Annotated in this window: 454 protein-coding genes, 7 tRNA genes, 4 other RNA genes, 21 pseudogenes and 1 other annotated feature (2 of these 487 only partly in view); of the genes and pseudogenes, 278 read left to right on the plus strand and 208 right to left on the minus strand. The window is 53.1% G+C overall.

Features of this window, described 5'->3' with window-relative positions:
- From dauA to lolB, 4 genes are all read right to left on the minus strand, one after another.
- Positions 1-599: the 5' end (the start) of a C4-dicarboxylic acid transporter DauA gene (gene dauA / locus AC07P6_RS12415; protein ID WP_478316473.1), read on the minus strand. Its footprint begins 1081 nt before the window's first position; the window shows 599 of its 1680 coding nt (coding positions 1-599); it begins with the start codon at positions 597-599; its stop codon lies off the left edge, out of view.
- A gap of 124 nt (positions 600-723) precedes the next feature.
- Entirely contained in the window at positions 724-1671 is a 948-nt protein-coding gene (gene prs, locus AC07P6_RS12420; protein ID WP_110274385.1) for a ribose-phosphate diphosphokinase, read from the minus strand.
- Positions 1672-1854: 183 nt separating this feature from the next.
- The gene (ispE, locus tag AC07P6_RS12425) at positions 1855-2703 is read right to left on the minus strand and encodes a 4-(cytidine 5'-diphospho)-2-C-methyl-D-erythritol kinase (protein ID WP_478316985.1); all 849 of its coding nucleotides are present in this window, start codon (positions 2701-2703) and stop codon (positions 1855-1857) included.
- Positions 2703-3314 carry a lipoprotein insertase outer membrane protein LolB gene (gene lolB, locus AC07P6_RS12430; protein WP_182239462.1) on the minus strand — a complete coding sequence of 204 codons (612 nt, stop codon included), beginning with the start codon at positions 3312-3314 and terminating at the stop codon, positions 2703-2705. Before lolB ends, ispE begins: the two co-directional genes overlap by 1 nt.
- Positions 3315-3587: 273 nt before the next feature.
- Here lolB and hemA point away from each other — a divergent pair, with 273 nt between their 5' ends.
- Genes hemA through kdsA form a run of 6 tightly spaced genes read left to right on the plus strand, consistent with a single transcriptional unit; the run spans position 3588 to position 8909 of the window.
- Positions 3588-4844 (plus strand): glutamyl-tRNA reductase, encoded by a 1257-nt coding sequence (gene hemA, locus AC07P6_RS12435; RefSeq protein WP_304259812.1) that lies wholly within the window; start codon positions 3588-3590, stop codon positions 4842-4844.
- A gap of 42 nt (positions 4845-4886) precedes the next feature.
- Positions 4887-5969, plus strand: a complete 1083-nt coding sequence (gene prfA, locus AC07P6_RS12440) for a peptide chain release factor 1 (protein ID WP_110274197.1) — start codon at positions 4887-4889, stop codon at positions 5967-5969.
- Positions 5969-6820 carry a peptide chain release factor N(5)-glutamine methyltransferase gene (gene prmC / locus AC07P6_RS12445; RefSeq protein WP_478316987.1) on the plus strand — a complete coding sequence of 284 codons (852 nt, stop codon included), beginning with the start codon at positions 5969-5971 and terminating at the stop codon, positions 6818-6820. The genes prfA and prmC overlap by 1 nt, the downstream gene beginning before the upstream one ends.
- Positions 6807-7199, plus strand: a complete 393-nt coding sequence (gene sirB2, locus AC07P6_RS12450; protein WP_182239456.1) for an invasion regulator SirB2 — start codon at positions 6807-6809, stop codon at positions 7197-7199. Before prmC ends, sirB2 begins: the two co-directional genes overlap by 14 nt.
- Positions 7200-7202: 3 nt before the next feature.
- Positions 7203-8015 (plus strand): invasion regulator SirB1, encoded by an 813-nt coding sequence (sirB1, locus tag AC07P6_RS12455; RefSeq protein ID WP_112213372.1) that lies wholly within the window; start codon positions 7203-7205, stop codon positions 8013-8015.
- A 39-nt stretch (positions 8016-8054) separates the two neighbouring features.
- The gene (gene kdsA / locus AC07P6_RS12460) at positions 8055-8909 is read left to right on the plus strand and encodes a 3-deoxy-8-phosphooctulonate synthase (protein WP_110274193.1); all 855 of its coding nucleotides are present in this window, start codon (positions 8055-8057) and stop codon (positions 8907-8909) included.
- A gap of 86 nt (positions 8910-8995) precedes the next feature.
- On the opposite strand, the gene chaA is transcribed toward kdsA, so the two are convergent.
- The gene (gene chaA / locus AC07P6_RS12465; protein ID WP_110274192.1) at positions 8996-10096 is read right to left on the minus strand and encodes a sodium-potassium/proton antiporter ChaA; all 1101 of its coding nucleotides are present in this window, start codon (positions 10094-10096) and stop codon (positions 8996-8998) included.
- Between the two features lie 264 nt (positions 10097-10360).
- On the opposite strand from chaA, the gene chaB reads away from it, so the two are divergent.
- Together chaB and AC07P6_RS12475 are read left to right on the plus strand one after the other, a co-directional pair.
- Positions 10361-10591: a putative cation transport regulator ChaB gene (chaB, locus tag AC07P6_RS12470; protein ID WP_112213375.1), complete on the plus strand. Its 231-nt coding sequence runs from the start codon at positions 10361-10363 to the stop codon at positions 10589-10591.
- Positions 10592-10741: 150 nt separating this feature from the next.
- On the plus strand, positions 10742-11422 hold the full coding sequence (locus AC07P6_RS12475; RefSeq protein ID WP_181485863.1) for a gamma-glutamylcyclotransferase: 681 nt from the start codon (positions 10742-10744) through the stop codon (positions 11420-11422).
- Between the two features lie 34 nt (positions 11423-11456).
- Here the strand turns inward: AC07P6_RS12475 and AC07P6_RS12480 are convergent, their stop codons facing one another.
- Positions 11457-11699: a DUF1883 domain-containing protein gene (locus AC07P6_RS12480; RefSeq protein WP_110274189.1), complete on the minus strand. Its 243-nt coding sequence runs from the start codon at positions 11697-11699 to the stop codon at positions 11457-11459.
- A 239-nt stretch (positions 11700-11938) separates the two neighbouring features.
- Positions 11939-12292 carry a DsrE/DsrF/TusD sulfur relay family protein gene (locus tag AC07P6_RS12485; RefSeq protein WP_478316475.1) on the minus strand — a complete coding sequence of 118 codons (354 nt, stop codon included), beginning with the start codon at positions 12290-12292 and terminating at the stop codon, positions 11939-11941.
- 68 nt (positions 12293-12360) lie between these two features.
- Here AC07P6_RS12485 and nasR point away from each other — a divergent pair, with 68 nt between their 5' ends.
- The 7 genes and pseudogenes from nasR (at position 12361) to AC07P6_RS12520 (ending at position 24901) form a co-directional block, all read left to right on the plus strand.
- Positions 12361-13551 (plus strand): nitrate regulatory protein NasR, encoded by a 1191-nt coding sequence (gene nasR / locus AC07P6_RS12490; protein ID WP_478316476.1) that lies wholly within the window; start codon positions 12361-12363, stop codon positions 13549-13551.
- 246 nt (positions 13552-13797) lie between these two features.
- Positions 13798-15054 (plus strand): CmpA/NrtA family ABC transporter substrate-binding protein, encoded by a 1257-nt coding sequence (locus tag AC07P6_RS12495; RefSeq protein WP_434662982.1) that lies wholly within the window; start codon positions 13798-13800, stop codon positions 15052-15054.
- A gap of 1 nt (position 15055) precedes the next feature.
- A pseudogene (gene ntrB, locus AC07P6_RS12500) lies at positions 15056-15940 on the plus strand (nitrate ABC transporter permease).
- A gap of 10 nt (positions 15941-15950) precedes the next feature.
- Complete coding sequence (locus AC07P6_RS12505) at positions 15951-16739, plus strand: ABC transporter ATP-binding protein (protein WP_182239449.1); 789 nt, start codon at positions 15951-15953, stop codon at positions 16737-16739.
- Positions 16740-16749: 10 nt separating this feature from the next.
- Positions 16750-20820: a nitrite reductase large subunit NirB gene (gene nirB, locus AC07P6_RS12510; protein WP_478316477.1), complete on the plus strand. Its 4071-nt coding sequence runs from the start codon at positions 16750-16752 to the stop codon at positions 20818-20820.
- Entirely contained in the window at positions 20820-23420 is a 2601-nt protein-coding gene (locus AC07P6_RS12515) for a nitrate reductase (protein ID WP_478316478.1), read from the plus strand. Before nirB ends, AC07P6_RS12515 begins: the two co-directional genes overlap by 1 nt.
- A 161-nt stretch (positions 23421-23581) precedes the next feature.
- Positions 23582-24901: a YchO/YchP family invasin gene (locus AC07P6_RS12520; RefSeq protein ID WP_478316479.1), complete on the plus strand. Its 1320-nt coding sequence runs from the start codon at positions 23582-23584 to the stop codon at positions 24899-24901.
- On the opposite strand, the gene narL is transcribed toward AC07P6_RS12520, so the two are convergent.
- Entirely contained in the window at positions 24898-25548 is a 651-nt protein-coding gene (gene narL / locus AC07P6_RS12525; protein ID WP_110274181.1) for a two-component system response regulator NarL, read from the minus strand. The genes AC07P6_RS12520 and narL overlap by 4 nt on opposite strands.
- Positions 25549-25558: 10 nt before the next feature.
- A complete protein-coding gene (narX, locus tag AC07P6_RS12530; protein ID WP_182239441.1) occupies positions 25559-27337 on the minus strand; it encodes a nitrate/nitrite two-component system sensor histidine kinase NarX in 1779 nt (592 codons plus the stop codon).
- A gap of 310 nt (positions 27338-27647) precedes the next feature.
- On the opposite strand from narX, the gene AC07P6_RS12535 reads away from it, so the two are divergent.
- Positions 27648-29036: a NarK family nitrate/nitrite MFS transporter gene (locus AC07P6_RS12535; RefSeq protein WP_182239439.1), complete on the plus strand. Its 1389-nt coding sequence runs from the start codon at positions 27648-27650 to the stop codon at positions 29034-29036.
- Here AC07P6_RS12535 and AC07P6_RS12540 read toward each other — a convergent pair.
- A complete protein-coding gene (locus tag AC07P6_RS12540) occupies positions 29015-31426 on the minus strand; it encodes a patatin-like phospholipase family protein (RefSeq protein WP_478316481.1) in 2412 nt (803 codons plus the stop codon). The genes AC07P6_RS12535 and AC07P6_RS12540 overlap by 22 nt on opposite strands.
- A gap of 353 nt (positions 31427-31779) precedes the next feature.
- Between AC07P6_RS12540 and AC07P6_RS12545 the strand changes: the two genes are divergently transcribed.
- The 5 genes from AC07P6_RS12545 to AC07P6_RS12565 all read left to right on the plus strand — a co-directional run bounded on the left by AC07P6_RS12545 (position 31780) and on the right by AC07P6_RS12565 (position 40207).
- On the plus strand, positions 31780-35523 hold the full coding sequence (locus AC07P6_RS12545; protein ID WP_478316483.1) for a nitrate reductase subunit alpha: 3744 nt from the start codon (positions 31780-31782) through the stop codon (positions 35521-35523).
- A complete protein-coding gene (narH, locus tag AC07P6_RS12550) occupies positions 35520-37058 on the plus strand; it encodes a nitrate reductase subunit beta (protein WP_112213388.1) in 1539 nt (512 codons plus the stop codon). The genes AC07P6_RS12545 and narH overlap by 4 nt, the downstream gene beginning before the upstream one ends.
- Positions 37055-37765 (plus strand): nitrate reductase molybdenum cofactor assembly chaperone, encoded by a 711-nt coding sequence (gene narJ / locus AC07P6_RS12555; RefSeq protein WP_478316485.1) that lies wholly within the window; start codon positions 37055-37057, stop codon positions 37763-37765. Before narH ends, narJ begins: the two co-directional genes overlap by 4 nt.
- The gene (gene narI / locus AC07P6_RS12560) at positions 37765-38442 is read left to right on the plus strand and encodes a respiratory nitrate reductase subunit gamma (protein WP_182239430.1); all 678 of its coding nucleotides are present in this window, start codon (positions 37765-37767) and stop codon (positions 38440-38442) included. Before narJ ends, narI begins: the two co-directional genes overlap by 1 nt.
- A 235-nt stretch (positions 38443-38677) precedes the next feature.
- Positions 38678-40207 (plus strand): tetratricopeptide repeat protein, encoded by a 1530-nt coding sequence (locus AC07P6_RS12565; protein ID WP_478316486.1) that lies wholly within the window; start codon positions 38678-38680, stop codon positions 40205-40207.
- A 103-nt stretch (positions 40208-40310) separates the two neighbouring features.
- Here AC07P6_RS12565 and AC07P6_RS12570 read toward each other — a convergent pair.
- The 7 genes from AC07P6_RS12570 to AC07P6_RS12600 form a co-directional block, all read right to left on the minus strand.
- Positions 40311-40442, minus strand: a non-coding RNA gene (locus AC07P6_RS12570) — RtT sRNA.
- A gap of 46 nt (positions 40443-40488) precedes the next feature.
- Positions 40489-40620: non-coding RNA, RtT sRNA (locus tag AC07P6_RS12575), on the minus strand.
- Between the two features lie 46 nt (positions 40621-40666).
- Positions 40667-40751 (minus strand) — tRNA-Tyr (locus AC07P6_RS12580).
- A gap of 36 nt (positions 40752-40787) precedes the next feature.
- Positions 40788-40919, minus strand: a non-coding RNA gene (locus AC07P6_RS12585) — RtT sRNA.
- A 43-nt stretch (positions 40920-40962) separates the two neighbouring features.
- Positions 40963-41047 (minus strand) — tRNA-Tyr (locus AC07P6_RS12590).
- Positions 41048-41206: 159 nt separating this feature from the next.
- Positions 41207-42049, minus strand: a complete 843-nt coding sequence (gene purU, locus AC07P6_RS12595) for a formyltetrahydrofolate deformylase (protein ID WP_110275575.1) — start codon at positions 42047-42049, stop codon at positions 41207-41209.
- A gap of 42 nt (positions 42050-42091) precedes the next feature.
- On the minus strand, positions 42092-42550 hold the full coding sequence (locus tag AC07P6_RS12600) for a YchJ family protein (RefSeq protein ID WP_478316487.1): 459 nt from the start codon (positions 42548-42550) through the stop codon (positions 42092-42094).
- Between the two features lie 111 nt (positions 42551-42661).
- On the opposite strand from AC07P6_RS12600, the gene rssA reads away from it, so the two are divergent.
- The 3 genes from rssA (at position 42662) to galU (ending at position 45763) form a co-directional block, all read left to right on the plus strand.
- Positions 42662-43561: a patatin-like phospholipase RssA gene (rssA, locus tag AC07P6_RS12605; protein WP_181485876.1), complete on the plus strand. Its 900-nt coding sequence runs from the start codon at positions 42662-42664 to the stop codon at positions 43559-43561.
- 89 nt (positions 43562-43650) lie between these two features.
- Positions 43651-44664, plus strand: a complete 1014-nt coding sequence (gene rssB / locus AC07P6_RS12610; protein WP_478316488.1) for a two-component system response regulator RssB — start codon at positions 43651-43653, stop codon at positions 44662-44664.
- Between the two features lie 196 nt (positions 44665-44860).
- A complete protein-coding gene (gene galU, locus AC07P6_RS12615; protein ID WP_112213394.1) occupies positions 44861-45763 on the plus strand; it encodes a UTP--glucose-1-phosphate uridylyltransferase GalU in 903 nt (300 codons plus the stop codon).
- A 136-nt stretch (positions 45764-45899) separates the two neighbouring features.
- On the opposite strand, the gene hns is transcribed toward galU, so the two are convergent.
- Entirely contained in the window at positions 45900-46307 is a 408-nt protein-coding gene (hns, locus tag AC07P6_RS12620; protein WP_041146073.1) for a histone-like nucleoid-structuring protein H-NS, read from the minus strand.
- Positions 46308-46865: 558 nt separating this feature from the next.
- On the opposite strand from hns, the gene tdk reads away from it, so the two are divergent.
- On the plus strand, positions 46866-47483 hold the full coding sequence (gene tdk, locus AC07P6_RS12625; RefSeq protein ID WP_110275756.1) for a thymidine kinase: 618 nt from the start codon (positions 46866-46868) through the stop codon (positions 47481-47483).
- Between the two features lie 177 nt (positions 47484-47660).
- On the opposite strand, the gene adhE is transcribed toward tdk, so the two are convergent.
- A complete protein-coding gene (adhE, locus tag AC07P6_RS12630; RefSeq protein WP_304259781.1) occupies positions 47661-50336 on the minus strand; it encodes a bifunctional acetaldehyde-CoA/alcohol dehydrogenase in 2676 nt (891 codons plus the stop codon).
- A 477-nt stretch (positions 50337-50813) separates the two neighbouring features.
- On the opposite strand from adhE, the gene AC07P6_RS12635 reads away from it, so the two are divergent.
- The 7 genes from AC07P6_RS12635 (at position 50814) to AC07P6_RS12665 (ending at position 58678) form a co-directional block, all read left to right on the plus strand.
- Positions 50814-51461 (plus strand): YchE family NAAT transporter, encoded by a 648-nt coding sequence (locus AC07P6_RS12635; protein WP_110275581.1) that lies wholly within the window; start codon positions 50814-50816, stop codon positions 51459-51461.
- Between the two features lie 750 nt (positions 51462-52211).
- Complete coding sequence (gene oppA / locus AC07P6_RS12640) at positions 52212-53843, plus strand: oligopeptide ABC transporter substrate-binding protein OppA (RefSeq protein ID WP_182239422.1); 1632 nt, start codon at positions 52212-52214, stop codon at positions 53841-53843.
- An 84-nt stretch (positions 53844-53927) separates the two neighbouring features.
- The gene (oppB, locus tag AC07P6_RS12645) at positions 53928-54848 is read left to right on the plus strand and encodes an oligopeptide ABC transporter permease OppB (protein WP_110275583.1); all 921 of its coding nucleotides are present in this window, start codon (positions 53928-53930) and stop codon (positions 54846-54848) included.
- 14 nt (positions 54849-54862) lie between these two features.
- Positions 54863-55771, plus strand: a complete 909-nt coding sequence (gene oppC, locus AC07P6_RS12650; protein ID WP_110275584.1) for an oligopeptide ABC transporter permease OppC — start codon at positions 54863-54865, stop codon at positions 55769-55771.
- A gap of 11 nt (positions 55772-55782) precedes the next feature.
- A complete protein-coding gene (oppD, locus tag AC07P6_RS12655; RefSeq protein ID WP_110275585.1) occupies positions 55783-56796 on the plus strand; it encodes an ABC transporter ATP-binding protein in 1014 nt (337 codons plus the stop codon).
- Positions 56793-57797, plus strand: coding sequence for a murein tripeptide/oligopeptide ABC transporter ATP-binding protein OppF (gene oppF, locus AC07P6_RS12660; protein ID WP_434663014.1), 1005 nt, complete (start codon positions 56793-56795; stop codon positions 57795-57797). The genes oppD and oppF overlap by 4 nt, the downstream gene beginning before the upstream one ends.
- Before the next feature lie 44 nt (positions 57798-57841).
- Positions 57842-58678 (plus strand): ion transporter, encoded by an 837-nt coding sequence (locus tag AC07P6_RS12665; RefSeq protein ID WP_182239416.1) that lies wholly within the window; start codon positions 57842-57844, stop codon positions 58676-58678.
- Positions 58679-58869: 191 nt separating this feature from the next.
- On the opposite strand, the gene AC07P6_RS12670 is transcribed toward AC07P6_RS12665, so the two are convergent.
- Positions 58870-59199 (minus strand): HI1450 family dsDNA-mimic protein, encoded by a 330-nt coding sequence (locus AC07P6_RS12670; protein WP_478316489.1) that lies wholly within the window; start codon positions 59197-59199, stop codon positions 58870-58872.
- Positions 59200-59233: 34 nt separating this feature from the next.
- Positions 59234-60694 (minus strand): cardiolipin synthase, encoded by a 1461-nt coding sequence (cls, locus tag AC07P6_RS12675; RefSeq protein ID WP_181485884.1) that lies wholly within the window; start codon positions 60692-60694, stop codon positions 59234-59236.
- Between the two features lie 143 nt (positions 60695-60837).
- Between cls and AC07P6_RS12680 the strand changes: the two genes are divergently transcribed.
- Entirely contained in the window at positions 60838-61011 is a 174-nt protein-coding gene (locus AC07P6_RS12680) for a YciY family protein (protein WP_130624366.1), read from the plus strand.
- 56 nt (positions 61012-61067) lie between these two features.
- On the opposite strand, the gene AC07P6_RS12685 is transcribed toward AC07P6_RS12680, so the two are convergent.
- The gene (locus AC07P6_RS12685; protein WP_110275659.1) at positions 61068-61364 is read right to left on the minus strand and encodes a YciI family protein; all 297 of its coding nucleotides are present in this window, start codon (positions 61362-61364) and stop codon (positions 61068-61070) included.
- A gap of 211 nt (positions 61365-61575) precedes the next feature.
- Here AC07P6_RS12685 and tonB point away from each other — a divergent pair, with 211 nt between their 5' ends.
- Complete coding sequence (gene tonB / locus AC07P6_RS12690; protein WP_112213402.1) at positions 61576-62301, plus strand: TonB system transport protein TonB; 726 nt, start codon at positions 61576-61578, stop codon at positions 62299-62301.
- Between the two features lie 12 nt (positions 62302-62313).
- Here tonB and AC07P6_RS12695 read toward each other — a convergent pair whose 3' ends face one another.
- From AC07P6_RS12695 to pfkB, 3 genes are all read right to left on the minus strand, one after another.
- On the minus strand, positions 62314-63186 hold the full coding sequence (locus tag AC07P6_RS12695; RefSeq protein ID WP_304259770.1) for a fructosamine kinase family protein: 873 nt from the start codon (positions 63184-63186) through the stop codon (positions 62314-62316).
- Positions 63187-63292: 106 nt separating this feature from the next.
- A complete protein-coding gene (gene ghoS, locus AC07P6_RS12700; protein WP_304259768.1) occupies positions 63293-63577 on the minus strand; it encodes a type V toxin-antitoxin system endoribonuclease antitoxin GhoS in 285 nt (94 codons plus the stop codon).
- A gap of 92 nt (positions 63578-63669) precedes the next feature.
- Positions 63670-64602: a 6-phosphofructokinase II gene (gene pfkB, locus AC07P6_RS12705; RefSeq protein ID WP_478316491.1), complete on the minus strand. Its 933-nt coding sequence runs from the start codon at positions 64600-64602 to the stop codon at positions 63670-63672.
- 287 nt (positions 64603-64889) lie between these two features.
- Between pfkB and AC07P6_RS12710 the strand changes: the two genes are divergently transcribed.
- Positions 64890-65648, plus strand: a complete 759-nt coding sequence (locus AC07P6_RS12710; protein ID WP_110275668.1) for a DUF481 domain-containing protein — start codon at positions 64890-64892, stop codon at positions 65646-65648.
- Between the two features lie 269 nt (positions 65649-65917).
- Positions 65918-66151 carry a hypothetical protein gene (locus AC07P6_RS12715; RefSeq protein WP_112213406.1) on the plus strand — a complete coding sequence of 78 codons (234 nt, stop codon included), beginning with the start codon at positions 65918-65920 and terminating at the stop codon, positions 66149-66151.
- Between the two features lie 90 nt (positions 66152-66241).
- Here AC07P6_RS12715 and AC07P6_RS12720 read toward each other — a convergent pair whose 3' ends face one another.
- The gene (locus AC07P6_RS12720; RefSeq protein WP_478316492.1) at positions 66242-66388 is read right to left on the minus strand and encodes a hypothetical protein; all 147 of its coding nucleotides are present in this window, start codon (positions 66386-66388) and stop codon (positions 66242-66244) included.
- A 357-nt stretch (positions 66389-66745) separates the two neighbouring features.
- Between AC07P6_RS12720 and AC07P6_RS12725 the strand changes: the two genes are divergently transcribed.
- Positions 66746-67939 (plus strand): tyrosine-type recombinase/integrase, encoded by a 1194-nt coding sequence (locus AC07P6_RS12725; RefSeq protein WP_004103075.1) that lies wholly within the window; start codon positions 66746-66748, stop codon positions 67937-67939.
- Here the strand turns inward: AC07P6_RS12725 and AC07P6_RS12730 are convergent.
- The 16 genes from AC07P6_RS12730 to AC07P6_RS12805 form a co-directional block, all read right to left on the minus strand.
- On the minus strand, positions 67909-68151 hold the full coding sequence (locus AC07P6_RS12730) for a hypothetical protein (RefSeq protein ID WP_004103073.1): 243 nt from the start codon (positions 68149-68151) through the stop codon (positions 67909-67911). The genes AC07P6_RS12725 and AC07P6_RS12730 overlap by 31 nt on opposite strands.
- Complete coding sequence (locus AC07P6_RS12735) at positions 68152-68376, minus strand: TraR/DksA family transcriptional regulator (protein WP_478316493.1); 225 nt, start codon at positions 68374-68376, stop codon at positions 68152-68154.
- Position 68377: 1 nt separating this feature from the next.
- Complete coding sequence (locus tag AC07P6_RS12740; RefSeq protein WP_478316495.1) at positions 68378-68596, minus strand: hypothetical protein; 219 nt, start codon at positions 68594-68596, stop codon at positions 68378-68380.
- On the minus strand, positions 68593-69363 hold the full coding sequence (locus AC07P6_RS12745) for a dcm methylase (RefSeq protein WP_478316496.1): 771 nt from the start codon (positions 69361-69363) through the stop codon (positions 68593-68595). The genes AC07P6_RS12740 and AC07P6_RS12745 overlap by 4 nt, the downstream gene beginning before the upstream one ends.
- Positions 69360-70019, minus strand: coding sequence for an MT-A70 family methyltransferase (locus tag AC07P6_RS12750; RefSeq protein WP_478316497.1), 660 nt, complete (start codon positions 70017-70019; stop codon positions 69360-69362). The genes AC07P6_RS12745 and AC07P6_RS12750 overlap by 4 nt, the downstream gene beginning before the upstream one ends.
- On the minus strand, positions 70016-70243 hold the full coding sequence (locus AC07P6_RS12755; RefSeq protein ID WP_004135665.1) for a hypothetical protein: 228 nt from the start codon (positions 70241-70243) through the stop codon (positions 70016-70018). The genes AC07P6_RS12750 and AC07P6_RS12755 overlap by 4 nt, the downstream gene beginning before the upstream one ends.
- Complete coding sequence (locus tag AC07P6_RS12760; RefSeq protein ID WP_065366434.1) at positions 70240-70398, minus strand: DUF1317 family protein; 159 nt, start codon at positions 70396-70398, stop codon at positions 70240-70242. Before AC07P6_RS12760 ends, AC07P6_RS12755 begins: the two co-directional genes overlap by 4 nt.
- Positions 70395-70685 (minus strand): hypothetical protein, encoded by a 291-nt coding sequence (locus AC07P6_RS12765; protein ID WP_224356894.1) that lies wholly within the window; start codon positions 70683-70685, stop codon positions 70395-70397. Before AC07P6_RS12765 ends, AC07P6_RS12760 begins: the two co-directional genes overlap by 4 nt.
- On the minus strand, positions 70669-71418 hold the full coding sequence (locus AC07P6_RS12770; RefSeq protein ID WP_192474994.1) for a Rad52/Rad22 family DNA repair protein: 750 nt from the start codon (positions 71416-71418) through the stop codon (positions 70669-70671). The genes AC07P6_RS12765 and AC07P6_RS12770 overlap by 17 nt, the downstream gene beginning before the upstream one ends.
- Positions 71415-71573 (minus strand): hypothetical protein, encoded by a 159-nt coding sequence (locus tag AC07P6_RS12775; protein ID WP_004177104.1) that lies wholly within the window; start codon positions 71571-71573, stop codon positions 71415-71417. Before AC07P6_RS12775 ends, AC07P6_RS12770 begins: the two co-directional genes overlap by 4 nt.
- Positions 71570-71740: a hypothetical protein gene (locus tag AC07P6_RS12780; protein ID WP_012542637.1), complete on the minus strand. Its 171-nt coding sequence runs from the start codon at positions 71738-71740 to the stop codon at positions 71570-71572. The genes AC07P6_RS12775 and AC07P6_RS12780 overlap by 4 nt, the downstream gene beginning before the upstream one ends.
- Before the next feature lie 34 nt (positions 71741-71774).
- Positions 71775-72779 (minus strand): hypothetical protein, encoded by a 1005-nt coding sequence (locus AC07P6_RS12785; protein WP_478316500.1) that lies wholly within the window; start codon positions 72777-72779, stop codon positions 71775-71777.
- Positions 72780-72868: 89 nt separating this feature from the next.
- Positions 72869-73063, minus strand: a complete 195-nt coding sequence (locus AC07P6_RS12790; RefSeq protein ID WP_032693604.1) for a hypothetical protein — start codon at positions 73061-73063, stop codon at positions 72869-72871.
- Entirely contained in the window at positions 73056-73166 is a 111-nt protein-coding gene (locus AC07P6_RS12795) for a hypothetical protein (protein WP_478316501.1), read from the minus strand. The genes AC07P6_RS12790 and AC07P6_RS12795 overlap by 8 nt, the downstream gene beginning before the upstream one ends.
- Positions 73163-73378: a hypothetical protein gene (locus AC07P6_RS12800; RefSeq protein WP_478316503.1), complete on the minus strand. Its 216-nt coding sequence runs from the start codon at positions 73376-73378 to the stop codon at positions 73163-73165. Before AC07P6_RS12800 ends, AC07P6_RS12795 begins: the two co-directional genes overlap by 4 nt.
- A 134-nt stretch (positions 73379-73512) precedes the next feature.
- Positions 73513-74142 carry an Nmad5 family putative nucleotide modification protein gene (locus AC07P6_RS12805; protein WP_243207025.1) on the minus strand — a complete coding sequence of 210 codons (630 nt, stop codon included), beginning with the start codon at positions 74140-74142 and terminating at the stop codon, positions 73513-73515.
- Positions 74143-74391: 249 nt separating this feature from the next.
- On the opposite strand from AC07P6_RS12805, the gene AC07P6_RS12810 reads away from it, so the two are divergent.
- Positions 74392-74598, plus strand: a complete 207-nt coding sequence (locus AC07P6_RS12810) for a hypothetical protein (protein WP_221687446.1) — start codon at positions 74392-74394, stop codon at positions 74596-74598.
- A 45-nt stretch (positions 74599-74643) separates the two neighbouring features.
- On the opposite strand, the gene AC07P6_RS12815 is transcribed toward AC07P6_RS12810, so the two are convergent.
- From AC07P6_RS12815 to AC07P6_RS12825, 3 genes are all read right to left on the minus strand, one after another.
- Complete coding sequence (locus tag AC07P6_RS12815; RefSeq protein WP_478316504.1) at positions 74644-74766, minus strand: hypothetical protein; 123 nt, start codon at positions 74764-74766, stop codon at positions 74644-74646.
- Positions 74767-74805: 39 nt separating this feature from the next.
- Entirely contained in the window at positions 74806-75153 is a 348-nt protein-coding gene (locus AC07P6_RS12820; protein WP_221687404.1) for a hypothetical protein, read from the minus strand.
- Positions 75154-75353: 200 nt separating this feature from the next.
- Positions 75354-76109: an XRE family transcriptional regulator gene (locus tag AC07P6_RS12825; RefSeq protein WP_424955395.1), complete on the minus strand. Its 756-nt coding sequence runs from the start codon at positions 76107-76109 to the stop codon at positions 75354-75356.
- Positions 76110-76144: 35 nt separating this feature from the next.
- Between AC07P6_RS12825 and AC07P6_RS12830 the strand changes: the two genes are divergently transcribed.
- The 12 genes and pseudogenes from AC07P6_RS12830 to AC07P6_RS12885 form a co-directional block, all read left to right on the plus strand.
- On the plus strand, positions 76145-76372 hold the full coding sequence (locus AC07P6_RS12830) for a Cro/Cl family transcriptional regulator (RefSeq protein WP_049131386.1): 228 nt from the start codon (positions 76145-76147) through the stop codon (positions 76370-76372).
- A gap of 40 nt (positions 76373-76412) precedes the next feature.
- Positions 76413-76634, plus strand: a complete 222-nt coding sequence (locus tag AC07P6_RS12835) for a CII family transcriptional regulator (protein WP_004178813.1) — start codon at positions 76413-76415, stop codon at positions 76632-76634.
- Between the two features lie 86 nt (positions 76635-76720).
- The gene (locus AC07P6_RS12840) at positions 76721-76867 is read left to right on the plus strand and encodes a hypothetical protein (RefSeq protein ID WP_004194002.1); all 147 of its coding nucleotides are present in this window, start codon (positions 76721-76723) and stop codon (positions 76865-76867) included.
- Between the two features lie 40 nt (positions 76868-76907).
- On the plus strand, positions 76908-77759 hold the full coding sequence (locus AC07P6_RS12845) for a DNA replication protein (protein WP_478316989.1): 852 nt from the start codon (positions 76908-76910) through the stop codon (positions 77757-77759).
- Between the two features lie 4 nt (positions 77760-77763).
- Positions 77764-79179, plus strand: coding sequence for a DnaB-like helicase C-terminal domain-containing protein (locus AC07P6_RS12850; protein WP_177948716.1), 1416 nt, complete (start codon positions 77764-77766; stop codon positions 79177-79179).
- The gene (locus AC07P6_RS12855) at positions 79179-79481 is read left to right on the plus strand and encodes a MarR family transcriptional regulator (RefSeq protein WP_478316506.1); all 303 of its coding nucleotides are present in this window, start codon (positions 79179-79181) and stop codon (positions 79479-79481) included. Before AC07P6_RS12850 ends, AC07P6_RS12855 begins: the two co-directional genes overlap by 1 nt.
- Positions 79478-80134 (plus strand): hypothetical protein, encoded by a 657-nt coding sequence (locus AC07P6_RS12860; RefSeq protein ID WP_478316508.1) that lies wholly within the window; start codon positions 79478-79480, stop codon positions 80132-80134. Before AC07P6_RS12855 ends, AC07P6_RS12860 begins: the two co-directional genes overlap by 4 nt.
- A complete protein-coding gene (locus AC07P6_RS12865; protein ID WP_478316510.1) occupies positions 80131-80415 on the plus strand; it encodes a hypothetical protein in 285 nt (94 codons plus the stop codon). The genes AC07P6_RS12860 and AC07P6_RS12865 overlap by 4 nt, the downstream gene beginning before the upstream one ends.
- Positions 80412-80484 (plus strand): annotated as a pseudogene (locus AC07P6_RS12870) (ead/Ea22-like family protein); the annotation flags it as partial. The gene AC07P6_RS12865 and the pseudogene AC07P6_RS12870, both read left to right, overlap by 4 nt.
- Positions 80481-80750, plus strand: a pseudogene (locus AC07P6_RS12875) (ead/Ea22-like family protein); the annotation flags it as partial. The pseudogenes AC07P6_RS12870 and AC07P6_RS12875, both read left to right, overlap by 4 nt.
- A gap of 39 nt (positions 80751-80789) precedes the next feature.
- Positions 80790-80948: pseudogene (locus tag AC07P6_RS12880) on the plus strand (ead/Ea22-like family protein); the annotation flags it as partial.
- Positions 80949-81308 (plus strand): annotated as a pseudogene (locus tag AC07P6_RS12885) (HNH endonuclease); the annotation flags it as partial.
- A 4-nt stretch (positions 81309-81312) separates the two neighbouring features.
- On the opposite strand, the gene AC07P6_RS12890 reads toward AC07P6_RS12885, so the two are convergent.
- A tRNA-Lys gene (locus tag AC07P6_RS12890) sits at positions 81313-81388 on the minus strand.
- 66 nt (positions 81389-81454) lie between these two features.
- Between AC07P6_RS12890 and AC07P6_RS12895 the strand changes: the two genes are divergently transcribed.
- From AC07P6_RS12895 to AC07P6_RS13065, 35 genes and pseudogenes are all read left to right on the plus strand, one after another.
- Positions 81455-82555 (plus strand): DUF551 domain-containing protein, encoded by a 1101-nt coding sequence (locus AC07P6_RS12895; RefSeq protein WP_478316511.1) that lies wholly within the window; start codon positions 81455-81457, stop codon positions 82553-82555.
- Positions 82548-82781 (plus strand): hypothetical protein, encoded by a 234-nt coding sequence (locus AC07P6_RS12900; RefSeq protein ID WP_478316512.1) that lies wholly within the window; start codon positions 82548-82550, stop codon positions 82779-82781. The genes AC07P6_RS12895 and AC07P6_RS12900 overlap by 8 nt, the downstream gene beginning before the upstream one ends.
- Positions 82782-82945: 164 nt before the next feature.
- On the plus strand, positions 82946-83542 hold the full coding sequence (locus tag AC07P6_RS12905) for a DUF1367 family protein (protein WP_478316513.1): 597 nt from the start codon (positions 82946-82948) through the stop codon (positions 83540-83542).
- Between the two features lie 5 nt (positions 83543-83547).
- A pseudogene (locus AC07P6_RS12910) lies at positions 83548-83716 on the plus strand (NinE family protein).
- On the plus strand, positions 83713-84381 hold the full coding sequence (locus AC07P6_RS12915) for a metallophosphoesterase (protein WP_406671781.1): 669 nt from the start codon (positions 83713-83715) through the stop codon (positions 84379-84381). Before AC07P6_RS12910 ends, AC07P6_RS12915 begins: the two are co-directional and overlap by 4 nt.
- On the plus strand, positions 84374-84955 hold the full coding sequence (locus AC07P6_RS12920) for a recombination protein NinG (RefSeq protein ID WP_478316514.1): 582 nt from the start codon (positions 84374-84376) through the stop codon (positions 84953-84955). The genes AC07P6_RS12915 and AC07P6_RS12920 overlap by 8 nt, the downstream gene beginning before the upstream one ends.
- Complete coding sequence (locus AC07P6_RS12925) at positions 84952-85092, plus strand: YlcG family protein (protein WP_221028347.1); 141 nt, start codon at positions 84952-84954, stop codon at positions 85090-85092. The genes AC07P6_RS12920 and AC07P6_RS12925 overlap by 4 nt, the downstream gene beginning before the upstream one ends.
- The gene (locus AC07P6_RS12930) at positions 85092-85781 is read left to right on the plus strand and encodes a bacteriophage antitermination protein Q (protein ID WP_478316991.1); all 690 of its coding nucleotides are present in this window, start codon (positions 85092-85094) and stop codon (positions 85779-85781) included. Before AC07P6_RS12925 ends, AC07P6_RS12930 begins: the two co-directional genes overlap by 1 nt.
- A gap of 103 nt (positions 85782-85884) precedes the next feature.
- Positions 85885-85959: transfer RNA gene (locus AC07P6_RS12935), tRNA-Asn, on the plus strand.
- Between the two features lie 285 nt (positions 85960-86244).
- Positions 86245-86544, plus strand: a complete 300-nt coding sequence (locus tag AC07P6_RS12940; RefSeq protein ID WP_139153343.1) for a phage holin family protein — start codon at positions 86245-86247, stop codon at positions 86542-86544.
- The gene (locus AC07P6_RS12945; RefSeq protein WP_478316516.1) at positions 86541-87083 is read left to right on the plus strand and encodes a glycoside hydrolase family 108 protein; all 543 of its coding nucleotides are present in this window, start codon (positions 86541-86543) and stop codon (positions 87081-87083) included. Before AC07P6_RS12940 ends, AC07P6_RS12945 begins: the two co-directional genes overlap by 4 nt.
- On the plus strand, positions 87080-87256 hold the full coding sequence (locus AC07P6_RS12950) for a hypothetical protein (RefSeq protein WP_167879619.1): 177 nt from the start codon (positions 87080-87082) through the stop codon (positions 87254-87256). The genes AC07P6_RS12945 and AC07P6_RS12950 overlap by 4 nt, the downstream gene beginning before the upstream one ends.
- Positions 87257-87685: 429 nt before the next feature.
- Positions 87686-88321, plus strand: coding sequence for a putative metallopeptidase (locus AC07P6_RS12955; protein WP_478316518.1), 636 nt, complete (start codon positions 87686-87688; stop codon positions 88319-88321).
- 31 nt (positions 88322-88352) lie between these two features.
- Positions 88353-88820: a DUF2280 domain-containing protein gene (locus AC07P6_RS12960; protein WP_478316519.1), complete on the plus strand. Its 468-nt coding sequence runs from the start codon at positions 88353-88355 to the stop codon at positions 88818-88820.
- Positions 88804-90117 (plus strand): PBSX family phage terminase large subunit, encoded by a 1314-nt coding sequence (locus tag AC07P6_RS12965; protein ID WP_478316521.1) that lies wholly within the window; start codon positions 88804-88806, stop codon positions 90115-90117. The genes AC07P6_RS12960 and AC07P6_RS12965 overlap by 17 nt, the downstream gene beginning before the upstream one ends.
- Before the next feature lie 15 nt (positions 90118-90132).
- Entirely contained in the window at positions 90133-91482 is a 1350-nt protein-coding gene (locus AC07P6_RS12970; protein WP_478316523.1) for an anti-CBASS protein Acb1 family protein, read from the plus strand.
- Positions 91442-92368 (plus strand): phage minor head protein, encoded by a 927-nt coding sequence (locus tag AC07P6_RS12975; protein ID WP_478316524.1) that lies wholly within the window; start codon positions 91442-91444, stop codon positions 92366-92368. The genes AC07P6_RS12970 and AC07P6_RS12975 overlap by 41 nt, the downstream gene beginning before the upstream one ends.
- 2 nt (positions 92369-92370) lie before the next feature.
- On the plus strand, positions 92371-93636 hold the full coding sequence (locus tag AC07P6_RS12980; RefSeq protein WP_478316525.1) for a hypothetical protein: 1266 nt from the start codon (positions 92371-92373) through the stop codon (positions 93634-93636).
- Between the two features lie 12 nt (positions 93637-93648).
- Positions 93649-94095 (plus strand): gp53 minor capsid family protein, encoded by a 447-nt coding sequence (locus tag AC07P6_RS12985; protein ID WP_064371280.1) that lies wholly within the window; start codon positions 93649-93651, stop codon positions 94093-94095.
- Between the two features lie 17 nt (positions 94096-94112).
- Positions 94113-95189 carry a major capsid protein gene (locus tag AC07P6_RS12990; protein ID WP_064371279.1) on the plus strand — a complete coding sequence of 359 codons (1077 nt, stop codon included), beginning with the start codon at positions 94113-94115 and terminating at the stop codon, positions 95187-95189.
- 9 nt (positions 95190-95198) lie between these two features.
- The gene (locus AC07P6_RS12995) at positions 95199-95381 is read left to right on the plus strand and encodes a glycoprotein (RefSeq protein ID WP_154964616.1); all 183 of its coding nucleotides are present in this window, start codon (positions 95199-95201) and stop codon (positions 95379-95381) included.
- A 60-nt stretch (positions 95382-95441) separates the two neighbouring features.
- On the plus strand, positions 95442-95843 hold the full coding sequence (locus AC07P6_RS13000; RefSeq protein ID WP_478316527.1) for a DUF7370 family protein: 402 nt from the start codon (positions 95442-95444) through the stop codon (positions 95841-95843).
- 274 nt (positions 95844-96117) lie between these two features.
- The gene (locus AC07P6_RS13005) at positions 96118-96786 is read left to right on the plus strand and encodes a GIY-YIG nuclease family protein (RefSeq protein ID WP_154952878.1); all 669 of its coding nucleotides are present in this window, start codon (positions 96118-96120) and stop codon (positions 96784-96786) included.
- Positions 96786-97148 carry a hypothetical protein gene (locus tag AC07P6_RS13010; RefSeq protein WP_478316528.1) on the plus strand — a complete coding sequence of 121 codons (363 nt, stop codon included), beginning with the start codon at positions 96786-96788 and terminating at the stop codon, positions 97146-97148. The genes AC07P6_RS13005 and AC07P6_RS13010 overlap by 1 nt, the downstream gene beginning before the upstream one ends.
- 99 nt (positions 97149-97247) lie before the next feature.
- On the plus strand, positions 97248-97790 hold the full coding sequence (locus tag AC07P6_RS13015) for an HNH endonuclease (RefSeq protein WP_004223309.1): 543 nt from the start codon (positions 97248-97250) through the stop codon (positions 97788-97790).
- Between the two features lie 51 nt (positions 97791-97841).
- Positions 97842-98210, plus strand: a complete 369-nt coding sequence (locus AC07P6_RS13020) for an HK97 gp10 family phage protein (RefSeq protein WP_132468084.1) — start codon at positions 97842-97844, stop codon at positions 98208-98210.
- A 14-nt stretch (positions 98211-98224) separates the two neighbouring features.
- Positions 98225-98590, plus strand: a complete 366-nt coding sequence (locus AC07P6_RS13025) for a phage tail termination protein (protein WP_478316530.1) — start codon at positions 98225-98227, stop codon at positions 98588-98590.
- 58 nt (positions 98591-98648) lie between these two features.
- Positions 98649-99413: an immunoglobulin domain-containing protein gene (locus AC07P6_RS13030; protein WP_478316532.1), complete on the plus strand. Its 765-nt coding sequence runs from the start codon at positions 98649-98651 to the stop codon at positions 99411-99413.
- A gap of 60 nt (positions 99414-99473) precedes the next feature.
- Complete coding sequence (locus AC07P6_RS13035) at positions 99474-100178, plus strand: DUF6246 family protein (protein WP_478316533.1); 705 nt, start codon at positions 99474-99476, stop codon at positions 100176-100178.
- 180 nt (positions 100179-100358) lie between these two features.
- Positions 100359-100889 (plus strand): KilA-N domain-containing protein, encoded by a 531-nt coding sequence (locus AC07P6_RS13040; protein ID WP_478316534.1) that lies wholly within the window; start codon positions 100359-100361, stop codon positions 100887-100889.
- Between the two features lie 348 nt (positions 100890-101237).
- The gene (locus AC07P6_RS13045; protein ID WP_478316535.1) at positions 101238-101561 is read left to right on the plus strand and encodes a hypothetical protein; all 324 of its coding nucleotides are present in this window, start codon (positions 101238-101240) and stop codon (positions 101559-101561) included.
- 74 nt (positions 101562-101635) lie between these two features.
- On the plus strand, positions 101636-102205 hold the full coding sequence (locus AC07P6_RS13050) for a hypothetical protein (protein ID WP_478316537.1): 570 nt from the start codon (positions 101636-101638) through the stop codon (positions 102203-102205).
- 321 nt (positions 102206-102526) lie between these two features.
- On the plus strand, positions 102527-102859 hold the full coding sequence (locus AC07P6_RS13055; protein WP_155032153.1) for a hypothetical protein: 333 nt from the start codon (positions 102527-102529) through the stop codon (positions 102857-102859).
- Positions 102860-103378: 519 nt separating this feature from the next.
- Complete coding sequence (locus AC07P6_RS13060; protein ID WP_478316539.1) at positions 103379-105991, plus strand: phage tail tape measure family protein; 2613 nt, start codon at positions 103379-103381, stop codon at positions 105989-105991.
- Positions 105991-106524 (plus strand): hypothetical protein, encoded by a 534-nt coding sequence (locus AC07P6_RS13065; RefSeq protein ID WP_478316541.1) that lies wholly within the window; start codon positions 105991-105993, stop codon positions 106522-106524. Before AC07P6_RS13060 ends, AC07P6_RS13065 begins: the two co-directional genes overlap by 1 nt.
- Before the next feature lie 130 nt (positions 106525-106654).
- On the opposite strand, the gene AC07P6_RS13070 is transcribed toward AC07P6_RS13065, so the two are convergent.
- Positions 106655-106918: an ECs_2282 family putative zinc-binding protein gene (locus tag AC07P6_RS13070; protein ID WP_413465663.1), complete on the minus strand. Its 264-nt coding sequence runs from the start codon at positions 106916-106918 to the stop codon at positions 106655-106657.
- A 64-nt stretch (positions 106919-106982) separates the two neighbouring features.
- Between AC07P6_RS13070 and AC07P6_RS13075 the strand changes: the two genes are divergently transcribed.
- The 16 genes from AC07P6_RS13075 (at position 106983) to ihfA (ending at position 122076) form a co-directional block, all read left to right on the plus strand.
- Complete coding sequence (locus AC07P6_RS13075) at positions 106983-107459, plus strand: hypothetical protein (protein WP_478316543.1); 477 nt, start codon at positions 106983-106985, stop codon at positions 107457-107459.
- On the plus strand, positions 107459-107929 hold the full coding sequence (locus AC07P6_RS13080) for a hypothetical protein (protein WP_478316545.1): 471 nt from the start codon (positions 107459-107461) through the stop codon (positions 107927-107929). The genes AC07P6_RS13075 and AC07P6_RS13080 overlap by 1 nt, the downstream gene beginning before the upstream one ends.
- A complete protein-coding gene (locus tag AC07P6_RS13085) occupies positions 107926-108321 on the plus strand; it encodes an NlpC/P60 family protein (protein WP_478316547.1) in 396 nt (131 codons plus the stop codon). The genes AC07P6_RS13080 and AC07P6_RS13085 overlap by 4 nt, the downstream gene beginning before the upstream one ends.
- Positions 108308-110791, plus strand: coding sequence for a host specificity factor TipJ family phage tail protein (locus tag AC07P6_RS13090; protein ID WP_478316549.1), 2484 nt, complete (start codon positions 108308-108310; stop codon positions 110789-110791). Before AC07P6_RS13085 ends, AC07P6_RS13090 begins: the two co-directional genes overlap by 14 nt.
- Positions 110792-110878: 87 nt before the next feature.
- Positions 110879-112924, plus strand: coding sequence for a hypothetical protein (locus tag AC07P6_RS13095; RefSeq protein WP_478316550.1), 2046 nt, complete (start codon positions 110879-110881; stop codon positions 112922-112924).
- On the plus strand, positions 112924-113751 hold the full coding sequence (locus AC07P6_RS13100; protein ID WP_478316551.1) for a hypothetical protein: 828 nt from the start codon (positions 112924-112926) through the stop codon (positions 113749-113751). Before AC07P6_RS13095 ends, AC07P6_RS13100 begins: the two co-directional genes overlap by 1 nt.
- A gap of 102 nt (positions 113752-113853) precedes the next feature.
- Positions 113854-114093, plus strand: coding sequence for a hypothetical protein (locus AC07P6_RS13105; RefSeq protein ID WP_478316552.1), 240 nt, complete (start codon positions 113854-113856; stop codon positions 114091-114093).
- Positions 114093-114410 (plus strand): S24/S26 family peptidase, encoded by a 318-nt coding sequence (locus tag AC07P6_RS13110; protein WP_478316554.1) that lies wholly within the window; start codon positions 114093-114095, stop codon positions 114408-114410. Before AC07P6_RS13105 ends, AC07P6_RS13110 begins: the two co-directional genes overlap by 1 nt.
- A 386-nt stretch (positions 114411-114796) precedes the next feature.
- Positions 114797-116725, plus strand: coding sequence for a threonine--tRNA ligase (gene thrS, locus AC07P6_RS13115; protein WP_110275722.1), 1929 nt, complete (start codon positions 114797-114799; stop codon positions 116723-116725).
- 3 nt (positions 116726-116728) lie between these two features.
- A complete protein-coding gene (gene infC / locus AC07P6_RS13120; protein ID WP_071830666.1) occupies positions 116729-117271 on the plus strand; it encodes a translation initiation factor IF-3 in 543 nt (180 codons plus the stop codon).
- Between the two features lie 96 nt (positions 117272-117367).
- Positions 117368-117565: a 50S ribosomal protein L35 gene (gene rpmI, locus AC07P6_RS13125; RefSeq protein WP_001124225.1), complete on the plus strand. Its 198-nt coding sequence runs from the start codon at positions 117368-117370 to the stop codon at positions 117563-117565.
- A gap of 50 nt (positions 117566-117615) precedes the next feature.
- Positions 117616-117972 (plus strand): 50S ribosomal protein L20, encoded by a 357-nt coding sequence (gene rplT, locus AC07P6_RS13130; RefSeq protein ID WP_004102963.1) that lies wholly within the window; start codon positions 117616-117618, stop codon positions 117970-117972.
- Positions 117973-118090: 118 nt separating this feature from the next.
- Positions 118091-118216, plus strand: a sequence feature (Phe leader region).
- A complete protein-coding gene (pheM, locus tag AC07P6_RS13135) occupies positions 118096-118140 on the plus strand; it encodes a pheST operon leader peptide PheM (RefSeq protein WP_001386830.1) in 45 nt (14 codons plus the stop codon). (Overlaps the previous feature by 45 nt.)
- A gap of 169 nt (positions 118217-118385) precedes the next feature.
- Positions 118386-119369 (plus strand): phenylalanine--tRNA ligase subunit alpha, encoded by a 984-nt coding sequence (pheS, locus tag AC07P6_RS13140; protein WP_478316555.1) that lies wholly within the window; start codon positions 118386-118388, stop codon positions 119367-119369.
- 15 nt (positions 119370-119384) lie between these two features.
- Positions 119385-121772, plus strand: coding sequence for a phenylalanine--tRNA ligase subunit beta (gene pheT, locus AC07P6_RS13145; protein WP_182239403.1), 2388 nt, complete (start codon positions 119385-119387; stop codon positions 121770-121772).
- A 4-nt stretch (positions 121773-121776) separates the two neighbouring features.
- Positions 121777-122076 carry an integration host factor subunit alpha gene (gene ihfA / locus AC07P6_RS13150; RefSeq protein WP_004102960.1) on the plus strand — a complete coding sequence of 100 codons (300 nt, stop codon included), beginning with the start codon at positions 121777-121779 and terminating at the stop codon, positions 122074-122076.
- 86 nt (positions 122077-122162) lie between these two features.
- Here ihfA and AC07P6_RS13155 read toward each other — a convergent pair whose 3' ends face one another.
- A complete protein-coding gene (locus tag AC07P6_RS13155) occupies positions 122163-123188 on the minus strand; it encodes a zinc-dependent alcohol dehydrogenase (protein WP_434663033.1) in 1026 nt (341 codons plus the stop codon).
- A gap of 227 nt (positions 123189-123415) precedes the next feature.
- Between AC07P6_RS13155 and AC07P6_RS13160 the strand changes: the two genes are divergently transcribed.
- The 4 genes from AC07P6_RS13160 (at position 123416) to btuC (ending at position 128758) form a co-directional block, all read left to right on the plus strand.
- The gene (locus AC07P6_RS13160) at positions 123416-124312 is read left to right on the plus strand and encodes a helix-turn-helix domain-containing protein (RefSeq protein ID WP_434663036.1); all 897 of its coding nucleotides are present in this window, start codon (positions 123416-123418) and stop codon (positions 124310-124312) included.
- 316 nt (positions 124313-124628) lie between these two features.
- Positions 124629-125984: a glycoside-pentoside-hexuronide (GPH):cation symporter gene (locus tag AC07P6_RS13165; RefSeq protein WP_478316557.1), complete on the plus strand. Its 1356-nt coding sequence runs from the start codon at positions 124629-124631 to the stop codon at positions 125982-125984.
- A 33-nt stretch (positions 125985-126017) separates the two neighbouring features.
- Positions 126018-127619, plus strand: coding sequence for a glycoside hydrolase family 43 protein (locus AC07P6_RS13170; RefSeq protein WP_434663041.1), 1602 nt, complete (start codon positions 126018-126020; stop codon positions 127617-127619).
- A 152-nt stretch (positions 127620-127771) separates the two neighbouring features.
- Positions 127772-128758 (plus strand): vitamin B12 ABC transporter permease BtuC, encoded by a 987-nt coding sequence (gene btuC, locus AC07P6_RS13175; RefSeq protein WP_478316559.1) that lies wholly within the window; start codon positions 127772-127774, stop codon positions 128756-128758.
- 49 nt (positions 128759-128807) lie between these two features.
- Here the strand turns inward: btuC and AC07P6_RS13180 are convergent, their stop codons facing one another.
- On the minus strand, positions 128808-129608 hold the full coding sequence (locus AC07P6_RS13180) for a MetQ/NlpA family ABC transporter substrate-binding protein (RefSeq protein ID WP_181485896.1): 801 nt from the start codon (positions 129606-129608) through the stop codon (positions 128808-128810).
- Between the two features lie 223 nt (positions 129609-129831).
- On the opposite strand from AC07P6_RS13180, the gene AC07P6_RS13185 reads away from it, so the two are divergent.
- From AC07P6_RS13185 to selO, 4 genes are all read left to right on the plus strand, one after another.
- Positions 129832-130383: a glutathione peroxidase gene (locus tag AC07P6_RS13185; protein ID WP_182239399.1), complete on the plus strand. Its 552-nt coding sequence runs from the start codon at positions 129832-129834 to the stop codon at positions 130381-130383.
- On the plus strand, positions 130383-131132 hold the full coding sequence (gene btuD / locus AC07P6_RS13190) for a vitamin B12 ABC transporter ATP-binding protein BtuD (RefSeq protein WP_182239397.1): 750 nt from the start codon (positions 130383-130385) through the stop codon (positions 131130-131132). The genes AC07P6_RS13185 and btuD overlap by 1 nt, the downstream gene beginning before the upstream one ends.
- An 81-nt stretch (positions 131133-131213) precedes the next feature.
- A complete protein-coding gene (locus AC07P6_RS13195) occupies positions 131214-131678 on the plus strand; it encodes an NlpC/P60 family protein (protein WP_112213414.1) in 465 nt (154 codons plus the stop codon).
- A gap of 114 nt (positions 131679-131792) precedes the next feature.
- Positions 131793-133235, plus strand: a complete 1443-nt coding sequence (selO, locus tag AC07P6_RS13200; RefSeq protein ID WP_478316560.1) for a protein adenylyltransferase SelO — start codon at positions 131793-131795, stop codon at positions 133233-133235.
- Between the two features lie 35 nt (positions 133236-133270).
- Here the strand turns inward: selO and hemP are convergent, their stop codons facing one another.
- The 3 genes from hemP to ppsR all read right to left on the minus strand — a co-directional run bounded on the left by hemP (position 133271) and on the right by ppsR (position 135648).
- Complete coding sequence (gene hemP, locus AC07P6_RS13205; protein WP_304261002.1) at positions 133271-133450, minus strand: hemin uptake protein HemP; 180 nt, start codon at positions 133448-133450, stop codon at positions 133271-133273.
- Positions 133451-133613: 163 nt separating this feature from the next.
- Entirely contained in the window at positions 133614-134660 is a 1047-nt protein-coding gene (gene aroH, locus AC07P6_RS13210) for a 3-deoxy-7-phosphoheptulonate synthase AroH (protein WP_478316562.1), read from the minus strand.
- A gap of 154 nt (positions 134661-134814) precedes the next feature.
- Positions 134815-135648: a posphoenolpyruvate synthetase regulatory kinase/phosphorylase PpsR gene (gene ppsR, locus AC07P6_RS13215; protein ID WP_110275732.1), complete on the minus strand. Its 834-nt coding sequence runs from the start codon at positions 135646-135648 to the stop codon at positions 134815-134817.
- Positions 135649-135990: 342 nt separating this feature from the next.
- On the opposite strand from ppsR, the gene ppsA reads away from it, so the two are divergent.
- The 3 genes from ppsA to AC07P6_RS13230 all read left to right on the plus strand — a co-directional run bounded on the left by ppsA (position 135991) and on the right by AC07P6_RS13230 (position 142380).
- Positions 135991-138369: a phosphoenolpyruvate synthase gene (ppsA, locus tag AC07P6_RS13220; RefSeq protein WP_478316564.1), complete on the plus strand. Its 2379-nt coding sequence runs from the start codon at positions 135991-135993 to the stop codon at positions 138367-138369.
- Positions 138370-138608: 239 nt separating this feature from the next.
- On the plus strand, positions 138609-140006 hold the full coding sequence (locus AC07P6_RS13225; RefSeq protein WP_478316565.1) for an MFS transporter: 1398 nt from the start codon (positions 138609-138611) through the stop codon (positions 140004-140006).
- A gap of 4 nt (positions 140007-140010) precedes the next feature.
- Complete coding sequence (locus tag AC07P6_RS13230) at positions 140011-142380, plus strand: glycoside hydrolase family 3 N-terminal domain-containing protein (RefSeq protein ID WP_478316566.1); 2370 nt, start codon at positions 140011-140013, stop codon at positions 142378-142380.
- Here the strand turns inward: AC07P6_RS13230 and rprA are convergent.
- Together rprA and ydiK are read right to left on the minus strand one after the other, a co-directional pair.
- An RNA gene (rprA, locus tag AC07P6_RS13235) (antisense sRNA RprA) lies at positions 142380-142487 on the minus strand. The genes AC07P6_RS13230 and rprA overlap by 1 nt on opposite strands.
- A gap of 328 nt (positions 142488-142815) precedes the next feature.
- The gene (gene ydiK, locus AC07P6_RS13240) at positions 142816-143937 is read right to left on the minus strand and encodes an AI-2E family transporter YdiK (protein WP_182239385.1); all 1122 of its coding nucleotides are present in this window, start codon (positions 143935-143937) and stop codon (positions 142816-142818) included.
- A gap of 203 nt (positions 143938-144140) precedes the next feature.
- On the opposite strand from ydiK, the gene ydiJ reads away from it, so the two are divergent.
- Both ydiJ and menI read left to right on the plus strand, forming a co-directional pair.
- Positions 144141-147197: a D-2-hydroxyglutarate dehydrogenase YdiJ gene (gene ydiJ / locus AC07P6_RS13245; RefSeq protein WP_478316569.1), complete on the plus strand. Its 3057-nt coding sequence runs from the start codon at positions 144141-144143 to the stop codon at positions 147195-147197.
- Positions 147194-147604 carry a 1,4-dihydroxy-2-naphthoyl-CoA hydrolase gene (gene menI / locus AC07P6_RS13250; RefSeq protein WP_112213422.1) on the plus strand — a complete coding sequence of 137 codons (411 nt, stop codon included), beginning with the start codon at positions 147194-147196 and terminating at the stop codon, positions 147602-147604. The genes ydiJ and menI overlap by 4 nt, the downstream gene beginning before the upstream one ends.
- 33 nt (positions 147605-147637) lie before the next feature.
- Here menI and AC07P6_RS13255 read toward each other — a convergent pair whose 3' ends face one another.
- On the minus strand, positions 147638-147826 hold the full coding sequence (locus AC07P6_RS13255; protein WP_181485907.1) for a YegP family protein: 189 nt from the start codon (positions 147824-147826) through the stop codon (positions 147638-147640).
- A 165-nt stretch (positions 147827-147991) separates the two neighbouring features.
- Between AC07P6_RS13255 and AC07P6_RS13260 the strand changes: the two genes are divergently transcribed.
- A complete protein-coding gene (locus tag AC07P6_RS13260; protein WP_110275741.1) occupies positions 147992-148240 on the plus strand; it encodes a GlsB/YeaQ/YmgE family stress response membrane protein in 249 nt (82 codons plus the stop codon).
- A gap of 117 nt (positions 148241-148357) precedes the next feature.
- Here AC07P6_RS13260 and AC07P6_RS13265 read toward each other — a convergent pair whose 3' ends face one another.
- A complete protein-coding gene (locus AC07P6_RS13265; protein WP_478316571.1) occupies positions 148358-148675 on the minus strand; it encodes a hypothetical protein in 318 nt (105 codons plus the stop codon).
- A 777-nt stretch (positions 148676-149452) separates the two neighbouring features.
- Between AC07P6_RS13265 and sufA the strand changes: the two genes are divergently transcribed.
- The 8 genes from sufA (at position 149453) to ldtE (ending at position 157533) form a co-directional block, all read left to right on the plus strand.
- Positions 149453-149830, plus strand: a complete 378-nt coding sequence (sufA, locus tag AC07P6_RS13270) for a Fe-S cluster assembly scaffold SufA (protein ID WP_181485908.1) — start codon at positions 149453-149455, stop codon at positions 149828-149830.
- Positions 149831-149832: 2 nt separating this feature from the next.
- The gene (sufB, locus tag AC07P6_RS13275) at positions 149833-151320 is read left to right on the plus strand and encodes a Fe-S cluster assembly protein SufB (RefSeq protein WP_304259737.1); all 1488 of its coding nucleotides are present in this window, start codon (positions 149833-149835) and stop codon (positions 151318-151320) included.
- Between the two features lie 16 nt (positions 151321-151336).
- On the plus strand, positions 151337-152083 hold the full coding sequence (sufC, locus tag AC07P6_RS13280) for a Fe-S cluster assembly ATPase SufC (RefSeq protein ID WP_142514038.1): 747 nt from the start codon (positions 151337-151339) through the stop codon (positions 152081-152083).
- Positions 152058-153332 (plus strand): Fe-S cluster assembly protein SufD, encoded by a 1275-nt coding sequence (gene sufD, locus AC07P6_RS13285; protein ID WP_478316573.1) that lies wholly within the window; start codon positions 152058-152060, stop codon positions 153330-153332. The genes sufC and sufD overlap by 26 nt, the downstream gene beginning before the upstream one ends.
- Entirely contained in the window at positions 153329-154549 is a 1221-nt protein-coding gene (gene sufS / locus AC07P6_RS13290; protein ID WP_478316575.1) for a cysteine desulfurase SufS, read from the plus strand. Before sufD ends, sufS begins: the two co-directional genes overlap by 4 nt.
- A gap of 11 nt (positions 154550-154560) precedes the next feature.
- Positions 154561-155016 (plus strand): cysteine desulfuration protein SufE, encoded by a 456-nt coding sequence (sufE, locus tag AC07P6_RS13295; protein WP_434663069.1) that lies wholly within the window; start codon positions 154561-154563, stop codon positions 155014-155016.
- Positions 155017-155097: 81 nt separating this feature from the next.
- Entirely contained in the window at positions 155098-156258 is a 1161-nt protein-coding gene (locus AC07P6_RS13300) for an RNA-guided endonuclease TnpB family protein (RefSeq protein ID WP_434663072.1), read from the plus strand.
- Between the two features lie 291 nt (positions 156259-156549).
- Positions 156550-157533, plus strand: a complete 984-nt coding sequence (gene ldtE, locus AC07P6_RS13305; RefSeq protein WP_182239370.1) for a L,D-transpeptidase LdtE — start codon at positions 156550-156552, stop codon at positions 157531-157533.
- Positions 157534-157599: 66 nt separating this feature from the next.
- On the opposite strand, the gene lpp is transcribed toward ldtE, so the two are convergent.
- The 3 genes from lpp to ynhH all read right to left on the minus strand — a co-directional run bounded on the left by lpp (position 157600) and on the right by ynhH (position 159979).
- Positions 157600-157836, minus strand: coding sequence for a murein lipoprotein Lpp (gene lpp / locus AC07P6_RS13310; RefSeq protein ID WP_003029373.1), 237 nt, complete (start codon positions 157834-157836; stop codon positions 157600-157602).
- 312 nt (positions 157837-158148) lie between these two features.
- On the minus strand, positions 158149-159561 hold the full coding sequence (gene pykF, locus AC07P6_RS13315) for a pyruvate kinase PykF (protein WP_112213429.1): 1413 nt from the start codon (positions 159559-159561) through the stop codon (positions 158149-158151).
- A gap of 7 nt (positions 159562-159568) precedes the next feature.
- Entirely contained in the window at positions 159569-159979 is a 411-nt protein-coding gene (gene ynhH, locus AC07P6_RS13320) for a protein YnhH (protein ID WP_434663076.1), read from the minus strand.
- A gap of 93 nt (positions 159980-160072) precedes the next feature.
- On the opposite strand from ynhH, the gene fumD reads away from it, so the two are divergent.
- Positions 160073-160285 carry a fumarate hydratase FumD gene (gene fumD / locus AC07P6_RS13325; RefSeq protein ID WP_110275751.1) on the plus strand — a complete coding sequence of 71 codons (213 nt, stop codon included), beginning with the start codon at positions 160073-160075 and terminating at the stop codon, positions 160283-160285.
- A gap of 26 nt (positions 160286-160311) precedes the next feature.
- Here the strand turns inward: fumD and AC07P6_RS13330 are convergent, their stop codons facing one another.
- Positions 160312-160950: a TetR/AcrR family transcriptional regulator gene (locus tag AC07P6_RS13330; protein ID WP_110275752.1), complete on the minus strand. Its 639-nt coding sequence runs from the start codon at positions 160948-160950 to the stop codon at positions 160312-160314.
- Between the two features lie 126 nt (positions 160951-161076).
- On the opposite strand from AC07P6_RS13330, the gene AC07P6_RS13335 reads away from it, so the two are divergent.
- The 4 genes from AC07P6_RS13335 (at position 161077) to AC07P6_RS13350 (ending at position 165994) form a co-directional block, all read left to right on the plus strand.
- Positions 161077-162933, plus strand: a complete 1857-nt coding sequence (locus tag AC07P6_RS13335) for a bifunctional sugar phosphate isomerase/epimerase/4-hydroxyphenylpyruvate dioxygenase family protein (RefSeq protein WP_478316577.1) — start codon at positions 161077-161079, stop codon at positions 162931-162933.
- A 76-nt stretch (positions 162934-163009) separates the two neighbouring features.
- Positions 163010-164329: an MFS transporter gene (locus tag AC07P6_RS13340; RefSeq protein WP_478316579.1), complete on the plus strand. Its 1320-nt coding sequence runs from the start codon at positions 163010-163012 to the stop codon at positions 164327-164329.
- Positions 164330-164358: 29 nt separating this feature from the next.
- Positions 164359-165195 carry a shikimate dehydrogenase family protein gene (locus tag AC07P6_RS13345; RefSeq protein ID WP_304259724.1) on the plus strand — a complete coding sequence of 279 codons (837 nt, stop codon included), beginning with the start codon at positions 164359-164361 and terminating at the stop codon, positions 165193-165195.
- Positions 165196-165253: 58 nt separating this feature from the next.
- Complete coding sequence (locus AC07P6_RS13350; protein ID WP_478316582.1) at positions 165254-165994, plus strand: substrate-binding domain-containing protein; 741 nt, start codon at positions 165254-165256, stop codon at positions 165992-165994.
- On the opposite strand, the gene AC07P6_RS13355 is transcribed toward AC07P6_RS13350, so the two are convergent.
- The 4 genes from AC07P6_RS13355 to AC07P6_RS13370 form a co-directional block, all read right to left on the minus strand.
- Entirely contained in the window at positions 165978-166727 is a 750-nt protein-coding gene (locus tag AC07P6_RS13355) for an ABC transporter ATP-binding protein (protein ID WP_478316583.1), read from the minus strand. The two genes, AC07P6_RS13350 and AC07P6_RS13355, sit on opposite strands and share 17 nt — an antisense overlap.
- Positions 166727-167731 (minus strand): FecCD family ABC transporter permease, encoded by a 1005-nt coding sequence (locus tag AC07P6_RS13360; RefSeq protein ID WP_182239360.1) that lies wholly within the window; start codon positions 167729-167731, stop codon positions 166727-166729. Before AC07P6_RS13360 ends, AC07P6_RS13355 begins: the two co-directional genes overlap by 1 nt.
- The gene (locus AC07P6_RS13365; RefSeq protein ID WP_478316585.1) at positions 167721-168782 is read right to left on the minus strand and encodes an ABC transporter substrate-binding protein; all 1062 of its coding nucleotides are present in this window, start codon (positions 168780-168782) and stop codon (positions 167721-167723) included. Before AC07P6_RS13365 ends, AC07P6_RS13360 begins: the two co-directional genes overlap by 11 nt.
- 98 nt (positions 168783-168880) lie before the next feature.
- Complete coding sequence (locus tag AC07P6_RS13370) at positions 168881-169687, minus strand: DNA-binding transcriptional regulator (protein ID WP_478316587.1); 807 nt, start codon at positions 169685-169687, stop codon at positions 168881-168883.
- A gap of 192 nt (positions 169688-169879) precedes the next feature.
- Here AC07P6_RS13370 and AC07P6_RS13375 point away from each other — a divergent pair, with 192 nt between their 5' ends.
- The 9 genes from AC07P6_RS13375 (at position 169880) to AC07P6_RS13415 (ending at position 179998) form a co-directional block, all read left to right on the plus strand.
- Complete coding sequence (locus AC07P6_RS13375) at positions 169880-171544, plus strand: bifunctional 3-(3-hydroxy-phenyl)propionate/3-hydroxycinnamic acid hydroxylase (RefSeq protein WP_182239354.1); 1665 nt, start codon at positions 169880-169882, stop codon at positions 171542-171544.
- Position 171545: 1 nt separating this feature from the next.
- Positions 171546-172490, plus strand: coding sequence for a 2,3-dihydroxyphenylpropionate/2,3-dihydroxicinnamic acid 1,2-dioxygenase (mhpB, locus tag AC07P6_RS13380; RefSeq protein ID WP_478316588.1), 945 nt, complete (start codon positions 171546-171548; stop codon positions 172488-172490).
- Between the two features lie 16 nt (positions 172491-172506).
- Positions 172507-173373 carry a 2-hydroxy-6-oxonona-2,4-dienedioate hydrolase gene (mhpC, locus tag AC07P6_RS13385; protein ID WP_304259713.1) on the plus strand — a complete coding sequence of 289 codons (867 nt, stop codon included), beginning with the start codon at positions 172507-172509 and terminating at the stop codon, positions 173371-173373.
- A gap of 9 nt (positions 173374-173382) precedes the next feature.
- Positions 173383-174189: a 2-keto-4-pentenoate hydratase gene (mhpD, locus tag AC07P6_RS13390; protein WP_478316590.1), complete on the plus strand. Its 807-nt coding sequence runs from the start codon at positions 173383-173385 to the stop codon at positions 174187-174189.
- On the plus strand, positions 174182-175132 hold the full coding sequence (gene mhpF / locus AC07P6_RS13395) for an acetaldehyde dehydrogenase (RefSeq protein ID WP_182239346.1): 951 nt from the start codon (positions 174182-174184) through the stop codon (positions 175130-175132). Before mhpD ends, mhpF begins: the two co-directional genes overlap by 8 nt.
- The gene (gene mhpE, locus AC07P6_RS13400) at positions 175129-176145 is read left to right on the plus strand and encodes a 4-hydroxy-2-oxovalerate aldolase (protein WP_181485926.1); all 1017 of its coding nucleotides are present in this window, start codon (positions 175129-175131) and stop codon (positions 176143-176145) included. The genes mhpF and mhpE overlap by 4 nt, the downstream gene beginning before the upstream one ends.
- Positions 176146-176336: 191 nt before the next feature.
- A complete protein-coding gene (gene mhpT, locus AC07P6_RS13405) occupies positions 176337-177533 on the plus strand; it encodes a 3-(3-hydroxy-phenyl)propionate transporter MhpT (RefSeq protein ID WP_181485927.1) in 1197 nt (398 codons plus the stop codon).
- Positions 177534-177775: 242 nt separating this feature from the next.
- The gene (locus AC07P6_RS13410) at positions 177776-178531 is read left to right on the plus strand and encodes a purine nucleoside phosphorylase YfiH/LACC1 family protein (RefSeq protein ID WP_478316592.1); all 756 of its coding nucleotides are present in this window, start codon (positions 177776-177778) and stop codon (positions 178529-178531) included.
- 63 nt (positions 178532-178594) lie between these two features.
- Entirely contained in the window at positions 178595-179998 is a 1404-nt protein-coding gene (locus tag AC07P6_RS13415) for a DUF1996 domain-containing protein (protein ID WP_478316593.1), read from the plus strand.
- Between the two features lie 235 nt (positions 179999-180233).
- Here the strand turns inward: AC07P6_RS13415 and AC07P6_RS13420 are convergent, their stop codons facing one another.
- Both AC07P6_RS13420 and AC07P6_RS13425 read right to left on the minus strand, forming a co-directional pair.
- Positions 180234-181814 carry a rhodanese homology domain-containing protein gene (locus AC07P6_RS13420; RefSeq protein WP_478316595.1) on the minus strand — a complete coding sequence of 527 codons (1581 nt, stop codon included), beginning with the start codon at positions 181812-181814 and terminating at the stop codon, positions 180234-180236.
- A 1-nt stretch (position 181815) separates the two neighbouring features.
- Entirely contained in the window at positions 181816-182412 is a 597-nt protein-coding gene (locus tag AC07P6_RS13425) for a cysteine dioxygenase family protein (RefSeq protein ID WP_434663112.1), read from the minus strand.
- Between the two features lie 107 nt (positions 182413-182519).
- On the opposite strand from AC07P6_RS13425, the gene AC07P6_RS13430 reads away from it, so the two are divergent.
- From AC07P6_RS13430 to AC07P6_RS13460, 7 genes and pseudogenes are all read left to right on the plus strand, one after another.
- Positions 182520-183413: a LysR family transcriptional regulator gene (locus tag AC07P6_RS13430; RefSeq protein ID WP_478316597.1), complete on the plus strand. Its 894-nt coding sequence runs from the start codon at positions 182520-182522 to the stop codon at positions 183411-183413.
- Between the two features lie 144 nt (positions 183414-183557).
- Positions 183558-184662 (plus strand): annotated as a pseudogene (locus AC07P6_RS13435) (LLM class flavin-dependent oxidoreductase).
- A gap of 34 nt (positions 184663-184696) precedes the next feature.
- Positions 184697-185785, plus strand: a complete 1089-nt coding sequence (locus tag AC07P6_RS13440; RefSeq protein WP_478316993.1) for an acyl-CoA dehydrogenase family protein — start codon at positions 184697-184699, stop codon at positions 185783-185785.
- 11 nt (positions 185786-185796) lie between these two features.
- Positions 185797-186771 carry an ABC transporter substrate-binding protein gene (locus tag AC07P6_RS13445; RefSeq protein WP_478316598.1) on the plus strand — a complete coding sequence of 325 codons (975 nt, stop codon included), beginning with the start codon at positions 185797-185799 and terminating at the stop codon, positions 186769-186771.
- Positions 186768-187805 (plus strand): ABC transporter substrate-binding protein, encoded by a 1038-nt coding sequence (locus AC07P6_RS13450; RefSeq protein ID WP_478316600.1) that lies wholly within the window; start codon positions 186768-186770, stop codon positions 187803-187805. Before AC07P6_RS13445 ends, AC07P6_RS13450 begins: the two co-directional genes overlap by 4 nt.
- Entirely contained in the window at positions 187786-188781 is a 996-nt protein-coding gene (locus AC07P6_RS13455; RefSeq protein ID WP_478316602.1) for an ABC transporter permease, read from the plus strand. The genes AC07P6_RS13450 and AC07P6_RS13455 overlap by 20 nt, the downstream gene beginning before the upstream one ends.
- Positions 188775-189544, plus strand: a pseudogene (locus AC07P6_RS13460) (ABC transporter ATP-binding protein). The gene AC07P6_RS13455 and the pseudogene AC07P6_RS13460 overlap by 7 nt, the downstream one beginning before the upstream one ends.
- A gap of 291 nt (positions 189545-189835) precedes the next feature.
- Here AC07P6_RS13460 and AC07P6_RS13465 read toward each other — a convergent pair.
- Positions 189836-191908 (minus strand): TonB-dependent siderophore receptor, encoded by a 2073-nt coding sequence (locus tag AC07P6_RS13465; protein WP_478316995.1) that lies wholly within the window; start codon positions 191906-191908, stop codon positions 189836-189838.
- Between the two features lie 505 nt (positions 191909-192413).
- Here AC07P6_RS13465 and AC07P6_RS13470 point away from each other — a divergent pair.
- The 9 genes from AC07P6_RS13470 to AC07P6_RS13510 all read left to right on the plus strand — a co-directional run bounded on the left by AC07P6_RS13470 (position 192414) and on the right by AC07P6_RS13510 (position 200096).
- The gene (locus AC07P6_RS13470; protein ID WP_478316603.1) at positions 192414-193235 is read left to right on the plus strand and encodes an ABC transporter ATP-binding protein; all 822 of its coding nucleotides are present in this window, start codon (positions 192414-192416) and stop codon (positions 193233-193235) included.
- Positions 193232-194257, plus strand: a complete 1026-nt coding sequence (locus AC07P6_RS13475; RefSeq protein ID WP_478316605.1) for a FecCD family ABC transporter permease — start codon at positions 193232-193234, stop codon at positions 194255-194257. The genes AC07P6_RS13470 and AC07P6_RS13475 overlap by 4 nt, the downstream gene beginning before the upstream one ends.
- Complete coding sequence (locus tag AC07P6_RS13480; protein ID WP_304259685.1) at positions 194254-195306, plus strand: FecCD family ABC transporter permease; 1053 nt, start codon at positions 194254-194256, stop codon at positions 195304-195306. Before AC07P6_RS13475 ends, AC07P6_RS13480 begins: the two co-directional genes overlap by 4 nt.
- 15 nt (positions 195307-195321) lie before the next feature.
- On the plus strand, positions 195322-196269 hold the full coding sequence (locus AC07P6_RS13485) for an ABC transporter substrate-binding protein (RefSeq protein WP_181485942.1): 948 nt from the start codon (positions 195322-195324) through the stop codon (positions 196267-196269).
- Positions 196266-197165, plus strand: coding sequence for a MurR/RpiR family transcriptional regulator (locus AC07P6_RS13490; RefSeq protein WP_182239304.1), 900 nt, complete (start codon positions 196266-196268; stop codon positions 197163-197165). The genes AC07P6_RS13485 and AC07P6_RS13490 overlap by 4 nt, the downstream gene beginning before the upstream one ends.
- 95 nt (positions 197166-197260) lie before the next feature.
- A complete protein-coding gene (locus tag AC07P6_RS13495) occupies positions 197261-198028 on the plus strand; it encodes a basic amino acid ABC transporter substrate-binding protein (RefSeq protein ID WP_182239302.1) in 768 nt (255 codons plus the stop codon).
- A 65-nt stretch (positions 198029-198093) separates the two neighbouring features.
- Entirely contained in the window at positions 198094-198858 is a 765-nt protein-coding gene (locus tag AC07P6_RS13500; protein WP_478316608.1) for an amino acid ABC transporter permease, read from the plus strand.
- A complete protein-coding gene (locus AC07P6_RS13505; RefSeq protein WP_478316997.1) occupies positions 198845-199567 on the plus strand; it encodes an amino acid ABC transporter ATP-binding protein in 723 nt (240 codons plus the stop codon). Before AC07P6_RS13500 ends, AC07P6_RS13505 begins: the two co-directional genes overlap by 14 nt.
- Positions 199568-199646: 79 nt before the next feature.
- The gene (locus tag AC07P6_RS13510; RefSeq protein ID WP_182239300.1) at positions 199647-200096 is read left to right on the plus strand and encodes a methyltransferase family protein; all 450 of its coding nucleotides are present in this window, start codon (positions 199647-199649) and stop codon (positions 200094-200096) included.
- A 48-nt stretch (positions 200097-200144) separates the two neighbouring features.
- Here AC07P6_RS13510 and AC07P6_RS13515 read toward each other — a convergent pair whose 3' ends face one another.
- On the minus strand, positions 200145-201350 hold the full coding sequence (locus tag AC07P6_RS13515; RefSeq protein ID WP_181485946.1) for an MFS transporter: 1206 nt from the start codon (positions 201348-201350) through the stop codon (positions 200145-200147).
- Between the two features lie 407 nt (positions 201351-201757).
- On the opposite strand from AC07P6_RS13515, the gene AC07P6_RS13520 reads away from it, so the two are divergent.
- Positions 201758-202909 carry a M20 aminoacylase family protein gene (locus tag AC07P6_RS13520; RefSeq protein WP_478316610.1) on the plus strand — a complete coding sequence of 384 codons (1152 nt, stop codon included), beginning with the start codon at positions 201758-201760 and terminating at the stop codon, positions 202907-202909.
- A gap of 147 nt (positions 202910-203056) precedes the next feature.
- On the opposite strand, the gene fdhF is transcribed toward AC07P6_RS13520, so the two are convergent.
- Both fdhF and AC07P6_RS13530 read right to left on the minus strand, forming a co-directional pair.
- Complete coding sequence (gene fdhF / locus AC07P6_RS13525) at positions 203057-205207, minus strand: formate dehydrogenase subunit alpha (RefSeq protein WP_478316612.1); 2151 nt, start codon at positions 205205-205207, stop codon at positions 203057-203059.
- Between the two features lie 238 nt (positions 205208-205445).
- Positions 205446-206528, minus strand: coding sequence for a malate/lactate/ureidoglycolate dehydrogenase (locus AC07P6_RS13530; protein ID WP_110277284.1), 1083 nt, complete (start codon positions 206526-206528; stop codon positions 205446-205448).
- Positions 206529-206791: 263 nt separating this feature from the next.
- Here AC07P6_RS13530 and AC07P6_RS13535 point away from each other — a divergent pair, with 263 nt between their 5' ends.
- Positions 206792-206893, plus strand: coding sequence for a small membrane protein (locus tag AC07P6_RS13535; protein WP_142670573.1), 102 nt, complete (start codon positions 206792-206794; stop codon positions 206891-206893).
- Positions 206894-206913: 20 nt separating this feature from the next.
- Here AC07P6_RS13535 and AC07P6_RS13540 read toward each other — a convergent pair whose 3' ends face one another.
- Entirely contained in the window at positions 206914-207801 is an 888-nt protein-coding gene (locus AC07P6_RS13540; RefSeq protein ID WP_434663257.1) for a helix-turn-helix domain-containing protein, read from the minus strand.
- Between the two features lie 415 nt (positions 207802-208216).
- On the opposite strand from AC07P6_RS13540, the gene nqrC reads away from it, so the two are divergent.
- The 8 genes from nqrC (at position 208217) to AC07P6_RS13580 (ending at position 216771) form a co-directional block, all read left to right on the plus strand.
- Entirely contained in the window at positions 208217-208978 is a 762-nt protein-coding gene (gene nqrC / locus AC07P6_RS13545) for an NADH:ubiquinone reductase (Na(+)-transporting) subunit C (RefSeq protein WP_478316614.1), read from the plus strand.
- A 252-nt stretch (positions 208979-209230) separates the two neighbouring features.
- Entirely contained in the window at positions 209231-211171 is a 1941-nt protein-coding gene (locus AC07P6_RS13550; protein WP_434663263.1) for an FTR1 family iron permease, read from the plus strand.
- A 27-nt stretch (positions 211172-211198) separates the two neighbouring features.
- Positions 211199-211726 (plus strand): iron transporter, encoded by a 528-nt coding sequence (locus AC07P6_RS13555; RefSeq protein ID WP_064176588.1) that lies wholly within the window; start codon positions 211199-211201, stop codon positions 211724-211726.
- Between the two features lie 87 nt (positions 211727-211813).
- A complete protein-coding gene (locus tag AC07P6_RS13560; RefSeq protein WP_478316615.1) occupies positions 211814-213193 on the plus strand; it encodes a Fe-S-containing protein in 1380 nt (459 codons plus the stop codon).
- Between the two features lie 2 nt (positions 213194-213195).
- Complete coding sequence (locus tag AC07P6_RS13565) at positions 213196-214479, plus strand: ABC transporter permease (RefSeq protein WP_304259661.1); 1284 nt, start codon at positions 213196-213198, stop codon at positions 214477-214479.
- Positions 214469-215599 (plus strand): ABC transporter permease, encoded by a 1131-nt coding sequence (locus tag AC07P6_RS13570; RefSeq protein ID WP_478316617.1) that lies wholly within the window; start codon positions 214469-214471, stop codon positions 215597-215599. The genes AC07P6_RS13565 and AC07P6_RS13570 overlap by 11 nt, the downstream gene beginning before the upstream one ends.
- Before the next feature lie 4 nt (positions 215600-215603).
- Positions 215604-216299, plus strand: coding sequence for an ABC transporter ATP-binding protein (locus AC07P6_RS13575; protein ID WP_064176584.1), 696 nt, complete (start codon positions 215604-215606; stop codon positions 216297-216299).
- Positions 216286-216771 (plus strand): TlpA family protein disulfide reductase, encoded by a 486-nt coding sequence (locus tag AC07P6_RS13580; RefSeq protein WP_478316618.1) that lies wholly within the window; start codon positions 216286-216288, stop codon positions 216769-216771. Before AC07P6_RS13575 ends, AC07P6_RS13580 begins: the two co-directional genes overlap by 14 nt.
- A gap of 108 nt (positions 216772-216879) precedes the next feature.
- Here AC07P6_RS13580 and tal read toward each other — a convergent pair whose 3' ends face one another.
- The 5 genes from tal to ptsP (AC07P6_RS13605) form a co-directional block, all read right to left on the minus strand.
- Complete coding sequence (gene tal / locus AC07P6_RS13585; protein WP_478316620.1) at positions 216880-217830, minus strand: transaldolase; 951 nt, start codon at positions 217828-217830, stop codon at positions 216880-216882.
- A gap of 84 nt (positions 217831-217914) precedes the next feature.
- Positions 217915-219168 carry a class II D-tagatose-bisphosphate aldolase non-catalytic subunit gene (locus AC07P6_RS13590; protein WP_478316621.1) on the minus strand — a complete coding sequence of 418 codons (1254 nt, stop codon included), beginning with the start codon at positions 219166-219168 and terminating at the stop codon, positions 217915-217917.
- Between the two features lie 9 nt (positions 219169-219177).
- Positions 219178-220281, minus strand: coding sequence for a PTS fructose transporter subunit IIC (locus AC07P6_RS13595; RefSeq protein WP_139537462.1), 1104 nt, complete (start codon positions 220279-220281; stop codon positions 219178-219180).
- A gap of 171 nt (positions 220282-220452) precedes the next feature.
- Positions 220453-220773: a PTS fructose transporter subunit IIB gene (locus AC07P6_RS13600; RefSeq protein WP_478316623.1), complete on the minus strand. Its 321-nt coding sequence runs from the start codon at positions 220771-220773 to the stop codon at positions 220453-220455.
- Positions 220774-220834: 61 nt separating this feature from the next.
- Complete coding sequence (ptsP, locus tag AC07P6_RS13605; protein ID WP_478316625.1) at positions 220835-223345, minus strand: phosphoenolpyruvate--protein phosphotransferase; 2511 nt, start codon at positions 223343-223345, stop codon at positions 220835-220837.
- Positions 223346-223677: 332 nt separating this feature from the next.
- On the opposite strand from ptsP (AC07P6_RS13605), the gene AC07P6_RS13610 reads away from it, so the two are divergent.
- From AC07P6_RS13610 to AC07P6_RS13620, 3 genes are all read left to right on the plus strand, one after another.
- Positions 223678-224331, plus strand: coding sequence for an HAD-IA family hydrolase (locus AC07P6_RS13610; protein WP_478316627.1), 654 nt, complete (start codon positions 223678-223680; stop codon positions 224329-224331).
- 12 nt (positions 224332-224343) lie between these two features.
- Positions 224344-226338, plus strand: a complete 1995-nt coding sequence (gene tkt / locus AC07P6_RS13615) for a transketolase (RefSeq protein WP_478316629.1) — start codon at positions 224344-224346, stop codon at positions 226336-226338.
- A gap of 180 nt (positions 226339-226518) precedes the next feature.
- On the plus strand, positions 226519-227259 hold the full coding sequence (locus tag AC07P6_RS13620) for a phosphatase (protein WP_434663285.1): 741 nt from the start codon (positions 226519-226521) through the stop codon (positions 227257-227259).
- Between the two features lie 122 nt (positions 227260-227381).
- On the opposite strand, the gene AC07P6_RS13625 is transcribed toward AC07P6_RS13620, so the two are convergent.
- From AC07P6_RS13625 to ptsP (AC07P6_RS13640), 4 genes are read right to left on the minus strand one after another with little or no spacing between them, the layout of a single operon-like run.
- On the minus strand, positions 227382-227771 hold the full coding sequence (locus AC07P6_RS13625) for a PTS fructose transporter subunit IIB (RefSeq protein ID WP_110273933.1): 390 nt from the start codon (positions 227769-227771) through the stop codon (positions 227382-227384).
- Positions 227768-228622 (minus strand): helix-turn-helix transcriptional regulator, encoded by an 855-nt coding sequence (locus AC07P6_RS13630; protein ID WP_478316631.1) that lies wholly within the window; start codon positions 228620-228622, stop codon positions 227768-227770. The genes AC07P6_RS13625 and AC07P6_RS13630 overlap by 4 nt, the downstream gene beginning before the upstream one ends.
- Before the next feature lies 1 nt (position 228623).
- Positions 228624-229643, minus strand: coding sequence for a PTS fructose transporter subunit IIC (locus AC07P6_RS13635; RefSeq protein ID WP_478316633.1), 1020 nt, complete (start codon positions 229641-229643; stop codon positions 228624-228626).
- Between the two features lie 23 nt (positions 229644-229666).
- Complete coding sequence (gene ptsP, locus AC07P6_RS13640; RefSeq protein WP_478316635.1) at positions 229667-232168, minus strand: phosphoenolpyruvate--protein phosphotransferase; 2502 nt, start codon at positions 232166-232168, stop codon at positions 229667-229669.
- Between the two features lie 574 nt (positions 232169-232742).
- Between ptsP (AC07P6_RS13640) and AC07P6_RS13645 the strand changes: the two genes are divergently transcribed.
- Positions 232743-233831 (plus strand): ABC transporter substrate-binding protein, encoded by a 1089-nt coding sequence (locus AC07P6_RS13645; RefSeq protein WP_478316636.1) that lies wholly within the window; start codon positions 232743-232745, stop codon positions 233829-233831.
- Between the two features lie 120 nt (positions 233832-233951).
- On the opposite strand, the pseudogene AC07P6_RS13650 reads toward AC07P6_RS13645, so the two are convergent.
- A pseudogene (locus AC07P6_RS13650) lies at positions 233952-235081 on the minus strand (RNA-guided endonuclease InsQ/TnpB family protein).
- Positions 235082-235200: 119 nt separating this feature from the next.
- Here AC07P6_RS13650 and AC07P6_RS13655 point away from each other — a divergent pair.
- Positions 235201-236970, plus strand: a complete 1770-nt coding sequence (locus AC07P6_RS13655) for an ABC transporter permease (protein WP_182239254.1) — start codon at positions 235201-235203, stop codon at positions 236968-236970.
- Positions 236963-238033 (plus strand): ABC transporter ATP-binding protein, encoded by a 1071-nt coding sequence (locus AC07P6_RS13660; RefSeq protein WP_478316638.1) that lies wholly within the window; start codon positions 236963-236965, stop codon positions 238031-238033. Before AC07P6_RS13655 ends, AC07P6_RS13660 begins: the two co-directional genes overlap by 8 nt.
- 377 nt (positions 238034-238410) lie before the next feature.
- Here the strand turns inward: AC07P6_RS13660 and AC07P6_RS13665 are convergent, their stop codons facing one another.
- Positions 238411-238581, minus strand: a complete 171-nt coding sequence (locus tag AC07P6_RS13665; RefSeq protein WP_220022285.1) for a YnfU family zinc-binding protein — start codon at positions 238579-238581, stop codon at positions 238411-238413.
- Positions 238582-239074: 493 nt separating this feature from the next.
- Between AC07P6_RS13665 and AC07P6_RS13670 the strand changes: the two genes are divergently transcribed.
- The 4 genes from AC07P6_RS13670 to AC07P6_RS13685 all read left to right on the plus strand — a co-directional run bounded on the left by AC07P6_RS13670 (position 239075) and on the right by AC07P6_RS13685 (position 243143).
- Entirely contained in the window at positions 239075-240262 is a 1188-nt protein-coding gene (locus AC07P6_RS13670) for a trans-sulfuration enzyme family protein (protein WP_182240800.1), read from the plus strand.
- Entirely contained in the window at positions 240255-241673 is a 1419-nt protein-coding gene (locus tag AC07P6_RS13675) for a Na+/H+ antiporter NhaC family protein (RefSeq protein ID WP_182239250.1), read from the plus strand. Before AC07P6_RS13670 ends, AC07P6_RS13675 begins: the two co-directional genes overlap by 8 nt.
- A 26-nt stretch (positions 241674-241699) precedes the next feature.
- Positions 241700-242086, plus strand: coding sequence for a RidA family protein (locus AC07P6_RS13680; RefSeq protein WP_181485972.1), 387 nt, complete (start codon positions 241700-241702; stop codon positions 242084-242086).
- Between the two features lie 64 nt (positions 242087-242150).
- Positions 242151-243143, plus strand: a complete 993-nt coding sequence (locus AC07P6_RS13685; RefSeq protein WP_478316641.1) for a D-cysteine desulfhydrase — start codon at positions 242151-242153, stop codon at positions 243141-243143.
- Between the two features lie 175 nt (positions 243144-243318).
- Here AC07P6_RS13685 and AC07P6_RS13690 read toward each other — a convergent pair whose 3' ends face one another.
- Both AC07P6_RS13690 and AC07P6_RS13695 read right to left on the minus strand, forming a co-directional pair.
- Positions 243319-244629, minus strand: a complete 1311-nt coding sequence (locus AC07P6_RS13690; protein WP_478316643.1) for an L-cysteine desulfidase family protein — start codon at positions 244627-244629, stop codon at positions 243319-243321.
- A 280-nt stretch (positions 244630-244909) separates the two neighbouring features.
- Entirely contained in the window at positions 244910-245050 is a 141-nt protein-coding gene (locus AC07P6_RS13695; RefSeq protein ID WP_004102786.1) for a hypothetical protein, read from the minus strand.
- Between the two features lie 291 nt (positions 245051-245341).
- On the opposite strand from AC07P6_RS13695, the gene AC07P6_RS13700 reads away from it, so the two are divergent.
- Positions 245342-246253: a DUF535 family protein gene (locus AC07P6_RS13700; RefSeq protein ID WP_478316645.1), complete on the plus strand. Its 912-nt coding sequence runs from the start codon at positions 245342-245344 to the stop codon at positions 246251-246253.
- Positions 246254-246375: 122 nt separating this feature from the next.
- Here the strand turns inward: AC07P6_RS13700 and AC07P6_RS13705 are convergent, their stop codons facing one another.
- The gene (locus AC07P6_RS13705) at positions 246376-247056 is read right to left on the minus strand and encodes a helix-turn-helix domain-containing protein (RefSeq protein WP_478316647.1); all 681 of its coding nucleotides are present in this window, start codon (positions 247054-247056) and stop codon (positions 246376-246378) included.
- 404 nt (positions 247057-247460) lie between these two features.
- Here AC07P6_RS13705 and AC07P6_RS13710 point away from each other — a divergent pair, with 404 nt between their 5' ends.
- A complete protein-coding gene (locus AC07P6_RS13710; RefSeq protein ID WP_478316649.1) occupies positions 247461-248012 on the plus strand; it encodes a tyrosine-type DNA invertase in 552 nt (183 codons plus the stop codon).
- Between the two features lie 39 nt (positions 248013-248051).
- On the opposite strand, the gene AC07P6_RS13715 is transcribed toward AC07P6_RS13710, so the two are convergent.
- Both AC07P6_RS13715 and AC07P6_RS13720 read right to left on the minus strand, forming a co-directional pair.
- Positions 248052-248579, minus strand: a complete 528-nt coding sequence (locus tag AC07P6_RS13715; RefSeq protein ID WP_478316651.1) for a fimbrial protein — start codon at positions 248577-248579, stop codon at positions 248052-248054.
- A gap of 45 nt (positions 248580-248624) precedes the next feature.
- Positions 248625-248891, minus strand: a complete 267-nt coding sequence (locus AC07P6_RS13720) for a fimbrial protein (protein WP_478316653.1) — start codon at positions 248889-248891, stop codon at positions 248625-248627.
- Here AC07P6_RS13720 and AC07P6_RS13725 point away from each other — a divergent pair.
- A protein-coding gene (locus AC07P6_RS13725) for an IS1-like element IS1N family transposase (protein WP_087786203.1) occupies positions 248871-249565 on the plus strand; the annotation gives its coding sequence in 2 pieces (ribosomal slippage) (positions 248871-249117 and positions 249117-249565; 696 coding nt in all). The two genes, AC07P6_RS13720 and AC07P6_RS13725, sit on opposite strands and share 21 nt — an antisense overlap.
- On the opposite strand, the gene AC07P6_RS13730 is transcribed toward AC07P6_RS13725, so the two are convergent.
- From AC07P6_RS13730 to AC07P6_RS13750, 5 genes are all read right to left on the minus strand, one after another.
- Positions 249540-250409, minus strand: coding sequence for a fimbrial protein (locus AC07P6_RS13730; protein ID WP_478316654.1), 870 nt, complete (start codon positions 250407-250409; stop codon positions 249540-249542). The two genes, AC07P6_RS13725 and AC07P6_RS13730, sit on opposite strands and share 26 nt — an antisense overlap.
- Positions 250410-250424: 15 nt before the next feature.
- On the minus strand, positions 250425-253007 hold the full coding sequence (locus AC07P6_RS13735; protein ID WP_478316656.1) for a fimbria/pilus outer membrane usher protein: 2583 nt from the start codon (positions 253005-253007) through the stop codon (positions 250425-250427).
- A gap of 62 nt (positions 253008-253069) precedes the next feature.
- On the minus strand, positions 253070-253759 hold the full coding sequence (locus tag AC07P6_RS13740) for a fimbrial biogenesis chaperone (protein WP_478316998.1): 690 nt from the start codon (positions 253757-253759) through the stop codon (positions 253070-253072).
- 100 nt (positions 253760-253859) lie between these two features.
- Positions 253860-254378 carry a fimbrial protein gene (locus AC07P6_RS13745; RefSeq protein WP_478316658.1) on the minus strand — a complete coding sequence of 173 codons (519 nt, stop codon included), beginning with the start codon at positions 254376-254378 and terminating at the stop codon, positions 253860-253862.
- A 460-nt stretch (positions 254379-254838) separates the two neighbouring features.
- On the minus strand, positions 254839-255387 hold the full coding sequence (locus AC07P6_RS13750; RefSeq protein WP_478316660.1) for a tyrosine-type DNA invertase: 549 nt from the start codon (positions 255385-255387) through the stop codon (positions 254839-254841).
- Positions 255388-255861: 474 nt separating this feature from the next.
- Here AC07P6_RS13750 and AC07P6_RS13755 point away from each other — a divergent pair, with 474 nt between their 5' ends.
- The 6 genes from AC07P6_RS13755 (at position 255862) to AC07P6_RS13780 (ending at position 263366) form a co-directional block, all read left to right on the plus strand.
- Positions 255862-258267, plus strand: coding sequence for a membrane-bound PQQ-dependent dehydrogenase, glucose/quinate/shikimate family (locus tag AC07P6_RS13755; protein WP_478316662.1), 2406 nt, complete (start codon positions 255862-255864; stop codon positions 258265-258267).
- A 286-nt stretch (positions 258268-258553) separates the two neighbouring features.
- Entirely contained in the window at positions 258554-259309 is a 756-nt protein-coding gene (locus tag AC07P6_RS13760) for a MurR/RpiR family transcriptional regulator (protein ID WP_182239239.1), read from the plus strand.
- A complete protein-coding gene (locus AC07P6_RS13765) occupies positions 259306-260664 on the plus strand; it encodes a 6-phospho-beta-glucosidase (protein ID WP_478316664.1) in 1359 nt (452 codons plus the stop codon). Before AC07P6_RS13760 ends, AC07P6_RS13765 begins: the two co-directional genes overlap by 4 nt.
- Positions 260645-261334 (plus strand): 6-phosphogluconolactonase, encoded by a 690-nt coding sequence (locus AC07P6_RS13770; RefSeq protein WP_434663328.1) that lies wholly within the window; start codon positions 260645-260647, stop codon positions 261332-261334. The genes AC07P6_RS13765 and AC07P6_RS13770 overlap by 20 nt, the downstream gene beginning before the upstream one ends.
- Before the next feature lie 116 nt (positions 261335-261450).
- Positions 261451-262638, plus strand: coding sequence for a PTS sugar transporter subunit IIC (locus AC07P6_RS13775; protein ID WP_478316666.1), 1188 nt, complete (start codon positions 261451-261453; stop codon positions 262636-262638).
- A 215-nt stretch (positions 262639-262853) separates the two neighbouring features.
- The gene (locus AC07P6_RS13780) at positions 262854-263366 is read left to right on the plus strand and encodes a DUF1543 domain-containing protein (RefSeq protein ID WP_182239230.1); all 513 of its coding nucleotides are present in this window, start codon (positions 262854-262856) and stop codon (positions 263364-263366) included.
- 3 nt (positions 263367-263369) lie between these two features.
- Here the strand turns inward: AC07P6_RS13780 and AC07P6_RS13785 are convergent, their stop codons facing one another.
- From AC07P6_RS13785 to AC07P6_RS13795, 3 genes are read right to left on the minus strand one after another with little or no spacing between them, the layout of a single operon-like run.
- Complete coding sequence (locus AC07P6_RS13785; protein WP_434664061.1) at positions 263370-263756, minus strand: GFA family protein; 387 nt, start codon at positions 263754-263756, stop codon at positions 263370-263372.
- A gap of 9 nt (positions 263757-263765) precedes the next feature.
- Entirely contained in the window at positions 263766-264404 is a 639-nt protein-coding gene (locus AC07P6_RS13790; RefSeq protein WP_478316668.1) for a CatA-like O-acetyltransferase, family 1, read from the minus strand.
- Positions 264405-264434: 30 nt separating this feature from the next.
- The gene (locus AC07P6_RS13795) at positions 264435-264818 is read right to left on the minus strand and encodes a VOC family protein (RefSeq protein ID WP_478316670.1); all 384 of its coding nucleotides are present in this window, start codon (positions 264816-264818) and stop codon (positions 264435-264437) included.
- A 91-nt stretch (positions 264819-264909) separates the two neighbouring features.
- On the opposite strand from AC07P6_RS13795, the gene AC07P6_RS13800 reads away from it, so the two are divergent.
- On the plus strand, positions 264910-265680 hold the full coding sequence (locus tag AC07P6_RS13800) for a DeoR/GlpR family DNA-binding transcription regulator (protein WP_478316672.1): 771 nt from the start codon (positions 264910-264912) through the stop codon (positions 265678-265680).
- A 45-nt stretch (positions 265681-265725) separates the two neighbouring features.
- Here the strand turns inward: AC07P6_RS13800 and AC07P6_RS13805 are convergent, their stop codons facing one another.
- On the minus strand, positions 265726-266355 hold the full coding sequence (locus AC07P6_RS13805) for a LysE family transporter (protein ID WP_475700041.1): 630 nt from the start codon (positions 266353-266355) through the stop codon (positions 265726-265728).
- A 379-nt stretch (positions 266356-266734) separates the two neighbouring features.
- Between AC07P6_RS13805 and AC07P6_RS13810 the strand changes: the two genes are divergently transcribed.
- A complete protein-coding gene (locus AC07P6_RS13810; protein WP_110273955.1) occupies positions 266735-267370 on the plus strand; it encodes a carbonic anhydrase in 636 nt (211 codons plus the stop codon).
- Positions 267371-267501: 131 nt separating this feature from the next.
- Here AC07P6_RS13810 and AC07P6_RS13815 read toward each other — a convergent pair whose 3' ends face one another.
- On the minus strand, positions 267502-268386 hold the full coding sequence (locus tag AC07P6_RS13815) for an SDR family oxidoreductase (RefSeq protein WP_182239222.1): 885 nt from the start codon (positions 268384-268386) through the stop codon (positions 267502-267504).
- 407 nt (positions 268387-268793) lie between these two features.
- On the opposite strand from AC07P6_RS13815, the gene AC07P6_RS13820 reads away from it, so the two are divergent.
- On the plus strand, positions 268794-268943 hold the full coding sequence (locus AC07P6_RS13820; RefSeq protein WP_478316674.1) for a hypothetical protein: 150 nt from the start codon (positions 268794-268796) through the stop codon (positions 268941-268943).
- 133 nt (positions 268944-269076) lie between these two features.
- Here the strand turns inward: AC07P6_RS13820 and AC07P6_RS13825 are convergent, their stop codons facing one another.
- The 14 genes and pseudogenes from AC07P6_RS13825 to AC07P6_RS13890 all read right to left on the minus strand — a co-directional run bounded on the left by AC07P6_RS13825 (position 269077) and on the right by AC07P6_RS13890 (position 279035).
- Positions 269077-270687 (minus strand): FAD-NAD(P)-binding protein, encoded by a 1611-nt coding sequence (locus tag AC07P6_RS13825; protein ID WP_478316676.1) that lies wholly within the window; start codon positions 270685-270687, stop codon positions 269077-269079.
- Positions 270688-270820: 133 nt separating this feature from the next.
- Positions 270821-272392 carry a carbohydrate porin gene (locus AC07P6_RS13830; protein ID WP_478316678.1) on the minus strand — a complete coding sequence of 524 codons (1572 nt, stop codon included), beginning with the start codon at positions 272390-272392 and terminating at the stop codon, positions 270821-270823.
- A gap of 123 nt (positions 272393-272515) precedes the next feature.
- Positions 272516-272959 (minus strand): hypothetical protein, encoded by a 444-nt coding sequence (locus AC07P6_RS13835; RefSeq protein WP_478316680.1) that lies wholly within the window; start codon positions 272957-272959, stop codon positions 272516-272518.
- A gap of 49 nt (positions 272960-273008) precedes the next feature.
- The gene (locus tag AC07P6_RS13840; protein ID WP_478316682.1) at positions 273009-274301 is read right to left on the minus strand and encodes a tyrosine-type recombinase/integrase; all 1293 of its coding nucleotides are present in this window, start codon (positions 274299-274301) and stop codon (positions 273009-273011) included.
- Between the two features lie 80 nt (positions 274302-274381).
- Positions 274382-274597, minus strand: a pseudogene (locus AC07P6_RS13845) (dcm methylase); the annotation flags it as partial.
- Positions 274594-275253, minus strand: a complete 660-nt coding sequence (locus tag AC07P6_RS13850; protein ID WP_478316684.1) for an MT-A70 family methyltransferase — start codon at positions 275251-275253, stop codon at positions 274594-274596. The gene AC07P6_RS13850 and the pseudogene AC07P6_RS13845, both read right to left, overlap by 4 nt.
- On the minus strand, positions 275250-275477 hold the full coding sequence (locus tag AC07P6_RS13855) for a hypothetical protein (RefSeq protein WP_004135665.1): 228 nt from the start codon (positions 275475-275477) through the stop codon (positions 275250-275252). The genes AC07P6_RS13850 and AC07P6_RS13855 overlap by 4 nt, the downstream gene beginning before the upstream one ends.
- Positions 275474-275632 (minus strand): DUF1317 family protein, encoded by a 159-nt coding sequence (locus AC07P6_RS13860; protein ID WP_046878446.1) that lies wholly within the window; start codon positions 275630-275632, stop codon positions 275474-275476. Before AC07P6_RS13860 ends, AC07P6_RS13855 begins: the two co-directional genes overlap by 4 nt.
- Positions 275629-276309, minus strand: a complete 681-nt coding sequence (locus tag AC07P6_RS13865; RefSeq protein WP_047721002.1) for a lambda exonuclease family protein — start codon at positions 276307-276309, stop codon at positions 275629-275631. Before AC07P6_RS13865 ends, AC07P6_RS13860 begins: the two co-directional genes overlap by 4 nt.
- Positions 276306-277043 (minus strand): recombinase RecT, encoded by a 738-nt coding sequence (locus tag AC07P6_RS13870; protein WP_478316686.1) that lies wholly within the window; start codon positions 277041-277043, stop codon positions 276306-276308. The genes AC07P6_RS13865 and AC07P6_RS13870 overlap by 4 nt, the downstream gene beginning before the upstream one ends.
- A gap of 7 nt (positions 277044-277050) precedes the next feature.
- A pseudogene (locus AC07P6_RS13875) lies at positions 277051-277929 on the minus strand (hypothetical protein); the annotation flags it as partial.
- An 89-nt stretch (positions 277930-278018) separates the two neighbouring features.
- Complete coding sequence (locus AC07P6_RS13880) at positions 278019-278213, minus strand: hypothetical protein (RefSeq protein ID WP_032693604.1); 195 nt, start codon at positions 278211-278213, stop codon at positions 278019-278021.
- Positions 278206-278331, minus strand: a complete 126-nt coding sequence (locus AC07P6_RS13885; RefSeq protein ID WP_074185988.1) for a hypothetical protein — start codon at positions 278329-278331, stop codon at positions 278206-278208. Before AC07P6_RS13885 ends, AC07P6_RS13880 begins: the two co-directional genes overlap by 8 nt.
- A 119-nt stretch (positions 278332-278450) precedes the next feature.
- Positions 278451-279035, minus strand: a complete 585-nt coding sequence (locus AC07P6_RS13890; RefSeq protein WP_478316687.1) for an Nmad5 family putative nucleotide modification protein — start codon at positions 279033-279035, stop codon at positions 278451-278453.
- On the opposite strand from AC07P6_RS13890, the pseudogene AC07P6_RS13895 reads away from it, so the two are divergent.
- The 21 genes and pseudogenes from AC07P6_RS13895 to AC07P6_RS13995 all read left to right on the plus strand — a co-directional run.
- Positions 279006-279089, plus strand: a pseudogene (locus AC07P6_RS13895) (NinE family protein); the annotation flags it as partial. The gene AC07P6_RS13890 and the pseudogene AC07P6_RS13895 overlap by 30 nt on opposite strands.
- Entirely contained in the window at positions 279082-279372 is a 291-nt protein-coding gene (locus tag AC07P6_RS13900) for a DUF1364 domain-containing protein (RefSeq protein ID WP_004141687.1), read from the plus strand. The pseudogene AC07P6_RS13895 and the gene AC07P6_RS13900, both read left to right, overlap by 8 nt.
- Positions 279369-279731, plus strand: a complete 363-nt coding sequence (rusA, locus tag AC07P6_RS13905; protein ID WP_004196945.1) for a crossover junction endodeoxyribonuclease RusA — start codon at positions 279369-279371, stop codon at positions 279729-279731. The genes AC07P6_RS13900 and rusA overlap by 4 nt, the downstream gene beginning before the upstream one ends.
- On the plus strand, positions 279728-279868 hold the full coding sequence (locus AC07P6_RS13910; protein ID WP_032693618.1) for a YlcG family protein: 141 nt from the start codon (positions 279728-279730) through the stop codon (positions 279866-279868). The genes rusA and AC07P6_RS13910 overlap by 4 nt, the downstream gene beginning before the upstream one ends.
- Positions 279865-280554: a bacteriophage antitermination protein Q gene (locus AC07P6_RS13915; protein WP_478316689.1), complete on the plus strand. Its 690-nt coding sequence runs from the start codon at positions 279865-279867 to the stop codon at positions 280552-280554. Before AC07P6_RS13910 ends, AC07P6_RS13915 begins: the two co-directional genes overlap by 4 nt.
- Positions 280555-281211: 657 nt before the next feature.
- Positions 281212-281511 (plus strand): phage holin family protein, encoded by a 300-nt coding sequence (locus AC07P6_RS13920; RefSeq protein ID WP_031280382.1) that lies wholly within the window; start codon positions 281212-281214, stop codon positions 281509-281511.
- A complete protein-coding gene (locus AC07P6_RS13925; protein ID WP_142515228.1) occupies positions 281508-282050 on the plus strand; it encodes a glycoside hydrolase family 108 protein in 543 nt (180 codons plus the stop codon). Before AC07P6_RS13920 ends, AC07P6_RS13925 begins: the two co-directional genes overlap by 4 nt.
- Positions 282047-282391 carry a DUF7940 domain-containing protein gene (locus AC07P6_RS13930; protein ID WP_042944971.1) on the plus strand — a complete coding sequence of 115 codons (345 nt, stop codon included), beginning with the start codon at positions 282047-282049 and terminating at the stop codon, positions 282389-282391. The genes AC07P6_RS13925 and AC07P6_RS13930 overlap by 4 nt, the downstream gene beginning before the upstream one ends.
- Positions 282388-282663 carry a hypothetical protein gene (locus tag AC07P6_RS13935; protein WP_142515227.1) on the plus strand — a complete coding sequence of 92 codons (276 nt, stop codon included), beginning with the start codon at positions 282388-282390 and terminating at the stop codon, positions 282661-282663. The genes AC07P6_RS13930 and AC07P6_RS13935 overlap by 4 nt, the downstream gene beginning before the upstream one ends.
- The gene (locus tag AC07P6_RS13940; protein ID WP_142515247.1) at positions 282614-282805 is read left to right on the plus strand and encodes a hypothetical protein; all 192 of its coding nucleotides are present in this window, start codon (positions 282614-282616) and stop codon (positions 282803-282805) included. The genes AC07P6_RS13935 and AC07P6_RS13940 overlap by 50 nt, the downstream gene beginning before the upstream one ends.
- Positions 282806-282890: 85 nt before the next feature.
- Positions 282891-283076, plus strand: a complete 186-nt coding sequence (locus AC07P6_RS13945; protein WP_142515226.1) for a hypothetical protein — start codon at positions 282891-282893, stop codon at positions 283074-283076.
- A gap of 426 nt (positions 283077-283502) precedes the next feature.
- Positions 283503-283703 carry a hypothetical protein gene (locus AC07P6_RS13950; protein WP_004136199.1) on the plus strand — a complete coding sequence of 67 codons (201 nt, stop codon included), beginning with the start codon at positions 283503-283505 and terminating at the stop codon, positions 283701-283703.
- Between the two features lie 274 nt (positions 283704-283977).
- A pseudogene (locus tag AC07P6_RS13955) lies at positions 283978-284367 on the plus strand (putative metallopeptidase); the annotation flags it as partial.
- Positions 284310-284702: pseudogene (locus AC07P6_RS13960) on the plus strand (tape measure protein); the annotation flags it as partial. The pseudogenes AC07P6_RS13955 and AC07P6_RS13960, both read left to right, overlap by 58 nt.
- Positions 284702-285235: a hypothetical protein gene (locus AC07P6_RS13965; RefSeq protein WP_478316541.1), complete on the plus strand. Its 534-nt coding sequence runs from the start codon at positions 284702-284704 to the stop codon at positions 285233-285235. The pseudogene AC07P6_RS13960 and the gene AC07P6_RS13965, both read left to right, overlap by 1 nt.
- A 54-nt stretch (positions 285236-285289) precedes the next feature.
- Entirely contained in the window at positions 285290-285766 is a 477-nt protein-coding gene (locus AC07P6_RS13970) for a hypothetical protein (RefSeq protein WP_478316692.1), read from the plus strand.
- A complete protein-coding gene (locus AC07P6_RS13975; protein ID WP_478316694.1) occupies positions 285766-286236 on the plus strand; it encodes a hypothetical protein in 471 nt (156 codons plus the stop codon). The genes AC07P6_RS13970 and AC07P6_RS13975 overlap by 1 nt, the downstream gene beginning before the upstream one ends.
- Positions 286233-286628 carry an NlpC/P60 family protein gene (locus AC07P6_RS13980; RefSeq protein WP_325989990.1) on the plus strand — a complete coding sequence of 132 codons (396 nt, stop codon included), beginning with the start codon at positions 286233-286235 and terminating at the stop codon, positions 286626-286628. Before AC07P6_RS13975 ends, AC07P6_RS13980 begins: the two co-directional genes overlap by 4 nt.
- Positions 286615-288654 (plus strand): host specificity factor TipJ family phage tail protein, encoded by a 2040-nt coding sequence (locus tag AC07P6_RS13985; protein WP_478316696.1) that lies wholly within the window; start codon positions 286615-286617, stop codon positions 288652-288654. The genes AC07P6_RS13980 and AC07P6_RS13985 overlap by 14 nt, the downstream gene beginning before the upstream one ends.
- Positions 288655-288815: 161 nt before the next feature.
- A pseudogene (locus tag AC07P6_RS13990) lies at positions 288816-289163 on the plus strand (hypothetical protein); the annotation flags it as partial.
- A gap of 3074 nt (positions 289164-292237) precedes the next feature.
- Positions 292238-292654: a site-specific integrase gene (locus tag AC07P6_RS13995; protein ID WP_260611054.1), complete on the plus strand. Its 417-nt coding sequence runs from the start codon at positions 292238-292240 to the stop codon at positions 292652-292654.
- A gap of 209 nt (positions 292655-292863) precedes the next feature.
- On the opposite strand, the gene AC07P6_RS14000 is transcribed toward AC07P6_RS13995, so the two are convergent.
- The 3 genes from AC07P6_RS14000 to AC07P6_RS14010 are packed head-to-tail and all read right to left on the minus strand — an operon-like array spanning position 292864 to position 296551.
- Positions 292864-293835 carry a PTS transporter subunit EIIC gene (locus tag AC07P6_RS14000; RefSeq protein ID WP_478316698.1) on the minus strand — a complete coding sequence of 324 codons (972 nt, stop codon included), beginning with the start codon at positions 293833-293835 and terminating at the stop codon, positions 292864-292866.
- A 7-nt stretch (positions 293836-293842) separates the two neighbouring features.
- A complete protein-coding gene (locus AC07P6_RS14005) occupies positions 293843-295507 on the minus strand; it encodes an alpha-glucosidase (RefSeq protein ID WP_478316700.1) in 1665 nt (554 codons plus the stop codon).
- A gap of 45 nt (positions 295508-295552) precedes the next feature.
- Complete coding sequence (locus tag AC07P6_RS14010) at positions 295553-296551, minus strand: LacI family DNA-binding transcriptional regulator (protein WP_478316702.1); 999 nt, start codon at positions 296549-296551, stop codon at positions 295553-295555.
- Between the two features lie 190 nt (positions 296552-296741).
- On the opposite strand from AC07P6_RS14010, the gene AC07P6_RS14015 reads away from it, so the two are divergent.
- Both AC07P6_RS14015 and AC07P6_RS14020 read left to right on the plus strand, forming a co-directional pair.
- A complete protein-coding gene (locus tag AC07P6_RS14015) occupies positions 296742-297233 on the plus strand; it encodes a GNAT family N-acetyltransferase (RefSeq protein ID WP_478316704.1) in 492 nt (163 codons plus the stop codon).
- A 63-nt stretch (positions 297234-297296) separates the two neighbouring features.
- Complete coding sequence (locus AC07P6_RS14020; RefSeq protein ID WP_478316705.1) at positions 297297-297674, plus strand: RidA family protein; 378 nt, start codon at positions 297297-297299, stop codon at positions 297672-297674.
- A 159-nt stretch (positions 297675-297833) separates the two neighbouring features.
- On the opposite strand, the gene AC07P6_RS14025 is transcribed toward AC07P6_RS14020, so the two are convergent.
- The 4 genes from AC07P6_RS14025 to mdtK form a co-directional block, all read right to left on the minus strand.
- Positions 297834-297910: transfer RNA gene (locus tag AC07P6_RS14025), tRNA-Val, on the minus strand.
- Between the two features lie 4 nt (positions 297911-297914).
- Positions 297915-297991: transfer RNA gene (locus AC07P6_RS14030), tRNA-Val, on the minus strand.
- A gap of 4 nt (positions 297992-297995) precedes the next feature.
- A tRNA-Val gene (locus tag AC07P6_RS14035) sits at positions 297996-298072 on the minus strand.
- Positions 298073-298452: 380 nt separating this feature from the next.
- The gene (mdtK, locus tag AC07P6_RS14040) at positions 298453-299850 is read right to left on the minus strand and encodes an MdtK family multidrug efflux MATE transporter (RefSeq protein ID WP_478316706.1); all 1398 of its coding nucleotides are present in this window, start codon (positions 299848-299850) and stop codon (positions 298453-298455) included.
- A gap of 231 nt (positions 299851-300081) precedes the next feature.
- Between mdtK and AC07P6_RS14045 the strand changes: the two genes are divergently transcribed.
- The gene (locus tag AC07P6_RS14045) at positions 300082-300717 is read left to right on the plus strand and encodes a riboflavin synthase subunit alpha (protein WP_142513954.1); all 636 of its coding nucleotides are present in this window, start codon (positions 300082-300084) and stop codon (positions 300715-300717) included.
- A gap of 123 nt (positions 300718-300840) precedes the next feature.
- On the opposite strand, the gene cfa is transcribed toward AC07P6_RS14045, so the two are convergent.
- A complete protein-coding gene (cfa, locus tag AC07P6_RS14050; protein ID WP_182239203.1) occupies positions 300841-301989 on the minus strand; it encodes a cyclopropane fatty acyl phospholipid synthase in 1149 nt (382 codons plus the stop codon).
- Between the two features lie 298 nt (positions 301990-302287).
- Entirely contained in the window at positions 302288-303472 is a 1185-nt protein-coding gene (gene punC / locus AC07P6_RS14055) for a purine nucleoside transporter PunC (protein WP_181486406.1), read from the minus strand.
- A 121-nt stretch (positions 303473-303593) separates the two neighbouring features.
- Here punC and punR point away from each other — a divergent pair, with 121 nt between their 5' ends.
- Positions 303594-304505: a DNA-binding transcriptional activator PunR gene (punR, locus tag AC07P6_RS14060; protein ID WP_304259591.1), complete on the plus strand. Its 912-nt coding sequence runs from the start codon at positions 303594-303596 to the stop codon at positions 304503-304505.
- 18 nt (positions 304506-304523) lie between these two features.
- Here the strand turns inward: punR and purR are convergent, their stop codons facing one another.
- Positions 304524-305549: an HTH-type transcriptional repressor PurR gene (purR, locus tag AC07P6_RS14065; RefSeq protein ID WP_110273968.1), complete on the minus strand. Its 1026-nt coding sequence runs from the start codon at positions 305547-305549 to the stop codon at positions 304524-304526.
- A 296-nt stretch (positions 305550-305845) separates the two neighbouring features.
- Here purR and cydH point away from each other — a divergent pair, with 296 nt between their 5' ends.
- Both cydH and AC07P6_RS14075 read left to right on the plus strand, forming a co-directional pair.
- Complete coding sequence (gene cydH, locus AC07P6_RS14070; RefSeq protein ID WP_110273969.1) at positions 305846-305935, plus strand: cytochrome bd-I oxidase subunit CydH; 90 nt, start codon at positions 305846-305848, stop codon at positions 305933-305935.
- 167 nt (positions 305936-306102) lie between these two features.
- Positions 306103-307269, plus strand: coding sequence for an MFS transporter (locus AC07P6_RS14075; RefSeq protein ID WP_182239199.1), 1167 nt, complete (start codon positions 306103-306105; stop codon positions 307267-307269).
- 77 nt (positions 307270-307346) lie between these two features.
- On the opposite strand, the gene sodB is transcribed toward AC07P6_RS14075, so the two are convergent.
- Together sodB and AC07P6_RS14085 are read right to left on the minus strand one after the other, a co-directional pair.
- Entirely contained in the window at positions 307347-307928 is a 582-nt protein-coding gene (gene sodB / locus AC07P6_RS14080) for a superoxide dismutase [Fe] (protein ID WP_004102696.1), read from the minus strand.
- Positions 307929-308175: 247 nt separating this feature from the next.
- Positions 308176-309060: a C40 family peptidase gene (locus tag AC07P6_RS14085; RefSeq protein WP_181486001.1), complete on the minus strand. Its 885-nt coding sequence runs from the start codon at positions 309058-309060 to the stop codon at positions 308176-308178.
- A 339-nt stretch (positions 309061-309399) separates the two neighbouring features.
- Here AC07P6_RS14085 and AC07P6_RS14090 point away from each other — a divergent pair, with 339 nt between their 5' ends.
- Complete coding sequence (locus AC07P6_RS14090) at positions 309400-309747, plus strand: Grx4 family monothiol glutaredoxin (RefSeq protein WP_110273973.1); 348 nt, start codon at positions 309400-309402, stop codon at positions 309745-309747.
- Between the two features lie 54 nt (positions 309748-309801).
- Here AC07P6_RS14090 and rnt read toward each other — a convergent pair whose 3' ends face one another.
- From rnt to AC07P6_RS14110, 4 genes are all read right to left on the minus strand, one after another.
- Positions 309802-310446, minus strand: coding sequence for a ribonuclease T (gene rnt / locus AC07P6_RS14095; RefSeq protein ID WP_434663362.1), 645 nt, complete (start codon positions 310444-310446; stop codon positions 309802-309804).
- A gap of 111 nt (positions 310447-310557) precedes the next feature.
- The gene (gene gloA / locus AC07P6_RS14100; protein ID WP_004862713.1) at positions 310558-310965 is read right to left on the minus strand and encodes a lactoylglutathione lyase; all 408 of its coding nucleotides are present in this window, start codon (positions 310963-310965) and stop codon (positions 310558-310560) included.
- Between the two features lie 85 nt (positions 310966-311050).
- Positions 311051-312148 carry an alkene reductase gene (gene nemA, locus AC07P6_RS14105; RefSeq protein ID WP_434663364.1) on the minus strand — a complete coding sequence of 366 codons (1098 nt, stop codon included), beginning with the start codon at positions 312146-312148 and terminating at the stop codon, positions 311051-311053.
- A 53-nt stretch (positions 312149-312201) separates the two neighbouring features.
- Positions 312202-312801, minus strand: coding sequence for a TetR/AcrR family transcriptional regulator (locus AC07P6_RS14110; protein ID WP_112214407.1), 600 nt, complete (start codon positions 312799-312801; stop codon positions 312202-312204).
- A gap of 91 nt (positions 312802-312892) precedes the next feature.
- On the opposite strand from AC07P6_RS14110, the gene AC07P6_RS14115 reads away from it, so the two are divergent.
- From AC07P6_RS14115 to sodC, 3 genes are read left to right on the plus strand one after another with little or no spacing between them, the layout of a single operon-like run.
- Positions 312893-313183, plus strand: coding sequence for a DUF1289 domain-containing protein (locus tag AC07P6_RS14115; RefSeq protein WP_182240796.1), 291 nt, complete (start codon positions 312893-312895; stop codon positions 313181-313183).
- 48 nt (positions 313184-313231) lie between these two features.
- Positions 313232-314128, plus strand: a complete 897-nt coding sequence (locus AC07P6_RS14120; RefSeq protein ID WP_112214405.1) for an aldo/keto reductase — start codon at positions 313232-313234, stop codon at positions 314126-314128.
- A 60-nt stretch (positions 314129-314188) separates the two neighbouring features.
- Positions 314189-314710, plus strand: coding sequence for a superoxide dismutase [Cu-Zn] SodC (gene sodC / locus AC07P6_RS14125; protein WP_181486005.1), 522 nt, complete (start codon positions 314189-314191; stop codon positions 314708-314710).
- Here sodC and AC07P6_RS14130 read toward each other — a convergent pair.
- From AC07P6_RS14130 to AC07P6_RS14140, 3 genes are read right to left on the minus strand one after another with little or no spacing between them, the layout of a single operon-like run.
- Positions 314703-316727, minus strand: a complete 2025-nt coding sequence (locus tag AC07P6_RS14130; protein ID WP_304259582.1) for an FUSC family protein — start codon at positions 316725-316727, stop codon at positions 314703-314705. The genes sodC and AC07P6_RS14130 overlap by 8 nt on opposite strands.
- The gene (locus AC07P6_RS14135) at positions 316727-317623 is read right to left on the minus strand and encodes an efflux RND transporter periplasmic adaptor subunit (protein WP_182239187.1); all 897 of its coding nucleotides are present in this window, start codon (positions 317621-317623) and stop codon (positions 316727-316729) included. Before AC07P6_RS14135 ends, AC07P6_RS14130 begins: the two co-directional genes overlap by 1 nt.
- Positions 317624-317633: 10 nt before the next feature.
- On the minus strand, positions 317634-317870 hold the full coding sequence (locus tag AC07P6_RS14140) for a DUF1656 domain-containing protein (protein ID WP_110273981.1): 237 nt from the start codon (positions 317868-317870) through the stop codon (positions 317634-317636).
- A 170-nt stretch (positions 317871-318040) separates the two neighbouring features.
- Between AC07P6_RS14140 and slyA the strand changes: the two genes are divergently transcribed.
- Positions 318041-318481: a transcriptional regulator SlyA gene (gene slyA / locus AC07P6_RS14145; RefSeq protein ID WP_478316710.1), complete on the plus strand. Its 441-nt coding sequence runs from the start codon at positions 318041-318043 to the stop codon at positions 318479-318481.
- A gap of 45 nt (positions 318482-318526) precedes the next feature.
- Here the strand turns inward: slyA and AC07P6_RS14150 are convergent.
- Positions 318527-319455, minus strand: a pseudogene (locus AC07P6_RS14150) (MASE4 domain-containing protein).
- 214 nt (positions 319456-319669) lie between these two features.
- Positions 319670-320137, minus strand: a complete 468-nt coding sequence (slyB, locus tag AC07P6_RS14155) for an outer membrane lipoprotein SlyB (protein ID WP_110273983.1) — start codon at positions 320135-320137, stop codon at positions 319670-319672.
- Between the two features lie 268 nt (positions 320138-320405).
- On the opposite strand from slyB, the gene anmK reads away from it, so the two are divergent.
- From anmK to pdxY, 5 genes are all read left to right on the plus strand, one after another.
- The gene (gene anmK / locus AC07P6_RS14160) at positions 320406-321530 is read left to right on the plus strand and encodes an anhydro-N-acetylmuramic acid kinase (RefSeq protein WP_478316712.1); all 1125 of its coding nucleotides are present in this window, start codon (positions 320406-320408) and stop codon (positions 321528-321530) included.
- 92 nt (positions 321531-321622) lie between these two features.
- Entirely contained in the window at positions 321623-321946 is a 324-nt protein-coding gene (gene mliC, locus AC07P6_RS14165; RefSeq protein ID WP_112214429.1) for a C-type lysozyme inhibitor, read from the plus strand.
- A 57-nt stretch (positions 321947-322003) separates the two neighbouring features.
- The gene (gene pdxH / locus AC07P6_RS14170) at positions 322004-322660 is read left to right on the plus strand and encodes a pyridoxamine 5'-phosphate oxidase (protein WP_181486408.1); all 657 of its coding nucleotides are present in this window, start codon (positions 322004-322006) and stop codon (positions 322658-322660) included.
- A 126-nt stretch (positions 322661-322786) separates the two neighbouring features.
- Positions 322787-324061 (plus strand): tyrosine--tRNA ligase, encoded by a 1275-nt coding sequence (tyrS, locus tag AC07P6_RS14175; protein ID WP_478316714.1) that lies wholly within the window; start codon positions 322787-322789, stop codon positions 324059-324061.
- A 61-nt stretch (positions 324062-324122) separates the two neighbouring features.
- Positions 324123-324983 (plus strand): pyridoxal kinase PdxY, encoded by an 861-nt coding sequence (gene pdxY, locus AC07P6_RS14180; protein ID WP_478316716.1) that lies wholly within the window; start codon positions 324123-324125, stop codon positions 324981-324983.
- 42 nt (positions 324984-325025) lie between these two features.
- Here the strand turns inward: pdxY and gstA are convergent, their stop codons facing one another.
- The 13 genes from gstA to blr all read right to left on the minus strand — a co-directional run bounded on the left by gstA (position 325026) and on the right by blr (position 336996).
- Positions 325026-325631: a glutathione transferase GstA gene (gene gstA / locus AC07P6_RS14185; RefSeq protein ID WP_112214395.1), complete on the minus strand. Its 606-nt coding sequence runs from the start codon at positions 325629-325631 to the stop codon at positions 325026-325028.
- Between the two features lie 108 nt (positions 325632-325739).
- A complete protein-coding gene (gene dtpA / locus AC07P6_RS14190; RefSeq protein ID WP_182239181.1) occupies positions 325740-327245 on the minus strand; it encodes a dipeptide/tripeptide permease DtpA in 1506 nt (501 codons plus the stop codon).
- Between the two features lie 599 nt (positions 327246-327844).
- The gene (nth, locus tag AC07P6_RS14195) at positions 327845-328480 is read right to left on the minus strand and encodes an endonuclease III (protein WP_112214393.1); all 636 of its coding nucleotides are present in this window, start codon (positions 328478-328480) and stop codon (positions 327845-327847) included.
- 1 nt (position 328481) lies between these two features.
- On the minus strand, positions 328482-329180 hold the full coding sequence (locus AC07P6_RS14200) for an electron transport complex subunit E (RefSeq protein WP_110273991.1): 699 nt from the start codon (positions 329178-329180) through the stop codon (positions 328482-328484).
- A gap of 3 nt (positions 329181-329183) precedes the next feature.
- Positions 329184-329804 (minus strand): electron transport complex subunit RsxG, encoded by a 621-nt coding sequence (gene rsxG / locus AC07P6_RS14205; RefSeq protein WP_304259571.1) that lies wholly within the window; start codon positions 329802-329804, stop codon positions 329184-329186.
- A 10-nt stretch (positions 329805-329814) separates the two neighbouring features.
- Positions 329815-330867, minus strand: a complete 1053-nt coding sequence (gene rsxD / locus AC07P6_RS14210; RefSeq protein ID WP_434663381.1) for an electron transport complex subunit RsxD — start codon at positions 330865-330867, stop codon at positions 329815-329817.
- Positions 330868-333186, minus strand: coding sequence for an electron transport complex subunit RsxC (rsxC, locus tag AC07P6_RS14215; RefSeq protein WP_478316718.1), 2319 nt, complete (start codon positions 333184-333186; stop codon positions 330868-330870).
- Entirely contained in the window at positions 333179-333757 is a 579-nt protein-coding gene (gene rsxB / locus AC07P6_RS14220; RefSeq protein WP_478316720.1) for an electron transport complex subunit RsxB, read from the minus strand. The genes rsxC and rsxB overlap by 8 nt, the downstream gene beginning before the upstream one ends.
- The gene (gene rsxA, locus AC07P6_RS14225; RefSeq protein ID WP_110273996.1) at positions 333757-334338 is read right to left on the minus strand and encodes an electron transport complex subunit RsxA; all 582 of its coding nucleotides are present in this window, start codon (positions 334336-334338) and stop codon (positions 333757-333759) included. Before rsxA ends, rsxB begins: the two co-directional genes overlap by 1 nt.
- A 77-nt stretch (positions 334339-334415) precedes the next feature.
- Entirely contained in the window at positions 334416-334856 is a 441-nt protein-coding gene (locus tag AC07P6_RS14230; RefSeq protein ID WP_112214389.1) for a DUF2569 domain-containing protein, read from the minus strand.
- A gap of 80 nt (positions 334857-334936) precedes the next feature.
- Complete coding sequence (ydgT, locus tag AC07P6_RS14235; protein WP_004134363.1) at positions 334937-335152, minus strand: transcription modulator YdgT; 216 nt, start codon at positions 335150-335152, stop codon at positions 334937-334939.
- Positions 335153-335372: 220 nt separating this feature from the next.
- Positions 335373-336743, minus strand: coding sequence for a GH1 family beta-glucosidase (locus AC07P6_RS14240; RefSeq protein WP_478316721.1), 1371 nt, complete (start codon positions 336741-336743; stop codon positions 335373-335375).
- A 103-nt stretch (positions 336744-336846) separates the two neighbouring features.
- Entirely contained in the window at positions 336847-336996 is a 150-nt protein-coding gene (gene blr / locus AC07P6_RS14245; protein ID WP_112214386.1) for a division septum protein Blr, read from the minus strand.
- 177 nt (positions 336997-337173) lie between these two features.
- Here blr and AC07P6_RS14250 point away from each other — a divergent pair, with 177 nt between their 5' ends.
- Positions 337174-338214, plus strand: coding sequence for an oxidoreductase (locus AC07P6_RS14250; protein ID WP_478316723.1), 1041 nt, complete (start codon positions 337174-337176; stop codon positions 338212-338214).
- Between the two features lie 34 nt (positions 338215-338248).
- On the opposite strand, the gene add is transcribed toward AC07P6_RS14250, so the two are convergent.
- Entirely contained in the window at positions 338249-339250 is a 1002-nt protein-coding gene (add, locus tag AC07P6_RS14255; protein WP_478316724.1) for an adenosine deaminase, read from the minus strand.
- A gap of 271 nt (positions 339251-339521) precedes the next feature.
- Between add and metQ the strand changes: the two genes are divergently transcribed.
- Entirely contained in the window at positions 339522-340337 is an 816-nt protein-coding gene (gene metQ, locus AC07P6_RS14260) for a methionine ABC transporter substrate-binding lipoprotein MetQ (RefSeq protein WP_478316726.1), read from the plus strand.
- 59 nt (positions 340338-340396) lie between these two features.
- Here the strand turns inward: metQ and yedF are convergent, their stop codons facing one another.
- The 3 genes from yedF to ydfZ all read right to left on the minus strand — a co-directional run bounded on the left by yedF (position 340397) and on the right by ydfZ (position 342369).
- Entirely contained in the window at positions 340397-340630 is a 234-nt protein-coding gene (gene yedF, locus AC07P6_RS14265) for a sulfurtransferase-like selenium metabolism protein YedF (protein ID WP_110274012.1), read from the minus strand.
- Positions 340627-341838 carry a selenium metabolism membrane protein YedE/FdhT gene (gene yedE / locus AC07P6_RS14270; RefSeq protein ID WP_181486029.1) on the minus strand — a complete coding sequence of 404 codons (1212 nt, stop codon included), beginning with the start codon at positions 341836-341838 and terminating at the stop codon, positions 340627-340629. Before yedE ends, yedF begins: the two co-directional genes overlap by 4 nt.
- Positions 341839-342165: 327 nt before the next feature.
- Positions 342166-342369, minus strand: a complete 204-nt coding sequence (gene ydfZ, locus AC07P6_RS14275; protein WP_181486030.1) for a putative selenium delivery protein YdfZ — start codon at positions 342367-342369, stop codon at positions 342166-342168.
- A gap of 307 nt (positions 342370-342676) precedes the next feature.
- Between ydfZ and AC07P6_RS14280 the strand changes: the two genes are divergently transcribed.
- A complete protein-coding gene (locus AC07P6_RS14280) occupies positions 342677-343705 on the plus strand; it encodes a CorA family divalent cation transporter (RefSeq protein ID WP_182239160.1) in 1029 nt (342 codons plus the stop codon).
- A 50-nt stretch (positions 343706-343755) separates the two neighbouring features.
- On the opposite strand, the gene AC07P6_RS14285 is transcribed toward AC07P6_RS14280, so the two are convergent.
- The 3 genes from AC07P6_RS14285 to manA form a co-directional block, all read right to left on the minus strand.
- Positions 343756-344928, minus strand: a complete 1173-nt coding sequence (locus AC07P6_RS14285) for a MalY/PatB family protein (protein ID WP_478316729.1) — start codon at positions 344926-344928, stop codon at positions 343756-343758.
- A 217-nt stretch (positions 344929-345145) separates the two neighbouring features.
- On the minus strand, positions 345146-346705 hold the full coding sequence (locus tag AC07P6_RS14290) for a YdgA family protein (protein WP_478316731.1): 1560 nt from the start codon (positions 346703-346705) through the stop codon (positions 345146-345148).
- A gap of 101 nt (positions 346706-346806) precedes the next feature.
- Entirely contained in the window at positions 346807-347982 is a 1176-nt protein-coding gene (gene manA / locus AC07P6_RS14295) for a mannose-6-phosphate isomerase (RefSeq protein WP_478316733.1), read from the minus strand.
- A 197-nt stretch (positions 347983-348179) separates the two neighbouring features.
- Here manA and fumA point away from each other — a divergent pair, with 197 nt between their 5' ends.
- Both fumA and fumC read left to right on the plus strand, forming a co-directional pair.
- A complete protein-coding gene (gene fumA, locus AC07P6_RS14300; protein ID WP_434663411.1) occupies positions 348180-349826 on the plus strand; it encodes a class I fumarate hydratase FumA in 1647 nt (548 codons plus the stop codon).
- 142 nt (positions 349827-349968) lie between these two features.
- On the plus strand, positions 349969-351369 hold the full coding sequence (gene fumC / locus AC07P6_RS14305; RefSeq protein WP_478316735.1) for a class II fumarate hydratase: 1401 nt from the start codon (positions 349969-349971) through the stop codon (positions 351367-351369).
- Here the strand turns inward: fumC and tus are convergent.
- From tus to rstA, 3 genes are all read right to left on the minus strand, one after another.
- Positions 351359-352291 (minus strand): DNA replication terminus site-binding protein, encoded by a 933-nt coding sequence (gene tus / locus AC07P6_RS14310; RefSeq protein WP_478316737.1) that lies wholly within the window; start codon positions 352289-352291, stop codon positions 351359-351361. The genes fumC and tus overlap by 11 nt on opposite strands.
- A 75-nt stretch (positions 352292-352366) precedes the next feature.
- The gene (gene rstB, locus AC07P6_RS14315; RefSeq protein ID WP_182239145.1) at positions 352367-353668 is read right to left on the minus strand and encodes a two-component system sensor histidine kinase RstB; all 1302 of its coding nucleotides are present in this window, start codon (positions 353666-353668) and stop codon (positions 352367-352369) included.
- Between the two features lie 15 nt (positions 353669-353683).
- Positions 353684-354400: a two-component system response regulator RstA gene (rstA, locus tag AC07P6_RS14320; protein WP_478316739.1), complete on the minus strand. Its 717-nt coding sequence runs from the start codon at positions 354398-354400 to the stop codon at positions 353684-353686.
- A gap of 127 nt (positions 354401-354527) precedes the next feature.
- Between rstA and AC07P6_RS14325 the strand changes: the two genes are divergently transcribed.
- Entirely contained in the window at positions 354528-354863 is a 336-nt protein-coding gene (locus AC07P6_RS14325) for a GlpM family protein (RefSeq protein ID WP_004119621.1), read from the plus strand.
- On the opposite strand, the gene folM is transcribed toward AC07P6_RS14325, so the two are convergent.
- The 3 genes from folM to ydgH form a co-directional block, all read right to left on the minus strand.
- Positions 354860-355585 (minus strand): dihydromonapterin reductase, encoded by a 726-nt coding sequence (gene folM / locus AC07P6_RS14330; protein ID WP_478316741.1) that lies wholly within the window; start codon positions 355583-355585, stop codon positions 354860-354862. The two genes, AC07P6_RS14325 and folM, sit on opposite strands and share 4 nt — an antisense overlap.
- A 36-nt stretch (positions 355586-355621) precedes the next feature.
- Entirely contained in the window at positions 355622-357004 is a 1383-nt protein-coding gene (locus tag AC07P6_RS14335) for an amino acid permease (RefSeq protein WP_182239139.1), read from the minus strand.
- 179 nt (positions 357005-357183) lie between these two features.
- Positions 357184-358134, minus strand: coding sequence for a DUF1471 family protein YdgH (gene ydgH, locus AC07P6_RS14340; RefSeq protein WP_434663428.1), 951 nt, complete (start codon positions 358132-358134; stop codon positions 357184-357186).
- A 521-nt stretch (positions 358135-358655) separates the two neighbouring features.
- Here ydgH and pntA point away from each other — a divergent pair.
- From pntA to AC07P6_RS14355, 3 genes are all read left to right on the plus strand, one after another.
- A complete protein-coding gene (gene pntA / locus AC07P6_RS14345; RefSeq protein ID WP_181486410.1) occupies positions 358656-360185 on the plus strand; it encodes a Re/Si-specific NAD(P)(+) transhydrogenase subunit alpha in 1530 nt (509 codons plus the stop codon).
- 10 nt (positions 360186-360195) lie between these two features.
- Positions 360196-361584 carry a Re/Si-specific NAD(P)(+) transhydrogenase subunit beta gene (gene pntB, locus AC07P6_RS14350; RefSeq protein ID WP_112214364.1) on the plus strand — a complete coding sequence of 463 codons (1389 nt, stop codon included), beginning with the start codon at positions 360196-360198 and terminating at the stop codon, positions 361582-361584.
- Positions 361585-361733: 149 nt separating this feature from the next.
- Positions 361734-361922 (plus strand): YdiH family protein, encoded by a 189-nt coding sequence (locus AC07P6_RS14355; RefSeq protein ID WP_110274029.1) that lies wholly within the window; start codon positions 361734-361736, stop codon positions 361920-361922.
- Positions 361923-362049: 127 nt separating this feature from the next.
- On the opposite strand, the gene uspE is transcribed toward AC07P6_RS14355, so the two are convergent.
- The 3 genes from uspE to ogt all read right to left on the minus strand — a co-directional run bounded on the left by uspE (position 362050) and on the right by ogt (position 364603).
- A complete protein-coding gene (gene uspE / locus AC07P6_RS14360) occupies positions 362050-363000 on the minus strand; it encodes a universal stress protein UspE (RefSeq protein WP_110274030.1) in 951 nt (316 codons plus the stop codon).
- A 139-nt stretch (positions 363001-363139) separates the two neighbouring features.
- Positions 363140-363892 (minus strand): fumarate/nitrate reduction transcriptional regulator Fnr, encoded by a 753-nt coding sequence (fnr, locus tag AC07P6_RS14365; RefSeq protein ID WP_004102577.1) that lies wholly within the window; start codon positions 363890-363892, stop codon positions 363140-363142.
- A 195-nt stretch (positions 363893-364087) separates the two neighbouring features.
- A complete protein-coding gene (ogt, locus tag AC07P6_RS14370) occupies positions 364088-364603 on the minus strand; it encodes a methylated-DNA--[protein]-cysteine S-methyltransferase (RefSeq protein WP_304259542.1) in 516 nt (171 codons plus the stop codon).
- 166 nt (positions 364604-364769) lie between these two features.
- Between ogt and smrA the strand changes: the two genes are divergently transcribed.
- The gene (smrA, locus tag AC07P6_RS14375; RefSeq protein WP_112214360.1) at positions 364770-365333 is read left to right on the plus strand and encodes a DNA endonuclease SmrA; all 564 of its coding nucleotides are present in this window, start codon (positions 364770-364772) and stop codon (positions 365331-365333) included.
- Here the strand turns inward: smrA and AC07P6_RS14380 are convergent.
- Positions 365330-366136 carry an IclR family transcriptional regulator domain-containing protein gene (locus tag AC07P6_RS14380; protein ID WP_110274033.1) on the minus strand — a complete coding sequence of 269 codons (807 nt, stop codon included), beginning with the start codon at positions 366134-366136 and terminating at the stop codon, positions 365330-365332. The genes smrA and AC07P6_RS14380 overlap by 4 nt on opposite strands.
- A 167-nt stretch (positions 366137-366303) precedes the next feature.
- On the opposite strand from AC07P6_RS14380, the gene AC07P6_RS14385 reads away from it, so the two are divergent.
- The 6 genes from AC07P6_RS14385 to pcaC are packed head-to-tail and all read left to right on the plus strand — an operon-like array spanning position 366304 to position 371365.
- Positions 366304-366990 (plus strand): 3-oxoacid CoA-transferase subunit A, encoded by a 687-nt coding sequence (locus AC07P6_RS14385; RefSeq protein ID WP_181486046.1) that lies wholly within the window; start codon positions 366304-366306, stop codon positions 366988-366990.
- Positions 366991-367000: 10 nt separating this feature from the next.
- Positions 367001-367657 carry a 3-oxoacid CoA-transferase subunit B gene (locus tag AC07P6_RS14390; protein ID WP_434663438.1) on the plus strand — a complete coding sequence of 219 codons (657 nt, stop codon included), beginning with the start codon at positions 367001-367003 and terminating at the stop codon, positions 367655-367657.
- Positions 367658-367667: 10 nt separating this feature from the next.
- Entirely contained in the window at positions 367668-368870 is a 1203-nt protein-coding gene (pcaF, locus tag AC07P6_RS14395; RefSeq protein WP_478317000.1) for a 3-oxoadipyl-CoA thiolase, read from the plus strand.
- A 9-nt stretch (positions 368871-368879) separates the two neighbouring features.
- On the plus strand, positions 368880-370232 hold the full coding sequence (locus tag AC07P6_RS14400; RefSeq protein ID WP_478316746.1) for a 3-carboxy-cis,cis-muconate cycloisomerase: 1353 nt from the start codon (positions 368880-368882) through the stop codon (positions 370230-370232).
- On the plus strand, positions 370222-370989 hold the full coding sequence (gene pcaD, locus AC07P6_RS14405; RefSeq protein WP_478316748.1) for a 3-oxoadipate enol-lactonase: 768 nt from the start codon (positions 370222-370224) through the stop codon (positions 370987-370989). Before AC07P6_RS14400 ends, pcaD begins: the two co-directional genes overlap by 11 nt.
- Complete coding sequence (pcaC, locus tag AC07P6_RS14410; RefSeq protein ID WP_110274039.1) at positions 370979-371365, plus strand: 4-carboxymuconolactone decarboxylase; 387 nt, start codon at positions 370979-370981, stop codon at positions 371363-371365. The genes pcaD and pcaC overlap by 11 nt, the downstream gene beginning before the upstream one ends.
- A 54-nt stretch (positions 371366-371419) precedes the next feature.
- Here the strand turns inward: pcaC and AC07P6_RS14415 are convergent, their stop codons facing one another.
- Positions 371420-372814, minus strand: a complete 1395-nt coding sequence (locus AC07P6_RS14415; protein ID WP_478316750.1) for an MFS transporter — start codon at positions 372812-372814, stop codon at positions 371420-371422.
- Between the two features lie 59 nt (positions 372815-372873).
- The gene (locus AC07P6_RS14420) at positions 372874-373965 is read right to left on the minus strand and encodes a cellulase family glycosylhydrolase (RefSeq protein ID WP_478317001.1); all 1092 of its coding nucleotides are present in this window, start codon (positions 373963-373965) and stop codon (positions 372874-372876) included.
- A gap of 189 nt (positions 373966-374154) precedes the next feature.
- On the opposite strand from AC07P6_RS14420, the gene AC07P6_RS14425 reads away from it, so the two are divergent.
- Complete coding sequence (locus AC07P6_RS14425) at positions 374155-375162, plus strand: LacI family DNA-binding transcriptional regulator (protein ID WP_478317002.1); 1008 nt, start codon at positions 374155-374157, stop codon at positions 375160-375162.
- A 438-nt stretch (positions 375163-375600) separates the two neighbouring features.
- The gene (gene lysS, locus AC07P6_RS14430; RefSeq protein WP_478317004.1) at positions 375601-377088 is read left to right on the plus strand and encodes a lysine--tRNA ligase; all 1488 of its coding nucleotides are present in this window, start codon (positions 375601-375603) and stop codon (positions 377086-377088) included.
- A 90-nt stretch (positions 377089-377178) separates the two neighbouring features.
- On the opposite strand, the pseudogene AC07P6_RS14435 reads toward lysS, so the two are convergent.
- From AC07P6_RS14435 to cadA, 3 genes and pseudogenes are all read right to left on the minus strand, one after another.
- A pseudogene (locus tag AC07P6_RS14435) lies at positions 377179-377433 on the minus strand (IS1-like element transposase); the annotation flags it as partial.
- Between the two features lie 236 nt (positions 377434-377669).
- Positions 377670-379838, minus strand: a complete 2169-nt coding sequence (gene speF / locus AC07P6_RS14440; RefSeq protein WP_434663449.1) for an ornithine decarboxylase SpeF — start codon at positions 379836-379838, stop codon at positions 377670-377672.
- Between the two features lie 137 nt (positions 379839-379975).
- Positions 379976-382021, minus strand: a pseudogene (cadA, locus tag AC07P6_RS14445) (lysine decarboxylase); the annotation flags it as partial.
- A 56-nt stretch (positions 382022-382077) separates the two neighbouring features.
- Here cadA and AC07P6_RS14450 point away from each other — a divergent pair.
- Positions 382078-382772, plus strand: a protein-coding gene (locus AC07P6_RS14450) for an IS1-like element IS1N family transposase (protein ID WP_087786203.1) whose coding sequence is annotated in 2 segments (ribosomal slippage) — positions 382078-382324 and positions 382324-382772 — 696 coding nt in all. Because the reading frame shifts where the segments join, the coding sequence is not laid out codon by codon here.
- A gap of 14 nt (positions 382773-382786) precedes the next feature.
- Here the strand turns inward: AC07P6_RS14450 and AC07P6_RS14455 are convergent.
- From AC07P6_RS14455 to AC07P6_RS14475, 5 genes and pseudogenes are all read right to left on the minus strand, one after another.
- Positions 382787-382888 (minus strand): annotated as a pseudogene (locus AC07P6_RS14455) (hypothetical protein); the annotation flags it as partial.
- 11 nt (positions 382889-382899) lie between these two features.
- Positions 382900-384222 carry a putrescine-ornithine antiporter gene (gene potE, locus AC07P6_RS14460; protein ID WP_478316752.1) on the minus strand — a complete coding sequence of 441 codons (1323 nt, stop codon included), beginning with the start codon at positions 384220-384222 and terminating at the stop codon, positions 382900-382902.
- A 1171-nt stretch (positions 384223-385393) separates the two neighbouring features.
- Complete coding sequence (gene dcuR / locus AC07P6_RS14465; protein WP_478316754.1) at positions 385394-386113, minus strand: two-component system response regulator DcuR; 720 nt, start codon at positions 386111-386113, stop codon at positions 385394-385396.
- Positions 386110-387729 (minus strand): sensor histidine kinase, encoded by a 1620-nt coding sequence (locus AC07P6_RS14470; protein WP_478316756.1) that lies wholly within the window; start codon positions 387727-387729, stop codon positions 386110-386112. Before AC07P6_RS14470 ends, dcuR begins: the two co-directional genes overlap by 4 nt.
- A 128-nt stretch (positions 387730-387857) precedes the next feature.
- Positions 387858-388754 (minus strand): LysR family transcriptional regulator, encoded by an 897-nt coding sequence (locus AC07P6_RS14475; protein ID WP_304259523.1) that lies wholly within the window; start codon positions 388752-388754, stop codon positions 387858-387860.
- Positions 388755-388861: 107 nt separating this feature from the next.
- Here AC07P6_RS14475 and AC07P6_RS14480 point away from each other — a divergent pair, with 107 nt between their 5' ends.
- From AC07P6_RS14480 to AC07P6_RS14495, 4 genes and pseudogenes are all read left to right on the plus strand, one after another.
- On the plus strand, positions 388862-389602 hold the full coding sequence (locus AC07P6_RS14480; protein WP_478316757.1) for an SDR family NAD(P)-dependent oxidoreductase: 741 nt from the start codon (positions 388862-388864) through the stop codon (positions 389600-389602).
- A gap of 303 nt (positions 389603-389905) precedes the next feature.
- Positions 389906-391516 (plus strand): malate dehydrogenase (quinone), encoded by a 1611-nt coding sequence (gene mqo / locus AC07P6_RS14485; RefSeq protein ID WP_478317006.1) that lies wholly within the window; start codon positions 389906-389908, stop codon positions 391514-391516.
- A gap of 265 nt (positions 391517-391781) precedes the next feature.
- The gene (locus tag AC07P6_RS14490) at positions 391782-392957 is read left to right on the plus strand and encodes a multidrug effflux MFS transporter (RefSeq protein ID WP_478316758.1); all 1176 of its coding nucleotides are present in this window, start codon (positions 391782-391784) and stop codon (positions 392955-392957) included.
- A 130-nt stretch (positions 392958-393087) separates the two neighbouring features.
- Positions 393088-394014: pseudogene (locus AC07P6_RS14495) on the plus strand (LysR family transcriptional regulator).
- On the opposite strand, the gene mdcH reads toward AC07P6_RS14495, so the two are convergent.
- The 9 genes from mdcH to AC07P6_RS14540 all read right to left on the minus strand — a co-directional run bounded on the left by mdcH (position 394004) and on the right by AC07P6_RS14540 (position 402692).
- On the minus strand, positions 394004-394906 hold the full coding sequence (mdcH, locus tag AC07P6_RS14500) for a malonate decarboxylase subunit epsilon (RefSeq protein WP_478316759.1): 903 nt from the start codon (positions 394904-394906) through the stop codon (positions 394004-394006). The pseudogene AC07P6_RS14495 and the gene mdcH overlap by 11 nt on opposite strands.
- Positions 394903-395523 (minus strand): malonate decarboxylase holo-ACP synthase, encoded by a 621-nt coding sequence (locus AC07P6_RS14505; protein WP_478316761.1) that lies wholly within the window; start codon positions 395521-395523, stop codon positions 394903-394905. Before AC07P6_RS14505 ends, mdcH begins: the two co-directional genes overlap by 4 nt.
- A 2-nt stretch (positions 395524-395525) precedes the next feature.
- On the minus strand, positions 395526-396485 hold the full coding sequence (locus AC07P6_RS14510; protein ID WP_478316763.1) for an AEC family transporter: 960 nt from the start codon (positions 396483-396485) through the stop codon (positions 395526-395528).
- A 130-nt stretch (positions 396486-396615) separates the two neighbouring features.
- Positions 396616-397416 (minus strand): biotin-independent malonate decarboxylase subunit gamma, encoded by an 801-nt coding sequence (gene mdcE, locus AC07P6_RS14515; RefSeq protein WP_142463103.1) that lies wholly within the window; start codon positions 397414-397416, stop codon positions 396616-396618.
- The gene (locus AC07P6_RS14520; RefSeq protein ID WP_478316764.1) at positions 397416-398249 is read right to left on the minus strand and encodes a biotin-independent malonate decarboxylase subunit beta; all 834 of its coding nucleotides are present in this window, start codon (positions 398247-398249) and stop codon (positions 397416-397418) included. Before AC07P6_RS14520 ends, mdcE begins: the two co-directional genes overlap by 1 nt.
- Positions 398242-398541 (minus strand): malonate decarboxylase acyl carrier protein, encoded by a 300-nt coding sequence (gene mdcC, locus AC07P6_RS14525; RefSeq protein ID WP_142463105.1) that lies wholly within the window; start codon positions 398539-398541, stop codon positions 398242-398244. The genes AC07P6_RS14520 and mdcC overlap by 8 nt, the downstream gene beginning before the upstream one ends.
- 17 nt (positions 398542-398558) lie before the next feature.
- Positions 398559-399401 (minus strand): triphosphoribosyl-dephospho-CoA synthase, encoded by an 843-nt coding sequence (locus AC07P6_RS14530; RefSeq protein ID WP_478316766.1) that lies wholly within the window; start codon positions 399399-399401, stop codon positions 398559-398561.
- A complete protein-coding gene (gene mdcA, locus AC07P6_RS14535) occupies positions 399401-401056 on the minus strand; it encodes a malonate decarboxylase subunit alpha (protein WP_434663483.1) in 1656 nt (551 codons plus the stop codon). Before mdcA ends, AC07P6_RS14530 begins: the two co-directional genes overlap by 1 nt.
- Positions 401057-401657: 601 nt before the next feature.
- Positions 401658-402692: an AI-2E family transporter gene (locus AC07P6_RS14540; protein WP_181486064.1), complete on the minus strand. Its 1035-nt coding sequence runs from the start codon at positions 402690-402692 to the stop codon at positions 401658-401660.
- Between the two features lie 325 nt (positions 402693-403017).
- Between AC07P6_RS14540 and AC07P6_RS14545 the strand changes: the two genes are divergently transcribed.
- The 4 genes from AC07P6_RS14545 to AC07P6_RS14560 all read left to right on the plus strand — a co-directional run bounded on the left by AC07P6_RS14545 (position 403018) and on the right by AC07P6_RS14560 (position 406154).
- Positions 403018-403098, plus strand: a complete 81-nt coding sequence (locus AC07P6_RS14545; RefSeq protein WP_475700985.1) for a hypothetical protein — start codon at positions 403018-403020, stop codon at positions 403096-403098.
- 115 nt (positions 403099-403213) lie between these two features.
- Entirely contained in the window at positions 403214-403576 is a 363-nt protein-coding gene (gene mdtJ / locus AC07P6_RS14550) for a multidrug/spermidine efflux SMR transporter subunit MdtJ (protein ID WP_182239095.1), read from the plus strand.
- On the plus strand, positions 403563-403892 hold the full coding sequence (gene mdtI / locus AC07P6_RS14555; RefSeq protein WP_181486065.1) for a multidrug/spermidine efflux SMR transporter subunit MdtI: 330 nt from the start codon (positions 403563-403565) through the stop codon (positions 403890-403892). The genes mdtJ and mdtI overlap by 14 nt, the downstream gene beginning before the upstream one ends.
- 105 nt (positions 403893-403997) lie before the next feature.
- Complete coding sequence (locus tag AC07P6_RS14560; RefSeq protein ID WP_478316767.1) at positions 403998-406154, plus strand: putative bifunctional diguanylate cyclase/phosphodiesterase; 2157 nt, start codon at positions 403998-404000, stop codon at positions 406152-406154.
- Between the two features lie 4 nt (positions 406155-406158).
- On the opposite strand, the gene AC07P6_RS14565 is transcribed toward AC07P6_RS14560, so the two are convergent.
- Both AC07P6_RS14565 and AC07P6_RS14570 read right to left on the minus strand, forming a co-directional pair.
- The gene (locus AC07P6_RS14565; protein WP_478316768.1) at positions 406159-406971 is read right to left on the minus strand and encodes a trypsin-like serine peptidase; all 813 of its coding nucleotides are present in this window, start codon (positions 406969-406971) and stop codon (positions 406159-406161) included.
- 576 nt (positions 406972-407547) lie between these two features.
- Complete coding sequence (locus AC07P6_RS14570) at positions 407548-408477, minus strand: LysR substrate-binding domain-containing protein (protein ID WP_478316770.1); 930 nt, start codon at positions 408475-408477, stop codon at positions 407548-407550.
- 117 nt (positions 408478-408594) lie between these two features.
- Here AC07P6_RS14570 and AC07P6_RS14575 point away from each other — a divergent pair, with 117 nt between their 5' ends.
- Positions 408595-409203 carry a LysE family translocator gene (locus tag AC07P6_RS14575; RefSeq protein WP_478316772.1) on the plus strand — a complete coding sequence of 203 codons (609 nt, stop codon included), beginning with the start codon at positions 408595-408597 and terminating at the stop codon, positions 409201-409203.
- Here AC07P6_RS14575 and ydgU read toward each other — a convergent pair.
- From ydgU to AC07P6_RS14590, 3 genes are all read right to left on the minus strand, one after another.
- Positions 409197-409325 (minus strand): small membrane protein YdgU, encoded by a 129-nt coding sequence (gene ydgU / locus AC07P6_RS14580; protein ID WP_112214323.1) that lies wholly within the window; start codon positions 409323-409325, stop codon positions 409197-409199. The two genes, AC07P6_RS14575 and ydgU, sit on opposite strands and share 7 nt — an antisense overlap.
- A gap of 23 nt (positions 409326-409348) precedes the next feature.
- Positions 409349-409714 carry an acid resistance repetitive basic protein Asr gene (gene asr, locus AC07P6_RS14585; RefSeq protein ID WP_110274073.1) on the minus strand — a complete coding sequence of 122 codons (366 nt, stop codon included), beginning with the start codon at positions 409712-409714 and terminating at the stop codon, positions 409349-409351.
- A gap of 173 nt (positions 409715-409887) precedes the next feature.
- Positions 409888-411375 (minus strand): carboxypeptidase M32, encoded by a 1488-nt coding sequence (locus tag AC07P6_RS14590; RefSeq protein ID WP_478316774.1) that lies wholly within the window; start codon positions 411373-411375, stop codon positions 409888-409890.
- 332 nt (positions 411376-411707) lie between these two features.
- Here AC07P6_RS14590 and AC07P6_RS14595 point away from each other — a divergent pair, with 332 nt between their 5' ends.
- The 4 genes from AC07P6_RS14595 (at position 411708) to AC07P6_RS14610 (ending at position 414544) form a co-directional block, all read left to right on the plus strand.
- The gene (locus AC07P6_RS14595) at positions 411708-412709 is read left to right on the plus strand and encodes a RelA/SpoT domain-containing protein (protein ID WP_304259493.1); all 1002 of its coding nucleotides are present in this window, start codon (positions 411708-411710) and stop codon (positions 412707-412709) included.
- Positions 412710-412798: 89 nt separating this feature from the next.
- Positions 412799-413638 carry an AraC family ligand binding domain-containing protein gene (locus tag AC07P6_RS14600; RefSeq protein ID WP_434663499.1) on the plus strand — a complete coding sequence of 280 codons (840 nt, stop codon included), beginning with the start codon at positions 412799-412801 and terminating at the stop codon, positions 413636-413638.
- A 44-nt stretch (positions 413639-413682) separates the two neighbouring features.
- On the plus strand, positions 413683-414273 hold the full coding sequence (locus AC07P6_RS14605) for a LysE family translocator (RefSeq protein ID WP_110274077.1): 591 nt from the start codon (positions 413683-413685) through the stop codon (positions 414271-414273).
- A 178-nt stretch (positions 414274-414451) separates the two neighbouring features.
- The gene (locus tag AC07P6_RS14610; RefSeq protein WP_220022287.1) at positions 414452-414544 is read left to right on the plus strand and encodes a KPN_01571 family protein; all 93 of its coding nucleotides are present in this window, start codon (positions 414452-414454) and stop codon (positions 414542-414544) included.
- 34 nt (positions 414545-414578) lie between these two features.
- Here AC07P6_RS14610 and AC07P6_RS14615 read toward each other — a convergent pair whose 3' ends face one another.
- Complete coding sequence (locus AC07P6_RS14615) at positions 414579-415829, minus strand: MFS transporter (RefSeq protein ID WP_181486072.1); 1251 nt, start codon at positions 415827-415829, stop codon at positions 414579-414581.
- 118 nt (positions 415830-415947) lie between these two features.
- On the opposite strand from AC07P6_RS14615, the gene AC07P6_RS14620 reads away from it, so the two are divergent.
- From AC07P6_RS14620 to bioD, 3 genes are all read left to right on the plus strand, one after another.
- Entirely contained in the window at positions 415948-416850 is a 903-nt protein-coding gene (locus AC07P6_RS14620) for a LysR family transcriptional regulator (RefSeq protein ID WP_182239074.1), read from the plus strand.
- A gap of 124 nt (positions 416851-416974) precedes the next feature.
- A complete protein-coding gene (gene mlc, locus AC07P6_RS14625) occupies positions 416975-418195 on the plus strand; it encodes a sugar metabolism global transcriptional regulator Mlc (protein ID WP_110274081.1) in 1221 nt (406 codons plus the stop codon).
- A gap of 127 nt (positions 418196-418322) precedes the next feature.
- The gene (gene bioD / locus AC07P6_RS14630) at positions 418323-419018 is read left to right on the plus strand and encodes a dethiobiotin synthase (protein ID WP_110274082.1); all 696 of its coding nucleotides are present in this window, start codon (positions 418323-418325) and stop codon (positions 419016-419018) included.
- Here bioD and clcB read toward each other — a convergent pair.
- From clcB to AC07P6_RS14660, 6 genes are all read right to left on the minus strand, one after another.
- The gene (clcB, locus tag AC07P6_RS14635; protein ID WP_478316775.1) at positions 418971-420236 is read right to left on the minus strand and encodes a voltage-gated ClC-type chloride channel ClcB; all 1266 of its coding nucleotides are present in this window, start codon (positions 420234-420236) and stop codon (positions 418971-418973) included. The two genes, bioD and clcB, sit on opposite strands and share 48 nt — an antisense overlap.
- Before the next feature lie 142 nt (positions 420237-420378).
- Positions 420379-420987, minus strand: a complete 609-nt coding sequence (gene dmsD, locus AC07P6_RS14640) for a Tat proofreading chaperone DmsD (RefSeq protein ID WP_478316776.1) — start codon at positions 420985-420987, stop codon at positions 420379-420381.
- A gap of 40 nt (positions 420988-421027) precedes the next feature.
- Complete coding sequence (locus AC07P6_RS14645) at positions 421028-421885, minus strand: DmsC/YnfH family molybdoenzyme membrane anchor subunit (protein ID WP_434663514.1); 858 nt, start codon at positions 421883-421885, stop codon at positions 421028-421030.
- Position 421886: 1 nt separating this feature from the next.
- Positions 421887-422504 carry a DMSO/selenate family reductase complex B subunit gene (locus tag AC07P6_RS14650; RefSeq protein WP_182239066.1) on the minus strand — a complete coding sequence of 206 codons (618 nt, stop codon included), beginning with the start codon at positions 422502-422504 and terminating at the stop codon, positions 421887-421889.
- Between the two features lie 10 nt (positions 422505-422514).
- Positions 422515-424950, minus strand: a complete 2436-nt coding sequence (gene ynfE / locus AC07P6_RS14655; RefSeq protein ID WP_478316777.1) for a selenate/tellurate reductase subunit YnfE — start codon at positions 424948-424950, stop codon at positions 422515-422517.
- A gap of 151 nt (positions 424951-425101) precedes the next feature.
- Positions 425102-425353, minus strand: coding sequence for a DUF1161 domain-containing protein (locus AC07P6_RS14660; protein WP_110274088.1), 252 nt, complete (start codon positions 425351-425353; stop codon positions 425102-425104).
- Positions 425354-425455: 102 nt separating this feature from the next.
- On the opposite strand from AC07P6_RS14660, the gene AC07P6_RS14665 reads away from it, so the two are divergent.
- Positions 425456-426166, plus strand: coding sequence for a YnfC family lipoprotein (locus tag AC07P6_RS14665; RefSeq protein ID WP_478316778.1), 711 nt, complete (start codon positions 425456-425458; stop codon positions 426164-426166).
- Here AC07P6_RS14665 and speG read toward each other — a convergent pair.
- Positions 426160-426720: a spermidine N1-acetyltransferase gene (gene speG, locus AC07P6_RS14670; protein WP_110274090.1), complete on the minus strand. Its 561-nt coding sequence runs from the start codon at positions 426718-426720 to the stop codon at positions 426160-426162. The genes AC07P6_RS14665 and speG overlap by 7 nt on opposite strands.
- A 67-nt stretch (positions 426721-426787) precedes the next feature.
- Complete coding sequence (locus AC07P6_RS14675) at positions 426788-427129, minus strand: DUF1283 family protein (RefSeq protein WP_142513889.1); 342 nt, start codon at positions 427127-427129, stop codon at positions 426788-426790.
- Between the two features lie 138 nt (positions 427130-427267).
- On the opposite strand from AC07P6_RS14675, the gene AC07P6_RS14680 reads away from it, so the two are divergent.
- The 11 genes from AC07P6_RS14680 to AC07P6_RS14730 all read left to right on the plus strand — a co-directional run bounded on the left by AC07P6_RS14680 (position 427268) and on the right by AC07P6_RS14730 (position 438208).
- Positions 427268-427594 carry a YnfA family protein gene (locus tag AC07P6_RS14680; protein ID WP_110274092.1) on the plus strand — a complete coding sequence of 109 codons (327 nt, stop codon included), beginning with the start codon at positions 427268-427270 and terminating at the stop codon, positions 427592-427594.
- Positions 427595-427801: 207 nt separating this feature from the next.
- A complete protein-coding gene (rspA, locus tag AC07P6_RS14685) occupies positions 427802-429016 on the plus strand; it encodes a starvation-sensing protein RspA (protein WP_478316779.1) in 1215 nt (404 codons plus the stop codon).
- Positions 429017-429026: 10 nt separating this feature from the next.
- Entirely contained in the window at positions 429027-430046 is a 1020-nt protein-coding gene (locus tag AC07P6_RS14690) for a Zn-dependent oxidoreductase (protein WP_434663519.1), read from the plus strand.
- 43 nt (positions 430047-430089) lie between these two features.
- A complete protein-coding gene (locus AC07P6_RS14695) occupies positions 430090-431466 on the plus strand; it encodes an MFS transporter (RefSeq protein WP_478316780.1) in 1377 nt (458 codons plus the stop codon).
- A gap of 232 nt (positions 431467-431698) precedes the next feature.
- The gene (locus AC07P6_RS14700; RefSeq protein WP_478316781.1) at positions 431699-433162 is read left to right on the plus strand and encodes a mannitol dehydrogenase family protein; all 1464 of its coding nucleotides are present in this window, start codon (positions 431699-431701) and stop codon (positions 433160-433162) included.
- 364 nt (positions 433163-433526) lie between these two features.
- Positions 433527-434510, plus strand: a complete 984-nt coding sequence (locus tag AC07P6_RS14705) for a C4-dicarboxylate TRAP transporter substrate-binding protein (RefSeq protein WP_478316782.1) — start codon at positions 433527-433529, stop codon at positions 434508-434510.
- A 48-nt stretch (positions 434511-434558) separates the two neighbouring features.
- The gene (locus AC07P6_RS14710) at positions 434559-435038 is read left to right on the plus strand and encodes a TRAP transporter small permease (protein WP_478316783.1); all 480 of its coding nucleotides are present in this window, start codon (positions 434559-434561) and stop codon (positions 435036-435038) included.
- The gene (locus AC07P6_RS14715; protein WP_478316784.1) at positions 435029-436306 is read left to right on the plus strand and encodes a TRAP transporter large permease; all 1278 of its coding nucleotides are present in this window, start codon (positions 435029-435031) and stop codon (positions 436304-436306) included. Before AC07P6_RS14710 ends, AC07P6_RS14715 begins: the two co-directional genes overlap by 10 nt.
- A gap of 114 nt (positions 436307-436420) precedes the next feature.
- Entirely contained in the window at positions 436421-436555 is a 135-nt protein-coding gene (locus tag AC07P6_RS14720; protein WP_478317008.1) for a glucuronate isomerase, read from the plus strand.
- A gap of 52 nt (positions 436556-436607) precedes the next feature.
- Positions 436608-437302 (plus strand): IS1-like element IS1N family transposase gene (locus AC07P6_RS14725; protein WP_087786203.1). Its coding sequence is split into 2 segments (ribosomal slippage): positions 436608-436854 and positions 436854-437302, totalling 696 coding nucleotides; the frame shifts between segments, so codons are not numbered across the junction.
- On the plus strand, positions 437303-438208 hold the full coding sequence (locus tag AC07P6_RS14730; RefSeq protein WP_478316785.1) for a glucuronate isomerase: 906 nt from the start codon (positions 437303-437305) through the stop codon (positions 438206-438208). It abuts the gene before it with no gap.
- Here the strand turns inward: AC07P6_RS14730 and AC07P6_RS14735 are convergent.
- A protein-coding gene (locus AC07P6_RS14735) for an IS1-like element IS1N family transposase (RefSeq protein ID WP_087786203.1) occupies positions 438183-438877 on the minus strand; the annotation gives its coding sequence in 2 pieces (ribosomal slippage) (positions 438183-438631 and positions 438631-438877; 696 coding nt in all). The two genes, AC07P6_RS14730 and AC07P6_RS14735, sit on opposite strands and share 26 nt — an antisense overlap.
- On the opposite strand from AC07P6_RS14735, the pseudogene AC07P6_RS14740 reads away from it, so the two are divergent.
- Together AC07P6_RS14740 and AC07P6_RS14745 are read left to right on the plus strand one after the other, a co-directional pair.
- A pseudogene (locus AC07P6_RS14740) lies at positions 438857-439351 on the plus strand (glucuronate isomerase); the annotation flags it as partial. The gene AC07P6_RS14735 and the pseudogene AC07P6_RS14740 sit on opposite strands and share 21 nt — an antisense overlap.
- Before the next feature lie 247 nt (positions 439352-439598).
- Positions 439599-440030 (plus strand): universal stress protein, encoded by a 432-nt coding sequence (locus AC07P6_RS14745; protein ID WP_304259467.1) that lies wholly within the window; start codon positions 439599-439601, stop codon positions 440028-440030.
- Positions 440031-440086: 56 nt separating this feature from the next.
- On the opposite strand, the gene AC07P6_RS14750 is transcribed toward AC07P6_RS14745, so the two are convergent.
- Positions 440087-440773, minus strand: coding sequence for a GntR family transcriptional regulator (locus tag AC07P6_RS14750; RefSeq protein ID WP_110274099.1), 687 nt, complete (start codon positions 440771-440773; stop codon positions 440087-440089).
- Between the two features lie 88 nt (positions 440774-440861).
- Positions 440862-441611 carry a bifunctional NADP-dependent 3-hydroxy acid dehydrogenase/3-hydroxypropionate dehydrogenase YdfG gene (gene ydfG / locus AC07P6_RS14755; protein ID WP_478316787.1) on the minus strand — a complete coding sequence of 250 codons (750 nt, stop codon included), beginning with the start codon at positions 441609-441611 and terminating at the stop codon, positions 440862-440864.
- A 160-nt stretch (positions 441612-441771) separates the two neighbouring features.
- Between ydfG and dcp the strand changes: the two genes are divergently transcribed.
- Positions 441772-443820: a peptidyl-dipeptidase Dcp gene (dcp, locus tag AC07P6_RS14760; protein ID WP_478316789.1), complete on the plus strand. Its 2049-nt coding sequence runs from the start codon at positions 441772-441774 to the stop codon at positions 443818-443820.
- Positions 443821-443955: 135 nt separating this feature from the next.
- Here the strand turns inward: dcp and AC07P6_RS14765 are convergent, their stop codons facing one another.
- A complete protein-coding gene (locus AC07P6_RS14765) occupies positions 443956-444495 on the minus strand; it encodes a DUF2058 domain-containing protein (RefSeq protein ID WP_110274102.1) in 540 nt (179 codons plus the stop codon).
- 209 nt (positions 444496-444704) lie between these two features.
- On the opposite strand from AC07P6_RS14765, the gene AC07P6_RS14770 reads away from it, so the two are divergent.
- Complete coding sequence (locus AC07P6_RS14770; protein ID WP_434663535.1) at positions 444705-445016, plus strand: hypothetical protein; 312 nt, start codon at positions 444705-444707, stop codon at positions 445014-445016.
- 42 nt (positions 445017-445058) lie between these two features.
- Here AC07P6_RS14770 and AC07P6_RS14775 read toward each other — a convergent pair whose 3' ends face one another.
- Together AC07P6_RS14775 and AC07P6_RS14780 are read right to left on the minus strand one after the other, a co-directional pair.
- Entirely contained in the window at positions 445059-445331 is a 273-nt protein-coding gene (locus tag AC07P6_RS14775) for an ElaB/YgaM/YqjD family protein (protein ID WP_110274104.1), read from the minus strand.
- Positions 445332-445439: 108 nt separating this feature from the next.
- On the minus strand, positions 445440-445571 hold the full coding sequence (locus AC07P6_RS14780) for a hypothetical protein (protein ID WP_275944524.1): 132 nt from the start codon (positions 445569-445571) through the stop codon (positions 445440-445442).
- A gap of 294 nt (positions 445572-445865) precedes the next feature.
- Between AC07P6_RS14780 and AC07P6_RS14785 the strand changes: the two genes are divergently transcribed.
- The 3 genes from AC07P6_RS14785 to AC07P6_RS14795 all read left to right on the plus strand — a co-directional run bounded on the left by AC07P6_RS14785 (position 445866) and on the right by AC07P6_RS14795 (position 447601).
- Positions 445866-446120 (plus strand): hypothetical protein, encoded by a 255-nt coding sequence (locus tag AC07P6_RS14785; protein ID WP_478316790.1) that lies wholly within the window; start codon positions 445866-445868, stop codon positions 446118-446120.
- Positions 446121-446148: 28 nt separating this feature from the next.
- Positions 446149-446409 (plus strand): hypothetical protein, encoded by a 261-nt coding sequence (locus tag AC07P6_RS14790; RefSeq protein ID WP_112214426.1) that lies wholly within the window; start codon positions 446149-446151, stop codon positions 446407-446409.
- 103 nt (positions 446410-446512) lie between these two features.
- Positions 446513-447601 (plus strand): AAA family ATPase, encoded by a 1089-nt coding sequence (locus AC07P6_RS14795; RefSeq protein WP_478316791.1) that lies wholly within the window; start codon positions 446513-446515, stop codon positions 447599-447601.
- Positions 447602-447654: 53 nt separating this feature from the next.
- On the opposite strand, the gene AC07P6_RS14800 is transcribed toward AC07P6_RS14795, so the two are convergent.
- Both AC07P6_RS14800 and AC07P6_RS14805 read right to left on the minus strand, forming a co-directional pair.
- The gene (locus tag AC07P6_RS14800) at positions 447655-448905 is read right to left on the minus strand and encodes an MFS transporter (protein ID WP_304259457.1); all 1251 of its coding nucleotides are present in this window, start codon (positions 448903-448905) and stop codon (positions 447655-447657) included.
- Positions 448906-448960: 55 nt separating this feature from the next.
- Positions 448961-452068, minus strand: a complete 3108-nt coding sequence (locus tag AC07P6_RS14805; protein WP_478316792.1) for a beta-galactosidase — start codon at positions 452066-452068, stop codon at positions 448961-448963.
- Positions 452069-452275: 207 nt separating this feature from the next.
- Here AC07P6_RS14805 and AC07P6_RS14810 point away from each other — a divergent pair, with 207 nt between their 5' ends.
- Both AC07P6_RS14810 and AC07P6_RS14815 read left to right on the plus strand, forming a co-directional pair.
- On the plus strand, positions 452276-453346 hold the full coding sequence (locus AC07P6_RS14810; protein ID WP_478316794.1) for a LacI family DNA-binding transcriptional regulator: 1071 nt from the start codon (positions 452276-452278) through the stop codon (positions 453344-453346).
- A 378-nt stretch (positions 453347-453724) separates the two neighbouring features.
- Positions 453725-454162 carry a GNAT family N-acetyltransferase gene (locus tag AC07P6_RS14815; RefSeq protein ID WP_478317010.1) on the plus strand — a complete coding sequence of 146 codons (438 nt, stop codon included), beginning with the start codon at positions 453725-453727 and terminating at the stop codon, positions 454160-454162.
- Positions 454163-454275: 113 nt separating this feature from the next.
- Here the strand turns inward: AC07P6_RS14815 and AC07P6_RS14820 are convergent, their stop codons facing one another.
- From AC07P6_RS14820 to AC07P6_RS14840, 5 genes are all read right to left on the minus strand, one after another.
- Positions 454276-454839, minus strand: coding sequence for a hypothetical protein (locus AC07P6_RS14820; RefSeq protein WP_478316795.1), 564 nt, complete (start codon positions 454837-454839; stop codon positions 454276-454278).
- Between the two features lie 36 nt (positions 454840-454875).
- Complete coding sequence (locus tag AC07P6_RS14825) at positions 454876-455532, minus strand: hypothetical protein (RefSeq protein ID WP_434663561.1); 657 nt, start codon at positions 455530-455532, stop codon at positions 454876-454878.
- A 345-nt stretch (positions 455533-455877) separates the two neighbouring features.
- On the minus strand, positions 455878-456081 hold the full coding sequence (locus AC07P6_RS14830) for a hypothetical protein (RefSeq protein ID WP_478316797.1): 204 nt from the start codon (positions 456079-456081) through the stop codon (positions 455878-455880).
- A 31-nt stretch (positions 456082-456112) separates the two neighbouring features.
- Positions 456113-456807, minus strand: a protein-coding gene (locus tag AC07P6_RS14835; protein WP_087786203.1) for an IS1-like element IS1N family transposase whose coding sequence is annotated in 2 segments (ribosomal slippage) — positions 456113-456561 and positions 456561-456807 — 696 coding nt in all. Because the reading frame shifts where the segments join, the coding sequence is not laid out codon by codon here.
- A 39-nt stretch (positions 456808-456846) separates the two neighbouring features.
- Positions 456847-456866, minus strand: partial view of a DUF2846 domain-containing protein gene (locus tag AC07P6_RS14840; RefSeq protein ID WP_478316798.1) — the 3' portion only. The gene runs 253 nt beyond the window's last position; the window shows 20 of its 273 coding nt (coding positions 254-273); its start codon lies beyond the right edge, outside the window — the gene reads right to left on this strand; it ends in the stop codon at positions 456847-456849.

Below are 456866 nucleotides of genomic sequence, written 5' to 3' on the forward strand. Positions count from 1 at the left end.
GGCCAGAAAATTAAGATCCCTAGCGTGACCACGCCAATCGCCGCATCACCGAGGTTAATCGTCGGCAGGGCCATAAACAGTGCGCCGACTTTCTGCAAATAATGTTCAGGCACGTGGGCCATCTGCAGGCCGAGAAAATCTTTAATCTGCATGGTACCAATGGTGATACCAATCCCGGAGGTAAAACCGAGCGTGACCGACAGCGGGATGTACTCAATCAGGCGACCAAAGCGTGCCAGGCCGAAAAGAATTAAAAACACCCCCGACATTAACGTCGCCACCAACAGCCCCGCAAGGCCAAACTGCTGCGAAACCGGGTACAAAATGACCACGAAGGCGGCGGTTGGCCCTGAGACGCTAAAGCGCGAGCCACCGGATAGCGCGATGATAATCCCTGCGACGGCTGACGTATAAAGTCCGTACTGTGGCGCTACGCCGCTGCCTATTGCCAGCGCCATCGCCAGCGGAATGGCGATGATCCCGACGGTAATCCCGGCAATGACATCGCGGGTAAATCGCGATGCGGTATATTTTTCTTTCCAGCAAGCGTCGATGAGGGCGCGGAAAGGCATCACATGTGAGGAAAATAATCTATTCACAATAATGTTTCATCCATGAGCGCATCATCTGTCAACTGAATGGCAGGTGAAGGAGGCATTAATCATACAAATTAGGTTCAGAGACAAAAAAACCCGCCGCAGCGGGTTTTTATGCCGGGCTCGATTAGTGTTCGAACATGGCAGAGATGGATTCTTCGTTGCTGATACGACGAATCGCTTCGGCCAGCATACCAGACAGCGTCAGGGTACGAACTTTTGCCAGCGCTTTGATTTCTGGTGCCAGTGGAATGGTATCGCAGACGACGAATTCGTCAATCACAGAGTTTTGGATATTCTGGATAGCATTACCTGAGAAGATCGGGTGCGTTGCGTAAGCGAATACGCGTTTAGCGCCACGTTCTTTCAGTGCTTCTGCTGCTTTACACAGGGTACCGCCGGTATCAATCATATCGTCAACCATCACGCAGTCACGACCAGCGACGTCACCGATGATGTGCATCACCTGAGAGACGTTAGCGCGCGGGCGACGTTTGTCGATAATAGCCATGTCGGTATCGTGCAGCAGCTTGGCAATAGCACGAGCACGAACGACGCCGCCGATGTCAGGAGAAACCACAATCGGGTTATCCAGATTCAGCTGCAACATGTCTTCCAGCAGGATTGGGCTGCCGAATACGTTATCAACCGGAACATCAAAGAAGCCCTGAATTTGTTCTGCATGCAGATCAACGGTCAGGACACGGTCGACGCCAACGCTGGACAGGAAGTCGGCAACCACTTTTGCGGTGATAGGTACGCGAGCAGAACGAACACGACGGTCCTGGCGAGCATAACCGAAGTAAGGGATAACAGCGGTGATACGACCTGCCGAAGCACGACGCAGAGCATCAACCATAACAACCAATTCCATCAGGTTGTCATTGGTGGGAGCACAAGTGGACTGGATGATGAAAATATCACCACCGCGTACGTTTTCATTGATTTGTACGCTGACTTCGCCGTCGCTAAAACGACCTACAGCGGCGTCGCCAAGAGAAGTGTACAGGCGGTTGGCAATACGTTGTGCTAGTTCCGGGGTAGCGTTACCAGCAAAAAGCTTCATATCAGGCACGAGAAGAACCTCAGGCATGCGTCCAGTGGTGGATGAAACGGGCCAAGAACTGTGCGGGTCGGCACGATTTCATCCAGGCGGTGTATTTAAAGAGCTCAATGCAACGTCTGGAACAGGGTGACGTTGTCACCGTAACTCAGTATCCCCGGCGTGCTCGCCGTTTTTTGCTAAATTCAGCAGGACTTAGAGCAGCGATTGCTTGAGCGGAGAGATGTTAACACCTCGCGCTACAAAGCCATGCAGCCATGCCGGGGCTTTTTTAAGCACCTGACGAGCGGCGGATTCAGTGTCAAATTCAGCAAACACACATGCACCGGTACCAGTCAGGCGCGACGGCGCATATTCTAGCAGCCAGGAAAGCGCCGCATCAACCTCGCGAAAACGTTTTCTTGCGATAACCTCGCAATCATTGCCGAATTTACATTTTAATAACGTATTAATTGACCTGCTCGGGGTATCACGAGGAAGTTCCGGATCGCGAAAAATGATCGGTGTTGGAATACTGACCCCAGGATGGGCGACCAGATACCACTTTTCTTCTGGCTCTACCGGCGTCAGGATTTCACCCACGCCTTCGGCAAAAGCCGCATGACCGCGAACGAACACCGGCACGTCAGCACCTAGCTGCAAACCTAAAGCGGCCAGTTCATCTTCTGAAAGATGGCAGCCCCATAGATGATTAAGCGCCACCAGCACGGTGGCGGCATTGGAGGAGCCGCCGCCGAGACCGCCGCCCATGGGGAGAATCTTATCGATGCTGATGTCGGCGCCGCTGCCTGCGGGCAGGGTCCCGCGCTCAGAGGCTGCCTGCATTAATAACCTTGCCGCGCGGATAATCAGGTTCTCATCATCCGGCACGCCGTCCACCGGCGTCAGCAGGCGCAGTTCACCATCATCACGCGGTTCGATGGTCAACGTGTCGCCATAATCAAGGAACTGAAACAGCGTCTGCAGCGTGTGATAACCATCGGCGCGCTGTCCGGTAATGTACAAAAACAGATTCAGCTTCGCAGGAGAGGGCCAGCGGGTCATCATTTCACAATCCAGTTATCCATTTTCAGCTTGATGCGCTGACTGCCGTTGTTGAGTTCCATATTGGCCGGAAGTGAGGGTTTCGTATCAGTGGTGTAGCCGCTATAGGTGACATGCCAGGTCTTGCCATTTTGCGTGTAGTTCAGCTCGCGTAGACGGTACTGGTCATCAAGAGCGTAATCGGTCGCCTCACCCGGCAGGCCGATAATCCACTGGCGCAGGCTGTTGAGCGGAATCGGCATCCCGGTCAGGCGGCCAATCATCTCTTCTGCATCGGTCGCAGTGTAGGTCTGTCCTTTATTGTCGATCATCTGCACGCTGCCCGGCTGCGCGGTCAACGACAGTTCTGTGCTGCCGAGCGGGTTAGTCAGCAGCAGACGATAGCGGTCCTGGCCAGTCTGCTGCCAGAAGAAGCGGGCATACACTTTTTGTTCATCTGAGAGGTAAGCAAAAGCGCCGCGCGTCTGGAACTGATTGAGATTGCGGACATCTTGCTGGTGCTGACGCCACTGCGGAGCGTCAGGGCTTTTACCTGGTCCTTGCGGAGCGTTAATCGTACAGGCGGTCAGAACGAGGCTTGCCAGCGGCAACAGGCGGAACAGTCGATTCATAATGATGACAAATCCTTGATGTCTACAGTGAAATACGGCGAATGGGATAAAGTCGCGGCCGATTTGTGTAGCGGGTTACAATAATAACCTTTAATGCTAGCGTCGCCGGGCGGTAGCGTCTACGTTCAAGTTGTCTGAAATCAAAAAATTACCGTTAATGGCTATTACTGATTAGCTATTACTCCAAAAGGGGAGGCTCTCTTTTATTGATTACGCGCATCCTGTATGATGCCCCCAGACTAACCTTAGCAACGCTGGTACTACTCCCTCACAATGACCCTTTTAGCTCTTGGCATTAATCACAAAACAGCCCCGGTAGCGCTGCGAGAACGCGTAACGTTTTCGCCGGATACGCTCGACCAGGCGCTGGAGAGCTTGCTGGCTCAGCCAATGGTGCAGGGCGGGGTGGTGCTGTCGACCTGCAACCGTACGGAACTTTACCTCAGCGTTGAAGAGCAGGATAACCTTCAGGAAGTCCTGATTCGTTGGCTGTGTGACTATCACGGCCTGAATGAAGACGAACTGCGTAAAAGCCTCTATTGGCACCAGGATAACGATGCGGTCAGCCATTTGATGCGCGTTGCCAGCGGGCTGGACTCGCTGGTGCTTGGCGAACCACAGATCCTCGGACAAGTGAAAAAAGCCTTTGCCGATTCCAGCCGCGGGCATCTGAACGTCAGCGAACTGGAGCGCATGTTCCAGAAGTCGTTCTCGGTGGCCAAACGCGTGCGTACCGAAACCGATATCGGTGCCAGCGCGGTCTCCGTCGCGTTTGCTGCCTGTACTCTGGCGCGTCAAATCTTTGAATCACTGTCAAGCGTCACGGTGCTGCTGGTTGGCGCCGGGGAAACCATCGAATTGGTGGCCCGCCATTTGCGTGAGCACAAGGTGCGCAAGATGGTGATTGCCAATCGTACCCGTGAGCGTGCTCAGGCGCTGGCCGAAGAAGTCGGCGCAGAGGTCATCTCCCTGAGTGATATCGACGAACGTTTGAAAGAAGCCGACATTATTATTAGCTCTACCGCCAGCCCGCTGCCCATTATCGGCAAAGGGATGGTGGAGCGCGCGTTGAAGGCGCGCCGCAATCAGCCGATGCTGCTGGTAGATATCGCGGTACCACGTGATGTTGAACCCGAAGTTGGCAAGCTGGCGAACGCCTATCTCTATAGCGTGGACGATCTACAAAACATCATTCAGCATAATCTGGCGCAGCGAAAAGCCGCGGCGGTGCAGGCTGAAACCATTGTCGAGCAGGAAACCAGCGAATTTATGGCCTGGCTGCGTGCCCAGAGCGCCAGCGAGACTATCCGCGAATATCGTTCCCAGGCTGAGCTGGTCCGCGACGAGCTGACGGCGAAGGCGCTTGCTGCGCTGAGCCAGGGCGGCGATGCGCAGGAAATCATGCAGGACCTGGCGCGTAAGTTGACTAACCGCCTGATCCACTCGCCAACCAAATCTCTTCAGCAGGCTGCCCGTGACGGGGATGATGAACGCCTGCATATTCTGCGCAACAGCCTCGGGCTGGAATAGCGCACCTTTCTCTCTTTTTTAGGACAGGGTGATTTCACGCCTATGAAGCCTTCTATTGTTGCCAAACTGGAAGCTCTTTACGAGCGCCACGAGGAAGTTCAGGCGCTACTCGGCGACGCTGCGACCATCGCCGATCAAGATAAATTTCGCGCATTATCGCGAGAGTACGCACAGCTGAGCGACGTGGCTCGTTGCTATACCGACTGGCGTCAGCTGCAGGATGATATTGAAACTGCGCAGATGATGCTCGACGACCCGGAAATGCGCGAAATGGCGCAGGAAGAGCTGCGTGAAGCGAAAGAAAAAGGCGAGCAGATGGAACAGCAGCTGCAGGTTCTGCTGCTGCCAAAAGATCCGGATGACGAACGTAACGCTTTTGTCGAAGTGCGCGCCGGTACCGGCGGTGATGAAGCGGCGTTGTTTGCTGGCGATCTGTTCCGTATGTACAGCCGTTATGCCGAAGCCCGCCGCTGGCGTGTGGAAATCATGAGCGCTAACGAAGGCGAACATGGTGGTTTTAAAGAAGTGATTGCTAAGATCAGCGGCGATGGCGTCTATGGTCGCCTGAAGTTCGAATCTGGCGGTCATCGCGTTCAACGCGTACCGGCAACTGAGTCTCAGGGGCGTATCCATACTTCTGCCTGTACCGTGGCGGTGATGCCGGAGCTGCCGGAAGCCGAAATGCCTGAAATTAACGCGGGCGATCTGCGTATTGATACCTTCCGCTCTTCGGGTGCTGGCGGTCAGCACGTTAACACCACCGATTCGGCTATTCGTATTACCCACTTGCCGACCGGTATTGTCGTCGAGTGCCAGGACGAACGTTCACAGCACAAAAACAAAGCCAAAGCCTTGTCGGTGCTGGGCGCGCGTATTCGCGCTGCGGAAGTGGCTAAACGCCATCAGGCGGAAGCCTCCGAACGCCGTAACCTGTTGGGCAGCGGCGATCGCAGCGATCGTAATCGCACCTATAACTATCCGCAGGGGCGCGTCACCGACCACCGCATCAACCTGACGCTTTACCGTCTGGATGAGGTGATGGAAGGAAAACTTGATATGCTCATTGAGCCGATTGTGCAGGAATATCAAGCCGATCAGCTGGCAGCGCTTTCCGAGCAGGAATGATGACATTTCAGCAGTGGTTGACCCAGGCCATAACCCGCCTGAGCCAAAGCGAAAGTCCGCGCCGGGATGCCGAAATCTTGCTCGGCCACGTGACCGGCAAAGCGCGGACTTATATTCTCGCGTTTGACGAAACGACTCTGACGGAGCAACAGTTAGCTGAGCTGGAAACGCTACTCAGCCGTCGCTCGCAGGGTGAGCCGGTGGCTCACCTGGTCGGCCAGCGTGAGTTCTGGTCGCTGCCGCTGTTTGTCTCCCCGGCGACGCTTATTCCGCGCCCGGACACCGAATGTCTGGTTGAGCAGGCCCTGGAGCGATTGCCTGGGGCACCGTGCCGCATCCTCGATCTCGGCACCGGCACCGGCGCTATCGCACTGGCGTTAGCCAGCGAACGCCCGGACTGCCAGCTGACAGCCGTCGACTTTATGCCTGATGCGGTTGCGCTGGCCGAGCGCAACGTCGCTCATCTCGCTATCGATAACGTCTCCGTGCGGCAAAGCAACTGGTTCAGCGCGCTCGCCGGGCAGCAATTCGACATGATAGTCAGCAATCCCCCCTATATCGACGAAACCGACCCGCATCTTGAACAGGGCGATGTGCGCTTTGAGCCAAAAACGGCGCTGGTTGCTGCCGACAGTGGGTTTGCCGATTTGGCGCATATTATCCGTGAAGGCCGTCGTTTCCTTGTCCCCGGCGGCGTTATGCTGCTGGAGCATGGCTGGACGCAGGGTGAAGCGGTGCGCGAGTTATTTCGCGAGGCCGGGTACCTCGATGTCTCCACCTGCCGCGATTACGGAGATAACGAACGTCTGACGTTGGGGCTGATACCGGGAGGGCCGCATGAACCTGTTTAGCGCCGTGCTGTATCTGCATATTGCCAGCGTGGTGGTCTCGGTCAGCCTGTTCGTGTTGCGCTACTGGTGGAGCTGGAGCGGTAATCGTCTGCTCAATCAACGCTGGGTACGCATTGCGCCGCACTGTAGCGATACCGTGCTGTTTCTCAGCGGCGCAGGATTAATGGCAATAACGCACTATCTGCCGTTTACCGAGGACGGTACATGGCTGACTGAAAAGCTGTTTGGCGTTATCATTTATATCGCATTGGGTTTTATCGCGTTGGGCCGTCGTCGCCCGCGCAGCCAGCAGAGTCGGTTTATCGCCTTTCTGTTGGCCCTGGTGGTGTTGTTCATCATCATTCAACTCGCCATCACAAGAATACCGTTACTGGGGTAAGTCATGAGGTCGTTAGCTGATTTCGAATTTAATAAAGCGCCATTATGTGATGGCATGGTCCTCATTTCCGAATTAATCCGCGACGATTTTCCGACGCACTATGTGCAGGATGAACTGGAGCGGTTGCTAGGTCTGGCGCAGGAGGAGATTGCTTCTTCCTGGGATCAGGAACGCCAGATCGAGCGTTTGCTGGAACTTTTTTACAAGGACTGGGGATTCAGCGCATCCCACGGCGTCTACCGCCTGTCCGACGCCCTGTGGATTGATAAGGTTCTGAACAACCGACAGGGCAGCGCGGTGTCGTTAGGTGCTGTCCTGCTGTGGATTGCTCAGCGTCTGTCGCTGCCGGTTGTACCGGTGATTTTCCCAACGCAGATGCTGCTTCGCGCCGATCCCGAAGAGAGCGAAGAGATGTGGCTTATCAACCCGTTCAATGGCGAAACCCTGAACGAGCACACTCTGGAGGTCTGGCTGAAGGGCAATATTAGTCCGCTTGCCGAGCTGTTTAATGAGGATCTTGATGAGGCTGATAACGCGGAAGTGATCCACAAACTGCTTGATACTCTGAAATCAGCCCTGATGGAAGAGCGGCAGATGGAACTGGCGTTAGGCACCAGCGAGGCGCTCTTGCAGTTCAATCCAGAAGACCCGTATGAAATTCGCGATCGCGGACTGATTTACGCCCAGCTTGAGTGCGATCATGTGGCATTGCAGGATCTCAACTACTTCGTGGAGCAGTGCCCGGAAGACCCGATCAGCGAAATGATCCGTGCGCAGATCAACACCATTTCGCATAAACAAATTACATTGCATTAGTCTGAAACCAATCCGGTTACACCCTGATAAGGCGAACTTATGAAACAAAAAGTGGTTAGCATTGGTGATATCAACGTAGCAAACGACCTGCCATTCGTTCTGTTTGGTGGGATGAACGTGCTGGAGTCCCGCGATCTTGCGATGCGTATCTGCGAACACTATGTGACCGTCACGCAGAAGCTGGGCATTCCCTATGTGTTCAAAGCCTCTTTTGATAAAGCTAACCGTTCTTCCATCCACTCCTATCGCGGGCCGGGTCTGGAAGAAGGGATGAAGATTTTCCAGGAGCTGAAACAGACTTTTGGTGTGAAAATCATCACCGATGTTCACGAAGCCAGCCAGGCGCAGCCGGTTGCTGATGTGGTTGACGTTATCCAGCTGCCAGCGTTCCTGGCGCGCCAGACTGACCTGGTCGAAGCGATGGCGAAAACCGGTGCGGTCATTAACGTTAAGAAACCGCAGTTCGTGAGCCCGGGCCAGATGGGTAACATCGTCGATAAATTTATCGAAGGCGGTAACGACCAGATTATTTTGTGCGATCGCGGTGCTAACTTCGGCTACGACAACCTGGTTGTCGATATGCTGGGCTTTGGCGTGATGAAAAAATCGTCCAACAACTCACCGGTTATCTTTGATGTGACCCACGCACTACAGTGTCGCGACCCGTTTGGCGCGGCCTCCGGCGGTCGTCGTGCTCAGGTTGCTGAACTGGCGCGTGCCGGTATGGCGGTGGGTATCGCCGGTCTGTTCATCGAAGCACACCCGGATCCTGAACACGCGAAATGCGACGGTCCGTCCGCGCTGCCGCTGGATAAACTGGAGCCGTTCCTCAAGCAAATGAAAGCCATCGACGATCTGGTCAAAGGCTTTGATGAGCTGGATACCAGCAAGTAATTGCCCCTGATATGACAAAAGCCTGCCCGTTGCAAAACCGGCAGGCTTTTTTATGTCCCCAGCAAGCTTACGCAGCCGGGGGAGAGTCAGGCAAAAATAGTCATCAGGTAGGCGGCAAATAGCGCCAGGTGCGCCGCGCCGTTGAGTACATTGGTGCGCCCGGTAGAGAAGGAAATATGGCATAGCACCAACGAGGCGACCATCACCACCATCTCCGGCGCGCCAAGGCCAAAGAGTAGATCGTTACCGGTGAGTATAGCGATTAACGTCACCACCGGAACCGTCAGGGAAATCGTTGCCAGCACCGAACCGAAGAACAGGTTCATCGCCCGCTGAACCTGGTTGTTCAGTACCGCTTTTAGCGCACCAAGGCCTTCCGGGGAGAGGATCAGCAGGGCGACCAGGAAGCCGGTAAAGGCCACAGGCGCGTTCATGCTGGTCAGCAGAGTCTCCAGTGGATTGGCGTTCATTTTGGTGACGGCGATAACCGCAACCAGATGTACCAGCAGCCAGGCGGTATGCCACTTGCTGCTATGCGCAGACGGCTTGCCATGATGCGGGTCGTCGTCGTCGCTGTCATCTTCGTGCTCGTAAATAAACAGGCTCTGGTGGGTTTTGGTCTGAATCAGCAGAAATACACCATACATCCCAGCAGATATCAGCGCGACCAGCAGCGCCTGTCCAGTGGTGAAGTTGGCCCCCGGTAGCGCCATCGGGAAAACCAGCACGATAATTGCCAGTGGGAACAGGGCAATTAAGTACTGTTTGATGCCGAACAGATTCATATATTGGGTGGCAAATTTACGCCCACCAAGAAGTAGTGAAAAGCCCACCAGACCGCCGGTGACGATCATAATGATCGAATAAAGCGTGTCACGCATCAGGGTTGGCGCGGCGTCGCCGGTGGCCATTAATGCGGAAATCAGGCTAACTTCGAGAATAACCACCGAGAGGCTCAAAATTAACGAGCCATAGGGTTCGCCAAGGCGATGCGCCAGAACGTCGGCGTGGCGTACTACGCTAAATGCGCTGCTCAGAATCCCGACCAGCGCCAGAATATTTATTGCAATGACCACTGGCAGTGACTGGCTGCTTCCCAGAAAAAACAGCACCGCCAGCGCCAGAACCGGAAAGGCGAGGGTGGTCTCCTTGTGGCGGGTTTTTACCGCCTCATGTGCTTCGGTCATGAATTATCTCCAGGTGTGCAGGTGTTATAATTATAGATAGCGTAAGTTAATAAAATAACAGACATTGATGAAAGTAATTTGTTTTTTTACTTAAATTTACCACTCCTGGCTGATAAAGGTGTTAGATTGCCATAAGATGCGATTACTATGGTTTTGTATCTATTATTCAGATAATTACTAAAATTCCTTTCTCATTTATCCTCGCCTTGCCAACCAGAAAATCACCTTCCAGACTTAATGTTCATACGCAATCTGGAGGTTATCATGCCTTATCGCAGCAAAAGTGAATTACCCGAGAGCGTTCAGCACGTCCTGCCCGCACATGCCCAGGAGATCTATAAAGAAGCGTTTAACAGCGCTTGGGATCAGTACAAACACAAAGAAGACCGACGAGATGACGCCAGCCGTGAAGAAACGGCGCATAAAGTCGCCTGGGCGGCGGTAAAAAATGATTATGAAAAAGGCGACGATGATAAGTGGCATAAGAAGAAATAATCACTTTTACTGCGTAATCTGCTGCCTGAGCCCTTGCCCACCGGGCGTTCATTGCTTATTGTCAAATAAAGCTGGATAATAATTCGGCAATATTTCATGGATGGCATCAGATAATCGCCGGGAAGCGGGCAGTGGTGGAGGTAGTAGAAAGTGTTAACTCGTGATTTCTTACTGAATGCGGATTGTAAAACAGCGTTTGGCGCTATTGAGGAATCGCTTCTCTGGTCGGCAGAGCAACGGGCAGCCTCTTTGGCTGCGACCCTGGCCTGTCGTCCGGACGATGGCTCGGTATGGATCTTTGGCTATGGTTCCCTGATGTGGAACCCGGCGCTTGAATACAGTGAATCCTGTACCGGCACGCTGCCTGGCTGGCACCGCGCGTTTTGCCTGCGGCTCACCGCCGGGCGCGGTAGCGCAAATCAGCCGGGTCGTATGTTGGCCCTGAAAGAGGGCGGACGCACGACTGGCGTAGCCTACCGCCTGCCTGATGAAACTCTGGAAGAAGAGCTGACGCTCCTGTGGAAGCGGGAAATGATCACCGGCTGCTATCTGCCGACCTGGTGCAAACTGGAGCTGGACGATGGACGCACCGTGAACGCGCTGGTGTTTATTATGGACCCGCGCCATCCGCTGTTTGAGGCGGATACCAGCGCCCAGGTGATTGCGCCGCTGATAGCACGCGCTAGCGGGCCGCTTGGCACCAATGCCCAGTATCTGTTCTCCCTTGAGCAGGAGCTGTGCAAGCTCGGCATGCACGATGACTGCCTTGATGACCTGGTCAGCAAGGTGCGTAATCTGCTTGGGGATAATAGCCAGCCGGGGCTGGCTTAAGAATGAAGCGCCCGGGGAAACCGGGCGTTTGCTATCAGGCGGGAACGTAGCTGATTGAGTGCTCCAGCGACTGGCTGTGGCTGTCGATGAGAACGTTCCAGGTACCATTGTAAGGTACGGTCAGATACGCGCTATCTCTGTCCTGCACACTCAGAATATCCGCATGACTATCGCCAGGAACTTTGGCGCTCATCAGGTGAATGTGGCAGCGTTCGGAACAACGCACCACCAACGTATCACCACCAAACAACGTTAAACTTGCTTTTACCATTGCCATTTAATCTCAACCCCGTTTCTGTCTACAGCGTCCTGCCTGCCCATTTCCACGCGTGATATGGTTCACACTTTGGTCTATGCATAACACCAAAGGGGAGGGATGCAGATGCTGATTTTGATCAACAAAAGGAGTAAAGATTAAACAAAAATGACGTTGTTCCTGAAAGCATTCAGCTGGCATTGTTTTTCCATCAAAAAACGCCGCCAGCCTGATATTTAATCCCGTTTAAAAGAGATTCTTCAGAAGGTCAGGACTTTATCCGCCGCCAGCGTCCACTGCGCCAGTTCAACAAGCGTACCAATCTCCACGCCGTCAATCAGCGGCAACGTGCTGATTCCCCGGCCATCGGCGCAGGTCTTACACAGCTTCACAGGCACGTTTTGCGCGGTGAGGATCTCCAGCATCTGCTGAATGTTGTAGCCTTCCGCCGGTTTCTGGCCGCGCAGACCGGCGGTGACCGCATCAGACATTAAAAATAGCTTGAGTTCGAGTTCGGATTGCTGCTCACGCAGGGCGATAGCCAGACGCAGGCTGTTGAACAGGGATTCGCTGCCGTAGGCGGCACCGTTAGAGATAATCACAACACGTTGCATAAGGACTCCTTCTATAAGGCACGGTTATTGCTTGGCTGAAGTATAAAGCGTTAACCCGGGAGAGGGGTATGAATAATATGGCTGGCAATGCGCCCGAGGCGGGCGACTGGTTTGCACGTGCGCGTCGATTGCAGAGACAGCAGTTGCATCAGCTGGCGCAGCAGGGGGAACTGGCAAGTCAAATCAGTGCTCTGGTGCATATGCTTCAGTGTGAGCGAGGTGCGTCAAACATCTGGTTGTGCTCGGGAGGCCGACTTTACGCCGCGGAGTGCCGGGCGGGAGCGGCGCTGGTGGATGAGCAATTAACGCTATTCTATGCGGCGCTTGACCCAGCCCGCAGCTCAGCCAGCAGCGCGCTGTGCTGGCGTATCGCCAGCGCGGTCTGGTACTTGACGCAGTTAACGGTCCTACGCGAGCGCGTGCGCGGTCAGAAAATTGCCGCCGAGGAGGCGACGGGGCAATTTAGCCTTATCATCCGCCATCTGTTGAATATTGTCCCGCAGCTCAATGACAGCATCGACGATCCGCAAATCGCCGGACGTATGGTGGCACTCTACAGCTTTATGCAGGGGAAAGAGCTGGCCGGGCAGGAGCGTGCGCTGGGCGCGCTGGGCTTTGCTCGCGGGCAGTTTAGCGATGAACTGCGCCAGCAGCTGGTGGACCGTATTGACGGTCAGCAGCCCTGCTTTGACAGCTTCCTGGCCCTGGCTCATCCCCCGCAAACGACCCTGTTTGCTGAACAGTGTCAGGCCAGCCTGGAAATAGAACAGCTGCGGCGTATTGCCTGTACTCGCCAACCTCCTGCGGATGATGGCGAAACGGCATTGCGCTGGTTTTGCGCCCAGACTCAGCGCCTGGAGCAGCTGCGCGGAGTGGAAGAGCTGCTGATTGTTGACCTGCTTAACGCGACCGACGCCCTGCTGGAAGAAGAACAGGCCCCGCCAACTGACTGGCAGGATGCGGATATCAGCGATAGCGTCTCCCATCGGCTGGATAAACAGCTGCTGCCGCTGGTTCGTCAGCAGGCCCACGAACTGCAACAGCTCTCCGGACAACTGGCGTCGTTAAAGGATGCGCTGGAAGAGCGCAAGCTGATTGAAAAAGCCAAAAGCGTGCTGATGGCACATCAGGGAATGCAGGAGGAGCAGGCCTGGCAGACGCTGCGCAAAATGGCGATGGACAAAAATCAGCGCATGGTGGAGATAGCCCGAGCGCTGCTGACGGTGAAGTCGTTATGGCAATTAACCCCAAAGGAGTAGATGCACAATCAGTGGGCATTTACTGCCAGCCGACGGTGCAATATTGCTGCGAGCCGAACGGCTGACGTGGTGAAAAGGGCGGAAAATGGCCCTGTGCAAATCTGGCATCGGCTTTGCATTAAATAAAACGAGTGAATAAAAGTTTTGGGCAACGGGCCAATGGCGGTGCGTGTGTCCATGGATAAAGGCGTCCTGCAGTGCGTAAGCATTGCCGGGCGCTTTTTTTTGCGCGTTTCTGGAGCGGTTATGGGCGATAAGTTTTCGATTTCACGGCGGCGTTTATTACAGGCGGGGGCCGCGCTGGGCGGCGCGATGCTGCTGCCCGGTATGATGCAGGCGGCGTGGGCGGCAGGTTCGGATAAGCCGGAACAGACCACCGTGCGGGTGGGTTTTATTCCGCTGACCGACTGTGCGCCCTTAGCCATTGCCTCCCTGAAGGGGTTTGATAAAAAGCACGGCATTACCCTCGTGCCGAGCAAAGAGGCCAGTTGGGCGGCGGTGCGCGACAAGCTGGTCGCCGGAGAGCTGGATGCGGCGCACATTCTGTACGGCATGCTCTACGGCCTCGAGCTGGGTATCGCCAGTAAACCGCAGGCGATGGCTAACCTGATGACTCTTAACCGCAACGGCCAGGCCATTACCCTCTCCAGCGAACTGCAGGAGAAGGGCGTCACCGACCTTAGCGGGCTAAAAAAACTGATCGGCCAGAGCGCGCCGGGCAGCTACACCTTCGCGCATACCTTCCCCACCGGCACCCACGCGATGTGGCTCTACTACTGGCTGGCAAGCGGCGGAATTAATCCCTTTGAGGATGTGCGCACCGTGGTAGTGCCGCCGCCGCAAATGGTGATGAATATGCGCATCGGCAATATGAGCGGTTTCTGCGTCGGCGAGCCGTGGAACGCCCGCGCCATTAACGATCGCATCGGCTTTACCGCTGCTACCTCGCAGGATATCTGGCCGGAACATCCGGAAAAAATTCTCGGTACACGCAGCGAATGGGTTGAGCGCAATCCCAACACCGCGCGCGCGCTGGTGGCGGCGGTGATGGAGGCTCAGCGCTGGATTGAAGCCTCGGCGGATAACACCCGTGAAACGGCACGGATCCTCGCTAAGCGCGCATGGCTGAACACTAAAGAGCAGTACCTCACCGGACGCATGCTCGGCGAATACGACAACGGTATCGGTCGCCGCTGGCAGGATGCGCACCCGATGCGCTTCTACGCGCAGGGTGAAGTGAGCTTCCCGTGGCTCTCGGACGGTATGTGGTTTTTGACCCAGTTTCGCCGTTGGGGATTGCTGAAGTCGGCGCCGGATTACCTGGCGGTGGCCCAGCGCATAAATCGTATTGACGTCTGGAAAGAGGCCGCACAGGCGGTGGGTGGTATTAGCACACCAACGCAACTGATGCGCAGCAGCACGTTGCTGGACGGCAAAGTCTGGAATGGGGTCGACCCGGAAGGTTACGCCCGTAGTTTCGCGATTCAACGTAAGGGGGCATGAGATGAAGCACGCATATAAAACGCAACCGCAGGCCAGCGCTGAAAAAGCGCCCGGCGAAGTGATTACTTTGCCGCCGGTGCAGGTGCGCAAAAATACGCCTCCCGTCAGCCGCTGGCTGCGTGATACGACCCAGCGCCTGCTGCCGCCGCTGCTCGGGCTGGGGTTATTACTGTTGGGCTGGCAGCTGGCGGCGATGAACAGCAAAGGTTTCCCGACCCCGCTTAGCACCCTGGATTCGGCGTTGACCATTTTTGCCGATCCGTTCTATCAGGACGGACCGAACGACATGGGCATTGGCTGGAACGTGCTGGCGTCATTGCAGCGCGTGGCGGTGGGGTTTGGCCTCGCCGCGCTGGCGGGTATTCCGCTGGGCTTCCTGATTGGCCGCTCGGTATTCTTCGCCCGCATGTTTAACCCGCTGATTGCGCTGCTGCGTCCGGTCAGTCCGCTGGCCTGGCTGCCTATCGGTCTGCTGCTGTTCCAGAAGGCGGAACCGGCCTCGAGCTGGACCATTTTTATCTGCTCTATCTGGCCGATGGTGATCAACACCGCCGAGGGCGTGCGCCGCATCCCCGAGGACTATCTCAACGTGGCCCGCGTGCTGCAGCTTTCCGAATGGACGGTGATGCGCAAGATCCTCTTTCCGGCGGTATTACCCGCGGTGCTGACCGGGGTTCGTCTCTCCATCGGCATCGCCTGGCTGGTGATCGTCGCCGCTGAAATGCTCACCGGCGGCTTAGGGATCGGTTTCTGGATCTGGAACGAGTAGAACAACCTCAACGTAGAAAACATCATCATCGCCATCGTCATCATCGGCGTGGTCGGGTTACTGCTGGAACAAGGGCTGATGCTGCTTGCCCGTCGTTTTAGCTGGCAGGAAAAATAAGGAGCCGCAAATGAAACCATTAATTCAGGTCCAGGCCGTCAGCCAGCGCTTTAACACCGCCAGCGGCGAATTCCTCGCATTGCAGAATGTCTCCTTCGACATCTACGAAGGAGAAACCATTAGCCTGATTGGCCACTCCGGCTGCGGCAAATCAACCCTGCTCAATCTGATTGCCGGGATCACCCTGCCGACGGAAGGCGGCCTGCTGTGCGACAACCGTGAAATCGCCGGGCCAGGGCCGGAACGCGCGGTGGTGTTCCAGAACCACTCCCTGCTGCCGTGGTTAACCTGCTTCGATAACGTGGCGCTGGCGGTGGATCAGGTCTTTCGTCGCAGCATGAGCAAAGCCGAACGCAAAGAGTGGATTGAGCACAACCTCGAGCGCGTGCAGATGGGGCACGCCCTGCATAAGCGTCCGGGGGAAATTTCCGGCGGCATGAAGCAGCGCGTCGGCATCGCCCGGGCGCTGGCAATGAAGCCGAAAGTGCTGCTGCTGGATGAACCCTTTGGCGCACTCGATGCCCTGACCCGGGCGCATTTACAGGACGCGGTAATGCAGATCCAGCAGTCGCTGAACACCACTATCGTGATGATTACCCATGACGTTGATGAAGCGGTGCTGCTTTCCGACCGGGTACTGATGATGACCAACGGCCCGGCGGCGACGGTTGGGGAGATCCTTGATGTGAACCTGCCTCGCCCACGTAACCGCGTGCAGTTGGCGGACGACAGCCGCTATCACCATCTGCGCCAGCAGATCCTGCATTTCCTCTATGAAAAACAGCCGAAAGCGGCATAGGGAGGCGGCGATGAAGCGGCAACTGGTGATTATCGGCAACGGCATGGCGGCGACTCGCCTGGCGCAGGCGCTGGTAGAGCGCGATGCGCAGCGGTTTAGCATCACGATTATTGGTGATGAACCGTGCCAGGCCTACAACCGTATTCAGCTGTCGCCGGTGCTTGGTGGGGAGAAAACGGCACCCGAGACGCAACTGCTGTCTGAGGAGTGGTACCAGCAGCATGACGTCACGGTACGTGCAGGTGAGTCGGTAACGGCGGTGGATATTCAGGCCCGCACTCTACAAACTACCGACGGAAAACTTTACTGGGATGAGCTGGTATTTGCCACAGGATCGCTGCCGTTTATGCCGCCGCTGCCGGGTATTGAGCTGCCGCACGTTTTTGCTTTTCGCACTCTGGCGGACGTTGAGGGCATTCTGGCAATCAACGGTCCGGCGGTGGTGATTGGCGGCGGGGTGCTCGGCGTCGAAGCGGCCGCCGCGCTACGACGTTATGGTGACAGTGTCACTTTGTTGCATCGCGGGCGCTGGTTGATGGAGCAACAGACCGATGCTTTTGCCGGTGAACAGCTGCAAATACAGCTCGCCGAGCGTGGCATCCGCTGTGTGATGGAGAGCCGCATCGCCGCCATTAATGAACGCGAAGTGCTGCTGGAAGATGGCCGCGCCTTTGCCGCCTCGCGGGTGGTTCTGGCGACCGGCGTGCAGCCCAACAAACTGCTGGCCGAGCGCAGCGGGCTGGCGTGTGGTCGCGGAATTATCGTCGACAGTCAGCTGGCCACCGCGCAGCCGGGCGTCAGCGCCATTGGTGAATGCTGCGAAATTGATGGTCAGACCTGGGGACTGGTGGCGCCGTGCCTGCGCCAGGCCGAGGTGCTGGCCGATCGTCTGTGCGGTCATCCCGGAGAAGATTTTCACTGGCAGGATAGCGGCACGCGCCTGAAAGTTACCGGTATCGAGTTATTCAGCGCCGGTGAACTGCGGGCTGATGAACAGGATGAAATTTGTACCAGCTGGGATCCGCTGGACCGCCACTACCGTCGCCTGCTGCTGCGCGACGGCAAGCTGCGCGGCGTCGTGTTGCTGGGCGATTGCGCCAGCGCCGCGCCGCTCACCGCCCTGCTGGGGGCGCATGCGCCCGCACCGGCAGACTGGCTCTTTGATCCTTCTTCAACGATGCAGCCGCGCGCTGCGGGACAAACTACAATGACAAAACCTACTTTAGTGCTGGTCGGACACGGCATGGTCGGCCACCATTTTCTTGAGCAATGCGTCAGCCGTAACCTTCATCAGCAATACCGGATTGTGGTGTTCTGCGAAGAGCGCTATGCCGCCTACGATCGGGTACATCTGTCGGAATATTTCGCCGGACGCAGCGCCGAATCGCTGTCGTTGGTGGAAGGGGACTTCTTCGCTCAGTACGGCATTGAACTGCGTTTGCGGGAATCGGTCACCAGCATTGACCGTGAAGCGCGGGTGGTGCGCGATGCTCAGGGCCACGAAACGCATTGGGATAAGCTGGTGCTGGCAACGGGCTCTTATCCGTTTGTTCCGCCAGTCTCTGGCAATGATCTCGAAGGCTGCTTTGTCTACCGTACGCTTGACGATCTGGACCAGATTGCCGCTCGCGCGGCTAACGCCAGCCGTGGGGTGGTGATCGGCGGCGGCCTGCTCGGGCTGGAAGCGGCTAATGCGCTCAAGCAACTGGGACTGGAAACGCACGTTGTGGAATTTGCGCCAAACCTGATGGCGGTACAGCTGGATAACGGCGGCGCGGCGATGCTGCGCGAGAAAATCAGCGAACTGGGCGTTGGGGTGCACACCAGCAAGGCGACGACGGAAATTGTCGAGCATGAGCAGGGACTGATGCTGAACTTCGCCGATGGCGGCTCGCTGAAGACCGATATGGTGGTGTTCTCCGCGGGTATCCGCCCGCAGGACGCGCTGGCCCGCAGCAGCGAGCTGAAAATTGGCGAACGCGGCGGGATTTGCATCGACAACCAGTGCCGCACCTCCGATCCGGATGTGCTGGCAATTGGCGAGTGCGCCCTGTGGGAGAACAAAATTTATGGTCTGGTGGCCCCCGGCTATCAGATGGCGCGCGCCGCCGCGGCGACCCTGGCGGGCGAAGAGGCCAGCTTCACTGGGGCCGATATGAGCACCAAGCTGAAGCTGCTGGGCGTCGATGTGGCCTCTTTCGGCGACGCTCAGGGACGCACGCCGGGCTGCCAGAGCTACCAGTGGACCCACGGGCCGGAGCAAATCTACAAAAAAATCGTGGTCAGTCAGGATGGTAAAACCCTGCTCGGCGGCGTACTGGTCGGCGATGCTGGCGATTATTCCACGCTGCTTCAGATGATGCTCAACGGCATGGCATTGCCCACGCGCCCGGAAAGTTTGATTCTTCCGGCGCTGGAGGGCAGCGCGCCGAAAGCGCTCGGCGTAGCGGCATTGCCGGACAGCGCACAGATTTGCTCCTGTCACAACGTCAGTAAGGGCGATATCTGCCAGGCGGTAAGCGGCGGTGCGGGCGACATGGCGGCGATCAAGAGCTGCACTAAAGCGGCAACTGGCTGCGGTGGCTGTAGCGCGCTGGTGAAACAGGTGATGGAGTACCAGCTTGCCGAGCAGGGTGTTGAAGTCAAAAAAGATGTCTGCGAGCACTTTCCGTGGTCGCGTCAGGAGATCTTCCACCTGGTGCGCGTCAACCATATTCGCACCTTCGAACAGCTGATTAGCCGCTACGGTCAGGGTCACGGTTGCGAAATCTGTAAACCGCTGGTGGCTTCGGTGCTGGCCTCCTGCTGGAACGAATATCTGTTGAAACCAGCGCATCTGCCGCTGCAGGATACTAACGATCGCTACTTCGCCAATATCCAGAAAGACGGTACCTATTCGGTGGTGCCGCGCATGGCGGCGGGGGAAGTGACGCCGGATGGGCTGATTGCGATCGGCCAGATTGCCAAACACTATCAGCTGTATAGCAAAGTGACCGGCGGCCAGCGTATCGACCTGTTCGGCGCGCGCCTGGAGCAGCTTCCGGCGATCTGGCGCGAGCTGGCGGAGGCGGGCTTTGAAACCGGTCACGCCTACGGCAAATCCCTGCGCACGGTGAAATCCTGCGTCGGGTCGACCTGGTGCCGTTACGGCGTGCAGGATTCCACCGGCCTGGCGGTCACCCTCGAACACCGCTACAAAGGGTTGCGCGCACCGCACAAAATTAAAATGGCGGTCTCTGGCTGCACCCGCGAATGCGCGGAAGCTCAGGGGAAGGATATCGGCGTTATCGCCACCGAAAAGGGCTGGAATCTATACGTTTGCGGCAACGGCGGCATGAAGCCGCGTCATGCCGACCTGTTCGCCAGCGACCTTGATGAAGACACGCTTATTCGCACCGTTGACCGCCTGCTGATGTTTTATATCCGTACCGCCGACCGCCTGCAGCGCACCAGTTCCTGGATGGATAACCTTGAGGGCGGAGTCGACTATCTGCGAGAAGTTGTCCTTGAAGACAGTCTCGGGATTGGCGAAGAGCTGGAGCAGGAGATGGCGCGGGTGGTGGACAGCTACCAGTGCGAATGGCAAACCACCCTTAACGATCCGCAGCGGCTGGCGCTGTTCCGCTCGTTCGTTAATAGTGATGAGCCGGACGAAGCGGTACAGCGACACACCTTGCGCGGTCAGCCGCAGCTGGCCCCGATCGCTGCGCTGGCTGAACCGACGCTGCCGTCCCGTCCGTGGCAGGTCATTTGCGATCTTGAGGCCATTCCGCCGCAGGCGGGCATTGGTGCGCGGCTCGGCGAACGGCAGATTGCGCTATTCCGCTTTGGCGATCAGGTCTACGCCCTCGATAACCTGGAACCGGGCAGCGAGGCCAACGTGCTGTCGCGCGGGCTGCTTGGCGATGCGGGCGGCGAACCGATTGTGATTTCGCCGTTGTACAAGCAGCGTATCCGCCTGCGCGACGGTCGCCAGTGCGACGGCAGCGAACAGGCGGTGCGCGCCTGGCCGGTGAAAATTGAGAACGGCAAGGTGTGGGTTGGCAACCAGCAGCTGCTTGTTCGCGCGGAGGCCTCCTGATGACGGAAACCCGAACCACGTGCCCCTATTGCGGGGTCGGCTGTGGCGTTATCGCCAGCGTGGAAACGAACGGTCAGGTGATCGTGCGCGGCGACGAGCGGCACCCGGCGAACTTTGGTCGCCTGTGCGTTAAGGGCGCGGCGCTGGGGGAAACCGTCGGTCTGCAGGGAAGAATGTTGTTCCCTGAAGTCGATGGCGAACGCGCCTCGTGGCCGCAGGCGCTGGCGGCGGCGGGTTCACGCCTGCGGGAAATCATCGACCAGTACGGGCCGCAGGCGGTGGCGTTCTACGCTTCCGGACAGTTGCTGACCGAGGATTACTACGCCGCCAACAAGCTAATGAAGGGCTTTATCGGCTGCGCGAATATCGACACTAACTCACGGCTGTGTATGTCTTCGGCGGTCACTGGCTATAAACGTGCGCTGGGGGCGGACGTAGTGCCGTGCAGTTATGAAGATGTGGAAAACAGCGATCTGGTGGTGTTAGTCGGCTCGAACGCCGCCTGGGCGCATCCGGTGCTTTATCAGCGACTGGTGCAGGCGAAGCGCGATAATCCGCAGATGCGGGTGGTGGTGATTGACCCGCGTCGTACTGCCACCTGCGATATTGCAGATGTACATCTGGCGCTGGCCCCCGGCAGCGACGGCGGGCTGTTTGTCGGCCTGCTTAACGCGATTGCTGACAGCGGCGACATTGCCGACGATTTCAGCGATGCGCAGCAGGCACTGACGCTCGCGCAGGAGTGGAGCATCGAAAAAGTGGCGCAGTTCTGCGGTTTGCCGCAGCAGCAGGTCGCCGATTTCTATCGCCAGTTTATTGCCGCACCGCGCGCCATCACGCTCTATACGATGGGCATTAACCAATCCGCCAGCGGCAGCGATAAATGCAACGCCATTATTAACGCTCACCTGGCGAGCGGAAAATATGGGCGTCCGGGCTGCGGGCCGTTTTCGCTGACCGGTCAACCCAACGCGATGGGCGGGCGCGAGGTCGGTGGGCTGGCGACCATGCTGGCGGCGCATATGAACTTTGAAGCCGACGATTTACAGCGCCTGGCGCGATTCTGGGGCACTGAACGGCTGGCGCAAACACCAGGGCTGACGGCGGTGGATCTGTTTGCCGCCATTGGTCGAGGTGAAGTTAAAGCGGTGTGGATTATGGGCACCAATCCGGTAGTATCGCTGCCGGATAGTCATGCGGTGAGCGAAGCTCTGGCGGCCTGCCCGCTGGTGATTGTCTCGGATGTGGTTGCCGATACCGATACCGGACGCTTCGCCCATATTCGTTTTCCGGCGCTGGCGTGGGGAGAGAAGAACGGCACCGTGACCAACTCCGAGCGGCGGATCTCTCGCCAGCGCGCGTTTCTGCCGTCGCCTGGGGAGGCGAAAGCCGACTGGTGGATCGTTGCTCGCGTGGCGCAAGAGCTGGGCTTTGGCCCCGCCTTTGCCTGGCAGCATTCTCATGACGTATTCAACGAGCACGCCGCGCTGTCGGGTTTTGAAAATAACGGCCAGCGGGCGTTTGATATCGGCGGGCTGGCGAACCTCAGCCTTGAAGCCTGGGATGCGCTGGAACCTGTGCGTTGGCCAGTGAGTCGCAGCCCAGCAGCATGGAGTTTGCACAAGGGATGGCACCGGGATGGCAAGCTGCGCATGGTGCCCGTCGCCCCTCAACCGACCCGGGCGGCAACCGATGCGTTTTATCCGCTAATCCTCAACAGCGGGCGGATCCGCGATCAGTGGCACACCATGACCCGCACCGGCTCGGTGCCCAGGCTGATGCAGCATATCGCCGAACCGGTGGTGGAGGTGGCAGCAGAAGATGCGCAGCGTTATCACCTGCTGGAAGGTGAATTAGCGCGGGTCCGCTCACCGAATGGGGTGATGGTAGCAAAAGTGATTATCAGCGATGGGCAGCGCCCCGGTTCGCTGTTCGTGCCAATGCACTGGAATAATCAATTTGCTCGCCAGGGAAGGGTGAATAACCTGCTGATGGCGATCACCGACCCCCACTCCGGGCAGCCGGAGAGTAAACAGGTGGCGGTAGCAATTGCCGCCTGGCTTCCAGCCTGGAAAGGTGAACTCTTTTCCCGCCAGCCGGTTCCAATACCCGTTTCGTTGCACTGGCGACGGCGGGCCGCGCAGGGCATAAGCCATCTTTCTCTCGCCGGGGATATCAGCCCTCGCCGGTGGCTGACCGACTGGTGTCAGCAGCAGGGATGGCAAATGCAGGTCGCCGAGGGCGGCAAGGTCTGGAACCTGCTGGCGTGGCAGGACGGAGAGCTGATGCTTGGCTGGTGGAGCGATGTCCGTGAACCGGTGATTGACGCCGAGTGGATTAACGCCGCGTTTCGTACCCCGCCGCAGGATGCTGCTCAGCGCCACGCGCTATTGAGCGGCAGAAAGGGCAGCGATACGGTGCCGCGCGGGCGTATTATCTGTAGCTGCTTTAGCGTGGGCGAGCGGGCGATAAACGAAGCCATCGCCAGCGGCTGCCGGACGCCTGCAGCGCTGGGCGCACAACTAAAATGCGGCACCAACTGCGGCTCCTGTATCCCGGAGCTTAAGGCGCTGCTGGCGGAAAATCTAACGCAAGCCTGAGATTCAGTATATTCCTGGAATCATGCTGAAGGCTGCGAGGGATGGCAAAAAACGATAAACTTACGTTTTACTGCCATCCTTCCTGAGTAGACGTAACCGATTTGAGCTCTTTGTCGTTCCGCGTAACCCCGTATTTGCCTCTTCTCCTGCTGCTGACAGGTATGCCCGCCCGCGCATTGCAGGATAACCAGGCGTTCTCCCGGCCTCCTGATACGCTACCCGATCTCGGTATGGCGCCTCAGGTTGATGATGACGCCAGGCATTTTGCCGAAATGGCGAAAAAATTTGGCGAAGCCAGTATGAGCGATAACGGTCTGACAACCAGCGAACAGGCGCGAGTATTCGCCATCGGCAAGCTGGGGAATGAGGTCAGCCACCAACTGGAAAACTGGCTCTCGCCGTGGGGCAACGCCAATGTCGATCTGCTGGTCGATAAAGAGGGGCAATTTACCGGTAGTAAAGGAAGCTGGTTTGTCCCGTTACAGGATAACGGCGACTATCTCACCTGGAACCAGTACTCGGTCACGCAGCGGGATAACGGGCTGGTGGGCAATATTGGCCTTGGTCAGCGCTGGCGGATGGGCTCCTGGCTGCTGGGCTATAACTCGTTCTATGACAAAGTCCTGGATGATCGCCTGGCGCGCGGCAGCGTTGGAGCTGAGGCCTGGGGGGAATCGATGCGTCTGTCGGCGAACTACTATCAACCGCTCAGCGGCTGGCAGCAAAGGAGTAGCGTGACCCAGCAGCAGCGTATGGCCAGCGGCTACGATGTGACCGCCCAGGCGCGGCTGCCGTTTTATCAGCATATTAATACCAGCGTCAGCGTGGAGCAGTATTTTGGCGATAACGTTGACCTGTTCCACTCGGGTACCGGTTATCACAATCCAGTGGCGGTGTCGGTGGGGCTGAATTACACCCCCGTTCCGCTGGTGACGGTGACGGCTAAACATAAACAAGGCGAGAGCGGCGTCAGCCAAAACGATGTGGGATTGAAGCTCAACTATCGCTTTGGCGTACCGTTAAAACAGCAACTGGCGGCCGATGAAGTGGCGGTAAGCCGTTCGCTGCGCGGCAGTCGTTACGATAGCCCGGAACGCGATAATCTGCCGGTGGTTGAATATCGTCAGCGCAAAATCTTGTCAGTGTATCTGGCGACGCCGCCGTGGGATCTTCAGCCGGGGGAAACGGTGCAGCTGAAACTGCAAATTCGCAGCCTGCACGGGATAAAGTCGCTGAGCTGGCAGGGCGATGCTCAGGCGCTAAGCCTGACGCCGCCGATAGAGGCAAACGGTCCGGATGGTTGGAGCATCATTATGCCGCGTTGGAACAGTGACGCCGGGGCGAGCAATCGCTGGCATCTTTCGCTGGTGGTAGAGGATAAAACGGGTCAGCGCGTCTCATCCAATGAGATCGCACTGGCGCTGACCGAGCCGCTGGTGAGCTTACCGGCCGAGGGCGTTTCCTGGCAGCATATGCCCTAGAATACGCGCTCCTGATGAACCCAAACCGCCGCTTCCACGCGTGATTTCAGCTTCATTTTCTTCAGCATATGCTTGACGTGCACTTTTACGGTGCTTTCGGTGATATCCAGACGGCGGGCGATCATTTTGTTCGGCAGGCCCTGGGCAATCAGCTTGAGAATGTCGCGCTCGCGCGGGGTAAGCTGGCTGATGTCGCGATCGGACGTGGCGCGGTTGGCACGCAGGCTGGCTGCCAGCACCGGGGTTAATGCTTCGCTGAGCACCATTTCGCCCGCTGCCGCCTGTTGCAGCGCTTTCAGCAGATCTTCCGGTTCCATATCTTTCAGCAGGTAACCATCGGCACCGCGTTTCAGGGCGGTAACCACATCTTCTTCATGATTCGACACGCTAAACACCACCACCCGACCTGAGAGCGATTTTTCGCGCAGCTTGTCGAGGGTTTCAAGGCCGTTCATGCCCGGCATATTGAGATCCAGCAGAATCAAATCTGGATCCAGCGACTCCGCCAGGGCGATACCTTGTTCGCCATTGCTGGCCTCGCCGATAACCTGGATATCCGGGGCCATGCTGACGAGCTGTTTGACGCCGGTGCGCAACATCGGGTGATCGTCAATGAGAAGGATGGTTGCCCGTTCCTGTTGACTCATAGGGTTCTCCTTATTGGATTGAAAACGATTTTTCAGGGATAAAAGTGACGACCACTTCCGTGCCGCCGGTTTCCCGACGCCGCACCTGGCAGTCTCCGCGCAAGCTCTGGGCGCGATCGCGCATGATAATTAAGCCGTAATGGTTACTGCGCTCCGCGTGGTCCGGCACGCCGCGGCCGTTATCGGCTACCACCAGTCGGACCTGATTATCCCGCAGCGTTACGGTAACGCTGACGTCCGTCGCATTGGCATGCTTCAGGGCGTTGCTCAGCGCCTCGCGGGCGATTTGCAGCAGGTGGATTGCCTGGTGCGAGGGAACAAAACGCGGCGGCAACTGGTAGTCCAGGCGTACCGTAAAGCCGAAATGAGCGCTGTATTCCTGGCAGCTGGCTTCCAGCGCCGGGCGCAGACCGGTTTCGGTTAACTGTAGACGGAAGGTTGTTAGCAGTTCGCGCAGTTGCGCCCATGAAGTATTGAGTTCATTACGAATTTGCCCCAGCAGCTGACGGCTGGCATCCGGCAGGTCTTCGCCCTGCATCTGCAGGCAGCTGACCTGCATTTTCATGCACGAGAGCGACTGGGCAATGGAGTCGTGGAGCTCGCGGGCGATAGTGGCTCGCTCTTCCATCACGATAAGCTGCTGCTGGCGCTCCTGATGATGGTCGAGCGCGAGGGTGCCGGTGAGCTGTTCCACAAGGGTATCAACCAGTTGCTGTTGATCGTGGCTTAGATGCCGACCAACGGGCAGAGTGGCCAGCAGAATTCCGTACTGATTATGGGCGTCCGACAGTCGCCATTTCAATGTGGTTCCGGCATCGGGCAGCGGCGGCAGATCGCGCGGACACAGGTAGCAACCTTTGTCATCGCACTGAATATCGGAGTGGCAGGCGAACTCCTGGTGGTTGTCTTCATCTTCAAGATCATAAACCCGAACTTCAATATCACGCAGCAGAGTTAACCCTTGCAAACCGTTGAGCACCGGCGAGATGCGCTCACAGAGCGGGGCGTTGGAGTGCAGGCGGCGATTGGCTTGCCACAGGAAGGCGAGGATTTCATTTTTCTGCTCCAGCCCGGCGGTTTTTTCCTGCACCCGGCGTTCGAGCACCGAATAGCTCTCGGCGAGCTCTTCGGACATGTTGTTTAGCGCCATACCGAGCGTCGCCATCTCATCGCGCCCGTTAATCTGGGTACGCTGGGTAAAATCGCGTTGGCTCACCGCGCGGGCCATATCCAGCAGCTGTTTCCAGGGGCGTAACAAACGTGCGCGTAGCCAAATAATGGTAAACACCAGCAGCAGCGCCATAATGACCGCCATGATTCGCTGGATCCAGACGACGTGTTTTATCCGCTCCTCGGTGGTGTGATCGAAAGCGGTGACAAGCTGGTCGATGCGGTCAACGAAGCCGGCGACATCCGTGGCTACCGTAGCCTGATTTTGTGCCTTACGCATACCGGGTGCGAGCTCCAGTTGCCAGTAATGTTGCAGAGCCTGGAGCTGTTCTTGCTGATCGTCATGGCGAGCGGCGTACTGGAGTTCCGGACTAAAGACGGTGGCGGTCATTTCATCCAGCAGCTTTTGATCGCTTTCACGTAACGGGATGGCTGCCAGCAGTCGATAGCTCTGCATGCGCAGCGAACCGGCTTTATTAATAGCGTGCGCGCTGCCCTGAACGCCGTGCACCAGGCGAGAGGAGATAGCCATTCCGGCGACACCTATCACTGTGGCCAATAGAACGATTAACACGAGTTGATTAACCAGCGTTAGCGGCGTAAAAAGACGTTTCAACATGAGGTATGTGCTCCTGACCGGCAAATCATCCGGGAGTGGCGCTTATTCTCGGACATCCCCTGGAGTATACCCATACCCCTAAAGGATTACCCCTTAATTGTCAGTCATTGATGAGTTGGTGGCAGGGGTAGGGGTAAAGACAGCAGTCGCGTGAAAAACCACACTTTTTTGCGCAGAAATAGCTACTCACTTCGGGTGATGATTTTTTTTTAGCCAAATTAACGCCCACTTTTCCTTTGATTTATATCAACTTACCGCAGGCTGTAACCCATAAGGTAGCCAGGGTTAATACGAATAATCAGAGGTGTCTATGAGTCACTCTTCAATCCCGGAGAAGACTAACAGCTCAGTCATTACCGACTGGCGTCCTGAAGATCCTGAATTTTGGCAGCAGCGCGGTCATCGCGTCGCCAGCCGCAATCTGTGGATCTCCGTTCCATGTCTTTTACTGGCATTCTGCGTCTGGATGTTATTCAGCGCCGTCGCCGTCAACCTGAATAAAGTGGGCTTTCAGTTCACCACCGACCAGCTATTTATGCTGACCGCGCTGCCGGCGCTGTCCGGCGCGCTTTTGCGCGTACCTTATGCGTTTATGGTCCCACTGTTCGGCGGGCGTCGCTGGACTGCATTCAGTACCGGGATCATGATCGTACCCTGCGTATGGTTAGGTTTCGCGGTGCAGGACACCTCTACTCCGTTCAGCATTTTCGTGATTATTTCGCTGCTGTGCGGCTTCGCCGGGGCTAACTTTGCTTCCAGTATGGCGAACATCAGCTTCTTCTTCCCGAAACAGAAACAGGGCGGCGCGCTGGGCATCAACGGCGGCCTCGGCAATATGGGCGTCAGCGTGATGCAGCTGGTTGCTCCTCTGGTGGTATCTCTGTCTATTTTCGCCGTCTTTGGCGGAACCGGTAGCGAACAGCCGGATGGTTCGATGCTGTATCTGGAAAATGCGGCGTGGGTTTGGGTACCGTTCCTGATCATCTTCACCCTGGCCGCGTGGTTCTTTATGAACGACCTGTCGGCATCGAAAGCTTCCCTGAGCGAGCAGCTGCCGGTACTTAAGCGCGCGCATCTGTGGATTATGGCGCTGCTGTATCTTGCCACCTTCGGCTCGTTCATCGGCTTCTCGGCGGGCTTCGCCATGCTGTCGAAGACCCAGTTCCCAGATGTACAGATCCTGCACTACGCGTTCTTTGGGCCGTTTATTGGTGCGCTGGCGCGTTCTACCGGCGGGGCGATCTCTGACCGTCTGGGCGGGACTCGCGTGACTCTGGTGAACTTCGTGGTGATGGCTATCTTCTGCGGCCTGCTGTTCCTGACGCTGCCAACGAACGGTGTGGGGGGTAACTTTATCGCCTTCTTTGCGGTGTTTATGGTGCTGTTCCTGACCGCCGGTCTGGGTAGTGCTTCAACCTTCCAGATGATCTCGCTGATCTTCCGTAAAATGACCATGGAACGCGTGAAGGCGCAGGGCGGTAGCGAAGCGCAGGCAATGCGCGAAGCGGCCACCGATACGGCGGCGGCGCTGGGCTTTATCTCCGCGATTGGCGCTATCGGCGGGTTCTTTATTCCGAAAGCGTTCGGTATCTCGCTGGATCTGACCGGTTCCCCGGCCGGAGCGATGAAAATCTTCCTGGTGTTCTATATCGCCTGCGTGGTAATTACCTGGGCGGTTTACGGGCGCAAGCAAAAATAATTTTTCTTTCTGGAGAGGGCGCAACAGAGTTGCGCCTTTTTTATAACGAATAAATGCTGCTCGGAAATAACGCTTCCGGCGAGGAATCCCAACTGGTGGTAGGCCTCCCACTGGGCCTCATCGAAAAATTGATCGCCCGTTGTTTGCTGTGGAAACGTGTCATTTCGTCCGGCGTAGCTGGCAGTGGCAAGATCCATCCCCGGCAATAAATGCGGTTTAATAATGAGTAATTGTCCGGTTTTTTTCGCAAAGCCATTGATCTCTGGATAATGAACGATCGCCTGGAGTAAGGCTGGAGAAGGTTGTTTTACTTTTAATACCGATTGCGAGGTATAGTCGCTGTTAATAGGGGTTTTAAACACAATATCAATTGCCATATCGATTTTGGCTTTACGTACCAGGTTCTCAAGATCGTCGAATAAAAAATGAGGGTCGGCACCACAATCCGCGACGACAATTGAATCTAACCTGCGTTTCAGCAATGGGTAAACGGCCGTATTTTCAAAATGACCGCCATCCGTCAAATACCATTTCTCATTGCTCAATCCGGGGAAGCGGGCGAACATTTCGGCAAAAAGATAGGTTAAATGCGTGTGCGGCCATTGCAATCCAGGTGCACTTTTTTTGCGCTTCGCCTGTCGACTGGGAGAGAGGTTTTTTGACCAAAAACCCAGCCTACCACCCACTAAATAGATCATAAATGCCAGGCCTGGCGATGTCTTTGAACCCATGCCCGTTGAGACCGCTGCGCCGGAAATAGCAAGCCACTGTGATAGCGTGGTGTCATTGAGGTTCTCCGGGGACTCAGGAAACTGGGTACCGGTTTCAACGCCAAACGAACTGACCGTCAGGGCAATGCCTTTTCGGTCAGCATTATAGTTGTCGCTGCGATCGTCGATGGTCTGGTTAATACAGCTGGTGATTAAATGAATCGGACCGCCGTAGTTGTGCGGCGCGTAATTCTCCATTGCCACATCATCGCCCGCCACCGTGGTGGTGATTTTTTCAATTGCATCCATCGCGCCAGGTAACTTGTCATCCAATGGGTTTTGTGGGAAACGCGGTTTGGTCGCTTTATTTTGTTTATGGGGATAGTTTCCTGTTGAGACCCAGGCGCGTTCGATACGCGCCCGATACAGATTATGTAGTGAGCTGAGATTAAGAAACGCAATAAAGCGAAGCTGTTTACCTAATAGCCACAGAATAAGTAATGCCGTCAGTGCAGTCATCAAAGGTAAATATTTAAACCCGGCCAGAGGAACGTTCAAAACCGTTGAAATCTCGATCAGCGCAGCGCAGACCGTTGTCAGACAAAAAAGCATCAGTAGATAGCCTGCGATGTTTCCGGCAAGCATAAGATTAAACGAGATTCGCTTACTACCGGCTGAAATTCGCGAGAAGAGCCAGTTGATAAGCTGGGTTTCTTTTAGCAGGCGAACTGCCGCTATGCTTAACGGACTGGAAATCAACATTATGCTGGTATTTGGGCCATGAAAGAGCGAAAACCACAGTAAAAATCCCGCTCGGTTAAGTCCCCATAAGGCGGCGAGGAGGGTGATAATCAGTAGATCCCAGGTGAGAGCCTGAGTTAAGGCCAGGCGAAATGCCGCTAAGTCTTTTATCTGCCGAAAGATATGCACCCAGGGAGCCATACAAATAAGCCAGATCAGCAGTGAAAGTCCCCAGGGGACAGGGCTCCAAAAGAGAAAGACCAGGCACAGCAGAATGCTGATGCCCAGCCCAAGGAGAAGCCAGTCCTGGTGTTGACGAAAATACCAATAGGTAATTGCCAACCATGCCGCAAGGGCTGCGGGGATCGCCACCAGGAGGGGAAAATGTTTAAGATCTGGAGGAAGCAGAAGTTGTAATTGCAAGGCCAGGCCTGCGCAGATAATGCAGAGTAAGGTGACAAAAAATAGCGAGGCGAAAAATGAGCGGAGAATCTGGCCGAAAGAAAGCGCAATATCTCGTGTCCCCGCAGGAGTGAGATAGCGGCCGTTATTGCGTAGCCATCCCAACAGCAGTGAATTGTCTTTTCCTAAACCCGCTTCGACAGCAAGTGGAGAGATCCCTTTCTGATAGCAACGTCCCAGCATTCCCCCCGTATATCCTCCGCCGGAGACCGTTGAGAGATAGTCAAACTTGTGCAGTAGTTTGTTTTTCGCCAGTGCCCTTAGCAACCCGAGGCTAAACATCGCACTGCGGATGCCGCCACCGGAAAGCGCCAGACCATAAATCCCGGCGCACGGTTTTAATTCTGGCTCGTCACCATGAGGTGCGGCGGCGTCCGATTGCTTCTCTGGCCGGAGTAATTTGCGGCGGACATTAATCGCCTTTTGCTCATTAGCGGGTAATGCATTGAATTTCAATCGAGTATTTTCATTGCACATGGGGATACCATCGAGGGGGGTTAGCGAGACGGTATTTGTAGTGTAGCCAGCCGGGAATCAATGGTGAGGATATATTTTAACGCTTGGGTAAAAGCGGATACCACCTAATAACTGGTTAAGAGTTCATGAAGAGGTAAATAAAGAAAATTTATTATAAAAACCAATAAAAACAGATAGATAAAAAATAGATAAATATACCACCTTGGTGGTATTTTTTATTTTCTATATAAAGCGTACGGATACCGTGGTTGATCGTTATCAATTCTCTCCCTCTTTCATAGCGTTACCTTCGCTGCAAATCCAGCAATGTCGATTTATCAGAGAGCCGTCAGGCTCCACACAGGAGAGACCCGATGAGTAAATTCCTGGACCGGTTTCGCTACTTCAAACAGAAGGGCGAGACCTTTGCCGATGGGCACGGCCAGCTTCTTAACACCAACCGGGATTGGGAGGATGGATACCGCCAACGTTGGCAGCACGATAAAGTTGTGCGCTCCACTCACGGTGTAAACTGCACCGGCTCATGCAGCTGGAAGATTTATGTCAAAAATGGCCTCGTCACCTGGGAAACCCAGCAAACCGACTATCCGCGTACACGCCCGGACCTGCCAAACCACGAACCACGCGGCTGCCCGCGCGGGGCGAGCTATTCCTGGTATCTCTATAGCGCCAACCGTCTGAAATATCCGCTGATGCGCAAACGCCTGATGAAAATGTGGCGCGAAGCGAAAAAACTGCACAGCGATCCGGTTGATGCCTGGGCCTCTATTATTGAAGACGCTGACAAAGCCAAGAGCTTCAAACAAGCGCGCGGTCGCGGTGGTTTCGTACGTTCCTCCTGGCAGGAAGTGAATGAGCTGATTGCTGCCTCTAACGTCTATACCGTTAAAACCTACGGCCCTGATCGTGTCGCTGGCTTCTCGCCAATTCCGGCCATGTCGATGGTATCTTACGCCTCCGGCGCACGTTATCTGTCGCTGATCGGCGGCACCTGTCTGAGCTTCTATGACTGGTATTGTGACTTACCTCCTGCGTCGCCGCAGACCTGGGGTGAGCAGACCGATGTTCCGGAATCCGCGGACTGGTACAACTCCAGCTACATCATCGCCTGGGGCTCTAACGTTCCACAAACCCGTACGCCAGATGCGCACTTCTTTACTGAAGTTCGTTATAAAGGCACCAAAACCGTTGCTATCACACCGGACTACGCCGAAATCGCCAAACTGTGCGACCTGTGGTTGGCACCGAAACAGGGTACCGATGCGGCAATGGCGCTGGCAATGGGCCACGTGATGCTGCGTGAATTCCACCTCGACAAACCAAGCCAGTACTTCACCGACTACGTGCGTCGCTACACCGACTTCCCGATGCTGGTCATGCTCGAAGAGCGCGAAGGTTATTATGCTGCGGGCCGTATGCTGCGTGCTGCTGATCTGGTTGACTCTTTGGGTCAGGAAAATAATCCGGAATGGAAAACCGTCGCGGTTAATACCGACGGCGATATGGTGGCACCGAACGGTTCTATCGGCTTCCGTTGGGGCGAAAAAGGTAAATGGAACCTTGAGCAACGCGACGGTAAATCCGGTGATGAAACCGAACTGCAGCTGAGCCTGTTGGGTAGCCAGGATGAGATCGCTCAGGTGGGTTTCCCGTACTTTGGCGGCGAAGGCACCGAGCACTTCACAAGCGTCGAGCTGGAAAATATCCTGCTGCACAAACTGCCGGTGAAACGTCTGCAGCTGGCTGACGGCACCACCGCGCTGGTGACCACCGTTTATGACCTGACCATGGCCAACTACGGTCTGGAACGCGGTCTGAACGATGAAAACTGTGCAACCAGCTACGAAGATATTAAAGCCTACACTCCGGCGTGGGCTGAGAAAATTACCGGCGTTCCGCGTGCGCATATCATTCGCACTGCGCGTGAATTTGCCGACAACGCAGATAAGACGCACGGTCGTTCGATGATTATCGTTGGCGCTGGCCTGAACCACTGGTATCACCTCGATATGAACTATCGTGGCCTGATCAATATGCTGGTGTTCTGCGGTTGTATCGGTCAGAGCGGCGGCGGTTGGGCCCACTATGTTGGCCAGGAAAAACTGCGTCCGCAGACCGGCTGGCAGCCGCTGGCGTTTGCCCTTGACTGGCAGCGTCCGGCGCGCCACATGAACAGTACGTCTTACTTCTACAACCACTCCAGCCAATGGCGTTATGAGTCGGTTACCGCGCAGGAGTTGCTGTCTCCGCTGGCGGATAAATCCCGCTACAGCGGTCACCTGCTGGACTTTAACGTCCGCGCAGAACGTATGGGCTGGCTGCCGTCTGCACCGCAGTTAGGCACCAACCCACTGCGTATTGCTGATGACGCGAAGAAAGCCGGGATGGATCCGGTTGATTACACCGTTAAGGCGCTGAAAGAAGGCTCCATTCGTTTCGCGGCTGAACAGCCGGAAAACGGCAAAAACCACCCGCGTAACCTGTTCATCTGGCGTTCTAACCTGCTGGGCTCTTCCGGTAAAGGCCATGAATACATGCTGAAATATCTGCTGGGTACCGAACACGGTATTCAGGGGATGGATCTCGGCAAGCAGGGCGGTCTGAAGCCAGAAGAAGTGGAATGGCAGGATAACGGTCTCGACGGTAAATTGGATCTGGTGGTGACGCTGGACTTCCGTCTGTCGAGCACCTGTCTGTATTCCGATATCGTGCTGCCAACGGCAACCTGGTATGAAAAAGACGACATGAATACCTCGGATATGCATCCGTTTATTCACCCGCTGTCTGCTGCTGTTGACCCAGCCTGGGAATCGAAAAGCGACTGGGAAATCTACAAAGGCATCGCGAAGAAATTCTCTGAAGTCTGCGTGGGACACCTCGGTCAGGAAACGGACATTGTGACGCTGCCAATCCAGCACGACTCCGCGGCCGAACTCGCACAGCCGTTAGACGTGAAGGACTGGAAAAAAGGCGAATGTGACCTGATCCCAGGTAAAACCGCACCGCACATTATCCCGGTTCAACGTGATTATCCGGCAACCTACGAGCGCTTTACCTCCATCGGGCCATTGATGGAAAAAATCGGTAACGGCGGTAAAGGGATTGCCTGGAACACGCAGAGCGAAATGGATCTGCTGCGTAAGCTCAACTACACCAAAGCAGAAGGCCCGGCGAAAGGCCAGCCGATGCTGGATACCGCGATTGACGCAGCCGAAATGATCCTCACTCTGGCGCCGGAAACCAACGGTCAGGTGGCGGTGAAAGCCTGGGCGGCACTGAGCGAGTTTACCGGTCGCGACCACACGCATCTGGCGCTCAATAAAGAAGACGAGAAAATTCGCTTCCGTGATATTCAGGCGCAGCCGCGCAAGATTATCTCAAGCCCGACCTGGTCAGGTCTGGAAGATGAACACGTCTCCTACAACGCCGGTTATACCAACGTTCATGAGCTGATTCCATGGCGTACGCTGTCTGGTCGTCAGTCCTTGTATCAGGATCACCAGTGGATGCGTGACTTTGGTGAAAGCCTGCTGGTTTACCGTCCGCCGATCGATACCCGTTCGGTGAAAGAGGTGATGGGTAAGAAATCAAACGGCAACCCAGAGAAGGCGCTGAACTTCCTGACGCCGCACCAGAAATGGGGCATTCACTCAACCTACAGCGACAACCTGCTGATGCTGACCTTAGGTCGCGGTGGCCCGGTAGTGTGGATGAGCGAAGAAGACGCCAAAGAGATCGGTATTGAAGATAACGACTGGATCGAAGTCTTCAACAACAACGGTGCACTGACCGCGCGTGCGGTAGTGAGCCAGCGTGTACCGGCCGGGATGACCATGATGTACCACGCGCAGGAACGTATTGTTAACCTGCCGGGTTCAGAAATTACCGGTCAACGCGGCGGTATCCATAACTCGGTGACCCGCATCACGCCAAAACCGACCCATATGATCGGCGGCTATGCGCAGTTGGCCTACAGCTTTAACTACTACGGTACCGTAGGCTCGAACCGTGATGAGTTTGTCGTGGTACGTAAGATGAAGAACATTGACTGGTTGGACGGCGAAGGCAATGACCAGGTACAGGAGAGCGTAAAATGAAAATTCGTTCACAAGTCGGCATGGTGCTGAATCTCGATAAATGCATCGGTTGCCACACCTGCTCGGTCACCTGTAAAAACGTCTGGACCAGTCGTGAAGGGACCGAGTACGCATGGTTCAACAACGTTGAAACCAAACCGGGTACCGGTTTCCCGACCGACTGGGAAGACCAGGAGAAATACAAAGGCGGTTGGATCCGTAAGATCAACGGTAAACTGGTGCCGCGCATGGGTAACAAAGCGCTGCTGCTGGGTAAAATCTTCGCTAACCCGCATCTGCCGGGTCTGGATGATTACTACGAGCCGTTTGATTTCGACTATCAGACGCTGCACAACGCACCGGCTGATAGCAAAGCCCAGCCGATTGCTCGTCCACGTTCGCTGATTACCGGCAAGCGCATGGACAAAATCACCAAGGGCCCGAACTGGGAAGATGACCTGGGCGGCGAGTTTGAGAAGCTGTCGAAAGACAAAAACTTCGAAAACATGCAGAAGGCGATGTACGGCCAGTTTGAAAACACCTTCATGATGTACCTGCCGCGCCTTTGCGAGCACTGCCTGAACCCGGCGTGTGTGGCGACTTGCCCGAGCGGCGCCATCTACAAACGTGAAGAAGACGGCATTGTGCTGATCGATCAGGATAAATGTCGAGGCTGGCGTATGTGCATCACCGGCTGCCCGTACAAAAAAATCTACTTCAACTGGAAGAGCGGCAAGTCTGAAAAATGCATCTTCTGCTATCCGCGTATTGAAGCGGGTCAGCCGACCGTGTGTTCAGAAACCTGCGTAGGTCGTATTCGTTACCTCGGCGTGCTGCTGTACGACGCGGATGCGATTGAAACCGCAGCCAGCACCGAGAATGAGAAAGACCTGTATCAGCGTCAGCTGGACGTGTTCCTCGATCCAAACGATCCGAAAGTGATTGAACAGGCGCAGAAAGACGGTATTCCACTGAGCGTGATTGACGCAGCCCAAAAATCGCCGGTCTACAAAATGGCGATGGACTGGAAGCTGGCACTGCCGCTGCACCCGGAATATCGTACGTTGCCAATGGTCTGGTACGTGCCACCGCTGTCTCCAATTCAGTCCGCAGCCGATGCGGGTGAACTGGGCAGCAACGGTATCCTGCCGGATGTCGAAAGTCTGCGTATCCCGGTTCAGTACCTGGCGAACCTGCTGACCGCGGGTGACACTCAGCCGGTACTGCTGGCGCTGAAACGTATGCTGGCAATGCGTCACTTTAAACGTACGGAAACCGTCGATGGCGTTATCGATACTCGTGCGCTGGAAGAGGTGGGTCTGACCGAAGCGCAGGCACAGGAAATGTATCGCTATCTGGCGATTGCTAACTACGAAGATCGCTTTGTGGTGCCAAGCAGTCACCGCGAACAAGCGCGCGAAGCGTTCCCGGAGAAAAACGGTTGTGGCTTTAGCTTCGGCGATGGCTGCCACGGTTCTGACACCAAGTTTAATCTGTTCAACAGCCGCCGTATTGATTCTGTGGATGTGAGCAGCAAAACGGAGCCGCACGCATGATTGAACTTGTGATTGTGTCACGCCTGCTCGAGTACCCTGATATTGCCTTATGGCAGCATCAGGACGAACTCTTCGACGTTCTGGCTTCATCAGAGAAACTGGATAAAGGGGATGCTCAGATGCTGGGCATGTTCCTGCGCGAGCTAACCGCACAGGATCCGCTGGATGCGCAGGCCGCCTACAGCGAACTGTTTGACCGTGGCCGCGCAACGTCGCTGCTGCTGTTCGAACACGTGCACGGCGAGTCTCGTGACCGTGGTCAGGCGATGGTCGATCTGCTGAACCAGTACGAACAGCACGGTCTGGAACTCGACAGTCGCGAGCTGCCGGATCACCTGCCGCTGTACCTGGAATATCTGGCGCAGCTACCGGAGAGCGAAGCGATTGGCGGTTTGCAGGATATCGCGCCGATTCTGGCGCTGCTCTGCGCCCGTCTGCAGCAGCGTGAGAGCCGTTATGCGGTGCTGTTTGAGCAACTGCTGAAGCTGGCAAACAGCGCGGTGGATGAAGCGAAAGTGGCGGAGAAAATTGCGGACGAAGCCCGTGATGACACGCCGCAGGCGCTGGATGCGGTCTGGGAAGAAGAGCAGGTCAAATTCTTTGCTGACCAGGGCTGCGGTGAGTCGGAAATTTCCAATCACCAGCGTCGTTTTGCCGGAGCCGTAGCCCCGCAATATTTGAATATCTCTAACGGAGGACAGCAATAATGCACTTCCTGAATATGTTCTTCTTCGACATCTATCCGTATATCGCGGGTGCTGTCTTCCTGATTGGCAGCTGGTTGCGCTACGACTACGGTCAGTACACCTGGCGCGCGGCATCCAGCCAGATGCTGGATCGTAAGGGGATGAACCTGGCGTCTAACCTGTTCCACATCGGGATTCTGGGTATTTTTGCCGGTCACTTCCTGGGTATGCTGACACCACACTGGATGTATGAAGCGTGGCTGCCGCTGGACGTGAAACAGAAGATGGCGATGTTTGCCGGTGGCGCATCGGGTGTGATGTGTCTGGTAGGCGGAGTGTTGCTGCTCAAACGCCGTCTGTTCAGCCCACGCGTGCGTGCGACAACCACCGGTGCAGATATTCTGGTGCTGTCGATTCTGGTTATCCAGTGTGCTTTGGGTCTGTTGACCATTCCGTTCTCCGCCCAGCATATGGACGGTAGCGAGATGATGAAACTGGTGAACTGGGCGCAGTCCGTGGTGACCTTCCACGGCGGCGCTTCTCAATACCTGGACGGCGTGGCGTTTATTTTCCGTATGCACCTGGTGCTGGGGATGACGCTGTTCCTGCTGTTCCCGTTCTCGCGACTGGTTCACATCTGGAGCGTGCCGGTTGAGTATCTGACCCGCAAGTATCAGATTGTTCGTGCGCGTCACTGATACCATTTTGTGTGATGCTAAACCCTGCTTCGGCGGGGTTTTTTATGGTTATTTGCCGGATGGTGGCGTAAATGCTTTATCCGGCCTCGGTCCGGTTTAAAGCTGGTCTGCAATACCTGACATCAGAATCCGTACTCTCTATTTCTGATTTTTCGGCTCCTGTGAGAGTTTTTGTACGCAGAAAAAGGATGATGCAGCATATAATAACGCCATAAACGACAATAAGGATTGTTGTATGCGTTCTTTGTTAATATTCAAAATAATAATATTAAATATATTTATTTTAAATATGGCTCATGCTGCTGTCTGCGAGGAGCGCTATCCTCCCGACTCGGAAGAATGCCAGTACGTTCAGGAATTAGAGCAAAAAGCGGAGCAAGGAGATGAAAGTGCGCAGTTTGCGCTTGGAGAGTGGTATGCGGATGGTCGATATGTTAAGCCAGATTATAAACTCGCCATAAAATGGCTGGAGAAAGCGGGTAAACAAGGATCCGATTTTTCCTATTTCATTATTGGCTATCATTACAATTATGGTAAAAATTTTCCTCTTGATAAACAGCAAGCGCTGAAGTGGTATCGCAAGGCGGCAGAGCTAGGGAATAGTTCTACACAAGAAATATTAGGCGATGCCTATTTCTACGGTGATGGTCTTCCCCACAATATCCAGCTCGCGCTGGAGTGGTATCGAAAAGCCGCCTCGCCAACCAACGATGCGGGCGTTACTCGTAATCGAGGCTCTGGTTCAAGCGCCCAATACAAGCTTGGCGTGATGTATGCCCACGGCCAGGGCGTTCCTCAGGATTATCAGCAAACGGCGATCTTGATGCGTAAAGCGGCGGAAAATATGTACCACCCCGCGCAACTTTATCTTGGCGTCGCCTACTTTTATGGTGAAGGCGTACCTCAGGATTATCGTCAGGCAGTTTACTGGCTTAATGAAGGTATACCAGTCAGCTATACGCCAGGACACATTCCGCTGAATGCGCTCTATGATCAAGCGCATCCCGCTGACCGGGTTTACTCTCAGACGTGGTATCGAAAAACAGCGAAACGCGTGGTGGCAAAGGTGCAGTACAATTTTGGCGTATGGTATTACAACGGTTATCACTTATCTAAAGATCGCAACCTGGCGCTGGAGTGGTATCGCAAAGCCGCAGCGCAGGGATTGGCCGAGGCGCAGGATGCGATCGGCGTGATGTTTATGCAGGGCGAGGGCGTTTCTCAGGACGACCAACAGGCGCTGACGTGGTATCGCAAAGCCGCACGGCAGGGACTGCCTGCTGCGCAAACGCATCTTGGCATCATGTCGGCATTTGGCCGCGGTGTTGTGCAAAGCGACAAACAGGCTATCGCATGGTATCGGAAAGCGGCAAAACATGATTTTGCGAAAGCGCAATATCAGCTTGGCGCGGCATACAGTACGGGAAAAGGTGTGCCTGAAAATAGCAGGAATGCGCTGAAGTGGTACCTTAAAGCGGCAGAGCAGGGGTTTGCTCCGGCACAATTAGCACTTGGGGAAATTTATTCTCACGGGCGACAGGGCGTGCCTAAAGATAATAAGCTGGCCTATATCTGGTATGACAGGGCAAGTCTGTATACGAGAAAATCTGGGGATGAATGTTTAGCGCTCACTGCCGAAAGAGATCGACTCAAGGAAACGCTTACGCCAGCTCAACTTGACGAGACATATGATGCCATTGATCTCATCAGGCGAAAAATTGACCAGTCAGAGGCAGCGAAAAAGACTGGCAGGGAGAAGTATTGATAAGATAATCAATAAGCCATGGCGCTATTGTGTGAAGTCTGCCAGCGGGGTAAGAACACGGAGACGATGAAGATTGATTTAGCAAAGGCGTTGCAGGAAATGATGGTGGTGGGGGAAGGATTACTCAGCGCCATGCGCTTCGCCCTTCGGGTCGTTGCCTGCGGCAACGCTTTTTCGCTGACGCTCGAATCGGACCTTAGTCGAAGCTTCTCATCCTTCCCCACATGGGCAGAATATAGAATTTCAGAGTTTTGATTTAGTGAGGTGCTATCAGGAAGTGATGGTGGTGGGGGAAGGATTACTCAGCGCCATGCGCTTCGCCCTTCGGGTCGTTGCCTGCGGCAACGCTTTCTCGCTGACGCTCGAATCGAACCTTAGTCGAAGCTTCTCATCCTTCCCCACATGGGCAGAATATAGAATTTCAGAGTTTTGATTTAGTGAGGTGCTATCAGGAAGTGATGGTGGTGGGGGAAGGATTCGAACCTTCGAAGTCGATGACGGCAGATTTACAGTCTGCTCCCTTTGGCCGCTCGGGAACCCCACCAGGGGTAATTCATATTGTAGAGGTAACGCTTTGAGATGGTGGTGGGGGAAGGATTATTCGTCGCTTCGCTCCTCACCCTTCGGGCCGTTGCCTGCGGCAACGTTGTCTCGCTTTCGCTCGACTCGAACCTTGGTCGAAGGTTCTCACCCTTCCCAGTGAGTGCAAACTTCAGCATGACTCATTGGGGTAACTACATCGCTGTAGTGAATAATGGTGGTGGGGGAAGGATTCGAACCTTCGAAGTCGATGACGGCAGATTTACAGTCTGCTCCCTTTGGCCGCTCGGGAACCCCACCACGGGGTAATGCATAATACTGGCCTGCTTCCTTCTCGGGAAGCGGGGCGCATCATATCAAATGACGCGCCGCTGTAAAGTCTTCCTTTGATAAAAACAAACTGGTTGCCTGATTTTTACGCGTAAAGCCGCAAAGCTAACCAGCTAATTTCATTATCGATTAAAGAATAATCGTCCGATTGCCGTAAACGAATACCCGCTGCGCCAGAACCTGATATAAAGCACGGCTCAACACATTCTTCTCGACGTCACGACCCGCACGCATCATATCTTCCGCGGTGTAGGTGTGATCCACGTGAATCACGTCCTGCATAATGATTGGACCTTCATCGAGATTATCGTTCACGTAGTGCGCGGTCGCGCCAATAATCTTCACGCCGCGATCGTATGCCTGATGGTAAGGGCGTGCGCCAATAAAGGCTGGCAGGAACGAGTGGTGGATATTAATGATTTTATTTGGAAAGCGAGAGACGAATTCCGGGGTCAGCACGCGCATATATTTTGCCAGTACGACGTAATCTGGCTCAAGAGCGGCAATGGCATCGCCCATTTGCTTATCATGCTCTTCGCGGGTTAAACCTTCATGGCTTACCAACTGGAACGGGATATCAAATCGTTCAACCAAAGTGCGCAGCGTTTCATGGTTGCCGATAACGGCGGCAATTTCTACGTCCAGCCCGCCATAGTTGGCTTTCATCAGCAGATCGCCGAGGCAGTGCGCCTCTTTGGTCACCAGAATCACGACACGGCGACGGCCTGCTGGATTCAGCTCACGAATCGAGCCTTCTGGCAGAGCGCTGTCGAGGTCTGCCAGCAGAATGGAATCATTGAAAATACCTTCAAGCTCGGTACGCATAAAGAAACGACCGGTCCGATGATCAACGAATTCGTTGTTTTGCACGATGTTCAGTTCGTGCTTGTAGCAGATATTAGTGATACGCGCGATGAGGCCTTTCTGATCAGGGCAAATAGTGCGTAGTACTTTACGTTGTAGTGAATGCATCGCGGGGAAAATCCTGTAGTGTTTGCTATTTCTGCTGCTGGCTTATTGGCCGCAACATTTTTTAAATTTTTTACCTGAACCGCAAGGGCAGGGGTCATTTCGACCAATGAGCGGTCGTGTGCCGTCAATATAGTACCACTGTCCGTTTTCTTTTAAGAATCTGGATCGTTCAATAATAGCCCCGGAGCGGTTATCGTCAGTAAAACGAGCGATAAAGCTGACGAAGCCTTCATCAGGACTGCGGCCAGTATCGGTACCAAAGAGGGTTAAACCTTGCCATTGGGTTCGGGTAAATCCGTTCTCCAGGTCTGCGCGAAACTGTTGCGCCTGACAGGAGGGGTGCCATGTTTTGATCAGATAGTCGGCATCTTTCATGACAAATGCGCTGTAGCGGGATCGCATCAGCTGTGACGGATCCGGCGCAAGCTGTGTGCCAGCCAGATAACGCTGACAACATGAGCTATACTCTAGAGCGCTGCCACAGGGGCATAATTGCGACAAAATGGCCTCCATGGAAAAGAGAAAAACAGCGTTGTTACGCTAAAGTGCTTATGTTAACTGAGCGGTGGCGATGATGCCATGCCCGGAGTGGAAGGATATGTTTCGGTAATAATGAGAAAGCTTAAAGTTGGTCTGGCATTAGGGGCAGGAGCCGCACGAGGGTGGTCGCACATCGGTGTGATCAACGCGTTACAGCGTGCAGGTATAGACGTTGATGTCATCGCGGGATGTTCTATTGGGTCGCTGGTAGGCGCAGCCTACGCTTGCAACCGACTTCCTGCACTGGAGAAATGGGTATGCTCCTTTAGTAATTGGGACGTTCTGAAGTTAATGGATCTCTCCTGGCAACGCGGCGGATTGCTGCGCGGCGAGCGTGTGTTCAGTCAATATCGGCAGCTAATGCCCACCACTGAAATTGAATGCTGCGAACGTCGATTTGCGGCCGTCACCACCAATTTAAGCACTGGTCGTGAATTGTGGTTTACTGAGGGGGATCTGCATCTTGCGGTACGCGCCTCTTGCAGTATGCCCGGCCTGATGTCGCCAGTGATGCATAATGGTTACTGGCTGGTGGATGGCGCGGTTGTCAATCCCGTGCCGGTGTCACTGGCTCGCGCAATGGGCGCAGATATTGTGATTGCCGTTGATTTGCAGCACGATGCGCATCTGATGCAGCAAGATTTGTTATCCATGGAGGCGCGACGCCCGGAAGAGGAGGAAGACTTCTCCTGGCATTCTCGTATACGCTCTCGGTTGACGCGCATGACTTCGCGCCGGGCGACGGTGACGCCAACGGCTATGGAGATCATGTCCACTTCTATTCAGGTGCTGGAAAATCGCCTTAAGCGAAATCGCATGGCGGGCGATCCGCCGGATATTCTGATACAACCCTTTTGCCCGCAAATCTCCACTCTTGATTTTCATCGAGCCGGTGAAGCTATAGCAGCTGGTCATCTGGCGGTTGAAAAGAAAATGGATGAACTATTACCTTTGGTGCGTACCCCCGCGTAGCGCATTTAACACCGACTTAAGTAAATTCTGACAGGCGATAGCGTGAATAGCATGCCACTATTACATTATCGTCAGCCAGAGGAGAGATCATGACGCAGCCATTGGCGGGTAAACAGATTCTGATAGTTGAAGACGAACCCGTTTTCCGCTCTCTTTTGCACACCTGGTTAACTTCGCTTGGTGCGACTATCGTACAGGCGGAGGATGGGGTGGATGCGCTTCAAAAAATGGCCGATTCAAAACCTGATCTGATGATTTGTGATATTTCGATGCCGCGTATGAATGGCCTGCAGCTAGTTGAACATCTGCGTAATCAGGGTGAACAGCTGCCGATTCTGATGATATCAGCCACGGAAAATATGGCGGATATTGCTAAAGCGCTGCGCCTTGGCGTACAGGATATCCTGCTAAAACCAGTAAGAGATTTTGAGCGCCTGAAGGAAACGGTCTATGCCTGCCTCTATCCCAACATGTTCAATTCACGAGTGGAGGAGGAAGAGCGGTTATTTGAGGACTGGGATGCGCTAGTCAGTGACCCGAAAGCGGCATCGAGGCTGCTGCAGGAGCTTCAGCCTCCTGTTCAACAGGAGATGTCTCATTGCCGTATTCACTATCGCCAACTTATGTCGGCTGATAAACTTGGACTTGTTCTCGATATTGCACCGTTATCAGAAAACGATCTGGCGTTTTATTGCCTGGATGTCACACGTGCGGGGGATAATGGGGTTCTTGCAGCCTTATTGCTGCGTGCACTGTTTAATGGACTGCTGCAAGAGCAGTTAGCTCATCAGGGGCAGCGCTTGCCGGAGATGGGAAGTCTGCTAAAACAGGTTAATCAATTGCTCCGTCAGGCAAATTTGCCAGGGCAATTCCCATTATTAGTAGGGTATTACCACAGCGGATTGAAAAATTTGATTTTAGTTTCTGCTGGTTTGAATGGCACGCTGAATACAGGCGAGCACCAAATTCAGATTAGTAACGGGGTTCCGTTAGGAACGTTAGGTAATGCATATCTCAACCAAATAAGTCAACGCTGTACATCATGGCAGTGCCAAATTTGGGGGGCAGGTGGACGTTTACGCCTTATGTTGTCTGCGGAATGAGCAATTGTGTTTATTTTAACTCTGCCGGGGTTACCGCACGATCTTTTGCGGTGGTACTATCGCCGGGTTTAATGCGTAAAAATCCTAATTCGGGGATATCCAATCCTTTTCAGACCAGGTTTAGCTGAGCAGGCTGATATACTCGACGATATTTATTAACGAAAAGTTTAAAAAACGAACAGTCCAGGAGATTTCAATGGCTGCGCTTAATTCAAAAGTAAGAAAAGCTGTAATCCCGGTTGCGGGATTAGGTACCCGGATGTTGCCTGCAACTAAGGCTATTCCTAAAGAAATGCTGCCGTTGGTAGACAAGCCTTTAATTCAATATGTTGTTAACGAATGTATCGCTGCCGGGATTACTGAAATTGTTCTGGTCACGCACTCCTCCAAAAACTCTATCGAAAACCATTTTGATACCAGTTTTGAACTGGAAGCGATGCTGGAAAAACGTGTAAAACGCCAGCTGTTGGAAGAAGTTCAGTCTATTTGTCCGCCGCACGTTACCATTATGCAGGTCCGTCAGGGGCTGGCTAAAGGTTTAGGTCATGCTGTGCTGTGTGCCCATCCTGTTGTTGGCGATGAGCCAGTCGCGGTTATTTTGCCAGACGTTATTCTGGATGAATTTGAATCCGATCTGTCCTGCGATAACCTGGCGGAAATGATTGCTCGTTTTGATGAGACTGGGGCCAGTCAAATCATGGTTGAACCCGTTGCAGACGTGACTGCATACGGCGTTGTTGACTGCAAAGGCCAGCCTCTGCAGCCGGGCGAGAGCGTTCCGATGGTTGGTGTAGTCGAAAAGCCAAAAGCGGACGTTGCGCCGTCCAATCTGGCCGTTGTTGGTCGTTACGTGCTGAGCGCGGATATTTGGCCGCTGCTGGCAAAAACGCCTCCGGGAGCCGGTGATGAAATTCAGCTGACTGATGCCATTGATATGCTGATCGAAAAAGAAACGGTCGAAGCCTATCATATGAAAGGCGTGAGTCATGACTGCGGTAATAAACTGGGTTATATGCAAGCTTTTGTTGAATATGGCGTTCGCCACAAGTCACTGGGCGCAGAATTTAAAACCTGGCTGGAAAAAGCAGTCGCGAAGTAATCGTTATCTGTAGTACTACAAGAAGCCGGGGAGCGATTTCGTTTCCCGGTTTTTTTATGCCCGTACGGCGTATGTTGGATTAAGAGATAAAAAAAATCCCGCCGGAGCGGGATTTTTAAATGGATACGATAGCTTATTACAGCAGGAAATCGTCCAGAGATTTACCCTGCTCATCCATCGCTTTCTTGATCACTGCCGGAGTACGACCCTGACCAGTCCAGGTTTTAGTTTCGCCGTTTTCGTCAACGTAGCTATATTTAGCCGGACGTGCTGCGCGTTTGGCTTTAGTACCCGCTTTAACAGCTGCCATGGTGCTCAGCAGTTCATTCGGATCAATACCATCAGCAATCAGCATTTCACGGTATTGCTGCAGTTTACGGGTGCGTTCTTCAATTTCCGCAGCAGCAGCGCTTTCTTCTTCGCGACGTTCGTTAACGACGACTTCTAATTTTTCCAGCATTTCTTCGAGCGTTTCAAGTGTGCATTCTCTTGCCTGCGCACGAAGAGTACGGATGTTGTTCAAAATTTTAAGTGCTTCGCTCATTGTAGTAATCTCAAACTTATATTGTGGGGTGGTTTGTTGGACTAATAATAGAGCGATAAAATCAGATGTGCAATAGGGGAGAATGTAAGGAAGTCAAAATAAGTTGTTATTTGTCTCGAGAATTAATTAATTTAAGTTAATTTTTCCGGGTGAGTTCACATCTTTACTGCTTATAGCGAAGCTGCATCCATAAGCTAAAACCCTGAGATAGTATGCTTTTTCTGATTCTCAGCGAGTAAAGTTATACTTCGCATGGATAAATATCATCTTCGGTATTAGCTCAGTGGTTGCGGTGATGTTTAATATAAAACACTTGTCCAGGTCCGTTATAGCCTCCCTGCAGGAACACGGATAAGCACAAAAGGACAATGGCACCGTAAGTCGTCGTGTCCCTGATCGTACGAATAGCAGACACGTCCTTCTATTAAAATGCTTAATCTTTTAGGTATCCGCAGGCTTAACATTGATCGCAATACCCGCCCTGAAGGGGCAGATAGAAGGAGAATATATGATACAATTTGGCTGCGATAAAACACATTGATTGGGGTCACGCAGCCGATGGCACAACTTTATTTCTACTATTCTGCAATGAATGCAGGTAAGTCTACCGCTCTGTTACAGTCTTCCTACAATTACCAGGAGCGAGGGATGCGTACCGTGGTTTATACGGCGGAGATAGACGATCGCTTTGGTTCCGGGAAGGTGAGTTCAAGAATTGGTCTCTCATCGCCAGCACGATTGTATAATACTCAAACTTCATTATTTTCTGACATTGCAGGTGAACATGCGCGTCAGCCCATTCACTGCGTATTAGTAGATGAAAGCCAGTTCTTGACCCGTGAGCAGGTACATGAGTTGTCAGAAGTCGTCGACGAACTTGATATTCCCGTGTTGTGCTATGGCTTGCGTACGGATTTTCGTGGCGAATTGTTTATTGGCAGTCAATATTTGCTGGCATGGTCCGATAAATTAGTTGAATTAAAAACCATCTGCTTTTGTGGCCGCAAGGCAAGTATGGTTCTGCGATTGGATCAAGAAGGGCGGCCATACAATGAAGGTGAACAGGTGGTGATTGGCGGTAACGAGCGCTATGTTTCCGTTTGCCGCAAGCATTACAAAGAGGCCTTAAGTGAAGGTTCTTTAACCTTTGTGCAGAACAAACAGCACCCTTACTAAACCCCACCGCTAATCCTTCTCAGGCGCTCTCTCAGCGCCTTTTTTATGTCAGTGCTACTCATCATTCGATTAATCATTCCTGTTGCCTGAGGCGATTTGTGCGCTGCTGAGTGACAGATACAAAAAAGCCCCATCTTTAGGATGGGGCTGATGATTGCTTTCTAAACTGCTGTCAGATTAAGAAGATTTCTTCGCTTTTTTCTCAGCTTTAGCTGGTGCGGCTTCTTTCTTCTCTGCAGTTTCGCCTTCGACGTAATTACGACCGTAGAAAGTATCCAGCAGAATCTGTTTCAGCTCAGCGATCAGCGGGTAACGCGGGTTAGCGCCGGTGCACTGGTCATCGAATGCATCTTCAGACAGCTTATCTACGTGGGCCAGGAAGTCAGCTTCCTGCACACCAGCTTCACGGATAGACTTAGGAATACCCAGGTCAGCTTTAATTTCATCCAACCAGCCAAGCAGTTTTTCGATTTTCGCTGCGGTGCGATCGCCCGGTGCGCTCAGGCCCAGATGATCCGCGATTTCAGCGTAGCGACGACGAGCCTGCGGGCGGTCGTACTGGCTAAATGCAGTCTGTTTAGTCGGATTGTCGTTCGCGTTATAACGAATAACGTTGCTGATCAGCAGGGCGTTCGCCAGACCGTGAGGAATGTGGAACTGTGAACCCAGTTTATGCGCCATGGAGTGACATACACCCAGGAAGGCGTTAGCAAACGCAATACCCGCGATGGTTGCTGCACTGTGAACGCGTTCACGCGCTACCGGGTTCTTAGAACCTTCATGATAGGACGCTGGCAGGTTTTCTTTCAGCAGTTTCAGAGCCTGCAGAGCCTGACCGTCGGAGAACTCAGAAGCCAGTACGGAAACATAAGCTTCCAGGGCGTGAGTTACCGCATCCAGACCACCGAATGCACACAGTGATTTCGGCATATCCATAACCAGGTTGGCATCGACAATCGCCATGTCTGGAGTCAGCGCGTAGTCTGCCAGCGGATATTTCTGACCTGTTGCATCGTCGGTAACAACCGCAAACGGAGTGACTTCAGAACCGGTACCGGAAGTGGTGGTGATCGCCACCATTTTGGCTTTGACGCCCATTTTCGGGAACTTGTAGATACGTTTACGGATGTCCATAAAGCGCAGCGCCAGTTCTTCGAAGTGAGTTTCTGGATGCTCGTACATAACCCACATGATTTTTGCTGCGTCCATCGGGGAACCGCCGCCCAGCGCGATGATCACGTCTGGCTTGAACGAGTTCGCCAGCTCTGCACCTTTACGAACGATGGTCAGAGTCGGGTCAGCTTCAACTTCGAAGAACACGTCAGTTTCAACGCCAGCAGCTTTCAGTACAGAAGTGATCTGGTCTGCATAGCCGTTGTTGAACAGGAAGCGGTCGGTCACGATCAGCGCGCGTTTGTGACCATCAGTAATCACTTCATCCAGCGCGATTGGCAATGAGCCACGACGGAAGTAGATAGATTTCGGAAGTTTGTGCCACAACATGTTTTCAGCTCGCTTAGCAACGGTTTTCTTGTTGATCAGGTGCTTAGGACCAACGTTTTCAGAGATGGAGTTACCACCCCATGAACCACAACCCAGAGTCAGGGAAGGTGCGAGTTTAAAGTTGTACAGGTCGCCGATACCACCCTGAGAAGCCGGAGTGTTGATCAGGATACGCGCGGTTTTCATCATCTGGCCGAAGAAAGCAACACGTTCTGGCTGGTTGTCCTGGTCGGTGTACAGGCAAGAGGTATGACCGATACCGCCCATTGCCACCAGTTTTTCAGCTTTAACAACAGCGTCTTCGAAATTCTTCGCACGGTACATTGCCAGGGTCGGAGACAATTTTTCGTGTGCAAACGGCTCGCTTTCATCAACATCGGTAACTTCACCAATCAGAATCTTGGTGGCAACCGGTACGGTGAAACCAGCCAGTTCAGCGATTTTATACGCCGGCTGACCAACGATAGCGGCGTTCAGCGCGCCATTTTTCAGGATAATGTCCTGAACAGCTTTCAGCTCTTTGCCCTGCAGCAGGTAGCCGCCGTGGCTGGCGAAACGTTCACGAACTGCATCGTATGCGGAATCAACAACAACAACGGACTGCTCGGAAGCACAAATTACGCCGTTGTCGAAGGTTTTAGACATCAGTACAGAAGCGACAGCACGCTTAACATCAGCGGTTTCGTCGATAACAACAGGGGTGTTACCTGCGCCAACGCCGATTGCCGGTTTGCCGGAGCTGTATGCCGCTTTAACCATGCCCGGACCGCCGGTCGCGAGAATCAGGTTAATGTCAGGGTGATGCATCAGTGCGTTGGACAGTTCAACGGAAGGTTGATCAATCCAACCAATCAGGTCTTTCGGCGCACCGGCAGCGATTGCGGCCTGCAGAACGATATCAGCCGCTTTGTTAGTGGCTTCTTTAGCACGCGGATGCGGAGAAAAAATGATGGCGTTACGGGTCTTCAGGCTAATCAGCGATTTAAAGATAGCGGTTGAAGTCGGGTTAGTTGTCGGGACGATGCCGCAGATAATGCCGATAGGTTCAGCGATAGTGATAGTACCGAAGGTGTCGTCTTCAGACAGCACACCGCAGGTTTTTTCATCTTTGTATGCGTTATAGATGTATTCAGAAGCGAAGTGGTTTTTAATCACTTTGTCTTCGACGATACCCATGCCGGATTCGGCGACGGCCATCTTAGCGAGAGGGATTCGAGCGTCTGCGGCGGCCAGTGCGGCGGCGCGGAAGATTTTATCGACTTGTTCTTGAGTGAAACTGGCATATTCACGCTGGGCCTTTTTTACGCGCTCTACAAGTGCGTTAAGCTCTGCGATATTAGTAACAGCCATAATGCTCTCCTGATAATGTTAAACTTTTTTAGTAAATCAGTAGCTCGATTCGACAGTATAGACAGGCTGTTAACAGCTTGCATCTAAATGTTAATGTAAAGAATTTTTCGCTTCTGACTTCATTGATTAACTAAAAAAGCTCTGGTTTTTTCTTTCAGGTACCGCTGTTTTCCCTCCCTGTTGTGTGTAAACAAGGTTACTCACTTCTGAGTACAAATTATGTGATCTACATCAATAATCGACGAAGCTGATACCTTTCAGCTGTTCGTTTTTTGACCTTTCAGGGCATGTGTAATGATTCGGTATGCTAATTGAATGAATAAATAGCATTATGGAAACAAATAAATAACATCCGAGCTTTATTATGACCTTATGCATAATTGAGATGAATTATGCTATTAAACAGCGTATCTTTTCGCGGATATTTTATGCTGGCAACTGTCAACAGCCATTTTTAATGATGCTGCGGAGCGCACTGTGATTCAACCGTTGTTTGATTTTTCAGCTTATTTCAAATTTTTCATCGGGCTATTCGCGCTGGTAAACCCGGTGGGCATCATCCCTGTCTTTATTAGCATGACCAGTTATCAGACGGCGGCGATACGTAACAAGACCAATCTGACGGCTAACCTTTCTGTCGCCATTATCCTGCTGACCTCATTGTTTCTGGGGGATGGTATTCTGCAGGTCTTTGGTATTTCCATCGATTCTTTCCGTATTGCTGGTGGGATTCTGGTTGTCACTATTGCGATGTCGATGATTAGCGGCAAGCTCGGTGAGGATAAGCAGAACAAACAAGAGAAGTCAGAAACGGCGATCCGCGAGAGTATCGGTGTGGTACCGCTGGCATTGCCTCTGATGGCCGGGCCGGGGGCTATTAGTTCAACGATCGTCTGGGGTACGCGTTATCATAGCGTTGCGCATTTCTTGGGCTTTTCGGTCGCAATTGCGCTTTTCGCTTTATGCTGCTGGGGGATTTTCCGTATGGCCCCCTGGCTGGTTCGCCTGTTGGGGCAAACGGGAATTAACGTGATTACCCGTATTATGGGGCTGCTACTTATGGCCCTCGGGATCGAGTTTATTGTCACCGGAATAAAAGCACTCTTCCCTGGACTAGTGAATTAATCTGCGCTTCTGCACGCGGGGCAAAACCCCGCGGTTGCTTAATTATTAGCAAAGCATATCAAAAAACGTTATATGAACACGTAAAATAACTTTTTTTAATATAATTACATTTTTGTTTTTTATCAGTCTGTTACGAACTTATCCTGCCATTCCCCTCGCTATCCACTCACATTAGTTACTGTTATTTTCGTCACATCATTGTCTGGTGCTTGCCGTCAGATAATTGAAATGATATTAGTAAATTCACCGATGAGGCAGATGAATGTGCTAAATAATAAACAATTGTTAATTTTTCGTACAAAAAAGCACCTTCTCAGTATTGCTCGGTATGTAAAACAGTAATTTTTTCGTATGCACATGATAGATAATGGTTTTATAACTTTTTCTTTACAGGGGGAATTTTATGCTCTGCCTTCCGGGAGATCATAAAAGAGAATCCGGTAACATATTTGCAAATTGCATTGGCGGACGAGAAGGCCTTTTGGTACTTTCCGGCGTGATCTTTAGCAGAATATAAACTTAAATGAGAATTTTTATTAACTAACTCATTGCGATTTAAAACCGCCTCCGGACAGGGAGGGGAAGAATCGACGTCAAGACTGCCGTTTGAGCGGTCGTAATAAAATAAGTCGGTGATAGCAAGCAGTACAATCTGACAGCAGCATAAACTCCTGCACTGTACAGAATCCTAAAAGAGAAAAGCAGGCTGGTTATATAGCCAGTAATTATAATGAGTGGAGTAACAAACACATGACCATCATCACGAAAAAAAGCCTGGTAGCCGCAGGCGTATTATCTGCGCTAATTACCGTTAACGCAGCCATAGCGGCAGATGTACCCGCAGGAGTACAGCTGGCGGATAAACAAACGCTAGTGCGCAACAATGGATCCGAAGTCCAGTCTCTTGATCCGCACAAAATTGAAGGTGTGCCGGAATCTAATATCAGCCGGGACTTATTTGAGGGACTGCTAGTAAGCGACCTTGACGGTCATCCGGTTGCTGGCGCTGCGGAAAAATGGGACAACAAAGATTTTAAAGTCTGGACCTTCCATCTGCGAAAAGATGCAAAGTGGTCTGACGGCACGCCGGTTACGGCACAAGATTTCGTTTATAGCTGGCAGCGCCTGGCTGACCCGAAAACAGCATCTCCTTATGCAAGCTACCTACAATATGGTCATGTGGCCAACGTTGACGAAATTATCGGCGGCAAAAAACCAGCGACCGATCTGGGCGTAAAAGCGCTGGATGATCATACTTTCGAAGTTACACTCAGCGAACCCGTACCATACTTTTATAAACTTCTCGTTCACCCATCCGTCTCTCCAGTACCTAAAGCCGCGATTGAGAAGTTTGGTGAGAAATGGACCCAACCTGCCAATATCGTTAGCAACGGCGCATATAAATTAAAAGATTGGGTAGTCAACGAGCGTATTGTGCTGGAGCGTAATACCAATTATTGGGATAACGCCAAAACCGTGATTAATCAGGTCACCTATCTGCCGATCTCTTCTGAAGTTACAGACGTAAACCGCTACCGTAGCGGTGAAATCGACATGACCTATAACAACATGCCGATCGAACTGTTCCAGAAGCTGAAAAAAGAGATCCCGCAAGAAGTTCACGTCGATCCGTATCTGTGCACCTATTACTACGAAATCAATAACCAGAAAGCACCGTTTACCGATGTTCGTGTACGAACCGCACTGAAAATGGCTTTGGATCGCGACATTATTGTCAATAAAGTAAAAAATCAGGGCGATCTGCCAGCCTATAGCTACACCCCACCATATACCGATGGTATGAAACTGGTTGAACCTGAGTGGTTCAAGTGGTCGCAGGAAAAACGTAACGAAGAAGCGAAAAAATTACTCGCCGAAGCAGGTTATACCGCTGATAAACCGCTGACCTTTAACCTGCTCTATAACACTTCCGATCTGCATAAAAAACTGGCTATTGCCGTCGCGTCTATCTGGAAGAAAAATCTGGGCGCGAACGTGAAGCTGGAGAATCAGGAGTGGAAAACATTCCTCGATAATCGCCATCAGGGCACCTTTGATATTGCGCGCGCCGGCTGGTGTGCGGACTATAACGAACCGACATCCTTCCTGAACACCATGCTGAGCGACAGCTCAAACAACACCTCGCATTATAAGAGTCCGGCTTTTGACAAGATTATTGCTGAAACGCTGAAAACCAGTGATGAAGCGAAACGTGCAGACCTCTATGCACAATCTGAGCAGCAGCTGGACAAAGACTCCGTCATCGTCCCGGTCTTCTATTATGTCAACGCCCGCCTGGTTAAACCTTGGGTCGGCGGCTACACAGGTAAAGACCCGTTAGATAATATCTACGTTAAGAACCTTTATATTATCAAACATTAATGGCAAATCGTGGGGCAGGCAGCGCTTGCCCCACCGTGTCTGAATTCATCGCACTCGATAGGCACAGGCCAGAAGGTACGGGCAATGTTAAAATTTATCTTTCGTCGCTGTCTGGAAGCGATTCCGACGCTATTTATTCTAATTACAATCTCCTTCTTTATGATGCGTCTTGCGCCGGGTAGTCCTTTTACCGGTGAACGTACGCTGCCACCGGAAGTCATGGCGAATATTGAAGCAAAATATCATTTAAACGACCCCATCATGACCCAGTATTTCAATTACCTGAAGCAACTGGCGCATGGTGATTTCGGTCCTTCCTTTAAATATAAAGATTATTCGGTAAACGATCTGGTGGCTTCCAGCTTCCCGGTGTCTGCCAAATTAGGTTTTGCCGCATTTTTCCTGGCGGTAATTCTTGGCGTCACTGCCGGAGTTATTGCGGCGCTAAAACAGAATACGAAATGGGACTTCGCTGTGATGGGGGTGGCAATGACCGGGGTCGTGATACCCAGTTTCGTAGTCGCGCCCTTACTGGTGATGATATTTGCTATTACTCTGCATTGGCTGCCGGGTGGTGGTTGGAACGGCGGGGCGCTGCAATACATGATTTTGCCTATGGTCGCACTGTCGCTGGCCTATATCGCCAGTATTGCGCGTATCACTCGCGGCTCGATGATTGAAGTCCTGCACTCTAATTTCATCCGTACCGCGCGGGCAAAAGGCTTACCGATGCGCCGCATCATTCTACGTCACGCCTTAAAACCCGCACTGTTACCAGTACTTTCCTATATGGGACCTGCCTTCGTCGGCATTATTACTGGCTCGATGGTTATCGAAACCATTTATGGTCTGCCGGGTATTGGCCAACTGTTCGTCAACGGCGCGCTGAACCGCGATTATTCGCTAGTGCTCAGCCTGACCATTCTGGTTGGCGCATTGACCATTCTGTTTAACGCGGTTGTTGACGTGCTGTATGCCGTTATCGATCCGAAGATTCGTTATTAACGCTGGGGTTCGCCATGATGTTAAGTAAGAAAAACAACGAGGCGCTGGAAAACTTCAGTGAAAAGCTGGAAGTCGAAGGGCGCAGCCTCTGGCAGGACGCCCGCCGCCGCTTTATGCATAACCGTGCTGCTGTTGCCAGCTTGATCGTGTTGGTAATTATCGCGCTGTTTGTCACCATCGCCCCGATGGTGTCGCAGTTCTCCTACTACGATACCGATTGGGGCATGATGTCCAGCGCACCTGATATGGAGTCTGCTCACTACTTCGGTACCGACTCGTCTGGCCGCGACCTGTTGGTGCGTGTGGCGATCGGCGGGCGTATTTCATTAATGGTCGGCGTCGCTGCGGCGCTGGTGGCGGTGATTCTTGGCACGCTTTACGGCTCGCTTTCCGGTTATTTGGGCGGCAAAGTGGACTCGGTGATGATGCGTCTGCTGGAAATCCTCAACTCTTTCCCGTTTATGTTCTTCGTCATTCTGCTGGTGACCTTCTTTGGCCAGAATATTTTGCTCATTTTCGTCGCCATTGGGATGGTCTCCTGGCTGGATATGGCGCGTATCGTTCGCGGCCAGACCCTGAGCCTGAAGCGCAAAGAGTTTATTGAAGCTGCGCAGGTCGGTGGAGTCTCAACAGGTAACATTGTTATCCGCCATATTGTGCCGAACGTGCTTGGCGTGGTGGTGGTGTATGCCTCGTTGCTGGTCCCGAGCATGATCCTGTTCGAATCCTTCCTGAGCTTCCTTGGTCTGGGTACCCAGGAGCCGCTAAGCAGCTGGGGCGCGTTGCTCAGCGATGGCGCGAACTCGATGGAAGTATCGCCATGGCTGCTGCTGTTCCCTGCCGGTTTCCTGGTGGTAACGCTATTTTGTTTTAACTTTATCGGCGATGGCTTGCGTGATGCCCTCGACCCGAAAGACCGCTAAGGAGCGCCGTCATGAGTACGATTGAAACGGCAAAAGCGCCGCAGGTAGCACAACAATCCAGCCTGCTTCTGGATGTTAAAGACCTTCGCGTCACCTTTGGCACTCCCGATGGCGATGTTACTGCGGTCAACGATCTCAACTTTAATCTACGGGCAGGGGAAACCTTAGGCATCGTGGGTGAGTCCGGTTCCGGTAAGTCGCAAACCGCTTTTGCGCTGATGGGCCTGCTGGCGGCAAATGGTCGCATTGGCGGTTCAGCGACCTTTAACGGTAAGCAGATCCTGAACCTTCCGGAACGTGAGCTGAATAAGCTACGCGCCGAGCAGATCTCAATGATTTTTCAGGACCCGATGACGTCGCTCAATCCGTATATGCGGGTAGGCGAACAGCTGATGGAAGTCCTGATGCTGCATAAAGCGATGAGCAAAGCCGAAGCGTTTGAAGAGTCGGTTAAAATGCTGGATGCGGTCAAAATGCCGGAAGCGCGTAAACGGATGAAAATGTATCCACACGAGTTTTCCGGCGGGATGCGCCAGCGCGTTATGATAGCGATGGCGCTGCTGTGTCGGCCTAAGCTGTTGATAGCCGATGAGCCGACAACGGCGCTGGATGTGACCGTGCAGGCACAAATTATGACGTTGCTGAATGAACTCAAGCGCGAGTTCAATACCGCGATCATTATGATTACCCACGATCTCGGCGTAGTGGCGGGGATCTGCGATAAGGTGCTGGTGATGTATGCTGGCCGCACCATGGAATATGGTCAGGCGCGCGACGTCTTTTATCATCCGTCGCACCCTTATTCAATTGGTCTGCTGAATGCGGTTCCGCGTCTGGATGCCGAAGGTGACGCCTTGTTGACCATTCCGGGCAACCCGCCGAACCTTCTGCGCTTGCCGAAGGGCTGTCCGTTCCAGCCACGTTGCCCGCATGCAATGGAGATTTGTAATAGCGCTCCGCCTCTTGAGGAGTTTGCGCCAGGCCGCCTGCGTGCCTGCTTTCAACCGGTGGGGGATTTGCTATGAACGCCGTAACGGAACAAAGAAAAGTCCTGCTCGAAATTGCCGACCTGAAAGTGCACTTTGATATTAAAGACGGTAAACAGTGGTTCTGGCAGCCGTCAAAAACGCTCAAGGCGGTAGATGGCGTAACCTTGCGTCTGTACGAGGGTGAAACGCTGGGCGTGGTCGGGGAGTCAGGTTGCGGAAAATCAACCTTTGCGCGAGCCATTATAGGTCTGGTGAAAGCGACTGACGGTAAGGTTGCCTGGCTGGGCAAAGATCTGCTGGGAATGAAACCTGATGAGTGGCGCGATGTGCGTAGCGATATTCAGATGATCTTCCAGGATCCGCTGGCGTCGCTGAACCCGCGAATGACTATCGGGGAAATCATTGCCGAGCCGCTGCGTACTTATCATCCGAAAATGCCGCGTCAGGAAGTTCGCGACCGGGTTAAAACGATGATGATGAAAGTGGGGCTGCTGCCAAACCTGATTAACCGCTATCCGCACGAATTCTCCGGTGGTCAGTGCCAACGTATCGGCATTGCGCGCGCGCTGATCCTTGAGCCTAAGTTAATTATCTGTGATGAGCCGGTTTCGGCATTGGACGTGTCAATTCAGGCGCAGGTAGTGAATCTTCTTCAGCAGTTGCAGCGTGAAATGGGTCTTTCTCTGATTTTCATCGCTCACGATCTGGCGGTAGTCAAGCATATTTCTGACCGCGTGCTGGTGATGTATCTGGGGCATGCCGTGGAGTTGGGCACTTACGATGAGGTGTACCATAATCCGCTGCATCCTTATACCAAAGCGCTGATGTCGGCGGTGCCGGTTCCTGATCCTGATTTGGAAAGAAACAAGACTATCCAACTGCTGGAAGGGGAATTACCGTCGCCGATTAACCCGCCCTCGGGCTGCGTATTTCGTACGCGCTGTCCGCTTGCCGGGCCGGAATGCGCGAAAACGCGACCGGTGCTGGAAGGCAGTTTTCGACATGCAGTTTCCTGCCTGAAGGTAGACCCGTTATAATCTCTGGGGCTGACGCAGGTCAGCCCTTTTTTTGTGAGGTTAACGTGGCTGTCAATATTCATGCCGCACGTTTGCGGCTGTACCATTTACTTTTCGATCAAAACCGACGCACTGGTCGCCATTTTGAAGGCCTTTGCGGCGTTTTTGCGTTGCTCAGCGTGCTGGTGATTTTTATTGAGTCCGGATTGGGTACGCAATATCACCTGACTTTAGACGAATGGCATATTTTCGTCTGGCTCGAGTTTTTTGTGACGGCTGTTTTTACCCTCGAATATTTTCTGCGTATCGTCAGTTGGCCCAACCCAATAAAGTATATTTTCAGCTTTTGGGGAATTATCGATCTGGCGACGATCTTGCCGCTCTACGTTATGTGGCTGTGGCCTGAAATCAGCATTGAATATGTGTTTGCCTGGCGGGCGATGCGCGCTATCCGCGCGTTGCGTATTCTTAAACTGCTGCGATTTATGCCGTCGCTGAATATTTTCTGGGCCGCTATCGTTAGCGCTCGCCATCAATTGATTCTTTTTTATTCGTTTATCGCCATCGTGATGGTTATTTTTGGCTCGCTGATGTATCTGATTGAAGGGCCAAAATATGGCTTTACCACGCTGAATGCGTCGGTCTACTGGGCGATTGTGACGATAACGACGGTGGGGTATGGCGATATCACCCCGCATACGCCGGTGGGGCGCATTCTGGCATCGATACTTATCTTAATCGGCTACTCTATTATTGCGATTCCAACTGGTTTGATTACCACCCATATGACTACCGCATTTCAGAACCGCCGCACTCAGCGCGTGTGTCCGAAATGTCGGCACAATACGCATGATAAAAATGCCCGTTATTGCAATGCCTGCGGAAGTGAGTTACCTGATTAAATAAAAAAACCTGCCGCGGTGAAACGGGCAGGTTTCTTCTATACCCTAAATAATTCGAGTTGCAGGAAGGCGGCAAGGAAGAGAATCCCCAGGAGCTTACTGTGGTAAGTGACTGGGGTGAGCTGACGCAGCCAACACACATGCAACTTGAAGTATGACGGGTATATATTGCTACGTGTTTGAGATGATGCTTATTCACGCCACAGAATATGGCAAATCTTGTGGTCTTTTTCGCGACACAGCAGCACACGGGCAAAGATATCGTTAATATCACCGCCATCGGTATCGGCCAGGCCAATCACCACTTCGGCAAAAAAATCCGGGTTGAGGTCAAAATCGACGTGTTCTTCCCAATCCGGAGCCGGGTCAAACAACTCGGCACCGCCGCGTTCTTCAAATTGTAGGTTGAACAGAATGACATCCGCCGAGTCGAGGTTGTCGACAGCCAGTTCCAGGAAGATATCGTAGGCTTGTTCAAGCGTTTCGTCTTCGGTCAGGCGATTGTTTAAATCCATATCCATGATTGCTACCCATTAAACATCTGATTGGCACGTTTTACAGCAACGGACTGAAGAAGTAAAACAGTCGCTCGGCGATTCGTTGCCACAGCGGACGTTTTAACCACAACCGGGCGTCCAGCAGGCGCGAGCGGGAGATATAGTCGTCCTGAACTGCCGCCAGATCGCTACCAAATCCGGCATCGTCGATCACCAGCGTAATTTCGAAGTTAAGCCACAGGCTGCGCATGTCGAGATTCACGGTACCGACCAGACTGAGTTCGCCGTCAACTAATACGCTTTTGGTATGCAGCAGTCCGCCTTCAAATTGGTAAATCTTCACCCCTGCCGCCAGCAGTTCACTGAAGAAAGCGCGGCTGGCCCAGCCGACCAGCAGCGAATCGTTCTTGCGTGGCAAAATGATGCTGACATCGACACCGCGCTGGGCGGCAGTACAGATAGCATGCAGCAGATCGTCACTGGGCACAAAGTAGGGAGTGGTCATGATCAAATGCTCTTTGGCTGCATAGGCGGCGGTCAACAGAGCCTGATGAATCAAGTCCTCCGGGAAACCCGGGCCGGAAGCGATGGTATGAATTGTATGCCCACTGGCCTCTTCGAACGGCATGATATTGACGTCTGGCGGTGGTGGTAAAATTCGTTTTCCGGTCTCAATTTCCCAGTCGCAGGAATAGACGATGCCCATGGCTGTTGCCACCGGGCCTTCCATTCTCGCCATCAGGTCAATCCATTGACCCACGCCGGAGTCTTGTTTAAAGAAACGAGGGTCAACCAGATTCATACTGCCGGTATAAGCAATATAGTTATCGATCATGACCATTTTGCGATGTTGACGCAGGTCCATACGACGTAGAAAGACGCGCATCAGGTTTACCTTCAGCGCTTCGACAACCTCAATCCCCGCATTGCGCATCATGGCGGCCCACGGGCTGCGGAAAAAAGCCACGCTACCCGCGGAGTCGAGCATTAAACGGCAGTGTACGCCGCGTCGAGCCGCTGCCATTAACGATTCCGCGACTTTATCGGCCATACCACCGGGCTGCCAGATATAGAACACCATCTCAATATTGTGACGAGCAAGCTGAATGTCGCGGATAAGCGCCTGCATAACGTCATCTGATTCGGTGAGTAGCTGAAGCTGGTTGCCTTTAACGCCAGCGATGCCCTGGCGGCGCTCGCAGAGTTGGAATAACGATTCGGCGACCGGGCTATTATCATCGGCAAAGATATGTTTGCAGGCTTTGAGATCTTTTAACCATTTGGCCGTCGAAGGCCACATTGCGCGAGCGCGCTCAGCGCGGCGTTTACCCAGATGCAGCTCGCCAAACGAGAGATAGGCAATGATTCCCACAAGCGGAAGGATGTAGATGATCAGCAACCACGCCATTGCTGACGGAACTGCACGTCTTTTCATTAGTATGCGTAATGTTACACCAGCGATCAGCAGCCAGTAACCGAGTATGACCAGCCAGTTAACCACTGTGTAAAAGGTTGTCATAGATGAAAAATCCTTTTGAATGACTTTATGTCATGAGTTTACGCATCAACATCAATCTGGCAAATAAAAACGCAGCGAAAGCGTTGGTCACCCAGATTCATCGGTCTATAATGCTGGCTGTTTTCACTCGTAGAGTAGTAGCAATGAAGCGTAGTAGAACGGAAGTAGGGCGCTGGCGCATGCTAAGACAGGTGAGTCGCCGTAAAACACGCTGGCTGGAAGGCCAATCGCGTCGCAATATGCGCATCCTCTCCATCAGAAAAGAGCTGGTGAAACGGCAACGTCATTCCCTGCTGTTCACTTTCTCTGAGTTTTGAGAGTCGAAACAAAAGGCACCGCTCGCGGTGCCTCTGTTTTTGGTCAGGGTCTTGTTTCAGAATACCTTTTTGAAAGGCTTAACGGACACTTTCTGATAAACCCCGGCAGCGATATACGGGTCATCATTGGCCCATGATTGCGCCGCTTCCAGTGATTCAAATTCTGCAATAACCGTTGAACCGGTAAAGCCAGCCACGCCAGGTTCATTACTGTCTACAGCAGGCATTGGGCCAGCGGTCAGCAAACGACCTTCATCATGTAATAGTTGTAAACGCGCCAGGTGCGCGGGACGTACCGACGATCGTTTTTCCAGAGAGTCGGCGATATCTTCAGCGTAGATAACGTAAAGCACGGCATGGCTCCTTATTAATAAATTGGCGAATCACGTTAAGTGAAACCGTCGTTGACTGCAATGCAAAGATGCGCACGACCCTTAGATTGCCATGCTCTGGCGCCTTTTTGTCAGAAAAGGGGGCAAATTTTGATGCAAGATAACAACCCTAGTTGAATATGATTGCTATTTGCATTTAAAATCGGGGCATCATTTTTCAACAGAAACGACTATGAGCGCAATGACCCTTGATTTACCTCGCCGCTTTCCGTGGCCTACGCTACTGTCCGTGGTTATCCACGGAGGTGTTGTAGCGGCGTTGCTGTATACTTCGGTACATCAGGTTATTGAACGACCTTCGCCTTCGCAGCCTATCGAAATTACAATGGTGGCCCCGGCCGATCTGGAACCGCCTCAGGCGGCGCAGCCGGTGGTTGAACCCGTAGTTGAGCCGGAGCCTGAACCGGAAGTGGTGCCTGAACCGCCAAAAGAGGCACCGGTTGTGATCCATAAACCCAAGCCGAAGCCAAAACCAAAACCGAAGCCGGAAAAAAAGGTTGAGCAGCCAAAGCGTGATGTGAAACCAGCGGAAACGCGCCCTGCATCGCCGTTTGAAAACTCAAATACGGCACCAGCGCGCACGGCACCAAGTACATCGACCGCGACCGCTAAACCAACCGTTACGGCCCCGACCGGTCCACGAGCGTTAAGCCGCGGAGAACCGACCTATCCAGCTCGTGCCCAGGCGCTGCGCATTGAGGGGGATGTTCGCGTTAAATTTGATGTTACGCCGGACGGTCGCGTGGATAACGTGCAGATCCTCTCCGCTCAGCCAGCTAATATGTTTGAGCGTGAAGTGAAGAGCGCTTTACGTAAATGGCGCTATGAAGCAGGTAAACCGGGTACTGGCATCACCATGACCATTCAGTTCCGTCTGAAAGGCGTGAAGATTAGCTAAGAGTGAGGCCCCTTAAGGGGCCTTTTCCATTAATACGTCATCAAGCGCTTTCTGCGCCGTGACCAAATGTTGTCCACCAAACAGAATCGCCCGGTTCAGCAATGTATATAGCTGGTAGATGGGTTGACGTTCGAGAAAGCCGGACGGCAGCGGTGAAACGGATTGATAGCCGTCGTAAATTTGCGGTGGTTGTTCAACATGTAACGGCAGCATAGCCAGATCGCACTCTCTGTCGCCCCAATAGCAGGCCGGGTCGAAAATATAAGGTCCATTCGGCCCTAGCGCACAATTACCAGACCATAAATCACCGTGAAGTAATGATGGCTGTGGCTGATGATTGCTCAGCCGCTGTTGTACAGTGTCGACGAGAGTATCAATATCGCCAAAATGCAGACCTTTTTCGGCGGCTAACTCCAACTGCCAGCCAATGCGCTGCTCAGCAAAGAAAGTAGACCAGCGGCGCTGCCACGCGTTTGGCTGTGGGGTGGTAGAAAGATCGTTATCAAAATCGAGACCAAACTGCGGCTGATCGCTCCATTGATGTAAATGCGCGATTTGTTGACCTAACAGGAAAGCATTATGCGCATCCAGTGGCCGGGGAGGGAGATATTCCATCACCAGGAAACTGTAATCCCGGTCGCTGCCGACAGCAAAAACCTGCGGTACGCTAACGGTTTTACTTCGTGACAGCAGCTCAAGCTGATCTGCTTCGGCGGTGAAGATGGGCAAAAGCTCCCGTTCATCACATTTTACGAAGTAATCTCGCCCACCAAAGCGTAAATGCCAGGCTGCATGGATTTCTCCACCAGGTAGTTCGTTTCGCAGTTCGATTTCAGCTGCTTCAGTGTGCCAATCGCTTAACAAATTGCTGATAGCTTGCCACATGCTGTCTCTCCCCTATGTTTTCCACCATTTCATAAGGTTAGCGCATAACCTCGGTGTAAAATTCGAACTGACGCACAACTGACGGTTTCTACTGCGCTAATCGCACTTATTGAGCTTTCAACCACTGATCAAATGTGGTGACGGTTATTTCGATAGGTCTACCCAGGGCGGTTTCGGCTAAACCGGCGCTTAAAGCTTTGACCTCTTCTGCGTTCTGCGGTGAAAGAAGGCCAAAAGTATTGGTTCCAAGTTCGTGTGGAGCGCCTTCATCATCGTTCAGAACAAGGGTAAATCCGGCTCGGGTGAGGTGATTACTCAGTTCGTTAATTTCAGTTAACGTCCGTTCGTGAAAGCGTGCTGTGATGACCCAGGCAATAATTTCGCTACTCATTTTTCACCCTATTGTTATTCATGAAATTTTTAGCATAGACCATCATGATAATTTGGCGACTCCCTCTGGAGGCTTAGAGGGAGTGCAGGCGTTTACTGACCGCGCAAATAGTCGTAGATTTTTTGCGTATTCTCCAGCGAGCAAAGACGAGTTCCCTGGTTAATCGTTGCGGCGCTACCGGCAGCAACGCCAAAACGCACCATATCTTCAAGAGTGGCATCTTCCGCCAGTCGCAGGGTCATTGCGCCGACCATACTGTCTCCGGCGCCGACGGTGCTCTGGCTTTTCATCGGTGGCGGTACGACCTGCACGCTGCCGCTGGCATCTACGCCCAACGCACCCTGCGGCCCCAAAGAGACCACAACGCGAAGAGCCTTGCCGGTGCGAATTAACTCCTGGGCCGCCTTACGTACATCATCTGGTTGGTTGAGATCTCGTTGGACGAGGGCGCTCAATTCTTTCTGGTTCGGCTTAACCAATTCAATGTTGCCAACATCGAGGGAGGCGGCGAGGGCTTCGCCGGAGCTATCGATAATACAGCGCAGCCCATGTTTTTGAGCGTTTTTGACCAGCTTTGTCAGGCTTTCGACGCTGATGCCTGGTGGCAGACTGCCGCTGATAACCAGCAGGGATCCGGGTGAGATGGCGAGAACTTTTTCTTCCAGACGATGGAACTCTTCCTGGGTTAACGCGGCTCCTGGCATGACGAAACGATACTGTTCACCGCTGGTATTCACATGCACATGAAGATTTTGTCGCGTCCAGTCATGCGTTTCAACTGTCTCTACTGGAACATGTTCATCGGTCAGCAGGGCGGTGAGATGTTCCCCCGTGGCGCCGCCGACGGGGAATATTGCGGTAGCGCTGCCGCCAAGAAAAGTAATGGCTCGCGCAACGTTTATCCCGCCGCCGCCTGGTTCGAAAACGGGAGCGCTACAGCGTAGTTTGCCTTCCGGGTAGATTTGCGGGGTCTGAGTTGCGCTGTCGAGCGAAGGGGCTAATGTGAGCGTATAGATTTTGGTCATCCAATTTCCTCCATAATAGAGTTTAGCTGCTCTGTTTTTAAGCATGGCACTTAAAGGAGGGCAGGGAAAGTAACGAGTGACATTTGCACCAGCATCTCTTTTTATCTTTATGAAATAAAAATTGTTTTGAGAAGCCTCTTATACAAAAAATGAAATAGTAATTGATTGCTAAGTTAATCGTGCTTTTTTATAATTTAGCCCCTTTCCAGGAGCGGCAATCAGCGATCCTCGCGAAAGCTCCCGGGACCATCCAGGTCTCCTTTTATGTTGTACGGACTTTAAATTAAATGAAGCTTTTGAAGACAGTACCCGCAGCGGCAATGCTGGCGGGGGGGCTCTTTGCATCTACATGCGCAATGGCCGATGATTCCGTTTTTACTGTCATGGATGACCCTTCCACTGCCAAAAAACCTTTCGAAGGTACTGTTAACGCTGGTTATCTGGCGCAGTCCGGCAATACGAAAAGTTCCTCGATGACTGCGGACTCTACTTTGACCTGGTATGGTAATACTACAGCGTGGTCACTTTGGGGGAATGCCAGCAACACATCGTCAAACGATCAACGCTCTTCGGAAAAGTACGCAGTAGGCGGGCGTAGTCGTTATAACCTGACCGATCAGAATTATATTTTTGGCCAGGCGAGCTGGTTGACGGATCGTTATAACGGTTATCAGCAGCGTGATGTGCTCACCGCGGGTTATGGTCGGCAAATCCTCAATGGCCCGGTACACAGCCTGCGTTTTGAATTTGGTCCTGGCGTACGTTATGACGAGTATACCGATGGTGACAACGATACTCAGCCGCTGGGCTATGCTTCTGGTACCTATGCGTGGCAGATGACCGATACCACCAAATTTACACAGGGTGTTTCAGTTTTCGGCTCTGAAGATACGACGCTCAACACGGAAAGCGCGTTAAATGTTGCTATCAATGCACATTTTGCTCTTAAAGTAGCCTATAACCTGACCTGGAACTCTGAACCGCCGTCCTCAGCGCCAGCGCACACCGATAGACGTACTACTCTGTCGCTCGGTTATAAAATGTAATATTTCAGGCCGGGTATTCCGGCCTGATTGTTTTAAATTTAGCAATAAGTGACATTATTATTTTTGGCCTTTCGTTTTATTTTTTATAAAAAGAAATTGCCTTCATAATTTCCTCATAATTGTCTTTTTGTTGACAAATATGCAGTTAATTTGACACGAAAAGATAAATATTTAGTCGGACAAGAATGTGATCTGGATCTATACTGTTTAGCACTGACGGAGATAATGCCTCCGTTCAATTAGCTGAAACAAATAAGAGAATCACTATCATGAAAAATAACAAAATCGCAATCGCGGCTGTGATGCTGTGCACGCTATCCTTTGGCGCATTTGCTGCTAACACGGCTCCACAGCCAGCCAACAACGACCATACTCAAGTTGGCATTGCTAAAGCGACTGACGTTGAAGCGGGCTCCAATATTGCTCCAGGTTCCCAATCAACGGGTCAATCAATGAATGATGCTTTTGATGTGCACAAGCTTGTTGCCGGTGAGTGGTCCTGATATTTCATCTGACACATCATTTATATTTCATTATTTCGTAAAGCAGCAAGCCGGGTAATGATGTACCGGTTTTGCTTTCCGCATTTTTTGTTAAAAATCCATTTTTTGTGTTAAATTCTCATTATCACACTTGGTTTTTATCATACCAATATCGTTTCTTTTTTCGCATATCATCAAATCAAATAGCGTGCGTTTTTTTGGGCTGCCACCTCTTGTTTTTCCATCAACAATAACCATTTAGTCTCATGCGACTTTAATCACACAGTAATGATGTGTAAACTAACAGTCGGTGTTATCAACAGGCGACTGCGGGTGGGTACGATTCGGTAAACGGTCGTGCGCATATTTCGCAGAGTGAAGCGGGAACCGGGTCTGAACTTGTTGATAATTATGATTATATTGTTTTGTATGTGCTCTTTCGTGTAGGTCCCTATCACTGTTTCCCTTTGTTCATCCCCGTTTCACGATTCCATTCCAGGCCCGCGCCAGCGTTGACTTAAGCCCTCCCAGGTGTTTCACTCCGTTTTATTCTATTCCACGTTGTGCCACGGAAATTGTGTACACAACGATGTACACAGTAAAACGGATGTACACATGCTTACTGATGCCAAATTACGCAAGATGAATGGCAAGCCGATCCCGAAACGGATTGAGCTTTCAGATGCCAATGGGTTGTCTGTTCGTGTAACCCCTAACGGCGTCATTGTTTTCCAGTACCGGTATAAAATTGACGGCCGCCCCCGGAGAATGACGATCGGTCAGTATGACCAGGTTTCATTGAAAGAGGCCAGAGAACAGGTATCTGAATTCCGCAAACTGGTCGCTGTGGGTAAAGACCCGATAACCGCGCGCGATATGGCCGTTGAAGCGAACATTAAAGCCGCCACTGTAGAGGACTGCATAAAGGCATGGCTGGGAAGTGCATCAGCAAGCAGATTGGTTAAGCGCGATCAGTGGGAGAGGGCTTTATATCGCCATGTGGTGCCCTATGTCGGGAGTATGCTTGTCGATGAGATGGCTATTTCTCACTGGCAGCCAGTGTTTAAGCGAATGAGAGATAACGACGCCGAGACATATGCCGGAGAAGTCCTTTCACGCATGAAAACGATTTTCTCTTACTGCATCCGAATTGAACTGATAAAGAGAAACCCGGTCACCGATCTGCGTGTTATCGATGTTGGCAAGCCGGCAAAGAAAGGTAAGCGCAATCTCAGCGACAAAGAAATAGGCGCGTTCTGGCATGCGGTTGAGGCGTCAACTATTACTCATCAGAACAAACTGCTTCTTAAGTTACTTCTGCTAACCGGCTGTCGCGGCGTAGAGCTCAGACTGGCGAAAAAGGCGGATTTTGATTTAGATGCAAGGGTGTGGCGCGTGCCGGATGAGCATTCGAAAACGAGGGAGCCATTCGAGCGCGGGCTGTCATTAAAGGCGGTAGAAATTCTGCGGGAGGCATTTTCCCTGTATGAGGATTTCAGTCAGGTATTCCCGCCAGCGGCTAAGAAAGAAGACCGACCGATGGCAGCAAGCGTGATCCTGAATCTTGCCATTCAGCTTCGTGAAGATATGACCATCGATCACTGGTCGATACATGACTTACGTCGCACTGCAAAAACCAAAATGGCAGAGCTTGGTGTTATGCCACACGTATCTGAAAAAGTGCTTGGCCATAAACTTAGTGGCGTCCTTGCCATTTATGACCAGCACAGTTATCTGCGTGAACAGCAAGAAGCGCTCGATCTCCTTGCTGCCCATATTCAATCATGCGTGGACTCAACGAGCCCCTGAGAGGCAAAGAAGCGCATTACGTCGCAATAGCGATACTGCTCACCACCTTTCCCCGGGTTCGTGCCTGGGGCTGGTGCAGGGAAGGGGGTTCCGCTCTGCTCCCAGTCGCGGCGCTTCCTCCAGAAAGTGGTCCGTGAAATTCCTCCCAGCATGGCCTGCACCGTTTCACGGTTAATGATGGCCGGCTGAATAGTGATGTTTGTGTTCTGCATCTACTTATACCCCTTCTGGTGCTTGCCGCGTAATTCCTCTTCCTCATGGAAATCAGCGCAGCGCTGACAGCCCGGCACTGCTTCCCGCCGTTTTGGTTTGATCTCTTCCCCGCAATCGCAGCAGTGAGTAGCTGAAACAGCGTTATGGTTAATGCGCATGTTCTGGATGGTCATTTCAAGCCGGCGCTCTGCCAGCTCGTTGGCCTGATCGATGATTTCTGGCATATCAGCGCTCCTTTATATTTCCGTTCAAAATGCCGATTTCGACATAGAGGTGGCTTGGTGTTAAACCGAGCTGCTTAATGACCGACATGCATCCGTTAAGGATCGGCCGTGATATCTCGTCGCAACTAACAGCAGGTGATGCCATCCTCTTCGCCTTAATCTCATCGTTTGCTTTGCGTGCGACGTTGCGCAGGGCATTTTTCTGTTCTTCTGGCGTCATGCTGCCTCCCGCTTCTTGTTGAGATGGGGTGCATTCGAAAGGAAAACCGCCCTTGCAAATCCAAGAGGCGTTGCGCTGCGAATGTTGGCGCGCTCGTCGCTGGGTGGGCATTCGTGAATGCGGTTGTCCGGATACCAGTCAGTCACCAATCCGGCAAAGGACGTTCCGGATATGGCCTCGATCGCCTTTTTCTTCGGCACCATGCGGCCGCAGGCCAGCCTCACGGCGTCGATAGCCGCTTCAACCATCGGGTGCATATTCTCTGCCGGCGCCTTGAAGCCGTTACCCATCCAGAGGCATGTCTGCTTCGTGTAGTTGTCATCCGCGCACAGCCCAGTGAACTGGTACGGATGGAATGTGTAATTGGCCGAGCCGAAGATGCTGCTGAAAACGCTCACCGGGTTTTCGAATGCCCACGGGCAGCCGGCCGCCAAGCCAACCATCCGGCATTGCTCAGCGACCAGCGCGGCCTTGCCTTGGAAATGCGGGTCTTTGGCGCGCTTGGACTCGAACCAGCGGGACCCGGAAACAGCCACGTCCGTGCATGGTGGGAAGCCGATGACGATGACGACGTTCTCAGAGCGGATGATCTGAGATAGCCGCGGCATCGCCTCAAGAATGGTTGCCGATATGCGCTCAATAGAACCGTCGATCGAAGTCTCAGGGTGCTGCGGGTCCACCAGAACGGCACGATAACCTGCTTCAACCCACGGCTCAGCCATGACACCAGTGATATCGCACAGACAGATAATGGTTCCTTTGCTCATGCTGCCTCCGTCTTAACAACGTCGATGGCGCAGCCGGGTATCAGCTCAACGGAAGCGGTGGCGCACTGGTTACCCCAGTGATGCCAACCTGGCGCAGCGCTGCGGCTGAAAAGCTCAATCCGCGGCACATCGCCGTAAAGTAGTTCCAGACGGTGGCGAACTTCCCACGGTTTCTCGCTGTGCGCGCCGAGCGGGCTGTAGACCACCTGCTTAATGCCGGCGTGTTTGCGTTCCAGTCCGGCGCCACGGGTGGCGATCAGCACGTCTTCGGTATTGGCGCGGGTGTGGTTGCCACCGTTCATGCGCGTCTCTGCATTCAGCAGGTCAAGGAAGTCGTAAAAGTCGGTCACATTTACCTCTGCCAGAGCCTTGGTAATTCGCAGCTCAGCCAGCTGGTTCAACTTCACCCAGGTGAAGCCCTTCATCGTGCGCACCGTAAATCCCCAGGCCTCGGCCAGCTCGATCGCCTCCTGGTTGTGGGTGCCGGTGTACCACATCGCCAGCACCGCGTTTTCGGCCGCCAATTCCCACACAGGCAGGCGCTTCAGGTCGATGAGTCGCATTGTCGAATAGTGGTCCACTGCGGCGCCGTTGCTGATTGTGTTCCCATAAGCCCAGGGCGGATCGGCGTAAATCAGAGAGTATTTTCTGCTCATGCTTCACCGCCAGAATTTGGTTTCCATGTAAACTCAGGAGCGATAATCACATCCATGCAGGTTCCGCTATCGTTGTATTGTTCGAGCATTTCAAGAGTGTCAGCGTCAGTCTGGGTATCCCCGTAACTACCAACAATGCAGAGCAATTCAACAGGCGCCCCGAGGTTTTGCAGGGCAATAGTTAACTGCTTTGCTAATGCCATTTTCATCGCTTCGTTACTCATGCCACCACCTTCTTACTGTTCATCAGCTCAGCCAGGCGCTGAGCCTTTAATGGGTTTTTGATAACGTCGCCGCTTGGGGCGATCCATCCCCGGCGATTGATGGAATAGGGAAGAGTGATACTTCCAACGGTGATCCCGTCGTGGTTATGTTTCATTCTTCCTCCCGTGGAATTCGATAAATTTCCCCACCAATTAGCCCGTCACCCCATTTCTCTACAGAGAGGTAGGGTATTACCTGCTCAAGTTCAGGCGCTGAAATGAATACCTCGCGCATTTCAAGAGCTGGCGCCCATCCTTCGTAATAAGGATCGTGATAGTTGAGAGTTATTCCGGCTGTATGACCAAGAGCACCCTTTGCCGTCTGCCAGCGGTGAAATGCTGTGATGTTGTTACGCGCGTCCTTGCGCAGGATGGACAGGATTGATTCAGCTGTTACTTTCATGGCTGCCACCTGCATTTTCAGTGCTTCCTAACGCCTGCTTTATTTCCCTGCGCCGGATGCCAGTTACCTCATGGCATTTGCTTTGATGTTCGGAAAATCCGTCCAGAGCAAACCATGCTTCGCTGTATTTTTGAGTTATGACTTCCGGGTTGTTTTCACTCTCAATTTCCCGGCAGAACTCAGCGAGAATATCGTCCGCTTCCTCTGTGGTTATCGACGGCTTTACTGGCTGACACTGGTCACCGCTTGATGCTGCTGATGGCAAAGCCCATACAGGCAGAGCAGGCGGTTTCCAGTAAAAAGCGCCTAACTCTTTAGTGCGTGCGTAAGTAAAACCTTCTGCTTTTTCGCCTGATATGGTTGCGAAACCTACGTCCAGATCGTAGAGATACCGGCCTATTCCCCACTGAACAGCAGCGCGCTTCATTGCGCTTGAGCGTCCGCCTTTTACAGCCTCAACCTGCGTGTTTTCGGACGCATCCCACTTGGTGATCCACTCCCCATCGACCTTTATGGAAATTCCGCATTCGACGCCGCCATTGTTTGGGATATCGCGGTACTCATTACGCCAGCCAGCCTTTCCGCAAACCTCATCAAGGCGTTTCATGATTGCCCGGTTTGTGACATAGGCCAGGACCTTTGCCCAAATTGACGATCCGCTTTTCCCTGCCTGCTGAATACGCCACTCGATATCCTTATGGGGGAATGGGGCGTCAAGTAGCTCAAGATTCATTGAAAATTCCCCGCGAATTCATCCCAGCTGATAACCGGGTTCTGCCGTTCCGCAGAAAGGTTTACTGGTTCGTCATCGTCGAAATCACGTTCGCCGATCGCATCGCTCATCAGCTGAATGAATTCGTCGTCATCCCATTTTTCCGCCGCGCTCATGCTGCTTTCTCCCGATGAGTAATGACGTAGCCATGCTCCGCCAGACATTCGATCACCACGTCCCAATCCAGTTGCATGAGGACTTCACGACTGTTAACCGTCCCCGACAACACCACGTCTTCCAGCTCGACGGTTAACGTGTTATGCGGGCCTACAGATGTGCGCATGTCTGTGCATTCACATTTGATGTTCATAAGCACCTCAGTAACTGATACCGGTATGAGGAATGCGGCCGTCTTTAACCGCGGTGAGCACCTCGATAGCCTGTTCCCGGGTAAGGCTGGTATTGGCCAGAAGAGCTTTGACGATTTCAGTGCCTACAGCCTTGCGGTGCTTAACGTCGGCTTCGCGGCGAGCCTGCTCATCTGCTTTGCGCTTCTCTTCGGCCAGACGGGCATGTTCGCGTTGCTCTGCCTCTCGGCGGATGCGGTCGGCTTCTTCCTGAGCCTTGCGGCGCTCTGCTTCCACGGCGGCCTGTTTTTCACGCTTAGCACGTTCAGCTGCTTCTCGCTGTTCGCGTTCGGCCCGCTGCTGAGCTTCAATACGCTCACGTTCTGCGCGCTCTTTTGCCAAAATCGCCTCGCGCTCTCTGGCAGCCGCGGCGTCAATTTCACGCTGTGCCTTTTCTGCTGCCTCACGTTTGGCTTTTTCTTCCGCCTGGCGAGCAATCTCTTCTTCGCGGGCAATGCGCTGGCGTTCGGCTTCGGCTGCTTTATCTGCGCGTTCGCGGTCAATATCTTTATCCATCAGCAGGGCCATTTCGTGGTCCGCTTCGAACTTGGCCGCCAACTCCTGATCGAACTTGATGTTCATTTCCAGCGCTTCGGCGTGCATCGCGTTCATGGCTTCTTCGGCCTTAATTCGCTCCTGCTCTGCCTCCCATTCAGTCAGCGGCCGGCGCACTTCATCTTTCAGCGCATCGAGACGTTCGCGGGCAACGCGGCGGCTTTCGTCGATTTGCTTTGGCAGAGCCTTCAGCTCAGCGACCAGGTCTTTACCTGCGTTGTCGATGTACGTTTTAGAGCGCGCAACCTTGTGAGCCATGGATGCGATAGCGTCGCGGCCTTTTTTGGTGGTCACGTCCGGAACCAGACTACGAGCCTCTTTTTCGATTAGTTCGATAAGCGGGTCGAGCTGGTCGTTATTGGTGAAAACCGCCATCGCGTTCTTTTTCTCGATGACGACTAAATCTGTTATTTCGCTCATGGTTTCCCCTGAAATTTGGTTGTAAGAATCCCCGGCGCGATGAAAGCCGCCTGATAGCTCAGTTAAATTCGTGCGCTGATATGCGCGGGTTAATGCGTCCCGGCTGGTACCAGATTTGGCAGCAGCTCACGCGCTTCAAAGCACTGGCGGATATGGCGCAAGTTACCCTGTGGCTCGAACCAGAAGGTTTCCTTCAGGTAGTCACGTGAAACCTTCCAGGTGGCGCCAGTTTTAGCGTTACGCATCATCACGGCGCGTCCGCTGTTAGGAATTGAGTTAGCCATTGAACACCACCGTAACGTGCAGAATTTTGATAATCGCCGCCGCCCAGATAACGCCGCAGACCAGCAGGCAGTAAATCAGTGAACGAATGCCTTGTTTGCTCATACTTCCTCCCGCGCTTTCAGCATTGCGTCGGCCATCAGGTAAGAAAGTTCAGCAACCATGTTTTCATGGTGAGTAGCCACAGGGTGCTTATCGCTCTCTGGATAACTTGCCAGCCAGCCCTGCATCACTTTTGCCGCAAAGTAATCACGAACAGTCAAACCTTCGTACCCTTGCGTTGGATATGCAGGGCCTCCATTGTTTTCTTTGCTCATTTTCCACCCCAGCATGCGAAGCTAAAAAAAAGGACTGCAACCAAAAACGGAACGACCTTTAACCAAAAATTACGCCATGCGCGTTTGTCTTGTTCGCGGATCATTTGCCACTCCTTAACACATGAAGAGAAGAGCTAGCCTTCTACCGATTCAGTTGGAAGACCAATTAACCGGTTGAGGTCCTCAACCTTCAGCGCAGGAAGGGCAGCTTTGGCGCTGTCAACGTTTTCAGGTATAAGCTCTTTGCTTTCAGGCCATACTTCTACAAGGCGACTCAGGGTAGTAACGGATTTCAGAGCAGCCCAAACAGTCGCCTCAATTTCTTTTTTTCTGGAATTGAGCTTTTGCTCTTCGTCGATAATTGAATCAAACCGCTTGGTAATTTCATGCTCGGCACCAAAGAGACACAGATCACGGTTTGGAGTAACCAGAAAAATTTCTTTTCCTTCGCTGGTTCTTCCGTATGAGCACCAGCCAAGACGACGACCGGAAATTGCAATGTTGATTGAGCTTTGCGGATTGCCGGAAATGTGAAGCGAAGCGCCAGCACTGCGAAGCTCTGCCTCTAATTTCTCAAGCTTTTCATATTGCTTATCGACCTTGTCGGCCTGTTCTTTGCCACCAAAAGCAGCGATGCGAGCATCTCTTGCAACTTCCTGGCGCTTAAGGTCAAGGGATTCAATAGCGGTGATAACCCCTGATTTTGCCAGCGCGTTTTTAGCGATTTGTTCGCGTAAAGCATTCGTCAATCTTACTGATGTCATCTCTTCACCTTTGCCTTATCGCGGCTAACGGAACGTTTTGACTTCACCCCGGCGTTGCCGGTGTTGTTTGGATGGGTTGATAATGTACTAATGGTTCATCATTGTAAAGTACCAAAAGTACATTTTATTTGAGTGTGAAGTTCACTTTTATTTAACTATATGAACTTTAAGTATATTTATTTTTATTTTGTTTGCTGTTATGCTCAAAAAAACATCAGTGAGGGCAAGGTTATGGGGCTGGGTATGGATATGGAACGGGATGAGCTACTGGAAGACCGGGCAGCGTTTATCGCTGGTGAAATCGGCGGGGCTGTTGTTGAGCTTATAATCGACGGTGCGACAATTGACCGTGACGCTATTGTCGAACGGCTGGAGGCCAAGCGACGCTCTGTAGGCAATGTCATTCATAAGGGGCTGCTGCGTGATGCTGCGGAGTTCGCGAGGAAGGGGCAATAAAAAACCCGGCTGACGGGCCGGGTTTTGCTTTTAACTTACTTTATGTCAAGCTGCCTTACGGTGCATTTCTGCAAGCATGGTTTGCTTACGCTCTTCCATGTCAGCGACAATTGTGTTCAGTTGTTCAGCCAGTTTAAGCATGTCAGCGATAATTTGTAGTTTGTTCATGTGCATGCGCCTCCTTCGGGACCTCATTGCAAAAAAAAATCACTTAAAAATAGTAGCTCGCTTCAGAGTTCTAGAGCCAATGGCACACATGTCAGGATTCTTGTTTTTTATATCCCTGATAAGAATTTGAGCTGTCAGCAATACTTGCTGCAAATCAAGCGCGCCAAGCTCTTTTGCCTTGTTGTCCAGTTCAAGAATTATATGATGCAGTTCGTCTAAAGACGGATCAACTAGCTCATGTAGTTTCTCGATACCAAGCTGCTCAAAGCTTGTGACAACAAAATCTATTAATGATTTCACCGCAATTTGAACTTGGTACAGTTGTTTCTCTTCAATAGAGGCTTCTGCACCATCAACTTTAACGGCGTCTCTGAACTCATGGGACACTAACTATACTCCTTATATAGGATCCCTTAAAGAGGTTTTCAACTGGAATCGCTCAAAAAAGGAACATTCTGACCATATCTTACAAAAATTTGTTGACACGAAAATAAGCATAGATGCGATTGACCTCATAATACACTAAGCATCAACCTTTGAAAGATGGTGGTCATAAAAATTACTTAATCTCTTCAATAGGCAGATGCCTACCCATGCTTCCTGTAAGTCTGTGGCATGCTGCCAATAACCTTCCCGAACACGAAAACCCGGTTCATCTCGTCTTTCTCAATCGGGTCCCAGGGCGTATAAATCTTGTTATCGGAGATAACCAGCAGCTTGTCTTTCATCTTCTGCAGGCGCTTAACGTGCGCTGTATCGTCGTAGAGGAACGCGTATATCCCGTCACCGTCGAAACTCTTAACGCTTATATCGACGAACAGCAGATCACCCGGCTCAATCGTGCCAGACATGCTGTCGCCGCGGACGTTGATGATCCGGATGTTCTCAGCCTTACGCCCATCAAACATGTGGCGTGCTTCAGCTGGCGCGTACTCAACTGACCGGAGTATCTCCACGAACTCCTGATTGATAACCCCTGGGCCAGCGCTAACCGCTATATCAAGTAGGTCAATTCGAAAGACTTCCTTCAAGTTGGATGCTGCCTCTGTATCGATCCCGTCCTCATCTACGTCACCAAGCAGATATGATGCAGACGTACCAATGTGAGAGGCCAATGCTTTTAGCGTTCCTCGTCTTGGTATTGACTCACCATTGAACCATTTGCTTACGGCCTTAGGTGTCAATTTCATTCTCTTGGCGATCTCAGCTTGGCGACCATGCGGCATCAATCCAGCTTTATCGCAGGCCAGCGCTAGCCTAAGAGAGAATTCTTTTCGCGCTCTTTCTTCGTGAACCATATGTTCAATCATAATATCACTTGCATGAACTATCAGTTCCGACATAATATGTACTTACAGTTCATTATTGAGGGTTAAAAATGGCACCTAACAGTCTTGGCGAAATCATCAAAAAGATTCGCGTTCCTGTTGTAGCTGAAGCCTGTGGTTGCTCGCCGCGCGCAATTTACAAATGGATTGCCAACGGAAGTCTTCCAAGAACGGACTACACCGAAGAGACCAGCTACGCAGAAAAAATCGCGCTTGCATCCGGCGGCCAGTTTACCGCTGCTCAGATCCGAGAAGTCAGCAAGCCTAAAGCCGCCTGACCGGCGGCCATTCCAAACAACACCAGAGGAAGTATCACAAATGGAGAGTTCAACAACACGCAACAAAGTGGAGGCCCGGAGAATTGAAAGCTGGTTGCACAGCCAGATAGCAGAACTGGGAACCACGAATATCGCCAAAGTGGCCGGAGTGAATAAGTCGACGGTAAGTCGCTGGCGGGAAAGTCTGCTGCCGAACATGTCGCTGCTGCTGGCCATCCTGATTTCTAACCGAACGGGAGAGAAGGGGGACTTTGAGGCATGAGGGGTTACAGAAAAGGCGAAAGCCGCAGTGGTAGGACACTAACGGCTTTCTACGCGAATTAACTGGATCAATTCACAGGAGTAATTATGCCTAAGAGCAACAGATTTTACCAGGCACAAACACATAAAAATGTTACTCGTGACCGTTTTGTCCGCTCGGTAAATCCAGTGGTGGCTGAAAAGATGCGCGCCATTCTGGAAGAGCTGAAACGGAAGGAGGAAGGCCGTGAGTAACGTTCTCCGCATATCCGATTTTAGAGGGTCTCAGAAGCCCATGGAGAAACCTCAGCCATCAGGGCAGGGGTTGGTATTCCTGCACCGCAAAGTAAGAGAGCTTCCGTTCTACAAGAGCGACAGTGAAGCCGTCCATTTGTGGATCCATCTCATCATGGAAGTGAACGCAGCGGAAGGTATGGTCACCACTGAGTTTGGTGAATATCCAGTTGGTCGTGGTCAGGTGATTACCGGGCGCCATACCCTATCGAAAGACACAGGGATAACACCTGACCGGGTGAAATATCTTCTGAACAAATTCGCCAAAATGGGCATGATCACCACACTGGCAAACAAGAAATTTACCCTCTTAACCGTCACCAAATATGACGATTATCAGCAGTTTTTTGTGCCAACAGAATGCCAACAGAGTGCCAACGCAAACCCAGTAACCACGCTGCGTACAAGTGAGGTTGTGCCAACAGAATGCCAACATAGTGCCACAAACAATATATTAAATAATATCTCTTCTACTGACGTAGAAGAGAGTGCATCAGCATCGCAAAAATCAGAACCAAAAAAACCGTCTCTCAGCTGTGAGCAGGTTGTTGAGGTTTACCACCGGGTTCTGCCAGAAGCACAAGGCATCAGGATCCTCACTGATAAGCGCCGTAACCTGATCCGTTCGTTCTGGCAGAAGGCCAACAAAATTACCCGTCAGCTTGATGGCCATAGTTTTACCCTGGCCGACTGGGAGTCTTACCTGAGCTACATCGCCAGTAACTGCCGGTGGATGCTTGAGAATCGCCCTGATCAGCGCACCGGGAAAACTTGGCGCCGCAAGTCGCTGGAATACTTCCTGAACGTCGATGTCTACGCCAAAACGCGCGAGGGGGCCTGTGATGACCTCTGATTTCATGACACCTCCGCACAGCATTGAAGCAGAGCAGAGCGTACTGGGCGGACTCCTGCTGGACGACGACAGCAGCGAGCGCACTCAGAAGGTGCTTTCGATCCTCAAGCCGGAATCTTTCTACTCGCGTCAGCACCAGGTCATTTTCGCTGAAATGCGCCAGATGTACCGCGACCATAAGCCGGTTGATCTGCTGACCCTGTTTGATGCTCTGGAAAGCAAGGGGCTGACAGAGACCGTTGGGGGCTTTGCATACCTGGCTGAAATGTCGAAGAACACACCAAGCGCGGCGAACATCGTGGCCTATGCAATGCGTGTCCGTGAGACCGCGATGGAACGCTACGGTATCGAGAAAACAACGAAGGCGATCGAATTGCTTTATGCCCGCAACGGCATGACGGCAGAGCAGAAATTTGACGCTATTCAGGGGTTGTTTACCGAGATAACCGAGCACGTAAAAACAGGTCGACGGACAGGGCTTCGCACGTTCTATGACGCTGTGAATGACTGGTCAAATGAGTTTGACGATCGGATGAAACCTGATGGTCGTTCCCGTGGTTTATCGACTGGGATCCGCTCTCTGGATGAGCTTCTCGGTGTGAAGCGCATTGTGCGCGGCAGCCTGTTTGTTATAGGCGCTCGCCCGAAAATGGGTAAAACCACGCTCTATACCCAAATGGGCGTTAACTGCGCCACGGTCGAAAATGAGCCGGCCCTGATGTTCTCCCTGGAAATGCCGGAAGGGCAGATGGTGGAGAAAATCACTGCGCAGAAGGGGCGGATCTCGCCGAACCTGTTTTACCCAGACATGACGAAGGACGACTACGGCTATCGGGGCGACTGGAACGGCGATCTGAAGAAAGCTACCGGCGTTATGGGAGCGCTGATTGACACCAATAACCTCCTGATTGATGACACACCGGGTATTTCACTGGCGCATGTCATGGCTGAGTCACGTCGCATCAAGCGCGAACGCGGCAAGGTCGGAATGATCCTCGTTGACTACCTGACGCTGATGACTGCCGATAAGGCAGAGCGAAATGACCTTGCTTACGGGCTGATCACCAAAGGCCTCAAGACGCTGGCGAAGGAGCTGGATTGCGTCGTGGTTCTCCTGACTCAGCTCAACCGGGATCTGGAGAAGCGAACCAACAAGCGCCCGCTGCCGAGCGACTCCCGAGACACAGGCCAGATAGAGCAGGACTGCGACTACTGGCTGGCGATTTACCGGGAAGGCGCCTACGACGAGAACGCAAACCAGAGCGACACAGAGCTACTGCTGCGCCTTAACAGGCATGGCGAGACTGGTGTTGTCTATTGCGAGCAGCGTCACGGGGCGATTTACGACTGCGACCAGGAAGCTGCCAGCCAGCGCCGGCGCGAGAAAGAAGAAAAGCCAACTAAACGGGGTGGGTTTTGATGAAAAAGAACTCTGGCAAACAAGCCGTAATCAATTACATCGGTCAGCATCCGGGCTGCAACTTTCAGGATATCCGCCGCGGTACCGCGCTTGATTCTTCAGTGGTCAATTCCTCCCTGTGGCAGATGAACAAAGACGGCCAGGTTAAGCGTGAGGGGGAATGCAGGAGCTACCGCTACACCCTGATCGACACGACAGCCGTAACTGAAAGCGATCCATTGGTTCTGTATCGGAAGTGTCCTGGCGGCGTAAACCCAATGACCGACCTGTTTAACCAGTGCCTGGCGGGAGTGAGAAAATGAACATTGAAACAGTAAACGAACTCATCACCTCCCTGGAGAGTGCAGGAGAGCTGTCGATCAGAGAGCAGAAGTTCCTGAAGCTGGCTAAAGCACATGTGCAGCTGGCTGCGGAGAATACCTATCTGCTCAACGGCGCAGCCCGTGAACTCAACACTTCATGGATGTTCCACAAAACGATGCTGGGTGCTCAGGCGGCGCTGGCTTGCCTTTCGCTTGGCAGGGAGTCTGCTGCTCGCGACTGGCTGGGAGGTACTACAGACGAAGCAGGAGCCGAGATACCCGACGATATTACTGTTGCTGGCCTGCAGGAATGGTTCGACAGCCAGATGATCAGCAATGACGGGAAAAGCGGATTTTTGACCAGGGCGGAAGCCGAAGAAGCTATCAGGAAGGCATGCCCCGCCACCGATCGCATCGTAGTCGGGATTAAGGCTGATGGGGTGGAGGAGTTTTTGAAAGGCAGCCAACTGCCTTACCAGATTGCAACCGTTCTGGCTGATTACGACAACGCAGACGACGAAACTCTCCACCACGTCATATGGTCTGGACAGCCGCCAGAGCCTGATGGGGATGTTTGGCATCTCGAATATGTATCTCGCGGTAACGCGATTGCTCGTGAAGTGCTGAAGCAGCTGCGCGAGGGGGCCAAATGAGCAACGCTATCGATGCACATCTCACCGATGAAGTGATCAACGCCGCATTCGAAAATACTAACTTCGGGCGCGACGACTTTCGAACCATCCTGGCTGAAACCGTTATGAAACGTGCCGCTGGTTATCACTCTGGCTGGACGGCGACGACCATTTGCACTCGCCTCAAACTGCTGGGTAAACAGGAGCGGCCAACAAAGCTCGGTCTGACGTTCGCCTTTCACCACTACTACCGCCAGAGCGTCCGCGATGCGCTGATGACAAAACAGGAGCAAGCAGCATGACTGATATCACCGAACTGGCGCAGAGCATGAAAGCGGCAGCAGAGAAAGCGACTCCGGGTGAGTGGGTTTATTTTCCGAAAAATACCAGCATTGAGTATGACGTAGGCAGTGATGAATCTCAGGGCTCAATCCTCTATGTCGATAGTGGTGATTTCACCCAAGCTCAGACAGACCGGAATGGGGAGTTCATCGCCCTGGCTAACCCTGCCAACATTCTCGCGCTGGTAGAGGCGCTGGAAGCTCAAGGAACTGAAATTGAATGGATGCGCAAGCGTATCGCTGGACTGGGTAAGGAGCTGGAGGTGAGTGAAGAGCGGCGAGTTAAGTGGTTTCAAATGGCCCAAGCGCTCGGTAAAAATTTGGACGGCACAGAGCGGCGCATCGCCGAGCTGGAGTCCCGCACCGTCACCGTGAAGCTGCCGCCACGGGTTGATACCTCAAATGTCCCATTTGCAGCGCTCACCTGGAATTGCTGCCTGGACGAGATCGAGAAGCGTCTTACTGCCGCTGGCATCAAGTGGGAGGTTGAGTAGATGGCACTGACCAAAAAACAGCGCGCTGAGCTACGCATGAAATTTGGCGGCCGCTGCGCTTACTGTGGCTGTGAGCTGCGCGATAAATTCCATGCCGACCACGTTGAGGCTGTGCGCAGGAATATCAGTAAGGGATACGCGATGGATAAGCCAGAAAACGACAACATCGACAATATGGTGCCAGCCTGCATTCCATGCAATCTGTTCAAAATGTGCAGCACTGTTGAAGACTTTCGCAGCCGCATCGCGACTCAGGTTGATGTGACGCGCCGGGCGTCGAGAAGTTACCGCACTGCGGAATCGTTCGGACTAGTCCAGCCGACTAATGCGCCGGTAGTTTTCTGGTTCGAAAGGTATCAAGGAGTGGTGGGCTGTGAGGGGGTCGAACCCGCGACCAATGGATTAAGAGTCCAGTGCTCTACCAACTGAGCTAACAGCCCACAAACTTGACGGCGATAAACATACGCCTGTTGGCCTGAGGGTGCAATGAGCGTGAGGAAGATATTATGACCAGCAAAGTAACCAGAGACATCATTCAGAGCGAAATTGCCGACTTCTTCGCCGGGGTCGTTGAAATTCACACAGAGTTAGGTGGCCCGAACACCGTAGAAGAGGCGCAGAACCAGCTAACAGATCGCGTGCTTGCCTGCGTACCAGAGGTGGACAGCGAGCCGGTGGCTGAAGTGGTATCAGTGTTTGGCGATTCGGAAAGCATTGGCGAGCGAGAACTAAAACTGCTCGTCGGTATTCAGAACATGCCATGCGGGACTAAGTTTTATCGCCACGCGCAGCCAGCTCCGGAAACAGAACGTGAGCCAATAGCCTGGCTCAATGATGCGTATCTGGCTCGCGGGGTGGTTGATGGCGAGGCTGGCAGCGAGGACGCTGGTCCTGGGTATATTCCTGTTTATCGTGAGGCATCACCAGCGCCGGTAGCGATGGATGACACAAAACTAAGAGAGTTATTCGATTCCTGGTTTGCGTCAGATTGTTCTTTCGATCTATCCCCGGAGGCGTCAGAGGCAGACAACATTGCCTGGCGTGAATCTTACTGGTACGTATGGCAGCGTTGCCGCGCCGCCATGCTCCAGGCTGGTACCCTCACCAATGAGGATACCAAACAAGCATGGACTGGCATCCCTGATATCGATAACGCCATCAACATGCTCGACCGCATCGATACACTGGAAAGTTGCGATGATGACCGTATTGAGGCTGTTAAGACCGTTTTGCGCCGACTGGCAGGCAGCTCTCCGGTAATTCCGGATGGTTACGTGATGGTGCCGAAGGAGCCGACAGCGCAGATGTATGATGCAGGCGACCGGCAGATGACAACGAAGCAAGTGTGGGATGTCATGCTCGCAGCCGCCACGCAGTTACCCGGCAGCGAACCTGCCGCAGTGCCGGGCAGGTGGATTCCGGTAAGCGAGCTGATGCCTGAAGACCGCATATCGGTAATCCTATGGGATGCTGAAATTGGAGAAGTAACAAGCGGTCACTACAGCCATAAAACACAGACTTTTTATCATTGCGGCGATGCTATCGAAAACGAGATAACCCACTGGATGCCGCCTCCATGCGCCCCGCAGGAGGTGAAAGGTGAATAAGGTCGAATTGCTTCAGAAAATATCGGCACTCGCTACTGAATGCCACACGCTGGCCTGTGAGCTTGATATCGGCGATGAGCGTACCGAGATGTTCGAAATCTACGGCGTGCTGCACAACCTCGGTCGCCGCGGGTACGCCAGCCAGGTAGGGCGGCGAATGAATCCACTGCTCGCATCCTGCGATGACGATGACGATGACGACGATTGGGGCGAGGATGACGACTGATGCCTAAATCCCCCGCAGAACGCAAAGCCTCCAGTTGAAATCAAACCCCTCTCCTGAGGGGTTTTATCGTATATGCTCATTTTGCTTTTATCCCCGGGAAGGGCGATAATTACCTAGTCAGTCTGGACAACTGACAACTTTACCCCGGCGCCAAGTGGGGACACATGGCGCAAACACTGCAATTTGAGAAGAGTTATCAAAACGTACTGATTCCCGCAGAGCCGGGAACCAGCGAATACCTGCAACTTATCCCGGTAGGGCAACTGCTTTGCGGTGAGTTCCGCAAGCCCCGGAATTACGCATTCCACAAAAAGTTCTTCAAGCTTCTGACTCTCGGGTATCACTACTGGACCCCTTCCGGTGGTCTCATTGAGCCCGCGGAGCGTACCCTCATATCCGGGTTTATCGACTTCCTCTCATCCGACTTCGATCAGCGCGCCGCGCTCCAGAACGCCGCGGAGATGTATCTCTCCTCTGTCGGTATTTCTCGTTCCCGCGATATGGCGCTGCTGAAGCACTTCGAATCCTTCCGCGAGTGGGCAACCATTCAGGCTGGCTTTTACGACGAATACCAGATGCCTGACGGTAGCCATCGTCGTGTCGCAAAGTCGATCTCCTTCGCCAGCATGGACGACAGCCAGTTCAACGGCGTCTACAAATCAGTGCTGAATGTGCTCTGGAACTACATTCTGCGTCGCAAATTCCACTCGCCGGCTGAGGCTGAAAATGCCGCCAGTCAGCTGCTGAGCTTTGCGGGGTGATGGGTATGCAATGTCTTCTCGCCAAAGTAATGGAGCGCGGCATCTTCCCGCGTTCCTGCGCGCCGCCGGCGCAAAGTCGAAGTAAAGCCTTCCGACATCCCAACCTTTCACTATACGGCCCACCTGGCGGATGTCCGCTGGCTGCGCCGTGCTGCTAGAAGGAAAATTGCATGAGCATTTATCAACGCATTAACGGCGCTGACTGGCGCAACGTATGGGTGGTTGGCGATCTGCATGGATGCTATACGCTGCTGATGAATGAGTTGGACAAGATTAAGTTCGATCCGGCTAGCGACCTGCTTATTTCCGTTGGCGACATGGTTGACCGAGGAGCTGAGAATGTTGAGTGTCTGGACTTGATAAATCAGCCGTGGTTCCGGGCTGTGCGTGGCAACCATGAGCAGATGATGATAGACGGCCTGTCAGCGCACGGAAACGTTAATCACTGGCTGGTTAACGGCGGCGGATGGTTCTTTAACCTTGATTACGACAAAGAGCGCCTTGCCAAAGCCCTTGCGTATAAGGCAGCAGAATTACCACTCATCATTGAGCTGAAAACAGGTGATAAAAAAGTCGTAATTTGCCATGCCGATTATCCGCATAGTGAATATGAGTTTGATAAGCCAGTTGATGCGGATCTGGTGATCTGGAACCGCGAACGCGTCAGTGATGCGCAAGATGGAATTGTGCATGAGATAACCGGCGCGCACCTGTTTATTTTCGGGCATACCCCGGCTCGCCAGCCTCTCAAATACGCGAACCAGATGTATATCGATACTGGTGCGGTGTTCGGTGGCAGCTTGACTTTGCTGCAGGTGCAGGGTGGTGGCCATGCTTAAGCAAACTCAGCGCCGGTGCAAAATCTGCCGCACGAAATTTACTCCAGCATTTGAAAACCATCGTTGGTGCTGTCCGGAGCATGGCTCTGAATTAGCGCTTCAGGAACTGGAGAAGAAGCGCGATAAGCAGGCCCAGGCGAAAGAGAAAAAAGAGCGTGCCGCCTGGCGCAAGCGCAAAGCAGCTGTGAAACCTCTCAAACACTGGGAAGACATGACCCAGCGCGTCGTTAATGACTACATTCGCGAGCGCGACTTTGACCTGCCGTGCATCAGCTGTGGAACATTCGAGACGGTCCAGTGGGAAGCCGGGCATTACCGCTCCCGCGGTAAAGCATCCCACCTGCGCTACAACGAGGACAATATCAATAAACAGTGCCATCACTGCAATGTTCAGCTGTCCGGCAATCAGCAGCAATACCGCATCAATTTGATACCCAGAATCAGCGTTGAGCGCGTCGAGGCGCTTGAAAACAACAACACCCCTCACCGATACACCATCGAAGAACTGGAGGGCATCAGGCGTCATTACAGTGCGTTACGTCGCGCACTCGTCAAGCAAAGGGAGGCCGCATGAACCAGGACGTAATTGATCGCATCCGGGAGCGCTGGCAAAAGCTCCGCCTCTGCCGGCACCGCGGAACGGTGATGACCGACTATCGCATTTTACGGAATTACGTTCGCATCTATCAGACCCTGGGAGAGAAAGCATGATTAACACTCAATACCTCCAGTATGTTCGCCAGCAGCTGATAGTGGCCACCGCCGATCTGAGCGGCGCGACGAAAGGGCAACTGGTAGCCTTTGCGGAAAACGCGATGTTTGAGGCGACGGCGCGCAGCAGTAAGCGGATGAAGGTAGTCGACCCGGCAACCGGGAGAATGGTTAAGCCGAGCAATCCGCCGGTACCGGGGAAACAGTCCCGCGCCAAAGGCTCAGCAATCGCCCTGGTTCAGCCCGTGGAGTATTCAACGGCATCATGGCGCCGCGCACTGCTGTCGCTGGAAGAGCATCAGAAAGCCTGGCTGCTCTGGAACTACAGCGACAATATCCGCTGGGAGTACCAGGAGACGATCGCCTGGTGGGCATGGGAGCAATTCAGCGAGAAGCTGGCCGGTGCGCGTATCGCAAAGAAAACGGTTGATCGCCTGCGTCAGCTTATCTGGCTGGCGGCTCAGGATGCGAAAGCGGAGCTGGCAGGGTGCGGCCAGTATCAGTACGCTGATCTTGCGGCTATGGTGGGTGTAGAGGTAAAAAACTGGTCCAAGACGTTTACAGTGCACTGGGAGGCTATGCATGCGGTGTTTGTTCAGCTGGATCGAGAAGCATTACTCGCCTTAACAAAAACACGTTCGGAACAAAAAACGACATTTTCGCAGCAGAGTATTGCAAAAGTAGATTAAATGCGTCATATTTGAGTCTACTTTGATATGCTGCCTTAACTTTAAGTGGCGGCATGAAGCATAAAAAGAGCCCTGGCGGAAACGTCGGGGCTTTGTCGTTTCTGGGTCAGAAGCACAGCGGTTGTGCGTTCGGCTGTTAACCGAATGGTCGAAGGTTCGAATCCTTCCTGTCCCGCCAGATAATGGCCTGACCTGATGACGGGTTCATACCCCAACTTATCAGGGGTGTTGTTAGCGCAACGCCAAAGGCCGCCATATCCCCTGCCTTGGGACCCTTAAGGCTACCGCGCCGTCATTTTTACCCTTGGTATTCCTTCCCGCCTTGAGCGGGTTTTTTATTATCAGGTCCCGCAGGAATCATCATCGACACGCTTCGTTGTTAAATCCAGCCTGACGGGCCTGACCCTTTTCAAACACACAGCTTCCCGATCTTTAATCGGAGGCGGTAACTATGGCTAAACGTATGCAAGACAAAGAGAGCATTGCCGGGATGTCCTGGCTGGTTCTGCTGATGATTGCTTGCTGGGGTGGACTTGTCCGCTACCTGATAGATGTGAAGCAGAGCAAGGCAACATGGAGCTTGATCAATGCTCTTGCCCAAATGGTGGTTTCAGGGTTTACCGGCGTTATTGCTGGTCTGGTGAGCATTGAAAGCGGATTGAGCATTTACATGATACTGGCCACTTCCGGAATTAGCGGGGCAATGGGTTCTGTTGCTTTGACCTATTTCTGGGAGCGCATTACCGGGGTTAAGGCGCCATGACAGCAGATCAGATTATCGAGGGCATCCTCGGTAAAGAAGGGGGTTACGTAAATAACCCTAATGATAAAGGCGGGCCAACGCACTGGGGCATCACTCAGACTACCGCCCGTGCATATGGCTACGCAGGTGATATGAAGGCGCTACCGCGGGAAACCGCCAAAGCCATTTATCTGTCGCAATACTGGACTGAACCGAAGTTTGACCGCATCGCCGAGTTGTCGCCAGCCATTGCGCAGGAGTTATGTGATACCGGCGTGAACATGGGGCCACGTGTCGCCAGTACATTCCTGCAGCGCTGGTTATCAGCTCTGAATATGCAGGGCAAGCTCTATCCGGACCTGAAGCCGGACGGCGCGATAGGCAACATCACTATTGCAGCGCTGAAAAGCTATCTGGCCGTTCGCGGAAAAGACGGTGAAACCACGCTGCTGAAGGGGCTGAATTGTAGCCAGGGCGCCCGCTATCTTGAGCTTGCTGAAGATCGGGCGGCAAATGAAGATTTTCTCTATGGTTGGGTAAAGGAAAGAGTGGAACTATGAACTATCTCATTAACCGGCTGAAAGAGCCGTCAACCTGGCGCGGCATCATTCTTGTTGTTGCCGGTGTATTTGGTTATCAGCTGCCTCCGGGCATTCAGGAAACCGTCATCGCTGGCGGCGTAGCGCTGGCTGGCGTTGTTGGTGCGGTAATGCCGGACAGCGTTAAAAAGTAACGCGCTATGCTGATACTCTTCATTCTCCTGTCGATATGGCTCTGTCGACTACCGGAGAAGCCGGCCTGGCTAGCAGTTAGGCCAAAAATCTCAACGCTGGCGCTCGAAGATGAGCATCCGGCACGCAGTAAGGGGCTGCGCTGAGATAAGAGCCTGCATTACAGGAGCCATTCACAGAGTGGCTTCGATAATGCTTACCCGACAAGAAGCATAGATCTGGTGTCGACCAAAGAGGTGATCCACATCTTGACGGCTCGCAAAGACGAGAAGTGGCGGCGCAACTCTGAGAAGAAGTGGCAATGTCGCGTTTATAATATTCTGAAAATGTTATCTGAAAAGTGCCATTGGCAGAGTTTTATATAAGTTTAATGAATTGCCGGATAAAAAATTACCCGGTAAGTATTCGAGCAACCCAGAGGAATGTTCTGTATGGCTCAAAATGAAGACCGCCGACCATTCCCCCCTGTCAACTTCACTGGCGAAAACTGGCTGCCTTACACCCGGCTTATCCCTGCTACCGAAATCGGCGAGTGGGTAAATCAGCATATTCTCCCCGAAGATGGTCGAATCCATAACCCTGACCATACGCATTTGCTCGATGCTGACGTCGCGTTCATGTGGGCTTCAGGCTCATTCGCCAAAAGTGGCCGCATTGTGCTGGGCCAGTGTGAGCAGGTAATGATGCGCGCCGGCGGCTGGCAGAAGTCCCGCATGGAGCAGCAGATGCACGAATGGTTCGGTCGCATACCGAAGTTCATCATCACCTTGGCTGCTGACTACTGCGAACAATGTAACGATCTGGAGTTCTGCGCACTGGTTGAGCATGAGCTTTACCACATCGCCCAGGCTACCGATGACTATGGCGCGCCGAAGTTCAACAAAGAGACCGGGATGCCGGTGCTTAAACTTCGAGGTCACGACGTCGAGGAATTCGTTGGAGTGGTCCGGCGTTACGGTGCCAGCAAAGACGTGCAGGAAATGGTGGATGCGGCGAACAGGCCGGCGGAGGTTGCTCATATCGATGTTGCCAGGGCTTGCGGGACTTGCATGCTGAAACTGGCTTAATAATTGGACTGTACTGGACGGATGGTGAAACATGGCTGCACTAAAACCAGAAGTGAAAGCCTACATCATTCAGATGCTTGCGTGCTATGACACGCCCTCTCAGGTGGTCGAGGCTGTCCAGAAAGATTTCGGTATCGCCATCACCCGTCAGCAGGTCGAAACTCACGACCCGACAAAGGTCAGTGGTAAGACGCTCGCCAAAAAATGGGTAGACCTGTTCAGCGCCACCCGCGACCGCTTCCTCAACGAAATTTCCGACATCCCGATCGCCAACAAAGCCTACCGTCTGCGCGTCCTGCAGCGAATGTCGACGACTGCCGAGAACATGAAGAACATCGGCATGACGGCCCAACTACTGGAGCAGGCAGCCAAAGAGGTGGGTGAGGCTTACAGCAATAAGCAAAAAGTCGAACACACCAGCCCTGACGGTAGCATGTCGCCGCGACCAACGACGATCAGACTGGTAGGAGTAGAGCCAAAAAATGGAAAGCCAGGTTGACCTACAAATCCCGGCGAAGCTCGTTCCCGTATTCGCGACAGAGGGCATTCGCTATCGTGGCGCGCATGGTGGTCGCGGTTCCGCAAAGACACGCACATTCGCGCTGATGAGCGCAGTTAAAGCTTATCAGGCAGCCGAAAGCGGATTAAGCGGCGTCATTCTCTGCGCTCGCGAGTTTATGAACTCCCTCGAAGAGTCATCGATGGAGGAAGTGAAACAGGCGATTCGGTCTGTTCCCTGGCTGGATGATTACTTCGATATTGGCGAAAAGTACATCCGCACCAAAAACCGCAACGTTAGCTACGTCTTCTGCGGTTTGCGCCACAACCTCGACAGTATTAAGTCAAAGGCGCGCATTCTGGTTGCGTGGGTAGATGAGGCTGAGTCGGTATCGGCGACGGCCTGGAAGAAGCTGCGCCCTACGGTGCGAGAAAATGGCTCTGAAATATGGGTGACATGGAACCCGGAGAAAGACGGCAGCGCCACTGACAAGCTCTTCAGAAAGAACCCGCCGAAAAGCTCGATGATTGTCGAGATGAATTACAGCGACAATCCGTGGTTCCCGGATGTACTCGAAGAAGAGCGCCTCGAAGATATGGAAAACCTCGACTACGCCGATTATGCGTGGATTTGGGAAGGCGCCTATCTGGAGAACTCAGACAAGCAGGTGCTGGCGAATAAATACATCGTGCAGAGCTTTGCTGATGACCTGTGGCAGAAAGCTGAACGGTTGCTGTACGGTGCTGACTTTGGATTCGCGAAAGACCCCAGCACTCTCATAAGAATGTTCATCCTCGAAAGTACTCTTTACATCGAATACGAGGCCTATGGCAATGGCGTAGAGCTCGACGACATGTGGAAGTTTTACGCTGGCAAAACCGATGCCACGCCGAAACAACTTGGAGAGTGGAAGGTTACTGACGAGGCAAAATTCCCCGGCATACCTGAGGCGCGTAAATGGCCCATCAAAGCCGATAACTCTCGACCGGAAACCATCAGCCATATCAAAGGGCAGGGATTTAATATCTCAGCCGCCCAGAAATGGCAGGGCAGCGTAGAGGACGGCATTACCTGCCTGCGCGGGTTCAAGCAAATCATCATTCATCCTCGCTGCAAAGAAACGGCGAAAGAAGCGCGGCTTTATTCGTACAAAACGGACCGGATCACCGGTGAGGTTCTGCCTGTTATTGAGGACAAGAACAACCACTGCTGGGACGGCGTCCGGTACGGTCTGGACGGGTATATCAAACGCAAGCCTCAGTCGATGGGGATGATGATTCCGAAACGCCTTCGCTAACCAAACGGACAAACCATGACTGACAAATTAACTCTCGCCGTCAACCATGCGTTGAACGATGCGCGGATGGCGCGCGCCCGAATGGGGCTGATGGCGCCAACGATGGGGCTGGACAATAAGCGCCATTCCGCATGGTGTGAGTATGGCTTCCCTGAGCAGGTAACCTACGAAAACCTTTATGCCCTGTACCGTCGCGGTGGTATCGCTCACGGTGCTGTTGAGAAGCTGGTGGGCAAATGCTGGCAGACTAACCCGGAAATCATCGAGGGTGACGACGCCGACGAGAGCAAGGATGAAACCCCTTGGGAGAAGAGCGCCAAAAAGGTTTTCACTAAGCGACTCTGGCGCGCTTTTGCTGAAGCAGACCGCCGCCGTTTAGTCGGTCGCTATGCTGGCATCCTGCTGCACATCAATGACTCCAGAAAGTGGGACCAGCCGGTTGTTCGTGGGAAGTCACTAAAAAAGGTTACGATCGCATGGGCCGGTTCGTTAACTGTCAGTCAATGGGTAACTGACGAGAATTCGGCAGACTACGGTCAGCCAAAGCAGTGGAAATACGTTGAGAGTCTGCCAAACGGAGGGACCAATCAGCGATTCGTGCATCCCGATCGCGTCTTCATCCTGGGTGACTACTCGAATGATGCCATTGGTTTCCTTGAGCCTCCTTATAACGCCTTTGTCAGTCTCGAGAAGGTGGAGGGCGGTTCTGGTGAATCGTTCCTGAAAAATGCCTCAAACAAGCAGGCTATCAACTTTGATAAAGACATCGACTTTGCAAATTTGGCTTCGCTGTATGGCGTCTCGGTAGATGAGCTTCAGGAGCGCTATAACGAAGCAGCCAGAGAGCTGAATGTTGGTAACGATGTACTCCTGATCACCCAGGGCGCGCAGGTCACGTCGATGGTCTCTGCTGTTTCAGACCCGTCGCCTACTTACAATGTCAACCTTCAGACAGCCTCGGCTGGGGTGGATATCCCGGCGCGTATTCTTGTCGGCAATCAGCAGGCTGAGCGTTCAAGCACTGAAGATCAGAAGTATTTCAACGGTCGCTGCCAGTCACGGCGAGGTGACCTGTCATTCGAAATTGAAGACTTCAGTGACAAGCTCATCGACCTGAAAATTATTGATGCAGTCAGCGAGAAGACGGTTATCTGGGATGACCTCAACGAGCAGACTGGAACTGAGAAGCTCGCCAATGCAAAAACCATGGCTGAGATTAACCAGACGTTCCAGGGCAGCGGAGAAAGTCCGGCATTCAGTCGCGAAGAAATTCGCACAGCTGCCGGTTATGAAAACGTCGATGAATTCCCGTTAGGAGAAGAGGATGGCGACGAAGAAGACGAAGCCACCTATTCTGCCGCGTAACTACCAGGATCCGACCGGAGCCGATGCGCTGGAACGCCGGGCAATGAAAGACTTCGCCAGGCGGATGAATAAGATTGGCAAAGCGTACAAATCAGCACTCGACAAAATACCTTCCTCCCTCGCAGTAAACGCCAGATACGAATACCAGCTAAACCCAACGCTACTCTCCATCATCCTGAACGATGCCAGTTACCTGGTTGATCAGGTACTGCTTGAAGGTGGCGATTACGACTTGTGGTTTTACGAGTACATCGATCTGGCTTCGGAGAAAGGGACCGGGCAGTCGTTCTACAACCTCAGCCAGCAGTCGCCGGTGTACGCCGCTGGTCGTGAGTCGCTGGCGTCCATCCTCGCAAGCGACCCGTACCAGCAACGAATGGCGCTGGTGCATGCGCGTGTATTTGAGGAAATGAAGGGGCTGACGGCTGACGTTAAGCGCGACATGGCGCGCGTGCTGACTGATGGCATGGGCCGTGGTCTCAATCCGCTGGACATTGCCCGCAACCTGACTGACCAGACCGGCATCGAGAAGCGCCGGGCAAACCGTATAGCACGCACTGAAGTGACTACCGCGCTGCGCCGGGCTAAGTGGGATGAAGACCAGGAGGCGAATGACCTTTACGGCCTTAAAACGCTTCTGGTTCACATCTCGGCGCTTTCACCGACAACGCGGCATACCCACGCAGTGCGCCATGCCCACCTCTACACCAATGAAGAGGTCCGTGACTGGTACAGCAAGGATGGCAACTCCATCAACTGCAAATGCAGCCAGCAGTCGGTGCTGGTGGATGCGGACGGTAATCCGGAATACCCGGACACCATCACGAAACTCAAACAGGAATATAAATCGATGCAGGCGCGCGGTTACGCCTGGGCGGAGAAATAACTATGCCTATGCAGGTCAATATCACCACGAAGGTGAACAGCCAGTCTATCAGGCGCGAAACATACAACGATCGCGAGCATCTGGTACTGCCGAGTTACACGCTGCCGGCGAACGTCGTCATGAATGGCGGGCTGTACACAGAAGATGAAATCAACGCCCACTATCAGGGGCTGGAAGGCACGCTCGCGCCGCTGGGTCATCCACAGGTTAACGGTCAGTTCGTGTCGGCCTTCTCTCCTGAAGGTCTTAACGTCGGCTACGTAGGCGCGTGGAATCGTAACGTTAAGAAGTCCGGCAATCGTATCTACGTAGAAAAATGGGTGGATGTGGCTCGAGCTGAAGAGTCGGAAGGCGGGCGAGAACTACTTGAGCGCGTCGCAGCTATTGAGCGTGGCGATGACGTTCCGCCCATTCATACCAGTGTCGCCGCTTTCCTCGACCAGCTTGAGCCTAACGAACAACAGAGAGCTACTGGCGCCGAGTGGGTGGCGAAGATTCACAGCATGGACCATGACGCCATTCTGCTGCATGAGGTTGGCGCGGCGACACCAGAGCAGGGCGTGGGCCTGATGGTCAACGCAGACCTCGCGCAGCCTCTGAGGGCTAATTCAGGCGCGTTGGTGGGTGAATCCTACAGGGAGCGCGAACAGCGTCTCGATCGCGCAGCCAAAGCGAAGTTTGCGGCGGGCGCGGATGAATACGCCTGGATTGCTGACTTCACTGACTCGCAAGCGGTAATCATCCGCAACGGCGGAACTGCTGAGGTGTTTGGGTACAAGTCTGAGGGCGGAGTTATCACCTTCGACGATACCGGCACCGCAGTAGCGCGCCAGGAGTCGTGGGTCGCAGTCGTAGCTAACAAATTCAAATCATTATTTACACCGCAGGAACAGCCTGCAACAAACCACCAAACGGAGGGCGACATGCCTTTAACCAAAGAAGAACTGGAACAAATCGGCAGCATGATCGGCCAGGCTGTTGCGACCAATACCGAAAAGGCGCTGAAGCCTCTGACGGATAAAGTTGACGCGCTGCAGGTCAACCAGGACAAACTCTCGGAAGCTCTGACCGCCAACTCCCGCGCTGAAGAGAAAACCAAGCGTGATGCAGTGGCGAAGGTTCACGGTGAGATCGTTGCGAATGCGCTGACAGGTGAAGCGCTTGAAGCGATGTACAAATCGCTGGGTGAAGCTGCAGTTCTCGGTACTAACGCAGGTCAGCAGCATAAAACAACCGGCGCGCCGACCGCTGAAGAACATTTCAAATAAGGAGCCGCAATAATGGCACGTTATCGTCGCGTTAATATCGACGGTCAGTCTCTGTACAAGACCGAAACCCGAACTACTGCCGCTGCGTTGCTTCCTGGTACCGCCGCAACCATTAACTCATCTGGAAAGTTTGCGCAGGCCACCGCGCTAACCGGCCGCCTGTACATCATTGATGTCGGTTACCACCAGGGCCTGAACATCACTGAAGCAATCCCGTCCGGGGACTCCGCAGTAGGCAACTACGTAGAAGAAGGCCGCGAACTTGCTCTGCGCTGCCTGCCGGGTGCGTATAAGAAAGATAGCCCGATCAAGCTCGGCACCGCTGGTCAATTCACCCTTGCGACATCTGACACTGACTCGGTGATCGGCTATAGCCAGGACGAATACACCATCGCTGCAAGTACCACCGATTACATCCGCGTGCGTATGCGCGTTGGTACCGTTGCCGCTGGCGCATAACAAAAGGATAACCAGATATGTATTTCTCCAAAGAGACGCTGGCGACTAACTCCCGCCTTGGTGGTCACTGGAACGAGCTGTGGGCTAACCGCAATATGTGGAACCTGCAGAACGATTCCATTATTGCGGCTAACCGCGCGATTATGACGCCGGAAATGTTGGCCTGTAACGCAGTAGGCGGGTTTACTCGCGACTTCTGGGCTGAGATTGACCGTCAAGTGCTGCAGCTGCGCGATCAGGAAGTAGGGATTGAAATCGTTAACGACCTGATCGGTGTGCAGACTGTCCTTTCTGTCGGCAAAACTGCGAAACTGTATAACGTTGTCGGCGATATCGCTGATGATGTTTCTGTCAGCATTGACGGCCAGGCGCCGTTCTCCTTCGACCACACTGAATACGCCAGCGATGGTGACCCGATCCCGGTATTCACCGCGGGTTACGGTGTTAACTGGCGCCATGCAGCTGGCATGAACTCGGTCGGCATTGACCTGGTTCTGGATTCGCAGATGGCGAAGATGCGCAAATTCAATCAGAAGCGCGTTAACTACTACCTGAACGGTGATTCAAAAATTCAGGTTCAGTCCTACCCGGCGCAAGGTATCAAGAACCACCGCAACACCAAAAAGCTGAACCTTGGCTCTGGTGCCGGTGGTGCAAACCTTGACCTGACCACAGCCACCATGACTCAGTTGTTTGAGTTCTTCGGTAAAGGTGCGTTCGGCACTCTGGCCCGTGCTAACAAAGTTGCAGCGTACGACGTGATGTGGGTATCCCCGGAAATCTGGGCGAACCTCGCGCAGCCGTATGTCGTCAACGGTGTAGTCAGCGGAACCGTCCTGCAGGCTGTCCTGCCGTTCGCGCCGGTTCGTGAAGTCCGTCCTACCTTCGCCCTCAGCGGAAATGAGTTCATCGCATATGTGCGCCGTCAGGATGTCATTTCCCCGCTGGTTGGCATGGCCGTTGGTGTTGTTCCGCTGCCGCGTCCACTGCCGAACGTTAACTACAACTTCCAGATTATGTCTGCTGAAGGGCTGCAAATCACCGCAGACGAGCAGGGACTTTCTGGTGTTGTCTACGGCGCAAACCTGGCGTAAGGGGATGGCATGGCTAAGTACCAGGTTGTCAGGCCGTGGCATGGCGTAAGTGCCGGTCAGGTGGTTGAAATGGAGGGATTGCACCCATCATTAAAACCGCACGTCATCATGATTAGCGAAGGGGAGTTAACTCCCGCGACGCCAGAGGCCAAAACGGGCCGGAAGCGCAAAGCAGAAAGCGAAGAAGAATAGCCGCGAAAGCGGTTTTTTTATGCCCTGTGAAAGCAGGGCTTCATTCTCTCGGAGTCGATAATGGTCACTCTCGAACAGGCTAAGGAGTACCTCAGCGGGCAGGGCATCGAGATCCCCGACTTTGTCCTGCAGGCGTTCATTGACCAGGCGAACAGCATTCAGGAATGTCTTGATGCGCATTACCCGGCATCAATAGCCTTGCTGATTCAGCTTTACTTGCTGGCTCTAATGGGGCTCGGGAGTGGCGATAAGTACATTTCCAGCCAGACTGCTCCCAGCGGCGCGTCTCGATCGTTCCGCTACCAGTCATTTTCAGACCGATGGAAGGCCTCTGTAAACCTCCTTCGTAGTCTGGATAAATACGGATGCGCTAGCGCTCTTATTCCTGCCGATCCGACTGCTGCGCCAGCATTTGCCGGTATATGGATAGGCAAAGGCGGATGCATGTGCGGGGATAAGTAATGGCCTGGATTTCAGTTCAGCAGCGGCTGCCGCGAACGTTCACCCGGGTGTGGGTCATGACCGATACCGGCCAGCAAACGACGGCATACGTGAAAAGCGGCGGTGAGTGGTTCATCAACTGCGCCCGCATACGGGCCACAGGCGCCGCAGTGCTGCGATGGAGGGAATGAGAATTGGTGTATAAAAAGCCAGCAAATGGTAAAATTAACGAGCCGGGGAATGCGTCAACATTACCACCGGCCCTAACCATCATTACCTATTGCGGAGGTAACTCATGGCTCATCAAATCTTAAGCCATCAGCACCATAGTGCGCCATCTTATAATGGCGTTGCAGGCGTTTATCAGATTACCAACACCATCACTGGTGAGGCGTATATCGGCTCCACTGTTAACATTTCTGGCCGGTGGTCCAGCCATCGCTACAAGCTCCGAAAAGGCACGCATGGAAACAGAAACCTTCAGAAGTCATGGGATAAACATGGCAAAGGTGTCTTTGAGTTTTCCGTTCTGGAGGTAGTGAGTGATAAATCCGAACTTATTGCAGCCGAGCAGCGATTCTTTCGCGAATTAAACCCGTCTTTTAACATTGCGCCAAACGCTGGGAACAGCCTCGGAGTTATACACACCGAAGAATCCAAGGCTAATATGGCGGAAAGCCGGCGCGGAGATAAGAACTGCTGGTTCGGCAAAGTTCCGGCCTGTGCAGGTATGAGCAGACAGCCTGAGGTCAAAGCTAAGATATCAGCCAAGAATTCAGGCGCTGGCAACCCTATGTTCGGTGTTACCCCGCCACACGCCAAGTTCACTGATGAGCAGGTGCGCGAAATTCGTCGCTCCATTTCTGAAGGTGATTCACTCACTGTTATCGCTAGCAAGTATGGTGTTTCAAAAGCGACCATTGCTCATATCCGGCAGGGTCGATCCTATACGAGGGTGGTGTAATGTCGTCATCGGCTTCATGGTCATACACGGCAACGGCGACAATCTGGCGGCGCATACGCGATGCTGACGGTAGCGATACCGACGGCGGAGGTCAGCCGTACGGATGGGAGCAGCCGATTGCTATCCTCTGCGACTACCAGGGCGGACTCTCTGCGAAAATTGGCGACCTCGGCCGGGAAATCGTGGTTAAAAACACGATATGGACCGAGTACGCCGCGGCGAGGGATGGGGATTCCATTCTTATCGGTGCATCAACCGCACTGCAGCCGCCGGACGAGGCCGACGAGATTCGGCAGATCGTCCAGTTCGCCGATACGTTCGAGCGACTGGCGGATGATTATGCGATTATCACCAGCGCGTGATAAAATGTAATGGCGCGGCTAGACCGGCCAGTCGAAAGCAGAGAACACAGACTCTGTTGCCGCGCACCTCTCTCTGTGAAACCTACTGTGAGGTTTGTTATGGCTAATGACCCTGATATCGATTTTTTACATCAATGTTTCAGTTATAACCCAAAAACTGGAATTATTACCTGGAAACCTAGACCAAGGATTCATTTTTCAACCGAAAGGGTATTCAATACTTGGCACTCTAGATTTTGCGGGAAAGAAGCAGGTTGCTTGAACATCAATGGATATTTAGAGATTGGTATTCAAGGTAGGCTTATGAAGGCTCATCGTATAGCTTGGGCGCTATCTTACAGAGCCTATCCAGAGGGCTTCATTGACCACATCAATGGTGTCAGAAACGATAATCGCCTAATTAATTTAAGGGATGTCGACAGGGTTGGTAATGGAAGGAATTCGGCAAGGCATAAAAATAATATCTCTGGCGTTTGCGGGGTACATTGGCGCTTAAGGGATAATCGTTGGGTTGCTTCGATTAACCATGCGGGTGGGCAGATTCACCTCGGATATTATGAGAGCCTGATTGATGCTGTTGCTGCAAGAAAGTCAGCAGAATTTAAGTATGGCTACCATGAAAACCATGGGCGAGCCCAATAATTCACAAAACAAGGTCGCTACGGCGGCCTTTTTTACGTCTGGAGTCTGACTATGGGCGCTAAAGTTCGCGGCATCCGCCAGGCTAAGGCCAATCTCGACCGCATCATTAAGGATGTGCAGGGGCGAAAAGTTGTGCGCGCGTTGCAGTCGGCGATGCTCATCGGTAGTGCTCAGGCATCACTTTACACCCCGATCGATACGTCGACGCTCATCAATAGCCAGTTCCGGGAAATCACTGCTAATGGTGTGCGGGTGACCGGGCGCGTTGGCTACACGGCGTCTTATGCGGTGTTTGTTCACGACCCGGAAGTGAAGCAAACTTTCCGGCGCGCATCGGCGCAGAAAGAGTTCTTAACGAAGGGCTTCGAGGATACCCGCAGCCAGATTGATGCCGCGGTTAAAAAGGAGCTTTCGCTATGACACCTGCGATGTATATGCGCCTGAGGGACCTGTTTGTAGACGAAGGGCTAACTTCCGGGTTTAAGGTGCAGTGGCGGCAATGGCGCGACACCGGCAAGGATGCCGATCAGTTCATCGTATTTCGACCTTCTGGCGGTACCAATATCGAGTACGACCGCGGCGGTGACTGGTATGTGATGGTCGATGTCGTTTCATCGAAATCGAATCCTGACGCTGCTGACGCCGCGGTTAACGCCATCGTCGAATACATCAGTGCACAATCTGGCGCGGATGACTGCGTAGGCGCGCTGAGTCTTGTCGGCAATGTTCCGGCGCCAATATCCACCGAAGAGGGCCGGTTAGTAACCCGGCTGCTCGTCTCATGCACATACGGCGAATAATCGCCAGAATCACCCATCAGGCTGCCATCTGGCGGCCTTTTTTATTTGAGAGGTACACATGCAAGGCTGTGCTAATGATACCGGCAAGCTGATTGGGAAGGCGGCCGTGCTCCGCATGGCTATGGGCTGTGCGGATACGGTCCCTGAGCTTTCTGAATGGAAACGCCTGGGGGCGTTGACGACTAAGGGCTTCGACTACTCCATGAATACCGTCACCTCTGAGGCTGACGATACGAAAGGTCTGGTTGAGAACCTTGTCAACAACATGGACTTCACCATCTCAGGGGAAGGTGAGTTCCGCAAGAAGGATAAAACGACGGAAGTTGGCGCCATCGCTATCTCGAAATATATTTTCGATGAAGTGCAGGCCGGCCGTCAGCCGACGGTCTGGGTCCGCTTCGACTTTGTGGGCGAAGACGCCGGAACCTACATCATGGGTTATTTCAATACTACCTCATGGTCCGGTGATTTTGGTACGTCCGACATTTCCACCTTCTCCGGTGAGTGGAAAGTTTACGATGCTGACACCGTCGTATTTGAAGTCGCTGGCCCGGCACTGGCATTTACCACCAACCTGACGGCGACCAAATCTGTTGCGGCCGGTTCTGCACTTAACATGCCGGTGGTGGTTGATGGCGGTACGTCTCCATACACCTACGTCTGGAAGAAAGACGGTTCGGTTGTCAGCGGGCAAACCACGGCAACGTTTAACAAAGCGAGCGCCGTATCTGGTGACGCCGGGGTTTACACCTGTGAGGTCACCGACTCCTCAGCGACACCGGTCAAGATCACCTCAGTGGCATGCACGGTCACGATCAACTAACCACGTCGTGAATAGTACAAAGGGCGTTGCGGCGCCCTTGATACTGTTTATGGAGCGACTATGACACCCATTAAAGAATTAGGCGAATGCGTTATCGGTACTGATTACCGGGAATTCTTTTTCCGGCCGTCATTCCGCAACATGGCGCGCATCGGCGAGCCTGCTGAAATCGTTCAGGCGTTCTATGACCTGTGCAACGACGAGGCCACTCCATTAATACAGCGCGCGGCTGAGTCCTATATCCGCGACGAGTACAGTCGTCTCCCGGATTGCGTGCTGCGATATATCCAGAGCGGGCTACTGACCCGCAAAGTCATCATGGCAGCGCATACGGTGCTTACGGCGTGCTGCGACGATGATATAGGTGATCTGGTCGGCTGGATGCGTCCGGGGAAAGGGCGCAAACGCGGTTTCGTCTGGCGGCCGGGCAGTCTTCCGCCGGAGGATATGATTATCATCGCGCAAAACCTGATGACGCACGGCATCGTCGGCAAGGCGAAGATTCGCCAGCTGCAGCGCCATGAAAGCAACGAGACTACGTCGGAGTTTCGCGCCACTGACTACATCATGGCGGCCCGAAATCACTTCGGTATAAGCCGGGATGAGGCCGAGAATCTCACCATGACGGAATTTGCCCTGATGCTCAACGTCAAATACCCGAACCAGAAAGGCTTCACCCGCGAGGAGTACGACACGGTTATGGACGAAGACGATCGCCGGTGGCAGGCGATGATGCAGCAGGAACAAGCCAGCAAAACCAAATAAACCAGCCTCGGCATAGTCCGGGGCTTTTTTATACCCGCGACAAATCGCGCATTCGCGTGCGTATCTTCCAGCAAGAGCTTTCCGTAGTGTGAGTCTGAGACAGGGCGGTGGATTTCATCGTTCCGCTCTTGGCTGCCCATGTCTACGCGAACAGGCTCGCACCACAGAAAGGTAAATACGATGAAATATCCAACCGTATCAGTAAACGGCGTTTCCGTTCGTGTCGATGACTATGGGCGTTACAGCCTGAACGACCTGCACGCCTCCGCTGTATGCAGTGGTCAGGCCAAAGAAAATCAGGGGCCAAGCCAGTTCCTTCGCTCTAAGAAGGTTAAGGAATTTGTTCGAACCTTAGCCAGAATGCAAAAATGCACTCTGGAAGAAAATCAACCAGTTAAGGTTATTAACGGCGGTTTGAATCAAGGTGTCTGGGCTCTGGAGATCGTCGCAATTCGCTATGCTGCTTGGCTCAGTGCTGAATTTGAAATCCGTGTTTATCAAACCTTCCAGTCTCTTGTTCGCCAGGGCTTTGATGCCATGGCCCGCTTAAACAAAATAGACCATGTGATAAACGCAGAAACTAAGGAAGTGAGCCAGTGCGCAAGTCGAATGGGTAAGTGGGGTTCTGGTGGGAGAAAACGGCTACTGTTGGCGGCCCGCGCCCGTGTAGTTGACGAGGTTCAAATGTACCTACCTGGTTTTGAGGCGTGAACCCCACAGAACCGTGGTTTTTGGATTGCCCACTTGCGTGGGCTTTCATCTGGAGATGATCATGTACCTTCACATCACTTTAAATTCAGGCAGAACAATGCACGGTGGCATGACTCAGTCCACTATCGAGGTTGTAGAAGCATCCTATGGGGTCAGGTCTGGTCGTCATGAGGGCGAACAACCAGCAGTATCATGGCGGACCCCATACTGGAAACCATCGCATCATAGTGAGATAGAAGGCTTCCTCTTCCTTGACGAATCAGACGTTGCGATCCTCGAGTCGAATGACGGCAAAGTGCTTCATGAGTGGCATGGTGCAAAACGCTCCGTTGTCGATGCGGAGGCGTGATGGATATTCAGAAGAAGCTAGAAAGAGTAACCCCCGAGTTATTATCGGAATTCCTCTATAAAAGAGGCGTGAAGGTTTTCAGGTGCATGCTCTGCGGCGGTGAAGATGTCGCAATCACACAGAGAACTATTAATCCTTGCCAGTCAAATGAAGTGATAATAGCTGATGCCACAATGGGTGATGCAAACGGCCATCCTCAGGCGATCATGAACTACCAATATCGTGTTATATGCAAAGAGTGCGGGTATGTGCATTTCATCTCAGCGTTACCGATAAAAGACTGGCTTGATAAGAGAGAAGAAGGTGAGGAAAAGGCCTGCTAGGGTGGGTTTTTGCTTTATGAACCAGTTGCCTATCAGCTAAAATCGCTCAATACAAAATTAAGAAGGGATGCATAATGACAAACCTCCCCTGGGATCATTTCCTCAGCGCCGATAATGACCTCGTCGAATATCTTGAAAGTCAAGGTGAGGGATGCATCAAGGAAATTGAGCAATCAAATGCAATTAACCGGGAAAACGGGTACAAGCTTCTCGGTATCCTCATTGTTGGCGTCGGCTCTTCATTTTTATTACTGACACAAAATAATCAGCCTCGTTTTATGACTTTGGGGATCGGGGTTTTTATGCTCTATTGGGCTGCGTGCGCTATCTACTTGGTTGTAGGCGTGTTATCTGTTCAGATGCGTGCCTTGCTTAATTCTCCGCCAGCAGATCTATACACCAGCCTATACAAGTCACTCAGCCAAGAACACTACGACGAGCTTACAGAAGCGGGATTCAATGGGGACCGCAACCCGATGTCAGTTATCAGGCGTATTAGATTAGTCAATCTTCATAATACAGCTGAAGAATTGTGTGAGATGAATGAGCGCATCAGATCAAGGTTAGAAAGAGCGAGGATCGCAACAATCCTCACTCCGGTTTGTGCATTAGCTATTTCTACTGTGGGCTATCTTTTTTTCTGACTTTGTCGGCAGAGTTCCCAACAAATCTTCGCTCAAGCGAGAAGTTGGTTCCCGGCTTAACTTCCTGAGGGGGTTGCTTAGTCGGCTGCTGCGGGGGTTGTGTATTGCCTGGCTTCGCTTCGGGCTCGCTCATTTTTCCTTCCTATGGTTCGATTTGAGAATATCGAGTACATCGTTCTTAAGCTGCAATATACGTATGCAGAAGAAGCATTAACCTACCCTGGAAGCGCACCGCCGAACATCCTGACAAACGATCAGGCATTTTGTCGTTCTCCCGCATCCCTGCTAATCTGTCGAAAACAAACCAAAGTGGATAGGGATATGAGCGAACAAGAACAGCTGCAGCGCCTGGGTGAAGAAATCGCAGGGGCATATTTACGGCACCTAAAAGAAACAACCGGCGGCGATACGGTGACCTATGACGGAGTTACCAAGACCGTCGTTTTTGAACAACTCGTATTCGGGTTGGTTGGCGTGGCGCATACCAATGCGAGAAAGCATCCTGACGATCCCGTATTGAAGGACCCGCACAAGCATTTATCGCAGATGATTAACCTCTTTTCTCGACCATATACGCTAACCGATTTCGGCCTGAGCGTTATAGAAATGATGAATGAGAAATCCATTCACAAAGAGCGCGGGGTGGCGATGTGAGGCGGTTTATCATTATCGGACTACTTTTCTTGTCGCCATTTTGTTATGCAAAATCTGATGCTCAGATTGTTAATGACGCAAAAGAGGCTGTAAGGAAAGAGTTATCTCAGAAGTATAAGCCAGGAGACTGCGAAAGATGGCGGTTGCTTGAAGACAGCGGGAAAGCCAGGAGTGGTTCCGCAGTCATTAATTGCGACAGTAACTTCAACCCATTGTTAGGGCTGGAATTCTCAGAGGTAAAGGTATTCAGACATGAAAGCTCAAACGCTGTCTGCGGTATAGTTTCAGGGCATACAGATATAAGCAGAATCGGAGGAAGATTCGTCTATACGGACGGTGATAGCGGACATGTTTTTATTAAATACTCAAAATACCCATTCCTTTTGATGTCGAAAAATACAGATATGCTTAAACTTCTTGATAAGCAATTGGAAATAGAGTCAAAGAGCTGTAATTAGTTTTACATCAAATTAATGATAAACCTCGCCTCGGCGGGGTTTTTTATTGCCCGGAGGGAGCATGGCGGAAGGTGAAAATGTTGGCGGAATCTACATTGAGATCGAGGCAGATGTTGCAAAATTGCTTACCGGCCAGCAGCAGGCGAATAAAGCCCTCGATAGCATTGGCGATAATGCACAAAAAACATCAGGGCAATTCAAAAAACTTGATACGCAACTTAACGCTACCTCGAAAGTGATGTCTTCAGGGTTAAGGGGGGGCGTTCAGCAAGCCGGCTACCAAATCCAGGACTTCATAGTACAGGTGCAGGGTGGACAATCTGCATTGGTTGCTTTCAGTCAGCAAGGATCGCAGCTAGCCGGGGCGTTTGGTCCTGGAGGCGCTATCGTCGGGGCGCTAATAGCGCTTGGGACTGTTGTTGCGGGGACTTTAATTTCATCTCTTAATGGCGGTAAAAGTGCAATGGATGCACTTAAAGATGCCGCTGAGAGGATGAATGACGTTATCTCTGTTTCCTCTCAGGGAATTGCAGCGCTTTCTGACAAATACGCAAACCTTGCAAGGGTGAATGCCACCGCTGCGACATTGCTCAGAAACCAGGCTCTAATTGAATACAATCAGGCCATCTCAAAAATACCCAAAGCGATAGGTGATGCGGCTGACTCTGTTCTCTCGTTTGGCGACAAAGCAATATCAGCGTTAGCAGGTGGCTATGCCTCAATAGAGGGATTTAACGATCGCCTTAAGTCGTTAAATATAACGACTTCTGATTACTCTTCCGCAATGAAGCAGGCGTATGGGGCTGGACAGGCGTTCTCGGCAACAGCCAATAGCATAGGTAATACTGTCGGTGCTGTAGCATCTAAGTTGGGAATATCAGAAGAGGCGGCCTTTGGCCTTACTAAGCAACTCGCCGATTTAAGCGACAACCCATCCCCGCAGGCTCTCCAGACTTTAGCGTTAAGAATTGGCGAAATGATTTCGTCATCAAAAAACGCCAAGCCAGAATTGGTTGAGCTTTACAACAAGATTGTTGATCTTTCCACCGGAGCATCTCAGGCGGCCTTTAACTTTGAATTGTTGAAGAAGTCCACCGATAACCTGACCTCCGGGCAAAAAAGCTTAATTCAGCAGTCCGAAAGAAATCTGGCGCTATCTAAATTGCAAGGTGCCGCAAGGGCTAAGTTGGCCGCCCAGTATGCTGCTGAGGATGCGGGATTCTCGAAAGACGATCCGCACACTAAGCGAATGATGGATGATGCTGCCGCGACTTACACCAATCTCGATTCGCATAAGAAACTGACAGCGGAGCAGAAGAAAGGGGAGAGTCAGGCAGAAAGAAATGCAAAGGTTGTTGAAGAGTACAGTCAGAAAGCGAAATTGGCCGCTGATTCTACGAGCGAACTCTCGCGCGAGCAGGCGATACTGGCGGCAAAACAGAAGTTAACGAATGCCACACCACAACAGGTTGCTCAAGTTGAAAGTGATGCGGCAGCGGCATGGGATAAGGCGAATGCTCTCAAAGCCCAGGCCGCTGCGCAAAAACTCCTCCCTGAAACAAGAGAGAACGCTTCTTATCAGCAGGATATGAAGGATCTGAAAACCGCTCTCGACGGTAAGAGGATAACCCAGCAGCAGTACAACCAAACTAGCGAACAATTGGAGCAGCAGCATCAGGTAGCTTTAGCAAAAATACGTGCAGGGCAGGCTGTGACGCCACAGCAGCAGGCCGCCGGTGATGTTGACCCAGTTCAGCGCCTTGCCAACCAGCACACCCAGCAACTTGCGTTAATCCAGCAGTATGAGCAGCAAGGTGTTATTGCTCACAACCAATCCCTGATGCTGAAAAATGCAGCTGACATGCAGTACGAGAAGGCTAGAACTGATGCGCAATGGGCTCTCTTTACTCAACAAAGCATTGGTTACGAAGCGCTGGGTGCTGCAGTTGACTCTTTTGGTCAAGGTGCGAGCTCTGCACTATCTAGCGTGATAACTGGCACTCAGTCAGCTTCAGACGCTATGCGTGGTCTTGCTGATACCGTACTGAGTAGTGTCATTCAGACATTCGTTGAAATGGGTCTTCAGCAAGTTAAGTCAGCGATTATGGGAACCGCGGCTCAAGAAGCTGGAATCGCTGCAGTAACCGCGGCGCAGGTAGGGGGCCTTGCCACTACCACTGCGGCGAGCACAGCCTCTGCTGGCACGACAATGGCGGCGTGGCTTCCTGCTGCTCTGGTTGCGTCTGTGGGCTCGTTTGGTGCTGCTGCTATCATTGGTGGGGCTGCACTGGTTGGGGCGTTCGCGTTGTCTAAGACGCTCTCTGGCGGCAGGAAAAACGGCGGTCCTGTATCGGCTGGCTCGATGTACCAGGTAGGTGAGGGCGGTATGCCTGAAATCTACAAGGCCAGTAATGGCAGCCAGTACATGATCCCCGGTGATAACGGTTCAGTCATCAGCAATAAGGATTTGCAGGGTAGTGGTGGTGGATTAAACGTGCAGGTGGTCATCAACAATCAGGTGTCGAATGCTCAACCTCAGTATATGGGCGCTAATCAGGTTGATGGTAACTATGTCATTGAGTTTCTGATTTCTGATGCAGAGCGTAACGGACCGTATATCAGTACGCTACAATCGACGCTTGGCGTATCTCGCAGAGCTAATGGAGATTTTTAATGGAAGACAACATTTTTTCTGGGCCTGAGTTTGCCAAGAAGATAAGCGACATCATGGATACGTTGTTTGCTGAAAGTGATAGGGGATGCGTGCTAGTAGCCTCAAGTATGATAGAGGAAGGATTGCTCGAATTAATTTCATCTTTTTTGCTTCCTCCTCTTAACTCAAAAGATGAGTTATTTCATGGGCCTTCAGCACCATTCTCCTCGCTTGAGTCCCGAATTGCCGCAGCTTATCGGCTTGGACTGATAAAAAAATCTGTAGCTGTCAGCCTTGGTATTTTCCGTAAAATCAGAAACGAGTTCGCTCACAGAATCGAAACCATTAACTTTGATAATCAAAGTTGCATAAACAGGCTCAATGAGATTTATAGACTTTCGCCAGAAATATCAGAATACCTTGATGATTTAGGTAAAAGAACAAACAATCATCCATTACCAATAAGGATGAAATTCGTTTTGTTTTTTGCAAGCAACATAGCTGCTATAAAAACTGTAAAGTCAGAAGTGATTCAAATAACCCCACTAGACTAATCTGAACTATAAAACCAACCCGCTCCGGCGGGTTTTTTATTGGAGTAGATAAATGGAAGATAAAAAATTGCTGGCATCCATATCGGTCGACACCAGCGAGGCTCAATCGCAACTTGATAGCCTAATCTCCTTACTTGAGCTTAAATTTGGTTCCCTTCAGTCTGTCCCTGAGCGTATCTACGAGGAAATCCTTGCCGTGGCGAAAGACATCGTTTTTGCTGATAGCCCTTCCGCAGGAGGCACAGGACTCGACATTGTCTATGGTGTGCGGTTCGGCGCTAAATATGAATTGCTCACTGCCGCAATCAGGGCAGGAGAGTTTGACTCTGAATTTCTCTGACATATACCCCATCCTTTCTCTGTGTGAAAAACACACAGTAACAGTGGTACACATTTAGCAACATCCTGATATTCGATCAGTGCCGCAGCCGCGGCTTTTTTTATTGCCCGGAGGAAACGTGGCAACAGTTTCATACCCGGATATGCTGCCGCTTCCTCAGCGCGCAGATCAGAACATGACGCAGGATACCGCCTGGCAGACAACGCAGCCGGCGGTCGGGCCCGTCATTTTCACACCGCTAACCACTGACCTGAAATCAACCTGGTCGCTTCAATGGATTTTTACATTGAAGCAGGCCGAACGGTTTAAGTCGTGGCTACGCTCGCCGACCTATTGCGACCGCGGGCGTAACTGGTTCCAGATGCCGATCGACCTCGGCGACACCCAGGGTGTGCAGCTGCAGACGCTGCACTTTATCAGTATGCCTGTGCAGACCAGCAAAAACGGCAATATCGTCACCTGGACTGCCAGCGTCATCTGTAACGGTATCGAGGACATCACCGAGGACTACGACGACTGGATCGTCAATGCGCCAGAGAACTACGGCTACTGGCTGGATTATCTGGTGACGTCCGTTATGCCGAGGGCTGACTAATGCCAACACTGAGAGAATGGAAAGAGCGACGGCCGGCGAGCGACATCAAGCAGACCATTGAGTTTTATCACCCGGCGTTCGGCTATTACCGGGTGGTCAATAAGCTGTTTCGTGAAGCGACGTTCGGCGGGAACGTTTACCAGCCGGCGGCCTTCAGCATCATTGAGCCGAAGCAGGATGGCTCGGCAATTATCTCGATGGCGATCACCTTTGAACAGGGCGCGGAAGAGGTAAGGAGCACGCTGAAGAGCTGGAAAGGAGCGGGGCGCATGACCCCCATTACCTGCGTATACCGGCAATGGAATACGATCGGTGATTCTGATCCGCTTAAGACCTGGTCACTCTTTGTGAAGGACGTCGGCGCCGATGGCAGTAACGTCACCGTTAATGTCGGGAAAACTAACCCGCTGACGCTGGCGAACCCTCTCATTTACACCACGAAAGACTATCCTGGACTGATTAACGTATGAACCAGAGCGACTTTATCGGGCTTGTTAACGGCAATCCCTGGGCTAACCGCGCCTGCACCTTTGATGAGGTGGATTGCTGGGGCCTGGTGGTGCTGTATTACCGTCACGTGCTCGGTCTTGAGCTTCATCACGTCGCCGGCTACGAATCAGGCGCGAACTTCATCACCTGCTACGAGGAAGAGGCAAACCACTGGCGCAAGGTGCCCGCCCCGGTTTCTGGTTGTCTGGCGGTGTTCTACTACGGCAATGAGCCAGCGCACGTCGGCGTGATGATCAACCCGGGAAAATGTCTGCACTCCCGCGGCGAGTTCGGTTTTGTCCGGACGGACAGCGCCGTCATCCTTCAGAAAATCTATAACAAAGTGGAGTATCTGGTGCATGGTTCGATATGAGCTTCAGCGTCTTCCAGGCGCGCCAAAGCAACACGGTACAACGGAGCCGGGAACGCCTCTGATAGTCTTGCTTGATAAGCTGAAATTGCACAATAACGTGGTGGTAAAGCTTAACGGCAGGGAGTTAGACGACGATTTCGACCTGTCCTGTCTGCTACGTGCCGGGGATACGGTGTCGGTATTTGATCAGCCGGAGGGTGGTGGTCTGATAGGGACATTACTCAACCCTATTGAGCATCTCAACCCGATCCGCTTCACCAAGAAAGTGCTTGGCTCTCTGATGGGCACGCAAAGCGCAGCCACGCCTTCGGTGTCCACCGGAGAATCACCAAACAACGATTTAACAGGGCAGACTAACCGGGCGCGACTGTACAAAGGGCGTCCAAATATTTACGGCTCGTGCCGCGTGTTCCCTGACCTGATTCAGGAAGCGCTTTTTGAGTTTGTCGATAACAACAAATACATCACAGAATGGTTCGAAGTAGGTTATGGGAAATACACCATTTCCTCAGTTCGTTACTCGGAATCAAATCTTGGCAGCCTGGCAGGTGCCAGTTATCAGGTATTCGACCCGGGTGTGACGATCGGGACCATCGATGTCGGGTACCAGTTTGACGACGTCGATAATGAAGAAGTGCCTGGACTGAATGAAAGCGAAGATTTCCCAGCACAGACCGCGACGACGACAGCGCCGACGGCGATGGTGATTGAGAGCAACCAACTCAAGGTAACGGTGCTCTCTAACGATGACAACTTCACGTACTTCGCCGCTCTGGCCGTGCCGCACCCGGTGACATTTGTTATCAACGCAACGTGGAACTCCGGCGGCAGTGCGGTAACCCGTAATGTCACTGGCAGCGGAAACATCGTTTCTTCTGAGAGTTTCATCGGTGAAGATACGCTGTCCTATACGGTGTTTTATCTCGCCGATATGACCGGGGAGATCACCACGCTCCCGGCTGATGCAACCATCAACCTGGTGCTGTTCACTCTGAACGACCAGACGCCACTTGTAATTGGCCCGTCAGTTTCACCGCTTGAATCGTCGCAGGTGTGGGTGCACGTAATGGTGCAACTCGGCGCAACGGCGGGAACGTCACGCTATCGGATCCGGTTCTGGAAAGTCGACGACAGCAACAACCAGATACCGGGGACTTCTGAGCAGTACGATTATTTCTTCGATAACGATTTTCAGGTGACTACGAGATATTTTCGTACCTCGCACAAATACACACCGGCAGCCGGAGCCGGGCGTTACGCGGTGACGATTGAGCGCCTGGACAACAGTAACGACGGTAATGTCGTGACGTTGATGGCGATCCACGCGGTGAATGTGCGTGAAAACGTGGTTTACCCTGACGACACTATCGCCAAAGTCACCATCAAAGGGCCAAATAACAGCAACAGCAATCGCGAGCAGAAGTACAACATGCTGGCTCAGAGGCATACCATCAGTTATGACAGGGCAACCGGTGCGATTGATTATACGCTTCGTCCGAGTCGCTCGTTTGCTGACGCCGTACTGCATGAGTGGATAGTCATTGGCAGGCAGGACTCCGCTAGCATCGATATCGCTACGCTGTACGCGATCGCCGATTCCATCACTGTCCCCGAACTCGCTTACTTCGATTACACCTTCTCGGATGAAAAGTTGTCACTCGGCGAGCGGATCAGCACCATCTGTAATGTTGCCCGCGTCGGCGGAAACAATATCGGCGACGTGCTGACATTCTGGCGTGATGAGAAGGTGGTTAATCCGGATGCGGTTTTCGCGCGCTCAAACATGTTCTGGGACGAGTATAAAGTCACGTGGACCATGTCACTGCCAGGCGGCTATGACGGCGTCACGTTGGACTATGTCGACCCGCTCACCAATAAAAAAGCGTACATCTATCTGCAGATTGACCAGAGCGGCATTGTTGAGGTCGAGGACGCGACCATTAACGCGCTGCAGATCAGCCTTGATGGCTGTCGTAATAAAACGCAGGCGGAGGACCGGGCGTGGCTGGAAGCTCGGAGAATACTTTACTCTCGCCTTGGCATGACGGTGAAAGTGCTGGAATCCACGCAGGTTATTCGCGGCGCGGTAGTGCAGTGTCCGGACATGTACGACAACAAACAGCAGAATGGCTATATCACCGGGCGCATAGGCGATGTGTTTTCGACGTCAGAGCGTATCGACTTCTCTCTCGGCGATATGTGGGTGGTGATGACGGATAGCCTCGGTAATTATCGCGGCCGCTGGCGCGCATACCCCGTAACCGGCAAGCCTAAGGCATTTCAGGCTGCAGCTGACGCTTTCGACCTGAACATTTACGACAGAACGACGGTGCAGAACGCCAGCCGCTATTTCATCGCAACAAGCACGGAACTTAACTCAACAATCTGGAGGGTCGAAACAGCGAAACCCAACGGTGACGACACTCAGACGTTAACTCTTTCTGAATACTCAGACTCGATTTATCCGTAATACACAGCTTTTATAACCAACCTTCGCGCACACCATCAAATCCACTCTGAGGGATTCGTGCGCCTTTTACATAGGGCGACATGCACAATGGCACAAGTACCACTTCCAACCCCGACCGATAATGAAGTGCCTAGCACAGATATTCGGGATGCAGTTTATGCCGGCGCGATGCTGGATAAAACTGTCACCAGCACTGAACTTACGTACACCGATCGCCTCGGTGGTGAACACTACACCGTAGACGGAATTAAGGCTGAAGGGGACAAAGTCGTTGAAGAAACGCGACAGAACCTAATTCCGCTTAGTCGGCAGTACATGACGCTTGATGCGGCTCAGGCCGACATTGCAAATATTCAGGATGGTTCGACAACCTATGTTCGTAGCTCTGATGGAGGATCGCTGGCGGATGAGTACATCAATAATTCAGGTACGTTGACTGCGACCGGAAGGAGAATGATATCTAAGGAGTACGTAGACGAACAGTATGAAAGTATCAACTCTAAAATATTCGAACTACCTCAGAGTTCAATACCATATGCTGCCGGGGTGCAGTTTAATAATGGAAGCGTGGCACCATTCATGAATAGCGACGGACGACTTTTATATCTTGATGAGAATGGTGAAGAGAAATTGGTCGCTCCGGATTCAGACATCTATTTACGCCCATACGCTGAAATACCTGGTTATGTCTTGCCAGATGGCTCTGTTTGTCAGCGCATAGTCATCGATCCTGAAAACAAGATTGTTGAGGCGTGGACCGAAGATGGGGGGTATTATTTTGCGACCCCTCAGGGGTTAACCCGAGTTGGAGAAATATCCACTGCTGCCGGGCAAATTAATTATGCGTCCGCATCAGTTAGCACCATGTTTTTGAATTATGGAACCACCCGCCTTTCTGTAGATAACGACGCCCGCCCGGTGATGTATGTTCTACCGACGTGGGGACAGTCACTTGCCCAGGGCTGGAGTACGGTAACAGACGACACATTAATCGCGACAACAAATCTGTACCCAGAAAATATGTTTATGTTCACGTCTGATCGTGGTGAAGGCCTGGAAAATCCCAACCGCGGAGCAGAACAAATTGACTCCATTTCGCCTCTTAAAGAAACGATTAACGGTGGCTGGAAAGAGACTGCGTGTTCGTCGTCGGCGGCGCACATTATTAATGCCGTAGAGAGTATGACGGGTGTGCGAATTAACATCCTGCGCTATGTGGCCGCAGACGGCGGTAAGGCGTACCGGGACCTGACGAAAGGCTCTACAGCGTGGAGCGGGCTGATTCAGGGACTTATTGACGCAAAACGAGTCTGTGAGTCGCTGGGATACCGCGTCCAGGTGCTGGGACTGGACGCAAAGCTGGGTGAGACAGACACGGACGGAACGCCGCGAATGTATCCTGAACAATACACCCGGTTCTTGATGAATCTGGACCGTAACTACAATGCCGAGGTGAAAAGGATTTTTGGTGGTGACCACCCCGACGTCAATATTTTTGTAGAGCAATGCAGTTGGCAACCTCACGGGTCATGGGATAGTCGCGTTCGTCAGGGACAACTTAACGCTGATGCTGTTGGGAACATTCGTTTTACAGGCGGAAGCTATCAGTACCCGCACATAGGGGATGTGATTCATATTAACTCGAAAGGCCAGAATAGCCGTGGCGTACAACTGGCTCGGGCGGTTGTTTTTGAATGTTTTGGGACCGGATTTATCCCGATCAAACCTTACCTTGCCTATTGGTCTGGCAGTAACACGATAGACGTTCGTTTTTTAACGTCAGTTGAAATTACCAAGGACACGTCAGATGCCGTTGTCAACCAGGCGGGTCTGGGAGCTGGAGGCGGTTTCCGAGTTCGTAAGCTAGCGGGTAACAGGGACGAGTTGACAATTACGGATGTGTCGATAAACAGCGCAGTTAACCCCGCGATTATCAGAATTACTGTTACCAATCCTGACGCTGTCAGGGACGTTCAAATCGGATACGCCCTGGCGCGAACCGGAACAACAACTCAGTCTGGTCCTATTGAGGGCGCGCGCGGAATATTCAGAACAAGTGCAGGGATAACGAATCTCTACACTGGCGAAACTGAATATCAATGGCTTCCTGCTTTTCTAATGGAGATAAACTAATGCTCGTATTAAAAACAACAATAGCGTCAACAAACCCTAACCTGCCCGTAATTGATATCAATCCAGAAGAAGTCGCGATACTGGCAATGAATCCCACGGCCTGGATAAGTGCTGATTCCGGCGTTACGGCTTCCGGGGAGGCGGTGTCTCTTGTGCGCGATAAAACAGGTTTGTATGAGTGGGGGCTGGTTACCCCCACTACGACGCATCCGCCAAGAGTTATCACCTCCGGTACGCGCAAAACACTGCGTTTTGATGTGGCGGCATCTAACCCAGGGATCATGAAGAAAACCGGTAACGAGCTGACATTTCCTGCAGATGGTATTTTTACGCTGTTTATGGTTCACCGCATTCCTGCTGCGAACACGGAGGGGTTCACGGCAACCGGTGGTAATATCTGCGGAAACAACGCTGCAGAACCTAACGTTGCAAGATTCCGTTTCGGGGGGGATAGCTACACCGGTAATAATATTTTCTACAACCACGGCAGTAAAAGTATCTCTTCCTCTCCTGAGAGCTTTCCGATAAACACATCTGTAGCAGACGTCAGGGATTACGCGTGGCATATCTCAGTTGTCACTGCACTGTCTGATTCACATTCGTGGGAGTATGACGGTGTTGTATTGCAGACAACGGCATACGGTGCAAAACCGTTCAGTACAGATGAGTCACGAAGAATGACGGTTGGCGGAGCTGACAGCCCGTTTGCGCTGCAGTTTCGGGGAGACTTGTCGACGTTAATTCTGATACCTGGAGCAATCACTGTCGACCAGAAAAATACCGTGTATCAGTATCTTGCGGGAATTAAAAATGATCTTACAGCGTAATCGAGGTTTTCAGCGCTGAAAATTGATAGCCGCAGCCTTTCTTGATCTTCGCCTTCAATAAAAATACTGTATATGCAAACAGTATTTATTGGAGGGTAGATCATGCTTCGACAATCAGACATCAACCAGGCCTTTCGGGAGTCGATTCTTCGGAACTCGAAAGGCTACCAGTATCTGCACACGGTGGATTTTGTTTCATCTATGCAGCAGCGTGGCATCCACTTTTCATACTCTGAGGCTAACCGATGGATAGAGCGCTATCAGAACTGCTTTGCTGACAAAACGCCGGACCATAGCGAAAACCGTTTGTGGATTTTGAGAAACATGGGGAGGGTCATGTAATGGGCTTTCCATCGCCAGCTACAGATTATGTAGAGAGCACCCTGACAGTGAGCTCACTATGCAATATCGGAGCTAACTCGCGAGTCATCAGCACTGACAGCGGCTTTGCTGTTCTTGATTTGTCTCTGAAAGCTAAGCAGGGGAGCACTGTCCTGATAAGGCACGCTGGATTCATGGAGTTTGCGAAAATATTAGGCAGGGCGTTTATCACATCTGACGGAGAGGCCATTGAAGGGGAAGCGCTGGATGACGTGGAAGTGATCGGAGTCGTCACGTATACGATTCACGATGCGAGGCATGATGAGAGGCCAGCATAGACATAGAGAAAAATCGGTGCGCACCCAAACTCGTATGTCCGGAACATGATGCGCCGGTTTTACCGCTCGGTAAACCGGTGCGTTTACGTTCTGGAAAGCTGCTCGCAAAATCCTTTCCACAATAAATGAATCGGATCTGCCATTAGGCTTTGAATCTGATTTTATAAACCTAATATTGTTGCAGCTTTCATGAGAAGTTGATGGCGTGTATCATAGTGACTCGGTATTAGGAGTTTATAGCGGGTACATTTTGGATTTTGTACATCCTGATGTACACACTAAGCAGAGTGAAGCTCAGAAACGCGTGTAAGCCACTAATATTAATAAATTAATCAATTTTGTATGTGCTCTTTCGTGTGGGGCACCACTGCAAATAAGGACATGAAATGCCTGTAATTACGCTTCCTGATGGCAGCCAACGCCATTTTGATCATGCTGTGAGTCCGATGGATGTTGCTCTGGATATCGGTCCGGGTCTGGCGAAAGCCACTATCGCTGGTCGTGTAAACGGCGAGTTGGTTGATGCTTGTGACCCAATCGAAAACGATGCAACTCTGTCTATTATCACCGCGAAAGATGAAGATGGTATTGAGATTATTCGTCACTCCTGTGCGCACCTTTTAGGGCACGCAATTAAACAGCTGTGGCCAAATACCAAAATGGCGATCGGCCCGGTTGTCGACAATGGTTTCTACTATGATGTCGATCTGGACCATACCCTGACCCAGGAAGATATCGACGCGCTCGAAAAACGTATGCACGAGCTCGCTGAGAAAAACTACGACGTCATCAAGAAGAAAGTCAGCTGGCATGAAGCGCGTGAAACCTTCGTGAAGCGTGGCGAAAACTACAAAGTTTCGATTCTTGATGAAAACATTGCTCATGATGATAAGCCTGGCTTATACCATCACGAAGAATATGTCGACATGTGTCGTGGCCCGCACGTGCCGAACATGCGTTTCTGCCATCACTTCAAGCTGATGAAGACTGCTGGTGCCTACTGGCGTGGTGATAGCAACAATAAGATGTTGCAACGTATCTACGGAACCGCATGGGCAGATAAAAAGGCGCTGAATGCTTATCTGCAACGTCTGGAAGAAGCCGCCAAGCGTGATCACCGTAAAATTGGTAAGCAGCTCGACCTGTATCATATGCAGGAAGAAGCACCGGGTATGGTGTTCTGGCACAACGACGGCTGGACTATCTTCCGTGAACTGGAAACTTTCGTGCGCTCCAAACTGAAGGAGTACCAGTATCAGGAAGTTAAAGGTCCGTTCATGATGGACCGTGTGCTGTGGGAAAAAACCGGCCACTGGGACAACTACAAAGATGCGATGTTCACAACTTCTTCTGAGAACCGTGAATATTGCATTAAGCCGATGAACTGCCCGGGCCATGTGCAGATCTTCAACCAAGGGTTGAAGTCTTACCGCGATCTGCCGCTGCGTATGGCAGAATTCGGTAGCTGTCACCGTAATGAACCGTCAGGCGCGCTGCATGGTTTAATGCGTGTACGCGGCTTTACTCAGGATGATGCCCATATCTTCTGTACCGAAGATCAGGTGCGTGATGAAGTCAATGCTTGCATTCGTTTAGTCTATGACATGTACAGCACTTTCGGCTTCGACAAAATTGTCGTCAAACTTTCAACGCGTCCGGAAAAACGTATCGGCAGTGATGAAACGTGGGATCGTGCGGAAGCGGATCTGGCCGTTGCGCTGGAAGAGAATAACATCCCGTTTGAGTATCAACTGGGTGAAGGCGCATTCTACGGCCCGAAAATTGAATTTACCCTTTATGACTGCCTCGATCGTGCATGGCAGTGCGGTACTATACAGTTAGACTTCTCCCTGCCGGCTCGTCTGAGCGCCTCCTATGTAGGCGAAAGCAACGAACGTCAGGTACCTGTGATGATTCACCGCGCAATTCTAGGGTCGCTGGAGCGCTTTATTGGCATCCTGACCGAAGAGTTCGCTGGTTTCTTCCCAACCTGGATTGCACCTGTGCAGGTTGTGGTGATGAATATCACCGATTCTCAGGCTGAATATGTCAACGAATTGACTCGTAAACTACAAAATGCGGGCATTCGCGTAAAAGCAGACTTGAGAAATGAGAAGATTGGCTTTAAAATCCGCGAGCACACTTTACGTCGTGTCCCTTACATGTTGGTCTGTGGCGACAAAGAGGTAGAAGCAGGCAAAGTTGCCGTGCGTACCCGTCGTGGCAAAGACTTGGGCAGCCTGGACGTAAATGAAGTTATCGAGAAGCTGCAACAAGAGATTCGCAGCCGCAGTCTAAAACAACTGGAGGAATAAGGTATTAAAGGCGGAAAACGAGTTCAAACGGCACGTCCGAATCGTATCAATGGCGAGATTCGCGCCCTGGAAGTTCGCTTGACAGGTCTGGAAGGCGAAGCTTTGGGTATTGTGAGTCTGAGAGAAGCTATCGAAAAAGCTGAAGAAGCTGGAGTAGATTTAGTTGAAATCAGCCCTAACGCCGAACCGCCAGTTTGTCGTATTATGGACTACGGCAAGTTCCTTTATGAAAAGAGTAAGTCTTCTAAGGAACAGAAGAAAAAACAAAAAGTTATCCAGGTTAAGGAAATTAAATTCCGACCTGGTACCGATGATGGCGACTACCAGGTAAAACTCCGCAGCCTGGTTCGCTTTCTGGAAGAGGGTGATAAAGCTAAGATCACGCTGCGTTTCCGCGGTCGTGAGATGGCTCACCAGCAGATCGGTATGGAAGTGCTTACGCGCGTCCGTGACGATCTGAGTGAACTGGCAGTAGTCGAATCCTTCCCAACGAAGATCGAAGGCCGCCAGATGATCATGGTGCTCGCTCCTAAGAAGAAACAGTAAGGCCTTCAAGTAGCAATGCCAGTGGAACCCACGGGTTCCGCAGGTGTTGTTCGCCTACGTTTCGTTTATTAACAATGCGAAGTGGAAGTTATTAAAATGCCAAAAATTAAGACCGTACGCGGTGCTGCTAAGCGCTTCAAAAAAACCGGTAAAGGTGGTTTTAAGCACAAGCACGCTAACCTGCGTCACATTCTGACCAAAAAAGCTACCAAGCGTAAACGTCACCTGCGTCCGAAAGCCATGGTTTCCAAAGGCGATCTGGGCCTGGTAATCGCGTGCCTGCCGTACGCATAAGTCGTTAACCCTTTTAACTTTTTAATTAGAATAGATACAGGAGAGCACATATGGCTCGCGTAAAACGTGGTGTAGTTGCCCGTGCACGTCACAAGAAAATTTTGAAACAAGCTAAAGGCTACTACGGTGCGCGTTCTCGCGTATACCGCGTTGCCTTCCAGGCTGTTATCAAAGCTGGTCAGTACGCTTATCGTGACCGTCGTCAGAAAAAGCGTCAGTTCCGTCAACTGTGGATTGCGCGTATCAACGCAGCAGCACGTCAGAACGGTATTTCTTACAGCAAATTCATCAACGGCCTGAAAAAAGCCTCTGTTGAAATCGACCGTAAGATCCTGGCTGACATCGCAGTATTCGACAAATTAGCGTTCACCGCTCTGGTCGAAAAAGCGAAAGCAGCTCTGGCATAAGCCAGTTGAAAGAGGGAGCTTGTCTCCCTCTTTTCGTTTCAACACTATCAATACATTGACTTTTATTGTCGTAAGCTTTTCAATACAGGTCTTCCGTTTCGTACCAGACAAGGTAATGCAAGCATGAATGCTGCTATTTTCCGCTTCTTTTTTTACTTTAGCACCTGAACTCAGGAGGCTAGCGCGTGAAAGAAGAAACGGAAAACAGCGCCAGAAAGCCTCCCACTGTGGAGGCTTTTTTCGTATATGAACTGGCTCATTCTATTTCAAGCTGCAGGTAGGTGAATTAACTCGTGCGATCCAACTGGAGCAATCTGCGGTAGATACGGATTTACCCACTACCTGTCACTCGAAATAGTGAGAGCAAAATAATAACCATAACCGGTGTCTGCACCGACATAATGAGGAAAACCATGTCACATCTCGCAGAGCTGGTTGCCAGTGCGAAGGCAGCCATTAACGAGGCATCAGATGTTGCTGCGCTGGACAACGTCCGCGTGGAATATTTGGGTAAGAAAGGGCAATTGACCCTTCAGATGACGACCCTGCGTGAGCTGCCTGCTGAAGAGCGCCCGGCAGCCGGTGCGGTTATCAACGAAGCCAAAGAGCAGGTCCAGCAGGCGCTTAACGCGCGTAAAGCTGACCTCGAAGGCGCTGCGCTTAACGCGCGTCTGGCCGCGGAGACCATTGATGTCTCTCTGCCGGGGCGTCGTATCGAGAACGGTGGCCTGCACCCGGTTACCCGTACCATCGACCGTATTGAAGGTTTCTTCGGTGAGCTCGGCTTTACCGTCGCGACCGGTCCGGAAATCGAAGATGACTACCATAACTTCGATGCGCTGAATATTCCTGGCCACCATCCGGCGCGTGCTGACCACGACACTTTCTGGTTTGATGCTACGCGCCTCCTGCGTACTCAAACTTCAGGCGTGCAGATTCGCACCATGGCGAATCAGCAGCCGCCAATCCGCATCATTGCGCCAGGGCGCGTATATCGTAACGACTACGATCAGACTCACACCCCAATGTTCCACCAGATGGAAGGCCTGATTGTTGACACTAACATCAGCTTCACCAACCTGAAGGGAACGCTCCACGATTTCCTGCGTAACTTCTTTGAAGAAGATTTGCAGATTCGTTTTCGTCCGTCCTACTTCCCGTTCACAGAGCCTTCAGCTGAAGTTGACGTCATGGGGAAAAATGGTAAATGGCTGGAAGTGCTCGGCTGCGGCATGGTGCACCCGAACGTACTGCGCAACGTTGGCATTGATCCGGAAATCTATTCCGGCTTTGCCTTCGGTATGGGTATGGAGCGTCTGACTATGCTGCGCTACGGCGTAACCGACTTACGCGCATTCTTCGAAAACGATCTGCGTTTCCTCAAACAGTTTAAATAAGGGCAGGACAGAACAATGAAATTCAGTGAACTGTGGTTACGCGAGTGGGTTAACCCGGCCATCGACAGCGAAGCGCTGTCGGACCAGATAACCATGGCAGGCCTCGAAGTTGACGGTGTTGAGCCGGTCGCGGGAAGCTTCAACGGCGTTGTCGTGGGTGAAGTGGTTGAATGCGCTCAGCACCCTAATGCTGACAAACTGCGCGTAACGAAAATCAACGTTGGCGGCGAACGTCTGCTGGACATCGTCTGCGGTGCGCCGAACTGTCGTCAGGGTCTGAAGGTTGCGGTTGCAACCATCGGCGCCGTACTGCCGGGTGATTTTAAAATTAAAGCGGCGAAACTGCGTGGCGAGCCTTCTGAAGGTATGCTGTGTTCTTTCTCCGAGCTGGGTATTTCCGACGATCATAGCGGCATTATCGAATTGCCTGCTGATGCGCCGCTGGGTACTGACATCCGTGAATACCTGAAGCTGGACGATAACACCATTGAAATCAGCGTCACGCCGAACCGTGCCGACTGCTTGGGTATTATTGGTGTTGCTCGCGATGTGGCCGTGCTCAACAAAGCTCCGCTGAATGCTCCGGAAATCACTCCGGTTGCGGCGACTGTTGATGATGTTTTGCCTATTCAGGTTGATGCGCCGGATGCATGCCCGCGCTATCTGGGCCGCGTAGTGAAAGGCATCAATGTTAAAGCACCGACTCCGTTGTGGATGAAGGAAAAACTGCGCCGCTGCGGTATCCGCTCTATCGATGCTGTGGTTGACGTCACCAACTATGTGCTGCTTGAACTGGGTCAGCCGATGCATGCATTCGACAAAGACCGCATTGAAGGTGGGATTGTCGTACGTATGGCGCATGAAGGGGAGACGCTGGTTCTTCTGGATGGCTCTGAAGCGAAGCTGGATACCGATACTCTGGTTATCGCTGACCATCAGAAAGCGCTGGCAATGGGCGGCATTTTCGGTGGTGAACACTCTGGCGTGAATGACGAAACGCAAAACGTTTTGCTGGAGTGTGCCTTCTTCAGCCCGCTCTCTATTACCGGTCGCGCGCGTCGCCATGGCCTGCATACCGATGCATCTCACCGCTATGAGCGTGGTGTGGATTCTGCGCTGCAGTATAAGGCAATAGAACGTGCGACCCGTCTGCTGATGGATATCTGCGGTGGTGAAGCGGGTCCGATCATTGATGTTACCAATGAAGCGACGCTGCCGAAACCTGCCACTATTACGCTTCGTCGTAGCAAACTGGATCGTCTGATTGGCCATCACGTTGATGATGCGCAGGTGAGCGATATTCTGCGTCGTCTGGGCTGCGAAGTGACAGAAGGTCAGGACGAGTGGAAAGCCGTTGCACCGAGCTGGCGTTTCGACATGGAGATCGAAGAGGACCTGGTCGAAGAGGTCGCTCGCGTTTATGGCTATAACAATATTCCTGATGAGCCGGTCCAGGCAGGCCTGATCATGGGCACCCACCGCGAGGCGGATCTGTCGCTTAAGCGCGTGAAAATGTTGCTCAATGACAAGGGCTACCAGGAAGTCATTACCTATAGCTTCGTCGACCCAAAAGTGCAGCAATTGATTCACGCTGGTGAAGAGGCGCTGATTCTGCCGAGCCCGATCTCCAGTGAAATGTCGGCGATGCGTCTGTCATTGTGGACTGGCCTTCTGGGTACGGTGGTGTACAACCAAAACCGTCAACAGAGCCGTGTACGTATCTTTGAAAGCGGTTTACGTTTTGTACCTGATACTCAGGCTCCGTTGGGGATTCGTCAAGACGTAATGCTGGCAGGTGTTATTTGCGGCAACCGTTATGAAGAGCACTGGAACCAGGCAAAAGAAAGCGTCGACTTCTATGATTTAAAAGGCGACCTTGAGTCAGTTCTTGACCTGACTGGTAAATTATCTGACATCGAATTCCGTATCGAAGCCAATACAGCGCTTCATCCGGGACAGTCCGCAGCGATTTATCTGAAAGGTGAACGTATTGGTTTCATTGGGGTTGTTCACCCGGAGCTGGAACGTAAACTGGATCTGAACGGTCGCACTTTGGTCTTCGAACTGGAGTGGAACAAGCTCGCAGACCGCGTGGTGCCTCAGGCGCGCGAAATTTCTCGCTTCCCGGCTAACCGTCGTGATATCGCTGTTGTTGTTGCGGAAAACGTACCAGCAGCCGATGTTTTAGCCGAATGTAAGAAAGTTGGCGTAAATCAGGTAGTTGGCGTAAACTTATTTGACGTGTACCGCGGTAAAGGCGTGTCGGAAGGCTTTAAGAGCCTTGCGATTAGTCTAATCCTTCAGGATACCAGCCGTACACTCGAAGAAGAGGAGATTGCCGCTACCGTCGCCAAATGTGTAGAGGCATTGAAAGAGCGATTCCAGGCATCATTGAGGGATTGAACCTATGGCGCTTACAAAAGCTGAAATGTCAGAATATCTGTTTGATAAGCTTGGGCTTAGCAAGCGGGATGCCAAAGAGCTGGTAGAGTTGTTTTTCGAAGAGGTTCGCCGTGCTCTGGAAAACGGAGAGCAGGTAAAACTCTCGGGGTTTGGCAACTTCGATTTGCGTGATAAGAACCAACGCCCGGGCCGTAACCCGAAAACGGGTGAAGATATTCCTATTACAGCCCGGCGAGTGGTGACTTTCAGACCCGGTCAGAAACTTAAAAGCCGTGTCGAAAATGCGTCACCCAGAGACAAATAATCTGAACTAACTAAAAAGGCCGCTATGCGGCCTTTTTTCTTGCTAGCGCGAGAGTGAGCCATCGTGTGGTAGGCGTAGTGATGATGTTATTCCTGAACATCAATGATGACTTTCATTGTCGTTTCACGGTTGCTGTCGATGTATTGATAAGCTTCCCCGTAATCTCTAAAAGCAAATTTTTTGGTTATCAATGGGTTTAGTTTTACTTTACCTTCGTTAACCAGACGAATAGCTTCTACATAATCCTCATTCCGGTACATCATCGATGTATTCAGGTCCAGTTCATGGTCATTCAGGATTGCCAAATCGACCTGCGCGGGGCCAGAGAACACCGCAACAAGAATGATTGTACTGCCTTTTCTGGCGTTTTTTATTGCCTGTCCTATGGTGATATTGGTGCCTGCACACTCGTAGATGACATCGGCCTTGTCTGGCCCAAATATCTGCAGCATCGATTCGCCAAAGTCGTTGTTTTTGGTGTTAACGACGTCAACAATTCCGCATTCTTTGGCTTTTTCAAGCCGTAGGTCGCTAATGTCGGTGAGCATAACGGCTGCTGCGCCCATGCCAAACGCCGTCTGTGCAACCAGATTACCAATAGGACCGGCTCCAATGACTGCAATCTTTTTGCCGCGTATATCTCCAGCCTGCCGGATGGCATGGACCGCCACAGCCAGCGGTTCAATCATGGCACCTTCTTCGTAACTCATCTCCTCTGGCAGCAGCGTGACTTTCCCCGCGTCTACGATAAAGTACTCAGAGGCGGTTCCGGTTGACTGAAATCCCATCACTTTAAGTTCTTCGCAGAGGTTATATTTCCCGTGTCGGCATGGATAGCATTCACCGCAAACGATTTGTGGCTGAATCGTGACTTTTGCGCCAACCTCAAACCCGGATACACCTTCGCCCAGCGCCATAATTTGTGCAGAGACTTCATGTCCTTGAGTCACCGGATATGTCGTGAAAGGGTGCTGTCCGTGATAAACGTGAATATCTGAGCCACAGATACCAATATTCATTACTTTAACAAGGATTTGTCCTTTTTGGGCTTTTGGCATGGCGATCTTTCTAAATTCAATATGTTTAGGCTTAGTCATGACTTGCTGTAGCATAGATTATCCTTAATTTAATTGATGTTTCAAATATGAATAATGCCCACTAACTTTTGCGGGCGAAGATAAAGAATTTCATAGCGCTCAATTATTTATCGCTGACAAGCCAAACATTCTCAATACACATTGCTATATACATCGCGATAAAACTACTTTACTCTTCAATATAATTTTTAACCCATACGTTGCTTGATAATGTAGTTTTTAGCGGGGTTTATATAATTTTTATGCTCACCATGTGGAATGCAGATCACTTTTTTGAAAAAATAGACACCAAGCCAGGCGTGGATTACATGCTTCGTGCGCGAGAGGGGGTACCGGACGAAGGGGTATATATACAACCCCATATGCATCTTGAACATGAGGTTATGTGGTTCCACAAAGCTCAGGGTAGTTACAGCCTTGGTAATGAAAAATTTGCCATTAAAAATAATACGTTAGTTTACGTTAGTCCACTGATGTTGCATGATATGGAACTGAATTTTACTGCCGATCATGAGCGTTTTTTATTACAGTATGATAATGCCATACTAAGTAAATTAAAGTATCCTTTCCCAATGATAGGATCGCAGGTTGGCGTTGTGATACAGCTTAACGAGCGGGAAGCTGAACGATTACAGTTTATTTTTAAATGGTTTGCTGAGATACACGAAGCGCCTCATTCAGTTCAAGACGTCAACCCGGTGATGATTCTGCTATTAAATACAGTGCTTAGCCACGCTTCTCATGCAGAGCTGGTGTCGGCAGAAAGTGAAAATGGCACATCTTTCGAAAATATTATCAATTTTATCATCGAAATGGAAACCAGGACGTCCTTCAACATGACTTTGGATGAGGCGTCGGCGTCCGTTGGTCTATCGCCCAGCCACTTCTCAAGAACGTTCAAAAAGATTATGCAGGTCAGTTTTAAAGAGTATCTGGTAAGGAAGAAAATTGCTATGTCTGCCAGTCTCTTAACAAATACTGAGTTAAATATTACGGAGATAGCATATCAATGTGAATTTACGGATAGCGCTTACTATTGCTTCCAGTTTAAGAAAATTGTTGGTGTGACGCCCAAGAGATTCAGGATTAACAGTCGAACTTCGAGGCAACTATCAACAAGCTATGATGCACTAAGCTGAATGAGCGGCAGTGCTTTCACATTAATGGTTTAGGTATTGTGGTGAGGTGAAAGAATAATGCAAATGAGTACAAGGCGATCGGGTTAGGATAAAAGCTTTCAATGATACAGAAGGAATTATCAGCCTGGGTTATAAGATACGGCTTATGGGATGTTTTTTTCTAAGTGTGATCGATGTTTCTCTGTATGCGCAAAAAAATTATATAAAGCCACTTAAAGAATATATTTTTCAAATGCATCTAAGTCTACTTTTATTACGAGAATAATTGCTTGTTATTACAATATTTCTAATGTCTCGTGTAAATAAAGGTGTCTCTATGAATAAAATAGGATTTAAAGAAAAAGTTGGCTATGGATTGGGTGATGGGGCATCGAATATCATCTGGCAAACTATCATGTTGTTTATGGCCTATTTCTATACAGATGTATATGGACTGAGCGCGTTTCATATGGGAACGATGTTTCTCCTTGTTCGGGTTTTCGATGCGTTTGCTGATGTTTATGTCGGCTATTTAGCTGACCATACGCGAACGAAATTCGGTCAGTTCAGGCCGTACTTGCTGTGGTTTTCATTGCCTTTCGGAATTTTTGGTGCTTTGACATTTTACACGCCGGATCTTGGTGAAATCGGTAAAATTATTTATGCCTATATATCATATACCATATTGTCTCTTTTTTATTCTCTAGTGAATATCCCTTACTGCGCGATGATTAATAACATCTCCAATGATGCGAAAGAACGTGTGTCTATGCAGTCGTATCGATTTGCCTTTGCGGCCCTTGGCGGGATTATCGTCTCCTCCGTTGCGTTATCACTGACCAAGGTGCTGGGCGATGGTAATCTGCAGAAAGGCTACTTTTATGGCATGGTACTCATGGGCGGTTTGAGCACTATTCTGTTCCTCCTGTGCTTTGCTATGACGAAGGAACGCTACATTAAGGAAGTTGATCAAAACCAGAAATTTAGTGGAATTTATAAAGAATTGAATATTCTGATTAAAGACGTGAACTGGCGTTGTATCTTTAGCCTTAACGTCGTTAACCTAATTGCCGCAATTCTTAAAACCGGTGGCGCAATATATTTTGTGAATTACTATTTACTGCGTCCGGATTTAGTCAGTATTGTGCTATCAACAATTTTAGGCGTAAAATTTATTGGCTCCATGTTTACCTCCATTCTGTATGGTAAATTTGAACGGCTAGCGGCCTACAAGGTAACAATCATAATGCAGGCCTTTATCATGGCTATGCTTTTCTTTATCCCCGCTAATTATGTCATCGTGGCCTGCATAATGATCGCTGCGGTTCACTTTCTTGATGCCAGCGCTTCGCCTTTGCAGTGGAGTTTGTTAAGCGACATTATTGATAATCTGGAAAAGAAAGCGGGTAAATCCCTTAGCGGCCTGGTCTTTTCTACCAATATTTTTGCCATCAAAATTGGTATTGCTGTTGGAGGTGCGATCATTGGCTGGTTGTTGACATTAGGTGGTTATGTTGGCAATGCACCGGTCCAAACGGATTCAGCGATCCTGGTTGTGCGTCTGCTTTTTACCATTATCCCTGCGGTAATGGTTCTAAGCTTAATATTAATTCTGAAAAAATACCGCAATACCGATGCTGATAACAATACTGTGGCAATGCTTTCTACGGAAAATGAACAAATCAGTCATTAATGGGTTTACAAGAAATATCACAAGGAGTTATGCATGACCGTTATTACGAATCCCATTATCCCCGGGTTTAATCCAGATCCTTCAATTATTAGAGTCGGTGAGGCATATTATATCGCCACCTCAACATTTGAATGGTTCCCTGGCGTTTGTATTTATAAATCCTATGACCTTAAAAACTGGAAGCTGGTCTCATATCCATTGAACCGAAAATCGCAGCTGGATATGCTTGGTAACCCGGATTCCGGTGGTGTGTATGCTCCTTGTCTGAGCCATCATAATGGACGCTTTTATCTAATTTTCACTGATGTGAAAAATGTAGCCGGGCGTTTCTGGGATCCAAATAACTATATTGTGACTACGGAAAATATTGAGGGGGCGTGGTCTGAACCTCATTCACTCCACAGCCGCGGAATCGACCCATCTCTCTTCCACCACAGCGACGGTACAAAATGGCTGGTGAGCATGGAGATGAGCCATATGGACGGCGGTAGGCCCAATTTTCCAAAGTGGAATGGAATTATCATTCAGCAGTATGACGCCGAGGAACACCGGCTTGTTGGCGAATGCCGGAAAATATACTCGGGTACGACCTTGGGCATCACAGAAGGGCCGCATATCTACGAAGCTAACGGTTGGTTTTACCTACTGACGGCGGAAGGCGGCACATTCTATGATCACGGTGTTACCCTGGCGCGTTCACGTGATCTTTTTGGGCCATATGAAACTGACCCAATTGGTCAGATGATGACTTCGCGTTACGATTGCCGTTTGTCTCTGCAGCGAGTGGGGCACGCGGATCTTTTTGAAAACAGTATCGGCGAATGGTTTATTGTGCATCTTTGTGGAAGACCTCTACCGTCAAAAGGGCGTAGCCCGATGGGGCGGGAAACGGCCATTCAGCGAGTCTACTGGAATGATGAGGGTTGGTTAAGACTGGCGAACGGCAAGACGACGCCGGAAATTGAGGTACAGACAAACCTCAATGAACGCGCATGGGACGAGCAACCTGCAAGGGATGATTTTGATTTACCTGAGCTTCCTTTGCATTATCAGTCGTTACGAATTCCGCTGAATGAAGATATGTGTACGCTCAAAGAGAGAAAAGGTTGGCTCAGGTTACGCGGACGCGAGTCGTTGAGTTCACACCATTATCAGAGCTTGTTAGCGAGACGACAGACTGACTATATGTTCACCGCCCAGACCTGCGTCGACTTTAATCCACGCTCATTTCACCAGATGGCGGGCTTAGTTTGTTTTTACGACACCACCAACTTTATCTATTTGAATATATCCTGTAATGACAATGGAGAACGAACCGTTAATCTGATGGTTAACGACCTCAATAACTTCAGTATGTTAACTGGTGATGGAATTAAAATTGCCCGTGAAGGCTATGTTTATCTTAAGGTTTGCGTAAAAGGCGATGCGGCCTGGTTTTACTATTCGCTGGATGAAAAAACGTGGTTCCCGGTGGGGGATTACGTGGAGTACAGCAAGCTCTCCGATGAATATTTTAAAGAGAGGATGATCGAGCGTTTTACCGGCGCATTTATTGGAATGTGTTGTCAGGATTTTACTGGCGAGAAAATTTGCGCTGATTTTGACTATTTTTCCTGTACCCCGCTTAGCGATTAATAGCCTGAATAGTTTATCCAGCTGAGACTGCAGTAGATGCAGCCAGCTGGACTTTTCACTGAAACTAATTTCGGGTTTAGGGCCGTTTCTCTTTTCTCTGATGAATGTCCACCGTAAAATCAACCACATCTCTCTCCTGTGTTACGGAACCTATGCTGACCTTTGCTCAAATTCAACAGCGCCGCAGTCGGCGTTGGCTTATCGCATTAACCTTGCTGCTGCTGGTGACGTCGTCCGTCAGTCTATGTGCTGGCGATCAATGGATCGGCCCCGCCGAATGGTTCACCGCCAAAGGTGAGCTGTTTATCTGGCAAATTCGCCTGCCGCGAACCCTTGCCGTCCTGCTGGTAGGGGCTGCGCTGGCGCTTTCGGGGGCGATAATGCAGGCGCTGTTTGAAAACCCGCTGGCGGAACCGGGGCTGCTGGGCGTATCCAATGGGGCTGGGGTTGGCCTGATTGCCGCCGTGCTGCTGGGAAAAGGGTTGCTTCCTGGTTGGGCGTTAGGGCTATGCGCGATTCTTGGCGCGCTAGTCATCACCTTTATTTTGCTGCGTTTCGCCAGACGGCACTTGTCCACCAGCCGGTTGCTGTTGGCGGGTGTCGCGCTAGGTATCATCTGTAGTGCACTGATGACCTGGGCTGTCTATTTTTCTACCTCTTTCGATCTTCGTCAGTTGATGTACTGGATGATGGGGGGATTTGGCGGCGTTGACTGGCAGCAGTTGTGGCTAATGCTGGCGCTGTTGCCAGTGTTGGGCTGGGTGTGTTTGCAATCGCAGCCGCTCAATCTGCTGGCGCTGGGCGAAGTGTCCGCGCGACAACTGGGCTTACCGCTGTGGCTATGGCGCAAAGTGTTGGTGGTGGCTACCGGCTGGCTGGTGGGGGTTAGCGTGGCGCTGGCCGGGGCGATTGGTTTTATTGGCCTGGTCATTCCGCACATTCTGCGTTTATGCGGTTTAAGCGATCATCGTGTTTTGCTTCCAGCCTGTATGTTAGCCGGAGCCAGTGCATTACTGGGGGCGGATATTGTCGCACGTCTGGCGCTGTCGGCGGCGGAACTGCCCATCGGCGTGGTCACCGCGACGCTGGGCGCGCCGGTGTTTATCTGGTTATTGTTAAAATCAGGTCGCCCGCAGTAGGGCAATACAGGCGCTGTATTACCACAGCGCCTGCAATAAGTCGGGAATATTACCAGCCTTTAATGGCATCGCCCTTGTAGACTTCGGCTGCCTTATCTGCGACTTCTTTGGTTTGGAAGGCTTCTTTCAGCTCCTGAACCTTTTTGCTGTCTTTATTATCTTCGCGCGAAACAATGGCGTTGACGTACGGAGAGTCCGGGCCTTCCATAAATAAACCATCGCGGGCGGCGGATAAACCAGCCTGCGCAGAGAAGTTGGTATTAATAATCGACAGCGCAACGTTCGGGTCATCCAACGTACGGGTTAGTTGCGGCGTATCAACCTCGACAATTTTCAGCTGTTTTGGATTGTCGATAATATCCAGAGCCGTTGGCAGGTAACCGACACCGTCTTTCAGCTTGATTAAGCCTTGCGCCTGGAGCAGCAGCAGGCTGCGGCCCAGAGTGGTGGTTTCGTTGGAAATAGACACCGTTGCGCCGTTAGGCAGTTCGTTGATGTTCTTGATTTTCTTTGAGTAAGCGGCAATCGGGAAGACAAAAGTTTTACCGACAATCGCAAACTTGTAGCCGCGCTCTTTTGACTGCGCCTCCAGATAAGGCAGCGTCTGGAAAGCGTTAGCATCGACATCTTTATTGTTTAAGGCTTCGTTAGGCAGGACGTAATCATTAAACGAGATAACCTCAACATCAAGGTTGTATTTGTCTTTTGCGACTTGCTCAACCACTTTCCAGATAGCCTCATCCGGACCGGTGTTAATCGCCACTTTAACTTTATTATCTTCATCTGGCGAACAGGCCGAGAGTAGCGCCACGGAGGCGGCAATTAACGCCGTGCTAAACATCTTTTTCATCAATAAAACTCTCTCAAATTAACAATTAACGAAATACTATTACATCCATTTATCACTGTACACTGAATTGCTCTGTCTCCTTGTTGAGATGAATTCATGTTGTCAGGGCTGTTACATCAAGAGACACTCCAGGGCGATTCAAAGTAGAATGACGCGGTCTGAATCCGCTACAGTAGATAGGGATCACCACGCAGAAACCGGTTTAATTCACTGAGGGAAGGCTATGCAACACGATATTCTCAATACTGAAGTCACCACCATTGATGGTGAGAAAACAACGCTTGCGCCTTATGCAGGCAAAGTGCTGCTGATCGTCAACGTTGCGTCAAAATGTGGCCTGACGCCGCAATATGAGCAGCTGGAAACTTTGCAAAAAGATCTCGAAAGCGAAGGTTTTAGCGTGCTGGGCTTTCCATGTAACCAATTCCTGGGGCAAGAGCCGGGCAGCGAAGAAGAGATTAAAACGTTCTGCAGCACCACTTACGGCGTCACTTTCCCGATGTTCAGCAAGATTGACGTCAACGGCGAACATCGTGCGCCTTTGTATCAGAAGCTGGTCGATGCCGCTCCACAAGCCATCGCGCCGGAAGGTAGTGGTTTCTATGAGCGAATGGCCAGTAAAGGCCGGGCGCCGCTGTATGTAGACGACATCCTGTGGAACTTTGAAAAATTCCTGATTGGTCGCGACGGTCAGGTTATCGGTCGTTTCTCACCAGATATGACGCCGGACTCCCCGCAGCTGGTGGCCGCGATTAAAGGAGCTTTAGCCAAATAATGCCGTTTTTGATGCAGCTACAGGATGTAGAAGAGGCGGGACGTCTGGCGCCATTTACCGCGGATGTCCGACCCGGAGAGATTATTCACCTGGTGGGGCCAAACGGCGCGGGGAAAAGCACGCTGCTGGCGCGAATGGCGGGTCTCACCACTGGCCCCGGGCAGGTGACGCTCAATGAGCGCCCGCTGAACGACTGGCCAGCGCAGGAACTGGCGCGTCATCGTGCCTATCTCAGCCAGCACCAGATGCCGCCCTTCGCGATGCCGGTCTGGCACTATCTGTCGCTGCATCTGCAAAACGAGACGCAAAACGCGCTCCTGAAGACCATCGCAGAAAAACTGGGTCTGAGCGATAAGCTCGGACGCCAGGTGAATCATATTTCGGGCGGAGAGTGGCAGCGTGTGCGTCTGGCGGCGGTAATATTGCAAATCCATCGCCAGGCCAATCCTGCCGGACAGCTGTTACTGTTGGATGAACCGATGAATAGCCTCGACGTGGCGCAGCAGGCCGCGCTCGATCGGGTATTAAGTGAACTTTGTGCTTCAGGTATTGCGATCGTCATGAGCAGTCACGACCTCAATCACACCCTCCGCCATGCCCAGAGCTCCTGGCTTATCCGTCAGGGGGAAACTATCGCCTGCGGCAGCACATCCGAGGTGCTGAGCGAAGAGAATTTAACCGCCGCCTATGCGATGGCGTTTCAAAGAGTGGAGGTGGCGGGTCATCTTATGCTCGTTGCGTCACAGTAGCACGCAGTAGCCTTGCCAGCGAATTGCTAAACAAGCTAAATTATTCTGACAATAAGATAGGGAACAGAGGAATCGTCTGAGATGCGTTTCTGGTTCGTGTTGTTTGTAGCGCTATTTCTGGCGGGTTGTAGTAGCCATCGGGCGCCGCCGCCAAATCCGCGGCTTGCAGATTCTATTACCGTTGTCGCCAACCTCAATGAGCAGTTAAGAAACTGGCGGGGAGCGCCGTATCGTTATGGCGGAATGTCGCCGCGCGGTGTTGATTGCTCCGGTTTTGTGCTGATGACTTTTCGCGATAAATTCGCGTTGCAGTTGCCGCGCGAAACCCGCGAACAGGCGGAAATAGGCACTAAGATTGATAAGAGCGAATTGCTGCCCGGCGATCTGGTCTTTTTCAAGACGGGCTCCGGAGAGAGCGGCTTGCACGTCGGTATTTATGACACGGATAATCAGTTTATCCACGCCTCAACCAGCCAGGGCGTGACGCGTTCATCACTGGATAACGTGTACTGGCATAAGAAATTCTGGCAGGCGCGAAGGATTTAACGTTGGTCAATTAGCCAAAGGGAAGCGCCAGTTTCCCTTTTTCATCGCAATACCCCTGAAATCCCTCCGTGTTAATAATTTGTTGAAAGCACTACACTGGAGACCGGAGGTACTATGGCCCTGTCTTTTACTACCCACTGGCGTGATGAACTGCCGGATTTTTATACTGCATTAACACCGACTCCGCTGGAGAATGCGCGGCTTGTCTGGCACAACGCATCACTGGCGCGAACGCTGGGCATTCCTGATTCGTTATTCAAACCAGATCGGGGCGCTGGCGTATGGGGTGGCGAAACCCTGCTGCCGGGGATGTCGCCGCTGGCGCAGGTTTACAGCGGTCATCAGTTCGGTTCCTGGGCCGGACAGCTTGGTGATGGGCGCGGGATTTTGCTTGGCGAACAGCAACTCTCCGATGGTCGACGCTTTGACTGGCATTTGAAAGGTGCCGGACTCACTCCCTATTCGCGAATGGGCGACGGGCGGGCGGTATTGCGCTCGACGATTCGCGAAGGCCTGGCCTCGGAAGCGATGCATGCGCTGGGCATTCCCACGACCCGTGCGCTGGCGATAGTGACCAGCGACACGCCGGTGTATCGGGAAACCGTTGAACAGGGTGCGATGCTGATGCGCATCGCGGAAAGCCATCTGCGTTTTGGCCATTTTGAGCACTTTTACTATCGCCGTGAGCCGCAAAAAGTTCAGCTACTGGCAGACTTTGCGATTCGCCATTACTGGCCGCATCTGCAAGACGAAGCCGATAAGTATGTTTTATGGGTTAGTGACGTTGTCACGCGAACAGCGGAAATGATCGCTAACTGGCAAACTGTCGGCTTCGCCCACGGGGTGATGAATACCGATAATATGTCAATTCTGGGGCTGACGATGGACTACGGGCCATACGGTTTTCTTGATGACTTCCAGCCGGGCTTTATCTGCAATCATTCTGATTATCAGGGGCGCTATAGCTTTGATAATCAGCCAGCGGTGGGGCTATGGAATCTGCAACGGCTGGCGCAAACGCTGTCACCTTTCATCAGCGCTGAGGCATTAAATACCGTGCTGGATGGTTACCAGCACGCACTGCTGACGGCGTACGGTCGCCGTATGCGCGATAAGCTGGGGCTGTTTACCCAGCAAAAAGGCGATAACGAGCTGCTTGATGGACTGTTTGCGCTGATGGAGCGTGAGGGTAGCGACTATACCCGAACCTTCCGTATGCTGAGTGTGAGCGAACAGGCTAGCGCTGCCTCGCCGCTACGCGATGAGTTTATCGACCGTACCGCTTTTGATAGCTGGTTTACCGACTATCGTGCGCGTCTGCGCGATGAGCAGATTGAGGATGCACAGCGGCAGGCGCATATGAACAGCGTAAACCCGGCAATTGTACTGCGTAACTGGCTGGCACAGCGCGCGATAGAACAAGCGGAGCAGGGTGACATGAGCGAGCTGGAACGTCTGCATAACGCATTATCTCAGCCCTTTGCTGATCGAACGGATGATTATATTAACCGTCCGCCAGACTGGGGGAGGCGTCTTGAAGTGAGCTGTTCCAGCTAGTAAATCGTTATCCCTGCCGTTATAGGCGGGGATAATTATTTGGTCAGTATCAGCTTGCCCGCATTGGTCTGGCGCAATAAATAACGCTGACCGCCGTGTTCGATAACCACCCGTCCTTCGCTACCTAATAACGTGCGGCTGTTTATCTGCCTGTCCGTGGAAACGGGGTAAGGGGCATTGTCTTTTGTTTTTTCTGCTGTGGCAGTGTTATCCATACGCGTCATAGCACTCAAAAATAAAAATAAAAGCAACAATGATTATCATTATCAATAATGTTGATTTTCACGGCAAGTATTTTTTACAGGAATACCATATTTGGCAGGTTTGTTGTCGGGGGCTAAGAAAATATCCCCACCACGAATGTGGTAGGGAGAAGGGCTAAAGGCGGGTTGCGGTTGCTGCGGCTAGTTCCGCAAGCAGACGTTCGCTATCTTCCCAGCTCAGGCAAGGGTCGGTAATCGATTGTCCCCTGGTCAGCGGCTGGCCGGGGATAACCTTCTGCGTGCCTTCCTGAAGGAAGCTTTCGGCCATGATCCCGGCGATGGCTGTTGATCCCGCGCGGATCTGCTGGCAGATGTCGGCGCAGACGTCCAGCTGACGGCGATGCTGTTTCTGGCAATTCCCGTGGCTAAAATCAACCACCAACTGCTGCGGCAGGTTGAATTCCATCAGCACATCCCCGGCAGCGGCGATATCGGCGGCGTGGTAGTTAGGCTGTTTCCCGCCACGCATAATGATATGACCATAAGGATTGCCGCTGGTCTGGTAGATGGTCATCTGCCCCTGTTTATCTGGCGACAGGAACATATGACTGGCGCGGGAAGCGCGAATGGCGTCAACGGCAATACGCGTATTGCCATCGGTACCGTTCTTAAATCCTACCGGGCAGGAGAGCGCCGAGGCCATTTCACGGTGAATTTGGCTCTCGGTGGTGCGCGCGCCGATAGCGCCCCAGCTAATCAGGTCGGCAATAAACTGCCCGGTCACCATATCGAGAAATTCGGTGGCGGTCGGCACACCCAGCTCGTTCACCTGCAACAGCAGGCTGCGGGCCAGCTCAAGGCCATGATTGACCCGATAGCTGCCGTTCAGGTCAGGATCGGAAATCAATCCCTTCCAGCCAACCACTGTGCGCGGTTTTTCAAAGTAGGTGCGCATCACGATTTCCAGCTGCGGCTGGTAACGTTCGCGCATTCCTTGCAGGCGGTGCGCATACTCCATCGCCGCATCAGTATCGTGAATGGAACATGGGCCAATCACCACCAGCAGGCGGCGATCTTCACCGTTGAGGATCCTCTCGATTCGGCGGCGTGAAGCGGAGACGTGTGCTGCAACATCGGCAGACACAGGGTGCCGTTGCGCCAGTTCCGCGGGCGTTACCAGGCTTTCAATGCGCGCGGTACGCAATTCGTCTGTTTTATTCATTGGGGTCTCAAAAATCTGTTTCTTCCGCGGCGAAAATGCCGGGAAGTGATGCGCATCACGATAAACCAATCCCTGCTTATTGCAAGAGCAGGGCATGATCCTGTATGAGCCACGGGTGATAGCATAAACAAATTTTTGATATCGTACTAGCTCGTTAGTACATTCTGCGGCTTAGCCCCATAATATCCATGATTTTAGTGGCGATTTCTTCCACGGAGTAATTGGTACTGTTCAGGCAAGGTATCTTGTTTTTGCGATACAGCGCTTCAACTTCGGTTACTTCCATCCGACACTGGCGCATGGAAGCATAGCGGCTATTTTCCCGTCGCTCTTCACGGATAGCCGCCAGACGTTCTGGATTGATAGTTAGCCCGAATAGTTTGTGCTGTAGCGGTTTTAACGATGCGGGAAGAATCAGATTGTCCATATCATCGGCGATAAACGGGTAGTTGGCGGCGCGAATACCGTATTGCATCGCCAGATATAAGCTGGTGGGCGTTTTCCCACAGCGCGAAACGCCAAGAAGGATCACCTGAGCCTGGTCGAGGTTGCGCAGTGAAATCCCGTCATCGTGCGCGAGGGTGTAATCGATAGCGGCGATACGCGCATCGTACTTATTCAGATTACCCGGCGTTAAACCATGGGTGCGATGAGCGATCGGCGACGGGTCGAGACGTAATTCCTGCTGCAGTGGGGCCACCAGTGCCTGAACGATGTCCTGACAGAATCCTTCACTTTGCATGATGATGTCGCGAATTTCCGGAATAACGATGGAGTAGAACACCAGCGGACGGATACCGGTTTGTTGAAAAATCGCGTCAATTTGCTCCTTCACGGCGCGCGCGCGGCTGATATTTTCGACAAACGGCAGGGTCACGCTGCTAATGGCGACCGGGAATTGCGACATAACCGCATGACCCAGCACTTCTGCCGTAATGGCGGTACCGTCGGAAATATAAAACACGTGGCGATCTACAGCACTTTCCATTTTGACCATCCGGTATAAAGAGTTTAATTAGCTGAAAGCTGATATTAAATTTAAGCATATCGCTCCAGGCTTTGTCTCATATTTAAAAAGTGAAACACTATTTTTATTTTTAATGAAAAGCCCTATTCATTTTTCGCAACTGCGTATCTTTTGTATCAAAATCCACCAGATTATTGAAGAATCATTAGGTTAGCTATATCCGGAAAAGAATCCTAAAAACGAAAAAATAATTTGCTTGAACGATTCACCGTTTTTTTAAGCCGCGTAAATATGTCAGGATAAATCCCGTAGTCGATCGTGAATTATTTATCACTGGTATTAAATCACAAAAGGATTGTCTCGATGTCCAACAATGGCTCGTCACCGCTGGTGCTTTGGTATAACCAACTCGGCATGAATGATGTAGACAGGGTTGGAGGCAAAAATGCCTCCCTGGGTGAAATGATTACGAATCTTTCTGGTATGGGTGTTTCCGTACCGAACGGGTTTGCCACCACCGCTGATGCTTTTGATCAGTTCCTGGACCAAAGCGGTGTTAACCAGCGCATTTACGCACTGCTGGATGAAACCGACATTGACGACGTTTCCGCATTAGCGAAAGCGGGCGCACAGATCCGTCAATGGATCATTGATACGCCGTTCCAGAGTGAACTGGAAAATGCGATTCGCGATGCCTATACCCAGCTGTCCGCTGATGACGCTGAGGCTTCTTTTGCCGTTCGCTCCTCCGCGACCGCTGAAGATATGCCGGATGCCTCCTTCGCCGGGCAGCAAGAGACATTCCTCAACGTGCAGGGCTTTGACGCCGTGCTCGTCGCGGTGAAGCACGTCTTTGCTTCGCTGTTTAACGATCGCGCAATCTCCTACCGCGTGCATCAGGGTTACGATCACCGCGGCGTGGCGCTCTCCGCCGGGGTGCAGAGAATGGTGCGCTCCGATCTCGCCTCATCCGGCGTGATGTTCTCCATTGATACCGAGTCCGGCTTTGATCAGGTGGTGTTTATCACCTCCGCCTGGGGCCTCGGCGAAATGGTCGTGCAGGGCGCGGTGAACCCGGATGAATTCTATGTGCATAAGCCGACGCTGGAAGCGGGTCGCCCGGCCATTGTGCGTCGCACCATGGGGTCGAAAAAGATCCGCATGATTTACGCCCCGACCCAGGAACACGGGAAACAGGTGCGTATTGAAGATGTTCCGCAGGCGCAGCGCGACGTTTTCTCGTTAACCGACGAGGAAGTGCAGGAGCTGGCGAAACAAGCGGTGCAGATCGAGAAACACTACAACCGTCCGATGGATATCGAATGGGCGAAAGATGGCCACACCGGTAAGCTGTTTATCGTGCAGGCCCGACCGGAAACCGTGCGTTCGCGCGGCCAGGTGATGGAGCGTTATACCCTCCATGCACAGGGGCAGATTGTTTCCGAAGGGCGTGCCATCGGCCACCGTATTGGTGCGGGTCCAGTAAAAGTTATTCACGATATCAGTGAAATGAACCGCATTGAGCCCGGTGACGTGCTGGTCACCGACATGACCGACCCGGATTGGGAGCCGATCATGAAGAAAGCGGCGGCGATCGTCACCAACCGTGGCGGGCGTACTTGTCACGCGGCGATTATCGCCCGTGAGCTGGGGATCCCGGCGGTAGTGGGCTGCGGCGATGCGACCGATCGCATTGAGGAAAACCAGAACGTCACTGTTTCCTGTGCGGAAGGCGATACTGGCTACGTCTATGCCGAAATCCTCGACTTCAGCATTAAGAGCTCCAGCGTTGGCGAAATGCCGGATCTGCCGCTGAAGATCATGATGAACGTCGGCAACCCGGACAGGGCCTTCGACTTCGCTTGCTTGCCGAATGAAGGTGTGGGCCTGGCGCGTCTGGAGTTCATCATCAACCGCATGATCGGCGTTCACCCGCGTGCGCTGCTGGAGTTTGACGATCAGGAACCGGCTTTGCAGAACGAAATCCGCGAGCTAATGAAAGGCTACGACTCGCCGAAAGAGTTCTACGTTGGTCGTCTGACTGAGGGGATCTCGACGCTTGGCGCGGCATTCTACCCGAAACGAGTGATTGTGCGTCTCTCCGACTTTAAATCTAATGAATACGCCAACCTGGTCGGCGGTGAGCGTTATGAGCCGGAAGAAGAGAACCCGATGCTGGGCTTCCGTGGAGCCGGTCGTTACGTTTCCGAAAGCTTCCGCGACTGCTTTGCGTTGGAGTGTGACGCGGTAAAACGCGTTCGTAACGATATGGGCCTGACTAACGTCGAAATCATGGTGCCGTTTGTCCGCACCGTGGCGCAGGCGAAAGCAGTGGTTGAAGAGCTGGAACACCAGGGCCTCAAGCGCGGCGAAAATGGCCTGAAGCTGATTATGATGTGTGAAATCCCATCAAATGCGCTGCTGGCTGACCAGTTCCTCGAATACTTCGACGGTTTCTCTATCGGTTCCAACGATATGACGCAGCTGGCGCTGGGTCTGGACCGTGACTCCGGTGTGGTCTCTGAGCTGTTCGATGAGCGTAACGAAGCGGTGAAAGCGCTGCTGTCGATGGCGATTCGCGCGGCGAAGAAGCAGGGCAAATACGTGGGTATCTGCGGGCAGGGCCCGTCTGACCACGAAGACTTTGCCGCGTGGCTGATGGAAGAGGGGATTGATAGCCTGTCTCTGAACCCGGATACCGTGGTGCAAACCTGGCTTGGCCTGGCTGAACTGAATAAGTAAATTTTCGCTAAAATATGTCATCCCCGTCAGTAATGGCGGGGATTTTTTTTGTTTTCGCTCACCCGCACCGATTATTTGTGCTCAGTCACATAAAACGAAAAAAACAAAATACCGTAATCCGACAGTTAATTTCTACAATTGTCCCTTCTCTGTTTATTACTAATACTGACACAACGTTATCAAAAATCATGATAACCACTTCCTGAAATACCTCTTCTATTGTGTACAGGATAATAATAATGACACTTTCCTCGGTACTCACTACAAAAGATAAAATAGGTTATGGTCTTGGCGATATGGCCAGCGCGCTGGTGTGGCAAACGGCCACGCTTTTTCTGGCTTATTTCTATACTGATGTTTTTGGTTTACCTGCCGCAATCATGGGGACGATGTTTTTGGTCGTCAGGGTTATTGATGCGGTGGTCGATCCCTGTATTGGCGCCCTGGTCGACAGAACCCGTACCCGGCACGGGCGGTTTCGCCCCTGGCTATTGTGGTTCGCCATTCCGTTTGGCGTAAGTTGTATTATTACTTTCTACGTTCCTGATGTTGGACCAACAGCAAAAATCGCTTACGCCTGTGTCACTTACGCTATTTTAAGCTTTATCTATTCGGCGATTAACGTGCCTTATTGCGCTATGCCCGGCGCGTTAACGATGGACCCGCACGAGCGTCACTCGCTCCAGTCGTGGCGCTTTGCGCTGTCGTTTATTGGCGGGCTGATTGTCACCGTGATTGCGCTGCCGCTGGTCGCCCATCTGGGACAGGGTGATGCGCAAAAAGGCTATTTTTATGCCATGAGCCTGATGGGTATCCTCGGCATCGTGCTTTTCTTTAGCTGTTTTTTCCTGACCCGGGAGCGATATACCCCGCAGGGCGACAGCTCAGGTTCGTTATTAAAAGACCTTAAGCTGTTAGCGGGAAATAGTCAGTGGCGCATCGTTTTTATCTTCAATATTTTATTACTTACCGCGGTGGTGACGCGCGGCTCGGCAACCATGTATTACGTCAAATATGTGATGCAGCGCCCGGATATGGTCTTCACATTTATCGTTACCGGGATGATTGCGGCGCTGCTCGGCGCATTATTATCTGCGCGCCTGCTCGGGAAATTTGACCGCGTACGTTCCTATCAGTGGACAATTATTACTTACGTTGTTTTTGCAGCGGCTATTTTTTTTATTCCCGCCAATCAATTGTGGTTAATATTGAGCCTCAACGTCATCTTTGGCTTTATTCAAAATCTCACCACGCCGCTGCAATGGACTATGTTCTCTGATGTGGTGGATTACGAAGAACATCGCAGTGGACGACGTCTCGATGGTCTGGTGTTTTCTACCGCGCTATTCGCCATTAAATTCGGCCTCGCGCTTGGCGGCGCCGTCGTCGGCTGGGTGCTGGGAATGGTGAACTATGCCCCCAATGCGCTGAATCAATCCACCACGGTGTTAAACACCATCAATGCGCTTTTCACTCTGGTGCCATCGGTACTGTTTATCGCCATGGTGCTTCTGCTGATGCTCTACAAACTCAACAGCCGTACGGCAGACAGCATCGCCCGTGAACTGGCCCATAAACGTGAAGCGCGCGCGCAAGAAACAGCGCAGCCGACGCTGAATTCAGCCCTACAGGAGTAATAACATGACTGTGATTTATAAGGATGCTCATCGCCCTATCGCGGAACGCGTTGCGGATTTATTGTCGCGAATGACGACCGAAGAAAAATTTGCCCAGATGCACGCGTACTGGCTGGTGTTGGCGGAAAATGGCGATCACCGTGAGCGCAGCGATATGAGCGATGAATTCGCTGGCGTCAGTGAGCAGACTTCATTGGCGGAAAGGCTGAAACTTGGCGTCGGGCAAATCACTCGTCCCTTGGGGACACATATTGTGGATGCGCAGAGCGGCGTGCGGGCGGCGAATCGCCTGCAAAAAATGCTGATTGAAGAGACCCGGCTGGGTATTCCGGCGCTGTTTCATGAAGAGTGTCTGGTTGGGCTGCTGTGCAAAGATGCGACGCTGTTCCCCTCATCGTTAAACTACGGTTCAACCTGGGACCCTGAGTTAGTCGAGCGCGCGGCGCGGGAAATTGGCGCTGAAGCCCGTTCGACCGGCTGTAAACAGGGGCTGGCTCCGGTGCTGGACGTCTCTCGCGATGTGCGCTGGGGACGGACCGAAGAGACCTTTGGCGAAGATCCGTGGCTGGTTGGGGTCATGGCCTGCGCCTACGTCAATGGCTTACAAAGTGAAAAACGCGATCTGCTGGCGACGCTCAAGCATTACGTCGGGCACTCGTTTAGCGAGGGCGCACGCAACCATGCTCCGGTACACCTTGGTTTTTGCGAACTTAACGATACCTTCCTGCTGCCGTTCGAGATGGCGGTGAAGCTGGCCAATGCCGGTTCGGTGATGCCAGCCTATCATGATATCGATAACCAGCCGGGCCACAGCGATAGCTTCCTGCTGACCACCGTTCTGCGCGAGCAGTGGGGCTTTGACGGCATTATCGTTGCCGACTACGGCGGCGTCAGTCTGCTGCATCAGCATCACGGTATCTCACACGATGCAGCAGAGTCCGCAGCGCTGGCATTCAATGCCGGTCTTGATGTGGAATTGCCGAAAGATGATTGCGCACGTCACCTGCGCGAGGCGCTGGATCGTGGATTAATCACTCTGGCGAAAATTGATGAGATTGTTGCCCGCACTCTGACCGAGAAATTCCGTCTTGGGCTCTTTGAACACCCCTATACCGACGTGACGGGTATTGTGCTGCAATCGGCAAGCGCCCGTCAGGCGGCTCGCGATGTTGCGACACGCTCGCTGACGCTACTGGAAAACCGGGGCGCGATACCATTGTCGGGTAAGCCGAAGGTGGCGGTGGTGGGTCCCACCGCCGACGATCCGCTGGCGCTGCTGAGCGGTTACAGCTTCCCGGTGCACTTGATTATCAGCGATATGGTGGATGAGGTCTCGCAGGTGACTACGCCGCTAGCTGCTTTGCGGCAGTATCTTGGCGAGGAGCAGGTCAGCTACGCTAAGGGCTGTCATATTATTGAACAGCGGATGGCCGGTGCGCCGGTATTCCCTGGCGATAGTGGCGGCAAACCGATGCAGCAATCACCGGTCTCGCTGGACGTCAGCCTGATCCCAGATGCGGTAAGCGCCGCCCGGGAAAGTGATGTCGTCGTGGCCTGCGTGGGTGACCTGGCGGGTCTGTTCCAGAGCGGCACAGTGGGTGAAGGTTCCGATACCGACAGTCTGAATCTGCCGGGCGTTCAGCAGCAGCTTCTGGAAGCGCTGGTTGCCACCGGTAAACCGGTTATTGTGGTGATGACCGGCGGGCGACCTTATAACCTACAGGGGCTGGAGGACAGCATCGCTGGCTTGCTTATGGCATGGGCGCCTGGTCAGGAAGGTGGCTGGGCGATAGCCGATGTGTTAACCGGTCGCGCCGAACCGCAGGGACGCTTAGTGGTCAGCGTACCGAAAAGCGCCGGTGCGATGCCCTATTACTACAACCATAAGCTGAAAAGCGGCGGTACGCCGTTTGCGTTTCACTTTGGCTCACGTTACCCATTCGGCTACGGGCAAAGCTGGACGACGTTCGATTACGCCGAACCACATTTGCTGGCGCAGGAGGTTAACGTGGAGGGTGAAATCGCCGTGCAGATTGCCGTGCGCAACAGCGGAGAACGCCGCGGTAGCGAGGTGGTTCAGCTCTACGTTCGCGATAAAGTCGCCTCGATGGTGCGCCCGCTCCAGGAGCTAAAAACCTTCCAGCGTGTGACGCTCGATCCTGGCGAAACGGCAACGCTGAGCTTCTATTTGCCGGTAGATATGCTCAACTTCACCCGTCGTGACGGTCAGCGAATTGTCGAGCCGGGAGAGTTTGAACTGCAGATTGGCGCATCCTCCGCAGACATTCGCGGGACGGCAACCGTAACGGTGAATGGTGAGGTTCGCGAGCTACCACGGGACTGGCGCATGATGAGCCGTTGCGAAGTGAGCTGACAAAAAAATGCCCATCGTGGGAGATGGGCAAAGACTACACACAGCAATTCGTTGTTTCACTCAGGGGATTTCCATGCTTATAAATCAATGTGTTGATTCATAACCGTGAGCTAATAGTAGGCACAGAGATTTTTTGCGTCGATCAGATTCCTCTCAATAGTTAAATTGAGGTAAAGAATCTGCGAAGTAAATGTGTCAAATGGCTTGAGGGAAGGGGATTGCTGTGTGCGATGTATCAGTTTTATTTAAGTTTAAGCGGCATTGCCCGGTGGCGGCTAGCGCCTTACCGGGCCTACGAAAAATGCGTAATTTTGTTGATATTATGGGTTTTGTAGGCCGGACAAGGCGTCAGCCGCCGTCCGGCAAGAATACGAGCACAATATCTAAACCAGGTTTGTCATCAGTCTTAAAGGCGAGTTTCCCCGCCTTTTCACTCTATTTATCCAGAGGGGCTCGCGTATTCAGCTCGCTGAGTTCTTCCAGCACCAGGTCAGGATCTTTCGGCGGCGGTGGCGCTTCGTTGACCCATGCATCGTACAGACGCCAGGAGACGGCCAGCAGCACCGGGCCAATAAACAGGCCAATCATACCAAACGCCACCAGACCACCGATAACGCCGGACAGGATGAGAATCATCGGCAGGTCTGCGCCCATCCGAATCAGCATTGGGCGGATAAAGTTATCCATCGTGCCCACCACGCAGCTCCACACCAGCAGCACGGTGCCCCAGGTGGTATCCCCGGTCCAGTACAGCCAGATAATTGACGGCACCAGAACCAGCAACGGCCCCAGTTGTACCAGACAAGTAAAAATCATCACTACGGTGAGCAGCGCGGCGTAGGGCACGCCGCTGATGGCAAGACCGATACCGCCCAGTACCGCCTGAACCAGCGCGGTCACCACCACTCCCAGCGCCACGGCGCGAATCGCCTGACCTGCGAGGATAACCGCCGCATCGCCGCGTTTTGCCGCCAGACGAGTAGCAAAGTGGCGGAATCCATAGGCCACCTGTTCGCCGCGCCAGTACAACAGGGCGCTAAACAGCAGCATCAGGCCGCAATAAACCAACAGCTTGCCGATATGCGCCGCCTGGCCGACAAACCAGGTGGTGGTGGTGCCAAGGTAGGGGCGAATTTTGGTCATAATTGCCGTCCCCCCCATCTCCAGCAAATTATGCCAGCCGGTGTACAGCTTATCGCCAATCAGGGGAATACTGTTCAGCCACGCCAGATCGGGCGGGGTAAAGTTGCCGCTGGTGACCACCTTAATAAGCGGCGTGCTGTTATCCACCAGGCTGTTGACCAGCAGTGCGATAGGGATAACGAACAGTAAAAAGAGCAGCAGCGTCATGACCAGCACGGCCAGAGAGCGTTTGCCAAAAAGCAGGCGCTGCAGGCGCAAAAGTACTGGCCAGGTGGCGATAACCACAGTGCCGGCCCAAGCAAATGACAGGATAAATGGCTGCACAACCCACAGGCAGGAAATAATTATCAGGGACAAAAACAGCACCGACAGCAGAACTTGCGGTATGTCCCGGGGCTGGTTGGGGTTAATCATAGTGAAATTTTACCTTTGCAGTCGCGTCAAAAGGCTGACGCAGCGTAATTCCATATACTGATAATAATATCAATAAGTTCGCGCGCCTGATTTTGCGCTTAATTCTGGCGGGCGCATATGAAAAAAATGTGATAAAAAGTTGAGTGCACAACGCAAACGTTTAATCACTTACAACACAACATAGTCAGGCAGGGTCGAGCGTCATGATCCCACAAATTTCTCAAGCGCCAGGTGTCGTTCAACTGGTGCTGAATTTTTTGCAGGTACTGGAGCAACAAGGTTTTACCGGTGATACCGCCACAAGTTATGCCGACAGGCTAACAATGGCGACTGATAACAGTGTATATCAACTGTTGCCGGATGCGATTTTATTCCCCCGTTCCACGGCAGACGTTGCGCTGCTGGCAAGAGTGGCGGCGGAAGAGCGTTTTAAAACGCTGATCTTTACGCCACGCGGCGGCGGCACCGGCACTAACGGGCAGGCGCTAAACGCGGGCATCATCGTCGATATGTCCCGCTACATGAACCGCATTATTGAAATCAATCCTGAAGAGGGTTGGGTGCGGGTGGAAGCCGGGGTCATTAAAGACCAACTTAATCAATATCTTAAACCCTACGGCTACTTTTTTGCGCCGGAGCTGTCGACCAGCAACCGCGCCACGCTTGGCGGGATGATCAATACCGATGCCTCCGGGCAGGGCTCGCTGGTCTATGGCAAAACCTCCGATCACGTTCTCGGCGTGCGTTCGGTGCTGATCGGCGGTGATATTCTTGATACCCAGCAGATTCCCGTGGCGCTGGCGGAAACCCTGAGCGCTGAACAGTCGGCAATCGGGCGTATTTACCGTACGGTTTATCAGCGCTGTAAAGCGCAGCGGCAGCTGGTTATCGATAAATTCCCCAAACTTAACCGCTTCCTGACGGGCTACGATTTGCGCCACGTCTTTAATGACGAGATGAGCGAATTCGATCTAACCCGCATTCTGACGGGTTCAGAAGGGACGCTGGCGTTTATCACCGAGGCGCGGCTGGATATCACCCGTCTGCCGAAAGTGCGCCGTCTGGTTAATATTAAATACGATTCGTTTAACTCAGCGCTGCGCAACGCGCCGTTTATGGTTGAGGCGAAGGCGCTATCGGTGGAAACCGTCGACTCGAAAGTGCTCAATCTGGCGCGGGAAGATATTGTCTGGCACTCGGTCAGCGAACTGATCACCGATGTCCCGGATAAAGAGATGCTGGGATTGAATATCGTCGAATTTGCCGGTGATGACGCCGAGATGATTGACCGCCAGGTGACGACGTTGTGTCAGCGTCTGGATAAGCTGATTTCGAGTAACGAAGCGGGCGTCATCGGCTGGCAGGTTTGTCATGAACTCGACGGCGTGGAGCGCATCTATGCGATGCGTAAAAAAGCGGTCGGGCTGCTGGGGAACGCCAAAGGGGCGGCTAAACCAATACCTTTCGCCGAAGATACCTGCGTGCCGCCGGAACATCTGGCGGACTATATTGTTGAATTCCGCGCGCTGCTTGACGGTCATGGCCTGAGCTACGGCATGTTTGGCCATGTCGATGCTGGCGTGCTGCACGTGCGCCCGGCGCTGGATATGTGCGACCCGCAGCAAGAGATGCTGATGAAGCGCATCTCTGACGAGGTGGTGGCGTTAACCGCCAGGTACGGCGGCCTGCTGTGGGGGGAACACGGCAAGGGGTTTCGCGCCGAGTACAGTCCGGCATTCTTTGGTGAAGAGCTGTTTAACGAATTGCGCAAGATTAAAGCCGCGTTTGACCCGGACAACCGCCTTAATCCCGGGAAAATCTGCCCACCGGAGGGCGTTGATGCGCCGATGATGAAAGTGGATGCGGTTAAGCGCGGTACTTTCGACAGGCAGATCCCTATAGCGGTGCGCAGCTCGTGGCGCGGTGCGATGGAGTGCAACGGCAACGGCCTGTGCTTCAACTTCGATGCCAAAAGCCCGATGTGTCCTTCGATGAAGGTCAGCAACCATCGTATCCATTCGCCGAAAGGTCGGGCGACGCTGGTGCGCGAGTGGCTACGTCTGCTGGCGGATCGCGGTATCGATCCTAACCAACTGGAAAACGATCTGCCGGAAAAACGTGCCAGCCTGCGGACCCTGGTCGAACGCACCCGTAATAGCTGGCATGCGCGCAAAGGAGAGTACGATTTCTCGCATGAGGTAAAAGAGGCAATGTCCGGCTGTCTGGCCTGTAAAGCCTGCTCGACCCAGTGCCCGATAAAAATCGACGTCCCGGAGTTCCGTTCGCGCTTCCTGCAGCTCTATCACAGCCGTTACCTGCGCCCGGTTCGCGATCATCTGGTGGCAACCGTTGAATCCTATGCGCCGCTGATGGCACATGCGCCGAAGACCTTCAACTTCTTTATTAACCAGCCGTGGATACGCAAGCTGTCGGAAAAGCATATCGGCATGGTGGATTTACCGCTGCTCTCGACGCCCTCGCTGAAACAGCAGATGGTTGGCCATCGCTCGGTAAATACGACGCTGGAACAGTTGGAAGTACTGAGCGCCGAGCAGAAAGCGAAGATGGTGCTGGTGGTCCAGGATCCGTTTACCAGTTATTACGATGCGCAGGTGGTGGCCGATTTTGTCCGTCTGGTCGAAAAGGTCGGTTATCAACCGGTACTGCTGCCGTTCTCGCCAAACGGCAAGGCGCAGCATATTAAAGGTTTCCTGACGCGCTTTGCGCGCACCGCGCAGAAAACTGCTGATTTCCTCAACCGCGTGGCTCAGCTAGGCATGCCAATGGTCGGTGTCGATCCGGCGCTGGTGCTCTGCTATCGCGATGAATACAACCAGGTGCTGGGCGATAAACGCGGTGATTTTCGCGTGATGCTGGTGCATGAGTGGCTGCCGCAGGCGCTGTCGGCGACTGCCGTGCAGGATCAGGGCGGCGAGTCGTGGTATCTGTTTGGCCACTGTACCGAGGTGACGGCGCTTCCTGCGTCGACCAAACAGTGGGCGGATATTTTTGCGCGCTTCGGTGCGAAGCTGGAAAACGTTAATGTCGGCTGCTGCGGCATGGCCGGGACTTACGGTCATGAAGTGAAGAATCACGCCAACTCGCTGGCTATCTACGCGCTTTCCTGGCAGCAGGCAATGCAGCGTCTACCGCGTAACCGCTGTCTGGTTACCGGCTATTCGTGCCGTAGCCAGGTGAAGCGTATTGAAGGTAGCGGTGTCCGTCACCCGCTGCAGGCGTTACTGGAGATTATTGGATGATTTGGAAACGTCAAAGCACGCTGGAACAGCTGAACGCGATGGGTGACGGCAATATGGTCGGCCTGCTGGATATTCAGTTTGAAGCAATTACCGATGACTCGCTCGAGGCGACGATGCCGGTAGACGGTCGCACCCATCAGCCATTTGGGCTACTGCACGGCGGCGCGTCGGTGGTATTAGCCGAAACGTTAGGCTCGGTGGCCGGCTATTTGTGTAGCGAAGGAGAGCAGAAAGTGGTGGGGCTGGAGGTCAATGCCAACCATATTCGTTCGGTGCGCAGCGGCAGAGTTCGCGGCGTGTGCCGGGCACTGCACGTTGGCTCTCGCCATCAGGTCTGGCAAATCGAAATCTCTGATGAGCAGGGGCGTCTTTGCTGCTCTTCGCGGCTCACCACGGCAGTGATATAAGGTAATCAGGGGGGAGCATTTCCCCCCTGAACTTTACTGCGTCTCGTCTTTAATGATTTCACTTGCGCCATTCTTCTGCACTGAAGCAATCCCCTTTTTCGCAGCCTCCTTAGATGAGTACATTTCACTGGAGGCGATCGTTTCGTGATTGTCCGCCTTTAGCACAAAATACCAGGGTTGAGAGACGTTCTTTTCCGATTTTTTAATGACGTAATAGCCCATTCTTCACTCCTTATATGAGTTACCCACGCCATAATCTGTAGACCATCATCTCTCATATGACAAGCATTCACATGATAAATATAAAATCATAAAAACTTCGTAATATATATGCTAATATTTTAGATACCAAAGATTTACAAGGTAACAAAGAGGACGGAGTTAGCTATGGGTATCATTTCCTGGATTATTTTTGGGCTTATTGCCGGTATTTTAGCCAAGTGGATTATGCCGGGGAAAGACGGCGGTGGTTTTATCGTTACCGTAATTCTCGGTGTCATCGGTGCTGTAGTCGGTGGCTGGATCAGCACCTTCTTCGGTTTTGGCAAGGTGGACGGGTTTAATTTTGGTAGCTTTATCGTGGCGGTAATCGGTGCGCTGGTTGTACTGTTTATCTACAGGAAGATTAAGAGCTAATTTTTCCGTCGCACGAACTGAGTCATAAAATGAAGAGGCTGCCGCCATTGTCGGCAGCCTTTTTTAATCGTTTTAAATCACCTGATTGGCTGATAAATACATGGTGAAGGTATGGGCTTACAGGTCCGGCATATCAGGCACTGGCACGACTTCCACGCGAACTTCATAATGTTTAGCTTTGCTGGCAGGAATAAGCGATGTGAGTTTATTAATGGTTTCAACCGGGTTATCGGTTGCTACTGTTGCGGAGAATAATACCGGCTTTTGCGGCGGTAAAGGGGGAAACGGCATCGGACCGTGGCCCTGAGTGAGTTCAAACGGCGGATGGCCTGCATTATTGGCTGTCGGTACGGGAGCCTCTGCTTTATCTGCTGCAAAAGCGCTGGCGGCTGTAATCGAAACAATTGCGAAAAGTGCAATGATTGCTTTTTTCATTTTTATCACCTCGTGAGTTTGTGGATAAAAGCATAGAGGCTACGCTTTTGGCAAACAATCCCACGGCGGGCGAATCCTATGAATCTCCTTATTTCTTAACGAATGTGAAGGCCTTGCCGATGACGGCGAGGCTCACGGATTTATAGGGGGGAAGAGGTTAATCGAGCAAAACGCTTATAATTAACAATACGACCATACACATCGACATTACATCTGTTTCTATATCCATAATCCAGTACTACATACGTTCCTGATAAGTCAGCATTGTGACATTGCGTTTAAAGATGAAGAAAATTTAGCAGCTCATTTTACACGAGCTAGCTTTTGGCAAATAAATCTTTATTTCTGTGAAACAGGAGTACTTATAATGAAAATGAATAGAATCTATTGCATGAATGTATTTGTTTTGAACTAGTATGAGAATTGTTCGTTTTTCGCTCACTCACTGCGAGTCGAGCACTGGGGGCTAAGCAGCTGATTTGACTCATCGGGGTAATCAGCAGAACGACTCTTTTTCTATTTCAAAAATCGGTATTTTCGATACATCTTTTCCATTGCGCCTCAGCACTCCGCCTGCTAATAAATAACCTATTATTTTTCAATCTATTAAAACAAAAAATGATGGGCTGAAAACGCGGGGAACAGGGTCTATGCTTATAAAAAGTACAAAAAAAGAGCCTGATGAAGGAATACCCCTTCTCCAGATGGGTTGAAGTGATAATCATTATCACTAACATAGCGATATGCCCTGATGGCGTCAACCTATGAGGTAGAGCGATGGAATCACATGCAGGAACATTTAATCCCGACGATTTTAGCTGGCGCGGGCTGGTGATGACCCCAGCCGCCGCTGCTCATATTCGCGATCTGGTCCGTAAGCAGCCCGAAATGCAGGGGCTACGTTTAGGCGTAAAAACCAGCGGTTGCGCTGGTTTTGGTTACGTTCTCGAACTTATCGCCGAACCGGCGAAAGACGACCTGCTGTTTGAGCTTGACGGTGCAAAGCTGTGGGCGCCGCTGCAGGCCATGCCGTTTATCGATGGTACCGAGCTCGATTACGTTCGCGAAGGCTTAAATCAGATCTTTAAATTTCATAATCCAAAAGCCCAGCACGAATGTGGCTGTGGTGAAAGTTTTGGCGTTCAGGCGGAGTAACTATGTCTCGTAATACTGAAGCAACTGACGATGTCAAAACCTGGAGCGGCGGGCCACTCAACTATAAAGAAGGCTTTTTCACCCAGCTACAAACTGATGAGCTGGCAAAAGGCATAAATGAAGAGGTGGTTCGGGCGATTTCTGCACGCCGCAATGAGCCAGAATGGATGCTGGAGTTTCGTCTTAATGCGTTTAAAGCCTGGCAGGAGATGGAAGAACCGCATTGGCTGAAAGCGCACTACGACAAGCTGAACTATCAGGATTACAGCTATTACTCAGCGCCCTCCTGCGGCAACTGCGATGATACCTGCGCCTCCGAGCCTGGAGCCACACAGCAAACAGGCTCCAGCGCGTTTCTGACCAGTGAAGTGGAAGAGGCGTTTAACCTGCTCGGCGTACCGGTACGCGAAGGGCGAGAAGTGGCCGTCGATGCCATTTTTGACTCAGTCTCGGTGGCGACCACCTACCGCGAAAAGCTGGCGGAGCAGGGGATTATTTTCTGTTCCTTCGGCGAGGCTATCCACGATCACCCGGAGCTGGTGAAAAAATATCTCGGTACCGTGGTGCCCGGCAATGACAACTTCTTTGCCGCCCTTAACGCGGCGGTCGCATCCGATGGCACCTTTATCTACGTGCCGAAAGGCGTGCGCTGCCCGATGGAGCTCTCGACCTACTTCCGCATTAACGCCGAGAAAACCGGCCAGTTCGAACGCACGATTCTGGTGGCCGATGAAGGTAGCTACGTCAGCTATATTGAAGGCTGCTCGGCGCCGGTACGCGATAGCTACCAACTGCACGCGGCGGTGGTCGAAGTCATCATTCATAAAGACGCCGAGGTGAAGTACTCCACGGTGCAAAACTGGTTCCCCGGCGACAACAACACTGGCGGGATCCTTAACTTCGTCACCAAGCGTGCCCTGTGCGAAGGCGAAAACAGCAAAATGTCCTGGACCCAGTCGGAAACCGGCTCGGCGATCACCTGGAAGTACCCAAGCTGCATTCTGCGCGGTGACAACTCCATCGGTGAATTCTTCTCGGTGGCGCTGACCAGCGGTCACCAGCAAGCGGATACCGGCACCAAAATGATCCATATCGGCAAAAACACGCGTTCGACGATTATCTCGAAGGGGATTTCCGCCGGCCATAGTCAGAATAGTTATCGCGGCCTGGTGAAAATCATGCCGACGGCGACCAACGCGCGCAACTTTACCCAATGCGACTCCATGCTGATTGGTCCGGATAGCGGGGCGCATACCTTCCCGTATGTGGAATGTCGCAACAACAGCGCTCAGTTAGAGCATGAAGCCACCACGTCGCGTATTGGTGAAGACCAACTGTTCTACTGTCTACAGCGCGGGATCAGCGAAGACGATGCGATTTCAATGATCGTCAATGGTTTCTGTAAGGACGTCTTCTCAGAGCTGCCGCTGGAATTTGCCGTTGAAGCGCAGAAATTGCTGGCGATTAGTCTTGAACACAGCGTCGGCTGATAACAAAGGAAATAAGATGTTAAGTATTAAAAATTTGCAGGTCGCCGTTGAAGATAAAGAGATCCTGCGCGGACTGAATCTGGACGTTCGCCCTGGCGAAGTGCATGCGATTATGGGGCCAAATGGTTCCGGCAAAAGTACGCTCTCGGCAACGCTCGCCGGGCGTGAAGACTATGAAGTCACCGGTGGCAGCGTGGAGTTTAAAGGCAAAGATCTGCTGGAACTGGCCCCTGAAGATCGCGCGGGTGAAGGCATCTTTATGGCCTTCCAGTACCCGGTAGAGATCCCCGGCGTCAGCAATCAGTTTTTCCTGCAAACCGCGCTTAACGCTGTGCGCAGCTACCGCGGCCAGGAGCAGCTCGACCGTTTTGACTTCCAGGATCTGATGGAAGAGAAAATTAAGCTGCTGAAGATGCCGGAAGATCTGCTGACCCGCTCGGTCAACGTCGGCTTCTCCGGCGGCGAGAAAAAGCGCAACGATATCCTGCAGATGGCGGTGCTGGAACCTGAACTGTGCATTCTGGATGAGTCGGATTCCGGGTTGGACATCGACGCCCTGAAGATAGTCTCTGACGGCGTCAACTCTCTGCGCGACGGCAAACGTTCATTTATTATCGTCACCCACTATCAGCGTATTCTCGACTACATCAAGCCTGATTACGTCCACGTGCTGTACCAGGGACGGATTGTGAAATCCGGCGATTTTACTCTGGTCAAACAACTGGAGGAGCAGGGCTATGGCTGGCTTACCGAACAGCAGTAACGCGCTGCAACAGTGGCATCATCTGTTTGAAGCGCAGAGCGAGCAGCGCAGCCCGCAGGCGCACCAGCACCTGCAGCAACTGCTGCGTCTGGGCTTGCCGACGCGTAAGCATGAAAACTGGAAATATACGCCGCTGGACGCATTGCTCAACCAGACCTTTGTGACGGCTCAGCCGGAGGCGCTGACTCCTGCGCAACGGGATACTCTGGCACTGCCCATCGATGTCTGGCGTCTGGTGTTTGTCGACGGCCAGTTTAGCGCAAGCTTAAGCGATGATCTGGCCGCCAGCGGTTACGATGTCAGCGTGGATAACCAGCGCCAGGCGCTACCCGATGCCGTGCAGCCAGAGGTGTTTCTGCACCTCACCGAAAGCCTGGCGTCAACCGTCACTCACATCCGCGTCAAGCGTAACCAGCGCCCGCAAAAGCCGCTGGTAATCATGCATCTGACTCACGGACTGGCGAACGATGAGATGAACACCGCTCACTATCGGCATCATCTGGAGCTGGAGAGCGGCGCGCAAGCGACGATCATCGAACACTACCTGAGCCTGAACGACGAACGCCACTTTACCGGCGCGAGGCTGACTATGTCGGTGGCAGATAACGCTCATCTCCAGCACATCAAGCTGGCCTTTGAGAACGCACAGAGCTACCACTTTGCGCATAACGACCTGGCGCTCGGGCGCGATGCCTCGGCTTTCAGCAGCAGCTTTCTGCTAGGCGCTTCGGTGCTGCGCCACCACACCAGTTCGCAGCTCAATGGTGAAAACAGCAACCTGCGCATTAACTCACTGGTGATGCCGGTCAACAACGAAGTGTGTGACAGCCGTACCTGGCTTGACCACAAGGTGGGATATTGCAACAGCCGCCAGTTGCATAAAACTATCGTCAACGACAAAGGTCGGGCGGTGTTTAATGGCCTTATCAACGTGGCGCAACATGCAGTTAAAACCGATGGTCAGATGACCAACAATAACCTGCTGCTGGGGCGTTTGTCCGAAGTGGACACTAAACCGCAGCTGGAGATTTACGCCGATGACGTTAAATGTAGCCACGGCGCGACTATCGGCCGCATAGACGATGAGCAGCTGTTTTACCTGCGCTCGCGCGGTATCACCCAGCAGGCGGCGCAGCAGATGATTCTTTACGCCTTTGCCGCAGAGCTAACGGAAGCTATCGGCGATGAGGCGCTCAGGCAACAGATCCTGGCGCGTATTGGCCAGCGTTTGCCGGGAGGTATGGCATGACATTTTCAGTGGAACGGGTGCGTGCGGATTTCCCGCTGCTCAATCGTGAGGTTAACGGCCAACCGCTGGCCTATCTCGATAGCGCCGCCAGCGCGCAGAAGCCGGAAGCGGTGATTAATGCTGAAGCAGAATTTTACCGCCACGGCTATGCGGCGGTGCATCGCGGTATTCATACGCTCAGCGCGGAAGCGACGGCGCGAATGGAACAGGTGCGCCAGCAGGCGGCAACCTTCCTGAATGCCCGCTCAGCGGAAGAACTGGTGTTTGTTCGCGGTACCACCGAGGCGATTAATCTGGTGGCGAACAGCTGGGGGAGTGCCAACGTCGGCGCTGGCGACAATATTATCGTCAGCGCAATGGAGCATCACGCCAACATTGTGCCGTGGCAGATGCTGTGCGCCAGAGTTGGGGCGCAGCTGCGGGTGATCCCGCTCAATCAGGACGGTACTCTGCAACTGGACGCTATCCCAGGTCTGTTTGACGAACGGACCCGCCTGCTGGCTATCACCCAGGTTTCGAATGTGCTGGGCACCGAAAACCCCATTTCGGCTCTGATTGCTTTGGCTCATCAGCATGGGGCTAAAGTGCTGGTCGATGGCGCACAGGCGGTGATGCATCATCCGGTAGATATGCAGGCCTTGGATTGTGATTTTTACGCCTTTTCCGCGCACAAGCTGTACGGTCCAACCGGAATAGGCGTGCTCTATGTTAAGCAGGAAATATTGCAGGAGATGCCGCCGTGGGAAGGCGGCGGGTCGATGATCGCCACCGTGAGCCTGACGGAAGGCACCACCTGGGCAAAGGCGCCATGGCGCTTCGAGGCGGGAACGCCGAATACCGGCGGTATTATCGGCCTTGGCGCGGCGCTGGATTATGTTAGCGCGCTCGGGTTGGGGCATATCGCTGAATATGAACAAACCCTGATGCGCTATGCGCTACAGGCGCTGAAGAGCGTGCCGGATTTAACCCTTTACGGCCCGGAAAACCGTCTGGGGGTGATTGCCTTTAATCTCGGTAAGCATCACGCCTACGACGTCGGCAGTTTCCTCGATAACTATGGGATTGCGGTGCGGACCGGTCATCACTGCGCGATGCCGTTAATGGCGTTCTACGGTGTTCCGGCCATGTGTCGTGCGTCGCTGGCGATGTACAATACGACGGAAGAAGTGGACAGGCTGGTGGCTGGGCTGCAGCGAGTCCACAAATTATTGAGCTAAAGGAAGCAACCATGGCGGCTTTACCGGACAAAGACAAACTGCTGCGCAACTTTAACCGTTGCGCAAACTGGGAAGAGAAGTATCTCTACATTATTGAACTGGGCCAGCGCCTGGCACCAATGAGCCCGGAAGAGCACATCGCGCAGAACATCATTCAGGGCTGTCAAAGTCAGGTGTGGATCGTGATGGCGCAGGATGAGACCGGCGCGATTACCCTTCGTGGCGACAGCGACGCGGCGATCGTGAAAGGGCTTATCGCAGTGGTGTTTATTCTTTATGATCAGATGACCGCCAAAGATATCACCGCTTTTGACGTGCGTCCGTGGTTCGAAAAAATGGCCCTGACGCAGCACCTCACTCCATCCCGGTCGCAAGGACTGGAAGCCATGATCCGCGCAATTAGTGCGAAAGCGGCAATTCTTAGCAAATGTCCCGTAAACCCTCGTCCAATGCGGGCGGGGATATAAGGGGCGCTAACGTTGTTTTACATCAAAATTCACCCACAAAAATACTGTATAAATAACCACTAATTTTCTGACGGTATTGAGATGAAGCGAGCGACTAAAGTACGCATTTACCCGACCGACGAACAGGCTGCATTCTTAAATGCGCAGTTCGGCGCGGTTCGGTTCGCGTACAATAAAGCCCTGCATATCAGCCGCCACATGTACCAGCGTCACGGTATTTCTCTCAAACCAACACGCGATATAAAGCCGTTGCTGGCGGTGGCGAAAAAATCCCGCCGCTATAACTGGCTCAAAGATTACGACTCCCTGGCGCTACAGCAAGCGGTGATCAATCTGGACAGGGCATTTGCTAATTTCTTTCAGAAGCGGGCTAAATTCCCCACTTTCAAACGCAAGCACGGCAGACAATCCAGCTACCATCCCAACGGAAAGGTCCTCACTGACGCTATCCAGTTGCCGAAAATCTCACCGGTCCGGGCGAAGGTTCACCGTGAGATTGTTGGTAAGGTTTCCAGCATCACCATCACCCGCAACGCGGCGGGCAAATACTACGCCTCAATACTCGCTGACGATGGGCAGGAAGCGGCAGTAAAGCCGACTTATATCACCACCGTGGTGGGCTATGATTTGGGGCTGTCGCACTATTTGATTGGCAATGATGGCGGAAAAGTGGCTAACCCTCGCCATCTGGTCAACGTATACCGCCGTTTACGCCGCGACAGTAAGGCGCTGTCCCGTAAGAAATTGGGGAGCGCAAACCGCCGTAAGGCGCGCTTACGCCTTGCCGCGCAGCATGAGCGGGTAGCCAGTGCCCGCGCGGATTTCCAGCACAAACTTTCCAGACGAATTATCGACGAAAACCAAGCGGTGATTGTGGAAACACTGAAGTCGGCAAACATGATGAAAAATCGTCGCCTTGCCCGTCATATCGGAGATGTGGCCTGGTCCGGGTTTGTGGCAAAACTCGCCTACAAAGCGGAGTCGGCAGGGGTTCACCTGGTCAGACTGGATCAGTGGTTCGCCAGCTCGAAAACGTGCCATTGTTGCGGACATAAGATGGCGGAAATGCCGCTGAAAGTACGCGAATGGACTTGCCCCGGCTGTAATATTCACCATGACCGCGATATCAACGCGGCGATCAACATCCAGCACAAGGGCATCACAGAATTAATGGCGGCAGGACTTGTCGTCAAAGCCCATCGAGGCTTGTGTCAGTCTGGCGTTATGCCAGTGGCAGCCTGAGAAGTGGGAAGCCTCGCCGTTTACGGCGTGGAGTAGTCACCTAGAATAAAACAGGTAGATTCATATCCGTGGCGCTTCGCTTGCACGGGCCTACGGAAAACTCATAGCCTGATGATATTATGGGTTTTGTAGACCGGTTAAGGCGGCTAGCCGCCACCCGGCAAAAATGCGAGCACTGTGTTTAAAACGGGTTTGTCATCAGTCTCATTTTATTCTGTTATGCGCGACGGGAGTTCGCTTCTCGTCAGTATACAGGCCTGGTGTTTTATCAGCGAAAGAAGGAATCTCAGTATGAAACGCGCGTCCCTCATTACCATAGCCCTTCTGAGCGCCCTCAGCGCGTCACACGCTGCCTGGGCCGTTGATTACCCACTTCCCCCAGCCAATAGCCGCCTGATTGGTGAAAACCAGTCCTGGACAGTGCAGGAGGACGACCGCAATCTACAGGCGATAGCCCGTCGTTTTGACACGGCGGCGATGCTGATCCTTGAAGCGAACGATACTATCGCGCCGGTGCAGCCTAAGCCGGGCACTCAGGTGCTGATTCCCTCGCAAATGCTGCTGCCTGACGTACCGCGAGAGGGGATTGTCGTCAACCTGGCTGAACTGCGCCTTTACTACTTCCCGCCGGGCGTGAATCAGGTGCAGGTTTATCCGCTGGGAATTGGCCAACAGGGGCTGGAAACGCCGGAGATGACTACCCGTATTGGACAGAAAATCCCTAATCCGACCTGGACGCCGACGGCGGGCATACGAGCCCGCTCGCTGGAGAAAGGAATTAAGTTGCCGCCGGTAGTGCCTGCAGGGCCGTATAACCCGTTAGGACGCTATGCGCTGCGTCTGGCGTACGGTAACGGCGAGTATCTTATTCATGGCACTAATGCGCCGGACAGCGTGGGGTTACGCGTCAGCTCAGGATGTATGCGAATGAATGCCGCGGATATTCAGTCTTTATTCAGTCAGGTGAAAAGCGGCACGCCGGTGCGCATTATCAATCAGCCAGTGAAGTTCGCCGTAGAGCCTGACGGCAAACGCTATGTTGAAGTTCATCGTCCGTTAACATCTGATGAAGGTAGCAATACGCAGACGATGGCCTATACGCACCCTGCGGAATTTCATCAGTTTGCTGGCGATAAAGCGGTAGATGAGGCGTTACTTAAGCGCGCGCTGACCAGACGAGCAGGGTATCCGGTGGCGGTATCAGGTAGTGAGAACGCGACCTCAACGTTGTCGGTACAAAATGCGCCGGTGGATGAAGCGAAAAGAACGCAGTAGGCGGGGCGAAAAGCAAAGCAAAAAAAATGGCGCACAATGTGCGCCATTTTTATTACACAGATACTATTACTTACGGTATTTAGTAGCTGCGTTGTCCAGACGCTGGTTAGCGCGTGCTGCGTCATCTTTAGCAGCCTGAACGTCGGAACGCATTGCGTTCACGTCGTTGCTCAGCTGGTCAACTTTAGCGTTCAGAGTCTGAACGTCAGAAGACAGCTGATCGATTTTAGCATTGCTGGAGCAACCAGCCAGCAGAGTAGAACCCAGGATTACCGCGCCCAGTACCAGTTTAGTACGATTCATTATTAATACCCTCTAGATTGAGTTAATCTCCATGTAGCGTTACAAGTATTACACAAACTTTTTTGTGATGAGAATATTTTTTTACTTGAATGCACTTATTTTTGATCGTTCGCTCAAAGAAGCATCGAAATCGTCGCTTTAGTTTAAAAACGTGTGTGAAAACAGCACGCTTCCATCGGATTCATCTTAGATAATCTCTGGTTAAATAGTAAATTCCGATTTGCATTTTTATTAATAGTAGCTAGTACTAAAATAAAAAAAAGCGCCCCGAAGAGGCGCTTTTAAAGGAAATACTAATTAACCTGTAAATTATTACAGCACGTGCACAGAAGCGGTATTGGTGGTTCCGCTTGGGACTAACGCGCCGGAAACCATAACAACTACGTCACCTTTGCGTGCCAGGCCGCTTTGCAGCGCCAGCTCTTTACCCTGGATATAGAAAGCATCAGTAGAAGAAATATCTTCTACCAGCTGCGCCACAACACCTTTGGTCAGCACCAGCTGACGCGCAGTCGTTTCGTTGGTGGTCAGCGCCAGGATGGTCGCATCCGGGAAGTATTTACGTACGGCACGTGCAGATTTACCGCCCTGGGTTGCGACAACAATCAGCGGCGCTTCCAGTTTTTCAGCTGTTTCAACCGCACCGCGGCAAACCGCTTCGGTGATGCGCAGCTTACGGTTGTCGTTGTTGAACTCCAGACGGCTGGTCATCACGCGGTCGGTACGTTCGCAGATGGTCGCCATGATGGTGACTGCTTCCAGCGGGTATTTACCTTTTGCGGATTCACCGGACAGCATCACTGCATCGGTACCGTCCAGGATGGCGTTAGCCACGTCGCCTGCTTCTGCACGGGTCGGACGCGGGTTTTTGATCATGGAATCCAGCATCTGAGTCGCGGTGATAACCACTTTACGCGCGCGGATACATTTCTCGATCATCATCTTCTGAGCGAAGATAACTTCTTCTACCGGGATCTCTACGCCCAGGTCGCCACGTGCAACCATGATGCCATCAGACGCTTCGAGGATTTCGTCGAAGTTGTTCAGGCCTTCCTGGTTTTCGATCTTGGAGATGATCTGGATCTTCTCGCCGCCGTGGGCTTTCAGGTGCTCACGGATTTCAACGACGTCAGAACGTTTACGGATAAAGGAAGCAGCAACAAAGTCAACGCCTTGCTCGCAACCGAAGATCAGATCTTGTTTGTCTTTTTCAGCCAGGGCCGGCAGGGCGATGGAAACGCCCGGCAGGTTAACGCCTTTGTTCTCGCCGAGGTCGCCGTTGTTCAGTACTTTACAGACAACTTTGTTACCTTCGATTGCGGTGACTTCCATACCGATCAGACCATCGTCTACCAGCACGGTGTTGCCAACGCTCAGGTCGCTGGTGAAACCTTCATAGGTCACAGCAACGATATCGTTATTACCGACAACGGATTTATCGGTAGTGAAGGTGAAAGTCTGACCGGCTTTCAGGGAAACGTCGTTACCGCCTTCCAGCTTAATGGTACGAATTTCCGGACCTTTGGTATCCAGCAGGATAGCCGCTTTCTTACCGGTTTTACTCATCACATTGCGCAGGTTCTGGATGCGCTGACCGTGTTCCGCATAGTCACCGTGAGAGAAGTTCAGACGCATGACGTTCATGCCCGCGTCCAGCATTTTGGTTAACATCTCTTCAGATTCGGTTTTCGGACCGATGGTGCAAACAATTTTGGTCTTTTTCATGACAGTTTTAGTCTTTAAGTTGTGAAGGATAAGGATAGGGGATTCTCACTCCGTGGGCGCACTGCCATGGAGTTAAACCTGTATTACGAAAGTTGCTATGCCACGCTCTAAGGATAGGTGACAACAATAGAGCGTGCAGAAGAAAGTGTGCTGGCGGTTCAGCCCATGAAAAGAGGCAATGTGTTATGCGTTTAGTCATGCAATCCAATGCGCTGAAACCATTCAATACGAATTTGTTGGGCATTATACGTTGCCAAATCCAAAAAAGAAAATGAAAACCATGTTTCATTTCTATAGTCATGTACTTAACAAAAAGCAAACTAATCCTATGATTTTGCGCAACACATTTTTTCACCTGGTGACAAGATAAATAGCGCGAAAACGCGGATTTATTCACAAGTTTTGCAGAGAAAATCATCTGCTGGTCAGCAAAAGCGGCACTGGTTTGATTTATCCAGAAAATATATCAATAATGATTTGATTGATAATGAAAATTTGTGAGCCAAATACAATGGGAAATAAAGCGAAAGACGACGAACTGTACCAGGAAATGTGTCGTGTAGTCGGCAAAGTCGTGCTTGAAATGCGCGATTTGGGCCAGGAGCCGAAACATATCGTTATCGCCGGCGTCCTGCGCACCGCTCTGGCTAACTCTCATGTTCAGCGTTCCGAACTGACGCAGGAAGCGATGGCGAAAGTTGTCCATGCTCTTTCAGGAAACTAGCCGTTCCTGCGCGCTGCCTTTTCGCTTCAGGAAATCACGAAGCGAACCACCGCTTTGACGGCAATATCGCAGTGATGTGTGACCATCGCTTCATCATCAATTTCCGGCAACGGATCGTCGAGATACAGGCTGCTGAAGGTATAAAAGTTTGATACCTGATAAAAGCTAAAGCTGCTGATCAGCCGATGCACATCGCGCGCTTCCAGTCCTGCCTGAAACACCCCTTGCTGCTGGCCACGCTGAAGAATGTCTTCAAGAATCGACAGGGCAGTGCGGTTTAGCGGTTTTAACTGACCGGAATTTTTTAGCCATTTCCCGCGCTGCATATTTTCCATACAGATCACCCGCATATAGTCGGCGTGCGTAGCGTGATAGCGTACGCTCCACTTCACCAGTTGCACCAGCGCCTCGACCGGCGGCACGTTTTCCAGCCCAAGCTGCTGCTCGGTTTCGCGAATACGTGCATAGATGTGCTGGAGCACCGCCTGATAGAGCTGCTCTTTGGTCTTGAAGTAATAAACCACCATCCTTTTCGTGGTCTGCGCTTCGGTGGCGATCTGTTCCATTCGCGCACCTGACAATCCATGTTCGGCGAAAACGGTAATGGCAGCGGCAAAGATCCGCTCTTTGAGGGATTGTGCTTCATCGTGAGCAACGGCGGACATAACGGCTCCTTTTTAATAAGATGCAAAAAATACACATATCGATCACAATTTGGCAACCTATCATGGCGCGATTGAACCAAATGATACATATTCAGGTCTTAGGTCAGCTAATGACACGAGGACTCTATGCTGCGCTCAATCGCTACCGTCTCCATCTCCGGCACCTTACCCGAAAAGCTGCACGCGATTGCCGCGGCGGGCTATCAGGGCGTCGAAATCTTCGAAAACGATCTGCTCTATTATACGGGTACGCCGAGCGATATCCGTCATCTGGCAGCTGATTTAGGGCTAAAAATCACGCTTTTTCAACCCTTTCGTGATTTTGAAGGCGCCAGCCGCAGTCAGTTCGAAGCGAATCTGGAACGTGCAAAGCGCAAATTCGCGCTAATGCATGAACTGGGCTGCGACACTATGTTGCTGTGCAGCAACGTCCAGCCGGACTGTTCCGCCAACGTTGAGCTACAGGTCGCTGACCTGCGTGCGCTGGCTGAACTGGCGGAGCAAGAGGGCATAGCTATTGGCTATGAGGCGCTGGCCTGGGGTACGCACGTCAACCGCTGGCATCAGGCCTGGGAGCGGGTCAAAAGCGTTGACAGCCCGGCGCTGGGCATTGTGCTCGACAGCTTCCATGTTCTGGCGCGCGGCGATACGCTCCAGCGTCTGCCGGAAGTCCCGGCAGAGAAAATCACCTTTGTGCAGATGGCCGACGCGCCGCTGATGAAGATGGATATTCTGGAATGGAGCCGCCATTTCCGCTGCTTCCCCGGTCAGGGGCAGTTGCCGCTGGTGGATTTCGCCTGCGCGCTAACCCGCTGTGGCTATCGCGGCCCGTGGTCGCTGGAGATTTTCAATGATAGCTTCCGCGCCTCGCCCAACAATGTGACGGCGAAAGATGGCTATCGTTCTTTGCTGTGGCTGGAAGAGCAGACCCGCCAGCGGTTACCGCAGAGCAGCGTGCCGTTGTTCGCGCCTCCTGAACTTCCTGAGTACGCCGGGCTGGAGTTTATCGAGTTCGCCGCGAATCCGGCGGAGGCTAAAGGGCTGGGACAGCGGTTGGCGCAGCTTGGCTTTGCCGAAGAGGGAACGCATCGCTCAAAACGCGTCTCCCTCTGGCGTAACGGCGGGGCCCGGGTGGTCGTCAACGCGCAACCGCACAGCTGGGCCGATCATTTTCACCAGCGCCATGGGGTGTCATTGTGCGCGATGGCGCTGCGCGTTAGCCAGAGTGAGGCAATTGTCGAGCGCGCCCGCGCATACGGATATGCCACCTGGCAGGGCGACGCAGGGCCGAATGAAAGCCCGATTCCGGCGATTTGCGCCCCGGACGGCAGCCTGGTTTATCTGATTGAGATGGGTGATGATATTTACACCCGTGATTTCCATCTGTGCGCCGACCTGCCTCTGCGCGACGATTACCTCGGAATCGATCATCTGGCGTTGGGGATGGAAGCGGACAGCCGCGATAACTGGATTATCTTTTTCCGCACCGTATTTGGCTTCAGCCTTGAGCACGAACAAACTCTGCCGGACCCGTACGGGCTGGTGCGCAGCCTGGCGGTGCGCAGTCCGCAGGGCGATATTCGTCTCGCATTAAATATCTCGCAAAGTCGCGCCACGCAGATTGCCCGCTCGGTAGCCTGCTATCAGGGCGCTGGCCTTCAGCACGCGGCCTTTGCCTGTCGTGATTTACCCGCCACGCTTGAAAGCCTACCGCAGGTCTCCGTCAACGCGCTACCTATCCCAGCGAACTACTACGAGGATCTGCTGGCCCGTTTTGGTGAGAGCGACCGCGTTAACATGCTAAAGCGCCTGCAAATTCTCTATGACAGCGATGGCAGCGGCGGCGAATTTCTGCATCTCTATACCCGTCCCTTCTCCGCAGGACGTTTTTTCTTCGAATTGACTGAGCGACGCGAGGGTTACGCACTTTATGGTGCTGTAAACGCAGCGGTACGCTTGTCAGCAATGCAGTACACCGAGTAATGTAGCAGATGGTTCACAACGCAACAGCACAAACACAATAACAACACGTATCTGTACTCTATGACAGGAAACGACTATGAACTCTTATAGCCAAAATCAGGCGACGGCGGGCGCAGCCAACGGCGTGCGACCTTCCCGGCGGCGTATCGGCATTCTTGCGCTGCTGGCCGTCGGCACAATGATCAATTATCTCGACCGTACGGTGTTGGGGATTGCCGCACCGCAGCTGACCGCCGAACTGGGTATCGATGCCGCGGTGATGGGGATCGTCTTCTCCGCTTTTGCCTGGACCTACGCGCTGGCGCAGATCCCCGGCGGGATCTTTCTGGACCGCTTTGGCAACAAAATTACCTATTTTCTGGCGTTGACCCTGTGGTCGCTATTTACCATGTTCCACGGTATGGCGGTGGGCCTGAAAACGCTGCTGCTGTGCCGCTTTGGTCTTGGCGTCAGCGAAGCGCCCTGTTTCCCGGTGAACAGTCGGGTGGTGAGCGCCTGGTTCCCGCAGCAGGAGCGTGCAAAAGCGACGGCGGTTTATACCGTCGGCGAATACCTCGGGCTGGCCTGCTTTTCACCGCTGCTGTTCTGGATTATGGGCAGCTTCGGCTGGCGGGCGCTGTTTATTAGCGTCGGCGCGGTTGGTGTGCTGTTTGCCCTGGTGTGGTGGCGTAATTACCGTGAGCCGCATGAGGATAAGCATCTTAATCAGCAGGAGCGCGAGCATATCGTCAACGGCGGCGGGATGACGACCGGAGCGGAACAACACACGGCGTTTAGCTGGCCGCTGATCCGCCAGCTGCTGGCCAAACGGCAAATTCTCGGCGCCAGCATCGGGCAGTTCGCCGGTAATACGGTACTGGTATTCTTCCTCACCTGGTTCCCGACCTATCTGGCGACCGAACGCCATATGCCGTGGATCAAAGTCGGCTTCTTCGCCATTATGCCGTTTCTCGCGGCGGCGGGCGGCGTGATGTTCGGCGGTTGGGTTTCGGACAAATTGCTGAAAGCTACCGGCTCGGCAAACCTTGGACGCAAGCTGCCTATCGTGGCCGGTCTGCTGATGGCGAGCACCATTATTTCCGCCAACTGGCTGACCAGCGATCTGGCGGTCATCCTGGTGATGTCGTTCGCCTTCTTTGGTCAGGGAATGGTCGGTCTGGGCTGGACGTTAATTTCTGATATCGCGCCAAAAGGCCTCGGCGGCCTGACCGGCGGCTTATTTAACTTCTGCGCCAACCTTGCCGGTATTTTGACGCCGCTGGTGATTGGTTTCATTGTGGCCGCCTCGGGTAACTTCTTTTACGCGCTTATCTATGTTGGCGGCGCGGCGCTGCTGGGCGTGGCGGCTTATTTGTTTATTTTGGGCGACGTTAAACGTATCGAACTTTCGCAGTAATATTTTTGCAGTAACTAAAGGAGCAGGGGATGGTGATTAGTGGTAATACGCGGCTGATAGCGCATCTGGGCTACCCGACCGCTAAATTTAAAGCGCCGATGATTTATAACCCGTGGTTTGCCCATCAGCAGGTTGATGCCAAAGTGGTGCCGATGGGCGTGAAGCCAGAGGATTATGCCGCCTTTGTGCCGACGCTGTTTAAGATGACCAATATTATCGGCGCGCTGGTCACCATGCCGCACAAAATCACCACCTGCGAGCTGGTCCAGCATATTAGCCCGACGGCGGCGATTGCCGGAGCCTGTAACGCGATTCGCCTTGAAGCCGACGGCAGCCTGAGCGGTGATATGTTTGATGGCGATGGATTTGTTCTTGGCATTCAGCGTAAAGGTTTCGTGACACAAGGGGCGCGAGCGCTAGTGGTTGGTAGCGGCGGCGTAGGCTCGGCCATTGCCGCTTCGCTGGCGGCGGCGGGCGTTAGCGCGCTGACGCTGTACGACGCTCGTTCGCAGACCGCTGAAGCGCTGGCTGAGCGTCTGCTTGCGCACTATCCTCAGCTGGATATTACCCTGATGCAGCGCGACCCGCAGGGGCACGATCTGGTGGTTAACGCGACACCGCTGGGAATGAAAGAGGGCGATCCGCTGCCGCTGGATCCTCAACGTCTGACGCCGGGAACCTTTGTCGGCGAAGTGGTGATGGCCCAGGAGTTCACGCCATTATTGCTGGCGGCACAGGCGGCGGGGTGCCCAATCCAGCGCGGTACCGATATGTTGTTCGAGATGATCCCGGCTTATCTGCGCTTCTTCAACTTGCCGGTGGCAACTCCGGAACAGCTGCGGGAGCTGGCGGAAATTCGTTACTGAAACGGGCTGAACCCGGGTAATATGGCGCTATATTTTTCGTTTTATAGCGATTTTTTTTATGACCACCTCTTTAACGCTGTTGGCGGCGGGAAGCCTGAAAAGTGCTTTTATCCCGCTGCTGGCACGCTTTCAGCAGCAAACCGGCATCCCGGTCGATGTTCATTTTGGACCTGCAGGCCTGCTGCGCGAGCGCATTGAGGCCGGGGAACCCTGCTCCGTTTTCGCTTCAGCCAACACTCAACATCCACAGGCGCTGCGTCAGGCCGGGCTGGCCGGAGAGTGCCACTTATTTGCCCGTAATCAGCTTATGCTGACCGCCAGGCGCAGCGTGGAAACCGACGAGCGGGACTGGCTGGCGCTTCTCCGCGACCCGGTCTTGCGCCTGGCGACGTCAACACCGGGCTGCGACCCGTCGGGTGACTATACCTGGCAGCTTTTTTCCCTGATTGAACAACGTTGCCCCGGCGTGGGTGACGCCATTACGGCTCGCGCGCAGCAACTGGTAGGGGGACGAGACTCTCTGACCATACCTGCCGGTGAAACCGCCGGAGCGTGGCTGATTCGCGAAAACTTAACCGATCTGTTTATTGGTTATGCGCATTACGCTACGCAGATGGCAGCGTGCGATGACCTGCGTACCCTGGCCATACCGCCGTCGTGGAATATTCGCTGCGACTATCAGCTGGCGCAGATTGAACAGAGCCCCGGAGCGCAGCAGCTGTGCCGCTTTATCCTCGGCGTGGAGGGCCAGCGCTTCCTGAAAAACGCTGGTTTTTTAGCTATCAACGATGAATGGTAAACTGCGGGGCCAGCAGCGGAACCGCCGATCCGGGATGATTGATTTTGCGCACCGGCAAACCATAGGCGCGCTGAAGGTTCTCTTCCGTCAGCACGTTGGTGGATTCGCCTGCCAGCCATTCTCCATCAGGCAGCAGGAGCAGCGTATGGCTCGCTACCTGCAGAGCATGGGTCGGGTCGTGAGTGGTAAACACCACCGTGCGCCGCTGGCGATGGGCGAGGTCGCTGATTAATTGCAGTACCACCTGCTGGTTGGCCAGATCCAACGCCGAGCAGGGCTCATCCAGCAGGATATTCTGGCTGGCTCCCACCAACGCCCTGGCGATCAGTACCAGCTGCTGCTGGCCGCCGGACAACGAACGAAACACCTTACCGGCCAGCGACGCGATGCCGAGCTGCATCAGCGCCTCCTGCACCTGGCGCTCATCTTCCGCTGACGGCTGAGCGAACAGATTGACGTGGCGGGCTCGCCCCATCAGCACTACATCGCGCACCTGCCAGCTAAAGGCCGGGCGAAAAGATTGTGGCACAATGCCGATACCGCCCTCACAGGTAAACTGACCGCCGAGCGGCGTCAGTACCCCAGTCAGGGTATCAAGCAGGGTGCTTTTACCGCGCCCGTTTGCGCCGAGCACCGCCCAGATATCGCCGGAACGGCACTGTAAACTCAACGGAGTAAACAGCGGCTGGCTATGACCATATAACAGATCGGTTAAACGCAAGGAAAGCGTCATCAGAATGCCCCTCTGCGCCGTGAATGTACCAGCAGATAAGTGAACAGCGGTGCGCCAAGCAGGGCAGTAATAATGCCAATAGGGATCTCGGCCTGGGTTAACGTGCGGGCAAGGTCATCGACGACAATCATAAAACCGCCGCCAAGCCAGAAGGCGGTCGGCAGAAGACGCCGATGATCGGCCCCCACCAGCAGCCGCGCCAGATGCGGAATAACCAGTCCGACCCACGCAATGCTGCCGCTCACCGCCACCTGGGAAGCCACCAGCACCGCGCAGCACACCAACACGCCACGGCGCAGAGCGGTAACGGAAACCCCCAGCCCGCGAGCGTCTTTGTCCTCCAGCGCCAGCAGATTAATCCGCCAGCGCAGCTTAAAGAGCACTGCCGCCGCGCAGCCCACTGGAATTGCCATCATCAGCACTTTGTGCCAGTTGGCAGTGGCAAAACTACCCAGCAGCCAGAAAACAATGTTTGGCAGCGTTTCTTCGGTATCGGCCAGGTACTGCATCAGGCTCACCAGCGCGGCAAAAAAGCCGCTGAGAATAATCCCTGAGAGGATCAGCACCAGCGTGCTTTCCCGCCCCTGAAGTGCGGCAATCAGGTACACCAGAATCAGCGCGGCAAGACCGAAGAAAAAGGTTGAGGTCATCATCAGCAGGGTATTGAGCCCCAGCAGAATCGCCAGCGTACCGCCAAAAGCGGAGCCGGAGGTGACGCCGATGATATGCGGATCCACCAGCGGATTCTGGAACACGCCTTGCAACGTGGCTCCGCACAGCCCCAGCGCGCCGCCGGCCAGCAGCGCCATCACGATCCTTGGCAGCCTCACCGACCAGACCACCTGTCCGGCCACGCCGTCAACGGGCGAAAGATGCGCCAGCTGGCGGAAAACTTCCGCCAGGCTTAACGGGTATTGACCAAAACAGATTGAAGCGACGGCAATTAACAGCGTAACCAGCGCGAGGGTGCATTGTACCAGGGCCGGGTGGCGATTACTGAGCATCCGGTGTCCACTTCACGCGATAGAAACGCTGATAGTAATCCTGCGCTTTCGCATCAACATCGACGTTGTTATAGCGGGACGGGTAGAGCTTTTTCGCCATCCACAGTTCGCCAATAGCCAGCGCTTCCGGCATCGGGTAGCCCCAGGCTTTGGCGTATTCCGGCATCAGCCACACGCGGTGGTTCTTCACCGCGTCAATGCTTTGCCACTGCGGGTCGTTCTGGATCTGTTTGACCACCTCCGGGTAGCGGTCCTGGACAAAAATCACCTCCGGGTTCCACTGCAGCACCTGCTCCAGCGACACCTGACGTGCGCCTTTCACGCTGGAGGCAGCCACGTTCAGCGCCCCGGCGTGCGTCATCATCAGGCCGGTATACTTACCCGAACCGTAGGTATTGAGGTCCGGATTGGCCATATATACCCGTACCCGCTGATTTTCCGGGATATCGGCAACCGGCGCGTTGGCTTTTTCCCGTGCGCTAAAGGTGTAGTTAATCAGGTCTTCAGCCTGAGTTTTACGATCAACCACATCGCCAATCAGGCGGATGCCCTGTTTCAGGCCCTCGTTGTAGGCCTGCTCTTCATCGGCCATCGTCGGGTTCATTTTGTTTTTCTCACCAGCGGCATCCTGGCGCAGCGAGACGGCCACCACCGGGATCCCGGCGTTTTGAATCTGCTGGATCATCGCCTGTGGCGCATAGTTGGCGACAAACACCACCTGCGGATGCAGAGCCAGCAGGCTTTCGATATTGACCTGAGTCAGATCGCCCGGCATCGGCAGTTTCTCAATGCCCGGCATAAAGCGGGCAAACTGCGGGCCGAGCTGTTTTTTCCAACTGCTCATCACGCCGACGATATGGTCAGCGGCGTTAAGCTGCACCAGCAGGTTTAAGGTCTGGTGCTGAAGCACCACGGCGCGGGTGACGTGGTCGGGGAGGGTGACCTCGCGGCCCAACTGGTCGGTGACGATGCGGTCAGCAAAGGCCTGACCGGCGAACAGACTGGCGCTTAGCAGCGTCAGCGCCAATAAAAAACGCGGTTGTTTTGACATGGAATGGCTCAGTTGCGTAAAGGGAATCGCTATGTATTAGAGTACATAGCGACGCCGATCGCAATTGCTAGCAGGCCATTTACCCCTTCAGGACAGGGTTATTCGTAAAAAACTTCTTCATCGGCCATGCGTTCTTCGAGCTGGCTAACCACTTTTTGCAACGAGGCGAGATACTTCTCTGCTGCCTGTTCAATGGTCATTGCCTGGGCCATATACACCAGGTTCAGGCAGCCGACAACCCGCTGCTGGCGGCGGACGGGCACCGCAATCGAGGCAATTTTCTCCTCCTGCTGCCAGCCGCGAAAGTTTTCGCCATAACCGTTGTGCCGGGTGCGTTCGAGAATGGCGGCCAGCTTTTCCGGCTCCCGCGCCAGCTGGTACTCCGCTTCCGGGCGTGCGGCCAGCATCTCGATGATTGGGCTTCGTTCGTGTTCCGGCGCGAAGGCCAGCCAGGTTAATCCGGAGGCGGTCAGCAGCAGCGGCAGGCGGCGGCCTACCATCGCCCGATGGAAGGAGAGGCGGCTGAAGCGGTGGGTGGTTTCGCGTACCACCATGGCATCCACATCAAGAGTCGTGATGTCGGTGGGCCATAAAACCTCCCGCAAAAGCTCGCCCAGTAGCGGCGTGGCGAGGGCAGAAATCCAATGCTCGTCACGAAATCCCTCACTTAATTGCCGAACTTTGATCGTCAATCGAAAGCTGTCATCCGAGCGGCTGCGGCGAACATATCCCTCATCTTGTAGCGTTTCCAGTAGTCGTCTGACGGTGGTGCGATGCAGGCCGCTAAACTCAGCCAGGGTGCCGACCGTCGCGCCTCCGTCGAATTTATTTAACAAATTTAATAACAATAACCCGCGGCTTAATCCGCGTACCGTCTTGTAATCCGCTGACGAATTTTCGCTCATATCGCCTCGATAAAAATCATTTTAAACAATCATGTGCACCTGGTGCACATTTAATGATGTTTTGATTGTAGCGCAATTTAGCAACTCTATACTGACCTCACTATAAAAATATATTCACATTTAATTAACAAATTACCGCGTTGTTGATGTTTTCCCGATAGCGGCAATTTGACCGAAGCGTGAGGTTTTGAAATGACAACATCTAATCCTGATATCCAACCGGTCGTGCAGCATACCGCCCAGGTGGCGATTGCCGGTGCTGGCCCTGTTGGTCTGATGATCGCCAACTACCTGGGGCAAATGGGCGTCAGCGTGCTGCTGATTGAGAAGCTGGATTCACTGATCGATTACCCCCGCGCCATTGGTATCGACGATGAGGCGCTGCGGGCGATGCAGGCTGTCGGACTGGTGGACAACGTACTGCCGCACACCACGCCGTGGCACGCCATGCGCTTTCTGACTCCGAAAGGGCGCTGCTTCGCCGATATTCAGCCGATGACCGACGAGTTTGGCTGGTCGCGGCGTAACGCTTTTATTCAGCCGCAGGTGGATGGGGTGATGTATGACGGCCTGAGCCGCTTCCCCCACGTGCGCTGCTTGTTTTCCCGCGAAGTTGAAGCCTTCAGTCAGGATAGTGACGGTGTCACGTTAAACCTACACGGCAGCAATGGTGAGCACGAAACCGTACGCGCCGACTGGCTGGTAGCCTGCGACGGCGGTGCCAGCATTATTCGCCGCGCGCTGAATATTCCCTTTGAAGGGAAAACCGCGCCGAATCAGTGGATTGTTATCGATATCGCTAACGACCCGCTTGCCACTCCGCATGTCTATCTGTGCTGCGACCCGGTGCGCCCGTACGTCTCCGCCGCGCTGCCGCACGGGGTACGTCGCTTTGAATTTATGGTGATGCCTGGTGAAACCGAGGCCCAGTTGAGCGAGCCGGACAATATGCGCAAGCTGCTGAGCAAGGTGCTGCCGGACCCGGATAACGTCGAGCTGATCCGCCAGCGCGTCTATACCCATAACGCGCGCATCGCCGAACGCTTTCGCGTGGATCGCATACTGCTGGCGGGCGACGCCGCGCACATCATGCCGGTCTGGCAGGGACAGGGTTACAACAGCGGCATGCGCGATGCTTTCAATCTGGCGTGGAAGCTGGCGCTGGTGGTGAACGGCCAGGCCGGAGAGTCGCTGCTCGATAGTTACCAGCAGGAGCGCCGGGACCACGCGAAAGCGATGATCGACCTGTCGGTCACCGCCGGTAACGTACTGGCGCCGCCGAAACGCTGGCACGGCGCGGTACGCGATGGCGTTACCTGGCTGCTCAACTATCTGCCGCCGGTCAAACGCTACTTCCTCGAAATGCGCTTCAAGCCGATGCCGCAGTATCAAGATGGCGCGCTGCTGGCGGAAGGCGAAGGCAAAAATTCCCCGGTCGGCAAGATGTTTATCCAGCCGAAGGTCACGCTTGAAAACGGTGACGTCACGCTGCTGGATGAGGTGATTGGCGCGAACTTCGCCATCATCGGCTGGGGCTGTAACCCGCAATGGGGGCTGAGCGATAAGCAGATTTCCCGCTGGCGCGCCGCCGGAGTGCGTTTTATCCAGGTGGTGCCGGAGGTGCAGATTCATTGCGACCAGGACAACGTTCCCGGCGTCATTCGCCTCGGCGACACGCAAAATCGCCTGAAAAGCTGGTTTGCGCAGCACGATACCGCCATCGCCGTTGTGCGTCCGGACCGCTTCGTCGCCACCGTGGCGATACCGCAAACCCTGGGCAATAAGCTTGATGCGCTGGCGAGCAAAATGCAGCTGGCATCCGCGCAACCCGCAACAACGATTGAACAGGTGGCCTGATATGAATGCTTATCTTCACTGTCTCTCGCATACCCCGCTGGTGGGATATGTTGACCCGGAGCAGGCGGTGCTGGACGAGGTCAACGGCGTGATTGCTGACGCCAGGGCGCGAATTGCCGCCTTCGACCCGGAGCTGGTGGTGCTGTTTGCCCCCGATCACTACAACGGCTTTTTCTACGACGTGATGCCGCCGTTCTGCTTAGGCATTGGCGCAACCTCTATTGGTGATTTCGCCAGCGCCAGCGGCGAGCTACCGGTGCCGACGGCGCTGGCGGAGGCCTGCGCTCACGCGGTAATGAAAGACGGTATCGACCTGGCGGTCTCTTACTGTATGCAGGTGGATCACGGCTTTGCGCAACCGCTGGAGTTTCTGCTCGGCGGGCTGGATAAGCTGCCGGTTCTGCCGGTGTTTATCAACGGCGTGGCGACGCCGCTGCCGGGCTTTCAGCGCACCCGGATGCTGGGCGAAGCCATCGGCCGCTTTCTCACCACTCTCAATAAACGCGTACTGATCCTCGGTTCCGGTGGACTTTCGCACCAGCCGCCGGTACCGGAGTTGGCGAAGGCTGATGCGCATATGCGCGACCGGCTGCTGGGCAGCGGCAAACAGCTGCCGCCGGACGAGCGTGAACTGCGCCAGCAGCGGGTGATCAGCGCAGCGAAGCAGTTTATTGATGACCAGAATTCGCTTTATCCGCTCAATCCTATTTGGGACAACCGCTTTATGAGCCTGCTGGAGCAGGGGCGGCTGGCGGAGCTGGATACCGTGAGTAACGAAGAGCTGTCGGCGATGGCGGGTAAATCAACGCACGAAATTAAAACCTGGGTAGCCGCCTTTGCTGCGCTATCCGCTTTTGGCAACTGGCGCAGCGAAGGCCGCTATTACCGACCCATCCCCGAGTGGATTGCCGGATTTGGCTCGCTGAGTGCCGCCACGCAGAACTGAATAAAAGGGAGAACATATGAGCTATCAACCACAAACAGAAGCCGCTACCAGTCGTTTCCTCAACGTTGAAGAGGACGGAAAAACTTTACGCATTCACTTTAACGACTGCGGCCAGGGCGATGAAACCGTGGTCCTGCTGCACGGCTCCGGCCCCGGCGCTACCGGCTGGGCTAACTTCAGCCGCAATATCGATCCGCTGGTCGAGGCGGGCTACCGGGTGATTCTGCTGGACTGCCCCGGCTGGGGGAAAAGCGACTCTATCATCAACGGTGGTTCTCGTTCAGACCTCAACGCTCGGGTGCTGAAAAGCGTCGTTGACCAACTGGATATCAGCAAAGTGCATCTGCTGGGCAACTCCATGGGCGGCCACAGCGCGGTGGCCTTTACCCTGAGCTGGCCGGAACGCGTTGGCAAACTGGTGCTGATGGGCGGCGGAACCGGCGGCATGAGCCTGTTTACGCCGATGCCGACGGAAGGGATCAAGCTGCTCAACGGCCTGTACCGCGAACCGACCATCGAAAACCTGAAAAAGATGATGAATATCTTTGTTTTCGATACCCGCGATCTGACCGAAGCGCTGTTTGAAGCGCGCCTCAACAATATGCTGTCGCGGCGGGATCATCTGGACAACTTTGTCAAAAGCCTGGAGGCCAATCCGAAGCAGTTCCCGGACTTCAGCCCGCGCCTTGGCGAAATCAGCGCCCGGACCTTGATCGTTTGGGGGCGTAACGACCGCTTTGTACCGATGGACGCCGGGCTGCGTCTGCTGGCAGGCATTAACGGATCCGAGCTGCACATCTATCGTGACTGCGGCCACTGGGCGCAGTGGGAACACGCGGAGAGCTTTAACCAACTGGTGCTCGATTTTCTGGCGCGGACCTAAGGAATCATCATGACCACGTTATCTCTTGAACAACTGGCGCAGCGGCTGCGCGAGGCCGAAACCCAAGGGCAGGCGCTTGAACCGTTGCGCGATATTATTGGCGTCGACAACGCCGAAGCCGCCTACGCCATCCAGCGACTCAACGTCCAGCACCACGTCACCAGGGGGCGCCGGGTAGTGGGGCGTAAGGTCGGACTGACCCATCCCAAAGTGCAACAACAACTGGGCGTTGACCAGCCGGACTTCGGCACCCTGTTTGCCGACATGTGCTACGGCGATAACGCCAATGTGCCGTTCTCCCGTGTTTTGCAGCCGAAAGTGGAGGCCGAAATCGCTCTCGTACTTAAACACGATCTGCCGCATGCCGACACCACCTTTGATGAGCTGTACGCCGCTATCGACTGGGTGCTGCCCGCGCTGGAAGTGGTCGGCAGCCGCATTCGCGACTGGTCGATTGGTTTCGTTGATACGGTAGCTGACAACGCTTCCTGCGGCGTCTACGTGATCGGCAGCCCGGCGTGCCGACCGGAGGGGCTGGATCTGAAAAACTGCACCATGCGCATGACCCGCAATCAGGAGGAAGTCTCCAGCGGACGCGGTAGCGAGTGCCTCGGTCATCCACTGAACGCGGCGGTATGGCTGGCGCGCAAAATGGCCAGCCTTGGCGAGCCGCTGCGGGCGGGCGATATCGTGCTGACGGGTGCGCTGGGGCCGATGGTGGCGATTAACGCCGGCGATCGTTTTGAAGCCCATATTGAGGGTTTAGGTTCAGTGGCGGCTAGTTTTGTCGCCGGAGAGGAAGGCAGTCATGCGTAAACGTAAAGTCGCGATTATCGGCTCCGGCAATATCGGTACCGATTTGATGATTAAAATTCTGCGCCACGGGCAGCATCTGGAGATGGCGGTGATGGTTGGCATCGACCCGGAATCCGACGGCCTGGCCCGCGCCCGGCGCATGGGCGTCGCCACCACCCATAAAGGTGTCGGCGGTCTGATGCAGATGGCGGAATTTGCCGACATTGATTTTGTTTTCGACGCCACCAGCGCCGGGGCGCACGTGAAAAACGACGCCGCGCTGCGCGAAGCCAAACCGGGAATTCGCGTTATCGACCTGACCCCGGCGGCTATCGGTCCGTACTGCGTACCGGTGGTCAACCTTGATGCCAATCTGCAACAGGGCAACGTCAATATGGTGACCTGCGGCGGCCAGGCGACCATCCCGATGGTGGCGGCGGTTTCACGGGTAGCGAAAGTGCACTACGCGGAAATCATTGCCTCTATTGCCAGCAAATCCGCCGGTCCGGGGACGCGAGCCAATATTGATGAATTTACCGAAACCACCTCACAGGCCATTGAAAAAGTCGGCGGCGCGGCGAAGGGCAAAGCGATTATCGTGCTGAACCCGGCGGAGCCGCCGCTGATGATGCGCGACACCGTTTATGTGTTAAGCGAAATGGCGTCGCAGCAGGAGATCGCCGCCTCAATCGAGGCGATGGCGGCGGCGGTGCAGGCCTATGTGCCGGGCTACCGCCTGAAACAGCAGGTGCAGTTTGAAGTGATCCCGGAAGATAAGCCGGTGAACCTGCCGGGCGTTGGCCGCTTCTCCGGCCTGAAAACATCGGTTTACCTCGAAGTCGAAGGGGCAGCGCACTACCTGCCAGCCTACGCGGGTAACCTCGATATTATGACATCGGCGGCGCTGGCAACGGCGGAGAAAATGGCCCAGGCAATGAACGGCGCAGCGGGAGAAGTAGTATGAACGGTAAAAAACTCTATATCTCAGACGTGACCCTGCGCGACGGGATGCATGCTATTCGCCATCAGTATTCACTGGATAATGTCCGCCAGATTGCCCGAGCGCTGGATAGCGCAGGGGTCGATTCAATAGAAGTGGCGCACGGCGACGGCCTGCAAGGCTCCAGCTTCAACTACGGATTCGGCGCGCACAGCGACCTCGAGTGGATTGAAGCGGCGGCAGAGTCGGTCAGCCAGGCGAAAATTGCCACTTTACTGCTACCCGGTATCGGCACTCTGCATGACCTGAAAAACGCGTATCAGGCCGGGGCGCGGGTGGTGCGGGTAGCCACTCACTGCACCGAAGCTGACGTCTCGGCGCAGCATATCGCCTTCGCCCGCGAGCTGGGTATGGACACCGTTGGCTTCCTGATGATGAGCCATATGACCACCCCGGAGCAGTTGGCGCAGCAGGCGCTGAAGATGGAATCCTACGGTGCGACCTGTATCTACGTGGTCGATTCCGGCGGGGCGATGAATATGAACGACATTCGCGATCGTTTTCGCGCCCTGAAAGCGGTACTGAAGCCGGAAACCGCTACCGGGATGCACGCGCATCATAACCTCAGCCTCGGCGTTGCCAACTCCATCGCCGCGGTGGAAGAGGGTTGCGACCGCATCGACGCCAGCCTGGCAGGGATGGGGGCCGGAGCAGGCAACGCGCCGCTGGAGGTCTTTATCGCCGCCGCCGACAAACTCGGCTGGAACCACGGTACCGATCTTTACGCCTTAATGAACGCCGCCGATGAACTGGTGCGCCCGCTACAGGACCGTCCGGTGCGCGTTGACCGCGAAACGCTGGCGCTGGGCTATGCCGGGGTGTACTCGAGCTTCCTGCGCCATAGCGAAGTGGCGGCGGCGCGCTACGGCCTGAGCGCGGTGGATATTCTCGTCGAACTCGGCAAGCGGCGGATGGTGGGCGGTCAGGAAGATATGATCGTCGATGTCGCGCTGGACCTGCTTAATCGTAATAAATAGAAGAAATGCTCGGCTGATGGCAAATGTGCTTAAAAGCGAATGAGGGTTCGTTTTTCTCCCTCTCCCCTTCGGGGAGAGGGGAGGATCGTCCGTGCTCTTTTTAGGGTTTGTCATCAGTCTCAATGCGCGGCTGGCAACGTATCAGCCGCCATTCACCTGCTCCGATTATCCGGATATCGCAAAGGTACCCTATGACCCAAACCACGACTGCAAGCAATTCACGCCTGATGTTAACCGTCGGGCTCTGTTTTATGGTGGCCCTGATGGAAGGGCTGGATCTGCAGGCTGCGGGGATTGCCGCCGTCGGCATGGCGCAAGCGTTCGCGCTGGATAAAATGCAGATGGGCTGGATTTTTAGCGCCGGGATCCTCGGCCTGCTGCCCGGCGCGCTGGTGGGCGGCATTCTGGCGGATCGTTATGGGCGCAAGCGTATTCTGCTGGGCTCGGTTCTGCTCTTTGGCCTGTTCTCCATCGCCACCGCTCTGGCGTGGAATTACCCGACGCTGCTGCTGGCGCGTCTGTTGACCGGAGTTGGGCTGGGCGCGGCCCTACCCAATCTGATTGCTTTAACTTCCGAGGCCGCCGGTCCGCGCTTTCGCGGCAGGGCGGTGAGCCTGATGTACTGCGGCGTGCCGATTGGCGCAGCGCTGGCGGCGGCGCTGGGCTTTTTCGGCCTCGCTTCGGCCTGGCAAACGGTATTCTGGGTTGGCGGTGTCGTCCCGCTGCTGCTGGTGCCATTACTGATGCGCTGGCTGCCGGAATCGCCGGTCTTTCGGCGCAGCGTAGAAGGCGTGCCGTTGCGTACGCTGCTCGCGCCGGGTAACGCCGCCGCCACGTTGCTGCTGTGGCTGTGTTATTTCTTCACGCTGCTGGTGGTGTATATGCTGATTAACTGGCTGCCGATGCTGTTAGTCGGTCAGGGTTTCAGCGCCAGCGAGGCGGCGGGCGTGATGTTTGTTCTCCAGTTCGGTGCCGCCAGCGGCACGCTGCTGTTGGGGGCGCTGATGGATAAGCTCAGCCCGCTGTGGATGTCGCTGCTGATTTACACCGGCATGCTGGCGTCGCTGCTGGCGCTGGGCACCGCATCGTCTCTTGGCGCGATGCTATTCTCGGGATTTGTTGCCGGACTGTTCGCCACAGGCGGGCAGAGTGTGCTGTATGCCCTGGCGCCGCTGTTTTATCGCACCGAAATCCGCGCGACCGGGGTGGGGACTGCGGTGGCGATAGGGCGTTTAGGGGCAATGAGCGGCCCGCTGCTGGCGGGAAAAATGCTCGCGCTGGGCACCGGCACCCTCGGCGTGATGGCGGCTTCGGCTCCCGGAATTTTGCTGGCAGGTGCGGCGGTGTTCTGGCTGATGAGCCGACAAAAGCGCGCTGCGCTGGCCTGATAGAACAGAGAGGTTCCCGGGGGCGGCGTGGAAAAGCTGCGCCTTGTCCGGGCTACCGGCCCGCAGAAGCTTGTTGCTTGTAGTCGAGGGAGCGCCATAATAAAAAGGCGCTCAAAACCGTTCCCTCGCTCCTTTGGAGAGAGGGTTAGGGTGAGGGGAAGTCGCTCGCAGGATACCTTACCTTGCGCATCCACCCACTTTGGCATACGTTAAATCATCATCCATTGATTCTTTCGGGCATCATGTCTTTTACATCCCGCTTATTGAGCGATATCCCCGGCATCCGCTACGCCTTTCTCGATGTTCATGAAACTGCCGCCTTTCCCTATGGCGAAATGGCACCGGTCAAGCTGGTTCACGGCAACGTTGTACATCACTATCAGGCACCGCAGGCGGAGCGACCCCATGCCGACGCGATGTTTACCGCCGTCAAAGGGCAGAAGATGGGGGTGGTGACCGCCGATTGCCTGCCGCTGCTGATGGCTTCGCGAGACGGGCGCTATATCTGTAGCGTCCACGCGGGCTGGCGCGGCGCGGCCAGCGGGATCATCGAAAATAGCCTCGCGCTGTTTCGGCGTTATCAGGTTTCTCCCGAAGAGCTGGTGGTGGTGAGCGGGCCGCATATTCATCCCTGCTGCTACGAAGTTTCGTCAGATTTTTATCAGGCGCTGCTGGCAATGCCTGCGGGCGAACTGGCAAAACGCCATCATGAACGTATTTTTCAGCCTCATCAGGCCTCGTCTGAGGGGGCCCGTGCGAAAGCGACCAGCAGCGATAATTTATGGTTTGATCTGCGGGTTTTTGCCGAACTGCTACTGCGCAATGCGGGCGTGCCGGATGAAAATATGGAGTGGCTGGGAAGCTGCACCTACTGTACGCCGCAGTCGTTGGGGTCGTTTCGCCGCCGCACCCATACGCCGGCAGAGAAGTCGTTCCAGTATTCCTGGATCATGCGCGAGCCGGGCGATGATGAGTTGATGAGACGAAATGATGATTGATGATGTGTAACATCGGCGGGCGTTTGCTATCTCTGCACTCCTTCAAACAAGGAGGATTGCAAAATGAAATTGAACTCGTTCGCTTTAAGTCTCGCCCCGCTGCTGGCCGCCAGCGCTTTTTCCGCTCATGCTGGCCCACAGGCTCACGTGGTCTGTGCGTATCACCATACGCTCGGCGATGACGCCATTATGATGTTCGGTAAGCCGAACCAGGCCATGTGGCATGACTTTTTCGGCAACACCCATACCGATGCGGTGTCTACTTACCAGACGCTGCGCGACCAGCCGGAAACCACCTGCGATAACAAAGCCGACAGCTCTGCCTACTGGGCACCGTCGATGAAGCTACCGGATGGCCAAATCGTCACCCCCGCCTACCAGAAAACCTATTACCAGACCACCAAAGTGGAACAACATCCGCTGCATCCGTTCCCGGCGGGCCTCGAACTGCTGGCGGGCGATCATCATGGTTCGGCACCCAGCTCGCGCATCACTTTTCTGTGCGCTAACGGCAAAGGCTACAGCAACAAAGCCGGAGAGGTTTGCGGGCTGCGTAAAGCGGGTGACGCGGTACAGTTTAATATCGGTATTCAGTTCCCTAACTGCTGGGATGGCGTCAACCTGAAACCAACCCATGGGCACAGCAACGCGGCGTACGATGTAAATGGCGCCTGCCCGACCGCTTATCCGGTCAAAATGCCGACGGTGAATATGAACATTGCCTACGTCTTGCCGCAGATCAAATCCCTCGACACGGCGAAAGTTGAACTGTCGATGGACCCGGTAATGAACGGTGATGTACGTGAAGAACATTGGGGCAGCATTTACTCCGCCCATGCTGATTTTATGAACGGCTGGACGGTGGAAGGGGCGCACTATATGACCGAGCGCTGCATGAATAAGGGGATCGATTGCGGGAGCGCGGTGCCTTATGGTTTCACGACGGTGGAAGAGAACGCGCTGGTAGACAGCACTGAACCGACCGCTACGCATGCTGCGCCAGAAAATCTGGTGGTGAGCGATAACTGGAAGAACGGTGGTCGCACGCATAATCCGGAAACCATGACGCTGGTGAAATTCCAGATCCCGCCGCTGCCGCAGGGTCAGGACGCCTCACTGTTTAAATATCAGGTGCGGATTTACGGCGGTAAAGTGGAAACCAACGGTGCGGATCAGATCTTCTTCTATCCGGCGAGCAACGACTGGAGCGCAGATAGCGTGACCTGGAACCATCGTCCGTCCTGCAACTACAGCTCTGATGCCTCGTTATATCTCAATTCATCGCGGGAATACCGGATGGTGAACGTTGATAAAGCGGTGCGTAAGGCGCTGGCGGAAGGAAAAACCGAGATCTCCTGGTATATTGGCGGCGACCGTCAGGGCAACAGCTACCATTTCGACCCGGCTTTCGCGCAGCAGGAGCCAATGCTGATGCTGACCGGTTTTAAAACCACGCCGGAGATCTGATTTCGGTAGGTGCCGAGAAACTCCCGGAGGCGATGCTGCGCATCTGTCCGGGCTACCGCCCACAGACGGCGATGAACCCGTAGCCCCGGTAAGGCGTCAGCCGCCACCGGGGAGATCATCCGAAGCTGCGTTGGATGTGGTTTCCCGGGTCGCGGCGTAAACGCCTTACCCGGGCTACCGCCCGCAAACGGCGGTGGACACGTAGCCTCGCTAAGCGCAGCGCGAGCAAGGAGATTTACAATACCTTAAACCCGTGCGTGCCATCGCGTGCCAGCTGTTCAACCAGGCCGAACTCCCAGTCGAGGTAGGACTGCATTGCCGCAGGGGAGTTATCGGTTCCTTCATACGGGCGGCGATAGCGATCGCTACGCGGCGTCGCCAGATGCGTCTCACCATGCTCCAGCGCCAGCCCGGCATCAATCCACGCCAGCGTTCCGCCGTTCAATAGCTGTACCGGTTTACCGGTTAATGCCGCCACTTCCGGCACCGCGTATCTTGCCAGCAGGCTGCTGCCACAGGTGACAACGTAACGTTTAGCTGAGGGGGTTGTCTCCAGCGCCTGGCGCAGCTGCGAGCGTACCAGCCAGTACGCGCCAGGAATATGTCGGGCGACATAGTTGGCGCTGGTGGTGAAATCCAGCACCACGGTACCCGGCTCCCGTAGCTGTTCCGCCAGCTGCTGCGGCGAAATCTCCTCCACCTGCGGTCCCGGAGGGACGCTGATGGCTGGGGTTCCTCGCTCGTTAAAATCATCCCGCCGCACATCGTTTAATACCGCAACTTCCCAGCCCATCTGCGCCAGCCAGGAGGCGGTTATCGGTGCGCGAATCCCATCATCGGCAATGAGTACAATCCGCGCCCCGCGCACGCTGGCGAAATGATCGGTTTCCTGTACCAACTGCCCGCCGGGAGCGCTCACGCTCTGCGGCAGATGGCCCGCCGCGTACTCTTCCGGGCTGCGTACATCGAATAGATACGTGGTACGTTCGGGCTGCCGCTGCCAGCGCTTAACGGTGTCACTATCGATAAAAATCACACCCGCGCGCTCGGCTAGCTGTTTCACCTGCGCCACGCGTTCGGCTGAGGCGTGAAAATCTGTATCGTAGCGCCGCTGCTGACCGTGTTCGAGTTCAAGCCCGGCTAAGGTCCAGCCGATGGTGCCGTTACGCAGCGCGTAGACCGGATTGGGCAAACCGGCGTTACGTAACGACTGCGTACCGATAATGCTGCGGGTGCGTCCCGCGCAGTTGACGATAACCGTGGTCTGCGGCGAAGGGAGCAGCCCCTCAATACGCAGCGCCAGCTCTGCGCCGGGCACGCTGATGCTGCCGGGAATATTCATAGTTTGATACTCATCGAAGCGGCGCGCGTCGACGATAACCACCTCCTGCTGACCGTTGATTAGGTCTTTCACTTCTTCGGCGCTCAGCGAGGGCGTATGCCGCTTGCTTTCCACCAGTTCGCCGAAGGCTTTGCTCGGTGAATTGACGTCCTGAAACAGCTCTCCGCCGCTGCGCTGCCAGCCCTGTAGACCGCCCTCCAGCAGGCTAACATCCTGATATCCCCAGCTATGCAGACGCTCAACGGCCAGTTCCGCCAGGCCTTCGCCGTTGTCATACAAGGTAATCGGCGTCGTCAGGCGCGGTACGCGACGGAAAATTTCCAGCTCCAGCTTGCTTAGCGGCAGGTTAGCGGCAAACAGCGGATGATTGCGGGCGAACTCCGCCTCTTCGCGAAGGTCGATCAGCGCCAGCTCCGCGCCGTCAAGCAGCGCCTGGCGCAGCTGTGCCGCCGGGCGATAAGAGTAATCAGGCATATTAATTATCCTTAGAGAGATCCCAGATATTGGGTAAGTGGCGATTGGAGTAGCCGGAAACAAACGGTTTAACGAGGCCTTCCTCGGTATAAACCGCGCGCCTGACGCCGCCGATATTGCCGCCGTAGACGTGAATGCTGATAGAGACACTGTCCGTCAGCGCGTTGCTTACCCGGTGAATGTCGCCGTCGCGGGAAGAGACCTTTTCCACCTCGCCGGGGGAGAGGCGCTCGGCAAGGCCGCTGGACACCGGCTGACCGTGCTGGTCCAGGCGGTAGCGCTGATTCTCCTCCGCGCCGCGCAGCATACCGATGGCTCCCCACACCCGGTGATCGTGAATCGGCGTCGATTGCCCCGGCCCCCAGACGAAACTCACAATGGAAAAACGCTGCCCGGAGTCGGCGTGCAGCAGATACTGCTGATAGCGGTGGGGATGCGGCAGCGTGTACTCCTCCGGCAGCCAGTCATCTTTTTTCACCAGCGTCGCCAGACGACGGGCTACGGCATCCAGCAGGGCGGGCTCATCGGTAAAATCGCGATGCAGGGCATCAACGTCTTGAATAAACTGGCGTAATTTTTCCACTCGCGGTGCGGTCATGATCGCTTCCTGTTGTCGGGACTGGTCTTTACGCTAGCAAAGGCGTTAATATAATTAAAATGCAATTTCCGCATATATTAATATGCAAAATTAACATTAAGGACGCTATGCGCATCGACGACATCGACGCTCTGCTGGCCACCGTGCAGTTTTCCTCCCTGAATCAGGCCGCAGAATATCTTGGTATTACCCAATCGGCGATTACCCGCCGCCTCCAGCGTCTGGAGCAAACCCTGAACGTGACGCTGCTGGAGCGCCAGACCCGACCGCTTACCCTGACTGCCGCCGGGCACCGGGTTTACGAGCAATGTCTGAGCATCAAGCGGGAAACTAAAAAACTGTATGGCCTGCTCGACCCTGAGGCTGAGCCGCACGGCATCCTGCGTCTCGGGGTGCCGCAAAGCGTGGCGGAAATTGCGCTGCAACCGGCGCTGGCCGCGCTGCGCCAGCAGTTTCCCGCCCTGCAACCACAGGTCACCTGCGGCTGGAGCGGGCTGTTGCAAAGGCGGCTGGAGAGCGTCGAACTGGATGGGGTGCTGGCGATGGGGCCTGAGCAACTGAGCTTTGCTGAGGGCTACAGCGGGCGGCTGCTTTGCCCGCTGGATATCGTGGTGATTGCGGCGAAAAGCTGGCGTCTGCACGTCGGAGCGCTGCGGGACTGCGCGGAGAAAGGCTGGGTGCTGAATCCCGACGGCTGCGGCCTGCGGGCGGGGCTGATCCGTGAGCTGCAATCGCAAGGGCTACGTTTAGCGCTGAATGTGGAAACCGCCGGCGCCCAGTTACAAATTAGTCTGGTGGCTCAGGGGCTGGGACTGGGCCTGGTACCGCGCGCTGCGCTGGCCGCCAGCCCGTGGCGCGATGAAGTGACGGTGCTGACGCTTGAGGATTTTCAGCCCGAGGTATATCTGTGGTTGGTTAATGCGCAAAATCTGGCTAACCTGAGCCAGCCGCTGACTTTTTTTGCCGCTAAGGTCGTTCAGCAACTTAATGTATCTGCATGAAAGATATATGTAATTTTTTAAATGCTTATATCGCATATTAAGATATGATAAAAATGCATTTTGTTCATTAAGAGCCTGTGTATAGGGTAATGAAAACGCGCCGCCGCTGCGGCCCATTCGTTATCCTGATACAAGGAGTTCTGTATGAGCATTCAGTTTCTCGGCATGATCGGTCATCGCCTGTCGTCGGAAACCATCGCCCCGGTTGGCCCGATTTTTGACCGCGATTACATCGTGCGTTTTGCGCAAACCCACGAGGCCGCCGGGTTTGACCGCCTGCTGGTGGGCCACTGGTCCGATCAACCTGATGGGTTTCTGGTGACCGCGTTGGCCGGGCTGTCGACGCAAAACATCAGCTTCCTGCTGGCGCATCGCCCTGGTTTTGTCTCGCCAACTCTTGCGGCGCGTAAATTCGCTACCCTTGAACACCTGCTGGGTGGACGCCTGGCGGTGCATATCATCAGCGGTGGTAATGATGCCGAGCAGCGCCGCGACGGTGACTATCTCGATCATGACCAGCGCTATGCCCGTACCGATGCCTTCCTCGACACCCTCCGCAAGGTCTGGACCGCCGAACAACCGGTGGATATCGCCAACGATTTTTATCAAGCGGAACAGGCCTGGTCGGCGATCCGCCCGCTGCAAAAGCCGCATATTCCCTTGTATTTCGGCGGCTCGTCGGAAGCGGCTATTGCCGTGGCCGGAAAGCACGCCAACGTTTTCGCCCTGTGGGGAGAGTCGCTGGCGCAAACCGATGAAACCATCCGGCGCGTGCGGGCCGAGGCGGCGAAACATCAGCGTGAGATTGGCTTCAGCGTCTCTTTCCGCCCGATTATCGCCGACACCGAAGCCGAAGCCGGGGAAAAGGCCGAGCATATTCTGCACGTCGCCACCGAACGCGCTGCGCAGACTGAAGGCGGTTTCAAAACCAAGCCCGATAGCGTCGGCGCGCAGCGCCTGCGGGCGACAGCGGCGCAGGGCAAGGTGGTGGATAAGCGCCTGTGGACCGGGATCGCCCAACTGGTCGGCGGCGGTCACAACTCCACCGCGCTGGTGGGCACGCCAGAACAGGTTGCCGACGCGCAGCTCGACTACTACGACCTTGGCGTGCGCAATTTCCTGATCCGCGGATTCGATCCGCTCAACGATGCGCAGGAGTACGGGAAAGCGCTGCTGCCGATAACCCGTGAAAAAGCCGCTTTGCGCTCCGTGGCGGAGCGCGCATCGTGACCGATTCCGCATTCGATGATTGGTCGCGGCGGCTGACGGAGATCCGCCAGCTAATGGCAGAGCAGGCGGCCAGCCTCGACGCCAGCGGTGAATTTCCTCATCACAATATCGAACGTTTGCGCCAGCGCGGCTTTTTAAGCCTTGCCGTGCCGCGACAATATGGCGGATCGGGAGCCGACTTAGCGCGTCTTCAGCAGGCTATCGCCGCCATTGCCTGGGGTGAACCGGCGACGGCGCTGATCGTCTGCATGCAGTACCTGCATCACTTGCGGCTGGCGGAAAATGAAAACTGGGCCGAGCCGCTGCGCCAGCAGGTTTTTCAGGATGCCGTTGAGCGGGGCGGGTTGATTAATAGCCTGCGCGTGGAGCCGGAGCTGGGATCTCCGGCACGCGGCGGCCTGCCGAAAACCGTGGCGAGCCGCAGCGCGGAGGGCTGGCGAATTAGTGGCCACAAAATCTATACCACCGGAATCGAAGGCCTGAACTGGCTGGCGCTCTGGGGTCGCAGTGACGACAGTACGCCGCTGGTCGGTACCTGGCTGGTACCCCGCGATAGTGACGGCATCACCGTGGTGAAAAGCTGGGATCACGCCGGAATGCGGGCAACCGGCAGTCATGAAGTCATTCTGAAAAATGTGCAGGTGTCTGCAGAGAATGCGGTGGACGTATGGCCAGTCGATGCGCCCCCCGCGCCGGATGCCGAGCAGTTTCGCCTGTTTGCCAACCGCCATACGGCGCTGCTGACGGCGATTTACGACAGCGTCGCCCGTGCCGCCCGCGACTGGCTGGTGGCATGGCTGAGTGCGCGTATTCCGGGAAACCTCGGGCAGCCGCTTTCCAGCCTGCCGCGAGTGCAGGAAAAGGTCGGGCAGATTGACGGCTTACTGCTGGTGAATCGCAACCTGCTGGGGAAGGCCGCGGAGCTGGGCTTCTCCGCCATCGAGGCGAATCTGGCAAAAGTCACCATTACCGGCAACGCCATTCAGGCGGTGAACCTGGCGCTGGAGCTGACCGGCAATCATGGTCTGAGTCGGCAAAACCCTCTGGAACGCCACTATCGCAACGTGCTGTGCGGGCGGGTACATACCCCGCAGAGCGACAGCGCGTGGCTGGCGGCAGGCAAATACGCTTTTCAAAAATAAGGATAATTCATATGCGCATACCCAAATTCACCCGTTTAGCCGGGGTGGTGATGCTGTTGGCCCTGAGCGGCTATGCGGCGGCTCAGGAGCGAATCACTCTACGCATCGCCGATCAAAAAGGCGGCATGCGTTCGCAGCTGGAAGCCGCCAACGCGCTGCAAAATCTCACATACGACATTAAGTGGGCCGAGTTTCCGGCCGCTGCGCCGCTGGCGGAAGCGTTGAACGCCGGTGCGGTGGACGTGGGGATTATCGGCGATGCGCCGCTGCTGTTTGCGCTGGCGAACGGCGCGCCGGTCAAAGCCATCGCCGTTGATAAAAGCAATCCAGCGGGGACCGCGGTGCTGGTCTCTCCCGGCAGCCCGCTGAAAAGCGCGGCGGATTTGAAAGGCAAGCGTATTGCCACCGGTAAAGGGTCGATTGGTCATTTCGTGGCGCTGAAAGCGCTGGAGCAGGCGGGCATTTCGCCCAAAGAGGTGCAGTGGGTGTTTCTCGGCCCGGTGGACGCCAAAGTGGCGCTGCTTAACGGCTCGGTAGATGCCTGGGCGACCTGGGAGCCGTACACCACTCAACTGGTCAAGACCGCCGAGGGGCAGATTCTGGTGAGCGGCAAAGGGCTGCTGCCGGGCAACACTTTCCTCGCCGCCACCGATGATGCGCTGAACGATCCGCAAAAACGCGCGGCGCTACAAGATTATCTCAATCGCCTGGCCGGTGCTGAGCGCTGGGCCTACGCCAACCTTGATAGCTACGGTAAAACGCTGGGGGAAATTATCCGCTTCCCGGCGGATATCGCCCGCGCGCAGTTTGCCAATCGTCAGTCGCAGTGGCTGCGCCTGGATTCGCAAACGGTCGCCCAGCAGCAATCAACGGCGGATTTCTACCTCGCTAACGGCCTGATTCGCGCAAAGCTCGACGTCACGCCGACATTTGATAACGGTTTTAGCGTGCCTGCCGCGCAGGCTCATGCGGAGGTCGCGCCATGATGCGTTCCGGTTTTTCCCGTCGTCGCTTTTTACAATTAACTGGCGGCGTGGCGCTGGCGGGGGCATCGCTGCCGTTATGGGCTCACGATATGGCGGCGATGGCGAGCAGCGACGAGCCTCCGGCACTGCGTCTGGCACAGCCGTACAAAATCAAGCTGGCGATAAACAAAAGCGCGGTGTGCCTCGCGCCGGTCGCCGTCGCGGAGCAGCAGAAGATTTTCAGTAAATATAATCTCGACGTTGAGTTCGTTAACTTCGGCAACTCAACGGACGTACTGCTGGAGGCGATTGCCACCGGCAAGGCCGATGCCGGAGTCGGCATGGCGCTGCGCTGGCTGAAGGCGCTGGAGCAGGGCTTCGACGTCAAGTTGACCGCCGGAACCCACGGCGGCTGTCTGAACCTGCTGACGGCGAAAAACTCGCCGTTTGGCGGCCTGGAGAGCCTGAAAGGGCAAACCATCGGCGTTACCGATATGGCCGGGCCGGACAAAAACTTCTTCGCCATTTTACTTAAGCGCCACGGCATCGACCCAATAAGCGACGTGCAGTGGAAAGTCTATCCCGCCGATCTGCTCAGCGTCGCGCTGGATAAACGCGAAATCGCCGCCATTAGCGGTAGCGAACCATTTAGCTATCGCCTGCTGGAAACCGGTAAATATCAGCTTATCGCCAGCAATATGACCGGCGATTACGCCAACCTGAGCTGCTGCGTGCTGGGCGTCAGCGGTACTCTGGCGCGAGATCACAAACCTGCCGCCGCCGCGCTCACTCAGGCGATTCTTGAAGCGCACAGCTACGCCGCGGAACACCCGGAAAGCGTGGCGCAATCCTTCCTGGCCCATGCGCTCAATACCAATGAAGCGGAGGTCAGCGGGATCCTTCACGGGCAGGGGCACGGTCATCATGCGGTGGGCGAGGCGTTTGTCAAAGAGCTGACGCAGTACGCGGTGGATCTTCAGCGGGTGCAGGTGATCAAGCCGGGGACCGATCCTCATCAGTTTGCGGAGAGTATTTATGTCAACGTTTTCGCCTGAACGGGTGCGGTTGCGCCCGACCCGCGGCAGGCCGCTGTGGAATGAAGGCCTGCTGGCTGGCGTATTGTGGCTGCTGGGCGGCTTTTTTACTCTCGCCTGGCCGGATGTCGGACGGCGCTGGCCGTTTAGCGAAGGTTGGGCGCTGGCTCAGTTCACCGTCGGCGGGGGATTACTGCTGCTGGCGCTGAGCTACCGCTACTGGCGGCAGCGGGGCGCGCGGTTGCAACATGCCGGGAAATGGCTGGCGCTGCTGCCGGTGCTGTTTGCTATATGGGAAGGGCTGACGGCGAAGACGGCGTTTCTGCCGGTACCGTTTTTCGCGCCGCCGCAGGCGCTGATTGAAGTGCTGCACGATGACTGGCCGCGCCTGCTTGACAGCCTTCTGCATTCGCTGGGGCTGCTCGGGCTTGGCGTGCTGCTCGGCACCAGTTGCGGTTTTATCAGCGGTCTGGCGATCGGCTGGTCTCAGCGTATCGGCTACTGGGTGCATCCGGTTTTGCGCCTGCTGGGGCCGGTGCCGTCCACCGCGCTGCTGCCTCTGTGCCTGTTTATCTTCCCTTCAAGCTTCGGCGCCAGCGTTTTTCTGATTGCGCTCAGCACCTGGTTTCCGGTGACCGTGCTGACCTGGTCCGGGGTGATCGGTATCGATAGGGCATGGTATGACGTGGCGCGGACCCTGGGGGCCAGCCAGCGCTTTCTGATCCTGCGGGTGGCGATCCCCGCCGCGTTGCCAAACGTGTTTGTCGGCCTGTTTATGGGCCTCGGCGCGTCGTTTTCGGTGCTGATCGTTGCTGAAATGGTAGGGGTTAAATCCGGGATTGGCTTTTATTTGCAATGGGCGCAGGGCTGGGCGGCTTATCCCAATATGTACGCGGCGCTGCTGGTGATGGCGTTTTTATGCTCGGGCCTGATTAGCGGGCTGTTTATGGTTCGCGACAGGCTGCTGAGCTGGCAGCGGGGAGGGATGAAATGGTAACCGCGACGCTAAATTCTCAGGCGATATCTACCGGCGCAACGGTATCGATTAGCCATCTTCATCATGCTTTTACGCTTGGCAAACAGGCGGTTCCGGTGCTGGAGAATATCAGCCTCCAACTACGGCCCGGAGAGAGCGTCGCGCTGCTTGGGCCATCAGGCTGCGGTAAATCGACCCTGTTGCGGCTGCTGGCGGGGCTGGAGGCGCAGCAGAGTGGGCACATTCAGATTGATGAGGCGGCAATGGATGGACCGGGGCCCGAGCGAATTCTGGTGTTTCAGGACCCGACGCTCTACCCGTGGCTGACGGTACGGCAAAACGTGCTGCTGGGGCCGCAGGCGCAGGGCAAGAAGGGGCTTGAGCCGAAGGCCGACGCGCTGATTTCACGGATGGGGCTTGAGGCGTTTAGCGAGGCCTGGCCGCGCCAGCTTTCCGGCGGGATGGCGCAGCGTTGTTAAATGAACCGCGCCTTCTGTTATTAGACGAGCCGCTGGGCAAACTCGATTCGCTCACCCGCATCAGCATGCAGCGGGAGCTGATCGCCCTATGGCAGCAGCAGGGCTATACTAGCCTGCTGGTGACCCACGATATCGAAGAGGCGCTGCTGCTGTGTGAGCGGGTGCTGGTAATGTCGCCGCGTCCGGGAAGAATTATCGCTGAGTTCTCGCTCCCGCTTGAGTTTCCTCGCCATCGCGATAATCCGTTATTATTACAGCATCGTCAGGATATTTTGCGTATTCTTGGCCAGGAAGAGGATTGGTAAGTTGTTGATACCGGGTCTGTGTGGCCCGGTAATTGAATTAACATCTGGAAGGCCGGCGTTTTAGTATTTCGCTGATGGCAATTCAAAGAGGAATTAACTTACCGCCTGGGTAAGGTTGTCGGCGAGAAAGTTATCTATTTTCCTTCAGGGCAGATTCACTTAATTCTCATAAAAATGACAACGAGAATGACGATGGCATTAATGAGGAGTTTAGCGAAGAAGGGGAGCTGTTATCCACATCAGCCTTTTGTCTTCCCCGGCAGCGCAATGCTGCCGGGAACTTCTATCAACTTAAAAATCCATTTTCACCGTAAACTGCACTTCGCGCGGGTCGCCAATCTGGTTACCGAGGTTATTGGTGCCGATAGATGACGTGTAATAGGTCTTATCGAACAGGTTCTTCACGTTAACCTGCAGAGTGACCGGATATTGCAGCTTCATCTTATAGGCCGCGAACACATCCGCTACCGCATAGCCCTGCAGATAATAATCTGCGCCGTTGGTGCCGGAACGCTTGCTGACCGCCCGACCGCCGCCGCCAACCGTCAGAGTATTGCTGTCGTAGACGTTATGAATGTCATAGCTCAGGAACAGCGAACCGGTGTGCTTGGGCACGTTCGGCAGCGGTTTGCCCTGATAATCCGGGTCATCGGTAACTTTCGCGTCGGTATAGCCGTAGCTGGCGATGACGCTCAGGTTATCGGTCAACGATCCTGCTACATCCACTTCCACGCCGCGCGAGCGGACCTTACCGGCGGTTTTCGCAATGGTTTCATCGCCCACCGCTTCGGTATAGAGGACGTTACGCTTATCAATATCGAACAGCGCGATATTGGCAGTAACGCCGCTGAACAGCTCAAACTTCGCGCCTAATTCGTAGGAAGTGGACTCTTCCGGCGGCAGGTTACCGATATAGCTGGCGATAGAGGACTGCGGCATAAACGACTGTGCCACGTTACCGAACAGCGAGATTGTCGGCGTCAGCTTATACACCAGGCCAACTTTCGGCGTCCATTTCTGGTCGCTGCTGTCGGTGTTGACGTTAAACGGACGGCCTTTACCCGCGTACTGGGTGTAATACTGATAGCGCACCCCGGCGACGGCTATCCACTTATCGGTCAGATAGAGCGCATCCTGAACGTAGCCCGCATAGCTCTCCTGCTGAATGCGCTGGTCACTATCGGATGCCGAAACGCTGGAGCACTTGTCGACCGTGCCGTAGACCGGGTTATAGATATTGAACCCTTTCACGTTCTTACAGCGGATCATATCGGTACGCAGCAGATCGTAATTCTCGTACGCCAGGCCGGTGAGGATCTCGTTGTAGAAACCGCCTATCACCACGTTACCCTGCAAATCCGCCCGCGTGGAGTGCATTTTCTGGGTTGAACCGTGGGTGGCGTCGACGCGGCGGGTCAGGTCTCCGGTCGCTGAATCATAAGCCATCACGCGGGCCTGGTTATCGTTGTAGTGATCCTGGCTGTAGCTGTAGTCAAAGCGCGCGGTCCAGGCATCGCTCAGGCGGTATTCCGCATTCAGCTGCGAGAGGTCGGAATAACCGTCGGTGATGTTAAACGGTTCATCAAAACGCGTTTTGCGATCGACGTTAACCGCATGACCGGTGTTCAGATCGAAGATGGTGCCGCGATCGAACGGGGTGCTGTAGTTACGGTGTGAATAGGAAACGTTTACCGTCGCCCGCTCGCCGAACCAGGTCAGGGAAGGGTTAATAAAGCTGCTCTTCTCTTTACCGAAATTGCGCCAGTAGTCTTCATTCTGATATTCGCCAATCACCCGGTACGCCAGCTGCGTCCCTTCAATGGGGCCAGTTACGTCAAACTGACCGGTGCCGCCGCCAAAGCTGGTGGAAGTGGCGGAAACGGAGCCGCCGAAGGTGCGCTCCGGGCGCTTGGTGACGACGTTTATCAAGCCGCCGGGGTCGAGAATACCGTATAGCGTTGAGGCCGGGCCTTTCAGCACTTCGACCCGCTCGGTGGCGGCGGTAAAGCTGCGCGGCAGCACGGTGCGCAATCCGTTAGTCATGATTGAACCATCGCGGTTAGAACCGAAACCGCGGCGGCTAAAGGCGTCCTGGGTGCCGCCTAACGTATTGGTTTGTACGACGTTAGCGACGTTATACAACGCCTCATCAAGATTGGTGACGTGCTGATCTTCCAGCACTTTATCGCTCACGGTATTGACCACCTGCGGAATATCCAGCATCGGCATCGAGGTCAGCGTGGCGGTTGAGGTACTGACCGGCTGATAGCCGCTAGTGGCGTTCTGCTGCGCGCCGTCAGCTACCACCGTAATCGTCTCGTCGGCGGTTTTCTTTGTTTTATCGGCGCTATTTTCTGCCGCCAATAATCCCGGTGAGGTCAAAAAAATCAGTGAAAAAAGCGCACGCCCTTTTAATGCCGAAAAAGGGACATTTAATGGAATCATTTTCTGTTTCTCGTGAACGAACCTCGCCTTTGCGGAGAGGTAAAGCCAATAAAATCATTGCCCTGAAAAATAAATCTATCTGTAACCACTTTTAAAATGCGTCCAGATATGTAATTGAGAATCATTCAACCACGAAGAAATGTAGTAGTAAATGTTATGTAAGATAAAAAATCGCCAGCAGCAATAATCAATATTTTAGCGCTGAATTGAGAAAGTGAGTTTGAATTAATCATTTGTTTTTATTGATTATTAAATCTCTTTGTTCGCGTGTGGTTTTTGGTAGTAACCTGGCGTTTCTTCCGTAGCGATGGGGTATTGACTACTACATTCATCCCCCGCATGATCAAAAGAGAATGAGATTTATTTTTGTTTGAGTGCGGAACGTGCGGGTTAGCGCCACGCCGTTGCGGCGCAGGAGTGAGTTATGCCACAGCGGGTGTTACCTGCAGAGCAGGGGATCGTTCTCGATTCCCTGTCGGCCGGATATGGCCAGACGTTAATTGTCGATAATATTCATCTGACCATCCCCCATGGGAAAATGACGGTACTGGCCGGGGCCAACGGCTCCGGTAAATCGACGCTGCTGTCGACTATCGCCCGGATGCTCAAGCCGCTGGGCGGCTGCGTGCGCCTGGACGGTGAGGTGATTCACCAGATGCCGACCCGGGAGGTTTCCCGCCGGTTGGGTATTTTGCCGCAATCGCCGCTGACGCCCGAAGGGCTAACGGTCTTTGAGTTGGTTTCGCGCGGACGCTATCCCTGGCAGGGGCTGATGCGTCAGTGGTCCGATGCCGATGAACAGGCGGTTGAAGAGGCGCTCCGACTTACCGGCACCACCGAATTTGCCCATTTACCGGTCGACAGCCTCTCCGGCGGCCAGCGTCAGCGCTGCTGGATTGCGATGGCGCTGGCGCAGCAAACGGCGACCATCCTGCTGGATGAACCCACCACCTGGCTCGACCTGCGCTATCAGGTCGATATCCTCGAACTGCTGCAAACCTTAACCCGCGAACATGGTCGCACCGTAGTGACCGTCCTGCACGATCTGAACTTTGCGGTGAACTACGCCGACATGCTGGTGTTTCTCAAAAAAGGGCAGATCGCCGGGGTGATCGACGAAGGAGAAACCTGTACGCCGGAGCTGATTAAAACCGTCTTTGACGTTGACGTGCAGATGTCAGTCAATCCGCAGACCGGTAAGCCTTTTTTTATGCCGTTTCGCGTTCGCGAGGAGAGGGATTTATGAGCGCCTCCGCGCTGTCCCTGCATCGCCGACAATCCCGGCCCCGGCTGGCGCTGGTACTGCTGAGTCTGCTGCTGCTCGGCGGTTCGCTGGTGCATCTCGGGCTGGGCGCGCGCTGGATTGCACCGCAAACGGTTATTCAGGCGCTTTTTCATTACGATCCGCGCAACTTCGATCACCGCATTATTGTTGATTTACGCCTGGTGCGCCTGGCGGCAGCGCTGCTGACCGGCGCGGCGCTTGGCGTGGCGGGCCTGCTGCTGCAAACCGTGATTCGCAACCCGCTAGGCGAGCCGCATATTCTTGGCCTGAACGCCGGAGCCTCGTTGGCGGTGGTGGCGACTTCGGCGCTGGGAATTAGCCTCGGCGGCGTGGCGTTAGCCAGACCGCTGACCGCCGCCTGCGGGGCAGCGCTGCTGTTTGGCGGCGTGATGCTGCTGTCGTCGTCAGGGCGAGGCGGGGCGACGCCGCTACGCATTACCCTGTGCGGGGTGGCGCTGTCGGCGTTTGCCTCGGCGGTGACGGCGGCGATTCTGATCCTCGATGAACAAACGCTGCTGGCGATGCGCACCTGGCTGGCGGGCGATCTTGCCGGTCTTAGCTGGCAAACGTTGCGGTCCGCTTTGGTTCCGGCGCTGGCGGGGCTGAGCATTGCGCTGGTGCTGGCGCCGCGCCTGAACGTGTTGGCGCTGGGCGATAAGGTTGCGCTGGGGCTGGGGGTGAAGATAGTGCAGACCCGCCTGCTGGGGCTTGCCGCCATCGCGTTGCTTTGCGGCTCGGCGGTGGCGGTAGCCGGGCCGATTGGTTTTGTTGGCCTGGTGGTGCCGCACGTGGTGCGTCGTCTGGTGACTGAAGATATTCGCCTGGCGCTGCCGCTGGCCGCTCCGGTCGGTGCGTTGGTGCTGGTGCTGGCGGACATCGCCGCCCGCACGCTGGTGGCTCCTCAGGAGCTGGCCACCGGTGCGATGACCGCGCTGGTCGGCGCGCCGGTGTTTATTTTTATCGCCGCGAGGTTTTTTAAATGAAGAGCGCCGCCCATCGCGCCGGGTTTCGTCCATTTGCTGCGGGTTCTTATCGGTTGCTGCTGCGCCCGGTGGCGCTGAGAATCGCTGGCGGGTTGTTGCTGGCGATCCTGCTGTTGGCGCTATTCGGTCTGACGCGCGGCAGCTTCCCTATGCCCTCCGGGACGTTGCTCCAGGCGCTGCTGGCTCCGGAAAACGTGGCGGAGCAGCAACGCTTTATTTTGTTTGATATCCGCCTGCCGAGGCTATTTATGGCGTTGTTGTGCGGGGCGATGCTCGGCCTGGCCGGGGCGGCGATGCAGAGTATTACCCGCAACGGCCTGGCGGATCCCGGGCTTATCGGGGTGAAAGAGGGGGCCAGCATCGTGGTGCTGGCGCTGGTGCTGTTCTTCCCGGCGGTGGGACTCGTCTGGCGGCCGCTGGCGGGGATGCTCGGCGGTGTGCTGGTGGCGCTGCTGGTTCTGCTGCTGGCCCGCGACTGCTCGCGGCCGCGATTTATTCTGATCGGTATCGGCGTGTCGTGGACGCTGGCGGCGGCGGTTGGCATTTTCATGACCACCGCCGATGTGCGTGACGTGCAGACGGCGATGATCTGGCTGGCGGGCAGCCTGCACGCGGCGACCTGGCCGCTGCTGGTTGTGGCTTTTTGCTGGGCGCTGCCGGGGGCGCTGATTCTGTTTCTTACCGCCCGGGCCGCTGATGCGGCGCTGCTGGGCGACCGGACCGCCATCGGCCTCGGTGTGCGTTTGCAACAACTGACGCTGCTGCGCTTTTTCGCGCCGGTACTGCTGACTTCCGCCAGCGTCTCCTGCGTCGGCAGCCTGGGTTTTGTGGGCCTGATGGCACCGCATATGGCGCGTTTTTTACTGCGCGGCGGCCAGGTAGCGCTGCTCAGCGGCAGCGCGTTGATTGGCGCACTGCTGGTGTTAGTGACCGATACCCTGGGGCGCCTGGCTTTTGCTCCGCTACAAATTCCGGCGGGAATTGTGATTGCCCTGGTCGGCTGCCCGTTTTTTATTGTGCTGCTTTGGCGTCGTCGTGACGCCTTGTAAATCAAAAGGATTGCTATGCGCTGGTTCATTTCTCTGCTGGTCTTAATGGCGGGGGTCGCCACGGCGGCCGATACGCAAACATTTACTGATGACTTAGGCCGGACGGTGACCGTCCCGCTGCACCCGCAGCGCATTGTGTCGATGCACGATCTGGATATCACCATTCCGCTGATTGAGCTTGGGGTGCCGCCGGTCGCCAGCCACGGACGGACCCGTCCTGACGGCAGCCATTTTCTCCGCTCCAGCGCGCAGTTAACCGGGATCGATTTCGATAACAGCGCGATTCAGTTTATCGGCACGGCGGATATCGACCTTGAAGCCGTCGCCGCCGCAAAGCCAGATTTGATTATCACCGAGAACAGCCGCCACGTTTCGGTTGAACAACTGGAGAAAATTGCTCCGACGGTGAGCATTGACCACCTGCAGGGCAGCGCGCCACGCATTTATAGCAAGCTCGCACAGTTGACCGGCACCCAGCCGCGGTTATTGATCCTCGAACGTCGCTATCAGGAGCAGATTAAGCAGTTGAAGGCGACGGTGGATACGCAAAAGATTGTCGTGTCGGTGATTCAGGCCAATAACGGCAAGGTTACCGTGCATCACTCTTATCATGCCCTGGGACGCGTGCTGCGCGATGCCGGATTCCGCTTCCCGCCGCTGATTGACAAGATCCCCGATGGCCAGCGCATTGACGTGAGTGCCGAACAGCTACCGGAGCTGGATGCCGATTTCGTATTCGCCACCTGGCGCTCGGATACCGGCGGAAAGCCGCAGGATGAGCTACAGGCGATGGAAGGCGTGATGCCGGGCTGGTGTGATTTTATGCGCGCTTGTCGTACCGGGCGCTATATTCTGCTGCCGCGTGAAGATGTTATTTCGAACTCGTTTGCCGCACTGACGCTGATGGTCGCCCAGGTTCAGTCGCATATTGCCGGACGCCCTTTGCCCGAGGGACTGAAATGAAAACGCCGGTGAAGAGAGAGAAAGGGCGGGTTGACCTGTTTGGCGAGCGTTTTCGCGCCCGCGCGCATCAGCTGTCGCCACGTCTGCTGGCGGTGGTCAGCTATATCAATGACAACCGTGAAGTGGTGCTGGAGCGTACGGCCATGGAGATCGCTACTGCGACGAATACCTCGGATGCCACGGTGGTGCGGGCGATTCAGGCGCTGGGTTTTGCCGGGCTGCGTGAGCTTAAACAGACCATGGAGCGCTGGTTTGGTCCGTCGGCGACCTCGTCAGAAAAAATGATCTCGACGGTGGGCGCGCTGTCCAGCGATGTGAATTCGAGTATCGATTTCGTGCTCGAAGGGCACCAGCGGGCCTGCGCGGTGCTGTCGCGTCCTGATAACCGCGCGGCGGTGGCTCAGGCGGTGGCGCTGCTGAGTGATGCGCGTCAGGTGGGCATCTTTGGTATCGGTGCGTCGGGCATTCTCGCCGAATATACCGCCAGGCTGCTGAGCCGCATTGGCCTGCCTTCGTATGTGATGAACCGTACCGGATTTAGCCTCGCCGAGCAGCTCATTAGCCTGCAACGCGGCGATGTGCTGATTATGATGGGGCAAAAATCGCCGCATCGGGAGGGAATGACCACCCTGCGTGAAGCGCGGCGGCTGGGGATCCCGACGATTCTGCTCACCCAGGCGGTGGACTCCCGCTTTAGCCAGGAGGCGCAGGTGGTGATCGACGTGCCGCGCGGCGACGACAATGGCCGAGTGCCGCTACATGGTACGGTGCTGGTGTGCCTGGAGATGATCGTGCTGTCGGTGGCCTCTACCGCGCCGCAAAAGACGGTAAAATCGATGAAGCGGATCAATGAATTGCATCGGGCTATTGGTAAATCCGGCGGTAAACGAGGCTAATCAAAAGATAATTCACCGCCGGGAAGGTTTCCGGTTGCATGCCCTGCTGACTCTGTGTATTTTTATGCAAAATAAATGCATAAAACGGAGTTGTTATGGTTAAGAATTGGATGAAAGCGTGCTGCCTGATGGCAGCGCTGATTGGTACCGCTCAGGCGGCCCAGCAAACTTACGTGGTCGGCTCCGGCGGGACCTATCGTCCGTTTGAGTTTGAAAACAGCCAGAAACAGCTGGAAGGTTTTGATATCGACATCATCAAAGCGATCGCGAAAGCAGAAGGTTTTGATATCAAACTGATTAACACCCCTTGGGAAGGGATTTTCGCCACCCTGGGCACCGGCGACCGCGACATTATTATCTCCGGGATCACCATCACCGATAAGCGCAAGCAGATGGTTGATTTCTCCGCTCCGTACTTCCCGGCTGAACAGTCCATCGTCGTTCCTGCAGACTCTAAAGTTACTTCACTGGAAGCGCTGAAAAGCGAGAAAGTCGGAGTGGTGAACTCCAGCACCGGCGATATTGTCGTTTCCGACGTACTGGGTAAAAACAGCACTTCGATCAAGCGCTTTGATAATACCCCGCTGATGCTGCAGGAGCTGTTTGAAGACGGCGTGAGCGCGGCGGTAGGCGATGTTGGCGTAGTGAAATACTATATCAAGCAGCACCCGGAGAAGCAGTTCAAACTGGTGCCGGACGCCAAATTTGAACGTCAGTATTTCGGCATTGCGGTAGCGAAAGGCAACAGCGAACTGCAGGCGAAAATCAACGCCGGTTTACAGAAAATCGTTGCTGATGGCACCTACGCCAAAATCTATAAAACCTGGTTCGACGAGAACGTCCCGACGCTGCCAGCACAATAATCTGTATTTTTGTTTTCATCACGGCTATCGACATTAACGATAGCCGTATTTTTTAGGGAAGGGTTATGACGGGATTCCGTTGGGAGATCATTGAGGAGTACGGTCCGCTGTTTATGGACGGTGCCTTGATGACCATTAAATGTACCATTATCTGCGTGATCCTCGGCACCCTGTGGGGGCTGACCCTCGGGCTGGGGCGAATGGCGAAAGCCGAGCACGGGGTATGGAAATACGTTCTGCGTTACCTGGTGCAGTTTCCGGTACGCTTTTACGTCAGCGCGTTTCGCGGCACGCCGCTGTTTGTGCAAATCATGGTGGTTCACTTCGCACTGGTGCCGCTGTTTATCAATCCGCGCGATGGGCTGCTGGTCACCAGCGGCATGATGAGCGCCGATTTTGCCCGCGAGCTGCGCTCCAACTACGGCGCGTTTCTCTCCTGCGTCGTGGCGATAACGCTCAATGCCGGGGCCTATGTTTCCGAAATCTTCCGCGCCGGTATCCAGTCTATCGATAAAGGACAGATGGAAGCCTCCCGCACGCTGGGAATGCCGTGGTGGAAAACCATGCGTCAGGTCATTCTGCCGCAGGCGTTTCGCCGCATTCTGCCGCCACTGGGTAACAACGCCATCGCCATTGTTAAAGACTCCTCGCTGGCTTCAGCCATCGGCCTGGCGGACCTGGCCTACGCCGCGCGTACCGTTTCCGGCGCTTACGCCACCTACTGGGAACCCTACCTGACCATCTCTCTGGTTTACTGGGTTATTACTTTCCTGCTGGCGCAGCTGGTTAACCGTCTGGAAAAGAGGTTTGGCAAAAGTGATTCACATTAATAATCTGCACAAGCGCTTCGGCGACAGCCACGTTCTGCGCGGCATCAGCTGTGATATCAAACCGCAGGAAGTGGTCTGCATTATTGGTCCGTCGGGTTCGGGAAAAAGTACCTTTCTGCGCTGCATGAACGCGCTGGAAACCGTCAGCGAAGGCGAAGTTGAGGTGAACGGTTTTGCCGCCCACGATCGCGCCACTGACATTAATAAGATGCGCGAAAGCGTCGGTATGGTGTTTCAGCGTTTCAATCTGTTCCCGCATAAAACGGTGCTGGAAAACCTGATTATGGCGCCGATGAACCTGCGCGGTATGGCGCGGGCCGAGGCGGTACATCTGGCGGAAGAGCTGCTGGCGAAGGTAGGGCTGAGCGACAAGCGCGACGCCTGGCCTTCTAGCCTTTCCGGTGGTCAGCAGCAGCGCGTGGCGATTGCCCGCGCGCTGGCGATGAAGCCGTCGATCATGCTGTTCGATGAACCCACCTCGGCGCTGGATCCGGAGCTGGTGGGCGACGTGCTGGAGGTGATGAAAAATCTCGCCAGCGAAGGGATGACCATGGTTATTGTGACTCACGAAATGGGCTTTGCCCGCGAAGTGGCCGACCGGGTTATCTTTATCGACCAGGGTATTATTCAGGAAGAGGGCAAACCGGCGCAGATCTTTAGCGCGCCAGTAAACCCGCGTACCGCTGAGTTTTTGAGTAAAGTGCTGTAATGGCTTTCAGCCCCGGCGTGCGCTATGCCGCCGGGGAACAATCCGAATGATTTTGTTGCTCATTCCATGGAGTGCGCTGATGTTAAGGAAGGTGTTCGTCCCGCCGGTTTTACTGCTGCTGTTTGTGCTTTTCGATCTGTTGATTGCCGGGCGCGAGTTCTGGGCGTGGCGGCCACTCTATTTCGGCCTTGCGCTAATCCCTCTTATCATTAGCGCAGTTATCGTTCTCGGGACGCTGCGCCAGTTTCGCACCCACCGTACCACCCTGAATCCGCTTCGAGCGCAAGAGACCACGACCCTGATGACCGACGGCTGGTTTCGCTATTCGCGCAATCCAATCTATCTGGCGATGACTGGCGTACAGCTGGCCCTGATTATTCTCAGCGGCAAACCGCTACTGCTGCTGACGCTACCGTTGTTGATCTATTTGCTGACTGTGCTGCATATCCACCCGGAAGAAGCGGAAATGGCTCGTCTCTTTCCTCGCCAGTGGCCGGAGTATGCGCGTAAAGTGCGGCGCTGGTTGTAGGATTACCAGCTCCGACAGTCGCTGATTTTCGAAGCCCGGAGATAAAAACTACCGTGCGACTTCGCTAATATCATCCATCTCTTCTTCGCGTTCACGCGCATCCGCCAGCAGCGCTTTTTCGCTTTTGCCGAAGCACTGAATCAGCAGGAACAGCGCGCCGCTGGCAAACAGCGTCATCACCAGACCATCATAGCCCGCGACGCTAATCAGCAGGCTGCTGACCACCGGACCCGCGACGCTGCCCGCAGACCAGAAAAACCCCAGCAGAGCGTTGATCATTATCAGCTTCTGTCCGGAGAAGGTTTTCCCGGCGCGAACCAGCGATAGCGTATAGAGTGCGCCCGCCGCGGCTCCCAGAATCATACAGCCAACAATAAGCTGAATATTTGATGCCAGCAGGAACGGTAGGGCCAGCAATGCGAGGCAGAAGACTACCGCGCAGGTTAGATGTACGCGGCGGATGCCGAAGCGGTCGGCAATCCAGCCTAATGGTGCCTGGAACAGAGCATCGCCGGTCAGGACTACCGTGACCAGCAGCACCGCCATCACTTCATTTAGCCCTTTATCCATACCGTACAGCGGCAGCAGCGCCAGAATGCTGGCATCAAAGAACGCAAAGCAGAACACGCCGGAAGCCAGTACCGGTAAAAAAGCGCCAAGGCTGCGCCAGCTGGCGTGTTCGGCGAGTCGTTCGCGGCTACCTGTCGGCAAGTGACGCAGCATCAACAGGCAGGCCACGGTGATGCCGCCAATGACCAACAGCGCCCACGGCTGATAGTCTGGCCCGGCGGAAATCAATAATGGCCCAGCCAGCTGACAGCCGGTGAAGGCAGAGGCGTAAATCCCGGTTAAGGTCGCCCGATTTTTGCCCGCCGCGCCGCCGGTTATCCAGCTCTCCCCGAGAACGATAATTACCCCAGAAGCCATACCGGTCAGCAGTCGCGGCAGCAGAAGATGTGCAATATCAAAGCTCAGGCAGGAGGCTACCGTGGAGACTGCGAGCACCACCAGGCTTGCGGCCAGCAGCATCCCCATCTCAAAGCGTCGGCACAGCGCAGGTGAGAGGAAGGAGGAGATCATCATCCCCGCTGGCGGTAGCGCGGCCAGCAGGCCAACGTAGACGGTATCAATCTGCTGCTGCGCCAGCTCAAGGCTGATTAAAGGCACCGTATAGCCGGTGATAAATCCCACTAGTGAAGCGGCCATGATCATCGCCAGCGTGGGGGCAAGGCGACTCTGGTCTGGGTTGAACATTTTATTCCCGATAACGGAATTCTGAAGAGTGAATTATTCGGCGAAAGGCCAGTATAGCTGCATAATAATTAATCGCACGCCTTCTGTCACCGTTGATATGACTGCCAAAAAAGGCGGCTCTGACGGGATGCCTCGCTAATGCGCATGGGCTCAGGGTTTGCTGAATGTTGTCAGCGCGCGGGCGAAAGGATATAACCAATAGGATCGTCGGTAACCTATACCCGTCATACTTCAAGCTGCATGTGCGTTGGCTGCACTCACTCACCCCAGTCACTTACTTTAGTAAGCTCCTGGGGATTCGTTCTCTTGCCGCCTTCCTGCAACTCGAATTATTTAGGGTATATAACCGCAAATTATTGAATAAAACACTGGTTCAGCGCTGATGCTGTGCAGGAAAGGAGTAAGACATGGCAGTATCCCCTTCACTGATCGCCGAGGCCATCCGCTGGCGACGTGATTTTCATGCTTGCCCTGAACTGGGATACCAGGAGCAGGAAACCTCGCGGCGTATTGCTGAATTACTCACTTCATTTGGACTTCAGGTTCATACCGGGCTGGCGGGTACCGGCGTGGTGGCGACGCTGGAGAATGGCCCTGGTCCGGTAATTGGACTGCGGGCGGATATGGACGCGCTGCCGATAACCGAACTGGGCGATGTTAGCTATAAATCGCGCAATCCAGGCGTGATGCACGCCTGTGGGCACGATGGACATAGCGTAATGCTGCTGGCGGCAGCCGCGCATTTGGCGCAAACCCGCCGCTTTAGCGGCACCGTCCACTTTGTGTTTCAGCCCGCCGAGGAGAATCTGGGCGGCGCGCGTAAAATGGTGGAAGAAGGGTTGTTCGACCTGTTCCCGATGGACGGCATCTACGCGCTGCATAACTGGCCGGGCATTGCGTTGGGTCAGGTGGCGATTAACAGCGGGGCGATGATGGCCTCGCTCGATGCGTTTGAAATCACCCTGACGGGGAAAAGCTGTCATGCGGCGATGCCGGAGCGCGGGGCGGACCCGATTGTCGCCGCGGCGCAGTTGATTATGGCGCTGCAAACGATTCCTTCGCGCCGCCTTTCACCGCAGGAATCTACGGTGGTAAGCATCACCCAGATTGCCGGCGGTGAGGCGATTAACGTTCTGCCGGATAAAGTTGTGCTGCGCGGGACCTTTCGCTGCCTGAACAACCAGGTGCGCGAGCGGGTGAGGGGGCTGATTGAGAGCTATGTCGCCGCTCAGCCGCAGGTCTCTGACGTCGAAGGGGAGATCTCCTGGTATCCGGGTTATCCGGTGACGACTAACGATCCTGCCCAAGCGCAAAAAGTTCGCGATGTGGCGACCGCGCTGCTGGGGGAATCGGCGGTGAGCTGGAACGGAAACCCATCCATGGCGTCGGAGGATTTTGCCTGCATGCTGGAAGCCTGTCCAGGAGCCTATTTTTGGATAGGGACCGACGGCGAGACGGCCTCGAAGCCGCTGCACAATGCCGGGTATGATTTTAATGATGAACTGATTCCGCACGGCGTAGCGCTGTGGACGGCGCTGGTGGAAAAGCTGCTGGCGTAAGATGCCGATCCCGGAGGCGGTGCTGCGCACCTGTCCGGGCTACACGTCCTTAGCCGTCTGCGATCCAGTAGGCCGGGCAAGGCGTTAGCCGCCGCCCGGCACCAGGGCGAAATACGCAGGGAGATGCGTCCTTCTCCCTGCACCGTTTTACATGTTAACCGCCGCTTTCAGGCGGGCTTTCATCTCGCTGTAGCTGGTCCAGGCGTACTGCTCGGCCCAGCGCTGATCCTCAATCGCTTCCACCTTCACCGCACAATATTTGGTTTCCGGCGTCTTCGAGATTGGGTCGAGATTGTCCTGAGTTAATTCATTACAGGCGCCCACCCACCACTGATAGGTCATATACACGGCCCCGAGATTAATGCGATCGCTGATGTCGGCGCGGGTAATTACCTTGCCGCGTCGGGAACTGACCCACACCAGCTGTTGATCGGCAATCCCCAGACGCTGTGCGTCGGCGCGGTTGATTTGCACCCGGCCCGGTTCATCGGCGAGCGACTGCAACGCCGCACAGTTACCGGTCATAGAACGGCAGGAGTAATGCCCGACTTCGCGTACGGTGCACAGCACCAGCGGATACTCTGCATCCGGTATCTCCGCGGGCGCTCGCCACGGTGCGGCAAACAGCTGACCCTTTCCGGTTGGCGTATCGAACTGATTGTCCTTATACAGCCACGGCGTGCCGGGGTGATCCAGCGTAGGGCAAGGCCATTGTACGTGGTTCATATCGCCCATTTTTTCATAAGTGACGCCATAGAACAGCGGGCACAGTTCGCGCATTTCGTCCCAGATCTGCTGGTTATTGTCGTAATGCATCGGGTAGCCCATTTCGCTGGCCAACAGACTGATGATTTCCCAGTCGCGCTTAACGTTACCGGTGGCAATAATCGCCTGTTCGAAGCGCTGAAAACCGCGGTCGGCGCAGGTAAAGACGCCGCCATGTTCGCCCCAGGAGGTGGCGGGCAGCAGCACATCAGCGATTTCTGCAGTTTTGGTCATAAAGATATCCTGCACCACCACAAAATCGAGCGCTTCGATACCTTTGCGCACCAGACCCAGATCGGCCTCGGTCTGTAGCGGGTCTTCGCCCATGATGTAGTAGGCTTTGATCTCGCCGGTCAGCGCTTTATGCGGCACCTCGGTGATGCGGGTCCCAACTTTGTCGTCCATCAGCGCTGGGTCAATGCCCCAGGCTTTGGCGAATTTAGCGCGTGCGTTAGCATCGGTGACATCCTGATAGCCAGGGAACATATTCGGCAACACGCCCATATCACAGGCGCCCTGGACGTTGTTTTGCCCGCGCACAGGTCCCACGCCGACGTTAGCGCGTCCGAGGTTGCCGGTTAACAGCGCGAGGCTCGCCAGCCCTCTGACCACATCCACTGCCTGACCAAACTGGGTCACGCCCATGCCCCACATAATGGTGGCAGAAGGTGCGGCGGCAAACATGCGCATTGCCTGACGAATCTCAAGCGCCGAAACGCCGACTATCTCTTCGACAGCCTCGGGGGAGTAGTCTTTGACCATTTCACGATAGGCATCCAGCCCTTCGGTATAACGCTCGACATAATCATGGTTATACAGATTCTCTTCCAACAGCACGTGGGCGAAGGCGTTAACCAGCGCCATATTACTGCCATTGTTGAGCTGGAGGTGGCGGTCGGCGATGCGGGCGGTTTCGATACGGCGCGGGTCGCAGACGATGATTTTCGCGCCGTTTTCGCGCGCTTTAATCACCCGACGGGCAACGATAGGGTGGGAATCGGCGCAGTTATAGCCAAATACCAGCAGGCATTTTGAGTTTTCAATATCGCTAATTGAGTTGCTCATCGCGCCGTTGCCGAGCGCCAACTGAAGACCGGCCACCGACGGGCCGTGGCAGACGCGGGCGCAGCAGTCAACGTTATTGGTGTTGAGCACTCCGCGGGCGAACTTTTGCATCACATAGTTGGTTTCATTGCCGGTACCACGGGATGAGCCGGTGGTCATAATGGCGCGCGGACCATGTTTTTCTTTTATTTCACGCAGTTTTTTCGCCGTATAGCGGATAGCTTCATCCCAGCTGACCGGGGTGAATTTACCGCCTTTCTGGTAGCGAATCATCGGTTGTTGCAGGCGTGGCGTCAGCAGTTGCGTATCGTTGAGGAAGTCCCAGCCGTAGTAGCCTTTGAGGCATAGCTGATTTTGGTTAGTCACACCATCGGCCGCTTCGGCGCGGATAATTTTATTGTTATCGACGACCAGCTTAAGTTTGCAACCGGCCCCGCAGTAAGGGCAAACGCTCGTGATTTTTTTCATCAGTAACAGACCTGTTAACAGAGAATAAACAACAACGGACAGACCGGGCCCGGCCCGCCTTTGTCAGGGCGTCCTCTGCCAGCGCATCGGCAGAGGACGGGAGCGTTATGCATACACTGTGCCAAAACTTAACATTATGATTTCATAGGGAATAGAGGGCTGGGCAAGTGAGGGTGATGATGATGTCGACACTAATGACGATGACATGACGCCCGGTTGGGCGTCATGAAGGGACGGGTCAGGCCAGCTTAAGCCGTAGCTGCGCGAGAGTCTCTGCGGGTAACCCGACTTCCTCGGCGGCGGCGCAAATCGCCTGCCAGCTCCCGGCATCCAGTGGAATACCCTGCGCCAGACGTTCCTGACGGTTGGCTTCTTCCCACTCGCCCGGTGCCAGAATCGGTGTATTTTCATCATGCGGTGACTGTTTGCACCAGTCGATAAACGCCTCGGTCTCACGCTGCATATCTGGCGCGTCGAATGCTTCCGGGCTGAGAATGATGGTGGTCATACAGTTGAAAATAGCGTCTACGCTGGCTTGTAGATTCTCCTTATGCGAGGTTTTGCCACCGGATACCGCGCCGCCGATCACTTCACACAACGTCGCCAGCGCGTAGCCTTTATGCTCGGCAAAGGTCAACAGCGCGCCGAGCGGCGAGGTCTGCATAACCGCCGGGTCGGTGGTGGGAACGCCCTGAGCGTCAATCAATGAACCTGGCGGTACCGGAACGCCTTTGTGCCATGCGACGCGGGTCTTACCAAAGGCGATAGCGCTGGTGGCATAATCTAGCAACAGCGGGGGATGGCCTTCGCGCGGGAACACCACGCACAGCGGGTTGGTACCGAAGCGGCTGTCTTTGCCACGGAACGGCGCGACCATAATGTTGCCGACAACGTTCACGAAGTGAATAGAGATCATTCCGGCGGCGGCGCACTGTTCTGCCCAGTAGCCGATGCGGCCTATGTGGTGCGCGTTACGCAGTGCGACGGCAGCCATGCCGTGCTGTTTCGCTTTTTCGATGCCCATCTGCATGGCTTCATGAGCCACTACCTGACCGAACCCACCGTTACCATCAAGGGTGACGACCGCGCCTGCATCCTTCATCACGCTGGCATGGCGGTTGAGCTGAAGACAACCCAGCGCGTGGGAACGTACATAGCTTGGGATCATGCCTACGCCGTGGGAATCATGACCGGCAAGGTTAGCGGCAATCAGATGGTCGGCAACGAGGGAGGCTTCGGTGGGAGTACTGCCCATATGAGTGAACAGCGTTTTAACAAATTGATGCAGGTCCGTAGCCTGGAAGCGATGTCCTGTCTGCACTGATTTTCTCCTGTTTTTGGGTTGCGGTATTGTTGTTTTATGATGTTTGCGCTTCCATGCTGCTCTGTACGTCGGAGAAGATCAAGGTTTGAACCTGGTATGTAAAGAGAGTTGCTGAGGGGCAGAGAACAGAATTGAGGCCCGGAAGTCTGGTTGTGCTGTTAAGAATCATTATTATTAAAATCTCATAATAAATCTTACCTGTCGAACATGATAGGGATATAAAAGAGAGCGCAACAATGAATATCAGTGCATTTTTTCTGATGACCATCGCTATTTTACTGCTGGGAATATCGGTATATAGCTTGCTAAGCTATATTAAAGAGCGCCGGGCCAAACGCTTTCGGCCTTTCCGCCAGCGATAAGTTTGATATCGAGAGGCGAGTTAACTCGCCTTATTATAATTGTCTCGCCAGACTTTCGGTGATACGTGATATTTTTCGCGGAACTGCTTGCCAAATAATGGATGGCTGACAAAACCGCAAACCCAGGAAATCTGCTCAATTCGAAGCTGCAGGTTATTTTCCAGCATCTCTCGCGCAGCCTCTAAACGTATGTCTCTGATTAATGCCATCACCGATGTATTCTGTTCATTAAAGGCTCTGTCGAGACTGGCGCGCGAGCAGCGTAGCGTTTGCGTCAGCATATCTGGTGATAAGCTCTGTTGATGATAGTTCTGCATAATGAAAGACTTAGCGCCATTAAATAGATGGCTTAGCTTGCCTGGGGAAAATAAGCCTCTCTCTTTAGCGACATCGGCAAGCATGATTAAAGCCATATTATGCAATCCATCAACGACGGTTGCCGTCTCTTTTGTTGACAGAATGGCAGACTGCGCATCCAGTAACTGCATATGTGATTTCAAAAATCCTGCCAGATGATGATTTTCTAAAGAGATCATTGGGCTGTTTAATTTCCCACTGAATACTTCGTTTATTTTATCGCTGCGGGGAATAACGTAGAGCTGTTTTACATCATTACATTGATAATGATAATAGTCGTTGCGTTGGTGAACAATTAACGTTCCCTGATTCACCTGTGAGCTGGCGGACTCTTTACGACCGCGAATGATTTGGTTGCCCTGAACGATCAGTGAAATATAAATCGAAGATTCCGTTGTCTGGTGCGGGTCGAATATCGTTTCGTTTTTTGAACCCATCGCACTACAATAATCTCCGTTAACGCCGGAGATAGTTTTATGAGTGGCAATAATCTCTTCCGGCCGCCGATTGTTAACTACTTCAATACCGTAGCAGTTAATGTTCTGCGACAATCTCTTATAGCGCTCTTCGGGGGCGATATCCGCTGCGCTTAAAACATGTGGAACGTACAGCGCCGTAGGTCTGGACATAGTTGTCTCTTATCCCAAGGTGACGGTTGCAGGTGGGTTGTTTTTACCTGTCGATTATAAGATTAATCTTAAAGAAAACCAGAGGTCAGGCGTTTTTTTACATTTCTCAGGTGCCCGGCATGCAACGAGTTTTATGACTATTAGTTTTTCTAATAAATTGCCTGCAAGAAAGATTATTTTTATATATGTAAAAAATAGGGTTAATATTTTTAAGCATAATTTTGATTGTCACGAAATATCAAATCAAGCAAATACGTATTGTCTGGAGGGCTAGACAAAAGAATGGGAATGGTTGCACTCTATATTACAGATGCCAACTGATGGGAAAGATGAGCGCATGCGTAAAGGTAAAATTATTGTTTTAGTTTTGATGGTTTTTTGTATTCTTATTTTTGCAATTGTTGCCGCCTGGTTTTTACTGTCCAAAGACAATTTTGCCGTACCCGAAAACGCGGAAACAGAAGCCGCGGTTCTCCAGGTTGCTGGTTTAACGCGTAATGGGCAACGCGATCCGCAGGCGCTGAAATCGCTCTATCAACAACGCGTGGCGGTGCGTCAGGTAAATCTTGATAACGGTCAGTTGTTGGCTATGGGAGCAGAGAGCAACGTGAAAAAACGCTGTGTCGAACTGGCTGCGTCACGCGATCCGGCGCAAATCCGCCAGCGCTGTTCGCTGGGTGAGGTTTACGTTGTTCGAGATAATAATGATGAAATTCAGCAAGTTATACTTCCGGTTTACGGCAAAGGCGCGAAGTCGATGATGTATGCCTTAATCGCCCTTGAGACCGATGGCCGAACGGTAAAAGACCTGTTGTATTACCAGCAGAATGAAACGCCGCTGCTGGGTGCAAGAGTCGAAGACCCAGACTGGCGTAGCCAATGGCCAGGCAAGAAAATACGCGATAATAACGGCCAGCCGGCGCTAAAGGTTATTCAGAATAATCCCGGTCAGCATGATGACTATACGGTGGATGGAATTAGCGGTGCGACCCTGACTTCAACCGGCGTCGAGAAGAGTATTCATTACTGGGCGGGTGAGCAGGGATACGGTAAGTTTCTTCAGCGGCTACAGCAAAACCCTGAAATATTAAATCGTTAAAAATAAATCCCGCAAAATATCCCTCAAACAACCGGTGTGAATACAGCACCGGTTTTTTTATGCATCTGATTCCGTTATTCCGCGATAGGAAAGCCTCTATGCCCGCCTAATAACCCAGAGTTATAAATATTTAGTTCTTTGCAACATTTTACACAAATTGTCACAGTTTGACATTTTCATGATCCAGGTCATGTACATTACGAGTAAAAATGACAACGATAATCATTATCATTAACTCTAATGGGATGCGTCATGGCTGTTCCTCGTTCTTTCCTGCTGCTGATGTTGTTTAGCCTCGTGTTCGGCAGCGCGTGCGCGATGGCGCAGACCCACTATGCGCCGTATATCGAGGATATCGAGCAACGTCTTGATAAGACAGCCGAATTCTATCAGCAGCAAAAAAATACCGAAGCGCGCCGCGAGGTGCAAATGGCCTACTTTGAAGTGTTTGAAAACCTCGAAGGGCCAATCCGCATTAACATTTCGGCGCGGAAAAGCTACGAAATGGAGAGTACCTTCGGTGAGATCCGGCGCATGATCGGCGAGGGCAAACCGCAGAGCGAAGTTCAGGCGCGGATCGACGGGCTGAAGCAGGCGCTGCGTGAGGTGGAGCCGATACTGGACGGCGGGCATCGGCTGGTGGCGGAAGAGCAGCATACCGCGCTGTCGCGCGATGACATTGCGCTGCACTGGCAGGATAGCTTCCGCATTATTGACGATATGCTGGCGCAGGCGGTGACGGAGTATCAGGCCGGTAACTATGCGCAGGCCAGCCAGCAGGTGCAGCAGGCGCACTATCAAGGCTTCAAAAACTCCGAAATGGAAACCTCGGTACGTCAGAATCGCTCGGCGAAAGAGGCCGCCGCCATCAACCAGCAGTTTACCGCGCTGATTACCCTGACCTCCCAGCCGGACCGCCTGAACGACGTTTCGTATCAGGTCACCACGTTATTGCAGGATCTGGAAGATATTCTGCCAGGTCTGCCAACCACCCGTGACGATCAGCCGGTAAGCGCTCCGGCTAGCGCAGGCAACGCCACACAGATCGAGGATACGGGAGCCCGGGCGGATTGGGCGAGCGTCGCTGCCGGGATTAACCAAAGCATCAATGCTGCTCTGGTGCGCTATCAGAACGGGGAAGGGCAGGATGCGATTCTCGATGTCCAGGACACCTATTTTGACCGTTTCGAAGCCACCGGAATGGAGAACAAAATCGGCTCCCGCGACTCGGCGTTTAAAACCTCCCTTGAAGCGCACTTTACCCGCATGGTTAGCCTGATGAAGGCCAACCAGCCGCAGGAAAAGCTGGTTGCCGAAGCCGCTGCGCTGGAGCAGGACCTGCAAAAAGCGGTGGCTATGCTGGGCGAGGGCGAAGAGACCCAATGGAGCCTGCTGCTCTACAGCCTGATGATCATCGTGCGCGAAGGGCTGGAAGCGTTGCTGATTGTGGCGGCTATCGTGGCCTATCTGGTTAAAAACAACCATCACGACAAGCTGCCGCTGATTCGCCAGTCGGTGATTGTCGCGCTGGTGGCCAGCGTGGCGACGGCGTTTATCTTCCAACTGCTGTTTACCAACTCTGGCGCCAGCCGGGAGCTGCTGGAGGGGATCACCATGCTGATTGCCGTGGTGATGCTGTTCTTTATGAGCTACTGGCTGCTGTCGAAGGTCGAAGCCCGCCACTGGAAAGCCTGGCTTGAGGGCAAACTCTCCCATTCGCTGTCGCGCGGATCGCTGGTAGGGCTGTGGCTAACCAGCTTCCTCGCGGTCTACCGCGAAGGTGCCGAAACGGTACTGTTCTACTACGCCCTGATTGGTGATGCCCAGGGGCTGCCGGGTCATCTTGCCATCGGTGCCGGGTTTGTTATCGGCTGCGTGGTACTGCTCATTGCCTGGCTCATCATGCGCTACTCGGTGGTTCGACTACCGCTTAAACCCTTCTTCATGTTCACCGGCGGTTTTATGTACCTGATGGCGTTTGTTTTCGCCGGTAAAGGGGTACTGGAACTGGTGGAGGGCAAACTATTCCAGCCAACGTTGATTAACGGGATGCCCGAAATCAGCTGGCTGGGGATTTACCCCTACGTGGAAACGCTATTGCCGCAGATTGTATTGCTGATCGCGGCGCTGGTGGCGCTATGGATCATGCGCCGCCGCCAGGCACCAGGTGAGACCATAAAAACAAGTTCCTAATCATTTTAAGACGAGAGGATGAGTCAGATGACCATTAAGAAGACCCTGATTATCAGCGCAACCGTAGCCAGCATTTTCACCGCACCTGCGGCGCTGGCCTTTAAAGAGTATCCGGCTGGTGAACCTGTCACCATGAATGAGATGGAGATCGCTGCGGTTTACCTGCAGCCGATCGATATGGAACCGCGCGGTATGGGTTTGCCGGCAGCGAAATCGGATATCCATCTGGAAGCCGATATTCATGCTGTTGAAGGCGGTAAAAATGGTTTTGGCGCAGGTGAATGGATCCCTTATCTGACCATCGCCTATACCCTGGTCAATAGCGACACTGGCGAAAAACAAGAAGGCACCTTTATGCCGATGGTGGCGAGCGATGGCCCGCACTACGGTGCGAATATCAAGATGATGGGCGTTGGTAACTACAAAGTGACCTACCACATTGACCCGCCGTCAAAAGCCGGGATGCACCGTCATACCGATAGCGAAACCGGCGTCGGTCGTTGGTGGAAGCCGTTTGATGTGAGCTATGAGTTTAAGTATGTCGGTCTGAACTAAGCGTCATTAAACGCGAGCGCTATTACGCAGGATGGTCGACGGGTCATCCTGCGGCGTATTTTTCATCCGCCGTACTGAGTTGAAGTCATGAGCTATTTTTTCGTCACGACGCTACAGGTCTTTTTCTGCATTGCGCTGCTCTCCGCCGTACTCTGGGGCCGCGGCAACCCTCCTGCACTGCGCCCGCTGGTCTGGACGCTGCTCACCGCGCTGGCTGGCGGACTGTTCGCCGGGCTGTTTATTCGCCCGAGCCAGTCGCTGGAGCTTCTTTTCGTTGGTGCTGAAATTCTCGTTTCACTGCTATTTTTGCTGAGCTTCTGGTGGTCAACGCCGCGGGTTCGCTATCTGTGGCAATGGATCCTGACCTTTGGTGCGGCCCGCCATTGGGCGCTTGACCCGAACCTCGGCGGCCTGACCTCCACGCACGTGCTGAATACCGATCTGCTGCTGAATCTGACCGCGCTGGTGCTGGCGTTCGCGCTTTTGTGCCTGGCGTGTGCGCTCTGCGCCATGCTCCTGCGCCGGATGCGCGGGTTCTACTGGCCGCTGACCCTGCTGATGATGGTCCTGTTGTGGCTGCCGCTGAGCGGGAATTTGCTGCTGCTGTTGATGAAGCTACAGGTGGTGCCGCTGCTGAAGCCGCTGCTGAGCTTCGTCGCCAAAGTGACTAACAATGCGGCGATGTATAACTGGGCCGCCGCCGCGGTACTGCTGTTAATGTGCCTGTTCTGGATCCCGGCGCTGCGCCGCTATTACCGCAAGGTAAAAGCGACGGAAGAGCCAATCTCCCGCCGTCTGGCGCTGGCCGAACGCCGTGGAGCAACCCGGCTGTGGCTCACGACTATTTGCTGCGCGCTGGCGATTATCGGCGGCCAGCTATGGTGGGATCTGGTGGCTTCACAGCCGCCGCGCTTATCCGAGGCGCAGCCGGTCACGTTGGCCGCCGACGGCCTGGTGCATATCCCGGTTGAACAGGTGCGCGATGGCAAACTGCATCGCTTCGTCTGGGTGGCGGATGACGGCAAAGCGATCCGCTTTTTTATCATTAACCGCTATCCCGACAAGCTGCGTTTCGGCGTGGTGTTCGACGCCTGCCTGCTGTGCGGCGATCAGGGGTATGTGATGGAAGGCAATCAGGTGATTTGCGTTGCCTGCGGCGTGCACATCTTTATTCCTTCCATTGGCAAACCCGGTGGATGCAACCCGGTGCCGATCGACGACTGGCGCAACGATGACAAAGAGCTGACGATACCCGGCGCGGCGCTGGCCGTGGGGGGAAACTATTTCTCTACCGTCCTGACAATTAAAGTGACCGACCCGGTGGATGGTTCAACGCTGACCAATACCAGTGCCGACTTCAAATACAGCTATGGCGGTAAAACCTGGTTCTTCTCATCAGAAGCGAACTATGACCGTTTCCGCAATGCGCCAGAGCAGTTTGTTCCTGACGCAGTGAAGGAGGAGTAGCGATGCTGTGGCGAATGATCTACCAGTCATGGGGGCGCAATCTGCGGCGTAAAGCGCTGGCGGTATTGACCGTGTTTCTGGCGACCAGCCTGATCTCGGCGCTGCTGGCAGTCTCTATCGACATCGGCGACAAGATGTCCCGCGAGCTGAAATCCTACGGCGCTAATATTCTGATTGAGCCTGCAGGGCAGGCGGCGCTGCCCGCGCTGTTTAGCGAGCAAAGCAACCCGCTGGCCAGCGACGATTTTCTGGATGAATCCGAGCTGCCGAATATCAAAGATATCTTCTGGCGCAACAACATTGTTGGCTTCGCACCGATGCTCGGCGGCGAAGTGAGCGTGGATGGCCATGATATCCGCGTGCTGGGGACCTTTTTCAGCCAGCCGGTCGCTATCCCGGATGAAGAGGGATACGAAACCGGGCAGCGGACGGTCAGCCCGTTCTGGCAGGTGAGCGGCGAATGGCCGCAGGAGCCGGTCGGTGAGACACCGCAAACCCTGGTCGGCCACGCGTTGGCGCGAAACTACGGCTGGAAGCCCGGCGATCGCCTGGCGTTAAAGGTCGCGGATAACGTGGTAAACGTGCAGGTGAGCGGTATTTTATCCAGCGGCGGCGATGAAGATAACCAGCTGGTCATGCCGCTTAGCGTGGTGCAGCAACTGCTGGGGCTACCGGGGAAAGTACAGGCGATCCGCGTGTCGGCGCTGACGGTGCCGGAAAACGAACTGTCGCGTCGGGCGCGAGAGGATCTCGAAGCGCTTAATGCCGAAGAGTACGATCTGTGGTACTGCACCGCCTATGTGTCGTCTATCGCCCACCAGCTTGAGGAGGCGATTTCCGGGGCGGAAGTGCGTCCGGTCTGGCAGGTTGCCGCTTCGGAAGGCGTGGTTATCGATAAAATTCAGCTGTTAATGGGCGTGGTAACTTTAGCCGCGCTGGCCGCCGCCGCGATGGGCATCGCCTCATTGATGACCAGCACCATTATGGAACGCGCCAAGGAGATTGGCCTGATGAAAGCGCTGGGCGCGCGGCAGTGGCAAATTCTGCTGCTGTTCTATCTTGAGGCGGCGCTGGGCGGCCTGGCCGGTGGAGCATTTGGCTGCATCGCCGGATGGGGGCTGGCGAAGGCTATCGGCCTGATGCTGTTTGATACGCCGCTTAATTTTGCCTGGGTGGTGGTGCCCTGCGTGCTGGTGATTGCGGTGCTGATTGCGTTAATCGGCACCTGGTTCCCGGCGCGGCGTATTGCCCGTCTTTATCCTGTGGAGGTGCTGTATGGCCGCTAAGCGCGACATGCTGTGGTTATTAGTGTGGCGGGCGCTGCGGCTGCGTATGCAGCGGGTCAGCGTGGTATTTGCCGCGCTGGCGGTCGGCGCGACCATCGTCACGGCGCTTTCCGCCGTGTGGTTCGACATTAATAGCAAAATGAGCGAGGAGTTGCGCACCTTTGGCGCGAACTTCTACATTGGTCCGGGCCATGGCACCAGCATGCCGCAGCCGGAGCTGCAGGCGATTCTTGACGGCGCACCGGGTGGACTGATTCACGGCGCCAGCCCTTGGCTCTACGGTACCGCGCGCACCGAGCTGGAAAAAGTGGTGATGGTCGGTGTGTGGTTTGAGTCGCTGCAAAAACTGGTGCCCTATTGGCAGGTCAACGGCAGCTGGATCGGCGTTAGCTTTGACGATCGCAACGCGATGATTGGCGTGAAGCTGGCGCAGCGTCTGGCGCTGAATATTGGCGATAGCGTGACGCTGGTGGACCATAGTCGGCGCAAGAAACTGCTGATTAAGGGCATCGTTGAAGCCGGGGACGCGACCGACAATATGCTGATTGTCAGCCTCGACGTAGCGCAGTCATGGCTGCAAAAGCCCGATGTTATCAGCCACGGGCTGCTTAGCGTCAGCAATGACCTCGGTCAGGTGGAGAGCTACGCCAGCCAGTTACAGCGGCAATATCCTGACCTTGAGATTCGTCCAGTGCGTAAAGTATCGGCATCTGAAGGGCAGGTGCTGGAGAAAATTAAGGGGCTGATGGGACTGGTATCGATAGTTATCCTCGCGCTCTCATCCCTGTGCGTGAACACCACCCTGATGGCGATTGTCGGTGAACGCGCTCGCGAGTTTGCCCTGCAAAAAGCGCTGGGGGCCAGCAACGGCGATATCATCCGCCAGATGTTACTGGAGACCAGCATTATCACTTTTGCGGCGGTGGTTTGCGGTTGGGTGCTGGGCTATCTGCTGGCGCAGCTGCTGGGATTAACGGTGTTTAACGCCAGTATCTCGCTGCGCCTGCCGGTGCTGCCGATTACCCTGATTCTGTCTTTACTGGTCGCCCTGCTGGCGGCCATTGTTCCGGTGCGGCGCGCGGTGAGCGTCGAACCTGCGAAAGTGCTGAAAGGAGAGTAACGCCATGACCGTCACGTCTTTGCGTCAGATGGCGATTGAAACGCGTCATTTATATAAGCGGTTCGGGGAAGTAACCGCGCTGGAAGATATCAACCTGCGCATCGCCCGCGGCGAGTTTGTCGCTATTATGGGGGCGTCTGGTTCCGGTAAAACGACGCTGATGAATATTCTCACCTGTCTGGATACCGCCAGCGAAGGGCAGGTGATCCTCGACGGAACCGACGCGGCGGCGCTGGATGAAGAGGGGCGCAGGCGCTTTCGCGCGCAGAAAATTGGCCTTGTGTTCCAGCAGTTCCACCTGATCCCGTTTCTGACGGCGCTGGAAAATATCATGCTGGCGCAGCATTACCACAGCGTGGTGGATGAAGCTGCCGCCAGAGCGGTGCTGGCTCAGGTCGGCCTTGAGCATCGTGTTACCCATCTACCGAGCCAGCTTTCCGGCGGTGAGCAGCAGCGCGTCTGCATTGCCCGGGCGCTGGTTAACGAGCCACCGGTTATTTTTGCCGATGAGCCAACCGGTAACCTCGATGAAGAGAACGAACAGCGGGTGCTGGATCTGCTGACCGATTTGCACCGGCAGGGGCGCACCATTGTGATGGTGACCCACAACCCGGCGCTGGGGCAGTTCGCCGATCGCATCGTGCGTTTGCAGCACGGAAAGTATCTGGGAGAGGAGGTGAATCATCATGCGCATGCCTAAAGTGATGCTTGTCCTGCTGCTGGTGCTGCTCGGCGGCTGCAAAGAGGAAAAGCTGGCGCGCGGCGAGGCGGCACCCGCGCTGGCGGCGTTTGATTTGCAGGGGGAATCGGCCAGCCTTGAGCGCTGGCAGGGCAAGGCGGTGTATCTCAATTTTTGGTCATCAAGCTGCGGCGGCTGTCTGGCGGAGATGGATTCCTTACAGGCGCTCAGCCAGCGCTGGCCGGATAAACTGGTGGTGGTGGGCGTCAATACCGACCCGGAATCAGTCGATATCGCGCCGCTGTTAGCTAAACATGGCATCAGCTATCCGGTGCTGCGCGATCAGCTCAAAATGACCCAGGAGCGCTATCAGGTTATCGGCACCCCAACGTCGGTATTGATTGATAGCCATGGAACGGTGCTAGATTTGCATCAGGGCCTGCGCAAGCCCGAGGAGTTACAGATGGTGTTTAGCCAGCTGGCGCAAAAATAGTTTCCCCCGCGCGAGCAGTCTTGTAGCCCGGACAGGCGCGTTAGCGCCGCCTCCGGGAAAATAGTGGTAGCCCGGGTAAGGCGTCAGCCGCCACCCGGGATGTCTCACTTACAGATACTGGCTCAGTAGCGCCTCAAGGCTGTTCTGGTCCACGGCAAACAGGCGAATACCTTCGGCGAGCTTCTCCACCGCCATCGCATCCTGATGATGCGCCCAATAAAACTCCGCTTCACTCATTGCGGCGGGCTTCGCCTGAACCTCACCTTCATACGTCAACGGCGCGGGTACCGGCCCCTGAGTTTGCTGCAATTGCGCCAGCAGTGCCGGGGAAACGGTCAGACGGTCGCAGCCGTTAAGCGCCAGTACCTGTTCTGGCGTGCGGAAGCTGGCCCCCATCACCACCGTCCGGTAACCGTGCATTTTATAGAAGCGATAGATCTTCTGTACCGATTCGACGCCCGGATCGTTCTCGACGGTGAAGGTGGTATCAGGGTTGTTTTTCTTGTACCAGTCGTAGATGCGACCGACAAATGGGGAAATCAGGAAAACCCCGGCATCGGCGCAAGCTCTGGCCTGGGCAAAGGAGAACAGTAGCGTCAGGTTGCACTGGATACCCTCTTTTTCCAGCGTTTCTGCCGCGCGGATCCCTTGCCAGGTGGCAGCGAGCTTAATTAAAACCCGATCTTTACCGATCCCTTTCTCTTCATACAGCGCAATGATTTCCCGCGCTTTAGCTATGCTGGCCTGAGTATCAAACGAGAGGCGAGCATCCACTTCGGTTGAAATACGTCCCGGAACGCTTTTCAGGATCAGCACCCAGATACTTACCGCCAGATAATCGGCAATATCCGCAGGCTGTACCGCTTTTCCATTCTGGCGAGACTTCACCGCCGCGACGGCATCCTTCACCAGTTTTTGGTACTGCGGAAGCTGTGCCGCTTTATAAATAAGCGAAGGATTGGTGGTCGCATCTTCAGGCTGATAAGCCATAATGCTGTCAATGTCCCCGCTGTCGGCAACAATGGTTGTCCGCTGCTTTAGTTGTTCAAGCTGATTCATCGCTATGACCTGTTTTTCAATAATAGGGCTGGAAACAACAAGGAGAAGGCAAGGCCCGCTCCTTATTGTTGGTTGGATGGGGGATTATTTTGCCTGCGCGACGCGGGAGGTCAGGCCTGGCATATTGAAGCATTCGGCTTCGTTCTGGATCATATCTTTAATTTTATTGACCACGTAACGCTCAGGCTCGACGCCAAACGACTTCAGATTGGCAAACATGGTTTGCATCTCTTTGACAACGTCCGGTTTTTCGTAGTTGTAGTGGCCGCTGAGTTCAAGAATCTCTTTCAACAATTCTGGCTCGTTAAAGATTTGCTCTTCGGACTTGTTTTTGTGCTCATCGGTCATCCATTTTTCCCATTTGTGGCTCAGCACGCACTCGCGGGTCAGGACGGTTTTTAAATCAGACGTTGACTTGATAAAGCCTTTCGCCGCCAGATCTTTCTCGACTTCCGCCAGCTTCAGATAAGCGCGGGTTTCAATGGTGCCGTAGGCCGGGGCGACGTTCATCGCGGTGATGCCCAGACCCGGATGCTTCAGTAGAATTTCATCCGGCAGGTAGTCGCCGTTATGCTCTTTCAGGCCCACGCCGTGGCGGGTGCTGATAGCCGAAAGCTCTGCGGACTGCTTATCATTAAAGTGGCCAACGTTCTTGGTCAGGCGGGTCAGAGTGCCGGTTTGACCGACGATAAACAGCGGCTGCGGCAGCGATTCAGCGGCCAGACGCTTATTCAGCTCGATAATAAACCCTTCATAGGCGCTGACGTCGGTCAGGCCGCCGTTGGTCTCTTCGGTACCGACTTCATAGAAGAATTCCTTCAGGCTATTGGCCTTACGGTACTCTTCGCAGAAGCGAATCAGCTCAACGGTGCGGCTCAGAACCAGTTCAATATCAATGACTTTACCAACAACGTACGGGTCTTTCGTCGGGTCAATATGCAACAGGTCGAAACCGGCGTCCATATCAATCTGATAAGAGCGGCGGGCCAGCTTCATCGCTTCGGCTTCCGGAATATGATCTTTACGCTCTTTATCACGCTGCCATGGGCCGCCGTGGTCGCGGCAGAGGAAGTAGTCACCGTTGAAGCCGACTTTTTCCGCCATCGCTTTCAGGTCGGCAGCAAAGCGGAACTGATCCCAGTTATTAACGTAACCCGCGCCAAACTCATCGGCATCAACCTGGTTGCGGCTGGCAATAAACATCAACGGCAGATCTTTTTCTTTACCCAGTTCAAAGCAGGCCTGAATTAACGCCGGAGACATTGGGCCAATTCCCAGCATCGTAGACTTGCCACCGTTAACAATATAATCGACGTACTGTTTCATTGTGTTTTTCATGATAACTCCTCAGACTTTATTCATATCAGAAGTGATTGTTTTTTTAGCCGACTCTTTTTTTACCGGCTCGCTAATATTGGGGCGCAGAATATGCAGACAGATGGCGGTGACAATAACGCCGATAAGCATATCGATGACGTACCACATTGGCGCTTTATTGACGCCAGCAATGGCAATTAATCCACCGTGGGGAACCATAGATTCGACGCCGTGAACCATAGCCAGACCGGCACCGACGGCGCTACCGATAATAATTGACGGCAGCACGGTCTTCAGATTTTTAACGGCGAAAGGAATCGCCCCTTCGGTAATGCCAATTAATCCCATAAAGGCAGCAGAGGTCCCCATTCTTCTTTCATCTTCAGCCCATTTACGCTGGGAAATAAAAGTCGAGAGGGCAATGCCGAGCGGTGGGATAGCGCAGGCAATACGGTAAGCGCCGTTCGGGCCATAAATACCTTCTGCCATTAATGCGAGGGTAAATGCCGTGGCGGTTTTATTGACCGGTCCACCCATATCAAAGGCCGCCATGGCGCCGAGAATTAAACCTAATACGACGCCGCTGCTTCCCTGCATATTAGAGAGCATGGAAACCAGCCATTTCATGGCAAAACCGATGGGCCCAATCAGTACGTACAGATAGAGCATGCCGACAATAACGCTTGAGACGATGGGAATAATCATGATCGGCATGACCGGCATCAGCACTTTGCCGACCTTCCAGGTTTTTACCCATTTAGCGACGTAGCCGCTGAGAATACCGAGCAGCATTGCGCCGAGAAAACCGGTTACCACGTGGTCCGCGCCTAGCGGCGTGCTGGCCATAAAACCAGTGATTAAGCCCGGCGTCAGCCCCGGCTTACCGGCGATAGAGTAGGAAATATAGGCCGCCAGCACCGGAATCATCATTCCCAGCCCGGCGCTGCCGATAGCGCCAAGGTTTAATAAGAATGGATTGGTGACGACCATGCCTTTGCCCGCAACCGGCTCGCCGCCAATCAGCGACAGCGCCAGACAGATGCCGCCGACCACCACCACCGGCATCATATATGACACGCCGGTGCTAAACGCTTTAACTAAATCATCCTTAATGGCTTTTGCTTTTTCCGACATTTTTTATCCTCCCGATACCCTGTATTTTTATGGGATGACATACGATTTACGGGCGTAGTCATCCCCGGGCGCTTTTGCGTCATAATTGAAATACAGCGTTCGCAGAAATTTAATTAACGTTTTTATTCACCGATGGCGAATGCCGAAATAAATTCGCATCGGTGGTTTGATTTATTTAACCAGCTTCTCGGCTCTGTCAATAATCGCCGCCGGATCGCGAACCACTTCCGCCGGGTTGAGCGAAATAATCAGGCCAGCGTCTTCTTTTTCTTCAAAGCGTTCGACGCCTTCAATACCGATGGCAATTGCCAGAATAACCACATCGGCTTCGGCAATTTCGTCTTCGCTTAATTCGTTTCCAATTCCCATGCCGCCCTGGGTTTCGACTTTGACGTCATAACCTCTTTTTTTACACTCCTGCTCAATCGCTTCCTGGGCCATATAGGTGTGGGCGACTCCGGTAATGCATGCTGCGACTCCGACAATTTTCATGAGTGACTCCTGATTTTTTATTTGGCTGTAATTTTAAATATGGCTTAATAATTTCCTGATTTCATACGGCCAGAGTATTGGCCATCAGGTTGTAGAGTACGGTGACGTTTTCGGCCTGTTTTATTTCATTGCGGAAATCCTCTTTCATTAGCTTTCTGGCAAGCGTAGAGAAATATTTCATATGCTCATTAGGGTCGGCGGATTTACTCACCGTCAGCATAAACACGGTTTCGACCTCCTGATCGCCCCACATAATGGGCTTCGCCAGGGTCGCCATACTGATAGTGGAGTAGTGAATATGGTCCGACTTGGTGTGCGGAATGGCGAAGCCATAGCCCACGGCGGTGGAGAATGAGTCCTCGCGCGCCCAGATGTCGTCGCTGAGTTGATCCCGATTATCGGTGCGATGGTGCAGCCACAGATTGTCGGTCATCTTTTTGATAACCTCGTTTTTATCACTGGCTTCCAGATCGCAGAGAATGAAATCCGGGGCGAGGATCGGCATTTTGCTAACCGCTTTTACGTCCGGTGAACGCAGCGTGGTTTTGACCTCAGCAGAGCGTTTTAACGCCACGATATCCTGCGCTAGCCGCTGGCATTTAGCGAAACTCAGCTCCCGCAGCGCATGTTTAACGCCTGGAATCGAGGTGCCGCTCATGCTGAGCTCGTCAAAGCCCATGCCGACGAACAGCGGCAGAAAATCTTTGCTGGCGCCCAGCTCCCCGCAGATGCCAATCCACTTGCCAGCACGATGGACCTCATCGGCGGCAAACTGCATAGCGCGAAGAAATGCCGGGGCATAGTTGTCGTACACCGCCTCAACCTGCGTATTTCCGCGGTCGGCGGCAAAAAAGTACTGCGTCAGGTCGTTACTGCCGACGCTGAAGAAGTCCGCGTATTCGGCTATCTCACGAATTGCGAAGATGACGGAGGGCACTTCCAGCATCACGCCGAGCGAAATCTCATCGTTGAACGCCAATCCCTCGCTGCGCATCGCGCTTTTCACCTCCTCCAGCACTTCACGACACCAGATAACTTCATCAACGTTAGCGATCATTGGGATCATGATTTTGGCATTGCCAAATGCCGAGGCACTGAGGATGGCCTTGAGCTGCATGGTAAAAAGGTCGCGATAGTGCGGATAGGTGCGTACCGCCCGGAAGCCGAGAAACGGATTTTCCTCTTCACCGAGGTTCATATAGTCGACGGGTTTGTCGCCGCCGATATCGAAGGTGCGAAATATCACCGGCTTCCCTTCGGCGAGCTGCATCACCTGGCCGTAGAGCTCAGCCAGCTCGCAGTAGTCCGGTGCGGTTTCACGATCCATAAAGGACATTTCGGTACGGAACAGCCCAATACCTTCAGCGCCGTTGTTGAACGCGGCTTCGGCTTCCGCCAGGCTGGCAATGTTGGCGGCGATTTCGATGCTATGGTTATCGCGGGTCATCGCGGGTTGGCGGACGTTAGCCAGCATCTGCTGTTGCATGGTCTGCTGCACGGTGATTTCGTTGCGGTAATAGCGCAGGACTTTTTCATCCGGTGCGGTAATCAAAATGGCCGGGTTACCATCGATGATGATGTCATTCTCTGCATTCAACGCCAGAGCTGAACAATCGATATCCGTCAGGGTTGGGATACCAAGCGAACGGGCCAGAATAGCGGTGTGAGATGTTTTACCGGTGGCGGATAACACCATTCCGGCAAGATACTCTTTATTGATGCCGAGGAACTGACTCGGCGTCAGGCTATTGGCCAGAATAATCGATGCTTGTGTTAATTTAAGGCTGTTTTGTGGTAATACGCCAGCACCATAAACCGAAGTAAGTAATTGCCCGGTAATATCGAGAACGTCCAGGGTGCGCTCTTTAATATATTTGCTCGATGAGCGATTAAGAATTTCACAGAACGCTATGGCAGCCTTAATGATCGCATCCCAGGCATTTTCTCCGCCCGCAATCGCGGTGGAGATATGGCGCTGGAAGGTTGCATCGGTAATTATTGATAAGTGCGCTTGCAGGATATCATGCTCAACGCCTTTTTGGGTTTCCAGAGCCGTCTGCTTATCATGTTTGAGCGTTTCTAAACCTGCCATAAAAATACGCTGCTGGTGCTCAGTGGAATATTCACCGCCGGGGTTACGCGCCAGCATTTCATCCAGTGACAGGCTCTGAATACGAACGGGTCTGGCAATGGCCACACCGCCGCTGATGCGTGAACCCTGAATAAAACTGAGCTGGGTTTCCCGTAGAGAGCGTGGGAGATAGCCTGCTGGCGCTGTTGTTTCTTCCACCTGGCTGACTTCGAAGGAGGGGAGTTTTTTGAGCAGCGCACTCAGCTGTTGGGCAGCGTTTGCAGCATCTTTTCCACTGATTGTAATTTCACAGGCGTCGCTGAGTAAGGTATCGGTGGCGACAATCGAGAGCGCGCTTTTGCCATTGCCTGACATTCCGCTGCGAATATTATTCCAGCACACCGCAGATTGAAAAGTATTACACAGTCGTTCGATATGCCCCGCCGGTCGGGCGTGAATACCATCCTTCAGATTACATTGATACGTTATTATCTCTGACATTGTCACTCCCGATAATCTTTAAGCGAAAGCTAATTAATTTTTTGAGCAGGTATTAATGCCTGCGTTTCATGTTTTATATCCTTCATCGTTCTCGCTCTGCTTTGAATAGAAAAAAAGTGACCTTTGCTCAAATAAAAAAAGCTCGGTTGTTATTTTGTGATCGCAGTCATAAATTTAGCGTGTAAAATCTCTTGTGATAGTTATCACACTCTTATTAACGATCGAAGGTCGGTAACGTATTTGCTATTAAAGTGCTTTTCTTTCTATTTAATGGTTGTGGGGTAATGGAGTAAAAATAAAACACACTCATTTATTTTGCCGTGGTAGATACGATGCATTTTCGTGGAGTATTACTGGATTTAGACGGAACGCTGGTGAACTCGCTGGATTTCGTTGAGGCTTCCTGGAGTTTATGGGCGACTAAAAAAGGCCTGGAGCCGAGGGCGGTATGCCATTATCTCCACGGTAGACCCGCCCTGAGCACGCTGCACCACTTTATGCCCGATGCCAGCGAACAAACCCTCATTGATGAATTTCTCGCGTTGGAAGAGTTTGAAGCGCGCAATACTGACGGCATTACCGCAGTGAACGGTGCGGTTGATTTTCTCCGCCAGCTGGAGCAGTTGCAGGCTCCCAGGGCCATTGTGACTTCCGGGTCGATGAAGGTGGCCTCGGCACGGATCCGCCAGGCCGGTTTTCCGTTTCCGCCGGTACTGGTGACCAGCGAAGATATTCATCACGGCAAGCCGCATCCCGAGCCGTTCCTGACGGGTGCAGCCCGACTCGGTCTTTCTCCCGCTAACTGCCTCGCTTTTGAAGATTCCACTGCCGGTCTGCTTTCTGCTACCCAGGCGGGATGCGTAGTGGTTGAAGTGTTGACCCGTCAGTCGGTTGTTCACGATATCGATACCTGGCAAACCATTGATAACTACCTTGACCTGCGCGTAATGCACAAGGGTGAGGCGGATTTTTTCCTTAAGATTTAGAGGGAGTTTTAAATGTCATCACGAAAAACCCTGGCCAATGCCATCCGTATGCTGAGCGTTGATGCCGTGCAGCGGGCGAACTCCGGCCATCCGGGCGCTCCGATGGGAATGGCGGATATTGCCGAAGTGCTGTGGCAAGATTTTCTCAACCATAACCCGAATAACCCCGCATGGGCCAACCGCGACCGTTTTGTGCTCTCCAACGGTCACGGCTCGATGCTGATCTACAGCCTGCTACACCTTACCGGCTACGACCTGCCAATGGATGAGCTGATAAACTTCCGTCAGCTGCATTCGAAAACGCCGGGCCACCCGGAAGTGGGCTATACCCCCGGCGTAGAAACCACCACCGGGCCGCTGGGCCAGGGGATCGCCAACGCGGTCGGCATGGCGATTGCCGAGAAAACCCTCGCGGCGCAATTTAACCGTCCGGGCCATGAAATCGTCGATCACTTCACATATGCCTTTATGGGTGACGGCTGCATGATGGAGGGCATTTCACATGAAGTGTGCTCTCTGGCGGGGACGCTGAAGCTCGGTAAGCTGGTGGCGTTCTACGACGATAACGGCATCTCTATCGATGGCCATGTTGAGGGATGGTTCACCGATGATACCGCTAAACGCTTCGAGGCCTACGGTTGGCACGTGGTGCGCGGAGTCGATGGGCACGACCCTGAATCCATCCGCGCCGCGATTGATGTCGCAAAGTCGATTACCTCCATGCCGACGTTAATTATCTGCAAGACGGTGATTGGTTTTGGCTCGCCGCATAAAGCGGGTACTCATGATGTCCACGGCGCGCCGCTGGGCGAGGCCGAGGTGGCGGCGACGCGTGAGGCGCTGGGCTGGCCGTATCCGCCGTTTGTTATCCCTTCTGAGATAGCCGCGCAGTGGGATGCTCGCCAATCAGGGCAGGCGAAGGAGGCTGCATGGAACGAGAAGTTTGCCGCCTACGCTCAAGCCTTCCCCGAGCTGGCTGGCGAATATACCCGCAGAATGAAGGGGCAGCTGCCCACAGAATTTGCCAGCAAGGCGCAGGCGTTTATTGAAAAATTACAGGCCAAACCGGCGAAAATCGCCAGCCGCAAAGCCTCGCAGAATGCGATTGAAGCCTTTGGTCCGCTGTTGCCGGAATTCCTCGGCGGCTCCGCGGATTTGGCTCCATCAAACCTGACCTTGTGGTCCGGGTCTAAAGCGATTAACGAAGAGCCCGCCGGGAACTACATTCACTACGGCGTGCGCGAGTTCGGTATGACCGCCATCGCCAACGGTATTGCGCTGCACGGCGGCTTCCTGCCGTATACCTCGACGTTCCTGATGTTTGTCGAATACGCGCGCAACGCGGTGCGCATGGCGGCGCTGATGAAGCAGCGCCAGGTGATGGTTTATACCCATGACTCCATTGGCCTGGGCGAAGATGGCCCGACCCATCAGCCGGTCGAACAGATTGCTTCGTTGCGCCTGACGCCGAACCTCAGCACCTGGCGGCCCTGCGATCAGGTGGAATCGGCGGTAGCGTGGAAGTATGGCGTTGAGCGGCAGGATGGCCCGACGGCGCTGATTTTCTCCCGGCAAAACCTGACCCAGCAGGAACGGACCTGGCAGCAGGTGCAGGATATCGCGCGCGGCGGCTATATACTGAAGGATTGTGACGGGCAACCACAGCTGATTCTTATCGCGACCGGTTCCGAAGTTGAGCTGGCAATGGCTGCATATCAACAACTGACGGCTGAAGGCGTGAAGGCTCGGGTGGTCTCGATGCCGTCCACCGATGTCTTCGATACACAGGATGCGGCGTATCGTGAAGCGGTGTTGCCGAAAGCGGTTACCGCTCGCGTGGCAGTGGAAGCCGGTATCGCGGATTACTGGTTTAAATATGTCGGGCTGAACGGCGCGATTATCGGTATGCAGAGCTACGGTGAGTCCGCTCCGGCGGAACAGCTTTATCAGGCGTTCGGTATTACCGTTGAGGCGGTGTTGCAGCAGGCAAAAGCGCTGCTGGCTTAATCTTTGACGGCCCCTTATACCCTAAATAATTCGAGTTGCAGGAAGGCGGCGACGCAGTGAATCCCCAGGAGCTTACTCTAGTAAGTGACTGGGGTGAGCGAGGAAAGCCAACGCACAAGCAACTTGAAGTATGACGGGGATATACGCTAAGGGGCCGCTTTTCATTAAGGGAGAGATAACATGTATCCCGTCGATCTTCATATGCATACCCTGGCCAGCACCCACGCCTACAGCACGGTGCATGATTATATTGCCGCAGCGGTGCGTAACCATATTCGCCTGATCGCCATCACCGACCATGGCCCGGAGATGGTTGATGCGCCGCATCCGTTCCACTTCAATAATTTGCGCGTACTGCCGCGGGTGGTTGATGGGGTCGGGATCCTGCGCGGTATCGAGGCCAATATTAAATCCGGCGGCGAGACCGATTGCAGCGACAAAATGCGCGCGTCGCTGGATTTAGTGATTGCCGGATTCCACAAGCAGGTGTTTGCGCCTGCGGATATCAGCACCAATACCGATGCGCTGATTGCCGTGATAGCGAGTGGGAAGGTACACATTATTAGCCACCCTGGTAACCCGGAGTATCCGATTGATATCCCGGCGGTGGTGGCCGCCGCCAAAGCCTGCGACGTGGCTCTGGAGGTGAATAACGCCTCTTTTGTCCTGTCGCGTCAGGGCAGTGAGGGGAACTGTCGCAAAATTGTCGCCGCCGTGCGCGACAGCGGCGGACTTCTCTCGTTGGGTAGCGATTCACACAGCGCATTTTCGCTGGGGGATTTCAGCGCCTGTCAGCATCTGCTGGCGGAGGTGGATTTTCCGCCATCAAGAGTGCTGAACACCTCCGTGCGTCAGGTGCTGGCGTTTCTTGAGCAGCGCGGTGGGGAGCGGATTGATGCGCTTTATGCGCTGCCGGGATGAAAAGCCTTGTGGGTTAAACCCTCACCCTTAAAAAGGGAGAGGGAGTACGGCGTGCTGTGCGGTTTTGAAGTTGGGCGGTTGTAGCCTGAACAGGTGCACGGCACCGCCTCCGGGAACACCTTCTACAGGTCAATAACGTTGCCTCGCGGCAGATTTAAAGACTTGCGAATGGCGGCGATAACCTCCGCCGGTTTGAGCAGCAATGAGTTAATGCAGACGTTCAGAATACGACAGCCGTCAAAACGTGAGGGGTTATCGATCGTAATGTCGGAGGCAATAATTGCGAGCTCTGATTCGAAAATATCTTTATCGGTAATGGGGTTCTTGAGCCCCAGCACGCCCTGAGTCTCTATTTTGATCGCAAAGCGATACTGCTTCGCGAGTTTCTCCAGTTGCTCCGCGGCCATATAGGTGTGCGCCACGCCGGTCGCGCATGCGGTCACCGCCACAATATGCAGATTCCGTTCGCTGGAGAAGGGCTGAATCTCATCTCTTCCTGCACGAGTGGTCATATGCTTGCTCCCTTATTTTTGCGCCGGTACTCAAGCGGCGTACAGTCGTTAATATCGCGAAATACCTTGCAGAAATAGTTGGTGTCAGTAAAACCGCACTTCTCTGAAACCTCGTTTATTTTCAGATTGGTATTGGTTAGCAGTGCTTTTGAACGCGAGATGCGGGCTAACTTGAGATATTCATTAAATTTCACGTCTGACTCCTTCGAAAACAGACGCGACAGATAGCCGGGGGAGATATTAAAGGTCTCGGCGACGCTCTCCCGACTAATGTCCGTATTGTAGTGGCTATCAATATGGCCTTTAATTTCATCCAGTAGCGAAAAGGGTCCTCGCGGATTATTCAGGCCATCGGTAATTTGGTATAGCAGGTCGTTAAGCAGTGCATAGACGATATGGGAAAAGGTCTCGCCGGTATTGTCCTGTGCCCACGCCAGGGATTCGGCCAGCTCAAGCAGGCGGTCGCGAACCGAACTGCTGGATTTTTGCAGGTTATATTTCTCCACTTCTTTAAACTGCGTACCGTCCCAGTTGCTGATGCTAAAACCGACATCCTGCTTCCAGAAAACAATCGACATGCAAATAACCGGGCTTTCCCACTGCGGTGAGTTCCAGCTGTTGGCGGGAATATAGGTAATCGTACCAACCGGGCGTTCATATTTAACGATTCTGTCCGCCCCTTTCGGCAGCAGCATGCTGAGCGCCCCTTTTACCGTCAGTTCGATACGCGGCACGTGCAGATGATAGGCCATCGCCGGGGCCTGCGCGTTGCCGTTGGCCACCAGCACGCTCTCGTTAGTGGCGCACAGGTTACTGAATTCACTGAGGATCGATTGAATAAACGTAGCCATATTATGCCCGTGGTTTAATAACGGTCTTTAAGACCTTGACCGCAACTGCGGTCGTGATGGTCCCGACGATCACCGAAACGATATAGCCAAAATGGTTACTGACCACCGGTAATACAATCAGCCCGCCCCACGGGGCGGCGTTGGTTGCCCCAAACCATAAAGAAAGGACGGCGGCGACCGCGCTGCCGAGCATAATCGCCGGGATCACCCGTACCGGATCCGCTGCCGCAAACGGGATCGCACCTTCGGTGATGCCGACAAAACCCATAATCACTGCGGGCTTCCCGGCTTCCCGCTCTACATCATTAAAAATGTCTTTAAACAGAAAGGTCGCCAGCGCCAGCCCCAGCGGCGGCGTGCAGTCGGCGGCGGCCACCGCGGCCATCAGCTGCGGATTGGTCGAGATCAGGGCGACGGCAAAGAAAAAGGCGGTTTTGTTCATTGGCCCGCCCATATCGACAGCAATCATACAGCCCAGAATGGTACCGAGAATAATGAACGAGGCCCCCTGCATATTGCCAAGCCAGACGCTAAGCCACTTCATGACCCCGGCAATCGGGTCGCCTATAATGTAATAGACCGCCATTCCGGTCACGAACGTGCCAATCAGTGGAATAATAAAAATCGGCAATATCATGCGTAGGAAATGGGGAATATTGAGCCGGGCAATCAGATTAAGCAGGAGGTAGACCACCAGTCCGGCAATAATCCCGGAGAGCATGCCGCCCAAAAATCCAGCGCCCATTTGATACGCCATTAACCCGCCGATGGCGCCCGGCGCGATGCCCGGTTTATCGACCATTGAATAAGCGATAAAACCCGACAGAATGGGGATGAACAGGGTTAATCCCGCCATCCCAATTTGCGACATCGCTTTCAAAAATCCGCGATCCGGCACGGCGGCTTCACCGTTAAACATTACCGCCAGCGCCAGCAGCACGCCTCCGGCCACCACGAATGGGATCATGTACGACACGCCGGTCATGAAATGCCGTTTGGTATTTTTTAATAGTTTTAACATGTCAGCCTCATAACGTTTGGTGATCAGAAGGCCAGAGTTCTGGATATCAGGTTGTAGAGTGCTTTTGGGTTTTTCATTTCTTTGACCAGACTGACAAATTCATCATTCATCAGCATGCGCGCCAGGGTGGAGAAATATTTCATATGCTCATTATCCTGCGCGGAATTGCTGATCGTCAGCATAAACAGGGTGTCTACCATCACGCCGCCCCAGGCTATCGGCTGCTTAAGCGTTGCGACGCTAATAGCAGAGTCGTGGATGTAGTCCGTTTGGGCGTGGGGGATGGCAAACCCCGAGCCGACAACGGTAGGAAAAGGCACTTCCCGGGCCCAGATGTCGTCACATAGTCTGTCCCGCTCATCGGTACGCTCACGCAGCCACAGGTTATCGACCATCATTTTGATCGCTTCGTTTTTATCGGCGGCGTCAATATTCCACAGGATCATCTCCGGTGACAGAAGCGGTTTTTTCGCCGCTCCGCCGCCCGAGCGTTGCAATATGGCTTTGACCTGGTCTGCGCGTTGGCTCGCGAGCAGGGTTTGCGTTAGCGTCTGACAATCGGCAACGTTAAGCTTTCTGAGTGCATTTTTAACCCCTGGGATTGCGGCGCAGTTCATACTCAATTCATCAAAACCGATGCCGATGAGCAGGGGGAGAATGGGGGCGTCGGCGGCCAGTTCGCCGCAAAGCCCGATCGGTTTACCGGCGCGATGGGCCTCGCTGACCGCAAACTGCAGGGCGCGTAAAAAAGGCGGCGCGTAGCTGTCGTAGAGGCTCTTTACCTGAGCATTTCCCCGGTCGGCGGCGAAAAAGTACTGCGTCAGGTCGTTACTGCCAACGCTGAAAAAATCGGCGTATTCGGCCATTTCCGCCATGGCGAACAGCACCGAGGGAACTTCCAGCATGATACCGAGCGCAATCGCTTCATCGAATGCCAGCCCTTCACCGCGCATCTCCTGCTTGACCGACTCCAGTACCTCCCGGCACCAGAGAAGTTCTTCAACTCGCGTAATCATCGGCAACATGATTTTGGCCTGACCTGCCGCCGATGCGATAAGAATCGCCTTCAATTGGGCGGCGAAAAGGTCGCGATAGTGCGGATAGGTACGCACTGCCCGGAAGCCGAGAAACGGGTTCTTTTCTTTGTCGCTGCTAAGGTAGTCGACGGGCTTATCACCGCCGATGTCAAAAGTGCGAAAGATAACCGTTTTACCCGCAGCCAGAATCACCACCTGTGTGTAAAGGTCGGCCAGCTCCTTGCAGGTGGGGGGCGTATCGCGGCCCATAAAGGTTATCTCAGTGCGAAACAGCCCGATGCTTTGTGCGCCATTATCAAAGGCGGCCTGCGCTTCGGCGAGGCTGGCAATGTTCGCCGCGATCTCAATGTGCTGCCCGTCGCCAGTCTGTGCCGGCGTTGAAGCGTTTGCCCGTAATAACTGCTGCATGGCCTGCTGCACGGCAATTTCCTGGCGGTAATAGCGCAGCGTCTTCTCATCCGGATGGGTAATCAGAATTCCGGGCTCACCATCAATAATTATCTGCCGCTCAGGCTCAAGCTTGAGCGACGACATATCGATATCGGTCAGGGTTGGAATACTTAATGCGCGCGCCAGGATTGCCGTGTGCGATGTTTTTCCCGTGGACGATAACACCAGACCGACGATCCGGTTTCTGTCGAGAGCCAGAAACTGGCTGGGAGTCAGGTGGTTGGCGAACACAATCGCCGGTTCGTTGAGCGTAAGCGGCGAGTGTGCCAGCGCCTGTTCGCCATACAACGTGCAAATAAGCTGCGTAGCGATGTCGAGGATATCCAGCGTTCGCTCCTGAATATAATGGCTGGATGAGCGCTCAAGCATGTGGCAAAAATCGAGAGCCGCCTGGGCGATGGCGGACCAGGCATTGATATTGTTATTAAGATAACCGATCGCCTTATCCCAAAAGGTCATGTCGGTAATTAGCGAGAGATGGGCTTCGATAAGCTCGCGTTCAACGCCGTGGGTTTGTCCAAGAGCCGTCTCTTTCTCTGCGCGCAAAGCGTCTAAACCAGCGATAAGTCGGGCCGTTTCATCTTCAAGGCGATCAACGTGGCCCGGATTTCGCGCGATGATGTCGGCGAAAGTGAGGCTTTGCACTACCCTTGGTTTGGCGATCGCCGCGCCTTTATTTATGCGGGTTCCCTGAATAACCTGCGGGTTCAGCTCCCGCAGGCAGCGGGGCAGATAGCCCAGGCTGGTCACCGGTTCAGGTGCAAGGCTAAATGTCGGCAGGTCGCAAAGCAGAGCGTGAAGCTGTGCGGCGGCGTTCTGTTCATCATTGCCGCTCAGTGAGATACGACATTCGTCATTTAACAGCGTGTCGGTAGCTATCAGCGAAAGGGCGCTTTTCGCGTTGGCCTGAAGGCCGGTGCGGGTGTTCTCCCAGTCGATAGTGGCCTGGAATAAATGACATAATCGCGCGATGTATCCAGCAGGCCTGGCGTGTATACCTTCACTTAGCTCGCATATATAAGTTAGGACCACCGCCATTTCGACTCCTGAGCGCTTTCGTGCACGACAATGAACTGCTGGATCCCGCTATCTTTCCCTGTTCGTACTGGCGATGACATAGTAAAAAAGTCACCTTTACTTAAAAATAGTGACCTGATTGTGATTTTGTGACTTTTGTCATATTTATGCTCGGCGAGAGGTTCTTTTATTTCATTGATTTATGTTGTTTTTTTGTTTCTCTTTTTTACGATGAGTTTGCGAGATGAGTCACAAAATTGCAGTTCAGGGATGAGCTTGCGCACCCAGTAGTAAGAGGGGGCGGGGTTTTATTTGTCCTCGATGGCCGGCTATTTCATCACGGCAGAAAAATAAAATATTACGTATTCCCCCTTTGGTCAGCCTAAATATTGTGATTGAAACTCAACAAACTTAATCTTTTCTTAATATTCCCGCGCGGTAACCTTTATCTAATCTGCGATATCTCACGAATCTTTATTTAAATTACGCCAGCGTCACAAAAGTCATAAAAAAACAGCCTCCGGCGTTGCAGGCTCCTGGTGTCCCGCTATATGTTAAATTTGTGTTTTAATAATATTCCATAAAGGTTAAATTTATGTATATGAAAATTGGTGGGTTAGTGATTTCACTGACGACAATATTGTCCTGCCCGGCGCTGGCGGAGCTCCCGCAGGGCTACCCGGCAGATTATCAAAAAGTGGTGGATGCAGGGATCAAAGAAGGCAAAGTTGTCATCTATTCAACGACGGATACTAAGGCTGCAGGTCCGCTAATTAAAGGATTTGAAGCGCAATATCCCGGTATTAAAGTTGAATATAACGATATGAACAGTACCGAACTATACAACCGTTATATCAGCGAACAGGCAGCGGGCGGCGGCAGCGGCGACGTGGTCTGGAGCTCCTCAATGGATACGGCGTTGAAACTCGCCACCGATTACGCCGAAGAGTACGCCTCGCCCGAGCAGGCTAAGCTGCCGAAATGGGCGGTTTGGCAACAGAAAGCTTACGGGACTACTTACGAACCGGTGGTGTTTATCTATAACAAACGCCTGATCCCAGAAGCTGATGCGCCGGACTCGCATACCGCGCTGGCGAAGCTTATCGCCGGTCAGGCCGATAAATTCAAAGGCAAAGTCACCACTTACGATATCGAAAAATCGGGACTGGGTTTTATGCTGGCGGTCCAGGACAGCAAGGCTGACGCTAACTACTTTAACGACCTGGCCGGGATCGCTAAGGGTGGGCTGACCGTACAGTCATCCACCGGCACGATGATGGAGCGCGTCTCCTCCGGTGAGAACCTGATTGGCTACAACATACTCGGCTCGTACGCAGAGGCGCGCGCGAAAACCGACCCTTCACTCGGTATCTCATACCCGAAAGATTATGTGCTGGTGCTCTCCCGGGTATCGTTTATTACCGCTGAAGCCGGCCATCCTAATGCGGCGAAATTGTGGTTCGATTATGTGCTGTCGGAAAAAGGACAAAGTATCCTGGCAAATCAGGCGGATATTCCGTCTCTGCGCAATGATATCGAAGGTAAAAATGATATTGATGGCATGACCAAAATGCTCGGCAGCGCGCTGAAGCCGATTCCGGTAGATGAAACGTTACTGGAATACCTTGAGCCGAAACAACGTCTGGAATTTATCAAACAATGGCGTACCGCCGCGGCGAAATAACCCTCCAGGGCTGTATTTCTTTTTTGTGCAGCCCGTTTAATGCCCGGCAGGTCTAAGGGATCGCATTTGACTGCTCCCCGCCGTAAACGGCGAGGATTCCCACACTTCACAGAGCCGAACCTAAGCCGCTTTATGCGATTCAGGATTTACAGGCTCTCCGTGGGCTAACACTGCCAGCCCGGCAGCTTTGATATTACGCGCCGCATTAACGTCAAGATCATGGTCTGCGCCACATTCTGGGCAGTGCCATTTACGAACATCAAGAGGCATTTTTTGCATGATATATCCGCAACAGCTACAGCGTTTTGAGGACGGGAAAAACGGGTCGATTGCGACCACCGAACGCCCGGCCCATTCGCCTTTGTACCGGAGTTGGCGCGTAAATTCACCCCAGCCTGCGTCTGCTATCGCTCTGGACAGCGACGGGTTGCGGAGCATGTTCTTCACTTTGAGGGATTCGACGCAAACAACCTGGTTCTCGTTTATCAGTTTGCGGGATGCTTTGTGCAGAGCATCCAGACGGCAATCAGCTATTTTCGCGTGGAGTCGGGCCACCTTTAAGCGGGCTTTGGCGCGGTTCTTTGAGCCTTTAGCCTTTTTACTTAAACGACGCTGGAGCAACGCCAGGCGGGCCGCGTATTTGGCGGTATGGCGGGGATTGCCGGATTTGAATCCGCTATCGGTGACGAACAAATCTTTTAAACCCACATCAATGCCGACCGTTTTTGCGGTGACCGGCAGTGATACAGGCTCAAACTCGCAGAGGCAGGAGACGAAGTACCGTCCGGCTGCATCTCTGGAAAGGGTGACGGTAGACGGAGCAGACGGCAATCCACGGCTCCAGCGCACGTCTAACGGCGCTTTACTCTTAGCTATATACAACTGCCATCACGGTATTTGAATGCGCTGGCGGTTAATTCCGCGGCCTGCTTATGGCGCTTACTTTTGAATGTCGGGTATGCAGCACGCCCGGCGAAGAAGTTCACAAAGGCGGTCTGTTGGTGGCGTAAAGACTGCTGTAATGGCACGCAGGAAACATCATTGATCCAGGTAAATTCCGGCTCTTTTTTCAGTGCCGTTAACCGGGCACTGGCCTGGGCATAACCTATTTTCTCCTGCCGCTCGTTGTACGCATCAGTGCGCCAGCGAAGGATTGAATTGTAGACAAAACGCACACAGCCGAACGTCCGGGCCAGAAGCTCAGCCTGTTCGGCGGTTGGATAGAATCGAAATTTATATGCGCGTTTCATACTTCACATCATATACACGAATCTGTGGGGCTGTAAATGTATACAGGTAAATCCAAAATAGGGTTAGCTTCCTCTTTCCTCCCCGCCCGCATTGGGCGAGGTCTCCAGAGGGATATTTGATGAATATATTGCGCCGAAAATGGCAGGGGCTGCCGCGCGGCATCGTCGTATTGATTACGGCACTGGCGATTTATGTCCCGCTGTTATTTATCGTGGTACAGAGTTTTCTTTCAGCCCCATTTTTTGCACGCTCGAAAGAATTCAGTCTCGAAGCTTTTGAATTTATCTTCACCGACCCGGATTTTTATCTGGCGCTGAAGTCCGGTTTTATTCTCGCCTTTGGCCTGGTGATCATCGCGATCCCGCTTGGCGGGATCCTGGCTTTTTTAATGGTGCGCACCGATTTGCCCGGACGACGGCTTATTGAACCGCTGATTCTGGTGCCTATTTTCGTTTCACCGATGGTGCTGGGCTTTGGTTACGTGGTGGCGGCCGGGCCGGTGGGCTTCTTCTCACAGTGGGCCGAACGACTGATAGGCTTCGTGCCGTGGAATATCTACTCCATGTTCAGCATCGTAGTGATCGCCGGGCTGACTCACGTTCCCCATGCTTATCTCTATATCTCTTCGGCGCTGCGCAGCGTTGGGTCGGATGTGGAGGAGGCCGCGCGGACGGTTGGCGCATCGCCGTTACAGGTGATGACCTCGGTGAGCCTGCCGATGGTGCGTCCGTCCATTCTCTACGCCTGCGTACTGCTATTTTTCCTCGGTCTGGAAGTGTTCGGCCTGATGCTGGTGTTGGGCGATCCGGAAGGCAACATGGTGCTGGCGACCTATCTTTATAAGCTCACCAATAAGCTGGGAACGCCTTCTTACCACCTGATGGCAGCGGTGGCGGTGGTGCTCATTTGCATCACCATTCCGCTGGTGATGCTGCAGCGCCGCCTGATGCGAACCGCTAACCGCTTCGTCACCATGAAGGGGAAAGCCTCGCAGGCCCGCGCGCTTCCGCTGGGAAAATGGCGTTGGGTCGCCGGGATTGTGGTGGTGGCGTGGTTGACGGTGACCATCGGCGTGCCGCTGATTGGCGTTGCGCTACGGGCGTTTATTTCGAACTGGGGTCTGGGCGTTTCGCTGTGGGACGAGCTGTCGCTGGCGACGTTCCGCAATATCTGGCAGCAGCCGAACCTGCTGCGCGCCATCGTTAACTCAATGGCGATTGGCGTGATTGGCGGGGCGCTGGCGGTGGTTTGCTACCTGTTCGTTGGTATTGCGATGCACCGTAAGCCGGACAACGTGACGCGCTTTCTCGACTACAGCGTGCTGGTGCCTCGCGCGGTGCCGGGCCTGCTGGCCGGACTGGCGTTTCTGTGGGTATTTTTGTTTCTGCCGATGTGGTTGGATCAGTCGCTGAAAAACGGTTGGCTCTCCGTGCTGCCGGTCGCCGACTGGCTGCGCGAACATCTGATTGTCCAATTGCGCGCGTTGCGTAATACCATTTTCAGCGTCTGGCTGGCCTATACCGTGGTGTGGATGGCCTACGGGCTGCGCCTGATCTCCTCGACGTTGCTGCAGGTGGCTCCGGAGCTGGAGGAGGCCGCGCGCAGTACTGGTGCATCGCGCGGGCAGATTACCCGTCATGTTACGGTACCGCTCTCGCGTTACGGCCTGATCGGCTCCTGGCTGCTGATGTTTCTGATCTTCGAGCGAGAATATTCTACCGGGGTCTATCTGCTCTCGCCGGGAACCGAAACCATCGGCTCAATGCTGGTGTCGCTGTGGGCGGCGGGGGCTATCGATATCGTTGCCGCACTCTCTTTTATTAATATCCTGCTGGTGGTCGTCGGTCTGGGTATCGCCCTGCGCTTTGGAGTGAAATTACATGATTGAATTATCGGTAGAAAATCTGCACTTGACCTACGGCGATAATCCGGTGCTGAAAGGTGTGTCAATGGAGCTTAAGCGGGGAGAGGTGGTCTCGTTGCTCGGGCCATCGGGTAGTGGTAAAACCACGCTGCTGCGGGCGGTCGCCGGCCTGGAGAAGCCGACCAGTGGGATGATTACCATTGGCAAAACCCGGGTGTATGACGGCAATCCACGCAGCGAAATCCCGGCGGAGGAGCGCAATCTGGGGCTGGTGTTTCAGTCCTACGCGCTGTGGCCGCATAAGACGGTGTTTGAAAATGTTGCCTATCCGCTGAAGCTGCGCAAGGTGGCGAATGAAGAGATAAAACAGCGGGTGCAGGCGGTGCTTGATCAGTTGGGGCTCGGCCATCTCGGCAATCGCCATCCGCATCAGCTCTCCGGTGGTCAGCAGCAGCGCGTGGCGATAGGCCGGGCGCTGGTGTACAACCCGCCGGTGATCCTGCTGGATGAACCTCTGTCGAATCTCGACGCCAAGCTGCGTGAAGAGGCGCGGGTTTTCCTGCGCGAACTGATTGTGAAGCTGGGGCTGTCGGCGCTGATGGTCACTCACGATCAGAATGAGGCGATGGCGATTTCCGATCGCATTTTGCTGCTTAATAACGGGGTGATTGAGCAGCAGGGGACGCCGCAGGAGATGTACGGTAACCCGACAACGTTATTCGCCGCCGAGTTTATGGGCAGCAACAACCGTCTGCATGGCAAAATTACCGATCTTGAGAACGGTCGGGCACGAATTGAAGGGGCCAGCTGGGCGCTGTGGGGGATGGCGGGAGAGGGCGTCAGGGTGGGTGAGGAGGCGACGGCGGTGATCCGTGTTGAACGCTTACGCCTGGCGTCATCGCCCGATGACAATATGCTGGCGCTGCCTCTGCTGACCAGTATGTATCTCGGCGATCGTTGGGAGTATCTGTTCCGCACTAAAGGCGATGATTTTGCCATTCGCGCCTACGGCAGCGCCCTGCGCGATGCCGAACATTGCCATCTTTCGCTGCCCGTAAATGATTTATGGATTTTCCCTAAGGGCTGAGAGGCTTAAATGCTGATCTCAGGAGGGACAGAGATGTTTCCTGTTAACCCTTATCAAACCGAAATAAAACCCGCGTGCTTGCGGGTTTCAGATTGCTGACAAAGTGCACCTGGCTGGAATTGCCCGGTGGCGGCTAGCGCCTTACCGGGCCTACGAAAAACGCACAATTTATTGATATTTTGGGTTTTGTAGGCCGGGCAAGGCGTCAGCCGCCGCCCGGCAGAAACGCGAGCACAATCTTATAAACCTGGTTTATCATCAGTCTCAAACCCGCGCTTGCGGGTTTTCTCTTTGCCAAAATAGCGTAAAAAGCGTCATCTGTGTTGTCTGACTATTGCTCAATCACGCGTCTTGATCGGTAGTTGGCAAGGGATAAATTAAGCGGCGGTTCTTGCTGAAGACTGGAAAAGTTTATGGCAGTAGGGGCAAATGAGTTGAGCACCTTTTTGTACTCGGCTGAAGCTGTGTTCTGAATCCTGGGAGCAGTTAGGGCAGTTGCATTTTACGAGATAATTACGGCGAGTTTTAGAGTCTTTGCGTTCTGACATATGATATTTCCTGATCTATGGGGTTAAGACCATACCTCATTTGCACGTAGATAGCTCTAACTGATTCTCTGACGCAACGGTGGTTTCATTCGATTGTGCGGCTTGCGCTGTGATCAATTGATGACAGAAATAGTTTTTACGTACAGGACGTTGCAAAAGAGTAAAATTTCCCCCAATTTTTTGTGATTTATATCACCCTTTAAAATAGACGTGTTATTTATCAGGGTGTTAGTGATATCATGTGTTTGCGATCAGAGAACAATTTTCTCCATATTCGTCTGATTAGAGGGAAAATAGGTAAGATTTTCTTCCCCGCCTAATATACATTTTAACTGTGGTTGAAGGATGCAAATCACTATGTTGATGATGAAATGGCCATCTATTATCTGGCCATTAAACGAAGTTTTGGCTGCTGTTTTATACGCCGACTTTGCTAACCAAAAAAATATAAGCTCACGATATTTTATGACTAATAATAGTTTGAGTGTACCCTATGAAAAATAGAACTATAGATATTGCAACCCTGGCTGTTCATGCTGGAAATCAATCCGATCCGGTAAACAACGCTATATTTACCCCGATTGTGACCGCCAGCTCTTTTATTCAACCTAATCTTTATGAAGGCGGCGATTTTTGCTATTCCCGCGTTTCTAACCCAACACGCACAGCTTATGAGTCAGCGCTCGCGGAACTGGAAGCAGGCATTTATGCTACCGCCACCGCGTCTGGAATGGCGGCAACGAACATTGTTATGGAGTTACTGCCGAAGGATGCGCATATTATCGCGATGAAAGGCGTATATGGCGGCACCTGGCGACTGTTTGAAAAACTGAAAACATTAACTACCGGGGCGACTATTTCCTATGTCGACCTTAATGATGAGGTGAGCCTGGTTAATAGTATTCAAGAGAATACGGCTTTAATCTGGATCGAAACGCCGACCAATCCACTACTTGAGTTGGTTGATATTGATAAGGTTTGTCGCATTGCCAAAGAACACGCAATCCTCACCTGTGTCGATAATACTTTTGCCAGCGCCTGGAATCATAAACCGCTCGAGATGGGGGCGGATATGGTAATGCTCTCCACCAGTAAATATATCGGGGGACACTCAGATTTAATTGGCGGTGCGGTGATCACCAATAATGAAGCATTAGCAGGACGGCTCGACTTTATCAAAACCACTATCGGCTCAATTGCTTCGCCTTTTGATGCCTATCTCGCACTACGTGGCATGAAAACGCTGGATCTGCGCATGGAACGTCAGTGCAGTAACGCGTTGCGAATTGCAGAATATCTCGAAAACCACCCGGCGATTGCCAGTGTTTATTACCCAGGCCTGCCGTCACACCCGCAATACCCGCTATGTAAGAAGCAAATGCGTTCAGGCGGCGCGGTAGTGACGGCGACCTTAAAAGGCGACATTCAGAGCCTGAAGCAATTTATCAGTGGTCTGCATTATTTTGTGCTGGCGGAGTCGCTGGGCGGCGTGGAGAGCATGATTAATCATTCGGCCTCCATGTCGCATGGGGCGATGTCAAAAGAAGAGCGCGAGGCTATTGGCGTTTATGACACCACGCTGCGTTTTTCCGTCGGCATTGAACATGTTGATGACTTAATTCAGGACCTGGACATCGCCTTCGCTGGTATGGACATCAAACAGGATAACCATCATGCATGACTATGGCATCTGGACGATCATTACCCCGCTGGTCACCATTATTCTGGCAATCCTGACTCGCCAGGTGATCCTCTCGCTGCTGACCGGTATTTTTGTCGGCTATGCGGTGATTAACCACAGTATTATTCAAGGCGTTGGCGGTACCCTGAACGGGATTATCGAAACCTTTGCGTCCGCAGGTAATGCGCGAACGATTATTTTTATGGTGATGATCGGCGGCATTATGCGGCTGATCGTCGTCACCGGCGGCGTGCGTAAACTGGTGCAATTTCTCTCGGAGAAAAACGATTTTGTCACCAATAAGAAGTCGGTTCAGCTGCTGGCGATGGTGGTCACATCGTTAATTTTTATCGAAAGTTCGATTAACCAGCTTATTGCCGGCGCCTCGACTAAAAACCTGGCCCGGCGCTATAAAGTCTCGCCGGAAAAGATGTCCTATATTATCCAGACGTCCTGCGTCTCGGTCTGTTCATCGGTGATGATCAATGGCTGGGGGGCGGCAATGATGGGGGTTATCGGCGTACAGATTGCGCAGGGCTATCTGACCGGTGAGCCTTTTGAAGTGCTGGCCAGCTCAATGGTCTGGAATACGATGGCCTGGTTTTCATTAGCCTCGGTACTCTTTTACATCCTCTCCGGCTGTAGCTGGGGACCCATGAAAAAGGCGGAAGTGAAGTTTGAAACCACCCTGACGGAAATAGAGCAGGATCAGGGGGAAGATGAAGCGGACCCGGTTATTGATCACCCGGCATGTAATTCAATGCTTAACTTCTTTATTCCGATTCTATCCACCGTATTAATGGTGCCAGTGGTGCTGTATATCACCGGTGATGGACAATTTTCCAAAGGCAGTGGTTCCATGTCGGTCTATTCCGGCGTGATGTTCGGTACCGTGGTCTCTTTTGTCTGGTTCAGAGTGCGCGGTATTCTCAACGTTGAGAACTTTTTCAAAGAGCTGTACATCGGCTATGCCAGCATGGTCAAAATTAGCTCAATTATGATTCTGGCCTTCCTGATGGGGCATATTTCGGCGGAGCTGAACACCGGGCAGTATATTGCCTCGATTACCTCCGGCGTTATTCCATCCGGTTTCTCGATTGGCTTTATCTTCCTGATTGCAGCGGTAATGTCGCTGGCGACGGGCACCTCCTGGGGAACCTTCGCGATTATGATCCCGATTGGCGTTCAACTGGGCGTGTCATTAGGTATTGACCCGCACTTTATGATCGGCGCGGCTATTTCCGGTTCAATTTTCGGCGACATGACTTCACCTATCTCCAGTGACGCTATCGTCGCATCGATGGCGACCAACTGCGACCATATTGAACATATCCGTACCCAGATGCCTTATGCGCTGGTGACGGGAGGTCTGGCGCTAATTGTCTATTTAATTGTTGGGTTTACCCTCTAACACTAAACATGATTTAAGGATTGACGATGACGAAGATTATTACGACTGAACAGGCTCCGGAAGCGATTGGCCCTTATATTCAGGGGGCGCGAACCGGTAATTTCATTTTTACTTCGGGTCAGTTGCCGATTAATCCGCAAACCGGAAATATTCCGGAGTGCGCTGAAGGTCAAACCCGTCAGAGCCTGGAGAATGTTCAGGCGATTATCGAAGCCGGTGGGCTTACGGTTGGTGATATTTGCAAGGTCACTATTTTTGTCAAAGACCTGAACGAGTTTGCCGCGATTAATAATGCCTATGCTGAATTTTTTACTCAGCGCAATGCCTCTTTCCCGGCGCGTTCTTGCGTGGAAGTCGCCCGGTTGCCAAAAGACGTCAAAGTAGAAATTGAGGCCGTGGCCTCTCAGAGCTAATCGAGCATCAATAAGACTCTACGGCGGCTGATGGCCGCCGTTTTTTTAAGAAAGGAAAGCGTCTATGTCCGTAAAAGAGTTTTTGAATACGTTACCGCGCGTAGAGTTGGTCGGTGGCGTTACGCCTGTTCAGCATCTGAAGCGCCTGTCGGAATATTTGCAGCGCGATATCTATATTAAACGCGATGATGTTTCACACCTTGGCATGGGCGGCAACAAGCTCAGAAAACTGGAGTTTCTGGCGGCAGATGCCATTAGCAAAGGTTGCGACACGTTGGTGACTGCCGGGGCGATTCAATCCAATCATGTACGCCAGACCGCGGCAGTGGCGGCGCATCTGGGGCTAAAATGCGTGGCGCTGCTCGAAAACCCGATTCAAACCACAGAATCCAACTATCTCTACAACGGTAACCATCTGTTGTTTAGTCTGATGGGCTGCCAGGTTGAAATGGTTGATGAGCTTAATGACCCGGATGCGCAGTTGCAGGTGCTTAGCGACCAGCTTTCGGCAAAAGGTGCGAAACCCTATATTGTTCCCGTTGGCGGCTCGAATGCGCTGGGTTCATTGGGCTACATTGATTGCGCTATAGAAATCGTTGAACAGTGCGACCAGCTGAGCCTCAATGTTCAATCCGTCGTGGTGCCATCAGGGAGCGCGGGGACGCATGCCGGGCTGGCGGTGGGTTTTGCTCACTGCCAGCCTGATATGGAGGTCGTAGGGGTCACGGTTTCTCGCCTGGTTGGCGATCAGCAGCCTAAGGTTGAGAAACTGCAGCGCGAGTTATCCGCTATGTTGAAGATCGAGTCACTGTCGCCGTTGAGGCTATGGGATGAGTATTTCGCACCGCGTTACGGGATGCCGAATACTGAGGGGATGCACGCGGTGGAGTTGCTGGCGCGGCTGGAAGGGATCATGTTAGATCCTGTTTATACCGGCAAGGCAATGGCTGGCTTGATTGATGGCGTGAAAAGGTCGCGGTTCGCCGGTAACGGGCCGGTGATGTTCATTCATACCGGCGGTGCCCCGGCGCTGTTTGCCTATCATCCTCACGTTTAGCCAGCATTTTAAACATGAGTTCGAACCACCCTGATGCCTATGGGCCAGGGTGGTTTTTTTTACGTTACGGCCTGGGGAGGTATAAAGGGAGAGGGGGGCTTTTATGCCGGGCGGCGGCTGACGCCTTGCCCGGCCTACAAAATCTTATACGTTACCGTTGGTCTGTGTGGGGGGACTAATAACGTTTATGTGCCATGATTTCGATGATTTGCCGGTCGGTATGCTGCATGGCGCGTCCGGCGATATCACAAAGATTGCGGATGGAATTTTCCACGTCGCGCTCAACAATTCCGTCATTCCCCGAGACCACCGAGTTATCCAGCGCCAGCAAAATGGCTTTCCAGGCAGAAGAGATACTGGTCGATACTTTCATTGAACAACTGCTGGAAGCGCCATCGCAAATCATGCCGCTGACGTCGCCAATCATGTTATTCACTGCCATGGCGATGTTGTCAAAGTTGCCGTCCATTAACCAGATAATCCCCGCCGCAGCACCCATCCCAGCGGTGGTGGTCGCGCACAGCGCCGACAGCCTCGGGAGTTTGCAATGGATATAGATAGCCACCAGATGTGAAAGCGCCAGCGCGCGGGCCAACTGCTGCGGGCTGGCATTGAGACGCTCGGCAGCCACCACCACCGGCATGGTGGCGGTGATCCCCTGGTTGCCGGAGCCGGAATTTGTCATTGCCGGTAGCGTCGCGCCGCCCATTCTGGCATCTGACGCGGCGCTGGTTCGGTAGAGGATCTCGGTAAAAATGTCGTCGGAAACGAGGCCCTTATCGACCTGGCGTTTGAGCGTTGGGCCGATGTGCAGGCCCCAGTCTTTAGACAGACCTTTCTTCGACAGGGCGTTGTTCATTGAGCCGGCGTCGAGAATAAAGTCGAGCTCTTCGCAAGGAACGACGCTAATGAAGTCATAAATGTCGCGCAGTGAACTGTGGACGAGCTGTTCCAGCGGATTGATGATGTCGTCACTGACCAGGCTTTCGTCTTTGATAAACAAAGGCTGACCCATTTTTTCAATCGAAACTACGTTGGTGTGGTCGCCAACAATGGTGACCGTGGCGTGCTGATCCCCGGCGTAGACCCTGGCGCGAACGTAGAGTATTTCATCACAGGGATCCTGCAATACCACGCGCACGGCTCCGACTTCTAATAACGCTCTGGCGGCATCAATTTCCCGTTGGGTGGCTCTTTTCAGCACTTCGAGCTTCGCCTGAGGATCGCCGGCGATAGCGCCCAGTGCGGCCGCAATGGGCAGACCGGTCATTCCGGTACCCGGGATAGTCACGCCCATACCGTTTTTCATTAAATTCGGTGATACCGCAGCTTCGATACGCACAATCGCGCCGGACAGGTGCTGCGCCGCGACGGCGCAGGCGAGGGCGACCGAGACCGGTTCGGTGCAGCCTAAAGCGGGTTTAACTTCCTGTTTCAGAGCATTAATGAAGATATTCCATTTAACGCGGCTTTCCCGGTGTGACATGACTGAGCCTCTGGGTCGGTACAGAAAAGTGTGAGTCGAGCGATGGCGTGATTTCTCGACGTTGATGTGCGCCTGTGGGCCGCGTTTGTCAATGCGACCGGCAGGAACGATAGTGGGAATATTAGCGCACTCGGCAGAGAAAAAAGTTGCTAGTTAAGTCTGTAAAACAGAGGATTCGGAGGAAATTTTTCTTCTTATTGGCGAACAATAGAAGTTTTTTTACCGTGTCCGATCGGCGATAGGGGAGATAAAAAAACCGGCAGGGCTGCCGGTTTTGCAATTAGATTTTGCAGGCGTCGCCGCAGTCGTCGTCGGCAACGATTGCCTGGGCTTTTTTGTCAGCATCTTCAAGGCGTTCAGCGTTACGTTCTTGCGCTTCTTCCAGGCCGCTAAAAACCAGGTTGTCGAGATCAATTTCCATGAGTTACCCATTTAAGTTCAGTTTTGACCGTAAGCAAGTATAGGTAAATCGGTCAACGGATGCACCCGGTGTGAGCGTGGACAGCACATACCGGTAAGCGCTGGCGCTATTTGATGCGGTTTAAACGGATAAAAATAGCAGGACGATCGCCAATGATAATTGATAACCAGATATCAATTATTAGAATGCTATTTATTAAACGAAACGACAACGAATGTTGGTTTAAACATTGACTTGCGGGGATTATGTTAATATCGCTGCGGTTATGGATGTATCTATGGATCTTAGTCAATGGTATCGACAACAGCAGTAGCCGCCATCAAAGAATGGCGGAAAAATAATAAAGTCATTTGTCATGTTAAACTCAAATATAAAAAGGTATTACGTAAATGCAGAGAGATACCTTTAACCGGAGGTAAATACAAGGAATATCAGGCGCTATGTGAAAAATACGCTTGTTCTAAATTAACCGGTGCAACGCAGGGGCTGGTTAGCTTTGAGGATAAACCCTTTAAAGCTTATCTAAACAAGAAAATGTCAAAAAGGGCGAAGCTCGACATCGCTTATGGCGCTTTGAATTTTATAGAAAAAACCTTCCGCCCTGAGGTATTGCCGCAGCTGTATGATGTGGCGGCGTTTGGTCGTTCGATGATCGCCATTCCCCTGAAAAACGGATCCAGTATTGAAGTGAAGCTGCTGGCGTCGCCTTTTCAGGAAGAAGGGGAACTGATGCTATTAATGTTCCTGGACGATAAACGCGTTTACAGCATCTGTTTTTCCTGTACCGAAGATGGCCGTGCCTATATTGGCGGTATTCAGGGAGGGAAAGATATTGATAATGAAGAGGTCAAAGTACTGACCAAAGAACTTTATGGTACTCGACCGAAAAATTTAATTATCACCCTGCTGTACGGTTTTTTAGCACATTATAATATCAACGACATTTATGCTATCGACAGCCATTACCATGTTAAGTGTGACAGAGTAAAAACCAGCTATTCTGAGCTGTGGCTGGAAATAGGCGGCGTGAAGCATTATCGCGGCTGGTATAAATTACCGCCGACTGAGATAAAGAAAAGCCTGGAAGAGGTCAAGAGCAAGCATCGTAGTCAGTTTATCAAGCGAGAAGGCTTGAAAGAGCTGGCGCAGATGGATCTTGCCACTTCACTACGCGAGATTGGCGTGAGTCAGCACGCGGGTTAAACGTCGAGGCTCAATTGCCGGCCAGCAGGGGGCTGCTGGTCGGTAATTTTAGCACAAATTATCTTCGATTTTTGTCTGCGACTTAATCCTACGTTGGAGCATATATATCGCCGCTGGCGAAATTATTCTGTATGCTCGAATTCCTTAAGGCGTTGTGGTAGCTGATGGATAGCAATAAGAACACCACGCGAGAGGTGGATAGCTCCCTGATCTTTCAACTTTGCCAACGTACGCATTACGCCGCTACGTAATAAAAATGTGCGTGAGAGAATGTAGTTTGCAGCAGTAATTTTATGCCTAATCTCCTCTGGTTCATTATTTAACTCGACTAATTGATGGAGGATGATTTCATAGCAAGAGAGTTTTGAAACCTTAAAACAGTGTGAATAAACTTTTGCTGAAGAGTATTCCAGCAGGCGCGAAACGTTTTCCCATAGTTGATGCTTGGCGATAATTTCATGCGCGTTTTCAATAGAGATTAATCCAATGATTGATGTTTCCTGAGTGCGTAGATAAATATGACGGGAGAAACGCAATTGACTATTCATACCAAATATAAACGGACCAGATTCGGAGTTGATGATCAGACCATCGTTGCTGCGATACAAAGCCATCGTACCACTGAATAAAATTAAACATTGCTGCTGATTTTCCCTCACTATGCCGATGTTTCGTCTTTTTTCCATTAACAATTTGTTACATTTGGCTTCCATGAATAGAATGAGTTGTTCGATGTCATACAGGGGTTTATTGATTGCACGAAGCAGATTGGTGTCATTTTGTATGCGGGGTATGATTTCCATGTGTTTGTTTTCCTTCTAAAAAAAGAGAACTCCCAAAAATAACAAATAGTAGCAAAAACATTATCAATGACTCTGTGTAGATTGATAAGACTCTATTTAGTCTACACATAGACCCGAAACATCTTGCTGGGAAAGTGGAGATAAGCTAAATATTAATTGTGTTGACAGAAATACAATCATTAACACCTTTCAGACTGCTTTAATTTTGAGTTTTATAATTTAAATTGATTTGGATTATCCTTAGTTGATGGTTTTTTTCTGGTAATGATATTAATAATCATTAGAGGAATGTGGTGTATGTAGTCATAAAGGATTGCTCGACAGTGGGTAGATAGTAGCCATGAGCAGAGTCAATACAGGAGCTATGTTCCTGATGCTCCTTTGAAAATACCGTCAGGTCGGCTATGAAAAAACGAAAATATTTGAGCAAAAAGGAAGTAGATGCTTTGATCCACGCATCACAGCAGCAGGAAAATACGTTGCGTGATTATTGCATGCTACTCATGTGTTTTATTCACGGGTTACGCGTCAGTGAGTTGCGATTTTTAAAAGTTAGCGATATTGATTTTTCCGGCCAGCGAATAGCTATACGGCGCTTAAAAAATGGTTTTTCAACGGTTCATCCTCTGCAGCCCAGAGAACACCTTGCACTTAAACAGTGGCTGGTTAAACGAGCGGGATGTTTAAATGCAGACCTTCCCTGGCTTTTTCTTTCGCGCATAGGCACGCCGCTATCGCGTCAGCATATTCATTCAATGATGCGCAATTATGGCGTGCAGGCGGGAATTCCCATCCCCGTACACCCACATATGTTACGCCATGCTTGCGGTTATGCGCTGGCGGAAGAGGGTGTAGATACGCGACTGATTCAGGATTATTTGGGTCACCGTAATATTCAACATACCGTACTATATACCGCCAGTAATCCGGCGCGATTTAAAGTCATTATCCTTTAAGCATTAATGAAACCTGGCTCCGTAAGAGCCAGGCAAGATTTAATTATAAGTGAAATTCATTATTACCATCGAACTGATATTCCCGGCCGTTGCGCCGCCTGTGGTGCTATACAGGCGTGCTTGCATATCGAATGTAGCACTATTATTGCTGTCGACATTAACCGACAAGGATTGACCATTACCGGCATTAACTGAACCGGTAACTTGCTGGAGTTCAATGGCAACATTGCGTGAGTTATCTGGCTGGCTTATATTGGCATATAATTTATTATCAATGCTGTCTATGGGGCCGGAAAAATGAGCGGTGACTTTGGATGTCCCGGTAGGGCAATCCCTCAATGTTACATTGAATTTTTTCCAGTCGGAATAGGAACTTGCCTCGCTCAATTTTTGACTGGGGATATTCTGCCCCAGGTTAATGCTATGAATGCCATTGTTCTCAAGAGTGCAGGAGGAGGCTATGATATCCCCGCTAATATAAATTGTGACATCGGCAGCGTATGTGGGCCACGGTAACGAAATTGCCATAAATATAGTTATGACGACAGGGCTGGCGATAATTCGCATTATCGACTCCTTATTAACAGGTTATAAATATGGGGTGGAATATTTTTAGTTGTACATCATCGTTAAGGTTGCAACCGCATTGGCGCTTCCCGGTATGATCTCCGGTGTATCCTGGTAATAGCGAAAAGTTAAAGGCAGGGCTATTGACGCTCCAGCTTCCGGGATGTGCCCGACCGGAAAGAAAGTATCAAATTGCACGGGATTGCCGTTATATAACACCTGCACGCCAAATCCGGTGATGCCTCTAATTAGTTGAATCTGATGTATAATGCGGGCTTTTGAGGTTCTTTCATGGCCAGCGTTAACATTCATTGTCCTCGTTGTCAGTCTGCACAGGTCTACCGCCATGGTCAGAACCCTAAAGGCCATGACAGATTTCGCTGCCGTGACTGCCACCGCGTTTTTCAGCTCACTTACACTTATGAGGCCCGTAAGCCGGGCATTAAAGAGCTGATCACTGAAATGGCCTTCAATGGCGCCGGGGTTCGCGATACCGCCAGAACACTGAAAATTGGCATTAACACCGTCATCCGGACTTTAAAAAACTCACGCCAAAGCGAATAACGTCTTCGCCCGTTGCTCATGCTGATGTGGCGCTTATCTGCGAACTTGATGAGCAATGGAGTTTCGTTGGCAGTAAAGCCCGGCAACACTGGCTCTGGTACGCGTATAACACCAAAACAGGGGGTGTACTGGCCTACACTTTTGGTCCCCGTACCGATGAAACCTGCCGGGAACTACTGGCACTGCTTACGCCATTCAACATCGGCATGATCACCAGCGACGACTGGGGCAGCTATGGCCGGGAGGTGCCGAAGGATAAGCATCTGACCGGAAAAATATTCACCCAACGGATTGAGCGCAATAACCTGACGCTGCGCACCCGCATTAAGCGCTTGGCTCGTAAAACAATCTGCTTCTCGCGTTCAGTAGAGATCCACGAAAAAGTCATCGGGACGTTTATTGAAAAACACATGTTCTACTAATTGGAAGCATCACCCCAAATCCTTGTGCAACGCCAGTTTCATTGGTTAAGGCTATTATGCCGTTTGCCGTAGAGAGATAACGCTGACTACTGATTGAGGTATTCACCGTGACCTTATCATCACATCTCACTGGGATATTCAGGGTCTGTTCTGCGCTTGTGCTACCAGGGCCGGAAAATTGACTGACTGGAACGGTGCCCATCACAACATTTAACGTTGAAGGCACGGTACAGCTCACCGATTTGTAGATGATATCCCCGGTATAACTCACGTAGTTTTGCGGTCCTTGATTACCAATACCAAGACCGGTGTCGTAAACCCCCATACCGAATTGCGTCTGGGCGGCATCCAGCGTGCCACTAATGGCGGTTTCCGCCGTTTTCACCAGCGTTAATTTAACCGTATACCCGAAATTCATTGATGGGTCGGTAGAAATATACCCCAGGGCATCTGCGCGTGTATCGCAATTACGACCCGCGGCTTTAATCCTGCGACCTGCGCTATTTTCCAGTGCAATGCCAATTCCTTCAACCCCCGTTTTATAGACTCCTGGAAAGCCGGCGATCTCCGTGCCAGTGCCATAATAGCAGGCGATAATGGGGTGTCCTGGCATGACGGGGGCCCAGCCGATCCTGTTTTTACAGCTGCCGCTAAAGGTAAAAACTCTCTGGGTTCCGGGAATATCGCTTCCTACCGGCAGCGCCCTTGATACCGCGATTCTTGAAAGCTGCTGGGTATAGGGCGTCGGGGGCGAACTGGGGCAAAAGTTATCCGCCGCATGGGCCACGGGTACTGCTCCTGCTGTCAGTATCGCGAGTACAAAGGGGTACGTTAATCTCTTCATGTCGCCATGCTCCTGTTACAGACACTGTCCGTTAATTTTGATGATCCCGCTGCTGTTTTGTGCCAGGCGGTAATTAACTTTGCATAGACCATCCGTCTCATTGCCCCATTTCACCTGCAGTTGGCCGTTGTCTTTTAGACCCGTCAGATAAACCTGCCCGCCGTCACCGACAATAAAGCTTTTCTGATCCGGATTTTCTACATCGGTGACCATCGCGCCGAAAGGAACCGGGGAACCGTCGCGTCTTTTCAGATTCATCAAAACTCTTTTACCGAGGCTGGTTTGATAACGGGCTTTCACCACCGCGCCGCGCGTTGGGACGACGGTTTGCGTGGTCAGCGTCAACTCAGCATCATCAGCCAGGGTTTCGGTATTCAACGTCAGATCGTTTTTACGATACGGGCTTACGTAGGGCACGACGGTATAGCCAAAGAGGTCGGTTTTGACGCCTGACTGCCCCTGCACCATGACGTTTTGCGCGCCGGGGGCGGCGATAAGCGCGATGGTTTCTCCAAGAGGTTGGCTGAAGGTAATGCCGTTGCGATGGGCGACAATACCGCCCTGAAGCCCGTAGTTCAGACGCTCGCTATAGCGGTCCCAGGCATATCCGCCGAGCAGTTCCCCATATGAGGCACGCCAGTCAGCATTGATCCCGCCGCTATTTCCCTGCCCCTGAGAGCCATAGCCCTGCATCACGCTCCAGCTCAGATTGTTATCGGCAAGCAGCGTGCCGCCAATACTCAGGCTGTTGTTGGTGTTGCCCTGTTTGCTGGTATTAAGCATGTAGCTGGCATAGGTTGATTTGCCGGCAAAAAATTTATCCAGCGGAACGTTGATATTGAGCGAGAAGAGTTGGTCGCGATCATATGTGCGCCCGGAGTGCTGACCGTAGCGTTCGGTGGAATTGATGTTGTAGCTGTAGGTCAGCCCGAAACTGATGCCGTTGTACGAATTATTGTAGCTCGCGCTGTAGGACTCCATACGCTTATGGCTGTTCCAGTAATCTTCGCGTATAGCACTGAGCGCGATGTTTCCACCGACCTGAAAAAGATCCTGGGTGATGGTGAGCTCTGCGCGATTGCGTCTGCGCTCGGCCTGGGCATACCGCTGTCCATCGCGCCAGGTGTCGAGGACCTCTTGCATCCCCCAATAGCCGCTGGTGGCGTAGCGATATCCCGCCAGCGCGAAGTTGGTGCCGGTCTGTACCAGATTTTTGCTGTAGCGAATCCGCCAGGATTGGCCGTCTTCCCGCTCCTCACCTTTTTGATGCGACCAGGCCTGGGTGACATCAGCGGAAATAGCGCCAAGATAACCCAGGTTTTTACCGACGCCCAACGCTAAAGACTGGTATTTGCTGCTGAACTGACCGCCGCCGTACAGGGTATATCCCGCAGGCAGTCCGTAAATTACGTTGCCAGTTGTCAGCGGTATTTTGTCGATGCCGTTGTCATACGCGCGGTAGACCCCGGTAGTCACGGCGTATTTTAACCGGCCTTCACGTTGTAGTACGGGGACCGAGGCGTAGGGCACGACCAGTAACTGTTCGCTGCCGTCGGATTCTTTGATTGTCACATACAGGTCGCCGGAGCCGCCGGTAGGGTACATATCGGTAATTTCAAAGCTGCCGGGGGATACGTAGGTCTGATAAATGACGTAACCGTTCTGGCGGATCGTGACCTGGGCGCTGGTTCGGGCAATCCCCCGGACCACGGGCGCATAGCCTCGCAGACTTTCCGGGAGCATGTCATCATCTGACGCCAGTTGGCCGCCGCGAAACGGAATACTGTCGAAAACATCTGAAGGCGTGGTGCTGTCGCCAAGCGTCAGGCGGCTCTTCAGAGAGCGTATGTCGCGCTGTGCGTAGGTATAGACCGTATCCCATTTTGCCGAGGTTGTGCCTTTTGCATCCTGACTGCTGTTGCGGTTCCAGGTGGTGTAGTTGCGCAGCCGCCAGGGGCCAATGTTAAGGCCGGGGCGCAAGTTGGCGTACTGGCTGTTGCTGTCGTTCCCGATGCCGTTTTTCGCCCAGCTATCCGCGCCGCTCACGCTGTAATTTAATAAGGCCGCAGGAACGCCATCATCCCACAGCGCCGGATCGACCCATCCGCGTGCGGCGTTGGCAATCGACGACTGCGGAAAGCTCAGTAGTAGCTGTTGACGGGAGAAGCGAAAGTCAGCGCTGGCTTGCGCAATAGCGGAGAGCCTGGCGCAGGTGGCGTCGGCGGCCCCGAGTTGCGGGTAACGGCGAGTCATGACGCCCCATGAAGCCAGGTCGCTCACCGCCAGGCAGGGCTGCAATGTCTCTTGCCCCTGGGCGTTTTGTTGAAGCCGGAATTCAACATCGCGGGTATCCACCTTGCTGTCATTGACGTAAATATCCACCCGGTAAAGACCTGGTAACTGTCCTCCTTGTTCGTTGAAGGCGGAGAGGTCGGTTGTTGCTTGTCCGCCCGAACCCGTTTCAAGAAGGGCAGGATTAAACAGCTCGCGGGCATACGCTTCGCAGGGAATACCCGCCATTAGAATAAATTGGGTGGCGATAAAACAGGCCAGATGTTTCATACGCAGGGGCGTATCGATCGAAGGTCTTTTATTCATCCTGAAATACTCCTTAGCTGGCGGGGGAAATACCCGCAGCGTAAACAGTCGACTGCAGTTCGTTAGCGAACAGCGCTGTGACTCTCCCCAATGCCGCCAAAGTCACTGATGATTTTCCAGGACACCTGACCTGATATGTTGGCTGGAGTGTCAAAGGTTGCCGAACTCATCGGCGCGACAAAGGTGGCTTGCGCAATGGGATGATTTCCTACCGTCACTTCGTTGAAATTCATATAAAACGCTGTCGGGTTTGTTACCGTCAGCTTGTTACCGCGATGGCTCCAGCTCAGTCTTTTCGTCACTTCTTCAGGAATACCCTTTACCGTACTGGGACGATAGATAAGCTTGATACGGGTTCTGATAGCGATCTGTAGGGTATTTGCGCCATCAGGTGTATTGCTTGCTGGAATGGTTTTAACGTTGAGCCAGTAGAGTGATTCGCGATCGACAGGAAGTTTGCCGCCGGTATAGACGATCCGCAGCAAATTCTGTTCGTTGCCCTCCAGACGGAATAGCGGAGGGGTAATAATAAAAGGTGGTTTCGCCGGATCGTTGGCTTGGGACTCAATCCAGGATTGAATAAGGTAGGGGCTGGTATCGGAATTGCTGACGCTCAAAGAAGTCTCTTTTTTAGCGCCATCAAAAATAAGCCGCGTGCCGCCGACGGTAACGCCACCGTTTTCGGCGATGACTGTCTGACTACTGACCAGCAATGTGAGGAGGAGAGGGAGTGCCATATATCTGCTATGCATGATGTCCATATACTCCACAAAAAATAAGGGGGACGGACCGGTCGTAACCGGCCCGCAGGAATATCGCCTGCAGAACAGAAATAAGCAGGCGGAATATCCTTTAGTTGTAATTGAGGGTGAAGTTGCTGGTCGAATTCGCCTGACCTGCGGTCACTGTGCTTGCTGTCGCATAATAACGAGCAACGAAGTCGAGATTATTATTACCAGGGCTAAGGGGATAAGCGGAAGAGGCAGTATATAATGGGACAACGACGTTTTTATTGTCCATCAGTTGAATACCCACCCCTTTTGCCATATCCGTCTGCTGGGTCAGCGCCAGAAGAGTATTGACATTGCTATCCGCCGTACCATCGAATTTCACCGTGGCGGAACTGACGGATTTTGGACAGTCTTTCAGGGCTATAGTGAATTTCGTCGGCGAGGCGGTGGACCCTGCGCCGGTGAAGGCCTTACTGGAGACTGTCCCCATCATGACCGACAGAGGGTTACTCATGTTATTAACAACGGTACAGGCGGTATCGGTAATTGAGCCGTAGAAATTAATTTTACCATCATCAGCAAAAACGGATGCTGACATTGCGCCGGTCATCATAACTGCGGCAATAAGACATTTTTTCATAAATAGGGTCCTTAACATTTAAGATCTATGATTTACGGGGTTGGCGATTTTTAAGATCGCGAAGCACCCTTATTAATCTGAACGCCATGGGTTCCTTGGAAATACCTCTTGCTGTAGATGAGCTTATTTCTGCAGGAGACATTTTGTATCAAAGTGTCATGTTTGGTTTATTCGGTTTTATTCTTTGGATTTGCGAAAATAAATGCCATGGAAGGCGTCTTTTGTGAAATTAAATGCCAGTGCAGAGCGGGGAAATGTTAAGGATGTAGGTTTGTGGCGATAGCGATATTGATAGGCAGATGAGAGTCAAAAAATGGAGGTGATTTTAATTCATTGATAATTAATGGAATTAGTCATTGCGCACAATAAAAACCACATAAGTTGACAGGTTATAGGCTATTCATTATGTTAGTGACAATCTGATACATTATGTCAAGTAAGGCGCATATTATTTATGTTTTCACCATATATTTTTAAATCTTGCGGCATTACTCGCTGTATAAAGCACCGTGTGCTGGATGTTTCTGTGGCCGAGATAATCCTGAATCAGTCGGGTATCCATTCCTTTATCGGCGAGTGAAAAACCACAGGCATGGCGAAGCATATGGGGATGTGCCGTAATCCTTAACCCAGCTCTTTGACTGTAATGACTGATCAGCACGTGGATCCGCTGACGCGATAGTGGCGTCCCTTTTTGCGATAAAAAAAGCCAGTCACTGTCACTATTACGATAGTTTTTTCGCACAGACAGCCAGTCATGGATGAACGCCTTCTCGCTGGAAAATAAAGGATGAGTGGTAGAAAAACCGTTTTTAAGACGTTTGACGTAAATCGAATTGTTATGCAGGTCAAGGTCAGATAGCTGCCAGTGACGAATTTCGCTCACTCGACAACCATGAATAAAACACATCCAGATCAAGCAACGGTCTCTTTCCGGGTTAGCGCCTTTCGATGCTTCGTGAATGATTTTTTTAATTTCCGTCTCCGTAAGATATTTTCGTTTGTTCATGATTAACCTCCTGAATAGTCATGATGATGTTTTGTCAGATAGATAAAGGGACGAAATACTACGCCATATCGGGCGCAACTAACGAATTGCGCCCGGTATGATTAAACAGGGGGCGAAGGATAGCAAGGTGGTTTCCGGGTCTTCCATCGCCGCAGTATGGGCTGATTTTTGCCTGTATCTGACCCGTTTAGGTCGGCTGAAAATCCTCGTGCTCCTTGGTGTAAGACTCGTTTTCTGCTTAGTCTTATAACCGCATGACTCTTCAACTTACTTTTATAAATTAAAAAATTTTAAACATTTAATGCTGTATAATTTTACATAACATTTACAAATGCATATGATTTCTTACGTTCTTCGCTCTGGTCTGGAGCGTCCAACCAACATGATATGCGGTCTGTGCTTTTATCATCTCGATAAGGCACTGTTTAAAATAAATGTTTTGGTTTTTTCGACTGACGTCGTATGGGATGAAATATGGACGAACGACAAGGTAGCGGGAGAGGGATTTTCTTCACCGTCTACCGGTTACTCTTTGTACTCCTAAGCTTTGGCATAGGGCTTTTTTTCACTATCTGGGGCGGCAAACTCCTCTCTCTTGGCGGTAGCGCCTGGTATCTGCTAGCCGGTGTGGCTTATCTGCTTATCGCCGTCGGCTTTATCACCCGCAGTAAATATGTTCTCCCTTTCGCTATTCTGACTTTCCTGTTAACCCTGTGCTGGGCACTGTATGAAGTGCAGTTCAGCTACTGGGGCCTGATCCCACGCCTGGTGGTTCCGGCGCTGATGCTGATGTTGGCGCTGTGGCTAGCGACCACGCTGCCGGTGAAACGCGCTCGGGTGCGCTACGCCAACTGGAGCGCGTCGGCGATTTTCCTCGCACTGCTGGCGACGCTGGTGTCGGCGTTTTACCCGCACGGTGGCATTCATAACGGGGTGGTAAAAGCGAGCAATGACAAAACGCCAACGCTGGCGTCGAAAAGCGATAACTGGGAATTCTTTGGTCGCGATGCGTCCGGTACCCGCTTCGCGCCGTATGATGACATCACCCCGGAGAACGTCAAAAACCTGAAGGTGGCCTGGACCGCGCATACCGGACGGCGTCTTACCGGTGCCGGGATTGGCGTCGATGAAAATACTCCGCTGCAAATTGGCGACACGCTGTACTCTTGCACGCCGCTAAACGTTGTCACCGCGCTGGATGCGGATACCGGCAAACCGCGCTGGCGTTTTGACCCGCAGGCGCAGACCGCTGAACACGTGACCTGCCGCGGCGTGGGTTATTACGATGTGCAGAGCGACGATTCGCTGAGTGTGGAAGAGAAGTCCAGTCCGGCGTTGCAACAGTGCCCGCAACGTATTCTAATCTCTACCGTTGATGCACGCTTGATCGCGCTGAACGCCAAAAGCGGCGAACTGTGCGATGACTTTGGCGACCACGGCAGCGTTGATCTGAAACAGGGCATGGACAATACCGAAAACAGCAAGCGCTATCACCCGACCTCAACGCCGGTGATCATGGGGCACATTGCGGTGCTTGGCGGCTGGGTGCGCGATATTGTTCACGGCGAGCCGTCTGGCGTGGTGCGCGCGTTTGATGTGCGTACCGGTAAAGTGGTCTGGGCCTGGGACGTGGGCCAGCCGGAAAACATTACCGATCCGGAAAAAGGTCGTGTCTACACCCTCGAAACGCCGAACGTCTGGACGGTGCCGGGTTTTGATAAAGAGCTGAACCTGATTTACCTACCAACCGGTAACGGCCCGCCAGATTACTGGGGCGGCGATCGCAACGAGGCTAAAGAGAAATACGGCTCATCCGTCGTGGCGGTGGATGCCAGCACCGGGGAGACAAAGTGGGTCTTCCAGACCGTGCATCACGATATCTGGGATTATGACCTGCCATCGCAGCCGGTGCTGTTCCATATGAAAAACGACAAGGGCGAAGAGATTCCGGTTCTGATCCAGACGACCAAAACCGGGCAGATTTACGTCCTTGATCGTCGGACGGGCAAGCCGGTGACCCGCGTGGAAGAGCTGCCTGTTGCTCACGATGGCGCAGAAGGTGAGCATCTCTCGGCGACTCAGCCGTTCTCCACCGGAATGCCGCAGTTGGGCGTTGAGCCGCTGACCGAGAAATCGATGTGGGGCGTCACGCCGTTTGATCAGTTGATGTGCCGTATCGACTTCAAAGAATCGACGTATCTGGGGATGTACACTCCGCCGTCAGAGAAGCCCTATATTGAATGGCCTAGTCTGCTGGGCGGTATGAACTGGGGTGGTATCACCATCGATGAGCGCACCGGTACGCTGTTCGTCAACGACATGCGGATGCCGCTGAGAATGTCGCTGGTGCGTCAGGAGGATATGGCGAAATATAAAGTCTCCACCGACGAAGTTCCGGGCTTTATGGGCACCGTGCGTCCGCAGGTTGCCGGGCCTTACGGCGGCGTGCGGATCGACATTCTGCAATCGGCGCTGGGCGTGCCGTGCAATACGCCGCCGTTTGGCACCATGAGCGCGATTGACCTCAACACCCGTCAGTTGATGTGGCAGGTGCCGATGGGTTCGGTTGAGGATACCGGTCCGCTGGGCCTGAAAACGCATCTGCACATCCCATTGGGTATGCCGACGTTGGGCGGCCCGACTTCAACCGCTTCCGGGCTGGTGTTCTTTGCCGGGACTCAGGATAACTACCTGCGTGCGCTGGATTCCTCGACCGGTAAAGAGCTGTGGCGCGCCCGTCTGCCGGTAGGTGCCGTGGCGGCTCCGCTTATCTATAAGTCACCGAAGACCGGGAAAGAGTATGTGGTGATCTCCGCAGGCGGCGCCAGCCACTCGCCGGACGTTGGCGATGATATTATCGCTTACGCGCTGGAAGAGTAGCGCTTACCGGTTATAAATCACTGAACCACCTCATGGTGAAGTCAGAATCCGCAAACGTTAACCGTTTGCGGATTTTTTGTGCTTGTTGCACGGGCTACTGAGCGCAATTTCAGCGATCTCCTTGCCTGTAAAACGGTTACAGGAAAAGTCTTCTTAAGGAAATTTATAACCTGGATCACGGAAATTAATTTCTAAAACATAAAATCTATTTCCGACATTAACTTGCTAAGATTTTTTTCGAAAGCCAATGCTGTGCACGCTCAGCATTTACGTAGAGGTACACCTCATGCGCAAAGATTTAACCAGCAATGAGCTTAGAATTTACAAATTCTGTCAGGAGAACCCCGCAGACGTTTATGAAATGCGAATTCATGAGCTGGCGGAGCGCGTATATACCACCGCGCCGTCAATTTCAAAACTGGTGAAAAAATTAGGCTTCAACAACTATCAGGAGTTTAAGGTTGATATTCGTGATGCTTTCTCGATGTCCAATAGCTCCCAGCAGCATCATGCATTTGTTAGTCAGTATATGCAGGAAGTACAGGATGCCTTAACCCGGGTCTCAGAGAAAAAAGTACAAGCATTTTGTGATTTTTTATGCGGCTGCAATACGATCATTACCTGGGGATACGGGACGTCGGACAGCGTTGCCCGCTACGTCAGCTATAACCTGATGGTGCTCGGTTTTAATATTCTTAACGAAACGGATTATACCAATTGCAACGTGCGTAGCCGCTTTCTTACCCCTGACGACTGCGTGTTAATTGTGTCAAATAGCGGTGAGTCGGAGATGTTAGACGAGATAATGTCTAACGCCAGAAAACATGGGGTCAAGGTAGCGGCGATCACCAGTCGGCAAAATTCGACGCTAGCTCGTCAGGCCGATGCCGTATTGATCTATAAAAACGCGATTATAAAAGACAGCGTATTTGAAAATATTAGCTACCCGATTCAGGTAGCGATCGTCGATATCATGCTTTTCCATTTATCAAACGTCAGAAAAGTGTCGCTAAAATTTAATTCTAAGGTAGAAGACTCATGAAAAAAGTTAAGCTGGTGGTGATCGGGGCAGGGAGTAGCTATACGCCGGAATTAATTGAAGGGGTGATAAAAAATCATGCTCAACTGCCTATTTCGCACATTGATTTCGTTGATGTGGAGATGGGGCAAGAGAAAATGAATATTATTTTCCAACTGACCCAACGGATGCTGGCGAAAGTCGGTTTAGCGATTGAAGTCACCCAGACATTCGATCGTAAAGCTGCGCTGCAGGGCGCTGATTTCGTCATTACGCAGCTACGTGTAGGGGGCATCGACGCCAGAATCATTGATGAAGCGCTACCGAAGTCATACGGTTTCATTGGTCAGGAAACGAACGGCGCGGGCGGTATGTTTAAAGCCTTGCGCACCATCCCGGTGATCATTGAGATAGCTAACGAGATGAAGGAAATCTGCCCTGACGCCTGGCTGATTAACTTCACCAATCCTGCCTCAATGGTCACGGAAGCCGTCCTGAAATACAGTAACAATCATCGGGTTATCGGGCTGTGTAATGGCCCTATCAATATGACGCATAAAGTCGCCGAGCTGCTGAACGTCAATGTGGATGATCTATACGTTGAGTTTAAAGGTTCCAATCACATGAACTTTATCACCAAAATTCTTCATAAAGGCGAAGAGTGCATTGATAAAGTGATTGATATTATGAACGCTTCTGATGTTGACGAACTTGGCTTCAAAAACGTGAATAACGAGCAGTTTAATCACGAGTTGTTATCCGCCACTCATCTTATTCCCTCTTCATATTTGAAGTATTACATCAAAACGGAAGAGCTGCTTGCTGAGCAGAATGCGGCTGAACTGTCGCGTGGAGAAGTGGTTAAAAATATTGAAGCTGAACTGTTTAAAAAATACAGTGACGAATCCTTGCAGGAGAAACCTAAAGAGCTGGAGGCCAGAGGTGGGGCGCTCTATTCCACTGCCGCATTAAATGTCATTCGGGCTATTTATCTGGATGATAAAAGCATCCAGGCGGTCAACGTGCGTAATAATGGCGCCATCACCAATTTACCGTTCGATGCGGTGGTTGAAGTGAATTGCGTGCTGACCCGCAACGGACCAATACCGATTTGTACCGGCGAAATTCCTTCGCCAGCCAAAGGGATTGTTTCAATGATGAAAGATTATGAGGCTCAGGTGGTTAAGGCCGCGGCGACTGGCGATTACCCCACACTCATATCTGCGTTTGTATTTAACCCCTTATGCTCAAGCGATAACCGCGGCATTGAATTAGTCAAAGAGATGCTGCTGGCCAATAAAAAGTATTTACCTCTGTTCGCCAAAAAAATTGAATCACTTCAATCGCGGGAGCTTTCTGATGAAAACGACAACCTTTAGCAATAACCCTGCGCTTGCCGCGCAGGTAGTTAGCGAGTTAGCCGAGCTTAAGCCGAATTCACGTATCTTGATTCCGTCAGGAAGTACGCCGTGTTGGATATATGATGCCCTGGCAGCAACCACTATTGCCAAAGACCATACTTTTTTTGCTCTCGACGAGTGGGTCAACGTCCCAAGCGATCTGGACGGTAGTTGTCTGAGCATGATTAACGCGGATTTTGTACATAAGTGCCAGCATCCGGTGAAGTTGGTGCATTTCGATCCTTTTGCCGCGATGGAACAGAATATCGCCATGTATAACGCGGCTCTGGAGGAGCAGGAATTTGATTATGTCATTCTGGGTGTGGGAATGAACGGGCACATTGGCTTGAACGAACCCGGCGTGACGTTTGATGCAGACTATCTGCAGACCGAACTGGATGACATCACCATTAAGGTCGCCAGTAGCAAATATTTTTCTGGCGATGTGACCCTGACCGAAGGCATCACCGTGGGCCTGAATAAGATCGTTAAAGCTAAAAAAGTGATTGTGATTATTAACAACGAAAACAAAAAAGGCGTCTATCAGGATATTGTCAATGGTGATGCACTCAATACCAATATACCCGCCGTTTATATTAAAAAATTCCCTCAGGTTCATTACTATATTACAAAAGATCTGCAAGGATAACTGCCTATGAGCATAACCTCTTTACTCGAACAAAGGATGTTGCCATTAGCTGAGAAAATATCGTCAAACATCTATTTGTCGGCACTAAAAAGTGCATTCATTGCTCTGATACCTTTTTGATTGTCGGTTCCTTTTTTCTTTTACTGACCAATTTCCCTGTCCCGGGTTATAGCGAATTTATGACTTCGCTATTAGGGAAGGGGACGTTAGATAAACTCAATTACGGTATTAATGCCAGCTATGGATTGATGACGCTATTAGTGATTGTGACGTTTTCAAAAGAACTGGTTGAAAAGCTCAAGCTGAGCCAAAGCACCGCTATTTTGCCAATCGCTATCTTTTTCTTAATGTCGCCAGGGAGTATTACCACCGATTCAGGTGAAATTGTTTCAGCTGCGTATGCGCTGGTCGATTTTAGCTCTGAGTCGATGTTTTTAGGGATTATCGTCACGGTGGTCACCATCAAGATGATCGAGTTTCTTGAAAACAGAACTTTTACTATTAAGATGCCCGCGAGCGTACCGTCTGAAATTGCTAAGTCGTTTAAATCGCTGGTGCCTATTCTGATTGTTCTGCTGTTCTGGATAATCGTCAAGGTGCTGTTTGAAGCTACGCATTTTGGCACGCCGGGCAAATTTATCAGCGTGATGCTGCAAGAACCGCTGTTATATCTGGGCAACTCGATTTTTTCACAATTGATTGCCGAGATGTTGATTAGCCTGTTTTGGTTCTTTGGGATTCATGGTGATTCGATTGTGACCTCGGTGATGGGGCCGATTTGGCAAACGCTCAGCGCACAAAATCTGGCGCAGACGCAGGGGGGATTAGCAGCCACCAATATCATCACTCAGCAGTTCAGAGATGTATATTTAATTGCTGGCGGGACGGGGTTTACCGGCGCATTGCTGATCGCTATTTGGCTGGTTGCCAAAAGTACGCGATTAAAGCAGCTGTCGAAACTTGCGGCTCCGGCAGCGATATTTAACATCAATGAACCGATTATTTTCGGTTTGCCGATAGTACTGAATCCGCTGATGCTGATTCCGTTCCTGGTCACGCCGATTGTCCTTTGTACGCTGACGTATATTGTTATCGCGATAGGTTGGGTGCCGCCGACTTCCGGTATTTCTATTCCCTGGACTACGCCAATATTTATTTCCGGCTTTCTGACCACCGGTATTTCAGGCGTAGTGTTACAAGCGGTTAATCTGGTTATCGCCACTGCTATCTATTTACCGTTCATCAAGGTGCTGGATAAACAATACCTTCACGAAGAGAGTCAGTGTGAAGAGGCGCAGGTTTAAATTATAAATCCCGGCTCAGGCAATGCTGAGCCGGGGAGCGGGCTGAACCGCACAGCACAGACCTTCTGTTAGCGTTTTATTCATCATGTTGTCCCTTATAAGGCACTAAGTTACTTTTTACTTCTCCCCTGAAACCAGTGATACAAGTAGGATACGCGTAGAAAACGCTATATAGTGTTGTACATAACGAAGGTGAATGGCCCAGGGAGCGTAATGTGAACTTGTTTATGTTTTATGTTGGCGGCAATGCAGGGAAATCGAATATTGAAGTGCATGATATTCAGTTTGTGGTGGCAGAGACGCCGGAGGCGGCCTGGCCTGCGTTACGTCAGGCGTGGTTTGGTGATGCGGATAAAATTCATGTTGATGGCTACAGCCGTATTAGCTGGGCTGATGGTTATGACGTGACGCTGGCAAAAGAACCGTCATCCAGTGATGTGAAGTTATTTTTTGTGAATGCTGGTGGCTATCGCCCGGACACGCTGGCGGAGTTACATGAATTCGATCTTTTTGTCGCACATGATGTGAAAGACGCGAAGCACAAAGCGTTGCAAAAGCTGCTTTGTGGTGTCGATCAGCAGCATAAAGACAATCTTAAAGAAGTGGATGATTGCCTACTGTTGGAAAAGGTTGGCGACTGGTATCTCCATCTCACGCCCAACGCCAAAGGTGTGGCTCCGAAACCAGAATGGCAGGGCTACCAGCCGATTGGCCTGGTAGCCGGTTAATCATTATTCGGCATCAGGGCATATCTGCCGCCACCATGACGGCTTCATGTCCTCAAATGAGTGGAACTCAGGGGCAAAGGTTTTATCATCAGGCTGGTCGAACGCGCCGGTCAGCAGGGCGATAACCGGGCCGTCATCAATGGCCCCCAGTGAACTGCCGCAACGCGGGCAAAAGGCGCGGCAGGTGTTCTGTGACGAGCGCCATGTTGCTGGCGCGCCGCCATCGCCGGTCCAGTTGACGTCTTTGGCTGTGAACTCCAGCCACACTGCCGTCTGAGCACCGGTATGTTTCTGACACATATCGCAAGAACAGCTGTGCGGGCTGACTGGGTTAACGGCGCTGAAGCGAATATAGCCGCACAGGCAGCCGCCGGTTAGCGTTTTGCTCATCATATCCCTCTATTGTGGCTGCCACAGCGTGTCGGGTTCAGCAAAGCCTTCTTCTACTCGTGCGAAGAAGCGGCTGGCGTGCAGGCCGTCGACAAAAGCATGATTAAACTTGCCTGCTACCGGGATAATGCCGTTTTTTAGCTTACCCCAGGTGAGGGCGGGAACCGCCGCGCCAACATAGTATTCAGCGTGGGTAATCGCGCTGAAATGCAGCCACGGCAGGCAGCTGGCGCAGAAAAAGTTCTCGCCTTTGACAATGAGCGGCGCCGGAGCGGTGTGTTTGGCGGCATTAATGCTCGGCGTCGCTGCCCGGCTGAAGGTGCTAAAATCGGCGGCGTTGTCGCACCATACCTGGCGGAACCCTTCATGAGCGGTCATCACCGGCGTCATCACCGCCAGTTCATCATATTCGATAATATCGTCGCCCAGCAGGCGCTGTTTAAGCTGTGGTACCCCGTTTGCCGCGCGAACCAGCGCGTAGAGTGCCAGTTGGAAGAGAGAGACGTCGCGGTCTTTTGCGCACTCGTATAACCGCTGTGCTTCTAAGGGTACGCAGAGGTTAAAACTGGGATTGGCAAAACCGCGATAAAAATCAAAATGATCTTTTCGCGGCCAGCTTTGTTTATCGATCACGCGATAGTTGGCCACGGGCATCTCCTTTTTCGCATTTGTCCCACACTATGCGACGATTTCAATCAGGTTGCCATCAGGGTCTTTGATAACCGCTTCGTAATAACCGTCGCCGGTAGTACGCGGAGCAGAGACCAGGATACCTTGCGCCTCGGCGCGTTTAGCCAGCGCATCGACTCTCTGCGCACCGTCAACGCTTATCGCCAGATGAACCCAACCGGTGTGGTTATTATCCGGTTTCAGCTCGCTCAGACCCGGTTTGGTCATCAGTTCAATGGCAATATCATCACCGATTTTGACAAAGTAAGATTCAAACCCGAGGTTAGTCTGGCTGCAATACTTTTCATTTATTTCGCCTTCAAAAAACGACACCCAAAAGCAGGCCTGTTGCTCAAGCTGGCGGGTCCATAGGGCGATATGGGCAATTTTCATTTCAAACCTCTTCACACGGTGTGTTGACAGTCAGGGACAGAATGCACGATCATGCACTTTGTTGCTCGATAAAGATTTACCAGGAGTTATTGTGCTCGATTATGCTGCTTTCCCTAAACAACGACAAGCGTTGATTTGCCAGATCCTGCAAGAAAACGGTAGGGTGATTTGCGCTGAGCTGGCCAGCCGTCTGAGCGTATCAGAACACACAATTCGCCGTGATTTACATGAACTTAGCAAAGAGGGTTTTTGCAAGAAGGTTTACGGTGGGGCGGTTATGACTCTGCCTGAGTCGGGAGACTACAGCGAGCGCAAGGATAAGAATACGGCGATAAAAAGCAGAATCGCGCAGAAGTGCGCAAGGTTGGTTAAGCCCGGCGGCTGCATTTTTATCGACACCGGCACCACTAATCTGGCGATGGCGGAGGCGCTGCCTGTTGAGCTGGCGCTAACGATAGTGACCAATTCTCCGGAGATCGCCGCAGTGCTGCTCAAGAAACCGCTGTATGACGTGGTGATGCTGGGCGGCCAGATCCAACGGGCTACCGGCGGCTGCGTGGGGGCATCCGCCGTGGCGCAGATCCAGGGGATGTTGTTTGACCAGGGCTTTATCGGCGGCTGCGCTATGGCTCCGGAGTCTGGTCTCACGGGATTTGATTTTCCCGACTGTGAGTTTAAAAAAGCGGTTATTAAGCAGTGCAGCGAAATCATCGTGGGCCTGACTTCGGATAAGATCCCCGCGGTGGCGCGCTTTGTGGTGGTCGAAAGCGGCGACATTGATGTGCTGGTGGTGGAAGAGAATGTCAGTCGTGAATATAGCGATGCGTTCCGCGAGCACGATATTCGTATTTATACCGTTTAAGCGGGAAGCGCTAGCCCGAGCGGCGAGTGCGCTCGGGCCATGAGGTTATTTCGACAGCGAAGTCGCTATCAGGCGCAATCCCAGCGCACCCAGTACCGTGGCGGTGACGATATCGATTTTGTGCTTCAGACGCAGATAGACGCTGCGCGGCCGGGCGGAAGAGAGTACCAGGGCCACCAGTGAATACCAGCTGACATCAATCAGAAAGCTCATCAGCGGTACGATATAGTAAAAGGCTACCGGGATGCGCTCTGGCAGCAGGGCGGTAAAAATAGAGGCGAAGACCAGCGCCGTTTTCGGATTGCTGAGCTGGGTATAAAGACCGTCGCGGAAGGTTTTCAACAGCGACTGTTCTGCTGCCATGCCCCCGGCGGCGAAATCCATCGGCTGCGCTGCGCCGCGATAGATTTTATAGCCTAACCACAACAGATACAGGCCACCGGCAACCTTCAGGCCGATAAACATCTCTGGTACCGCCGTCAAAAACTTCTGTAAACCCATCATTGCCATAATCGAAAAGATAGCTGCGCCGGTACCGGTCCCCAGCGCGGTGACCAGGCCATGAAGGCGTGAACGGGCCACCGCGTTGCGGGCGACGTAAATAAAGCTCGGTCCCGGGCTTATCACGCCCACGATAAGGACTGCGGCAATGGCCATCAGGCTGGATAAAAACATAAACGCTCCCGATTAATGTTTAGTGCTGAAGTCATCAATGACCTTCGCTCATAATTGTTTTCTAGTGAAAAAATAAACAATCTTTGCCGCAATGTCACCACGCTTGCATGGGCCGGCAAAAATGGCGGTTGTTTTCCCGGAGGCGGTGCTGCGCACCTGTCCGGGCTACGGGTTCGCAGACGTCGTTGATCCTATAGGCCGGTTCAAGAGCTCGCCGTTACCCGGTAAAATGCGGGTCCGGTCTTCAAAACCAATTTGCCATCAGTCTGATGTTTAATCTCTTATTCGAATAACGATTCCCATTCTGCTCTTCAGTGATACACTGGATAAATGTGATCTTTGTCATATCGTCATTAAAACAGAGAAAAGAGACACTGCTATGCAACATATCATTGAGGGCTTCCTCAACTTCCAAAAAGAGATCTTCCCACAACGTAAAGAGCTCTTCCGTAGCCTGGCGTCCAGCCAGAATCCCAAAGCGCTATTCATCTCCTGTTCGGATAGCCGCCTGGTGCCGGAGCTGGTGACTCAGCAGGATCCGGGTCAGCTGTTTGTTATTCGTAATGCCGGTAATATCGTTCCCTCTTTCGGACCGGAGCCGGGTGGGGTTTCCGCCACTATCGAGTACGCTGTCGTCGCCCTGGGCGTGACCGATATTGTAATTTGCGGCCACTCCAACTGCGGAGCGATGAAAGCGATCGCGACCTGTCAGTGTCTGGATACGATGCCCGCAGTTTCCCATTGGTTGCATTATTCCGATGCGGCAAAAGCGGTGGTTGATAAAAAGACCTGGGCGAATGAGACCGATAAGGTGAATGGGATGGTGCAGGAAAACGTCATCGCCCAGTTGAATAATATCAAAACCCACCCGTCGGTCGCCGTTGGCCTGCGCGACAATACCCTGCGTCTGCACGGCTGGTTCTACGATATTGAAAGCGGTGATATTCGTGCGCTGGATAAAAACAGCAAAAACTTCGTTTCGCTGTCGGAAAATCCTGACGTTTTCTTCGAGTAAACCTCTCTTTTCAGGGCACGGAGGCCCTGTGAGTCACGCCTTCCTGTTCGGTATCCCTTGCCTGTCAAACTTCAGTTTTTCTGCGTATCCATAACGGAGCGCTGCTTCGTGAGCGCTCCATTGCATCCGGCTTATAGCACGCCGTCGCCGCCGTCCGAGCACCAGACCTGGCCGGAAGTGAAGGAACAGGCGTCAGAGGCGAGGGTGACGTACAACGGGGCAATCTCCACCGGCTGGCCAGGGCGACCCAGAGGGGTATCGGCACCAAACTGGCGCACCTTCTCATCAGGCTGCCCGCCGCTGGATTGCAGCACCGTCCAGTAAGGACCGGGCGCAACGGCGTTGACCCGAATCCCTTTCGGACCCAGCTGCTTAGCGAGAGATTTGGTAAATGCCACCAGGCTGGCTTTAGTTTGCGCATAATCCAGCAGAATGGGGCTTGGCTTAAAGGCCTGCACTGATGAGGTATTAATAATGGCGCTGTGTTTTTTAAGGTGACGCAGGGCTGCTTTGGTTATCCAGAAGGCCGCATAGACGTTGGTTTTAAAGGTGGCGTCAAAATCCTCAGTTGAGAGATCTTCCAGCGATTCACAATACTGCTGGCGTCCGGCGTTATTGACCAGAATATCCAGCCCACCGAGTTCGCTGGCGGCTTGCTCCACCAGGGCTTCACAGAAAGATTCGCTGCGAATATCACCAGGAATGGGCACGGCTTTGCGTCCTTCAGCCTGAATCAGGGCGATGACGGTTTCAGCGTCAGATTCTTCCTCCGGCAGGTAGTTTATCGCGACATCCGCGCCTTCTCGGGCAAAGGCGATAGCCACCGCCCGGCCAATCCCGGAATCACCGCCGGTAATTAGCGCTCGTTTACCCGCCAGGCGTTCGGATCCGACATAGCTCAATTCGCCGTGGTCCGGCGCTGGTTTCATCTCTTCGGCTAAACCCGGCGGCGATTGTGGCTGCTCAATAAAGGGGGGACGGGGATACTTCGCGGTATTTTTAGCGTCGTCGCTCATACTGACCTCCTCGTGGTAAAGGGTTAAGGATAGGCCCTCAGGCAGCGCATAAAACTCAAGTGGTGAATAAATGAACGCTTTCATTTTGTTAATTCACTGAATGATTGACGGTAATTCACTGATTGCCGGGAAATTTTTTTGAATTGTGACGGCGCAGAGGTGTTGTGAATTTTAGGACTATTCTATCGAAGCTGCATGGAATATTCAGGTCGGGTTTTATCAGGGGTTGGATATATTTAAGCCGCTAAGAGTGAAATGAATAATATTATTCTCGGACGATTCGCGAATTATTGCAGTTGTGAAAATAGATATTAGCGACCAGACTTTATGAGACAAACTGGATATTAATCGGGGGACTGCGGGAAATAAAAGTGGTCCCGAGGCGATAGCGCATACAGGAGAAACCTATGTCTGTACACAATCCAGCCGATCCTGATAAGCAGGGGCGGCATCCGGCGAAAGAAGACCGGCGCGAGCAGGGGGAAATCCCACGCAAAAGAGACGACAGCGAAGATCATAAAAAAGATCCTTATCATCCCCGGCCTGAAAAGCGCTAATCCGCCGAGGCTGATGAACTCACTTGTTTGAGATAGTGTGCCCGTATTGTTGCCGGGTGGCTGCCAGCGCCTTGCCCGGCCTATGATCTCTATTACCCGAACCGCAAGCCGCCGTCCTCCGACGGCGGATAAATTAAAGGTCAATTAACGGCAAAAGCCTGCGTGAGCGGCTCGCTGGTTGCGATATTGCTTTCGCTATCGCCGTGCCGATTTCAGCACAGGCGGTGATGCCCTGGACAAACGGCTGGTCATGCATCAGCCAGGGGATTGCGCCAAACGCAATGCGCCCACGCACCTCAGCCGGTTCCTGCAAGGTGTAGTCGTCCCCGACGTCGGGAATATCATCGCCGGTCGCCAGTAATTGCTTTCTTAAATGTGGAAAGGGGAGATCGGTAGTTTTGAGCGGTTTCTGCCCCCGCGCATCGATAAACACATCATAGATATAGCGGTTATCGTGGCTAATAATCAGCGTTTTATCTTGCTCAACTGATAACTCATAATCCGCGCCCAGAGCGAGAATGCTGATGATGCCGGCTTCGCGCAGCGCCAGTAGCCGGCGAATAGACTCGGAGGGAATGGCGGCGTAACAGTCAATAAACACCCGGGCGAGGCCCCGGCTGAAGCGCTCGCGGTCCCGATCGTTGAGATGCGGAACCATCTCCTGAACGGCTTCGTGTAGCCGCAAAATAACGTAGCGCCAGGGCACGGTGTAACGCTCTCGCTTATGACGTTCAACTTCGTCGAGATTCGCCCGTGCCCAGTGAAATGGATTGCGCTGCTGGCGTTTTTGAAACCACGCCTCGCTGAAGTTGTCGGCGTCCAGCGCGTTAAGGGCGATGTTCTCGCTCCAGCACGGGTCGGCCAGTTTGATTTCCTGCGCCATCAACTGAAATACCCGGTCGAGTAAGCCGTCGGCACCCGCTGCGATCTCTTTTTCGATCGCACTTTCGCTGACGATATGCAGTGGCTCCCAGGGAATAGGGCAGTAAAAATCGGCTTCGGGCAGAATGCCGGAGCGGGACATCAACACAATATTGAGCGCCTTGCTGTCATCATCCAGCCTGAAGGTCAGCGCTCCATCGTCCGAATCAGTAAATCTGCCATGCTGAACGACGACGGCCATTGCTGCATCAATCCCGCTGAGCGAGGTGCCCATAATCCCCACCCGACAGGGCGGAATGTTGGCTTCCATCAGGCCAGACCACGGGCTGGGAAAATAAGTTCGGGTCGACTCCTCTTGCGCAGGCCACACGTGGCCGGTGGCGATTACTGCGAGACTGAAAACGTCTGCTGTTTGCTCGCCTTCGGCCCACAGCCTGACGCCTTGCGCGGTGGCCTGCAGGTCGGTGACAGCGCAGGATTCATGAACATGCACCCGAAAGCCTCGTTCTTTAGCTTGTGCAACCAGCCCAATAAACTGGTCGCGAAAGTATTCGCCTAGCAGGATACGCGGCAAAAATTGACGATCATGCAAAGCGTCATAATCCACGCCATAGCGCGCAAGGTGCGCCTTGTCCTGGGCTTTTAGCCACTCGATGTAGGTGCACAGAATAGGCGGGATCTCAATGCTGGCGATATTCGCCAGCATCATGCGTGAATTTTCTTCATCACTGTAGGGCATGCCCACGCCCGCTTCATGGGCTTGCTCATAAATCGATACGTCCAGCGGTTCGTGGTGTTTAAGGAGTGCAAACAGGGTATAAATTCCGGTAGGCCCCGCGCCGATGATGGCAATTTTTTTCATCTGGAATGACCCGCTGTTGTGTTGATGTTACATAGATTCGCTGTCCTTACGCAGATTTAGTGTGGTCGAAAATTGTGATAGAGGCCAATTCAGAGACTCCTCTTGCGAAGTTGAGTCAGAAGAGGAGCCGATTTTAGAACCACGTTTCGAGCTGAGCGCCGAAGAAGAGCGTCCCGGCGCCATGGTAACCGGCGCTGCCGAAGGTATCGGTGGAAGAGTAATTATCCAGCGATTTATCCCAAGCCATCCATGTCGCAAAGAAGCGAATTTCCGGGCGTTCAAAAAAGTCCGTCACGTTCTGCATTTTAAAGGTCGGGGCAAAGGTGAGCTTGTAATAACTGCCGCTGGCGGCTTTATTGCCGTTAAAGCCTTTCGGATCGATATCCATATATTGATAGCTGGTCTCATATTGCAGCGCGAAATTTTGGTTAATTTGCTGGATCACTCTGGCATTAAGCGTCACCCAGTCGTAATGGTCGGAATCGATATAGCGATTATTGCTGCTCTGAGCGACGACCAGGGGCGCGAGGCTCAGGCTATCGGTGAGCGAAGTAATGCCGTAAGAGGCAAATTTCACCGTCCAGGCCGGATCAATCAGGTAGCCGTCGGAACCCGGCCCGCGCACTTCCGCACCTAGCGCGCGGCCATAAAGCAGCACCGTTTTAGTCCGGCCGGGGCGCAGGCCATAGAAACTGTCGCCATGATAAGCCAGCATGGTGTTAAAGCCACTCGAGGCGGCTTTATCTGTGGCCAGCCCGTCGTTAATCCGCTTATCGTTATCCTGCGAGTAAAGACCGTTGACCATCCACTGCCAGTTATCCAGGCGGTTATTGAGCGAGAAGGTATAATTCTGAATATAGGTGTTATCAGCCCCGGTCATGTTGTTATATTCAACGTTCTCCATCGTATCAATATCATTGAAGTTACGTCCGTAAACCGCCAGATTGGTCTTAATATCGCCCCAGAAGTTCGCATCATAAATGCCGGCCCCGGTACCGATTAAATTCATCATGTCGGAGTCGAGCCAGTGAATATCGAAATTATCCCGGTCTTCACGTTTCCCGGCCCATAGCGTGGCATTTTTGAATGCGCCGCTGAACGAGGGCATGTCGCTCATTTCCACAAACGCCTGACGCACGTTCATCTGACCATTAAATGAACTGTCGGTATTATAGGTTTTATCCCATTCGGCAATTTTCATGTAATAACGCAGCTGGCTATTATTGTCATATTTACGCCGATAGTTGATGTCAGCAGTGACGTAGGTATCGGATTCGTTGCCAAGGCGACCAACGCTTCCCCCGGTGCTTCCTGCTGGCGTCAGAGAAGGGCCGACGGTGCTGGTGGTGCCTTTGCTGGTCAATATCCCCGTTCTTGCATAGCCGCCAAATGTTATCTCCGAGCGATCGTCTTTTTTGACCGCGCTAGCGGCTGACTGACTCTTGATTAACGCAAGATCTGCATCGGTTTTTTGTTCAACGGCCTGCAATCGCTCTTCTGCGCGAGCGGCATTTTTCTCGGCTCTGGCGGCTCTTTTTTCCGCATTATCAATTTTGCTGCTGGCATCTTGTAATTGTATTCGCGACTGCTTTAATTCGGCCTCAAGCTTTTCCAGTCGGGCGTTAATTTCGCTTAAGGTTGTATCCGTCGCAAGGGCAGGCGCTGGCAAAGCCAGCGCACAGAGCGTAAGCATATAGGCTTTCATTATTAAGACCTGTACAGGAGGAAGCGGTGCTCTGAACACAGGGGTGCAGAGCACATATTACTGTGCCATTGAAAATGGATTATTTAACTGCTTGTTAAATTAATGATTGGGCTTTGTTATCCCCTAAGACTTTTTCGTGGTTTTATTCGCATTGACAAAAACGAACGTCATTATGAAGGCGAAGATAAATACGGCGACTCCGACGCTAATATAGGAAATAAACTGATAACGGTCATACAAATACATTAATGGCGACAGCAGAACCGCCAGGCCGTAAGAGTTGGCTTTTATCGACAGCAAAGAGAGGACCATTCCACCCAGCGCGGAGCTGGTTAACATCACGATAATAGCGCGGAGTCCGGACTGCATCACAATCCCGAACAATGCGGGTTCAGAAACGCCGAGTAGCTGGGTAATAGTGGCGGAAATACCCGCGGTTTTAAACGCGACATTTTTGGATTTTAACGAAATAGCCAGACACACGGCGGCGTTGGCAAAACCGTACATCGCGCAAACGGTAATTAATGGATTGAAGCCAGTACCCGCAATCAGCGAGGTTTCAATCATAATGAACATATGATTTAAACTAGGATTTAACCACCTGATTTTAATAGTCTTATGCTGTCACTTTTTCTCTTTGGGGCACCGTTGGGGCATTTTCTCGCAGGGACTGATTTAGTATGGCCACCTGTGAAGCGCTGGACTCCGGCATCCATGCACCATAAACCCTGTACACCATCAGTGCGTTTGCGTGCCCCATTTGCGATGCAATAAAAGTTGGATTTGCTCCAGCAGACAAGGACCAGCATGCGTATGTATGGCGCGACTGATATGCCTTCCGTGAACGTAAGCCAGCTCTTTTCATCGCTGAGGTCCAACTTGGCCCGAGAGAACCTACTGCATAATACCCATCAGGTTTGTTATGATGTCTTGTAGGCTGAGGAACAAAGATAAACGTGCAGGAATGATGGGTGCTTCTGCCATATTCACGCAGTTTAACTTCTATACGATGCTGCTTCCCGAGCCGCGTCAGTTCTGCCTGATTTTTCAGTACATCAATCGCAGGTTGAGTGAGATAGATTACCCTGTCAGTACTGGCCTCTGTTTTGGGTAAAGTAAAATCTCCCATGGTCGTGAGATTGCGCCTCACGATCATGGTACCCGCCTTCAAATCAACATCTTCCCACGCCAGAGAAACTAACTCGCCGTGTCTGACACCTGTATAAACCGCCAGCGACCAGAGATTTTTGGTTTGTTGCTGGTGACAAGCGTCGATTAACCGGGAAAACTCATCTCTGCTAAGCGGATCTGGCTTAGCTCTGGCTTTCTTCAGTACTCCAATGCTGGTGCAGGGGTTTTCCTCTGCATAGCCGTTCTCGTGAGCAAACTGAAAAAAAGAAGAGATGATCCCCATGTAATAATTTACTGTTGGGGCCGTTCGTCCCTTTTTCACGGTCTTTCGGTTTGGTCGCGCCACGCAGTAACCCGTCAGCAGTTCCTTCCTGACATTCAACAAATCTTCTTTCGTGACCGTCGAGATCAGTTTTTTGCCGCCGATATGGGGAAGCATTACTCTCACTACCGATTTATAGCGACTTAATGCGTTTGCACCGACTTCCATGCCTTTAAGTTCAAGCCATTTATCCGCGAGAGCTTGCACCGTAATCTCCTTTTTCTCCATACCAAAGTTTTTGAGATTTGGTGAATTCGGGAACTGCGCAGCATAGTCAAAGCTACCCATGCGGATAGCGAAACATACTGATGTACGCAGTTCCCCGGCAACCTTGCGGTTTTTAGCGGTGTCAGGGACACCGAGATTTTCCCTGACACGCTTACCTTTAAAAATGAACCATATGCGGAGTGATTTTCCGTGGTTCTCAACGCCCGTTGGGTATGATTCTTTACTCATTGTTCCCTCCCGACGTCCAGGAGCGGTGTAAGCTTACCTGTTTCATACCTCCCGATCACCCAATGGTTGCTTTTGCGCCTGAAGCCGATGACGATGACGACGTTCTCAGAGCGGATGATCTGAGATAGCCGCGGCATCGCCTCAAGGATGGTTGCCGATATGCGCTCAATGGGACCGTCGATCGAAGTCTCAAGGTGCTGCGGGTCCACCAGAACGGCACGATAACCTGCTTCGACCCATGGCTCAGCCATGACGCCAGTGAAATCGCACAGGCAGATAATGGTTCCTTTGCTCATGCTGCCTCCGTCTTAACAACGTCGATGGCGCAGCCGGGTATCAGCTCAACGGAAGCGGTGGCGCACTGGTTACCCCAGTGATGCCAACCTGGCGCAGCGCTGCGGCTGAAAAGCTCAATCCGCGGCACATCGCCGTAAAGTAGTTCCAGACGGTGGCGAACTTCCCACGGTTTCTCGCTGTGCGCGCCGAGCGGGCTGTAGACCACCTGCTTAATGCCGGCGTGTTTGCGTTCCAGTCCGGCGCCACGGGTGGCGATCAGCACGTCTTCGGTATTGGCGCGGGTGTGCTTGCCACCGTTCATGCGCGTCTCTGCATTCAGCAGGTCAAGGAAGTCGTAAAAGTCGGTCACATTTCCCTCTGCCAGAGCCTTGGTAATTCGCAGCTCAGCCAGCTGGTTCAACTTCACCCAGGTGAAGCCCTTCATCGTGCGCACCGTAAATCCCCAGGCCTCGGCCAGCTCGATCGCCTCCTGGTTGTGGGTGCCGGTGTACCACATCGCCAGCACCGCGTTTTCGGCCGCCAATTCCCACACAGGCAGGCGCTTCAGGTCGATGAGTCGCATTGTCGAATAGTGGTCCACTGCGGCGCCGTTGCTGATTGTGTTCCCATAAGCCCAGGGCGGATCGGCGTAAATCAGAGAGTATTTTCTGCTCATGCTTCACCGCCAGAATTTGGTTTCCATGTAAACTCAGGAGCGATAATCACATCCATGCAGGTTCCGCTATCGTTGTATTGTTCGAGCATTTCAAGAGTGTCAGCGTCAGTCTGGGTATCCCCGTAACTACCAACAATGCAGAGCAATTCAACAGGCGCCCCGAGGTTTTGCAGGGCAATAGTTAACTGCTTTGCTAATGCCATTTTCATCGCTTCGTTACTCATGCCACCACCTTCTTACTGTTCATCAGCTCAGCCAGGCGCTGAGCCTTTAATGGGTTTTTGATAACGTCGCCGCTTGGGGCGATCCATCCCCGGCGATTGATGGAATAGGGAAGGGTGATACTGCCAACGGTGATACCGTCGTGGTGAGTTTTCATTTCCACTGCTCCCCGAAGGTGAAGCCGATCTCCGCCAGCGATTCGTCCATCTTCTCGATGAACTCCGGCACCATTTCGTTGAAGTCGGACATGTATTTGTCGTCGCGCTCAACAACCACGTGGTGAATGCCTTCTCGCTTCATGCGAGGGTCATAATTCGCGAAGTACCAGGCATCCTTCCCGGTTACCCACATGCTGAATTGCACCTGGGCCATGTAGGCGGATTTGATAGCCTCGAAGCCGCCAAGCCGGAATTTCATGAAGTCGCGAGAGGTGAAAGGGCACTTCAGCTCAAGGCCGCGGCCATCACTGCACAGGCCATCAGGTGAGCAGGCGGTGCGCATTCCTTCGTCGCGGAAGAGGATCGGCGACTCGGTTACCTGTACGTCAGTGGTGAACTCAAACAGTGTGCGGGCGTCGTCCTCGTACTGTTTCCCCCATGCCAGAGCCTTGGCGTTAACCTCCGGCGCTGCGCCGGTGCAAACCTCTGCGAGTAGCGTGTGGAAATAGGACATTTTCATGTCAGTCCACTTTGTGCCAGATCTCGGTTTTGAAATGACGTTGTGAACTTCCGATGCGGTTATGACGCCGAGGCGCAAGCGGTGCCAGGCTTCATCGCCCTGTTCAACGCGGGTAACGTCAATGCCGGTGCGCGCAAGGATGATTTCAGGTGTCATGCGGCCGCCTTATTTTTCAGAAATCCGAGAGCCTTAACCGCCTCTTCTTGAGTCAGTTCTGATGATTCACGAATGTCACGGCGGAATATTTTTGAACACAGAGGCAGCAGGTCGTCATCCCATGTCTTATTCATCGTGATAAGAACGTCGTTAATCTCTTTGATGATTGCTGTTTCTGCCGGTGTAACATCGCGTTCTGGCTGGCGTTGTGCGGAAAAGTTAATACCTTCTTCGCTTTCGGTGTTCACGTGATCTATAGCCGCATCAAGGCGCTCACGGCGTGGCCAATATTTCGCAGCCTGTTTAACAACAGTCTTGAGGATCATCTGCTCTTCGTCTGTGAGCCACGGGCATGATGTGCCTTTGTTCTTGTAGGCTTTCCATGCTTCTGAGCGGTCTCGAATCGCGTAGATATCAGCAATGCGCATCGTGTGAGTCAGGTAGTCGCCGTCGTCGCTTTTGATAACGACGTAGGCACCTACAATGTCGCCGCGCTGTTCTGCGGTGTCGAAATCGTTGTAAATATGAACCGGTGGCTTATCCAGACCTTCGCGGTGAAACTGATCGTTCTTACGGACAATTGCCGACTGGCACCACTTGATAGCCCCGGATTGCTGCGCAATGTGCATCAGGCCCATGTAGCTGATGTCGAGACAGATAGCCCCTTTGCGCGGCACCAGATAAGCCAGCTTCTGAGCCGGGTTAAGGGACACGCCAATCCCGGCGACATTCATTACAGCGCTTCTGGTGCTTACCGGGTTCGCGGCGCGCCTGCTCATCAGCTTTGCGCTTCTCTTCGGCCAGGCGGGCCTGTTCACGCTGCTCTGCCTCTCGGCGGATGCGGTCGGCTTCTTCCTGAGCCTTGCGGCGCTCTGCTTCCACGGCGGCCTGTTTTTCACGCTCAGCACGTTCAGCTGCTTCTCGCTGTTCGAGTTCGGCCCGCTGCTGAGCTTCAATACGCTCACGTTCTGCGCGCTCTTTTGCCAAAATCGCCTCGCGCTCTCTGGCGGCCGCAGCGTCAATTTCACGCTGTGCCTTTTCTGCTGCCTCACGTTTGGCTTTTTCTTCCGCCTGGCGAGCAATCTCTTCTTCGCGGGCAATGCGCTGGCGTTCGGCTTCGGCTGCTTTATCTGCGCGTTCGCGGTCAATATCTTTATCCATCAGCAGGGCCATTTCGTGGTCCGCTTCGAACTTGGCCGCCAACTCCTGATCGAACTTGATGTTCATTTCCAGCGCTTCGGCGTGCATCGCGTTCATGGCTTCTTCGGCCTTAATTCGCTCCTGCTCTGCCTCCCATTCAGTCAGCGGCCGGCGCACTTCATCTTTCAGCGCATCGAGACGTTCGCGGGCAACGCGGCGGCTTTCGTCGATTTGCTTTGGCAGAGCCTTCAGCTCAGCGACCAGGTCTTTACCTGCGTTGTCGATGTACGTTTTAGAGCGCGCAACCTTGTGAGCCATGGATGCGATAGCGTCGCGGCCTTTTTTGGTGGTCACGTCCGGAACCAGACTACGAGCCTCTTTTTCGATTAGTTCGATAAGCGGGTCGAGCTGGTCGTTATTGGTGAAAACCGCCATCGCGTTCTTTTTCTCGATGACGACTAAATCTGTTATTTCGCTCATGGTTTCCCCTGAAATTTGGTTGTAAGAATCCCCGGCGCGATGAAAGCCGCCTGATAGCTCAGTTAAATTCGTGCGCTGATATGCGCGGGTTAATGCGTCCCGGCTGGTACCAGATTTGGCAGCAGCTCACGCGCTTCAAAGCACTGGCGGATATGGCGCAAGTTACCCTGTGGCTCGAACCAGAAGGTTTCCTTCAGGTAGTCACGTGAAACCTTCCAGGTGGCGCCAGTTTTAGCGTTACGCATCATCACGGCGCGTCCGCTGTTAGGAATTGAGTTAGCCATTGAACACCCCCGTAACGTGCAGAATTTTGATAATCGCCGCCGCCCAGATAACGCCGCAGACCAGCAGGCAGTAAATCAGTGAACGAATGCCTTGTTTGCTCATTTTCCACCCCAGCATGCGAAGCTAAAAAAAAGGACTGCAACCAAAAACGGAACGACCTTTAACCAAAAATTACGCCATGCGCGTTTGTCTTGTTCGCGGATCATTTGCCACTCCTTAACACATGAAGAGAAGAGCTAGCCTTCTACCGATTCAGTTGGAAGACCAATTAACCGGTTGAGGTCCTCAACCTTCAGCGCAGGAAGGGCAGCTTTGGCGCTGTCAACGTTTTCAGGTATAAGCTCTTTGCTTTCAGGCCATACTTCTACAAGGCGACTCAGGGTAGTAACGGATTTCAGAGCAGCCCAAACAGTCGCCTCAATTTCTTTTTTTCTGGAATTGAGCTTTTGCTCTTCGTCGATAATTGAATCAAACCGCTTGGTAATTTCATGCTCGGCACCAAAGAGACACAGATCACGGTTTGGAGTAACCAGAAAAATTTCTTTTCCTTCGCTGGTTCTTCCGTATGAGCACCAGCCAAGACGACGACCGGAAATTGCAATGTTGATTGAGCTTTGCGGATTGCCGGAAATGTGAAGCGAAGCGCCAGCACTGCGAAGCTCTGCCTCTAATTTCTCAAGCTTTTCATATTGCTTATCGACCTTGTCGGCCTTTTCTTTGCCGCCAAAAGCAGCGATGCGAGCATCTCTTGCAACTTCCTGGCGTTTAAGGTCAAGGGATTCAATAGCGGTGATATTCCCACTTTTCACTATACGGCTCATCTGGCAGACGTCCGCTGGCTGCGCCGCGCTGCCCGGAGGAAAAGCCATGGCTGATTTACGCAAAGCAGCTCGAGGTCGCGAATGTCAGGTTCGCATCCCGGGCGTCTGCAACGGTAACCCTGAAACCACGGTATTGGCCCATATCCGCATTGCTGGATTGTGCGGGACCGGGATTAAGCCGCCTGATCTGATCGCCGCTATCGCCTGTTCATCCTGTCACGATGAAATAGACCGCCGCACGCGCCTGGTAGATGCGGAGTATGCGAAAGAGTGCGCACTGGAGGGAATGGCCCGAACGCAGGTTATCTGGATGAAAGAGGGGTTGATAAAAGCATGAACCAATATCGCATTTCATTACCCTGGCCGCCAAGCAACAACCGCTACTACCGACACAATCGCGGGCGCACACACATCAGCGCGGAAGGGCAGGCATACCGCGACAGCGTCGCCAGAATCATTAAAGACTCGATGCTTGATATCGGCCTGGCCACACCACTGAAAATCCGTATTGAGTGCCACATGCCGGATCGCCGGCGCCGTGACCTGGACAACCTGCAAAAGGCTGCATTCGATGCTCTGACGAAATCAGGTTTCTGGCTCGATGACCAGCAGGTTGATTATTACAGCGTGAAGAGAATGCCTGTCGTCAAAGGTGGGCGGCTTGAGCTGACCATTACCGAAATGGAGGCCGCATGAGCCGGGACGTTATCGAACGCATCCGAGACCGCTGGATAAAGCTCCGTCTTTTACGCAGCAGTGGCACCGTGCTGGTTGACTACCGCATCCTCAAGAATTTCGTTCGCATCTATCAGACCCTGGGAGAGACAGCATGACAGCGCAATATTTAGAATTTGTTCGCCAGCAGCTGATAGTGGCCACCGCCGATCTGAGCGGCGCGACGAAAGGGCAACTGGTGGCTTTCGCAGAAAATGCGCAATTCACCGCTACGGCGCGCAGCCGGGGAAGGAAGAAAGTAGCCGATCCGGTCACCGGGCGCATGGTAAACCCATCAAACCCGCCAATCCCCGGACAGCAGTCCCGCGCGAAAGGTTCAGCAATCGCTCTCGTTCTCCCCGTTGAGTACTCGACAGCCAGCTGGCGCCGCGCGCTGCTGTCGCTGGAAGAGCATCAGAAAGCGTGGTTGCTGTGGAACTACAGCGACAATATCCGCTGGGAGAACCAGGAGACGATCACCCGGTGGGCGTGGGAGCAATTCAGCCAGCAGTTGGCCGGCGTGCGCATTGCAAAGAAAACGGTCGAGCGTCTGCGTCAGCTTATCTGGCTGGCGGCGCAGGACGTCAAGGCCGAGCTGGCAGGGCGGGAGGCGTATGAATATCAGGCGCTGGCGGAGCTGGTTGGTGTAGCAAAGTCCACATGGACAGAAACCTACCTCCCTCATTGGCTGGCGCTGCGCAGCAGTTTTGTGAAGCTTGATAGCGACGCTCTCATATCGGTAACGCGATCACGTTCACAACAAAAGGCGACAAATTTAGATGTAAGTCTTGCAAAACCGAACTGAAAGGCATATATTTCATGTAAATCTGATATCGTCGCCATAGCTTCGATTGTCGACACACAAAGAATTCAAGCCCGAGGTTAACGCCTTGGGCTTTTTGCTTTCCGGCGACACGACAGGGTATTCGCGAGATGCATTGCATCAGTACCCCTGTCACATCGTCGTATAGCATTGAAAATGAAATTGGCAGATGTTAAATTTCTGGGGTGGTGAATCCCCCTGTGCGGAGGGGCAATGCCAGGTCGAGTTATTTTTTTGCGCTTATTGCGAGTCGTTCCTGACCTGGCAGCGACTCACCGGGAGGCACCCGGCACCACACACATACTGCATAACCCTATCTAAAGGCCTGCCATTCCGGTGGGCCTTTTCTTTGGGCAAAAAAAAGCCCGCATGGTTTCATGCAGGCAAGGCAGTTACATTTAGATTTTGTCCCGGTATATGTTTTTTTGTCCGGAAGTCGAAAGATACTGTCTCGAATACATTTTGTAAATAACGGATTCAAATCACAAGGCCATGCATTTGCATGGCTTTTTTATTATCAGGTCCCGCAGGAATCATCATCGACATGCTTCGTTGTTAAATCCAGCCTGACGGGCCTGACCCTTTTCAAACACACAGCTTCCCGATCTTTAATCGGAGGCGGTAACTATGGCTAAACGTATGCAAGACAAAGAGAGCATTGCCGGGATGTCCTGGCTGGTTCTGCTGATCATTGCTTGCTGGGGTGGACTTGTCCGCTACCTGATAGATGTGAAGCAGAGCAAGGCAACATGGAGCTTGATCAATGCTCTTGCCCAAATGGTGGTTTCAGGGTTTACCGGCGTTATTGCTGGTCTGGTGAGCATTGAAAGCGGATTGAGCATTTACATGATACTGGCCACTTCCGGAATTAGCGGGGCAATGGGTTCTGTTGCTTTGACCTATTTCTGGGAGCGCATTACCGGAGTTAAGGCGCCATGACAGCAGATCAGATTATCGAGGGCGTCCTCGGTAAAGAAGGGGGTTACGTAAATAACCCGAATGATAAAGGCGGCCCAACGCGCTGGGGTATCACGCAGACTACCGCCCGCGCATATGGCTATAGCGGCGATATGAAGGCGTTACCACGGGATACAGCCAAAGCAATTTATCTGTCGCAATACTGGACAGAACCGAAGTTTGACTGCATCGCCGAGTTATCGCCAGCCATTGCACAGGAATTGTGTGATACTGGCGTGAACATGGGGCCACGTGTCGCCAGTACATTCCTGCAGCGCTGGTTAACGGCGTTGAATATGCAGGGCAAGCTATATCCGGATCTGAAGACGGACGGCGCGATCGGCAATCTCACCATCGCCGCCCTGAAAAGTTATCTCGCCGTTCGTGGCAAAGATGGCGAAGCCACGCTGCTAAAGGCGCTGAATTGCAGCCAGGGGGCTCGCTATCTTGAGTTGGCCGAAGCGAGGCCGGCTAACGAAGCGTTTCTATACGGCTGGGTTAAAGAGCGGGTGAGCCTATGAAGATGATTATTTTCGCTCTGCTGGCGCTGGTGGCCGTGCTGGTTCTGTTGCTAGTGCGCAAATATACCCGGCTGGAGTTTGTTGGTCATGCCCGGTTGCTGCTTAAAACATGGTCTGTCCGCCTGGGTGCTGCCGGCGCTTTGGTCGGTGTATGGGCCCAATCATTTCCGGACGCAGCTCTTCATGCCTGGGCGATGCTGCCGCCGGATATCAAAGATATTCTGCCTGCAAACATTGTGGCAATGATTAGCCCGGCCCTGGTGGTGCTCGCCATCCTCTCTCAATACGTCAGACAGCCAAAGCTGAAAGAAATAGCCGATGAGCAGCAGGAGGCGCAATGAGCCTTGAATTTATCAGCGGGCTGGTAGTCGTTCTGCTTGGCTTAATCGCTGGCGCGTTTGGGTTAGGCCATGCGCGCGGGACCAGCAAGGCGGAAGCCAAAGCCGAGCAGCAGCGCACTGAAGAAAACGCCGCTGCTACCGTCGCCGCGGCAGAACGCCGGGCTGATGCAACGAAAGGGGCCAGCGATGTACAGGAAGACGTTAAGCGTATGGGCGATGACGATGTTGATCGGGAGCTGCGCGAACAATTTACCCGCCCCGGTGGTAGTTGATACCGCGTGCAGCTGGGTGCGGATCATCTACCTGACTGACCACGATATAGACGTGATGGATAAACAGACGAAGCGCGACATTCTGGCGCACAACAAATCAGTGCAGGCGAACTGTCTGACGAAACCTACTAATAATAGGTAAATTCATGCTTGCTGATTGGCGGTTAACACGCTAGTTGTTCGTGATAAAATTCCTGGGGTGATGTTTTCTTAAAGGAATTCGTGATATGGACGTGCTAATTGACAGTGCCCTCGAAGGCTATTTTTTTCTCTTACTCGATATGTGGCCAGTTTTGATTGTTGCTTTCGCAGGGTTGGCCATCTCATTTTATGGCGTTTTAATGCGTAGAACTGCGGTCACCTTCATTCTACTTGCAGCGATAATAGGAACTGTAGGTTCGATTTATGCTTAATTCAGACTGCAGACAATATGCACCAAGTCAACTGCCAGAAAGGTAAGTGACATTAGTCAAAGTTAAATGAGATTCGTCTTAATTGCCTTAGTGCCTGGGCGTAGATTGAAGATGCTGCAATCAGCAGCATCACTCTGGGATATAACAATGGGACAGTATTATTACGTTAATAAAAATGCGCAGTTTAATGGCGATCACGAAGTACATGTGAGTTCATGCACTCGGTTGCCAGAAGAGAAAAACAGGCTGTATCTGGGGATTTTTGAAACTTGCTCTCCGGCAGTGAGAGAAGCCAAGAAAACCTACTCGCAATCAAATGGCTGTTATTACTGCTGTTATGCGTGTCATACGTCCTGACAACTAGCATGAATCAAACCAAGGTCGCCAGTGGCGGCCTTTTTTATTACCAGAAGCAGGAGAAGAAGCATGTTAACAGTAAAAGTGATGTCGCCTGGTGGCGGTGAAGAAATTCATTGTGGACTGAGCGTTGGCTTCAACCCCAACCAGCAGAGTATTGCCGTATCGGGAATGGACCAGAACGTATTCCTGAAGCAGGGAGAAGTGGCCTACGTGATGAACGCAAACGGCAAGACCATTTCACGTTACGAACACCTGGAACGACAGTAGGCATTACAGAAGCTCTTCAGCGAAGGGCTTCGATAATGCTTACCCGACAAGAAGCATAGATCTGGTGTCGACCAAAGAGGTGATCCACATCTTGACGGCTCGCAAAGACGAGAAGTGACTGAGCAACTCTGAGAAGAAGTGGCAATGTCGCGTTTATAAACTTCTGCAAATGGTGCCGGTAAAGTGCCATTGACAGAGTTTTATGTAAGTTTCATGAGTTACCGGTTAAACAATTCCCCGGTAAGTATCCGAACAACCCAGAGGAATGTTCTGTATGGCTGAAGTTGAAGACCGCCGACCATTCCCTCCCGTCAACTTCATTGGCGAAAACTGGCTACCGTATACGCGGATTATCCCGGCTACTGAAATCGGAGAGTGGGTAAATCAGCACATACTCTCTGATGAAGGCCGGCTCCATAATCCTGACCACGAACACCTCGCTAATGCACTCGCTGACGCTGATATCTCGTTTATGTGGGCGTCAGGTGCATTCACCAAAAGTGGCCGCATTGTGCTTGGTCAGTGTGAGCAGGTAATGATGCGCGCCGGCGGCTGGCAGAAGTCTCGCATGGAACAGCAGATGCATGAATGGTTCGGCCGCATAGTGTCTATCCTGTTGGGGAGGGGAACCTACCTGAACTCATGCAGACCAGTAAGGGCCTGTTTATGATTCCAGGTGATAGCGGGAAGGTATTCAGCAACAAAGAGGTTACTGGTTCTCCGAGTATCAAAAAGGCATCGACCGGTAGTGAGTATCAAAGCCAAAAAAGCGATTCGGGTAATGTTTCTGGAATATCGAACTCAAACCAGGGGTTAAACGTGCAGGTGGTCATCAACAATCAGGTGTCGAATGCTCAACCTCAGTATATGGGCGCTAATCAGGTTGATGGTAACTATGTCATTGAGTTTCTGATTTCTGATGCAGAGCGTAACGGACCGTATATCAGTACGCTACAATCGACGCTTGGCGTATCTCGCAGAGCTAATGGAGATTTTTAATGGAAGACAACATTTTTTCTGGGCCTGAGTTTGCCAAGAAGATAAGCGACATCATGGATACGTTGTTTGCTGAAAGTGATAGGGGATGCGTGCTAGTAGCCTCAAGTATGATAGAGGAAGGATTGCTCGAATTAATTTCATCTTTTTTGCTTCCTCCTCTTAACTCAAAAGATGAGTTATTTCATGGGCCTTCAGCACCATTCTCCTCGCTTGAGTCCCGAATTGCCGCAGCTTATCGGCTTGGACTGATAAAAAAATCTGTAGCTGTCAGCCTTGGTATTTTCCGTAAAATCAGAAACGAATTCGCTCACAGAATCGAAACCATTAACTTTGATAATCAAAGTTGCATAAACAGGCTCAATGAGATTTATAGACTTTCGCCAGAAATATCAGAATACCTTGATGATTTAGGTAAAAGAACAAACAATCATCCATTACCAATAAGGATGAAATTCGTTTTGTTTTTTGCAAGCAACATAGCTGCTATAAAAACTGTAAAGTCAGAAGTGATTCAAATAACCCCACTAGACTAATCTGAACTATAAAACCAACCCGCCCCGGCGGGTTTTTTAATGCCCGGAGGAAACGTGGCAACAGTTTCATACCCGGATATGCTGCCGCTTCCTCAGCGCGCAGACCAAAATATGACGCAGGATACGGCATGGCAGACGACGACGCCGGCGGTCGGTCCCGTCATCTTCACGCCGTTAACCACTGACCTGAAATCGACCTGGTCGCTGCAGTGGAAATTCACGCTGCAGCAGGCCGAGCGCTTTAAATCGTGGCTCCGATCGCCGACGTACTGCGACCGTGGACGTAACTGTTTCCAGATGCGGATTGACCTTGGCGATACGCAGGGCGTACAGCTGCAGACCCTGCATTTCATCAGTATGCCGGTACAGACCAGCAAAAACGGGAACATCGTCACCTGGACCGCCAGCGTCATCTGTAACGGTATCGAGGACATCACCGAGGACTACGACGACTGGATTGTCGATGCACCAGAGAATTACGGTTACTGGCTGGATTATCTGGTCACTGCCGTTATGCCGAGGGCTGATTAATGCCGACATTGAGAGAGTGGAAAGAGCGCCGGCCGGCGAGCGATATCAAACAAACTATCGAGTTTTATCACCCGGCATTCGGCTACTACCGGGTCGTCAATAAACTGTTCCGAGAGTCCACGTTCGGGGGCAATCAGTACCAGCCAGCGGCTTTCAGCATTACCGAGCCAACGCAGGACGGTTCGGCGATTATCGCGATGGGGATTACGTTTCTCCAGGGCGCAGAAGAAGTCCGTAGCACGCTGAAGAGCTGGAAAGGGGCTGCACGCATGACGCCGATAACCTGCAAATACCAGCAGTGGAATGCAGTAGGTGATGCTGAACCAATGAAGTCCTGGTCACTGTTTGTTAAGGACGTCGGCGCTGACGGTAGCAATGTCACTGTGAATGCTGGCAAGACCAACCCACTGACGCTGGCCAACCCCATTATTTACACCACGGAAGACTATCCTGGGCTGATTACCGTATGACACAGAGCGAATTTATCGGGCTGGTTAATGGCAAGCCCTGGGCTAACCGCGCATGCACGTTTGACGAGCTTGATTGTTGGGGCCTCGTCGTTTTGTATTACCGCCACGTGCTTGGGCTGGAGCTCCACCACGTTGCCGGCTACGAATCTGGCTCAGATTTCATCACCTGCTACGAAGAGGAACTCGAGCACTGGCGCCGGGTTCCGGTGCCGGTTTCCGGCTGCCTTGCGGTGTTCTATTACGGCAATCAGCCGGCGCACGTCGGCGTAATGATTAATCCGGGGAAATGCCTGCACTCCCGCGGCGAGTTCGGTTTTGTCCGCACGGACAGCGCCGTCATCCTTCAGAAAATCTATAACAAAGTGGAGTATCTTGTGCATGGTTCGATATGAGCTTCAGCGCCTGCCTGGCGCGCCAAAGCAGCACGGAACAACGGAGCCGGGAACGCCTCTGATAGTCTTGCTTGATAAGCTGAAATTGCACAATAACGTGGTGGTAAAGCTTAACGGCAGGGAGTTAGACGACGATTTCGATCTGTCTCGGGCGCTACGTTCCGGGGATACGGTGTCGGTATTCGATCAGCCGGAGGGAGGTGGTCTGATAGGGACGTTACTCAACCCTATTGAGCACCTCAACCCGATCCGCTTCACCAAGAAAGTGCTTGGCTCTCTGATGGGAACGCAAAGCGCCGCCACGCCTTCGGTGTCTACCGGCGAATCACCAAACAACGATTTAACCGGGCAGACTAACCGGGCGCGGCTGTACAAAGGCAGACCAAACGTTTATGGCTTGTGCCGCGTGTTTCCTGACCTGATTCAGGAGGTGCTTTTTGAGTTCGTCGACAACAACAAATACATCACCGAATGGTTCGAAGTGGGTTATGGGAAATACACTATTTCCTCTGTGCGCTACTCAGAATCGAACCTCGGCAGCCTGACAGGTGCCAGTTATCAGGTATTCGACCCGGGCGTGACGATCGGGACCATCGATGTCGGGTACCAATTTGACGACGTCGATAACGAAGAGGTTCCAGGTCTGAACGAGAGTGAGGATTTCCCGGCCCAGACCGCAACGACAACAGCGCCGACGGCGATGGTGATAGAGAGCAACCAACTCAAGGCAACGGTGCTCTCGAACGATGATAACTTCACGTACTTCGCCGCGCTGGCAGTGCCGCACCCGGTGACGTTTGTTATCAACGCAACGTGGAACTCCGGTGGCAGCGCGGTAACCCGTAATGTCACTGGCAGCGGAAACATCGTTTCTTCTGAGAGTTTCATCGGTGAAGATACGCTGTCCTACCCTGACGACACTATCGCCAAAGTCACCATAAAAGGGCCGAACAACAGCAACAGTAACCGCGAGCAGAAATACAATATGCTCGCTCAGCGTCACACTATCAGTTATGACCGAACAACTGGCCTGATTGACTACACGCTGCGCCCGAGCCGCTCGTTTGCTGATGCCGCACTGCATGAATGGATAGTCATCGGCAGGCAGGACGCCGCCAGCATCGATATCGCTACGCTGTACGCTATCGCCGATTCCATCACTGTCCCCGAACTCGCTTACTTCGATTACACCTTCTCGGATGAAAAGTTGTCACTCGGCGAGCGGATCAGCACCATCTGTAATGTCGCCCGCGTCGGCGGAAACAATATCGGCGACGTGCTGACATTCTGGCGTGATGAGAAAGTCTATAACCCTGATGCGGTTTATGCTCGCTCAAACATGTTCTGGGATGAGTACAAGGTTTCCTGGCAGATGTCTTTGCCGGGTGGCTATGATGGCGTCACGGTTGATTATGTCGACCCGCTCACCAATAAAAAGTCGTACATCTACCTGCAGATTGATGAGAACGGAATCACTGTCGCAGATGATGCGACGATTAACGCCAGCCAGCTGAGTCTGGACGGGTGCAGAAACAGAGCGCAGGCAGAGGACAGGGCCTGGTTGGAAGCGAGTCGCATTCTCTACTCTCGCCTGAGCATGACAGTGAAAGTACTGGATTCGACGCAGGTCGTGCGCGGCACGGTTGTTCAGTGTCCGGATATGTACGACAACGCCCAGCAGAACGGTTATATCACAGGTCGCACCGACGATGAGTTTTCCACGTCAGAGCGCATCGACTTCTCTCTCGGCGATATGTGGGTGGTGATGACGGACAGCCTCGGTAATTACCGCGGGCGGTGGCATGCATACCCCGTAAACGGAAAGCCCAAAGCGTTTCAGGCCGCTGCTGACGCATTCGACCTGAATATCTACGACGGAAATTTCGTACAGAACGCCAGTCGGTATTTCATCGCTACCGACACCGAACTGAATTCCACCATCTGGCGCGTCGAAACGGCGAAACCCAATGGTGACGACACTCAGACGCTAACCCTCTCTGAATACTCTGACTCGATTTATCCGTAACACACAACAGTAATTACCAACCTTCGCGCACACCATCGGATTTGCTTCTGAGGGATTCGTGCGCCTTTTTATAGGGCGACAAGCACATGGCAGAATTACCAACACCAACGCGAAAGACGGTACCGAGTGATGATATTCGTGACCACGTTTATGCGGGTGGAATGCTGGATAAAGTTGTTACCAGCACTGATTTAACCTACACGGATCGCCTCGGTGGTGAGCATTACACCGTCGACGGAATCAAAGCAGAAGGGGATAAGGTCGTTGAGGAAACTCGCCAGAACCTGCTCCCTTTGAGTCGTCAGTACATGACACTTGAGGCGGCGCAGGTTGACATTGCTAACATCCCGGATGGGTCAACCACTTATTACCGCAGCCCTGATGACAGCGCACTGGCTATTGAAGTTATCAATAATGGAGGTACGCTTGCGGCTACTGGCAGAGTAATGCCGTCTCAATATTCTGTTGAGGTGGTTAAAAAGTTGGCGACATCACCTGAGTTTAATGAAACAGATTTTCGCATGGCTAACTTTGACGCCAATTATTTATGGCGCGGGCATATCCATGAATTTACACCGTTCACCTCTGCGACATCAGTTGGGGTGCAGGTTACCAACTTTTCTAGCAATAACTCAACTACGGCAGCGGGGCGAGCAGGCGTTTACGTTGATGGAGTTTTGCAAACTGTTATTTATTTGCCACGCGCCGGATCGCGATATATTGATGGCAAGTTATATGCCCCATTTACACCGTTTCGCATCGAATCATGTGAGCAATGGCGCGTTGCTGACGCCAACGCGACTACTGTTCGCATTCAATTTACAGTTCCCGCTCACATTCTAACTCAGGCACCGGTAGCTGATTCTGTTCATGGATATTATGACTTGTCGGGTAAATTTTCTCCGATGAGTGTAAATGAAATCACTACGGCAACTGATTATGCTATTGCGTCAACGGCGGTACTGAATGTTTTTCAACTGGTCCTGAAAACCGCAGATATTATCGCTGCCGGGTATGACTACACCAGCCCTTCTGATGTTGAAGCGTTTGTGCGCATTATCGGCAAAAATTCTCTGTTTCTTGGATACACGGGAGTGTATTCCGCGATTCATGGAGTTGAGGGGTATTATTCGCGCTGGGTTAAGCCCGGGTTAATCTCTGTAGCGCCACTGGCAGGCTCCGAAGCCATGGTGGCCAGGTTAACAATCCTGAGCCGAAGCGATAAGCCTCTGGCGCAAGTTAACAGGCTTGAGTACCGGGCTGCCGATGTAATAAATGCATCATATGCGCTGAATAACTTCCCCGTGGAGATTAAGGTTAATTTTGGACAGGGGGAGGTGCACCAGAATACCGTGTTGCTTCTCACTGATTCTAACGGCGGCCTTATTCCTGCGCAATTCAGCCCTGAGTGGTACCCAAACCCGAGGACTCGTGCAGATCAGGGCTATTATACTGACGGCTCAGTTTCGTCCGGATCGGTATTTTTCAATGACACGCTGAGCGCAGGACAGCAAAAGTTTTACGAGCTGAAGGCATTTTCTGGTCCGGCAGTTTCCGGTGCAGCAATGCCGACAGTAACTCCCAAGTCTGCCGGGATTTCTGTTTCATTCGGTGGATACACGTACGACTTTACATCATTCGGTGGCCTGGGTTCAGTCACAACGCCGCAAGGAAAAGCGTTCGCAGTTCAGGTTCAGTCCTGGACGTCCGGTATTGATACTGGTGCTATAACCGACAAGTTATCGAATATTCAATACACGCAGCGCATTGTCAGTCGCGGTCCTGTATTTATCGAGATTGAGCAAATTTGTTACAACGCCTCATATACATCCATGGCGGCGTATTCAGTGCGACACACAACTCGTTACCGTATATTTAAAAACGGGAGAATTTATATACGGTTCATGCACCACGCCGCGCAGGACATTCCCGTTAATGCATTGTGTGGCGTGAGTCACCGCATGATAATGCCGGGAACTAAACTGGCGGTTGATGAAGAGCGTTATTATTCAGGTCACATTGCCGACGCAGATACCGGGCATACAATCACCATGACACTGCAGCGCTCGCATGGCGACGTTCATCGTGACGGCACGGCATACGGACCGACACGCCCGGGATATTTTTACGCGGGCAATCCTACCACTGCATCCACCCGTATTATGGGGGGGTGGAAAATTACCTCACTGACAGACTATTCCCTGCTCAACTGGCCTGTTGATAAAGATTATTGCTGGACAGGAGAGGGATTTATTGATTTTGAGTCAGATACCGGTGCATCTAAAGACACACTGGCGGCGCTTTACAACCGCCCGGTCGGTCGTTTTGGCCATCCGTGCTGGCCATCCTCTGTTCGTGAGCGGTTATTCCGTCGGTTTGATGATTTTTGCACGGGTAGCATGGAGTGGTTTAACAGTGCTGCTGCAACTTCATATTCCGGGGGAACCAGTAAGACAAAATATTACCAGTCCTACACATGGGATATTTATCAGTATCTGACGAAGGGCATGGGTAGCCTTGATGATATATATACGCGCTTTAAATTCCGCTGTGACAACTCGTTTGGTGGGTTTGACGCCATGGGAGATGGATATCTGACCGGGAAACTGGTTCTCCAGTTCTCTTCTCGCCTGGTTGTTCCGGTATACGAGTGGCTCTACAAGGCCGCGTCGCGTGAGAGTAACGCGGCGATTGTTTCTGCTCTGAAAGTCTCGATTGCAAGTTATGCTGACGGCATTGTTACCCGTTTCAATACAAGCGGAGGATGTCCATTAAACGGATCTCAAAATGGTGTCGGAAACTCAAACTCCAATGCAGTGGCCATGCGCATCCTTGCGCTTGCTATCTATATGGGTACTGACACGACGGGAGCATATCAGACCGCGCTCAATGGTCTGAACTCACTGCTGACCGGCCCTCTGTTCAATTATGTCCCTGGCGTTCTCAGTGATGAGGCATACAGTGCATCAAAACCGTCAGACTGGCTGGTACAGGCAAACTGGCTGCACTATCAGGCATATGTTGCTAATAACTATCTGGCCGCTTGTGATGTTATTGGCGTGACGCCAGGGGTTGATATGGTCACCTATCTGTTACAGGCTCAGACCGGGTTTGGTGGATTTGAGGACGTTTTTTACTGCATATCAGAGAGTCGGCGTGGGTCGTTCAATACGTACACATTTGCGATGTATCCACTCATTAGGTCCGGCACCGCATCAGGTATATGTGCCGCCGAGGCTTTGTGGGATCAGGTTGAAGCACAGCACACCGCAATCGTTGGTATGACTAAACGAATGTACGATTTTGACGGCAATACGGCATCCGGGGATGCGCGATATGAAGTGTCATTCAATGCAACCGTTCTTGCTGATTGCATGCTGAAGTTCTGGTTTGACGCTCGCAGTTAAATCAGTTGGTTGCGGCTATCGCGAAAATTGATAGCCGTACCTCATTCAACGATATGAGGCAGGATGATAGCCCTGTTTGATAACATGGTGAGAGTAACCTTACTTTAACTATTGTTTCCTGAAATTAACATCTGAGATAATAACTCAACGAAGGATAGAGCAAAGAGTGGTTGAATGTGAGCAGCAAGGAAACGTTAACGTTCGCGCAATTTTTGATAATTAATAGTCACCTTGCCAAAGTCTCAGATACCTGGGCTGATTTGTGGGCATTGATTTATTACACGGGTATGAGCGCTGGAAGACTGCTGACGATCCAGCACGATGATATTGATGGCAATTCGATACTGATACGAGAGAGGGGGAGGCTGAAAGCGCTGCGCGTTGAAATTCCACCTACGGTGATGGCGATGCTAGCCCGGCGACGGGAAAGGCATCCAGAGGATATTTTTGTGTTCCAGAGCCATTCAAATCGTGTGAAGAACGAATGTCGGCCAGTAACACTCATTGCTTTCAATACTGCGTTGAGGCATGCGTCTAAATCACTACCCGCAGTCACTGCAAGCAGTAGCAGTGCAAGAAATGTGTCTGACTAGCAACTCCCTGGATCCGTTAGTGAGGGAGGTCTGCGCAATTCTTTGGTGGTTTTTCTCCCCCGCGATTCCAATATTCAGGCTTGGGACATCAATGGGGCATGGATGGGGCATTTTGAATTGGCAAAGTTCGCCAAAGTTCGCAAACAACGACAATCGATTGTTCTGTCCAACCGCTAAAAACGGCGCTCCTGGACGATATTTGTCGATTTTTAGTTATCTAACTTCATAATGAACATATGATGCATCCCGGTCATCACCGCAATCGGATAGATAAAACCAATTAACAATCCGCCAATACCCGCCGGTAATGTCAAAAATTGCTGGATGGCCATTACCGCATAATGTTCAAAACCATGTACCAGCGGCCCTAGAATTAATAAGGCGATAGCGACCGCGATCAGAATGACAATAAATGGCGTAAAAATAAGATCCATAGAATTAGGCATCACCCGGCGGAAAAATATTTCCAGTTTCGCGCCGATAATGCCGGTGATGAGCGCGGTCAGAATCGACCCCTGATAACCCACCAGCGGAATAAAGCCAAAAACATAAATAGGGCTGCTGTTGCCATACGCTACGTCGTAGGCGTTTGGTAGTGCGGGGGAGACCAGCATCAGGCCGATCAAAAAGCCGATAATCGGCGTTCCGCCAAACTTCTTAAACGCCGACCAGCAGATAAATGCCGCAAGAAAGGCAAAGGCGGTATCGCAAAGTACCGTGGTCAGCGTTTGCAGGGCCACGGGAATATCCGCGACGCTGCCGCCAAACCAGGCCTGCACCGTGTCATTAAAGATAACGCCCTTCAGGCCGAGGAACAGACCGGTTGCCCCGAGTACCGGTACTATCGGCACAAAGACGTCGGATAAATTGCGTATCCCTCGCTGTAAGCGTCCCGTGCTTTGCTTCGTCATCTCATCTTTGCTGACTTCGGCGACCTGATATTCGTTAACGAACTCCTGGTAGACTTTATTCACAATGCCGGTACCAAGGATTATCTGATACTGACCCGAATTATAAAAAACGCCTTTCACTTCGCTGATGTTGCGGATTCTTTCATCATCAATTTTTTGCCGATCTTTCACCTGCAAACGTAAGCGAGTGGCGCAGTGCGTCGCGGAGGCAATGTTCTCCTTGCCAATGGTATTAACAATTTCGATGGCAATATTTTTATATTTGTTCATCTTTAACTCATTCCTTCACGAGAATGGTCTGATAGGGTTGCAGGGTTGCGCCAATATCGGCGTAATTATTGAGGAGCACTTCGCCCGCCGGAAACGTAAAAGGCAGTTGTTGGGCACTTAAATTAGTGATAGAGACAAAGCGTTGGGTGTCTGTTTTCCGTTCATAGGCCACGATGCGGTCGTCTACGTTCTCTATCGGCGCGAATGAACCGTAGATAAGTGCTTGCGGGTAGCGCTTATTTCTTAAGTCGATCATCTTTTGATAAAAAGAGAAAACGGAATGTTCATCAGCAGCCTGGCTTTGCGCATTGACGCTAAAGTCAGGTGCGGAGAAAGGCAGCCAGGGCTTCGCGCCCAGGTTAAAGCCAGCGTTAACGCCATCGGACCACGGGAAGGGGGTTCGTGAGTTATCCCTTGAGCGCTGGTTGATAAAGCCTAAAGCCTGTTCGCAGGTAAAACCTTCCGCCAAAGAGCGATGGTAGTTATCCAGGCTTGAAATATCATCAAATTCATCAATGCTCGTGCGCTGGAAGTTTTTCATCCCCAGCTCCTGGCCCTGGTAAATAAACGGCGTTCCCTGCATGAAAAAATACATACCGGCCAGCGCCTTGGCGCCGATCGCGTTTTGATACTCAACGTCGCGGATGAGTTTTGACAGCGCGCGCGGCTGGTCATGGTTTTCAATAAACGTCGTTCCCCAGCCGGTCTGGCAAAATGCCCGCTGGCTGGCAAACAGCGCTTCTCTGAATTCGCCAATACGCCAGTCGCGCTGTTTAAACCACTCTGAACCGTTTTCGACATCGATATCCGCAGCGTGGAAATCAAAGATCATATTGAAGTAGCCATTGGGGCCAATATAGCTGTCGTACTCATCCAGAGGGACGCCCGGCGCTTCGCCCACGGTTACGCAGCGGTGGCGGTTGAACGTTTTTTCTTTCAGCTCATTGAGAAATTGCTCAATCCCCGGTCGATTACGTGATTTACTTTTGATGGATGCCAGGCCATCAACGCCATCGGCAGGCAAAGAACCGTAGTCCTGATCTTTTTTAATAAACGTAATTGCGTCAATACGAAACCCGGCAATGCCTTTATCCAGCCACCAGTTGACCATGGAGTAGATTTCCTCACGCAGTTGAGGATTTTCCCAGTTCAGGTCCGGCTGTTTTTTATGGAAAACGTGAAGATACCAGGTCTCTTCGCCCGCAACTTTTTCCCATGCGCTGCCGCCGAAGATGGAGCGCCAGTTATTCGGCGCGCCCCCCGCAACGGCGGGTTTGAAAATGTAGTAATCACGATATTTTGATTGAGGGTCAGCAAGGGCCGCCTGGAACCAGGGATGTTCGTCGCTGGTGTGGTTGACCACCAGGTCGATCATTACCTGTATTCCCATTTCTGACGCCTGCTTGATCAGGTCGTCAACATCCTGCATTTGGCCCAAATCAGGGTTCACCGCATAGTAGTCGGCAATATCATAACCATTGTCCGCCATCGGTGACTGATAAAAGGGCGAGACCCAAATCATGGTAATACCTAATTTCTTGAGATAAGGCAGTTTGGCAATAATACCTTTGATATCGCCGATACCGTCGTTATTACTGTCATAAAAACTTTTTGGGTAAACCTGATAAATGACGGATTCTTTCCACCATGCGGTCTGTTGCGGCTGGTTCATAGCTTCTCCTTGGTATGAAATCGATACCATATTGCGATAAAAAAATTAAGCGGATGCCCTGATGATTAATTCAGACTGCAAATCTTCTTCGTCATAGCGATATTGAGCGTGGTTAATCATCGCCAGCAGGCGTTCTACGGAAATTCGGCCTAGCTGTTCAATGGGCTGGCTGATAGTGGTTAGCGGAATAGGGATCATCTCGGCAATGGGTAAATTATCAAAGCCCATAACCGCCAGTTCACCGGGAATGCTGACCCCTTTGGCTGAAAGCGCGGAAATCAATCCGCAGGCAACTTCATCGCTACCGGTAAAAATAGCATCAGGGCGCTCGCTTTTATCCATTTTCAGGATTTGCTCAGCCAGGTGCCGCCCGTCGCGGTAAGTATGAAGATGGCGGAAAATAAGATGATCGTGAATTAGCTGATGTGCGCTTTGCATAGCGGTAATAAAGCCACGGTTTCGTCTGCTACCGTGCCCTTTTTGCTCAAAGCTCCCGCCCGTAGAGTAGGCGATTTTTTGATAACCTTTGTTGAGCAGCCAACTGACCGCATTGTAGGTTGCCAGTTCATCATCCACCTTAACAACCGGCAGGCTGGTGTCATCAATGCTGGTGTTGCACAGCAGAATAGGGCCATATTTCTGATATTGCTCGATGACGTTTTTATCGTTCTCAACGGCACATAAAATAAGACCATCAATAATCTTTTTCTTCAGCAGATCGAGACAGCTTTCCTCTTCCCCTGCGCTGTCATGGTTTTGCACGATCAGTACTGAATAGCCATGCTTGCGTGCGGCCACCTCAAGGGCATCGACCAGGCTGGCAAAATAGGGGTTGGTTATCCGTGAGATCAGTATGCCAATCCGGTGGGTTTTCACGCCGCGCATCTGCTGTGCGACGGTGCTCGGCTCATAATCCAACGCCTTCATCGCCGCGAGGATTTTTTCCTTTTTATCTTCAGAGATATAAGGATGATTGTTCAGGAAACGAGAAACCGTCGTTACTGATAAGCCTGCTTTTTCCGCTACGTCTTTTATGGTTGCCATGGTTTTTATGAAATCGATATCACATGGGTGTAAAATATTTTTGGACGTCATCTAAGTCAACCGTATTTTTAGAAAATATGATCTGATTCACAATAAAATTGCAGGGTGCAAGAAGCTTACCCGCGTGCGTGAGGGCGACTTAAAAGGTGTATTATGTGGGTCACAAAATGGATGATGAAAAGGAAAAACGATGTCTACACCCATCTTTCGCCAGGCGACGCCCGCCGATGTTGATCGCTGCTATACGATAGAAATCATCGCCTATGAAGGCGATGAGGCCGCGACCCGGGAAAAAATCGCCACCCGTATTAATCGTTACCCGGAAGGTTTTATGTGCATGGAACTGGACGGCGAAGTGATTGGATTTATCAATGCGGGCTGCGCCTGGGACGTGGTGATGTCGGATGAAGAGTTCAAAGAGCTTATTGGGCACGACCCCGCGGCACCAAATGTGGTCATTATGTCGGTGGTGTTAGATCCAGATTTTCAGGGGCAAGGCTATTCATCGCTCATGATGCGCGAATTTGTCTCTCGCATGAAAGCCATGAACAAGCAAACTATCCATTTAATGTGCAAAGACCGGCATGTCGATCTTTACGCGCATTTTGGCTACCGCTATATCAAACCTTCTGAGTCCGATCATGGCGGCATGGCCTGGCATGAGATGATGATGGAGCTGTAAAAGAAACTACACAGACGTTAAGCCGCAACAGGGGGGCTGGTTCCCCTCAATAAGGATGTCAGTATGGGTATGGTAGAACGGAAGAATTATCCGCAATTGGGTGAGGTTAAGGCTCCCTATGTCCACTCAGTAAGGCATGGTAACACGCTCTATATTTCAGGGCTGACCGCGTTTGGCACGGTTGCGCAGCGTTCAGGCATTGCCGGACAGGCTGAAGAGATCTTCAGCCAGATCGGAAACATCGCCAGCGCCGAAGGCACGGATTTTTCAGCCCTGATTAAGGTGACCATATTCATTACTTCTTTTGAAGAGATCGACGAGTTGCGTGAAGTGCTCTACCGACATTACGGCGCCAACTTGCCTGCCAGTTCTCTGGTTGAAGTTAGCCGCCTTTTTTCACCCGATCTCAAGATAGAAATTGAGACTGTATTCGGCCTCTGACTTATTGCTTATCGCCGGACGGCAATAGCCGTTTGGCTTGATAGGCTTTTGCCGAATGTAGAGGCAAACTGACGAATCAATCGGTTTTGTCAGGCACGATGATGAGAATACTGAAGTAAAATCGGGATGAAGAAGAGAGGGAACAACCGGAAAATAAAATGGTGCGTCTGAATGGACTCGAACCATCGACCCCCACCATGTCAAGGTGGTGCTCTAACCAACTGAGCTACAGACGCATTATGGTGCGTTTAATTGGACTCGAACCAACGACCCCCACCATGTCAAGGTGGTGCTCTAACCAACTGAGCTATAAACGCATTATGGTGCGTTCAATTGGACTCGAACCAACGACCCCCACCATGTCAAGGTGGTGCTCTAACCAACTGAGCTATGAACGCAATGTTGCAGTGGCAACGGGGACGCATATTAGCGACAGGGAGGGGTTGTGGCAAGAGGCAAACGTCACTTTTCTTCCAGATTTCACGCGATCGCAGAAGTTTTATCCATGTTGCTTATATTTTACTGATGCAAAAGAAGATTTCTTCGTCGATTACGGACAATGGTGCTCAATCAGCGCCGTTGTCATATACCCGTCATACTTCAAGCTGCTTATGTGTTGGCTACGGATTACTCGGCCCATCCATGGGCCTCGCCCTTACGGGCCGTCGCAAGCGACGTTCAAATCTGCTCCCGGCAGATTTGTCGCTCGCCCCAGTCACATAGTTATCTATGCTCCTGGGGACTCACTCCCTTGCCGCCTTTAAGCAACTCGAATTATTTAGGGTATAGATCGGATTAGCGCGCTGCGCGCTGCGCGCTGCAAAATCACGCTGGAAGGCTGACGTTGCAAAAAGCGCATACGCAGCATCATCATGATGGCCGCAGAGGTTAAACCGATAATAAATCCGCACCAGAAGCCTGCAGGGCCCATTCGCGGAACCACAATATCGGTTAATGCCAGCAGATAGCCGCTTGGCAGTCCCAGCACCCAGTAGGCGGTAAAAGTGATAAAGAAGATGGAACGCGTGTCTTTATAGCCACGCAGGATCCCGCTGCCGATGACCTGAATCGAGTCGGAAATCTGGTAGATCGCGGCTAATAACATCAACTGGGAAGCCAGCGTGATGACCTCAGGGTTGTCGTTATACAACAGCGCGATTTGCTTACGCATCAGGACAGTAAAAACTGCCGTGATGACCGCCATGCACACCCCGACGCCAACGCCGGTTCTGGCTGACGTTTGCGCTTCCAGGGTTGAGCCCTGACCAAGGCGGAAGCCTACGCGAATGGTCACTGCCGCCGCGAGAGACAGAGGCAGAACGAACATCAGCGAGCTGAAGTTAAGGGCTATCTGGTGTCCGGCCACGTCGACAATGCCCAGAGGGGATACCAGCAGCGCGACGACGGCGAACAGGGTCACTTCAAAAAACAGCGCCAGCGCAATCGGCAGACCCAGTTGTACCAGTCGCTTGATGACTTCGAAATCTGGTTTGCTGAACGGCTCTGGGCTGCGAATATCACGCATTGAGCGTGCCCGGCGAACCCAGGAGATCATGCTGAAAAACATCACCCAGTAAACCGAAGCTGTTGCGACGCCGCAGCCAACGCCGCCAAGCTCCGGCATCCCGAAGTGACCGTAGATAAAGATGTAGTTAACCGGAATGTTGACCAGCAGGCCGATAAACCCCATGACCATTCCAGGTTTGGTTTTTGCCAGGCCTTCGCACTGGTTACGTGCGACCTGGAAGAAGAGATAGCCCGGTGTACCCCACAGCAGCGCGCGCAGATAGCCAACGGCTTTATCTGCCAGCGCCGGATCGATGTTATGCATCGAACTAATGATGTAACCGGCGTTCCACAGTACAACCATCACCAGAACAGAGACGAAGCCCGCCAGCCAGAATCCCTGGCGTACCTGATGGGCAATGCGGTCGCGACGACCAGAACCATTCAATTGGGCAATGACCGGAGTCAGGGCCAGCAGCAGACCGTGGCCGAAGAGGATCGCCGGTAACCAAATCGAGGTACCAATGGCGACCGCCGCCATATCGGTGGCGCTATAGCCGCCTGCCATAACGGTATCGACGAAGCCCATAGAGGTCTGGGCAACCTGAGCCAGAATAACGGGTATAGCCAGTGCTAATAACTGACGCGCTTCAATAAAGTACTTCTGCACCTGAACACCTTTATCTTGTTGTTATTTTAAGACTAAAAAAGCCGCCCAATATGGCAGCAAGAAGAAAAAAGCAGAGGGATTTGCCAGACTATTGTAGCGAGGATTAGCCATTTAGCCAGTGAAAAAATCCCAGTGCACGTTGTGCGCTGGCAACCTGTTTTGCCACCTGTTATTGTTCCGCATAGCCTAAAACGGTAATGATACCGTCACGAATTTATACAGGAGCAAAATATGTTTACCGGTATTGTGCAGGGGACCGCGAAAGTGGTGTCCATAGACGAAAAACCCAATTTTCGTACCCATGTGGTGGAGTTGCCTGAGCATATGCTTGCGGGGCTCGAAACCGGGGCGTCTGTGGCGCACAATGGCTGTTGTTTGACCGTCACCGAAATTAACGGCCCGCGGGTGAGTTTTGACCTGATGAAAGAGACGCTGCGTATAACCAACCTGGGCGCGATCCGTGAAGGCGATTGTGTGAACGTTGAGCGGGCGGCAAAATTCAGCGATGAAATTGGCGGTCACCTGATGTCCGGTCATATTATGACTACTGCGGAAGTGGTGAAAATTCTAACATCGGAAAATAATCGCCAGATTTGGTTTAAGGTCCAGGACCCAACGCTGATGAAATATATCCTCTATAAAGGATATATCGGTGTTGATGGGATTAGCCTCACCGTGGGTGAAGTAACGCCAACACGTTTTTGCGTGCATTTGATTCCCGAGACGCTGCAACGTACAACGCTTGGCGCGAAAAAACTGGGCGATCGGGTCAATATTGAGATTGATCCGCAGACTCAGGCGGTCATTGATACCGTTGAGCGCGTGTTGGCAGCAAAAGACGCCGCGCTGAAAGCGGCGGCGGAGTAATTTATTCGACAGCCCGGTTGACGTGGCCGGCTGTCGTTTTAGATCATTGAAATCAAATTTTTACTGCCGTCGCGGTGAGTAAAAAAAGAAATCCCTGCGCCAGCGGCGCAGGAGGGACAGCGATTAGCGAGCCACGCGCAGGCCGTGCTCGACACCGCGAGAAAAAACCACCTGCCAGAGCTGAATATCGCGGGCGCGAAAAGCACCAGCACAGGCATTCAGGTAATAGCTAAACATACGTTTGAATCTTTCCGAATAGTTGTCAGCGATTTCCGGCCAGCTATTGAGGAAACGCTCATACCATGCCATTAGCGTGGTGTCATAATCGGCACCGAAATTATGCCAATCTTCCATCACGAAATGCGTTTCACTGGCCTGTGCGATGTGGCGTACCGACGGCAGACAACCGTTGGGGAAGATATATTTATTAATCCACGGGTCGACGCTATGGTCGGTTTTTTTCGAGCCGATTGTGTGCAGCAGGAAACGACCGTCAGCTTTTAAATTACGATCCACCACGTCAAAATAGGTGTCGTAATTTTTAGGCCCGACGTGTTCAAACATACCAACGGAAACAATGCGGTCAAAACTATCATGCAAATCGCGATAGTCCTGAAGCAGAATTGTTACGTCCAGCCCTTCACAACGCTGCTGGGCCATCTTTTGCTGTTCGGCTGAAATAGTGACACCAACAACGCTGACCTGGTAGTTTTTAGCCATATAGTAAGCCAGACCACCCCAGCCGCAGCCAATATCCAGCACCCGCATTCCGGGTTCAAGCTGCAGCTTTTGACAGATCAGATCTAATTTTGCCTGCTGTGCATCTTCCAGATTCTGCGCATCTTTCCAGTATCCGCAGGAATATTGCATAAAAGGGTCGAGCATGCGGCTGAAAAGATCGTTACCTAAGTCGTAATGTTCTTTGCCGACTATCCAGGACCTTTTTTTACTTTGCAGATTGAATAAGCGAGCGCCCGCGATGCGGAGGGTATCTTTAAAATGGTGGGGAAGCTGATTTTCCAGTCCGGCGCGTAAGACCTTGTGGAAAAATAAATCCAGCCGCTCACAATCCCACCAGCCGTCCATATAGCTCTCTCCCAATCCCAGCGACCCTTCTTGTAAAACGCGCTTAAAAAAGAGAGGATTTTTAATCCGCAGATCGGAGGGGGCTGGACCATTAATTTCGATGCCCGCACGGCCTAATAACTCAGCGACAATCCGGTACCAATCATCATTTGGTACGCTTACTTCTTCTATACACGATGAACTCATAGCTTCTCCATCACGCCCAAGTGATCAGAACCTTAAAACAGCGTAGACGCTTTTCTGGCTTTGTGAGAAATCTCACGGACAATCCGTGAGGCTGCTATCCGACGTAGAACAGAGGAAGGGAGATAACCCTTGCCGAAAGGCCTTCCATGGAGAAACGGGACGCATCCTGCTCCCGTTAAATCAATTAATCTTTCTATTTATGTGATGCCGGATCCAGTATAGGCCGCTAAAAACAGGCTTTCAATAAAAATATGTTAGCAAGCTAATTACTGGACCTTAACACTATCTGAAGATTACCTTAAGCATGTGACGATTCTGTTGCCAACGCGGTGGCCTTGTACTGCATACGGTAACCGATACCGGCCAGCACAATGGAGATAAGCATCACGCTGGTGGTGGTTTGCAGCGGTGTCGCTATCAGCGTAGAAACCAGCAAGCTGGCGATAAAGCAAAGACCCAACTGTAAGGTATTTTGCAAAGCTGCGGCGCGACCGGTCGCCTGCGGGAACGGCTTCAGCGCCTGAGCAACGACGATAGGATAAATACCGCCATTTACCACCGCCATTGCACAGAACGGAATCATTAATCCGACAAGCGTGGCGTTAGCCTGCAAACCTACCAGCCAGGTAGCGGCAACGCTGATGGAGAAAATCACCAGCAGCCACGGCAGGATCTGCTGCCCTGACCATTTTTGTAAAGCCGCACGGCAGCCGTAACCACCAACCAGAAACGCGATAGTTTGCGGAACGTAGCTCAGGCCGATAACGGTCGGGCTGTACCCCATCTCGTGAAGAATAAATGGCGAGCCGGTCAACCATGCGAAAAAGCTGGCGGAGCAGGCGGCATAAATCAGCACGTTGCCGCTGTATTCGCGCGAGCGTAGTAGGGCAAGGAAAGTCAGCTTCTGCTGGGTGCCGACAACCGTCTTTTTCGCCGCTTTCAGGCGCAAGGCCGGCAGCATGAGCAACAGGGTTATCGCGAACAGAACGGCGAAAATAGCCTGCCATTCGAAATGAACCAGCAGCCAGCTGCCGAGCAGCGGCGCCAATGCTGGAGACAAGCCCACCAGCGGCATAATGGCGGCAAAAATACGGTTTGTGCGATGGGCTGGGTAGTAATCGGTCACCATCGCTTGCCAGGTCACGGCGGCGGCGCAAACGCCAATCGCCTGAATGAAGCGCAGCGCCAGCATCAGCGTGGCATCTTGCACCCAAAGCATCCCCAGACAGCCGATAGCGAAAATGGCCAGGCCGCTTAGCAGTACCGGCTTGCGTCCGTAACGGTCAGAGAGCGGCCCCCAAAAAAGCTGTCCAATGGCAAAGCCTGCCAGGAACAAGCTCAGGCTGGCGCTGACTGAAGCCGCTGAAGTGTTGAGATCTTGTTGGATCGCGGCGAAAGCCGGCAGATACATATCGGTGGCCAGAAAGCCGAGCACGCTGAGCCCGGCCAGCCAGACTAAGAATCCTTTCCCAGGTTGTTGCAATTGTTGCATAAAATTCTCTTGTTATTGATGCAGGTACGGTGCGGCAGAGTGTAGGGAGTGCATTCGGGCTTGTGAAACGCTAATATTTGTCAGGTGGATTCAAAAATTTTGTAGGCAGAATATGTGGTCAGAATACTCACTTGAGGTGGTTGATGCTGTTGCGCGTAACGGCAGTTTTAGCGCAGCGGCGCAGGAGCTACACCGCGTACCTTCAGCGGTGAGTTATACCGTGCGTCAGTTGGAAGAGTGGCTGGCGGTTCCGCTCTTTGAACGTCGTCACCGCGATGTCGAATTAACCCCGGCCGGGGTCTGGTTTTTGCAGGAAGGGCGCTCTGTTATCAAAAAAATGCAGATCACTCGCCAGCAGTGTCAGCAGATAGCCAACGGTTGGCGCGGGCAGCTATCCATTGCCGTCGATGACATCGTCAAACCGGCGCGCATGCGGCAAATGATCGTTGATTTCTATCGTCATTTTGATGACGTTGAACTGATTGTCTTTCAGGAGGTATTCAACGGCGTCTGGGATGCGTTAGCTGATGGCCGCGTGGAATTAGCTATTGGCGCGACGCGCTCTATTCCCGTCGGTGGGCGCTATGCGTTTCGCGATATGGGGATGCTGAGTTGGGATTGCGTGGTGGCCAGCGATCATCCGTTGGCGAAAATAGACGGCCCGTTAAGCGACGATGTGTTGCGCAACTGGCCGTCGCTGGTACGGGAAGATACTTCACGCTCGCTACCGAAACGCACGACGTGGCTGCTGGATAATCAGAAGAGGGTGGTGGTGCCGGACTGGGACGCTTCCGCGACCTGCCTCAGCGCAGGGTTGTGTGTTGGCATGGTGCCAAAGCATTTTGCACAGCCGCGAATTGATAGCGGAGAATGGACGGCGCTGGCACTGGAAAATCCATTCCCTGATGCGGCCTGCTGCCTGACGTGGCAACAAAGCGATGCTTCACCGGCGCTGATGTGGCTGCTGGATTACCTTGGCGACAGTGAAACGCTGAACAGGGAGTGGCTGCGGGCGCCGGAATAGCCGGCGCCGCGAGGAGAATTAACGGCGATAATCGACAAACGGGCCGTCGGCCACGGATCGACGTTCGACCAGGCGCGGATGTACTTCAATAGACTGGGATATTTCGCGCTTGTTGACGATGCGGTCCAGCAGCATGTTGAAGGCCGCTTCGCCCAGAGAATCTTTTGGCTGATGGATGGTGGTCAGCGCTGGGCTGAAGTAGCGGGCGTTGCGCACATTGTCATAACCGATCAGCGAAATATCCTGCGGCACGCGCAGACCCATTTCATCTGCTGCACAAATAGCGCCCATCGCCATGATATCCCCGCCGCAGAAAATCGCCGTCGGGCGATGGTGTTGGCTGAGGATTTGCTGCATCGCGCGGTAGCCGGATTCCGGCTCGAAATCACCTTGCACGACCCAGTTTTCAGGAACGTTGATCTGCGCTTCTTCCATCGCTTTCATAAAGCCGGCCAGGCGGCCGGCACCGGTGTTCCGCTCAAGCGGGCCGGGGATCACGCCAATTTCGCGATGACCGCGTTCCACCAGATAGCGCCCGGCGATATAACCCCCTTCGAAGGCGTTATCGATAACCGAGTCGGTGAAGTCGGCTTTTGCTTCACCCCAGTCCATCACGACCATCGGAATATGGCGATATTCTTCCAGCATGCTCAGTACCGACTCAGGATACTCAGAACACATCACCAGCAGGCCGTCCACGCGCTTCTGCGCCATCATTGACAGGTAGGCGCGCTGTTTCTCCGGATCGTTCCATGCGTTGCCGAGAATCAGGGTATAGCCCTTCTGGAAGCAACTTTTCTCAACGGATTCGATAATTTCGGCAAAATAGGCCGCTTCGCTGCTGGTCGCCAGCAATCCGATAGACTTGGTGTGATTAACCTTCAGGCTGCGAGCAACGGCGCTGGGGGAGTAGTGCAGTTCTTTAATCGCAGCCCACACAGCGTTGCGCGTCTCTTCTGCAACGAAACGCGTTTTGTTAATTACATGTGATACTGTTGTAGTGGAAACGTTTGCGCGCTTCGCTACATCTTTAATAGTTGCCATTACTTCTCACTCCAGACCTTGACCTGATCGCCCGTTAATCGGTACGTAAACGTTTGCCTGTACACACCCTGATGCCAAAATTGAACATTGCATCACGTCGGGAAAACGACACAGAACGACAGGAAGGGGTCAATGGCCGATACGCTTTCAAATTAGCGTGGGATTTTGTCCGATCTTGGGGCAAAGGGGAAGAACAAAAATGTGCATCCCTCTAAATCTCGGAAGATATTTGCGCTAATCTATGTAAAAATGAGCAAGCTCACTTTTCATGTGGGGATAATCAAGGGGAAAAATTGATGGATACAGATTTAAAGTTTTCGCTGACAACGACGATTATTGTTCTGGGTTTGATTGTCGCCGCAGGGCTCACCGCCATACTGCACTAATTCCAATATGAGGGAGACATCGTTCTCCCTTTTCTTTTTCCACCATTATTATCAATTTCGCAAAAATCTTTTGCCATTTCGTTTACTTTTGTTTTTCTGTGATTGATGTCATGCTTTTGGCTTCTGATGAGATGCCGTCGCTGAAGACGGCCCGATGGAGTCATTGAATGAAAATCAACTTTCCCCTGCTCGCTCTGGCGATCGGTGCCTTCGGTATCGGTACTACCGAGTTCTCCCCGATGGGGCTATTACCGGTTATCGCCAAAGGCGTGGATGTCTCTATTCCGGCTGCGGGAATGCTTATTAGTGCCTATGCCATTGGGGTGATGGTTGGCGCGCCGCTGATGACTCTGTTGCTTTCGCACCGCGCGCGCAGAAATGCGCTGATTTTCCTGATGGCGATTTTTACTCTTGGTAACGTGCTCTCTTCAATTGCACCGGATTACACCACGCTACTGCTGTCGCGCATTATCACCAGCCTCAATCACGGCGCTTTTTTTGGGTTAGGCTCGGTGGTGGCGGCGAGCGTAGTGCCGAAGCATAAGCAGGCCAGCGCCGTGGCGACCATGTTTATGGGGCTGACAATTGCCAACATTGGCGGCGTTCCGGCGGCGACCTGGTTGGGGGAAACTATCGGCTGGCGAATGTCGTTCCTTGCAACGGCGGGTCTCGGCGTGGTGGCGATGGTCAGCCTGTGGTTTTCCCTGCCAAAAGGAAGCGCGGGTGAGCGGCCTGATGTTAAGCAGGAACTTTCAGTACTGATGCGCCCGCAGGTGCTGTCAGCGCTGCTGACCACCGTTCTGGGGGCAGGGGCGATGTTTACGCTTTACACCTATATATCACCGGTCCTGCACAGCATCACTAACGCATCGCCACTGTTTGTGACCGCGATGCTGGTACTGATTGGCGTAGGCTTCTCGCTGGGTAACTACCTTGGCGGTAAGTTTGCCGACCGCTCGGTTTCCGGGACGTTGAAGGGCTTTCTGCTGCTGTTGATGGTGATCATGCTGGCGATCCCGCTACTGGCCCAGTCACAAATTGGTGCGGCTATCAGTATGGTTGTCTGGGGTGCCGCGACTTTTGCGGTGGTTCCGCCACTGCAGATGCGCGTGATGCGCGTGGCTCACGAAGCTCCCGGGCTGTCATCATCGGTTAATATCGGCGCTTTCAACCTCGGTAACGCGTTAGGCGCAGCCGCCGGTGGTGCGGTGATATCTGGTGGGCTGGGCTATGCATTCGTACCAGTGATGGGAGCGATCATTGCGGGCGTTGCGCTACTGCTGGTTTTTTTCAGCGGTCGGTCGCAGCCGGAAGAGGCTTTTGCTAACCACTAATCGTTCATGAATAGTATGTGAATTGTGTGTGAAGTGAAAAATAACCGCAGAAGGCGCAATCCTTCTGCGGTTTGCTTTTACGCCGCCAGATTGGCCGCCACAAATTTCCAGTTCACCAGCGCCCAGAAGTGTTCCAGATAGTTCGGACGCGCATTACGGTAGTCGATGTAGTAAGCGTGTTCCCAGACATCAACGGTCAGCAGCGGGGTTGCGTCGCTGGTCAGCGGCGTACCGGCGTTGCTTGTGGAAACAATCGCCAGGCTACCATCAGCGTTTTTCACCAGCCAGGTCCAGCCAGCACCAAAGTTTTTCGCTGCCGCGTCGGTGAATTTTGCTTTGAAATCAGCAAAGCTGCCGAAGGATTTAGCGATAGCTGCCGCCAGTTCACCTTCAGGTTCGCCGCCAGCGTTTGGTGCCAGGCAGTTCCAGTAGAAGGTGTGGTTCCAGACCTGAGCTGCGTTGTTAAAAACGCCGCCATCGGAAGAGCGAACGATTTCTTCTAAGGTCTTGCCTTCAAACGCGGTGCCTTTGATCAGGTTGTTGAGATTGGTGACGTAGGCCTGGTGGTGTTTACCGTAATGGTATTCCAGGGTTTCTGCGGAAATGTGCGGCGCGAGGGCGTCTTTTGCATATGGTAATGCAGGTAATTCGAACGACATTGCTACTCTCCTTTTTATAGTTATACCCTTCATACTTCCAGCCGCATCTTTGTTGGCTGCCTGCACTTACCCCGGTCACGTACTATTTGTACGCTCCCGGGGATGCGCTTAGTTGCCGCCTTGATACAACTGGAATTATTTTGGGTATAGTTCGCGCAATAACCATGTATTACGCAAGGTGATAGTAGCAAATTAAAAGATGTGGCAAAAGAGAGTGTTACCCCGCCGCAGAAGCGACGAGGCAGAATTAGCGAATGGTTTTTGGCGTCATGACGCGGCGCGCGCCAACGTAATGGCGTTCCCAGTAATCTTCACTCAGCGAGGTTATTTGAATATCGCGACCGGTGCGCGGGGACTGGATAAATTTACCGTTGCCGACATAGACACCAACGTGATCGGCGGTACCGCGCCCACGGGTGCGGAAGAAGACTAAATCACCGCTTTGCAGCTCACCGCGATCGACCGGGCGGGCATCGCGCAGATGATACATTTCATTAGCGGTACGCGGGATGTGAATTTTTACCAGATCTTTATAGGCATAATAGACCAGACCGCTGCAATCAAACCCGGTTCGCGGCGAAGTACCACCCCAGCGATAAGGTTTGCCAATCTGATCCATTAACTTCGACATGGCGGTGCTTTGCGCCTTTTGTACCCGAGCTTTATGCGCATCGGCGATGGTCAACTGAGGCTCATCAGCGACAGGTTTACAGCGGGTTTTATAGCCTTTGCGCACGACGCACTTTTTCTGCACGCTTGCTCTGGCGACTTTGCTTTCTGCTACCGATTTTGTCGAGCTAGCGCACTGCTTTTTGTAGCCTTTGCGCAATACGCATTTTTTGCTTGCACCGGCAACCTGACGGTTAAGCGCGGTTTGGCTTGAGGCGGTTGTGCGGGTAGGGGCTTTTGCGCGGCTGGCGGTCGATGTTTTCTTGCTGGAGGTTTTAGCGGTGGTTTTACTTTTGGAACTGGCTGCTTTTTTCTTACGCTCTGCGGTAGTGCCTTTGGCCGGATGCGCTTTTGGCGTAGCCGAAGCGTGCGTATGCCCGGAAGCATGCGCCAGCGGCGTAAATGAGATCGACGTAATAAGTAATGCACAGAGCGAAATCGCGATTTTGTTAAGACGCGCCACTGAGCAATCCCCTGATTAAATTACAGACATATACAGATGCCTGACGATGAATGACAAACCGCATCGATTCTAAAGCATAAAAACCCTGAGAGTTAATATTCTTTTGTATCTAAAGTGTCGTTTGGTTAACGATTGCAAAAAAATACGTCAGACAATAACCATGTCGCATGAAAAATGAGCAACACACTCTTGCGTCAGACGATAAAATGATATTTTTGAGGCAACTTCTGGGCACAGAAGATAAAATGTGAAGAGTGACAAAAATGTTATTATCGGTCCTGCGTTCAGGACGCTACAATGACAAATTACTGCCGTAGAGAAGTTTAAGGAAGCAAGACAATGAGCACGACTTTAGAAAAAATCCAACATCAAATCGCTGAAAACCCAATCCTGCTGTACATGAAAGGGTCCCCGAAACTGCCAAGCTGCGGTTTCTCCGCCCAGGCCGTGCAGGCGCTGTCTGCCTGTGGCGAACGTTTTGCTTACGTCGACATTCTGCAGAACCCGGACATCCGCGCAGAGCTGCCGAAATACGCAAACTGGCCGACTTTCCCGCAACTGTGGGTTGATGGCGAACTGGTTGGCGGTTGCGACATCATTATTGAGATGTATCAGCGCGGCGAACTGCAAACGTTGATCAAAGAAACGGCCGCTAAGTACAAGACTGACGAGCCGAAAGCAGAGTAATTTTTGCTGCCAATAAAAAAGCGACTTCTGGTGGAGTCGCTTTTTTTGTCTCTACTATTCTTCGGCTACCGGTAACGGCCAGCCGCCAAGTCGTTTCCAACGATTGACGATTTCGCAAAACAGCTGCGCGGTTTGTTCGGTATCGTAAAGCGCCGAGTGCGCTTGGGTGCCATCAAATGCCATACCCGCGGCGATGCAGGCTTTCGACAACACCGTCTGGCCGAGCGCAAGCCCGCTTAGTGCCGCCGTATCGAATGTCACAAACGGATGGAAAGGGTTGCGCTTCAGGCTCGCGCGCTCGGCAGCCGCCATGGTAAAACCATGATCGAATGTGGCGTTATGGGCGACCATAATGGCACGGCTACAATCGCTCTCTTTCATCCCTTTGCGGATCATTTTGAAAATCGCGTGCAGGGCATCATATTCGCTCACCGCGCCGCGCTCAGGATCGTTCGGGTTAATCCCGTTAAAGGCCAGAGCTTCAGGCTGCAGGTTGGCACCCTCGAAAGGTTCAACATGAAAATGCAGCGTTTCGTCCGGCATCAGCCAGCCTTGCTCATCCATTTTCAACGTAATAGCGGCGATCTCCAGCAGGGCGTCGGTTTTGGCATTAAATCCCGCGGTTTCAACATCAATTACCACAGGATAGAAACCGCGAAAACGGTCGCACAGACCATTAAGTTGAGCGTTCTCGGACATCAGATTCTCTTAGCTGGAAAAAAGTAGCGCGCATTATGGCAAATTTTGCCACCGCTTGCAGCAGGAAGGGGGATAAAACAGCGGGCGCCGCCGATGGACGCCCGAAGCAGATTAGTTGCCGAGGCCTTTGCCGGCATCTTTCTCTTCAATCAGTTCAATTTTGTAACCATCCGGATCTTCGACAAAAGCGATAACCGTGGTGCCGCCTTTGACCGGACCCGCTTCACGCGTCACGTTGCCACCGTTCTGGCGAATACGCTCACAGGCTTCAGCCGCGTTATCAACGCTTAGCGCGATGTGGCCGTAGGCGCTGCCGAGATCGTATTTATCAACGCCCCAGTTGTAGGTCAGCTCGATAACGGCGGTATCGCTTTCTTCGCCGTAACCCACGAATGCCAGTGAGTATTTGTACTCAGTGTTTTCGCTGGTACGCAGCAACTTCATGCCCAGCACGTTGGTGTAAAACTCAATCGAACGTTGCAGGTCGCCAACGCGCAGCATGGTGTGAAGTAAGCGCATAATGTCCCCTATGCAGTTTATTTTTGATACATCAGAGCGTTAAGTATAGCGGCGATAACCCGCCGCTATCAATGCAATGGAGGGATTACAGAGTAGGATAATCGGTATAGCCTTCCGCGCCGCCGCCGTAGAAGCTTTCCGGGCGCTGTTCATTTAGTGCGACTTTTTTCTGTAAACGCGCAACCAGATCCGGGTTGGCGATATAGTCCCGACCAAAAGCGACGGCATCAATCAGGCCTTTGCCGATCAGGTCATTGGCTTTTTCTACCGTATACGCGCCTGCACCGATAATTGCGCCAGGGAAACGGTCGCGCACTTTCTGGCGGAATTCATCGCTATACGGTTGGCCGCCTGCCCAGTCCGGTTCGGACATATGCAGGTAGGCAATACCGCGTTTAGCCAGCTCTTCAATCAGATACAGCGCATCGGCTTCTTCGTCCGGTCCGTTGTCGACGTTCTGGAAGCTACCGATTGGCGAGACGCGAATACCGATACGGTCGGCGCTCCACTCTTTGCTCACCGCATCAACGACTTCCAGAACCAGACGCGCGCGATTTTCAACGCTGCCGCCGTACTGGTCGGTACGATGGTTAGAGGTCGGGGAAAGGAACTGGTGCAGCAGGTAACCGTGCGCGGAGTGCAGTTCGACAAGGTCAAAACCGGCATCGCGAGCGTTACCGACCGCCTGACGGAAATCATCAACGATCCCGGGGATCTCATCGATTTCAAGTGCGCGTGGCATAGAGGTATCAACACGAATCGCGTGGCCGTGCTCATCGCGCAGCGAAGTACGGGTACCGGCGCTAATCGCTGATGGCGCAACCGGTGCCTGGCCGCCAGGCTGGATGCTGTTATGCGAAATGCGTCCGGTGTGCCACAGCTGAACGGCAATGTGACCGTTTTCGGCATGTACACCAGCGGTGATTTTCGTCCACGCCGCAATCTGTTCCGGGCTGTGCAGGCCAGGGGCGCCAGCATAGCCTTTCGCCTGAGCGGAGATCTGCGTAGCTTCGGAAATAATCAAGCCGGAGCTGGCGCGCTGACGGTAGTATTCGCCCATCAGAGGGGTTGGAATATCGCCTGGTTCAATGCTACGCAGACGCGTCAGCGGAGCCATGAATACGCGGTTAGGTACGGTGACCGCACCGACTTTCAATGGGGTAAACAACTTAGATTCTGACATAATGACTCCTGAGTAGACCGGTCGTCTTGAAACTGGTTAAATAAAAACGCCTGTTAAACGGCAGGCGCAGCAATAATATTTTTAGCGTGGGCAAGGGCGCTTTCCAGCGGCGTTGCGCTACGGGTAATCTTGGCCTGCAAATTGGCCCCCAGCCACAGAGAGTAAAGCACCTGGGACAGAGTCAACGCATCGCCAGCGAACATCAGACTGCCTTCCTGACGGCCTTTCTCCAGGGCATCACCCAACAGAACGATAATCTGGCTGGCACCTTTATCCATCGCAGTACGCATGTCTTCCGACAGATCGCACACTTCTGCCGACAGCTTCACCGTCAGACAACCGCTGATAATACCCTGTTGGCAAAACTGGGTCAGCGTATGCTGGTAGTAGGCCAGCAGACGGTCGCGATAGTTCCCCTCGCCGTGGTCGAAATGCTCGACCAGGCGCTGAAGATATCCGGCGTAATGATATTCAAGCAGGGCCACGCCATACGCTTCTTTTGAGCGGAAGTAGTGGTAGAAAGAACCTTTCGGCACTTCTGCTGTTTTCAATAATTCGCTCAGGCCCATACCGGTAAAGCCCCGCTGCATGCAGAGCTGCTCGCCGGTGACCAGGATATGTTCGCGGGTAGTGCATTCACTGTGCTTGTTCATGGGGCTCACTGTAATAGACCGATTGGTCTAATGCAAGCGATTATTAAAAATGCCGCCTGGCGCAGAGGCTGGTGAACAAAATTTGCGAATGATGAGTGAAACGTCTTCAATAAAGAAAGAGAAAGATGGCAGGAGAGGCGAAGTGGCTGAACAACTGGAGTTCTTTCCGGTACAAAGTCCGTGCCGGGGGATTTGTCAGTCAGATGAACGCGGCTACTGTCGGGGTTGCCTGCGCAGCCGTGATGAGCGTTTTAACTGGCAAAAAATGAGCGATGTGCAAAAGCAGGATGTATTGCGTCTATGCCGGCAACGCTGGCTGCGCAAATTACGCGCAACCAAACAGGATAGTGCGGAAGAACCGCAGCAACCCTCACTGTTTTAAGCACGAAACTGCGTATACTCAGAACACTTTTTTGTTGAGGAAGCTGTTATGGTTCAGCGTATTGCTATGGCTCCGCAGGGGCCGGAATTCTCTCGTTTTGTGATGGGCTACTGGCGTCTGATGGACTGGAATATGTCCGCTAAAGAGCTGGTTGGCTTTGTTGAGCAACACCTGGATCTGGGTATCACGACCATTGATCACGCCGATATTTATGGTGATTACCGGTGTGAGGCGGCGTTTGGCGAGGCGTTGAAGCTGGCCCCGCATCTGCGTAGCCGGATGGAAATCGTCACTAAATGCGGGATCGCCACCCGGGCGCGGGCAGAAAACACCATCGGCCACTATATTACCGACCGCGACCATATTGTGCAGAGCGCGGAACAATCGCTGCGTAATCTGGCCACCGATCATCTCGACCTGCTGCTGATTCATCGCCCGGACCCGTTGATGAATGCTGACGAGGTTGCGGAAGCCTTCCTGGCGCTGCATCACAGCGGTAAAGTACGCCACTTTGGCGTCTCTAACTTCACGCCAGCTCAGTTTACTCTGCTACAGTCGCGCCTGCCGTTTACCCTGGCGACCAATCAGGTGGAAATTTCTCCGGTTCATCAGCCGCTGTTGCTTGATGGTACGCTGGATCAGCTGCAGCAACTGCGCATCCGACCAATGGCCTGGTCCTGCCTCGGCGGCGGTCGCTTGTTTAACGAAGAAAGCTTCCAACCGCTGCGTGATGAACTGGCCCGCGTGGCCCAGGAACTGAATGCCGAAAGCATTGAGCAGGTGGTATATGCCTGGATCCTGCGCTTGCCTTCGCAGCCGCTGCCGATTATTGGCTCTGGAAAGATTGAGCGCGTGCGCTCTGCGCTGGTGGCTGAGAAGCTCAATATGACTCGCCAGCAGTGGTTCCGCATCCGTAAAGCGGCGTTAGGCTACGACGTTCCTTAAACCTCGCTCGCCTCCGTAATGGCCTACACTTGTCAGTGATACAGCCATTTCGGAGGTGTTATGCAACGATGTATTCTCGCACTCTTTACACTTGCCGCCAGTATGGGCGTGCAGGCGGCAAGTGAAAATGTCGATATCAATCTTGTGACCAGCCAGAGCGTGGGTCAGGCTATTGGCAACATCAAAATCAGCGAAACGGATAAAGGGCTGGAGTTTACGCCCGATCTTAAAGCGCTGCCTCCCGGTGAGCATGGCTTTCATCTTCATGCCAACGCCAGTTGTCAGCCCGCAATCAAAGATGGCAAAGCTGTCGCCGCCGGTGCTGCCGGGGGACATTTTGATCCACATAATACTGGGAAACATGAGGGCCCGGATGGCGCAGGTCATCTTGGCGACCTGCCTTTCCTGGTAGTCAATAGCGATGGCAAAGCAACACAATCCGTCGTGGCTCCGCGGTTAAAAACGCTTGATGAGGTGAAAGGAAAGGCGCTGATGATTCACGTGGGCGGCGATAACATGTCTGACAGCCCGCAGCCCCTCGGCGGAGGTGGCGAGCGTTTTGCCTGCGGCGTCATCAAGTAGCTCTTTCGGTAATCGTTCCGGCAATCGGCGCCTGCTCAAGCTGCGATAGCGCGCACCACAGTCGCCAGATAACCGCCGCCAGCTCTCTTGCCGCGGGCTGGTGGTGGTGATTGAGCGCGTCGCAAATTCGCTGCAATTCCTGAAGCGTTGAAGCGAGCGGTCGCTGCTGCACGCCGCGTTCGCTCATCACGTCGCGCAGCAGGCTAATACACAAATCGCGTACCTGCGAGAGCGGGTCGGAGCGTGTTTCCCATTCGCGAAGCTGCCAGACCACGTGGGAGCAGTTGAGCAACACTACGCCCCAACGCAGCAGCCAGCGGCGTGCCAGCGCATCCTGGCTGTTGCTGAGTTGGCTGATGTGATGATAAACCAGCGATTCAAATTCGTGTTCGCTATGCTGCGGGCGGCGGCTTAATTGGTCGACAAAGTGACGCCGTAACGCCCGAATGTGCCGGCGGCTTTTACGCGCGTCTGAACCCGGACTGATGATTGCGAAGGCCAGCCAGGCAAGACCTACTCCGATGATTTTGCCCAAATTATCGTTGAGAAATGAAGCGTAATCATAGACCGGTGGATTGGTCACCGCGATAAATGAACCCATAAAGACAATCAGTTGTCCCCAGAGTCCGGCGAATTTGGGCATCTGTAATTTAAGCAGTTGCATGGTCGTCAGGAGCGGGAACAGAAACAGCAGAAATTGCCATAAATCGGTTATCTGCACCATCAAACCGAATTTAACCACGAAGCTGAACAGCGAGAGCAGGACCAGCGTGCGCATTAAAAGCGTTAATGACTTAAACGGCGAAGGTGACACTGAGTAGAGCACGCAGCAGATGGCCGCCAGGGTCAGGGCGGCGGCACAGGCCTGCCATTGGGTGCTAATTCCCCAGGCACCCACCATCACCAGCGCGAAAAAGGTACGTACACCGTTCCACAGCGCTTCAGCTTGATCGGTATGGCGAGTCAGCGCAGGTGCTGAGGGAACGTTAAATTCGGTCACCACGGTGGCGTTTTCGATGCGCTTAATCCATCGGCTACTCTCCAGATAGAGGCGGCAAAAATAGCGCAGACGCTTCCAGAAGGCGATATGTCGATAGTCCGCTTCCGCTGGGGGCGCCAGGGGGGCGATGAGCTTCGCGATGCTATAACTGTCGGTCCCTGAATGGGTTAACTCGTTCAGCAACGCTTCCAGAACCTCCCGGGTGTTAGCGGGTGCCGCAGGCCAGTTGAGCAGCATTCGCCGCAGGCTTGAAATCACGCTGGTCATTCGCAATTGCTGATGCAGCAGGTAGTTGAGCAGTGGATTTTGCCGACGAAAGCGATAGTGACTCCAGAACGCCTGAATACGCAGCAGATTCATGGTCAGAATTTGCCCAATCACACTTTCATGCGCGGTGCGGATCGCATCAGTGGTTTCCGGAACCCACAACATGCTGGCGTGCTCTAACAGCCGGGCATGCATGTTCTTCAGGGCGGTCAGTAACGTCGTACCATCCGAGGTACTCGGTAAAATCATCATCATCAGACCGCCGCAAAGAATACCCACGATCACTTCACAGACCCGCGACTGGGCGATGGTCCACAGTTCGTTAGCATCAGTGATATTGATAACCGGAAAGGCGATGATGGCGCAGGTATAACCGGCGAGCTGGAAGGCGTAGGCAACGTTGTTGGTATACATTGCGCAGGCCCAGGTACAGAGCGCTATCCACGCCGAAATGCTAAACAGAAACAGCCAGGGATCGTTTAGGGTATGTCCGGCCAGCAGCAACGCCGCGCAGGCGCCGAGCAGACTGCCCGCAATGCGCCCGAAGCTTTTACTGATCACGCCGCCGACGGTTGGAAAGCTCACTACGGCGGCAGAAGTCATTGCCCAGTAGGGCTCATCGAGATTCAGCCAATAGGCGATGCTGAGCGCCAGGCACATCGCGATCCCGTTACGCAGAGCATAGCGCCACTGCGGACGGCTGGCCTTAATCCACGGGAGCGAGCGCCACGTTAGGGCCTGCAGCTTCATTACTGTGGGCCAATGGCGACGGTACAGGTGGTACCGGAAACCAGCGTGGTATCCGATGGTAAGCTGTCAAACTCAATGCGCACCGGGACGCGCTGGGCCAGGCGGACCCACGGAATATTTGGCTTAATGTCCGCAACCAGACCGCCTCCGCTTGCAACGCTTTGATCGACAATCGCACGACCGATACTACCTACGTGACCCTGTAACTTTTGTTTGCTGCTGTAGAGAATGATTTGTGCACTATCGCCCGGACGGATATTGCGCAGCTTGGTTTCTTCAAAATAGCCGACCACGTAAAAAGAGTGACTATCAACGAGAGCAAAAACCGGATGACCCACGGAGGCGTAGTCGCCAACGCGAGTTGACAGGTTGGTCACCCAGCCATCCACCGGGGCTTTAATTTCAGTTTGTGTGAGTTGCCACTGAGCGTGATCAAGGCTGGCCTGCGCGACGTCAACCACGGCTTTTATAGCCTCAAGATTGGTATTTGCGGTATTAAGGGCGGTATTGGCATTTTCCAGATCTTCCGCCGAGATAAAATTCTGCGACAAATTACGCCGACGGTTGGCATCGCTCGCCGCTTTCTTCTGTTCAGCTTTGGCTTTCGCCACTTCAGCTTTTGCTTTGGCTAACTGTGCCTGGGCGTTGAGAACGGCAATTTTATAGGGCGTATCGTCAATTCTGAACAGGACATCCCCGGCTTTAACCAGCTGGTTGTCGCGAACGTTTAACTGCAGGATGCTACCGGAAACCTGTGGGGTGACCCCCACCTGTTCGGCGCGAACCTTTCCGTCGCGGGTCCAGGGGGATTGGGTGTAGTAATTCCAGACCAGCCAGGCGGCAATGATGGCCAGCGCGACGACCAGTAAAGTGGATAGGTATTTTAGTTTCTTCATGGAATGAATATTACCAGGCAGTCAGTAAAACCAGCGCCAGACAGACAGAGAGCGCAAACAGGGACAGGTCCATTAGCAGGGGATGCCAAATCTCACCTGCGTACATCCAGTCGCGAAGCTGACGGTGAATCATCAACCAGATAAAGAAGCCCAACAGGACAGCTTTAAAGATAGGGGGGAAGTAGACGGAAGCGCCAAATATCAGGTCCTGGAGCGACAATCCGGCAGTGTTGAGACTCAGTTTCACAAGCAAAAATCCTTGCCGTTGCAGGAGAAATGTTCAGGTTATGCGATTATTCACATTGTAAATCATTGTCTTGATTTTAGTGAATCAGGTAATTCATTTGTTTTGATAATTTAAATGCTGCACACTATTCTAAAATCAGTATAATAACTTAGCAAGCTAATTATAAGGAGATGAAATTGGAATCGCCACTTGGTTCTGATCTGGCACGTTTGGTTCGCGTTTGGCGCGCGCTAATCGACCATCGCCTGAAACCTCTGGAGTTAACGCAGACGCACTGGGTCACTCTGCATAACATTCATCAGCTGCCGCCTGAACAGTCGCAGATTCAGCTGGCGAAAGCCATTGGTATCGAACAGCCATCGCTGGTCCGCACGCTTGACCAACTGGAGGAGAAAGGCCTTATTTCTCGCCAGACTTGCGCAAACGATCGGCGGGCAAAACGTATCAAGCTTACGGAAAAAGCCGAGCCGCTGATCAACGAAATGGAAGAGGTGATCGGCAAAACGCGTGATGAAATTCTGGCAGGTGTTTCCGCACAAGAAGTGGAAACGTTGCTCAATTTGATTCGTAAACTTGAACAAAATATCCTCGATCTCCAGGCAAAAGATTGACCTTGTGAGGCCTTGAGTAGTTTCAAGGCCTCCTTTTTATTCACCTTATTCATGCCAAACGACAACGCGATTGCGGCCGTTATTTTTGGCTTCATACATCGCTTCATCTGCGCGTCGAACGCACTCCTCTGCTGAAATGCCAGTGTTCTGCGTGGTGAAGACCCCCATACTGATGGTCATTCTTTCCGGTAGTTCCGCTCGTTCCAAAAAGGCGAGCCTGGCTCCAGGAGTGGTTACTACTGCTCGCTGAAGAAAGTAGCATCATTAACGTAAAGATATAGGCGCTACAGAAGAATGCACCGCTGTACCAGAATATATTACGCAGTTGCGTCACGTAAATAAGTAAGATCAGCGTTAATGACCAGATGATAATTAACACCAAACCAATTCGGCTATGCCACAGCGGTGTAAAGGTAAAGGTTAAATTATCAATAAAGTCTATATTCAGCCACGGCGAATGGCTGGAGTGAACCCAGGATAGCGTCAGTATTACGCTGATGAAAAAAATGCAACCGATGAGCACTATAACATGAGTTTTCCATGAGTTGATTGTTCTATGACGGAAACAATATAAGATAGTTGAGGTGGTGAATAATACTGCCATCATGACGTTGCGAAAAAAATAAAAAATCAGCGCATCGTTTTGATTAACGGCACGCCCCTGACCGCAAAGCAGCCAGTCTGGGTAGCTGCTCAGCGTTCCCAACATCAACAGGGCCGAGCAGCAGAAAGCGAAGGCGATGGGGGTCAGGTACAATTTTTTCATCGCAGAGATATTTCATTGCCATAAAACAGGCAATGGTAAGATGGAAACTCATCAATGAAATAGTCAGGACAGGAAACAGCGTTGGCGATGTTGTAGAGATACGATGAATTAATGAGCCAGCCTGAAAATTAATCGCAGTAATAGAAATAATGCAAGCAAGGACATAAAGAAATATACGATGAGATAAACGCTTCAGATGAAAAGGCATAGGCTGCATCCCTCAATAAAGGGCAATGTAAAACGACAGGTTGTCGCAAATGGTTAGGGAAAAATAATGGATTGGCAAGTTTGATTTATTGAGCAGGCGCAAACAGCAGAAGGAATATAAGAATAAAATCTAAATGTATTTTCTGGGGTTATATATTTTGGTAAGCAATGCTTTTTTATATAAAATGCGGCCCGGGAGGACCGCATAAGCACTTTTAGCGCGGGGAAACAGTAACCTGGCTGCCGCTGCCGGCAATGGCTACGCGCTGACCGACTGAGAACGGGGTGCTGCCCTGTTTCTGTACCACCATGATGGTGTTACCGTCATCTTTGCGAATTTCCAGCTCAACGCCCTGGGTTTTGTTCATCGCACCCTGCACACCCTGGCCTGCAACGCCACCTGCGACCGCGCCTGCCGCCGTTGCCAGCGAACGACCCGTACCGCCACCGATGGTGTTACCCAGGAAGCCGCCCAATACCGCACCGCCGATTGCACCGATCGCATTGCTCTCATCACCGCCCTGAATCTGAACTGCACGGGTGTGCACGATGGTGCCGTAGGTCACGCTTTGGACCTGTTTGGCTTCAGATGCGGAGTAAACGTCACCGGACAGGCCGCTGCTGCTGACACAGCCTGCAAGTGTAAAACCAATCATCGAGACAGCCAAAACACGTAAAATCATTTATGAATCTCCTGTTCACCAAGAAGCGTTCTATTGAACTTCCTTGTAGCCAATTATATGGCATTTAAGCGTCTGCTGGCATAGCAGATGCGTGGACTATACAAAAAATAATAATCAGAGTCGTCTCAACCTAAACTAAACATAAGTTCTTTACGCTAAGGACAATCGCACTGCTTGTATTGTTAAAAAATATTATAGCAGCATAGCATTGCCCCCCCGTTTATGGTGGAGTGTGGATATACGAGAGTCATGGAATGAAGGAAAGCGTATGAAATCAGGTCGCTTTATCGGCGTAATGTCCGGCACCAGTCTTGATGGTGTTGATGTTGTTCTCGCAGCAATTAATGAAAACTTGGTCGCTCAGCAGGCCAGCCTGACGTATCCCATCCCCATTGCTATTAAAGAAGATATTCTGGCTATCTGTCAGGGACAGCAGTTGACGCTGTCGCAACTGGGTCGGCTTGATACGCGCCTCGGGCGGCTGTTTGCCGATGCGGTTCTGGCGCTGATGCGTCAGGAGAATTTGCAGGCATCGGAAATCATCGCCATTGGCTGTCACGGTCAGACGGTGTGGCATGAGCCTGGCGGTGATGCGCCGCATACTATGCAAATTGGTGATAATAACCAGATTGCCGCGCACACCGGGGTGACGGTGGTAGGGGATTTTCGCCGCCGCGATATGGCGCTTGGCGGGCAGGGGGCGCCGTTGGTTCCTGCATTCCACCATGCGTTGTTGGCGCACCCGGTTGAGCGACGCATGATTCTCAACATTGGCGGCATCGCCAACCTCTCTTTGCTGGTGCCGGGACAGCCGGTACGCGGCTACGATACAGGCCCTGGCAATATGCTCATGGATGCCTGGATTTGGCGTCAGTGCGGCAAGCCCTATGATAAAGACGCGCAATGGGCCAGCGAGGGGAGAGTTTTGCTGCCGCTGCTGCAGGACATGTTAAGCGATCCGTGGTTTGCGTTGCCCGCACCGAAGAGTACCGGGCGTGAATACTTTAACTACGGCTGGCTGGCGCAGCATTTAGCGCGGTATCCGGGACTGCGTGCTCAGGATGTGCAGACTACGCTGACGGAACTGACCGCCGTGAGCATCAGTGAACAGGTGCTGCTCAGCGGCGGTTGTGAGCGTCTGTTGGTATGCGGTGGCGGAGCGCGTAACCCGCTGTTGATGGCGCGACTGGCGGCGCTGCTGCCGGGAACCGAAGTGTCGACTACCGATGAGGCGGGGATCAGCGGCGATGATATGGAGGCATTAGCTTTCGCGTGGCTGGCATGGCGCACCCTCGCCGGATTACCGGGAAACCTGCCTTCCGTGACCGGTGCTTCGCAAGCCTCTGTGCTGGGCGCTATTTTTCCGGCAAATCCACCGCAGAATCAGAGTTAACTGAAATCACCCGCCGGTATTTATTTGTAAACTGGATATCGTTGAAGGAGGGCGTAATGCTCTCCTGGACCGGGAAAGTCGAAGGCAAACTGATGAAAAAAATTCTTATCCTTGCTGTACCTTTTATGCTCGCGGGCTGTAGCTACTACAACCAGTTTGTCGAGCGGATGAATACGGACACGCTGGAGTATCAATGTGACCAGAAGCCGTTGACCGTCCATCTGAATAACACCCGCCAGCAGGTCAGCTTTATTTACGATAACCAGCAGCTGAATTTGCCGCAGGGGTTATCAGCATCCGGCGCTCGCTATACCGATGGCGTTTACGTTTTCTGGTCTAAAGGCGATAGCGCAACCGTCTATAAACGCGACAGCGTTGTGCTGGAAAACTGCCAGCTACAGGCCGCCAAACGTTGAGATTTCAGTACTGGGGGCGCACAATGACGCCACCCTTTGACTACTTTCTCGATTGCCATGTCTGATAACGACGAATTGCAGCAAATCGCGCATCTGCGCCGTGAGTATATCCGTGGTGGCCTGCGTCGCCACGACCTTCCCGCCGAACCTTTGGCGCTATTTGAACGTTGGTTGCGTCAGGCTTGTGACGCGAAACTTGCCGATCCTACGGCAATGGTTGTCGCGACCGTTGATGAAAACTTGCAGCCTTACCAGCGCATCGTTTTGCTGAAGCATTACGATGAACGAGGTCTGGTGTTCTACACCAACCTTGGCAGCCGCAAAGCGCACCAGATTGAAAAAAATCCCCGTATCAGCCTGCTTTTTCCATGGCACATGCTGGAGCGCCAGGTGATGGTTATTGGCAAAGCTGAGCGTCTCTCGACGCTGGAGGTGGTGAAGTATTTCCACAGCCGGCCACGCGATAGCCAGATTGGTGCCTGGGTGTCACAGCAATCTAGCCGCATCTCGGCTCGCGGTATCCTCGAGAGCAAATTCCTTGAACTGAAGCAAAAGTTCCAGCAGGGCGAAGTGCCGTTGCCGAGCTTCTGGGGTGGATTCCGCGTCAGCATTGAGCAGATGGAGTTCTGGCAGGGTGGTGAACACCGCCTGCACGACCGTTTTCTCTACCAACGACAAAACAGCAGCTGGCAAATCGACCGCCTGGCACCATAAAGGACGCAAAATGTTGTGTTAAGCGCTGGTGCTACGTGGCCCGGCGCTTTATTCTATGTACTTTTCGCGTCTGGCGAAAAGTCGTGTACCGGCAAAGGTGCAGTCGTTTTATACATGGAGAATTTGATGGCAAGCAGTAACTTGATTAAACAATTGCAAGAGCGGGGGCTGGTAGCCCAGGTGACGGACGAGGAAGCGTTAGCAGAGCGACTGGCGCAAGGCCCGATCGCGCTCTATTGCGGCTTCGACCCAACCGCCGACAGCTTGCACTTGGGGCATCTTGTTCCATTGTTATGCCTGAAACGCTTTCAGCAGGCAGGCCACAAGCCTGTTGCGCTGGTTGGTGGTGCCACGGGTCTGATTGGCGACCCGAGCTTCAAAGCCGCCGAGCGTAAACTGAACACCGCAGACACCGTGCAGGAGTGGGTCGATAAAATCCGCAAACAGGTCGCGCCTTTCCTCGATTTTGATTGTGGCGATAACTCCGCCATTGCCGCGAATAACTACGACTGGTTTGGCGGTATGAACGTGCTGACTTTCCTGCGTGATATCGGCAAGCACTTCTCTGTTAATCAGATGATCAACAAAGAAGCGGTCAAGCAGCGTTTGAACCGTGACGATCAGGGTATCTCTTTTACCGAGTTCTCCTACAACCTGCTGCAGGGTTATGATTTTGCCTGCCTGAACGAACTGCACGGCGTGGCGCTGCAGATCGGCGGTTCCGACCAGTGGGGTAACATTACCTCTGGTATCGACTTGACCCGCCGTCTGCACCAGAACCAGGTATTCGGTCTGACCGTTCCGCTGATCACCAAAGCTGACGGCACTAAATTCGGTAAAACCGAAGGTGGTGCAGTATGGCTGGATCCGAAGAAAACCAGTCCGTACAAGTTCTACCAGTTCTGGATCAACACTGCGGATGCAGACGTTTATCGCTTCCTGAAGTTCTTCACCTTTATGGACATTACCGAGATCAATGCCCTTGAAGAAGAAGACAAAAATAGCGGTAAAGCGCCTCGTGCCCAGTATGTGCTGGCAGAGCTTGTCACGCGTTTGGTTCACGGTGAAGAAGGTCTGGTGGCAGCAAAACGCATCACTGAAAGCCTGTTTAACGGTAATTTGAGTGACCTAAGCGAAGCTGATTTCGAACAGCTGGCGCAGGATGGCGTGCCGATGATCGAAATGGAAAAAGGTGCTGACCTGATGCAGGCGCTGGTGGATTCTGACCTGCAGCCGTCTCGTGGTCAGGCGCGTAAAACCATCGCCTCTAATGCGGTAACCATCAACGGTGAAAAACAGTCTGACCCGGAATATTTCTTCCAGGACAGTGATATTTTGTTTGGTCGCTTCACCTTGCTGCGCCGCGGTAAGAAAAATTACTGTCTGGTCTGCTGGAAGTAATTGCGTAAAGGCAGGGGCGTGGGAAACCACGCCCCTTATTTTTTGCTGTCAGGTAATCAAGATGAAGAATATCCTCGCCATCCAGTCTCACGTTGTGTTTGGCCATGCCGGCAATAGCGCCGCTGAATTTCCGATGCGTCGTCTTGGCGTTAACGTCTGGTCGCTTAATACCGTCCAATTCTCCAACCATACTCAGTACGGAAAATGGACCGGATGCGTGATGCCGCCAGCGCACCTAACGGAAATTGTTCAGGGTATCGCCGATATTAACCAACTGCAGCGCTGTGATGCTGTGCTAAGCGGTTATCTGGGGTCTGCCGAACAGGGCGAACACATTCTCGGTATTGTGCGCCAGGTCAAAGCTGCCAATCCGGCAGCAAAGTATTTTTGCGACCCGGTCATGGGACATCCTGAAAAGGGGTGTATCGTAGCACCTGGCGTAGCGGAGTTTCACGTGCGTTATGCGCTACCGGCGAGCGATATTATTGCGCCACACCTGGTTGAACTGGAGATCCTTTGCGGGCATCCAGTGGCTAACGTCAGCGAAGCGGTTGCTGCCGCGCGCGAGCTGATTGTTCAGGGGCCGGAAGTGGTGCTGGTCAAGCACCTCTCGCGTGCTGGTTTGAGCATGGATCGTTTTGAAATGCTGCTGGTCACTGCAGATGAAGCATGGCACATCAGCCGTCCGTTGGTGGATTTTGGCATGCGCCAGCCGGTGGGCGTAGGCGATGTCACCAGCGGTTTGCTGCTGGTTAAACTGCTGCAAGGGGCTAATCTGCGCGATGCGCTGGAGCATGTTACCGCGGCAGTCTATGAAATCATGCTGGCGACAAAAAATATGCTGGAGTATGAGCTTCAGGTGGTGGCGGCGCAGGATCGTATCGCTCAGCCGGAGCATTACTTTAGCGCCACGCAGCTTTAAGCCTGAAGAGCTTGCCCGACGAGCGTCGGGCAAGTATTTGCCTTACTTCAGGCCTTCGGCTTCCAACGCCGCGGCGACGGCAGGGCGCGCGGCAACATGCTTCATCCAGGCCGAAATGTTGCTATAACCTTCCATATCCAGCTTCACGGCATACGCCCAGCGAAGCACGGTGAACAGATAGCCGTCGGCGATGCTGAAGCGGTGCCCGTTAAGCCACTCTTTATCCTGCAGGCACTCATCAACATACTGCATTTTTTTATCTAGCTGCGCGCGAGCGATGGGTTTGAAATCCTCCGGCGTATCCGGGCGGAATAGCGGGGTAAAGCCCTTATGCAGCTCTGTCGCCACATAGTTTAACCATTCCAGCGTCTGATAACGGGCAATGGAACCCACCGGGGCCAGTAGCTGGCGGTCAGGCACGCGATCCGCGATATATTGCATGATAGCCACGCCTTCAGTCAGCAGCACATCATCATCCAGCAGCAGCGCCGGAACCTGCCCCTTCGGGTTGATCTGCAGATAATCATCCCCGTTTTCGAGGCGTTTTTTCATGACGTCAACGCCCTGCAAGGTGAAATCCAGCCCGCTTTCGCGCAGCGCGATATGCGAAGCAAGAGAACAAGCGCCGGATTTGTAGAACAGTTTCATCGATAACTCCTCGTGGCTACGGTTTTCTGTATGTTAGTCCGCTCAGGGGTAAAAAAAAACCGCTAACAGAGCGTTAGCGGTTTAAATTTTTGGGTTTTCCCGGATAGCTTAAGCAGTAGCGGTATCGCTGGCTTTCGCTGTTTTGTCGTCATCCAGGGTCATGCGGTTCAGCTTCGGTGCCGTCAGCAGCATCAGGATAGCGATAACGCCGGTTGCTACACCAATATGCAGGAACACGCGACCGTACACTTCCAGAGACATCAGCGGGTCAGTTACGTTTTCTGGTACTGCCATCATATTCGCGACATAGCCGCCGATGAGGTTAGCGCCAGCGGTTGTCAGGAACCAACTACCCATGATGAAGCCCATCAGACGCTGTGGAACCAGCTGTGCAACCATGGCCAGGCCGAGACCGGAAATCATCAGTTCACCAATACTCTGCAGGCCGTAGCTGATAACCAGCCAGCTGACGTTAACGATACCAGCATCGCTGGCGAACTTAGCGCCCAGCGGCAGCACGAGGAACGCGCCAGAGCACAGAACCATACCAATAGCGAACTTCATCGGCATCGGTAAGGTATCGCCCATTTTGTTATAAATAGCGGCCAGAATCGGACTACCGATAATGATCCAGAATGGGTTCAGCGCCTGATACTGTTCAGGCTCGAACGCGATGCCCAGCAGCGAGTGTTCAACGTTACGAATCGCAAAGAAGTTCAGAGAAGTTGGCATCTGGCTATACAGGACGAAGAAGATAATTGCCTGCAGCATCAGAATGAATGCCACCACCATTTTACGCCGCGCGGCGCCCTGCATTGCAAAGGCTTCTTTAGCGAAGATAAAGATGATACCCAGAGCGACGACGCCCAGCGCCATACGTGCAATACCCTGGTTGTGCAGCAGCCAGGTGGCGATCGCTACCAGAACCACTACACCGACGATAGTCGCCAGCAGTTTGCCGACATTTACCGGTTCGAAGTCAGGTTTAGAGCCGTACTGTTTCACCCAACGCTGGCAGAAAGCAAAGTTGATGATGGTGATCACCAGGCCTACGAAGCTCAGCGCAAACGCCACGCTCCAGCCAAATTTTGCCGCCAACCATGGTGTGGCCAGCATAGAGAAGAAGGAGCCGATATTGACGGACATATAGTACATGGTAAATGCACCGTCCAGACGCGGGTCGTTCTTGTCATAGCAGGTAGAGAGCAGGGAGGACGGGTTGGCTTTAAACAGGCCGTTACCGACGGCGATAGTCGCCATACCCATATAAACGATAGAAGCATCGTGCCCGGACCAGGCGACAAGAGCGTAACCGATAGCCAGAACGATGGCACCGAGCATAATGACGCGTTTAGTGCCCAGTACTTTGTCGCCCAACCAGCCGCCGATAGCCACCAGACCGTATACCAGGGCGCTAAAGGAGGAGAACAGAGTGATAGAGTCCGCTTCTGACATACCCAGCTGTTTTACCAGGTAAACGGCCATGATCCCTTGCAGGCCGTAGAAACCAAAACGCTCCCATAACTCAATAGAGAAGATGAGATAGAACGCGCGTGGTTGTTTGAAAGCGTTCAAACTGACGCTTTCTGTTGGTTTATTGTTTGCAGTAGACACAAATACCTCTTTTTTTACATCCCATATTAACGGGGGGTGTTCGGGGCGCAATCTTAGAAGACCGCCGCCTTTATAGTTATTCTGGAGGGAAAACGGCAGGTAATGTTCACTATCCTGTCTCATCAGGCAATAGCTTTGTAATAATCTGTTACACATATCCCGTGCGTTATAATACACCGCCTATTCAAATGTTATGCAGAGTTAAATTTCATCGTTTGACCAATGAAAGCGTTTTTATCTGCTGGGATCCGAAATTTATCGCATAATGGCAATATGTTCTGCTGTTAACGCTTGCATCCAGTCATATAGCCCATAATCCTAAAAATTGATGGGGTATTGTGTTGGCATTTAAGGTAAGGGTATTTGAATAAGCAGATTTACGCATTAATACATTAACAGTAAATTAACAAAAGCATTGATAAGTGACCTGGATCACAAATGTATAGAAATTTTGACTCTGAAAAAAATGAATAACCTGGCTAGTAGTTATATCGCCGAATAATCAGCCAGTACATAGGCGAAACTATGGCGTTAATGACGGGGAAATGAGTGATTAAACAGGGTCATAACCACAGGTTGGGTTATGGCCCTGAATTTCGTTAAGGATAAACCTTCTCTTTAAACTCGCAAAGGTCCTCGATCAGGCAAGAACCGCAGCGCGGTTTGCGAGCGATGCAGGTGTAGCGACCGTGCAGAATAAACCAGTGGTGACAGTCTACTTTGAATTCGGCAGGAACCACCTTCAACAACTTTTCTTCGACTTGTTCAACGTTTTTACCGGGGGCAAATTGTGTCCGATTGCAAACGCGGAAGATATGCGTATCAACGGCGATTGTCGGCCAGCCAAAGGCGGTATTAAGCACGACGTTGGCGGTTTTACGCCCAACGCCGGGCAGAGCTTCCAGCGCTGCTCGGTCTTCCGGTACTTCGCCGTTATGCAGTTCAAGCAGTAGCCGACAGGTTTTAATGACGTTTTCCGCTTTGCTGTTAAACAAACCGATTGTTTTGATATACGACTTAACGCCGTCAACGCCCAGCTCCAGCATCGCGGCTGGCGTGTTGGCTACTGGATAAAGCTTTGCCGTCGCTTTGTTGACGCTGACGTCGGTAGCCTGTGCTGAGAGCAACACGGCGATTAATAACTCGAACGGAGAATTGAAGTTCAGCTCCGTGGTAGGGTGCGGGTCGTTATCCCTGAGCCTGGTGAGGATCTCCAGGCGTTTACTTTTATTCATCCTAAGCTTTTCCCGTCACATCAGACGGCGCAATAATTTCGGCTTCTGCCGCTTTTGCTTTGCGCTGTTTGCTACGTTCATCGATGAGGTATTTTAGCGCCAGCATCATCCCAAGGCCAATAAATGCGCCCGGCGGCAGCATCGCCAGCAGAAACGGTGTATCAGTATGAAATACTTCAATGCGCAGCACTTTAGCCCAGCTACCCAGCAGGCTATCTGCACCGTCAAATAAGGTACCGTTACCGATAATTTCGCGCATCGAGCCGAGGACAAACATGGCGCATGTTGCCCCCATGCCGATGGAAAACCCATCCAGTGCCGACAGCGCCGGGCCTTTTCGGGCGGCAAAGGCTTCCGCACGTCCAACGACGATACAGTTGGTCACGATAAGCGGGATAAAGATCCCCAGCGACTGATACAGGCCAAAGGCGTAGGCGTTGATCAGCATCTGCACGACGCTCACTACCGAGGCAATGATCATCACGTAAATCGGAATACGGATCTCCGCAGGCGTCCAGCGGCGCAGGCTGGAAATCGTCAGGTTGGTCAGCGTGAGCACCAGGGTCGTCGCCAGCCCAAGCCCCAGGGCGTTGGTAGCGGTAGAGGTCACGGCCAGCAGGGGACACATCCCCAGCAGTTGAACCAGCGCGGAGTTGTTTTTCCACAACCCCTGAACAATAACGTCTTTTACTTCGCTCATGGTCTAGTCTCCACAGGCGGTGAATGTGGGAATCTGCGCAGGCAGCGTTTGTGCGTATAAACCCGCACGCTTAACGGCGTTAACCACAGCTCGCGGGGTAATCGTGGCCCCGGTAAACTGATCGAAATCACCACCGTCTTTTTTCACGGCCCAGTGACTATCGCTTTGCCCGTGAATAACTTTACCGGCAAAGAGGGTGATCCAGTCAGAAATTCTGAGCTCAATTTTATCGCCCAGGCCTGGCGTCTCGTGGTGCTCTGTGACGCGGGTACCCAGCACGGTACCTTTAAAATCGGCGGCGACTAGTAGCTGAATGGCCCCGGAATAGCCGTCCGGCGCGGTAGCTTCCATCACTGCGGCAATCGGCTGCTCGTTGTTTTCAGCAATCCACACTTTATGCTGACCTTTGCCCAACTCTGGCGCGGTAACCAGATAACAGCTTTTCAGCAAATCATTGTTATAAAGATTGGCCGGCATAACCTGGTCGAATAGGGCTTTTTGCTGCAGGGCGGCCTGGTCCTCAATGGTACTTTTGGTTAGCTCATTGATGGCCGCCGTCAGTCCGGTGGAGCCCGCAGCAAAGAGTGCCAGCGTAATGCCGTGTTTGCGCATGCTTTGTAACATGTTCGGGTCCTCAGCGGTGGCCATACGCGCGCGGACGCGTGTAATAGTCGATCAGTGGAACGGTAATATTTGCCAGCAGGACGGCAAAGGCGACGCCATCCGGATAGCCACCGAAGCTGCGAATCAGCCAGACCAGCAGGCCCGCCAGCGCGCCGAAGATCAGGCGTCCGCGGTTGGTGGTGGAGGCGGTCACCGGGTCGGTCAGAATAAAGAATGCGCCGAGCATCGTCGCGCCGGACAGCAGATGGATCTGCGGCGAGGCGAGGCTCTCTGGTGAGAATATCCATCCCAAAGCGGCGCAAACGGTCAGGCTCAGCAGGAAACTGACCGGGATATGCCAGCGAATGGCTTTTTGCCACAACAGGAACAGACCGCCCGCCAGATAAGCCATGTTAACCCACTGCCAGCCGAGACCAGCCAGTGCGCCACCGTAGATAGGGTATTGCAGGATCTCGTTCACCCCATGGCCGGCATGCAGTGACGTTTTGAACGTGTCCAGCGGTGTTGCCTGGCTGATACCGTCGATTCCTATGCGCAGGCTGTTCATATCGCCGCCAGCCGCGGTTTGGCCGGTAAAAATCACCCGCAGCGCATCACTAAATCCAGGGACGTTAGCCGCAATCTCATGCGGTGGAAGCCAGGAGGTCATCTGCACCGGGAAGGAGATAAGCAGCACCACGTAGCCAATCATCGCCGGGTTAAAAGGGTTATGCCCCAAACCACCGTACAGCTGTTTGGCGATAATCACCGCGAAAGCGGTGCCCAGTACGACCATCCACCACGGGGCAAATGGCGGAATGCTGACGGCCAGCAGCAGGCCGGTCAGTAGCGCCGAGTTATCGGCGAGGATCGCGGGAATATTTTGTTTACGCAGCTTAAGGATGGCGGCTTCCGCTCCCCATGCCGTCAAGGATGCAAGAATAATTTGCAGCACGGTGCCCCAGCCGAAAAACCAGGTTTGAACCACAATGCCGGGAACGGCGGCGAGCAGCACCAGCAGCATAATCCGCGAGGTCTGGCGCTGGTTGTGGGTATAAGGGGAACTTGCGATTCTGAAAACCATTTAATCCTCGTTAACTGCCTGCCGGGATGCTTTCCGGGCCTGAACGCGGGCGATTGCTTCAGCGACGGCCGCTTTACGGGCATCGTCATTGGCTGCCGACGGGGGAACTGCTTGTTGTTGTTCGGCTTTGCGGGCCTTAGCGCGGGCGATAGCGGCTTCGACCGCAGCTTTGCGTGGGTCAACCGCTGCGGCTGTTGGCTGCTCTGCGACGACAGGTTCAGCCGAAACCGCATGCTGTTCAGCTTTGCGGGCTTTGGCGCGGGCGATAGCGGCTTCAACCGCAGCTTTGCGTGGGTCAACCGATGCGGCTGTTGGCTGCTCTGCGACGACAGGTTCAGCCGAAACCGCCTGCTGTTCAGCTTTGCGGGCTTTGGCGCGGGCGATAGCGGCTTCAACCGCAGCTTTGCGTGGGTCAACCGCTGCGACTGTTGGCTGCTCCGCGACGACAGGCTCAGCCGGAACCGCCTGCTGTTCAGCTTTGCGGGCTTTGGCGCGGGCGATAGCGGCTTCAACCGCGGCTTTGCGCGGGTCAACCGCTGTGGCTGTTGGCTGCTCTGCGACGACAGGTTCTGCTGGTGCTGCCTGCTGTTCAGCTTTGCGGGCTTTAGCGCGGGCGATAGCGGCTTCGACGGCGGCTTTACGTGGATCGGCGGCGGCGGGTTGCTCAACGGCGGATTCAACCGCAGCGCTATTCTGTTCAGCTTTTCGGGCGCGTGCCTCGGCCTTGCGAGCTTCGCGAGCGGCGATAGCCTCGCTATTATCCGGTTTGGCGCCAGCCAGCACGATAATCGGCTGGGCGGCATCACGTTGTTTTTCACGAACGCGTGCCAGGGCGGCGTTAATGGTATCCTGATCTTGCACCGCCGGTTGTACCGCAGCTTGTTTATGACGCTCCTGACGTGCGGCCTTATCCCGCTCCAGGCGAGTCTGACGCGCTTCAAAACGCGCTTTCGCTTCTGCGGCGCGCTTCTCTTCCTGAGCAATCGCGTAGATCTCGGCTTTTTCCTGACGGAAATACTGCACCAGTGGGATATTGCTTGGGCAAACCCAGGCGCAGGCACCGCATTCGATACAATCTGCGAGGTTGTGACCGGTTGCTTTGTCGTGCTGCTGACCTTTACTAAACCAGTACAACTGTTGTGGCAGCAGATCGGCAGGACAGGCGTCGGCGCAGGCGCTACAGCGAATGCAGCCTTTTTCCTCTTCCGGCTCGCCCATTTCCGTTGCCGACGGGGCCAGCAGACAGTTGGTGATTTTTACCACCGGCACATCAAGCCACGGCAGGGTGAAGCCCATTAGCGGGCCACCCATAATCACCATTGGCTCAGCGCTCGGGCAGAAACCGGCGTCTTTAAGCAGATGGCTGACCGGGGTACCCAGTCGTGCCCAGACGTTACCCGGACGCGAAACTGCTTCACCGGTTAGCGTGACCACACGCTCTGTCAACGGCTCGCCGTCGATCACCGCGCGTTTTACCGCATAGGCGGTACCCACGTTTTGCATCAAAACGCCGATATCAGATGAACGTCCGCCGTGGGGAACCTGTTTCCCGGTCAGGATTTGCGTCAGTTGCTTAGCGCCGCCAGACGGATATTTCGTTGGGATCACACGCAGCGCAATACCGTGGGTATCGGCTAATACCGCGCGCAGCATTGAAATTGCCTGCGGTTTATTATCTTCGATGCCGATCAGCACCTGGCTCGGTTGCAGGATATGGGCAAGGATACGAATACCGTCAACGATCTGTGCTGCGCAATCCTGCATCAGGCGATCGTCGGCGGTGATATAGGGTTCACACTCGGCAGCGTTAATGATTAAGGTGTCGATTTTGTCGCCGCCACCGCGCAATTTCGTCCCGGTCGGGAAACCGGCACCGCCCAGTCCGGCCACGCCAAACTGGTGAATGCGCTCAATGAGGTCTTCACGTGATTTATTCTGGTAGTCGTTCCAGCCGTCGCGCTCAATCCAGCGGTCTTCACCGTCGGCATCAATAATGACGCTCATTTCCGCCAGTGCGGACGGATGAGCGGTGGAGTGCGGAGCGATGGCCGTTACGGTGCCGGAGGTCGGCGCGTGAACCGGCAGCATTCTGCCCCAGCCGCGCGTCAACGGCTGGCCGCGCAGGACGCGATCGCCCGGCTGAACGCACAGCTCCCCTTCGGCGCCAATATGCTGCTTCAGCGGAATAACCAACCGATGCGGCAGTGGGACCTGACGCAGCGGGGTGCTGTTGGACTGGGTTTTCATTTCCGGCGGATGAATACCGCCGTTGAAATCCCAGACTTTGTCTTTTCGAAAAGCGGAAAATAACTTAAACATGTTGTTCCACAGGAATAATGCGTACCGGAATGGTTTGAAGATCCCATTTCCAGGTTTCTGTCGTCGCGGCGACCGGACGCAGTTCAATACATTGTGTCGGACATGGCGCGACGCAAAGATTACAGCCGGTACAGAGGTCGCTCATCACCGTATGCATGGCACGGGTGGCACCGACGATGGCATCGACAGGGCAGGCCTGGATGCATTTCGTGCAGCCGATGCAATTTGCTTCATCGATCACCGCCAGCATCCGTACCGGCTCCAGCTCTTGCACATCGCCGTCAGTGGGCTGCGGGTCGACGTTCAACAGCTCGGCAATTTTGAGCATCACCGCTTCGCCGCCGGGGGCGCAGCAGTTGATTTTCTCACCTTGCGTGCCCACTGCTTCCGCATAGGGACGACAGCCGGGGTAGCCACACTGGCCACACTGGCTCTGCGGGAGCAGGGCGTCAATTTTTTCAACTACCGGGTCATCTTCCACCTCAAAGCGGCGGGAGGCGTAGCCCAGAATTAAGCCGAAAACCAGCCCAAGCAGGCTGATGGCGACAACGGCTATCCAGACAGCGTTCATTACAACTTCACCAAACCACTAAAGCCCATAAATGCCAGCGACATTAAACCTGCGGTGACTAACGCAATGGCGTTACCGCGAAACGGCGCGGGGACATCCGCAACCACCAGACGCTCGCGAATGGAGGCGAAAAGGACCATAACCAACGAAAAGCCAACTGCGGCGGCAAAGCCGTACAGTGCCGACTGCAGGAAGTTATGCCCAAGGTTAATGTTCAGCAGCGCCACGCCGAGCACCGCGCAGTTGGTGGTGATCAGCGGTAAGAAAATACCTAACAGGCGATACAGCGCCGGACTGGTCTTACGCACCACCATCTCGGTGAATTGCACGACAACGGCGATGACCAGGATAAAGGCCAGCGTGCGCAGGTAGACCAGGTTCAGCGGGATGAGGATCCAGGTATCAATTAGCCAGGCGCAAATAGAGGCCAGCGTCATCACAAATGTGGTAGCGAGCCCCATCCCCATAGCGGCTTCCAGTTTTTTGGAAACCCCCATAAACGGGCACAATCCAAGGAACTTCACCAGCACGAAGTTGTTAACGAGGACAGTACCCACAAAGAGCAGTAAATAATCAGCCATTATTCGACCTGAAATAGAAAAAGCCGTCTATTATCGAATAAATCGATACACGCGACAACAGGTTAACTGTGTGGTTATTACGGATTCACAAAGGTCCGTTTAACCCGCTCAGAACGCCTGAAGTAAGGCGCCAGCAGCGCAGCCGCGAGAAGAGGGAACAGAAGCTGGCGCAGTGCCAGGACGTCCGAAATCGGAGAAAAGGCAAAGGCTTTTATCGCCAACAGGAGCGTTATCAATAACCAGATAATGTAATGTTTTGGTACACCTTTGCGCCGCTTGAAAAAGGCGATGGTCAGCCAAAGCGTGTAGTACCACATAGCAATCGAGAACGCTAAGGACGCAATCCACAGGGCAAGGTGCTCAGGACTCATATTACTCAGCAATGTATAAGTCTGGGAAGACATCAGGGCATGAGTAAAAAGAAGTAGCGACAATGAGGCGCTAAGTAGAGCAACCAGCAGCCATGCCAACGGCGCCAGAAGCCATCCGCCAATACGTTCCACAGAGTCAGAGGACATTATTACTCCCGAATTCAACGCCAGTTATAAATAAAAGCAGGGCGGGAAGTATAAGCAACTGGCGTGAATGATTACAGTCTTTATTGCACGTAGCGCCAGACGGACTTAGGGACTTCACCGATGTTGAACAATTTACCGCCGGAAACCAGCTCCGCCCGGCGATGGTCGGCAGCGCGATACATGTTGACGATCTCTTCGTTATCGGTCAGGGAATAGTTAAGGTGGTCAAAAAGTTTTTCCAGACTTTCCAGCGAACTGATTTTACGGAATTTTAATAAGTAGTCCTGAACGGTCATTTGCGTATCCATTTTATAATCGGAATAAATAAGTCGAATATTACCAGCTTTCAGTAAACCTGTTCTCAACCAACAAGCCTTTACTTTCTCAGGCTGTAAGGAATTATTTCGGTTGTAAATACTTATAACAAGAACAGACGGCGTTCCCGGCGTAATACAAAGAAAATTTAAGAATATTCCAGAACTGAATCAGGCGCCGGAAGGCGCCTGGGAGAGAAGATTAACGCTGTTCGCCTCGGCTGGCAATAACGTTTTGGTACCAGAAAAAACTCTTTTTTCGTTTACGCGCCAGGTTTTGCTGGTGATCGACATAGACGAACCCGTACTGCTTTTTATAGCCGTTAAGCCAGCTTAAAAGGTCGATAAAGGACCAGGGGTAGTAGCCGCGCACGTCAGCACCGAGCGCCAGCGCATTTTCCAGCGCATTAATATGGCTGCTGAGATAGTCAATGCGCGGGTCGTCAACGACCTCGCCATCAATAATCGGGTCTATTGCGCCCAGTCCGTTCTCAGTAATATAAATCGGAATATCACCATAGCGCTCTTTAACCATCATGATACCGTCGGTTAACCCCTGCGGCCAAACCTCCCAGCCCCATTCGGTATAGGTGCTTTGCGGGTTGCGCACGAAGTAAAAGAGCCCATCAACCCCAGGCTCGCCGCCGGTCGGCTCTTCAGGAGGCTGCGCCGATACGGTTTCACGGCGATAGTAGTTAAGGCCGATAAAGTCACAACGGTTCTCTCGCAGCAGGGCATCGTCGCCAGCCGCAAACGCCGGGACGCCCCAGAGCGCTTGGGTTTGTTGCAGCAGCGCTTCGGGGTAGCAGCCTTTTAAGACCGGATCGTAAAGCCAGTGGGTGTGGATAGCGTCTGCCATCTCGGTCGCACGCTTATCTTCTTCGTTGTCGGTTAGCGAGGTGTGAGGTTGCAGGACGTTAACGAAGCCAATCTCGCCTTCAACGCCCATTTCACGAAAAGCTTTGATAGCCAGCGCATGGGCAATAAAGACGTGATGACAGGCCTGAATGGCGCGCGCCGGATCACGGACGGCGGGTGGGTGGAGGCCGTTAATGTAGCCGTGGCCGATAAAGACGATGGTTTCGTTAAAGGTGGCCCACAGTTTCACGCGGGAGCCAAAACGTTCGTAACAGAGGCGGGCATACTCAGCGAAAGCCTCTGCCGTGCTGCGCGCTTCCCAGCCGCCTTCATCCTGCAATGCCTGCGGCAAATCCCAGTGATAGAGGGTTATCATCGGTTCAATATTATGCGCCAGCAGTTCATCAATCAGATCGCTATAAAATTGAATACCCGCTTCGTTAACTTCACCGCGGCCGTTGGGCAGCAGGCGAGGCCATGAAATAGAGAAGCGATAGCTCTGCAAGCCCATTTCCGCCATGAGAGCGACGTCTTCGCGAAAGCGATGGTAATGATCGACGGCGATATCACCGGTTGTGCCCTGAAAAGTGGTGCCCGGGAGGTGGGAATAAATATCCCAAATAGAAGGGCCTTTGCCATCGGCATCGTGTCCGCCTTCAACCTGATAAGCTGCGGTAGCGGCGCCCCATAAAAAGTGTTGCGGAAATCCGGCCATGAAGAAACTCCTTATCGAATGATAAGGTGAGTGTAATGAAAGCATGTGCAACTGTGCAACCGGTTTCTGAAACCGGTTGCACAGTTGCGAAGCGGGTCACTGTTTATTTAGACAGCGGCTTCGTCTGAACAACATCAATAGACGGTGGAGACTGGTAGTTATCAATATGATGGGCGATAACTAAAAGCAGGGCCGAAACGCCCAAAACAATCCAGCCAATAAGTTCAACAATACGATTAAAAACGTTTTCCATAACTCTAAAGCAAATAATCAAACCAGGCTGAAATGTTACTAAATGACTGAAGCAACGCAAGCGTTACCTGGCTTCAGTTGCGCAACTGGCGTAAAAACGATCAATTATTCCCATAAATAATGGCCTGAGACCTATAGTGAGTATAACGACGTTATTTCTCATTAAAGGAGTTGCAAGATGAGTGACGCTATCCGGGTTGGATTAATCGGTTACGGTTATGCGAGCAAAACCTTTCATGCGCCATTAATTAGCGGCACGCCGGGAATGACGCTGGCGGCGGTATCCAGCAGCGACGAAAGCAAAGTGCTTGCCGATTGGCCCGTAGTAAAGGTGGTTTCCGAACCGGGACAACTCTTTAGTGACCCAACCCTCGATCTGATTGTGATCCCGACGCCAAACGATACCCATTTCCCGCTGGCGAAGGCTGCGCTGGAGGCGGGCAAGCATGTGGTCGTTGATAAGCCCTTTACCGTGACGTTGTCACAAGCTCGCGAGCTGGATGTGATTGCGAAGAGAGAAGGACGCTTGCTATCTGTGTTTCACAATCGCCGCTGGGACAGCGATTTTCTTACCGTTAAAGCGTTGATTAACGAAGGTCTGCTCGGCGAGGTAGGTTATTTCGAATCCCATTTTGACCGCTACCGGCCGCAGGTGCGCAATCGCTGGCGCGAGCAAGGCGGTCCGGGCAGCGGCATCTGGTACGATCTGGGTCCACATCTTCTTGATCAGGTGGTCAACCTGTTTGGCCTTCCCGTTAGTATGAATGTCGATCTGGCGCAATTACGCCCGGGCTCGCAGTCCACCGACTATTTCCATGCTGTTTTGGCCTACCCGCAGCGTCGCGTGGTGCTGCACGGTACGCTGCTGGCTGCGGCGGAAACGGCGCGCTATATCATTCACGGTTCGCGTGGGAGCTATGTGAAATACGGCCTCGATCCGCAGGAAGAGCGGTTGAAGGGCGGCGATCGTTTGCCACAGGAAGGCTGGGGATACGATATGCGCGATGGTTTACTGACGCGAGTTGAAGGTGAAGAGCGGAGCGAAGAGTCGTGGTTAACGCTGCCGGGCAATTATCCGGCTTACTATGCGGCGATTCGCGATGCTCTTAACGGGAGCGGCGACAACCCGGTCCCGGCGGGCCAGGCTATCCAGATTATGGAGTTGATCGAACTGGGTCTGGAGTCGGCCAGACATCGGGCGACCCTAACTCTGTCTTGATAAAAAAGCCCGGCAACCCAGACCGGGCCAAAGATTATGCCTGCTGTACGCGCGCAATCAGTGCTGCTTTTTCCTGTGGGCTTAAAAAAGCGAGTTCCAGACCATTCACCTGCGCCTGACGAATTTGCTCGCGACTCAGGCCTGCAGCAGGGGCCGCGACGGTATATTCGTGGATAATATCAACGCCCTGTACGGCCGGGTCGTCAGTGTTAATACAGGCCAGCACGCCATGTTCCAGGAACGTTTTCAGCGGATGCTGGGCCAGTGAGGGTACGGTACTGGTCTGGATATTTGACGTCAGGCAGGATTCAATACCGATACGCTGCGCGGCAAGATAATCCATCAGCGCCAGATCTTGTACCGCTTTTACGCCGTGACCGATACGTTCCGCGCCCAGCTCACGAATCGCCTGCCAGATGCTTTCCGGGCCTGCGGCTTCTCCCGCGTGCACGGTAATGCGCCAACCCGCATCGCGGGCACGGCTGAAGTGGTCCATAAACAGATTGCCAGGAAAACCGAGTTCATCTCCGGCGAGGTCAAGAGCAGTAATGCCGTCGCGGTGGGCAAGCAGGGCTTCCAGCTCTTCCTGACACGCAGCTTCACCGAAGGTGCGGCTCAGAATACCGATCAGACGCGCTTCAACGTTAAAATCGCGGCTGCCTTCTTTCACGCCGGCGATGACCGCTTCTACCACGCCTGCAACCGGCAACTGGTGCGTCATTGCCATATAGCGCGGGGAGAAGCGCAGTTCAACATAGTGCAGGCCATTTCGCGCCGCATCCTCAAGGTTTTCGTAAGCAACGCGGCGGCAGGCTTCCAGCGAGGCCAGCACTTTTACGCCCCAATCCAGCTTAGAGAGAAAACTCACCAGGTCAGGTTCATTGCTGGTGACCTGTACGTGCGGACGCAGGGTATCAAGAGTGTTTGCTGGAAGAGAAAGATTGAACTGACGGCCAAGATCGAGGATGGTTTGGGCCCGGATATTGCCATCAAGGTGGCGGTGAATGTCGGTTAGTGGCAAAGTTGAATCAATCATGGTCGCACTCTTTTTTAGTTAAAGTGCGCACTATTGTACATCAGAGCGATAAACGGTTAAAAGCTCTGAAAAATACCGAATAAATCAATGGAAAAGAGAAAAAGCAGGGAGGATTACCCTTTTCAGTGCATGGGCGACGGTAGCGTTCATAGCAAAACGCTATTAATCATAGTGAAACAGTCTTTAATTTTGTCAGTGAGATTTTTTATAGTCTCCGGCACTAGTTTTCCTGCAATGAATGGCAGGCTATTTTAAAAAGGACCCTGGGAATATGGTTTTCACGTTAAAAAAAATTACGGTATCTCTGGTTGTGGCAAGTGCACTGTTGCTGAGCGGCTGCAAACCTTCTGAGCAGGACCCCAATCACGTCAAAGTGGGGATTAGTGCGGGCGTTGACCAGGAAGTGTGGGCGGTGGCGCAAAAAGTCGCAAAAGAGAAATACAATCTTGATGTTGAAGTCGTGACGTTTAATGATTTCGTGCTTCCCAACGAGGCGCTCAACAACGGTGACCTGGATGCTAATGCTTTCCAGCACAAGCCCTATCTGGATAAGCAGATTCAGGAGCGCGGTTACAAACTGGTTGAAGTGGGGACGACGTTTGTTTATCCGATAGCCGCCTACTCGAAGAAAATCAATTCAGTCGCGCAACTGCAAGATGGCGCACAGGTCGCGGTGCCGAATGACCCGACCAACCTTGGACGTGCACTGCTTCTGCTGCAAAAACAGGGGCTGATTACGCTTAAAGATGGCGTCGGGCTGTTGCCGACCTCGCTGGATATTATCAGCAACCCGAAAAATCTGAAGATTGTCGAAATTGAGGCCCCGCAGCTAACCCGCGCGCTGGACGACCAGCAGATAACGATGGCGATCATCAATACCACCTTCTCAAGTCAGGTGGGGCTGTCACCGTCGCGCAATGGCCTGTTTGTAGAAAGCAAAGACTCGCCTTACGTCAACATCTTCGCCAGTCGCATCGAAAACAAAGACAGTGAAAAGGTCAAAAACCTGGTAAAAGCCTATCAAAGCGATGAAGTCGCCGCTGCGGCGGAGGAGCTTTATAAAGGTGATGCGGTGAAAGGCTGGTAATCCTGTGAAATACCCGGCCCGGTAAGGCGTTAGACGCCGCCGGGCCTGTTGGCTCGCGCCTATTTTTGAATTAAATAACGAATGGTTGGCCCATCCTGCTGGATATCAAGCACGGTGTAGCCATGATTTTTCGCATCCAGCGGGATATTGTTAATCGACTGCGGACAGTCGCTGACCACTTCGAGAATTTCGCCTTTCTTTAGCGAAGGCAGAGCTTCCAGAGTGGCGATTGCCGGATAGGGGCAGGGTTCGCCCACCATATCGAGGCGATAATCAGGAACGATAGTTTTCATGCTGTCTCCTTAATGGACGCGGCGGCGAGGGACTTGCGGCGGAAAAAGTGTTTCTCCCAGGCGATGACCAAAATTAGCGCGATAAGCAGCAGAAGATAGGTTACCAGCAGGCCGCCGAAGGGGCCAAATGTCGCTAATAGATTGATTTTATCCCAGTTGGTTGCCAGCACCGGTGATAGCCCATCCCAGTAATATGCAAGGATAGTTGAGCCAATAACGTTGCCCAATCCGACCCACCAGAAATGCACCTGTCCCTCAACAGCACGGTACATCCAGCCGGTTTCACAGCCGCCCGCCAGCACGATGCCGAAGCCAAACAGCAGGCCGCCGATGACCGCATTAGGGCCCGCCCACATAATTTTCGGCTCCATGCCAAGCTGCACGTAGCTAAAAATCCCAATAGCGCTGGCGGCCATACCGAAAATAATCGCCTTCGCCATATTGGTACGCCCGGTGATCCACATATCGCGGAAAGCGGAAGTAAAGCAGATCTGCGCACGTTCAATCAGCAGGCCAAATCCAACGCCGAACAGCATGGCCAGACCGAGCTTAGGTTGATTCGCAGCCGTCAGCAGTCCCCAGGCGATCATGGCGAAAAAAACCAGCATCCCAAGGCGGAAACGACGTCGCGCCTGATCTGGCTTTTGCGTTAAAGGCGACGCGCTAGAGACCTTTTGCATCTTCACCGGAATGCGAAAAATAGGTAGCAAGGTAAAGCGCGCACCGAACCAGGTGCCGATGGCGGTAGCGATGGCAAAGAACCAGGCATGCAGAGAAAACTGCGGAATGCCGGTGAAGAATGCTGCCAGATTACAACCCATCGCCAGACGCGCGCCGAAACCGGCGATGATCCCCCCGGCGATAGCCTGGAGAATACGAACCCGGCTGCGCGGGAAGCGTAGCTTAACGTTGTTGGCCCACAACGCTGCGGCGAAGCAGCCGCCGAACATGCCGATAATCATCATGCCGTCGATACGGGTTAGTGGTGTTCCCTCAAGATGAATCAGTTTGTAGTAGCCCCACTGTTCGCTGTGTACGCCAACCAGTTGCAGTAACTGTCCGCCCCAGCGAGTAAATTCGCCGGTGACCGCCCAGAAGGTACCGGTAATACCGAAGTAGTAGGTAGAGAGAATGCCGGCGGCGATAACTGCGGGAACGGGTGACCAGAACTTAATCAGCCACGCTTGTTTGAATTGTTGCCATGTCATGAAAATGCCTCTGAACTCAGAAGGTTTATACCCTAAATAATTCGAGTTGCAGGCAGGCGGCAAGTAAGTGAATCCCCGGGAGCTTACTTAAGTAAGTGACAGGGGTGAACGAACGTAGCCAACGAACATGCAACTTGAAGTATGACGGGTATATTACCCGTAGCGGGTTGGAGAGGCGCAATAATACGCCGTTTGAGCAGTTAAAACTCTCGACGGGATCAAAGTGAGGCGATGATATGAAGGTAAAAGGCCACGCGTTGTGGCCTTTTACAAGCGGCTATCCACTGCTTTATCGAGGTGATGATGGATTGTCAGCTTATTCTTGTATTAATTGAATCCGAGGCGAACGAGGCCCAGCGGGCAATATAATCCCTCATGGCCTTCAATTTCCACGCAATCTGAGCGACGGAGCTGCTCTGCCGTTTTGCCGCTCCCGTGAATGGCCTTAATAACGCCCGTCGCGCCATTGTCGGCTACCATAACCATGCTGCCTGTCGAGATAGCGTTACGGTTACGATCGTAAGTTTTCATGGTTTCCTCCTTTCTAAGTCTATTTTGACGGGATGGTTAAAACGGCATTTTAATACACCTTCGGGGAAGGTTTTTTTTTGAGTTTTGTCAAAATAATGAACGGTTTTTCGCTAAAAATATAATGGGGTGGAATGGTTAAATTTAAAGTCTGATTATTCCCAGGGGGTATGGTGCTAAACAATAAAGAAGTATTTCATTTGGGTTACTGTTTTATGAACGGATTATTACACTTGTCAGGGGCTGGATAATAGCGAAAGATAAGCTTCTTCGGGCTTAATTAGCGCTCACTGAGGATCCTGAGGGATATATGAGTCAAGACGTCACCAGTAAGATGTTAAAGCCTGATTTTGATATGGAAGTATCCGGCTTAGTGCACGGATATGTCTTTCGTGAAGGTAGTTTACCCCTGCGGATCACCTCAAATGAGGTTTGCACCCAATATCAACAACTGGATAAGGAAAATGATTTTGTCTGGCTGCATCTGAATCTCAATCATGCAACCGCTGAGAAGTGGCTCAAAAGTCAGTTTACCGTGGCAGACTTTTTCTTTGAAGAGATCCGTGGCGGTTCCCACACCACGAGGATTGAACGGCAGGGCGAAAATTTGTATGCCGTTCTGAACGATGTCATTTTTCATCCCAAGGATACCGGCTCGGAAACCTCGACGCTGTGGTTATATTGCAGCCAGAAGCTGGTGGTGACCGCCCGCTATAAGCCGCTGCGCTTTATTGAATGGATGCTCCCGCGCTTGCAAACCCTCAAAGTGAATTCATCGACCGAACTGCTTGCTTTTTTGCTGGAAGAGCAAGAAGAAGTTCTCGAGCAGGTGGTTCGTCAGGCCAGCCAGCATGTGGATGTGATTGAAGAGCGCTTGCTAAGTAATCATGTCCAGCGTAATCGCGCCGATCTGGCGCGTCTGCGGCGAATGCTGCTGCGCTTTCAGCGTCTGTTAGCGCCCGAACCGGCGGCGATGTTCCGCTTACTTAACCGTCCCCCGGCGTGGATCGACCGCTCAGTGGTGCAGGAGTTTCGCCAGTTCACCGAAGAGTTTACCGTGGTGCTGAACGATCTTTCTGGATTGATTGAGCGGATCAGCTTGCTACAGGAGGAGATCAGCGCCAGACAGCTCGAACAAAGCAACCGCACGCTCTACACCCTGACGGTGATTACCGTGCTTGCGTTGCCAATTAATATCGTCGCGGGCTTTTTTGGAATGAACGTCGGTGGAATACCGCTATCGACCAACCATCATGGTTTTATTTGGCTGGTGGTGATTGTCGCCGTATTTACTATTGGAGCCGGATATTTGGCTTTTCGGCGGCGGGATGAGCTTTAACGACAGCGGTAGCGGGTTGACCGCTACCGTTTTCGTAGTTTGATGGGCGGTCAGCGCAGCGAGCGCAGGGCGGCAATCAGCCCCTGAATGCCTTTTTCTAGCTTCTCGCGTGGGCAACCCGCATTCAGGCGGACAAAACCCTTTCCTTCATCACCGTAAGTGTAGCCGGGCATAATGGCCACTTTCTGCTCTTCAATTAACGCTTTTTGCAAAGCCTGATCATCAACGCCCAGCGGACGCAGGTCAATCCACGCCAGATAGGTTGCCTGCGGCGGCTGCCAGCTTAGCTCGGGGAAAGCGAGATTGAGTTCATGGGCGATGTAGCGCAGGTTTTCTTGCAGATACTCGCGCAGAGCGTCAAGCCAGGCAGCCCCTTCACGATAGGCGGCAACATGGGCGATCAGCGCCGGAACGGAAGGGGAAGAGAGACCGTCGCGGTTCTTGAGCGCCTGTAAATAGCTTTCACGTGTGGTGCTATCGTCAATTAACCCGTATGCACCGGTAAAAGCCGGAATATTGAAGCTTTTTGATCCGGAAGTGAACAGCGCCCACGGGCCGCGAGCGACATCGCACCATGGGGTATGCTGATGTTCAGCCCACACCATATCCATATGGATTTCGTCGCTTATCACCTTCACGCCATGCTTTTCGCACAGATGCGCCATGGTTTCCAGCTCTTCGCGGGTCCAGACTTTGCCGGTTGGGTTTTGGGGACTGCATAGCAGCAGGACCGTATTACGTGGTTGAGCCAGTATCTGCTCAAATTCGGCCATATCACAACGCCATTGGCCGTTGTCGAGCGTTAGCGGAGCCGGGGCAATGCGCCGCTGGTTGCCTTCAATAGTCTTATAAAACGCGTCATAAGCTGGCGTATGCACCACGATACCGTCGCCAGGCTCGGACCATTGGCGAATCATCTCCGCCACCATGTAGATAACTGACGGCCCGTAAACAATGGCTTCACGGTTGATTGGACTATGAAAACGGCTGGCGAACCAGTGGCTCACTACGCTAAGAAATTCATCATTTTTCCAGCGACTATAGCCAAAAACGCCGTGCGCCAGACGCTTGCTAACGGCATCCAGAATGCAGGGGGCGGTGGCAAAATCCATATCCGAGATAGTAAATGGTAGCAAGTCGGCGGTACCGAAGCGGTCGGCAACGTAATCCCATTGCGTACACCAGGTGCCGTGACGGTCAACCGGCGTTGAAAAATCAAACATCTGAACTTCCTTAATCAGAGTCTCCCTTCGGTAACGAAGGGGGAGCGGAACTTAAGCCTCAACGGCATTTATCAAATAGCCCTCTGGATTCGCTTTCAGAGCTGACGGAATCGCCGCAGCATTTTACGCTGATTTACCGGTGATGCAGGTGACGGATTTCTCAAATGCGACAGTGTCAGTAATGTGAAATAGCCCCTCGTAAGGGGCTATTTGTTGTTTACTGCTGCGGGGCGGCTGGCGGAACCACCTCTTGCGGAGTGGTTTCTTGTGGCAGGGTTTCCTGCGGTGCCGGTTCCGACACAGCAGGAAGCTCTAAGCCAAACATGCCGGCAAACTCATCCAGCGGCATTTTCTGACCGTTGAGCGTCACCTGACCGTCAGCGTACTGCAGGCTGGAGGTGATGGCGTTATCTTCCATGGTGGTGATGCGGAACATCTGGCCCATCGCCGCCAGGCCTTTCACCTGCTGGTCAGCCAGTTTGGCGGCGTCTGCGGGCTGATAGCCTTCAAGCCCGGCAATTTGGGTCATAAAGGCGGTTGCCATATCCACAGGGATCACCAGCTTGCCGTCGAGAGACTTGACGCTACGATCCACTTCATCGGCCAGAGTCTGCGGCGGTGTTGTGTTTTGCGATGGGTCTTGCAACAGAATGGAGAAATTGAGCGTCGTTTCGCCTTTTGCATTACGCCAGCTCAGCGGTGCGATGGTCAGCGAAGGATTACCTTTGAGCATCATCGGCAGCGTGCTAAAGAAGGTTTGCGTCAGCGCCTGCTGGTACAGCTCCGGGTTCTGCGCCAACTGCGGGTTTGCCATCAGCGCTTGCGCTTCGGCGTTATATTTTTGGCTGAATTCGTGGAAAGCCTGGCCATCAATATTATCCAGTTTCAGGGTCAGCCTGCCGCTACCAATATCCTGATTTTGCAGCTTCAGGCTGTTGATGGTGTAATCCAGCTGGCTATTAATGCCTTTCCCGTCGGCGGTCAGCGTGGAATTGCCGTCGACTTTCATCCCTTCAAACAGTGCCAGCTCTTTGCCTTCAACGCCAATTGACAGTTTTTCCAGCGAGATGGCTTGTTTGCCAATGCGCTCGTTGAAGCTGGCCATCTCGGTGGTGCCATCGGTTTTCAGGTTATTAAAGATGACCTGAATCTTCTGATTGTACTCGTTAACCGCGTTGATCTGCCCGCTGCCCGCTTCGCCGCTCAGATTGATGGTTTTACCTTCGCGGTCAGAATCCAGTTGGAACTGCCCGCCGCTGAAAGTCACCTTCTCATCGCCTTTCGCGTAATCCAGTGGATTGAGCACAATCGCGGACTGATTATCGCCGCTGTAGGCGATGCGGGTATCGATGGTAAACGGCGTTTCGCCTTTCGCGATGTCGAACAGCGCCTTACTGGCGTCGTTATTGACTAACGTGGTTTTGACGGAGGCCATCGATGGCGCGAGGTTAAAGTTTTTCAGTGAGGCCAGCGGGAAGGGGCCGTGATCGACGACTTCGTCAAAGACCAACGATTGTCCGGCAGCAAGCCAGCGGGTCTCTTTACCGGCAATCGGTTTAACCACCAGCTGTAAATGGCTGCTGAACAGACCGCGTTGGTAGTCCTGATAAGTCAGCTCAACGCCTGCCTGCGGTGCGCTGCTTTGTAACTGAGCATTGGCCTGTTGCACCATATCGGCAATACGGCTTTCCAATTGCTTTCCGGTGTACCAGGAGCCGCCGGTCCAGACGACGCCCAACGCGATGATAACTCCAGCTGCGATCAGCGATTTTTTCATAGCATTTGTCCATAAATGAAACCAGGCGGATCGGGCCGCCTGGTTGTGTTGTCATGATGGGTGAAAGTCTAGCAACTGTGGCTAAAAAGTTCAGTAACTTACTAGAGCTTATTGAACACGCGCGCTACGCGACCGGTGCCGCTAACCTGTACTGGCGATTCGTTACAGGCAACAAACGCCGATTCACCCGCGGTCAGCGTCAGGCTCTGCTCGCCTTTAGTGATAACGGCTTCACCCTCAACGCAGAACAGAATCGCCGCGCTATCCTGGGCGATGGTTGACGCCTGCGCAGACAGGTCATGCAGAGAGAAGGCGAAATCATCGACCGGGATCGGGAAATCCAGCTCCGCGCCGTGGGTCACTGGCTGAGTCAGCAGCTCGCCCGCAGGTTTGGCTGTAAATTTAACGTTAGCGACTAGCTCTGGAATATCAATGTACTTCGGCGTCAGGCCCGCGCGCAGAACGTTGTCCGAGTTAGCCATTACCTCCAGCGCCACGCCCTGCAGGTAGGCGTGCGGGGTTTCCGCAAACAGGAACATCGCTTCGCCTGGGTTCAGCTTCACTACGTTGAGCAGCAGCGGAGAGAAGAGGCCGCTATCGTCCGGGTAGAACTCGGCGATCAGGCGAATCGTCTGCCACGGTTCTCCCTGCTCGCTGTCCAGCACGGCCTGCAAGACGCTTAAGGCGTGCGCTTTCTCATCGCCTTTCATATTCAGCAGGCTGGCAAATAGCCGGCTCAGATGTTCGCCGTCCGGCTGCGCAAGAAACTGGGCAATGGCCGGATGGGCATCGGCTACCGGCTGCAGCAGATTGACGATATCGGCAAATTCGCGGAAGGCATTCATGGCGAGGAACGGCGTCAGGGCAAAAACCAGCTCCGGCTTGTGGTTTGGATCTTTATAGTTACGCTCGGCGGCATCAAGCGGGATCCCGGCAGCGTTCTCTTTGGCGAAACCAATTTCGGAGGCCTGTTTGTTCGGATGAACCTGAATAGATAGCGGCTGTGCGGCACACAAGACTTTAAACAGGAACGGTAGCTCGCCGAAACGCTCTGCCACTTTCGCCCCGAGCAGGGCGGTTTTATCGCCTTCAATCACTTCACGCAGCGAGCGCGGAGTACCGGCGTTATCTAGAATCTGCGAGCTGCTTTTCGGATGCGCACCCATCCACAGTTCTGCCATCGGCAGGTTGTTCGGGTTGGCGATCCCATAAAGTTCGGTTAAGGCGGTATGGCTTCCCCAGGCGTAGTTTTGCACTGAGTTGATGAGCTTTTGCATTCTCAATCCCTGTTTCCACTTGATAGTAATGGCTCTATTAAACCAGCAAACGCCCGATAAGCAACCGGCGCGAAGAAAAAGTCGTCCTGGTCTCAGTTTTTGTTAAGAAATTGTGTAAAATCGATCGACTCGCTTTTCTACGGGCAAATGGAGTGTCTGCCTGAAATATAATCAGCCAAGCAGTAAGTGAGAGCACAATGTCGAATAAACCGTTTGTATATCAGGATCCTTTTCCACTGAAAAAGGACGATACCGAGTACTACCTCCTCAGCAGTGATTACGTCTCCGTCGCCGAATTCGCCGGCCAGGAAGTCCTGAAAGTTGAACCTCAGGCGCTAACGCTACTGGCACAACACGCTTTCCACGACGCCTCCTTTATGCTTCGCCCGGCTCATCAGCAGCAGGTCGCCGATATCCTCAACGACCCTGAAGCCAGCGAAAATGATAAATACGTGGCGCTACAGTTCCTGCGCAACTCGGACATCGCCGCTAAAGGCGTGCTGCCGACCTGCCAGGATACCGGCACCGCGATTATCACCGGCAAAAAAGGTCAACGCGTGTGGACCGGCGGCGGCGATGAAGCGGCGCTGGCGCAGGGGGTCTATAACACTTATATCCAGGATAACCTGCGTTATTCGCAGAACGCCGCGCTGGATATGTATAAAGAAGTGAACACCGGCACTAACCTGCCTGCGCAAATTGACCTCTACGCCACCGATGGCGAGGAGTATAAATTCCTCTGCATTGCTAAAGGCGGCGGCTCGGCGAACAAAACCTATCTGTATCAGGAAACCAAGGCGCTGATCACCCCGGCGAAGTTGAAAAACTATCTCGTCGAGAAGATGCGTACCCTGGGAACCGCTGCCTGCCCGCCGTACCATATTGCCTTTGTCATTGGTGGCACCTCGGCGGAATCTACGCTGAAAACCGTAAAGCTGGCCTCAACCAAGTACTACGATGGTTTGCCGACTGAGGGCAACGAGCACGGTCAGGCTTTCCGCGATATTCAACTGGAGCAAGAGTTGCTGCTGGAAGCGCAGAACCTCGGCCTCGGCGCGCAGTTCGGCGGTAAATACTTCGCTCACGATATTCGCGTTGTACGTCTGCCGCGTCACGGTGCATCCTGCCCTGTGGGTATGGGTGTTTCCTGCTCGGCGGATCGCAATATCAAAGCGAAGATCAACCGCGAGGGGATCTGGCTGGAGAAACTGGAGAGCAATCCAGGGAAATTTATTCCCGAGCATCTGCGCCAGGCCGGTGAGGGCGAAGCGGTTAAGGTCAACCTGAACCAGCCGATGAGCGATATTCTGGCACTGCTGTCGCAGTATCCGGTGTCGACCCGCCTGTCGCTGAGCGGCACCATTATCGTGGCGCGCGATATCGCCCACGCGAAGTTGAAAGAGATTATCGATAACGGCGATGAGCTGCCGCAGTACGTGAAAGATCACCCGATTTACTATGCGGGACCGGCGAAAACGCCGGACGGTTATGCTTCCGGCTCCCTCGGCCCAACCACCGCAGGCCGTATGGACTCTTACGTTGACCTGCTGCAAGCGCACGGTGCGAGTAAGATCATGCTGGCGAAAGGCAACCGTAGCCAGCAAGTCACCGATGCCTGTCACAAGCACGGTGGGTTCTATCTCGGCAGCATCGGCGGCCCGGCGGCGGTGCTGGCGCAGCAGAGCATCCGCAGCCTGGAGTGCGTGGCCTACCCGGAACTGGGGATGGAAGCTATCTGGAAAATTGAAGTGGAAGACTTCCCGGCGTTTATCCTGGTGGATGACAAAGGCAATGACTTCTTCCAGCAGATCCAGAGTTCGCAATGCACCCGCTGTGTGAAATGATCTCAGCCGCCCTCAGGGGCGGTTTTTTTATGCCGCTTAGCGGCACGAACCACCAAAACAACTTATAAATCTGACCCATACTTAATGTTTTAAGCAAGTGAGCTTTGTCGCTATTACACACTTTGAATTCAAGGAGAAAGTAATGACAACGCATCGCAGTGAAAAAGACTCGATGGGCGCCATTGACGTGCCCGCAGATAAACTATGGGGCGCGCAAACCCAGCGCTCGCTGGAACATTTCCGCATTTCGACGGAAAAAATGCCGGGCGAGCTTGTCTATGCGCTGGCGCTGACCAAGCGCGCGGCGGCGAAAGTGAACCACGACCTCGGCCTGTTGGCGGCAGAGAAAGCTGATGCCATTATTCGGGCCGCTGATGAAGTGCTGGCGGGCAAGCATCCCGACGAGTTTCCGCTGGCCATCTGGCAAACGGGTTCTGGCACCCAGAGTAATATGAATATGAACGAGGTGCTGGCTAACCGTGCCAGTGAACTGCTCGGCGGCGTGCGGGGGATGGAGCGTAAAGTCCACCCTAACGATGACGTCAATAAAAGCCAAAGTTCCAACGACGTTTTCCCGACGGCGATGCACGTGGCGGCGGTTATTGCCTTACGCGTAAAGCTGATCCCACAGCTTAATGTGCTGAAAAAGACCCTCCACGATAAATCCGTTGCCTTCAACGATATTGTCAAAATTGGCCGTACTCATCTACAGGACGCCACGCCGCTGACCCTCGGCCAGGAGATTTCAGGTTGGGTGGCGATGCTTGAACACAGCCTCAAACACATCGACTATGGCCTGCCGCATCTGGCGGAACTGGCGCTGGGCGGGACGGCGGTCGGAACTGGACTGAACACGCATCCGGAATATGCGGTGCGGGTCGCGGCGGAACTGGCGAGCATCAGCGGTCAACCGTTTGTTACCGCGCCGAATAAATTTGAAGCGCTGGCGACCGTTGATGCGCTGGTGCATGCTCATGGGGCGCTAAAAGGTCTGGCCGCCTCGCTGATGAAAATCGCCAACGATGTGCGTTGGCTGGCATCCGGTCCTCGCTGCGGGATTGGGGAAATCTCCATCCCGGAAAATGAACCGGGATCGTCGATTATGCCAGGTAAGGTCAACCCGACCCAGTGTGAAGCCCTGACCATGATGTGCTGTCAGGTGATGGGTAACGATGTGGCGGTGAATATCGGCGGCGCGTCGGGTAACTTCGAGCTTAACGTTTATCGCCCGATGGTTGTCCATAACTTCCTGCAATCCGTACGCCTGCTGGCCGACGGCATAGAGAGCTTTAACGAACACTGTGCGGTAGGGATCGAGCCTGAGCGCGAGCGCATCAGCCAGTTACTCAATGAGTCGCTGATGCTGGTGACAGCGCTCAACACGCATATCGGCTATGACAAGGCGGCGGAAATCGCTAAAAAAGCGCATAAAGAGGGGCTCACCCTGAAAGCTTCCGCGCTGGCGCTCGGCTACCTGACGGAAGCTGAGTTCGATAGCTGGGTGCGCCCGGAAGAGATGGTCGGCAGCATGGCTACTCGCTAGCCAGCCACAGGTGCAGCCTCGGGATCAATAACCTGAGCGACTGTGCCTGCGGTTTATAGCGGTACTGCACGTTATCGGCATCATAGTTCAGCAACTCCCCCAGGTCCGGCACGCTCACGCCTTTGGTGCCGGATATCAGCGTAATCAGTGGCCCGGGGCAGGCGTATTGCACCTGCTTTTGCTCCCCGGCATACCAGACCCGGGCGATGGGCTGCACTTTCACCGGCCGTTTGATCTTAAGCTTTGCCCGCTGCGGCAGGGCGGCAATATCCTGATACTCCCGTTCCAGCTTGCTTTGCCACTGTTCGCGAGTCCACGGCGGAACCGCGCGCGGTGATTGCAGGCTTTTCTCCAGTTGCACCAGCACCTGATCGCGGGTCAGGTTTTTAATTACATGCTTATTTGCCCAGCCGAAACGGATGGTGCTCGGGTCACGCAACGGCGTCAGCGTGCGGTAGGCGCTGAGGGTAATCAGGCCCGGAAGATGGCGATGGACCCACTCGAAGCGCGCGGCGCTGGGGAGTCCGGAATCAATGGTGACAATCTTCTCGAAGGTCGCTTTGAGGGCGTTGATATGGGCGATTTGGCGCAATAATTCGGCCTGCTCGTTGATATCAGTCTGCAGGCAAATCGCCCCTGGCAAGCGCACGGCAGCCTTACTGCTGCGACTTTCCGACTGCTGCTGGATAAACAGGTGGCTATAGTGGCTGAGCGCCATCTCCAGCGCAGTTTTGCCGGTATGCTGAACCACTTTGATCGCGTCCAGCGGCTGGTGTTCGGCATCTTTGCTCACCGGCGGTAGCTCAAATACCCGGGCAGCCAGCAGGCGGCAAGCACTCAGGGACTGCCGCAACGCCAGGAGTTCTCGCTCCAACTGACGAAAGGTGTCGTTCAAACGGTCAACAAGGTCATAGCTAGCCATATTTTCCACCTTAGTTACAACATACTAGATGTTTTTTGAACTATACGCAGGCCTCGGCATCTGCGCAAGGGCTAATCAGGTAGAGGTAAAATCAGGCAACTGGTGGTAGATAGGCCAGCTAAAACAGAAACTTGCTCCGCCCAATGGACTGGCGTCGCAATGAACCTCTCCGGCCATCGCCTGGGCGATACTGTGCACGATAGCCAGGCCGAGACCGCAGCCGCCGGTGGCGCGGTCTCGGCTGGGGTCGAGGCGGACAAACGGCTCAAAAACCCGCTCCCGTTCATCAGGCGCAATTCCCGGACCATCGTCTTCTACCCACAACGTCGCACGCGAGCCTTCTAGCGTTAGGCTCACTTGAATCCGTTGGTGACTGTAGCGCAGGGCATTGTTGACCAGATTATCCAGCACGCGTTCCATCAGGCGCATATCCAGCGCGCCATAATTTCCGGGGATGACCTTGCTTAACGCCACCTCGCGCTGTGGGTTAACCATCTGAATGTCTTCAATGTGAGCGCTGATCCACGCCGGGAAGTTGGGGGTGGTGAGCTTCAGTTCGTTTTGCGGGCGGTCAAGACGGGCGTAGGTCAACAGCTCCTCAATTAAGGCTTCCAGTTGACCAATATCGCGGTTTAGCGCCAGCGATTCCGCTTCAGTCAGATTCTCGCTCATCTCCAGGCGATAGCGCAGACGAACCAGCGGTGTGCGCAGTTCATGAGCGATACCGTCAATCAGTTGTTTCTTGCTGGCAATGAGCGCATTGATGTTATCGGCCATCTGGTTAAACGCCACGCCCAGACGCTCAAAGCTGGACATGCTGTCAAAATGAATCCGCTCGGTCAGATGTCCTTCACCAAAGCGCTGGGCTGCGGTTTCGATACGTAGCATGTCCTGCCAGTGGGGGCGCATCCAGATAAATACCGGGAAGGCCAGCGAGATAGCGATAAAAGCCATCAGCGCGATATCCAGTAGCCGCATCTCGTGCAGAAAATAGAGATAGGGCACCGGGCCAACAGAAAGGACATAGTGACTGCGCGGAATTCGCTGGATAAAAGTGTACTGGTCATCGAGGGCGACAATATCCCCGGCGCGCAGATGCTGCATCGAATTTTCCGAGAGCTTAAATTTGCTGATCGGTTCGATATGCAGGTCGAAGGAAAGATTCAGGTCCAGTTCTTTGAGGGTTTTGCTCCAGTCGCGAGGTGGGATCTCCCGCAGCTCGCTGCGCATCAGATACAGCGAGCTTTTCATCAGGTCGTCCAGCGACTGACGGCCTGCGCGCTCGGCGGTGAATTTATACACCAGACCGACCATCATGGTCATCACCAGGAAACAGACGAACAGCAGCAGGTAAAACTGCACAAACAGTTTCTTCATAGCCAGACCCGTAAATTAATTATCCCAGGCGTGCGGGGCGAACAGATAGCCTTTATTGCGCACCGTCTTGATGCGATATGGTTCTGTCGCGTTATCGAGAAGCTTTTTGCGCAACCGTGAGATAGCAACATCAACGCTGCGGTCCATTCCGTCGTAGGTCACGCCGCGCAGGTTTTTCAGCAGAGCGTCGCGGTCCATAATTTGTCCAGCATGGGTTGCCAGCTCCCACAGTAGATCGAAGTCTGCCGTGGACAGCGCGATGCTTTCGCCGCTCAACATCACCTGGCGATTGACCGGGTCAATGCTCAGGGACCCAAATGTGATGGCTTTATGCGGCGTGAGCGAGGAGGGCGCTCCGCCTGCTGGTGTGGTGATATGCTGACGCAGATGCAGGCGCAAACGAGCCAACAGTACGGCGGGTGGAGTGGTTTTCAGAATATAATCGCTGGCACCCATTTCGAGCGATAAAATATGGTTCATATCGCTGTCAAGAGAGGTCAGCAGCACGATTGGGCCCTGCCACTTGCCGCGTAAATCCCGGCACAGCGTCATGCCGTCTTTACCCGGTAGCATGATATCCAGCAGCACCAGATCCGGCTTTTCTCGAGCGATGACTTCTTCCGCCCGGTCTCCACGCGGCTCCACGATGACATCCATATCGTGTTTTCCCAGATAAGCGGCGATGAGGGCACCAACTTCCGGCTCATCCTCAACATAAACGATTTTATTCATATTTTATGTGTATATGTAAAAGGGCTAACATACACTGCGATTAATTTACCTGCCATTACTCTTTTATAAACAAATGTTCTTCCGTTATGCTGCGGGTACTTGTTGTTTAAATGTTAAGGCAAAAGGAATGGGGTTGTTGATTAAAGCGCTGCTCGGGGCGCTGGTGGTTGTCCTGATCGGCGTACTGTCCAAAACGAAAAATTACTATATCGCCGGGTTAATTCCACTCTTTCCTACCTTCGCGCTGATTGCACACTATATCGTCGCCAGCGAACGGGGCATTGAAGCGCTGCGGACTACCATTGTGTTCGGCATGTGGTCAATCATTCCGTACTTTATCTATCTGCTTTCGCTGTGGTATTTCACCGGGGTGATGCGCCTGCCGTTTGCTCTGGCAGGCGCTGTCGTGTGCTGGAGTCTTTGCGCGTGGCTGTTAATTATCGGCTGGAGCCGCTTCCACTAACGCAGATGACGGCCGCCGTCGACGGCGAATGAGCGGCCAGTCACATAGCTACTACTGAATAGATATTCTATAAGGTCGATAATCTCTTTTTCGCCTGGGGCAATTTTCATCAGCGATTTGTCCAGCGCCTGTCGACGGTACTCTGCATCGTCGCCTTCATTAAACAGGATAAGCGATGGGGCAATGGCGTTGACTTTAATTTCCGGGGCCAGCTTGCGAGCAAACGAGCGGCTCATGTTATCCAGCGCGGCCTTACTGGCGGCGTAGGCAATATGTTTATCGCTGCCGCGTTCCACGACGTAATCAGTGATGTGAATAATATCGCTGGCAGCATGGCCGTGACCGCTCAGCAGGCATTCCAGCGCATGGTTAAGCAGGTAGGGCGCGTTGACGTGAATTTGCATCATGCTGGCAAGCACCGTGGTTAACGCAATTCCCGGCTTTTCCGCCATCCAGCCGCTGGCGTTATGAATGATGGCTCGCAGACCGCTGCTGGCGTGCGCTTTCACCTCTTCAGCGAAAGCCAGAATGCTTTCGTCGGTGCTGAAATCCGCATGCAAACAGATAGCCCCGGCTTCACGCAGAGCGTCGATAGCCGGATAGTACGTGCGGTAGCTGATGATAACGGGCTGTTGTTGTGTCAAAAAATGGTGGGCCAGGGCGAGGCCAATACGACGACCTCCGCCTGTTATCAGAATCGGGCGAGGCTGGATTTCAGCCATGGGTATCTCCTTTGAGTTCAGCGGCAGGGCAACCGCTTACCCCACCAGCATCCACGTTGCCGGTACGGCGGCAACCAGCAAAAAACCAATTAATGCCAATTCACGGCGTTTGAGCGAGCGATCGTGCTGGTGTGTACGACGGGCATACAGGAAAACCAGAAGACCCGGGGCGTAAAGTATCACCGACATCAGCAAATGCACAGGGCCGGACGCATATAATAACCATAAGCCATAAATGCAGGCTCCGACACCTACAGCCTTATGCAGTGGGCGGACCGCAATCTTCAGCAGAAACGCGCCAACGAGAAAATAGGGGACCAGAATCATCTCGGAAGCGATAGTCAGTAGCGTGTTGTAATCCGACCCGGTGAGCCAGATCAACACCAGTGAAACCTGCACGCTGATATTGGTGAGCCACAACGAAGCCGACGGTGCGTTATTTTTATTCTGTCGCGCGAAGAGGCGCGGGAACGCTTTATGCGTTGCCGCCAGAAATGGGACTTCCGCTGCCATAATTGTCCAGCTCAGATACGCCCCGCAAACTGAGATAATCAGCCCTGCGGCGATAACAATCTCGCCCCATGACCCCATCATTTTGACCATCAACCCGGCCATCGAGGGATTACGAATTTCCGCCAGTTCAGCGCGCGGAACCACGCCCAAAGAGAGCAGCGTCACCAGCAAATACACTGCCAGTGCCGACAGCACCGCCAGCAGCGTGGCGCGTCCTACGTCCTGTTTATTGCGAGCGCGGGCGGAAACCACTACCGCGCCTTCAACGCCGATGAACACCCACAAGGTGATCAGCATGGTGTTTTTCACCTGCTCCCACACCGGTACGCCTAGCGCCAGGCCGCTAAAATCGAGGCGGAAAGTCTCCAGGCGAAACGCGATGGCGGCCAACGCGACAAACGCGCCCAGCGGCAATAGCTTAGCGAGCGTTGCGGCCAGGTTGATACCCGCTGCCGTCTGCACCCCGCGCAGAACGAGGAAATGCACCACCCACAGCAGTACGGATGCCCCCACGATTGACTGCCAGGTGTTGCCATCGCCAAACAGGCGCAGTTCTGGGGTATCGGTAAAGAAGCTTAGGGCGGAGAAAACGATAACCAGGTAGGAAACATTAGCGATAACCGCGCACAGCCAGTAGCCCCATGCAGAACAGAAGCCAATCAGCTCACCAAAACCTTCGCGGGCGTAGGTAAAAATGCCACCGTCGAGTTCGGGGCGAATTCGGGTCAGCAGCAGCATGGCGAAGGCGAGAAACAGAATTCCCACACCAGTAATCGCCCAGCCGATAAGCAGAGCGGAAGGGCTGGCGACGGCCGCCATGTTCTGCGGCAAACTGAATACACCTGCACCCAGCATCGAGCTGAGTACCAACGCGGTCAGGGCGCTAAGGCCCAGTTTCTTATCCATTGCATTCCCGAGGTGATAACCATAAAGCTAAGAATATTTATTTTGCGAAATCGCATAAAAATGGAGGATTGCGCTAAGGCGCGGGATTTTACGGAGTGTTTTGTATGCATGCAATGGAGAGAAATGAAAAAAAGCAAAAAGGCGACAAAGCGTCGCCTTTTTGTTCAGTCGGGGAACTGTTATTTGTACAGGTCGGCGCTGATGGTGATGTTGCCACCACGTTCCTGCCACTGACGGGTGATGTGATAGTACTTCGCGCCTTTCTTCGCTGCGCGTTTTGCCGTCTGGTAAGAGATTTCAGTCATGTTACCGTAGTTGCCGGTGAACTTGATGCTGTCATAAGGAACCATCTGTGCGGCGGTGATTTTGTTCACTTCTTCAACTTTAGTGCCATCCGGCAGCGTGACAGTGTAACGCCCACCTTTAGAGGATTGCGTTTCAAAGAAGCGACCTACCCCGGTACCTGAACCCACGGCGGCGGTGGTAGCAACGCCTGGAATTTCAACTTTTTTGGCTGCGTCGCCGCCTTCAGCCAGCGCTGCGCGACCGGCTTCTGAATCTGCAGGAATGGCATCTGCGCTTTGCAGAACGCGTTTTTTGGCATCAGCTTTGTAGATGTAAGCAGTAATACGCTGGTTGCCGCCCTGGTTAGCATCAACCTGGCGCACGATAAAGAATGAGGCTGCGCCTTTGGCTTTCGCCGCTTTGGTGATCGCGTCGTTGACTTCCGGCTGGCTGCGGTAGAAGCCCTGGACGGTGACGGTATCAAACGGTTCCAGCTCAACGGCCTGGTCTTTAGGCAATTCCATGACGCCGTTGATAATGCGATTTTTTGGCGCGTCGGCCTGCGGGGCGTTTTCTTTATAGAAATCTGCCGTTACGCGCAAATTGCCGCCGCTGCCGAAATCAGACGTGTCGACAACATAAAAGGAAGCTGCGCCTTCTTTGTCCGCTTTACGGGAAACGGCCTGCACCGCGTCGCCGATGGCGTTAAAACGGCCTGTGACCACTACGCGGTCGTAGGGCTTCAGCGCTGCCGCCTGCTCTGGAGTCAGCTCGGTCGCTGCATGCGCAGACAACGCGGTCGTAGCCAGAAGAGCAGACGCCAGGAGTGAGTTCTTAAGCTTCATAAAAATAATCCTTTGCCTTGCGCAAACCATGTACTGGTATTGTTGTTGACTGAAAACGTTTGATTATTGCATTTATCGTAAGTGACTGTCTGCGTCAATTTTCAGTTGTCGCCCGAAACGTATAGTGCAGAAATATAACATTTTTCGATATGTGGAAAAAACAGCCGCTTGACCAGCAAAATCGATAATCCATATCACTTTCATAAGTTAACGTAATGTTAATGTGATGTTCCGGATGGTAATAAATGGCGAATTAACCCATCATCCAGGCGAATTATCAGGTGTTGGCGTAAAAATGAGGTAAATATTGCTGCCTGACACGGTTAGCCGTGAGTTTTACCAATAAAATCAAAATTTCTGTTTTATCGCTGTAGATCACAATCGGTATTTTCAGTAGGTTATAAAAAGTTTGTTACTGTTTCATTTTTTCAGACATATGTCAGGTTGCGCTTTCTTTCGCCACCGGACGGTCGTTTGTGAGAAAAGTAAACCATCATCAAAAACCGATGGAAGGGAAAACTATGCGTATTGGTGTACCAAAAGAGAGACTAGCCCAGGAAACCCGGGCAGCCGCCACGCCGAAAACGGTGGAGCAACTGCTGAAACTCGGGTTTAACGTCGCGGTAGAAAGCGGCGCCGGTAAACTGGCCAGTTTCGACGACGAGGCTTTTGTCGAGGCCGGGGCAGAGATTGTTAGCGGTAATGACGTGTGGCAGTCAGATGTCATTCTGAAAGTTAACGCGCCGGATGACGATGAGATCCAGCTGCTTAACCCCGGCACGACGCTGATCAGTTTCATCTGGCCTGCGCAAAACCCGCAGCTGATGGAAAAACTGGCGGCGCGTAACATTAACGTGATGGCAATGGACTCGGTGCCGCGTATTTCCCGCGCCCAGTCGCTGGATGCGTTAAGTTCAATGGCTAACATCGCCGGTTATCGTGCGATTGTCGAAGCCGCTCACCAGTTTGGTCGCTTCTTTACCGGGCAGATCACCGCAGCCGGTAAAGTTCCTCCCGCCAAGGTGATGGTTATCGGGGCAGGGGTTGCGGGCCTGGCAGCCATTGGTGCTGCGAACAGCCTCGGCGCGATCGTCCGCGCGTTCGATACCCGTCCGGAAGTCAAAGAACAGGTGCAGAGTATGGGCGCCGAGTTCCTGGAGCTGGATTTTAAAGAGGAAGCGGGCAGCGGCGATGGCTATGCCAAAGTTATGTCTGAAGCCTTTATCAAAGCTGAGATGGCGTTGTTTGCCGCCCAGGCGAAAGACGTTGATATCATCGTGACCACTGCGCTGATTCCGGGCAAACCCGCACCGAAGCTGATTACCCGCGAAATGGTTGACTCCATGAAACCTGGCAGCGTGGTGGTCGATTTGGCGTCGCAAAACGGCGGTAACTGTGAATACACCGTATCGGGTCAAGTGGTAACGACCGCTAACGGCGTAAAGATCATCGGCTATACCGACCTGCCGGGCCGTTTACCAACTCAGTCCTCACAGCTGTACGGCACCAACCTCGTCAACCTGCTTAAACTGCTATGCAAAGAGAAAGACGGCAATGTCGTTATCGATTTTGATGATGTCGTTATCCGCGGCGTTACCGTGGTTCGCGAGGGTGAAGTCACCTGGCCCGCACCGCCCATTCAGGTTTCTGCTCAACCGCAGGCGGCAGCGAAGAAGGTTGAAGCACCAAAAGCTGAGGCGAAACCGAGCTCACCGTGGCGCAAGTATGCGCTGATGGCGCTGGCGATTATCCTGTTTGGCTGGCTGGCAAGCGTGGCGCCGAAAGAGTTCCTCGGCCACTTTACCGTTTTTGCTCTCTCCTGCGTGGTGGGTTACTACGTCGTGTGGAACGTTTCTCATGCGCTGCACACGCCGCTGATGTCGGTGACAAATGCTATTTCAGGCATCATCGTCGTCGGAGCATTACTACAGATAGGCCACGGCGGCTGGGTTAGCTTCCTGAGCTTTATCGCGGTGCTGATCGCCAGCATTAATATTTTTGGTGGTTTCACCGTCACTCAGCGCATGCTGAAAATGTTCCGCAAAGGATAAGGGGTAACAAATGTCTGGTGGATTAGTTACAGCTGCATACATTGTTGCCGCGATCCTGTTTATTTTTAGCCTGGCAGGGCTGTCTAAACACGAAACCTCTCAGCAGGGCAACTACTACGGTGTTGCCGGGATGGCGATTGCGCTGGTGGCGACCATTTTGGGGCCGGACAGCAGCAACGTCGCGTGGATCCTGCTGGCGATGGTTATCGGTGGCGCCATTGGTATTCGTCTGGCGAAGAAAGTTGAAATGACCGAAATGCCGGAGCTGGTGGCGATTCTGCACAGCTTCGTAGGTCTGGCGGCGGTGCTGGTAGGCTTTAACAGCTACCTGCAGCATGAAACCGGCATGGAACAGATTCTGGTCAATATTCATCTGACCGAAGTGTTCCTCGGCATCTTCATCGGTGCGGTGACCTTTACCGGTTCCGTTGTCGCGTTTGGCAAGCTGTGCGGCAAGATGTCCTCCAAGCCGCTGATGCTGCCGAATCGCCACAAGCTGAACCTGGCGGCGCTGGTGGTTTCTTTCCTGCTGCTGGTGGTGTTTGTTCGTACCGACAGCGTAGGCATGCAGGTTCTGTGTCTGCTGGTGATGACCGTTATCGCGCTGGCATTTGGCTGGCACCTGGTGGCCTCTATCGGCGGTGCAGATATGCCGGTCGTGGTTTCAATGCTGAACTCCTACTCCGGTTGGGCGGCAGCGGCGGCGGGCTTTATGCTCAGCAACGACCTGCTGATTGTGACCGGTGCGCTGGTCGGTTCTTCCGGTGCGATTCTGTCTTACATCATGTGTAAGGCGATGAACCGTTCGTTCTTCAGCGTGATCGCAGGTGGTTTCGGTACCGATGGTACGGCTGCCAGCGGTGATGAAGAAGTGGGCGAACATCGCGAAATCAGTGCTGAAGAAACGGCAGAGATGCTGAAAGAGTCGCACTCGGTGATCATCACCCCAGGCTACGGCATGGCGGTAGCACAGGCACAGTATCCGGTAGCGGAAATCACTGAGAGACTGCGCGCGCGCGGGATCAAAGTGCGCTTTGGTATTCACCCGGTAGCCGGGCGTTTGCCTGGTCACATGAACGTGCTGCTGGCTGAAGCGAAAGTGCCTTACGACGTGGTGCTGGAGATGGATGAAATCAATGATGACTTCTCCGATACCGACACCGTGCTGGTTATCGGTGCGAACGACACCGTTAACCCGGCCGCGCTGGACGATCCAAACAGCCCGATCGCCGGAATGCCGGTGCTGGAAGTGTGGAAAGCGCAGAATGTGATTGTCTTTAAACGTTCGATGAACACCGGCTACGCTGGCGTACAGAACCCGCTATTCTTTAAAGAAAACACCCACATGCTGTTTGGCGATGCCAAAGCCAGCGTCGATGCAATTCTCAAATCTTTGTAATGTAAAGCGTTTAATTTAAAACGTTTACTTCTTAAGCCGTCTCTTCTGAGACGGCTTTTTCATATGCATGATGAAGCCATTAATTGCTCATAAAATAGTCAGTCCGCAGTGTTATACTCAGTTCGTTTTCCCACCAAACTGAGGATATTATGGATACCGAGTTAACCCCCACGCAATTGGCCATCGAATTTCTGCGTCGTGACCCTACCGTTTTAACCCCTGCGCAGTATCTGAAAAAGCTAAAACTGCTGGAGCTGGAGTTTGCCGACTTAATGGCGCTCTCATCCATGGAGCTTAAAGAAGAGATCGATCACGCCTGGCGTTTAGGTATCCACTAACGTTTCGTTACCGGCATTTGCTGTTGATGACAGGGGCCGTAAAGGGCCCTTTATTTTTGCCTTGAACATAAAAAAATCCCCCGCGCAGGCAGGGGATAGTTTTTATTACAGTCTATTTAAGCGCTGGCTAATCGTCTTCGTCGTCATCCAGTTCAACCGGCGTCTGGTACTGATCCGGTTTCAGCGCCAGCAGGTCGCAGCGCAGGTGATCGATAACCTGTTCGGCAGTATTGCCGAGGAAGGCCGCCGATAACCCGGTGCGCCCGATGGTACCCAGCACCACAATCCCTGCCTGCAGATGCTCAGACAGGTCGGGAATCACCTCTTCAGGTAGACCTTTCTCAACGTGGGTACGGCTTTCATCAATGCTGAATTTTTGGCGTAACGCTTTCATCGCCAGCAGATGCTGACCGCGAATGGCGTCGTTATAGATACTGGGGTCAAAATCAGGCAGTTCAATCGCGATATTGATTGGTGTTACCGGATAAGCGCCCACCAGATGGACCTCGGTATGGTTAACCTGTTCCGCCAGTTCAATTGTTTCTCTTACCAGCTTCTCATTGAGCGCGTTGTGGTAATTCTCTTCGCTGGCGAGGTTGACCGCCACCAGCGCTTTACCCCCTTCCGGCCATGGCTGATCTTTAACCATCCACACCGGACATGGACATTTGCGCAGCAGATGCCAGTCTGTTGGGGTGAAAATAACCGCTTCCAGCCGGTCGTGCTGGTGCGCCATCTTCAGGACTAAATCATGCTTATCGCTGATGATTTCCTGAATAATGGCCTCAAAGGGACGGTTGTGCCACACCACTTTGATGTCGATGGGAATACCGGAATCAATATAAAATTTGGCCTGCTCGCGGATCCAGGCGCTACGCTGGCTGATAACGCCCTGGCGCATGGCCGTGCGTTCATCAGGGGACAGCAGGGTGGTCATCTCATAGGAAAAATCATAGATCGGCAAAAAGGCTTTGATGCGTCCACCAATCCTTTGGTGCAGATACACCGCACGCCGCAATGCAGGCTGGTCGTCCTGATTGGGGTCAATTACTACCAGCATGTTCTGATACTTTGCCATACAGGGTCTCCTTACAACTGTAACCACAGTTCGTAATTAAAAAGATAACCTATATGGATGAAATGAAACAGGGGATGTGCCTGGCCAGATCAACAAATTAGAAAAAAATTCGCGATCTGGCCCAGTGACAGAAGAGTTATCAGGCGACGTTGCGGGCCTGACCGGCAAGTTGTGCCAGCAGGTCGCTATTTTCGATGGTGATATATTTGCCTTTGACCGCCAGCATACCGCTTTTCTGGAAACGCCCCAGCAGGCGGCTAATGGTTTCCACCGTTAGACCCAGATAGTTACCGATATCGCCACGGGTCATGGTCAGACGGAACTCACGCGGGGAGAAACCACGTTGAGCGAAGCGACGGGAGAGATTATAGATAAAGGCCGCCAGGCGCTCTTCTGCGTTCTTTTTGGAAAGCAACAGGATCATGTCCTGATCGCCTTTGATCTCGCCGCTCATCAGACGCATCATCTGCTGGCGCAGATTCGGCATTTTACCGGAAAGATCGTCCAGGGTTTCGAAAGGAATTTCGCAGACCATTGAGGTTTCCAGCGCCTGAGCAAAGCTCGGGTGGTGGCCGGTGCCGATGGCGTCAAAACCCACCAGATCGCCCGCCAGGTGAAAACCGGTAATTTGCTCATCACCCTGTTCAGTGATGGTGTAACTCTTGATTGTGCCAGAACGAATTGCATACAGCGATTTCAGCTCATCACCGGCTTTGAACAAGGTCTGTCCTTTCTGGATAGGCTTTTTCCGCTCGATGATGTTATCAAGCTGATCAAGCTCATGCTCGTTCAGAGTAAAAGGGATGCAAAGCTGGCTGATGCTGCAATCCTGGCAATGGATTGCACAACCGCCAGACTGAATGCGTCGTATAATTCGCTTTTCCGGGATCATAGGTCTGCTCAGGCTTTTAATTGATATTGGTCAATTTTAACATCTTTTTGGTGAGCAGGTAAGCCTCGAACCTCTGAAACACGTAATATTAAGAGGGTAAATCAATTATCCCTCTTATCTGCTTGATTACGAATGAGTTGTTGGAACGTATGGGATTGTAAAATTACCGGAAGATTCCAGAAAAGGCACATACGGTCAAAGAAGCAAATACCCCTCGTGGCGCAATAACCACTCTTTTCGTTGTACGCCGCCAGCGTATCCGGTCATGGTGCCGTTGCGCCCGATAACGCGATGGCAGGGCACCACAATACTGATTGGGTTGGATCCGTTTGCGGCACCGACCGCGCGCGCAGCACCAGACCGACCCAGCGTTTCCGCGAGCTGGCCGTAGTGCATGACCTGACCGCAGGGTATGGTGCGCAGCGCTTTCCAGACTTCACGTTGAAACGGCGTGCCTGCAGTAGCGGTAGGAAGGGTGTCGATAATGCTCAGATCGCCTGCGAAATAGTCGGCGAGCTTACGGCTTAAATCACCCGGATTTGCGGCGGCAACGCGTTGGTAACCTTCGTGGCGATAGTGCAGATCCAGCAGTTGCTCCATGCGATCGCTATGCTCTTCCCACTCCACGGCGCGTAGTTGATATTGCTCGTCGCAAATGATCCACAGCGGCCCCATTGGGGTATCGATTTTGTCCTGCAGCAGCGTCAGCATCGTTATTCCTCTTCCCTTGTATTAGGCCAACAAGATACCACGCGGCCCGCGCGGGCAACTATACCTCCAAAAGATAAACATCTCTGGCGGTAAAACAACGTAAACGGATTGAGGGCGCAGGGCGTCGCCGCTATAGTAATCCCCGGTGGTAGCTGGAGGAACGCGCATGAATCTTGACGACAAATCCCTATTTCTTGGCGCTATGGAGGACGTACAGCCTCTGAAGCGCAACAACGACGTTCACTGGCATCCCGAGCGTAACGCTCGCCCCGTACAACGGGTAGACACCCTGCAGCTCGATAACTGTCTCACCACCGGCTATCTCGATATTGTGCCGTTAGCCACCGCGCTGGAGTTTAAGCGCGAAGGGCTGCAATCCGGGGTGCTGGATAAACTGCGACGCGGCAAATATAGCCAGCAGGCGAGCCTGAATCTACTGCGTCAGCCGGTTGAACAGTGCCGACAACTGCTGTTCGCCTTTGTGATTCAGGCGCAGAAGGAGGGGCTGCGCAATTTGCTGATCGTTCATGGCAAAGGGCGCGATGATAATGCTCACGCCAATATCATTCGTAGTTACCTGGCGCGCTGGCTGGTGGAACTCCCGGAGGTTCAGGCCTTTTGTACCGCGTTAGGGCACCACGGCGGCAGCGGCGCGTGCTATGTTGCTCTACGCAAATCTGCCGAGGCAAAACAGGAAAACTGGGAGCGCCACGCCAAACGCAGCCGCTAGCGCATCAGTAACGTCAGCTCCCGGGCCGCTTTTTGCAGCTCGGGCAAAACTCTTTCCAGCATCTCACGCGTTGAAACCTGCCCGGCATGAACGCCGACGTTAAGCGCCGCCTGAATTTGCCCCTGCGGGTTAAACAGCGGCACCGCCAGCGAGCGTAGCCCCATTTCCAGCTCCTGATCGTTAAGCGCGTAGCCTTGTTGATGAACGCGTTTAAGTTCAGCACGCAGTTTCGCTACCGAATCGACGGTTTGCGGGGTATAGCGAATCATTGTCACCCGGCCCAGCATATCGTTGAGCTTTTCTTCCGGTTGATGACTCAACAGTACCCGTCCCATCGAAGTCGCCCACGCGGGAAGGCGGCTACCGATATCCAAATCAATGGTCATAATTCGTGAACTGGAGGCGCGGGCAATATAGAGAATGTCGTCGCCATCAAGCGTCGCGATAGAGCAGGACTCATTAAGCATTTCGCTTAAATGCTTCAGTACCGGCTGCGCGGATCGCGCCAGCGGCGTGGAGGCCAGCCAGGCGTGCCCCAGAGCCAGAATCCTCGGGCGCAGCTGGAAATTTTTGCCATCCTCGGCGTAAACAAAACCTAATTTGCTCAGGGTATACAGGCAGCGACGCACTGCCGCACGCGGAATACCGGTCTTCTGGCTGATTTGCGAGATGGACAGCAGTGGGCGCTGTGGGGTGAAGGCCTGAATCACTTCCAGCCCGCGCGCCAACGAAGCCATAAAGTTCGGATCGCCCTTAAACGGATCGCTATCGCCCGTCAGTAAATCGTCTGGATGTTTCTCCATTTTCGTCTCCGTATTTGCCATCGATCACATTCTTTCGCTAAAGATATACGATGTTCGATTATCGCACCATATTTCGATTATCGCCCTTGACCAACATCGTTAAGCGGGTCACATTTTGTGCGAACAACGAATAAAAGTGCGATTACCGCACATACAGGAGCGACCTGATGATTGATAAAAGCGTGTCGACGCTAAGTGATGCCATCGCTGGGATCCACGACGGGGCGACCATTATGATTGGCGGTTTTGGCCCCGCCGGTCAGCCGACGTACCTGATAGATGCACTGATAGAACAGGGGGCCCGTGATTTAACCATCATTAACAATAACGCGGGTAACGGCGAAGTGGGCCTGGCGGCGTTACTGAAAGCCGGGCGGGTGCGCAAGATGATTTGCTCGTTCCCGCGCCAGGTGGATTCACAGATTTTTGATGATCTCTATCGCCGCGGCAAAGTGGAGCTGGAGCTGGTACCGCAGGGAAATCTGGCGGCACGCATTCAGGCGGCAGGAGCCGGTCTCGGTGCGGTATTTACTCCTACGGGTTACGGTACGCCGTTGGCTGAGGGTAAAGAGACCCGCGAGATCGACGGCCGTCATTACGTTCTTGAATATCCCATCAAAGCAGATTTCGCGTTGATTAAAGCCCATCAGGGCGATCGCTGGGGCAACCTGGTTTATCGCAAAGCGGCGCGTAACTTCGGTCCGATTATGGCGACCGCCGCGCAAACCACCATTGTGGAAGTCTCGCAACTGGTCGCCCTGGGGGACCTCGACCCGGAAAGCGTTATCACGCCGGGCATTTTTGTCCAGCGTGTCTATTCCCTGGAAAACCTGATTGCTGCCAAAAGCGCCTGAGGAACCCATTATGCAAAAACTGAATCGCGATGAGATGGCCCAGCGCGTGGCCCGCGATATTCCTGAAGGCGCTTATGTCAATCTGGGCATCGGCCTGCCGACCCGTATTGCTAACTATCTTCCGGCGGATAAAGAGGTGTTCCTGCACAGCGAAAACGGTCTGCTCGGGATGGGGCCGAAACCGCAGCCGGGGGAAGAGGACCCGGAGTTGATTAACGCCGGGAAAGAGTATGTGACTCTGCTTCAGGGCGGTTGCTATTTCCACCATGGTGACTCCTTCGCCATGATGCGCGGAGGCCACCTGGATATCTGCGTCCTTGGAGCCTATCAGGTCTCCGCCCGCGGCGATCTGGCGAACTGGAGCACCGGGGCGCCCGATGCCATTCCCGCCGTCGGCGGCGCGATGGATCTGGCTATCGGCGCGCGTCAGGTCTTCGTGATGATGGATCACCTGACCCGCGATGGCGAATGCAAACTGGTCGAACACTGCACCTATCCGCTGACCGGCGTTGGCTGCGTCAGCCGCATCTATACCGATCTGGCGGTGATCGATATCAGTGAGAACGGCCCGGTGGTGCGGGAAATCTTTAACGGCCTCTCTTTTGAAGAACTGCAGCGCATCACTCCGGTGACGCTGACTTTCGAGCAACTGGCGGAAAGCGCGTAAGGAACCTATGATGAATCAGGCATTTATCTGCGATGCGGTGCGTACACCGTTCGGTCGTTTTGGTGGTACGCTGGCGACAATGCGCGCTGACGATCTGGCGGCGCTGCCGCTAAAAGCGCTGCTGGAACGTAACCCAGGCCTTGACCCGGCGCGTATTGATGATGTGATTTACGGCTGCGCCAACCAGGCCGGGGAAGATAACCGCAACGTTGCCCGCATGGCGCTGCTGCTGGCCGGGCTGCCGGCAAGCGTGCCGGGCAGTACCGTTAATCGCTTGTGTGGTTCCAGCCTTGATGCGATCGGCATCGCAGCGCGCGCGATTAAAAGCGGCGAAACTCAACTGATGATTGCCGGTGGCGTCGAAAGCATGTCGCGGGCACCGTTTGTGATGGGCAAGGCGGAAAGCGCCTTTAGCCGAACGATGCAGATGGAAGACACCACCATCGGCTGGCGCTTTATCAACCCGCAGATGAAAGCGCTGTATGGCGTTGATTCAATGCCGGAAACTGCCGAAAACGTGGCGGGTGATTTTGCCATTTCGCGTGCCGATCAGGATGCGTTTGCGCTGCGTAGCCAGCTGCGCACTGCGGCTGCGCAAGCAGCTGGACGCTTTGCCGATGAGCTGATCGCCGTTTCGGTCCCGCAGCGAAAGGGTGAAGCGCTGCTATTTACCCAGGATGAACACCCGCGCGGCACTAGTGCAGAGGCGCTGGCGAAACTACGCGGCGTCGTGCGTGCTGATGGCTCGGTCACGGCGGGTAACGCCTCCGGGGTTAACGACGGTGCCTGCGCGCTATTGCTCGCCAGCGAGCAGGCGCTTACGGTAAATGATTTACAGCCGCTGGCCCGTGTGGTCGGCGTGGCGACGGCGGGGGTTGCGCCGCGCATTATGGGGTTTGGCCCGGCACCGGCGGTGCGTAAGGTTCTGGCACAAACCGGCCTGACCCTTGGGCAAATGGACGTCATTGAGCTGAATGAAGCTTTCGCCGCCCAGGCGCTGGCGGTGACGCGCGATCTGGGGTTGCCTGACGATGCCGCGCACGTAAACCCTAACGGCGGCGCCATTGCGCTGGGCCATCCGCTGGGGGCTTCAGGTGGGCGTCTGGCGATGACTGCGGCGTATCAGCTGCGGCGAACCGGCGGACGCTATGCGCTGTGCACCATGTGTATCGGCGTCGGTCAGGGGATCGCGCTGATTATTGAACGCGTTTAAGGAGCCAGAATGAGTTTGTTGACCCCGATGATGCGCACCAGTCCGCTGACCACCTGGTTCAGCGATGCGCAGCGGGTGCAGGGTATGCTGGATTTTGAAGCCGCGCTGGCCCAAGCTCAGGCCGAGTGCGGGCTGGTGCCGCAGGCGGCGCTTAACCCGATTATCGAATCATGCCAGCATCAGCAAATCGACTTTGCGGCTTTGGGACAGGCCGCAGCCAGCGCGGGCAACCTCGCCATCCCGCTGGTAAAACAGCTCACCGCGCGGGTAAAAGCTCAGGACGAATCGGCTGCGCGCTATGTCCATTGGGGAGCAACCAGTCAGGACGCAATTGATACCGGCTTGATCCTGCAACTGCGCGGCGTGCTGGCGGAAACGGACGCGCTCTTACAACGCCTGCTTGATGCGCTGGCCAGCCAGGCCGAGCGACATCAGCATACGGTGATGCCCGGGCGTACCTGGATGCAGCATGCGCTGCCGGTGACCTTTGGCCTGAAGCTAGCGGGAACGCTCGACGCGCTGCTGCGCTGGCAGATACGTCTGCGTGAAATGCGATCAAGGGTGCTGGTGCTGCAATTTGGCGGTGCCGCTGGCACGCTTGACTCGCTCAAAGCGCAAGCGCCACAGGTTGCCGCTGCGCTGGCAAAAACGCTCGACCTGAACCTTCCCGATACCCCATGGCACAGCCAGCGCGATCGATTGTTAGAAGTGGGGGCGTGGTACGCGGGTGTTTGCGGCACTCTTGGTAAATTCGCCAATGATTTTTCCCTGCTGATGCAAACCGAAGTTGCCGAAGTCTCTGAACCGGTCGCCGAAGGTCGCGGCGGTTCATCGACCATGCCGCACAAACGTAATCCCATCTCCTGCGCGGCAATCTTGACTGCCGCTCAACGCACGCCCGGACTGGTGGCAACGCTGTATGCCTGTCAGATTCAGCAGCATGAGCGCGCGCTGGGCGGATGGCAGGCGGAGTGGGAAACGCTGCCGGATCTGATCACCCTCGTCGGCGGCGCGATGGCGCAAAGCGAAGCACTGGTGCGTGAAATGCAGGTGTTTGCGCATAAGATGCGCGCCAACCTTGATATCACCCATGGCCTGATTATGGCGGAAGCGGTCACCCTGGCGCTGGCGGAGTTTATCGGTAAAGCCGAGGCCCATCATCGGGTTGAGGCCTTGTGTCGTCAGGCGATGGATGAATCTCGTTCGCTGCTGAGCGTGCTGGATAACGATCCCTTGGTCGGTGAGCATCTTTCCACCAGCCGCTTAACCCAACTGCTGGACCCGGCAACGGCGACCGGCAGCGCTGAACTCTTCGTGCGTCAGGTGATGGCGCGCTATAAGGAGCAACGTAATGAAGGTTGATTATCAGATTGACGGGCCGGACGGTGCGCCGGTCATCGTACTCTCCAATTCGCTGGGGACCACCCGGGCGATGTGGCAGCCGCAGCTCGCGGCGCTAACGCAGCATTTTCGCGTCCTGCGCTACGATACTCACGGTCATGGTAAAACCAGCAAAAGCGGAAAGGTAACGCTGGCGCAGCTTGGCGAAGATGTGATTGCGCTGCTCGATCATCTTAATATTGATAAAGCCTGGTTTTGCGGTATTTCTATGGGGGGGCTGACCGGACTGTGGCTGGGGCGTTTTGCACCTGAGCGTTTTTACGCCCTGGCGGTCGCCAACACCGCAGCGCGTATCGGCGATCAGGCGAGCTGGCTGTCGCGTGCCCGCGCGGTTCGTCAGGAGGGGATGGACGTTGTGGCTGCCGGATCGGCGGATCGCTGGTTTACCCACGAATTTCGTCAGATGACGCCGGAAGTGGTGGAAGCCCTGTGCCATCAACTGACCCATAGCAATGCAGAAGGTTATGCGGACTGTTGCGAGGCGCTGGCGGCGGCCGACCTTCGCGCCGAAGTGGCGCAAATTCCGCTACCCGTTTTGATTATTGCCGGGGAAAGTGACCCTGTCACTACGGTGACGGACGCCAACTTCCTGCATCAGCAGATCCCCGCCTCACAGGTGGTGGTACTGGCAGCTTCTCATTTATCGAATATCGAAGCACCGAAGGCGTTCAGCGCCGCGTTGCTGGGCTTTTTCCAGGGAGAACAGCATGGAAGATAAACAGCGTTATCAGCAGGGAATGGCAGTGCGCCGCAAGGTGCTTGGCGATACCCATGTTGATAAAACCCTGCAAAAACTGACGCCGCTCAATGAGGAGTTTCAGGATTTTATCACCCGCTACGCCTGGGGTGAGACCTGGACCCGTCCGGGCCTCGATCACCATACCCGCAGCATGATTACCATCGCGATGCTGATTGCCCTGAACCGCGAAGCTGAGTTGAAAATGCATCTGCGCGCAGCGTTTAATAATGGCGTCACCCGCGACGAGTTAAAAGAGCTGATTATGCACTCCGCGCTCTACTGCGGCCTGCCCGCAGCTAACGCCACAATGCATCTGGCGCAGCAGGTGTTTGATGAGATGGATAGCGGGTCCTGATAACAATCCCCGCCAGGCGTGATGGATTACACCATGCCTGGCGGGGAAAGAGCCTTAGTTTACTGATGCCGGATGTGTTTCAACAGTTTGCTCCGCGTCATCCACCTCCGCACTCTGGCGGCGCAGCGCCAGCAGGCGGCAAATCTCCGCGTGCTTTTCTTCCGTGAAGGTAAAGCGGGACATGCACAGCAGGCGAATCAACGACCCGATTGCCGGGAGCAGGCAAATCCCAAAGAACAGGCCATTCAGCACGCTCTCGCTCTGGCTTTGTGCTTGCGGAATATAACCTATCATCGTCAGCCAGATGCCAATCAGCCCGCCACCCACCGCGACGGACATTTTTCCGGTGAACGTCTGGCCGGAGAAGGTGATCGCCGCGCAGCGTCGATGGGTATGATATTCAGCGTATTCGATGGTGTCGGCAATCATCGATGAAGTCAGAATGTTGCTCATCATGACAAACAGCGTGCTCAGGCCAAGCAATAAGAACAGCATCGCCACGTGCTGATAGCCGATAAACCACATCACCACGCGAACCACAATATCCAGCGCGCAAAGGATCATAAACAGCTGACGTTTTTGCATATGACGGGTGAGAAGCGGGGCAATCAGGCAGATGACGGCGGCGGCAATCCCCATCACGCCTATCGCCATTTGCAGGCTGCCATCGCCCAGATTGTAGATAAAAAAGTAGATATAAATGCCGTTCGCCACGTTATGAAAGACGCAAAAGAAAAACGACAGCAGAATAATAAACAGCGGCTTATTGTGACGCAAATTGCGGAAGGTATCGCGAATGGTGACCTTTTCCGGGCTTGGCGGCACGCGCTCTTTGATCTGAAAGAATCCGTTTAACATCAGCGGCAGACCCACCAGCATCATCACCAACGCAGCCATAAAATAGCCTTTGTCATTGCTGTACTGGGCGAAGAAGGCCGCCAGTTTGGGGAAGAAAATATTAGCACAGGCGATACCGGCGTTAACCCCGAGCATGGCGGCGGTCACCGCGCGGGTACGCTGACCGGAATCGTTAGTCATCACCGATGACATCGACCAGAACGGAATATCGGAAATGGCGTACAGCGTGCCCCACAGTATGTAGGTCACCCCGGCATACAGGATCTTAGTGGTGAGATCGGCTTCTATTTTGTAAAACGCGAGCAGGGTGACGCCGGTGATTAACAGCGGTGCGATCAGCAGGAAGTGGCGAAACTTACCGAAGCGACTGTTTAATGTATCCATGATACTGGCGAACAGCGGGTCGTGAACTGCATCCCAGGCTCGGGCGATCAAAAATATGGTGCTCGCCGCGAGGGCGGAGATCCCCAGCACGTCAGTATAAAAATAGTTAATAAACGAACCCACTAAACCAAAGCTAAAACACTGACCTAAACCATAGCCAAAATAGGACCATAACTCGCGAGAAGGTATTTTCATGGTGCTTGCCATCGTGTGTTCCCTCACGCCCCGGCCGCATTGGGTCAGGGCGTCTGTAGAGATAATATTTTTTATGCTTTATTCGAATGCAGGCCAATCCGACTGAGTTTACGCACCAGCGCCATTTCGGCTTTGGCAAACGGAATGCCGTTTTCGTCAAAAACGTCATGGAACCACAGGCGACAGTAGTCCGGTGAGTTTTTCATCACCACCGGCCACGGCAGCCAGGTCTGGGTTTTTCCGCGCACCAGCCCCCACTGATAGGGGGCGATATTAGCGGCATGCATTAACGGGAGCTGCTCTTCGATCAGGCTGCCGACATGGCGCGCCAGCCACTCGGTGCAGAACAGCGGCCGTCCGTGCTGTTCGAGCTGGTGGATGATGGCCACCATGCGTGCGGTATTGGTATAGGCGTGAAAGCTGATCACATCAGATAATGCCAGCGCAGTCTGGTCTAAAGGATGTTGATAGAACACCTCGCCTTCGACTTCGTCCGGCAGTTTCCATGCGCAGACGGTGAGTGGCTGCGTCGGATCTTCTTCCCGCACCCAGCGAAACGCCGCCTGCATGAGTTCGAGGGCGTAATGTTCCAGTTTTTCGTCATACAACACTTCGACGGTGCCAGTGGAAAAAATCCCCCGGTTGCCCGGCTCGTTATACAGATCCCAAAGCAGCACGCGGCGGTCGTCGCGGAACTGGCGCACGATATCACGTACGTAGCATTCAACTTCAGGCCAGGCATCGCGGTTACAGACGATTTCCCGCCCCGGACTGGCGGCCGCCTGACTATTGTGTTTCCCCGGCTCTGGTGCTTTTTGCGGCCCAAGGTAAGGCTCATCGCCGGAGAAACCGCAGTCATCCATCAATGTCAGCATGGTGCTAAACCCGCGCTCATCGGCCAGCGTCAGAAACTGGTCGATACGCGCTATGAGCCCATCGCGATCGTGCTGCCAGACGATAAACGGCAGGTTGATGCGCAGGGAGTTGTAACCCGCCTGCGCCGCCCAGCCAAGCTCGCGGTCAATTGTTGGTGCGTCAAAGGTTTTCGCCTGCCAGATATCCGTCCAGTTCACCGCCGTTGATGGCAGGTAGTTAAAGCCACATAGCCAACCCTGTTGCTGATACCACGTCTGTGCCTGTTCAGGTGTCCATTGTTGTTTCATCATCGCCTCGCTTGCTGATAATAATTAGCTAATAAATATTAGTTGACGTATAAATGAGCAAATAGCGAAGTAAAAAAAAGCGAAGCGAGTCACAATCCTGGTGGGATCAAGGCAAAGAAACGTGAGCGAGAGCGCAGCTGGCGCAAACTGCGGTTATGATGTTGGTTCTGTATGCGAAGGGAAGGGATGATGAAACGCAAAACCAAAGTGACGATGAACGACATCGCCAGAACCGCCGGGGTTTCCCAGGCAACGGTATCGTTGGTGCTCAATCAGTCGCGCAATATTAAACTTAGCGAAGAGACCCGTCAGCGGGTGATTGAGGTGGCGACATCGCTGGGTTATGACCGCCTACCGGCGATTCACTCTCCGCGTAATCAACAAGAGATAGCCCTGCTCATCAGCTCATTGCAGAGTTACGATCCGTTCATTGATGCCATAAGCCAGGCTCGCGAGGCGGCGTGGCGCAATGAAATCCTGCTGACGGTGTATGAATATGGTGATGATGCCGAACTGGCAATCAACATTATTCGCCAGCTGGAAAAGCGCAACTGCGTGGGTATTATTCTTGCCTCTCCGGTGACCACCGTTAGCGATATGTCGCAGTTTCGCGAGTGTACTGAACTGCCGCTAGTGCTGCTTAACCAGCGCGATCCGGATTCCCCGCTGCTGCCGTCCTTTGTTCCGGACGACTATGCCAACGCGTTTCAGGTGACGCGCCATCTAATTAGCCAGGGGGCGCAGCGGGTGGCGCATATTACTGGCGAAGGATGGATGGAAGCGACAAAACAGCGTCTGGCTGGATGGCGTGCGGCGCTGGAGCAGGCGGGGATCGCCGTGCAGAATGAGTGGATTTGTGAAACCAACTGGCAGTTCAGCGAGTCGCACCAGGCCACGCTCAAGCTGCTGGCGCTGGAAACACGTCCCGATGCTATTTTTTGCGCCAGCGACTGGCTGACGATTGGTTGCTATCAGGCGCTGGCAATGCAGGGCATCGCGATCCCTGAGGATATTCTGGTGGCGGGTTATGACGACCAGAAAATTTCTGAACAGCTCACCCCGCCCCTGACCAGTATTCAGTTGCCCTACAGTGAACTGGGACGTCTGGCCGTTGAGTATTTGTGCAACGAGGAAGATGCCGCAACCCACGTGACGCTTGCCGGGCGGCTGAAAACACGGAAATCGAGCCAGCGTTGACACCAACAGAGGCCGTCATGAGACGGCATCTGGCAATATTCAATTTTTATTTCGTTACATCCCCATAATAAAAATATTTATATTTATCGCATTCTTTGATACCAATTTATTGATTTCCTCAAATGATTTGTTTTTAATTTCAAGAAATAAATTGCAGGGTGTGTTTAAATTTTGATTGAGAGCCTGTTTTTATTAAAAAACATATATCTAAATGTGTGATTTTGTAATGGAAAAATAAAAGGCCTCATACCTGGTCTGGCTTTTTATGCAAAATGATGAGAGGCCGTGGTGTGGACATAAAATAAAAAGCATGGTAATTATTTTGTTGCTAATGCAAGACTTTAATTTTTACTAACGCGCTCAACCACTGACTCTCGATAATAGTGAGAAGGAATTTATATGGAAACTCTGTCCAACAACCTTAATTTAAATGACTCAATGGATATTGAACTTAATAACGAGTTGGCTAATCGGCGCGAAAAACTTGTCCACCTGCGTAAGCAGGGTGTCGCTTTCCCTAACGACTTCCGTCGCGACGCGATTTCCCTTGAACTGCATAATAGCTACGATGATGTGGCGAAAGAGGAACTTGAGGCTTTAGAGTTTGAAGTCAGCGTTGCGGGGCGAATGATGACGCAGCGGATTATGGGGAAGGCCTCTTTCGTGACCCTGCAGGATATGGGGGGGAATATTCAGCTCTATGTTTCCAGCGACAACATCTCTGAAGACATCTATAACGACCATTTTAAAAAATGGGATTTAGGCGATATTCTGGGCGCTCGCGGTCGGCTTTTTAAAACAAAAACCGGTGAGTTAACCATTGAGTGCACCGAGATTCGTTTATTAACGAAGGCATTGCGCCCGCTGCCGGATAAATATCACGGTCTGGCCGATCAGGAAACTCGCTATCGTCAACGCTATCTTGATCTGATTGCCAACCCTGAATCCCGACGTACATTCCAGCTGCGGTCAAATATTTTAGCCACCACCCGTAATTTTATGCTGGAGCATGGCTTCATTGAAGTTGAAACGCCAATGATGCAGGTTATCCCTGGCGGTGCTTCCGCCCGTCCGTTTATCACTCATCATAATGCGCTGGATATTGATATGTACCTGCGTATCTCCCCTGAGCTTTATCTTAAACGTCTGGTGGTTGGCGGCATGGAGCGGGTTTTTGAGATCAACCGTAACTTTCGTAATGAAGGCATTTCACCGCGGCATAATCCAGAGTTTACGATGATGGAACTCTATATGGCGCATGCCGATTACCAGGACCTGATTACGCTGACAGAGTCGTTGTTCCGCACCGTGGCGATTGAAGTGCTTGGCTCACCCATTGTGGAGTATGGTTCCCAGGATTTTGATTTTGGTAAGCCATTTGCAAAAATGACCATGCGCGAGGCCATCAAAAAATTCCGCCCGGAAACGGATATTAACGATCTTGGCGATGACAGCAAGACCAGAGCGATTGCGGAGTCTCTGGGTATTGAGATAGAGGAAAGCTGGGGAACCGGGCGCATTATCGCGGAAATTTTCGATGAAGTGGCGGAAGCGCACCTTATTCAGCCGACGTTTATTACGGAATATCCTGCGGAAATATCGCCTCTCGCACGCCGTAATGATATTAATCCGCAGTTTACCGACCGCTTCGAATTCTTTATTGGCGGTCGGGAAATCGGCAATGGATTTTCCGAGTTGAATGATGCTGAAGATCAGGCTGAACGCTTTAACGAGCAGGTTGCCGCTAAAGACGCGGGCGATGATGAAGCGATGTTCTACGATGAAGATTACGTGACTGCACTAGAATACGGCCTGCCGCCAACCGCAGGTTTAGGTATTGGTATTGACAGAATGGTGATGTTATTTACCAATTCACACACGATCCGCGATGTGATTCTCTTCCCTGCGCTTCGTCCGATCAAATAAGCGTCCGATAAAAGCCAAACCCACATTTGTGGGTTTGGCTTTTACTCATTATGTTGTTCAACTTTCCGCATCATCAGAGTGAGGCGCATTTTTCAGATGCCGCAAAACGGTATTAAGGCCAATATGCAGCGATCTTGCCGTTGCCCGGCACCCCGTTCCTTGCGTTGCCATATCGACTATCGCCTGACGGATGCCTGGTTTCGAGGCGTTATAACGAAAATCAAGCTGAAATGTTTTTCGGCAATACTTGCAACGATAGCGCTGGACACCCGACGCTGAGTGCCCGTTATTCGTCACACAGTTGGCTTGATGGCAGCGTGGGCAGACTATTTCACTATTCGCCATTGAGCTGTTCTCACGGTTAATATCAAAAACCTCTGAGATTGATGACAAACTTGATTTAGATAAGGTGCCGTATTCTTGTCGGGTGGCACCTGACGCCTTACCCGACCTACAAAACCACCAACACCATCAAGTTATGCACTTTCCGTAGGCCCGGTAAGGCGCTAGCCGCCACCGGGCAATTCCACAAGAACGAACTTTGTCAGCAATCTGACCTCTTCGAAGAGAGGTATATGTATTTATGATTTAATGACATGTCCGTAGGCACGTTTATAACCATCGGCATCTTCCTGGATATAAACCCCCTGTAGTTCAGGTGCGAAGCCCGGCAGCAGGTTAATGCCTTCTTCCAGTGCGAGGAAATAACGTTGAACCGGACCACCCCAAATTTCACCCGGCACCACGCATAGCACCCCTGGCGGATAAGGCAGGGCGCCTTCGGCGGCAATTTGGCCTTCAATATCTTTCAGCGCGACTAGCTCCACGTTACCGCGAACAAACTCCATATTAGCCTGCTGCGGATTCATCGCGACCCGAGGGAAATACTTTTTGCGGAACATCTCTTTTTGCAATTGCTTCACATCGTAGCTGACGTAAAGGTTGTGCATTTCCTGGCACAGTTGGCGCAGGGTATAGCCGCGATAGCGTTCTTCGTGATTGGCATACAGCGCCGGTAAAACCTCTGACACCGGAGCATCCTCTTCCAGCAGGCGTTCGAAGCGAGCAATCTGCGCCACCAGATGACGCATTTTGGCCATATCTTCCGCCGGGGTCAGCAGGAACAGAATCGAGTTGAGATCGCATTTTTCCGGGACGATACCGTTTTCACGCAGGAAATTCGCCAGAATTGTCGCCGGTACGCCAAAGGATTCGTACCTGCCGGTTTCTGTATTAATCCCCGGTGTCGTCAGCATTAACTTGCAGGGATCAACGAAGTACTGATCTTGCGCATAACCTTCAAAGGCGTGCCATTTCTGGCCGGGAATGAAGTTAAAGAAGCGCAGATCGCCGGCCATCACATCGGTGTCGTAATCCTGCCATTTTTTGCCATCAACCATCGGCGGCACAAACGGACGGATGTGCTGACACAGGTTCATAATCAGCTTGCGAGCTTCGATCCCAAACTTCACGCAGTCCAGCCACAGGCGTTTGCCGCTGTCACCTGCGTGCATTTTGGCGTTGACATCAAGGGCGGCGAATAGCGGATAGAACGGGCTGGTGGAGGCGTGCATCATAAACGCATTATTCATGCGTTTATGGCTAACGTAACGCAGCTGCCCTTTGATATGACTATCTTTTTTGTGGATCTGCGAGGTTTGAGAGAAGCCGGCCTGCTGTTTGTGTACCGACTGGGTCACCAGAATGCCCGGATCGTTCTCGTTGAGATCCAGTAGCAATGGCGAACAGTCTTTCATCATGGGAATAAACTGCTCGTAGCCGACCCACGCGGAGTCAAACAAGATGTAGTCGCACAGGTGACCAATCTTATCGACCACCTGACGGGCGTTATAGATGGTGCCGTCGTAGGTGCCTAGCTGAATAATCGCCAGACGGAACGGGCGCTGTTCGTTAGTGCGCTCCGGCGCGACCTCGTTCACCAGTTTGCGCAGATATTTTTCATCAAAGCAGGGGGAGTCAATACCACCGATAAAGCCAAATGGATTACGCGCCGTTTCCAGATACACCGGCGTTGCCCCGGCCTGCAGCAGCGCGCCGTGGTGGTTAGATTTATGGTTGTTACGATCGAAAAGCACCAGATCGCCCTGCGCCAGCAATGCATTCAGCACCACTTTGTTGGAGGACGAGGTACCGTTAAGCACGAAATAGGTTTTGTCGGCGTTGAACACTTTCGCCGCATGCTGTTGCGCCGCGCAGGCGGCACCTTCGTGTATCAGCAGGTCGCCCAGCGCCACGTCAGCATTGCACAGATCGGAACGGAAAAGATTTTCGCCAAACCAGTCGAAGAATTGGCGACCGGCAGGGTGACGACGATAGAACTGGCCGCCCTGGTGACCCGGGCAATCGAATGCCGCGTAGCCTTTACTCACATAATCGACCAGCCGACCAAAGAACGGCGGTAATAATTCGCTCTCATAGCGTTCAGCCGCCGACTCAAGCTGTTTACCATAATATTCGCTGTTGGCGTCACACAGTTCGAAAACGCCCGTCACCCGTGGGAGAATATTGGCGGGCAAGTCATCTTCGCAGCAGGTGGCAACAAACACCGGCAGCCCAAATCCGCAGGCTTCTACCGTCCGCAAAATACCGTTTGTCGCATCTTTAACCGATAACACCACGGCGGATACATCGGTAAAATCGGTATTATGTACATCGCATACATCTCGCTCGCTGGTAAAACAGGAGACGATATCTGAGCTCACTGCAATTTTATTATTAAATTTACTCATAATAGACTCGATAATTAATGGGAAGTATCCCTGGCGCAGACAAAAGACAAAAGACAAAAGACAACAGTAAGCCGGTGAGCCTATATAGCCCCTTGTGCAAACTATTAATTTCCCCTGCGCCGGGGCTAATTAGATATTTATTGTGGCTTTAATACTTTTACCGTATAGCGGCCATCGCTTTGTCGATAGGCTCCGTGGATATCGGTTTCAAAACCAGGGTAATGCGCCCCGATTTCGCACAGCATCTGCAGGAACTCCAGCACCGGACGACTCTCTTCGGTCAGCATCTCCCCGGGCATGACCAGCGGAACGCCCGGAGGGTATGGTAAAATCATATTGGCGTTAATTCGCCCAATCATCTCCTCCAGATAAACCTCCTCGGTTAGGCCATTAAGCTCAAGCTGGAAAGCACCGTGAGGATTAATCATCATTTCTGGTAGGACTTCAAAAGCATGGAACATTAACTCTGGCAAATTATGCTTCTTGATAAGCTGGTGAATATTTTGCGCCAGTTCCTGAATACGCATTTCTTCGTAAAACGCGGGCGCTTCCTGATATAAAGAGGGGAGGATGTTTTTCACCCGCAAGTTTAAATCATAGGCGCGTTTGAAATCGGTCAGGGCGCGCAGCAGGCTCAGCGCTTTGGTTTTATCAATACCGATACTGAACAGGAACAAGAGATTATAGGGGCCTGTTTTTTCGACAATAATACCGTGCTCATCAAGGTACTTCGAAACGATCGATGCCGGGATTCCCATCTCAGCCATAGTTCCATCACCGTTCATCCCTGGCGTGAGCAACGTGACCTTGATAGGGTCAAGGTACATATGTTCGCTGTCGATGTTTTTGAAACCATGCCAGCTATCTTTCGCATCCAGTTTCCAGCAGCACTCTTCACTAATGTCATCCGGTTGCCAGACATCAAAGAACCAGCCTTCCGACTGTGAACGCAGCTTTTTGATCTCTTTACGAAAGCGGATCGCCCGCGCAATCGAATCATCAATCAAGCGTTTACCTGCATTACCTTTCATCATGGCGGCAGAGGTTTCAATTGACGCAACAATCCCATAATGCGGCGAGGTCGATGTGTGCATCATGTAGGCTTCGCTGAAGGTTTCTTCGTTGAAATCACCTTTTATATGGATCATTGATGCCTGGGAGAAAGCGGCTAACAGTTTGTGCGTTGATTGGGTTTCATAAATGATTTTGCCTTCTACGCGCTCGCCGCTCATCCCGCACAACCCAGAATAGATAGGGCTGAAATTGGTGTAGGGCACCCAGGCTGAGTCAAAGTGGATGGATTTTACATCGAGATTTTTCTTAATGAAATCCGTGTTATAGAGCAGGCCGTCGTAGGTTGAGTTGGTCACTACGGCGTGCACCGGCCAGCTGGCATTCGGTGTGTTTTTAACGCGCTGAGCTATGGTTTCGCGGCTAAATTCGCTTTGCGGGATCCCTCCGAGGATGCCGTAGGCATTGCGCGTCGGGCGAAAATAGATAGGTGTGACATCGCTCATCATCATCAGATGCGTCAGCGATTTGTGGCAATTACGATCGATGAGTATGGTGCTCTGTGCGGGCGCTGCGTACATCCCAACAATTTTGTTGGCGGTCGATGTGCCGTTGGTCACCATATAGCTACGTTCTGCATTAAACGTTCGCGCAATATACTCCTCAGCTTCTTTATGCGGGCCGGAGTGATCGAGCAGCGATCCCAATTCAGAAACGGAAATCGAGATATCGGACTTCATGGTGTTCGAACCAAAGAAGTCATAAAACAGACTACCCACGGGTGATTTCTGGAAGGCGGTTCCCCCCATATGTCCAGGCGTACAGAACGTGTATTTACCTTCGCGAACGTAATTAAACAACGCTTTGGTCAACGGCGGCAGGATCTTGTCGATATACTCATCAGTGCCCATTTTCATTTTTTGCGAGATCTCATCGGCCATACCCAATGCATACTCAAAAAATTGGATGTTGAGGCGCAGTTCATTCAATGTGACATCCAGCGTTGAATGTTTATTAGCGAAGGCATATAGCGGTAAATGTTCATTCATTGCGCTAATTTTTTCACACAAATCCAGACTGTAAATATCCCAATCAAAAATGACCCCGCACAGTCTGGAATTGTTTTCGATAAGCTTCAGTAAATCATCAGCATCGTTGGGATACACGACTTGGTGATGCCTCTAATTAGTTGAATCTGATGTATAATGCGGGCTTTTGAGGTTCTTTCATGGCCAGCGTTAACATTCATTGTCCTCGTTGTCAGTCTGCACAGGTCTACCGCCATGGTCAGAACCCTAAAGGCCATGACAGATTTCGCTGCCGTGACTGCCACCGCGTTTTTCAGCTCACTTACACTTATGAGGCCCGTAAGCCGGGCATTAAAGAGCTGATCACTGAAATGGCCTTCAATGGCGCCGGGGTTCGCGATACCGCCAGAACACTGAAAATTGGCATTAACACCGTCATCCGGACTTTAAAAAACTCACGCCAAAGCGAATAACGTCTTCGCCCGTTGCTCATGCTGATGTGGCGCTTATCTGCGAACTTGATGAGCAATGGAGTTTCGTTGGCAGTAAAGCCCGGCAACACTGGCTCTGGTACGCGTATAACACCAAAACAGGGGGTGTACTGGCCTACACTTTTGGTCCCCGTACCGATGAAACCTGCCGGGAACTACTGGCACTGCTTACGCCATTCAACATCGGCATGATCACCAGCGACGACTGGGGCAGCTATGGCCGGGAGGTGCCGAAGGATAAGCATCTGACCGGAAAAATATTCACCCAACGGATTGAGCGCAATAACCTGACGCTGCGCACCCGCATTAAGCGCTTGGCTCGTAAAACAATCTGCTTCTCGCGTTCAGTAGAGATCCACGAAAAAGTCATCGGGACGTTTATTGAAAAACACATGTTCTACTAATTGGAAGCATCACCCACGACTTTAAAATCACTCCGCTCTAAAGCCCTGTGGAGTTCTCTGATGGGTTCTTCTTTAAAATAAACGCCCATGTGATTCAGTATGGCAATAACATTCATGACAACTTCCTTTATTTGGCAATTACAGATTCAGATTCTTGCTCTTTGACAAACATGCCCCAGAACGTCCAGCCGGCAAAGGTCACTAATGCTCCCATTAACATGGCATCAGACCCGGACGCATAGAGCGCGTAGAAGCTATAAACTGTCCCCACAAAAGCAATAATGTTGTTAAATTTAACCTGCTTGCCATGGGCTTTAGCGAGGCGCTGCATCGGGATTAATGCCGCCATCGACAGCACGTAAGGGACTAAGTTTGTGACAACGGCCAGGTTCACCAGGTTATTAAATTGTTCGTTTAATGAAGGGCTAATGGTCATTAAGGCAAGGACAGTTTGAATGATGCCGAGAATAATCATACCGGCGATCGGCGCATCCGTTTTGCTGACTTTAGAGAATATTTTCGGGAAATAGCCAATGTCCGAAGAGGATTTAAATACCTGGGCAACGGTGAACTGCCAGCCAAGAAGAGAGCCGATACAGGCAATAGTCATTAGCGCCATAATCACTTTACCCACGCCTGAAGTGAAAATAGTCGCGAAGGCTAAACCGAAAGGTGCTGTTGAATGTAATAGATCGGCATTGGGGACGATCCCGGCGATAACGTTAGTCGAGAGAATATAAACGATCGCACAGACTAAAGTGCCGCCGAATACGGCAATCGGTACGTTTTTTTGTGGGTTTTCAACCGCATCCATATTGGCACAGGCTGATTCCAGACCAAGAAATGCCCATAATGTCATAGAGATAGAGGTTGATACCCCAGCGAAGAAGCTCTCATGGCGCGGGTTCCAGGCTTCGGCATAGAGTGACGGATGGAACCAAAACCAACCAAAAAGGCTCAGGCCAACGACAGGGATAATCACGCCCCAGACGGTGACAGAACCAATTCGACCGGTAATTTTTGGACCGCCAAAATTACAAATGGTGGTTATCCATAAAATCACAATCGTTGCGATACAAATTCCCACTGGTGATAACACTACCCCCAGCAGATCGCTGCCGTAGCCCACTGCTGAAATAGCAATCGCAATATTTGCAATCAACAGGCTAATCGCATAGGTGTAGTTCGCAATAAAATTACCTGATTTCCAAAAGGCATATTCTGCATATCCCCCCATGCCTCCGGATTTATTACTTAACAGGCCACATTTCGAAAATGCATAAGCTAAAGCCAAAGAACCGACGGCGGTCACCAGCCAGGACAGAATAGACATTGTGCCAACTTCAGCTAACTTTGTTGGCAACATGATAATACCAGAGCCCATCATGTTAACGGCTGTCAAGATTGTTAGTTGAGTGACACCCATTTTATTGGTGCTAGATTTACTCATTTTTACCTCAATTATATAATCGATATACGCAGGCAAAACATGTCCCATCGTTTTTAACGATGTCGTGTTTACTGCCCAGTTGCATATTTTCTCAGGGAATAATGGCTATCTTTTGATACCGTAAGCTGTTAATCAGGGAATGAAATAACCACCTGTCAAACGTCACTATTCTGCAAGAGAAATTTCCTGCCGATAGCATTCTGTTCGAGAAGGGTCAGTTTTTATGACAATAGCTACCCAGATAAATATCCCATAGAGGATATTCACTCAGGCACTATGTTAGCGGAGTGTTATTTAACGATACTGAAAGAAGTGAAAGTCAAAATAATCCCGATGGGAAGGCATCATTATATGCGTCACCCTTCGTATATGCGGCATGTGCCGGCTATTGTTTTCCATAATTAACGCTCGGTTGGTATCAGTGGTCAGCATTATAAAAGCAAAGATAATGGATTCCGTGATAAGAGTCACCAATCATTCAAGTGTTAAATCTGGAAGCATCAGTGCAGTTTTATAATCTCTTTTTAAATATCAATATGAAATGAATGCATTTCATTGTTTATGTGTAAATGGAAATTTCAAATATCGACTAAAAATTACACTGTTGCGCTATTTTCACGCTATCAAAAAATTATTGACGCTATTTTATTGCTAATGACGCTATTTTATTGACGCATTTTAAAATAATTTATTTTTAATTTTGTCGTATCGATCATTATTTTTTCTAAGCATATTGATGCCGATTTATTGGTGTTGATTTCAATTTATTGATTTTCACCTCAGGGCGTGTCCGGCAATAAATTGTCGTAAGTAAAACCATATGCTCCATATGGCAATGAAGGATTATGCTGAATGGCGGATAAGCCTGGGTAATTGAGCTTGCGCACGAAATTCGCGAGGAAAGGGGGGGTAACCGTAGTTTTGTTTTTTCGATGAAGTTGAGGGACTGGCTGGAGGAAGGGAATAGCCCGGCGGTTTTGCCGTCGGGCCCTTGGGTCAGCTATGCGCCTGACAACTACCGGCTTAGAGCCTATCCCAGTAGGCGTTATTGGCGCAGGCAGTTTGGACACGGACAGCGCGGAAGAACCGGAGCGTACACGTAGTACGTGAGGATTCTGAGCACTGCCCAGGTTCAAAGTGGCAAGCAAAATAGCCCTAATGAGATAGGTTCTTACTGACAGTATTGCTTAAGCAGGCCGTATTGCTCGGCGATCAGATGATAGCGATACACCGGACGCCCGGTGGCGCCGTAGTGAATGCTGGTATACAGAATGTTAATCTGCGCCAGCCAAATCAGATACTTACGGCAAGATACCCGAGAAATACTCACCGCTGCCGCCAGTTCGTCGGTGGAAAACTCAATGTCCGGGTGCGCATCGATCCACTGGCAAAGGGTGCGCAGCGTCTGGGAGGTTAAGCCTTTTGGCAGCTTACGCGCATCGGTGGCTTCCGGCGCGCTGCCGTGCAGCAGCCGATCAACATCCGCCTGTTCGTACCAGGGTCGGCCGGTCATCAGCTTGCGCTTTTCGCGCCAGGCGGTCAGCGCCTCTTCAAAACGCGGGAACTGAAAGGGTTTGATCAGATAGTCGACTACGCCATAGTGCATAGACGTCTGCACCGTTGTGGCGTCGGCGGCGGAAGTAATCATAATCACATCGATGGCGCGGCCCGAGGCGCGAATGGTGGGCAGCAGATCCAGGCCGCTATCCTGCTGCATATACACATCCAGCAGGACCAGGTCTATCTCCAGATCCTTATCGTCAATCATCTCCCTGGCTTTACTCAGCGTTGACGCCGTGCCGCTGCAGCGAAAGCCGCTGACGCGCGCTACGTACAGGCGGTTCAGTTCGGCTACCATGGCATCATCGTCAACAATTAATACATTTATCACGCACTTTTCCTCTTACTATCCCAGGGAAGATGAACAAAAAATTGGGTAAACACGCCGGGTTCGGACTCGACGGCCAGCGTGCCGCCCAGTTCGTGAAGCTGCTGGCTGGCAAGAAACAGCCCGACGCCGCGATTCTCGCCTTTGGTGGAGAATCCTTTATTAAAAATATCATCAATAATCGCCTGTGGAATACCGGGGCCATCATCGCTGACTTCGCCGCTCAACCAGCCGTTCTGATAGTGTAACAGCAGGCTGACTTCGCCCTCGGCCTGGCCGCTCATAGCATCCAGCGCGTTCTCGATTAAATTGCCCAGCACGGTGATCAGCACGGTTACCTGTTTTTCATTCGGGCTGTCCGGCACCAGGCTCTCTTCGGCAAGCGTGAGGGTAAAACCGCGCTCCCTGGCATGCTGAATTTTGCCGATTAAAAATCCCGCGACGACCGGCGATTTAATGCGGTTCTGGATTTCACCAATATCCGCCTGATAAGTGTGGGCGGTGTGCAGCACGTACTCTTCCAGCTTGTCGTAACTCTTTATATTCAGCAGGCCGAGAATCACGTGCAGTTTATTCATAAATTCATGTGAGGTGGTGCGCAGGGCGTCAACGTAATTCACCATCCCATCGAGGCGCTGAAGCAGTTGGCTGACTTCGGTTTTATCACGGAAGGTGCTGATTGCGCCCACTACGTCATCCTGGCTGCGCACCGCAACGGTGTTGCTGATCAGCAGAAGGCCGTTACAGCCCAGCTCCCGATCGTAAATGGGTTCTCCGGTTTGCAGCACCTCCTGCAAATCCGCCAGCAGCGGCGTATCGGTGATGTCATTATTAGGGCCGTTAAACAGGATATCGCGCGCGGCGGGGTTAATCAGCGTGACCTGGCCGTCAGCATCTACCGCCACGACGCCCTCTTTTAACGAGTGCAGCATCGCCTGGCGCTGCTGAAACTGGTTGGATATCTCCTGCGGCTCCAGGCCCAACAGAACGCGCTTCAGACCGCGAACCAGACTCCAGGTACCAATGGCGCAAACCAGCGCACTGAACAGCACGGTCAATATTACATCCCGGCGGCTGGTAGCGATTTGCTGATCAACTTTGCTCAGCGAAATGCCAATCGCCACCACGCCAATTTGCCGGTGGTTATCGTCAAAAACAGGCGTAAAAACCCGCAGCGCCGGGGCCAGTACGCCGTGGTTAACGGCAACGTTCTCTCGACCTTTTAGCGTTGGCAGAATGTCATCGCCAATAAAAGGTTGACCGATAATCTGGCTATTGGGGTGTGAATAGCGGATGCCGTCCATATTGGTGACTACGGCAAACAGCAGCCCATTGCGTTTGGTGGCCGCCAGCGCCAGCGGCTGGATGATATTATTTTGCGGCGATAAGGCCAAACCACGTTTGACTTCGGGGGTATCGGCCAGCGTTCGCGCCACCGCCAGCGCCGTATCTTTCACACCGTCGCGCGTCGCGCCGCTGATCTGCATAAACCACAGGGTATAAACCAGAATCAGCACCGAGCCAATCACGCTGCCAATCATTAAGGTCACGGCGGTGCTCAGCTTCATATTCATTGGGCGTTTACGCGCGGGCGAAGCCTGCTGAGCTAGTTTGTTCATTCCGACCTCAGGGTAAAACTCATAGAGTGGTATTATCGCTGAACGAAAGGCTTTCATAAAACTGTGTAATAAAAGCAAAATATATTGCGAGCGAGCAGTTGGTGCATATCGGGCAAATCCACTATGGCTTATTTGCCGCATTCAACCCGCAGATAATCGACAAACGCCCGCAGCGGCGACGCCATTTGCTTACGGCTCGGGTAGTAAACGTAAAAGCCGGGGAAGGCGGGCGTCCATTCAGGCAGGAGCTGAACCAGCTGCCCTGTCGCTAACCAGCCGTCAACCTGATGAGCAAACTGGTAAGCGATTCCCACTCCCGCCAGTGCGATGGGGGTGAGCATCTCCGGCTCATCGACCACAATTGGCCCTTTGACCGCGATTTCACAGCTTTCATTGTCACGTTGAAACTCCCAGCGATAAACGCTGCCATCGCTGGGCCGCCGATAAGTCAAACACCGATGTTGCAATAAATCCTGCGGTTTGTGGGGCCGTGGAGCCTGCGCCAGATAGTGCGGCGAGGCGACCACTTTCATCTCAAGGTCGCCGCTTAGCCTGACGGCAATCATATCCTGATGGAGCTTCTCGCCCAGACGAATGCCGGCATCGAACCCGGCTGAGACGATATCAATCAGGCAATCGTCGGTGACAATATCCAGCTCAATATTGGGATAGCGCTGAATAAAGCCGCCGAGCAACGGGGACAGATAATGAATGGCGGCGACCCGTGAAACATTGAGCCGCAAACGGCCTGCGGGATTATCGATAGTTTGCGCATCGGTAACCGCTTCCTGCAGGCCCGCTAGCGCCGGGGCGAGCCGCTGCATCATGCGTTTACCTGCTTCGCTTGGCGCGACGCTGCGCGTGGTCCGGTGCAGCAAGCGCACGCCGATACGCTCTTCGAGTCGCCGTATTGTTGCGCTTAAGGTAGAGGTCGTGATGCCAAGATGTGCGGCGGCTCGGGTGAAACTGCCTTGCTCAACGACCATCGCGAAGGCTCTTAATTCAGCAAAATCACTTCCTCGCATTATGTCGGTTTTCCCAAATAGTCCTGTTGATAATTGTTCTATTATCAAACATACCCCTGCTGGTTACCATCCCGTTGAGTGTCATTAACCATCAGGAGCGATCAGCAATGGCGAGATTTACGGCGAAACGAATTTTAGTCACCGGAGCGACAAGCGGTATCGGGCTTGCCGGGGCAAAGATGATTGATAGTGAAGGGGGATATGTTCTGGCGACGGGGCGCGATCCGCAACGGCTGGAGGCACTGTGCAGGCAGCTTTCCGACCGGGCGCGGGTGGTCTATAACGACGCCAGCGACCCGACGACAGGCGAGGTGCTGGCTCGCGAGGTTGAGGATTTTGGCAGACTGGATGGCCTGTGGTTGAATGCCGGATATGCTGGCGTCGGCGAACCCGCGCAGGTTAATCCGCACAGCTTTGACAGCATGATGGCGGCCAACGTGCGCGGGCCGGTACTGCAATTGGCGGCGCTTGCCGGAGCGCTTAACGCGGGGGCCTCGGTTATCGTGACAGCATCGACGTCGGCTTATGAGGGGGCGGCAGCGGCAAGTCTCTATTCAGCGACGAAAGGGGCGCTAATTTCGCTGACTCGCTGCTGGGCATCGGCGCTGGGGCCACAAAACATCCGCGTCAATACTCTGGTTCCCGGGCCGATAGATACCGACTTTCGCCATTTTATGAGCCAGGACTTTCGCCGCGAATTTGAAACATCGGTGGTGAGTCGGCTGGCGCTTAACCGCCAGGGCACGGCGGAAGAAGCGGCAGAAGTGGCGCTATTTCTTCTCTCTGATGCGGCATCGTTCGTCACCGGAAGCCAATATTTTGTCGATGGTGGACTGGCGATGTACTGAGTCTTCATTTGTCCCTGCGTCGCCGCCTTTCTGCAACTCGAATTATTTGGGGTATATAAAGCAATATATTTCTCCGTGATGACGGTTTTTGCTGTTAAATATTCCTTCGCCTAATCTCTGGTTTACTTTTTTAAGTTAAAAAACCAGGTTAATAATAATTGACTATGTGTGCGAAAGTGTAAATGATATTTTAAAATAAAGTAAAAGTGCGTTAATATGCACCCTCTTATTACACTTGTGCTATGTGATATCTCTATTATGCCTGCAATTAAAAATACGATTATATCTATGACCGCATTAGCGATGTTCGTCAGTTCGGCGACATATGCAAATGACGATACCTCGAAAAAAACCGATTTCCTGTTGATTGGCGGCGGCATTATGAGCGCGTCGCTGGGGACCTGGCTGCACGAATTACAGCCGGAGTGGAAACAGGTGATGGTTGAGAAGTTAGATGGCGTTGCGCTGGAGTCCTCGAACGGCTGGAACAACGCCGGGACCGGGCACTCCGCTAACATGGAGCTGAACTACACGCCGGAACGCCCGGATGGCTCTATCGACGTCAGCAAAGCGCTGGATATTAACGAGCAGTTTATGATCTCCCGTCAGTTCTGGACGGCGCAGGTCAAACGCGGCATTTTGCACGATCCGCATGCATTTATTAATTCCACCCCGCATATGAGTTTCGTCTGGGGTGATAACGTGGATTATCTGCAAAAACGTTATACCGCCTTGCAGCAAACCACTTTATTCCAGGGGATGAAATTCTCCACCGATCACGCGCAAATAAAGCAATGGGCGCCGCTGGTTATGGAAGGTCGCGATCCGCAGCAAAGAGTCGCGGCGACATGGACGCCGGTGGGTACCGACGTTAACTATGGGGAAATAACCCGCCAGCTGATCGGCAGCCTGAAGAAAAATAACAACTTCTCGCTGCAAACTTCGTCTGAAGTGACCGATTTTAAACGTAATGCCGATAATTCATGGCACGTGACGATTAAAAACGTGAATAGCGGCGAAGAGCAGGCGATCGATGCTAAATACGTCTTTATCGGCGCTGGCGGCGGCGCGCTGAAATTACTGCAAAAAACCGGTATTCCGGAAGCGGATAATTACGCCGGTTTCCCGGTGGGCGGCTCCTTCCTGATGACCGAAAATCCGGCAGTGACCAAAGAGCATCAGCAAAAAGTTTATGGTCAGGCCTCGGTGGGCGCACCGCCGATGTCGGTACCGCATCTTGATGCCCGTTTCCTCGACGGCAAGCGCGTGGTGCTGTTTGGGCCATTCGCCACCTTCTCAACCAAGTTCCTTAAAAACGGCTCGTTCCTGGATCTGCTGAGCACCACCACCACCGATAACGTGCTGCCGATGACACACGTTGGTCTGGACAACTTCGACCTGGTGAAATACCTGATTAGCCAGGTTATGTTGAGTGATGATGACCGCTTTGCGGCGTTGAGAGAGTATTACCCAAGCGCACGTAAAGAGGACTGGAAGCTGATTCAGGCCGGCCAGCGCGTGCAGATCATCAAGAGAGATGCTGAAAAGGGCGGCGTGCTGAAGTTGGGTACGGAAGTGGTGGTCGATCAGCAGAAAACCATCTCCGCGCTGCTGGGTGCATCGCCGGGCGCTTCAACCGCCGCGCCAATCACCCTGAATGTGATTAAGCAGATGTTCCCGGAGCAGTTTAACTCCCCGGAATGGCAGAGCCGCATTCGCGATATCGTCCCAAGCTACGGTCAGAAGCTGAACGGCAACGTTGCGCTGACTCAGCAGGTTTGGAATGACACCGCTGCCGCATTGCAGTTGACCAAACCGCCGGTGATCGAGATGAACGCCGCCGCGCCGGTCATGACCGCAAAACCGGCAGAGCCTAAGGCGGAAGCGTCGCCGCAGCACGATATGGCGCTCTAAGCCCACGCCTGTGAAATTGCCCGGTGGCGGCTAGCGCCTTACCGGGCCTACGGGACGAGTTTGGGTTTTGTAGGTCGGGCAAGGCGCTAGCCGCCGCCCGACAGAAATGCGAGCACGGTAACCCAAACAAGTTGGCGACTCGACTCCCACGATTAATGAATCTCACTCATAACCTCAATCCCCCTCGCAGGGATTATCCCGCGAGCCTTTCCCGCTAAACTTGCCGCTCTCCTCATCGCAATCCCTCTCCTCAACGGAAATAATAATGACTTCACCGCAAACGCGTGCAGCCAGCGGGCCGCTGTTTATTCTGATTCTCAGCGGGCTGATGGCGTTCACCTCGCTCTCTACGGATATCTACCTGCCGGCGATGCCGGTAATGGCTGCCGAATTACAGGGCGACGCTGAACTGACTATCACCGGTTTTCTGATTGGTTTTGCCCTTGCGCAGCTGGTTTGGGGCCCAATTAGCGACCGCCTCGGACGACGAATGCCGCTGTTTATCGGCATGGTACTGTTTATTATCGGTTCTGCTGGCTGTGCGCTGTCGACTACTATCGATCAAATTGTCTTCTGGCGCGTCTTCCAGGCACTGGGAGCCTGCACCGGACCAATGCTGGCGCGGGCGATGGTGCGCGATCTCTTTGCCCGCGGCCGGGCGGCGCAGATGCTTTCAACTTTAACTATCGTGATGGCTATTGCGCCGATTGCCGGGCCGCTAATCGGCGGGCAGATGATTAAAGTCACCAGCTGGCACGCTATCTTCTGGCTGTTGGCAGTGATTGGCGCGCTGATGTTTATCGCGCTGCGCTGGCTGCCGGAAACCCTGCCGCCGGAACGTCGTCAGCAGGGCTCAATGCTGGGGGCATTTCGCAATTATGGTCAGCTGTTGAAAAACGCGACTTTTATGCGCTACACCCTGAGCCTGACCTTTTTCTACGTCGCCGCCTATGCCTTTATTACCGGTTCGCCGGATGTCTATATTCGTTACTACGGCGTTGCGCCGCAGCATTACGGCTGGCTGTTCGCGGTGAATATTATTGGGGTTATGGCGATGAGCGTGGTAAACCGCCGTCTGGTTCAGCGCCACGCCCTGAGCTCGCTGCTGAAAATATCGCTGGCGGTTGCCGCGCTAGCCGTCGTGATACTGGCGACGGGCGTCAGGCTGCAAATTGGCGGTATTGGTCTGATAGTGGCCAGCGTGTTCCTCTTTTTCTCGATGAACGGCGTGATTGCCGCCACCTCTACCGCCGCGGCGCTGGATGAGGCAGGGGCGTTTGCTGGCTCGGCCTCCGCGCTGATTGGCTCATTGCAGTACGGCAGCGGGATTATTTCTTCGTTACTGCTGGCGTGGCTGCGTGACGGTACGCCATGGACGATGGCGTGGATCATGGCAGCCTTTACCCTCGCCAGCCTGCTGCTGGCCTGGCGAAATCAGTAAATTGCAATAATCTATGTCTCTGCGCGTATATCCCGGTTTCGGCTAATACTTCAATCGTTAATTGCGTTTATACTGTCTTGAAATCACAAAAGAAAATACAAATAAAGACCGAAGTGCGGGGCGCAATGCAATGAAAGACGACATTAATCAGGAGATCACCTTCCGCAAGCTGTCGGTTTTTATGATGTTTATGGTGAAGGGCAATATCGCCAGAACCGCAGAGGCGATGCAGCTGAGCGGCGTTAGCGTTCATCGGGCGCTGCACACCCTGGAAGAGGGGGTGGGCTGTCCGCTTTTTATCCATAAAGGACGGAATCTGTTACCGCTCCCGGCGGCGTGGACGCTGCTTGAATACTGCTAGGACGTGATGAGCCTGATGACTCGGGGACTGGAAGCAACGCGCAAAGTGGCGGGCGTTGGACAGGGGCGGCTGCGCATCGGTACGCTTTACTCCCTGACGCTGGAAACCGTGCCGCGCATTATTATGGGCATGAAGCTGCGCCGTCCTGAGCTGGAGCTGGATCTCACTATGGGCTCGAATCAGATGCTGCTGGATATGCTGGAAGATGATGCGCTGGATGCGATTCTGATTGCCACCAACGAAGGTGAGTTCAGCAATTCCGCTTTTGATGTGGTCCCGCTTTTCGAGGATGATATTTTCCTAGCTGCCCCGGCAACGGAGCAACTGGATACCAGCCAACCTGCCGAGCTGCGCGATTACGCTGAGCGTAAGTTTGTCTCGCTGGCGGAAGGGTTTGCCACCTATGCGGGCTTTCAGGATGCGTTTCAGGTAGCCGGATTTGAGCCGGAAATTGTCACCCGGGTTAACGACATCTTTTCAATGATTAGCCTGGTGCAGGCGGGGGTGGGGTTTGCGCTGCTGCCGGGACGCATGAAAAAAGTCTATGAAAACGACGTACAGCTGTTGAAGCTGGCGGAGCCATATCAGATGCGCCAGCTGATTTCGATTGTCTATTCACATCATCGCGAACGCGACGCCGACCTGCTGGCGCTGGCGGCAGAAGGGCGCATGTACGCCCGCAGCCTTAACCATTAAGCCGGATAGCCAGGTGACGAGCGACTTCCATGCCGCTGCACTCCAGCGAAATGCTCTCTCCTTGCCAGCCCGCCTGGCGGGTGAGACAGGTCAGAACGCCGCCCGGCGGCATCTCAATTGCCAGCCGCGCCTCGCGCTCATCGGCGGCAACCATCGCCTCCTGCCAGCGCACGGTACGCGCCATATTCAGCGCCAGATCGTCGGCGATTTTCCGCGGGTCCCAGAGCACGCGCGCCGTGGAGCCGCTCAAATACGCGCAGCGTGGGTGCTTGAGCGTGATGGCAGAAAAGGCCTTCGCCAGCTCCGCCGCCGGTTTATCCAGCAGCGCGCAGTGCGACGGTACGCTGACCGCCAGCCGCTGCGCTTTGCTGGCTCCCGCCTTCAGCGCCAGCTGTGCCACTCGCGCCATCTCTTCGTCGCGCCCGGCAATCACTATCTGCGTTTCGGCGTTAAGGTTGGCGATATACAGCTCGCTGTCGGCAATCAGCTTTTCTACGCTGTCGAGCGTCAGGCCCATAATGGCGGTAAGCCCGTAGCCGTGAGGATAAGCTTGCTCCATTAAATCGCCGCGTAGCGCCACCAGACGCAGGGCGTCGGCGAAGTCCAGCGCATCGGCAATCACCGCTGCCGGGAAAGCGCCGATCGACAGGCCGCTGACCATGTCCGGGTTTACGCCCTGGCGCTGAAGCTCCCGCGCCCAGGCAACACCGGTAATTAACAGGCACAACTGCACCGCGCGGGTATGTTGTAACGCGGCGGCGCTATCTAAAATATCGACTTCATCGCCAAGCACGGCGCGCGCTTCAGCCATAATATTCTGGCTATCGGGGATAGCGGCGAGCATACTTGAATGCTGGTTTCCCTGACCGGGAAAGGTAAAGAGAATTTTCATGCTTCCTCCCTGTTCCACGGCGTCTTGGTAAGACGCGCGCCGTGGGACGTCTTCAGCAGGGCGCGGCCATCGCGCAGCCACTCGTTAAGTGCGAAAGCTCCGGCTGGCGTTTCAACCTGGGTATCCGCCCGGCAGGGCAACTGGGCGACGCGGGATTGCCATTCGAGCAATGCCTCGCGGGCCACAGGCTGCGGGGCGCGAATGAGTAGATCCAGATCGCTGGTGGCGTGGAGAACGGGAATTTCGGTGGCCAGCGCGTAGCCGGTGCTGCCGGTAATGCCCCAACGCCACGGCCAGTCGTGCAGGGTCAGTGAAATAGCCGCCTGTAGCGGCGGCTGAGAGACAAACGGCGAGCGCAGAAGCAGCTGGCGGTCGGCGAGCGTTTCCGGGCTGATGGTACGAACGATATTCTCCATCCGTACCCAACCCGCCGCCCGCTGTTCGCGCTTCATACCCCGCACGCCCACCGGAATGCGGGCATCGGCATCAACGTCGCGTCGGACCACCACAGGCAGGCTGACTCGCCAGTGCTGGGCGACCCAGAGTTCCTCGGTGGCCTCCAGCGCACAGGCATGATTCAACCAGACTAAATCGTGAGGACGCGGCGTTGATGACATCGTTAGATCCCTGAAGTTAAAGTGATAAACAGCGGCAGCGACAGGATACACAGAACCGAGCTTAACAGCAGCACAGCTTCCGCATCCGGCGACTGCACGCCAAAGCGGTTACCGAACACCACGCCGAAGAAACCGGCCGCCAGGGCAATCATCAGAATCGCGGTGATGGCGATGGAGCCATGCAGACCGAGCAGCATCACCAGACCCCAGGCAATAAACGGTTGCACCAGCAGTTTGACGATGGTCGATGTGGCGATCAGCGTATTGAGCTGCAGCTTACGCGCCGACAGGATCACCCCGGTCAGGAACAGCGCTGCGGCGGTTGCCGCCAGGCCCAGCGGTTTAATGGAGGAGAGCAGCAGGTCCGGCATTTTGATACCGATGGCGGAAAGTACTACCCCCAGTAGCGGGCCCCAGACAATTGGTTTTTTCACCGAACGCCACATCAATACCGGCAGCATCGCCAGCGTTGAACCGCTGTTTTCTCCGGCTGCCAGCGCTTTTTCACGTTCCAGAATCAGCAGACAGAACGGCGTCATCAATACCGAGCCGCAGGCAATAGACACGGCGACCGAGAGCGAGGTTGACGCACCTTCGCCGAGCACGCTGCCAAGAATCGGCAGGCCGAGCGCAGCGTAGTTAGGCAGCGCCACGGTCAGGGTCAGCACGGCGGCATCCTGCGGTGAGCGCTTAAAGAGGCGGGTGGCGAGGAAGTAGATGGCCGCGTAGGTAATCCACATCGCGCCGGTGAGCACCAGCACCAGCGGTGATTGGGCGACGATGCCGCCCCACGGTGTCTGTACCGTGGCGCTGAACAGCGTCGCGGGCAGGGCGAAATCCATCACGAAAATGTTGAGCAGCGAGACGTTTTTGTTATCGACCATTTTGGCCTTACCGGCCCAGAAGCCCAGCAGCATGATGACAAAAATCGGCGCAAGAGCATGAATAATCACATAAGTCATAAATCACCTGTAAATAGAATAGAGTACTGGCGCGATTGTTATAATTTCTAAAAGCAGACTCTCCCCAAAGACACTCGATAAGTGCCTTTGGGTGGCTGCTTCCGGCAGGTTTTCTTTTACTTGGGACTGACTACCAGCTGGCGCGCATGCGATCGCGCACCTGTTGGGAACTACGACGGTTCTCCGCGCCCAGGCGGCACTTCAGGGTGGCATCCTGGCGGGCGTCAGCGATGGCGTCGCGCAGGGTGGTGGTGACCAGCGTCAGGTCGCGGGCGTCAGGGGCATCCGGATTGCTGATGTCGAGCAGGGCGGAGAGCAGGCCGAGCGTTGCGTAGTTGCTGACGTCATAGGCCATCGGCGGAATAGTTGCCGCCAGTTTCTCCAGCGCCTCAACAGTACGCAGGGTGATCCGCGCGGCAGACTCTTTGCCCATAGCATGAACCAGCACGCCGCTGTCGTTAAAGGCGATCAGGCGGTTGGCCTGGTAGCCGTGGGCCAGAAACGCCCCGGACATCGCTTTGCCGACAATCAGGCCAATCACCGGGTGACCAGCAAGACGCGCTTTGGCATAAGCGCCTGCCGCACCGGCCAGTGCCTGATGAATACCGAAGGCCTCTTCGCGGCGACCATAGGCCTGGCTGGGCACATCGATAACCGCAATGATTGGGCGCTTCACCGGGTTATCCGCATCGGCGTCGATCGTTTCGTTAACCACTTTCGCCAGCGTCCAGCCTTCAAGCAGGCCAACTTCGCCCTGAGCGGCGCGCGGGTAGTGGTTATTAGCATCCGGCACCACGGCGATAAAACGCACGGACTCGCCGTTAAAATCGGCATCGGCAACCTGTACTGACGGGCACAGACCGCTCATCAGCGGGGCATTCGGTGCCAGCTGGTTTAGCCACAGCGCGGCGCGATTAGTGAACTGACTCATTATTTCTCCTCCCGGGCGAATAGCTGTTTGATCTGCGCGGTATCCGCCTGCTGGCGGGTATCGAAGTGGGTCAAACGGGTCAGGAAATCATCATATTTGTCGCTGCGATGCTGGGCCGGTACGCCCTGGGCAATCGCCTCGTTCATCGCCGTTTTCACCGCGTTGACGCCGTCACCCACCAGCGCATCCACCAGGCCGCTGGCGTAGCGAATTTCGCCGCCGGTCATGCTCCAGATAAACGGACGGTCGCGGGAGTCATACTCTTCAATGCCTGCTTCCTGTTCGATAACCTGTGGCCCGTTGAGCCCCAGGCGCGCTTCACGAGTGACAATCAGGTAGCTGCACAGCGCTGCGGCGATGGACATCCCACCGAAGCAGCCGACGGTGCCGGTGATAATACCGACCACCGGGGTGTAGCGACGCAGGTCGACAATCGCGGCATGAATATCGGCGATAGTGGCAAGGCCCAGGTTGGCCTCCTGCAGACGCACGCCGCCGGTTTCCAGACACAGCACCGCCTGGGTGGGGATACCGTTGCGGTTATCTTCCGCCGCCAGTTCAAGCGCGGCGGCCATTTTCGCGCCGGAGACTTCGCCCATGCTGCCGCCCTGGAAGGTGCCTTCGATGGCGATCACCACCGCGGGTTGACCGTTAATGGTACCTTTCGCTACCACCATGCCGTCATCGGACTGCGGGACGATACCCTGCGCGCCTAGCCACGGCGACATGATGCCTTCGAACGGGTCGAGCAGCTCGCGATAGCTACCGTCGTCCAGCAGGATGCGGGCGCGTTCGCGGGCACGTAATTCGATAAAGCTGCGATCGTTACGCATGAGCCACCTCCTCAAAAACCTGTTCAATACGGATACGCGCCACGCCCGGCGTGGCGCCGAAATCGTGGATAACCAGCAGCCCGCCGGGCAGGCCGTTAACCAGGTTCAGGCGGTCGAACAGCGCGTTCCAGCGCGCCTGGCTGTTGTCCACCGAGGTGGTGATTTCTACGTTGAGCGTGTCGCTCTGTCCGGCGGTATAGAGCACTTCCATATCCCCGGAGCCTACAACGCCTGCCAGCGCTTTGCCGCTGAGGGCGCGGTTGGCAGGAAATGACAATTTGATCTGTTCCATAACATCCTCTGAATGCGTTAGGCGGAAACCCGGTCGAGAAACAGGGTGGCGGCAAGCAGATCCGCAGCGCCACCCGGCGAGGCGTTCTGCGCCAGCATCTGGGCATCAAGTCGCGCCAGAGCGGCTCGGCCCGCAGCTGTCGCACATCCTCCGGCGGTTAGCACCCCGGCTGCGCCTTGCTGCATGGCGTCAAGTCCCGCCATTCCGGCGCGGGAGAGCACGCAGGTATCGCTGAGCGAAGTCATAATCGCTATCAGCGCGTCGAGGCGGGCTTGCTCTTCGCTGGCCCCCTGTGCCCGGCTGCGCAGTAGCTGCGGCAGCGCCAGGGTGGTGATGTGCGGAAAAGCGCACTGCGCCTCTTCACGCGCACCCGGCACCTGCCAGCGGCGGCTGGCGCGCAGACCTTTACTAAAGGTCTTCGGCGCGCACGCGTCCGGCAAACGGGCGAGGGCGGCGGCAGTTTCCGCGATTTTCTGTGAATGACCTTTTCCCCCCAGCATGGCCGTTGCGCTGACCAGCAGGCCAAGGGCCCAGATAGCGCCGCGATGGGTGTTGACCCCCGCCGTCGCCTGCATCATCTGCGCTTCGCCTTCACGGCCCAGACGACCCACGGTCTCGCGCAGGGCGATATCAACCGGGCGCAGCCAGCTTTGCTGCGCCAGCGCGTGAAAAGTCGGTGTCAGGCTGTGGGCCGAGCGTTCCATTAGCGCCAGATTCAGGTCCTGATGCGCGCCGTTGCCACGGCTATCAACCAGGCCCGGTTTTGGGCTAAGGCGCGCTTCGTCGATCAGGCAGTCGCTGGCGATTTGCGCCAGACGCTGGGCCCGGGTTTCTGCGAGTTGGGGAGAGAGGTTTTTCATTACCAGCTCCGGAATTTTGCCGGTGGGTTGTACAGGCCGTCGGACCATTCCACCAGGTCGGCGACGCTGCCAGCGGCCAGCAACGAACGGGTGGCGTCGCTACGGCGAATACCGATATCTTCCGGGTAAACGACTTTTCCGCTGCGGCGTAGGTCGGCTACGCGTTTGGCGTCAACGCCGAGGCCGATATCGGTGATCCCGGCCACCGCAGCGACCATCGCCCGGCGCTCCTCAAGACTTTCCGCGCGATAGAGATAAGCGATGCCTTCTTCGGTCAGCACATGGGTGACGTCATCGCCGTAAATCATTACTGGCGCCAGCGGCATTCCGGAGGTTTTCGCCACTTCAATGGCATCCAGTTTTTCTACGAAGGTTGGTTTAACGCCCGCCTGGAAGGTTTCCACCATCTGCACCACCAGCTTTTTGCCGCGCTGCATTGGGTCCGGTTCGGTAATCATATTCAGCCAGGCCGGGGTGGCGTGACGACGACCGTGCGGGTCATGGCCCATATTCGGCGCACCGCCGAAGCCGGAAAGACGCCCGCGGGTGACGGTTGAGGAGTTGGCGTAGCCATCCACCTGGAGCGTCGAGCCGATAAACATATCCACCGCGTACTGGCCTGCCAGCTGGCAGAAGGCGCGGTTGGAGCGCATGGAGCCATCTGCGCCGGTAAAGAACACGTCAGGGCGGGCGCGGATGTACTCTTCCATCCCCAGTTCGCCGCCGAAGCAGTGCACGCTCTCCACCCAGCCGCTCTCAATCGCCGGGATGAGCGTCGGATGCGGGTTCAGGGTCCAGTGTTTACAGATTTTGCCCTTCAGGCCGAGCTGCTCGCCGTAGGTGGGCAGCAGCAGTTCGATGGCAGCGGTGTTAAAGCCGATGCCGTGGTTCAGTGACTGCACCTGATGCTCAGCGTAGATGCCTTTAATCGCCATCATCGCCATCAGAATATGTTCTTGCTTAATCAGGCGCGGGTCGCGGGTAAACAGCGGTTCGATAAAGAACGGTTTGTCGGCGACAACGACGTAGTCAATCCACGAACCGGGGATATCGACGCGCGGCAGGTCGCATTCGTCGTCGACCAGTTCGTTAACCTGCGCAATGACGATGCCGTCATGGAAAGCGGCGGCTTCAACCAGCGCCGGAGTATCTTCGGTACTTGCCCCGGTGTAGAGATTACCTTTGCGGTCGGCTTTGAAACCGGCAATCAGTGCGACGTTCGGCGACAGGTCGACGTACAGGCGGGAATAAAGTTCGATATAGGTGTGAATGGCACCAATTTCCAGCAGACCATCTTCCAGCAGTTGCGAAATGCGCAGGCTTTGGGTGCCGGAGAAGGAGAAATCGAGCTTGCGTGCGATGCCCTTTTCGAAGAGATCCAGATGCTCGCTGCGCCCGACGCTCGGCATAATCATATGCAGGTCGTGGATTTTTTGCGGGTTGACTTCCGCCAGCATCCGCGAGAGGAAATCGGCCTGTTTCTGGTTGTTGCCTTCCAGCACCACCCGGTCGCCGGGAGCCAGCAAATGTTCCAGAACCGCAACCAGCTGGTCGGTGGGAATGACTTTACCTGAGATCTTAGCCTCGGCCAGTCGCCGCTGTTTTTCCGTCCGGCGACGGTTCCAGACCCGTCCGGTCGTTTGTTCGGCACTCATTGTTAACCTCCTGATTCGACAAATCGTTTTGATTGTCCTGGTGTGGGAGTAAGTGTGCGTCCCGACGTGGCAGGCATCAATTAAGGCTGGCGGCGAATTGTTAGCGTGAGAGTAATAATTGGCGGGGGAGAGATGTGATGGCGATCAATAATGAAGGTGAATGATTGGTCTACGAGCAGGGGGGGATGTGTATAAAAAGAACCCGAGTCGGCATGGTTTAGGGACTGTTGCATTGGCGCTGCCGCTTCCCGGTGGCGCTGCGCTGACCGGGCTACGGGGTCACCGCAGTTTGCGGACAGGTAGCCCGGACAGGCGCGTTAAGCGCCGCCTCCGGGGAATGTGCTGGAGCTGATGCATTGGCGCTGCTGCTTCCTGGTGGCGCTGCGCTGACCGGGCTACGGGTTCACCGCCGTTTGCGGACAGGTAGCCCGGACAGGTGCGTCAAGCGCCGCCTCCGGGGAATGTGCTGGAGCTGATGCATTGGCGCTGCTGCTTCCTGGTGGCGCTGCGCTGACCGGGCTACGGGTTCACCGCCGTTTGCGGACAGGTAGCCCGGACAGATGCGCCAGCATCGCCTCCGGGGAAAGCGCGTGCAATGTCGTTAGTTTTTACTCAAATCACTCAGCAGAAAGGCAATACTTTGCCCGGCGACCGTCTGCTCGAGGGCGATTTTGACGATAATCGTCAGCGGCACCGATAGTAGCATTCCTACCGGTCCCAGCAGCCAGCCCCAGAAAATTAACGACAGGAATACCACCAGCGTTGATAACCCCAGTCCACGGCCCATAATGCGCGGTTCGAGGATGTTACCGAACACCAGGTTGATAATCAGATAGCCCGCCAGAACCACCAGCGCGTCGTACAAACCGCCAAACACCAGCACCTGCAAAATCGGCGGGATTGCCGCGAGAACCGAACCAATATTAGGAATGTAATTCAGCGCGAAAGCTAACAGTCCCCACATAAAGGCAAAACGCACATCGAGCAGCACCAGCATTCCCCAGACCACCAGGCCGGTTACCAGACTGATGGCGGTTTTTAACACCAGGTAGTGGGAGACACTGTCGAGGGCGCGCTGAATCGCCCCCATGCCTTCCACCGGTCGCGACATCAGCTGTTGCAGCTTGGCGGGTAGCTGCGGGACTTCCAGCAGCATAAACACCACCGTCAGCAGCAGCAGGAAGATAGAGGACATCGCGTTTGAAAGCTGAGTGAGCAGACTGGTGACCAGAGTCATTACTGCGTTAGGGTCAATATATTTATTAAGCTCAACCACCGAAACGGTAAAGCCGAAGCGCTGTAGCCACGGCGCAATGGTCTGCATCGGTTCATAGAGATAGTTGCGATACTGCGGCAGGGTACGCGCCAGCTCATTGAGAGAAGTCCCCAGCGAAGCCAGCAGTACGACGGCAAGCAGGACAATCAGGCCCACCAGCAGTGAAATGGCCAGCACTCTCGGCACCCGACAGCGCACCATAAGCTGAACCAGTGGGTTAATCACTACCGCCAGAAACAGTGCCAGCACGAAAGGGACGATGATATCCGCCGCGAAGCGAATGCCGGTCAGGATGATAACCATCATGCCGAGCATGATGACCATTTTTAAGCCGTTAAGCGTGATGATGGGTTTGGCCATACCGCTCCCTGCGAGAAAAAATGAGCTCTAATGTGTGTTTATTGTAGACGCTGGCAAAGTCGGCGTCTCAACGCGTTGCATCTGCTAGAAAGAAAAACGCGACCCATTAATAAAGAATTGCCAGAACGATATCATAATGTCGATTTTTATCAGAAAAAACTAATCAAAATAAAATACCCAAGGTAAAGAACTGCAAAGACTTTGAGTTAAATGTAGCATTATGGTACAAATCGGCTTGTGTATAACTACCGAGGACAATTTTCATCCGCAAATGATGAGAAGCAATAGCGCGGATAATTGTAATTTTATGGACAATCAGTTCAGGATGTTTATTTCTTATCACCCTGCAGTTTCCCTCTCTCACTCCCGTTTTCTTGGCGAGCAGCACTGGCGCTCGGCGCTTTAGTCTTCTTCTCTCTGCCTGAGCTGGCGCGCTGCGCACGGCTAAAATAACGTCAGAATTTTTCCGGTTTACTCGAGTAAGCCGCTGTGGATTATATTCTCAAGCAGGAGAAGGGATCATGTTTTATTGGATTTTATTAGCTTTAGCTATCGTTGCTGAAATTACCGGCACGCTATCGATGAAATGGGCTAGCGTAAGCGGTGGACATACTGGCTTTATTTTGATGCTGGTGATGATTGCCCTTTCATATATTTTTCTGGCCTTCGCGGTCAAAAAAATCGCCCTTGGCGTAGCCTACGCCCTATGGGAAGGGATCGGTATTTTACTGATCACTATTTTCAGCGTGCTGTTGTTTGATGAGACGCTATCGGCGATAAAAATTGCTGGCCTGGTCACCCTGGTCGCCGGGATCGTATTAATCAAGTCCGGGACGCAAAAAACGGTGAAACAGCGCAAGGAGAGAACTCATGCAACAGTTTGAGTGGGTTCATGGCGCCTGGCTGGCGCTGGCGATTGTGCTGGAAATCATCGCGAACGTTTTTCTGAAGTTTTCCGACGGGTTCCGGCGTAAATTCTACGGCGTAATGTCGCTGGCTGCGGTCCTTGGCGCATTTAGCGCGCTTTCGCAGGCGGTCAAGGGGATTGACCTGTCGGTGGCCTACGCGCTGTGGGGCGGTTTCGGCATTGCGGCAACCATTGCTGCTGGTTGGGTGCTGTTTGGTCAACGTCTGAATTATAAAGGCTGGGCCGGACTTATCCTGCTGGTGGCAGGCATGGTATTAATTAAACTTGCCTGATGTGATGCTGCTCGCGAATGCGGGCAGCAAAATCTGTTCTCTGTATTACGCTTTAAAAAGAGCCAGTTCGGCGCATCTCCCGGCTGGCCGTGATGAGGACAGAACATGATTCACTCGTTAGGTTGGCGCAATATTCCCTCCGCCAGAACGCTTTCCGTCATGATCGTCCTCGCCGGGGTCGGCTTAATCGTGTCTGTTATTTCTCTACTCTATCTCTCTCAACATCTGATAGGCCTCAAAGCCAACGAAATCGACAAGCATCGCTCGGTGCTATCGGTGAATGGCGCAGTACAGACCTCGGTCAACCGCGTGCTGTCCCTGGTGCTGGATAATTCTATCTGGGACGACGCGGTCACTCAGGCCTATGCCACTAAACTCGATCCGAAATGGCTCTACAACTCATGGGGGTCGGGCTTTAAAATTAATAATCTCTATGACGGCACGTTCGTGCTGGACCAGAACCACCACGTACTGTGGGGATCGTTCCGCAGCCAGTCCTTTACTGAGCAGGATACGCAATTTTTAGGCAGCGGTTTCCAGACGCTTATTACGCAACATGCTGGAGAGCTACGCAGCGGTAAAAGTGCCTTTGCCGGGATTACGCGCACCCGCGCGGGGATTGCCTTTGTGGGTATCGGCCTGATTCGCCCAACGGTCGGGCGTTTGCAGGTTTATGATGACACCCGCCGCTACCTGGTGATCACCCGCCATATCAACCCGCAAATGCTCGAACGCCTGGGGGATACGTTTCAGATTCGTAATCTACATGTCACGCTGACCGGCGGCGAATACAGCATTCCGCTGCTCACTCAGGCCGGGGAAATCGTTGGTTATCTTAGCTGGCAGCCCCGGCTCCCCGGTGCAGAAGCCTCAAAAGCGGCATCGAACAGCATTCGGCTGATTGCTGCGGTAGCGGCGGGGTTGATCCTGCTGTTTATTCTCTTTAGTAGCCTTGGGCTGTACAAGCTGGCGCGCGGCGAAAAGCTGGCGCGCAATATCGCCATGACCGACTGGCTCAGCCGCTTGCCCAACCGTAGGGCGCTGATCGAGCGGCTTAATCAGGTCTGCGAAAAATCGCAGTATGAAACGCAAAGCGTGGTATTTATCGACCTCGACGGCTTCAAAGACGTCAATGATAATTATGGCCATGATGTTGGCGATGCGCTGATCACCTATATTGCGAAAGAATTGCGGGAGCGCGTTCCTTCTGGTGGGATGCTGGCGCGGATGGGCGGCGATGAGTTCGCGATGACAATCAGCGGGGAGCTGGCGGTCAATCAGGCGTCGGCATTTGCCTGGGCGGTGTTGGAAATGCTGAAAGCCCCCGTCACCTTAAACGATCGCAAAATCTATATCAGCGCCAGTATCGGTATCGCCAGCGGCGTTCCGGCGACCTGTTCCAGTACCGAGCTGTTTCGTCGTGCCGATATTGCCATGTACCACTCGAAGAAAACCGGCAAAGGGCGCACAACCTGGTATGACGAAGCGCTTAGCGACGCGCGGCAATATCAGCTCAATATCGAAAACGGCATCCGTCAGGGGCTGGAAAATGAAGAGTTTGATGTCTGGTATCAGCCGATAGTCAACGCCGACACGCTGGTGATGGAAGGAGTGGAAGCGCTGCTGCGCTGGCCGCGACGCCCTCAAGGGGCGCTACCGCCGGATGCGTTTATCGGCATTGCCGAGAGCAGCGGCCTGATCTACGCCCTCGGCCAGTTTGTCCTCTATCGCGCCTGCTGTGACCTGCAGCCGATGGGTGACCTGCTGCTGTCGGTGAATATTTCACCGGCGCAGTTCCGTGACCCGGAATTTGAGTCGCGAGTGGTACAGGTGCTTGGACGCTGCCATTTCCCAGCCCGCCGATTACAGCTTGAGATCACCGAGAGCTATGTTCTGGAAAATCCCGATCGCGCGAGAGCGGCGATTGAGAATTTAAAATCGCTGGGCATTGCGGTGGCGCTGGATGATTTCGGTACCGGATACTCAAGCATCGGTTATTTACGCAGCTTCAGCTTTGACAGCCTCAAAATTGATAAATCGCTGGCCGGGCTGGTGGATGTCGATACCCAGGCGGCGGAGCTGGTACGCGGTACCGTGCGTATTGCCGGGGCGCTAGGCATTACGGTAGTGGCGGAAGGCGTTGAAAATCAGCAACAGCTGGCGCTGCTGCGTCGTGCGGGATGCGACAGATTGCAGGGGTTCTATTTCAGCGAGCCGATGCCCGTCGCTTCTTTACTACAGCTGCGCCAGCAGCAGGGCTGACCGCTTATTGGGCGGCCAGAGTTTCCAGTTTGTCGCGAAAACCGGTCACCGATATGGCTCGATTATCCGCCCGCCAGCGATCTTTAGGTCCCGGAGCCGAACTCTGTACCGCAATAACCTGCCAACCCGTGTCGGTTTTCAGCAGCAGCGGGGAACCGCTATCGCCCGGTAAGGTGTCGCACTGATGCGACAGCACCGACGTCTGCGCCCAGCCGGTCACCACACAATCTTCATGAGTGTAGAGATTATCCAGATGATCTTCCGGATAGCCGGACTGCGTGACTTTGCGTTCAGCGGTCTTCAGCGCGGCGGTCAAATCGGCCTTATTGCCGCTAAAAATGGGTATCGGCGTAATTCCTGAGGGGGCATAGCGCAGCATGATAAGGCCAAAATCCCACGGTGCTGCCGCGGAGGGCACTATCCAGCCATCGCCGTCGGCCTTCAGCCGTTTACCCAGCGATGGGTCAACCCGGCCTTCAATACCGTGAATTTCATACACCCATCCCCCTTTACGCGAGATGAAGCGCAGCGCAACGGGTTTATCCGGCTTGCCTTTGGGCGGCGTAAGCAGGCAGTGCCCGGCGGTCAGCGCCAGATTGGGCGCAATCAGCGTGGCGGTGCAGAGGTTGCCGCTGGCGGTTTCCAGTTGCCCGATAGCGTCCCACGGCGTATCTGTGGGGTTATTCACCGGTTTACGATCATCATGACCGAAAAACAGCGTCTTAATATCTTTTGCACTCATGCCATCATCATCAGCCTGAGCTAGCGCGGGAAATAGACAAAATGAACACAGTAATAACAGTACGTCTCTACGCATATCACTCTCTGGGGAGTTAATTATGTATATTGAAAGTAGCAGCAGATTTAAGTTTATGAAAGTTAAGAATAATTTTAATGAAGCCCTAACGCCCGTAAAAGCAGAAAAAACAGTCCTTTTTACGTAGGTGAATAGCGTAATTTCAAACGGTTAACATCGATTTTCTGCTGCGCTATTTCCGCAGAAACAGGGGGCGGAAGCAACATAAATCGTGTATCCGAACGTACAGCATCCTGCGCGGGGTAAAAAGCTTTCTTACTGCAGATTTTTCTTAAGGTGAGTGTTCCAGAAGGCGATGTTACTGGTTAAACAAGAGCTATCTATAAAAGAACAAATACTTCTTTACCTGTTTCTCAATTACTTTCAAAGCGAAACATTTTCTCACCCAAAACGTTGTTATTGCTATCACCTTGTTGAGCAAATAGAGATGTTGTCCCGGCGATGATATCTGCAATCTCTCATTACCCGATGTACGGGAGGGTCTATGTCTAAACAAGGTATTCGCGCATTAGTTTACGTTTCTCTGGTGTCCGCCATGATTTGGGGCACCACGGGCTATCTGCTGGTCACGGCGGTTCATGTCTTGTAAACAGGCGCTTGCCCCTGGCGAGTGATACTGTCAGGGAGAGACTCGGGAACATGCTGATGCAAAAAGTCGTGCAGCAATGCGATGGGCTGTGAGTTAAGCGTGTTTTTGGGCCACACCATATAGTATCCCTCGCCGGTGGCAACGGCTGTCGAAAAGGGCAGCGCCAGCAGTCCGGCGCGGATCGCCGGTAGATTGAGCAGCAGATCGCCAATACTGACGCCGTGGCCGCTCATGGCTGCCATGGTGCCTTGTTCCAGGGTATCAAAAACTAAGCCCTGACTAATATTCGGCTGTTGTTGTTGTTGCCCGCAATATTGCAGCCACCGCCGCCAGTCCCGACGATCGGTCGAAGGGTGAATCAGCGTGCAGGTGGCTAAATCCTGCAGGGCCTTTTGTTGCATCCCCGGTGCGCAAAGCGGGATGAGCCATTCGGCAAACAGCAGACTACAGACATTATCGTCGCCAAAATTACCGTCGCCGAGCAGGATCGCGCAGTCAAACGGCTCCTGAGCGAAATCGACGCAGTCCCGGTCCATCCACAGGCTACTCATTTCAACTTCCGGGCGCTGATGCTGCTGGCGAAACTGTTGCAGAACGTCCAGTAACCAGCGCATGGTGAGGGTGGACGGCACTTTCAGCCGTAGCTTTCCCGCCTGACGGCGCAGGGTCTGACAGGCCCGGTCAATCGCCGAGAAACTCTCTTCTAATGCTTTCGCCAGCTGCTGTCCTGCGTCGGTAACCGTGACTTTTGGTCCATGGCGAAAAAAGAGCTGGCACTCAAACCACGCTCCCAGGGTGCTGACATGGCGGCTGACGGCTCCGGGCGTGACGTGTAGCGCGGCGGCGGCCTTGCTAAATGAGCCAAGACGCGCGGCGGTTTCAAAGGCGCGCAGAGCGTAGAGCGGCGGCATCGACATCGACTATTACTCTCTATATTGAGTAAAACTCACATTGAAGCTCACTATTTGTCGTTTTTCAACTCTGAAATCAAGGCGGAATATAGCGTCTTTATCATCGAATAGTGAGTTCAGTTCATGGATTTTTCATTGCTTGCAGCCTACTGCCTGACGGTACTGGCGCTGATTGCCACGCCGGGGCCGGTGGTGTTATTGGTCACCGGAGCCGCGGCGCGCGAAGGGTATGCCAGCGCGGTACGCACAATGGTCGGGGGAAATCTGGCTTCGTTAGTTTTGATTGCCGCGGCAGCCGCGATGCTGACGGGGCTGGTGGCGTTAGATCCACGAGCGTTGACGCTGCTGGCGATTGCCGGGTCGCTGTATATCATCAAGCTTGCGTTGGGTATGTTGCGGGAGAGAGCGGCACCAGGGAGCGTATCGGTGAAGCGGAGCGGGGTGATGGCAGGGTTTGTGACGGCACTAAGCAACCCGAAAGATATTCTCTTTTTTGCCGCTTTTTTTCCGCAGTTTATTCATATCACCGCCAGTATCGGTTTGAGTCTGGGGCTGTTAACGATGGTGTGGGTGATTATCGACCTGAGCGTACTGTCGCTCTATATTCTGGCGATTCGTCGCTGGTTAACGGCGCACTATGCGAGGAAGTTGACCTCGGTATCGGCGCTATTCTTGCTGTTTTTGGCCCTGTATGGCCTGGGCTATAACCTCTGGCAGCTAACGGTTCAATAGAGGAAAAAGCGGCTGGCGATCAGCGCGCAGATAATCAGTAATATCAGGATGAGCTCAAAACGATAGCGCCGCAGCATGGTGCTCTCCAGAAAAAAACGGCGCTGAAGCAGCGCCGATATCATATCAAACAGCCTAACCGGGGAGATTAAGCAGCCGGTTGTGCAGCAGGTTTAGCGGTATTGTGTTTGGTCGTTTTGTGGTGCTTTTTAGCTGCCTGTGCTTTCTGAGCTACAGGTTTAGTGGCGGCTTTTTTGTGTTTTTTAGCGGCCTGGGCTTTCTGGGCAGCAGCGGGTTTGGCTTCTGCTTTTTTGTGTTTTTTAGCAGCCTGAGCTTTCTGCTCTGCGGCCGGTTTGGCAGCGGCTTTGTGGTGTTTTTTGTGATGCGTGGTTTTCGCGGTGGTGCTGTGGGTTGCAGCAGCCGGAGCCGGAGTGGTGGTGGCAGCATCGGCAGCGAAAGCAACAGAAGACAGACCCATTGCAGCGGCAACGACCAGAGCTAATACTTTTTTCATTCTGATATCCTCGAAAAGGTTTCTTGTTTCAACCCCACTGCGGGGCCGTTGAAAGAACTATATGCTTGTCTTATCGAGGTTTCCGTGAGTGTTTGGTTTCGGTGTGTAACGGTATGTACAACGCCTCTGAACCAAGACGGAATAAGGCGTCGGGGAGACCGACGCCGCTGCTTTTACAGGTACCGCGAGGTCAGGTGCTGGCGGAAAAAGGCGCTATTGAGATCTTCCCCGGTGGCATGTTGAATCAGCTGAGAGGTACTGAAGCGGCTGCCGTGCTGCCAGATATTCTGCCGCAGCCAGTCGAACAGGGCGCTAAAGTTGCCGTTGGCGATGTCGCTTTCCAACTGCGGTAGCGCCCGTTTGGCACAAGCCATTAGCTGCGCGGCGTACATTGCGCCCAGAGTGTAGGACGGAAAATAGCCAAAGCCGCCGTCGGTCCAGTGGATATCCTGCATACAGCCATCACGGTAGTTACCGGTGGTGGAAAGACCCAGCCAATGCTGCATTTTTTCATCCCACAGCGCCGGAATATCCTCCACTTCAATATCGCCATCAATCAATGCGCGTTCGATTTCGTAACGCAGAATAACGTGTGCCGGATAGCTCACTTCATCGGCGTCAACGCGGATAAAGCCCGGCTTGACGCGCTGGTTCCACGCAATGAAGTTATCGCGATTGAAGGCCGGTTGCTCACCAAAGTACTGGCGTACCGTTGGCAGCAGCCGTTGCAGGAATGCCTCGCTACGGCCCAGTTGCATTTCGAAAAACAGGCTTTGTGATTCATGGATTGCCGTCGAACGGGCGAGGGCGATAGGCTGATTGAGCCAGTTACGCGGCAGATTTTGTTCGTAGCGCGCGTGGCCGGTTTCGTGGATCACGCCAAACAGCGCGCTGAGCAGGTCGTTTTCGTTGTAACGCGTGGTGATGCGCACATCCTGAGGGACGCCGCCGCAGAACGGGTGGGCGCTGATGTCCAGGCGTCCGCCGTCAAAATCAAACCCTAGCACGCGCATCGCTTCCAGCCCCAGCTCACGTTGGTCGGCGACGGGGAACGGCCCCTGCGGTTCGATGAGCGGCATTTGCGCCTGCTTCTCAACAACGTTAGCGAGTAAAGATGGAAGCCAGGATTTGAGGTCGGCGAACAGGACGTCCAGCCGCGCACTGGTCATATCTGGCTCGAAAATATCCAGCAGCGCGTCATAGCGGGAGCAGCCTTTGGCTGCGGCGCGGATTTGCGCTTCTTCGCGGCTGAGCTTGACGACTTCGCGCAGGTTTTCGGCAAATCCCTGCCAGTCGTTTGCCGGGCGCTGGCTACGCCAGGCGTGTTCGCAGCGGCTACCTGCCAGCGATTTGGCTTCAACCAGGCTTTCGGGCAGCAGCGCCGCCTGTTCGTACTGGCGCGTCATTTCGCGCAGATTCGCCTGTTCTACATCATTCAGCTCTTCCTGGCGGGCATTGCGTAGCCATTCGCCTACTTTTTTATCGGTCAAAATTTGATGCTGCAAAACGCCGAGTTCAGCCAGCGCTTCACCACGCGCTGCGCTGCCGCCGGGCGGCATCATGGCGAACATATCCCAGCCAGCGATGGCGGAGAGATGCGAGAAGCGTGAAAGACGCTGAAAGGTGCGAGTCAGCTGATGATAGTTTGATGCGTTATTCATATCGGGATTCTCGCTTGTTATCAGTTATCTGAAGGAGTTGAAGTATGAAGAGTATACCCGTCATACTTCAAGTTGCTTATGTGTTGGCTACGCTCGCTCACCCCAGTCGCATAGTTTATCTATGCTCCTGGGGACTCACTCTCTTGCCGCCTTTAAGCAACTCGAATTATTTAGGGTATATATCGACTTTACACCATTGTAATCCTTCACTGGCAGAGGCCCTATGGGCACGGGACGTGCGAAATCATATGTACAAGTGAAATCTTTGTTTTGATGACGGTTTCGGATGTGGGAAAGTGATCCACTTCATGTAGCCAATTAACGATAAAATCATGCCCGATAGCGCATTTCAGGATGGTGAATTCATCCTTAAGCATTCCCGTAGTCAAATTGAAAAAGCCGGCAGACGTATTCGCAAAGGTACTGCCTCTGAAAAGGACATCGTTATCATTCAGGAATACCGGGCGGCACACGATCGACCGATGAGGCATATTCGTAGCGCCCTGGAGCAGTTTGGCGTGGGGCAAGTCACGTCAAGGTTAAAACGTTTCCCCACTATTCTGGATAAATTATCCCGTCCCTCTCTGGATGGCATGACCTCCACGACCATCAACGTGAGCCAGATGAGCGATATTGCGGGCTGCCGCGTGATTATGGATAGCTATGATGATTTGGTTGAGGCCGAAATCTATCGAACGGATATCGACGGGGCGATCGTTAAGCGAACAAGAGACTATTTAATTGCCCCCAAAACCACCGGATATCGCGGAATTCATCGAATTTATTCCTGCGGAGGGTTTGATGTTGAAGTGCAGTTCAGAACGAAATTACAACACGTCTGGTCAACCGCCATTGAAATTGTTGACTTGTTTGAAGGCACAAAACTTAAGACCAGTCCGCAGCAGGCGGACCCTCGCTGGCTGGAGTTTTTCAGGCTATTTAGCGAGATCCTTTACTGCAAGGATGCCGGGATTGTTACGGCGGAATTGCCAGGTAACATCAATGCTCTCAGGGCGCTGGAGTCCGAGCTTTCCGTCTATACCAAGTTGATGTCTTTTACTATCTCATCGCCGCACATCCTTGATGATTACACCGGTATAGATAGCGCGGTGATCTCTGTGACGCCTGCAGGCAAAGTGATGCAGGTCGATACCGTTTTATTCACCGAATTTGAGAAACTGGATGCGATGGCCCTGTATCAACAAAATGAGGCGAAAGGGCTCACCACCATCATGGTCAATGTGGGTGACTTCAGCAAATTACAGGAAGCCTATCCGGCCTATCAGATTGATATTAGTCAGTTCACCACCGAGTTACTGAAGATAGTGCAATAGCGCAAAATGAGGCGGCGCAAGGCGTGGTGCACAAATCTTCCAGACAACGCCGAAAGGATCGTCAATGCTGCGGTAAAGTGGAGGAGTGTATGACTCATGACTGGCTGGAGCTGCGACAGCACGCAGACTCGGGAATTGAAACGATTAAGGCGCATTTTGAAGGCCACGCCTATGATCCACACTGGCACGACAGCTATCTGGTGGGGATCACTCTGTCCGGTACTCAGCAGTTTTCCTGCCGCCGTGAACGCCATCGCAGCCATCCGGGTGATGCTTTTTTACTGGAACCGGGCGAAATCCACGATGGCGATGCCCCGATCGTTGGCGGATTCACCTATCTGACCTTTTATCTTGATGAAAAATGGCTGACCGATACTCTGCAAGGACTGTATGAATCGGTTCCCGGAAGCTATTCGCTGCATTTTGCCCGCACGTTGACTCGCGAACCGCAGCTGGTGCGCGCGATCGGCGAAACCTTTAATACCCTGCACGGCAATGAGCTGCGCATTGTCCAGCAGAGCTGCATGGACAGCTTGCTGTCCCAGCTCACGGCGCATTGCCACTGGCGCAAAAAATTGCCCTCGCATATCCAAAGTGCGGCAGTGGCTCATCGGGCGAGAGATTATCTGTATGCTCATGTGGGGGAAAATATTGGCCTTTCCGATTTGGCCCGCGAGACGGGCACCGACAGGTTCACCCTGACGCGCTGCTTTAAGCGTGAGTTCAACCTTGCGCCTCACGCATGGCTTATTCAACTGCGGCTGGCTAAGGCGCGACAGCTATTAGCCTGCGGTGAGTTGCCGGTGAACGTTGCCGCCACGCTGGGTTTTGCTGACCAGAGCCATCTCGGGCGCTGGTTTCTGCGCTCATATCGGCTGACTCCGGCGCATTACCGTCGCCTGTGCACAAACCTTCCAGACGTTTCCTGAAAATATCCGCAAAGTAGTCGCTTGCCTTATAAAAGGAGCTACCTGTGGATCTGCTGCCGTATCTGTTATTTGCTTTTGTCGCCTCTATCACCCCTGGGCCGACCAATATTTTGATTCTGGCCAACAGCCAGCGTTATGGCGTGAAGGCTACGCTATCAGCGGTAATTGGCGCATGCGTCTCGGCCAGTCTGATTGTGATGATATCGGGAGCTGGAGCCGGGGAGCTTTTGCACCAGTATCCGCTGGTGCGGCAGATAATGAGCTGGACCGGGGCTTTATGGTTGAGCTGGCTCAGTTGGCAGCTCTTTAGCGCGCCGCCGCCGGATTTAGCTGGCGGGACGCAAAAGCGTTTTACCGCTCGCGCGGCGGCGTTGTTACAAGTGGTGAATCCGAAAACCTGGATGATGGCGCTGGCGGTGGTGAGCCTGTTTGCACCAACGGGCCAGCATCCGCTGCCAGTGATTGCGCTGATGGCGCTGTGGTTTTTATTGATATCGCTAGTTTGTCTGGTGGCGTGGGCGTGGCTTGGGCAGGTGGTCAATCGGATGTTTCGTACCGATCGTGGGTTGGTGGGTTTCCAGCGCACTATGGCGCTGCTTTTGCTGCTCTCCGCCTGGGCGGGAATGCTGAAATAACCATTATTGCGCAACCTTAAACGCCGTTAGCCACCAAAATCAGCATTATGTATTGATTAATCGGTTGCGTATTTTATGTTTAGGTCGAAATAATCCAAATGTGCGCAAAATAGCAGACTCTTTCTCTGGCCAGCGGCTAAACTCATCAAAGGCGCTGGCTGCTGATGCGGGGTTGATTATGAATCCGTTTACCTGGCTGTTTATCGCACTGCTTTCCGTTGATGCTCTCAGAGAGTTAATGGGTATGTCGTCGGTTCTGGGAATGTGGTGAGCAACGTGGCCCGTTCAGGCCACGTTAAGACGTTTTATTTCAGACGTTTGTGTAAACACGCGCCGGTCAGAAGTGCTGCTATTAACATCAACGCGATAAACCCGCCGACGCCGTTCCAGCCGTAGTTATGCCAGAAAACCCCACCCAATGTACCCGCCATACTGGAACCCAGATAGTAGCTAAATAAATAGAGCGATGATGCCTGACCGCGCGCGCGTCGGGCCCGTGGGCCTATCCAACTGCTGGCGACCGAATGTGCGGCGAAGAACCCGGCGGAGAACAGCAGCATGCCAATAAAAATCAGCCATAGCGATGAGAACAGGGTCAGCAGCAGGCCGCCGAGCATCACCGCCGTGGAGAACAACATCACCGGGCCGCGACCGTAACGCACCGTCATGGCCCCGGCTTTCGGCGAGCTCCAGGTGCCGGTCAGATAGGCCACCGACAGCAGGCCAACGACCGCCTGGCTCAGCGACCACGGCGAGAGCATCAGGCGGTAGCCGATATAGTTAAACAGAGTGACGAACGACCCCATCAGCAAAAAACCTTCGAGAAACAGCAGCGGCAGGCCGCGATCGCGCCAGTGCAGGCGGAAGTTAATCAGCAGCGATTTCGGCCGCAGCGAGGTCGGACGAAAATGGCGCGATTCCGGCAGGATGCGCCAGAACATGATCGCCGCGGCGAGGGCAAAACAGCTAATCACCGCCAGCGCGATGCGCCAGCCGAAGAAATCGGTGAACACCCCGGTCAACAAGCGGCCGCTCATGCCGCCAATGGAGTTACCGCTGATATACAACCCCATTGAGAACGCCACAACGCTGGGATGAATCTCTTCACTCAGATAAGTCATACCGACCGCCGCCACGCCGCTTAGCGATAAGCCGATCAATGCGCGCATAATCAGAATTCCGTGCCAGCTTGACATCATCGTCGACAGCAGAGAGCAGCACGAGGCCAGCACCAGCGCGGTAACCATCACCTGTTTGCGACCAATGGCGTCGGAAAGCGGGCCGGTAAACAGCAGACCGACCGCCAGCATGGCTGTTGAAATCGACAGCGAAATACTACTGCTGGCCGGTGAAACGCCGAACTCGCTGGAGAGCACTGGCAGAATTGGCTGCACGCAATAGAGCAGCGCAAAGGTCGCCAGTCCGGCAGAAAAGAGCGCGAGGGTAACACGAATAAATTGCGGGGTGCCGCGTTTAATAAACTGATTTGGCTGGGGAACGATAGCGTCGCTGACGTCGCTTGCCGGCACGATGTCAGCGGTAGTTGTACGACTCACGGAAAAATCCTTGCTGATAAACAGAGAGTTAAGTGGCCTCGCAGGTCACCAGTAAAGGGTATGAAAATGTAAATATTCTGTCTAATATATTAATAATCTCAAATAAGACGTTTTAAATATGAATATCGAACTGCGTCACCTGCGCTACTTTATTGCCGTTGCCGAAGAGCTACATTTCGGTCATGCGGCGGCGCGTTTGAATATCTCCCAGCCGCCGCTTAGCCAGCAGATTCAAATCCTTGAACAGCAGATTGGCGCGCGTCTGTTTGCCCGTACTAACCGCAGCGTCAGCCTGACGGAAGCAGGGAAGCAGTTTTTGGCTGATAGCCGACAGATTCTTACCCAGGTTGACGAAGCCGCCGCCCGTGCTGCCCGTTTACACCATGGTGAAACCGGTGAGCTGCGAATCGGTTTTACCTCATCGGCTCCCTTTATTAAGGCGGTATCCGACACGCTGTCGACTTTTCGCCGCCGCTATCCGGATGTGCATATCCAGACCCGGGAAACCAACACCCGGGAACAAATCGTGCCCCTTAACGAGGGAACGCTCGATCTGGGGCTGATGCGCAATACCCAGTTGCCGGATACGTTGGCCTGGGAAAGGGTGCTGCGCGAGCCGCTGCTGGCCATGGTTCCGCGCGACCATCCCCTGGCAAGCCAACCGAGCGTCAGCCTGCGGGAGCTGGCTCGGGAACCGTTTGTGTTTTTTGATCCTCACGTAGGAACCGGGTTGTACGACGATATTCTCGGGCTGATGCGCCGCTATGGCTTAACGCCGGTTATCACTCAAGAGGTGGGTGAGGCGATGACCATTATTGGACTGGTCGCCGCCGGGCTTGGCGTGTCAATTCTGCCCGCATCGTTCAGGCGGGTTCAACTGTCGGAAATGCGCTGGTTACCCATTGAGGAGCAGGACGCGGTATCTGAAATGTGGTTGGTGTGGTCGAAGCATCACGAGCAGGGACAGGCGGCGCAGCGCTTTCGTGAGTCGCTTCTCGCCAGCGCCACATTAGATTTTTAGGACAAAAATCATCTAGAAATGTGCGGTAAATCACAAGGCTAAGTAAAAATTTGACGTGAAGCATTGAAGTGCTTCACCATAGCCCTCAGTTTATTTCGAAGCGCGAAAATAAAGGGAGTCAACGGTGGTAGCGGACAGTCAGCCAGGCCATATCGATCAAATAAAGCAGACCAACGCAGGCGCGGTATATCGCCTGATTGATCAGCTTGGCCCGGTGTCGCGTATCGACCTCTCGCGCTTCGCGCAGTTGGCACCTGCCAGTATCACCAAAATCGTGCGTGAAATGCTGGAAGCGCACCTGGTGCAGGAAACCGAAATCCAGGACCCCGGCAGCCGTGGGCGTCCCGCCGTTGGGTTAATGGTGGAAACGGAAGCCTGGCACTATCTTTCCATCCGCATTAACCGCGGCGAAATCCATCTCGCCCTGCGTGATTTAAGCAGCAAGCTGGTGGTGGAAGAGCAGCTTGAGCTGGCGTTACAGCATGTTCAGCCTTTTGCGACGCGCGTACTCGATCATGTTGATCAGTTTTTTATTCGTCATCAAAAAAAGCTGGAACGATTAACCGCTATTGCCATCACCATGCCGGGAATTATCGACACTGAAAACGGCATCATCCACCGGATGCCGTTTTATGATGATGTTAAAGATATGCCGCTTGGCGAGATCTTATCTAACCATACCGGGGTCTCGGTCTACATTCAGCATGATATCAGCGCCTGGACCATGGCTGAGTCGCTGTTTGGCGCGTCGAGAGGGGCGCGGGACGTCATTCAGGTGGTTATCGACCATAACGTTGGTGCTGGAGTCATCACCGATGGCCGCCTGCTACATGCGGGCAGCAGCAGCCTGGTGGAAATCGGCCATACTCAGGTCGATCCGTACGGAAAACGCTGCTACTGCGGTAACCATGGCTGCCTGGAAACCATCGCCAGCGTCGAAAGCGTGCTCGAACTGGCACAGGTTCGGATGGCTAAATCGATGAGCTCAATGTTGCATCAGCAGCCGTTGAGCGTTGAATGGTTATGTCAGGCCGCGCTGCAGGGGGACCTGCTGGCGCGGGATATTATCAGCGGCGTCGGGAACCACGTCGGGCGGATTCTGGCAATCATGGTGAACCTTTTTAACCCGCAAAAAATCCTCATTGGCTCCCCCTTTAACCTGGCCGCGGATATCTTGTTTCCGGCAATTTCTGATTGTATTCGGCAACAGTCGCTACCGGCCTACAGCCGCCATATTGCGGTAGAAAGCACCCAGTTTTCTAACCGGGGAACGATGGCTGGCGCGGCTCTGGTCAAAGATGCGCTCTATAACGGATCGTTGCTGATACGACTGTTACAGGGTTAACATTTTTTCATATTCACACCAAAAATTGCGCTATCTCAAGCTGGACTTTGGCAGCTTCGCGTAGACTTTTTCCACAGTTGACTATTTCTCTCCTGTATTTTTCATCAACATAACTGTGGGGCTAGTGATGTTTAAGCGTTTCTTCATAACAGGTACTGACACTGCTGTCGGGAAGACGGTGGTCTCCCGTGCGCTGTTGCAGGCACTTGCTGCCAGCGGCAAAAGCGTGGCCGGGTACAAGCCTGTGGCGAAGGGCAGCAAAGAGACGCCGGACGGACTGCGGAACAAAGACGCGCTGGTTTTACAGAGCGTTTCTTCGCTGGTGCTGCCGTATGACGCTGTCAATCCCATCGCGTTAAGCGAAGATGAAAGCAGCGTGGCGCATAGCTGCCCAATTAACTACAGCCTGCTGTCGGATGGCCTCCAGCGCCTGAGCGGTCAGGTCGATCACGTGGTGGTCGAAGGCACCGGTGGCTGGCGCAGCCTGATGAACGACCTGCGTCCGCTCTCAGAGTGGGTGGTGCAGGAACAGCTTCCGGTACTGATGGTGGTGGGTATTCAGGAAGGCTGCATCAACCACGCCCTGCTGACTGCGCAGGCCATTGCCAATGATGGTTTGCCGCTGATTGGCTGGGTGGCCAACCGTATCAATCCCGGTCTGGCGCACTATGCTGAAATCATCGACGTGCTGAGCAAAAAACTGCCGGGGCCGCTTATTGGCGAGCTGCCTTATTTACCGCGCGCCGAGCAGCGCGAGCTGAGCCAGTATATTGATTTATCGATGCTCGGCGAGGTGATGGCGGTAGATAGAGTCACGGCGTAACGTCCGCGACAGCACTGATGCCAGTACGCTGGCAATCAGTAAGCCGGGGAGTAATACATACTGTCCGGTCATCTCACAAATCATCAATGTAGACATAATTGGCGCATGGGTCGTGGCTGCCAGAAATGTCGCCATGCCGGTTAAACCAATCATAATCGCTATTTCCTGATAATCGTGCAGCCACAGCCCCATAAAGCTGGCGAACAGCATGCCTATCCCCAGCCCAACAAACAGCGTTGGCGTAAATACGCCGCCCGGAGCGCCGGAGCCGCTGCTCGCCAGCACCGCCAGCAGCTTGCACACAAAGACGATAATCACGGCAGTAAACAGCGGCGGCGACAGAAGATAGCTTTGCACCACGCTATAGCCATTCCCCCAGACCGCCGGGGTGATCAGCGACAGCAGACCGACGATGATGCCTCCCAGCGCCAACTGCCACGGAGGAGTCAGGCGAAGGCGAACAAAACATTGATGGCTGAAGCTCATCAGCCAGATAAAGAGCGGCCCGCATAGGCCAGCCAACAGGCCGGTTGCCAGCATCAGAGCATAATGCGTGGCGCGCAGGGTGTCGTGGAATTCAACGTGATAAAGCGGCGCTGACCCACCGTTCATCAGATTGGTCAGCAACAGGGCAACGACGGCGGCAATTACTACCGGGCCAAGCGAGGCCAGCATCAGGGTGCCGGCCAGCGGCGCGTGATAGGCGCTCGCCATCCCGGCGGCGGCACCGCAGGCGACCCATAACTTCCACTCGTCTTTTGGCGTAAAACGGCGGGCAAACAGCGAAGCCGCCAGCGCCGCCAGCAGGATCATCGCCCCCTCGCGACCAATGGCGCTGCCGGTGGCGACCACCAGCAGTGAAGCCAGCGATTTCACCAGACTGGCTGGCGTATCAAACACACCGTCCCCGGTTTCCAGAGCTTCCATGTAGTCGGTTGGCGCATGAGGGCGCTCAACCGTGCGGCGTTGCCAGAGCCAAAGCAGGCATCCCGCAGCCATCCCGCCAAGTGCAGGCGTCAACAGCCGCCGCCACCAAGGGAGTGATTGGGCAGCATTAACCAGGCTGCCGCTGTCATTGCTGAGAAACAGGCTTTCCAGGCCCGCCATGGCATGGCGAAACAGGGCGACCGCTAGTGCGGCAAAGATGCCGACTAACGTGGCAATTAACAGGCGACGAAACATGACCTGGACATCAGGATAACTATGCAGACGGTGCATCAGAGGGTACGGGTAGTGGAAATTATGGTTTATTGTGATTGGAAATAAGGATATACGCAAAAGCTATAAGTGCTTACGTTGGTTTTTAAGTGACAGCGTCACTTGTTGCGCCATGACTGTGGGGCAGGCATGGCGCGGAGGATTACCGATAGAGCGGTTTTTCAGCGACCGCGCAGGGTAAGTGTTCTTGCCATTGAGCGAGCGTTGCTAGCGCCAGCTGGCCCAGCGCCTGATAAAACGGATTTCCGCCATCAGCGATAAACACGCTGAGAAAACGGCCTGACCACGGTAGCAGATGCCAGGCAAGCAACTGCGTAAAAGCCTCATCCTGACCTGACTCGCAGAGCCAGGCGGCCAGCAGCAGCAAAGTACCGAAGCCATCTTCCGGTTCAGAACGCTGCTCTGCCAGACTGATGCCATTCGTGCGCATCCACTCGCGTAGCGCCAGCGTTGAATCGCCGAACAGCACGCTTTCTTTGTCCAGCCACACGGAGCCCCAGGGCGGTGCAGGCAGCGCCCACGGACCGATAAATAAGCGTTGCCAGGCTTGCGGCAACGGTTCATCGTCAGCCGTCGAGAACTGCGTCGTCAGCGTATCGGCGACAGCATATGGCCACTCAACCTGCCAGCTACCGTCGCGAAAAGCGGCGATCAGCGGGGCGGCCTGCGGGCTATCCGGGGCAAAGGAAAACAATGCGCCCAGCGTACGGGCGCTAAGGGCGACGGCGTCGCGGTCTTGCGGTTGCATCATACTTGTTCCTTACTGCGCTGGGTGCGGCAGCACCCATTTATTAACCGGCAATCGCCGTACCGACGGTCATATGCAGACCATAAAACAGGCCGCGCCCGATGAACTCACCGAGCAAAACCAGAATCAAACCAAGCACCAGACTGGCGACATGCGGGTTTTTGCGTCTTGCCAGCGGGCAAATCCAGCAGCCGAGGCCCAGCGTCAGCAGTACTAAGCGCAGGATTTGCAGCCAGCCATAATCCGGTAACAGGGCGCTGGCCTGCTGGACTGAACTGTGGATCTCCGCCAGTTCGGTGTTTTGTAAAATCACCACCGCCAGGCTGGCCAACAGCGCCAGAGCGCTCATTGAGGCGAACACTCTGCCATTAAAAGGTACGTTGGCGATGCGCAGCAGCAAGGCTGCGAACAGTGGGCCGCACAGCACCATCGTCAGAAAGAATGAGGCAGTGGTGTAGCCATTGTACCAGGTTGGTACGGTATCAATCTGGTATACCAGAGTCATCTCAAGCACGAAAAGGCAGCCGAGCAGCATGGTCAGCAGCAGCCAGGCCTTAGTTAATATTCGCGGCATTTTTCCGAGAATATTGAGCAGCCACCAGATTCCACCCACGGCGAAGAACAGCGCACCGCTGGCGATTTCGTTACTCAATGCCGATGAGCCAACGCGGTTAAGCGAGTTAAATGCCCGTAGTGGTGAACCGAGGTGAATGACCGAAGCGAGAAAGCCAATTCCCATCAGCAGCCAGATAAAAAACATACTGCGCACCAGGCGCTGCTGAGCTTCAGAGTTGTTGTTTAATGATAGCCAGCCAAGTCCGGCGACGATAATCGCCCCTGCGACGCTTTGCCCCAGCACGGTAAACAGCACTAGCGGCCATTCATGCCATCCATTTCCCATTTTACACCTCCTTTGGATTAGCCAGATAGCCGGTGGTATCTCCACACGGACGCGCATTGGCGTTCGGTTTGATAACGATACTCGGCCTGGTGAAGTGTGCCGACGGCAGCGGTGCGACGGCGGCAAGTTGGCCATGTTTTTGGCGCAGTTCTTCAATAGGTCCAAAATCGAGCGCCCGCAATGGACAAGACTCGACGCAAATAGGTTTTTTGCCTTCGGCAACCCGGGTGTGGCAGCCGTCGCATTTGGTCATATGACCTTTCGCCGCGTTGTACTGCGGCGCGCCGTACGGACAGGCCATATGGCAATAACGGCAACCGATGCAAACCTCTTCATCCACCACCACAAACCCGTCATCGCGTTTGTGCATCGCACCGCTGGGACAGACCTTAGTACAGGCCGGATCTTCGCAGTGGTTACAAGCGATTGAGAGATAATAGGCGAAGACGTTTTGATTCCAGACGCCGTTATCCTCCTGCCAGTCGCCACCTGCGTATTCATAAATGCGGCGAAAGCTGACGTCCGGGGTTAAGTTTTTATAATCCTTACAGGCCAGCTCGCAGGTTTTGCAGCCGGTGCAGCGGGCGGAATCGATAAAAAATCCATACTGTGTACTCATGGTTTACTCCTTAAACCTTCTCGATTTCGACCAGATTGGTATGCTGCGGATTGCCTTTAGCCAGCGGCGATGGGCGATGGGTAGTGATCGTATTGATGCAGGCACCGTGATCGACGCGATCGCCACTCATGTTGGCATCATGCCATGCGCCCTGGCCCATTGCCGACACGCCGGGCATGATGCGCGGGGTTACTTTGGCCGGGATCCGCAGCTCACCGCGAGCGTTGAATACTCGCACTATATCGCCGTTCTTAATCCCGCGCTTTTCGGCATCCAGCGGGTTAAGCCATACCTCCTGACGGCAGGCGGCCTGTAGCACATCGATATTGCCGTAGCTGGAGTGGGTACGCGCTTTGTAGTGAAAACCGAACATTTGCAGCGGAAATTTATCACGCAGTGGGTCATCCCAGCCTTCGAAGGTGGAGGCATAGACTGGCAGCGGGCTGATGGTTTCATCCTTTTCCAGTTGCCATTTGGCAGCGATATCTGCCAGTCGGCTGGAGTAAATTTCGATTTTACCCGATGGGGTTTTCAACGGATTCGCAAGCGGGTCTTTGCGGAAATCACGATAAGCGACGATGTGTCCGTTAGGGTCTTTGCGCTTGTAGATGCCCATTTGTTTCAACTCGTCATAGCTCGGCAGAGCCGGGTCTTTTGCCAGCATTTTGCCGTACAGGTGCTGTAACCACTGCTCCTGGGTACGGCCTTCGGTAAATTTCTGATAAACATCATCGCCTAAGCGTTTCGCGATTTCACAGAGGATCCAGTAGATGGGTTTGCGTTCAAACTTGGCTGAAGTGACTGGTTGACTGAAGATGAGGTAACCCATATTACCGGCGTAGTCGTTGGGAATAATATCTTCCTGCTCAACGGTCATCAGGTCCGGCAGCAGGATATCGGCGTATTTAGCCGACGAAGTCATAAAGTTTTCGATAACCACGATCATCTCGCACTTACTTTCGTCCTGCAGGATCTCATGGGTTTTGTTGATGTCAGAGTGCTGGTTGATGATGGTGTTACCGGCGTAGTTCCAGAAGAATTTAATCGGTACATCCAGCTTCTCTTTACCGCGCACGCCGTCGCGAGTGGCGGTCATCTCTGCGCCACGATCGATGGCATCGGTCCAGCTAAAGCAGGAGATGGCGGTTTTAACCGGATTCTCCAACACCGGCAGGCGTTCAATGGTGATGGTATAGGTAGATTCTCTCCCCCCGCTGTTGCCGCCGTTAATACCGACGTTACCGGTGAGTATCGCTAGCATGGCTATGGCGCGGGATGCCAACTCGCCGTTGGCCTGGCGCTGCGGCCCCCAGCCCTGGCAAATATAAGCCGGTTTGATGCTGCCGATTTCCCGGGCCAGTTTCACAATGCGGTCAACGGGAATGCCGGTGATACGTGAGGCCCACTGTGGGGTTTTGGCCATGCCGTCATCGCCTGTGCCAAGAATATACGCTTTGTAATGTCCGTTTGCCGGGGCATCTGCCGGAAGCGTTTTTTCATCGTAACCGACACAATATTCATCGAGGAACGGCTGGTCGACCAGGCCTTCGTTAATCAGCACCCAGGCGATGCCTGCCACCAGCGCGGCATCGGTACCGGGACGAATGGGGATCCACTCATCCTCACGACCGGCGGCGGTGTCGGTGTAGCGCGGGTCAATAACGATCATTCGCGCGTTTGAACGCTCGCGTGCCTGCTCTAAATAATAGGTAATGCCGCCGCCGCTCATGCGGGTTTCCGCCGGATTATTACCGAACATGACCACCAGTTTGCTGTTTTCAATATCGGAGGTGCTGTTGCCGTCATTGCTGCCGTAAGTGTAGGGCATCGCGCAGGAAATCTGAGCGGTGCTATATGAGCCGTACAGATTCAGTGAACCGCCGTAGCAGTTCATCAGGCGTTTTACGGGAGAGGCTGCAGGAGAGGAACGGGTCATATTGCCGCCGACGATGCCGGTGGCGTAATTGAGATAAACTGCTTCGTTGCCGTAATCGTTGACGACCCTTTTGAGGTTATCGGCAATCGTATCCAGCGCTTCTTCCCAACTAATACGCTCAAACTTACCTTCGCCGCGTTTACCGACGCGTTTCATCGGGTAATTGAGGCGGTCAGGATGATTAATGCGGCGACGAATAGAGCGGCCACGCAGGCAGGCGCGAACCTGATGATCACCATAAACATCCGGCCCGGTATTATCGGTTTCTACCCAGACAACTTCGTCATCGCGTACGTGCGAACGCAGGGCGCAGCGACTGCCGCAGTTGACCGAGCAGGCGCCCCAGACAATACGTTCTTCGCTCTGGGTAGCCTGTTGAACCGCAGCGGCGGCGGTACGCAGGCTAAAAGGTAACGATAGACTGCCAGCCGCAAGAGCCAGCGAGCCAAGGGCGGATGATTTTATTAGCGTTCGACGGCTGAGGCCGCCGGGATATTCCTGGTTAGACATAGCTCACTCCATGATCTTGTTATAATGGTGTAGGGACGACGCCGCCGTAATAGGGTGGCGTGGAGTGAGAAATAATACTTAAAAGGGGTTAGGAAGATCTTATCCCCGGTCAACCGAGGGATAAGACCTTTTACAACAAAACGGCAGGAGGTTACTGCGAGTCGCTGTCGCGGGTGTAGATAATTTTAAACGTATCATTGGCGCAGTGGCCGACAACCTGCGCTCCGGGTTGATCGGTTTGATCGTTCGGGACAATCGCGAGGCTAAACCCTGATTCAGGGACGCCGTTATTGATGATTTTTTGCTGAATATCGTTTTTAACCCGCTCGCATGAGTCGGGTGCTGCCAAAGCGGATGCTGAACCCAGCAGCAGGGCCGCGCATAGCCAGGGTGATAATTTCATCATAAACTCCTTATTGACCTTATCCAGATTTAAGCATAGCAGACGTGGTGTAAACAATTGTATTTGCTAATATGATTGCACTATGCACAAAAGGAATCGCGCGTGAAAAGACTGTTTTTGCTGGTATCGGCAGTATGGGCGCTTAGCGCCTGCGATGAAAAGGCAGCGCCACAAGCGTTTACGCCGGAAATGGCGAGTTTTTCTAACGAATTTGAGTTCGATCCGCTGCGCGGGCCGGTGAAGGAGTTTACTCAGACGCTGTTTGATGAACATGATAAAGCGATTAAAGAGGTGAGAGCGCGTTTGTCAAACGAAGGGTGCTTTGATCTTATCGCTCTGGATAATCGTGAAGAGAACACCGGTGGGACGTGGTTGCTGGATGCGAATTACTACCTTGATTCTGAAACCCATGAAAAACGCCTGCGCTTGCAGGGGAAATGCCAACTGGCTGAAATGGTGTCTGAAGGGATGAAGTGGGAGATGGATGATAATGGTTTTATCGTAACGTCAATGGGTAAAAAAACAACGACCTCTTATCGCTATGATAGCGAGGGTTTTCCGCTGGGGAAAACCACGACGGCTAAAGATGCGCGTTATGCGGTAACGCTGACACCTTCAGCCGACTCACGTCAGAAGTTGAACTATAGCGCCGTATTGGTTTCAGATGATAATTCGGTCGGCAGCGTACAGCAGACCTGCGAATACGATGATTATTACAACCCGACTCGCTGCGAGCAGCAGATGGTCGATAACAGCGTCCAGCCACCGCTGACTTACCACTACACTATCAAAAACACCATCGAGTATTACTGAGCCGTCGGCTTGAGCAACGTCTGACCTGGTGCTTTGTGCTCGGTCAGGTACTGGTGCTGGAACAGACACATGCGGATAGTATTGCGATATTCGCCGTTGATGAAGAATTCATGAATGAGTTCACCTTCCACTATGAAACCGAGCTTGCGGTAAATGTGAATTGCCTTTTCATTCTCTTTATCAACAATGAGATACAGCTTATAGAGGTTGAGCACCATAAAGCCGTAGTCCATTGCGAGCTTCGCAGCGCGGGTTGCCAGACCTTTCCCCTGATAATCCGGGGAGATGATTATCTGGAACTCCGCACGGCGGTGAACGTGATTGATTTCCACCAGTTCCACCAGGCCGGCTTTTTCACCGTCGCATTCGATGACAAAGCGGCGTTCGCTCTGGTCGTGAATATGTTTATCGTACAGATCAGAAAGTTCGACAAAGGCTTCATAAGGCTCTTCAAACCAGTAGCGCATAACGCTGGCGTTATTATCGAGCTGGTGGACAAAGCGTAAGTCTTCGCGCTCGAGTGGGCGAAGTTTGACGTGATGAGCGTCAGTCATGGGAATACCTAATACCTGTGAGTTATTGCGCAGTTGTATGAATTGTGGCGCCCGCAGGCGCCAGAAATTACGGTGCTACGGTACGGCCAGTGCGGCGATCAAGGCAGCGTAGGGTGTTGGGTTCCCAGTACGCGTTAACGTTCGCGCTCTTCTGGCAGTTGTCCTGAGCATCAAAAGCCACGTCGGCTTTGTCCCACTCTTTCTCGGTACGCGTGTTGACCTTCTGGCGTAAAGAACGGGTGTCGTTCCACTGTTCTTTTTCCATCGCGGCCTGCTGGCGGCTTTGCGCGCTATCGCCGGATTCAATCACCAGCTTGTCAGTTTTGGCAAATGACGATGCGGTAAAGATTACCGCGCTCAGCGCCAGCATAGCGGTCAGGCACCAGCGTTTGTTCAATGTCATATTCATCACGATTTCCTTTAAGTGATCCCCTTAGTCTGAGTTTACTACATCTCTTTTCGACGGCATACCCGACAAAACAGACCTGGTTATGGGGCATTATTGCGTAGAATGGATTAATTCCTTGTCCCCTTTACGAATCTTTAAATGCTAAAAACAACATTACTTTTCTTTGCTACCGCCCTGTGTGAAATCATCGGCTGCTATTTACCCTGGCTATGGCTGAAACGTGGGGCAAGCCCGTTACTGTTGATTCCGACTGCTTTGGCGCTGACGCTGTTTGTCTGGCTGTTGACGCTGCACCCGGAAGCCAGCGGTCGCGTCTATGCGGCTTACGGCGGTGTTTATGTCTGTACGGCGCTGCTCTGGCTGCGTTTTGTTGATGGCGTAAAACTGAGTCATTACGACTGGGCAGGGGCGCTGATTGCGCTGTGCGGGATGCTAATCATTGTGGCAGGATGGGGACGAGCATAGCGATCGCTTTGAGTTAATCATCCGGACCAAACCCGCATTGGTCCGGATTGTTTTTTCCCATCTTAATTCATTCCCGTCTTTTGAGATCCCATTTTGGCAACCGAGAGAATGTGATCGAACGCATTCTTTTTGATCGTCATACTTGTATGGTAGTAGGTCTGATGTTTTAATTTTATGCACTAACCGCATAGATGTAAGGAAGATGAGATGAAGATCGTTGCCGCTGAAGTTTTCGTCACTTGTCCAGGACGTAACTTTGTCACCCTTAAAATCACCACCGATGACGGAATTGTCGGCTACGGTGACGCCACGCTAAACGGCCGTGAGCTGCCAGTCGCATCGTATCTGCGCGATCACCTTTGTCCGCAGCTGGTAGGGCGTGATGCGCATCGTATTGAAGACATCTGGCAGTTTTTCTATAAAGGCGCGTACTGGCGTCGCGGCCCGGTGACGATGTCGGCCATTTCCGCCGTCGATATGGCCCTGTGGGACATTAAAGCAAAAGCAGCAGGCATGCCTTTGTATCAGCTGCTGGGCGGGGCATCGCGGGAAGGGGTCATGGTTTACTGCCACACCACGGGCCACTCCATTGATGAAGTACTCGATGATTATGCTCGCCACCAGGAGATGGGATTCAAGGCTATTCGCGTGCAGTGCGGTGTGCCGGGTATGAAAACCACCTACGGCATGGCGAAAGGCAAAGGGCAGGCCTACGAACCGGCTACCAAAGGGCAGTGGCCGGAAGAGCAGTTGTGGTCGACAGAAAAATACCTCGATTTTACGCCGCAGCTATTTGCTGCCGTGCGCGAGAAGTTTGGTTTTAACGAGCATTTACTCCATGACATGCACCACCGCCTGACGCCGATTGAAGCGGCGCGCTTTGGTAAAAGTATCGAAGACTATCGCCTGTTCTGGATGGAAGATCCGACCCCGGCAGAGAACCAGGAGTGCTTCCGCTTAATTCGTCAGCATACCGTCACACCGATTGCAGTTGGGGAAGTCTTTAACAGCATTTGGGATTGTAAGCAGTTGATTGAAGAACAATTGATCGACTATATCCGCACCACCATTACTCACGCCGGTGGGATTACGGGTATGCGCCGCATTGCCGATTTTGCTTCGCTCTATCAAGTGCGCACCGGTTCACACGGGCCGTCAGATCTGTCGCCAGTTTGTATGGCCGCAGTGCTGCATTTCGACCTGTGGGTGCCGAACTTTGGCGTGCAGGAATATATGGGCTATTCCGAGCAAATGCTGGAAGTCTTCCCGCATAGCTGGACGTTTGATAATGGCTATATGCATCCGGGTGAAAAACCGGGCCTGGGCATTGAGTTTGATGAAAAGCTGGCAGCGAAATATCCCTATGAACCCGCTTATTTGCCGGTAGCCCGTCTGGAAGACGGCACGTTGTGGAACTGGTGAGGAGAAAGAAATGAAAAGTATTGTGATTCGTCAACCTAACGAGTTAGTGATTGAAGAGCGTCCAATTCCGCAACCTGCGGCAGGGGAAGTGCGGGTCAAAGTGAAACTGGCGGGAATATGCGGTTCTGATAGCCATATTTATCGCGGGCACAACCCATTTGCTAAATATCCGCGCGTGATAGGGCATGAATTTTTCGGCGAGATTGATGCGGTTGGTGAAGGTGTCACTGATAAAGCCGTTGGCCAGCGCGTCAGCGTTGACCCGGTGATTAGCTGCGGTCATTGCTATCCTTGCTCAGTGGGAAAACCGAACGTGTGTACCTCTTTAGTGGTGCTGGGCGTTCATCGGGATGGCGGTTTTAGCGAGTACGCAGTCGTGCCGGCTAAAAATGCCTGGTTGGTACCGGATACGGTTTCTGACCGACATGCGGTGATGATTGAACCTTTCACTATTGCGGCTAATGTTACCGGACATGTCTCGCCAACTGATCAGGATGTTGCGCTGGTTTACGGGGCTGGGCCGATGGGCCTGACGACTATCCAGGTACTGAAACGGGTGTACCGCGTTAAGCAGGTGATCGTGGTTGACCGGATTGATGAGCGTCTGCAGATGGCGCAGCGCAACGGAGCGGATTGGGTTATCAATAATGGCGAGAAGCCGTTACCCGAAACGCTGAAAGAGAAGGGAATACAGCCGACGCTGATTATTGACGCCGCCTGTCATCCGACGATTTTGCAAGAAGCCGTCACGTTAGCCTCACCGGCGGCAAGAATTGTGTTGATGGGATTCTCAACAGAACCCTCTCAGGTTGTTCAACAAGGCATTACCGGGAAAGAGTTATCTATTTTCTCGTCACGCCTGAATGCCAATAAATTCCCGGTGGTAATTGATTGGTTAGAGCAAGGGCTAATTAATCCAGAGGAGCTGATCACTCACGAATTTGAGTATCAACGTGTTGTTGATGCACTGGAACTTTTTGAGAATGACAGAAAACGTTGCTGTAAGGTTTTATTAACCTTCGGGCAATAATTACGAGTGCGGACTCTATATCCTACAATTAGAGATAATCATTATGACTACAGTTAAAAATGAGAGAACAACATCAGATCTCATTCGTGCAGCCGTATCTGGTTGGTTAGGTACCGCGCTGGAGTTTATGGACTTCCAGCTCTATTCTCTTGGCGCGGCGCTGGTTTTTCATGAAATATTTTTCCCTGAACAATCTGCTGCCATGGCGCTTATTCTGGCAATGGGGACTTATGGCGCAGGGTATATTGCACGAATCGTCGGGGCATTCTTTTTTGGTAAGATGGGTGACAGCATAGGGCGTAAAAAAGTCCTGTTTATTACTATCACCATGATGGGGATTTGTACCACCCTGATTGGCGTTCTGCCAACCTACGCTCAGGTCGGTATATTAGCGCCGGTATTACTGGTCACTTTACGTATCGTTCAGGGATTAGGCGCCGGGGCTGAAATTTCCGGAGCGGGCACCATGCTGGCAGAATATGCGCCAAAAGGTAAGCGCGGCATTATCTCTTCGCTGGTCGCGATGGGAACCAACTGCGGAACGTTAAGCGCCACGGCCATCTGGGCGGTCATGTTCTTCGTACTGGACCGCGAACAGCTCGTCGCGTGGGGATGGCGTATTCCGTTCCTGGCAAGCGTTGTGGTGATGATTTTTGCTATCTGGTTACGTCTGAACCTGAAAGAAAGCCCGGTATTTGAAAAGGTTAGTGAAGAAAATGTTTTGCAGGAAGAGGCTGCGGCTAGTGAGAACACCCTCGGTGCGATGCTGAAAAGTAAGTCCTTCTGGCTGGCGACGGGTCTGCGCTTTGGGCAAGCGGGTAACTCCGGCTTACTGCAAACATTCCTCGCAGGTTATCTGGTACAAACGTTATTGTTTGATAAAGGTATACCAACTGATGCATTAATGATTAGCTCGGTTATTGGCTTTATCACTATTCCTTTCCTGGGGTGGCTATCAGATAAAATAGGTCGTCGCGTACCTTACATTATCATCAATATCTCGGCGATTATTCTGGCTTACCCGATGCTGTCGATAATTGTAGATAAGAGCTATAGCGCAAGCACTATTATGGCGTCATTGATTGTGATTCATAATGTGGCGGTGTTAGGTCTGTTTGCTCTGGAAAATATTACCATGGCCGAACTGTTTGGTTCCCGTAATCGCTTTACCCGTATGGCGATTTCGAAAGAGGCTGGCGGTTTAGTTGCCGTAGGCTTTGGTCCCGTACTGGCTGGTGTTTTCTGTAATATGACCGGCTCATGGATGCCCATCGTTATTATGCTAGTTTGTTATTCAATCATTGGTTTAATTTCTGCCATTCTGATGCCAGAAGTCCGCGACCGTGATTTGAGTTTGCTCAATGATGCTGCAGATTGTACGCCGGAGAAAAAAACGGTCGGCAACGGGCAATATATTTGAGTTCCATAGAGTCCGCACCTTGATGATAGTTGTAAATTAATAACCTGCCGGGCTTTTAGCCCGGCATTTTCTATCCCTTCATGCAAAATATGCTGAATATATAACGATGTTATCTTCTTGTATGGTAGTTGATGAAAATCAAAGGTGTTATACCAATCATATGAGATGGTTTATATCACTGAGCCATTCTCATTGAGAATGGATTTTTGAACATCATAAAATGAGAGTCACCATGGAAAACACGCTTTTAACAGCTAATGCCACGCTGCCTTCTTACGATCGCAACCGGCTCGTTCCGCGTATCGTCCACCTGGGATTCGGCGCATTCCATCGCGCCCACCAGGCGGTATATGCCGATATTCTGGCAACAGAACACGGCAGCGACTGGGGTTATACCGAAGTGAATTTAATCGGCGGCGAGCAACAGATTGCCGACCTGCAACAGCAGGATTTGCTGTATACCGTCGCCGAGATGTCGGCGGATGCCTGGACTGCTCGCGTTGTCGGCGTGGTGAAGCAGGCGATGCACGCCCAGGTAGATGGTCTGGAAAGCGTGCTGGCGAAAATGTGTGAACCGCAGGTCGCCATTGTCTCATTGACCATTACTGAAAAAGGTTACTGCCACTCCCCAGCGAGCGGTGAATTACAGCTGGATCACCCGCTGATTGTCGCCGACTTGCAAAATCCGCATCAGCCAAAATCAGCGCCGGGCGTGGTTGTGGAAGCTTTGGCACGACGCAAGGCGGCCGGGCTGGCCGCATTTAGCGTCATGTCCTGCGATAATATGCCGGAAAACGGCCACGTGATGCGTAATGTCGTTTGTGCCTATGCCCGTGCAGTTGATGCCGATCTTGCTGAATGGATCGTGCGCAATGTTACTTTTCCATCCACGATGGTTGACCGCATCGTCCCGGCCGTTACAGCGGATACGTTGGGCAAAATTGAACAACTCACCGGCGTGCGCGATCCTGCTGGGGTCGCCTGTGAACCGTTTCGCCAGTGGGTTATTGAGGATAACTTTGTTGCCGGTCGTCCGGAATGGGAAAAGGCGGGCGCTGAACTGGTATCTGACGTGCTGCCGTTTGAGGAAATGAAGCTGCGTATGCTCAACGGTAGCCACTCTTTCCTGGCTTACCTGGGTTATCTGGCCGGTTATCAGCATATTAATGACTGTATGCTGGACGACAACTATCGCCGTGCCGCGCATGCGCTGATGCTGAATGAACAGGCTCCGACGCTGAAAGTACAGGGCGTAGATCTAGCGCGTTACGCAGGTTTGCTTATCGACCGTTACAGCAATCCGGCGTTGCAGCACCGCACCTGGCAGATAGCGATGGACGGTAGTCAGAAGCTGCCACAGCGCATGCTGGATTCGATTCGTTGGCATCTGGCACATGGCAGCGACTTTACTCTGCTGGCGATGGGCGTTGCGGGCTGGATGCGCTACGTCAGCGGCGTTGATGACCAGGGACAGGCAATTGAAATTTCTGACCCGTTGCTGCCGGTGATTGCCGGGACCGTGCGCAACAGCGAAGAAGGTGAAGGACGAGTGAAGGCATTGCTGGGTATTGAGGCCATTTTCGGTCAGACTCTGGTACAGGAAGGCCGCTTCGTAAATGCGGTCACTAACGCCTATTTAGCACTGCAAAAGAACGGCGCAAAAGCCACTGTTGGTGCGTGGGCCCAGGCCAACTAAATTTCTCCATTCTGATGCCGCCTTACTGGCGGCATTATCCCTCGCAATCCTATGATGTATCCTGCCTGAATTTCCCATTATTGATTTTAACTCCGGCTCTGCTTTCATCAGATGCGGAACAAAGACTCTGCAGAGAGTGTTAAATAATATTTATGCTCACACTATATGATTAATTAATTCATCACTCTTATTCCAAAACCCTTCTTGATTAGCGTATTAAATACATGTCTATATTAGTGTGATCTTTGATGGTTTTTTAATGACGATCACTTGTATGGTAGTAGGTCTGATGATTAAATTCCGCGTGATGATTGCTGGTAAATTGGCATGGAACGATATCTAATCAATCAGAAAAGGTGCAGGAATGCGTGATTTAAATAATAAATGCAAATGGTTGGCCAAAACAGTCTGTGTACTGCCGTTATTGATCGTTGGCGTATGTAGCGGGGCGGAATCACTAAACGTAAGTACCTCTTTATCTCCTGATGACCCTATCTACAAAGGATTGCAGTCCTTTAAGAAAAACGTTGAGTCGCGCACTAATGGTGATATTAAAATAAAACTGTTTTCGAGCGGGCAGCTTGGGGCTGATAACGAGCTGTTACAGCATGCCCAGGCGGGAAGCAATGTTGGTGTTATCGTTGATGGTGCCCGTCTGGCGCAATTTGTGCCAGAAATGGCTATTATTCCCGCTCCTTTTGTTTTTAAAGATTACCAGACGATTAAAACCTTTATTAATAGCCCTGTTTTTGCTCAATGGAGTGAAAAAATGGCGAAGAATTCAGGACTCACACCTCTATCATTTAACTGGTATCAGGGGGCTCGTATGCTGGTGACGCAGAAACCAGTACAGAAACCTGAAGATTTATCCGGCGTGAGAGTTCGTGCACTGGAAGCGCCGGTAACCATTGAAACGATTAAGTGTATGGGAGGCGCGCCAACGCCTCTATCCTGGTCTGAAATTTATTCATCTATTCAAACTGGCGTCGTTGATGCCGCTGAGGCGCAACCCACTGCGGTTTATGGTTCTAAATTGTATGAAATTACAAAATTCATCACTAAAACAAACCATATACATTTAATGACCGGCATTATTGTTTCAGAAAAATGGTTATCCACGTTAACGCCTGAACAGCAGACAATCCTGAAAGAAGAGGCACAGAAGAACGGCGATATCGCTTCCGATAATACCATTGCCGCCGGAGACAACATGCTGGCGGATATGGCGAGCAAAGGAATGACGATTTCTGAAGTTGATGTTAAGCCTTTTGTTGATGCCTGCGCCTATGTCCCGAAAAAACTGGGCCTGGAATCTGCACTTGAACAGGTAAAAAGCGTTATTAACTAAAATTACCTCGGGGGTGAATAGCCCCCGTTCGCAGCATTGAGGTTAAAAATGAAATTTTTTCGCCAGTTTGAACTCGCATTTGCGCGTATTGGCTTGGTTGCGATCGTTATCATTATTCTTGCCGGGGGCGTGGGACGAGCTATCGGTCATCCTCTTATTTGGTCGTTAGAAATTGCCATGGTAATTTTCGCGTGGATCAGTATGTTTGCTATTGATTACGCTTTCCAGGTTCGCCGCCATATTGGTATTGATGCCGTAGTCAATTTTTTCCCACAAAAATTAAAAAGAGTATGTTTGTGGGGGAATGAAATTATTATTCTTGGCTTTTTATTATGCGGTGTCTGGTACGGTTTTAACTTCGTTATCACCACGCATCTTCAGGTTCTGCCGGTTACTGAGTTATCTCTGGCCTGGTTGAATAGCGCAGTACCTACTGGATGTCTTCTCATGCTTTTTACCTCGCTGGAGTTTTTATTCGGCGGTTGTCAGGAAAAACAGCAAAAAAATGAGGTCGAGATATGCTCTTAACCGTCGCCCTGTTTGTGGTGTTATTGATTGTTGGCATGCCGGTAGGGATGGTTATTGCGATATCCAGCCTGAGCTATTTTTTTACTGCTGATTTTTTGCCAGTCGGTATTGCTTTTCAAAAATTTTCCGCGCCGACTCAATCTTTTCCTATCCTGGCAACACCATTATTTCTCCTTGTTGGGAATTTACTGAATAAATCAGGTGTTACCCATCGTCTACTCGATTTTGCCCGCATCATCTCGGGATGGATGGTCGGCGGTCTGGCGCAGATCAACGTGCTTTTGGCGTGCTTGCTGGGGGGCGTTTCTGGTTCAGCTACCGCAGACGCGGCGATGCAGGCGCGCGTCCTGGGTTTACCGATGGTCGCTCGCGGATATCCGAAAGCGTTTAGCGCCGTGGTTATTGCGTTTAGTTCGTTGATTACGGCGACCATTCCACCGAGTATCCTGCTGATCTTGTATGGTTTTGTCGGCAACGTTTCCATTGGAAAACTGTTTATTGCCGGGATTTTTCCGGGATTGCTGTTAACTATCATTATTATGGTGACAAACTATATTCTTGCCCGGCGCATGAATATTAAGCCGGAAATGGCTTCGTTACCAAACAGGAAAGAGGTTTGGCTGAGTTTTAAAAACAGCTTCTGGGCACTCATGTTCCCGGTTGTTTTAATTGTTGTTATCCGGTTGGGTATTTTTACTACCACGGAAGCAGGCGCGTTTATTGTTTTATACGCCTTTGTTATTGGCCGCTATGTCTATAAAGCCCTTGATAACGCCACGCTATGGGAAGTTCTGAAGGAAACCATTAGCGATATTGGCGTCGTTATGCTGCTGATTATGTCTGCGGCGATTCTCGGGCATATCACTATTCTCGATCAAATTCCGCAGCAGCTCGCCGAGGCCATTATCCAGATTACGGAAAATCGTTATGGTATTCTGGTTCTGCTATTGGCTTTAATTGCGGTTGCGGGGATGTTGTTTGATGGTAGCGTTATTATATTGCTCCTGACCCCCATTCTATTGCCCATCGCGGTTGAGGCTGGATTTGATCCGATACATTTCGGTTTGGTTTTTGTGGTGCTCACTTTATTGGGCGCCAATACACCCCCGGTGGGGATCTGTATGTATACCGTTTGCGGGATCTTAAACTGCAGTACGGTCGCATTTGTCAGAGCTTCAATTCCTTATCTGATCGCATTCTTTGTATTCATTGCGATGCTGGTGATCTTTCCGTCTATTACTTTGTTCCTGCCACAGACTCTGATGTAAATCTTGATTGCATCAATATCATATAACACAAGGTAAGACCGTAAATTGAGTATTTATGGTCTTACTTTTTTATATTATTTGAGGTTATGTATGCCGCTAGTTAACGCTTCGTTTATGATCAACAATGCACCCGGTGTGAAACTTTACAATGAGGTAGCAAAATCGTTGCCGATTATTGATTATCATTGTCACCTTGATGCCAGAGATATTTATGAAAATAAACCTTTCAACCATATAACAGATCGGTGATGCCTCTAATTAGTTGAATCTGATGTATAATGCGGGCTTTTGAGGTTCTTTCATGGCCAGCGTTAACATTCATTGTCCTCGTTGTCAGTCTGCACAGGTCTACCGCCATGGTCAGAACCCTAAAGGCCATGACAGATTTCGCTGCCGTGACTGCCACCGCGTTTTTCAGCTCACTTACACTTATGAGGCCCGTAAGCCGGGCATTAAAGAGCTGATCACTGAAATGGCCTTCAATGGCGCCGGGGTTCGCGATACCGCCAGAACACTGAAAATTGGCATTAACACCGTCATCCGGACTTTAAAAAACTCACGCCAAAGCGAATAACGTCTTCGCCCGTTGCTCATGCTGATGTGGCGCTTATCTGCGAACTTGATGAGCAATGGAGTTTCGTTGGCAGTAAAGCCCGGCAACACTGGCTCTGGTACGCGTATAACACCAAAACAGGGGGTGTACTGGCCTACACTTTTGGTCCCCGTACCGATGAAACCTGCCGGGAACTACTGGCACTGCTTACGCCATTCAACATCGGCATGATCACCAGCGACGACTGGGGCAGCTATGGCCGGGAGGTGCCGAAGGATAAGCATCTGACCGGAAAAATATTCACCCAACGGATTGAGCGCAATAACCTGACGCTGCGCACCCGCATTAAGCGCTTGGCTCGTAAAACAATCTGCTTCTCGCGTTCAGTAGAGATCCACGAAAAAGTCATCGGGACGTTTATTGAAAAACACATGTTCTACTAATTGGAAGCATCACCAACAGATCTATGGCTAACGGGCGATCACTATAAATGGCGAGCGATGCGCGCCAACGGTATTGATGAGCGATATATTACTGGCGATGCTAGCGCAGATGAAAAATTCCGCGCATGGGCGTTGACGATCGAATCCTGCTTTGGCAATCCGTTATATCACTGGACGCACCTTGAGCTGCACGCCTATTTCGGTTGTGAAGAAACGCTAAACAGCCAGAACTGGCAGAGAATCATGGCGCACTGCAATGCGCTCATTGGTCAAAAAGAGTTTTCACCTCGAGAGCTCATCAAGCGGTCAAATGTTGAAGTTCTCTGCACCACGGATTCGCTTCTCGACTCTTTACACTTCCATCAACAGTTAAAGAATGAGTACAACTTTGAAGTGAAAGTATTACCGACTTTTCGTCCTGATGAGCTTTTCGTCGCTGATACCCATGCGTTTAGCTTGTTTATCGACAGATTCTCGCAGGTCAGCGGTTTTGCCATCAAAACGTTTAATGATTTTGATAAAGCTATAGGTCAGCGTATTGACCATTTCCATTGGGTCGGTTGCCGTATTTCCGATCATGGGCCGCAGTTTATTTGCTGGAATTGCGCAACGCAGTCAGAAGTAGAGTCAATTTTTTGCAGAAAACGGCAAGGAAAAAAACTAACCACAGATGAACAGACGATTTTAAACAGTGCGATCTATCTTCTTTTAGCTCGCCATTACAAGCAGCGTGATTGGGCGATGCAAATCCATTTCGGGGCGATTCGTGATAACAACAGTACGATGTTCTCACGATTAGGTCAAAATAAAGGGTTTGATTCGATAATGGATCAGTCTCTGCTTGCGGTACATCTGAACCAGTTTCTGGTGATGCTTCCAATTAGTAGAACATGTGTTTTTCAATAAACGTCCCGATGACTTTTTCGTGGATCTCTACTGAACGCGAGAAGCAGATTGTTTTACGAGCCAAGCGCTTAATGCGGGTGCGCAGCGTCAGGTTATTGCGCTCAATCCGTTGGGTGAATATTTTTCCGGTCAGATGCTTATCCTTCGGCACCTCCCGGCCATAGCTGCCCCAGTCGTCGCTGGTGATCATGCCGATGTTGAATGGCGTAAGCAGTGCCAGTAGTTCCCGGCAGGTTTCATCGGTACGGGGACCAAAAGTGTAGGCCAGTACACCCCCTGTTTTGGTGTTATACGCGTACCAGAGCCAGTGTTGCCGGGCTTTACTGCCAACGAAACTCCATTGCTCATCAAGTTCGCAGATAAGCGCCACATCAGCATGAGCAACGGGCGAAGACGTTATTCGCTTTGGCGTGAGTTTTTTAAAGTCCGGATGACGGTGTTAATGCCAATTTTCAGTGTTCTGGCGGTATCGCGAACCCCGGCGCCATTGAAGGCCATTTCAGTGATCAGCTCTTTAATGCCCGGCTTACGGGCCTCATAAGTGTAAGTGAGCTGAAAAACGCGGTGGCAGTCACGGCAGCGAAATCTGTCATGGCCTTTAGGGTTCTGACCATGGCGGTAGACCTGTGCAGACTGACAACGAGGACAATGAATGTTAACGCTGGCCATGAAAGAACCTCAAAAGCCCGCATTATACATCAGATTCAACTAATTAGAGGCATCACCCAGTTTCTCGACGCCCTGGCACGCAATAATGCATTACCAAAAATCATTTTCTACAATCTTAACGCCAATGATAACGATATTGTCGCCTCGACGATGGCCAACTTTCAGACGGCGGATAATGGTGTGAAATCGCCTTTGCAGTTGGGTTCCGGCTGGTGGTTTAACGACACCCGTCGCGGTATGGAGAACCAGTTAAATACGCTGGCCGATCAGGGGTTGCTGATGCATTTTGTCGGTATGCTTACGGATTCGCGTAGTTTTGTCTCTTATACCCGTCACGACTATTTCCGACGAATTGTTTGTAACCTTATTGGTGAATGGGTTGCCCGCGGAGAAGTGCCTGACGATCAGGAGATTTTATCCCGGATGGTCAGAAATATTTGTCATGATAATGCCGAGCGTTACTTCAGATTCTGATTTTTTAGCGTCAGCAGGTGAGGGGAGCGCCCTCGATTATCGGTTAATGCAAATCAAGCCATTAGCGTAAAAATTGATCCAGATCGTTGAATACACATAACTTTAGCTATCCACAGCTAAATATATATAATTTATATTTATTTTAATGAATTAAATATTTATTTGGCGGATGTGTTGTTCTCCCGTTGTGATAAATATGGCATGATGGCTTAAATTATTTAGTTTTTTGAGAAAAGGAGAACGGACTATGTACAAAAAAATATTGTTGCCCGTAGACGTTTTTGAAATGGATTTAAGTGACAAAGCCGTTCGCCATGCGGAGTTTTTGGCCTCAGCGGATGAAGGTGAAATCACGCTGCTGAACGTATTGCCAAACAGCAGTAGCTCAGTTCTGCGCGGTTTCGCAGCCGATATTCGTAAATTTGAAGCATATATGCGGGAAGAGTCAGAGAAAAAGATGAGGTCGCTGTCCCGTCTGTTCTCAATTCCTGCTGAACGCATTCACTCCCGGGTCGTGTTTGGTAACGTGCGTGATGAAATCTTAGCGATCGGCAGTAATGATGACTATGACGTGATTGTGATTGGCTCGCGTAAACCGGGCATTTCTACTCATCTGTTGGGATCCAACGCCGAGTCGATTATTCGCTACGCAAAAATACCGGTTCTGGTGATTAGATAACATAGATAGCCTGAACATTTGGCGGCAGGTGAGAGACTCTGCCGCTATCTATATTTTTACTCTTCGCTGAACCAGTCGCTATTTTCCTGACGTACGAGCAGAACGGACTCACTAATTTCCTGCAGGTGCAGGCTCATCGCTTTTTCTACGGCATCCGGGTTACGGGCGACCAGCGGCTGGAAAATATCATAATGCTGGCGCAGCATCATATCGGGAGGAGTGACGTGATCGAGGCTCATGTAACGCACCCGGTCAATGGTGGCTTTAATATTTTCGACGGTATCCCAGGCTAATTGGCAGTCGGCAATTTGCGAGAGCTTCTGGTGAAATTCATCATCCAGCTGAAAGAAATCATTTAATTGCTGGCGTTCGACCGCCGCACGCTGCTGATTGAGATTTTGCTCAAGCTGATAGAGCTGTTCATCATTCACCATCCCGGCGGCGCGTCGCACCACAGCGCATTCAATGGCCTGGCGGACAAAACACCCATTACGCACCTGCGAGAGGGAAATCTTGTTCACATAGCTACCGCGCTGTGGGCGAATCTGAATCAGGCCGTTTTCCGCCAGTTTAATAAAGGCTTCACGCACTGGCTGACGAGAAACGTCAAAGCGTACGGAAACTTCCTTTTCGGACAGTGGGGTGCCGGGCGGGATCAGGCAATGGACGATATCCCGACGAAGGATACGATAAATTTGCTGGTTTACAGGCTGTGTCGGATTCAGTTGGGATTCTGCGGCCATTGTGCTTACTTTTAAATGGAATTTTGCGCTATTTTACGCGTTTTTTGCTTTCCAGCCCAGACCCGGTCTGCTGACCGGGTCGTTGAGCTTAGCCCTGACGATGAATGTTTAGACCGGCAAAACTTTGGCTGACTGGCATCATTTCAAGGGTGTTGATATTGACGTGTTTCGGCAGGGTTGCGACCCACCAGACCGCTTCGGTTACATCTTCCGGCGTCAGGGCTTGCGTATTCTCATAAGCTTTGTCCGCTTTGGCGTCATCACCTTTAAAGCGCACATTAGAAAATTCTGTTCCGCCTACCAGACCGGGTTCAATATCGGTCACGCGAACGGCGGTGCCGTGAAGATCGGCGCGCAGATTCAGACTAAACTGGCGAACAAAAGCCTTCGTCGCGCCGTAAACGTTACCGCCAGCATAAGGCCAGCTACCAGCGACTGAACCGATGTTGACGATATGACCGCGGTTACGTTCAACCATGCCAGGCAGAACCGCACGGGTCATGTACACCAGCCCTTTATTGTTGGTGTCAATCATATCTTCCCAGTCTTCAACGCTGGCTTTGTGTGCGGGTTCGAGCCCCAGCGCCAGTCCGGCGTTATTAACCAGAACGTCAATGGCTTGCCACTCCGCGGGCAGCCCGGCGATCATCTCTTCGATAGCCGCACGATTACGCACGTCCAACTGCGCGGTATAAATGCTCTCGCCCAGCTCATCCTTCAGCGTCTTCAGGCGCTCTTCGCGACGCCCGGTGGCAATGACTTTGTGACCGTTAGCGACAAAACGGCGAGTAATACTTTCACCAAAACCTGCTGTTGCTCCGGTAACCAGGATAATCATCTTACTGTTCCTCAACGCTTTTTGTGTCTTTATACCATAGCACGCGATATCGGCGACGGGTAATGGAAATCGTCGGACAACATTTGACGAGCGGGGAAATCATTGCGATCAATCAATGAGTTGCCTAATCTTACAGGATAATCGTGTTCAGGAGATGATGATGTTGGACAACAACCCTTTTTTAAGCGTCAGCCTGCTACCTTACCAGGCGCCGCGTTTTGATTTGATTTCAGATAGCCATTACCGCCCGGCCTTTGATGAAGGCGTACGGCGTCAACGTGAAGAGATTAGCGCGATCGTTAATAACCCGGCTCCGGCGGATTTTACCAATACGCTGGTGGCTCTGGAGCAGAGCGGGCAGCTGCTGGCGCGGGTGACAAGCGTCTTCTTTGCTATGGCTGGAGCGGATACCAACCCGATAATTCAGGAACTGGATGAGCAGTTTTCTGCCGAACTGGCTGAACTGGGCAACAATATCTGGCTCAATGAGGCGCTGTTTGAGCGTGTGAAACAGGTTTGGCAACAGCGTGATTCTCTCTCTCTGGACGCTGAATCCATGCGTTTGCTGGAGGTGACCTGGCAACGTTTCACCCTCGCAGGCGCAACGTTGGCAGAAGAGCAAAAAACGGTGCTGCGGGCGCTGAATACGGAAGCTGCGACCCTGCAAAGTCAGTTTCAGCAACGTCTGTTGGGGGCGGTGAAGTCCGGTGGTCTGGTGGTAGATTACGCCCATCAGTTGGAAGGGCTCAGTGAGGATGAAATAAGCGCAGCGGCAGAAGCGGCGCAGGAGAAAGGCTTAAACGATCGCTGGCTGCTTGCGCTGCTTAATACGACTCAGCAACCCGCGCTGCTTTCCCTGCAGGACAGGCAGACGCGAGAAAACCTGTTCGCTGCGGGTTGGACGCGTAACCAAAAAGGCGATGCCAATGATACCCGCGAGCTGGTATTGCGGCTCGCGGAGATCCGGGCCCGTAAAGCGCAACTGCTTGGGACCGCTGATTATGCGAGCTGGTCGATGGCTGACCAGATGGCAAGAACCCCTGCGCAGGCCTTTGCCTTTATGCGGCGGATAGCCCCTGCGGCGCGAGCCAGAGCCGAGCAGGAGCTGGCGGATATTCAGCAGGTTATCGACAATGAAGGCGGCGATTTTCAGGCTGCGGCCTGGGACTGGCTCTACTATGGCGAGCAGGTGCGCCGGGCGAAGTTTTCTATCGACGAAGCGCAGCTAAAGCCGTATTTCGCCCTCGACCGCGTCCTGCGCGACGGCGTATTCTGGGCCGCTTCTCAGCTGTTTGGTATCCGCTTTGTTGAGCGTTTTGATATCCCGGTTTATCACCCAGATGTGCAGGTATGGGAAATTTTTGACGCGAATGGTGAGGGGTTTGCGCTATTTTATGGTGACTTTTTCGCCCGCGATAGCAAAAGCGGCGGGGCGTGGATGGGCGTTTTTGTTGAGCAATCAACTTTGCGCGCGCAGCATCCGGTCATCTACAACGTCTGCAACTATCAGAAACCCAAGGCTGGCCACAGCGCATTGCTGTCGTGGGATGAGGTGATTACGTTATTCCATGAGTTTGGTCACACGCTGCACGGCCTGTTTGCCAGCCAGCGGTATGCCAGCCTCTCAGGCACGAATACGCCGCGTGATTTTGTTGAGTTCCCGTCACAGATTTTTGAACACTGGGCCAGTGAACCGCAGGTATTCGCCCACTATGCGCGGCATCATCAAACCGGTGAAGCCATGCCGGAAGCGTTACGTGATAGCATGTTCCGGGCGGCGAAGTTTAATAAAGGTTACGACATGAGCGAGCTGCTCGCGGCGGCGCTGCTGGATATGCACTGGCACAGCGTGTCGACGGAAACGCTGCCGCAGGATGTTGATACCTTCGAAGCGACGGCGCTGCAAGCGGAGAATATGGATCTTTCCGCCGTGCCGCCGCGTTATCGCAGCAGCTATTTTTCGCATATTTTCGGCGGCGGCTACGCCGCAGGGTATTACGCCTACCTATGGACACAGATGCTGGCGGACGATGGCTATCAGTGGTTCGTTGAGCAGGGTGGTTTAACCCGTGAAAACGGCCAGCGCTTCCGCGAGGCGATTTTGTCGCGCGGCAATAGCACTGATTTAGCTGAACTGTATCGCCAGTGGCGCGGGCACGATCCTAAAATCGAACCGATGCTGGAAAATCGCGGGCTGAACGTTTTATAGTCGGTTTTGTAAGCCGGGTAAGGCGCTAGCCGCCACCCGGCAGAAATGCGAGAACAGTAACAAAAAATCGGTTTGTTTATCGTTTGAAACTCCGGGCAGGGCTATTTCCTCTGATAAACATTGGCAAAATGTGAATTACCACATTAAATCGTCGGGCACTTTAAAATCAGCATACGGATCATCTTCATCCTGCTCTTCCTGACTCAGCGCGCTGTTTAAAACAATACTGTTCGCATCTCGCTGCGCGATTTTATCGGCCACGATCGCGGGGATAATTGCGTATTCACTCTCGCCACTGCCATCAATAACCAAACGCGCGATGGCGAGACGGCCGTTAATCAGCTGAGTTTGCGTTGTCTTATCCACAACAACTTTTTTAATTAAGTTGTTATCCGTGAAGTTAAAATCAATATTGCCTTTTGCAATGACGATTTTGTTCATTTCAATGAGCTGCTTCACCTGAGCTTTATACTCTTTAGATAAAACAGCTTGTTTTTGTTGTTCGCTTAGCTGTTTATCACGCTCAAGCTGCGCTTTTTTATTTTCTTCCACAGCCTCTCTTGCTTCGCGAGCCTGAACTCGTGATTTCTTCGCTGTTCTCTGGACTTTAGCCATCTTTTTGCTGGTTACTAGCCCTGCTTTTAGCATCTGTTCTTGTAAGGTGAGTTTTGTCATCTTCGCTTCTAAACCCGTTGAAAAATTTTTGCGATTATACCTGTAATTTTAGCTGATGTGTCAGTGCGCGGGGATGACGTTGCGATACGGTCAGAACGAGGTGGACCTGGTGAATCATCCAGTACAGACATGGAGTGCATAAAAAATCACATGAAGTGGTTTATTTTTGTTATAAATGCATCTTTAGCGGTTTTTTATGGAGGTCGAAGATGATTGTCAGAACCTGGCACGGCTGTGTTCCTGTTGATTTTGGTGAAGCGTTTGCAGACCATTTGCAGGCAACCGGCGTGCAACATTCGGCGGGTATCCCTGGAAACGCGGGAGCATTTGTCAGGCGAGAAACTCAGGGAGAATGGGAACATTTCTTTCTGGCGACTTACTGGGAGGATCTGGATGCGGTCAAAGCGTTCGCTGGTGAGAATTACCATGTGGCGGTAACCTACCCTGATGATGAGCAATTCCAGCTCCTGTCCGATCCCTATGTCTTTCAGTTTGATGTGGCGAACGTCTTGGCGATTTGAGTGGGGTAAAGCACTAAAAATTAAGGCCCGAAGGCCTTAATCTTACTTACGTCCAGCCAGTAAACCAATGACCAGCCCGATGGCACCGGCGGCCAGCAATCCGGTAAGCGGGTTTTCTTTGACTCGCTCCGAAACTTCGGAGACCGCATCTGACGCCTGGGCGGCGTATTTACGCGCTGCGCCTTTCAACTGATGCTTAGGCGAATCTACCGCATCACCAAATTGCTGTTGGGCTTCCCCGGCAATTTCGTTGACTTTGTTACCGACCTTGTCCGCCAGATTTTGCGCGTCGTTTTCATAATCTTGTGATGACATGTGATTCTCCTTTCGTTTGACTCATTTAAGTCTAGTGGCTGACGGAAGAAGTTCAAATGCACAGGCCGCTGCGGCTGTATTCCAGGATTTTTCCAAAGACCGGATGAGTTACACGCTGCCGTGCTTTTTCAATACGCCTTTGTCGTCAAAGATAAACATAATCGACTGCCCAAGTCCGTTCTGAAGGGCGACGCCATCGGCGTTGGTTTTATATAGTGCTGCACCTGTCGAAAGGAGCACTAGAGAGATTTTTTCATTACATAACCCTGGTTGTTGTTTTCCGCTTCAGTACAGGGAACAACTTCGCCATAAAGCCTTCGCCAGAATTAGTGGTTTTCCTGACATTTCAATTGATTGAGACTATTCTGAGTAATAAAATCCACGTAACTTGCTTTCTTCCAAAGCGACGACTGATAAATAAGAGCTATTGAGATTCACAATTCCTCTTTTTTCCTTCATCATTTGTCAGCTTTTGCTACTAATAATCAGCGTTTAGCTCAGCATAAGAAATTTATTTTTTTACTCAAGGTCGGTATGAACTATAAGAATGTACTGAAGGTTGCGTTACTGCTTGCTCCCGTGGCGTTGCTGAATCTGTCCACGCCTGCCTGGGGCGCGGACGTGGCGAAAACAACAACCTGTCAGAAAGCGCCGCCTGCGGTGGACAAAGAGGGCGTGCCGCTACCGCCCGTTGTCGGAAAAGAGGGGGCTCGGCCTGCTCCGGCAAATGGCAAACCAGGTCATGACGGCCCCGCGGCAAACTGTCAGCCAGTGGCTATCGAAAACTAATCATTGACCTCAACCCGGGAGGGACATGGTGCACCCGTTAATTAAGGTCATGCTGGTAGGGGGTAAAGGAGATGGCCTGCTGGTCAGCGTCGCCGATACCGCGACAGAAGTTTCCGTCACGCCTGCGCAGTACGGCGCAAAATCCGGTCAGCCGCTGAGCTATCGGATTGTGTCGCAAACTATCGATGATGAGCGCTACTTTTTCGGCGTTTTCAGTGAGAGCCATGAGGATACGGATAAACTCAAGAGAGTGGCGTTGACTCGCGGCATGAAAAAGTTCTTCAGTTGATCCGATGCCGGACGGTTATCTGTCGTCCGGTCGGGTCATGTTTCGTTTTCCTCCCGCCTCCGATACAGTATACCGATACGCCTTTGCACGCTTCGGAAACGCTATGATTAACCACATCCGCATTAAAAACTTCAGATCGGTCAGGGATATCGAGCTGGAGCTGGGTGCGCTGAACATTGTTTTCGGCCCCAACGGCTGCGGCAAGTCCAATATCTACAAAGCTATTCATCTGCTAACCGCCTCCGCTGACGGACAATTTTCCGGCTATATCAGTGATGAGGGCGGACTGGAAAATATTATGTGGTCAGGGCCGAGTGCGCCAACGGACCGCTTTCCGCGCCGGTTGCAGCTTGCCTGTCTGACCGATGAGTTCGACTATGAGTTGCAGGTTGGCTTTCCGGAAAAACTGCCTTATCCGACCCAGTTCGTGCTGGACCCGATTGTCAAAGAGGAGTCTATCTGGCTGGCAGGCTTTTCCCGACGACCTTCATCGCGCGTGCTACAGCGCAAAAATCAGGCCGCGTTTCTGGTAGATGTTAACGGCGAAAAAAGTACCTTCACCGATACTATTTATGAGAACGAATCCATCTTTGGTCAGTTGGGTGAACCGCATCGCTTTCCGGAGGTCTCGCGGGTCAGGGAGACCATGCGACGCTGGCGTTTTTATCACGAGTTCAATATTGGCAGGCATTCGCCGCTACGCCAACCGGCGGTCGGCTACCGCTCGCCGGTACTTGATAGCAATGGGCATAATCTTGCTGCCGCCTTTCAGACTATTGTGGAAATCGGCGCGGAGGAACTGCTGCATGAGATCCTCGCCGAGGCCTTTCCGCAATGCACATTCTATTGTGAGAATGAGAATTCACGTTTCTCAATGAAGATGCGGCGTAACGGTGTTTACCGGCCTTTACTGGCCTCCGAGATGTCAGACGGCACGCTGCGTTTCCTGTGCCTGGCGGTGGCGTTATTGAGCCCTCGTCCACCGGCATTTCTGGCGATCAATGAGCCGGAAAACAGCCTGCACCACCAGATGTTTCCGGCTCTTGCCAGATTAATTGTTGAAGCGTCTCGCTATAGCCAAATCTGGTTGACCAGCCATTCTGCCGAGCTTTCCGAATTGATTTCCTCAATGGCCGACGCGCGAATTTATGCGCTGGAAAATAGCGATGGAGAGACGCGAATTATTGAGTAATATTGGCTATTTGCATTCTAAATGCCGCCGGGTTATTTCCGGCGGCATCTATTCTATGCCGCTGCCGGGAGCAGCGTTTTACTACCTTTCAGGGTAAATAGTGAGATAACCGTAAAGCTCAGGGTAATACAGCCGAGGATCAGATAAGCCTGATGGAAGCCAACGGTATCGTACATCCGTCCAACCCACGCTGACAGCACAACGCCTGAAAGCTGTTTCGATAAATTAAAACCAATCAGGAACAGCGTGGCAGAGAGTTTTGGGTTAAAGGCCGACGAGATATATTTAAAGGTGCCCACCAGCAGGAACGGAACTTCAAACATATGCAGCATTTTTAAGATAACCACTTCCACCGCCGAGGTAGCAAAAGACGATCCTAAAATACGCACTGACATAATCAGTCCGGCGGTCAGCAGGGCATTCTTGGCACCAATTCGGTTAACAATAGCCGGTGCGCAGAACATGATTAGTGCATTAAGTAGCTCCCCGCCAGTGGTGACGAAGCCAAAGATTTCGGTCCCACGTTGCGGGCTGGAGAAGAAGCCTTTAAAGAAGTTGGCGAACTGCTGGTCGAAGACGTCATAGACGCTGGCGACGCCAACGACATAAATGATGAAGCCCCAGAAACGTGGCATCCGCAGCAGCTCCGCGGCGGTGCGCATGGAGAAGGCCTGGCGATTAGCACCCAGCGCGTCGATAACCTCAGCGCTATTGCTGCTTTCCGGTTTTGATACCCACAGCAGCACGCCAAGGATCAGCGCAAAACCGGAGGCGATCCAGAAAGTAATATTGGGATCAATACCAAATAAAATGCCGGTGATTGATGCGCATAGCGCCCAGCCGATACAGCCGGAAACGCGAACCTTACCGTATTCAAAACGGTTAGCGCGGCTGACACGTTCAATATAGGCTTCTACTGCCCCGGAGCCGCTGGAGAACACGATCCCCAGGTAAATCCCGCCCGCCAGCGCACCCGCGATGATATTCATCTGCAATAACGGCGAGAGGACGAAAATAAAGAATGGCGCGAACAGTATTAATAAAACTGTGATGGTCCACAGCAGATGCTTACGCAGCCCAAGCTTATCTGAAATTAAACCAAATATAGGCTGGAAGATAATGGCGAAGAGCGAAATTGAGGAGAAGACGATCCCCGTTTCGGTTTTGGTTAAATGGTTAACTTCCGCCAGCCACACCGGGAAAAAGGGAAAGTAAGCCGACATAATGAAATAGTAGAAGAAAAAGAACAGCATAAAGTAAAAGAAGTTATGCCGTTCTCGGGGCGCGAGTTCAGAGAGTTTCATTGTGAATATTCCATCTTATTATGCCTGTAAGGTTGGGGGCTTTCGCCCCCGATTATTATTGGAAGTGAATCGTTAACTGATATTGCCATTGTGTCTCAAGCAGCAGCCATTGCTGTAGTACGCTTGGCGTCCAGGAGTCATCGCCGCCGATGCCCATATGCTGGCCATCGAGGGTGACCCAGACGCCGTCTTCCGGCTTCATCCAGTGCCAGTGGTCCGTTTCTGTTAACTGCGCGGTACTGTAGGGCTGTACTGAGAAGTGGAAGTTACCCGCCACATGCCAGCGACCCCAGTCCAGCGCCTTGTTATCACAACGCAGACCGTTTTCGGTTGGGAAAATATACGCTGTGCTCATCTCTTCCAGCGGCAGCTGCCAGCGGGAGAAACAGGCGCTGGCGCGGCGATCCGGGTAGTTCTCATGCGGGCCGTAACCCAGCCAGGAGACCGGCTGATGCTGGTCCGGGACCTGGAAATTCAGCCCGACGCGCGGCAGCGGCGGCAGGGTGCCAGCGCGTTCGCCATCAACCGCCAGATGCAGCTTACCCTCAGCATCAAACGTCATCCGCCAGTGGCTGACGATCACCACTTCTTCGCCGCGCAAATAGTGCCAGCGGCTATCGATCACCACTTGATGGGCCAGACTTTGTGCCTCGCACAGCACGCAGCGGGCGCTAAGATTGTAGAGACCGGCGCTTTTCCAGCGTTCAACCCAGGCGTTAGGATCGATGCGTTCCACTTCGCTAACGCCAATATCGTTATCCAGCGGTGCGCGCACGAACTGGTCACGCAGCGGCGTCAGTAGCTGTTCCACGCCGTCTACCTGCCAGTGGCTCAGCAGACCGCTTTCCCGGTCGATAGTCCATTGTTGCGATCCACTGCGTACAGTCCAGGCGCGGTCGCTGCTGCCCAGCGTTGGCGCAGCACCCTCAGAAGCAGGAGCGCGTAAGGCCAGTGGTGCGGCGAGTGGGAATTGCTGCCAGGCGACGCGATGTCCGGCGTCGGACCAGGCGGTGGCCTGCGGCTGGACCACTTCCAGCGTCAGCCACACCTCTTCGGCACCGGCAGGCAGCACCAGGTTCTCGCATAGCGTCAGCTCGCTCTGGCCTTCGGGCGCAAGATCGAGCTTCATGCTGCCCTCGGCAAAGGTTTCACCTGCCGCCTGAACGTGCCAGCGCAGCTCTTCGTTATCGGTGGTACGGAACAGATATTCGCTGCTGATACTGATACGCAGCGGGCTTTGCGCCAGCAGGGTAAACTGGAAAAACTGCTGCGCATGCTTAGCTTCAATTAATGAAGGGTGCGCGCGGCGATCCGGGAACACCAGACCGTTCATACAGAACTGGCGATCGTTCGGTTTATCGCCAAAATCGCCGCCGTAGGCCCAGCCCACGCAGCCGTCGTCGAAGGTTTTGCTAATGGCCTGATCGGCCCAGTCCCAGATAAAGCCGCCCTGCAGGCGCGGATAGTCGCGAAACGCCTGCCAGTAATCGGCAAAGTTACCCAGGCTGTTGCCCATCGCGTGGGCGTACTCGCAGAGGATCAGCGGACGCTGCTCGCCCGGCAGGCTGATCCATTTTTTGATCCCCCATTTGGGAACAGTTGGAATCAACTGGTCACGCTCAACGCGGGCGTACATCGGGCAGATAATATCGGTTGTGCTGCTGTCGGCGCCGCCGCCTTCATATTGCACCGGGCGTGAGGGATCGTTGCGTTTCAGCCAGTAATACATCGCTTCGTGGTTGCTGCCGCCGCCGGATTCATTTCCCAGCGACCAGATAATAATTGACGGATGGTTACGATTGCTTTGCAGCATCCGGCTGACGCGGGCGCTGTAGGCCGGCAGCCAGGACGGATCGTCGGAAAGGCGATTCATCGGCACCATGCCGTGGGTTTCGATATTGGCTTCGTCGACCACGTACAGGCCGTAGCGGTTGCATAACTCATACCAGCGCGGAGCGTTAGGGTAGTGGGAGCAGCGCGCAGCGTTAAAGTTATTCTGCTTCATCAGCAGAATGTCCTGCACCATGTCCTCTTCGGTTACCACCTGGCCGCGCTGGTGGTGATGCTCGTGGCGGTTGACCCCGCGGATGAGCAGCGCTTTGCCGTTCAGCAGCAGCAGACCGTTATTGATTTCGACACGACGAAAACCGATATCCCATGCTTCAGCTTCAATCAGCTCATCGCCGCGCCACAGCGAAACGACCGCCCGGTAGCAGTTCGGCGTCTCCGCGCTCCACAGCGCTGGGTGTTCAACCTGCAGACGGATCGCCGCGCGCTCGGCGTAGTTTCCGCGCTCATCAATCACCGGCGAGCCCGGCAATTGCTGGTGGCTGGCGACCAGGCGAGCGCCATCCCACAGTTCAACCTTCACCGTCAGATCTTCCAGTTGCTGTACCGGCGCAGCGACGTTTAAATTGACCAGCAGCTCGGCATCGCGATACAACGCATCCAACTGCGGAGTGAGTTGAACATCGATGAGGTGCAGCGCCGGTTTATGTAACAGCCACACCGAGCGGAATATCCCACTCATCCGCCACATATCCTGATCTTCAAGCCAGGTTCCCGCACTCCAGCGCATCACCATGACGCAGATGCGGTTTTCGCCCGCCTGCAGATACGGGCTGAGATCGAAGGCGGCGGGCAGGCGACTGTCCTGCGAGTAACCGACCCATTTGCCGTTGCACCACATATGAAACGCCGAGTTGATGCCATCGAAGATAATCTGCGTCTGACCTTCGGCCTGCCAGTGTTCATCGACGCTAAAGGTCCGCGAGTAGCAGCCAGTGGGGTTCTCGTCAGGGACGCGCGGCGGCGTCGTATCGATAGGGTAGCGGACGTTAGTATAGATAGGAGCGTCGTAGCCTTCCATTTGCCAGTTCGACGGCACCGGGGTACTGCGGCAGTCCGGCAGATCGTCATTGATCCAGCTGGCATCCACATCGAACGGGCTGCGAACGTAAGAAAACTGCCACTGACCATCAAGCAGACGACGGCTTGCCGAAGGCTGGTTATCCCGCGCTGCGCCGGTATCGCGCCAGCTGGCGAAAGTTGGGTGGGCCGCTAAGCGGTTGAGGTGAGTAATGGTCTGGTTTTGCCAGTCTTCCCGGGCAATTACTTCATTAAACGTCGGTCCTGCGGTAGAGATAGAGTTATGTTGTTGCATACACATACCTGACGGATAAGTGCGAAAATGTCATTCGCTAGACAAGAATGGTTTCGTTATCAGATATTTTCATTTAGGCCGCAATATTGGCGAAATTGAAACCCACTGGCGATCACGAAATGCCAGAAAAATGGCTGATTCTTGTCGTCTTTTAAACATAAAATGTTAGCGGGCGACATTTAGGTTTTCAGGCAGAAGGAGCGGGCGATGCAGCGCCGTTTGGCAACGTTAGAAGATGTGGCCCGCGAGGCCGGGGTTTCTCAGCAGACGGTCTCTCGGGTACTGAATAATCCGGAGGTGGTTTCTGAACGAACCCGCGACAAAGTGATCCGCGCTATGCAGGCGTTGCACTATGTGCCGAACCGCTCTGCGCAGCTGCTGGCGGGAAAATCCGCGCCGTCGATTGGGCTCATTACCGCTTCGTTGACCCTGCACGCGCCTTCGCAAATCGCCGCGGCGGTAAAAAGTTATGCCGGTTCACATCAGCTGGAGGTGTCGATTGCGATGCCGGCGCAGATCGATTATTCGTCACTGCAGGCGCGGTTGAATGAGTTTCGTGCCCAGCACATTCGCGGAGCGATTATCAGCTTGCCGCTGGAAAGCAGCCTGGCGGAGCGGCTGGTAGAGGAGAACCCGGATATTTCCTGCCTGTTCCTTGACGTTTCGCCGGACACTGATGTGTGTTGCGTGCGCTTCGATCACCGCGACGGCTGCGGAGCCTGCGTGCGCCATCTGTGGGACTCAGGACATCGCGAGTTCGGATTACTCGCCGGGCCGGAGAGTTCGGTCTCGGCACGGATGCGCTTGAGCAGCTGGCGCGAGGCGCTACACCGGATGGGGGTCAGCAATGCGGTGACGGTGTTTGGCGACTGGAGCGCAGCCAGCGGCTGGAATAAAACCTTTGAACTGCTGCATCAGCATCCCAGTATCAGCGCGATCGTGGTGGCAAACGATCAGATGGCGCTCGGGGTGCTGAGCGCTCTGGCGCAGCTTAATCGCACCGGTAGCCAGGCAATTTCCGTTACCGGCTACGATGATACGGCGGATAGCCTCTACTTCCAGCCACCGCTCACCACCGTCGCACAGGATTTTAATGTACTGGGAAGAAGGGCGGTCGAGCTGTTGATCCAGTTGATGGCCTCCCCACAGTTAAGGATCCGCGAACTGCTCCCCACGCGGTTGATCATCCGCCACTCAACCTGGCCTTGCGCGGTTGAGGCGGAAGATGAGAAGGCGCAGTTAATCGCGCAAATAAAAACGCTGGTGGAAAAACTTTGAGCAACGGCTTCGTTTAGCTTTCATTGAAGAAACGTGTGATAACGTAATGAAAAGACGTAGGCAGAGTGATTAATGCTCTGAACGTAAAAACAATCTATCCATGCAAGCATTTATTTACCGCCAATAACCTGGCGGTTTTTTTTGCCCGTTTTCTGGCCAACGGGCAAGAGTATATTTTATTTAATGCTGTGATTAGGTGATTGTTTGACCTTTTAGAAGCATAAATGCGCTGTTTTTCATGTCGGTGGTTAACAAATTCTCGAAGGTTATAGTTTTTTTAGTAGCATAAAATGCTGTTGACGAGGAAGTGAGTGAAATCTTTGTCAGGTTAGGCATAGATACTCTACTCTGGAGCGCATAAACCGGGGGAATAAAATGATGATGAAACTGGTCGGTAAAGCGCATCTGGAGCAGGTGGACTGGCATGCAGTCGCGGCTATTATCGCCGCCGCAGGTCTTAATCAAAGAGACGTCGCATTAGTTGAGCGGGCCTTTCGCCACAGTACTTTTTGCTGGTTTGGTTATGAAAATGGTCAGCTGATTGCGGTGGCGAGAGCCATTAGCGACCTGACCTGGTGCAGCTATCTGGCGGATGTTGCGGTTGTTCCACGCTGTCAGGGAAAAGGATACGGGCAGCAGCTGATGCAGGCGGTCAGCAATGAGCTGCAGCCGTTTGGTAAAACCTTTATCTACTCAGTTGTGGATAAAATAGACTTCTATCGCCGCTTTGGTTTTGAGCTGCTCACGACGGGAATGGTATGCGCCAGCGAGGAGAGCCTGATTCGCCTTCGTGAGCAGGGGTATATTGACGAATAAGGCCATTTAAACCAACAGGAATATATAGGAGTGCGGGAGTCGCGGAACCGACAACAACCTTGTTGTCGGTATTTTCTGTGCATGTTATCTGCTGCCCTGAGCCGAACAACGGTCTATTTATTCGTTGTTAAGCCCTGAAACAGAGAAGCGAATTTGTTCACCACATAAGGGGCAAATAACGTCATGCCAGCAACCAAAAATTTAATAATTTCACTGACAGAACCCGAGTTGGATATTTTTCCGTTTTTGCCAAAGTCCAGTAATATTAAAACGCCAAAACCGATAAACATAAACAAAATGACTATCGTACCCATCAGCGCGATGAGTCGGCTCGAACTGGCTTTCATTACCGGAGCCAGAACAGGTTTGCCAGCAGCGTCATAAAGAGGAGATTTTGTCACTGTAGTCGTACCTCCTGCTGTCACCGTAACTTCATTGATAACCGGTAAATCAACATCTTCAGAAAGCGCATCGGCCAAAGACCACTCTTTAGGTAGAGAATTGCGGATGACTAAAATAGAAATCAGCGCACCAAAAATAACGATAAAAAGTAATATATAAATAAAAGCCATACTGGTGTTTACCCCATCAGAGGCAGAGACTTGCGCTTGAACTGCAGTAGAAAATAAGAGTAATGTGATTGCATATGCTGATGCGTGTCTTTTTAACAAAAACATAAATATACTCCTCACCAATAAATATAGATTTAATTATTATTTGAATGCAAAGATCGAGTAATCTACACGTATATTACCACTAAGATCGGGGATCCCGTCGCGTTTGCGTTCTCCATAGCGATAGTGTTCTTGCTTATTGAGTGACATATAGAGCAGCCCTAACTGATCGTCGGGGTTGTTTTTTAGTGTGGTGGCAACGACATTCGTTAAAAATTTCGCAATTATAACGCCAGCTGCAAAAGCGGGATTGACTGTCCCAAGAATAATTGTGCCTAAATTTGTAGCAAAAGTATCAAAGTCGGGCTGTGTAATGACTGATTCCAGCCGCATTCCAATATCATTGATATTTTTATCATCTTTAATTACCGTCAGACACCAGTTAAAGTTCTCCGGGATGTTGGGGGTAGAATAAAGTACATATCCAGTATCACCAAACGTCAGGACGGAGTTATCTCTGACGTTATCTACTTCATTAAATACTCGCGCTGATGCTACCTGTTGTACTGCTTGTATAAGTAGTTGTTTTTTTATCTCCTCATTTTTTTCTGCATACCAGGCATCAAGTATTGGGATGTCAGAGTCTGAAGTAATAAAACTGATTAATTTGACTTGTGCATAACCATCGCCAAAAAAGAGAAATGCATTTTTATGATTATCTAAAATTCTGACTCTGTTTATCCGAAAATAGAACATACACACTCCTGTAATGGGTGGAGATAACATGTATATGGAATTCACTAAATCAGTATTGTTAACTCATCGATCAATAGCAGTATAGATTGGCCCCTTAAACCATGCCAATGGTTACCAGCCTGGAGACCACTCCAAAGAGAGGAAAAAAATTTAATGCCATTGCTTTATTTCTAAGTAAGGGTCTTGTGTTAGATAAAGAGATAATAAAAGAATAAAATAGTCCTTTCCATGGAGTCATTGATCTAAAGCGCAGTCGCGCCTACTAACTTTGGAAATCCCGACTTATGTGAAATAACATCCAGCCGCGACGCGGACTGGATGTCCGTGGTAAACCATTGCAACCGATTAGTTATTGCACTTGCCCGGTACGGCTAGCTTAACTTCCGGTTTGGAAACAACGCGCATACCTTCGCTTTCAGGAACCTGTTCCAGCCCGGCCCCACCAACGAATACGCCCATTTTAATGTACTGGCGAACAAAATAGTTCTTCCCTGGGGTGGCATTGAGCGTCAGATTATTTGGGGAAAACTCGGATTCTGTCCCCAGCACATGCGGTTGACCTGTCGGGTGATGCTTCCAATTAGTAGAACATGTGTTTTTCAATAAACGTCCCGATGACTTTTTCGTGGATCTCTACTGAACGCGAGAAGCAGATTGTTTTACGAGCCAAGCGCTTAATGCGGGTGCGCAGCGTCAGGTTATTGCGCTCAATCCGTTGGGTGAATATTTTTCCGGTCAGATGCTTATCCTTCGGCACCTCCCGGCCATAGCTGCCCCAGTCGTCGCTGGTGATCATGCCGATGTTGAATGGCGTAAGCAGTGCCAGTAGTTCCCGGCAGGTTTCATCGGTACGGGGACCAAAAGTGTAGGCCAGTACACCCCCTGTTTTGGTGTTATACGCGTACCAGAGCCAGTGTTGCCGGGCTTTACTGCCAACGAAACTCCATTGCTCATCAAGTTCGCAGATAAGCGCCACATCAGCATGAGCAACGGGCGAAGACGTTATTCGCTTTGGCGTGAGTTTTTTAAAGTCCGGATGACGGTGTTAATGCCAATTTTCAGTGTTCTGGCGGTATCGCGAACCCCGGCGCCATTGAAGGCCATTTCAGTGATCAGCTCTTTAATGCCCGGCTTACGGGCCTCATAAGTGTAAGTGAGCTGAAAAACGCGGTGGCAGTCACGGCAGCGAAATCTGTCATGGCCTTTAGGGTTCTGACCATGGCGGTAGACCTGTGCAGACTGACAACGAGGACAATGAATGTTAACGCTGGCCATGAAAGAACCTCAAAAGCCCGCATTATACATCAGATTCAACTAATTAGAGGCATCACCAC

The sequence above is a fragment of the Klebsiella sp. GFKo11 genome (assembly GCF_056490265.1).

Excerpts from the sequence above, each read along its gene's own strand:
- ispE (WP_478316985.1), bottom strand. The coding sequence starts at position 2,703 with ATGACCCGCTGGCCCTCTCCTGCGAAGCTGAATCTGTTTTTGTACATT.
- lolB (WP_182239462.1), bottom strand. The coding sequence starts at position 3,314 with ATGAATCGACTGTTCCGCCTGTTGCCGCTGGCAAGCCTCGTTCTGACC.
- hemA (WP_304259812.1), top strand. The coding sequence starts at position 3,588 with ATGACCCTTTTAGCTCTTGGCATTAATCACAAAACAGCCCCGGTAGCG.
- prfA (WP_110274197.1), top strand. The coding sequence starts at position 4,887 with ATGAAGCCTTCTATTGTTGCCAAACTGGAAGCTCTTTACGAGCGCCAC.
- prmC (WP_478316987.1), top strand. The coding sequence starts at position 5,969 with ATGACATTTCAGCAGTGGTTGACCCAGGCCATAACCCGCCTGAGCCAA.
- sirB2 (WP_182239456.1), top strand. The coding sequence starts at position 6,807 with ATGAACCTGTTTAGCGCCGTGCTGTATCTGCATATTGCCAGCGTGGTG.
- sirB1 (WP_112213372.1), top strand. The coding sequence starts at position 7,203 with ATGAGGTCGTTAGCTGATTTCGAATTTAATAAAGCGCCATTATGTGAT.
- kdsA (WP_110274193.1), top strand. The coding sequence starts at position 8,055 with ATGAAACAAAAAGTGGTTAGCATTGGTGATATCAACGTAGCAAACGAC.
- chaA (WP_110274192.1), bottom strand. The coding sequence starts at position 10,096 with ATGACCGAAGCACATGAGGCGGTAAAAACCCGCCACAAGGAGACCACC.
- chaB (WP_112213375.1), top strand. The coding sequence starts at position 10,361 with ATGCCTTATCGCAGCAAAAGTGAATTACCCGAGAGCGTTCAGCACGTC.
- AC07P6_RS12480 (WP_110274189.1), bottom strand. The coding sequence starts at position 11,699 with ATGGCAATGGTAAAAGCAAGTTTAACGTTGTTTGGTGGTGATACGTTG.
- AC07P6_RS12485 (WP_478316475.1), bottom strand. The coding sequence starts at position 12,292 with ATGCAACGTGTTGTGATTATCTCTAACGGTGCCGCCTACGGCAGCGAA.
- nasR (WP_478316476.1), top strand. The coding sequence starts at position 12,361 with ATGAATAATATGGCTGGCAATGCGCCCGAGGCGGGCGACTGGTTTGCA.
- AC07P6_RS12495 (WP_434662982.1), top strand. The coding sequence starts at position 13,798 with ATGGGCGATAAGTTTTCGATTTCACGGCGGCGTTTATTACAGGCGGGG.
- AC07P6_RS12505 (WP_182239449.1), top strand. The coding sequence starts at position 15,951 with ATGAAACCATTAATTCAGGTCCAGGCCGTCAGCCAGCGCTTTAACACC.
- nirB (WP_478316477.1), top strand. The coding sequence starts at position 16,750 with ATGAAGCGGCAACTGGTGATTATCGGCAACGGCATGGCGGCGACTCGC.
- AC07P6_RS12515 (WP_478316478.1), top strand. The coding sequence starts at position 20,820 with ATGACGGAAACCCGAACCACGTGCCCCTATTGCGGGGTCGGCTGTGGC.
- AC07P6_RS12520 (WP_478316479.1), top strand. The coding sequence starts at position 23,582 with ATGCCCGCCCGCGCATTGCAGGATAACCAGGCGTTCTCCCGGCCTCCT.
- narL (WP_110274181.1), bottom strand. The coding sequence starts at position 25,548 with ATGAGTCAACAGGAACGGGCAACCATCCTTCTCATTGACGATCACCCG.
- narX (WP_182239441.1), bottom strand. The coding sequence starts at position 27,337 with ATGTTGAAACGTCTTTTTACGCCGCTAACGCTGGTTAATCAACTCGTG.
- AC07P6_RS12535 (WP_182239439.1), top strand. The coding sequence starts at position 27,648 with ATGAGTCACTCTTCAATCCCGGAGAAGACTAACAGCTCAGTCATTACC.
- AC07P6_RS12540 (WP_478316481.1), bottom strand. The coding sequence starts at position 31,426 with ATGTGCAATGAAAATACTCGATTGAAATTCAATGCATTACCCGCTAAT.
- AC07P6_RS12545 (WP_478316483.1), top strand. The coding sequence starts at position 31,780 with ATGAGTAAATTCCTGGACCGGTTTCGCTACTTCAAACAGAAGGGCGAG.
- narH (WP_112213388.1), top strand. The coding sequence starts at position 35,520 with ATGAAAATTCGTTCACAAGTCGGCATGGTGCTGAATCTCGATAAATGC.
- narJ (WP_478316485.1), top strand. The coding sequence starts at position 37,055 with ATGATTGAACTTGTGATTGTGTCACGCCTGCTCGAGTACCCTGATATT.
- narI (WP_182239430.1), top strand. The coding sequence starts at position 37,765 with ATGCACTTCCTGAATATGTTCTTCTTCGACATCTATCCGTATATCGCG.
- AC07P6_RS12565 (WP_478316486.1), top strand. The coding sequence starts at position 38,678 with ATGCGTTCTTTGTTAATATTCAAAATAATAATATTAAATATATTTATT.
- purU (WP_110275575.1), bottom strand. The coding sequence starts at position 42,049 with ATGCATTCACTACAACGTAAAGTACTACGCACTATTTGCCCTGATCAG.
- rssA (WP_181485876.1), top strand. The coding sequence starts at position 42,662 with ATGAGAAAGCTTAAAGTTGGTCTGGCATTAGGGGCAGGAGCCGCACGA.
- rssB (WP_478316488.1), top strand. The coding sequence starts at position 43,651 with ATGACGCAGCCATTGGCGGGTAAACAGATTCTGATAGTTGAAGACGAA.
- galU (WP_112213394.1), top strand. The coding sequence starts at position 44,861 with ATGGCTGCGCTTAATTCAAAAGTAAGAAAAGCTGTAATCCCGGTTGCG.
- hns (WP_041146073.1), bottom strand. The coding sequence starts at position 46,307 with ATGAGCGAAGCACTTAAAATTTTGAACAACATCCGTACTCTTCGTGCG.
- tdk (WP_110275756.1), top strand. The coding sequence starts at position 46,866 with ATGGCACAACTTTATTTCTACTATTCTGCAATGAATGCAGGTAAGTCT.
- adhE (WP_304259781.1), bottom strand. The coding sequence starts at position 50,336 with ATGGCTGTTACTAATATCGCAGAGCTTAACGCACTTGTAGAGCGCGTA.
- oppA (WP_182239422.1), top strand. The coding sequence starts at position 52,212 with ATGACCATCATCACGAAAAAAAGCCTGGTAGCCGCAGGCGTATTATCT.
- oppB (WP_110275583.1), top strand. The coding sequence starts at position 53,928 with ATGTTAAAATTTATCTTTCGTCGCTGTCTGGAAGCGATTCCGACGCTA.
- oppC (WP_110275584.1), top strand. The coding sequence starts at position 54,863 with ATGATGTTAAGTAAGAAAAACAACGAGGCGCTGGAAAACTTCAGTGAA.
- oppD (WP_110275585.1), top strand. The coding sequence starts at position 55,783 with ATGAGTACGATTGAAACGGCAAAAGCGCCGCAGGTAGCACAACAATCC.
- oppF (WP_434663014.1), top strand. The coding sequence starts at position 56,793 with ATGAACGCCGTAACGGAACAAAGAAAAGTCCTGCTCGAAATTGCCGAC.
- AC07P6_RS12670 (WP_478316489.1), bottom strand. The coding sequence starts at position 59,199 with ATGGATATGGATTTAAACAATCGCCTGACCGAAGACGAAACGCTTGAA.
- cls (WP_181485884.1), bottom strand. The coding sequence starts at position 60,694 with ATGACAACCTTTTACACAGTGGTTAACTGGCTGGTCATACTCGGTTAC.
- AC07P6_RS12680 (WP_130624366.1), top strand. The coding sequence starts at position 60,838 with ATGAAGCGTAGTAGAACGGAAGTAGGGCGCTGGCGCATGCTAAGACAG.
- tonB (WP_112213402.1), top strand. The coding sequence starts at position 61,576 with ATGAGCGCAATGACCCTTGATTTACCTCGCCGCTTTCCGTGGCCTACG.
- AC07P6_RS12695 (WP_304259770.1), bottom strand. The coding sequence starts at position 63,186 with ATGTGGCAAGCTATCAGCAATTTGTTAAGCGATTGGCACACTGAAGCA.
- ghoS (WP_304259768.1), bottom strand. The coding sequence starts at position 63,577 with ATGAGTAGCGAAATTATTGCCTGGGTCATCACAGCACGCTTTCACGAA.
- pfkB (WP_478316491.1), bottom strand. The coding sequence starts at position 64,602 with ATGACCAAAATCTATACGCTCACATTAGCCCCTTCGCTCGACAGCGCA.
- AC07P6_RS12710 (WP_110275668.1), top strand. The coding sequence starts at position 64,890 with ATGAAGCTTTTGAAGACAGTACCCGCAGCGGCAATGCTGGCGGGGGGG.
- AC07P6_RS12715 (WP_112213406.1), top strand. The coding sequence starts at position 65,918 with ATGAAAAATAACAAAATCGCAATCGCGGCTGTGATGCTGTGCACGCTA.
- AC07P6_RS12720 (WP_478316492.1), bottom strand. The coding sequence starts at position 66,388 with ATGGTTATTGTTGATGGAAAAACAAGAGGTGGCAGCCCAAAAAAACGC.
- AC07P6_RS12725 (WP_004103075.1), top strand. The coding sequence starts at position 66,746 with ATGCTTACTGATGCCAAATTACGCAAGATGAATGGCAAGCCGATCCCG.
- AC07P6_RS12730 (WP_004103073.1), bottom strand. The coding sequence starts at position 68,151 with ATGCAGAACACAAACATCACTATTCAGCCGGCCATCATTAACCGTGAA.
- AC07P6_RS12735 (WP_478316493.1), bottom strand. The coding sequence starts at position 68,376 with ATGCCAGAAATCATCGATCAGGCCAACGAGCTGGCAGAGCGCCGGCTT.
- AC07P6_RS12740 (WP_478316495.1), bottom strand. The coding sequence starts at position 68,596 with ATGACGCCAGAAGAACAGAAAAATGCCCTGCGCAACGTCGCACGCAAA.
- AC07P6_RS12745 (WP_478316496.1), bottom strand. The coding sequence starts at position 69,363 with ATGAGCAAAGGAACCATTATCTGTCTGTGCGATATCACTGGTGTCATG.
- AC07P6_RS12750 (WP_478316497.1), bottom strand. The coding sequence starts at position 70,019 with ATGAGCAGAAAATACTCTCTGATTTACGCCGATCCGCCCTGGGCTTAT.
- AC07P6_RS12755 (WP_004135665.1), bottom strand. The coding sequence starts at position 70,243 with ATGAGTAACGAAGCGATGAAAATGGCATTAGCAAAGCAGTTAACTATT.
- AC07P6_RS12760 (WP_065366434.1), bottom strand. The coding sequence starts at position 70,398 with ATGAAACATAACCACGACGGGATCACCGTTGGAAGTATCACTCTTCCC.
- AC07P6_RS12765 (WP_224356894.1), bottom strand. The coding sequence starts at position 70,685 with ATGAAAGTAACAGCTGAATCAATCCTGTCCATCCTGCGCAAGGACGCG.
- AC07P6_RS12770 (WP_192474994.1), bottom strand. The coding sequence starts at position 71,418 with ATGAATCTTGAGCTACTTGACGCCCCATTCCCCCATAAGGATATCGAG.
- AC07P6_RS12775 (WP_004177104.1), bottom strand. The coding sequence starts at position 71,573 with ATGAGCGCGGCGGAAAAATGGGATGACGACGAATTCATTCAGCTGATG.
- AC07P6_RS12780 (WP_012542637.1), bottom strand. The coding sequence starts at position 71,740 with ATGCGCACATCTGTAGGCCCGCATAACACGTTAACCGTCGAGCTGGAA.
- AC07P6_RS12785 (WP_478316500.1), bottom strand. The coding sequence starts at position 72,779 with ATGAGCGAAATAACAGATTTAGTCGTCATCGAGAAAAAGAACGCGATG.
- AC07P6_RS12790 (WP_032693604.1), bottom strand. The coding sequence starts at position 73,063 with ATGGCTAACTCAATTCCTAACAGCGGACGCGCCGTGATGATGCGTAAC.
- AC07P6_RS12795 (WP_478316501.1), bottom strand. The coding sequence starts at position 73,166 with ATGAGCAAACAAGGCATTCGTTCACTGATTTACTGCCTGCTGGTCTGC.
- AC07P6_RS12800 (WP_478316503.1), bottom strand. The coding sequence starts at position 73,378 with ATGAGCAAAGAAAACAATGGAGGCCCTGCATATCCAACGCAAGGGTAC.
- AC07P6_RS12805 (WP_243207025.1), bottom strand. The coding sequence starts at position 74,142 with ATGACATCAGTAAGATTGACGAATGCTTTACGCGAACAAATCGCTAAA.
- AC07P6_RS12810 (WP_221687446.1), top strand. The coding sequence starts at position 74,392 with ATGGAACGGGATGAGCTACTGGAAGACCGGGCAGCGTTTATCGCTGGT.
- AC07P6_RS12815 (WP_478316504.1), bottom strand. The coding sequence starts at position 74,766 with ATGAACAAACTACAAATTATCGCTGACATGCTTAAACTGGCTGAACAA.
- AC07P6_RS12825 (WP_424955395.1), bottom strand. The coding sequence starts at position 76,109 with ATGTCGGAACTGATAGTTCATGCAAGTGATATTATGATTGAACATATG.
- AC07P6_RS12830 (WP_049131386.1), top strand. The coding sequence starts at position 76,145 with ATGGCACCTAACAGTCTTGGCGAAATCATCAAAAAGATTCGCGTTCCT.
- AC07P6_RS12835 (WP_004178813.1), top strand. The coding sequence starts at position 76,413 with ATGGAGAGTTCAACAACACGCAACAAAGTGGAGGCCCGGAGAATTGAA.
- AC07P6_RS12840 (WP_004194002.1), top strand. The coding sequence starts at position 76,721 with ATGCCTAAGAGCAACAGATTTTACCAGGCACAAACACATAAAAATGTT.
- AC07P6_RS12845 (WP_478316989.1), top strand. The coding sequence starts at position 76,908 with ATGGAGAAACCTCAGCCATCAGGGCAGGGGTTGGTATTCCTGCACCGC.
- AC07P6_RS12850 (WP_177948716.1), top strand. The coding sequence starts at position 77,764 with ATGACACCTCCGCACAGCATTGAAGCAGAGCAGAGCGTACTGGGCGGA.
- AC07P6_RS12855 (WP_478316506.1), top strand. The coding sequence starts at position 79,179 with ATGAAAAAGAACTCTGGCAAACAAGCCGTAATCAATTACATCGGTCAG.
- AC07P6_RS12860 (WP_478316508.1), top strand. The coding sequence starts at position 79,478 with ATGAACATTGAAACAGTAAACGAACTCATCACCTCCCTGGAGAGTGCA.
- AC07P6_RS12865 (WP_478316510.1), top strand. The coding sequence starts at position 80,131 with ATGAGCAACGCTATCGATGCACATCTCACCGATGAAGTGATCAACGCC.
- AC07P6_RS12895 (WP_478316511.1), top strand. The coding sequence starts at position 81,455 with ATGACCAGCAAAGTAACCAGAGACATCATTCAGAGCGAAATTGCCGAC.
- AC07P6_RS12905 (WP_478316513.1), top strand. The coding sequence starts at position 82,946 with ATGGCGCAAACACTGCAATTTGAGAAGAGTTATCAAAACGTACTGATT.
- AC07P6_RS12915 (WP_406671781.1), top strand. The coding sequence starts at position 83,713 with ATGAGCATTTATCAACGCATTAACGGCGCTGACTGGCGCAACGTATGG.
- AC07P6_RS12920 (WP_478316514.1), top strand. The coding sequence starts at position 84,374 with ATGCTTAAGCAAACTCAGCGCCGGTGCAAAATCTGCCGCACGAAATTT.
- AC07P6_RS12925 (WP_221028347.1), top strand. The coding sequence starts at position 84,952 with ATGAACCAGGACGTAATTGATCGCATCCGGGAGCGCTGGCAAAAGCTC.
- AC07P6_RS12940 (WP_139153343.1), top strand. The coding sequence starts at position 86,245 with ATGCAAGACAAAGAGAGCATTGCCGGGATGTCCTGGCTGGTTCTGCTG.
- AC07P6_RS12945 (WP_478316516.1), top strand. The coding sequence starts at position 86,541 with ATGACAGCAGATCAGATTATCGAGGGCATCCTCGGTAAAGAAGGGGGT.
- AC07P6_RS12950 (WP_167879619.1), top strand. The coding sequence starts at position 87,080 with ATGAACTATCTCATTAACCGGCTGAAAGAGCCGTCAACCTGGCGCGGC.
- AC07P6_RS12955 (WP_478316518.1), top strand. The coding sequence starts at position 87,686 with ATGGCTCAAAATGAAGACCGCCGACCATTCCCCCCTGTCAACTTCACT.
- AC07P6_RS12960 (WP_478316519.1), top strand. The coding sequence starts at position 88,353 with ATGGCTGCACTAAAACCAGAAGTGAAAGCCTACATCATTCAGATGCTT.
- AC07P6_RS12965 (WP_478316521.1), top strand. The coding sequence starts at position 88,804 with ATGGAAAGCCAGGTTGACCTACAAATCCCGGCGAAGCTCGTTCCCGTA.
- AC07P6_RS12970 (WP_478316523.1), top strand. The coding sequence starts at position 90,133 with ATGACTGACAAATTAACTCTCGCCGTCAACCATGCGTTGAACGATGCG.
- AC07P6_RS12975 (WP_478316524.1), top strand. The coding sequence starts at position 91,442 with ATGGCGACGAAGAAGACGAAGCCACCTATTCTGCCGCGTAACTACCAG.
- AC07P6_RS12980 (WP_478316525.1), top strand. The coding sequence starts at position 92,371 with ATGCCTATGCAGGTCAATATCACCACGAAGGTGAACAGCCAGTCTATC.
- AC07P6_RS12985 (WP_064371280.1), top strand. The coding sequence starts at position 93,649 with ATGGCACGTTATCGTCGCGTTAATATCGACGGTCAGTCTCTGTACAAG.
- AC07P6_RS12990 (WP_064371279.1), top strand. The coding sequence starts at position 94,113 with ATGTATTTCTCCAAAGAGACGCTGGCGACTAACTCCCGCCTTGGTGGT.
- AC07P6_RS12995 (WP_154964616.1), top strand. The coding sequence starts at position 95,199 with ATGGCTAAGTACCAGGTTGTCAGGCCGTGGCATGGCGTAAGTGCCGGT.
- AC07P6_RS13000 (WP_478316527.1), top strand. The coding sequence starts at position 95,442 with ATGGTCACTCTCGAACAGGCTAAGGAGTACCTCAGCGGGCAGGGCATC.
- AC07P6_RS13005 (WP_154952878.1), top strand. The coding sequence starts at position 96,118 with ATGGCTCATCAAATCTTAAGCCATCAGCACCATAGTGCGCCATCTTAT.
- AC07P6_RS13010 (WP_478316528.1), top strand. The coding sequence starts at position 96,786 with ATGTCGTCATCGGCTTCATGGTCATACACGGCAACGGCGACAATCTGG.
- AC07P6_RS13015 (WP_004223309.1), top strand. The coding sequence starts at position 97,248 with ATGGCTAATGACCCTGATATCGATTTTTTACATCAATGTTTCAGTTAT.
- AC07P6_RS13020 (WP_132468084.1), top strand. The coding sequence starts at position 97,842 with ATGGGCGCTAAAGTTCGCGGCATCCGCCAGGCTAAGGCCAATCTCGAC.
- AC07P6_RS13025 (WP_478316530.1), top strand. The coding sequence starts at position 98,225 with ATGCGCCTGAGGGACCTGTTTGTAGACGAAGGGCTAACTTCCGGGTTT.
- AC07P6_RS13030 (WP_478316532.1), top strand. The coding sequence starts at position 98,649 with ATGCAAGGCTGTGCTAATGATACCGGCAAGCTGATTGGGAAGGCGGCC.
- AC07P6_RS13035 (WP_478316533.1), top strand. The coding sequence starts at position 99,474 with ATGACACCCATTAAAGAATTAGGCGAATGCGTTATCGGTACTGATTAC.
- AC07P6_RS13040 (WP_478316534.1), top strand. The coding sequence starts at position 100,359 with ATGAAATATCCAACCGTATCAGTAAACGGCGTTTCCGTTCGTGTCGAT.
- AC07P6_RS13045 (WP_478316535.1), top strand. The coding sequence starts at position 101,238 with ATGGATATTCAGAAGAAGCTAGAAAGAGTAACCCCCGAGTTATTATCG.
- AC07P6_RS13050 (WP_478316537.1), top strand. The coding sequence starts at position 101,636 with ATGACAAACCTCCCCTGGGATCATTTCCTCAGCGCCGATAATGACCTC.
- AC07P6_RS13055 (WP_155032153.1), top strand. The coding sequence starts at position 102,527 with ATGAGCGAACAAGAACAGCTGCAGCGCCTGGGTGAAGAAATCGCAGGG.
- AC07P6_RS13060 (WP_478316539.1), top strand. The coding sequence starts at position 103,379 with ATGGCGGAAGGTGAAAATGTTGGCGGAATCTACATTGAGATCGAGGCA.
- AC07P6_RS13065 (WP_478316541.1), top strand. The coding sequence starts at position 105,991 with ATGGAAGACAACATTTTTTCTGGGCCTGAGTTTGCCAAGAAGATAAGC.
- AC07P6_RS13070 (WP_413465663.1), bottom strand. The coding sequence starts at position 106,918 with ATGTGTACCACTGTTACTGTGTGTTTTTCACACAGAGAAAGGATGGGG.
- AC07P6_RS13080 (WP_478316545.1), top strand. The coding sequence starts at position 107,459 with ATGCCAACACTGAGAGAATGGAAAGAGCGACGGCCGGCGAGCGACATC.
- AC07P6_RS13085 (WP_478316547.1), top strand. The coding sequence starts at position 107,926 with ATGAACCAGAGCGACTTTATCGGGCTTGTTAACGGCAATCCCTGGGCT.
- AC07P6_RS13090 (WP_478316549.1), top strand. The coding sequence starts at position 108,308 with ATGGTTCGATATGAGCTTCAGCGTCTTCCAGGCGCGCCAAAGCAACAC.
- AC07P6_RS13095 (WP_478316550.1), top strand. The coding sequence starts at position 110,879 with ATGGCACAAGTACCACTTCCAACCCCGACCGATAATGAAGTGCCTAGC.
- AC07P6_RS13100 (WP_478316551.1), top strand. The coding sequence starts at position 112,924 with ATGCTCGTATTAAAAACAACAATAGCGTCAACAAACCCTAACCTGCCC.
- AC07P6_RS13105 (WP_478316552.1), top strand. The coding sequence starts at position 113,854 with ATGCTTCGACAATCAGACATCAACCAGGCCTTTCGGGAGTCGATTCTT.
- AC07P6_RS13110 (WP_478316554.1), top strand. The coding sequence starts at position 114,093 with ATGGGCTTTCCATCGCCAGCTACAGATTATGTAGAGAGCACCCTGACA.
- thrS (WP_110275722.1), top strand. The coding sequence starts at position 114,797 with ATGCCTGTAATTACGCTTCCTGATGGCAGCCAACGCCATTTTGATCAT.
- rpmI (WP_001124225.1), top strand. The coding sequence starts at position 117,368 with ATGCCAAAAATTAAGACCGTACGCGGTGCTGCTAAGCGCTTCAAAAAA.
- rplT (WP_004102963.1), top strand. The coding sequence starts at position 117,616 with ATGGCTCGCGTAAAACGTGGTGTAGTTGCCCGTGCACGTCACAAGAAA.
- pheS (WP_478316555.1), top strand. The coding sequence starts at position 118,386 with ATGTCACATCTCGCAGAGCTGGTTGCCAGTGCGAAGGCAGCCATTAAC.
- pheT (WP_182239403.1), top strand. The coding sequence starts at position 119,385 with ATGAAATTCAGTGAACTGTGGTTACGCGAGTGGGTTAACCCGGCCATC.
- ihfA (WP_004102960.1), top strand. The coding sequence starts at position 121,777 with ATGGCGCTTACAAAAGCTGAAATGTCAGAATATCTGTTTGATAAGCTT.
- AC07P6_RS13155 (WP_434663033.1), bottom strand. The coding sequence starts at position 123,188 with ATGCTACAGCAAGTCATGACTAAGCCTAAACATATTGAATTTAGAAAG.
- AC07P6_RS13160 (WP_434663036.1), top strand. The coding sequence starts at position 123,416 with ATGCTCACCATGTGGAATGCAGATCACTTTTTTGAAAAAATAGACACC.
- AC07P6_RS13165 (WP_478316557.1), top strand. The coding sequence starts at position 124,629 with ATGAATAAAATAGGATTTAAAGAAAAAGTTGGCTATGGATTGGGTGAT.
- AC07P6_RS13170 (WP_434663041.1), top strand. The coding sequence starts at position 126,018 with ATGACCGTTATTACGAATCCCATTATCCCCGGGTTTAATCCAGATCCT.
- btuC (WP_478316559.1), top strand. The coding sequence starts at position 127,772 with ATGCTGACCTTTGCTCAAATTCAACAGCGCCGCAGTCGGCGTTGGCTT.
- AC07P6_RS13180 (WP_181485896.1), bottom strand. The coding sequence starts at position 129,608 with ATGAAAAAGATGTTTAGCACGGCGTTAATTGCCGCCTCCGTGGCGCTA.
- AC07P6_RS13185 (WP_182239399.1), top strand. The coding sequence starts at position 129,832 with ATGCAACACGATATTCTCAATACTGAAGTCACCACCATTGATGGTGAG.
- btuD (WP_182239397.1), top strand. The coding sequence starts at position 130,383 with ATGCCGTTTTTGATGCAGCTACAGGATGTAGAAGAGGCGGGACGTCTG.
- AC07P6_RS13195 (WP_112213414.1), top strand. The coding sequence starts at position 131,214 with ATGCGTTTCTGGTTCGTGTTGTTTGTAGCGCTATTTCTGGCGGGTTGT.
- selO (WP_478316560.1), top strand. The coding sequence starts at position 131,793 with ATGGCCCTGTCTTTTACTACCCACTGGCGTGATGAACTGCCGGATTTT.
- hemP (WP_304261002.1), bottom strand. The coding sequence starts at position 133,450 with ATGGATAACACTGCCACAGCAGAAAAAACAAAAGACAATGCCCCTTAC.
- aroH (WP_478316562.1), bottom strand. The coding sequence starts at position 134,660 with ATGAATAAAACAGACGAATTGCGTACCGCGCGCATTGAAAGCCTGGTA.
- ppsR (WP_110275732.1), bottom strand. The coding sequence starts at position 135,648 with ATGGAAAGTGCTGTAGATCGCCACGTGTTTTATATTTCCGACGGTACC.
- ppsA (WP_478316564.1), top strand. The coding sequence starts at position 135,991 with ATGTCCAACAATGGCTCGTCACCGCTGGTGCTTTGGTATAACCAACTC.
- AC07P6_RS13225 (WP_478316565.1), top strand. The coding sequence starts at position 138,609 with ATGACACTTTCCTCGGTACTCACTACAAAAGATAAAATAGGTTATGGT.
- AC07P6_RS13230 (WP_478316566.1), top strand. The coding sequence starts at position 140,011 with ATGACTGTGATTTATAAGGATGCTCATCGCCCTATCGCGGAACGCGTT.
- ydiK (WP_182239385.1), bottom strand. The coding sequence starts at position 143,937 with ATGATTAACCCCAACCAGCCCCGGGACATACCGCAAGTTCTGCTGTCG.
- ydiJ (WP_478316569.1), top strand. The coding sequence starts at position 144,141 with ATGATCCCACAAATTTCTCAAGCGCCAGGTGTCGTTCAACTGGTGCTG.
- menI (WP_112213422.1), top strand. The coding sequence starts at position 147,194 with ATGATTTGGAAACGTCAAAGCACGCTGGAACAGCTGAACGCGATGGGT.
- AC07P6_RS13255 (WP_181485907.1), bottom strand. The coding sequence starts at position 147,826 with ATGGGCTATTACGTCATTAAAAAATCGGAAAAGAACGTCTCTCAACCC.
- AC07P6_RS13260 (WP_110275741.1), top strand. The coding sequence starts at position 147,992 with ATGGGTATCATTTCCTGGATTATTTTTGGGCTTATTGCCGGTATTTTA.
- AC07P6_RS13265 (WP_478316571.1), bottom strand. The coding sequence starts at position 148,675 with ATGAAAAAAGCAATCATTGCACTTTTCGCAATTGTTTCGATTACAGCC.
- sufA (WP_181485908.1), top strand. The coding sequence starts at position 149,453 with ATGGAATCACATGCAGGAACATTTAATCCCGACGATTTTAGCTGGCGC.
- sufB (WP_304259737.1), top strand. The coding sequence starts at position 149,833 with ATGTCTCGTAATACTGAAGCAACTGACGATGTCAAAACCTGGAGCGGC.
- sufC (WP_142514038.1), top strand. The coding sequence starts at position 151,337 with ATGTTAAGTATTAAAAATTTGCAGGTCGCCGTTGAAGATAAAGAGATC.
- sufD (WP_478316573.1), top strand. The coding sequence starts at position 152,058 with ATGGCTGGCTTACCGAACAGCAGTAACGCGCTGCAACAGTGGCATCAT.
- sufS (WP_478316575.1), top strand. The coding sequence starts at position 153,329 with ATGACATTTTCAGTGGAACGGGTGCGTGCGGATTTCCCGCTGCTCAAT.
- sufE (WP_434663069.1), top strand. The coding sequence starts at position 154,561 with ATGGCGGCTTTACCGGACAAAGACAAACTGCTGCGCAACTTTAACCGT.
- AC07P6_RS13300 (WP_434663072.1), top strand. The coding sequence starts at position 155,098 with ATGAAGCGAGCGACTAAAGTACGCATTTACCCGACCGACGAACAGGCT.
- ldtE (WP_182239370.1), top strand. The coding sequence starts at position 156,550 with ATGAAACGCGCGTCCCTCATTACCATAGCCCTTCTGAGCGCCCTCAGC.
- lpp (WP_003029373.1), bottom strand. The coding sequence starts at position 157,836 with ATGAATCGTACTAAACTGGTACTGGGCGCGGTAATCCTGGGTTCTACT.
- pykF (WP_112213429.1), bottom strand. The coding sequence starts at position 159,561 with ATGAAAAAGACCAAAATTGTTTGCACCATCGGTCCGAAAACCGAATCT.
- ynhH (WP_434663076.1), bottom strand. The coding sequence starts at position 159,979 with ATGATTTTCTCTGCAAAACTTGTGAATAAATCCGCGTTTTCGCGCTAT.
- fumD (WP_110275751.1), top strand. The coding sequence starts at position 160,073 with ATGGGAAATAAAGCGAAAGACGACGAACTGTACCAGGAAATGTGTCGT.
- AC07P6_RS13330 (WP_110275752.1), bottom strand. The coding sequence starts at position 160,950 with ATGTCCGCCGTTGCTCACGATGAAGCACAATCCCTCAAAGAGCGGATC.
- AC07P6_RS13335 (WP_478316577.1), top strand. The coding sequence starts at position 161,077 with ATGCTGCGCTCAATCGCTACCGTCTCCATCTCCGGCACCTTACCCGAA.
- AC07P6_RS13340 (WP_478316579.1), top strand. The coding sequence starts at position 163,010 with ATGAACTCTTATAGCCAAAATCAGGCGACGGCGGGCGCAGCCAACGGC.
- AC07P6_RS13345 (WP_304259724.1), top strand. The coding sequence starts at position 164,359 with ATGGTGATTAGTGGTAATACGCGGCTGATAGCGCATCTGGGCTACCCG.
- AC07P6_RS13350 (WP_478316582.1), top strand. The coding sequence starts at position 165,254 with ATGACCACCTCTTTAACGCTGTTGGCGGCGGGAAGCCTGAAAAGTGCT.
- AC07P6_RS13355 (WP_478316583.1), bottom strand. The coding sequence starts at position 166,727 with ATGACGCTTTCCTTGCGTTTAACCGATCTGTTATATGGTCATAGCCAG.
- AC07P6_RS13360 (WP_182239360.1), bottom strand. The coding sequence starts at position 167,731 with ATGCTCAGTAATCGCCACCCGGCCCTGGTACAATGCACCCTCGCGCTG.
- AC07P6_RS13365 (WP_478316585.1), bottom strand. The coding sequence starts at position 168,782 with ATGTCAAAACAACCGCGTTTTTTATTGGCGCTGACGCTGCTAAGCGCC.
- AC07P6_RS13370 (WP_478316587.1), bottom strand. The coding sequence starts at position 169,687 with ATGAGCGAAAATTCGTCAGCGGATTACAAGACGGTACGCGGATTAAGC.
- AC07P6_RS13375 (WP_182239354.1), top strand. The coding sequence starts at position 169,880 with ATGACAACATCTAATCCTGATATCCAACCGGTCGTGCAGCATACCGCC.
- mhpB (WP_478316588.1), top strand. The coding sequence starts at position 171,546 with ATGAATGCTTATCTTCACTGTCTCTCGCATACCCCGCTGGTGGGATAT.
- mhpC (WP_304259713.1), top strand. The coding sequence starts at position 172,507 with ATGAGCTATCAACCACAAACAGAAGCCGCTACCAGTCGTTTCCTCAAC.
- mhpD (WP_478316590.1), top strand. The coding sequence starts at position 173,383 with ATGACCACGTTATCTCTTGAACAACTGGCGCAGCGGCTGCGCGAGGCC.
- mhpF (WP_182239346.1), top strand. The coding sequence starts at position 174,182 with ATGCGTAAACGTAAAGTCGCGATTATCGGCTCCGGCAATATCGGTACC.
- mhpE (WP_181485926.1), top strand. The coding sequence starts at position 175,129 with ATGAACGGTAAAAAACTCTATATCTCAGACGTGACCCTGCGCGACGGG.
- mhpT (WP_181485927.1), top strand. The coding sequence starts at position 176,337 with ATGACCCAAACCACGACTGCAAGCAATTCACGCCTGATGTTAACCGTC.
- AC07P6_RS13410 (WP_478316592.1), top strand. The coding sequence starts at position 177,776 with ATGTCTTTTACATCCCGCTTATTGAGCGATATCCCCGGCATCCGCTAC.
- AC07P6_RS13415 (WP_478316593.1), top strand. The coding sequence starts at position 178,595 with ATGAAATTGAACTCGTTCGCTTTAAGTCTCGCCCCGCTGCTGGCCGCC.
- AC07P6_RS13420 (WP_478316595.1), bottom strand. The coding sequence starts at position 181,814 with ATGCCTGATTACTCTTATCGCCCGGCGGCACAGCTGCGCCAGGCGCTG.
- AC07P6_RS13425 (WP_434663112.1), bottom strand. The coding sequence starts at position 182,412 with ATGACCGCACCGCGAGTGGAAAAATTACGCCAGTTTATTCAAGACGTT.
- AC07P6_RS13430 (WP_478316597.1), top strand. The coding sequence starts at position 182,520 with ATGCGCATCGACGACATCGACGCTCTGCTGGCCACCGTGCAGTTTTCC.
- AC07P6_RS13440 (WP_478316993.1), top strand. The coding sequence starts at position 184,697 with ATGGCAGAGCAGGCGGCCAGCCTCGACGCCAGCGGTGAATTTCCTCAT.
- AC07P6_RS13445 (WP_478316598.1), top strand. The coding sequence starts at position 185,797 with ATGCGCATACCCAAATTCACCCGTTTAGCCGGGGTGGTGATGCTGTTG.
- AC07P6_RS13450 (WP_478316600.1), top strand. The coding sequence starts at position 186,768 with ATGATGCGTTCCGGTTTTTCCCGTCGTCGCTTTTTACAATTAACTGGC.
- AC07P6_RS13455 (WP_478316602.1), top strand. The coding sequence starts at position 187,786 with ATGTCAACGTTTTCGCCTGAACGGGTGCGGTTGCGCCCGACCCGCGGC.
- AC07P6_RS13470 (WP_478316603.1), top strand. The coding sequence starts at position 192,414 with ATGCCACAGCGGGTGTTACCTGCAGAGCAGGGGATCGTTCTCGATTCC.
- AC07P6_RS13475 (WP_478316605.1), top strand. The coding sequence starts at position 193,232 with ATGAGCGCCTCCGCGCTGTCCCTGCATCGCCGACAATCCCGGCCCCGG.
- AC07P6_RS13480 (WP_304259685.1), top strand. The coding sequence starts at position 194,254 with ATGAAGAGCGCCGCCCATCGCGCCGGGTTTCGTCCATTTGCTGCGGGT.
- AC07P6_RS13485 (WP_181485942.1), top strand. The coding sequence starts at position 195,322 with ATGCGCTGGTTCATTTCTCTGCTGGTCTTAATGGCGGGGGTCGCCACG.
- AC07P6_RS13490 (WP_182239304.1), top strand. The coding sequence starts at position 196,266 with ATGAAAACGCCGGTGAAGAGAGAGAAAGGGCGGGTTGACCTGTTTGGC.
- AC07P6_RS13495 (WP_182239302.1), top strand. The coding sequence starts at position 197,261 with ATGGTTAAGAATTGGATGAAAGCGTGCTGCCTGATGGCAGCGCTGATT.
- AC07P6_RS13500 (WP_478316608.1), top strand. The coding sequence starts at position 198,094 with ATGACGGGATTCCGTTGGGAGATCATTGAGGAGTACGGTCCGCTGTTT.
- AC07P6_RS13510 (WP_182239300.1), top strand. The coding sequence starts at position 199,647 with ATGTTAAGGAAGGTGTTCGTCCCGCCGGTTTTACTGCTGCTGTTTGTG.
- AC07P6_RS13515 (WP_181485946.1), bottom strand. The coding sequence starts at position 201,350 with ATGTTCAACCCAGACCAGAGTCGCCTTGCCCCCACGCTGGCGATGATC.
- AC07P6_RS13520 (WP_478316610.1), top strand. The coding sequence starts at position 201,758 with ATGGCAGTATCCCCTTCACTGATCGCCGAGGCCATCCGCTGGCGACGT.
- fdhF (WP_478316612.1), bottom strand. The coding sequence starts at position 205,207 with ATGAAAAAAATCACGAGCGTTTGCCCTTACTGCGGGGCCGGTTGCAAA.
- AC07P6_RS13535 (WP_142670573.1), top strand. The coding sequence starts at position 206,792 with ATGACCATCGCTATTTTACTGCTGGGAATATCGGTATATAGCTTGCTA.
- nqrC (WP_478316614.1), top strand. The coding sequence starts at position 208,217 with ATGCGTAAAGGTAAAATTATTGTTTTAGTTTTGATGGTTTTTTGTATT.
- AC07P6_RS13550 (WP_434663263.1), top strand. The coding sequence starts at position 209,231 with ATGGCTGTTCCTCGTTCTTTCCTGCTGCTGATGTTGTTTAGCCTCGTG.
- AC07P6_RS13555 (WP_064176588.1), top strand. The coding sequence starts at position 211,199 with ATGACCATTAAGAAGACCCTGATTATCAGCGCAACCGTAGCCAGCATT.
- AC07P6_RS13560 (WP_478316615.1), top strand. The coding sequence starts at position 211,814 with ATGAGCTATTTTTTCGTCACGACGCTACAGGTCTTTTTCTGCATTGCG.
- AC07P6_RS13565 (WP_304259661.1), top strand. The coding sequence starts at position 213,196 with ATGCTGTGGCGAATGATCTACCAGTCATGGGGGCGCAATCTGCGGCGT.
- AC07P6_RS13570 (WP_478316617.1), top strand. The coding sequence starts at position 214,469 with ATGGCCGCTAAGCGCGACATGCTGTGGTTATTAGTGTGGCGGGCGCTG.
- AC07P6_RS13575 (WP_064176584.1), top strand. The coding sequence starts at position 215,604 with ATGACCGTCACGTCTTTGCGTCAGATGGCGATTGAAACGCGTCATTTA.
- AC07P6_RS13580 (WP_478316618.1), top strand. The coding sequence starts at position 216,286 with ATGCGCATGCCTAAAGTGATGCTTGTCCTGCTGCTGGTGCTGCTCGGC.
- tal (WP_478316620.1), bottom strand. The coding sequence starts at position 217,830 with ATGAATCAGCTTGAACAACTAAAGCAGCGGACAACCATTGTTGCCGAC.
- AC07P6_RS13590 (WP_478316621.1), bottom strand. The coding sequence starts at position 219,168 with ATGAAAAACACAATGAAACAGTACGTCGATTATATTGTTAACGGTGGC.
- AC07P6_RS13595 (WP_139537462.1), bottom strand. The coding sequence starts at position 220,281 with ATGTCGGAAAAAGCAAAAGCCATTAAGGATGATTTAGTTAAAGCGTTT.
- AC07P6_RS13600 (WP_478316623.1), bottom strand. The coding sequence starts at position 220,773 with ATGAAAATTGTCGGAGTCGCAGCATGCATTACCGGAGTCGCCCACACC.
- ptsP (WP_478316625.1), bottom strand. The coding sequence starts at position 223,345 with ATGTCAGAGATAATAACGTATCAATGTAATCTGAAGGATGGTATTCAC.
- AC07P6_RS13610 (WP_478316627.1), top strand. The coding sequence starts at position 223,678 with ATGCATTTTCGTGGAGTATTACTGGATTTAGACGGAACGCTGGTGAAC.
- tkt (WP_478316629.1), top strand. The coding sequence starts at position 224,344 with ATGTCATCACGAAAAACCCTGGCCAATGCCATCCGTATGCTGAGCGTT.
- AC07P6_RS13620 (WP_434663285.1), top strand. The coding sequence starts at position 226,519 with ATGTATCCCGTCGATCTTCATATGCATACCCTGGCCAGCACCCACGCC.
- AC07P6_RS13625 (WP_110273933.1), bottom strand. The coding sequence starts at position 227,771 with ATGACCACTCGTGCAGGAAGAGATGAGATTCAGCCCTTCTCCAGCGAA.
- AC07P6_RS13630 (WP_478316631.1), bottom strand. The coding sequence starts at position 228,622 with ATGGCTACGTTTATTCAATCGATCCTCAGTGAATTCAGTAACCTGTGC.
- AC07P6_RS13635 (WP_478316633.1), bottom strand. The coding sequence starts at position 229,643 with ATGTTAAAACTATTAAAAAATACCAAACGGCATTTCATGACCGGCGTG.
- ptsP (WP_478316635.1), bottom strand. The coding sequence starts at position 232,168 with ATGGCGGTGGTCCTAACTTATATATGCGAGCTAAGTGAAGGTATACAC.
- AC07P6_RS13645 (WP_478316636.1), top strand. The coding sequence starts at position 232,743 with ATGTATATGAAAATTGGTGGGTTAGTGATTTCACTGACGACAATATTG.
- AC07P6_RS13655 (WP_182239254.1), top strand. The coding sequence starts at position 235,201 with ATGAATATATTGCGCCGAAAATGGCAGGGGCTGCCGCGCGGCATCGTC.
- AC07P6_RS13660 (WP_478316638.1), top strand. The coding sequence starts at position 236,963 with ATGATTGAATTATCGGTAGAAAATCTGCACTTGACCTACGGCGATAAT.
- AC07P6_RS13665 (WP_220022285.1), bottom strand. The coding sequence starts at position 238,581 with ATGTCAGAACGCAAAGACTCTAAAACTCGCCGTAATTATCTCGTAAAA.
- AC07P6_RS13670 (WP_182240800.1), top strand. The coding sequence starts at position 239,075 with ATGAAAAATAGAACTATAGATATTGCAACCCTGGCTGTTCATGCTGGA.
- AC07P6_RS13675 (WP_182239250.1), top strand. The coding sequence starts at position 240,255 with ATGCATGACTATGGCATCTGGACGATCATTACCCCGCTGGTCACCATT.
- AC07P6_RS13680 (WP_181485972.1), top strand. The coding sequence starts at position 241,700 with ATGACGAAGATTATTACGACTGAACAGGCTCCGGAAGCGATTGGCCCT.
- AC07P6_RS13685 (WP_478316641.1), top strand. The coding sequence starts at position 242,151 with ATGTCCGTAAAAGAGTTTTTGAATACGTTACCGCGCGTAGAGTTGGTC.
- AC07P6_RS13690 (WP_478316643.1), bottom strand. The coding sequence starts at position 244,629 with ATGTCACACCGGGAAAGCCGCGTTAAATGGAATATCTTCATTAATGCT.
- AC07P6_RS13695 (WP_004102786.1), bottom strand. The coding sequence starts at position 245,050 with ATGGAAATTGATCTCGACAACCTGGTTTTTAGCGGCCTGGAAGAAGCG.
- AC07P6_RS13700 (WP_478316645.1), top strand. The coding sequence starts at position 245,342 with ATGGTATCGACAACAGCAGTAGCCGCCATCAAAGAATGGCGGAAAAAT.
- AC07P6_RS13705 (WP_478316647.1), bottom strand. The coding sequence starts at position 247,056 with ATGGAAATCATACCCCGCATACAAAATGACACCAATCTGCTTCGTGCA.
- AC07P6_RS13710 (WP_478316649.1), top strand. The coding sequence starts at position 247,461 with ATGAAAAAACGAAAATATTTGAGCAAAAAGGAAGTAGATGCTTTGATC.
- AC07P6_RS13715 (WP_478316651.1), bottom strand. The coding sequence starts at position 248,579 with ATGCGAATTATCGCCAGCCCTGTCGTCATAACTATATTTATGGCAATT.
- AC07P6_RS13720 (WP_478316653.1), bottom strand. The coding sequence starts at position 248,891 with ATGAATGTTAACGCTGGCCATGAAAGAACCTCAAAAGCCCGCATTATA.
- AC07P6_RS13730 (WP_478316654.1), bottom strand. The coding sequence starts at position 250,409 with ATGAAGAGATTAACGTACCCCTTTGTACTCGCGATACTGACAGCAGGA.
- AC07P6_RS13735 (WP_478316656.1), bottom strand. The coding sequence starts at position 253,007 with ATGAATAAAAGACCTTCGATCGATACGCCCCTGCGTATGAAACATCTG.
- AC07P6_RS13740 (WP_478316998.1), bottom strand. The coding sequence starts at position 253,759 with ATGCATAGCAGATATATGGCACTCCCTCTCCTCCTCACATTGCTGGTC.
- AC07P6_RS13745 (WP_478316658.1), bottom strand. The coding sequence starts at position 254,378 with ATGAAAAAATGTCTTATTGCCGCAGTTATGATGACCGGCGCAATGTCA.
- AC07P6_RS13750 (WP_478316660.1), bottom strand. The coding sequence starts at position 255,387 with ATGAACAAACGAAAATATCTTACGGAGACGGAAATTAAAAAAATCATT.
- AC07P6_RS13755 (WP_478316662.1), top strand. The coding sequence starts at position 255,862 with ATGGACGAACGACAAGGTAGCGGGAGAGGGATTTTCTTCACCGTCTAC.
- AC07P6_RS13760 (WP_182239239.1), top strand. The coding sequence starts at position 258,554 with ATGCGCAAAGATTTAACCAGCAATGAGCTTAGAATTTACAAATTCTGT.
- AC07P6_RS13765 (WP_478316664.1), top strand. The coding sequence starts at position 259,306 with ATGAAAAAAGTTAAGCTGGTGGTGATCGGGGCAGGGAGTAGCTATACG.
- AC07P6_RS13770 (WP_434663328.1), top strand. The coding sequence starts at position 260,645 with ATGAAAACGACAACCTTTAGCAATAACCCTGCGCTTGCCGCGCAGGTA.
- AC07P6_RS13785 (WP_434664061.1), bottom strand. The coding sequence starts at position 263,756 with ATGAGCAAAACGCTAACCGGCGGCTGCCTGTGCGGCTATATTCGCTTC.
- AC07P6_RS13795 (WP_478316670.1), bottom strand. The coding sequence starts at position 264,818 with ATGAAAATTGCCCATATCGCCCTATGGACCCGCCAGCTTGAGCAACAG.
- AC07P6_RS13805 (WP_475700041.1), bottom strand. The coding sequence starts at position 266,355 with ATGTTTTTATCCAGCCTGATGGCCATTGCCGCAGTCCTTATCGTGGGC.
- AC07P6_RS13810 (WP_110273955.1), top strand. The coding sequence starts at position 266,735 with ATGCAACATATCATTGAGGGCTTCCTCAACTTCCAAAAAGAGATCTTC.
- AC07P6_RS13815 (WP_182239222.1), bottom strand. The coding sequence starts at position 268,386 with ATGAGCGACGACGCTAAAAATACCGCGAAGTATCCCCGTCCCCCCTTT.
- AC07P6_RS13820 (WP_478316674.1), top strand. The coding sequence starts at position 268,794 with ATGTCTGTACACAATCCAGCCGATCCTGATAAGCAGGGGCGGCATCCG.
- AC07P6_RS13825 (WP_478316676.1), bottom strand. The coding sequence starts at position 270,687 with ATGAAAAAAATTGCCATCATCGGCGCGGGGCCTACCGGAATTTATACC.
- AC07P6_RS13830 (WP_478316678.1), bottom strand. The coding sequence starts at position 272,392 with ATGAAAGCCTATATGCTTACGCTCTGTGCGCTGGCTTTGCCAGCGCCT.
- AC07P6_RS13835 (WP_478316680.1), bottom strand. The coding sequence starts at position 272,959 with ATGATTGAAACCTCGCTGATTGCGGGTACTGGCTTCAATCCATTAATT.
- AC07P6_RS13840 (WP_478316682.1), bottom strand. The coding sequence starts at position 274,301 with ATGAGTAAAGAATCATACCCAACGGGCGTTGAGAACCACGGAAAATCA.
- AC07P6_RS13850 (WP_478316684.1), bottom strand. The coding sequence starts at position 275,253 with ATGAGCAGAAAATACTCTCTGATTTACGCCGATCCGCCCTGGGCTTAT.
- AC07P6_RS13855 (WP_004135665.1), bottom strand. The coding sequence starts at position 275,477 with ATGAGTAACGAAGCGATGAAAATGGCATTAGCAAAGCAGTTAACTATT.
- AC07P6_RS13860 (WP_046878446.1), bottom strand. The coding sequence starts at position 275,632 with ATGAAAACTCACCACGACGGTATCACCGTTGGCAGTATCACCCTTCCC.
- AC07P6_RS13865 (WP_047721002.1), bottom strand. The coding sequence starts at position 276,309 with ATGACACCTGAAATCATCCTTGCGCGCACCGGCATTGACGTTACCCGC.
- AC07P6_RS13870 (WP_478316686.1), bottom strand. The coding sequence starts at position 277,043 with ATGAATGTCGCCGGGATTGGCGTGTCCCTTAACCCGGCTCAGAAGCTG.
- AC07P6_RS13880 (WP_032693604.1), bottom strand. The coding sequence starts at position 278,213 with ATGGCTAACTCAATTCCTAACAGCGGACGCGCCGTGATGATGCGTAAC.
- AC07P6_RS13885 (WP_074185988.1), bottom strand. The coding sequence starts at position 278,331 with ATGCTGGGGTGGAAAATGAGCAAACAAGGCATTCGTTCACTGATTTAC.
- AC07P6_RS13890 (WP_478316687.1), bottom strand. The coding sequence starts at position 279,035 with ATGAGCCGTATAGTGAAAAGTGGGAATATCACCGCTATTGAATCCCTT.
- AC07P6_RS13900 (WP_004141687.1), top strand. The coding sequence starts at position 279,082 with ATGGCTGATTTACGCAAAGCAGCTCGAGGTCGCGAATGTCAGGTTCGC.
- rusA (WP_004196945.1), top strand. The coding sequence starts at position 279,369 with ATGAACCAATATCGCATTTCATTACCCTGGCCGCCAAGCAACAACCGC.
- AC07P6_RS13910 (WP_032693618.1), top strand. The coding sequence starts at position 279,728 with ATGAGCCGGGACGTTATCGAACGCATCCGAGACCGCTGGATAAAGCTC.
- AC07P6_RS13915 (WP_478316689.1), top strand. The coding sequence starts at position 279,865 with ATGACAGCGCAATATTTAGAATTTGTTCGCCAGCAGCTGATAGTGGCC.
- AC07P6_RS13920 (WP_031280382.1), top strand. The coding sequence starts at position 281,212 with ATGCAAGACAAAGAGAGCATTGCCGGGATGTCCTGGCTGGTTCTGCTG.
- AC07P6_RS13925 (WP_142515228.1), top strand. The coding sequence starts at position 281,508 with ATGACAGCAGATCAGATTATCGAGGGCGTCCTCGGTAAAGAAGGGGGT.
- AC07P6_RS13930 (WP_042944971.1), top strand. The coding sequence starts at position 282,047 with ATGAAGATGATTATTTTCGCTCTGCTGGCGCTGGTGGCCGTGCTGGTT.
- AC07P6_RS13935 (WP_142515227.1), top strand. The coding sequence starts at position 282,388 with ATGAGCCTTGAATTTATCAGCGGGCTGGTAGTCGTTCTGCTTGGCTTA.
- AC07P6_RS13940 (WP_142515247.1), top strand. The coding sequence starts at position 282,614 with ATGTTGATCGGGAGCTGCGCGAACAATTTACCCGCCCCGGTGGTAGTT.
- AC07P6_RS13945 (WP_142515226.1), top strand. The coding sequence starts at position 282,891 with ATGGACGTGCTAATTGACAGTGCCCTCGAAGGCTATTTTTTTCTCTTA.
- AC07P6_RS13950 (WP_004136199.1), top strand. The coding sequence starts at position 283,503 with ATGTTAACAGTAAAAGTGATGTCGCCTGGTGGCGGTGAAGAAATTCAT.
- AC07P6_RS13965 (WP_478316541.1), top strand. The coding sequence starts at position 284,702 with ATGGAAGACAACATTTTTTCTGGGCCTGAGTTTGCCAAGAAGATAAGC.
- AC07P6_RS13975 (WP_478316694.1), top strand. The coding sequence starts at position 285,766 with ATGCCGACATTGAGAGAGTGGAAAGAGCGCCGGCCGGCGAGCGATATC.
- AC07P6_RS13980 (WP_325989990.1), top strand. The coding sequence starts at position 286,233 with ATGACACAGAGCGAATTTATCGGGCTGGTTAATGGCAAGCCCTGGGCT.
- AC07P6_RS13985 (WP_478316696.1), top strand. The coding sequence starts at position 286,615 with ATGGTTCGATATGAGCTTCAGCGCCTGCCTGGCGCGCCAAAGCAGCAC.
- AC07P6_RS14000 (WP_478316698.1), bottom strand. The coding sequence starts at position 293,835 with ATGAACAAATATAAAAATATTGCCATCGAAATTGTTAATACCATTGGC.
- AC07P6_RS14005 (WP_478316700.1), bottom strand. The coding sequence starts at position 295,507 with ATGAACCAGCCGCAACAGACCGCATGGTGGAAAGAATCCGTCATTTAT.
- AC07P6_RS14010 (WP_478316702.1), bottom strand. The coding sequence starts at position 296,551 with ATGGCAACCATAAAAGACGTAGCGGAAAAAGCAGGCTTATCAGTAACG.
- AC07P6_RS14015 (WP_478316704.1), top strand. The coding sequence starts at position 296,742 with ATGTCTACACCCATCTTTCGCCAGGCGACGCCCGCCGATGTTGATCGC.
- AC07P6_RS14020 (WP_478316705.1), top strand. The coding sequence starts at position 297,297 with ATGGGTATGGTAGAACGGAAGAATTATCCGCAATTGGGTGAGGTTAAG.
- AC07P6_RS14045 (WP_142513954.1), top strand. The coding sequence starts at position 300,082 with ATGTTTACCGGTATTGTGCAGGGGACCGCGAAAGTGGTGTCCATAGAC.
- cfa (WP_182239203.1), bottom strand. The coding sequence starts at position 301,989 with ATGAGTTCATCGTGTATAGAAGAAGTAAGCGTACCAAATGATGATTGG.
- punR (WP_304259591.1), top strand. The coding sequence starts at position 303,594 with ATGTGGTCAGAATACTCACTTGAGGTGGTTGATGCTGTTGCGCGTAAC.
- purR (WP_110273968.1), bottom strand. The coding sequence starts at position 305,549 with ATGGCAACTATTAAAGATGTAGCGAAGCGCGCAAACGTTTCCACTACA.
- cydH (WP_110273969.1), top strand. The coding sequence starts at position 305,846 with ATGGATACAGATTTAAAGTTTTCGCTGACAACGACGATTATTGTTCTG.
- AC07P6_RS14075 (WP_182239199.1), top strand. The coding sequence starts at position 306,103 with ATGAAAATCAACTTTCCCCTGCTCGCTCTGGCGATCGGTGCCTTCGGT.
- sodB (WP_004102696.1), bottom strand. The coding sequence starts at position 307,928 with ATGTCGTTCGAATTACCTGCATTACCATATGCAAAAGACGCCCTCGCG.
- AC07P6_RS14090 (WP_110273973.1), top strand. The coding sequence starts at position 309,400 with ATGAGCACGACTTTAGAAAAAATCCAACATCAAATCGCTGAAAACCCA.
- rnt (WP_434663362.1), bottom strand. The coding sequence starts at position 310,446 with ATGTCCGAGAACGCTCAACTTAATGGTCTGTGCGACCGTTTTCGCGGT.
- gloA (WP_004862713.1), bottom strand. The coding sequence starts at position 310,965 with ATGCGCTTACTTCACACCATGCTGCGCGTTGGCGACCTGCAACGTTCG.
- nemA (WP_434663364.1), bottom strand. The coding sequence starts at position 312,148 with ATGTCAGAATCTAAGTTGTTTACCCCATTGAAAGTCGGTGCGGTCACC.
- AC07P6_RS14110 (WP_112214407.1), bottom strand. The coding sequence starts at position 312,801 with ATGAACAAGCACAGTGAATGCACTACCCGCGAACATATCCTGGTCACC.
- AC07P6_RS14115 (WP_182240796.1), top strand. The coding sequence starts at position 312,893 with ATGAGTGAAACGTCTTCAATAAAGAAAGAGAAAGATGGCAGGAGAGGC.
- AC07P6_RS14120 (WP_112214405.1), top strand. The coding sequence starts at position 313,232 with ATGGTTCAGCGTATTGCTATGGCTCCGCAGGGGCCGGAATTCTCTCGT.
- sodC (WP_181486005.1), top strand. The coding sequence starts at position 314,189 with ATGCAACGATGTATTCTCGCACTCTTTACACTTGCCGCCAGTATGGGC.
- AC07P6_RS14130 (WP_304259582.1), bottom strand. The coding sequence starts at position 316,727 with ATGAAGCTGCAGGCCCTAACGTGGCGCTCGCTCCCGTGGATTAAGGCC.
- AC07P6_RS14135 (WP_182239187.1), bottom strand. The coding sequence starts at position 317,623 with ATGAAGAAACTAAAATACCTATCCACTTTACTGGTCGTCGCGCTGGCC.
- slyA (WP_478316710.1), top strand. The coding sequence starts at position 318,041 with ATGAAATTGGAATCGCCACTTGGTTCTGATCTGGCACGTTTGGTTCGC.
- slyB (WP_110273983.1), bottom strand. The coding sequence starts at position 320,137 with ATGATTTTACGTGTTTTGGCTGTCTCGATGATTGGTTTTACACTTGCA.
- anmK (WP_478316712.1), top strand. The coding sequence starts at position 320,406 with ATGAAATCAGGTCGCTTTATCGGCGTAATGTCCGGCACCAGTCTTGAT.
- mliC (WP_112214429.1), top strand. The coding sequence starts at position 321,623 with ATGAAAAAAATTCTTATCCTTGCTGTACCTTTTATGCTCGCGGGCTGT.
- pdxH (WP_181486408.1), top strand. The coding sequence starts at position 322,004 with ATGTCTGATAACGACGAATTGCAGCAAATCGCGCATCTGCGCCGTGAG.
- tyrS (WP_478316714.1), top strand. The coding sequence starts at position 322,787 with ATGGCAAGCAGTAACTTGATTAAACAATTGCAAGAGCGGGGGCTGGTA.
- pdxY (WP_478316716.1), top strand. The coding sequence starts at position 324,123 with ATGAAGAATATCCTCGCCATCCAGTCTCACGTTGTGTTTGGCCATGCC.
- gstA (WP_112214395.1), bottom strand. The coding sequence starts at position 325,631 with ATGAAACTGTTCTACAAATCCGGCGCTTGTTCTCTTGCTTCGCATATC.
- nth (WP_112214393.1), bottom strand. The coding sequence starts at position 328,480 with ATGAATAAAAGTAAACGCCTGGAGATCCTCACCAGGCTCAGGGATAAC.
- AC07P6_RS14200 (WP_110273991.1), bottom strand. The coding sequence starts at position 329,180 with ATGAGCGAAGTAAAAGACGTTATTGTTCAGGGGTTGTGGAAAAACAAC.
- rsxG (WP_304259571.1), bottom strand. The coding sequence starts at position 329,804 with ATGTTACAAAGCATGCGCAAACACGGCATTACGCTGGCACTCTTTGCT.
- rsxD (WP_434663381.1), bottom strand. The coding sequence starts at position 330,867 with ATGGTTTTCAGAATCGCAAGTTCCCCTTATACCCACAACCAGCGCCAG.
- rsxC (WP_478316718.1), bottom strand. The coding sequence starts at position 333,186 with ATGTTTAAGTTATTTTCCGCTTTTCGAAAAGACAAAGTCTGGGATTTC.
- rsxB (WP_478316720.1), bottom strand. The coding sequence starts at position 333,757 with ATGAACGCTGTCTGGATAGCCGTTGTCGCCATCAGCCTGCTTGGGCTG.
- rsxA (WP_110273996.1), bottom strand. The coding sequence starts at position 334,338 with ATGGCTGATTATTTACTGCTCTTTGTGGGTACTGTCCTCGTTAACAAC.
- AC07P6_RS14230 (WP_112214389.1), bottom strand. The coding sequence starts at position 334,856 with ATGTCCTCTGACTCTGTGGAACGTATTGGCGGATGGCTTCTGGCGCCG.
- ydgT (WP_004134363.1), bottom strand. The coding sequence starts at position 335,152 with ATGACCGTTCAGGACTACTTATTAAAATTCCGTAAAATCAGTTCGCTG.
- AC07P6_RS14240 (WP_478316721.1), bottom strand. The coding sequence starts at position 336,743 with ATGGCCGGATTTCCGCAACACTTTTTATGGGGCGCCGCTACCGCAGCT.
- blr (WP_112214386.1), bottom strand. The coding sequence starts at position 336,996 with ATGGAAAACGTTTTTAATCGTATTGTTGAACTTATTGGCTGGATTGTT.
- AC07P6_RS14250 (WP_478316723.1), top strand. The coding sequence starts at position 337,174 with ATGAGTGACGCTATCCGGGTTGGATTAATCGGTTACGGTTATGCGAGC.
- add (WP_478316724.1), bottom strand. The coding sequence starts at position 339,250 with ATGATTGATTCAACTTTGCCACTAACCGACATTCACCGCCACCTTGAT.
- metQ (WP_478316726.1), top strand. The coding sequence starts at position 339,522 with ATGGTTTTCACGTTAAAAAAAATTACGGTATCTCTGGTTGTGGCAAGT.
- yedF (WP_110274012.1), bottom strand. The coding sequence starts at position 340,630 with ATGAAAACTATCGTTCCTGATTATCGCCTCGATATGGTGGGCGAACCC.
- yedE (WP_181486029.1), bottom strand. The coding sequence starts at position 341,838 with ATGACATGGCAACAATTCAAACAAGCGTGGCTGATTAAGTTCTGGTCA.
- ydfZ (WP_181486030.1), bottom strand. The coding sequence starts at position 342,369 with ATGAAAACTTACGATCGTAACCGTAACGCTATCTCGACAGGCAGCATG.
- AC07P6_RS14280 (WP_182239160.1), top strand. The coding sequence starts at position 342,677 with ATGAGTCAAGACGTCACCAGTAAGATGTTAAAGCCTGATTTTGATATG.
- AC07P6_RS14285 (WP_478316729.1), bottom strand. The coding sequence starts at position 344,928 with ATGTTTGATTTTTCAACGCCGGTTGACCGTCACGGCACCTGGTGTACG.
- AC07P6_RS14290 (WP_478316731.1), bottom strand. The coding sequence starts at position 346,705 with ATGAAAAAATCGCTGATCGCAGCTGGAGTTATCATCGCGTTGGGCGTC.
- manA (WP_478316733.1), bottom strand. The coding sequence starts at position 347,982 with ATGCAAAAGCTCATCAACTCAGTGCAAAACTACGCCTGGGGAAGCCAT.
- fumA (WP_434663411.1), top strand. The coding sequence starts at position 348,180 with ATGTCGAATAAACCGTTTGTATATCAGGATCCTTTTCCACTGAAAAAG.
- fumC (WP_478316735.1), top strand. The coding sequence starts at position 349,969 with ATGACAACGCATCGCAGTGAAAAAGACTCGATGGGCGCCATTGACGTG.
- tus (WP_478316737.1), bottom strand. The coding sequence starts at position 352,291 with ATGGCTAGCTATGACCTTGTTGACCGTTTGAACGACACCTTTCGTCAG.
- rstB (WP_182239145.1), bottom strand. The coding sequence starts at position 353,668 with ATGAAGAAACTGTTTGTGCAGTTTTACCTGCTGCTGTTCGTCTGTTTC.
- rstA (WP_478316739.1), bottom strand. The coding sequence starts at position 354,400 with ATGAATAAAATCGTTTATGTTGAGGATGAGCCGGAAGTTGGTGCCCTC.
- AC07P6_RS14325 (WP_004119621.1), top strand. The coding sequence starts at position 354,528 with ATGGGGTTGTTGATTAAAGCGCTGCTCGGGGCGCTGGTGGTTGTCCTG.
- folM (WP_478316741.1), bottom strand. The coding sequence starts at position 355,585 with ATGGCTGAAATCCAGCCTCGCCCGATTCTGATAACAGGCGGAGGTCGT.
- AC07P6_RS14335 (WP_182239139.1), bottom strand. The coding sequence starts at position 357,004 with ATGGATAAGAAACTGGGCCTTAGCGCCCTGACCGCGTTGGTACTCAGC.
- ydgH (WP_434663428.1), bottom strand. The coding sequence starts at position 358,134 with ATGAAGCTTAAGAACTCACTCCTGGCGTCTGCTCTTCTGGCTACGACC.
- pntA (WP_181486410.1), top strand. The coding sequence starts at position 358,656 with ATGCGTATTGGTGTACCAAAAGAGAGACTAGCCCAGGAAACCCGGGCA.
- pntB (WP_112214364.1), top strand. The coding sequence starts at position 360,196 with ATGTCTGGTGGATTAGTTACAGCTGCATACATTGTTGCCGCGATCCTG.
- AC07P6_RS14355 (WP_110274029.1), top strand. The coding sequence starts at position 361,734 with ATGGATACCGAGTTAACCCCCACGCAATTGGCCATCGAATTTCTGCGT.
- uspE (WP_110274030.1), bottom strand. The coding sequence starts at position 363,000 with ATGGCAAAGTATCAGAACATGCTGGTAGTAATTGACCCCAATCAGGAC.
- fnr (WP_004102577.1), bottom strand. The coding sequence starts at position 363,892 with ATGATCCCGGAAAAGCGAATTATACGACGCATTCAGTCTGGCGGTTGT.
- ogt (WP_304259542.1), bottom strand. The coding sequence starts at position 364,603 with ATGCTGACGCTGCTGCAGGACAAAATCGATACCCCAATGGGGCCGCTG.
- smrA (WP_112214360.1), top strand. The coding sequence starts at position 364,770 with ATGAATCTTGACGACAAATCCCTATTTCTTGGCGCTATGGAGGACGTA.
- AC07P6_RS14380 (WP_110274033.1), bottom strand. The coding sequence starts at position 366,136 with ATGGAGAAACATCCAGACGATTTACTGACGGGCGATAGCGATCCGTTT.
- AC07P6_RS14385 (WP_181486046.1), top strand. The coding sequence starts at position 366,304 with ATGATTGATAAAAGCGTGTCGACGCTAAGTGATGCCATCGCTGGGATC.
- AC07P6_RS14390 (WP_434663438.1), top strand. The coding sequence starts at position 367,001 with ATGCAAAAACTGAATCGCGATGAGATGGCCCAGCGCGTGGCCCGCGAT.
- pcaF (WP_478317000.1), top strand. The coding sequence starts at position 367,668 with ATGAATCAGGCATTTATCTGCGATGCGGTGCGTACACCGTTCGGTCGT.
- AC07P6_RS14400 (WP_478316746.1), top strand. The coding sequence starts at position 368,880 with ATGAGTTTGTTGACCCCGATGATGCGCACCAGTCCGCTGACCACCTGG.
- pcaD (WP_478316748.1), top strand. The coding sequence starts at position 370,222 with ATGAAGGTTGATTATCAGATTGACGGGCCGGACGGTGCGCCGGTCATC.
- pcaC (WP_110274039.1), top strand. The coding sequence starts at position 370,979 with ATGGAAGATAAACAGCGTTATCAGCAGGGAATGGCAGTGCGCCGCAAG.
- AC07P6_RS14415 (WP_478316750.1), bottom strand. The coding sequence starts at position 372,814 with ATGGCAAGCACCATGAAAATACCTTCTCGCGAGTTATGGTCCTATTTT.
- AC07P6_RS14420 (WP_478317001.1), bottom strand. The coding sequence starts at position 373,965 with ATGAAACAACAATGGACACCTGAACAGGCACAGACGTGGTATCAGCAA.
- AC07P6_RS14425 (WP_478317002.1), top strand. The coding sequence starts at position 374,155 with ATGAAACGCAAAACCAAAGTGACGATGAACGACATCGCCAGAACCGCC.
- lysS (WP_478317004.1), top strand. The coding sequence starts at position 375,601 with ATGGATATTGAACTTAATAACGAGTTGGCTAATCGGCGCGAAAAACTT.
- speF (WP_434663449.1), bottom strand. The coding sequence starts at position 379,838 with ATGAGTAAATTTAATAATAAAATTGCAGTGAGCTCAGATATCGTCTCC.
- potE (WP_478316752.1), bottom strand. The coding sequence starts at position 384,222 with ATGAGTAAATCTAGCACCAATAAAATGGGTGTCACTCAACTAACAATC.
- AC07P6_RS14470 (WP_478316756.1), bottom strand. The coding sequence starts at position 387,729 with ATGAACAAACTAGCTCAGCAGGCTTCGCCCGCGCGTAAACGCCCAATG.
- AC07P6_RS14475 (WP_304259523.1), bottom strand. The coding sequence starts at position 388,754 with ATGCGAGGAAGTGATTTTGCTGAATTAAGAGCCTTCGCGATGGTCGTT.
- AC07P6_RS14480 (WP_478316757.1), top strand. The coding sequence starts at position 388,862 with ATGGCGAGATTTACGGCGAAACGAATTTTAGTCACCGGAGCGACAAGC.
- mqo (WP_478317006.1), top strand. The coding sequence starts at position 389,906 with ATGTTCGTCAGTTCGGCGACATATGCAAATGACGATACCTCGAAAAAA.
- AC07P6_RS14490 (WP_478316758.1), top strand. The coding sequence starts at position 391,782 with ATGACTTCACCGCAAACGCGTGCAGCCAGCGGGCCGCTGTTTATTCTG.
- mdcH (WP_478316759.1), bottom strand. The coding sequence starts at position 394,906 with ATGAAAATTCTCTTTACCTTTCCCGGTCAGGGAAACCAGCATTCAAGT.
- AC07P6_RS14505 (WP_478316761.1), bottom strand. The coding sequence starts at position 395,523 with ATGTCATCAACGCCGCGTCCTCACGATTTAGTCTGGTTGAATCATGCC.
- AC07P6_RS14510 (WP_478316763.1), bottom strand. The coding sequence starts at position 396,485 with ATGACTTATGTGATTATTCATGCTCTTGCGCCGATTTTTGTCATCATG.
- mdcE (WP_142463103.1), bottom strand. The coding sequence starts at position 397,416 with ATGAGTCAGTTCACTAATCGCGCCGCGCTGTGGCTAAACCAGCTGGCA.
- AC07P6_RS14520 (WP_478316764.1), bottom strand. The coding sequence starts at position 398,249 with ATGCGTAACGATCGCAGCTTTATCGAATTACGTGCCCGCGAACGCGCC.
- mdcC (WP_142463105.1), bottom strand. The coding sequence starts at position 398,541 with ATGGAACAGATCAAATTGTCATTTCCTGCCAACCGCGCCCTCAGCGGC.
- AC07P6_RS14530 (WP_478316766.1), bottom strand. The coding sequence starts at position 399,401 with ATGAAAAACCTCTCTCCCCAACTCGCAGAAACCCGGGCCCAGCGTCTG.
- mdcA (WP_434663483.1), bottom strand. The coding sequence starts at position 401,056 with ATGAGTGCCGAACAAACGACCGGACGGGTCTGGAACCGTCGCCGGACG.
- AC07P6_RS14540 (WP_181486064.1), bottom strand. The coding sequence starts at position 402,692 with ATGGCCAAACCCATCATCACGCTTAACGGCTTAAAAATGGTCATCATG.
- AC07P6_RS14545 (WP_475700985.1), top strand. The coding sequence starts at position 403,018 with ATGTTTATTTCTTATCACCCTGCAGTTTCCCTCTCTCACTCCCGTTTT.
- mdtJ (WP_182239095.1), top strand. The coding sequence starts at position 403,214 with ATGTTTTATTGGATTTTATTAGCTTTAGCTATCGTTGCTGAAATTACC.
- mdtI (WP_181486065.1), top strand. The coding sequence starts at position 403,563 with ATGCAACAGTTTGAGTGGGTTCATGGCGCCTGGCTGGCGCTGGCGATT.
- AC07P6_RS14560 (WP_478316767.1), top strand. The coding sequence starts at position 403,998 with ATGATTCACTCGTTAGGTTGGCGCAATATTCCCTCCGCCAGAACGCTT.
- AC07P6_RS14565 (WP_478316768.1), bottom strand. The coding sequence starts at position 406,971 with ATGCGTAGAGACGTACTGTTATTACTGTGTTCATTTTGTCTATTTCCC.
- AC07P6_RS14570 (WP_478316770.1), bottom strand. The coding sequence starts at position 408,477 with ATGTCGATGCCGCCGCTCTACGCTCTGCGCGCCTTTGAAACCGCCGCG.
- AC07P6_RS14575 (WP_478316772.1), top strand. The coding sequence starts at position 408,595 with ATGGATTTTTCATTGCTTGCAGCCTACTGCCTGACGGTACTGGCGCTG.
- ydgU (WP_112214323.1), bottom strand. The coding sequence starts at position 409,325 with ATGATATCGGCGCTGCTTCAGCGCCGTTTTTTTCTGGAGAGCACCATG.
- asr (WP_110274073.1), bottom strand. The coding sequence starts at position 409,714 with ATGAAAAAAGTATTAGCTCTGGTCGTTGCCGCTGCAATGGGTCTGTCT.
- AC07P6_RS14590 (WP_478316774.1), bottom strand. The coding sequence starts at position 411,375 with ATGAATAACGCATCAAACTATCATCAGCTGACTCGCACCTTTCAGCGT.
- AC07P6_RS14595 (WP_304259493.1), top strand. The coding sequence starts at position 411,708 with ATGCCCGATAGCGCATTTCAGGATGGTGAATTCATCCTTAAGCATTCC.
- AC07P6_RS14600 (WP_434663499.1), top strand. The coding sequence starts at position 412,799 with ATGACTCATGACTGGCTGGAGCTGCGACAGCACGCAGACTCGGGAATT.
- AC07P6_RS14610 (WP_220022287.1), top strand. The coding sequence starts at position 414,452 with ATGAATCCGTTTACCTGGCTGTTTATCGCACTGCTTTCCGTTGATGCT.
- AC07P6_RS14620 (WP_182239074.1), top strand. The coding sequence starts at position 415,948 with ATGAATATCGAACTGCGTCACCTGCGCTACTTTATTGCCGTTGCCGAA.
- bioD (WP_110274082.1), top strand. The coding sequence starts at position 418,323 with ATGTTTAAGCGTTTCTTCATAACAGGTACTGACACTGCTGTCGGGAAG.
- clcB (WP_478316775.1), bottom strand. The coding sequence starts at position 420,236 with ATGCACCGTCTGCATAGTTATCCTGATGTCCAGGTCATGTTTCGTCGC.
- dmsD (WP_478316776.1), bottom strand. The coding sequence starts at position 420,987 with ATGATGCAACCGCAAGACCGCGACGCCGTCGCCCTTAGCGCCCGTACG.
- AC07P6_RS14645 (WP_434663514.1), bottom strand. The coding sequence starts at position 421,885 with ATGGGAAATGGATGGCATGAATGGCCGCTAGTGCTGTTTACCGTGCTG.
- AC07P6_RS14650 (WP_182239066.1), bottom strand. The coding sequence starts at position 422,504 with ATGAGTACACAGTATGGATTTTTTATCGATTCCGCCCGCTGCACCGGC.
- ynfE (WP_478316777.1), bottom strand. The coding sequence starts at position 424,950 with ATGTCTAACCAGGAATATCCCGGCGGCCTCAGCCGTCGAACGCTAATA.
- AC07P6_RS14660 (WP_110274088.1), bottom strand. The coding sequence starts at position 425,353 with ATGAAATTATCACCCTGGCTATGCGCGGCCCTGCTGCTGGGTTCAGCA.
- speG (WP_110274090.1), bottom strand. The coding sequence starts at position 426,720 with ATGACTGACGCTCATCACGTCAAACTTCGCCCACTCGAGCGCGAAGAC.
- AC07P6_RS14675 (WP_142513889.1), bottom strand. The coding sequence starts at position 427,129 with ATGAATATGACATTGAACAAACGCTGGTGCCTGACCGCTATGCTGGCG.
- AC07P6_RS14680 (WP_110274092.1), top strand. The coding sequence starts at position 427,268 with ATGCTAAAAACAACATTACTTTTCTTTGCTACCGCCCTGTGTGAAATC.
- rspA (WP_478316779.1), top strand. The coding sequence starts at position 427,802 with ATGAAGATCGTTGCCGCTGAAGTTTTCGTCACTTGTCCAGGACGTAAC.
- AC07P6_RS14690 (WP_434663519.1), top strand. The coding sequence starts at position 429,027 with ATGAAAAGTATTGTGATTCGTCAACCTAACGAGTTAGTGATTGAAGAG.
- AC07P6_RS14695 (WP_478316780.1), top strand. The coding sequence starts at position 430,090 with ATGACTACAGTTAAAAATGAGAGAACAACATCAGATCTCATTCGTGCA.
- AC07P6_RS14700 (WP_478316781.1), top strand. The coding sequence starts at position 431,699 with ATGGAAAACACGCTTTTAACAGCTAATGCCACGCTGCCTTCTTACGAT.
- AC07P6_RS14705 (WP_478316782.1), top strand. The coding sequence starts at position 433,527 with ATGCGTGATTTAAATAATAAATGCAAATGGTTGGCCAAAACAGTCTGT.
- AC07P6_RS14710 (WP_478316783.1), top strand. The coding sequence starts at position 434,559 with ATGAAATTTTTTCGCCAGTTTGAACTCGCATTTGCGCGTATTGGCTTG.
- AC07P6_RS14715 (WP_478316784.1), top strand. The coding sequence starts at position 435,029 with ATGCTCTTAACCGTCGCCCTGTTTGTGGTGTTATTGATTGTTGGCATG.
- AC07P6_RS14720 (WP_478317008.1), top strand. The coding sequence starts at position 436,421 with ATGATCAACAATGCACCCGGTGTGAAACTTTACAATGAGGTAGCAAAA.
- AC07P6_RS14745 (WP_304259467.1), top strand. The coding sequence starts at position 439,599 with ATGTACAAAAAAATATTGTTGCCCGTAGACGTTTTTGAAATGGATTTA.
- AC07P6_RS14750 (WP_110274099.1), bottom strand. The coding sequence starts at position 440,773 with ATGGCCGCAGAATCCCAACTGAATCCGACACAGCCTGTAAACCAGCAA.
- ydfG (WP_478316787.1), bottom strand. The coding sequence starts at position 441,611 with ATGATTATCCTGGTTACCGGAGCAACAGCAGGTTTTGGTGAAAGTATT.
- dcp (WP_478316789.1), top strand. The coding sequence starts at position 441,772 with ATGTTGGACAACAACCCTTTTTTAAGCGTCAGCCTGCTACCTTACCAG.
- AC07P6_RS14765 (WP_110274102.1), bottom strand. The coding sequence starts at position 444,495 with ATGACAAAACTCACCTTACAAGAACAGATGCTAAAAGCAGGGCTAGTA.
- AC07P6_RS14770 (WP_434663535.1), top strand. The coding sequence starts at position 444,705 with ATGATTGTCAGAACCTGGCACGGCTGTGTTCCTGTTGATTTTGGTGAA.
- AC07P6_RS14775 (WP_110274104.1), bottom strand. The coding sequence starts at position 445,331 with ATGTCATCACAAGATTATGAAAACGACGCGCAAAATCTGGCGGACAAG.
- AC07P6_RS14785 (WP_478316790.1), top strand. The coding sequence starts at position 445,866 with ATGAACTATAAGAATGTACTGAAGGTTGCGTTACTGCTTGCTCCCGTG.
- AC07P6_RS14795 (WP_478316791.1), top strand. The coding sequence starts at position 446,513 with ATGATTAACCACATCCGCATTAAAAACTTCAGATCGGTCAGGGATATC.
- AC07P6_RS14800 (WP_304259457.1), bottom strand. The coding sequence starts at position 448,905 with ATGAAACTCTCTGAACTCGCGCCCCGAGAACGGCATAACTTCTTTTAC.
- AC07P6_RS14805 (WP_478316792.1), bottom strand. The coding sequence starts at position 452,068 with ATGCAACAACATAACTCTATCTCTACCGCAGGACCGACGTTTAATGAA.
- AC07P6_RS14810 (WP_478316794.1), top strand. The coding sequence starts at position 452,276 with ATGCAGCGCCGTTTGGCAACGTTAGAAGATGTGGCCCGCGAGGCCGGG.
- AC07P6_RS14815 (WP_478317010.1), top strand. The coding sequence starts at position 453,725 with ATGATGAAACTGGTCGGTAAAGCGCATCTGGAGCAGGTGGACTGGCAT.
- AC07P6_RS14820 (WP_478316795.1), bottom strand. The coding sequence starts at position 454,839 with ATGTTTTTGTTAAAAAGACACGCATCAGCATATGCAATCACATTACTC.
- AC07P6_RS14825 (WP_434663561.1), bottom strand. The coding sequence starts at position 455,532 with ATGTTCTATTTTCGGATAAACAGAGTCAGAATTTTAGATAATCATAAA.